The organism is Rhodobacter sp. 4.3.4 (genome assembly GCF_058724655.1).
In genome coordinates, this window is sequence record NZ_CM178967.1 from 1,688,726 (window position 1) to 2,136,253 (window position 447,528).

The 447,528-nt window shown below is 65.6% G+C and carries 419 protein-coding genes, 4 tRNA genes, 11 pseudogenes and 1 CRISPR repeat array (2 of these 435 only partly in view); of the genes and pseudogenes, 192 read left to right on the forward strand and 242 right to left on the reverse strand.

Features of this window, described 5'->3' with window-relative positions; genetic code table 11:
- The 3 genes in view from AC4PTB_RS08185 to AC4PTB_RS08195 are tightly spaced (at most 47 nt apart) and all read left to right on the forward strand, a layout consistent with a single transcriptional unit that may run on beyond the window.
- A protein-coding gene (locus tag AC4PTB_RS08185; protein ID WP_492192517.1) for an ABC transporter permease crosses the window boundary here: on the forward strand, positions 1-274 show its final stretch. Its footprint begins 608 nt before the window's first position; only the last 274 of its 882 coding nucleotides appear in the window; its start codon lies off the left edge, out of view; its stop codon occupies positions 272-274.
- On the forward strand, positions 271-1,077 hold the full coding sequence (locus AC4PTB_RS08190; RefSeq protein WP_492192518.1) for an ABC transporter permease: 807 nt from the start codon (positions 271-273) through the stop codon (positions 1,075-1,077). Before AC4PTB_RS08185 ends, AC4PTB_RS08190 begins: the two co-directional genes overlap by 4 nt.
- Before the next feature lie 47 nt (positions 1,078-1,124).
- Positions 1,125-2,201 carry an ABC transporter ATP-binding protein gene (locus AC4PTB_RS08195; protein ID WP_492192606.1) on the forward strand — a complete coding sequence of 359 codons (1,077 nt, stop codon included), beginning with the start codon at positions 1,125-1,127 and terminating at the stop codon, positions 2,199-2,201.
- Positions 2,202-2,361: 160 nt separating this feature from the next.
- Here the strand turns inward: AC4PTB_RS08195 and typA are convergent, their stop codons facing one another.
- The 4 genes from typA to AC4PTB_RS08215 form a co-directional block, all read right to left on the reverse strand.
- Positions 2,362-4,179: a translational GTPase TypA gene (gene typA / locus AC4PTB_RS08200; RefSeq protein ID WP_492192519.1), complete on the reverse strand. Its 1,818-nt coding sequence runs from the start codon at positions 4,177-4,179 to the stop codon at positions 2,362-2,364.
- Between the two features lie 69 nt (positions 4,180-4,248).
- Positions 4,249-4,581 carry a DMT family transporter gene (locus tag AC4PTB_RS08205; RefSeq protein WP_492192520.1) on the reverse strand — a complete coding sequence of 111 codons (333 nt, stop codon included), beginning with the start codon at positions 4,579-4,581 and terminating at the stop codon, positions 4,249-4,251.
- Positions 4,581-5,192 carry a YitT family protein gene (locus AC4PTB_RS08210; RefSeq protein ID WP_492192521.1) on the reverse strand — a complete coding sequence of 204 codons (612 nt, stop codon included), beginning with the start codon at positions 5,190-5,192 and terminating at the stop codon, positions 4,581-4,583. The genes AC4PTB_RS08205 and AC4PTB_RS08210 overlap by 1 nt, the downstream gene beginning before the upstream one ends.
- Before the next feature lie 39 nt (positions 5,193-5,231).
- Positions 5,232-5,849 carry a YitT family protein gene (locus tag AC4PTB_RS08215; RefSeq protein ID WP_492192522.1) on the reverse strand — a complete coding sequence of 206 codons (618 nt, stop codon included), beginning with the start codon at positions 5,847-5,849 and terminating at the stop codon, positions 5,232-5,234.
- A gap of 382 nt (positions 5,850-6,231) precedes the next feature.
- On the opposite strand from AC4PTB_RS08215, the gene AC4PTB_RS08220 reads away from it, so the two are divergent.
- Positions 6,232-6,468 (forward strand): hypothetical protein, encoded by a 237-nt coding sequence (locus AC4PTB_RS08220; protein WP_492192523.1) that lies wholly within the window; start codon positions 6,232-6,234, stop codon positions 6,466-6,468.
- Positions 6,469-6,543: 75 nt separating this feature from the next.
- Here AC4PTB_RS08220 and AC4PTB_RS08225 read toward each other — a convergent pair whose 3' ends face one another.
- The 4 genes from AC4PTB_RS08225 to AC4PTB_RS08240 form a co-directional block, all read right to left on the reverse strand.
- Positions 6,544-7,758 carry an NADP-dependent isocitrate dehydrogenase gene (locus AC4PTB_RS08225; protein WP_492192524.1) on the reverse strand — a complete coding sequence of 405 codons (1,215 nt, stop codon included), beginning with the start codon at positions 7,756-7,758 and terminating at the stop codon, positions 6,544-6,546.
- Between the two features lie 93 nt (positions 7,759-7,851).
- Positions 7,852-8,463: an HD domain-containing protein gene (locus AC4PTB_RS08230; protein ID WP_492192525.1), complete on the reverse strand. Its 612-nt coding sequence runs from the start codon at positions 8,461-8,463 to the stop codon at positions 7,852-7,854.
- Positions 8,460-8,687: a hypothetical protein gene (locus AC4PTB_RS08235; protein WP_492192526.1), complete on the reverse strand. Its 228-nt coding sequence runs from the start codon at positions 8,685-8,687 to the stop codon at positions 8,460-8,462. The genes AC4PTB_RS08230 and AC4PTB_RS08235 overlap by 4 nt, the downstream gene beginning before the upstream one ends.
- 1 nt (position 8,688) lies before the next feature.
- A complete protein-coding gene (locus AC4PTB_RS08240; protein ID WP_492192527.1) occupies positions 8,689-9,348 on the reverse strand; it encodes an alpha/beta hydrolase in 660 nt (219 codons plus the stop codon).
- A gap of 210 nt (positions 9,349-9,558) precedes the next feature.
- Here AC4PTB_RS08240 and iscR point away from each other — a divergent pair, with 210 nt between their 5' ends.
- The 10 genes from iscR (at position 9,559) to AC4PTB_RS08290 (ending at position 17,878) form a co-directional block, all read left to right on the forward strand.
- The gene (iscR, locus tag AC4PTB_RS08245; RefSeq protein ID WP_492192528.1) at positions 9,559-10,017 is read left to right on the forward strand and encodes a Fe-S cluster assembly transcriptional regulator IscR; all 459 of its coding nucleotides are present in this window, start codon (positions 9,559-9,561) and stop codon (positions 10,015-10,017) included.
- A 120-nt stretch (positions 10,018-10,137) separates the two neighbouring features.
- Entirely contained in the window at positions 10,138-11,205 is a 1,068-nt protein-coding gene (locus AC4PTB_RS08250) for a cysteine desulfurase family protein (RefSeq protein WP_492192529.1), read from the forward strand.
- Between the two features lie 19 nt (positions 11,206-11,224).
- Positions 11,225-12,739 (forward strand): Fe-S cluster assembly protein SufB, encoded by a 1,515-nt coding sequence (sufB, locus tag AC4PTB_RS08255; protein ID WP_492192530.1) that lies wholly within the window; start codon positions 11,225-11,227, stop codon positions 12,737-12,739.
- Between the two features lie 10 nt (positions 12,740-12,749).
- A complete protein-coding gene (locus AC4PTB_RS08260) occupies positions 12,750-13,343 on the forward strand; it encodes a class I SAM-dependent methyltransferase (protein ID WP_492192531.1) in 594 nt (197 codons plus the stop codon).
- Positions 13,344-13,373: 30 nt separating this feature from the next.
- The gene (sufC, locus tag AC4PTB_RS08265; protein ID WP_492192532.1) at positions 13,374-14,144 is read left to right on the forward strand and encodes a Fe-S cluster assembly ATPase SufC; all 771 of its coding nucleotides are present in this window, start codon (positions 13,374-13,376) and stop codon (positions 14,142-14,144) included.
- Positions 14,144-15,412, forward strand: coding sequence for a SufB/SufD family protein (locus AC4PTB_RS08270; RefSeq protein ID WP_492192533.1), 1,269 nt, complete (start codon positions 14,144-14,146; stop codon positions 15,410-15,412). The genes sufC and AC4PTB_RS08270 overlap by 1 nt, the downstream gene beginning before the upstream one ends.
- Positions 15,413-15,422: 10 nt before the next feature.
- Positions 15,423-15,911 carry a YIP1 family protein gene (locus AC4PTB_RS08275; protein WP_492192534.1) on the forward strand — a complete coding sequence of 163 codons (489 nt, stop codon included), beginning with the start codon at positions 15,423-15,425 and terminating at the stop codon, positions 15,909-15,911.
- The gene (locus tag AC4PTB_RS08280) at positions 15,908-16,498 is read left to right on the forward strand and encodes a YIP1 family protein (protein WP_492192535.1); all 591 of its coding nucleotides are present in this window, start codon (positions 15,908-15,910) and stop codon (positions 16,496-16,498) included. The genes AC4PTB_RS08275 and AC4PTB_RS08280 overlap by 4 nt, the downstream gene beginning before the upstream one ends.
- A gap of 9 nt (positions 16,499-16,507) precedes the next feature.
- A complete protein-coding gene (locus tag AC4PTB_RS08285) occupies positions 16,508-17,728 on the forward strand; it encodes a cysteine desulfurase (protein WP_492192536.1) in 1,221 nt (406 codons plus the stop codon).
- 73 nt (positions 17,729-17,801) lie between these two features.
- A tRNA-Arg gene (locus AC4PTB_RS08290) sits at positions 17,802-17,878 on the forward strand.
- A 158-nt stretch (positions 17,879-18,036) separates the two neighbouring features.
- Here AC4PTB_RS08290 and mepK read toward each other — a convergent pair.
- Positions 18,037-18,597 (reverse strand): peptidoglycan L,D-endopeptidase MepK, encoded by a 561-nt coding sequence (gene mepK, locus AC4PTB_RS08295; protein WP_492192537.1) that lies wholly within the window; start codon positions 18,595-18,597, stop codon positions 18,037-18,039.
- 294 nt (positions 18,598-18,891) lie between these two features.
- Between mepK and AC4PTB_RS08300 the strand changes: the two genes are divergently transcribed.
- The 4 genes and pseudogenes from AC4PTB_RS08300 (at position 18,892) to AC4PTB_RS08315 (ending at position 23,158) form a co-directional block, all read left to right on the forward strand.
- Positions 18,892-20,514 carry a L,D-transpeptidase family protein gene (locus AC4PTB_RS08300; RefSeq protein WP_492192538.1) on the forward strand — a complete coding sequence of 541 codons (1,623 nt, stop codon included), beginning with the start codon at positions 18,892-18,894 and terminating at the stop codon, positions 20,512-20,514.
- Between the two features lie 48 nt (positions 20,515-20,562).
- Positions 20,563-21,663 (forward strand): UDP-3-O-(3-hydroxymyristoyl)glucosamine N-acyltransferase, encoded by a 1,101-nt coding sequence (gene lpxD, locus AC4PTB_RS08305; RefSeq protein ID WP_492192539.1) that lies wholly within the window; start codon positions 20,563-20,565, stop codon positions 21,661-21,663.
- Positions 21,664-21,670: 7 nt separating this feature from the next.
- Positions 21,671-21,946 carry an acyl carrier protein gene (locus AC4PTB_RS08310; RefSeq protein WP_492192540.1) on the forward strand — a complete coding sequence of 92 codons (276 nt, stop codon included), beginning with the start codon at positions 21,671-21,673 and terminating at the stop codon, positions 21,944-21,946.
- A pseudogene (locus tag AC4PTB_RS08315) lies at positions 21,943-23,158 on the forward strand (beta-ketoacyl-[acyl-carrier-protein] synthase family protein). The gene AC4PTB_RS08310 and the pseudogene AC4PTB_RS08315 overlap by 4 nt, the downstream one beginning before the upstream one ends.
- Before the next feature lie 57 nt (positions 23,159-23,215).
- Here AC4PTB_RS08315 and AC4PTB_RS08320 read toward each other — a convergent pair.
- On the reverse strand, positions 23,216-23,818 hold the full coding sequence (locus AC4PTB_RS08320; protein ID WP_492192541.1) for an invasion associated locus B family protein: 603 nt from the start codon (positions 23,816-23,818) through the stop codon (positions 23,216-23,218).
- Positions 23,819-24,271: 453 nt separating this feature from the next.
- Between AC4PTB_RS08320 and AC4PTB_RS08325 the strand changes: the two genes are divergently transcribed.
- Positions 24,272-25,825: a helicase HerA-like domain-containing protein gene (locus AC4PTB_RS08325; RefSeq protein ID WP_492192542.1), complete on the forward strand. Its 1,554-nt coding sequence runs from the start codon at positions 24,272-24,274 to the stop codon at positions 25,823-25,825.
- A 36-nt stretch (positions 25,826-25,861) separates the two neighbouring features.
- Here AC4PTB_RS08325 and AC4PTB_RS08330 read toward each other — a convergent pair whose 3' ends face one another.
- Positions 25,862-26,170, reverse strand: coding sequence for a DUF6477 family protein (locus AC4PTB_RS08330; RefSeq protein ID WP_492192543.1), 309 nt, complete (start codon positions 26,168-26,170; stop codon positions 25,862-25,864).
- Positions 26,171-26,386: 216 nt separating this feature from the next.
- On the opposite strand from AC4PTB_RS08330, the gene AC4PTB_RS08335 reads away from it, so the two are divergent.
- Together AC4PTB_RS08335 and lipA are read left to right on the forward strand one after the other, a co-directional pair.
- Positions 26,387-27,529: a DUF6456 domain-containing protein gene (locus tag AC4PTB_RS08335; RefSeq protein ID WP_492192544.1), complete on the forward strand. Its 1,143-nt coding sequence runs from the start codon at positions 26,387-26,389 to the stop codon at positions 27,527-27,529.
- An 82-nt stretch (positions 27,530-27,611) separates the two neighbouring features.
- Positions 27,612-28,574 carry a lipoyl synthase gene (gene lipA / locus AC4PTB_RS08340; protein WP_492192545.1) on the forward strand — a complete coding sequence of 321 codons (963 nt, stop codon included), beginning with the start codon at positions 27,612-27,614 and terminating at the stop codon, positions 28,572-28,574.
- A gap of 3 nt (positions 28,575-28,577) precedes the next feature.
- On the opposite strand, the gene AC4PTB_RS08345 is transcribed toward lipA, so the two are convergent.
- Genes AC4PTB_RS08345 through AC4PTB_RS08360 form a run of 4 tightly spaced genes read right to left on the reverse strand, consistent with a single transcriptional unit; the run spans position 28,578 to position 32,729 of the window.
- Positions 28,578-29,927, reverse strand: a complete 1,350-nt coding sequence (locus tag AC4PTB_RS08345) for an HlyC/CorC family transporter (RefSeq protein ID WP_492192546.1) — start codon at positions 29,925-29,927, stop codon at positions 28,578-28,580.
- Positions 29,928-29,960: 33 nt separating this feature from the next.
- Positions 29,961-30,914: a site-specific tyrosine recombinase XerD gene (locus tag AC4PTB_RS08350; protein ID WP_492192547.1), complete on the reverse strand. Its 954-nt coding sequence runs from the start codon at positions 30,912-30,914 to the stop codon at positions 29,961-29,963.
- Positions 30,911-32,488, reverse strand: a complete 1,578-nt coding sequence (locus AC4PTB_RS08355) for a hypothetical protein (RefSeq protein WP_492192548.1) — start codon at positions 32,486-32,488, stop codon at positions 30,911-30,913. The genes AC4PTB_RS08350 and AC4PTB_RS08355 overlap by 4 nt, the downstream gene beginning before the upstream one ends.
- Complete coding sequence (locus AC4PTB_RS08360) at positions 32,478-32,729, reverse strand: hypothetical protein (RefSeq protein ID WP_492192549.1); 252 nt, start codon at positions 32,727-32,729, stop codon at positions 32,478-32,480. Before AC4PTB_RS08360 ends, AC4PTB_RS08355 begins: the two co-directional genes overlap by 11 nt.
- A gap of 246 nt (positions 32,730-32,975) precedes the next feature.
- On the opposite strand from AC4PTB_RS08360, the gene AC4PTB_RS08365 reads away from it, so the two are divergent.
- Both AC4PTB_RS08365 and aroB read left to right on the forward strand, forming a co-directional pair.
- Positions 32,976-33,482: a shikimate kinase gene (locus tag AC4PTB_RS08365; RefSeq protein WP_492192607.1), complete on the forward strand. Its 507-nt coding sequence runs from the start codon at positions 32,976-32,978 to the stop codon at positions 33,480-33,482.
- Positions 33,483-34,589, forward strand: a complete 1,107-nt coding sequence (aroB, locus tag AC4PTB_RS08370) for a 3-dehydroquinate synthase (RefSeq protein WP_492192550.1) — start codon at positions 33,483-33,485, stop codon at positions 34,587-34,589.
- Positions 34,590-34,649: 60 nt separating this feature from the next.
- On the opposite strand, the gene guaA is transcribed toward aroB, so the two are convergent.
- From guaA to AC4PTB_RS08410, 8 genes are all read right to left on the reverse strand, one after another.
- Entirely contained in the window at positions 34,650-36,206 is a 1,557-nt protein-coding gene (gene guaA / locus AC4PTB_RS08375; RefSeq protein WP_492192551.1) for a glutamine-hydrolyzing GMP synthase, read from the reverse strand.
- A gap of 100 nt (positions 36,207-36,306) precedes the next feature.
- Positions 36,307-37,656, reverse strand: a complete 1,350-nt coding sequence (locus tag AC4PTB_RS08380) for a branched-chain amino acid ABC transporter permease (RefSeq protein WP_492192552.1) — start codon at positions 37,654-37,656, stop codon at positions 36,307-36,309.
- Positions 37,653-38,660: a branched-chain amino acid ABC transporter permease gene (locus AC4PTB_RS08385; protein ID WP_492192553.1), complete on the reverse strand. Its 1,008-nt coding sequence runs from the start codon at positions 38,658-38,660 to the stop codon at positions 37,653-37,655. The genes AC4PTB_RS08380 and AC4PTB_RS08385 overlap by 4 nt, the downstream gene beginning before the upstream one ends.
- Complete coding sequence (locus AC4PTB_RS08390) at positions 38,660-39,040, reverse strand: hypothetical protein (protein WP_492192554.1); 381 nt, start codon at positions 39,038-39,040, stop codon at positions 38,660-38,662. The genes AC4PTB_RS08385 and AC4PTB_RS08390 overlap by 1 nt, the downstream gene beginning before the upstream one ends.
- Position 39,041: 1 nt before the next feature.
- Entirely contained in the window at positions 39,042-39,746 is a 705-nt protein-coding gene (locus AC4PTB_RS08395) for an ABC transporter ATP-binding protein (protein WP_492192555.1), read from the reverse strand.
- On the reverse strand, positions 39,743-40,531 hold the full coding sequence (locus AC4PTB_RS08400) for an ABC transporter ATP-binding protein (protein ID WP_492192556.1): 789 nt from the start codon (positions 40,529-40,531) through the stop codon (positions 39,743-39,745). The genes AC4PTB_RS08395 and AC4PTB_RS08400 overlap by 4 nt, the downstream gene beginning before the upstream one ends.
- 108 nt (positions 40,532-40,639) lie before the next feature.
- The gene (locus AC4PTB_RS08405; protein WP_492192557.1) at positions 40,640-41,824 is read right to left on the reverse strand and encodes an ABC transporter substrate-binding protein; all 1,185 of its coding nucleotides are present in this window, start codon (positions 41,822-41,824) and stop codon (positions 40,640-40,642) included.
- Positions 41,825-41,950: 126 nt separating this feature from the next.
- Positions 41,951-42,925 (reverse strand): GlxA family transcriptional regulator, encoded by a 975-nt coding sequence (locus AC4PTB_RS08410; protein ID WP_492192608.1) that lies wholly within the window; start codon positions 42,923-42,925, stop codon positions 41,951-41,953.
- 305 nt (positions 42,926-43,230) lie between these two features.
- Here AC4PTB_RS08410 and AC4PTB_RS08415 point away from each other — a divergent pair, with 305 nt between their 5' ends.
- Positions 43,231-44,601, forward strand: a complete 1,371-nt coding sequence (locus tag AC4PTB_RS08415) for a class II 3-deoxy-7-phosphoheptulonate synthase (protein ID WP_492192558.1) — start codon at positions 43,231-43,233, stop codon at positions 44,599-44,601.
- A gap of 69 nt (positions 44,602-44,670) precedes the next feature.
- Here the strand turns inward: AC4PTB_RS08415 and AC4PTB_RS08420 are convergent, their stop codons facing one another.
- Entirely contained in the window at positions 44,671-45,417 is a 747-nt protein-coding gene (locus tag AC4PTB_RS08420; protein ID WP_492192559.1) for a PAS domain-containing protein, read from the reverse strand.
- A 248-nt stretch (positions 45,418-45,665) separates the two neighbouring features.
- Between AC4PTB_RS08420 and AC4PTB_RS08425 the strand changes: the two genes are divergently transcribed.
- From AC4PTB_RS08425 to AC4PTB_RS08435, 3 genes are read left to right on the forward strand one after another with little or no spacing between them, the layout of a single operon-like run.
- Positions 45,666-46,538: a YicC/YloC family endoribonuclease gene (locus tag AC4PTB_RS08425; protein WP_492192560.1), complete on the forward strand. Its 873-nt coding sequence runs from the start codon at positions 45,666-45,668 to the stop codon at positions 46,536-46,538.
- A gap of 12 nt (positions 46,539-46,550) precedes the next feature.
- A complete protein-coding gene (gene gmk, locus AC4PTB_RS08430) occupies positions 46,551-47,186 on the forward strand; it encodes a guanylate kinase (RefSeq protein WP_492192609.1) in 636 nt (211 codons plus the stop codon).
- Complete coding sequence (locus AC4PTB_RS08435; RefSeq protein WP_492192561.1) at positions 47,183-47,701, forward strand: gamma carbonic anhydrase family protein; 519 nt, start codon at positions 47,183-47,185, stop codon at positions 47,699-47,701. Before gmk ends, AC4PTB_RS08435 begins: the two co-directional genes overlap by 4 nt.
- Here the strand turns inward: AC4PTB_RS08435 and AC4PTB_RS08440 are convergent, their stop codons facing one another.
- Complete coding sequence (locus AC4PTB_RS08440; protein WP_492192562.1) at positions 47,702-48,097, reverse strand: hypothetical protein; 396 nt, start codon at positions 48,095-48,097, stop codon at positions 47,702-47,704. It lies immediately after the preceding gene.
- Positions 48,098-48,262: 165 nt separating this feature from the next.
- On the opposite strand from AC4PTB_RS08440, the gene AC4PTB_RS08445 reads away from it, so the two are divergent.
- Entirely contained in the window at positions 48,263-49,294 is a 1,032-nt protein-coding gene (locus AC4PTB_RS08445) for a sensor histidine kinase (RefSeq protein WP_492192563.1), read from the forward strand.
- 132 nt (positions 49,295-49,426) lie between these two features.
- On the opposite strand, the gene AC4PTB_RS08450 is transcribed toward AC4PTB_RS08445, so the two are convergent.
- Positions 49,427-51,013 (reverse strand): alpha-glucosidase, encoded by a 1,587-nt coding sequence (locus tag AC4PTB_RS08450; RefSeq protein WP_492192564.1) that lies wholly within the window; start codon positions 51,011-51,013, stop codon positions 49,427-49,429.
- 139 nt (positions 51,014-51,152) lie between these two features.
- Between AC4PTB_RS08450 and AC4PTB_RS08455 the strand changes: the two genes are divergently transcribed.
- The 6 genes from AC4PTB_RS08455 to AC4PTB_RS08480 are packed head-to-tail and all read left to right on the forward strand — an operon-like array spanning position 51,153 to position 62,158.
- The gene (locus AC4PTB_RS08455; protein ID WP_492192565.1) at positions 51,153-53,555 is read left to right on the forward strand and encodes a glycogen/starch/alpha-glucan phosphorylase; all 2,403 of its coding nucleotides are present in this window, start codon (positions 51,153-51,155) and stop codon (positions 53,553-53,555) included.
- Positions 53,556-53,565: 10 nt separating this feature from the next.
- Positions 53,566-55,734 (forward strand): 1,4-alpha-glucan branching protein GlgB, encoded by a 2,169-nt coding sequence (gene glgB / locus AC4PTB_RS08460; RefSeq protein WP_492192566.1) that lies wholly within the window; start codon positions 53,566-53,568, stop codon positions 55,732-55,734.
- An 18-nt stretch (positions 55,735-55,752) separates the two neighbouring features.
- Positions 55,753-57,024 (forward strand): glucose-1-phosphate adenylyltransferase, encoded by a 1,272-nt coding sequence (gene glgC / locus AC4PTB_RS08465; RefSeq protein WP_492192567.1) that lies wholly within the window; start codon positions 55,753-55,755, stop codon positions 57,022-57,024.
- Positions 57,025-57,081: 57 nt separating this feature from the next.
- Positions 57,082-58,515 carry a glycogen synthase GlgA gene (glgA, locus tag AC4PTB_RS08470; protein ID WP_492192568.1) on the forward strand — a complete coding sequence of 478 codons (1,434 nt, stop codon included), beginning with the start codon at positions 57,082-57,084 and terminating at the stop codon, positions 58,513-58,515.
- Positions 58,512-60,536 carry a glycogen debranching protein GlgX gene (glgX, locus tag AC4PTB_RS08475; RefSeq protein WP_492192569.1) on the forward strand — a complete coding sequence of 675 codons (2,025 nt, stop codon included), beginning with the start codon at positions 58,512-58,514 and terminating at the stop codon, positions 60,534-60,536. Before glgA ends, glgX begins: the two co-directional genes overlap by 4 nt.
- Positions 60,533-62,158 (forward strand): alpha-D-glucose phosphate-specific phosphoglucomutase, encoded by a 1,626-nt coding sequence (locus tag AC4PTB_RS08480; RefSeq protein ID WP_492189563.1) that lies wholly within the window; start codon positions 60,533-60,535, stop codon positions 62,156-62,158. Before glgX ends, AC4PTB_RS08480 begins: the two co-directional genes overlap by 4 nt.
- A 325-nt stretch (positions 62,159-62,483) precedes the next feature.
- Here the strand turns inward: AC4PTB_RS08480 and AC4PTB_RS08485 are convergent, their stop codons facing one another.
- The 9 genes from AC4PTB_RS08485 to cbbR all read right to left on the reverse strand — a co-directional run bounded on the left by AC4PTB_RS08485 (position 62,484) and on the right by cbbR (position 73,601).
- A complete protein-coding gene (locus AC4PTB_RS08485) occupies positions 62,484-63,905 on the reverse strand; it encodes an SNIPE associated domain-containing protein (RefSeq protein ID WP_492189564.1) in 1,422 nt (473 codons plus the stop codon).
- Positions 63,906-64,050: 145 nt separating this feature from the next.
- Positions 64,051-65,970 carry an AAA family ATPase gene (locus AC4PTB_RS08490; protein WP_492189565.1) on the reverse strand — a complete coding sequence of 640 codons (1,920 nt, stop codon included), beginning with the start codon at positions 65,968-65,970 and terminating at the stop codon, positions 64,051-64,053.
- A gap of 44 nt (positions 65,971-66,014) precedes the next feature.
- Positions 66,015-66,476 (reverse strand): hypothetical protein, encoded by a 462-nt coding sequence (locus AC4PTB_RS08495; RefSeq protein WP_492189566.1) that lies wholly within the window; start codon positions 66,474-66,476, stop codon positions 66,015-66,017.
- A complete protein-coding gene (locus AC4PTB_RS08500) occupies positions 66,473-66,892 on the reverse strand; it encodes a coiled-coil domain-containing protein (protein WP_492189567.1) in 420 nt (139 codons plus the stop codon). The genes AC4PTB_RS08495 and AC4PTB_RS08500 overlap by 4 nt, the downstream gene beginning before the upstream one ends.
- A 19-nt stretch (positions 66,893-66,911) precedes the next feature.
- Positions 66,912-68,723 (reverse strand): hypothetical protein, encoded by a 1,812-nt coding sequence (locus tag AC4PTB_RS08505; protein ID WP_492189568.1) that lies wholly within the window; start codon positions 68,721-68,723, stop codon positions 66,912-66,914.
- Positions 68,716-70,227 carry a hypothetical protein gene (locus tag AC4PTB_RS08510; protein ID WP_492189569.1) on the reverse strand — a complete coding sequence of 504 codons (1,512 nt, stop codon included), beginning with the start codon at positions 70,225-70,227 and terminating at the stop codon, positions 68,716-68,718. The genes AC4PTB_RS08505 and AC4PTB_RS08510 overlap by 8 nt, the downstream gene beginning before the upstream one ends.
- Complete coding sequence (locus tag AC4PTB_RS08515; protein WP_492189570.1) at positions 70,224-71,468, reverse strand: tyrosine-type recombinase/integrase; 1,245 nt, start codon at positions 71,466-71,468, stop codon at positions 70,224-70,226. The genes AC4PTB_RS08510 and AC4PTB_RS08515 overlap by 4 nt, the downstream gene beginning before the upstream one ends.
- A 139-nt stretch (positions 71,469-71,607) precedes the next feature.
- Entirely contained in the window at positions 71,608-72,579 is a 972-nt protein-coding gene (locus AC4PTB_RS08520) for a quinone oxidoreductase family protein (protein ID WP_492189571.1), read from the reverse strand.
- 80 nt (positions 72,580-72,659) lie between these two features.
- Positions 72,660-73,601 carry a LysR family regulator CbbR gene (gene cbbR / locus AC4PTB_RS08525; protein ID WP_492189572.1) on the reverse strand — a complete coding sequence of 314 codons (942 nt, stop codon included), beginning with the start codon at positions 73,599-73,601 and terminating at the stop codon, positions 72,660-72,662.
- Positions 73,602-73,693: 92 nt separating this feature from the next.
- On the opposite strand from cbbR, the gene AC4PTB_RS08530 reads away from it, so the two are divergent.
- The 12 genes from AC4PTB_RS08530 (at position 73,694) to AC4PTB_RS08585 (ending at position 85,239) form a co-directional block, all read left to right on the forward strand.
- Positions 73,694-74,689 carry a class 1 fructose-bisphosphatase gene (locus AC4PTB_RS08530; protein ID WP_492189573.1) on the forward strand — a complete coding sequence of 332 codons (996 nt, stop codon included), beginning with the start codon at positions 73,694-73,696 and terminating at the stop codon, positions 74,687-74,689.
- 4 nt (positions 74,690-74,693) lie between these two features.
- Positions 74,694-75,572: a phosphoribulokinase gene (locus AC4PTB_RS08535; RefSeq protein WP_492189574.1), complete on the forward strand. Its 879-nt coding sequence runs from the start codon at positions 74,694-74,696 to the stop codon at positions 75,570-75,572.
- Between the two features lie 83 nt (positions 75,573-75,655).
- Entirely contained in the window at positions 75,656-77,629 is a 1,974-nt protein-coding gene (gene tkt, locus AC4PTB_RS08540; RefSeq protein ID WP_492189575.1) for a transketolase, read from the forward strand.
- An 8-nt stretch (positions 77,630-77,637) separates the two neighbouring features.
- Positions 77,638-78,639, forward strand: coding sequence for a type I glyceraldehyde-3-phosphate dehydrogenase (gene gap, locus AC4PTB_RS08545; RefSeq protein ID WP_492189576.1), 1,002 nt, complete (start codon positions 77,638-77,640; stop codon positions 78,637-78,639).
- Between the two features lie 81 nt (positions 78,640-78,720).
- Positions 78,721-79,785, forward strand: a complete 1,065-nt coding sequence (fba, locus tag AC4PTB_RS08550) for a class II fructose-bisphosphate aldolase (RefSeq protein WP_492189577.1) — start codon at positions 78,721-78,723, stop codon at positions 79,783-79,785.
- Between the two features lie 18 nt (positions 79,786-79,803).
- Positions 79,804-81,180: a ribulose-bisphosphate carboxylase gene (locus tag AC4PTB_RS08555; RefSeq protein ID WP_492189578.1), complete on the forward strand. Its 1,377-nt coding sequence runs from the start codon at positions 79,804-79,806 to the stop codon at positions 81,178-81,180.
- 56 nt (positions 81,181-81,236) lie between these two features.
- Positions 81,237-81,923: a ribulose-phosphate 3-epimerase gene (rpe, locus tag AC4PTB_RS08560; protein ID WP_492189579.1), complete on the forward strand. Its 687-nt coding sequence runs from the start codon at positions 81,237-81,239 to the stop codon at positions 81,921-81,923.
- 4 nt (positions 81,924-81,927) lie between these two features.
- A complete protein-coding gene (locus AC4PTB_RS08565; RefSeq protein ID WP_492189580.1) occupies positions 81,928-82,479 on the forward strand; it encodes a thioredoxin family protein in 552 nt (183 codons plus the stop codon).
- Positions 82,479-83,138, forward strand: a complete 660-nt coding sequence (locus AC4PTB_RS08570) for a phosphoglycolate phosphatase (RefSeq protein ID WP_492189581.1) — start codon at positions 82,479-82,481, stop codon at positions 83,136-83,138. The genes AC4PTB_RS08565 and AC4PTB_RS08570 overlap by 1 nt, the downstream gene beginning before the upstream one ends.
- Positions 83,129-83,812 carry an HAD family hydrolase gene (locus tag AC4PTB_RS08575; protein WP_492189582.1) on the forward strand — a complete coding sequence of 228 codons (684 nt, stop codon included), beginning with the start codon at positions 83,129-83,131 and terminating at the stop codon, positions 83,810-83,812. The genes AC4PTB_RS08570 and AC4PTB_RS08575 overlap by 10 nt, the downstream gene beginning before the upstream one ends.
- A 60-nt stretch (positions 83,813-83,872) precedes the next feature.
- A complete protein-coding gene (locus AC4PTB_RS08580) occupies positions 83,873-84,310 on the forward strand; it encodes a TIGR01244 family sulfur transferase (RefSeq protein ID WP_492189583.1) in 438 nt (145 codons plus the stop codon).
- Positions 84,311-84,486: 176 nt separating this feature from the next.
- Positions 84,487-85,239 carry a helix-turn-helix transcriptional regulator gene (locus tag AC4PTB_RS08585; RefSeq protein WP_492189584.1) on the forward strand — a complete coding sequence of 251 codons (753 nt, stop codon included), beginning with the start codon at positions 84,487-84,489 and terminating at the stop codon, positions 85,237-85,239.
- A gap of 350 nt (positions 85,240-85,589) precedes the next feature.
- On the opposite strand, the gene tsf is transcribed toward AC4PTB_RS08585, so the two are convergent.
- Entirely contained in the window at positions 85,590-86,498 is a 909-nt protein-coding gene (gene tsf, locus AC4PTB_RS08590; RefSeq protein WP_492189585.1) for a translation elongation factor Ts, read from the reverse strand.
- 71 nt (positions 86,499-86,569) lie between these two features.
- Positions 86,570-87,325 (reverse strand): 30S ribosomal protein S2, encoded by a 756-nt coding sequence (gene rpsB, locus AC4PTB_RS08595; protein WP_013067545.1) that lies wholly within the window; start codon positions 87,323-87,325, stop codon positions 86,570-86,572.
- 336 nt (positions 87,326-87,661) lie between these two features.
- On the opposite strand from rpsB, the gene AC4PTB_RS08600 reads away from it, so the two are divergent.
- The 3 genes from AC4PTB_RS08600 to AC4PTB_RS08610 are packed head-to-tail and all read left to right on the forward strand — an operon-like array spanning position 87,662 to position 90,257.
- Complete coding sequence (locus AC4PTB_RS08600) at positions 87,662-88,558, forward strand: PfkB family carbohydrate kinase (RefSeq protein WP_492189586.1); 897 nt, start codon at positions 87,662-87,664, stop codon at positions 88,556-88,558.
- The gene (locus AC4PTB_RS08605; RefSeq protein ID WP_492189587.1) at positions 88,555-89,472 is read left to right on the forward strand and encodes a pseudouridine-5'-phosphate glycosidase; all 918 of its coding nucleotides are present in this window, start codon (positions 88,555-88,557) and stop codon (positions 89,470-89,472) included. Before AC4PTB_RS08600 ends, AC4PTB_RS08605 begins: the two co-directional genes overlap by 4 nt.
- A gap of 59 nt (positions 89,473-89,531) precedes the next feature.
- A complete protein-coding gene (locus AC4PTB_RS08610; protein WP_492189588.1) occupies positions 89,532-90,257 on the forward strand; it encodes a DUF502 domain-containing protein in 726 nt (241 codons plus the stop codon).
- A 190-nt stretch (positions 90,258-90,447) separates the two neighbouring features.
- Here the strand turns inward: AC4PTB_RS08610 and AC4PTB_RS08615 are convergent, their stop codons facing one another.
- Positions 90,448-91,221, reverse strand: coding sequence for a 3-hydroxybutyrate dehydrogenase (locus AC4PTB_RS08615; protein ID WP_492189589.1), 774 nt, complete (start codon positions 91,219-91,221; stop codon positions 90,448-90,450).
- A 263-nt stretch (positions 91,222-91,484) separates the two neighbouring features.
- Between AC4PTB_RS08615 and AC4PTB_RS08620 the strand changes: the two genes are divergently transcribed.
- From AC4PTB_RS08620 to AC4PTB_RS08645, 6 genes are all read left to right on the forward strand, one after another.
- On the forward strand, positions 91,485-93,308 hold the full coding sequence (locus AC4PTB_RS08620) for an extracellular solute-binding protein (RefSeq protein ID WP_492189590.1): 1,824 nt from the start codon (positions 91,485-91,487) through the stop codon (positions 93,306-93,308).
- Positions 93,305-93,421, forward strand: a complete 117-nt coding sequence (locus AC4PTB_RS08625; protein WP_492189591.1) for a lipoprotein — start codon at positions 93,305-93,307, stop codon at positions 93,419-93,421. The genes AC4PTB_RS08620 and AC4PTB_RS08625 overlap by 4 nt, the downstream gene beginning before the upstream one ends.
- A 97-nt stretch (positions 93,422-93,518) precedes the next feature.
- Positions 93,519-93,836, forward strand: coding sequence for a hypothetical protein (locus AC4PTB_RS08630; protein ID WP_492189592.1), 318 nt, complete (start codon positions 93,519-93,521; stop codon positions 93,834-93,836).
- Positions 93,837-93,901: 65 nt separating this feature from the next.
- Complete coding sequence (locus AC4PTB_RS08635) at positions 93,902-95,440, forward strand: class I adenylate-forming enzyme family protein (RefSeq protein WP_492189593.1); 1,539 nt, start codon at positions 93,902-93,904, stop codon at positions 95,438-95,440.
- Positions 95,437-96,060, forward strand: coding sequence for a DsbA family oxidoreductase (locus tag AC4PTB_RS08640; RefSeq protein ID WP_492189594.1), 624 nt, complete (start codon positions 95,437-95,439; stop codon positions 96,058-96,060). Before AC4PTB_RS08635 ends, AC4PTB_RS08640 begins: the two co-directional genes overlap by 4 nt.
- 91 nt (positions 96,061-96,151) lie before the next feature.
- Entirely contained in the window at positions 96,152-97,369 is a 1,218-nt protein-coding gene (locus AC4PTB_RS08645; protein WP_492189595.1) for a multidrug effflux MFS transporter, read from the forward strand.
- Between the two features lie 6 nt (positions 97,370-97,375).
- On the opposite strand, the gene mfd is transcribed toward AC4PTB_RS08645, so the two are convergent.
- On the reverse strand, positions 97,376-100,822 hold the full coding sequence (mfd, locus tag AC4PTB_RS08650) for a transcription-repair coupling factor (RefSeq protein ID WP_492189596.1): 3,447 nt from the start codon (positions 100,820-100,822) through the stop codon (positions 97,376-97,378).
- A 38-nt stretch (positions 100,823-100,860) separates the two neighbouring features.
- Entirely contained in the window at positions 100,861-101,385 is a 525-nt protein-coding gene (locus tag AC4PTB_RS08655; RefSeq protein WP_492192610.1) for a component of SufBCD complex, read from the reverse strand.
- Between the two features lie 148 nt (positions 101,386-101,533).
- Between AC4PTB_RS08655 and hemB the strand changes: the two genes are divergently transcribed.
- Positions 101,534-102,532, forward strand: coding sequence for a porphobilinogen synthase (gene hemB, locus AC4PTB_RS08660; protein WP_492189597.1), 999 nt, complete (start codon positions 101,534-101,536; stop codon positions 102,530-102,532).
- A gap of 108 nt (positions 102,533-102,640) precedes the next feature.
- On the forward strand, positions 102,641-103,198 hold the full coding sequence (locus AC4PTB_RS08665; protein ID WP_492189598.1) for a lipid-binding SYLF domain-containing protein: 558 nt from the start codon (positions 102,641-102,643) through the stop codon (positions 103,196-103,198).
- A gap of 76 nt (positions 103,199-103,274) precedes the next feature.
- On the opposite strand, the gene AC4PTB_RS08670 is transcribed toward AC4PTB_RS08665, so the two are convergent.
- Positions 103,275-103,895, reverse strand: a complete 621-nt coding sequence (locus tag AC4PTB_RS08670) for a lytic transglycosylase domain-containing protein (RefSeq protein WP_492189599.1) — start codon at positions 103,893-103,895, stop codon at positions 103,275-103,277.
- Positions 103,896-104,085: 190 nt separating this feature from the next.
- On the opposite strand from AC4PTB_RS08670, the gene ssb reads away from it, so the two are divergent.
- Entirely contained in the window at positions 104,086-104,604 is a 519-nt protein-coding gene (gene ssb / locus AC4PTB_RS08675) for a single-stranded DNA-binding protein (protein ID WP_492189600.1), read from the forward strand.
- Between the two features lie 119 nt (positions 104,605-104,723).
- On the opposite strand, the gene AC4PTB_RS08680 is transcribed toward ssb, so the two are convergent.
- Positions 104,724-105,596 carry an NAD(P)-dependent oxidoreductase gene (locus AC4PTB_RS08680; protein WP_492189601.1) on the reverse strand — a complete coding sequence of 291 codons (873 nt, stop codon included), beginning with the start codon at positions 105,594-105,596 and terminating at the stop codon, positions 104,724-104,726.
- Between the two features lie 111 nt (positions 105,597-105,707).
- On the opposite strand from AC4PTB_RS08680, the gene AC4PTB_RS08685 reads away from it, so the two are divergent.
- Positions 105,708-108,182 carry a penicillin acylase family protein gene (locus tag AC4PTB_RS08685; protein WP_492189602.1) on the forward strand — a complete coding sequence of 825 codons (2,475 nt, stop codon included), beginning with the start codon at positions 105,708-105,710 and terminating at the stop codon, positions 108,180-108,182.
- A gap of 85 nt (positions 108,183-108,267) precedes the next feature.
- Here AC4PTB_RS08685 and hflX read toward each other — a convergent pair whose 3' ends face one another.
- From hflX to dusB, 7 genes are all read right to left on the reverse strand, one after another.
- Entirely contained in the window at positions 108,268-109,551 is a 1,284-nt protein-coding gene (gene hflX, locus AC4PTB_RS08690) for a GTPase HflX (RefSeq protein WP_492192611.1), read from the reverse strand.
- Positions 109,548-109,781, reverse strand: coding sequence for an RNA chaperone Hfq (gene hfq, locus AC4PTB_RS08695; RefSeq protein WP_013067525.1), 234 nt, complete (start codon positions 109,779-109,781; stop codon positions 109,548-109,550). The genes hflX and hfq overlap by 4 nt, the downstream gene beginning before the upstream one ends.
- Positions 109,782-109,948: 167 nt before the next feature.
- The gene (ntrX, locus tag AC4PTB_RS08700; RefSeq protein WP_492189603.1) at positions 109,949-111,379 is read right to left on the reverse strand and encodes a nitrogen assimilation response regulator NtrX; all 1,431 of its coding nucleotides are present in this window, start codon (positions 111,377-111,379) and stop codon (positions 109,949-109,951) included.
- Positions 111,376-113,625 carry a sensor histidine kinase NtrY-like gene (locus tag AC4PTB_RS08705; RefSeq protein ID WP_492192612.1) on the reverse strand — a complete coding sequence of 750 codons (2,250 nt, stop codon included), beginning with the start codon at positions 113,623-113,625 and terminating at the stop codon, positions 111,376-111,378. Before AC4PTB_RS08705 ends, ntrX begins: the two co-directional genes overlap by 4 nt.
- 76 nt (positions 113,626-113,701) lie before the next feature.
- Positions 113,702-115,078, reverse strand: a complete 1,377-nt coding sequence (locus AC4PTB_RS08710) for a response regulator (protein ID WP_492189604.1) — start codon at positions 115,076-115,078, stop codon at positions 113,702-113,704.
- A 3-nt stretch (positions 115,079-115,081) separates the two neighbouring features.
- The gene (locus AC4PTB_RS08715) at positions 115,082-116,149 is read right to left on the reverse strand and encodes a two-component system sensor histidine kinase NtrB (protein ID WP_492189605.1); all 1,068 of its coding nucleotides are present in this window, start codon (positions 116,147-116,149) and stop codon (positions 115,082-115,084) included.
- Complete coding sequence (gene dusB / locus AC4PTB_RS08720; RefSeq protein WP_492189606.1) at positions 116,146-117,120, reverse strand: tRNA dihydrouridine synthase DusB; 975 nt, start codon at positions 117,118-117,120, stop codon at positions 116,146-116,148. Before dusB ends, AC4PTB_RS08715 begins: the two co-directional genes overlap by 4 nt.
- Before the next feature lie 193 nt (positions 117,121-117,313).
- Between dusB and AC4PTB_RS08725 the strand changes: the two genes are divergently transcribed.
- The 4 genes from AC4PTB_RS08725 to AC4PTB_RS08740 all read left to right on the forward strand — a co-directional run bounded on the left by AC4PTB_RS08725 (position 117,314) and on the right by AC4PTB_RS08740 (position 119,868).
- On the forward strand, positions 117,314-118,453 hold the full coding sequence (locus AC4PTB_RS08725) for a bifunctional 2-C-methyl-D-erythritol 4-phosphate cytidylyltransferase/2-C-methyl-D-erythritol 2,4-cyclodiphosphate synthase (protein ID WP_492189607.1): 1,140 nt from the start codon (positions 117,314-117,316) through the stop codon (positions 118,451-118,453).
- Between the two features lies 1 nt (position 118,454).
- Entirely contained in the window at positions 118,455-118,949 is a 495-nt protein-coding gene (locus tag AC4PTB_RS08730) for a phosphatidylglycerophosphatase A family protein (protein WP_492189608.1), read from the forward strand.
- Complete coding sequence (locus tag AC4PTB_RS08735) at positions 118,946-119,413, forward strand: CinA family protein (RefSeq protein ID WP_492189609.1); 468 nt, start codon at positions 118,946-118,948, stop codon at positions 119,411-119,413. The genes AC4PTB_RS08730 and AC4PTB_RS08735 overlap by 4 nt, the downstream gene beginning before the upstream one ends.
- Before the next feature lie 167 nt (positions 119,414-119,580).
- Positions 119,581-119,868, forward strand: a complete 288-nt coding sequence (locus tag AC4PTB_RS08740; RefSeq protein ID WP_492189610.1) for a hypothetical protein — start codon at positions 119,581-119,583, stop codon at positions 119,866-119,868.
- A gap of 96 nt (positions 119,869-119,964) precedes the next feature.
- Here AC4PTB_RS08740 and AC4PTB_RS08745 read toward each other — a convergent pair whose 3' ends face one another.
- Positions 119,965-120,435, reverse strand: coding sequence for a type II toxin-antitoxin system RatA family toxin (locus AC4PTB_RS08745; RefSeq protein WP_492189611.1), 471 nt, complete (start codon positions 120,433-120,435; stop codon positions 119,965-119,967).
- Between the two features lie 81 nt (positions 120,436-120,516).
- Here AC4PTB_RS08745 and hpt point away from each other — a divergent pair, with 81 nt between their 5' ends.
- On the forward strand, positions 120,517-121,065 hold the full coding sequence (gene hpt, locus AC4PTB_RS08750) for a hypoxanthine phosphoribosyltransferase (RefSeq protein WP_492189612.1): 549 nt from the start codon (positions 120,517-120,519) through the stop codon (positions 121,063-121,065).
- 32 nt (positions 121,066-121,097) lie between these two features.
- Here hpt and AC4PTB_RS08755 read toward each other — a convergent pair whose 3' ends face one another.
- The 10 genes from AC4PTB_RS08755 to AC4PTB_RS08800 form a co-directional block, all read right to left on the reverse strand.
- Positions 121,098-121,628, reverse strand: a complete 531-nt coding sequence (locus AC4PTB_RS08755; protein WP_492189613.1) for a DsbE family thiol:disulfide interchange protein — start codon at positions 121,626-121,628, stop codon at positions 121,098-121,100.
- Positions 121,621-121,779 (reverse strand): heme exporter protein CcmD, encoded by a 159-nt coding sequence (ccmD, locus tag AC4PTB_RS08760; protein WP_492189614.1) that lies wholly within the window; start codon positions 121,777-121,779, stop codon positions 121,621-121,623. Before ccmD ends, AC4PTB_RS08755 begins: the two co-directional genes overlap by 8 nt.
- The gene (locus tag AC4PTB_RS08765; protein WP_492189615.1) at positions 121,776-122,504 is read right to left on the reverse strand and encodes a heme ABC transporter permease; all 729 of its coding nucleotides are present in this window, start codon (positions 122,502-122,504) and stop codon (positions 121,776-121,778) included. The genes ccmD and AC4PTB_RS08765 overlap by 4 nt, the downstream gene beginning before the upstream one ends.
- An 82-nt stretch (positions 122,505-122,586) precedes the next feature.
- Positions 122,587-123,243 (reverse strand): heme exporter protein CcmB, encoded by a 657-nt coding sequence (ccmB, locus tag AC4PTB_RS08770; protein ID WP_492189616.1) that lies wholly within the window; start codon positions 123,241-123,243, stop codon positions 122,587-122,589.
- Between the two features lie 118 nt (positions 123,244-123,361).
- On the reverse strand, positions 123,362-124,006 hold the full coding sequence (gene ccmA, locus AC4PTB_RS08775; protein WP_492189617.1) for a heme ABC exporter ATP-binding protein CcmA: 645 nt from the start codon (positions 124,004-124,006) through the stop codon (positions 123,362-123,364).
- On the reverse strand, positions 124,003-124,377 hold the full coding sequence (locus AC4PTB_RS08780) for an Mth938-like domain-containing protein (protein WP_492189618.1): 375 nt from the start codon (positions 124,375-124,377) through the stop codon (positions 124,003-124,005). Before AC4PTB_RS08780 ends, ccmA begins: the two co-directional genes overlap by 4 nt.
- On the reverse strand, positions 124,364-125,365 hold the full coding sequence (gene secF, locus AC4PTB_RS08785; RefSeq protein WP_492189619.1) for a protein translocase subunit SecF: 1,002 nt from the start codon (positions 125,363-125,365) through the stop codon (positions 124,364-124,366). Before secF ends, AC4PTB_RS08780 begins: the two co-directional genes overlap by 14 nt.
- A gap of 12 nt (positions 125,366-125,377) precedes the next feature.
- On the reverse strand, positions 125,378-127,042 hold the full coding sequence (secD, locus tag AC4PTB_RS08790) for a protein translocase subunit SecD (protein WP_492189620.1): 1,665 nt from the start codon (positions 127,040-127,042) through the stop codon (positions 125,378-125,380).
- A gap of 22 nt (positions 127,043-127,064) precedes the next feature.
- Positions 127,065-127,400: a preprotein translocase subunit YajC gene (gene yajC / locus AC4PTB_RS08795; RefSeq protein ID WP_492189621.1), complete on the reverse strand. Its 336-nt coding sequence runs from the start codon at positions 127,398-127,400 to the stop codon at positions 127,065-127,067.
- Between the two features lie 200 nt (positions 127,401-127,600).
- Positions 127,601-128,764, reverse strand: a complete 1,164-nt coding sequence (locus AC4PTB_RS08800) for a M20 aminoacylase family protein (RefSeq protein ID WP_492189622.1) — start codon at positions 128,762-128,764, stop codon at positions 127,601-127,603.
- A gap of 62 nt (positions 128,765-128,826) precedes the next feature.
- Between AC4PTB_RS08800 and mazG the strand changes: the two genes are divergently transcribed.
- The gene (gene mazG, locus AC4PTB_RS08805) at positions 128,827-129,657 is read left to right on the forward strand and encodes a nucleoside triphosphate pyrophosphohydrolase (protein WP_492189623.1); all 831 of its coding nucleotides are present in this window, start codon (positions 128,827-128,829) and stop codon (positions 129,655-129,657) included.
- Positions 129,658-129,702: 45 nt separating this feature from the next.
- Here mazG and AC4PTB_RS08810 read toward each other — a convergent pair whose 3' ends face one another.
- From AC4PTB_RS08810 to AC4PTB_RS08845, 8 genes are all read right to left on the reverse strand, one after another.
- Positions 129,703-130,518, reverse strand: coding sequence for a sulfite exporter TauE/SafE family protein (locus AC4PTB_RS08810; protein ID WP_492189624.1), 816 nt, complete (start codon positions 130,516-130,518; stop codon positions 129,703-129,705).
- Position 130,519: 1 nt separating this feature from the next.
- Positions 130,520-131,464 (reverse strand): tRNA dihydrouridine(20/20a) synthase DusA, encoded by a 945-nt coding sequence (gene dusA, locus AC4PTB_RS08815; RefSeq protein ID WP_492189625.1) that lies wholly within the window; start codon positions 131,462-131,464, stop codon positions 130,520-130,522.
- Positions 131,465-131,762: 298 nt separating this feature from the next.
- Entirely contained in the window at positions 131,763-133,322 is a 1,560-nt protein-coding gene (locus AC4PTB_RS08820) for a trimethylamine methyltransferase family protein (protein WP_492189626.1), read from the reverse strand.
- A gap of 70 nt (positions 133,323-133,392) precedes the next feature.
- Positions 133,393-134,478, reverse strand: coding sequence for an ABC transporter ATP-binding protein (locus tag AC4PTB_RS08825; protein WP_492189627.1), 1,086 nt, complete (start codon positions 134,476-134,478; stop codon positions 133,393-133,395).
- Positions 134,471-136,096: an alpha-amylase family glycosyl hydrolase gene (locus AC4PTB_RS08830; RefSeq protein ID WP_492189628.1), complete on the reverse strand. Its 1,626-nt coding sequence runs from the start codon at positions 136,094-136,096 to the stop codon at positions 134,471-134,473. The genes AC4PTB_RS08825 and AC4PTB_RS08830 overlap by 8 nt, the downstream gene beginning before the upstream one ends.
- Positions 136,097-137,245, reverse strand: coding sequence for a carbohydrate ABC transporter permease (locus tag AC4PTB_RS08835; protein ID WP_492189629.1), 1,149 nt, complete (start codon positions 137,243-137,245; stop codon positions 136,097-136,099). It abuts the gene before it with no gap.
- On the reverse strand, positions 137,242-138,252 hold the full coding sequence (locus AC4PTB_RS08840) for a carbohydrate ABC transporter permease (RefSeq protein WP_492189630.1): 1,011 nt from the start codon (positions 138,250-138,252) through the stop codon (positions 137,242-137,244). Before AC4PTB_RS08840 ends, AC4PTB_RS08835 begins: the two co-directional genes overlap by 4 nt.
- 64 nt (positions 138,253-138,316) lie before the next feature.
- Positions 138,317-139,672, reverse strand: coding sequence for an ABC transporter substrate-binding protein (locus AC4PTB_RS08845; protein ID WP_492189631.1), 1,356 nt, complete (start codon positions 139,670-139,672; stop codon positions 138,317-138,319).
- A 270-nt stretch (positions 139,673-139,942) separates the two neighbouring features.
- Here AC4PTB_RS08845 and AC4PTB_RS08850 point away from each other — a divergent pair, with 270 nt between their 5' ends.
- The 10 genes and pseudogenes from AC4PTB_RS08850 (at position 139,943) to AC4PTB_RS08895 (ending at position 148,418) form a co-directional block, all read left to right on the forward strand.
- Positions 139,943-140,992, forward strand: a complete 1,050-nt coding sequence (locus AC4PTB_RS08850; RefSeq protein WP_492189632.1) for a LacI family DNA-binding transcriptional regulator — start codon at positions 139,943-139,945, stop codon at positions 140,990-140,992.
- Positions 140,989-142,317 carry a GH1 family beta-glucosidase gene (locus AC4PTB_RS08855; protein ID WP_492189633.1) on the forward strand — a complete coding sequence of 443 codons (1,329 nt, stop codon included), beginning with the start codon at positions 140,989-140,991 and terminating at the stop codon, positions 142,315-142,317. Before AC4PTB_RS08850 ends, AC4PTB_RS08855 begins: the two co-directional genes overlap by 4 nt.
- A 1-nt stretch (position 142,318) precedes the next feature.
- On the forward strand, positions 142,319-143,296 hold the full coding sequence (locus tag AC4PTB_RS08860; protein WP_492189634.1) for a glucokinase: 978 nt from the start codon (positions 142,319-142,321) through the stop codon (positions 143,294-143,296).
- A gap of 147 nt (positions 143,297-143,443) precedes the next feature.
- Positions 143,444-143,719, forward strand: coding sequence for an STAS domain-containing protein (locus AC4PTB_RS08865; protein WP_492189635.1), 276 nt, complete (start codon positions 143,444-143,446; stop codon positions 143,717-143,719).
- On the forward strand, positions 143,716-144,081 hold the full coding sequence (locus AC4PTB_RS08870; protein WP_013067490.1) for a response regulator: 366 nt from the start codon (positions 143,716-143,718) through the stop codon (positions 144,079-144,081). Before AC4PTB_RS08865 ends, AC4PTB_RS08870 begins: the two co-directional genes overlap by 4 nt.
- A 10-nt stretch (positions 144,082-144,091) precedes the next feature.
- Positions 144,092-146,307, forward strand: a pseudogene (locus AC4PTB_RS08875) (chemotaxis protein CheA).
- Between the two features lie 5 nt (positions 146,308-146,312).
- Positions 146,313-146,780: a chemotaxis protein CheW gene (locus tag AC4PTB_RS08880; protein WP_444451539.1), complete on the forward strand. Its 468-nt coding sequence runs from the start codon at positions 146,313-146,315 to the stop codon at positions 146,778-146,780.
- Positions 146,777-147,655, forward strand: coding sequence for a CheR family methyltransferase (locus tag AC4PTB_RS08885; protein ID WP_492189636.1), 879 nt, complete (start codon positions 146,777-146,779; stop codon positions 147,653-147,655). Before AC4PTB_RS08880 ends, AC4PTB_RS08885 begins: the two co-directional genes overlap by 4 nt.
- Positions 147,646-148,032, forward strand: a complete 387-nt coding sequence (locus AC4PTB_RS08890; RefSeq protein WP_492189637.1) for a response regulator — start codon at positions 147,646-147,648, stop codon at positions 148,030-148,032. The genes AC4PTB_RS08885 and AC4PTB_RS08890 overlap by 10 nt, the downstream gene beginning before the upstream one ends.
- Complete coding sequence (locus tag AC4PTB_RS08895; protein WP_013067485.1) at positions 148,029-148,418, forward strand: DUF8776 family protein; 390 nt, start codon at positions 148,029-148,031, stop codon at positions 148,416-148,418. The genes AC4PTB_RS08890 and AC4PTB_RS08895 overlap by 4 nt, the downstream gene beginning before the upstream one ends.
- A 211-nt stretch (positions 148,419-148,629) precedes the next feature.
- Here AC4PTB_RS08895 and AC4PTB_RS08900 read toward each other — a convergent pair whose 3' ends face one another.
- From AC4PTB_RS08900 to recA, 10 genes are all read right to left on the reverse strand, one after another.
- Positions 148,630-149,145: a chemotaxis protein CheD gene (locus AC4PTB_RS08900; RefSeq protein ID WP_492189638.1), complete on the reverse strand. Its 516-nt coding sequence runs from the start codon at positions 149,143-149,145 to the stop codon at positions 148,630-148,632.
- Positions 149,146-149,149: 4 nt separating this feature from the next.
- Complete coding sequence (locus tag AC4PTB_RS08905; RefSeq protein WP_492189639.1) at positions 149,150-150,193, reverse strand: protein-glutamate methylesterase/protein-glutamine glutaminase; 1,044 nt, start codon at positions 150,191-150,193, stop codon at positions 149,150-149,152.
- Between the two features lie 45 nt (positions 150,194-150,238).
- Positions 150,239-153,349 carry a methyl-accepting chemotaxis protein gene (locus tag AC4PTB_RS08910; protein WP_492189640.1) on the reverse strand — a complete coding sequence of 1,037 codons (3,111 nt, stop codon included), beginning with the start codon at positions 153,347-153,349 and terminating at the stop codon, positions 150,239-150,241.
- 131 nt (positions 153,350-153,480) lie between these two features.
- Positions 153,481-154,242, reverse strand: a complete 762-nt coding sequence (locus tag AC4PTB_RS08915) for a squalene/phytoene synthase family protein (protein ID WP_492189641.1) — start codon at positions 154,240-154,242, stop codon at positions 153,481-153,483.
- Positions 154,239-155,861, reverse strand: a complete 1,623-nt coding sequence (cimA, locus tag AC4PTB_RS08920; RefSeq protein WP_492189642.1) for a citramalate synthase — start codon at positions 155,859-155,861, stop codon at positions 154,239-154,241. Before cimA ends, AC4PTB_RS08915 begins: the two co-directional genes overlap by 4 nt.
- Positions 155,861-157,243, reverse strand: a complete 1,383-nt coding sequence (cysS, locus tag AC4PTB_RS08925) for a cysteine--tRNA ligase (RefSeq protein ID WP_492189643.1) — start codon at positions 157,241-157,243, stop codon at positions 155,861-155,863. The genes cimA and cysS overlap by 1 nt, the downstream gene beginning before the upstream one ends.
- A 67-nt stretch (positions 157,244-157,310) precedes the next feature.
- Positions 157,311-158,105 carry a class II glutamine amidotransferase gene (locus AC4PTB_RS08930; protein ID WP_492189644.1) on the reverse strand — a complete coding sequence of 265 codons (795 nt, stop codon included), beginning with the start codon at positions 158,103-158,105 and terminating at the stop codon, positions 157,311-157,313.
- 88 nt (positions 158,106-158,193) lie between these two features.
- Positions 158,194-158,484 (reverse strand): DUF1330 domain-containing protein, encoded by a 291-nt coding sequence (locus tag AC4PTB_RS08935; protein ID WP_074553354.1) that lies wholly within the window; start codon positions 158,482-158,484, stop codon positions 158,194-158,196.
- Positions 158,484-161,138, reverse strand: coding sequence for an alanine--tRNA ligase (gene alaS, locus AC4PTB_RS08940; RefSeq protein ID WP_492189645.1), 2,655 nt, complete (start codon positions 161,136-161,138; stop codon positions 158,484-158,486). The genes AC4PTB_RS08935 and alaS overlap by 1 nt, the downstream gene beginning before the upstream one ends.
- 126 nt (positions 161,139-161,264) lie before the next feature.
- A complete protein-coding gene (gene recA / locus AC4PTB_RS08945; RefSeq protein WP_492189646.1) occupies positions 161,265-162,332 on the reverse strand; it encodes a recombinase RecA in 1,068 nt (355 codons plus the stop codon).
- A 236-nt stretch (positions 162,333-162,568) separates the two neighbouring features.
- Between recA and AC4PTB_RS08950 the strand changes: the two genes are divergently transcribed.
- A complete protein-coding gene (locus tag AC4PTB_RS08950; protein ID WP_492189647.1) occupies positions 162,569-163,162 on the forward strand; it encodes a hypothetical protein in 594 nt (197 codons plus the stop codon).
- A gap of 6 nt (positions 163,163-163,168) precedes the next feature.
- On the opposite strand, the gene AC4PTB_RS08955 is transcribed toward AC4PTB_RS08950, so the two are convergent.
- The 7 genes from AC4PTB_RS08955 to AC4PTB_RS08985 all read right to left on the reverse strand — a co-directional run bounded on the left by AC4PTB_RS08955 (position 163,169) and on the right by AC4PTB_RS08985 (position 171,627).
- Complete coding sequence (locus tag AC4PTB_RS08955) at positions 163,169-165,472, reverse strand: ATP-binding response regulator (protein ID WP_492192613.1); 2,304 nt, start codon at positions 165,470-165,472, stop codon at positions 163,169-163,171.
- Positions 165,473-165,606: 134 nt separating this feature from the next.
- Positions 165,607-166,776 (reverse strand): RsmB/NOP family class I SAM-dependent RNA methyltransferase, encoded by a 1,170-nt coding sequence (locus tag AC4PTB_RS08960; RefSeq protein WP_492189648.1) that lies wholly within the window; start codon positions 166,774-166,776, stop codon positions 165,607-165,609.
- 189 nt (positions 166,777-166,965) lie between these two features.
- Complete coding sequence (locus AC4PTB_RS08965) at positions 166,966-168,621, reverse strand: cation acetate symporter (RefSeq protein ID WP_492189649.1); 1,656 nt, start codon at positions 168,619-168,621, stop codon at positions 166,966-166,968.
- A gap of 8 nt (positions 168,622-168,629) precedes the next feature.
- The gene (locus AC4PTB_RS08970; RefSeq protein WP_492189650.1) at positions 168,630-168,923 is read right to left on the reverse strand and encodes a DUF485 domain-containing protein; all 294 of its coding nucleotides are present in this window, start codon (positions 168,921-168,923) and stop codon (positions 168,630-168,632) included.
- Positions 168,924-168,962: 39 nt separating this feature from the next.
- Entirely contained in the window at positions 168,963-169,178 is a 216-nt protein-coding gene (locus AC4PTB_RS08975) for a hypothetical protein (protein WP_492189651.1), read from the reverse strand.
- Between the two features lie 37 nt (positions 169,179-169,215).
- Positions 169,216-170,433: an N-acetylmuramoyl-L-alanine amidase gene (locus AC4PTB_RS08980; RefSeq protein WP_492189652.1), complete on the reverse strand. Its 1,218-nt coding sequence runs from the start codon at positions 170,431-170,433 to the stop codon at positions 169,216-169,218.
- A 54-nt stretch (positions 170,434-170,487) separates the two neighbouring features.
- Complete coding sequence (locus AC4PTB_RS08985) at positions 170,488-171,627, reverse strand: pyridoxal phosphate-dependent aminotransferase (protein ID WP_492189653.1); 1,140 nt, start codon at positions 171,625-171,627, stop codon at positions 170,488-170,490.
- Between the two features lie 149 nt (positions 171,628-171,776).
- Between AC4PTB_RS08985 and AC4PTB_RS08990 the strand changes: the two genes are divergently transcribed.
- The gene (locus AC4PTB_RS08990; protein WP_492189654.1) at positions 171,777-172,523 is read left to right on the forward strand and encodes a DsbA family protein; all 747 of its coding nucleotides are present in this window, start codon (positions 171,777-171,779) and stop codon (positions 172,521-172,523) included.
- A gap of 43 nt (positions 172,524-172,566) precedes the next feature.
- Here AC4PTB_RS08990 and AC4PTB_RS08995 read toward each other — a convergent pair whose 3' ends face one another.
- The 5 genes from AC4PTB_RS08995 to AC4PTB_RS09015 all read right to left on the reverse strand — a co-directional run bounded on the left by AC4PTB_RS08995 (position 172,567) and on the right by AC4PTB_RS09015 (position 177,299).
- Positions 172,567-173,670 (reverse strand): CaiB/BaiF CoA transferase family protein, encoded by a 1,104-nt coding sequence (locus tag AC4PTB_RS08995; protein ID WP_492189655.1) that lies wholly within the window; start codon positions 173,668-173,670, stop codon positions 172,567-172,569.
- An 89-nt stretch (positions 173,671-173,759) separates the two neighbouring features.
- Complete coding sequence (locus tag AC4PTB_RS09000; protein ID WP_492189656.1) at positions 173,760-174,014, reverse strand: putative hemolysin; 255 nt, start codon at positions 174,012-174,014, stop codon at positions 173,760-173,762.
- An 86-nt stretch (positions 174,015-174,100) separates the two neighbouring features.
- Positions 174,101-175,918, reverse strand: a complete 1,818-nt coding sequence (locus tag AC4PTB_RS09005; RefSeq protein WP_492189657.1) for an ABC-F family ATP-binding cassette domain-containing protein — start codon at positions 175,916-175,918, stop codon at positions 174,101-174,103.
- Between the two features lie 55 nt (positions 175,919-175,973).
- Positions 175,974-176,732 carry a GNAT family N-acetyltransferase gene (locus tag AC4PTB_RS09010; RefSeq protein ID WP_492189658.1) on the reverse strand — a complete coding sequence of 253 codons (759 nt, stop codon included), beginning with the start codon at positions 176,730-176,732 and terminating at the stop codon, positions 175,974-175,976.
- Positions 176,733-176,861: 129 nt separating this feature from the next.
- Positions 176,862-177,299 (reverse strand): outer membrane protein assembly factor BamE, encoded by a 438-nt coding sequence (locus AC4PTB_RS09015; protein ID WP_492189659.1) that lies wholly within the window; start codon positions 177,297-177,299, stop codon positions 176,862-176,864.
- 139 nt (positions 177,300-177,438) lie between these two features.
- Here AC4PTB_RS09015 and AC4PTB_RS09020 point away from each other — a divergent pair, with 139 nt between their 5' ends.
- From AC4PTB_RS09020 to AC4PTB_RS09055, 8 genes are all read left to right on the forward strand, one after another.
- Positions 177,439-178,005: a YceD family protein gene (locus tag AC4PTB_RS09020; RefSeq protein WP_492189660.1), complete on the forward strand. Its 567-nt coding sequence runs from the start codon at positions 177,439-177,441 to the stop codon at positions 178,003-178,005.
- 198 nt (positions 178,006-178,203) lie between these two features.
- Positions 178,204-178,410, forward strand: coding sequence for a 50S ribosomal protein L32 (rpmF, locus tag AC4PTB_RS09025; RefSeq protein WP_023912988.1), 207 nt, complete (start codon positions 178,204-178,206; stop codon positions 178,408-178,410).
- A gap of 111 nt (positions 178,411-178,521) precedes the next feature.
- Positions 178,522-179,625 (forward strand): phosphate acyltransferase PlsX, encoded by a 1,104-nt coding sequence (gene plsX, locus AC4PTB_RS09030; protein ID WP_492189661.1) that lies wholly within the window; start codon positions 178,522-178,524, stop codon positions 179,623-179,625.
- Complete coding sequence (locus AC4PTB_RS09035) at positions 179,622-180,596, forward strand: beta-ketoacyl-ACP synthase III (RefSeq protein WP_492189662.1); 975 nt, start codon at positions 179,622-179,624, stop codon at positions 180,594-180,596. The genes plsX and AC4PTB_RS09035 overlap by 4 nt, the downstream gene beginning before the upstream one ends.
- A 111-nt stretch (positions 180,597-180,707) precedes the next feature.
- Positions 180,708-181,010 carry an integration host factor subunit alpha gene (ihfA, locus tag AC4PTB_RS09040; RefSeq protein ID WP_013067636.1) on the forward strand — a complete coding sequence of 101 codons (303 nt, stop codon included), beginning with the start codon at positions 180,708-180,710 and terminating at the stop codon, positions 181,008-181,010.
- Positions 181,011-181,064: 54 nt separating this feature from the next.
- Positions 181,065-183,698, forward strand: a complete 2,634-nt coding sequence (locus AC4PTB_RS09045; RefSeq protein WP_492189663.1) for a MerR family transcriptional regulator — start codon at positions 181,065-181,067, stop codon at positions 183,696-183,698.
- 91 nt (positions 183,699-183,789) lie between these two features.
- Positions 183,790-183,867: transfer RNA gene (locus tag AC4PTB_RS09050), tRNA-Pro, on the forward strand.
- Between the two features lie 72 nt (positions 183,868-183,939).
- Positions 183,940-185,028, forward strand: coding sequence for a 2'-deoxycytidine 5'-triphosphate deaminase (locus AC4PTB_RS09055; RefSeq protein WP_492192614.1), 1,089 nt, complete (start codon positions 183,940-183,942; stop codon positions 185,026-185,028).
- 170 nt (positions 185,029-185,198) lie between these two features.
- Here AC4PTB_RS09055 and guaB read toward each other — a convergent pair whose 3' ends face one another.
- The 3 genes from guaB to AC4PTB_RS09070 all read right to left on the reverse strand — a co-directional run bounded on the left by guaB (position 185,199) and on the right by AC4PTB_RS09070 (position 188,699).
- Positions 185,199-186,647, reverse strand: a complete 1,449-nt coding sequence (gene guaB / locus AC4PTB_RS09060) for an IMP dehydrogenase (RefSeq protein ID WP_492192615.1) — start codon at positions 186,645-186,647, stop codon at positions 185,199-185,201.
- A gap of 68 nt (positions 186,648-186,715) precedes the next feature.
- A complete protein-coding gene (locus AC4PTB_RS09065; RefSeq protein ID WP_492189664.1) occupies positions 186,716-187,681 on the reverse strand; it encodes a TDT family transporter in 966 nt (321 codons plus the stop codon).
- Positions 187,682-187,799: 118 nt separating this feature from the next.
- The gene (locus tag AC4PTB_RS09070) at positions 187,800-188,699 is read right to left on the reverse strand and encodes a GNAT family N-acetyltransferase (RefSeq protein WP_492189665.1); all 900 of its coding nucleotides are present in this window, start codon (positions 188,697-188,699) and stop codon (positions 187,800-187,802) included.
- 56 nt (positions 188,700-188,755) lie between these two features.
- On the opposite strand from AC4PTB_RS09070, the gene AC4PTB_RS09075 reads away from it, so the two are divergent.
- The 6 genes from AC4PTB_RS09075 to AC4PTB_RS09100 all read left to right on the forward strand — a co-directional run bounded on the left by AC4PTB_RS09075 (position 188,756) and on the right by AC4PTB_RS09100 (position 193,312).
- Positions 188,756-188,914 carry a hypothetical protein gene (locus AC4PTB_RS09075; RefSeq protein WP_492189666.1) on the forward strand — a complete coding sequence of 53 codons (159 nt, stop codon included), beginning with the start codon at positions 188,756-188,758 and terminating at the stop codon, positions 188,912-188,914.
- A 274-nt stretch (positions 188,915-189,188) separates the two neighbouring features.
- Positions 189,189-190,280, forward strand: a complete 1,092-nt coding sequence (locus AC4PTB_RS09080) for an outer membrane protein transport protein (RefSeq protein WP_492189667.1) — start codon at positions 189,189-189,191, stop codon at positions 190,278-190,280.
- A 127-nt stretch (positions 190,281-190,407) separates the two neighbouring features.
- Positions 190,408-191,322 carry a DMT family transporter gene (locus AC4PTB_RS09085; protein WP_492189668.1) on the forward strand — a complete coding sequence of 305 codons (915 nt, stop codon included), beginning with the start codon at positions 190,408-190,410 and terminating at the stop codon, positions 191,320-191,322.
- A gap of 25 nt (positions 191,323-191,347) precedes the next feature.
- Positions 191,348-192,208 (forward strand): ATPase, encoded by an 861-nt coding sequence (locus tag AC4PTB_RS09090; RefSeq protein WP_492189669.1) that lies wholly within the window; start codon positions 191,348-191,350, stop codon positions 192,206-192,208.
- 50 nt (positions 192,209-192,258) lie between these two features.
- Positions 192,259-193,179 (forward strand): homoserine O-succinyltransferase, encoded by a 921-nt coding sequence (locus AC4PTB_RS09095; RefSeq protein WP_492189670.1) that lies wholly within the window; start codon positions 192,259-192,261, stop codon positions 193,177-193,179.
- Between the two features lie 57 nt (positions 193,180-193,236).
- Positions 193,237-193,312 (forward strand) — tRNA-Val (locus tag AC4PTB_RS09100).
- A 27-nt stretch (positions 193,313-193,339) separates the two neighbouring features.
- On the opposite strand, the gene AC4PTB_RS09105 is transcribed toward AC4PTB_RS09100, so the two are convergent.
- Positions 193,340-194,362, reverse strand: coding sequence for an NAD-dependent epimerase/dehydratase family protein (locus tag AC4PTB_RS09105; protein WP_492189671.1), 1,023 nt, complete (start codon positions 194,360-194,362; stop codon positions 193,340-193,342).
- Between the two features lie 358 nt (positions 194,363-194,720).
- Here AC4PTB_RS09105 and AC4PTB_RS09110 point away from each other — a divergent pair, with 358 nt between their 5' ends.
- On the forward strand, positions 194,721-195,218 hold the full coding sequence (locus AC4PTB_RS09110) for a hypothetical protein (RefSeq protein ID WP_492189672.1): 498 nt from the start codon (positions 194,721-194,723) through the stop codon (positions 195,216-195,218).
- Between the two features lie 185 nt (positions 195,219-195,403).
- The gene (locus tag AC4PTB_RS09115) at positions 195,404-196,597 is read left to right on the forward strand and encodes an IS5 family transposase (protein WP_492189673.1); all 1,194 of its coding nucleotides are present in this window, start codon (positions 195,404-195,406) and stop codon (positions 196,595-196,597) included.
- A 115-nt stretch (positions 196,598-196,712) separates the two neighbouring features.
- Here AC4PTB_RS09115 and gluQRS read toward each other — a convergent pair whose 3' ends face one another.
- The 7 genes from gluQRS to AC4PTB_RS09150 form a co-directional block, all read right to left on the reverse strand.
- Positions 196,713-197,549, reverse strand: coding sequence for a tRNA glutamyl-Q(34) synthetase GluQRS (gene gluQRS, locus AC4PTB_RS09120; RefSeq protein WP_492189674.1), 837 nt, complete (start codon positions 197,547-197,549; stop codon positions 196,713-196,715).
- Positions 197,546-198,886 carry a methylenetetrahydrofolate--tRNA-(uracil(54)-C(5))-methyltransferase (FADH(2)-oxidizing) TrmFO gene (trmFO, locus tag AC4PTB_RS09125; RefSeq protein ID WP_492189675.1) on the reverse strand — a complete coding sequence of 447 codons (1,341 nt, stop codon included), beginning with the start codon at positions 198,884-198,886 and terminating at the stop codon, positions 197,546-197,548. Before trmFO ends, gluQRS begins: the two co-directional genes overlap by 4 nt.
- Positions 198,887-198,938: 52 nt before the next feature.
- Positions 198,939-199,289 (reverse strand): DUF6614 family protein, encoded by a 351-nt coding sequence (locus tag AC4PTB_RS09130; RefSeq protein WP_492189676.1) that lies wholly within the window; start codon positions 199,287-199,289, stop codon positions 198,939-198,941.
- 60 nt (positions 199,290-199,349) lie between these two features.
- Complete coding sequence (locus tag AC4PTB_RS09135) at positions 199,350-200,054, reverse strand: hypothetical protein (RefSeq protein ID WP_492189677.1); 705 nt, start codon at positions 200,052-200,054, stop codon at positions 199,350-199,352.
- Positions 200,055-200,091: 37 nt separating this feature from the next.
- Positions 200,092-202,743, reverse strand: coding sequence for a DNA gyrase subunit A (gene gyrA, locus AC4PTB_RS09140; protein WP_492192616.1), 2,652 nt, complete (start codon positions 202,741-202,743; stop codon positions 200,092-200,094).
- A gap of 250 nt (positions 202,744-202,993) precedes the next feature.
- The gene (locus tag AC4PTB_RS09145; protein ID WP_492189678.1) at positions 202,994-203,479 is read right to left on the reverse strand and encodes a disulfide bond formation protein B; all 486 of its coding nucleotides are present in this window, start codon (positions 203,477-203,479) and stop codon (positions 202,994-202,996) included.
- 2 nt (positions 203,480-203,481) lie between these two features.
- Entirely contained in the window at positions 203,482-204,066 is a 585-nt protein-coding gene (locus AC4PTB_RS09150) for a YqaA family protein (protein WP_492189679.1), read from the reverse strand.
- A gap of 338 nt (positions 204,067-204,404) precedes the next feature.
- On the opposite strand from AC4PTB_RS09150, the gene AC4PTB_RS09155 reads away from it, so the two are divergent.
- Positions 204,405-204,488: transfer RNA gene (locus AC4PTB_RS09155), tRNA-Leu, on the forward strand.
- 77 nt (positions 204,489-204,565) lie between these two features.
- Here the strand turns inward: AC4PTB_RS09155 and AC4PTB_RS09160 are convergent.
- Positions 204,566-204,772, reverse strand: a complete 207-nt coding sequence (locus tag AC4PTB_RS09160) for a helix-turn-helix domain-containing protein (RefSeq protein ID WP_482593162.1) — start codon at positions 204,770-204,772, stop codon at positions 204,566-204,568.
- Between the two features lie 87 nt (positions 204,773-204,859).
- Positions 204,860-205,222: pseudogene (locus tag AC4PTB_RS09165) on the reverse strand (hypothetical protein); the annotation flags it as partial.
- Between the two features lie 116 nt (positions 205,223-205,338).
- Between AC4PTB_RS09165 and AC4PTB_RS09170 the strand changes: the two are divergent.
- Both AC4PTB_RS09170 and AC4PTB_RS09175 read left to right on the forward strand, forming a co-directional pair.
- Positions 205,339-205,845, forward strand: coding sequence for a TIGR02594 family protein (locus AC4PTB_RS09170; protein ID WP_492189680.1), 507 nt, complete (start codon positions 205,339-205,341; stop codon positions 205,843-205,845).
- An 18-nt stretch (positions 205,846-205,863) separates the two neighbouring features.
- The gene (locus tag AC4PTB_RS09175) at positions 205,864-206,211 is read left to right on the forward strand and encodes a hypothetical protein (RefSeq protein ID WP_492189681.1); all 348 of its coding nucleotides are present in this window, start codon (positions 205,864-205,866) and stop codon (positions 206,209-206,211) included.
- 64 nt (positions 206,212-206,275) lie between these two features.
- On the opposite strand, the pseudogene AC4PTB_RS09180 reads toward AC4PTB_RS09175, so the two are convergent.
- Positions 206,276-206,589: pseudogene (locus AC4PTB_RS09180) on the reverse strand (integrase core domain-containing protein); the annotation flags it as partial.
- 73 nt (positions 206,590-206,662) lie between these two features.
- On the opposite strand from AC4PTB_RS09180, the gene AC4PTB_RS09185 reads away from it, so the two are divergent.
- Positions 206,663-207,256 (forward strand): GNAT family N-acetyltransferase, encoded by a 594-nt coding sequence (locus tag AC4PTB_RS09185; RefSeq protein WP_492189682.1) that lies wholly within the window; start codon positions 206,663-206,665, stop codon positions 207,254-207,256.
- A gap of 537 nt (positions 207,257-207,793) precedes the next feature.
- Here AC4PTB_RS09185 and AC4PTB_RS09190 read toward each other — a convergent pair.
- A complete protein-coding gene (locus AC4PTB_RS09190) occupies positions 207,794-208,168 on the reverse strand; it encodes a glycine zipper family protein (RefSeq protein WP_492189683.1) in 375 nt (124 codons plus the stop codon).
- Between the two features lie 465 nt (positions 208,169-208,633).
- Between AC4PTB_RS09190 and AC4PTB_RS09195 the strand changes: the two genes are divergently transcribed.
- Positions 208,634-209,431: a DNA adenine methylase gene (locus AC4PTB_RS09195; RefSeq protein WP_492192617.1), complete on the forward strand. Its 798-nt coding sequence runs from the start codon at positions 208,634-208,636 to the stop codon at positions 209,429-209,431.
- A gap of 295 nt (positions 209,432-209,726) precedes the next feature.
- Positions 209,727-211,646: an acyltransferase family protein gene (locus AC4PTB_RS09200; protein ID WP_492189684.1), complete on the forward strand. Its 1,920-nt coding sequence runs from the start codon at positions 209,727-209,729 to the stop codon at positions 211,644-211,646.
- Between the two features lie 90 nt (positions 211,647-211,736).
- Here AC4PTB_RS09200 and AC4PTB_RS09205 read toward each other — a convergent pair.
- Positions 211,737-212,272 (reverse strand): annotated as a pseudogene (locus AC4PTB_RS09205) (IS5 family transposase); the annotation flags it as partial.
- A gap of 103 nt (positions 212,273-212,375) precedes the next feature.
- Here AC4PTB_RS09205 and tnpA point away from each other — a divergent pair.
- The 3 genes from tnpA (at position 212,376) to tnpC (ending at position 214,759) form a co-directional block, all read left to right on the forward strand.
- Positions 212,376-212,735, forward strand: coding sequence for an IS66-like element accessory protein TnpA (tnpA, locus tag AC4PTB_RS09210; protein WP_492189685.1), 360 nt, complete (start codon positions 212,376-212,378; stop codon positions 212,733-212,735).
- Complete coding sequence (gene tnpB, locus AC4PTB_RS09215; RefSeq protein ID WP_023921643.1) at positions 212,732-213,076, forward strand: IS66 family insertion sequence element accessory protein TnpB; 345 nt, start codon at positions 212,732-212,734, stop codon at positions 213,074-213,076. Before tnpA ends, tnpB begins: the two co-directional genes overlap by 4 nt.
- Before the next feature lie 63 nt (positions 213,077-213,139).
- Positions 213,140-214,759 carry an IS66 family transposase gene (tnpC, locus tag AC4PTB_RS09220; protein ID WP_492189686.1) on the forward strand — a complete coding sequence of 540 codons (1,620 nt, stop codon included), beginning with the start codon at positions 213,140-213,142 and terminating at the stop codon, positions 214,757-214,759.
- 103 nt (positions 214,760-214,862) lie between these two features.
- Here the strand turns inward: tnpC and AC4PTB_RS09225 are convergent.
- The 8 genes and pseudogenes from AC4PTB_RS09225 to AC4PTB_RS09260 form a co-directional block, all read right to left on the reverse strand.
- A pseudogene (locus AC4PTB_RS09225) lies at positions 214,863-215,093 on the reverse strand (transposase); the annotation flags it as partial.
- Between the two features lie 153 nt (positions 215,094-215,246).
- Positions 215,247-215,492, reverse strand: a complete 246-nt coding sequence (locus tag AC4PTB_RS09230) for a hypothetical protein (protein ID WP_492189687.1) — start codon at positions 215,490-215,492, stop codon at positions 215,247-215,249.
- Between the two features lie 39 nt (positions 215,493-215,531).
- Positions 215,532-215,723, reverse strand: a pseudogene (locus tag AC4PTB_RS09235) (transposase); the annotation flags it as partial.
- 34 nt (positions 215,724-215,757) lie between these two features.
- On the reverse strand, positions 215,758-216,111 hold the full coding sequence (locus tag AC4PTB_RS09240) for a transposase (protein ID WP_492189688.1): 354 nt from the start codon (positions 216,109-216,111) through the stop codon (positions 215,758-215,760).
- Positions 216,051-216,196 (reverse strand): annotated as a pseudogene (locus AC4PTB_RS09245) (IS5/IS1182 family transposase); the annotation flags it as partial. The pseudogene AC4PTB_RS09245 and the gene AC4PTB_RS09240, both read right to left, overlap by 61 nt.
- An 82-nt stretch (positions 216,197-216,278) precedes the next feature.
- Positions 216,279-217,358, reverse strand: a complete 1,080-nt coding sequence (locus tag AC4PTB_RS09250) for a beta family protein (protein ID WP_492189689.1) — start codon at positions 217,356-217,358, stop codon at positions 216,279-216,281.
- Positions 217,359-217,374: 16 nt separating this feature from the next.
- Positions 217,375-217,914 (reverse strand): ImmA/IrrE family metallo-endopeptidase, encoded by a 540-nt coding sequence (locus AC4PTB_RS09255; protein WP_492189690.1) that lies wholly within the window; start codon positions 217,912-217,914, stop codon positions 217,375-217,377.
- 32 nt (positions 217,915-217,946) lie between these two features.
- Entirely contained in the window at positions 217,947-218,207 is a 261-nt protein-coding gene (locus AC4PTB_RS09260) for a hypothetical protein (protein ID WP_492189691.1), read from the reverse strand.
- 28 nt (positions 218,208-218,235) lie between these two features.
- Between AC4PTB_RS09260 and AC4PTB_RS09265 the strand changes: the two genes are divergently transcribed.
- A complete protein-coding gene (locus AC4PTB_RS09265; protein ID WP_492189673.1) occupies positions 218,236-219,429 on the forward strand; it encodes an IS5 family transposase in 1,194 nt (397 codons plus the stop codon).
- 104 nt (positions 219,430-219,533) lie between these two features.
- Here the strand turns inward: AC4PTB_RS09265 and AC4PTB_RS09270 are convergent, their stop codons facing one another.
- The gene (locus tag AC4PTB_RS09270) at positions 219,534-219,854 is read right to left on the reverse strand and encodes a hypothetical protein (RefSeq protein WP_492189692.1); all 321 of its coding nucleotides are present in this window, start codon (positions 219,852-219,854) and stop codon (positions 219,534-219,536) included.
- Between the two features lie 123 nt (positions 219,855-219,977).
- Complete coding sequence (locus AC4PTB_RS09275; RefSeq protein ID WP_492189693.1) at positions 219,978-221,039, reverse strand: tyrosine-type recombinase/integrase; 1,062 nt, start codon at positions 221,037-221,039, stop codon at positions 219,978-219,980.
- A 353-nt stretch (positions 221,040-221,392) separates the two neighbouring features.
- On the opposite strand from AC4PTB_RS09275, the gene AC4PTB_RS09280 reads away from it, so the two are divergent.
- Together AC4PTB_RS09280 and AC4PTB_RS09285 are read left to right on the forward strand one after the other, a co-directional pair.
- Positions 221,393-223,501 carry a YjbH domain-containing protein gene (locus AC4PTB_RS09280; RefSeq protein ID WP_492189694.1) on the forward strand — a complete coding sequence of 703 codons (2,109 nt, stop codon included), beginning with the start codon at positions 221,393-221,395 and terminating at the stop codon, positions 223,499-223,501.
- Positions 223,498-224,172: a YjbF family lipoprotein gene (locus AC4PTB_RS09285; RefSeq protein ID WP_492189695.1), complete on the forward strand. Its 675-nt coding sequence runs from the start codon at positions 223,498-223,500 to the stop codon at positions 224,170-224,172. The genes AC4PTB_RS09280 and AC4PTB_RS09285 overlap by 4 nt, the downstream gene beginning before the upstream one ends.
- Positions 224,173-224,229: 57 nt before the next feature.
- Here the strand turns inward: AC4PTB_RS09285 and AC4PTB_RS09290 are convergent, their stop codons facing one another.
- Together AC4PTB_RS09290 and AC4PTB_RS09295 are read right to left on the reverse strand one after the other, a co-directional pair.
- On the reverse strand, positions 224,230-226,314 hold the full coding sequence (locus AC4PTB_RS09290; protein ID WP_492189696.1) for a GumC family protein: 2,085 nt from the start codon (positions 226,312-226,314) through the stop codon (positions 224,230-224,232).
- 153 nt (positions 226,315-226,467) lie between these two features.
- Positions 226,468-227,184, reverse strand: a complete 717-nt coding sequence (locus tag AC4PTB_RS09295; RefSeq protein ID WP_492189697.1) for a metallophosphoesterase — start codon at positions 227,182-227,184, stop codon at positions 226,468-226,470.
- A gap of 390 nt (positions 227,185-227,574) precedes the next feature.
- Here AC4PTB_RS09295 and AC4PTB_RS09300 point away from each other — a divergent pair, with 390 nt between their 5' ends.
- Together AC4PTB_RS09300 and AC4PTB_RS09305 are read left to right on the forward strand one after the other, a co-directional pair.
- Positions 227,575-228,291 carry a sugar transferase gene (locus tag AC4PTB_RS09300; RefSeq protein WP_492189698.1) on the forward strand — a complete coding sequence of 239 codons (717 nt, stop codon included), beginning with the start codon at positions 227,575-227,577 and terminating at the stop codon, positions 228,289-228,291.
- A 172-nt stretch (positions 228,292-228,463) separates the two neighbouring features.
- Positions 228,464-229,843, forward strand: coding sequence for a polysaccharide biosynthesis/export family protein (locus AC4PTB_RS09305; RefSeq protein WP_492189699.1), 1,380 nt, complete (start codon positions 228,464-228,466; stop codon positions 229,841-229,843).
- 78 nt (positions 229,844-229,921) lie between these two features.
- Here AC4PTB_RS09305 and AC4PTB_RS09310 read toward each other — a convergent pair whose 3' ends face one another.
- A complete protein-coding gene (locus AC4PTB_RS09310; RefSeq protein ID WP_492189700.1) occupies positions 229,922-230,125 on the reverse strand; it encodes a hypothetical protein in 204 nt (67 codons plus the stop codon).
- A gap of 343 nt (positions 230,126-230,468) precedes the next feature.
- On the opposite strand from AC4PTB_RS09310, the gene AC4PTB_RS09315 reads away from it, so the two are divergent.
- The gene (locus AC4PTB_RS09315) at positions 230,469-230,978 is read left to right on the forward strand and encodes a hypothetical protein (RefSeq protein WP_492189701.1); all 510 of its coding nucleotides are present in this window, start codon (positions 230,469-230,471) and stop codon (positions 230,976-230,978) included.
- Positions 230,979-231,074: 96 nt separating this feature from the next.
- On the opposite strand, the gene hisI is transcribed toward AC4PTB_RS09315, so the two are convergent.
- Positions 231,075-231,437, reverse strand: a complete 363-nt coding sequence (hisI, locus tag AC4PTB_RS09320; protein ID WP_492189702.1) for a phosphoribosyl-AMP cyclohydrolase — start codon at positions 231,435-231,437, stop codon at positions 231,075-231,077.
- A 57-nt stretch (positions 231,438-231,494) separates the two neighbouring features.
- Here hisI and AC4PTB_RS09325 point away from each other — a divergent pair, with 57 nt between their 5' ends.
- Both AC4PTB_RS09325 and AC4PTB_RS09330 read left to right on the forward strand, forming a co-directional pair.
- Entirely contained in the window at positions 231,495-231,923 is a 429-nt protein-coding gene (locus tag AC4PTB_RS09325; RefSeq protein WP_492189703.1) for an iron-sulfur cluster assembly scaffold protein, read from the forward strand.
- Between the two features lie 66 nt (positions 231,924-231,989).
- Positions 231,990-233,399 (forward strand): methyl-accepting chemotaxis protein, encoded by a 1,410-nt coding sequence (locus AC4PTB_RS09330; RefSeq protein WP_492189704.1) that lies wholly within the window; start codon positions 231,990-231,992, stop codon positions 233,397-233,399.
- A 112-nt stretch (positions 233,400-233,511) separates the two neighbouring features.
- Here the strand turns inward: AC4PTB_RS09330 and AC4PTB_RS09335 are convergent, their stop codons facing one another.
- The 5 genes from AC4PTB_RS09335 to sciP all read right to left on the reverse strand — a co-directional run bounded on the left by AC4PTB_RS09335 (position 233,512) and on the right by sciP (position 239,070).
- Positions 233,512-233,634: a hypothetical protein gene (locus AC4PTB_RS09335; protein ID WP_492189705.1), complete on the reverse strand. Its 123-nt coding sequence runs from the start codon at positions 233,632-233,634 to the stop codon at positions 233,512-233,514.
- Positions 233,635-233,705: 71 nt separating this feature from the next.
- Positions 233,706-235,799: an ATP-dependent DNA helicase RecG gene (gene recG / locus AC4PTB_RS09340; protein ID WP_492189706.1), complete on the reverse strand. Its 2,094-nt coding sequence runs from the start codon at positions 235,797-235,799 to the stop codon at positions 233,706-233,708.
- Positions 235,796-237,919, reverse strand: a complete 2,124-nt coding sequence (gene ligA / locus AC4PTB_RS09345; protein ID WP_492189707.1) for an NAD-dependent DNA ligase LigA — start codon at positions 237,917-237,919, stop codon at positions 235,796-235,798. Before ligA ends, recG begins: the two co-directional genes overlap by 4 nt.
- A 63-nt stretch (positions 237,920-237,982) precedes the next feature.
- On the reverse strand, positions 237,983-238,696 hold the full coding sequence (gene ctrA, locus AC4PTB_RS09350; RefSeq protein WP_013067387.1) for a response regulator transcription factor CtrA: 714 nt from the start codon (positions 238,694-238,696) through the stop codon (positions 237,983-237,985).
- A 95-nt stretch (positions 238,697-238,791) separates the two neighbouring features.
- Entirely contained in the window at positions 238,792-239,070 is a 279-nt protein-coding gene (sciP, locus tag AC4PTB_RS09355; protein WP_013067386.1) for a CtrA inhibitor SciP, read from the reverse strand.
- A gap of 126 nt (positions 239,071-239,196) precedes the next feature.
- Here sciP and mnmA point away from each other — a divergent pair, with 126 nt between their 5' ends.
- The 7 genes from mnmA to AC4PTB_RS09390 all read left to right on the forward strand — a co-directional run bounded on the left by mnmA (position 239,197) and on the right by AC4PTB_RS09390 (position 249,778).
- The gene (gene mnmA / locus AC4PTB_RS09360) at positions 239,197-240,336 is read left to right on the forward strand and encodes a tRNA 2-thiouridine(34) synthase MnmA (protein ID WP_492189708.1); all 1,140 of its coding nucleotides are present in this window, start codon (positions 239,197-239,199) and stop codon (positions 240,334-240,336) included.
- A gap of 221 nt (positions 240,337-240,557) precedes the next feature.
- The gene (locus AC4PTB_RS09365) at positions 240,558-243,986 is read left to right on the forward strand and encodes a transglutaminase family protein (protein WP_492189709.1); all 3,429 of its coding nucleotides are present in this window, start codon (positions 240,558-240,560) and stop codon (positions 243,984-243,986) included.
- Between the two features lie 20 nt (positions 243,987-244,006).
- The gene (locus AC4PTB_RS09370; RefSeq protein WP_492189710.1) at positions 244,007-246,430 is read left to right on the forward strand and encodes a circularly permuted type 2 ATP-grasp protein; all 2,424 of its coding nucleotides are present in this window, start codon (positions 244,007-244,009) and stop codon (positions 246,428-246,430) included.
- A gap of 3 nt (positions 246,431-246,433) precedes the next feature.
- On the forward strand, positions 246,434-247,318 hold the full coding sequence (locus AC4PTB_RS09375) for a transglutaminase family protein (RefSeq protein WP_492189711.1): 885 nt from the start codon (positions 246,434-246,436) through the stop codon (positions 247,316-247,318).
- Positions 247,315-248,034, forward strand: a complete 720-nt coding sequence (locus AC4PTB_RS09380; RefSeq protein WP_492189712.1) for a 5-oxoprolinase subunit B family protein — start codon at positions 247,315-247,317, stop codon at positions 248,032-248,034. Before AC4PTB_RS09375 ends, AC4PTB_RS09380 begins: the two co-directional genes overlap by 4 nt.
- Positions 248,031-249,044 (forward strand): 5-oxoprolinase subunit C family protein, encoded by a 1,014-nt coding sequence (locus tag AC4PTB_RS09385; protein WP_492189713.1) that lies wholly within the window; start codon positions 248,031-248,033, stop codon positions 249,042-249,044. Before AC4PTB_RS09380 ends, AC4PTB_RS09385 begins: the two co-directional genes overlap by 4 nt.
- Positions 249,041-249,778, forward strand: a complete 738-nt coding sequence (locus tag AC4PTB_RS09390; RefSeq protein ID WP_492189714.1) for a LamB/YcsF family protein — start codon at positions 249,041-249,043, stop codon at positions 249,776-249,778. Before AC4PTB_RS09385 ends, AC4PTB_RS09390 begins: the two co-directional genes overlap by 4 nt.
- On the opposite strand, the gene lpxB is transcribed toward AC4PTB_RS09390, so the two are convergent.
- The 13 genes from lpxB to pyrH form a co-directional block, all read right to left on the reverse strand.
- Positions 249,766-250,917: a lipid-A-disaccharide synthase gene (gene lpxB, locus AC4PTB_RS09395; RefSeq protein WP_492189715.1), complete on the reverse strand. Its 1,152-nt coding sequence runs from the start codon at positions 250,915-250,917 to the stop codon at positions 249,766-249,768. The genes AC4PTB_RS09390 and lpxB overlap by 13 nt on opposite strands.
- On the reverse strand, positions 250,914-251,720 hold the full coding sequence (locus AC4PTB_RS09400; protein WP_492189716.1) for an LpxI family protein: 807 nt from the start codon (positions 251,718-251,720) through the stop codon (positions 250,914-250,916). The genes lpxB and AC4PTB_RS09400 overlap by 4 nt, the downstream gene beginning before the upstream one ends.
- Positions 251,717-252,511 (reverse strand): acyl-ACP--UDP-N-acetylglucosamine O-acyltransferase, encoded by a 795-nt coding sequence (lpxA, locus tag AC4PTB_RS09405; protein ID WP_492189717.1) that lies wholly within the window; start codon positions 252,509-252,511, stop codon positions 251,717-251,719. The genes AC4PTB_RS09400 and lpxA overlap by 4 nt, the downstream gene beginning before the upstream one ends.
- 2 nt (positions 252,512-252,513) lie before the next feature.
- Positions 252,514-252,975: a 3-hydroxyacyl-ACP dehydratase FabZ gene (gene fabZ / locus AC4PTB_RS09410; RefSeq protein WP_492189718.1), complete on the reverse strand. Its 462-nt coding sequence runs from the start codon at positions 252,973-252,975 to the stop codon at positions 252,514-252,516.
- 103 nt (positions 252,976-253,078) lie between these two features.
- Positions 253,079-253,696: an OmpH/Skp family outer membrane protein gene (locus AC4PTB_RS09415; RefSeq protein WP_492189719.1), complete on the reverse strand. Its 618-nt coding sequence runs from the start codon at positions 253,694-253,696 to the stop codon at positions 253,079-253,081.
- Between the two features lie 13 nt (positions 253,697-253,709).
- Positions 253,710-256,115: an outer membrane protein assembly factor BamA gene (gene bamA / locus AC4PTB_RS09420; RefSeq protein WP_492189720.1), complete on the reverse strand. Its 2,406-nt coding sequence runs from the start codon at positions 256,113-256,115 to the stop codon at positions 253,710-253,712.
- A gap of 121 nt (positions 256,116-256,236) precedes the next feature.
- Positions 256,237-256,410, reverse strand: a complete 174-nt coding sequence (locus AC4PTB_RS09425) for a hypothetical protein (RefSeq protein ID WP_492189721.1) — start codon at positions 256,408-256,410, stop codon at positions 256,237-256,239.
- Between the two features lie 118 nt (positions 256,411-256,528).
- Positions 256,529-257,869 (reverse strand): RIP metalloprotease RseP, encoded by a 1,341-nt coding sequence (gene rseP / locus AC4PTB_RS09430; protein WP_492189722.1) that lies wholly within the window; start codon positions 257,867-257,869, stop codon positions 256,529-256,531.
- 3 nt (positions 257,870-257,872) lie between these two features.
- Positions 257,873-259,045: a 1-deoxy-D-xylulose-5-phosphate reductoisomerase gene (dxr, locus tag AC4PTB_RS09435; RefSeq protein WP_492189723.1), complete on the reverse strand. Its 1,173-nt coding sequence runs from the start codon at positions 259,043-259,045 to the stop codon at positions 257,873-257,875.
- A 3-nt stretch (positions 259,046-259,048) separates the two neighbouring features.
- Positions 259,049-259,843: a phosphatidate cytidylyltransferase gene (locus AC4PTB_RS09440; RefSeq protein ID WP_492189724.1), complete on the reverse strand. Its 795-nt coding sequence runs from the start codon at positions 259,841-259,843 to the stop codon at positions 259,049-259,051.
- Positions 259,840-260,592, reverse strand: coding sequence for a polyprenyl diphosphate synthase (gene uppS / locus AC4PTB_RS09445; protein ID WP_492189725.1), 753 nt, complete (start codon positions 260,590-260,592; stop codon positions 259,840-259,842). Before uppS ends, AC4PTB_RS09440 begins: the two co-directional genes overlap by 4 nt.
- Positions 260,593-260,612: 20 nt before the next feature.
- Entirely contained in the window at positions 260,613-261,176 is a 564-nt protein-coding gene (gene frr, locus AC4PTB_RS09450; protein ID WP_492189726.1) for a ribosome recycling factor, read from the reverse strand.
- Positions 261,177-261,281: 105 nt separating this feature from the next.
- Complete coding sequence (gene pyrH, locus AC4PTB_RS09455; protein WP_492189727.1) at positions 261,282-262,013, reverse strand: UMP kinase; 732 nt, start codon at positions 262,011-262,013, stop codon at positions 261,282-261,284.
- Positions 262,014-262,063: 50 nt separating this feature from the next.
- Between pyrH and miaA the strand changes: the two genes are divergently transcribed.
- From miaA to AC4PTB_RS09470, 3 genes are all read left to right on the forward strand, one after another.
- The gene (miaA, locus tag AC4PTB_RS09460) at positions 262,064-262,999 is read left to right on the forward strand and encodes a tRNA (adenosine(37)-N6)-dimethylallyltransferase MiaA (RefSeq protein ID WP_492192618.1); all 936 of its coding nucleotides are present in this window, start codon (positions 262,064-262,066) and stop codon (positions 262,997-262,999) included.
- Between the two features lie 100 nt (positions 263,000-263,099).
- Complete coding sequence (locus AC4PTB_RS09465; protein WP_492189728.1) at positions 263,100-263,990, forward strand: AraC family transcriptional regulator; 891 nt, start codon at positions 263,100-263,102, stop codon at positions 263,988-263,990.
- A 77-nt stretch (positions 263,991-264,067) separates the two neighbouring features.
- The gene (locus AC4PTB_RS09470) at positions 264,068-264,583 is read left to right on the forward strand and encodes a TIGR00645 family protein (RefSeq protein ID WP_492189729.1); all 516 of its coding nucleotides are present in this window, start codon (positions 264,068-264,070) and stop codon (positions 264,581-264,583) included.
- Positions 264,584-264,640: 57 nt separating this feature from the next.
- Here AC4PTB_RS09470 and AC4PTB_RS09475 read toward each other — a convergent pair whose 3' ends face one another.
- The 5 genes from AC4PTB_RS09475 to AC4PTB_RS09495 form a co-directional block, all read right to left on the reverse strand.
- Positions 264,641-266,848, reverse strand: a complete 2,208-nt coding sequence (locus AC4PTB_RS09475) for a methyl-accepting chemotaxis protein (protein WP_492189730.1) — start codon at positions 266,846-266,848, stop codon at positions 264,641-264,643.
- Positions 266,849-267,032: 184 nt separating this feature from the next.
- On the reverse strand, positions 267,033-268,559 hold the full coding sequence (gene adh, locus AC4PTB_RS09480; RefSeq protein ID WP_492189731.1) for an aldehyde dehydrogenase: 1,527 nt from the start codon (positions 268,557-268,559) through the stop codon (positions 267,033-267,035).
- 345 nt (positions 268,560-268,904) lie between these two features.
- A complete protein-coding gene (locus AC4PTB_RS09485; RefSeq protein ID WP_492189732.1) occupies positions 268,905-269,879 on the reverse strand; it encodes a GAF domain-containing protein in 975 nt (324 codons plus the stop codon).
- A gap of 83 nt (positions 269,880-269,962) precedes the next feature.
- Positions 269,963-270,754 carry an RlmE family RNA methyltransferase gene (locus AC4PTB_RS09490; protein ID WP_492189733.1) on the reverse strand — a complete coding sequence of 264 codons (792 nt, stop codon included), beginning with the start codon at positions 270,752-270,754 and terminating at the stop codon, positions 269,963-269,965.
- The gene (locus AC4PTB_RS09495; protein WP_492189734.1) at positions 270,751-271,881 is read right to left on the reverse strand and encodes a Ppx/GppA phosphatase family protein; all 1,131 of its coding nucleotides are present in this window, start codon (positions 271,879-271,881) and stop codon (positions 270,751-270,753) included. The genes AC4PTB_RS09490 and AC4PTB_RS09495 overlap by 4 nt, the downstream gene beginning before the upstream one ends.
- Positions 271,882-272,199: 318 nt before the next feature.
- Here AC4PTB_RS09495 and AC4PTB_RS09500 point away from each other — a divergent pair, with 318 nt between their 5' ends.
- The 7 genes from AC4PTB_RS09500 to AC4PTB_RS09530 all read left to right on the forward strand — a co-directional run bounded on the left by AC4PTB_RS09500 (position 272,200) and on the right by AC4PTB_RS09530 (position 279,581).
- Positions 272,200-272,523 (forward strand): virulence factor, encoded by a 324-nt coding sequence (locus AC4PTB_RS09500; protein WP_492192619.1) that lies wholly within the window; start codon positions 272,200-272,202, stop codon positions 272,521-272,523.
- A complete protein-coding gene (locus tag AC4PTB_RS09505; RefSeq protein ID WP_492189735.1) occupies positions 272,523-273,413 on the forward strand; it encodes a methylenetetrahydrofolate reductase in 891 nt (296 codons plus the stop codon). The genes AC4PTB_RS09500 and AC4PTB_RS09505 overlap by 1 nt, the downstream gene beginning before the upstream one ends.
- Positions 273,414-273,416: 3 nt before the next feature.
- Positions 273,417-274,388 (forward strand): methyltetrahydrofolate cobalamin methyltransferase, encoded by a 972-nt coding sequence (locus AC4PTB_RS09510; RefSeq protein ID WP_492189736.1) that lies wholly within the window; start codon positions 273,417-273,419, stop codon positions 274,386-274,388.
- Between the two features lie 477 nt (positions 274,389-274,865).
- Entirely contained in the window at positions 274,866-276,344 is a 1,479-nt protein-coding gene (locus AC4PTB_RS09515) for a DUF2927 domain-containing protein (protein WP_492189737.1), read from the forward strand.
- 46 nt (positions 276,345-276,390) lie between these two features.
- Positions 276,391-277,572 (forward strand): vWA domain-containing protein, encoded by a 1,182-nt coding sequence (locus tag AC4PTB_RS09520; protein ID WP_492189738.1) that lies wholly within the window; start codon positions 276,391-276,393, stop codon positions 277,570-277,572.
- 49 nt (positions 277,573-277,621) lie between these two features.
- Positions 277,622-278,308: a M48 family metallopeptidase gene (locus AC4PTB_RS09525; RefSeq protein WP_492189739.1), complete on the forward strand. Its 687-nt coding sequence runs from the start codon at positions 277,622-277,624 to the stop codon at positions 278,306-278,308.
- A gap of 58 nt (positions 278,309-278,366) precedes the next feature.
- Positions 278,367-279,581 carry a hypothetical protein gene (locus AC4PTB_RS09530; RefSeq protein WP_492189740.1) on the forward strand — a complete coding sequence of 405 codons (1,215 nt, stop codon included), beginning with the start codon at positions 278,367-278,369 and terminating at the stop codon, positions 279,579-279,581.
- Positions 279,582-279,716: 135 nt separating this feature from the next.
- On the opposite strand, the gene AC4PTB_RS09535 is transcribed toward AC4PTB_RS09530, so the two are convergent.
- The 3 genes from AC4PTB_RS09535 to AC4PTB_RS09545 all read right to left on the reverse strand — a co-directional run bounded on the left by AC4PTB_RS09535 (position 279,717) and on the right by AC4PTB_RS09545 (position 283,300).
- Positions 279,717-281,186 (reverse strand): carboxypeptidase M32, encoded by a 1,470-nt coding sequence (locus AC4PTB_RS09535; protein WP_492189741.1) that lies wholly within the window; start codon positions 281,184-281,186, stop codon positions 279,717-279,719.
- Entirely contained in the window at positions 281,183-282,367 is a 1,185-nt protein-coding gene (locus AC4PTB_RS09540) for a COX15/CtaA family protein (protein WP_492189742.1), read from the reverse strand. The genes AC4PTB_RS09535 and AC4PTB_RS09540 overlap by 4 nt, the downstream gene beginning before the upstream one ends.
- Positions 282,368-282,562: 195 nt before the next feature.
- Positions 282,563-283,300: an RNA methyltransferase gene (locus tag AC4PTB_RS09545; protein WP_492189743.1), complete on the reverse strand. Its 738-nt coding sequence runs from the start codon at positions 283,298-283,300 to the stop codon at positions 282,563-282,565.
- 81 nt (positions 283,301-283,381) lie between these two features.
- Between AC4PTB_RS09545 and AC4PTB_RS09550 the strand changes: the two genes are divergently transcribed.
- The 4 genes from AC4PTB_RS09550 (at position 283,382) to AC4PTB_RS09565 (ending at position 286,793) form a co-directional block, all read left to right on the forward strand.
- A complete protein-coding gene (locus AC4PTB_RS09550) occupies positions 283,382-283,999 on the forward strand; it encodes a thiamine phosphate synthase (protein ID WP_492189744.1) in 618 nt (205 codons plus the stop codon).
- Entirely contained in the window at positions 283,999-284,682 is a 684-nt protein-coding gene (locus tag AC4PTB_RS09555; RefSeq protein ID WP_492189745.1) for a nucleoside/nucleotide kinase family protein, read from the forward strand. The genes AC4PTB_RS09550 and AC4PTB_RS09555 overlap by 1 nt, the downstream gene beginning before the upstream one ends.
- A 193-nt stretch (positions 284,683-284,875) precedes the next feature.
- On the forward strand, positions 284,876-285,520 hold the full coding sequence (gene trhA / locus AC4PTB_RS09560; protein ID WP_013067327.1) for a PAQR family membrane homeostasis protein TrhA: 645 nt from the start codon (positions 284,876-284,878) through the stop codon (positions 285,518-285,520).
- Positions 285,521-285,599: 79 nt separating this feature from the next.
- The gene (locus AC4PTB_RS09565; protein ID WP_492189673.1) at positions 285,600-286,793 is read left to right on the forward strand and encodes an IS5 family transposase; all 1,194 of its coding nucleotides are present in this window, start codon (positions 285,600-285,602) and stop codon (positions 286,791-286,793) included.
- A gap of 115 nt (positions 286,794-286,908) precedes the next feature.
- Here AC4PTB_RS09565 and tgt read toward each other — a convergent pair whose 3' ends face one another.
- Positions 286,909-288,036: a tRNA guanosine(34) transglycosylase Tgt gene (gene tgt, locus AC4PTB_RS09570; protein WP_492189746.1), complete on the reverse strand. Its 1,128-nt coding sequence runs from the start codon at positions 288,034-288,036 to the stop codon at positions 286,909-286,911.
- Between the two features lie 416 nt (positions 288,037-288,452).
- On the opposite strand from tgt, the gene AC4PTB_RS09575 reads away from it, so the two are divergent.
- The 4 genes from AC4PTB_RS09575 (at position 288,453) to tpiA (ending at position 291,226) form a co-directional block, all read left to right on the forward strand.
- Complete coding sequence (locus AC4PTB_RS09575) at positions 288,453-288,818, forward strand: SUF system Fe-S cluster assembly protein (protein WP_055208679.1); 366 nt, start codon at positions 288,453-288,455, stop codon at positions 288,816-288,818.
- Between the two features lie 92 nt (positions 288,819-288,910).
- A complete protein-coding gene (locus tag AC4PTB_RS09580) occupies positions 288,911-289,984 on the forward strand; it encodes an alkene reductase (RefSeq protein ID WP_492189747.1) in 1,074 nt (357 codons plus the stop codon).
- 69 nt (positions 289,985-290,053) lie between these two features.
- Positions 290,054-290,413: a HesB/IscA family protein gene (locus AC4PTB_RS09585; RefSeq protein ID WP_492189748.1), complete on the forward strand. Its 360-nt coding sequence runs from the start codon at positions 290,054-290,056 to the stop codon at positions 290,411-290,413.
- Between the two features lie 69 nt (positions 290,414-290,482).
- Complete coding sequence (tpiA, locus tag AC4PTB_RS09590) at positions 290,483-291,226, forward strand: triose-phosphate isomerase (protein WP_492189749.1); 744 nt, start codon at positions 290,483-290,485, stop codon at positions 291,224-291,226.
- A gap of 153 nt (positions 291,227-291,379) precedes the next feature.
- On the opposite strand, the gene AC4PTB_RS09595 is transcribed toward tpiA, so the two are convergent.
- A complete protein-coding gene (locus tag AC4PTB_RS09595; protein WP_013067321.1) occupies positions 291,380-291,841 on the reverse strand; it encodes an Lrp/AsnC family transcriptional regulator in 462 nt (153 codons plus the stop codon).
- 129 nt (positions 291,842-291,970) lie between these two features.
- On the opposite strand from AC4PTB_RS09595, the gene cobA reads away from it, so the two are divergent.
- The 12 genes from cobA (at position 291,971) to AC4PTB_RS09655 (ending at position 302,698) form a co-directional block, all read left to right on the forward strand.
- Entirely contained in the window at positions 291,971-292,750 is a 780-nt protein-coding gene (gene cobA / locus AC4PTB_RS09600; protein ID WP_492189750.1) for a uroporphyrinogen-III C-methyltransferase, read from the forward strand.
- Positions 292,747-293,058: a DUF2849 domain-containing protein gene (locus AC4PTB_RS09605; RefSeq protein WP_492189751.1), complete on the forward strand. Its 312-nt coding sequence runs from the start codon at positions 292,747-292,749 to the stop codon at positions 293,056-293,058. The genes cobA and AC4PTB_RS09605 overlap by 4 nt, the downstream gene beginning before the upstream one ends.
- On the forward strand, positions 293,051-294,712 hold the full coding sequence (locus AC4PTB_RS09610) for a nitrite/sulfite reductase (protein ID WP_492189752.1): 1,662 nt from the start codon (positions 293,051-293,053) through the stop codon (positions 294,710-294,712). The genes AC4PTB_RS09605 and AC4PTB_RS09610 overlap by 8 nt, the downstream gene beginning before the upstream one ends.
- A complete protein-coding gene (locus tag AC4PTB_RS09615; RefSeq protein WP_492189753.1) occupies positions 294,687-295,466 on the forward strand; it encodes a phosphoadenylyl-sulfate reductase in 780 nt (259 codons plus the stop codon). The genes AC4PTB_RS09610 and AC4PTB_RS09615 overlap by 26 nt, the downstream gene beginning before the upstream one ends.
- Positions 295,463-295,849: a DUF934 domain-containing protein gene (locus AC4PTB_RS09620; protein ID WP_492189754.1), complete on the forward strand. Its 387-nt coding sequence runs from the start codon at positions 295,463-295,465 to the stop codon at positions 295,847-295,849. Before AC4PTB_RS09615 ends, AC4PTB_RS09620 begins: the two co-directional genes overlap by 4 nt.
- Before the next feature lie 78 nt (positions 295,850-295,927).
- A complete protein-coding gene (locus tag AC4PTB_RS09625) occupies positions 295,928-296,818 on the forward strand; it encodes a ferredoxin--NADP reductase (protein WP_492189755.1) in 891 nt (296 codons plus the stop codon).
- A gap of 107 nt (positions 296,819-296,925) precedes the next feature.
- A complete protein-coding gene (locus AC4PTB_RS09630) occupies positions 296,926-298,131 on the forward strand; it encodes a hypothetical protein (RefSeq protein ID WP_492189756.1) in 1,206 nt (401 codons plus the stop codon).
- Positions 298,132-298,214: 83 nt separating this feature from the next.
- Positions 298,215-298,667 carry a translation initiation factor IF-3 gene (gene infC, locus AC4PTB_RS09635; RefSeq protein ID WP_241772783.1) on the forward strand — a complete coding sequence of 151 codons (453 nt, stop codon included), beginning with the start codon at positions 298,215-298,217 and terminating at the stop codon, positions 298,665-298,667.
- 156 nt (positions 298,668-298,823) lie between these two features.
- On the forward strand, positions 298,824-299,423 hold the full coding sequence (locus tag AC4PTB_RS09640; protein ID WP_492189757.1) for a L,D-transpeptidase: 600 nt from the start codon (positions 298,824-298,826) through the stop codon (positions 299,421-299,423).
- Positions 299,424-299,790: 367 nt separating this feature from the next.
- Entirely contained in the window at positions 299,791-300,810 is a 1,020-nt protein-coding gene (locus AC4PTB_RS09645) for a hypothetical protein (RefSeq protein ID WP_492189758.1), read from the forward strand.
- Positions 300,807-301,619: a hypothetical protein gene (locus AC4PTB_RS09650; RefSeq protein ID WP_492189759.1), complete on the forward strand. Its 813-nt coding sequence runs from the start codon at positions 300,807-300,809 to the stop codon at positions 301,617-301,619. The genes AC4PTB_RS09645 and AC4PTB_RS09650 overlap by 4 nt, the downstream gene beginning before the upstream one ends.
- Positions 301,616-302,698 carry a GSCFA domain-containing protein gene (locus AC4PTB_RS09655; RefSeq protein ID WP_492189760.1) on the forward strand — a complete coding sequence of 361 codons (1,083 nt, stop codon included), beginning with the start codon at positions 301,616-301,618 and terminating at the stop codon, positions 302,696-302,698. Before AC4PTB_RS09650 ends, AC4PTB_RS09655 begins: the two co-directional genes overlap by 4 nt.
- Before the next feature lie 15 nt (positions 302,699-302,713).
- Here the strand turns inward: AC4PTB_RS09655 and AC4PTB_RS09660 are convergent, their stop codons facing one another.
- Positions 302,714-304,048 (reverse strand): glycosyltransferase family 61 protein, encoded by a 1,335-nt coding sequence (locus AC4PTB_RS09660; RefSeq protein ID WP_492189761.1) that lies wholly within the window; start codon positions 304,046-304,048, stop codon positions 302,714-302,716.
- A 14-nt stretch (positions 304,049-304,062) separates the two neighbouring features.
- Positions 304,063-304,833: a class I SAM-dependent methyltransferase gene (locus AC4PTB_RS09665; protein ID WP_492189762.1), complete on the reverse strand. Its 771-nt coding sequence runs from the start codon at positions 304,831-304,833 to the stop codon at positions 304,063-304,065.
- 234 nt (positions 304,834-305,067) lie between these two features.
- Between AC4PTB_RS09665 and AC4PTB_RS09670 the strand changes: the two genes are divergently transcribed.
- The 3 genes from AC4PTB_RS09670 (at position 305,068) to AC4PTB_RS09680 (ending at position 309,647) form a co-directional block, all read left to right on the forward strand.
- Positions 305,068-307,452, forward strand: coding sequence for a glycosyltransferase family 2 protein (locus tag AC4PTB_RS09670; RefSeq protein ID WP_492189763.1), 2,385 nt, complete (start codon positions 305,068-305,070; stop codon positions 307,450-307,452).
- The gene (locus AC4PTB_RS09675; RefSeq protein ID WP_492189764.1) at positions 307,452-308,501 is read left to right on the forward strand and encodes a glycosyltransferase family 2 protein; all 1,050 of its coding nucleotides are present in this window, start codon (positions 307,452-307,454) and stop codon (positions 308,499-308,501) included. The genes AC4PTB_RS09670 and AC4PTB_RS09675 overlap by 1 nt, the downstream gene beginning before the upstream one ends.
- A 156-nt stretch (positions 308,502-308,657) precedes the next feature.
- Positions 308,658-309,647 carry a phosphoadenosine phosphosulfate reductase gene (locus AC4PTB_RS09680; protein ID WP_492189765.1) on the forward strand — a complete coding sequence of 330 codons (990 nt, stop codon included), beginning with the start codon at positions 308,658-308,660 and terminating at the stop codon, positions 309,645-309,647.
- 21 nt (positions 309,648-309,668) lie between these two features.
- On the opposite strand, the gene AC4PTB_RS09685 is transcribed toward AC4PTB_RS09680, so the two are convergent.
- From AC4PTB_RS09685 to AC4PTB_RS09695, 3 genes are all read right to left on the reverse strand, one after another.
- A complete protein-coding gene (locus tag AC4PTB_RS09685; RefSeq protein ID WP_492189766.1) occupies positions 309,669-309,998 on the reverse strand; it encodes an urease accessory protein UreE C-terminal domain-containing protein in 330 nt (109 codons plus the stop codon).
- Between the two features lie 107 nt (positions 309,999-310,105).
- Positions 310,106-310,342, reverse strand: a complete 237-nt coding sequence (locus tag AC4PTB_RS09690) for a DUF1127 domain-containing protein (protein WP_492189767.1) — start codon at positions 310,340-310,342, stop codon at positions 310,106-310,108.
- A 135-nt stretch (positions 310,343-310,477) separates the two neighbouring features.
- Entirely contained in the window at positions 310,478-310,792 is a 315-nt protein-coding gene (locus AC4PTB_RS09695) for a hypothetical protein (RefSeq protein WP_492189768.1), read from the reverse strand.
- Between the two features lie 151 nt (positions 310,793-310,943).
- On the opposite strand from AC4PTB_RS09695, the gene pyrC reads away from it, so the two are divergent.
- From pyrC to purF, 9 genes are all read left to right on the forward strand, one after another.
- On the forward strand, positions 310,944-311,984 hold the full coding sequence (gene pyrC, locus AC4PTB_RS09700; RefSeq protein WP_492189769.1) for a dihydroorotase: 1,041 nt from the start codon (positions 310,944-310,946) through the stop codon (positions 311,982-311,984).
- Positions 311,985-312,088: 104 nt separating this feature from the next.
- A complete protein-coding gene (locus AC4PTB_RS09705) occupies positions 312,089-312,769 on the forward strand; it encodes an orotate phosphoribosyltransferase (protein WP_492189770.1) in 681 nt (226 codons plus the stop codon).
- Between the two features lie 240 nt (positions 312,770-313,009).
- Entirely contained in the window at positions 313,010-314,491 is a 1,482-nt protein-coding gene (locus tag AC4PTB_RS09710) for a replicative DNA helicase (protein WP_492189771.1), read from the forward strand.
- A 202-nt stretch (positions 314,492-314,693) separates the two neighbouring features.
- On the forward strand, positions 314,694-315,743 hold the full coding sequence (gene alr / locus AC4PTB_RS09715) for an alanine racemase (protein WP_492189772.1): 1,050 nt from the start codon (positions 314,694-314,696) through the stop codon (positions 315,741-315,743).
- Positions 315,743-316,519 (forward strand): MlaE family ABC transporter permease, encoded by a 777-nt coding sequence (locus AC4PTB_RS09720; RefSeq protein ID WP_492192620.1) that lies wholly within the window; start codon positions 315,743-315,745, stop codon positions 316,517-316,519. Before alr ends, AC4PTB_RS09720 begins: the two co-directional genes overlap by 1 nt.
- Positions 316,516-317,259, forward strand: coding sequence for an ABC transporter ATP-binding protein (locus tag AC4PTB_RS09725; RefSeq protein ID WP_492189773.1), 744 nt, complete (start codon positions 316,516-316,518; stop codon positions 317,257-317,259). Before AC4PTB_RS09720 ends, AC4PTB_RS09725 begins: the two co-directional genes overlap by 4 nt.
- A gap of 50 nt (positions 317,260-317,309) precedes the next feature.
- A complete protein-coding gene (radA, locus tag AC4PTB_RS09730) occupies positions 317,310-318,677 on the forward strand; it encodes a DNA repair protein RadA (RefSeq protein WP_492189774.1) in 1,368 nt (455 codons plus the stop codon).
- Between the two features lie 21 nt (positions 318,678-318,698).
- Positions 318,699-319,301, forward strand: coding sequence for a CvpA family protein (locus AC4PTB_RS09735; RefSeq protein ID WP_492189775.1), 603 nt, complete (start codon positions 318,699-318,701; stop codon positions 319,299-319,301).
- 116 nt (positions 319,302-319,417) lie between these two features.
- Complete coding sequence (gene purF, locus AC4PTB_RS09740; protein WP_492189776.1) at positions 319,418-320,884, forward strand: amidophosphoribosyltransferase; 1,467 nt, start codon at positions 319,418-319,420, stop codon at positions 320,882-320,884.
- Positions 320,885-321,107: 223 nt separating this feature from the next.
- Here purF and AC4PTB_RS09745 read toward each other — a convergent pair whose 3' ends face one another.
- The 3 genes from AC4PTB_RS09745 to AC4PTB_RS09755 all read right to left on the reverse strand — a co-directional run bounded on the left by AC4PTB_RS09745 (position 321,108) and on the right by AC4PTB_RS09755 (position 323,135).
- Positions 321,108-321,611, reverse strand: coding sequence for an RES domain-containing protein (locus AC4PTB_RS09745; protein WP_492189777.1), 504 nt, complete (start codon positions 321,609-321,611; stop codon positions 321,108-321,110).
- Entirely contained in the window at positions 321,608-322,114 is a 507-nt protein-coding gene (gene coaD / locus AC4PTB_RS09750) for a pantetheine-phosphate adenylyltransferase (RefSeq protein WP_492189778.1), read from the reverse strand. Before coaD ends, AC4PTB_RS09745 begins: the two co-directional genes overlap by 4 nt.
- A 91-nt stretch (positions 322,115-322,205) precedes the next feature.
- On the reverse strand, positions 322,206-323,135 hold the full coding sequence (locus AC4PTB_RS09755) for a LysR family transcriptional regulator (protein WP_492189779.1): 930 nt from the start codon (positions 323,133-323,135) through the stop codon (positions 322,206-322,208).
- 102 nt (positions 323,136-323,237) lie between these two features.
- On the opposite strand from AC4PTB_RS09755, the gene AC4PTB_RS09760 reads away from it, so the two are divergent.
- The 6 genes from AC4PTB_RS09760 to AC4PTB_RS09785 all read left to right on the forward strand — a co-directional run bounded on the left by AC4PTB_RS09760 (position 323,238) and on the right by AC4PTB_RS09785 (position 329,040).
- A complete protein-coding gene (locus tag AC4PTB_RS09760) occupies positions 323,238-324,737 on the forward strand; it encodes a CoA-acylating methylmalonate-semialdehyde dehydrogenase (RefSeq protein WP_492189780.1) in 1,500 nt (499 codons plus the stop codon).
- A gap of 217 nt (positions 324,738-324,954) precedes the next feature.
- On the forward strand, positions 324,955-326,103 hold the full coding sequence (locus AC4PTB_RS09765; RefSeq protein WP_492189781.1) for an acyl-CoA dehydrogenase family protein: 1,149 nt from the start codon (positions 324,955-324,957) through the stop codon (positions 326,101-326,103).
- A complete protein-coding gene (locus AC4PTB_RS09770) occupies positions 326,100-327,140 on the forward strand; it encodes an enoyl-CoA hydratase/isomerase family protein (RefSeq protein WP_492189782.1) in 1,041 nt (346 codons plus the stop codon). The genes AC4PTB_RS09765 and AC4PTB_RS09770 overlap by 4 nt, the downstream gene beginning before the upstream one ends.
- A 30-nt stretch (positions 327,141-327,170) precedes the next feature.
- A complete protein-coding gene (gene mmsB / locus AC4PTB_RS09775) occupies positions 327,171-328,043 on the forward strand; it encodes a 3-hydroxyisobutyrate dehydrogenase (RefSeq protein ID WP_492189783.1) in 873 nt (290 codons plus the stop codon).
- 54 nt (positions 328,044-328,097) lie between these two features.
- Positions 328,098-328,754 carry a Crp/Fnr family transcriptional regulator gene (locus AC4PTB_RS09780; RefSeq protein ID WP_492189784.1) on the forward strand — a complete coding sequence of 219 codons (657 nt, stop codon included), beginning with the start codon at positions 328,098-328,100 and terminating at the stop codon, positions 328,752-328,754.
- A gap of 85 nt (positions 328,755-328,839) precedes the next feature.
- Positions 328,840-329,040 carry a YgaP family membrane protein gene (locus AC4PTB_RS09785; RefSeq protein WP_492189785.1) on the forward strand — a complete coding sequence of 67 codons (201 nt, stop codon included), beginning with the start codon at positions 328,840-328,842 and terminating at the stop codon, positions 329,038-329,040.
- Between the two features lie 85 nt (positions 329,041-329,125).
- On the opposite strand, the gene AC4PTB_RS09790 is transcribed toward AC4PTB_RS09785, so the two are convergent.
- Positions 329,126-329,743: a class I SAM-dependent methyltransferase gene (locus tag AC4PTB_RS09790; protein ID WP_492189786.1), complete on the reverse strand. Its 618-nt coding sequence runs from the start codon at positions 329,741-329,743 to the stop codon at positions 329,126-329,128.
- On the reverse strand, positions 329,740-332,613 hold the full coding sequence (gene uvrA / locus AC4PTB_RS09795) for an excinuclease ABC subunit UvrA (RefSeq protein WP_492189787.1): 2,874 nt from the start codon (positions 332,611-332,613) through the stop codon (positions 329,740-329,742). Before uvrA ends, AC4PTB_RS09790 begins: the two co-directional genes overlap by 4 nt.
- 228 nt (positions 332,614-332,841) lie before the next feature.
- Here uvrA and AC4PTB_RS09800 point away from each other — a divergent pair, with 228 nt between their 5' ends.
- The gene (locus AC4PTB_RS09800) at positions 332,842-333,219 is read left to right on the forward strand and encodes a rhodanese-like domain-containing protein (RefSeq protein ID WP_492189788.1); all 378 of its coding nucleotides are present in this window, start codon (positions 332,842-332,844) and stop codon (positions 333,217-333,219) included.
- Between the two features lie 162 nt (positions 333,220-333,381).
- Here AC4PTB_RS09800 and lpdA read toward each other — a convergent pair whose 3' ends face one another.
- The 5 genes from lpdA to AC4PTB_RS09825 form a co-directional block, all read right to left on the reverse strand.
- Complete coding sequence (gene lpdA, locus AC4PTB_RS09805; protein ID WP_492192621.1) at positions 333,382-334,776, reverse strand: dihydrolipoyl dehydrogenase; 1,395 nt, start codon at positions 334,774-334,776, stop codon at positions 333,382-333,384.
- Positions 334,777-334,895: 119 nt separating this feature from the next.
- Positions 334,896-335,459, reverse strand: coding sequence for a DUF924 family protein (locus tag AC4PTB_RS09810; protein WP_492189789.1), 564 nt, complete (start codon positions 335,457-335,459; stop codon positions 334,896-334,898).
- Positions 335,460-335,595: 136 nt separating this feature from the next.
- Positions 335,596-336,846 (reverse strand): MFS transporter, encoded by a 1,251-nt coding sequence (locus AC4PTB_RS09815; protein WP_492189790.1) that lies wholly within the window; start codon positions 336,844-336,846, stop codon positions 335,596-335,598.
- A gap of 27 nt (positions 336,847-336,873) precedes the next feature.
- Entirely contained in the window at positions 336,874-337,926 is a 1,053-nt protein-coding gene (queA, locus tag AC4PTB_RS09820; RefSeq protein ID WP_492189791.1) for a tRNA preQ1(34) S-adenosylmethionine ribosyltransferase-isomerase QueA, read from the reverse strand.
- Positions 337,923-341,246, reverse strand: a complete 3,324-nt coding sequence (locus AC4PTB_RS09825) for an AsmA-like C-terminal region-containing protein (protein WP_492189792.1) — start codon at positions 341,244-341,246, stop codon at positions 337,923-337,925. Before AC4PTB_RS09825 ends, queA begins: the two co-directional genes overlap by 4 nt.
- Positions 341,247-341,362: 116 nt before the next feature.
- Here AC4PTB_RS09825 and AC4PTB_RS09830 point away from each other — a divergent pair, with 116 nt between their 5' ends.
- From AC4PTB_RS09830 to AC4PTB_RS09845, 4 genes are all read left to right on the forward strand, one after another.
- Positions 341,363-341,839, forward strand: a complete 477-nt coding sequence (locus tag AC4PTB_RS09830; RefSeq protein ID WP_492189793.1) for a peroxiredoxin — start codon at positions 341,363-341,365, stop codon at positions 341,837-341,839.
- Between the two features lie 188 nt (positions 341,840-342,027).
- Positions 342,028-343,338: a DUF5930 domain-containing protein gene (locus AC4PTB_RS09835; protein ID WP_492189794.1), complete on the forward strand. Its 1,311-nt coding sequence runs from the start codon at positions 342,028-342,030 to the stop codon at positions 343,336-343,338.
- The gene (locus AC4PTB_RS09840; protein WP_492189795.1) at positions 343,328-343,834 is read left to right on the forward strand and encodes a bactofilin family protein; all 507 of its coding nucleotides are present in this window, start codon (positions 343,328-343,330) and stop codon (positions 343,832-343,834) included. The genes AC4PTB_RS09835 and AC4PTB_RS09840 overlap by 11 nt, the downstream gene beginning before the upstream one ends.
- Positions 343,835-344,006: 172 nt before the next feature.
- Entirely contained in the window at positions 344,007-344,570 is a 564-nt protein-coding gene (locus tag AC4PTB_RS09845; protein WP_492189796.1) for a hypothetical protein, read from the forward strand.
- Here the strand turns inward: AC4PTB_RS09845 and AC4PTB_RS09850 are convergent.
- The 5 genes from AC4PTB_RS09850 to AC4PTB_RS09870 all read right to left on the reverse strand — a co-directional run bounded on the left by AC4PTB_RS09850 (position 344,567) and on the right by AC4PTB_RS09870 (position 350,710).
- A complete protein-coding gene (locus tag AC4PTB_RS09850) occupies positions 344,567-345,142 on the reverse strand; it encodes a P-loop NTPase family protein (protein WP_492189797.1) in 576 nt (191 codons plus the stop codon). The two genes, AC4PTB_RS09845 and AC4PTB_RS09850, sit on opposite strands and share 4 nt — an antisense overlap.
- Positions 345,123-346,250, reverse strand: coding sequence for a peptide chain release factor 2 (gene prfB / locus AC4PTB_RS09855; protein WP_492189798.1), 1,128 nt, complete (start codon positions 346,248-346,250; stop codon positions 345,123-345,125). Before prfB ends, AC4PTB_RS09850 begins: the two co-directional genes overlap by 20 nt.
- A 90-nt stretch (positions 346,251-346,340) precedes the next feature.
- Positions 346,341-347,984 (reverse strand): long-chain fatty acid--CoA ligase, encoded by a 1,644-nt coding sequence (locus AC4PTB_RS09860; RefSeq protein ID WP_492189799.1) that lies wholly within the window; start codon positions 347,982-347,984, stop codon positions 346,341-346,343.
- A gap of 318 nt (positions 347,985-348,302) precedes the next feature.
- Positions 348,303-350,135 carry a TRAP transporter large permease gene (locus AC4PTB_RS09865; protein WP_492192622.1) on the reverse strand — a complete coding sequence of 611 codons (1,833 nt, stop codon included), beginning with the start codon at positions 350,133-350,135 and terminating at the stop codon, positions 348,303-348,305.
- 2 nt (positions 350,136-350,137) lie between these two features.
- Entirely contained in the window at positions 350,138-350,710 is a 573-nt protein-coding gene (locus AC4PTB_RS09870; protein WP_492189800.1) for a TRAP transporter small permease subunit, read from the reverse strand.
- A gap of 592 nt (positions 350,711-351,302) precedes the next feature.
- Between AC4PTB_RS09870 and AC4PTB_RS09875 the strand changes: the two genes are divergently transcribed.
- The 3 genes from AC4PTB_RS09875 to ilvN all read left to right on the forward strand — a co-directional run bounded on the left by AC4PTB_RS09875 (position 351,303) and on the right by ilvN (position 354,169).
- Positions 351,303-353,048 (forward strand): acetolactate synthase 3 large subunit, encoded by a 1,746-nt coding sequence (locus tag AC4PTB_RS09875; RefSeq protein ID WP_492189801.1) that lies wholly within the window; start codon positions 351,303-351,305, stop codon positions 353,046-353,048.
- Between the two features lie 7 nt (positions 353,049-353,055).
- On the forward strand, positions 353,056-353,529 hold the full coding sequence (locus tag AC4PTB_RS09880) for a hypothetical protein (protein WP_492189802.1): 474 nt from the start codon (positions 353,056-353,058) through the stop codon (positions 353,527-353,529).
- Positions 353,530-353,608: 79 nt separating this feature from the next.
- Positions 353,609-354,169, forward strand: coding sequence for an acetolactate synthase small subunit (gene ilvN, locus AC4PTB_RS09885; RefSeq protein ID WP_055208784.1), 561 nt, complete (start codon positions 353,609-353,611; stop codon positions 354,167-354,169).
- Between the two features lie 78 nt (positions 354,170-354,247).
- On the opposite strand, the gene AC4PTB_RS09890 is transcribed toward ilvN, so the two are convergent.
- From AC4PTB_RS09890 to AC4PTB_RS10040, 31 genes are all read right to left on the reverse strand, one after another.
- Complete coding sequence (locus AC4PTB_RS09890) at positions 354,248-355,534, reverse strand: DUF3422 family protein (RefSeq protein WP_492189803.1); 1,287 nt, start codon at positions 355,532-355,534, stop codon at positions 354,248-354,250.
- 185 nt (positions 355,535-355,719) lie between these two features.
- Entirely contained in the window at positions 355,720-357,345 is a 1,626-nt protein-coding gene (locus AC4PTB_RS09895) for a ribonuclease J (RefSeq protein ID WP_492192623.1), read from the reverse strand.
- Positions 357,346-357,392: 47 nt separating this feature from the next.
- Positions 357,393-358,169 (reverse strand): type III pantothenate kinase, encoded by a 777-nt coding sequence (locus tag AC4PTB_RS09900; RefSeq protein ID WP_492189804.1) that lies wholly within the window; start codon positions 358,167-358,169, stop codon positions 357,393-357,395.
- A gap of 8 nt (positions 358,170-358,177) precedes the next feature.
- Complete coding sequence (locus tag AC4PTB_RS09905) at positions 358,178-358,876, reverse strand: biotin--[acetyl-CoA-carboxylase] ligase (RefSeq protein ID WP_492192624.1); 699 nt, start codon at positions 358,874-358,876, stop codon at positions 358,178-358,180.
- Positions 358,877-358,943: 67 nt separating this feature from the next.
- A complete protein-coding gene (gene nuoN, locus AC4PTB_RS09910) occupies positions 358,944-360,380 on the reverse strand; it encodes an NADH-quinone oxidoreductase subunit NuoN (RefSeq protein WP_492189805.1) in 1,437 nt (478 codons plus the stop codon).
- Between the two features lie 12 nt (positions 360,381-360,392).
- Positions 360,393-361,931: an NADH-quinone oxidoreductase subunit M gene (locus AC4PTB_RS09915; protein ID WP_492189806.1), complete on the reverse strand. Its 1,539-nt coding sequence runs from the start codon at positions 361,929-361,931 to the stop codon at positions 360,393-360,395.
- Positions 361,931-364,063 (reverse strand): NADH-quinone oxidoreductase subunit L, encoded by a 2,133-nt coding sequence (gene nuoL, locus AC4PTB_RS09920; protein WP_492189807.1) that lies wholly within the window; start codon positions 364,061-364,063, stop codon positions 361,931-361,933. The genes AC4PTB_RS09915 and nuoL overlap by 1 nt, the downstream gene beginning before the upstream one ends.
- Positions 364,064-364,067: 4 nt before the next feature.
- Positions 364,068-364,376: an NADH-quinone oxidoreductase subunit NuoK gene (gene nuoK / locus AC4PTB_RS09925; protein WP_492189808.1), complete on the reverse strand. Its 309-nt coding sequence runs from the start codon at positions 364,374-364,376 to the stop codon at positions 364,068-364,070.
- Positions 364,377-364,419: 43 nt separating this feature from the next.
- Positions 364,420-365,028: an NADH-quinone oxidoreductase subunit J gene (locus tag AC4PTB_RS09930; RefSeq protein ID WP_492189809.1), complete on the reverse strand. Its 609-nt coding sequence runs from the start codon at positions 365,026-365,028 to the stop codon at positions 364,420-364,422.
- On the reverse strand, positions 365,025-365,435 hold the full coding sequence (locus tag AC4PTB_RS09935) for a carboxymuconolactone decarboxylase family protein (RefSeq protein ID WP_492189810.1): 411 nt from the start codon (positions 365,433-365,435) through the stop codon (positions 365,025-365,027). Before AC4PTB_RS09935 ends, AC4PTB_RS09930 begins: the two co-directional genes overlap by 4 nt.
- Complete coding sequence (nuoI, locus tag AC4PTB_RS09940) at positions 365,432-365,923, reverse strand: NADH-quinone oxidoreductase subunit NuoI (protein ID WP_023916454.1); 492 nt, start codon at positions 365,921-365,923, stop codon at positions 365,432-365,434. The genes AC4PTB_RS09935 and nuoI overlap by 4 nt, the downstream gene beginning before the upstream one ends.
- Positions 365,923-366,210, reverse strand: coding sequence for a hypothetical protein (locus AC4PTB_RS09945; protein ID WP_492189811.1), 288 nt, complete (start codon positions 366,208-366,210; stop codon positions 365,923-365,925). The genes nuoI and AC4PTB_RS09945 overlap by 1 nt, the downstream gene beginning before the upstream one ends.
- Positions 366,207-367,244 (reverse strand): NADH-quinone oxidoreductase subunit NuoH, encoded by a 1,038-nt coding sequence (gene nuoH, locus AC4PTB_RS09950; protein WP_492189812.1) that lies wholly within the window; start codon positions 367,242-367,244, stop codon positions 366,207-366,209. Before nuoH ends, AC4PTB_RS09945 begins: the two co-directional genes overlap by 4 nt.
- A gap of 33 nt (positions 367,245-367,277) precedes the next feature.
- A complete protein-coding gene (locus tag AC4PTB_RS09955; protein WP_492189813.1) occupies positions 367,278-367,685 on the reverse strand; it encodes a YNQ4 family lipoprotein in 408 nt (135 codons plus the stop codon).
- Positions 367,686-367,688: 3 nt separating this feature from the next.
- Positions 367,689-369,686 (reverse strand): NADH-quinone oxidoreductase subunit NuoG, encoded by a 1,998-nt coding sequence (nuoG, locus tag AC4PTB_RS09960; protein WP_492189814.1) that lies wholly within the window; start codon positions 369,684-369,686, stop codon positions 367,689-367,691.
- A gap of 87 nt (positions 369,687-369,773) precedes the next feature.
- Positions 369,774-370,601 (reverse strand): class I SAM-dependent methyltransferase, encoded by an 828-nt coding sequence (locus tag AC4PTB_RS09965; protein WP_492189815.1) that lies wholly within the window; start codon positions 370,599-370,601, stop codon positions 369,774-369,776.
- Positions 370,598-370,882 carry a hypothetical protein gene (locus tag AC4PTB_RS09970; protein ID WP_492189816.1) on the reverse strand — a complete coding sequence of 95 codons (285 nt, stop codon included), beginning with the start codon at positions 370,880-370,882 and terminating at the stop codon, positions 370,598-370,600. Before AC4PTB_RS09970 ends, AC4PTB_RS09965 begins: the two co-directional genes overlap by 4 nt.
- Positions 370,882-371,358: a hypothetical protein gene (locus AC4PTB_RS09975; protein WP_492189817.1), complete on the reverse strand. Its 477-nt coding sequence runs from the start codon at positions 371,356-371,358 to the stop codon at positions 370,882-370,884. The genes AC4PTB_RS09970 and AC4PTB_RS09975 overlap by 1 nt, the downstream gene beginning before the upstream one ends.
- Before the next feature lie 6 nt (positions 371,359-371,364).
- On the reverse strand, positions 371,365-372,660 hold the full coding sequence (gene nuoF, locus AC4PTB_RS09980; protein ID WP_492189818.1) for an NADH-quinone oxidoreductase subunit NuoF: 1,296 nt from the start codon (positions 372,658-372,660) through the stop codon (positions 371,365-371,367).
- Between the two features lie 192 nt (positions 372,661-372,852).
- Positions 372,853-373,338, reverse strand: coding sequence for a hypothetical protein (locus tag AC4PTB_RS09985; RefSeq protein WP_492189819.1), 486 nt, complete (start codon positions 373,336-373,338; stop codon positions 372,853-372,855).
- Positions 373,339-373,437: 99 nt separating this feature from the next.
- Positions 373,438-374,607, reverse strand: coding sequence for an NADH-quinone oxidoreductase subunit E (locus AC4PTB_RS09990; protein WP_492189820.1), 1,170 nt, complete (start codon positions 374,605-374,607; stop codon positions 373,438-373,440).
- The gene (locus AC4PTB_RS09995; RefSeq protein ID WP_492189821.1) at positions 374,607-375,848 is read right to left on the reverse strand and encodes an NADH-quinone oxidoreductase subunit D; all 1,242 of its coding nucleotides are present in this window, start codon (positions 375,846-375,848) and stop codon (positions 374,607-374,609) included. The genes AC4PTB_RS09990 and AC4PTB_RS09995 overlap by 1 nt, the downstream gene beginning before the upstream one ends.
- Positions 375,849-375,893: 45 nt before the next feature.
- The gene (locus AC4PTB_RS10000) at positions 375,894-376,493 is read right to left on the reverse strand and encodes an NADH-quinone oxidoreductase subunit C (RefSeq protein WP_492189822.1); all 600 of its coding nucleotides are present in this window, start codon (positions 376,491-376,493) and stop codon (positions 375,894-375,896) included.
- Between the two features lie 11 nt (positions 376,494-376,504).
- Entirely contained in the window at positions 376,505-377,038 is a 534-nt protein-coding gene (locus AC4PTB_RS10005) for a NuoB/complex I 20 kDa subunit family protein (protein ID WP_492189823.1), read from the reverse strand.
- Positions 377,029-377,409, reverse strand: coding sequence for an NADH-quinone oxidoreductase subunit A (locus tag AC4PTB_RS10010; protein ID WP_492189824.1), 381 nt, complete (start codon positions 377,407-377,409; stop codon positions 377,029-377,031). The genes AC4PTB_RS10005 and AC4PTB_RS10010 overlap by 10 nt, the downstream gene beginning before the upstream one ends.
- Positions 377,410-377,673: 264 nt before the next feature.
- Positions 377,674-378,459 (reverse strand): crotonase/enoyl-CoA hydratase family protein, encoded by a 786-nt coding sequence (locus tag AC4PTB_RS10015; protein ID WP_492189825.1) that lies wholly within the window; start codon positions 378,457-378,459, stop codon positions 377,674-377,676.
- On the reverse strand, positions 378,452-379,315 hold the full coding sequence (locus tag AC4PTB_RS10020) for a hydroxymethylglutaryl-CoA lyase (RefSeq protein ID WP_492189826.1): 864 nt from the start codon (positions 379,313-379,315) through the stop codon (positions 378,452-378,454). The genes AC4PTB_RS10015 and AC4PTB_RS10020 overlap by 8 nt, the downstream gene beginning before the upstream one ends.
- Positions 379,308-379,955, reverse strand: coding sequence for a glutathione S-transferase family protein (locus AC4PTB_RS10025; protein ID WP_492189827.1), 648 nt, complete (start codon positions 379,953-379,955; stop codon positions 379,308-379,310). Before AC4PTB_RS10025 ends, AC4PTB_RS10020 begins: the two co-directional genes overlap by 8 nt.
- On the reverse strand, positions 379,952-381,874 hold the full coding sequence (locus tag AC4PTB_RS10030) for an acetyl/propionyl/methylcrotonyl-CoA carboxylase subunit alpha (protein WP_492189828.1): 1,923 nt from the start codon (positions 381,872-381,874) through the stop codon (positions 379,952-379,954). The genes AC4PTB_RS10025 and AC4PTB_RS10030 overlap by 4 nt, the downstream gene beginning before the upstream one ends.
- A gap of 122 nt (positions 381,875-381,996) precedes the next feature.
- Positions 381,997-383,601 (reverse strand): carboxyl transferase domain-containing protein, encoded by a 1,605-nt coding sequence (locus tag AC4PTB_RS10035; RefSeq protein WP_492189829.1) that lies wholly within the window; start codon positions 383,599-383,601, stop codon positions 381,997-381,999.
- Positions 383,598-384,758 carry an acyl-CoA dehydrogenase family protein gene (locus AC4PTB_RS10040; RefSeq protein ID WP_492189830.1) on the reverse strand — a complete coding sequence of 387 codons (1,161 nt, stop codon included), beginning with the start codon at positions 384,756-384,758 and terminating at the stop codon, positions 383,598-383,600. Before AC4PTB_RS10040 ends, AC4PTB_RS10035 begins: the two co-directional genes overlap by 4 nt.
- A gap of 385 nt (positions 384,759-385,143) precedes the next feature.
- Here AC4PTB_RS10040 and AC4PTB_RS10045 point away from each other — a divergent pair, with 385 nt between their 5' ends.
- Positions 385,144-385,749, forward strand: a complete 606-nt coding sequence (locus AC4PTB_RS10045) for a putative pterin-binding protein (protein WP_492189831.1) — start codon at positions 385,144-385,146, stop codon at positions 385,747-385,749.
- Between the two features lie 33 nt (positions 385,750-385,782).
- Positions 385,783-388,494: a hybrid sensor histidine kinase/response regulator gene (locus tag AC4PTB_RS10050; RefSeq protein WP_492189832.1), complete on the forward strand. Its 2,712-nt coding sequence runs from the start codon at positions 385,783-385,785 to the stop codon at positions 388,492-388,494.
- A gap of 112 nt (positions 388,495-388,606) precedes the next feature.
- On the opposite strand, the gene AC4PTB_RS10055 is transcribed toward AC4PTB_RS10050, so the two are convergent.
- The 3 genes from AC4PTB_RS10055 to AC4PTB_RS10065 are packed head-to-tail and all read right to left on the reverse strand — an operon-like array spanning position 388,607 to position 391,678.
- A complete protein-coding gene (locus AC4PTB_RS10055) occupies positions 388,607-389,803 on the reverse strand; it encodes a DegT/DnrJ/EryC1/StrS family aminotransferase (protein WP_492189833.1) in 1,197 nt (398 codons plus the stop codon).
- Positions 389,800-391,011 (reverse strand): MFS transporter, encoded by a 1,212-nt coding sequence (locus AC4PTB_RS10060; protein WP_492189834.1) that lies wholly within the window; start codon positions 391,009-391,011, stop codon positions 389,800-389,802. The genes AC4PTB_RS10055 and AC4PTB_RS10060 overlap by 4 nt, the downstream gene beginning before the upstream one ends.
- Complete coding sequence (locus AC4PTB_RS10065; RefSeq protein WP_492189835.1) at positions 391,004-391,678, reverse strand: HAD-IA family hydrolase; 675 nt, start codon at positions 391,676-391,678, stop codon at positions 391,004-391,006. The genes AC4PTB_RS10060 and AC4PTB_RS10065 overlap by 8 nt, the downstream gene beginning before the upstream one ends.
- Before the next feature lie 93 nt (positions 391,679-391,771).
- On the opposite strand from AC4PTB_RS10065, the gene glmU reads away from it, so the two are divergent.
- From glmU to AC4PTB_RS10080, 3 genes are read left to right on the forward strand one after another with little or no spacing between them, the layout of a single operon-like run.
- The gene (gene glmU, locus AC4PTB_RS10070) at positions 391,772-393,118 is read left to right on the forward strand and encodes a bifunctional UDP-N-acetylglucosamine diphosphorylase/glucosamine-1-phosphate N-acetyltransferase GlmU (protein ID WP_492189836.1); all 1,347 of its coding nucleotides are present in this window, start codon (positions 391,772-391,774) and stop codon (positions 393,116-393,118) included.
- Positions 393,119-394,933 (forward strand): glutamine--fructose-6-phosphate transaminase (isomerizing), encoded by a 1,815-nt coding sequence (gene glmS / locus AC4PTB_RS10075; protein WP_492189837.1) that lies wholly within the window; start codon positions 393,119-393,121, stop codon positions 394,931-394,933.
- The gene (locus AC4PTB_RS10080) at positions 394,930-395,769 is read left to right on the forward strand and encodes a DNA alkylation repair protein (RefSeq protein ID WP_492189838.1); all 840 of its coding nucleotides are present in this window, start codon (positions 394,930-394,932) and stop codon (positions 395,767-395,769) included. The genes glmS and AC4PTB_RS10080 overlap by 4 nt, the downstream gene beginning before the upstream one ends.
- A 42-nt stretch (positions 395,770-395,811) precedes the next feature.
- Here the strand turns inward: AC4PTB_RS10080 and AC4PTB_RS10085 are convergent, their stop codons facing one another.
- The gene (locus AC4PTB_RS10085; RefSeq protein WP_492189839.1) at positions 395,812-396,579 is read right to left on the reverse strand and encodes a gamma-glutamyl-gamma-aminobutyrate hydrolase family protein; all 768 of its coding nucleotides are present in this window, start codon (positions 396,577-396,579) and stop codon (positions 395,812-395,814) included.
- A 94-nt stretch (positions 396,580-396,673) separates the two neighbouring features.
- Positions 396,674-397,102: a SufE family protein gene (locus tag AC4PTB_RS10090; RefSeq protein WP_492189840.1), complete on the reverse strand. Its 429-nt coding sequence runs from the start codon at positions 397,100-397,102 to the stop codon at positions 396,674-396,676.
- 157 nt (positions 397,103-397,259) lie between these two features.
- On the opposite strand from AC4PTB_RS10090, the gene AC4PTB_RS10095 reads away from it, so the two are divergent.
- On the forward strand, positions 397,260-397,748 hold the full coding sequence (locus tag AC4PTB_RS10095; protein WP_492189841.1) for a hypothetical protein: 489 nt from the start codon (positions 397,260-397,262) through the stop codon (positions 397,746-397,748).
- Between the two features lie 72 nt (positions 397,749-397,820).
- On the opposite strand, the gene AC4PTB_RS10100 is transcribed toward AC4PTB_RS10095, so the two are convergent.
- On the reverse strand, positions 397,821-399,701 hold the full coding sequence (locus AC4PTB_RS10100) for an elongation factor G (protein WP_492189842.1): 1,881 nt from the start codon (positions 399,699-399,701) through the stop codon (positions 397,821-397,823).
- 141 nt (positions 399,702-399,842) lie between these two features.
- Between AC4PTB_RS10100 and metZ the strand changes: the two genes are divergently transcribed.
- From metZ to AC4PTB_RS10115, 3 genes are all read left to right on the forward strand, one after another.
- Entirely contained in the window at positions 399,843-401,042 is a 1,200-nt protein-coding gene (gene metZ, locus AC4PTB_RS10105; protein WP_492189843.1) for an O-succinylhomoserine sulfhydrylase, read from the forward strand.
- 210 nt (positions 401,043-401,252) lie between these two features.
- Complete coding sequence (folE2, locus tag AC4PTB_RS10110; protein WP_492189844.1) at positions 401,253-402,344, forward strand: GTP cyclohydrolase FolE2; 1,092 nt, start codon at positions 401,253-401,255, stop codon at positions 402,342-402,344.
- Positions 402,345-402,509: 165 nt separating this feature from the next.
- Positions 402,510-404,924 carry an ATP-dependent helicase gene (locus AC4PTB_RS10115; RefSeq protein WP_492189845.1) on the forward strand — a complete coding sequence of 805 codons (2,415 nt, stop codon included), beginning with the start codon at positions 402,510-402,512 and terminating at the stop codon, positions 404,922-404,924.
- A gap of 225 nt (positions 404,925-405,149) precedes the next feature.
- Here AC4PTB_RS10115 and rnd read toward each other — a convergent pair whose 3' ends face one another.
- The 13 genes from rnd to AC4PTB_RS10180 form a co-directional block, all read right to left on the reverse strand.
- Entirely contained in the window at positions 405,150-406,304 is a 1,155-nt protein-coding gene (gene rnd, locus AC4PTB_RS10120; RefSeq protein WP_492189846.1) for a ribonuclease D, read from the reverse strand.
- Between the two features lie 144 nt (positions 406,305-406,448).
- Positions 406,449-406,994, reverse strand: coding sequence for a phosphoribosylglycinamide formyltransferase (purN, locus tag AC4PTB_RS10125; RefSeq protein WP_492189847.1), 546 nt, complete (start codon positions 406,992-406,994; stop codon positions 406,449-406,451).
- Between the two features lie 41 nt (positions 406,995-407,035).
- Positions 407,036-408,082, reverse strand: a complete 1,047-nt coding sequence (gene purM, locus AC4PTB_RS10130) for a phosphoribosylformylglycinamidine cyclo-ligase (RefSeq protein WP_492189848.1) — start codon at positions 408,080-408,082, stop codon at positions 407,036-407,038.
- Between the two features lie 78 nt (positions 408,083-408,160).
- Entirely contained in the window at positions 408,161-408,625 is a 465-nt protein-coding gene (locus AC4PTB_RS10135) for a GFA family protein (protein ID WP_492192625.1), read from the reverse strand.
- A gap of 19 nt (positions 408,626-408,644) precedes the next feature.
- Positions 408,645-409,223, reverse strand: coding sequence for a gamma-glutamyl kinase (locus AC4PTB_RS10140; RefSeq protein WP_492189849.1), 579 nt, complete (start codon positions 409,221-409,223; stop codon positions 408,645-408,647).
- Positions 409,224-409,293: 70 nt separating this feature from the next.
- On the reverse strand, positions 409,294-410,694 hold the full coding sequence (gene murD / locus AC4PTB_RS10145; protein ID WP_492189850.1) for a UDP-N-acetylmuramoyl-L-alanine--D-glutamate ligase: 1,401 nt from the start codon (positions 410,692-410,694) through the stop codon (positions 409,294-409,296).
- Positions 410,695-411,143: 449 nt separating this feature from the next.
- Positions 411,144-411,497, reverse strand: coding sequence for a hypothetical protein (locus AC4PTB_RS10150; protein ID WP_492189851.1), 354 nt, complete (start codon positions 411,495-411,497; stop codon positions 411,144-411,146).
- Positions 411,498-411,522: 25 nt separating this feature from the next.
- Entirely contained in the window at positions 411,523-412,605 is a 1,083-nt protein-coding gene (gene mraY, locus AC4PTB_RS10155) for a phospho-N-acetylmuramoyl-pentapeptide-transferase (protein WP_492189852.1), read from the reverse strand.
- Complete coding sequence (locus AC4PTB_RS10160; RefSeq protein WP_492189853.1) at positions 412,605-414,056, reverse strand: UDP-N-acetylmuramoyl-tripeptide--D-alanyl-D-alanine ligase; 1,452 nt, start codon at positions 414,054-414,056, stop codon at positions 412,605-412,607. The genes mraY and AC4PTB_RS10160 overlap by 1 nt, the downstream gene beginning before the upstream one ends.
- 1 nt (position 414,057) lies before the next feature.
- On the reverse strand, positions 414,058-415,542 hold the full coding sequence (locus AC4PTB_RS10165) for a UDP-N-acetylmuramoyl-L-alanyl-D-glutamate--2,6-diaminopimelate ligase (protein ID WP_492189854.1): 1,485 nt from the start codon (positions 415,540-415,542) through the stop codon (positions 414,058-414,060).
- A gap of 117 nt (positions 415,543-415,659) precedes the next feature.
- Positions 415,660-416,091: a PACE efflux transporter gene (locus AC4PTB_RS10170; protein ID WP_492189855.1), complete on the reverse strand. Its 432-nt coding sequence runs from the start codon at positions 416,089-416,091 to the stop codon at positions 415,660-415,662.
- Between the two features lie 137 nt (positions 416,092-416,228).
- Complete coding sequence (locus AC4PTB_RS10175) at positions 416,229-417,053, reverse strand: hypothetical protein (protein ID WP_492189856.1); 825 nt, start codon at positions 417,051-417,053, stop codon at positions 416,229-416,231.
- 121 nt (positions 417,054-417,174) lie between these two features.
- A complete protein-coding gene (locus tag AC4PTB_RS10180; RefSeq protein WP_492189857.1) occupies positions 417,175-417,732 on the reverse strand; it encodes a CIA30 family protein in 558 nt (185 codons plus the stop codon).
- A 166-nt stretch (positions 417,733-417,898) separates the two neighbouring features.
- Between AC4PTB_RS10180 and aroQ the strand changes: the two genes are divergently transcribed.
- A complete protein-coding gene (gene aroQ / locus AC4PTB_RS10185; RefSeq protein ID WP_492189858.1) occupies positions 417,899-418,354 on the forward strand; it encodes a type II 3-dehydroquinate dehydratase in 456 nt (151 codons plus the stop codon).
- Here aroQ and AC4PTB_RS10190 read toward each other — a convergent pair.
- Positions 418,339-419,760: a hypothetical protein gene (locus AC4PTB_RS10190; RefSeq protein ID WP_492189859.1), complete on the reverse strand. Its 1,422-nt coding sequence runs from the start codon at positions 419,758-419,760 to the stop codon at positions 418,339-418,341. The genes aroQ and AC4PTB_RS10190 overlap by 16 nt on opposite strands.
- Positions 419,761-420,056: 296 nt before the next feature.
- On the opposite strand from AC4PTB_RS10190, the gene AC4PTB_RS10195 reads away from it, so the two are divergent.
- Entirely contained in the window at positions 420,057-421,703 is a 1,647-nt protein-coding gene (locus AC4PTB_RS10195) for an FMN-binding glutamate synthase family protein (protein ID WP_492192626.1), read from the forward strand.
- A 131-nt stretch (positions 421,704-421,834) separates the two neighbouring features.
- On the opposite strand, the gene AC4PTB_RS10200 is transcribed toward AC4PTB_RS10195, so the two are convergent.
- Genes AC4PTB_RS10200 through AC4PTB_RS10210 form a run of 3 tightly spaced genes read right to left on the reverse strand, consistent with a single transcriptional unit; the run spans position 421,835 to position 422,665 of the window.
- On the reverse strand, positions 421,835-422,158 hold the full coding sequence (locus tag AC4PTB_RS10200) for a hypothetical protein (RefSeq protein WP_492189860.1): 324 nt from the start codon (positions 422,156-422,158) through the stop codon (positions 421,835-421,837).
- Positions 422,159-422,174: 16 nt separating this feature from the next.
- Positions 422,175-422,426 (reverse strand): hypothetical protein, encoded by a 252-nt coding sequence (locus AC4PTB_RS10205; protein WP_492189861.1) that lies wholly within the window; start codon positions 422,424-422,426, stop codon positions 422,175-422,177.
- Positions 422,423-422,665, reverse strand: a complete 243-nt coding sequence (locus tag AC4PTB_RS10210; protein WP_492189862.1) for a hypothetical protein — start codon at positions 422,663-422,665, stop codon at positions 422,423-422,425. Before AC4PTB_RS10210 ends, AC4PTB_RS10205 begins: the two co-directional genes overlap by 4 nt.
- Before the next feature lie 393 nt (positions 422,666-423,058).
- On the opposite strand from AC4PTB_RS10210, the gene AC4PTB_RS10215 reads away from it, so the two are divergent.
- The 4 genes from AC4PTB_RS10215 to AC4PTB_RS10230 all read left to right on the forward strand — a co-directional run bounded on the left by AC4PTB_RS10215 (position 423,059) and on the right by AC4PTB_RS10230 (position 427,284).
- On the forward strand, positions 423,059-423,607 hold the full coding sequence (locus AC4PTB_RS10215; RefSeq protein ID WP_492189863.1) for an RBBP9/YdeN family alpha/beta hydrolase: 549 nt from the start codon (positions 423,059-423,061) through the stop codon (positions 423,605-423,607).
- Between the two features lie 232 nt (positions 423,608-423,839).
- Positions 423,840-425,177 carry an FAD/NAD(P)-binding protein gene (locus tag AC4PTB_RS10220; protein ID WP_492189864.1) on the forward strand — a complete coding sequence of 446 codons (1,338 nt, stop codon included), beginning with the start codon at positions 423,840-423,842 and terminating at the stop codon, positions 425,175-425,177.
- Positions 425,178-425,428: 251 nt separating this feature from the next.
- Positions 425,429-425,971, forward strand: a complete 543-nt coding sequence (locus tag AC4PTB_RS10225; protein WP_492189865.1) for a carboxymuconolactone decarboxylase family protein — start codon at positions 425,429-425,431, stop codon at positions 425,969-425,971.
- Between the two features lie 29 nt (positions 425,972-426,000).
- A complete protein-coding gene (locus AC4PTB_RS10230) occupies positions 426,001-427,284 on the forward strand; it encodes an O-acetylhomoserine aminocarboxypropyltransferase/cysteine synthase family protein (protein ID WP_492189866.1) in 1,284 nt (427 codons plus the stop codon).
- A 65-nt stretch (positions 427,285-427,349) separates the two neighbouring features.
- Here the strand turns inward: AC4PTB_RS10230 and AC4PTB_RS10235 are convergent, their stop codons facing one another.
- The 20 genes and pseudogenes from AC4PTB_RS10235 to AC4PTB_RS10330 all read right to left on the reverse strand — a co-directional run bounded on the left by AC4PTB_RS10235 (position 427,350) and on the right by AC4PTB_RS10330 (position 443,745).
- The gene (locus tag AC4PTB_RS10235; protein ID WP_492189867.1) at positions 427,350-427,613 is read right to left on the reverse strand and encodes a hypothetical protein; all 264 of its coding nucleotides are present in this window, start codon (positions 427,611-427,613) and stop codon (positions 427,350-427,352) included.
- Positions 427,614-427,615: 2 nt separating this feature from the next.
- Positions 427,616-429,901: a CRISPR direct-repeat array (repeat unit 29 nt; unit sequence CGGGTCATCCCCGCGTGGGCGGGGAACAG).
- 86 nt (positions 429,902-429,987) lie between these two features.
- Positions 429,988-430,269, reverse strand: a complete 282-nt coding sequence (gene cas2e, locus AC4PTB_RS10240; protein WP_492189868.1) for a type I-E CRISPR-associated endoribonuclease Cas2e — start codon at positions 430,267-430,269, stop codon at positions 429,988-429,990.
- Positions 430,266-431,249 carry a type I-E CRISPR-associated endonuclease Cas1e gene (gene cas1e / locus AC4PTB_RS10245; protein WP_492189869.1) on the reverse strand — a complete coding sequence of 328 codons (984 nt, stop codon included), beginning with the start codon at positions 431,247-431,249 and terminating at the stop codon, positions 430,266-430,268. The genes cas2e and cas1e overlap by 4 nt, the downstream gene beginning before the upstream one ends.
- Positions 431,246-431,917 carry a type I-E CRISPR-associated protein Cas6/Cse3/CasE gene (gene cas6e, locus AC4PTB_RS10250; protein ID WP_492189870.1) on the reverse strand — a complete coding sequence of 224 codons (672 nt, stop codon included), beginning with the start codon at positions 431,915-431,917 and terminating at the stop codon, positions 431,246-431,248. The genes cas1e and cas6e overlap by 4 nt, the downstream gene beginning before the upstream one ends.
- Positions 431,914-432,597 carry a type I-E CRISPR-associated protein Cas5/CasD gene (gene cas5e / locus AC4PTB_RS10255; protein WP_492189871.1) on the reverse strand — a complete coding sequence of 228 codons (684 nt, stop codon included), beginning with the start codon at positions 432,595-432,597 and terminating at the stop codon, positions 431,914-431,916. Before cas5e ends, cas6e begins: the two co-directional genes overlap by 4 nt.
- Entirely contained in the window at positions 432,597-433,682 is a 1,086-nt protein-coding gene (cas7e, locus tag AC4PTB_RS10260; RefSeq protein ID WP_492189872.1) for a type I-E CRISPR-associated protein Cas7/Cse4/CasC, read from the reverse strand. Before cas7e ends, cas5e begins: the two co-directional genes overlap by 1 nt.
- Complete coding sequence (casB, locus tag AC4PTB_RS10265) at positions 433,679-434,173, reverse strand: type I-E CRISPR-associated protein Cse2/CasB (RefSeq protein ID WP_492189873.1); 495 nt, start codon at positions 434,171-434,173, stop codon at positions 433,679-433,681. The genes cas7e and casB overlap by 4 nt, the downstream gene beginning before the upstream one ends.
- Positions 434,170-435,639 carry a type I-E CRISPR-associated protein Cse1/CasA gene (casA, locus tag AC4PTB_RS10270; protein WP_492189874.1) on the reverse strand — a complete coding sequence of 490 codons (1,470 nt, stop codon included), beginning with the start codon at positions 435,637-435,639 and terminating at the stop codon, positions 434,170-434,172. Before casA ends, casB begins: the two co-directional genes overlap by 4 nt.
- 79 nt (positions 435,640-435,718) lie before the next feature.
- Positions 435,719-438,223: a CRISPR-associated helicase Cas3' gene (gene cas3 / locus AC4PTB_RS10275; RefSeq protein WP_492189875.1), complete on the reverse strand. Its 2,505-nt coding sequence runs from the start codon at positions 438,221-438,223 to the stop codon at positions 435,719-435,721.
- Positions 438,224-438,485: 262 nt separating this feature from the next.
- Positions 438,486-438,637, reverse strand: a pseudogene (locus tag AC4PTB_RS10280) (IS3 family transposase); the annotation flags it as partial.
- A 90-nt stretch (positions 438,638-438,727) separates the two neighbouring features.
- On the reverse strand, positions 438,728-439,111 hold the full coding sequence (locus AC4PTB_RS10285; protein ID WP_492189876.1) for a hypothetical protein: 384 nt from the start codon (positions 439,109-439,111) through the stop codon (positions 438,728-438,730).
- 310 nt (positions 439,112-439,421) lie between these two features.
- Positions 439,422-440,609: an IS5 family transposase gene (locus AC4PTB_RS10290; protein WP_492189877.1), complete on the reverse strand. Its 1,188-nt coding sequence runs from the start codon at positions 440,607-440,609 to the stop codon at positions 439,422-439,424.
- A gap of 196 nt (positions 440,610-440,805) precedes the next feature.
- Positions 440,806-441,305 (reverse strand): annotated as a pseudogene (locus tag AC4PTB_RS10295) (transposase).
- A gap of 68 nt (positions 441,306-441,373) precedes the next feature.
- Positions 441,374-441,535, reverse strand: a complete 162-nt coding sequence (locus AC4PTB_RS10300) for a hypothetical protein (protein ID WP_492189878.1) — start codon at positions 441,533-441,535, stop codon at positions 441,374-441,376.
- Positions 441,536-441,631: 96 nt separating this feature from the next.
- Positions 441,632-441,955, reverse strand: coding sequence for a hypothetical protein (locus tag AC4PTB_RS10305; protein ID WP_492189879.1), 324 nt, complete (start codon positions 441,953-441,955; stop codon positions 441,632-441,634).
- On the reverse strand, positions 441,955-442,452 hold the full coding sequence (locus AC4PTB_RS10310; protein WP_492189880.1) for a hypothetical protein: 498 nt from the start codon (positions 442,450-442,452) through the stop codon (positions 441,955-441,957). Before AC4PTB_RS10310 ends, AC4PTB_RS10305 begins: the two co-directional genes overlap by 1 nt.
- 4 nt (positions 442,453-442,456) lie before the next feature.
- Positions 442,457-442,783, reverse strand: a complete 327-nt coding sequence (locus AC4PTB_RS10315) for a toxin-activating lysine-acyltransferase (protein ID WP_492189881.1) — start codon at positions 442,781-442,783, stop codon at positions 442,457-442,459.
- Positions 442,784-442,955: 172 nt separating this feature from the next.
- Positions 442,956-443,096, reverse strand: a complete 141-nt coding sequence (locus AC4PTB_RS10320; protein ID WP_492192659.1) for a hypothetical protein — start codon at positions 443,094-443,096, stop codon at positions 442,956-442,958.
- 9 nt (positions 443,097-443,105) lie between these two features.
- A pseudogene (locus tag AC4PTB_RS10325) lies at positions 443,106-443,336 on the reverse strand (hypothetical protein); the annotation flags it as partial.
- Positions 443,302-443,745 carry an XRE family transcriptional regulator gene (locus tag AC4PTB_RS10330; protein ID WP_492189882.1) on the reverse strand — a complete coding sequence of 148 codons (444 nt, stop codon included), beginning with the start codon at positions 443,743-443,745 and terminating at the stop codon, positions 443,302-443,304. The pseudogene AC4PTB_RS10325 and the gene AC4PTB_RS10330, both read right to left, overlap by 35 nt.
- Positions 443,746-443,893: 148 nt before the next feature.
- On the opposite strand from AC4PTB_RS10330, the gene AC4PTB_RS10335 reads away from it, so the two are divergent.
- The 4 genes from AC4PTB_RS10335 to AC4PTB_RS10350 form a co-directional block, all read left to right on the forward strand.
- Positions 443,894-445,393, forward strand: a complete 1,500-nt coding sequence (locus tag AC4PTB_RS10335) for a recombinase family protein (protein ID WP_492189883.1) — start codon at positions 443,894-443,896, stop codon at positions 445,391-445,393.
- Positions 445,387-446,280: a ParB/RepB/Spo0J family partition protein gene (locus AC4PTB_RS10340; RefSeq protein ID WP_492189884.1), complete on the forward strand. Its 894-nt coding sequence runs from the start codon at positions 445,387-445,389 to the stop codon at positions 446,278-446,280. The genes AC4PTB_RS10335 and AC4PTB_RS10340 overlap by 7 nt, the downstream gene beginning before the upstream one ends.
- Before the next feature lie 14 nt (positions 446,281-446,294).
- Positions 446,295-447,212, forward strand: a complete 918-nt coding sequence (locus AC4PTB_RS10345; RefSeq protein WP_492189885.1) for a plasmid partitioning protein RepB C-terminal domain-containing protein — start codon at positions 446,295-446,297, stop codon at positions 447,210-447,212.
- 209 nt (positions 447,213-447,421) lie between these two features.
- Positions 447,422-447,528: the 5' portion of a hypothetical protein gene (locus tag AC4PTB_RS10350; RefSeq protein ID WP_492189886.1), read on the forward strand. 43 nt of this gene lie beyond the right edge of the window; only the first 107 of its 150 coding nucleotides appear in the window; its start codon is at positions 447,422-447,424; the stop codon falls past the right edge of the window.

The following is a 447,528-nucleotide window of genomic DNA, read 5'->3' on the forward strand; positions in this document are numbered from 1 at the left end:
GACCTTCTGGCGGGTGACCTTGCCGCTGGCGATGCCGGGGGTGATCGGGGCGGTGATGATCGTCTTCATCCCGACGATCGGGGATTATGTCACGCCCGAGCTGATCGGCGGCGGCAAGCTGCCGATGGTGGCGAACCTGATCCAGAAAGACATGCTGAAGATCGACAACAAGCCCCTTGGTGCGGCGGTGGCGGTTTCGGCCATGCTGGTCGTGTCTGCGGTGGCGCTGATCTTCCTGTTCCTCAACCGTCGCTTCCTGAGGGGGGGCAAATGAAGGTTTCCGGTCTGAGAGGCTATGCCTTTCTTTATCTTGCCTTCCTTTACGCGCCGATCCTGCTTCTGCCGGTCTTCGCCTTCAACGACGGCACGGTGATCGCCTTTCCGCTGAAGGGGTTCACGCTGAAATGGTTCGGACAGATGTTCGAGAACCAGTCGCTGGCGACGGCCTTGACGAATTCGCTGATCGTGGCGGTCTCGACCGCGATCCTGGCGACGGCACTGGGCATCTTTGCCGCGCGCTCGGCCACGCGCTACAATTACCCGGGCAAGGCGGGGGCGATGGGGCTGATCATGCTGCCGCTGGTGATGCCCGAGATCATCCTGGCGGTGTCGCTGCTGGTGGTGCTGCTGGCGATCGGCGTGCCGATGTCGATCTTCACCGTCATCCTTGGCCATGTGCTGGTGGCGACGCCCTATGCGATCGCGGTTCTGAACGCCGCCTTCTCCTCGCTCGACCGGTCGCTCGAAGAGGCGGCCTATGATCTGGGCGAGACGAAATGGTCGACCTTCCGGCTGATCATCCTGCCGCTGGTGACGCCCGGGATCATTTCCTCGGCGCTGATGGCTTTCACCATCTCGCTCGACGAATTTATCATGGCCTTCTTCCTGGCGGGCGAGCAGACGACGCTGCCCACCTATATCTATTCGCAGCTGCGCTTTCCGAAACAGATCCCGATGATCATGGCGCTTGGCACCGTGCTTGTGGTCTGCTCGGTGCTGCTGCTGACGCTTGCCGAATATTTCCGCCGCCGCGGCATCGCGAAGACCGGCGCCAAAGACACTGGGGGGTTCCTGTGAGCCAGAACGTCATCACCGCGAAAGTGCCGCTCGAGCAGCGCAAGAAGATGATCGAATTCGATCGCGTGCACAAATATTACGGCGATTACCACGCGCTGCGCGGCATCACCGCGACGATCCGCGAGGGCGAATTCTTCTCGCTGCTGGGCCCCTCGGGCTGTGGCAAGACCACGCTTTTGCGCACCATCGCCGGGTTCGAGGATATTTCCTCGGGCGCGGTCTTGATCGACGGCAAGCACATGGAAGACGTGCCGCCGAACAAGCGCCCGACGAACATGGTGTTTCAAAGCTATGCGATCTTCCCGCATCTGAGCGTGGCGCAGAACGTCGGCTTCGGGCTGCGCCGCGATCCGCGGTCGGAGGCCGAAAAGGCCAAGGCCGTCGAAGAGGCACTGGAGATGGTCGGCCTCAAGGGCTATGGCGCGCGGGCGGCGCATGCGCTGTCGGGCGGGCAGCGGCAGCGGGTGGCGCTGGCGCGGGCGCTGATCCTCAAGCCCAAGGTGCTGCTGCTGGATGAACCGCTCTCGGCGCTGGACAAGAAGATCCGCGAGCAGATGCAGATCGAGCTGATCAAGCTGCAACGCGAGGTGGGGATCACCTTCGTTCTGGTGACGCATGACCAGGAAGAGGCGCTCGTCATGTCGGACCGGATCGCGGTGATGTTCGAGGGCGAGATCGCGCAGCTGGCCGATCCGGAGACGCTCTATCGCCGTCCGGCCTCGCGCCGGGTGGCCGATTTCATCGGCGTGATGAATTTCCTGCCCGCCCGGGTGCTGGGCGAGGGCGGCGGCCATGTGCAGCTGGAGGTGGCGGGGCTGGGTCAGGTCGATGTGACGGACGAGCAGGCCTCGGCCAAGCCGCAGGGCGGCGAGGCGGCGGTCGGCTTCCGCCCCGAGACGCTGACGATCCTTTACGAAGGGCAGGTGGCGCAGGACCGCGACTCCCCCGGCGTGATCGACGAGGTCGTCTATTACGGCGACATGACCTATTACGACGTGAAGCTGGACGGGGTGGAAACGCCGGTGCGGATTTCGATGCGCAATGTCTTCGGCCGCCCGGTGCTGGATGTGGGCACGCGCACGCGCGTCGCCTGGTCGCCGGGCGCGCTGGTGCTGTTTCGCTGACAGCTGCCGAGCACAGGGCGGGGGCGCTGCCCCCGCACCCCCGGGATATTTGAGGCAAGATGAAGAACGCCTCGCAAGTCTTTATCTTGCCTCAAATATCCCGGGGGTGAATTTCATTCGGCACGAATGAAAGAGGGGGGCAGAGCCCCCCTTTTTCGTCTTATTCCGAGCGCGAGGCGCGTTTGCGCTCATGCGGGTCCAGAAGCCGCTTGCGCAGGCGCACGATTTTCGGCGTCACCTCGACCAGTTCGTCGTCGTCGATATAGGCGATCGCCTCTTCCAGGCTCATCCGCACCGGCGGCGTCAGGCGCACGGCCTCGTCCGTGCCCGAGGCACGCACGTTCGTCAGCTTCTTGCCCTTGAGCGGGTTCACCTCGAGGTCATTGTCGCGCGAATGCTCGCCGATGATCATGCCCTCGTAGATCTGCTCCTGCGCGCCGATGAAGAGCTTGCCGCGTTCTTCGAGGTTCCACAAAGCATAGGCGACCGAGACGCCATTCTCCATCGAGATCAGCACGCCCTGACGACGGCCCTGGATCGGGCCCTTGTAGGGCACCCAGCCGTGGAAGATCCGGTTCAACACGCCGTTGCCGCGGGTGTCGGTCATGAATTCGCCCTGATAGCCGATCAGCCCGCGCGAGGGCACATGGGCGACGATCCGGGTCTTGCCGTGACCGGCGGGGCGCATCTCGACCAGATCACCCTTGCGCGGCCCGGTCAGTTTCTCGATCACCGCGCCCGAATATTCGTCATCGACATCGACGATGACCTCTTCGATCGGCTCCATGCGTTCGCCGTTTTCCTCGCGGAAGATCACCCGCGGACGCGAGATCGACAGCTCGAAGCCTTCGCGGCGCATGTTTTCGATCAGAACGCCCATCTGCAATTCGCCGCGTCCCGAGACGACGAAAGCATCGCCCGAGGGCGTGTCCTCGACGCGGATCGCGACGTTGGTTTCGGCTTCCTTCAGCAGCCGTTCGCGGATGACGCGCGATTGCACCTTGGTACCGTCGCGGCCCGCAAGCGGGCTGTCGTTGATCCCGAAAGTAACCGAAATCGTCGGCGGATCAATCGGTTGCGAGGGGATCGGGGTGTCGATTTCCAGCGCGCAAAGCGTGTCGGCCACGGTCGCCTTGGTCATGCCGGCGATGGTGACGATATCGCCCGCTTCGGCCAGGTCGATCGGCTGTTGCGTCAAGCCGCGGAAGGCGAGGATCTTGGTGCAGCGGAATTGCTCGATCCGTTCGCCGGTGCGCGAGAGCGCCTTGAGCGTGTCGCCGACCTTGAGCCGCCCGGCCTCGACGCGGCCGGTCAGGATGCGGCCGATGAACGGGTCGGCCGAAAGCGTGGTGGCGAGCATCTGGAACGGCTCGTCGGCGCGGAATTCCTGTTTCGGCGGCTCGACATGTTCAAGGATCAGATCGAAGAGCGCGGAGAGATCCTGCCGCGGCCCGTCCAGTTCACGGTCGGCCCAGCCGCCGATCCCCGACGCATAGACATGCGGGAAATCGAGCTGCTCATCGGTCGCGCCAAGGTTGGCGAACAGGTCGAAGACCTCGTTCAGGGCGCGGTCAGGCTCGGCCGCGGGCTTGTCGACCTTGTTCAGCACGACAATCGGCTTGAGGCCCAGCGCCAGCGCCTTCGAGGTGACGAATTTCGTTTGCGGCATCGGGCCTTCGGCGGCGTCGACCAGCAGGCATACGCCATCGACCATGCTCAGGATGCGCTCCACCTCGCCGCCGAAATCGGCGTGGCCGGGGGTGTCGACGATGTTGATCCGCGTGCCCTTCCATTCGACCGAGGTGCATTTGGCCAAAATGGTGATGCCGCGTTCGCGTTCGATATCGTTGCTGTCCATCGCGCGTTCCGCGACGGCCTGATTTTCCCGGAATGCCCCGGATTGGCCCAAAAGCTTGTCCACCAGCGTCGTCTTGCCGTGGTCAACGTGTGCGATGATCGCAATATTGCGAATGTCCATGAAGTCCGCCTGTTCGAGATTTGTGCTGCCCTTACGGGAAAAGCAGCCGTTTGGCTAGAAGGAACCGCGTCAGGGATGCCCTGCGGATGAAAACAGGTTGATGACGAGGATGCCCGCGATGATCAGTCCGATGCCGAAAAGCGCGGGCGCGTCGAGTTTTTGTTGAAAGATCAGCCAGCCCGAGGCGGTGATCAGCACGATGCCGATGCCCGACCAGAGCGCATAGGTGATGCCAAGCGGCAAGGTTTTCAGCACGAGCGTAAAGAACCAGAAGGCGACGCCGAAGCCGAAAAACACGCCCAGCGTCGGCCAAAGTCGCGTGAACTGGTTTGAGGCCTGCAGGCAGGTGGAGCCGAAGGTCTCGAACAGCACCGCGATGAGAAGGTAGAGATAGGGTTTCATCACGACACGATATACCAGTCGCGGCGGTGGTTGAAGGCGATGACGAAGTTCAGAACGACGGCGCCGAGCAATGACCAGCCGATCCGGTCGAGCGGCAGGATCAGGCTGGCGATGGCAAAGAGGATCAGGTCATGGGCGAGCTGCACATGGCCCGCGCGCCAGCCGTAGCGGTCCTGCACGATCAGCGCGACGATCGAGACGCCGCCCAAGGTGCCGGAATGACGGAACAGGCCCAAAAGCCCGACCCCCGCCGAGACGCCGAACAGAAGCGCCGCGGCGGCAGGGTGGATCGTGTCCAGGACAAGGACGGGTTTGAGCGCCTCGGCCAGGATCGAGACGAAGGTCACGGTGACCAGCGATTTCACGCAAAAGACCGGGCCGCGCGCCCACCAGGCCAGCGCGAAGAAGGGGATGTTGAGCCCGAAGAACAGCGTCGAGAAATTGAGCCCGGTGGCGTAGGACAGGATCAGCGCCGTGCCCGCGGTGCCGCCCGTCACCAGCCCCGCGGCGCGCAACAGGTGAATGCCCAGAGCGGCTTGCGCCGAGGCGAGGATCAGCCCCTGAGCGTCCTCGAAAAGCGTGTAGCGGCGGGGTGATGGGTCAGCACTCATGACCCGAATATGCGTCAGAATTGCTGTCCTGTCAACGGATCAGGTGGCGATATAGCGGTCGCGGCGGTGGTTCATTGCGATGACGATGTTGATCACCAGCGCGCCCAAGGCCGAGATTGCGACGGTTTGCCAGTCGCGCAGGGTCAGGGCGAGGCCGAAGACGCAGGCATCGAAGATCAGCTGCGTCCAGCCGGCGCGAAAGCCGGTGCGGTCCTGCAGGTAAAGCGCCATGATGCCGACACCGCCGAGGCTGGCGCCGTGGCGAAAAAGCGCAAGCAGGGCTGAGCCGGAGAGAAAGCCGAAGATCACCGCGCCGACCAGCGGGTTGACATTGGCGAAGCTGACATAGCCGGGCAGGAAGGCGGCCAGCGCCGACAGCGCCGCGACCGAAAGGAAGGTCTTGATCACGAAGCCCAGCCCCATGCGCCGGTAGCCGAACCAGTAAAAGGGAATGTTGATCGCGAAGAAGACCGGGCCGAAGCCCCAGCCGGTGGCATAGCTGATCAGCACGGCCAGCCCCGCGGTCTGGCCGGTGACAAGGCCAAGGTGGGTGAGCAGCACGATGCCGAAGGCGGCCATGGTCGTGCCATAGGCGATGCCCTGGACATCATCCAGCAACGTGTGTTCGACGGGGTTTTCGGCGATGATCTCGGTCATGCGGGCTTTTCTCATGCGCCGCCGCCTCGGGCAAGGGGCTGTGGCCCTGCGGACACGGAGGGCGCGTGTCAAGCCCTGCCGTCGCCTTTTTTCTTGGCGCGACTCGGGGGCGCGTGCATGTTCCCCGCATCCGGCAATTCAGACAGGGAGGGCGGATCATGACGATTTATGCATCCATCCTCCGAACCGGTGGGCTCACTCGCGCTGCGGCAACCGCTGCCGCAGTCAATGGCACCCGCGTTTTCGCGTAAGCCGTCCGCCCCGGTGTCTTTGCACCACGTCTGATCTTCGACCGGATCCCCCCCCAAGCCTGCGTCTGGCCCCTGGCCCGTTCCGGTCTTTTCATCCCAACCCAGAGGCCGGTGCCCGCACCGGAAAGGACATGACCAGAACCGACGATTTCGCGCTGTCGCTGAGACTTGATCTTGAAACGCTGCTGGCGGCGCATGGCCCGCGGCTTGTGCTGCTGAGCCTGATGGCCGCGCTTGTCCGCCATCACCGCAACCGCGGCCTTGCCACCCGCTTTGCCGAGATGGACGACCATATGCGCCGCGACATCGGCCTGCCGCCGCGCGGGCCCACGCCGCCGATGCCGCATTGGACGCATTTCGGCTGGTAACATGCAAAGCCCATCGCAAGGCATTGAAAAAGGGCCGGGAAATCCCGGCCCTTGCAGTTTCGAAAAGATGCCGGATCAGCCCGCCAGCGCCTTGTTCAGATATTCGTCGACCTTTTCCAGATAGCCCATCGTGGTCAGCCACTTCTGATCGGGGCCGACGAGCAGCGACAGGTCCTTGGTCATGAAGCCGTCTTCGACCGTCTGCACGCAGACCTTTTCCAGCGTCGTCGCGAAAGTCATCAGCGCCGCGTTGTCGTCGAGCTTCGCGCGATGCTTCAGGCCGCCGGTCCAGGCGAAGATCGAGGCGATCGAGTTCGTCGAGGTCTCCTTGCCGGCCTGATGCTGGCGATAGTGACGGGTGACGGTGCCATGCGCGGCCTCGGCCTCGACGATCTTGCCATCGGGCGTCATCAGAACCGAGGTCATCAGGCCGAGCGAGCCGAAGCCCTGCGCCACGGTGTCGGATTGCACGTCGCCATCGTAGTTCTTGCAGGCCCAGACATAGCCGCCCGACCATTTCAGCGCCGAAGCCACCATGTCGTCGATCAGACGGTGTTCGTAATGGATGCCCGCCGCCTTGAATTTATCAGCGAATTCTTCCTCGTAGACCTTCTGGAACAGGTCCTTGAAGCGGCCGTCATAGGCCTTGAGGATGGTGTTCTTGGTCGAGAGATAGACCGGCCAGCCCTTCATCAGACCATAGTTCATCGACGACCGGGCGAAGTCGATGATCGACTGATCGAGGTTGTACATCCCCATCGCCACGCCAGCGCCGGGGGCGTCGAAGACGGTCTTTTCGATCACCGTCCCGTCCTCGCCGACGAATTTCATCGTCAGCTGGCCCTTGCCGGGGAAGTGGAAATCGGTGGCGCGGTATTGATCGCCAAAGGCGTGGCGGCCGATCACGATCGGCTGGGTCCAGCCCGGCACCAGACGCGGCACGTTCTTGCAGATGATCGGCTCGCGGAAGATCACGCCGCCCAGGATGTTGCGGATCGTGCCGTTGGGCGATTTCCACATCTGCTTGAGGTTGAATTCGGCCACCCGGGCTTCGTCGGGGGTGATCGTGGCGCATTTCACCGCCACGCCGACCTCTTTCGTCTTCAGCGCGGACTCGATGGTGATCTGGTCATTGGTGCGGTCGCGTTCCTCGATACCGAGATCATAGTAGAGCAGGTCAATGTCGAGATAGGGCAGGATCAGCTTTTTCTTGATGAAATCCCAGATGATCCGGGTCATCTCGTCGCCGTCCATCTCGACGATGGGATTTGCTACCTTGATCTTCGACATTGGGCCCTCATGCCTTGGTGACTCGTTGCCGCTTTTTAGCGGGTTTGCGCGGGTTTGACTAGTCTTGTATGCGATTGCATACCGATTTCGGAATCAGAGGCCACGGGCGCTGAACCAGGGGCGGATCTTCGCCTGCACCCAGTCCCAGACACCGGGCAGGCCGCGGGCGACCTTGGTGCCGACGCGGGTTTGTAGCTGATCCCAGGTCACGTCATATTCGAGCCACGACCCGCCGCCGGAAAGCTGGTTCAGCAGCACCGGCTGCACCCGGTCGAGCGATTTCGCGTAGATCGCCGTGGGGGTTTCGGCGGCTTCGAACTCTTCCCAAAGTGCATGAAGATCCTCGCCCAAATCCTTGGGCAGAAGGCCGAAAATGCGCTTGGCGGCTGCGGCTTCGGCGCTTTGGATTTCGGTCGAGCCATGGGCGGCGCCGCCCGCGGAATGGATCGGCACATCGCCCACGTCGATTTCCACAAGGTCGTGGATCAGAAGCATCTTGACCGCGCGCAGCGGATCGACGCCGGGTGCCGCTTCCTCGGCCAGAACCAGCGCATAAAGCGCCAGCGTCCAGCTGTGCTCGGCCGAGTTTTCACGCCGCGACCCGTCATGGATCGGCGTCGCCCGGGTGACCGATTTCAGCTTTTCCGCCTCCAGCAGGAAGGCGAAAAGCTGATCGCGCCGCGTGGCTTTCGCCGTCCCGCTCATGCGTCCCGGAGCGCCTTCAGCCGCGCCTCGAAGAAGTCGCGACCGCGATCGGCTGCCATATAGGCGCGGCAGGCGGTCATGAAGGCCTCCTGCATCGAGGGCGAGGAGGTGCCGATGAAATTGCCGACCTCCATGAACAGCCGGTCGGCCTTGTCGCCCAGCTCGCGCTGCGCCGCGATCACGTCACGGGCGAGCGCCTCGGCAAGCTCCTCGGTCAGCGCCATCTTACCGCGAACCCTCGGTCAGGCGGCGGCGGACATAGGTCTGCACCGTCTCGATCATCGGCTTCATATGGGCTTCGTCATCCTTGAAGAAGTGATCCGCCCCCTCGACCTCCGAATGGGTGATGGTGATGCCCTTCTGCTCGCGCAGCTTGCCCACCAGCGTCGCCGTGTCCTTGGGCGGGGCGATGCGGTCAGCGCTGCCGTTGATGATCAGCCCCGAAGACGGGCAGGGCGCCAGGAAGGAGAAATCGTAGATATTGGCGGGCGGCGCCACCGAGACGAAGCCGGTGATTTCGGGCCGGCGCATCAAGAGCTGCATGCCGATCCAGGCGCCAAAGGAAAAGCCCGCAACCCAGCAATGTTTCGAATTCGGGTTCATCGCCTGCAGATAATCGAGCGCCGAGGCGGCGTCGGACAATTCCCCGATGCCCTGATCATATTCACCCTGGCTGCGCCCCACGCCGCGGAAATTGAAGCGCAGCACGGTAAACCCGAGTTTGTGGAAGGCATAATGCAGATTATAGACAACGCGGTTGTTCATCGTGCCGCCATATTGCGGATCGGGATGCAGGATGATCGCGATCGGCGCATCGGGGGCGGGCTGCGGATGGTAACGTCCTTCGAGACGGCCCTCGGGGCCGGGGAAGATCACTTCGGGCATGTTCTCTCGCCTGCTGCAACGTTCTCGGGGGATCTGCGGCGGTGCGCAATCTTGACGCTTTTACCGCAAGACCCTAGGACGAAAACGTCCCGGCACGATGCCGGGATTTCGGATGCAATCGAGTTAAGCGGCCCAAGGCGCGTCGTCAATGCTTCGCCGCAGTTTCGGCGGGGTTTCCGATGCGCCGCTTGGCTTTGGCGGGGGGAAACCATGAAACTTTCGACGAAGGGGCGCTATGCGATGGTCGCGCTGGTCGATCTGGCCACCGTCGGGCCGGGGCAGATGACCTCGCTGGCCGAAATCTCGAAGCGGCAGGATATTTCGCTGCCCTATCTCGAGCAGCTTTTCGTGCGGCTGCGCCGGGCCGGGCTTGTCGCTTCGGTGCGCGGCCCGGGCGGCGGCTACCGGCTGGCCAAGACGCCCGCCGAGATCCGCATTTCCGAAGTGTTCGAGGCGGTCGATGAGACGGTCTCGGCGCTGCATGTGGGCGCGGGCGCCTCGGGCGGGGTGTCCGGCTCGCGGGCGCAATCGCTGGCGAACCGGCTTTGGGAAAGCCTTTCGGCGCAGGTTTTCGTCTTCCTGCATCAGACGACGCTGGAAGACGTGGTGAAGAATGGTCTGAAGCCTTGCCCTGCGGTGCCAAGCCTGTTTTCAGTGGTGGATGACTGACCGCGCGCCGATCACGGGCCTGATCGAAGGGCGTATTTGCGCCAAGAAAAAGCTGAGCGTTTTTTCTTGGATCAAATACGCTCTTATCGCGGGTGGGGTCTGCGCCAAGACGGGGATTGGATGACACGGGCTTATCTCGACTGGAACGCGACGACGCCGCTGCGCCCCGAGGCGAAGGCGGCGATGGTTGCGGCGATGGAGGTCGTGGGCAATCCGTCTTCGGTCCATGCCGAGGGGCGCGCGGCCAAGGCCTTGATGGAAAAGGCCCGCGCGCAGGTGGCGGCGGCTTTGGGAGCCGAGGGGGCGGATATCGTCTTCACCTCGGGCGCGACCGAGGCGGCGGCCTTGGCGCTTGCGGGGCGGGGCTGTGCGGCGGCGGCAATCGAACATGATGCGGTGGCAGCCTGGTGTGCCGACAGGCTGCCGGTCGATGGCTTCGGGCGGGTGGTGGTGACCGATCCGGGCCGCGCGACGCTGCAGCTGGCCAATTCCGAAACCGGGGTGATTCAGGATCTGCCCGCGGGGCTCTGGGCCGCCGACCTGACTCAGGCTTTCGGCAAGCTGCCCATCGCATTCAACTGGTTGGGCGTGACCTGCGGTTTCGTTTCCGCCCATAAACTGGGCGGGCCGAAGGGGATCGGGGCGCTGGTGCTGCGCCGTGGCACGGAGATTGCGTCGGCTCTGAAAGGCGGCGGGCAGGAGATGGGGCGGCGCGCGGGCACGGAAAACCTCATCGGCATTGCCGGTTTCGGCGCCGCGGCCGAGGCGGCGGCAGCCGACTTGGCACGGGGTGTGTGGGCCGAGGTTGCGGAAGTTAGAGATATTCTAAAAGAGGCACTGGAATTCCCGACGAAAGAAGTCTATTTTCCGGGATGGGAGACGCCGGAAGGGGAAACGGCTGGGCGGCCACAGGTCCTGCCCAACACGCTTTCGGTGATCGCTCCGGGCTGGAAAGGCGAGACTCAGGTGATGCGCATGGACCTTGCGGGCCATGCGGTCTCGGCGGGGTCGGCCTGTTCCTCGGGCAAGGTCCGCGCGAGCAAGGTTTTGCGCGCGATGGGCTGGTCCGACGAGCAGGCAGGGTCTGCGATCCGGGTGTCGCTCGGTCCGGGGATCGGACGGGACGAGATCTTGCGCTTTGCCGGCACATGGCGGGCGGCATATGAAAAGCACCGCGCAAGGCGCTGACGCGGAAGGGGAAAAGACGATGACGCAGGACCAGGATATCCGCGAGGGCGTGGACCGCGAGACGGTCGAGACGGTGCAGAACATGGGCTCCTACAAATACGGGTGGGAGACCGAGATCGAGATGGAATATGCGCCCAAGGGCATTTCCGAAGATATCGTGCGGCTGATTTCGGCGAAGAACAACGAGCCGGACTGGATGCTCGAGTGGCGGCTGGAGGCCTATCGGCGCTGGGTCGAGATGGAGATGCCGGATTGGGCGCTTCTGAAGCTGCCCGAGATCGACTATCAGGATCTTTACTATTATGCCCGGCCGAAAAGCATGGTCGAAAAGCCGAAATCGCTTGACGAGGTCGATCCGAAGCTGCTGGCGACCTATGAGAAACTGGGGATTCCGCTGAAGGAGCAGATGATCCTGGCCGGCGTCGAGGGGGCCGAGAATATCGATCTGTCGAACCGGCAGGTGGCGGTGGATGCGGTGTTCGATTCGGTCTCTGTCGGCACCACCTTCAAGGAGAAGCTGGCCGAGGCCGGGGTGATCTTCTGTTCGATCTCCGAGGCGATCAAGGAGCATCCCGAGCTGGTGAAGCAGTATCTGGGCTCGGTCGTGCCGCAGACCGACAACTTCTTTGCGACGCTCAACTGCGCGGTCTTCTCGGACGGGTCTTTCGTTTATGTGCCGCCGGGGACGCGCTGCCCGATGGAGCTGTCGACCTATTTCCGCATCAACGCGGAAAACACCGGGCAGTTCGAGCGCACGCTGATCATCTGCGACAAGGGCGCCTATGTGAGCTACCTTGAGGGTTGCACGGCGCCGAAACGGGACACCGCGCAACTCCATGCGGCGGTTGTGGAAATTGTCGTTCTGGAAGATGCCGAGGTGAAATATTCCACGGTGCAGAACTGGTTCCCCGGCGATGAGGAGGGCAAGGGCGGCATCTACAACTTCGTCACCAAGCGGGCCGATTGCCGCGGTGCGCGGGCGAAGGTGATGTGGACCCAGGTCGAAACCGGCTCGGCGATCACCTGGAAATATCCGTCCTGCATCCTGCGCGGCGACGAGTCTCAGGGCGAGTTCTATTCGATCGCCATCGCGAACAACTTCCAGCAGGCCGATACCGGCACGAAGATGGTGCATCTGGGCAAGAACACGCGCTCGCGCATCGTCTCGAAGGGGATCTCGGCGGGGCAGGCGCAGAACACCTATCGCGGGCTGGTCAGCATGCATCCGCGGGCGAAGAATTCGCGCAACTATACGCAATGCGACAGCCTGCTGATTGGCGACAAATGTGGGGCGCATACGGTCCCCTATATCGAGGTGAAGAACAACTCGTCCCGGGTCGAGCATGAGGCGACGACCTCCAAGGTCGACGACGATCAGCTGTTCTATTGCCGCGCCCGGGGCGTGGGCGAGGAAGAGGCGGTGGCGCTGGTGGTCAACGGCTTCTGCCGCGAGGTGCTGCAGGCGCTGCCGATGGAATTCGCGATGGAGGCGCAAAGCCTCGTTGCGATCAGTCTTGAAGGCTCGGTGGGCTGAGGTGGCGGAGATGAGCTCCGGGATCGAACGGCCGCAAATGATCCTGCCCGAAGCCGAGGCCGAGGCCTTGCGGGTGGCCTTTGCCGCGGCCGGGGTGATCCTCGAATATGGCTCGGGCGGATCTACGGTGCTGGCGGCGGAAATGCCCGGCAAGGTGGTGTTCTCTGTCGAAAGCGATCCCGACTGGCTGGCGATGATGCGCAGCTGGTTCGAGGCCAACCCGCCGCAAGCGCAGCTGGTGCTGCATCACGGCGATATCGGGCCGACCAAGGCTTGGGGGAAGCCGAAGGATAACGCCGCTTTCCAGAAATGGCCCGACTATCCGATCAGTGTCTGGGACCGGCCCGATTTCGTCCACCCCGATCTGGTGCTGATCGACGGGCGCTTTCGGTCGGCCTGTTTCCTGACCACGCTGTTTCGCATCACCCGGCCGGTGACCGTGCTGTGGGATGATTATACGATCCGTCCCGAGTATCATCCGATGGAAACCTTCTGCCAGCCCGTCCGCACGATCGGGCGCATGGCGGAATTCCATCTGACCCCGACCGCCATCCCGGCCGAGAAACTTGGCCTCATCCTTTCCACCTATCTGTGCCCGAACTGACCCGGCGCCGCTGACCGCAAGGACGAAAACATGCTTGAAATCAACAATCTGCACGTCAAACTTGAAGAAGGCGAAAAGGTCATTCTGAAGGGGATGACCCTGACGGTCGAGACGGGTAAGGTGCATGCGATCATGGGGCCGAACGGCTCTGGCAAGTCGACGATGAGCTATGTGCTGGCGGGCCGTCCGGGCTATACCGTCACCGGGGGCTCGGCGAAGCTGCAGGGGCAGGAGCTTCTGGAGATGGAGCCCGAGGCGCGGGCGGCGGCGGGTCTGTTCCTGGCCTTCCAGTATCCGGTCGAGATCCCGGGCGTGGGCAACATGACCTTCCTGCGCACGGCGCTGAATGCGCAGCGCAAGGCGCGGGGCGATGACGAGCTTTCGGCGGGCGAATTCCTGAAACTGGTGCGCGACAAGGCGAAATCGCTGAAAATCGATGCCGAGATGCTGAAGCGTCCGGTCAATGTCGGCTTCTCGGGCGGAGAGAAAAAGCGCAACGAGATCCTGCAGATGGCGATGCTGGAACCGAAGATGTGCATCCTGGACGAGACCGACTCGGGGCTTGATGTCGATGCGATGCGGCTGGTGTCCGAAGGCGTGAACGCGTTGCGCTCTGCCGGGCGCAGCTTCCTTGTGATCACACACTATCAGCGGCTTCTCGATCATATTCAGCCCGATGTCGTGCATATCATGGCCGATGGCCGCATCCTGCAGAGCGGCGGCCCCGATCTGGCGCTGGAGGTCGAGAAGAACGGCTATGCCGAGATCCTCGCTGCGCATGGGATGACGGAGGCGAAGTGATGGCGACGAAAGAGGAAATCCTTGCGGCGCGGCTTGCGGGCCTCGCCGCCGCTCCGGGGCTGGCCGGGCCGCGGGCGGCGGCGCGGGCGCGTCTGACGGCGATCGGCCTGCCCGGTCGGCGCGACGAATACTGGCGCTGGACCGATCCGGCGGCGCTGAATGCGCTTACCCCCGCGGCGGCGACAGCGGCCGAAGAAGACGAGGCCCCGCTGTTCGATGCGCTCGACCGGCTGAAGATCGTTTTCGTCGATGGCGTCTTCGATGCCGCGGCCTCGGATGATCTGGTGCTGGCCGGGGTCGAAATCGCGCGGCTTGCCGATAAGATCCCGGGCTGGGCCGAAGCGCTCTACGGCACGCTGGAAGCCGCGGGGCAGGAGCCGGTGAAACGGCCCTTTGCGGCGCTGAACACGGCGCAGGCGACCGATGGCGTCCTGATCCGGGTGACGGCCGCTGCCGCAAAGCCGATCAACCTGATTTATGTCCATAAGTCAGAGACTTCCGATCCGATCCTGCATCATCTGGTGCAGCTGGAACCGGGGGCGGAGCTGACGCTTCTGGAAACCGGACCGGCCGGGGCGCGGTTCAACAAGGTGATGGAGGTCGATCTGGCCGCGGGGGCGCGCTTCCATCACATCCGCGCGCAAGGACCGGACAGCGAACGCCGCGCCGTCACCCATGTCTTCGCGCGGGTTGCGGAAAAGGCGCTGTTCAAAAGCTTTACGGTGACTGTCAACGGCGCGCTGACCCGCAACGAAGCGGTAATCGAGATTATCGGCAATGATGCGGTGGCCCATGTCGCCGGGGCCGCGCTTGGCGATGGCGCGACCGGGGCGTTTCATCACGACGATACCGTCTTCGTCACCCATGCCGGGCTGCGCTGCGAAAGCCGTCAGGTGTTCAAGAAAGTGCTCAAACACGGCGCCATCGGCACGTTTCAGGGCAAGATCCTGGTCAAACCCGGTGCGCAGAAGACCGACGGCTATCAGATCAGCCAGTCGCTGCTGCTCGATGACGACAGCCAGTTCCTTGCCAAGCCCGAGCTCGAGATTTATGCCGATGATGTGAAATGTTCGCATGGCTCGACCACCGGGGCGATCGACGAGACCGCGCTGTTCTATCTGCGCTCGCGCGGCGTCCCCGAGGAAGAGGCCAAGGGCTTGCTGGTCCTGTCCTTTCTCGCCGATGCCATCGACGAGATCGAGGATGCGGGGCTGAAAGAGGAGATCGTCGCGCGGCTGGAAACCTGGCTGGCGCGACACAGGGGCTGAGGAGAGAGACATGGCCGCGGTCGAAGACATCCTGCGCAGCTACCGGCGCCCGCGCGTCGTGATCCGGGAGCATCTGGCGCGGATGCGCTCGGAGCCGCGGCTGTTCAGCTTTCTGTTCTCGGCGCTGTTGCTGATGTTCGTGGCGCAATGGCCGGCGCTGGCGCGGCAGCATTTCCAGACCCCGGATGTGCCGATGCCGGGCCTGCTTCTGGGCACGGCGCTGGCGCTGGCGGCGACGACGCCGTTCTTTTACGCGCTGGCCTTTCTGGTCACCCAGGTCACCCGACTGTTCCGCGGTCGCGGTGATGGTTACGGCGGCAGGCTGGCGCTTTTTTGGGCGCTTTTCGCGGTCTCGCCGCTGATGCTGCTGCAGGGGCTGACGCAGGGCATGATCGGGCCGGGGCCGCAGGCGAATGCGGTCGCGGCGGTCGTTTTCGCGGTCTTCGCGGTGATCTGGGGCGCGGGTCTGCGGGTGACCCAGTTCGAGGGCCGGACATGAGCTTTGCGCTCTATCTGCAGCTGGTGCGGCTGAGCTTCGTCGATCCGGCGACGGCGGCGCTTCGGGTAACCCGGCTCCTGGACCGTGCCTCGGTGCGATGGCTGGCTTTCGGCGCGGTGATTGCGGCGGGCGCGGCGCTTGGACTGCTCAGCGAGATCCTGTTTGCGCTGATCACCGGCATCGATCTGGGACCGGCGGCTTCGCCCTTTCTGATGGCGGCGATTCAGGGCGCCTTGCTGATTTATTCCGCCTTCGCCATGGCCTTCTTCGGGCGTCAGTTCGGCGGTCAGGGCCGGTTTGGCGAGGCTTTCGCGCTGATGGTCTGGATTCAGGCGATCATGCTGGGCGCGCAGCTGGTGCAGGCGGCGGTGATGCTGCTGTTCCCGATCATCGGCGTGCTGATGACGCTGGCGCTTTTCGGCGTGCTTTTGTGGCTGATCACGCTGTTCACCGCGGCGCTGCACGGGTTCGAAAACCTGCTGCTGACCGGGGCGGGCGTGCTGGTGGTGTTCTTCGGCTCGGCGATGCTGATCGGCTCGGGCCTTCTGGCGACGGGGCTCAGCCCCGCGCTTTTGACGGAAAGCTGAGGGAACAGAATGTACGATGTCGCCCGGATCCGCGCCGATTTCCCGATCCTGTCGCGGCAGGTGAACGGCAGACCGCTCGTCTATCTCGACAACGGCGCCTCGGCGCAAAAGCCCGCCTGCGTGATCGAGGCGATGACGCAGATGTACACGCAGGATTATGCTAACGTTCACAGGGGCTTGCACACCCTTTCGAATATTTCGACCGAGCGTTATGAGGCCGTGCGCGGCATCATCGCCCGGTTTCTGGGCGCCCCTTCCGAGGACAAGATCGTCTTCACCACCGGCTCGACCGAGGGGATCAATCTGGTATCCTACGCCTGGGCCGCGCCGCGGCTGCAGCCGGGCGACGAGATCGTGCTGTCGATCATGGAGCATCACGCCAATATCGTGCCTTGGCATTTCCTGCGCGAGCGGCAGGGCGTGGTGCTGAAATGGGTCGAGATCGAACCCGACGGCAGCCTGCCCGCGGAAAAGGTGCTGGAAGCGCTCGGCCCGCGCACGAAGCTGGTGGCGATCACCCAGATGTCGAACGTGCTGGGCACGGCGGTCGATGTGAAGACGATCTGCGCGGGGGCGCACGAAAAGGGCGTGCCGGTGCTGGTCGACGGCTCGCAGGGCGCGGTGCATGCGCCGGTCAATGTCGCCGATCTGGGCTGCGATTTCTACGCCATCACCGGGCACAAGCTTTACGGGCCAAGCGGCTCTGGGGCGATCTACATCAAAAGCGCGCGGATGGCGGAGATGCGCCCCTTCCTCGGCGGCGGCGACATGATCGCCACTGTCAGCCGCGATAGCGTCACCTACAACAGCGCGCCGATGAAATTCGAGGCGGGCACGCCCGGGATCGTGCAGCAGGTGGGCCTCGGCGTCGCGCTGGACTATCTGATGGGCCTTGGCATGGACAATGTCGCCGCGCATGAGGCCGCCTTGCGTGCCTATGCCGAGGCGAAGTTCAAGGGCCTGAACTGGCTGCATATTCAGGGCAACGCCAAGGACAAGGGGGCGATCTTTTCGATGACGCTTGATGGTCCGGCGCATGCGCATGACATCTCGACGATTCTCGACAAGCGCGGCGTGGCAGTGCGGGCGGGGACGCATTGCGCGATGCCGCTGATGGCGCATCTGGGGCTGAGCGCCACGGCGCGGGCCTCGTTCGGGCTTTACAACACGACCGAGGAGGTCGATGCGCTGGTCTCGGCGCTGGAGCTTTGCCACGAGCTTCTGGCCTGAGCAAACTCGGCCAAGAAAATCCGGTCAAAGCGGTTGCAGCCGGAAAAGCTTTCGAGTATCAACCGGTCACGCGGCACCCGTAGCTCAGCTGGATAGAGTACTGCCCTCCGAAGGCAGGGGTCACAGGTTCGAATCCTGTCGGGTGCGCCAAAACTCCCCCGGAACTTCGTCAAAATACATCTATGGAATGTGGTTTTACGCAGGGTTTTCCCCTGCCGTGAAAACCGCTCAACAGATTGGCGCAAAACAGAAAAGCGCCGCAAGGCGACGCTTTCTCCGGAAAGTTTTCCTCAGGGGGAAAGGCGGGCTCAGCCCTGCCAGCTGCGGATGTCACCGCAATCCATATGCACGAAATCCGAGCGCGCATATTTGCCGACGCCGCCCGCGCGACAGGACAGGGCGGCGGAATAGATCTGCCCGACCGAGCGCGATTTCATCCGCAGATCCGCCGCCATCCCGCGCATGTGCAGCGAATTGCGCGCCACCCCGCCCGAGCGCGCGCGCAGCATCGCATTGGTCGCGGGCGAGCGGTAGCCCGACAGCAGCATATAGGGTTCGGAGGTGTCGAGCAGACGATGCGAGGCGGCGGCGATATCGACGGTGCGCGGATCGATCGTCTTGATGTCATTCGTGCGCCAGTCGCGCATGAAACGGGTGATTTCCTTCATCGCCTCGGGGATATATTCGCCCTCGATCCAGTAGATCGTATCAAGGCGTTCGCCGGTGCGGCCGGAATACATGTGGATCCGACGGATGTCGCCTGCGCCACGCAAAAAGCTGAAGGCGTTGGAGGCTTTCGGGGCAGCTACCACAAGCGTGGCAGCAAAGGCCGCAAGAAGCCCGCGACGAGAAGTCGTGATCGTGCTCATATTGGTTCGCCTGTCCCTCGGTCTGTGCCGTCTGAAGTTCGCGGCTTGATCCGGACTTACCCGGATTCCGTGGCAAACTTATGGCACGAAGCGAATCGTGTTTCAAATTGTCATTTTTCGCGGGTAGGGAAAACCGGACCTTTTCGGCAATTTCTTGCCGGAGCCCGCTTCTGTGGCCGGTTTGCATCTGTCCCGCAGCCGAGGCGGGGAAAGCCCCGGCGAAACCGCCTGCGGGGTGGACTTGGCCCCGGTTTTCCCACAGGTTGCGAGCTGCTTTTCTGTGGCGGGGACAGAATGACTGCATCTTGTCTTGGGGTTGGCCGGGCCGCCCTTGTTGCGATGATGATGGCCGGGGCGGCACTGGCGCCCTTTGTCGGGGCAGGTCCGGCCCGGGCGCAGATGCTTTCGGGCTTTGCCCAGGCGGTGGCGGAAACGGCGGCGGCCGAGCCCGCGCTGGCCGCCTTTTATGCGGCGCGTGGCCATGCGCCGCTCTGGACCACCGCCGAGGCCGCGTCGCGTCGGGCGGCCTTCTTTGCCGCGCTCGATCAGGCCGATGCCAATGGCCTGCCGGTGGCGCGCTATGGCGCCGAGGATCTGCGCACCCGTTTCGCCACGATCGAGACCGAACGCGAGCGCGGCCAGCTTGATGCGGCGATGTCGCTGGCCTATCTCGCGTGGGCGCGCGACATTTCCTCGGGGGCGCTCGAACCGAAGAAGATCGATGCCGGGATCGTGCGCGACATTCACCGCCCCGATCCGCAGGCGCTGCTGAACGGGCTGCTCTCCAGCCCCGCCCCGGCGCGGTTCCTGCGCGATCTGGCGCCGAAATCGCCGCGCTATGCGGCGCTGGTCAAGGCGCGGCTCGATCTGCAGGCCGAGATCGCCGCGGGCGGCTGGGGGCCGCAGGTCGCGGCAAAGCGGCTTGGCCCGGGCGACAGCGGTCCGGCGGTGATCGCGCTGCGTGACCGGCTGATCCGCATGGGCTATCTGGGCCGTTCGGTCAGTGCGACCTATGACGGCGCCCTGCGCAAGGCGGTGCAGAGCTATCAGCTGGATCAGGGGCTCAAGGCCGATGGCGTCGCGGGCGAGGGCACGCTTTCGCGGATCAACCGCGCCCCCGAGGCGCGGATGAAAGCGATCCTTGTGGCGATGGAGCGGCTGCGCTGGATGAACGGGCTGGATCTGGGCCGTCGCCACATCTGGGTGAACCTGCCCGATTTCACCGCCCGCATCGTTGATGACGGCAAGATGAGCTTCGAGACGGTGACCGTGGTCGGCATGAACCAGGGCGACCGCCGCACGCCGGAATTTTCCGACGTGATGGAGATGATGGTGATCAACCCGAGCTGGTCGGTGCCGCGCTCGATCACCGTCAAGGAATATCTGCCGATGATGCAGCGCAACCCGGGCGCGGCAGGGCATATCCAGCTGGTGGACAGCCGCGGCCGGACGGTGTCGCGCGAGTCGGTGAATTTCGCCGCCTATAACGCGCGCAACTTCCCCTTTGCGATGCGCCAGGCGCCCTCGGACGGCAATGCGCTGGGGCTGGTGAAGTTCCTCTTCCCCAATCCCCACAACATCTATCTGCATGACACGCCGTCGAAATCCCTGTTCCAAAAGGATGTCCGCGCCTTCAGCCATGGCTGCATCCGGGTCGGGCGGCCCTTTGATCTGGCCTATGCGCTGCTCGCCGCGCAGGAGACCGACCCCGAGGGCTATTTCCAGTCGGTGCTGAAGACCGGAGCCGAGACGACGGTGAAGCTGCGCGATCCGGTGCCGGTGCATCTGGTCTATTTCACCGCCTTCCCGAATGCCCAGGGCCGGATCGAATATCGCGAGGATGTCTATGGGCGGGATGCTGCGCTCTTTGCCGCTCTGGAGAAGGCGGGGGTGGCATTGGGGCCGCTGACGAATTAAATCGGGGACGAGGCGCGGGACGGCGCCGGTCAACGAGAGGCAAGATCCATGGCGCAGACGGTCGAAACCATTGCACGGGCTCTGGCGGCGCGGGCGGAGGGCGATCTGTCCCTGCCGATCGAGGGCGCTTCCGAGCCGCAATCGGCAGGCCCGCGTCAGATCGCGCTGGCGATGAGCGCGAAATACATCCCGGGGCTGGCCGCCGGTCAGGCGCTGGCGGCGATCCTGCCTGAGGGCACGGATTGGCAGGCGCTGGGGCTGAAGGCGGCGATTTTCGTCGCCCGGCCGCGGCTTGCCATGGCGGGGCTGTCGAAAGCCTTCGACCCGGGCCCCGAGATCGCGCCGGGGATTCATCCGACGGCCGTCATCGATCCCAGTGCCGAGATCGGCGCAGGTGCGGCCATCGGCCCCTTTGTCGTCATCGGGCGGGGCGCGCGCATTGGCGCCGGGGCACGGATCGCGGCGCATGCCTGTATCGCCGAAGATGTAAATATCGGCGAGGAAGCCCTTGTTCTGCAAGGCGTAATGATCGGCGCCCGGGTGGTGATCGGAGATCGGTTCATCGCCCAGCCCGGTGCGGTGGTGGGGGCGGACGGGTTTTCCTTTGTCACGCCGGAAAAATCCGGGGTCGAGGAAATCCGCGAGACGCTTGGCCAGCGCGAGGCGATCACCGAACAAAGCTGGACCCGGATTCACAGCCTGGGCACCGTCGTCATCGGCGATGATGTCGAGCTGGGCGCCAATGTCTGCATCGACCGCGGCACGGTGCGGGCGACGATGATCGGCTCGGGGACGAAACTCGACAACCTGGTCCACGTCGGCCACAATGTGCAGATCGGCCGCGATTGTCTCTTGTGCGGTCAGGTCGGCATCGCGGGCTCGTCGCGCATCGGCGACCGGGTGGTGCTGGGCGGCCAATGCGGGGTGAACGACAATATCTTCGTCGGCGATGACGTGATCGCGGGCGGCGCCACCAAGATCTTCACCAATGCCCCCGCAGGGCGGGTTTTGCTTGGTTATCCGGCGGTGAAGATGGAAACCCATGTCGAAGCCTGGAAGAACATCCGCCGTCTGCCGCGACTCTTTGCGCAAATGGCCGAACTTCGGGAAACTGTTACAAATCTCACGCAGAAAAAGGGCACGGAGTAACAGCCAGATGAGGCCCGACGTGCAGGACAAGATTCTCTCGATCATCGCCCGCGAAGCTGCGATGGAACCGGCGGAAGTGCGCCCGGAGATGACGCTTGAGGAGCTGGGGCTCGACAGCCTCGGCCTTGTCGAGATGATCTTCGCGATCGAGGAGACCTTCGGGGTCTCCGTTCCCTTCAACGCCAACGAACCGACGCAAGGCGAGTTCGACATTTCCTCGGTCGGCGCCATCGTGCGCGCGGTGGAGCGGCTGATCTCGGGGCCGCAGGCGGCGCTGGCGTGACCCAAAGACGTGTGGTGATCACCGGGGCCGGAACGGTCAATGCGCTGGCCCCGGATGTGCAAGGCACTTTCGCCGCGATGGCGGCGGGGCGTTGTGGTATCGGGCCGCTCGACTTTCCCGATGTCGAGCGGCTGACGATCCGGATCGGCGCGCAGGTGCAGGGCTTCCCCCCCCGAAAGCCATTTCGACAAGGGCAAGCTGTCGCTTTACGACCGTTTCACGCAATTCGCACTGGTCGCGGCGCGACAGGCGATGGCGCAGGCCGGTCTGCCGCAGGAAAGCTGTGATCACACCCGCTGGGGCGCGATCATCGGCACCGCGGGCGGCGGCAATGCGACGGTGAACGAGGCTTATCGCGCGGTCTATGCCGAGGGCAAGAACCGGGTGCATCCTTTCACCGTGCCGCGGCTGATGGGCAATGCGGCGGCGTCGCATCTTTCGATGGAATTCGGGCTGATGGGGCCCAGCTTCGCGGTGGCGACGGCCTGCGCCAGTTCGAACCATGCGCTGGGTCTGGCGTTTCAGATGATCCGCGCCGGGCTTGCCGATGGCATGCTGGCGGGCGGGGCGGAATCGATGCTGAATTTCGGCGGGCTGAAGGCCTGGGAGGGGCTGCGGGTGATGTCGCCCGATGGCTGCCGCCCGTTCAGCGCCAGCCGCAACGGCATGGTCCAGGGCGAGGGCGCGGGGGTCTTCGTGCTCGAGACATTCGAGGGCGCCAAGGCGCGCGGCGCCGAAATTCTGGCCGAGATCAAGGGTTTCGCCATGACCTCGGACGCAAGCGACATCGTCATGCCCTCGCGCGAGGGGGCGGCGCGGGCGATGCGTCTGGCGCTGGTCGACGCCGGGATCGCGCCCGAGGCGGTGGAGTATGTGAACGCCCATGGCACCGGCACCGCGGCCAATGACAAGACCGAGGCGGCGGCGCTGGCGGATATTTTCGGCGCGGATCTGCCGCGACTGCCGGTCAGTTCCACCAAGGCGATGCACGGTCATTGCATCGGCGCCACCGGGGCGATCGAGCTTCTGGCCTGTCTGATGGCGCTCAACGACGGGGTGATCGCGCCGACGCTGGGCTATGACGCGCCCGATCCCGACTGCCCGCTGGATGTCGTGCCCAATGTCGCGCGTCAGGCGCAGGTCAAGACGGTGATGACCAATGCCTTTGCCTTTGGCGGGCTGAACGCGGTCCTGATCCTGTCAAAAGCATGACGCCGCCCCGAAAGGCGGCGTCTTTCAATATCTTGCACGGCGATCCTTAGTTTCGGATCACTTCGGCTGCATCGCATCCCAGGCGGCGCTGAAGCCTTTGAGCGAGATCGCCAGCTCCACCTTCTGATCGGGCGCGCGCATCGGCACGATCGTCATGGCGATCTTCTTGCCCTTCTTGAACAGATCAAGCTCCTCGGCTTTCAGCACGACGTTCGAGAAGCAGCCGACCTGCGAGCAGAAGGAATAGGGCAGCGTGATCGGTTTTTGCGTGTCGATCTGCAGCGTCACCCCGGCGGTCAGCGCCGATTCCAGCGGCGTGGCGATGGTGGCCCCGGCCACGGCTTCCTTGCCCTTCGGCAGGCCCAGAACCGAGATCGAAGCGACCTTGTTGCCGTCCTTGTCGGTCAGCAGCTGGAACATCTCGCAAGGTTCGTCGCCGCTTTCGACGCGCAGGCACTGCACTTTCCAGTCGCCTTCCGTGGCCTTGACATAGGGCTCGGGCTCGGCGGCAGGCTCGGCCGCTTTGGCCGCGGGCGCCGGGGTTTCGGCGGTAGCAGCCGGAGCCGCGGGGGCGGGCGCGGCGGCATCCTCGGCCAGCGCCATCGGCGCAGCAAGGCTGGCGGCCAGCACAAGAGCAAGGGAAGCGGTGTTTTTGATCATGAAATGTCCTCCATGGGGATGGTGCCGCCTTAGCATGCCGCCCGAAGCCTGTCAGGGGCAAAAGCGCCCCTCCGGCCGCGGTGGCGGGGGCTGGCGGTGAAACTTGCGTGAGCAGGCTTGGGAGGGGCTGATAAAGAAGGGCTCCGTTGACCGGAGCCCTGTATTCCCCCTGTCGGACTGGCCGACTATGTCATTGCGAAAACGCTAGTGCGGAATATCCCGCAGGTCAACACGCAAATATGATCGGCCGCGCGCGATTTTGGTTCCGATCCTGCGGGCAGAAGCGAAAAAACCGCGCCCGAGGGCGCGGCCAGTCTGACAGGGAGGAAGTGTCCCGCGGCCAATCGGCCCGAAGCGGGACAACTGCAGACTGGCACAAAGGTGTTAAGCAAGTATTCTCGCCAATATCAGGAACGCGGCCCCGGTCGGGCCGGGGCAGCAGCGGGGGAACGGATGAGCGCAGGTCTGACCGGGGCGGGGATCTTTGTCGGCGGCGGGGGCGAGGGCTATGGCCAGCCGCAGGAGCTGCTGCTGAAAGCGGGCAACCGGCACGGGTTGATCGCGGGGGCGACGGGCACCGGCAAGACGGTGACGTTGCAGGTTCTGGCCGAGGGCTTCTCGGCCGCGGGGGTTCCGGTGTTTCTGGCCGATGTGAAGGGCGACCTTGCGGGGCTTGCCGCGGCGGGCGCCGAGACCGGCCCGCTGCATGAAGCCTTTCGCAGCCGCGCCGCAACGATCGGCTATGATCTCAGCTATCGGGCCTATCCGGTCACGTTCTGGGATCTCTTTGGCGAACAGGGCCATCCGGTGCGCACGACGGTGACCGAGATGGGGCCGCTGCTGCTTGCCCGGCTGCTTGATCTGAGCGAGGCGCAGGAAGGCGTGCTGAACATCGCCTTTCATCTGGCCGATGCCGAGGGTCTGGCGCTGCTCGATCTGGCCGATCTGCGGGCGATTCTGGTGCATGTGGGCGAACGCGCGGCCGAGCTGAAACTGCGCTACGGCACTGTCTCGGCCGAGTCGGTGGGGGCGATCCAGCGCCAGCTGCTGATCCTGGAAAATCAGGGCGCGGTGCAGTTTTTCGGCGAACCGGCGCTTGATCTGGCCGACATGATGACGCTGGCGCCGGACGGGCGCGGGCAGATCAACATTCTGGCCGCCGACCGGCTCATGGTCCGCCCGCGGCTTTATGCGACCTTCCTGCTCTGGCTTCTGTCGGAGCTTTTCGAGGCATTGCCCGAGGTCGGCGACCCCGAGCGGCCGCGCTTCGTGTTTTTCTTCGACGAGGCGCATCTGCTGTTTGACGACGCCCCCAAGGCGCTGGTGGACAAGGTCGAACAGGTGGCGCGGCTGATCCGCTCGAAAGGTGTCGGCATCTATTTCATCACGCAAAACCCCGCCGATGTGCCCGAGGTTATCCTGGGCCAGCTGGGCAACCGTGTGCAGCATGCGCTGCGTGCCTTTACAGCGCGCGATCAGAAGGAGCTGCAACGCGCCGCCGAGACCTATCGCCCCAATCCGCGCTTCGACACCGAAACCGCGATCCGCGAGCTGGGCACCGGCGAGGCGGTGACCTCGTTTCTGGAGCCGAAGGGCGCGCCCGGCATGGTCGAGCGCACGCTGGTGCGCCCACCGCAATCGCGGCTTGGCCCGCTTGAGGCCGGAGAACGCGCGGCGCTGCGCGCGGCCTCGCCCCTTGGCGCGACATATGATCATGCGGTGGACCGGCCCTCGGCCTTCGAGATCCTGACCGCGCGGGCACAAAAGGCGGGTGCCGAAGCTGCCGCCGCGGAAACTTCCCCCGCGGCGAAGCTGGAGTTCAACCGCGCCCGCCGGTTCGAGGCGCCGCAGCCCAGGCCCGAGGTCGCGCGCCGACAGGCCGGGTCGGCCTCGCGCAGCGACAGCATCGCCGAGGTCTTCGGCAAATCGCTGGCGCGGCAGCTGGGCCGCGGCGCCGGTCAGCAGATCCTGCGCGGGGTGCTCGGCTCTCTGTTCAAAGCGCGTTGATCGGGGCGCGCTGATCCGGGGAGCGTTGCTCCGGGATCAGGCGACGCGGATCTGCGCGGGCAGCCGGGCTTGCGGCAGCATCCGCGCCTCGGCCATCATCGCGATCAGCACCTCGATGTGGCGCAGGAAGCTGTAGGCGGCCTCTCCGGCCTGGCGGGCGGCTTCCAGCCCGGCCTCCTCGTCCAGCAGCGCGCGCAAGGCCTCTTCGGGGCCGGGCAGCTCGCGCTTGGCCAGCAGCCGGCGCAGATCGCGGCTGCGGTCGTAATCGCGCTGTCCGAAGCGCGCGGCCCGGATCAGCAGTTTCGGACGGCGCAGACGCGCCATCTGGTCGATCTGGTCGGTCATCGTGATCCCCTCACTCGGTCCGGGCCAGGCTGGCGCAACCAAGACGGGTGTTGCGCAATTATTCGCGCAACCGAGCGCTGCGTTTGGAAATCTTTAGAGTTTATAAAGAATTTTCGAGATCGCCCCATTTCTTAACCAAGGGGTAGCCAAAGCAACCCACGGTTGCAGATGCTGTTTGCGCTATCCATGCGCCAGCGTGTCGATGGGAGACCGGAGATGACGACCATGCACGATCGGGAGATGCTGCCAGCCTGGTTGCCCGACCATGCACGGCTTTATCTGCGTCACGTCGAAGACGGCGTGCCGATCCGGCAACTGGCGCGGGCCGAGGGTTGTCACGCCTCGACCATCCTGCGCCGGGTGCGCCGGATCGAGCAACGCCGGGACGATCCGCTTGTCGACGAGGCGCTTACCCGGTTTGGCCGTTTTGCTGCCGCTGCATCTGCCGCCCCGACCAGAAAGGATGACACTGCGATGACCGCTCCGATCCGCCCGACTGCGCCGCAAGCCCGCCCCGATGCGGCCGCGCCCGATGGCCATGACCTCGAGACGCTTTCGCGTGAGGGGCAGCGGGTGCTGCGCCGTCTTGCCGAGCCGGGGGCGCTGTTGATCATCGCGCCCGACATGGAAAAGGCGGTTGTGTTGCGGGGCACGGTGCGCACGGCGGTGGTGACGCGCGCGGTGGCGCAGGGCTTTGCGCTGAACGGCTGGATCGGGGTGCAGCACAGCGGCCGGGTGACGAGCTACGCGCTTTCCGCCGCCGGGCGGGCGGCGCTGAAGCGGTTGCTGGAGGCGGAGGCGCTGGCCGAGGGGCGCGATCCCGAGGCGGAGAGCACACCGCAGGCCGAGCGTCACCGCGACTGGGGCGAGCGCCTGGTGCATGAGGGGCAGGGCCGGGTGACGCGGATACGGATGAACCTGGCCGAAAGCCCGCTTGGCGTGCTGGCGCGGCGGCGCGATGCGGATGGGCGGCCGTTTCTGGCGCCCGATCTGGTGGCGGCGGGGGAACGGCTGCGCGAGGATTTCGAACTGGCGCAGATGGGGCCGCGGGTGGCGCAGAACTGGGAACGCTTCATGACCGGCGGCGCGCGCGGCCAGTATCGGCCCGATCTGGGGCACGGCGGCCCGGGCGGGTCAGAACGCGCCCGCGAACGGGTGGCGGCGGCGCTGTCCGAGCTTGGCCCGGGCCTGGGCGACATGGTGCTGCGCTGCTGCTGTTTTCTCGAGGGGCTCGAGACGGCGGAAAAGCGCATGGGCTGGTCGGCGCGTTCGGGCAAGATCGTGCTGCGCATCGCGCTGATGCGGCTCAAGCGCCATTATGACGAGACCTATGGCGGCGCTGCGCCCTTGATCGGTTAGCCGGGCCGGGGTGGCACAGGCGGTTTGCATCGGGCGGGGTTTCGGCCTATCTGGGGGCAATCCCGCTGCGAAAGGAAGCCCGATGCCCGACATTCAGGACCCGGCCCACAAGGCACCCAGCCTGCGTCACCCGGAAAAGGCGCATCGCCCCGACAATGCCCAGCCGAAGAAACCCGGCTGGATCAAGGTCAAGGCGCCGATCTCGCAGGGCTACAAGGACACCCGCGATCTGTTGAAGACGAACAAGCTCGTCACCGTCTGCGAGGAGGCGGGCTGTCCGAATGTCGGCGAATGCTGGAGCCACGGCCACGCCACGATGATGATCATGGGCGAGACCTGCACCCGCGGCTGCAGTTTCTGCAACGTCGCCACCGGCAAGCCCGAGGCGCTTGACGCCTTCGAGCCGGGCCGGGTGGCGCACGCGGTGGCGACGCTCGGTCTGAAACACGTGGTCATCACCTCGGTCGATCGCGACGATCTGGAGGACGGCGGGGCCGAGCATTTCGCCCAGACGATCCGCGCCGTGCGCCACCGCGCGCCGGACACGACGATCGAGGTGCTGACCCCGGACTTTCTCAAGTGCGGCCCGGAAGCGCTTGAAAAGGTTGTCGAAGCCCGGCCCGACGTGTTCAACCACAACCTTGAGACCGTGCCCGGCCTTTACCCGACCGTGCGGCCCGGGGCGCGCTATTTCCATTCCTTGCGGCTGCTGCAACGGGTCAAGGAACTCGATCCGGCGATGTTCACCAAATCCGGCATCATGGTCGGTCTGGGCGAGGACCGGCAGGGCGTCAGCCAGGTGATGGATGACATGCGCGCCGCCGATATCGATTTCCTGACCATCGGTCAGTATCTGCAGCCGACGCCGAAGCATCATGCCGTTTCCCGCTTCGTGACGCCCGAGGAATTCGCCGATTACGAAAAGGCGGCCTATGGCAAGGGCTTCCTGATGGTCTCGGCGACGCCCCTGACGCGGTCGAGCTATCACGCGGGCGAGGATTTCGCCAAGCTGCGCACGGCGCGGCTGGCGAAGCTGGGGCGCTGAGCCCTAGCGCGGCAGACCTTCGAGCGGGCGGATGCGCAGCTGGCTGATCCGGTTGTCCTTGCGCCCGGTCACTTCGAAGCGGAAGCCGTGGAAGGAGAATACCTGACCGACCTCGGGGATGGACTGGGCCTCGTGGATGACGAGGCCCGCCACCGTATGCGCCTCGTCATCGGGCAGCGCCCAGTCGGTTTCCCGGTTCAGGTCGCGGATCGTCATCGCGCCTTCGACCAGATAATCGCCCGTCTCGGTCGGTTTCAGCTGCCGCCCCCCGCGCGGGTCGAATTCGTCGGTGATCTCGCCGACGATCTCTTCCAGAATGTCTTCCAGCGTCAAAAGCCCTTTCAGATCGCCATATTCATCGACGACCAGCGCGAAATGGGTGCGCCGTTTCAGGAATTCCCGCATCTGTTCATCGAGCGGCGTCGTTTCCGGGATGAAATAGGGCTTCATCGCCACTTTCATCACGTCAAGATCGCTGACGGAATCAAGCTTGCCATCGCCGCTGCGCAAGAACCGCTCGACCGCGCGCAACAGATCCTTGGCATGCAGGATGCCCACCACGTTTTCCCGCTCGCCCTTGTACAGCGGCAGCCTTGTGTGCGGCGAGGCCAGAACCTGCGCCAGCACCTCGTTCGGGTCGTCCTCGGCGTCGATCATCTCGATCTGGCTGCGGTGGCGCATGATCTCGGCGACGCTGCGGTTGCCCAGATCGAGCGCCCCCAAAAGCCGGTCGCGGTCGGCCTTGTCCACCGTCCCCTCGGAGGCGCCAATCGCCAGCGCCCCGGCGATTTCCTCGTGGATCGAGAACATGTTCTGGTTCGCATCGGTGCGCAGCCCGAAGACCCACAGGATCGCGCGCACGATCATTCGCACCACCGTCACGATCGGGCTGAGCAGCCGGATCAGCACCCGCACGATCCGCGCCACCCGCGCCGCCACCGTCTCGGGGGTGCTGATCGCCCAGGTCTTCGGCAGCACCTCGGAAAAGATCAGCACCAAAGCCGTCATCACCAGCGTCGCCAAAGCCACGCCGGATTGCCCGAACAGCCGCGTCAACAGCGCGGTGGCCAGCGCCGCCGACATGATGTTGACGACATTGTTGCCCAGAAGCAGCGCGCCGATCAGCCGCTCGTTGTCCTCGGTGATCTCCAGCGCCGCCTCGGCCCCCTTTTCGCCCCTGTCGGCGCGGGCCCGCAGCTTCGGGCGCGAAGCCGCCGTCAGCGCGGTTTCCGAACCCGAAAAGAAGGCCGAGAGCATCAGCAGAACGACGATCCCCCCGGCATTGAGCCAGAACGCCATGTCGAGACGATCGGCAAAGGCGGAAAGGGCGGCAAGAACGGAGATATCTGTCATGATGACCGATGATGGCGCGTTGCGGCGCCGGGATCAAGCGGGCGGATCATCCCGGCGGGCCAGCGGATGATGGCTCAGCACCAGATCCTTCAGCCGCTCCTCCAGCACATGGGTATAGATTTCGGTGGTGGACAGATCGGCATGGCCCAGCAGCGTCTGGATCACCCGCAGATCGGCGCCGCCCTGCAACAGATGCGTGGCAAAGGCATGGCGCAGCACATGCGGCGTCACCCGCGCCGGGTCGAGCCCCGCCGCCAGCGCGATGTCCTTCAAAAGCGCATGAAATCCCTGCCGCGTCAGATGCCCTTCCTTGCCCGAGGACGGGAACAGAAAGCGCGAGGGCGGCAGGCGGCGGGCGATCCGCGCCGCCTCCTCGGCGGCATCGCGGGTGACGAGCCAGGCCGTCAGCGCCTCGCGCGCCGGGGCCGAGAGCGGCACCATCCGTTCCTTGTCGCCCTTGCCGCGCACCATCAGCATCGCCGGATTGCCGCGCGCCGCCGCCACGGGCAGGCCCACCAGCTCGCTCACCCGCATGCCGGTGGCGTAAAGCAGCTCCATCAGGCAGCGGTTGCGGATCTGCTCGGCCGGGGTGCGGCCCTGATCGCGCCCGGCCTCCAAAAGCGCCTCGACCTCCTCGAGGCTCAGCGTTTTCGGCAGCCGCTGTGCCTTGCCCGGACCCGAGATCTGCAGCGTCGGATTATCGCTGCGCCAGCCCTCGTCATAGGCGAAGCGGTAGAATTGCTTCACCGCCGAAAGCCGCCGCGCCCGGGTCGCCTTGGCCAGCCCCTCGGCTTCAAGCCGGACCAGCCAGTCCTCGACCGCGGCCCGATCCAGCGTGATCAGATCAAGGCCCTTCGCCGTGGTGAAGTCAAGAAAATCGCTCAGATCGCGGCCATAGGCGGCAATCGTGTTGCGCGCCGCCCCGGCCTCGGCGGCCTGCGCTTCAAGGAAGACGGCGATCCGTTCGCGCGGCAGCATCGGGATCATCCGCGCCGCTCCAGGATGATCAGTTGCAAGGCCGTGCGCCGCGCCAGGCTTTCGAACCCGGCCTTGCGCAACAGCGTCAGACCGGATTCAAGCCGCCGCGCCTCGCCCTTGGCGCCTTCGGAAATGTCATCGACCGCCGCCAGCAGCGCCTCGCCCAGCCGGTCGGGCACAAGGCCCGCATAGGCTTCGGGCAGGGCGGCGGGCGGGGCGTCGAAGACCCGCTTCACCGTCAGCCCCAGCAGATCCTGCGCCTCGACCGGCGCGGTGTCGCCGCGGGCAATCCCGATCAGCAGCGGTTCTTGTGCCGCAGCGTCTGCTTGGGTCCGCGCGACAGTCTCGAAGGCGCCGGTCAGCAGCGCCAGCCGCAAAGCCAGCCGTTTGGCCTCTCCGGTCAGCGGCAGATCCAGCAGACGCGGGGCGAACATCGCGGCGAAAGCGGTTTCCAGCTCCTGCGCCTGCATCAGCTCCCAGGCGGCGGGCAAGATCTGCTCGACGCGCCCGACATCACTTGCAGAAAGGGCCGCATCCAATTGGGAAACAAGGGAAACCCGGTCCCACACCCCGCCCGAGGCAGAAGCGCGGTCCTGGGTGTAAAGCCCAAGCAGCTGGTTTGGATCGAGCACCCCCATGCGCGAAAGCCGCTCCGCCGCCTCGAGTTGCGCCTTCCATCCGGCATTGGCGCGCAGGTCGGAACGGGCAAAGGCGACGGGCAGGGTCGTCGTCGCCATCGGCTGGCCGATCGCCTCCATCAGCCGGAAGTTGAGCGGATTGGGCCTTGTGAGCGGCGGCAGATCGGCGGCGCCATCTGCGCCTTCGTCATCCAGAAAGCGGTCCAGAAGCAGCGCGGTCTCGCTGTCGATCTGCCCAAGCGCCCGCCCGGTGCCCAGCGTCAGCATCGCCGCATCCCATTTGCCCCGCCGCGCAAGGCAAAAGATCCGCGCCGGATAAGAGGGCGCGACGGCGGGCGTTTTCTCCATGATTTCACAGGCATGGTCTTCCTCGCCCAGAAGCAGGGCGACATCGAAGCGGCGCCGGAAAATCTCGGGGTCGGAGGGCTCGGCCTGTTCCAGAAGCGCCATCGCCTGATCCAGCGCGCCCAGATCCAGCAGCCGGTCGATGCGGGCCAGAAACAGCACGTTCTGCCCCTCGGGCGCGGGGGTGATCGGCGGGTCCAGCTCGGCCAGCATCAGTTCAAGCAGGAACGCCTGCACTGCGGGCAGGGTATCGAGCCGCTCCTTGCGCAGCGCCGCGGCCAGATCGACCTCGGGCGTCGCGCCCCAAAGCCCGCGCGGCAGGCCAAGGCGACTGGCGGGCAAAAGCCCGAGACTGTCGGCATTGCGCGCAGAATCCAGCGAGGCGACGCCGATGTGCTCCACCGTGCCCGCGCCCGAAACCGGGGCCTCGCCCGCGATGGGGGGCAGCACCGCCGCCGAGCCGCCGCCGGGGCGGACCGGCACGCCGCTGACCGAGGTCGACAGCCAGTCGATCGCCGACATCGGCGCCTCGGCCCACGCCGGGGGGGCGGGCCAAAGACCCAGCGTCAGGGCCAGAAACAGGCGGCGATCAATCGTCAAGCCCCGCCCCCGCAGCTTCGGTCGCCGGGGCCGGTTGCGCGGGGGCCTGCGGGGCCGGGGAAGCGGCCGCCGGGGCGGCCGGAGCCGGGGCCGCAGCCGGGGCCGGGGCAAGATCGGGCAGGGCGACGGGGCTGCGGATTTCGACCGGATCGGCCGTCATCTCGCCGAAATAGGCATAGCCAAGCGTGCCCAGCACCGCCGCCAGAAGAAGAACGAGAATGACCTTGAACATGCGCCCCATGTGTCTGCTTTCTTTTCTTATGCTCGTCCGCGATCGCCTGCACCGGCGGCGCGTCGTTGCTGCGGGGATGCCGCCGAAACGTCGCGCTGGCAAGATTATATATGGCATTTCGACAAAGTTCACGCCATTGAGGGGCGCAAAGATCACGAATGCGCAAGCGCCCGCGGGCGCCGGGCCGGGGAGGGCTGCGTGACCGGGCAAGAGCAAGTTCACCCGCATCTGCAAAAGACGATCGTGCTGGTGGGGATGATGGGGGCGGGCAAGACCGCGGTGGGCACCGCGCTGGCGCGGGCGCTGCGGGTGCCGTTTCACGACAGCGACGAGGAGATCGTCAAGGCGGCGCAGCGTTCGGTTGCCGAGATTTTCGAACGCGATGGAGAGCCGTTTTTTCGCGCCCGCGAATCGGAGGTGATCGCGCGGCTGCTGGCGGGCGCGCCCGGGGTGGTCTCGACCGGCGGCGGCGCGTTTTTGTCCGAGACGAACCGGGCGATGATCGCGCGGCTGGGGGTTTCGGTCTGGCTGCAGGCGGATCTGGAGCTGCTCTGGACCCGGGTCAAGGGCAAGACGACGCGGCCGCTTTTGCGCACGCCCGACCCGAAGGGCACGCTCGCCGAGCTGATCGAGCGGCGCTATCCGGTCTATGCGCTGGCGCAGGTGGCGGTGGAGGCCGAGCCGGGGCTGTCGATCGAGCAGATGGCGCAAAAGGTGATCGAAGCGCTTCGGGGTCGCCCGGGGCTGTTCGCGGAGGAGTGAATGACCGAAGTGGTGAAGGTGGAGCTGGGCGCGCGCGCCTATGAGGTGCGGATCGGTGCCGGGCTTTTGGCGCGGGCGGGGGCGGAAATCGCGCCCTTGTTGCGCAAGCCCAAGGTGGCGGTGGTGGCCGACGAGACCGTGGCCCGGTTGCATCTGGAGGCGCTGCGGGCGGGCTTGGGCGATATCGAGATGGTGTCGATGACGCTGCCCTCGGGCGAGGGGACGAAAAGCTGGCCGCATTTCGAGCGCGTCTGCGAATGGCTTCTGGCGCAAAAGGTCGAGCGCAAGGATATCGTTGTCGCTTTTGGCGGCGGAGTGATCGGCGATCTGGTGGGCTTTGCCGCGGCGGTGCTGCGCCGTGGCGTGCGCTTCGTGCAGATCCCGACGACGCTTCTGGCGCAGGTCGACAGTTCGGTCGGCGGCAAGACCGGGATCAATGTCGCGGCGGGCAAGAACCTGATCGGCGCGTTTCATCAGCCTTCGCTGGTGCTGGCCGATATCGGGCTGCTCGACACGCTGCCGCCGCGCGATTTTCTGGCCGGTTATGGCGAGGTGGTGAAATACGGGCTTCTGGGCGATGCGGCGTTTTTCGACTGGCTCGAGGCGAACGGCCCGGCGATGGCGGCGGGCGACCGGGCCTTGCGGCAATATGCGGTGCGGCGCTCGGTCGAGATGAAGGCCGAGATCGTCGCGCGCGACGAGACCGAAGAGGGCGACCGGGCTTTGCTGAATTTGGGTCACACCTTCTGCCATGCGCTGGAGGCGGCGACGGGCTATTCCGACCGGCTTTTGCATGGCGAGGGGGTGGCGATCGGCTGCGCGCTGGCCTTCGAGCTGAGCCAACGGCTGGGGCTGTGTGCGCAAGAGGCGCCCTCGCGCGTGCGGGCGCATTTGCGCGACATGAAGATGAAGGTGGAACTGGCTGATATTCCGGGCGAATTGCCCGATGCCGAGGGGCTGATCGCGCTTATGGGCCAGGACAAGAAAGTGCTGGATGGCAAGCTGCGCTTCATTCTGGCGCGCGGGATCGGCGCGGCTTTTGTCACCTCGGAGGTGCCGCGCGAGGCGCTGAAAGACCTGCTGGCCGAAGCTTTGGCGCGGCGGTAAGCCATGAAAAAGGCCTGACCGCGCCGGGCGGTCAGGCCTTGCAGAAGCGGCCCTTGCGGGTCACTCCCATTCGATCGTGCCCGGGGGCTTGCTGGTGATGTCGTAGGTCACCCGGTTGATGCCCTTGACTTCATTGATGATCCGCGTCGCGGTTTCGCCCAGGAACTCATGGCTGAACGGGTAGTAATCCGCCGTCATGCCATCGACTGAAGTCACCGCGCGCAAAGCACAGGCGTAATCATAGGTCCGCCCGTCGCCCATCACGCCCACCGTCTTCACCGGCAGGATCGCCACGAAGGCCTGCCAGATCTCGTCGTAAAGCCCGTGCTTGCGGATCTGGTCGATATAGACCGCATCGGCCTTGCGCAGGATGTCGAGTTTTTCCCGCGTGATTTCGCCGGGGCAGCGGATGGCGAGACCCGGACCGGGGAAGGGATGGCGGCCGATGAATTTCTCCGGCAGGCCAAGTTCGCGGCCAAGGGCGCGGACTTCATCCTTGAAAAGTTCACGCAAGGGCTCGACGAGCTTCAGCCCCATCTTTTCCGGCAGGCCGCCGACATTGTGGTGCGATTTGATCGTGACCGAGGGGCCGCCACTGAACGAGACCGATTCGATCACATCGGGGTAAAGCGTGCCCTGGGCGAGGAATTCGGCGCCCTCGATCTTGTTCGCCTCGCGCTGGAACACGTCGATGAAGAGCTTGCCGATGGTCTTGCGCTTCACTTCCGGGTCGGAAACGCCCTCGAGCGCGCCGATGAACAGATCGGCCTCGTCGGCGTGGATCAGCGGGATGTTGTAATTGTCGCGGAACATCGAGACGACCTCGTCGGCCTCGTTCAGCCGCATCAGCCCGTGATCGACGAAGACGCAGGTCAGCTGATCGCCGATGGCTTCATGGATCAGCACGGCCGCGACCGAGCTGTCAACGCCGCCCGAGAGGCCGCAGATCACCCGCTTGTCGCCCACCTGCGCGCGGATTTTCGCAATGGCGTCATCTTTGTAAGACGCCATCGTCCAGTCGCCGGTGAAGCCCGCCAGCCGCACGAAATTTTCGTAAAGCTTGGCGCCTTTCGGGGTGTGGTGCACCTCGGGGTGGAATTGCACGGCGTAGAAATGGCGCGAGACATCGGCGGTGATCGCGAAGGGCGCGCCGGGCGAGGTGCCATAGACTTCAAAGCCCGGGGCGATGCGGGAGACGTGATCGCCGTGGCTCATCCAGACCTGTTCGGGACCTTCGTCGAACCAGCCGCGCAAAAGCGGCAGGACATTTTCCGTGGGGCTCACGAAGGCGCGGCCGAATTCGGCGGTGCCGTGGCCGGTCTCAACGAGGCCGCCCAGTTCCTGCATCATCACCTGCTGGCCGTAGCAGATCCCAAGGATCGGCACCCCAAGGGTGAAGGCGGATTTCGGCGGGCGGGGGGAACCCTCCCGGGTGACCGAATCCGGGCCGCCCGAGAAGATGATGGCCTTGGGGGCGAAATCCTGCAGGAAGGCGTCGGTCACCTTCTGATAGGGGTGGATTTCGCAATAGATGGAAAGCTCGCGCAGGCGCCGGGCGATGAGCTGGGTCACCTGCGAGCCGAAGTCGATGATGAGAAGGCGCTGATGCTGGGTCATGGATGCGGAATAGGTTGGGATGGTCTGGAAAGCAAGAGGCCGGGGGCGCTGCCCCCGGACCCCCGGGATATTTGTGGCAAGATGAAGGGAGGAGCGTCCCTTATCTTTCCGGCAGAAGGCCCCTTGGGCTGAAGCGCAGCACCAAAAGCAGGATCAGCCCCATGATCACCAGGCGCATGTGCGGCGCCGAGTCGAGCAGATGGGTCTTCAGCGTGCCATCGGCCAGATGCGTCGAGACCATGCCCATCAGCGTCGGGCCCCATTCGCCCGCCTTGATCCAGACGAACCAGATCAGCAGGCCGCCCAAAACCGAGCCCCAGTTGTTGCCCGAGCCGCCGACGATCACCATCACCCAGATCAGGAAGGTGTAGCGCAAGGGGTTGTAGGCCGAGGGCGTCATCTGCCCGTCAAGCGAGATCAGCATTGCTCCGGCAAGGCCCAGCACCGCCGAGCCAAGGATGAAGATCTGCAAATGCCGACCGGTGACGTTCTTGCCCATCGCGGCTGCGGCGATCTCGTTGTCGCGGATCGCCCGCATCATCCGGCCCCAGGGCGAGTTCAGCGCCAGCTGCGCCGCCCAGATCAGAAGGCCCAGAACCGCGACGAAGAGCAGGCAATAAAGCACCTTCACCAGCAGCGTCGAGCCGGTCATCGGGTCAAGCCCGAAGCTGGTCGCACGCGCGACAAAGCCCGGGTCCTGTTGCAGGTCCGTCTCGTAAGGCACGGGCCAGGGACGCGGAATCCCGTTCACGTTCAGAACGCCACGGGCCAGCCATTCCTCGTTGCGCAGCACGGCGACGATGATTTCCCCGATGCCGAGCGTGGCGATGGCGAGATAGTCCGAACGCAGGCCAAGCGCGGTCTTGCCCACCACCCAGGCGGCGGCGGCGGCCAGAAGCGCGCCCACCGGCCAGGAGATCAGCACCGGCAGGCCGATGCCGCCCAGATAGCCATAGGCCGAGGGGTTGATCGCCTGGATCGCCGCGACCGCGGGGTCGAAGACGGCGCGATAGGCGAAGAAGCCCGCAACCAGCGTGGCCGCAACCGCCAAGCCGCGCAGACGGGCGGGCAGGCGGCCATGCAGGAAGACCGCCGCCACCAGCGTCGCCATGGCGATGCAAAGCGCGATCAGCACACCCCAGCCGCCCGCGGCGAAGGCGCCGGGCGTCGGCGGCATCGAGACCAGCACCGGCGCAAGCCCGCCCAGGGCCAGAAAACCGACGACGCCGGTGTTGAAAAGCCCGGCATAGCCCCATTGGATGTTCACGCCGAGCGCGAGGATGGCGGAAATCAGCCCCACCCGCAGGATGCCCAGCGCATTGTCCCAATGCCCCGAAAAGAAGCTGTTCGAGACCGTGCCTTCCAGGATGAACAGGACCGCAAGCGCCCCGAACATTGCGGGCGCGCGCCATTTGCCGCCCTTGGCGGCTTTCGGTTGATGCGTGCTCATACCGATTTTCCTTTGAACAGACCGGTGGGCTTGAACAGCAGCACGATGATCAGGATCGCGAAGCTCACCGCGAATTTGTATTCGGTGGACAGCAGTTGCAGCAGCCCCTCGGGTTCGTAGCCGGGGACCAGATACATCGCCACCTTCTTCCAGGCATAGGTGACCGAGACCTCGGAAAAGGCGATCACGAAGCCGCCGGCAATGGCACCCAGCGGATTGCCGAGGCCCCCGACGATCGCCGCGGCGAAGATCGGCAAGAGCAGCTGGAAGTAGTTGAAGGCCTTGAACGACTTGTCGAGGCCGTAAAGCGTGCCCGCAATGGTGGCCAGCGCCGCGGCGATCACCCAGGTCACGGCGACGACGCGGTTCGGGTCGATGCCCGAGAGCAGTGCCAGATCCTCGTTGTCGGCATAGGCGCGCATCGATTTTCCGGTGCGGGTCTTCGCCAGGAACCAGAACAGCGCCCAGACGACGAGTGCGGCTGTGATCACAGTGATCGCGGTACTGCCGCGAATGGCCAGCGCCTCGGTCAGGCCGGTCGCGGCCTTGAAATCGGCAGCCGAGATCAGGAATCGGGCGCCATCGGCGTATTTGATCTCGTCGACGCCGATCAGCACGCGGGTGAGGCCGTTCATCACGAACATCACGCCGACCGACACCATGGTGATGTAGATCGGTGCGGCGCGGACTTTCCGATAATAGCTGTAAACCACCTTGTCGGTCGCCAGCACCATCGCCGCCGTCAGGGCGATGCCGAAGGGCAGGGCCAGCAGCGCCGTCGGCAGCGGACCGAAGCTGATGCCCGCCGATTGCAGCCCCCAGGTGACCAGGATCGTCAGCGCGGTGCCAAAGGCCATGGTGTCGCCATGGGCGAAGTTCGAGAACCGCAAGATGCCATAGATCAGCGTCACGCCCAGCGCGCCCAGCGCCAGTTGTGCGCCATAGGCGGTGGCGGGAACGATGATGTAATTCAGGATCGCCACGAAGGCATTGAGGATATCCATCACTGCACCTCCTCGCAGCGGCCTTCGAAGGCGATCACGAGGGCTTGTCCCTCGGATTGGGTGTGGATCGACAAAACGGCCCCGGAATCGCCGAAGTCGGAGAAGAAATAGGAAGACCCGTCAGAGGGTTGAGAGGCAAAGCTCATTTGCCCCGAGACCGGATCGAAGCCCCCCGCAAGGGCGATCTTGGCGCGGTGGTCGCGGAAGGTGGCCTCGGCGCCATGGGCTTCCAGGGTCACGTTGTAATCTTCCTCGCCGCAGCCGCCCGAGATGCAGGATTGGGTGAAGTGACAGTTCAGCACGAAGGCGCGCTCGGGGTGGATCGTCTCGGCCTGCACCGGCGCGGCCAAGAGCAGGGTTGCCAGAAGGGATGTTTTCATCTCAGCCCCCCAGGAAGGTGCGGCGGACCTCGGGATCGGCCATAAGTGCCGCCCCGGTGTCGGTGTATCTGTTCGCGCCCTGCACCAGAACATAGCCCTGATCGGCGATTTCGAGCGCCTGCCGGGCGTTCTGTTCCACCATCAGGATCGAGATTCCGGTCCGCGCCACCTCGATGATGCGGTCGAAAAGCTCGTCCATGACGATGGGCGAGACCCCGGCGGTGGGTTCGTCCAGCATCAATAATTTGGGTTTCGTCATCAGCGCGCGGCCGACGGCCACCTGCTGGCGCTGCCCGCCCGAGAGTTCCCCGGCGTTCTGATGGCGCTTTTCGCGCAGGATCGGGAACAGCTCATAGACCTGCTCCATCGTGTCGCGGAAATCGTCCTGCCGGATGAAGGCGCCCATTTCGAGGTTCTCCTCGACCGACATCGTCGGGAAGACGTTGTTCACCTGCGGCACGAAGCCCATGCCCTTCTTCACCCGCTCCTGCGGGGAAAGGGCGCTGATGTCCTCGCCATCCAGCGTCACCCGGCCGCCGCGCAGGCGCAACATGCCGAAGACCGCCTTCATCGCGGTCGATTTGCCCGCACCGTTCGGGCCAACGATCACCGCGATCTGGCCCTTTTCCACCTTCAGCGTGCAGCCGTGCAGGATGTCGGCGGCGCCATAGCCGCCGGTCATCTCGGAGGCGTCGAGAAAGCTCATTGTTGCGCCTCCGCCTTGATCTTGTTCTTCAGACCGCGGCCCAGATAAGCCTCGATCACCGCTTCGTTCTGCATGATCGTGGCCGGGCTGCCCTCTGCCAGCACCTTGCCCTCGGCCATGACGATCACCGGATCGCACAGGCGGCCGATGAAATCCATGTCATGTTCGATCACGCAGAAAGTATAGCCGCGTTCCTTGTTCAGCCGCACGATCGCATCGCCGATCGTGTTCAGAAGCGTGCGGTTCACCCCGGCGCCGACCTCGTCCAGAAAGACGATCTTCGCCTCGACCATCATCGTGCGGCCCAGTTCCAGAAGCTTCTTCTGGCCGCCCGAAAGGTTCCCGGCGCGTTCGTTCTTGAGATGAGAAATCGTCAGGAAGTCAAGGACTTCATCGGCCTTCTTCAGAAGGGCCGCCTCTTCCTCGGCGATCCTTCCGCGCCCGAACCAGGCGTTCAGAAGCCGCTCGCCCGACTGGCCCGAAGGCACCATCATCAGGTTTTCCCGCACCGTCATCGTCGGGAATTCATGCGCAATCTGAAAGGTGCGCAACAGCCCCTTGTGAAACAGCTCATGCGGCTTCAGGCCGGTGATGTCCTCGCCCGCCATCGTCACCCGCCCCGAGGTGGGCTTGTGCACCCCGGCGATGACGTTGAAAAGCGTCGACTTGCCCGCGCCATTCGGTCCGATCAACCCGGTGATCGACCCTTTGGCGATTTCTAGCGAGGCACCGTCAACGGCGTGAAAGCCGCCAAAGTGCTTGTGCAGGTTCTCGACCCGGATCATGCAGTCCCCTCGGTGGCCCCGAAGGGCCGGTCTCTGTGCCGTTTTCGGCTTTGTTTTCAAAGGAAACAGCCCGGATTTCTCCGGGCTGCTTCGATCTCTTTCGAAACCTCAGCGGTATTTGACGGTTTCGATCTTGTCGTCCTTGATCTCGATTTCGCGGAAAGTGCCAGCGGATTCGCCCGCACCGATCAGCTCGACCGCGGTCGCGCCCTGATAGTCGATGTCCTGACCGGCGGCGATCAGGTCCAGCGCCTTGCCCAGCTCGCCGGGAAGGATCTTTTCGCCCGGAGCATTGGCGATCTCCGTCACCTTGCCCTTGTAGACGGCCGGATCGGTCGAATTGGCAGCCGCCATCGACAGCATGATCAGCGAGGCGGCATCATAGGCCTCGCCCGAATAGACGCCGGTGCCGTCAAAGCCCGCAGCGGTCGCGAGGGCGAGGAACTTGTCCTTGCCTTCGCCTTCCGACGACGGCATCTGGCCGAAGGAGCCGTTGACTTCCTTGCCGAAATCGGTCTCGAGCTTGCCGCCGACCATGCCGTCGGGGAAGACGAAGGTCGAGAACGCGCCGGTGTCGAGCGCGCCGCGCAGGATGCCCGAACCGCCCTGATCGACATAGCCCGCGATCACCAGCGCCTCGCCACCGGCCGAGGCCAGCGAGGCGACTTCGGCGGAATAATCCGGCTTGCCGTCGTCATGCGCGGCATTGATCGTGACCTTGCCGCCCTTGGCGGTGAAGGCGGCGGCGAAGCTGTCGGCCAGGCCCTTGCCGTAGTCGTTGTTGGTATAGGTCAGCGCCACCGATTTGATGCCGTGTTCCATGATGATGTCGGTCATCACTTCGGACTGGCGCGCATCCGAGGGCGAGGTGCGGAAGAACAGGCCGTTGTCTTCAAGCGAGGACAGCGCCGGCGAGGTGGCCGAGGGCGAAATCATCACGACGCCTTTCGGCATGGCGACGTTTTGCAGCGAGGCGACGGTTTCGCCCGAGCACATGCCGCCGACGATCCCCTTGACGCCATCGGCGGTGATCAGTTTTTCGACGGTGGCCGAGGCTGCCGCCGAGTCGATGCAGGTGCTGTCGCCCCGCACGCCCACGACGGTCGCGCCGCCCATGAACTTGCCCGAGTCGCTCACTTCCTTCATCGCCAGTTCGGCACCCTGCGCCATCGCGGGCGACATCGATTCAAGCGGACCAGTGAAGCCAAGCGAAATGCCCAGTTTCACTTCGTCGGCAAAGGCACCGCCAGCGGTCAGCGCCAGCGTGGCACTTGCCAGGAGAAGCTTCTTCATGTGTTCACTCCCAAATTGGAACATCGTCCTGGCGGCGCAGGTTAGAACCGGAAACTGGAAAAGAAAAGAAGCCAGTTGGTCAGTTTCTGGTCGGATCGGGTCCGTTTTGCGCAACATTCTGACGCATCAGTCAAGAAACGCCTCGTCGAGCCCGTCCAGAACCGTTTCCGGGACGAGTTCGGCCTCCTCCTCCTCGGCCCCGCCCGAGGTGCCGCGTTCGCGATAGGGCGTGGTCTGGTAATGCGCGCGGTAGCATTTCGAAAAATGCGACGGCGAGGCGAAGCCGCAGGCCAGGGCCACGTTGATCACGCTCATTTCCGTTTGCATCAACAGGTTACGCGCCTTTTGCAGGCGGATCTCCATGTAATAGCGCTTCGGCGAGCGGTTCAGATAGCGGCGGAACAGCCGTTCCAGCTGCCGGGTGGACATGCCGACATCCTCGGCCAGTTTCGCCGGGCTGATCGGCTCTTCGATATTGGCCTCCATCTGGCCGATCACCTGGGCGAGCTTCGGATGGCGCACCCCGATGCGGGTCGGAATCGACAACCTCTGCGTGTCCTGATCGGTGCGGATCGAGTTGTAGATCAACTGATCGGCGACCGTATTGGCCAGACCCTCGCCATGATCGCGGGCAATCTGTTTCAGCATCAGGTCGATCGAGGCCGTCCCCCCGGCCGAGGTCAGCCGGTTGCCATCGATCACGAAGACCGATTTCGTCAGCTTCACGCCTTCGAAATCCTCAAGGAAGCTGTCCTGATTCTCCCAGTGGATCGTCGCGCGCTTGCCTTCGAGCAGACCGGCCCGGGCCACCGCCCAGGCGCCGGTGCAGAGGCCGCCCACCGCCGCGCCGCGCCGGGCCTCGCGGCGCAGCCAGTTCAGGATCGGCTTCGTCGTCGCCTCGGCCACATCGATGCCGCCGCAGACCAGCACGGTGTCATCGCGCGAGATCTCCTCCAGTCCCATGTCGACGCGCAGCACCGTTCCGTTCGAACAGGTGACATCCTGACCGTCTTCCGAGGCCAGTTTCCAGTCGTAAAGCCGCAGCCCCGAGACCTGATTGGCCAGTCGCAGCGGCTCGATGGCGCTGGCAAAGGCCATCATGGTGAAACGGTCGAGCAGCAGAAACACATAGCGGCGCGAGCGTTCGGGCGCCGTCAGGCGCACGGTGCCCTGCGACGGCGCGGGACGGGTATGGGTGCGGGGCGTGGTCGAGGGGAGGCGCATTTTGCGACGTCTTTCATGTCGTTTCATGCACGAAATCAGGCTTTGCGTCACAGCGCAAGGGGGCCTTTCGGTCAGGGCAAACCGCTTGCCAGATCAGAGAGAGGGGCCGAAAAACGGGTTTGTTCTATTTGACGCATCGCTTTATAAGGCCGGGCGACGAAAAGCCCTGAAGGGAGTGGATTATGGCCAAGGCATGGACGAAATCGGACTGGCGCGCGAAGCCGCGGGTGCAGATGCCCGATTATCCCGACGCTGCGGCCCTGACCGCGGTCGAGGCGCAGCTGGGCAAGATGCCGCCGCTGGTCTTTGCCGGTGAGGCGCGGCGGCTCAAGGCCGATCTGGCCAAGGCCGCGAAGGGCGAGGCCTTCCTGTTGCAAGGTGGCGATTGCGCCGAAAGCTTCACCGAATTCCATGCCGACAACCTGCGTGACACGTTCAAGGTGTTGTTGCAGATGGCCATCGTGCTGACCTGGGGCGCCAAGGTTCCGGTGATCAAGGTCGGGCGGATGGCGGGGCAATTCGCCAAGCCGCGCTCGGCGCCGACGGAAATCATCGGCGGGGTCGAATATCCGAGCTACCGCGGCGATATCGTGAACGGGTTCGAGGCGACGCAGGAAGCCCGGCTGCCCGATCCGAACCGGATGCTGCAGGCCTATACCCAGGCGGCGGCCTCGCTCAACCTGCTGCGGGCGTTTTCGACCGGCGGCTATGCCGATATTCACCGCGTGCAAAGCTGGATTTCGGGCTTTACCGACGAGGCCGATGCCGCGCGCTATCGCGAAGTGGCCGAGCGGATCTCGGATGCGATGGATTTCATGGCCGCCGCGGGCGTGACCTCGGAGACGGCGCATCAGCTGGGCAAGGTGGATTTCTACACCAGCCACGAGGCGCTGCTGCTGGAATATGAAGAGGCCCTGTGCCGGATCGACAGCACGACGGGGCTGCCGATCGCGGGTTCGGGGCATATGCTGTGGATCGGCGACCGGACCCGGCAGGTCGATGGCGCGCATGTCGAATTCTGCCGCGGCGTGCAAAACCCGATCGGGTTGAAATGCGGCCCCTCGACCACCGAGGAAGACCTCAAGCTGTTGATGTCCAAGCTCAATCCTGCGAATGAGCCGGGGCGTCTGACGCTGATCGCGCGCTTTGGCGCGGGCAAGGTGGGCGAGCATCTGCCGCGGCTGATCCGCACCGTTCAGGCCGAGGGGGCGCAGGTGCTTTGGACCTGCGATCCGATGCATGGCAACACGATCAAATCGGCCTCGGGCTTCAAGACGCGGCCGTTTGAATCGGTGCTTCGCGAAGTGCGCGAGTTCTTCGCCATCCACAAGGCCGAGGGCACGATCCCGGGTGGCGTGCATTTCGAGATGACCGGCAAGGATGTGACCGAATGCACCGGCGGCGTGCGGGCGGTCTCGGATGAAGACCTGTCGAGCCGCTATCACACCGCCTGCGATCCGCGGCTGAATGCCAGCCAATCGCTGGAGCTGGCCTTCCTCGTCGCCGAGGAGCTGCAGGATCTGCGCGTGATGAAAAAGGCGGCGGGGCTTTAAGAGTGCCCCTCAATGCACTGATCTAAAAAGAAAAGACCCGGCACTTGGCCGGGTCTTTTTCTTTCGGGCTTACTTCACCACCCGGAACATCGCCCGGCGTTCCTCGGGTGTCATCGCCGAAACCGGCGGCTGCGGCGGCTGCGCCACCGGGGTCCGGGCGGCGGGCGCGGGGGCGAGCGTCGGCGCTTTCGGCGCCGCCAGATGCGGCAGGCGCTTGCCCAGACCGAAGGCCTCGGGCGTCACCGGCGCGGGCTGCGGCGCGGCAGAGGCGCAGGGTTTGACAGGCTGCACATGCACGGCATCGACCAGGAAGCGGCGCGGGGTGCGGCCGATGCCCTGACCTTCGCCGACAAGGCAGCCCAGAATGCGGGTCACATCGCCCATGTCCGAGGTCATCGGCAGAAGCAGCAGCCGCGCCGTCATCGGCGGCTTGCCGATCCCGGCCTCTGCGGTCAGCACCAGTTCCGCGATGGCGGGGCCCTGAAACACCGCCTCGGTCGCGTCGGCGACACGCTTGCGGCCCTCGGGGGTGAACATCGCGGTCAGCGGCATTCCGCGAATTTCCATCCCCATCAGATCGTTCAGATGCATCCCCGCCAGACGGAAGCGGCCCATGCCGGGGGCGACGCGTTCCAGAATGAAGGCATATTCGAGCGCGTTTTCCAGACCGCGCGGGTCGATGTCGGCGCGGGCGGGCACGTCGCGACCGGCGCGCAGCCCTTCCCAATAGGCGCGCATCTGCGCCACGATGCGCCGTCCGACGCCAGCCTGCCCAAGCCGTGCCACTTTTTCAACTGTGTCGAAGTCGCGGTCCATCGTCATTCTTCCCGTGTTTGCGGCCGCAGCCGCGCCATCCCGATGCAGCCTGAGGCTGCGACTGTCCCTGCAGCCGAGGCTGCCGTCCCCTGCACCCCCGGCCTTTGGCGTTTCGGGTCTTTCGGTTGACCCCGGGGATGAAATGCTTACTGAAGTCTTAATACGCCTTTTTTCGGCCACATGGGGAACTAAAGTCTTAAATGGTTAAACCTGTCTCTAACGCCCGAACGCCACAAGGCCCGCTTTCGATGACCGGCTTTGCCGCGGTTTCCGGCTCCGGCCAGGGTCACGACTGGGTCTGGGAAATCCGCTCCGTCAATGGCAAGGGGCTGGATCTGCGGCTGCGCCTGCCCGAGCTGGAGGGGCTGGAAGGGGCCGCGCGGGCGGCTTTGACGCAGCGGGTATCGCGCGGGAATATCCAGCTTTCCCTGAGGCTTGTGCGGGGAAGTGCAGCAGAGCGGCTGCGCCTTTCGGGGCCTGGCCTGACCGCCGCGCTGGCGGCTTTGCGCGAGATCGAGGAGGCGGCGCGGCTGCATGGGGTCAGCCTGGCGCCGGCGCGGGCCACGGACCTGCTGTCGCTGCGCGGCGTGCTGGATCAAGGCGGGGCCGAGACCGAGGATCAGGCGCCGCTGCGCGATGCGCTGCTCGCCGATCTGGATCGGCTTTTGGTGGATTTTCTGGCAATGCGTGCGGCGGAAGGCCGTCAGCTTGGTGGCATAATTGTGGCGCAGATCGACAGAATCGCCGAGCTGACCGAACAGGCGGCCAAGGTGGCCGAGGCGCGGCGGCCCGAGGTGGCGGCGGCGTTGCAGGCGTCGCTTGCCCGGGTGCTGGAGACCGGGGGCGATCCGCAGCGGGTGGCGCAGGAGCTGGCGCTTTTGGCGGTGAAGGCGGATGTGACCGAGGAAATTGACCGGCTGCGGGCGCATGTGGCGGCGGCGCGGGCGCTTTTGGCCGAGCCCGGGCCGATCGGGCGCAAGTTCGATTTCCTGACGCAGGAATTCGTGCGCGAATCGAATACGCTCTGTTCGAAATCGGGATCGACCGCGTTGACGGCGATCGGGCTTGACCTGAAACATGTGATCGACCAGATGCGCGAGCAGATTCAGAACGTGGAGTAAGTCATGCCCGAAATGCGGCGCCGGGGCCTTTTGATCATCCTGTCCTCGCCCTCGGGGGCGGGAAAGTCGACGCTGGCGCGGCGGCTGATGGCCTGGGATGCGTCGCTGTCGTTTTCGGTCTCGGCAACGACGCGCAACCCGCGCCCGGGCGAGGTGGACGGGCGGGAATATTATTTCCGCAACCGTGCCGAATTCGAGGCGATGGTGGCGGCGGGCGAGATGCTGGAACATGCCGAGGTCTTCGGCAATCTTTACGGCACCCCCTCGGCCCCGGTCGAGGCGCGGCTGGCCGAGGGGCGCGACGTGATCCTCGACATCGACTGGCAGGGCGGGCAGCAGGTGCGGCGCTCGAAACTGGCGCAGGATGTGGTGTCGATCTTCATTCTGCCGCCCTCGATTGCCGATCTGGAGCGCCGGTTGCGGATGCGCGCGCAGGACAGCGACGAGGTGATCGCCGGGCGGATGGCGAAAAGCCGCGACGAGATCAGCCATTGGGGCGAATATGATTACGTGGTGATCAACCGCGATATCGCGGCGTCTGAGGCCGAGCTGGTGACGATTTTGCAGGCAGAACGGGCGCGGGCGGTGCGCCAGCCCGGGCTGACCGAATTCGTGCGCGGGCTGAACAGGGAGTTCGAGGCACGATGATCTATGCGCTGGACGGGATTGCCCCGGTGCTGGGGCCGGAGGTCTGGGTGGCGCCCGATGCGAATGTGATCGGCAAGGTGGTGCTGGAGGAGGGCGCCTCGGTCTGGTTTGGCTGCAGCTTGCGCGGCGACAACGAGGAGATTCGGGTCGGGGCCGGAACGAATTTGCAGGAATCGGTGATCTGCCATACCGACATGGGGTTTCCGCTCGTCATCGGCGCGCATTGCACCATCGGGCATCGGGCGATGCTGCATGGCTGCACGATCGGCGAGGGCTCTCTCATCGGGATGGGGGCGGTGGTGCTGAACGGCGCGCAGATCGGGCGCGGCTGCCTGATCGGTGCCGGGGCGCTGATCACCGAGGGCAAGGAGATCCCGGACGGATCGCTGGTGATGGGCGCGCCGGGCAAGGTGGTGCGGGCGCTTGATGCGGTGGCGCAGGCGCGGCTGTTGCAATCAGCCGTGCATTACCGCGCCAATGCGGCGCGGTTCGCCCGCGGGTTGACGCCGGTCTGATCAGTTCCAGGTGGGCGGCACTTCCAGAATGTCGAAATCGCGCGCTCCCCAGATCTGGCGCACTTCGGCACAGACGATCGCGGTATTGGGCAGGGGCGGCGAATAGGCTCGCAGCGGCCCCTGATAGCCCAGCCGGTCGAGCAGGCGGGCGAGATTGAGGATGTCATGCCCCGGGCTGAACAGCGGCGAAAGCACGACATCGGGGCAGACGCGGGCGAGCATCCCGGCGTCGATCTTGGCCAGCCGTGCGATGGTGATCGAAGCGCCCTGCACGCCGCGCAGCGCACGCGGCAGGGATTGCGACGGATCAACCACCAGGATGCGGCGTCCGGCCAGCGTCAGCTCGGCGGGTTCAAGACGGTGTCTGCCTTTGGGAGAATCGGTCGGCGGGGGCATCATTCCATCCGGTATTGCGATGGAACCCCATCGCTTATGACACTTTGCTCCGCGAATTGTGCAAAAGCTTAGCCCCCCTCGCTTTTGCATGCGGCCTTGAACTTGCGTATCGTTTCCCCGAAGCTTGTTCGGGTCAAGCAGTGGAAATGGCAGGGTGACCGAAAAATGGCGGATTCGTCAATAATCTCCTTGGCCGATACGTTACCGTTTCCGATCCTGCTCGTGTCTCCCGCGCAGCGGGTGCTGCATGCCAATTCCGGCGCCGAAGCGCTGCTGGGAACGGGGCTGGTGGGGCGGACGCTGGTGACGGTTTTGCGCCAGCCCGGGCTGATCGAGGCGGTCGAGGCGGTGCTGGCCGGGCAGGGGCGTCAGCAGGTGCGGCTGCGGCTGGGCAGTCAGGGGCGGGAGTCGCAGGTGCTGGTCACGGTCGCCGCACTGGCCGAGGGATCGCTGGTGCTGACCTTCGAAGATCGCACCGCGGTCGAGACCGCCGAGGCGATGCGGCGCGATTTCGTCGCCAATGTCAGCCACGAGCTGCGCACGCCGCTGACCGCGCTGATGGGCTTTGTCGAGACGCTGCGCGGCGCGGCCAAGGATGATCCGGTGGCGCGCGACCGCTTTCTGGCGATCATGGAACGGGAAGCCGGGCGGATGAACCGGCTGGTCGGCGATCTGCTGTCGCTCAGCCGGGTCGAGGCCGAGGAGCGGCGGCGGCCGACGACGGGCACGGATCTGGGGGCGGTGTTGCGCGGTGCGATGCAGGCGCTGGCGCCCCTGGCCGAGGCGCGTCAGGTGCAGTTGCTCCGCGAGGGCCTGACCGAGGGGCTGAAGATCCCCGCCGATCCCGACCAGCTGACGCAGGTTTTCACCAATCTGATCGAGAACGCGATCAAATACGGCGGCAGCGGCGGGGAGGTGCGGATTTCCGTCGATAAGATCGATTATGAGCCGGTTTTGCGGGGCGCGGCCTTGCGGGTCGTGGTGGCGGATCGTGGCGAGGGCATCGATCCGATTCACCTGCCGCGACTGACCGAGCGGTTCTATCGCATCGACACCCATCGCTCGCGCGAACAGGGCGGAACCGGGCTCGGGCTGGCAATCGTCAAGCATATCGTGCTGCGCCATCGCGGGCGGATGAAGATCGAAAGCGAAAAGGGGCAGGGCAGCCGGTTCCTGATCCTGCTGCCGGTGTCCTGATCCCGAGGGGTTTCCGGGGGGGCGTTCGACCGGAAGGCCTTCCAGCGGAAAGCTTTCCGATCCTGTCTTGTCGCGGGATATTTTCAGCAAGATGAAAAGGATAGAGTTTGTTCTTTATCCGTTCCCGTGTCTTCAGCTCAGCCAGAGCACGCCATTCGGGCCTAGCTGCACGGTGCCTTCCTTGATCGTTGCCGCCACCACCGGTCCGGTCGGTGTGCCGATAATCCCGCTCAACGATACCGGATCAGGGCCGAGATTGAACAGGCAGGTCAGGCTTTCCGTCTCGGTCTCGCGCCGGAAGCCCAGCACCGGATCGGGCAGGTCAAGGAAGCGGGTGCGGCCGGTGCGCAGCGCGGCGCTGGCGCGGCGGAAGGCCAGAACGGCGCGGTAATGATGCAGCGCCGAGGCCGGATCGGCTTCCTGGGCGGCCACATTGCGCGCCAGCTGCGGGGCCTTGACCGGAAGCCAGGGCTTGACCGTGCTGAAGCCACCCTGCGTCGTGCCATCCCAGACCATCGGCGTCCGACAGCCATCGCGCCCCTTGTTTTCCGGCCAGAAGCGCAATCCGGGCGGATCGGTCAGCTCCTCATAAGCGAGGTCGGTTTCGGTCTGCCCCAGTTCCTCGCCCTGATAAAGCCCGATCGTGCCCTCGAAGGAGGCCAGCATCGAGATGGCCAGTTTCGCCACCGCATCCTGTTGGCCGTGTTTCGCCCAGCGGGTGACGTGACGATTGACATCGTGGTTGGAGAAGGACCAGGACGGCCAGCCGTCGGGGGCGGCGCGGAAAAAGCCGTCAAGCACCTTGCGGAAATGCGCGGGCGCGAAGTTTGGCCCCAGCATGTCGAAGCTGTAGGCCATGTGCAGATGCGCCGCTCCGGAGGTGTATTCGGCCATCAGGGGCAGCGCGCGATGCGGCACTTCGCCGATCTCGCCGACCATGCAGCGGTTCTCGTACTGATCCAGAAGCTTGCGCATTCGCGCAAGGAAATCAAGGTTTTCCGGCCGGTTCTTATCGTAAGCGTGATCTTGCATGTCATAGGTCGAGACCGGGGGCCAGCGCGCCGGGTCGGGGGGCATCGGCGGGTTGTCGCGCAGTGCGCCATCGTGGATATAGTAGTTCACCGTGTCGAGCCGGAAGCCGTCGACGCCGCGATCAAGCCAGAACCGCAGCACATCGAGCATCTCGTCCTGGACCTCGGGATTGCGCAGGTTCAGATCGGGCTGCGAGATCAGGAAATTGTGCAGATAATACTGGCCGCGCTCGGGCGCCCATTCCCAGGACGAGCCGCCAAAGACCGACTGCCAGTTGTTCGGCGGCGATCCGTCGGGCTTCGGATCGGCCCAGACATACCAGTCGGCCTTGGCGCCACGCTTTTTCGAATCGGCAAACCAGGGGTGGCGATCCGAGGAATGGCTGAGCACCTGGTCGATGATCACCTTGAGACCAAGATCATGGGCGCGGGCGAGCAGCGCGTCGAAATCTGCCAGCGTGCCGAACACCGGATCGATGTCGCGATACTCCGACACGTCATAGCCCATGTCCTCCATCGGCGAGCGGAAAATCGGGCTGAGCCAGATCGAATCTGCGCCGAGCTTTGCGACATGGGGCAGCCTTTCGGTGATGCCTTTCAGGTCGCCGATGCCGTCGCCGTTCGAATCCTGAAAACTGCGCGGATAAATCTGGTAGATCACCGCGCCCCGCCACCAATCTCTGCCCATCGTCATCTCCGTGCCACTATATGAAGCAAGCATAGGCGCATTCCTTGCCGCGGCAATGACAGAACGTCCGATGGGGCGGGTTCGGCTTGACGGCGGCGGGGCGGCATCCCATCAAGGGGGTGGGAGAACGAAGAAGGGTTTGACAGTGAGAGATGCAAGCGCGCCCAGCGTCGAGGCTTTCCGGGCGGAAATCCTGCGCCATCTGACCTATTCCATGGGCAAGGATGCGGGCCATGCCTCGCTTTACGACTGGCGCATGGCATTGAGCCTTGCGCTGCGTGATCACATTGTCGGGCCCTGGTTCGACGCCACCCGGCAAACCTATGACCAGGGCCGCAAGCGGGTCTATTACCTGTCGATGGAATTCCTGATCGGCCGGATGCTTGAGGATGCCGCGATCAATCTGGGCATGCGCTCGATTGCGCGCGAGGCGATCGAGGGGCTGGGGCAGGACTGGCATCAGGTCGTCGAGGATGAACCGGATGCGGCGCTTGGGAACGGCGGTCTGGGGCGGCTTGCGGCCTGTTACATGGAAAGCATGGCGACGCTGGGCTGTGCGGGGTATGGCTATGGGATCCGCTACGAGCACGGGCTTTTCCGGCAATGGTTCGATGCCGGCAAGCAGGTGGAGACCCCGGAGGACTGGCTGAAACAGCGTCACCCCTGGGAATTCGAGCGGCCCGAAGTCTGTTATGAGATCGGGTTCAAGGGCACGGTCGAGATCGTGAACGGTACATCGGTCTGGACACCGGCGGAAACGGTGATCGCCGAAGCTTATGACATGCCGGTGATCGGCTGGCAGGGACGCTGGGCAAACACCTTGCGGCTTTGGGCGGCAAAACCGACGGCGCCTTTCGATCTGGCGCGCTTCAACCATGGCGATTTTGCCGCCGCTGCGGAGCCGGAGGCCTTGGCACGCACGCTCAGCCGCGTGCTCTATCCCGATGACACTACGTTCCAGGGCAAGGAACTGCGCCTGAAACAGGAGTATTTCCTGACCTCGGCGGCGTTGCAGGACATCTTGCGCCGTCATTTGGCCGCCGGTCTGGCCCTGACAGATATGCCTGATCACGTCGCGATCCAGATGAACGACACCCATCCCGCGATCGCAGGTCCAGAGCTGATCCGGCTGCTCAGCGACGTGCATGGCATGAGCTTCGATGAGGCGCTGGAGATCGGCGTCAAATGTCTGGGCTATACCAATCACACGCTGTTGCCCGAAGCGCTAGAACGCTGGGCGACCTATCTGATGAGCTCGGTTTTGCCGCGGCATATGCAGATCATCGAGGCGATCGATGCCTGGCATTTGCGGATGAATCCGACGCGACCGCATTATGTGGGGATCGTCAAGCATCACGAAGTGCGGATGGGCGAATTGGCCTTCATCACTTCGCACAAGGTGAATGGGGTTTCGGCGCTGCATACGGAGCTGGTGAAGAAGAACCTGTTTCCCGAACTTGACAAGCTGCATCCCGGGCGGATCATCAACCAGACCAACGGGGTGACGCCGCGGCGCTGGTTGCGCATGGCCAATCCGGCGCTGTCGCGGTTGATTTCCGAGGCCATCGGCTCGGGCTGGGAGGCGGATCTCGACCGTCTGCGCGAACTGGATAAACTGAGCGAAGACAAGACGTTCCGGGACGACTTTGCGAAGGCCAAGCGGGAAAACAAACTCGCTTTGGCACGTTGGATCGCGCAAACGCAGGGGGTGGCGGTCAACCCGGATGCGCTGTTTGACGTGCAGGTCAAGCGGATCCACGAATACAAGCGTCAGCTGCTGAACATCCTGCAAACGATCGCCGAGTGGCATGTCATCCGCTCCAATCCGACCGCCGAGGTCGTGCCGCGGGTGAAGATCTTCGGCGGCAAGGCCGCGCCCGGATATCAGGCCGCGAAAGAGATCATCCGGCTGATCAACGATGTGGCGCGGGTGGTGAACAACGATCCTTACGTCGGGGACCGGCTGAAGATCGTGTATCCGCCGAATTACAATGTCTCGATGGCAGAGCGGTTGATCCCGGCCGCGGATCTGTCCGAACAGATCTCGACCGCGGGCAAGGAGGCCTCGGGCACCGGGAACATGAAATTCGCGCTGAACGGCGCGCTGACCATCGGCACGCTGGATGGCGCCAATGTGGAGATCCGCGAGCAGGTCGGGGCGGAGAATTTCTTTCTGTTCGGCCTCACCGCGGAAGAGGTGGTGGAGCGGCGCAAGGATCCCGAACATGCGCGCCATGCGATCCTGAAAAGCCAGCCGCTGCAGGATGTGTTGCAGATGATCGCCGAGGGGCGTTTCTGTCCCGAGGAACCCAGCCGCTACCACGGTCTTGTCCATAACATGTGGCACAGTGATTATTTCCTGGTCGCGTCGGATTTCGAGGCCTATCGCGATGCGCAGACGGAAGTGGACCAGACCTTTGCCGAGCCGGATCGGTGGTGGCGGATGGCGATCCTGAACACGGCGCGGATGGGGTTTTTCTCCTCCGACCGCGCCATTCGTGGTTACATGACGGATATCTGGGGGACCGAATCCGCCCTTTGAAGGTGAAGGAATGTCGATGATCTTGTCTGCCGAGGCGCTGGCGCTGGCCGAGGGCCGGCATGACGATCCGTTTTCGATTCTGGGCTGGCATCAGACCCCGGAGGGGGGCCGTGTCGTGGCGCTCGTGCCGGGGGCCGAGCAGGTCTGGGCCATTTCCAAGGAAACCGGGGCGGAATCTGAACTTCAACATGTAACCGGCGGACTCTTTTCAGGAAAATGGGAAGGCGAAGGATATCGTCTGCGCGCTCGCAATGCGCAATCGACCTGGGATTTCGAAGATGCCTATGCGTTCGGTCCGGTGCTTGGCGAAATCGACGAATATCTGATCGGAGAAGGGACGCACCGCCGTCTGTGGCAGGTTCTGGGCGCGCATGTGATCTGGCACGAGGGGATCCGCGGCGTGCATTTTGCGGTCTGGGCGCCCTCGGCGCGACGGGTGTCCGTCGTCGGCAATTTCAACATCTGGGACGGCCGCCGACATCAGATGCGCCGCCGCGGCGCGACGGGGGTTTGGGAAATCTTCGTGCCCGGCCTGATGGCGGGCGAGGTCTACAAATATGAAATCCTGTCGGCCGATGGTGTCGTTCAGCCGCTCAAGGCCGATCCGGTCGGCTTCGGCGCCGAGCATCCGCCGCAGACGGCGTCTCAGGTGCGCGAGCTTGGGCTGCATCTGTGGGGCGACGGCGCCTGGATCGGGCAGCGCCAGAAGATGCAGGACATTCATGCGCCGATTTCGATTTATGAGGTGCATCTCGGGTCCTGGCGACGGATCTGGGATCAGGGGGGGCGGCCTCTGAGCTATCAAGAACTCGCCGGACAACTGGTCGATTATGTCGTCGAGATGGGGTTCACGCATATCGAGCTTTTGCCGATAACCGAATTTCCCTTTGACGGATCCTGGGGCTATCAGCCGATCGGGCTTTATGCGCCGACCATCCGCCATGGTCGCCCCGAGGAATTCGCAGCCTTTGTCGATGCCGCGCATCGCCGCGGTGTGGGGGTGATCCTGGATTGGGTGCCGGGGCATTTTCCGACCGACGATCACGGATTGCGTCGTTTCGACGGCACCTCGCTTTACGAACATGCCGATCCGAAAGAAGGGTTCCATCAGGACTGGAATACCCTGATCTACAATTACGGTCGGCGCGAAGTGAAGAATTTCCTGCTGGCCAATGCGCTGTTCTGGCTTGAGGAGTATCACCTCGACGGGCTCAGGGTCGATGCCGTGGCCTCGATGCTTTATCGCGACTACTCGCGACGGGATGGCGAATGGGTGCCCAATGCCCATGGCGGCCGGGAAAACCTGGAGGCGATCGATTTTCTGAAAGAGGTCAATGCCGAGGCCTATGGCGGCGCCCCGGGGATCATGACGGTGGCCGAGGAAAGCACGGCCTTTCCGGGGGTGACCCGGCCGGTGCATCTGGGCGGGCTTGGCTTCGGTTACAAGTGGAACATGGGCTGGATGAATGACAGCCTGCGCTATTTTTCCCGCGATCCGATCCATCGCCGCTGGCATCACAATGAACTTACGTTCGCAAGTTCATACACTTACAGTGAGAACTTTATCCTGCCGATCAGCCATGACGAGGTTGTTCACGGCAAGGGATCCATGCTGGGCAAGATGCCGGGAGACGGGTTGCAGAAATTCGCCAACCTGCGGGCCTTCTATGCGTTCCAATGGGCGCATCCGGGCAAGAAACTGCTCTTCATGGGGCAGGAGTTCGCGCAGGGGCGCGAATGGGCGCATCAGGGCGCCCTTGACTGGCACCTTCTGGATGACCCGCTGCACCGCGGCATGCAGGCTTTGGTGCGCGATCTGAACAAGCTTTATCGCGATACCCCGGCCTTGCATTGGGGCGATTGCGACCCCTCCGGTTTCGACTGGATCGAGGCGGATGATGCCGAAGCCTCGGTTTATGTTTTCGAACGTCGCGCCCCCGGGGCGGATCCGGTTGTGGTCGCGGCCAATCTGACGCCAATCGACCGCACCTATCGCATCGGCCTTCCCCAGGCGGGGACCTGGTGCGAGATCTTCAATTCCGACAGCGGCTATTATGGCGGCGCGAACTGGGGAAATCTCGGCGCGATCGAGGCTGAAGAGATTGCCACCGCACGACGCCCGTTCAGCGCCGAGGTCTATCTGCCGCCACTCTCCGTGGTGATGTTCACGCCCGCCTGAGGCGCAAGGGAGGAAAGCATGAAACCGCAACCGAACCAGAGGCTTTCGTCACAGGCCATGGCCTTCGTTCTGGCGGGCGGTCGGGGGAGCCGTCTGAATGAATTGACCGACCGGCGTGCGAAACCTGCGGTCTATTTCGGCGGCAAGACGCGCATCATCGATTTTGCATTGTCGAATGCGCTCAACTCCGGCATTCGCAAGATGGCAATCGCGACGCAGTACAAGGCGCATAGCCTGATCCGTCACATGCAGCGGGGCTGGAACTTCTTCCGTGCGGAACGGAATGAATATCTTGATATTCTTCCGGCAAGTCAGCGGATCGATGAAAGCAAATGGTATCTGGGCACGGCCGATGCCGTGGCGCAGAACATCGACATCATCGAAGATTATGACGTTAAATACGTGATCATTCTGGCGGGCGATCACGTCTACAAGATGGATTATGAGGTGATGTTGCTGCAGCATGTGCTGAGCAAGGCCGATGTGACGATCGGTTGCCTGACGGTCCCGCGCGCCGAAGCCTCGGCTTTCGGTTGTATGGCTGTCGACAAGACCGGGCGCATCACCCAGTTCGTCGAGAAGCCGGCCAATCCACCGGGGTTGCCCGAAGATCCGACCCATTCTTTGGTCTCGATGGGGATCTATGTCTTCGACTGGGTGTTCCTGCGCGAGTTGCTGATCCGCGACGCCGAGGATCCGCATTCAAGCCACGACTTTGGCCATGACCTGATCCCGCAGATCGTGAAATACGGCAAGGCGATGGCACATCGTTTCTCGGAAAGCTGCGTGACCTCGGGGCTCGAACACGAGCCTTATTGGCGCGATGTCGGAACGATCGACGCCTTCTGGCAGGCCAATATCGACCTGACGGAATTCACGCCGAAGCTTGATCTTTATGATAATGCCTGGCCGATCTGGACCTATGCCGAGATCGTGCCGCCGGCGAAATTCATCCATGACGAAGACGGGCGGCGCGGCAGTGCGGTCAGTTCGCTGATCTCGGGGGATTGTATCGTTTCGGGCTCCGAAGTGCGCAACTCGCTGCTGTTCACCGGATGCCGGGCTCATAGTTGGTCGACAGTTCAACATGTTGTCGCCCTTCCTTATGTCGATATCGGCGAACGCGCGCAGCTGAAGAATTGCGTCATCGACCGTGGGGTGAAGGTTCCGCCGGGGCTCGTCGTCGGCGTGGATCCGGAGGAAGATATGAAGTGGTTCCGGCGCACCGAGGGGGGGATCGTGCTGATCACGCAAAGCATGCTTGACGCCCGCGCGGCGGCTCTGGACTGAGGCGGCAACAGCTTTGATGCAAACTGCAACCAGATACGCATAATCAAGGGGACGGGGATGAAGCGCGTTCTTTCCGTTGCGTCCGAGGCGGTTCCGCTGGTGAAGACCGGCGGCTTGGCCGATGTGGTCGGGGCCCTGCCCGAAGCCCTGGCGGGACAGGGCTGGGACATGCGGGTGATGATCCCCGCCTATCGGGGCGTGCTGGATCGGCTCGGGGCGACGACCGTTGTCTGGAGCGATCCGGACCTTTTTGGCGGACCGGCCGAATTGCATCTGGGCAAGGTCGGGACGATGGCGGTGATGGCGCTGCATGCACCGCATCTCTACGATCGGGCGGGCGGTCCCTATTCTGATATCCATGGCGATTTTGGCGATAATGCCGAGAGATTTGCCGCCTTGTGCTGGGCGGCGGCCGCGGTCTCTCGTGAAGGGCTGGGCGACTGGCAACCGGATGTGCTGCATGCGCATGACTGGCAAGGCGGCCTTGCCCCGGCCTATCTGCGCTATGCCGGTGCGACCCTGCCCAGTGTGATCACAATTCACAACATGGCCTTTCAAGGACGCGTCGGAGCCGACAAATTGGCAGCCTTGCGCTTGCCGCGCGAAGCTTTCCATCGCGATGGCTATGAGTTCTGGGGGGATATCTCGACCCTGAAGGCCGGGCTGACGACTGCCGATGCGATCAATACTGTCAGCCCCCGCTACGCCGAGGAACTGATGCGCGGCGAATATGGCCAAGGGCTGGAGGGGGTGATCGCTGCACGGGCCGGGGTGGTTGTCGGAATTCTGAATGGCATCGATGATGGCGTCTGGAATCCGGAGGCCGACCCCGACTGCGTGTCGTTCTCGGCTGCGAGCCTGTCCGGGAAGTCAATAAATCGCAAGGCGTTACAGGCTGAATTTCAACTTGAAAAGAAGCTTGACGGACCTTTGATGATCCTTGTCTCTCGGCTGACGGCCCAAAAGGGGATCGACCTTTTGCCGCCTGCGATCGAGGAGTTGGTTGCCAGAGGCGGGGCGCTTGCCGTGCTCGGCTCTGGCGATTCCTGGGCCGAGGATCTCGTGCGTGGTCTGGCCGCGCGCTTCCCCGGCCGGGTCGGGGTTCGGATCGGTTATGACGAGTCGCTGAGCCACCGGATGTTTGCGGGCGGGGATGCCGTGCTTGTGCCCTCGCGCTTCGAACCCTGCGGTCTGACGCAGCTTTATGGGTTGCGTTACGGCTGCCTACCCCTGGTTTCTGCGGTCGGAGGCCTTGCCGACACGGTGATCGGGGCTTCCCCGGCAAGCCTGGCGGCGCAGGCGGCGACGGGCATCGTGTTCCATCCGGTCGATGCTTTGGCGCTGCGACAGGCGATGCGGCGGCTGTGCGATCTGCATGCTGATCGCAGGATCTGGACGGCGATGATGAAGCGGGCAATGAAGTCCGATCTTGGGTGGTCGCGTTCTGCGGCACGCTACGCGGCATTTTACGAGCGGTTGCTGGCGCAATGAGGATCGGACCGGGAAGGGCCGAAATCCTGGGGGCAATCCCGGTTTCCGGGGGCGTGAACTTTGCCCTGTTCTCGGCCCATGCGGAAAAGGTTGAGCTTTGCCTGTTCGACGGTGACAGGGAGACCCGACTTGTCCTGCCAGGTCGTTCCGGGGATGTCTGGCATGGGTTTGTTCCCGGTCTGCGCCCCGGTGCGGAATACGGTTACCGCGTCCATGGCCCCTGGGCACCCGAGATCGGGCACCGGTTCAACCCGTCCAAGCTGCTCGTCGATCCCTATGCGCGGGCGTTGACCGGCCCTCTGGTCTGGGGCGCGCCGATGCAGGGCGGCGTCGGTTCGACCCGACCGGATCGACGCGATTCTGCCGCCGTGATGGCGCGCGGGATCGTTTGCGAAATTCAGAAGCCAACTTGGGATCGGCCCATAAGAAGCTGGTCACAAACAATTATTTATGAAGCGCATGTGCGCGGTCTGACGATGCAGCACCCCGATGTCCCGGCCGCCTTGAGAGGTGGTTACGACGCGGTGGCAACGGCGCCGATCATCGAACATCTGAAACGGCTTGGCGTCACCGCGTTGGAGTTGTTGCCCGTCGCAGCCTTCATTGATGACCGCTTTCTGGTCGAGAAAGGCTTGCGCAATTACTGGGGGTATCAGCCGATCGGGTTCATGGCCCCCGATCCTCGATATGGTTCACGCGAGAGCTTTCGCTCCATGGTCCGGTCTTTGCACGCGGCGGGGATCGAGGTCATCCTGGATGTGGTTTTCAATCACGCAGGCGAGGGTGACGGGGCCGGTCCGACCGTGAGCCTGCGCGGAATTGACAATAATTCCTATTACAGGTTGTGCGAAGGTGGACGCTCTTACGTCAATGACACCGGAACGGGGAATACGCTCAACCTTGCGCATCCGATGGTTCTGCGTCTGGTGATGGATGCCCTGCGTCACTGGGTCGAAGAAATGGGGGTCGATGGTTTCCGCTTCGATCTGGCAACCACGCTTGGTCGGACCTCCACGGGGGAATTCAAGGAGCTGGCCTCGCTGATCTCTGCGATCCGGCAGGATCCGGTTTTGAACGCGGTGAAACTGATTGCAGAGCCTTGGGACATCGGTCCCGGCGGCTATCGTCTTGGCGCGTTTCCCTATCCGTTCGTCGAATGGAATGATCGCTTCCGCGATGGCGTGCGGCAGTTCTGGCGTGGCGATGCCGGGTTGATTCCGGAGCTGGCGCGGCGCGTTGCTGGCTCTGCAGAGATCTTCGATCATCGTGGCCGACCCGCGACGACTTCGGTGAACTTTCTCACGGCTCATGATGGCTTCACCTTGCATGATCTTGTTTCCTATACGGAAAAGCGAAACGAGGCGAATGGTGAAAACAATCGGGACGGTCACAACGCCAATTTTTCGCAGGCGTTGCAGGACGCCGGCGCGAAAGCGGCGCGAAAGCGGGCAATGCTGGCGACGCTGATACTGTCGCAAGGCGTCCCGATGCTGCTTGCCGGAGACGAGCTGGGCAATTCTCAAGCGGGCAACAACAACGCTTATGCGCAGGACAATCCGATCGGCTGGATCGACTGGCAGACTGCAGACGAGGCGCTGATTGCCTTTGTGGCGCGCCTCATCCGGCTGCGCCGCGATCATCCCGTGCTGCGGCAGACCCGTTTTCTGCATGCCAAGATGCGCGCTCAGGACGGGGTCCGCGACCTGATCTGGCGGCTGCCCTCCGGTGCCGAGCTGTCGTCGCAAGATTGGCATGATGCCCAGTCGCGTTGTCTTTGTGTCGAGGTGCGGGGAGCAGCCGAAGGCCCTCGGGGTCTTGCCGCGGGCGAGGCGATGTTTGCCGTCTTCAACGCCGGGGACGCGATCGAGGTACATCTGCCCGGGGGCCAATGGCGGCTTCTGATCGACACGGCCGACCCTGATCGCCCTGAAGCCCCGCATTTTGCCGCAGCGACTTGCGTCGCGGCGCAATCCGTTCAACTGTTCATCCGATCGACTGCACGGCAGGAGCCAAGTCCATGACCACCCATCCGACGCGCCCGTTCGAGGGCCAAAAACCCGGCACCTCCGGGTTGCGCAAGAAAACACCCGTCTTCATGCAGCCGGGCTATCTGGAGAATTTCGTCCAAAGCACCTTCGATGCGATCGGCGGTGTTGCGGGCAAGACGCTCGTGCTTGGCGGCGATGGCCGCTATTTCGGCGCCGAAGCCGCTCAGGTGATCCTGAAGATCGCGGCGGCTGGCGGCGCGGCGCGGGTGATCGTGGGGCAGGGGTCCTGGCTCTCGACACCCGCGGCCTCCAATTTGATCCGCCTTCGCAAGGCCGATGGCGGCATCATCCTTTCGGCCAGTCACAATCCCGGCGGCCCCGAGGAGGATTTCGGGGTCAAATACAACATGGCCAATGGCGGTCCCGCACCCGAGGCGGTGACGGACGCCATATTTGCGCGCACGCAGGTCATCGACTCTTATCGCAAACTCGAGGCGCCAGATGTCAATCTGACGATGGTTGGGGAAAGCCGTTTGGGCGAGATGGTGGTGGAAGTCGTCGATCCCGTCTCAGCCTATGCGGACATGATGGAATCCATTTTTGATTTCAAAGCCTTGAAAGGTCTTTTTCACGAAGGCTTCACGATGCGGATGGACAGCATGTGCGCCATCACCGGTCCCTATGCGGTCGAGATATTCGAAAAGCGGTTGGGCGCGGCGAAAGGCACGGTCGTTCACGAACAGCCGCTTCCGGATTTCGGCGGCATGCATCCGGATCCTAACCCGACCTGGGCACATGAGCTGATGGCCGAGATGATGGGGCCCGATGCGCCCGACTTCGGCGCAGCCTCGGACGGAGACGGGGACCGCAACATGATCGTCGGTCGCGGTATCTATGTGTCTCCCTCGGACAGCCTTGCCGTCATCGCCGCCAATGCGCATCTGGTGCCCGGTTACGCGCAAGGTTTGAAGGGGGTGGCGCGGTCGATGCCGACCTCTGCCGCGGTCGATCGGGTGGCGGAAGCCTTGAAATTGACGTGCTATGAAACGCCGACGGGGTGGAAATTCTTCGGCAACCTGATGGATGCTGGACGCGTCAGCCTTTGCGGGGAAGAGAGTTTCGGCACCGGCTCCGACCATGTTCGGGAAAAGGACGGGCTCTGGGCGGTGTTGATGTGGCTCAACATCATCGCGGCCCGAAACATGGGCGTGGCCGAGATCATGGCGGATCATTGGGAGACCTTCGGGCGGAACTACTATTCGCGGCACGACTACGAGACCTTGCCGGTCGATCTGGCCAACGCCATGCTCGGTGATTTGCGCGATCGGCTTTCGTCCTTGAAAGGGACGCAAGTTCAGGGGCTTGTGGTGCAAGATGCAGATGAATTCAGCTATGAGGACCCGGTCGACGGCTCGATTTCGGCGCATCAGGGCTTCCGCATCCTGTTCGAGGGGGGCTCGCGCGCAGTCTTGCGTCTGTCCGGTACCGGCACCGAAGGCGCAACGCTGCGTGTCTATCTCGAGCGGTATGTCGCCGGACCGGAGGGCCTGACCGAAGATCCGCAGGTCGCCTTGGCGCCGATCATCGCGGCGACGGAGGATCTTGTCGGGATCAAGGCCCGGACGGGGCGTGCCGGTCCGGATGTGATTACCTGATCAACAAAGGCGCCACCTCGAAGGGGTGGCGCCTCATACTTCTGCTCAAAAAGTCCCATAATAGGGAGAATGCGACACTCAAAACTGTGTGTGTGGTGTTTGCCGCTTACTGGACAGAAGACCGGAGCAGTATTGCAGGCTGCTCAGCCAAACTACCGGTGGTTTTGCGGCAGTTTTGAGGCCGGTCGGGCGCCGAGCGGTAGTTTCGCGAATGCGCCAGTAGTGCGGAGACCCTGGCCCGACGCCACCAGCAAGCTGGAGTGGACCGAGTCTCGGCCGTGAGATCGCGCGGCGCCGCTTGCTTTCAAACCAGGTGCCTGGCAGGTCAGAGCGACGCCGGAAGAGCGTCTCGCGCAGGTGCCGCCATATCCTGAAGCGCCTGGTTTCGGCGGGCGAGGGTCTCGTGCCACTCCTGTGCCTCCCGATCCTTGAAGAAGGCGGCAGATGGCGCTAGGCGTGTGACAGCTTCTTCGACTTCCTCAAGCTTCACGCGGAAGAACTCCTTTCGGAAGTTGGACATGTTGATTCTCCGGTCGGCGAACTCGCGGTGAAGCGCTCCTTCTAGGGTCGGCGCCTCGTCGCTGTAGATCATCGCATGGGTGTCGAAAGAGAAGGGCACAGAGGCATCGCCCAGCTCTCTCACCCTGTCGTCCGGGTCCAGGCGACGGGTGAGGCCGATCTTTACCACGTCCTCGCCGAAGGAGCCGATGTTCGAGATGATGTAAACGTAGCCGGACTTCGTCATCTCGGCCATGGCGCGAGCCCGCTCGCTCGCGCTGTGCGCTTCCGCAAGAGAGGCTTCGAGTTCGGTTATGCGGCGACGCATCTCATCGGTCGCAGAGCCAGCCTCCGCCTCTTTGCGTGCTTTGTCGAGAAGCTCCTGGTATTTCCGTTCGGCGCGCTCTGCGGACTCTGCCTCGGCCAGCAGTTTCTTCTCCTCACGCTCCATCCGGGCCAATTCGGCACGTTCGTCCTTCTCGGCCTTCAGGCGCTCGCGACATTCATGTGTCAGCCGCAGTTCCTCGATCTTTAGCGCAACATAGGCGTCGCTGATCGAGAGATTCATCGAGCTGTTCTCGCGGTTGATCGCGGCCGCTGCAGCCACGATCCGCTTCTCCATCGCCACCGCGTTGTTCCATCTGGTGTTTGCGATGGCAGCTTCACACTCGTTGTTGAAAGCACGCATTGTCAGGCGCACCTGCCGATTGACCATTGTCTGACCCTTCGACCGGCTTCCATCGACAGTCCAGCCCGTCGGACAGATGGTGGCAGATCCCTGCGTAATCATCGCCTTCTGACGCTCACGCACTTCCTTGATGCGGGACTTGTAGGTCTCGCTGTCGCCAAAATCGAAGTGCGGCTCGTAGACGCCCAATTCAGCGAACGCGAGTCGCTCGTCGTAGATCGCCACCTGTTGTTCAAGTCGATCGAATACCTTGCGTTTCTCAGCATAGCTGGCACGCAGGTCTTCTACCCGCCGGTTCTCATCAGCAGCAGCGGCTTCTAACTTCTTTAGTTCATCGTCGACAGACAGGATAGGCGCAAACCGCCCGCGCATTTCGTCTAAGATACCCGACAACCGCGCGCATTCGTGCGCATTCTCGTTTTCCAATTCGATAATCCTGCTCGCGCCGCGGCGCGCCTTCCGGGCGCAAATCAGCCACAGGATAAGGAAGAGTGGCGTTGACAGGAACCAGACAAGGATTCCTAAGGTCATCGGGTCGGTGAGGCTGATCGTGTTACCCATGGCAATCTCCCATTAAATAAATCACGTAAATTGAGCGTGGACATAAGAAGAATGCGGCGGAGTTCCGTGATCAGCGCATCAAACTCAAATTCATTCACGCCAAACTTCCCTCACACACGGTCAGAATCTAACCCTAGCGCAAAACCTATGCCTGCTGCAGTCTTTTATCCAGCCCGGTGGAGCGTGTGGTGGAACAAGGAAGGTTCTCTATAGCAGTCGCGAAGACACGTTGATCACCCAATATTATGACCTGTTCCGTCGCACGCGTGATGGCCGTGTAAATCAGTGTCCGGTCCAAGAGGCGGGATGGGAAGACCGGAATGATGACGCGCCGCCACTGAGACCCCTGGGCCTTATGGACCGAGATGGCATAGGCCAGTTCTACGTTGTCCGCGTCGGCTGCATCGAGTTCGAACGGTTTGCCATCCAGCGTGACGTGTCCGATGCCGTCGATCACCGACTGGACGCGGCCCATCGAGCCGTTCATGAGTTCCCGGTCCCAGTCGTTCCGTGTCCAGATGATCGGATCGCCCTCGGCAATGTCGCTACGACCGGGGAAGAGGGCGCCGTCGGTGGCGCGCCGGCGCAACTCATGGAAGTGACGATTGATGGCGTCTATTCCGGCCGGTCCAGCCTTGACCGGAGCAATGATCTGGGTGTCGCTGGAGTCGGCACCCGAGGATCGCAGATCCCGTCCGATCTCGCTGATGACGCTAATCGCGTATTCGGGTGCGGTGGGGATGAAGGAGACGCCAGGGCGGATCCCCTCATAGGTTGCGGGGGCAGGGGTTTTTCCCAGCCGCACTGCCTCGGCAACAGAGGGGATGCCGCTCGCATCAGATTGACGAAGGACCCGATTCAGCACCACATGAGGTATGCGCTCGGTCTGGCAGAACACGTGGAATGTCAGGCCGAAGCCGATCGGGGGTAACTGGGCCGGATCTCCCACCAGCATAAGGTTGGCGTCTCCTAGCACCTTCAGGATCCGCCACAGTGTCGGCAGGTCGAGCATCGACGCTTCGTCGACGATCACCATGGCGCCCGGCGGCACCGCTTCGGCGTCGGAGCGCGCCATGGATTGAAGAAAGCCGGCGATGGTTCGGGCCGGACGGCCGGTCGCAACGGCCATGCGCTGCGCTGCGCGACCGGAGAGCGCCATCAGGTGCAGGGAGCGGCCGAAAGACTCCGCGAGGTCACAGATGCCGCGGAGAGACGTGGTCTTGCCCGAACCGGCATATCCGCCGAGCACCATCACCCGTTGGGAAAGCGCTGTCCGGATCGCCGTTTTCTGCCTGTCGGTAAGGGGATGGAATTGACTGGCGTCGAAGGCCTCAATTCGGGCTTCGACCAGCTTCGGGTCCGGTTTCGGAACCACCAGGTCGTGATAAGGTTCAGAGCGTAGGCAGTCGGTGATGGTGCGGGCGATGAACTCTTCCATCACCGCAGCTCCGAACGGCTGCAGGCCATCGCTAAGCCGACAGGCTCCGCCGCTCTCCACCGCGGCGTTGATCGCCGACAGCGCGGGGTGTCCGGCGGGCGCCGCTGCGCTATTGAGGAGCTTCGCGACGCCCGCCTCGACGTCGCGTTCCGCCGCGAATGTATCGTTCCGGTCCAGCGCGGCGTAGAGCACCGCTTCGACCGCCGCCACTGCGCGCCGCGGATCGTCTGGCGCGATGCCAAGGGCCGTCGCAATCTGCTCGACCCTGCGCCAAGGCAAGAAAGCAGTTAGGAGGTAGGGGTTCTCCCTGAGAGCCTCGACCCCTTCGCCACCCCAGCACCGGGCAACCCGGATCGCGGTCAGAACTCCGACGGCCTCGACCACCCCGTTTCGCTCCAGCCAGTCAAGAAGATCGGCCTCCGGTGCCTTAACGTCGAAGGCAGCGAAGGTCGTCTCGGCCAGATCGTGCCCTAGGATCTCGATGATGCCGGGATCCCGAACAGCCAAGGCGTCGCGCAGATAACGTCCAAAGCGATCGGCGAGCCGCGCCGCCAACGCCGTGCCGATCCCGCGGAAATCGCTGTCCGCAGCCATGAAGTTCGCGAGCGCGCCGTGGAGTTTCGGCATCGGGATGATGCTGGTGGACTGATCTTGACGCTTCGGAGATCGGGTCACTCGCCGAGGTCCTCAAAGAGCGGTCCGGCGCCCGTTGGGCGGGAGCGGCGACCAGCGGTGATAAGGTGTTCCTCAATCAGGCACTGCTGCCGCATGCGGGCGCGCAGTGCCGCGTTGCGTGCGGTCATCTCGCTGAGGCGCCGTTCGAGGAGGGCAACCCGGCGCTGCTCCTCGCGTAGACGTGCCAGCGGGACCATGGCCTCGGGGGAATTGTTTACAGTGCTGTCGGCTCCTGCCTCCTCGATGCCGGTCAGTCCCTTGGCCTCTACCGCCGCCTCGATCATGGCACGGGCGTTTCGGTTCTTGTAGAGGATCTGGCGGTCAAAGCCACAGGCGACGGCCACGGCCGATACATTCAACTTACCGTTGCGCACGGGCAGGGCCTCGACATGGGCAAGGTAGTGCTCGAGTCGCGCCTCGTACTCCCGGGCCATGTTGAGTGACGATTTCCCGGTCATGTCCGGCCTCCACGCGTCCTGGGCGTCGTCGGGTTGCGGTTGATCGGGGCAAGCGGCCGGTCGAGATCGCCCTCCGGGATCTGCCGCACGCGGGCCCCGTTGATAAGCCGAAGATTTCGTTCGAGAAGCGTTCGGTTCTCGGCCTCGAGACGGTGGATCTCGGCCTCGAGGCGGTCGATGTGTGCCTGAAGGGCGTCGATCTTACGCGTGGTCGGGCGCGGTCCCAGGACACGCTGGCGAGGGGCCTCCGACTTGGCGAGGCGCGCCTGTTTCAGATCCGGAATGCGGCGCAGTGCCTCCACGGCCCGCTCAATGCCAAATTCTTTCAGGACGAAGGTCCGCACCTCTGGCCATGATGGCACGTCCGATCGGCCGATGATCCAGTCCGCGGTCATCGCAATCTCGGCCGCGCTCATGTGGCGGTTGGGTCTCAGCCTACTCATCGATAGGCCCCGAGTGGTACGGGACCGTTCGGATCCGCGCCAAAGATTTCCCCGGTGCCACCGGATCAAACTGTGGTGTGGGTGCCATCTTAGCCACCAAGATGGGTGAGCCATCGACCACATCAGCGCTTTCGAGGATTGCGACCAGCTGTTCGAGACGGGCAATCTTGCGATCGAAGGTCTCCATCCAGCGCGGCGAGGCGCGAAGGCCCCCAGCGATCCGCTCCCGCGCCCGAGCCTGCAACTGACGCTCGCGCTCCAGTTCCCGTCGGATGTTCGCCAGCTTGACATCGGCCCCCTTGATGCAAACCAGATGGGTGCAGTTCAGGCACTCCCCGAACATCTGGCAGGGGTTCTGCCGCAGGGACTGCAGGCACCAACCGAAGGGCGTGGTGTGCGCGGTCTCTTTAATCTGGGCGATATCGAAGGCGGTCTCGCTGTCAATCGGGATCGGGGCAAGGCTCTCAATGTCGCGCGCCTTGCGGATCCGTGTCAACAGTTCTCGGGCGGTCTCGTGGTCGTAGGTGCTGTTCTGCCGAAGGCTTTTTCGTCCGGACCAGAGCGCGATGTCGGCAGGCGGCACCGAGGCCTTGGCGGCGAGCGTGTTAAGGTAGTGGCGAGGCTTGTGGGTATTCACGATCAGCGGCGAGCCGTCCGGCAAGCGGATTCCCATCTCCTCGAAGATGGAGGTGGAAGGTTCGCCCGGAAAACCCTGAAGTGCCGCCATGATTTGGTGGTAGGTGATCGGTTCCACGCGATCGAGCCGTCCTGCGTCCGAGACCGTCACGAAGATGCTATGCGGATGCGCCACCATCAGCGCCCGCTCGTAAGGGATGTGCGCGTCGCCGGGGAGGAACGGCCAGTCCTTTGGCGTCTTCCCAAACTTCGCCTCGCCTGCGGCCGCGGCGCGCGCGAGGCGACGGGCGGGCTCGGTATGGAGCTTGATGCGCGCGAGTGCCTCCTGCGCAACTGCCACCATCGCCTTAGGTATGAACTTGATCTGAGGCGCGCCACCCTTCTTCGGCCACCAGCGCAAACCCGCTTGGTAGCCGTCGCCAGGATCGAGCACCGCATCACAATCCACTGGCAGCTCAAGGATTTCCGAGATGCGAGCCGGGGCGCAGCAGAGCAACGCGAGCACGGCGGTAGTGACCTGCTGACGCGGCGTCTGGGCGTTCACGAAAGCCTCGGTCACGGCTTCGAGCTCGTCCCGGCTGAAGGTGCGGTCGTCGTCGTAGGCGCTGAGGCGGGATTCCATGGAAAAGCGCCGCCCGCCACTCGACCACTCGAATGGCGACCGGACCACGCCCGCCGCGTTCAGCGCCTGCGCTACCCATTCAAGCGCCTTCGCGCGCTGTTCGACACCATAGGGTTCGCCGCCTTCCGCGCGGATGCGGTCGATCGCGGCATCTAAGAAGGCCGGCGTGACATCGGCAGGCTCGTTAACCCCGGCCTCCAGCATCACCGCCGCCAGTACGCGCATCATCACGACCGGCTTGGTATATTTCCCGATCTGGCGCTTTCGGCCGAACTCTTCCGCAATCTTGAAGGCGACATAGGCGCGAGCGAAGGCTCCGAACGCACCAGTCAGGTCCGGCCCCTTTGAACGGCCACCTGCAAAAGTTACATAAGTGGGCGCGTTAACACGCTCCGGCTTTGCGAGACCCGTCAGGTCCCACGCCGGAGCCTCCCAGACGATGGCGGAGGCCGCCATGAAGGGCAGGGACCTCGCGGCCGCGACATAGTCGACAAGATTTTCGTCGCAGTCCTCACCGCGCGGGCGGAACGTAATTATCTCAGCCATCAGCGACCTCCTGTTGCTTGATCGCCTCCAGAAGGTCCATGATCGCCACGATCGTCGCGGTACGGGCCTCGGCCACTTCGGCGTGGCCGGCCTCGATCAATTCGCTCTGCCGGGCGAGAAGGGCCGCCAGCAAGGACTCATGTGGTGCCCCGGCCCAAGCCCTGAACTTGCGGCAGGTGTAGCAGGCGATCGGAGCCACTCCGGCGTCGATTGCCTGACAACCACCGATCTCGCAAGATCCGACCCCGGTCAGGTCCTTATCGCGAAGCACCGCATCCGGATATTGCTGCGCCTGTCGGTCTTTCGCCTCCCGCACGATCTTCCCAAGGAACCGGTCGGCAATCGGGATGAAGGCCTCGCCGACCAGTCTCTCCATGCGCTGGAAGTGATCGATCCCCGCGTCCACATAAGCTTGGCAGCTTTCGGGGCTGGAATGGCCGGCGTTGGCGGCGATCTCCAGAGCGTTGCAGCCGTTCATGGCGAGACCGGTCAGTACCGTGTGCCGTTCACGCTGCGGGTTCACGACCAATATGCGGCCGCTGATTGGGCTCGCCACAGCGAGGCGGGCAAACAGCCTCACGAAGACTTTCTGTATGCCGCTTTTACCTTGATGGTGTTCCAACCCAGATGAGACAGCGACGACCATGCGTTTTGGTGGGAAGAGTTGCGCGTCTTCCGGATCCTGTCCGTGGGCTAAACGAGACAGGACATTGCTCTCGATATGAAGGAACAGCACATCCGCCAGCCCCTGGGTGATTGGCTTCCACGGCATGAACGCGCCGCGCTCCGGAATCCCACGCTGTTTCAGAAGCGGGATCCGAACCTCGACGCGCTCTCCGTTGCGCCGTAGGTCGCATACCTTCATGGCCGCAAGTTGTGCTGGCCTCATTCCAAGGCCACGGAACATCCGCACCACCGTATAATCGTACAGGTCGACCTGGCCCGAGTTGAATGCTGCGTCGAGCGCCGCTTTCAGCGCCGCGTCCTCGGCAGGACGATAGGCCCCAGCATCGGGGTCCCATGTGCGCACCGCATCCTTGTCATTCTTCGGTGGCACCCGAATCTGAGCGATGAAGTCGTGCGTCTCTGGCAGGATTCCGGGCAGCTTCAGCGTCCTCCAGGTTTCTGTAAGGATACGAAGCTGTCCGAGGTGCGCGACGTTGCCGCGCGCGCACCAGTGAGCGACATCCTCCGCGTCGATCTCTTCGACCGGCCCATCGCGACGTTGCTGTGCAAACAGAACAAGGTTTCTGAACTGGCGGAAGGCTGCATCGACTGTTTTGAGATTTCGGGTGCCGACCATGGTACTCATCAATCGCTTCGCGGACGTGAGCAGGTCGTCCGACAGGCTATTTCTCAATAGGGTAAAGTCGATATTGACGGCACCGCTGAGGGTGCGGAATGCCCAGAAATCCTGCTCGGGATCGAACGGTGTGCCATCCGAGGCAAACGCTTGCCGATATTCAGACCGAACTACAGGCGTCAAAGTCGTGGGAAATTTCACGAACGGCTCTCCTGAACTCGGAGTCCTGCCTTGAAAGCGGCTTCGGTCAAGTGATCGCCTCGGTATTCAGCAGCCATCTTGCTCAGATAGGACCAACCGCCAAGGAAGTTGGCGAAGCGCGCGAAGTCCTCGGCGCTGATCCGGGCTGCAATTGCCCAGTCGGCCAGGTTCTGAATCCAGCCATGCCGAAGGTGGTGTGGCGTCAGTCCTTCGATTCCGAGATGCTGTCCGAGTTCGTGGACCACTCGGCCGACGGTGCGATCGGAGATTGGCGTCCCATGTGTACAGTTGTCGTGGCTCAGGAAGACAAAGGGCGAACCGCGCTTCTCTGCCGCGTCGCTTCCCGGGCCCAACATGTAGTCCTCCAGCGCTTGCGCAACAGTGGGGCCGAAGGGCACGATCCGGTCGAGGGTCTTTGCATTAGGCTCACGGGTCCGCGGGTCTTCCGGATCGTCATGCCGTCGCTCCACCCGGATCTCGCAGGCTGCAAGATCAATGTCCTCGGGCTTTAACTGCCGTGCTTCACCTTGACGAATGCCGGATGCCACCAATAGGCAGACGAGGGCCCAGTTGCGCCGCGCCATCGCTTCCGTCTTCCAGACGTCGAAGGGGTCGCCCGCGGCAGCGAAAGCGGCAACGCGAGCTAGATCGGCAGCCTGTATAATGTTTCTGATCCGCGAGGACTGGATCCTTGGCTGGTGAACCGCTATGCGAGCGGCCATATCCTTGCGCGCGACAATCCGCTCGGCGAGCTCCAGCGAACGCTTTCGAAGATGGGCCTCGGACATGCGCCCAACGAAATCGAAATAGCGGGCAGCCGTCGCCAAGCGCCGACACTTCAAGGTATTACTGACGATGTCGGCCTTCGACATGGTGAGACCGCGGCGCATCTCCGTTACCTCGGGCAAAGTGATCCGTCGCAGAGCCGCGGTCTTCAGCCCGCAGGCTTCCGCCAGTGTCTCAATCTCGTCCAGACCGAAATACTCGCCAGCCTCGAGCCGCGCATTCAGGTCGATGCGCTCCCGAAGCGCCCAGAGCCCGAGGTGAACCAGATCTGAGGCTTCCGCGCCCATGGTCTCTGACGAGTGGCCATGTGAACGCCGCGAGAGAGCCAGCGCCGTCGGGTAGTATGCCGGCGCGCCGGCATCGTCGATAACGGTGACAAAGCGTTCGCCATCCGCGAGGATGTAGCGCTGTACGCGACAAAAATACCGGTTCGTGGCAGGGGGAACATAAGACATTCGGCGCGCCTCCGAACGAAATAAGAACACATTCGGCAAGCTCATGCAATCACGTCACTAAGAGGGCAAAACTACCGCTTTTCGTGGTGAGATTCTGATAATCAGTATTATGTAAAATATAGACGCTGTCGGACTTCCATCACGGGATCAAGATCGTGCAGCCGGTGGTTTTTCGGCTCTCAAGCGCTGTATGGGCAGCGGCGACATCTTTCAGATCATAACGCTGCCCGATTTCGACCCGGATCGTACCATCCGCAATCAGATCGAAGATCTCGCGGCTGGCCTGACGCAGCCAACCCGGTTGCGCCGTATGATGGAACAGCGACGGCCGCGTCAGACGCAAAGAGCCGCGCGCCAGATCGGAGATGCGGAAATCCAGCGCCGGACCCGAGCTTTGCCCGAAACTGACCAGCGTGCCGAAGGTCTCCAGCACCTCGATCGATTTCTTTACCGTCACCGCACCGACCGAGTCGTAAACCGCCTTCACGCCCTTGCCATCGGTCAACCGCATCGTCTCGGCGACGAAATCCGTGGTCTTGTAGTCGATCACCGCATCATAACCATGCGCCAGCGCCAGGGCGCATTTCTCGGGCGTGCCCGCCGTGCCGATCGCCCGCACGCCCTTGTGCTTCAGCCATTGCCCCGCCAGCAGCCCGACTCCGCCCGCCGCCGCATGCACCAAAACGCAATCCCCCGCAGCCACCGGATAAGAATGATGGATCAGGTAATGCACGGTCAGCCCCTTGAGCATCACCGCCGCCGCGATCTCGTCGCTGATGCCCTCCGGGATCGGCACCAGATCACTGGCCGCGATCACCCGATGGCTCGCATAGGCGCCATTGCGCACCGTATAGGCGACGCGCTGGCCCACCGGCAGATCGACCCCGGGTCCGACCGCCTCGATCACCCCCGCCGCCTCGCCCCCGGGGATCAAATTCGCGGGCACGTCCCAGGGATAAAGCCCGGTGCGGAAATAGACATCGATGTAATTCAACCCGATCGCGGTCTGGCGCAGCACCACCTCGCCCGGGCCCGGCTGCGGCAGGTCCCAATCGATCCGGCGAAAATTCTCGACGCCGCCCGGGGCGGTCACCACCATCGCATAGCGCATTGCAGTCTCCTTCCGACAGATGCTCCGCAGCCGATACCAACCCGGCCTGCGGACCGTTTGCGCTCACAATGGCCCCGTGATCACGACGCGTCAATGAGCGGAATCGTCGGGAAATAACTGCCCCGAAGCGCCAGGATCGCCTCCCACAGCCGCTCGGCCACGGGGCGTGGCACCTCGTCCTCGCGCCGGACCATGAACCAGTTGCGCACGATCGGCAGACCCGGCGCCGAAAGCTCCAGAAGCCGCCCCGATCCCAGCTCCTCGGTTACCGTATGCAGGCTGAGAAACGCAATCCCAAGGCCCGCCATCACCGCCTGCTTGATCGTCTCGTTGCTTTCCATCTCCATCGTCTTGAAGGCGCGGCCATCCGCCACCCGATCCAGCCAGCGCTCCATCAATATCCGCGTCCCCGAGCCCGGCTCGCGCGTCAGGAACACCTCGTCGAGCAGCGCATCCGCACTGACCCCCTGCCCCAGCAGCCGATGCCCCGGCGGCACAAGCAACGTATGCGGATGCGGCCCGAGCGGCTCTGCCAGAACCGTCGGGCGCCGCGGCGGCCGCCCCATGATCGCAATTTCAAAGGCGCCACGCTCCAGCCCCTCGATCGTGGTTTCGCGGTTGCCCACCCGCAGCGCCACCTCGATGTCCGGGTGCGAAAGACTCAGGGCCTTGACCAGCCTTGGCGCGAAATATTTTGCCGTCGAGACCACGCCCAGCGTCACCCGGCCGGTTTTCCCGCGTGATAGCGCTGCCAGATCGGCCCCGGCCTGCGACAAAGCGTCTTCGATCCGCTTCGCCGCCGACAGCATCGCATGGCCGGCATCGGTCAGGTCCGACCCCGCCCCATCCGCCGCCCGCTGCAACAGGCGAACTTGAACAGCGTCCTCCAAGCCTTTGATTTGCGTATGAATTGCTGGCGTCGTCAAACCAAGCGCCTGTCCCGCCGCGGTCAGCGAGCCCCATTTTGCAACCGCTCTGAGCGCGCGCAGTTGCTTCATCGTGATCCCGTCCAGCCGGACCATGTTAAATTTTCCTGAAAGCGAGTTGCCGAATTTCAAATTTGCATGAAACCGCTTTCGGCGCAACGTCCGGCCAACCGAATGAGGAGGAGGCCATGGCGATCGAGCTTGAAGGTCTCGGGCTTAGCCCGGAACTGGCGGATGTGATGACCCGGCTGGCGCGTGTGGGGGCGGATCTGGCCCGCACCATCGCCCGCAACGGGGTGGAGACGGACCTGGCTGCGGGGGTGGGCACCAATGCCGGGGGCGATGGCCAAAAGGCGCTCGACGTGATGGCCGATGACGCCTTCCGCGAGGCGCTGACCGGCACGGCCGTCGCCTATTACGCCTCCGAGGAACAGGACGAGGTGGTGACGCTGGGCAAAGGCACGCTGGCGCTTGCCATCGACCCGCTCGACGGCTCTTCGAACATCGATGTGAACGTGTCGATCGGCACGATCTTCTCGATTTTCCCGGCCACAGACGATCCGAACACCAGCTTCCTGCGCAAGGGTTCGGAACAGCTGGCGGGCGGCTATATCATCTACGGGCCGCAATGCGCGCTGGTTTGCAGCTTCGGGCGCGGCGTGCATCACTGGGTGCTCGATCTCGACAGCCGCAACTTCAAGCGCCTGCCCGACATCAAGATGCTGCCGCAAGACACTTCGGAATATGCGATCAACGCCTCCAACTACCGGCACTGGCCCTCGCCGATCCGCGCCTTCATCGACGATCTGGTGGCGGGCGCCGAGGGGCCGCGCGGGCGCAATTTCAACATGCGCTGGATCGCCTCGCTCGTTGCCGAAACCCACCGCATCCTGATGCGCGGCGGCGTCTTTCTTTACCCAGGCGACGAGCGCAAGGGCTATGCCCGCGGCCGTCTGCGCCATGTCTATGAATGTGCGCCGATCGCCTTTCTGATCACGCAAGTGGGCGGCGGCGCCACCGACGGCTGCGAGGACATCCTCACGGCCATTCCCGAAAAGCTGCATGCGCGCACGCCTTTCGTTTTCGGCTGCGCGGCAAAGGTGGCCCGCGTCACCGCCTATCACGACCTGCCCGGGGAGGAGACCTCGGCACTTTTCAACACCCGCGGTCTTTTCCGGAGCTGATCCCATGTCGAAAAAACACCCCATCATCTCTGTCGTCGGTTCCTCGGGGGCGGGCACCTCGACCGTCAAGGCCACCTTCGACCAGATCTTCCGCCGCGAGGGGGTTAAAGCCGTCTCGATCGAGGGCGACGCCTTCCACCGCTTCAACCGCGCCGACATGAAGGCGGAACTGGAGCGCCGCTATGCAGCGGGCGATGCCACTTTCTCGCATTTCTCCTACGAGGCGAATGCACTGGAAGATCTGGAGCGCGTCTTCCGCGAATATGGCGAAACCGGCAAGGGCCGCAGCCGTCACTATGTGCATGACGCCAAGGAATCCGAGAAATACGGCGTCGAGCCGGGCCATTTCACCGATTGGGCGCCCTTCGAGGAGGACACCGACCTGCTGTTCTACGAGGGCCTGCATGGCTGCGTGACGAATGATCAGGTCGACATTGCCGCCCATGCCGACCTCAAGATCGGTGTCGTGCCGGTGATCAACCTCGAATGGATCCAGAAGATCCACCGTGACCGGGCGCAGCGCGGCTACACCACCGAGGCCGTTACCGATGTCATCCTGCGCCGCATGCATGCCTATGTGCATTGCATCGTGCCGCAATTCTCGCAGACCGACATCAACTTCCAGCGCGTGCCGGTGGTCGACACGTCGAACCCGTTCATCACCCGCTGGATCCCGACGCCGGACGAAAGCCTGATCGTGATCCGCTTCCGCAATCCGCGCGGCATCGACTTCCCCTATCTCACTTCGATGATCCATGGGTCCTGGATGAGCCGGGCGAATTCGATCGTCATTCCGGGCAACAAGCAGGATCTGGCGATGCAGCTGATCCTGACGCCGCTGATCGAGCGGCTGGTTCGCGAAGGCCGCCGCGCCCGCGCCTGAAATGGCGTGATGTCAAGACATTGGCGAGGCCCGGCAAACCGGGCCCGCCGCCAGGACGAAGGGCTCATCAGGGAGGAGGAGCCATGAAAGACCTCGATATGGCGCAAGAAACGCGGATGGCCAACGCCATCCGGGCGCTGGCGATGGATGCGGTGGAACAGGCGAAATCCGGGCATCCCGGCATGCCGATGGGCATGGCCGATGTGGCCACCGTTCTTTTCAACCGTTTCATGAAGATCGACCCCGCCGCGCCGAAATGGCCCGACCGCGACCGCTTCGTGCTCTCCGCGGGGCACGGCTCGATGCTGCTTTACGCGCTGCACCATCTGCTCGGCTATGCCGACATGGGGATCGAAGAGCTGAAAAACTTCCGCCAGCTTGGCGCCCGCACCGCCGGCCATCCCGAATATGGCCATGCCGACGGCATCGAGATGACGACCGGCCCACTGGGTCAGGGGATTGCGACCGCGGTCGGCATGGCCTTGGCCGAGCGCATGAAGAACGCCCGCTATGGCGATGATCTGGTTGATCATTTCACCTATGTCATCGCCGGGGACGGCTGCCTGATGGAGGGCATCAGCCACGAGGCGATCGACCTGGCCGGGCATCTGGGGCTGGGCCGTCTGATCGTGCTTTGGGATGACAACCGCATCACCATCGACGGCGACACCGATCTTTCGACCTCGACCGATCAGAAGGCCCGCTTTGCCGCCTCGGGCTGGCATGTGCAATCCTGCGACGGTCACGCGCCCTCCGAGATCGCCGCCGCGATCGAGGCGGCCAAGGCCGACCCGCGGCCCTCGATGATCGCCTGCCGCACCGTGATCGGCTTTGGTGCGCCGAACAAGCAGGGCGGCCATGACGTGCACGGCGCGCCCTTGGGCGCCGAGGAAATCGCCGCCGCGCGGGCCTTCCTTGACTGGCCGCATGCCCCTTTCGAGATCCCTTCCGAACTCACCGCGGCCTGGGGCCGGGTTGCGGCACGGGGGGCTTCGGCGCGGGCAAACTGGGAGGCGCGGTTGCAAAACCACGCTGCCCGCGCCGATTTCATCAAGGCCGAGGCCGACGACACATCGGCCCTGCCCGCCGCTATTGCTGCCTATAAAGCGCGTCTTTCGGCGGACAAGCCGAAGGTGGCGACGCGCAAGGCCAGCGAAATGGCGCTCGAGGTGGTGAATGCCACCCTGCCCCACTCGGTCGGCGGCTCGGCCGATCTGACCGGCTCGAACCTGACCCGGTCGAAGGGGATGGTCTCGGTGAAACCGGGCGCCTTTGCGGGCAACTATATTCACTACGGAATCCGCGAACACGGGATGGCGGCGGCGATGAACGGCATCGCGCTGCATGGCGGCCTGCGCCCCTATGGCGGCACCTTCATGGCTTTCGCCGATTACTGCCGCCCGTCCATTCGCCTCTCGGCGCTGATGGGGGTTCCGGTCACCTATGTGATGACCCATGACTCGATTGGCCTTGGCGAGGACGGCCCGACCCACCAGCCGGTCGAGCATCTGGCCAGCCTGCGGGCGATCCCGAACCTGAATGTGATCCGCCCTGCCGATGCGGTCGAAACCGCCGAGGCCTGGGAAATCGCCATGACCTCGACGGCGACGCCGAGCCTGCTGGTGCTGTCGCGGCAGAACCTGCCGACCCTGCGCACGACGCATGTGGCCGAGAACCTGACCGCGCGGGGCGCCTATCTCTTGCGCGATCCCGAGGACCGGCAGGTGACGCTGATCGCCACCGGCTCCGAGGTCGAGATTGCGCTCGCGGCCGCCGATCAGCTGGCCAAGGAAGGCATCCGCGCCGCCGTGGTCTCTGCCCCCTGTTTCGAACTTTTCGCGGCGCAACCGCGCGATTACGTAACCAAGGTTCTGGGCACGGCGCCGCGGGTGGGCTGCGAGGCTGCGATCCGGCAAGGCTGGGGCATGCTGCTTGGGCCGACCGATGCCTTTGTCGGCATGACCGGCTTTGGCGCCTCGGCCCCTGCCCCACAGCTTTACCAACACTTCAACATCACCGCAGAGGCGATTGTCTCTGAAGCAAAAAACCTGATCTGAGGGAAAAGATGACCGTCAAAGTTGCCATCAACGGTTTTGGCCGCATCGGCCGCAACGTGCTGCGTGCCATCGTCGAGTCGGGCCGCACCGATATCGAAGTCGTCGCGATCAACGACCTTGGCCCGGTGGAAACCAACGCCCATCTGCTGCGTTTCGACTCTGTCCACGGCCGCTTCCCCGCGACCGTGACCACCGGCGAAGACTGGATCGATGTCGGCCGCGGCCCGATCAAGGTCACGGCGATCCGCAACCCGGCAGAGCTGCCCTGGGGCAATGTCGATGTGGCGATGGAATGCACCGGCATATTCACCACCAAGGACAAGGCCGCCGCGCATCTGCAAAACGGCTCGAAGCGGGTTCTGGTCTCGGCGCCCTGCGACAATGCCGACAAGACCATCGTTTTTGGCGTGAACCACGGCACGCTGACCAAGGAAGACATGGTGGTGTCGAACGCCTCCTGCACCACGAACTGCCTGAGCCCCGTCGCCAAGGCGCTGAATGACGCCATCGGGATCTCGAAAGGCTTCATGACGACGATCCACAGCTATACGGGCGACCAGCCGACGCTCGATACGATGCACAAGGATCTTTACCGCGCCCGCGCCGCCGCGCTGAGCATGATCCCGACCTCGACCGGCGCCGCAAAGGCCGTGGGTCTGGTGCTGCCGGAACTGAAGGGCAAGCTTGACGGCGTCGCGATCCGCGTGCCGACGCCGAACGTCTCGGTGGTGGACCTCGTGTTCGAAGCCGCCCGCGACACTACCGTCGCCGAGGTGAACGCCGCGATCCGCGCCGCTGCCGATGGCCCGCTGAAAGGCGTGCTGGGCTATACCGACCAGCCGAACGTGTCGACCGACTTCAACCATGATCCGCATTCCTCGGTCTTCCACATGGATCAGACCAAGGTGATGGAGGGCCGGATGGTCCGCATCCTGTCGTGGTATGACAATGAATGGGGCTTCTCGAACCGCATGGCCGATACCGCCGTGGCGATGGGCAAGCTGATCTGAGAAAAGCCGGGGGCGGCTCGCCCCCGGACCCCCGGCGTATTTCGGCCAAGAAAAAGGCCGCGAACTCAAGGAACTGAGAAAATGGCACTGATCACCCTTCGGCAACTGCTGGACCATGCTGCGGAATATTCCTACGGCGTGCCCGCCTTCAACATCAACAACATGGAACAGGGCCTCGCCATCATGGAGGCCGCCAAGGCCTGTGACGCGCCGGTCATCATCCAGGCCTCGCGCGGGGCGCGCAGCTATGCCAATGACATCATGCTGGCGAAGATGATCGAAGCGCTGGCCGCGATCTATCCGAACATTCCGCTCTGCATGCATCAGGACCACGGCAACAACGAGGCCACCTGCATGACCGCGATCCGTCACGGCTTCACCTCGGTGATGATGGACGGCTCGCTTGAGGGAGATGCAAAGACGCCCGCAAGCTACGAATATAACGTCGATATCACCGAGCGCGTCTCGCGCATGGCGCATTGGGTCGGCGCCTCGGTCGAGGGCGAACTGGGCGTTCTGGGCTCGCTGGAAACCGGGCAAGGCGAGGCCGAGGACGGGCACGGCGCCGAAGGCGTTCTGGATCACAGCCAGCTGCTCACCGACCCCGATCAGGCGGTGGATTTCGTAAAGAAAACGCAGGTGGACGCGCTGGCCATCGCCTGCGGCACCTCGCATGGCGCCTACAAGTTCTCGCGCAAGCCCGATGGCGATATCCTCGCCATGTCGGTGATCGAGGCGATCCACAAGAAACTGCCGAACACCCACCTTGTCATGCACGGCTCGTCCTCGGTGCCGCAGGATCTGCAGGACATCATCAACGAATTCGGCGGGGCGATGCCGCAAACCTTCGGCGTGCCGGTCGAGGAAATCGTGCGCGGCATCAAGATGGGCGTGCGCAAGGTCAATATCGACACCGACTGCCGCATGGCGATGACCGGGCAGTTCCGCCGCATCGCCGAGCAGAACAAGGCCGAATTCGACCCGCGCAAATTCCTCAAACCCGCGATGGATGCGATGCGCGATCTGTGCAAGGCGCGTCTTGAAGCCTTCGGCACCGCGGGCCATGCTTCGAAAATCAAGGTCATCCCGATGGATGACATGGCGAAACGCTATGCCAGCGGCTCGCTTGCGCCGAAAACCAACTGATCGAAAGGACCCCTCATCATGGATCAGTCTAACCGTTACGCCCGGCTTGACCTCAAGGAAGCCGATCTCATCGCCGGCGGGCGCCATGTGCTTTGCGCCTATGTCATGAAGCCCAAGGCGGGCTACGGCTATCTGGAAACCGCCGCCCATTTCGCTGCCGAAAGCTCGACCGGCACCAACGTCGAAGTGTCCACCACCGACGATTTCACCCGCGGCGTCGATGCGCTGGTCTATGAGATCGACCCGGAAAAAGAGATCATGAAGATCGCCTATCCGGTCGAGCTTTTCGACCGCAACATCATCGACGGCCGGGCGATGCTGTGCTCGTTCCTGACGCTGACGATCGGCAACAACCAGGGCATGGGCGACGTCGAATACGCCAAGATGCACGATTTCTACGTGCCGCCCTGCTATCTGCGCCTGTTCGACGGTCCCTCGATGAACATCGCCGACATGTGGCGTGTTCTGGGCCGTCCGGTGGTCGATGGCGGCATGGTGGTCGGCACGATCATCAAGCCGAAGCTGGGCCTGCGTCCGAAGCCCTTTGCCGATGCCTGCTATGAATTCTGGCTGGGCGGCGATTTCATCAAGAACGACGAGCCGCAGGGCAACCAGACCTTCGCGCCGCTGAAGGAAACCATCCGTCTGGTCGCCGATGCGATGAAACGGGCGCAGGACGAGACCGGCGAGGCGAAGCTTTTCTCGGCCAACATCACCGCTGACGACCATTACGAAATGCTCGCCCGCGGCGAATACATCCTTGAAACCTTTGGCGAAAACGCCGATCACGTCGCCTTCCTCGTGGATGGCTACGTCACCGGCCCGGCGGCGATCACCACCGCGCGGCGCTCCTTCCCGCGGCAGTTCCTGCACTATCACCGCGCGGGCCATGGCGCCGTGACCTCGCCGCAATCGATGCGCGGCTACACCGCCTTCGTTCTGTCCAAGATGTCGCGTCTGCAAGGCGCCTCGGGCATCCACACCGGCACCATGGGCTATGGCAAGATGGAGGGCGATGCCTCCGACAAGATCATGGCCTATATGCTGACCGATGATGCCGCGCAGGGCCCGTTCTACCATCAGGACTGGCTGGGCATGAAAGCCACGACGCCGATCATCTCGGGCGGCATGAACGCGCTGCGTCTGCCGGGCTTCTTCGACAACCTCGGCCATTCGAACGTGATCCAGACCTCGGGCGGCGGCGCCTTTGGCCACCTTGACGGCGGCACCGCCGGGGCGAAATCGCTGCGGCAGTCCTGCGATGCCTGGAAGGCGGGCGTGGATCTGGTGACCTATGCGAAATCGCATCGCGAACTGGCCCGCGCCTTCGAAAGCTTCCCGAGCGATGCCGACAAGCTCTATCCGGGCTGGCGCGTCGCTCTGGGCGTGAACTGAACGCCGTGCTATCCGGGCGGGGGGACACCCCCGCCCCAACCCCTCAGGAGACCGACATGACCTTCGACCGTTCCATCAAGATCGCCCCCTCGATCCTTTCTGCCGACTTCGCCGATTTCGGCCGTGAAATCCAGGCCATCGAGGCGCAGGGCGCCGATTGGGTGCATGTCGATGTGATGGATGGGCATTTCGTGCCGAACCTCACCTTTGGTCCGCCCGCCGTCGCCGCCTTCCGCAAGCATGTGAAAACCGTGATGGACGTGCATCTGATGATTTCGCCGGTCGATGCCTATATCGACGCTTATGCGCAGGCGGGCGCCGATGTGCTGACGGCGCATGTCGAGGCCGGGCCGCATATCCACCGCACGCTGCAGGCGATCCGCGCCGCCGGGATGAAATCGGGCGTGGCGATCAACCCGGGCACCCCGGCTGAGGCGATCGAGCATGTGCTTGATATTGCGGATGTTGTCTGCGTGATGACGGTGAACCCCGGCTTTGGCGGGCAGAAATATATCGACATGACGGCCAAGGTGCGCAAGCTGCGCGCGATGATCGGTGACCGTCCGGTGCATATCGAGATCGACGGCGGCATGGACCCGGTCACCGCGCCCCTGATGGCGGCCGCGGGCGCCGATGTCTTCGTGGCCGGTTCGGGCGTCTTCAAGGGCGGCTCGGTCGCGACCCCCGAGGTCTACGGGCGCAACATCGCCGCCATCCGCGCGGCGGCACAAGCGGCGCTTTAAGATCATGGCGGTGTCCCCTCCGGTCTGCGATTTTGGCTGGAAAGCCCCGGATTTCCGCCTGCCCGACACCTCGGGCAGGCTCTGGAGCCTCGACGACATCCGTGGGCCGAAAGGCCTGCTGATCATGTTTATCTGCAACCACTGCCCCTATGTTCAGGCGATCCTCGACCGGCTGCAGCGCGATGCCGAGGCGTTGATGGATCTGGGCATCGGCGTGGCGGCGATTTCGTCAAACGATGTCGAAAGCTATCCCGAGGACAGCCCCGAAAACATGGCGCGGCTGGCGGCGGAACGGGGCTTCCGCTTCCCCTATCTTTTCGACGAAACGCAAGCTGTGGCAAAGGCTTACGATGCGATCTGCACACCGGATTTCTTCGGGTTCAACGCCGCATGTCAGCTGCAGTATCGTGGCCGTCTGGACGCCTCGGGCCGCACCGCCGGCCCGGCCGATGCGCGGCGCGAGCTTTACGAGGCGATGGTGAGCGTGGCTGAAACGGGTCAGGGGCCGCGGGACCAGATCGCCTCGATGGGCTGTTCGATCAAATGGAAAGAGTGATGGTGCCGGCGCTGATTTTCGATCTCGATGGCACGCTGATCGATTCGGCGCCCGCCATCCACAAGGTCTCGAACGATGTGCTGCAGGCACGCGGTTACGCGCCCCTTGGACTTGATCAGATCCGCAGTTTCGTGGGGCAAGGCGCCCCCCATCTGGTGCGCTGCCTGCTGACCAGCGCGGGCGAAGACCCGGCTGGGCCGCTTTTTGACGCGATCTATGCCGATCTGGTCAGCCGCTATGAAACCGATGTCGAGGGCAACACCCTCTATCCGGGTGTGATCACAGCCTTGCAGCGTCTGCGGGCGATGGGCTGTCCGATGGCGATCACCACCAACAAGCCCTACAAACCTGCGCTTGCGGCGATCGCCCATGTCGGACTGAGCGATTATTTCCAGCTTGTCATCGGCGGCGACAGCCTGCCCACGCGCAAGCCAAACCCCGGGATGGTGCAGGAGGCGCAAAAAGTGTTGCGCCGCGATCGGGCGCTTTACATCGGCGACAGCGAGATCGACGCGCAGACCGCCCAAAACGCAGGCCTGCCGTTCCTGATCTACACGGAGGGCTATCGCAAGACCCCGGTCGAAGATTTGCCCCATGCCGCAAAGTTTCAGGATTTCAACGCCCTGCCGGGCATCGTTGAGGAATGGGCATGGAGCTGAAAGCGCTGATTTTCGATGTCGACGGCACTTTGGCGGAAACCGAAGAAGTGCATCGTCAGGCCTTCAACGAGACTTTCGCGGCGCAGGGTCTCGACTGGCACTGGTCGAAGGAAGATTATCGGACGCTTCTGCGCACCACCGGCGGCAAGGAGCGGATGGTGAAACAGCGCGAAGATCTGGGCTCCGGCCCCTCGGATGCGCAGATCGCCGATCTGCACAAAGCCAAGACGCAACGCTATGTCGAGATCATCGCTTCGGGACAGGTCAGCCTGTTGCCGGGCGTCGCGGAGCTGATTTCCCGCGCCCGTTCCGCCGGTCTGCGCCTCGCCATTGCCACCACGACCTCGCGGGCCAATGTGGAGGCGCTGATCGCCGCCACCCTCCGCAAGCCCGCCGGGGAGATTTTCGAGGTGATCGCCGCAGGAGACGACGTGGCGCAAAAGAAACCCGCCCCGGATGTCTATCTGCTGGCCTTGCAGGGCCTTGGCCTGCCGCCCGCCGCCTGTCTGGCCTTTGAGGACAGCCGCCCCGGTCTTGCCGCGGCGAAGGCCGCCGGGCTGCGGGTCGTCCTGACGCCCTCGGAATACACCCGCGGGGATGATTTTTCGGCCGCAGACTGGGTGATCCCCGATCTGACCGCCGCCGCGACCAAAGCGATCCCGGATCTGCCCTGATCCCCTTGCGCCCGTCGGCAGCGCGGTCCAGACTGGCCGCGGAACTTGCCGGAGGAAGACATGGACCTGCGTACCCTGACGCCCGATTTCGCCGTGGCGCCGCAGATCGCCCTTGACGATATTGCCGAGGCCGCCCGCCTCGGCTTTCGCACGCTGATCAACAATCGCCCGGAGGAAGAGGTCGAGGCCGGTCTCAATGCCACGCTGCAGGCCGCCGCCGCCGCCGCGGGGCTGTCCTATGTGCATCTGCCCTATTATCCGGGCGAACTGACCCCCGATCTGATCGCCGGTTTCGAGCAAGCCCTTGCCGCGGCCGAAGCGCCGGTTCTGGCCTGGTGCCGCTCCGGGACACGATCCTCGCATCTTTGGGCCCTGAGCCAGGCCGGACAGCGGCCGCTTGGGGAGATTTTTCAGATTGCTCAAAACGCGGGCTACGATCTCTCTGGCCTGGTACCGATGCTGCGCGCCAAGGCCGGCGACAGCGGTGCCGCCGTATAAAGATCGAAACTTAACCGCCTGGTAAAAAAGCATAATTGCACATCTCCCCTCGGGATGGTGCAGTCTGCGACCTTCTGACATGCCACGCGCTGCTGCGCGGAACGGACTTGCGCCCATCGGTTGGCACATGGCAAAACGGTGATCTGTGCAAGCTTGCGAGGTGTGAGACGCGCGCAATGCTGGATCATCTTGAACAACTTCTGGTCGCCGAGGACATCGCGACCATCTGGAGCATGCATTGCACGCAGATGGCGAGATTCGGCTTTGATCGTCTGATCTACGGGTTCACCCGGTTCAGCGCGACGCAGAGCTTTGGCTCGCTCGACGATACGCTGATCCTGTCCAACCACGATCCGGCCTATCTGAATGCCTTTCTGGGCGCCGGTCTCTTCTCGGAAGCGCCGATGGTGAAATGGGCGATCGATTCGGTGGGGGCCTGTTCGTGGCGCATGGTCGCGGAAAAGATGGCCGCGGGCGAGCTGACCGAGGGCGAGCGCAAGGTGATCGAGCTGAACCGCCGTTTTCAGGTTCTGGCGGGGTATTCGATCGGCTTTCCCGACACCTCCGCCCGCGCCAAGGGGGCGATCGGCCTCTGTGCGAAGCCCGGCCTTACCCAGGCCGATGTCGATGCGATCTGGCAGGAACACGGCCGCGACCTGCGGGTGCTGAATTCGATCATGCATCTGAAAATCAGCGCGCTGCCCTTTTCGACCACGCGTCGCCCTCTGACCGCGCGCCAGCGCGAAGTGCTGGAATGGGTCGGCGACGGCAAGACCTCGGCCGATATCGCGCAGATCCTCGGCCTGACCACGGCCACGGTCGAGAAACATCTGCGCCTTGCCCGTGAGGCGCTCGAGGTCGAGACCACCGCCCAGGCGCTGCTCAAGGCGTCGATGCAGAAGCAGCTTTTCATCACCTCCGCCCCCTAGCCCGGTCGCCGCCTGGCCCGGGAAAGCTGTCCAAAAGGGCTGCGACATTCTGGCAGGGTAAGGAATACCTGACTACTCCGAATCCACAGAAATGACTTAGATACACGTGTTCCGTGAGTGGTGGCTTCGGCCAGGAACAGGGAAGCAGTCGAAGATTGATCCGGCGAGATCCCACCCGGTTTTCCGGTACGGCCCAGCGGGTTTATTTTAACCCGTCTGGGCCGTTTCAATTTTATGCATTAAATATGCAGAATACGCCCTGACAGGGCATGGCCTCGCAGCTGCGCGCTCCGCACCGAAAGAAAACGCCGCCCCGAAGGGCGGCGCTGTCTTTGCCAAAGGGGCAGCGCTTACGCGCCGACCATCTTCGCCACTTCCGCGGCGAAATCCTCTTCCTTCTTCTCGACGCCTTCGCCCACGGCAAGACGCGCAAAGCCGGTGATTTCCACGCCCGCCTCGGTCGCGGCCTGGGCCACGGTCACATCGGGGTTCATCACGAATTTCTGGTTCACGAGGGTCACTTCCTCGAGGAACTTCTTCATCCGGCCCGGGATGATGTTGTTGTGGATCACCTGCTCGGGCTTCGGCTTGGCCGAGGTGGCGTTCTCTTCCAGCGCCTTGGCGGTCTGCACCTGCAGCTCGCGCTCCAGCACGGCCGGGTCAAGGCTGGCTTCGTTCAGCGAGATCGGCGCGGTCGCCGCGATATGCATCGCGAATTGCTTGCCGATTTCCTGCGCCTTAGCGGCATCGCCCTTCAGCGCGACCAGAACGCCGATCTTGCCCATTTCCGGGGCGGCGGCATTGTGGACATAGGAAATGATGGTGTCGCCTTCCAGCACGTGCAGGCGGCGGAAGGTCATGTTTTCGCCGATGCGCGCGATGGCTTCGCCGATCACTTCGTCAACGGTCTTGCCGTTCAGCGCCGCGGCCTTCACCACTTCGACCGATTCGCCCACTTCCAGCGCGGTTTTCGCCACGTCGCGCACCAGCGCTTGGAAATCGGTGTTCTTCGCAACGAAGTCGGTTTCCGAGTTGATCTCGATCGCGACACCGCGGCCGGTGGTCACGGCGACGCCGATCAGACCCTCGGCGGCAACGCGGTCGGCCTTTTTCGCGGCTTTCGCCAGGCCCTTTGTGCGCAGCCAGTCGATGGCGGCATCCATGTTGCCGTCGCATTCGGTCAGCGCCTTCTTCGCGTCCATCATGCCGGCGCCGGTGGTTTCGCGAAGTTCTTTCACCATCTGAGCGGTGACAGCCATGGGAACTCTCCTTGGAATGGGGTGAGGGCGGGGTTACCCCCGCCCGATGAAGCTTGTGTGACGGCCGGGCCTCAGGCCTCGGCAACGTCCTCGACCGGGGCTTCTTCCAGCGCGCCCAGGTCGACACCGGCGGCGCCCATCTGGGCGCTCATGCCGTCCAGCGCCGCGCGCGAGACGAGGTCGCAGTACAGCGCGATGGCGCGGGCGGCGTCATCGTTGCCGGGGATGATGTAGTCCACGCCCTTGGGCGAGCAGTTGGTGTCGACCACGGCCACGACCGGGATACCCAGCTTCTGCGCTTCGAGGATGGCGAGGTCTTCCTTCGACACGTCGATCACGAAGAGCAGGTCCGGCAGACCGCCCATTTCGCGGATCCCGCCCAGCGAGGCCTGCAGCTTGGCCTGCTCGCGTTCCATGCCCAGACGTTCTTTCTTGGTCAGGCCTTCGGCGCCCGAGGCCATGATCTCGTCGATCTGCTTCAGACGGGCGATCGATTGCGAAACCGTTTTCCAGTTCGTCAGCGTGCCACCCAGCCAGCGGTGGTTCATGTAGTATTGCGCGCATTTTTCCGCGGCATCGGCGACGGCTTTCGCAGCCTGACGCTTGGTGCCGACGAAGAGCACGCGGCCGCCCTTGGCAACCGTGTCGCGGACCACGTTCAGCGCCGCATCCAGCATCGGCACGGTCTGGGTCAGGTCGATGATATGGATGCCGTTCCGCTCGCCATAGATGAACTCCGCCATGCGCGGGTTCCAGCGTTGCGTCTGGTGGCCGTAGTGAACGCCAGCTTCAAGAAGCTGACGCAGCGAGAAATCGGGAAGCGCCATGTTCCATTCCTTTCCGGTTTGCGCCTGAGCGGAGGATTTCAGGGTCGCCCCCAACCGGTGGACCGAACGGGGATGTCTCCCGCCGTTGGCCCGCCTCCGCCTGTGAAGTGCGCGCCCTATAGACCAGCCGTCCCGCTCTGGCAAGCCCCCGCCCCCGTCTTTGGCCAAGGATGCCGCCGACAATGCCCCGGGCGGGGATAATTTCGGCAAGATAAATCCGCCTTCCGCGCCCGGTCCTCTTTATCTTGCCGCAAATATCCCGGGGGTGAGGCGCGAAAGCGCCGAGGGGGCAGCGCCCCCCTTGCCCTCCCGGCCAAGCCGTAGCACCAAGGGAGCATGAAAGACACTCCCGACATTCTGTGCATCGGTTCGGTCCTGTGGGACATCATCGGCCGCGCGCCGGTGCATATGCGGGCGGGCTCCGACGTGGCCGGGCGGATCACCCGCCTGCCCGGCGGCGTGGCGATGAACATCGCGATGACGCTGACCCGCTTCGGCCTGCGCCCCGCCATCCTGACCGCCATCGGCCGCGACGCGCAGGGCACCGAGCTGGTGCAATCCGCCGAGCTGATGGGGATCGACTGCAGCTTCCTCTATCGCTCGGACGATCTGCCCACCGACCGCTACATGGCGATCGAGGGCGCGAATGGTCTGGTCGCGGCGATCGCCGATGCCCATAGCCTCGAGGCCGCGGGCGACAAGATCATGCGCCCGCTCTGCGATGGCCGTCTGGGCAGCGTGACCGCCCCTTGGACCGGGCCGGTGGCGCTTGACGGCAATCTGACTCAGGCCCTGCTGGCCGAGATCGCGCGCTCGCCGCTTTTCGCCGCCGCCGATCTGCGGGTGGCGCCCGCCAGCCCCGGCAAGGCGGAACGGCTGGCGCCGCTGCTCGCGCAGCCCAATGCGACGATCTATGTCAATCTCGAAGAGGCCGGGATTCTGTGCCAGCGCAGCTTTGCGGGCGCCGAGGCCGCGGCCGAAGCCCTGCTCGCCCGCGGGGCCCGTCATGTGCTTGTCACCGATGGCGGCAAGCCTGCCGCAGACGGACGGCAGGGCGCGGGTGTCGTCATCGCCGCGCCGCCGCCCGTTCTGGTCACCCGCGTCACCGGCGCGGGCGACACGTTCATGGCCGCCCATCTGCTGGCCGAGCGCGAAGGCGCGGACCGCGAGACCGCCCTTGACCGCGCCCTTGCCGCCGCCGCTCGCTACGTCTCCGGAGACAAACCCACATGACCGACCTGCCCCTTGCCTTTGCCCCCGAAATCCGCGCCGCGCTTGACACGGGCCGCCCGGTCGTTGCGCTCGAAAGCACGATCATCACCCATGGCATGCCGTTTCCGCAAAACCTTGAAACCGCGCGCCGGGTCGAGGCCGAGGTCCGCGCCGCCGGTGCCACCCCCGCCACGATCGCGGTGATGGGCGGGCGCATCCACATCGGCCTGACCGACGCGGAGCTGGAAGCCCTTGCGCAGGCGACGGGGGTGATGAAGCTCTCGCGCGCCGATCTGGCCTTTTGCCTCGCCACCGGGGGCATCGGCGCCACCACGGTTGCGGCGACGATGATCTGCGCGCATCTGGCCGGGATCGCGGTCTTCGCCACCGGCGGCATCGGCGGCGTGCACCGCGGCGCCGGGGAGAGCTTCGACATCTCGGCCGATCTGACCGAGCTGGGCCTGACCCCTGTCACCGTCGTCGCAGCCGGGGCCAAAGCCATCCTTGATCTCAACAAGACGCTGGAAGTTCTTGAAACAAATGGGGTTTCCGTGATCGCCTTCGGTCAGGACGAGTTCCCCGCCTTCTGGTCGCGCAGCTCGGGGCTGCGCGCGCCGCTGCGCGCCGACAGCGCATCCGAGATCGCCCGGGCGCATCTGCTGCGCGCCCATCTTGGCCTTGCGGGCGGCCAGCTTGTCGCCAATCCGATCCCGCCCGAGGCCGAGATCCCCCGCGCGGCGATCGGGCCGGTCATCGAAGCCGCGCTGGCCGAGGCGGCGGCGCAGGGCATCGCGGCAAAAGCCGTCACCCCCTTCCTGCTGGCGCGCATCTTCGAACTGACCGAGGGACGCTCGCTTGCCGCCAATATCGCCCTTGTCCTGAACAACGCCCGCCTTGGCGCGGCTATCGCCTGTGAAATCGCGGCGTTGCGGTGACCGGCACAGTGCGTCCACCGTCCGCCGATCCCAACTCCGGTGCAAACACGAGGCCCAGCATGACCGAGCATGACCCGCATCCGACGCCGCAAGAGCAGCTCTCGCTCATGCCGCAGCCGCACAAGCGGGGATTTCTGGCCGGGCTGCGGGCCTCGTTCCTGACCGGGCTGATCGTGATTGCGCCGATTGCCGCGACGCTGTGGCTGATGTGGACGCTGGCGGGCATGGTGGATGGCTGGGTGCTGCCCTTCATCCCGGCGCATATGCGCCCTGAAACCTATGTCGGCACCAACCTGCGCGGCGTGGGGGTGGTGATCTTCCTGCTCTTCACCCTCACCGTGGGGGCGCTTGCGCGCAACTTCATCGGCCGTGCGGTGATCCGCTTTGGCGAGTCGCTGGTGGACCGGATGCCGGTGGTGCGCTCGGTCTATAACGGCGTCAAGCAGATCGCTGAAACCGTGCTGAGCCAGGGCGACACGAAATTCGACCGCGCCTGCCTGATCGACTATCCGCGCGAGGGGCTGAAGGCGATCGCCTTCGTCTCGGCCCGGGCCAAGGGCGAGATCGCGCTGCAGGCCGCGCCCGAAGACCCGCTGATCTCGGTCTTCCTGCCGACGACGCCGAACCCGACCTCGGGTTTCCTGCTATATGTGCCGGAAAGCCAGATCACCTATCTCGACATGTCGGTCGAGGATGCGGCCAAGCTGATCATCTCGGCCGGGCTCGTCTATCCGTCGGAGAAGAAAGTCGACCCCTCCGCGAAGACACCGAAGACCGCGGTCTGAAACCGGTTTCGCCGCGCAAGCGCGGCGACCCGCGGGGGCTCCGCCCCCGCACCCCCGGCGTATTTTGCCAAGGAAAATCAGAGCCTTCTTTTGGATTGCGGGCCGTCTTTCATCTTGCCTCAAATATCTCGGGGGTCCGGGGGCAGAGCCCCCGGCAGGTCGCCTCGGGCTTGCCCCGAGGCGAAATCCCCTAGAGCGCCGTCCAGCCGCCATCCACCGAAATCGTCGTGCCGGTGATCTGCGCCGCCGCCTCGGAACACAGGAAGACCGTCGTCCCGCCCAGCTGCTCGACCGTCGCGAACTGCTTCGAGGGTTGCCGCGTCAGCATCACTTCGCGGATCACCGTCTCGCGGTCCATCCCGTGCACCTTCATCTGATCGGGGATCTGCGCCTCGACCAGCGGCGTCAGCACATAGCCCGGACAGATCGCGTTGCAGGTGATCGGCTCCTCGGCGGTTTCCAGCGCCACGGTCTTGGTGAAGCCGACGATGCCGTGCTTGGCCGCCACATAGGCGGATTTGAACGGCGAGGCGGTCAGCCCATGCGCCGAGGCGATGTTGACCACCCTGCCCCAGCCCGCCGCCCGCATCAGCGGCAGCGCCGCCGCCGTGGTGTGAAACGCCGAGCTGAGGTTGATCGCCAGGATCGCATCCCATTTCTCGACCGGGAACTGATCCACCGGCGCCACATGCTGGATGCCCGCATTGTTCACCAGGATGTCGCAGCGCCCCGCCTGCGCCACCAGCGCCCGGCACTCTGCGCCTTGCGACATGTCGGCCTTGATGTAGCGCGCCGTCACCCCGAATTCGGCGCCAAGCGCTGCTGCCAGGGCGTGATCCTCGGGACGATCGGTGAACGAGTTCAGCACCACATCGGCCCCGGCCCGTGCCAGTTCCCGCGCCACCCCAAGTCCGATCCCCGAATTGGATCCGGTGATCACCGCCGTCTTGCCCTTCAGGCTCATGGTTCCCTCCTCCAGCCGTTGCGCAGAAAGAAGTAACCCCCTCGCACGGTTCCGCAACTGCGAAGCGCGGCGCGAAAAGAAAAAGACGCCCGCGCAAGGCGGGCGTCAAGTCATGAGGCAGGTTTCATACAGGCAAGAAACCTATCGAGCAGTGATCTTCTTATAGCCCCGCGCGGCGCCGCTTCCAAGGGAAAAGTTTGCCTGGGCTTTCGGCAGGCGTTAGCTTGGCGCCTGAAAAGACAGGCAAACGGGAGATTGTTGCGATGCAGGGATCGGTGTTTTTCCGCACTCTCGCCCTTGTGATATTGGCTTTTGGCGGGGTTTTGACGGGCTTTTCGGTGCAGGCCGGGCCGATGACCGGAATCGCCATGCAGGGGCAGCCCGCGCTTGATCCCGAGCGGATGCACCTGCCCTATGCCGACCCGCAAGCGCCTTTCGGCGGCCGGATGCGGATGGGCGAATCGGAAAGTTTCGATTCGCTCAACCCCTGGATCCTGCAGGGACGCCCGGCGCAGGGGATTTCGGGCTATGTCACCGAATCGCTGATGCTGCGCAGCTACGATGAACCCTTCAGCCTTTACGGGCTCCTGGCCGAAACCATCGAGACCGATGAGAGCCGCTCCTGGGTCGCCTTCACCCTGCGCGCGCAGGCGCGGTTTTCCGATGGCAGCCCGGTCACCGTCGAAGATGTGATCTGGTCCTTCGAGACGATCGGCACCAGCGGCGGACCGCGCTATCAGACCGCCTGGAAAAAGGTGAAATCGATCCGCCAGACCGGGCCGCGCAGCCTGCGCATCGACTTCACCGAGCCGAACCGGGAACTGGTGCTGCTGATGGGGATGCGCCCGGTCTTGTCGAAGAAGCAGTGGCAAGGCCATGATTTCGCGTCTGAAATGCAGATGGTCCCGATGGGCTCGGGGCCTTATGTCATCGAAAAGGTCGACATGGGCCGGTCGATCACGCTCCGGCGCAATCCCGATTGGTGGGGCAAGGATCTGCCTATCACCCAGGGGCTGCATCATCTCGATCAGCTGCGCTGGGAGTATTTCGGCGATCAGAACGTGATGTTCGAGGCCTTCAAGGCCGGCGAGATCGACCTTTACCGTGAAACCAATGCCGTGAACTGGGACAGCGAATATGATTTCCCGGCGGTGACCGCGGGGCGGGTCGTCAAGGAAGAGATCGCCCATCAGCTGCCCTCGGGGATCAAGGGGCTGGTGATGAACACGCGCAAACCGATTTTCGCCGATTGGCGGGTGCGGCAGGCGATGATCCTCGCCTTCAATTTCGAATTCGTGAACAAGACCCTGACCGGTGGCCGCGAGCCGCGGATTTCCTCATATTTCGCCAATTCGGCGCTGGCGATGCCGCCCGGCCCCGCGACGGGCCGGGTGGCGGAGCTGCTGGCGCCCTTTGCGGCGGATCTTCTGCCCGGCACGCTGGAGGGCTATGCGCTGCCGGTCGCCGATGGCACGGCGCAAAACCGGCCCAACATGCGCGCGGCGTTGAAATTGCTGGAGGAAGCGGGCTGGACCGCGGGCGAGGACGGGGTCTTGAAGACGGCCGCGGGCACGCCTTTCCGCTTCGAGATCGTGCTGCAGCAGGGCGCCTCCGAATCGCAAACGGTGGTCGACATCTATCTCGAGTCGTTGCGGCGGCTGGGCATCTTTCCGCGGGTGACGGTGGTCGATGACGCGCAGTTTCAGGCGCGCAAGACCAGTTACGATTTCGACATGACCTGGATGTTCGTCGCCACCTCGCTCTCGCCCGGCAACGAGCAGTCGCTTTACTGGGGCGCGAAGGGGGCCGATGCGCCCGGGTCGCGCAATCTGATGGGGATGCGGGATCCGGCCGCCGATGCGATGATCGCGACGCTTCTGGCGGCGCAGACGCCCGAGGCGTTCACCGCCGCGGTGCAGGCGCTGGACCGGGTGCTGATCGCGGGGCGTTACGTGATTCCGATCTGGTATGCGCCGGTTGTCCGGGTCGCGCACAGTCGCGACCTTCACTTTCCGGCAAGGGTTCCGCTATACGGGGATTGGCCGGGCGTGACGCCCGATGCATGGTGGCATGAGGTGAAGAAATGAAGAAAGCGATCCTTGTGATGGTGCTGGCCGCGGCCCTTTCGGGGTGCAACACGGTTGCGGGCGTCGGCGCCGATGTGACCGATGGCGCACATAAGGTGCAAAGCTGGTTCTGATCCGCATTCCGCGGCGCAGGCAGAAATTTTCCTTTTCAGACCGCAATATGCGGCGCAAGATCGAGACCTGCGGAAGGGCTCGGAGACGGAGGTCAGGATGAAATGGCATCATGTGCAGGACAATTGGCCTGCCTTCTTCGAAGCGATCCTCGACCGTTGGCCCGATGCCGACGAGGCCGAGCTTGACGAGATCGACGGCGATCAGCGCGCCTTCATCGCCTATATCATCGAGCTGACCGGGCAGGAGCCCGAGGAGGCCCGGGCCGATATCCGCGAATGGCTGAGCGGGGAACTGCCCTCGGACGTGGTGATGGATCCGCGGCACGACAATCATTCGATCGCGCTGTCGAAGAAATACGTCCCCGAGGGCGAAGACGAATACGACGACGATTCGCGCTTCGGCGACGAGGGATGATCCTGCACACGGCAAGCTGATCGCGCGCCGCTTGCAACCGCAGGCGGCGCGGCTTAGCAAGACGCATGCTGTCGATCCATACCTCCGCCCCGCTTGCCCCGCCGCCCGCCGCCTTCAACATGGCAGCCCATGTGCTTGCCCGCGCAGATGCGCTTGCCGACCGCTCGGCGCTGCAGATCGTCGGCCCTTCCGGGGCTGAACGCTGGTCTTTCGGCCGTCTGGCCGCGGCGGTCCGCGGCACGGGGACCGGGCTTTTGCAGGCCGGTCTTGTGCCCGGTGATCGCGTGCTCTTGCGGCTGGGCAACACCCCCGAATTTCCGGTGGCGTTCCTTGGGGCGATTGCGGCGGGCCTGATCCCGGTGCCAACCTCGGCGCAACTGACCGGGGAAGAGATCACGAAGATGGCGGCGCAGATCACCCCGGCCGCGGTGGTGGCCGGAACGGGGGTTGCGCTTCCCGATCATCCGCCGATGATCCTGACCGAGGCCGATCTGAAGCGGTTCGAAACCCTGCCGCCCTGTGATTATGCGCTGGGTTCGGCCGATCGGCTTGCTTATATCGTCTTCACCTCTGGCACTTCGGGCTCTGCGCGGGCGGTTTGTCATGCCCATCGTGCGATCTGGGCGCGGCAGATGATGCACGAGGGCTGGTATGGGCTGACCGGCTCGGACAGAATATTGCATGCCGGCGCGTTCAACTGGACCTATACGCTTGGCACCGGGCTGATGGATCCCTGGACGGTCGGGGCAACCGCGCTCATTCCTGCGCCGGGGGTCGAGCCTGCCACGCTGCCGTTGCTTCTGCGGCGCTTTGATGCGACAATTTTTGCAGCTGTTCCGGGTGTTTATCGGCAGCTTTTGAAGCAGCATGCAAAGCTTGACCTGCCGCGTCTGCGGCATGGCCTTTCGGCGGGTGAAGCGCTGCCGCGCCTGACCCGGCAACATTGGACCGAGGCCAGCGGCACCCCGATCTTCGAGGCGCTGGGCATGTCGGAATGCTCGACCTTCATCTCCTCCTGCCCGGCAAATCCGGCCCCGGAAGGAACGATGGGCTGGCCGCAACCCGGAAGACGGGTCGCGGTGCTGTCGCCCGAGGGCGAGCCGCTGCCCCGGGGTGAGCCGGGCGAGCTGTCGGTGCATCGCAGCGATCCGGGGCTTTTCCTTGGCTATTGGGGCGCCGAAGCCGAAGCACGGGCAAAGTTCACCGCGGATGGGGACTGGTTCCGCACCGGCGACATCGTGCGGATGACCGAGAGCGGCGCCATCGCTTATCAGGGCCGCGGCGACGACATGATGAACGCGGGGGGGTTCCGGGTCAGTCCGCTTGAAGTCGAAGCCGCCATGGTCAGCTGCCCCGAAGCGGGCGATGTGGCCGCAATCGAGCTGCGCCTGTCGGAAGAAACCAGCCTGATCGCTCTGGCCCATACGGGATCGGCCTCGGCCGAGGCGCTTGCCGCGCATGCCACTGCGCATCTGGCGCGCTACAAGCAGCCCCGGATCTACCAGCATTTCCCGACCCTGCCGCGCAACCGCAATGGCAAGATCGACCGAAAGGCCTTGCGCCAGCTCTGGCCGACACTTGCAGACAGGGCCAGAAGCAAATGATCGCACTGGATATTTTCGCAGACCCGACGTGTCCGTGGTGTTATCTTGCCAAAGCGCAGCTTGACCGTGCGCTGGAAGCACGTCCCGGTCATCCGTTTCTGATCTCCTGGCATCCGTTCCAGCTCAACCCGACCCTGCCCGCCGATGGCATGGACCGCGGGGCCTGGTTGCGGGCGCGGTTCGGTGCGCAAGCCGATCAGGCCGACCTGCCGGTGCTTGAAGCCGCCCGGACCGCCGGAGTGGCGTTGAACCTGCCAATAATCGCCCGCGTGCCCAATACGCTGAACGCCCATCGCCTGCTGCATTGGGCCGGGATCGAGGGCGCGCAGACTGCCGTCATGGCGGGTTTGCTGCGCGCTTATTGGCGGGATGGCCAGGATATCGGACAGACCGACATCCTTGTAAACATCGCCGCCGCGGCCGGGCTGGAGCCGGACATGATCCGCCGTCTGCTTGCCACCGAAGCGGATATCGACACCATCCAGTCCGGCGCGGCGCATGCGCGCGAGCGCGGCATTGTCTCGGTGCCAACCTTCATTCTCGACAATTCTCATGTGATCACAGGAGCCCAGCCCGCCAGGCTCTGGATGCAGATCATCGACGAGATCGCTGCGGCGTAGTTGCGCATTTCTGCACGGCAATGTGCTGGACTGCGCACTGGTTTTCGTCGCGCAGTCGGATATGGTTCTGCGCAACCCTGAAAGGCTGTGCATGTCCGACCCTCACGCATCTGCGGCGCCCGCCCGCATTCCTGTTTTCGAATTCACCGCGCTGATGGCGCTTCTGGCCGCAACGGTCGCATTTTCGATCGATGCGATGCTGCCTGCGCTGCCCGAGATCGCGGCCAAGCTCTCTCCCGAGTCGATCAACCGCGCGCAGCTTGTGCTGACCTTCTTCGTCCTTGGCATGGGCGTCGGAACTTTCGTCGCCGGTCCGCTTTCGGATGCGATCGGGCGCAAGCGGACGATCGTCGTCGGCGTCAGCATCTTCGTGACCGGGGCCGTCATCGGTGCCTGGGCGCAAAGCCTCGAAGTGCTGCTGGCGGCACGGTTCATACAGGGTCTTGGCGCCGCGGCGCCGCGGATCGTGCCGATGGCGCTGGTGCGCGACATGTATTCCGGGCGCGAAATGGCCAAGGTGACCGCCTTCATCATGATGGTCTTCATCCTCGTTCCCGCGCTCGCCCCCTCGGCCGGACAGCTGATTATCGGTTTCGCGGGCTGGCGCGGCGTGTTCTATGCCTTCATCCTGTTCGCGCTGATCGGCCTTGCCTGGCTCAGCCTGCGCCAACCCGAAACTCTGACGCCCGAGCGGCGGCGCCCGCTGCGGGCAGGCCTGCTCTGGGCGGGCACCAAGGAGATCCTGGCCGATCGCGATGTGCGGCTTTGCATCCTCACGATGACACTTGGCTTCGGACAGATGTTCGCGCTGCTTTCCTCGTCACAACAATTGTTTGCGGCCTTCGGCGCAGTTGAGAGCTTTCCGAAATGGTTTGCGCTCATGGCGATTCTTGCGGGCTCTGGCACGGCTTTCAACGCGCTCTTCGTGATGCGTCTGGGGATGCGCCGGATGGTGCGGGGAACCTATATGATGCAGGTCGTCTCCTCGGGCGCGATGCTAGTGCTGATCCTTTACGGTGCGGTGACACCGCCGCAGGGCTTCGCTTTCCTGTTCGTCTGGACGGTCACGGTCTTCATGATGGCGGGGATCACCTTTGGCAATCTGAACGCGCTGGCGATGCAGCGGATGGGCCATCTCGCCGGTCTGGCCGCCTCGGTCGTTTCGGCACTCTCGACGATGGGCGCAGTGCTGATCGCCGCTCCGGTCGGGCTGATGTTCGACGGCACGGCCCTGCCGATCGTCGTCGCGACGCTGACCTGCTCAAGCCTCGCCGTGATCCTGATGGGCTTCGTGCGCGAGGCCGCATAGGGGGCGTTACGCCCCCTTTTTCTTCTCGGCCTTCTTGCCCGCAACGACCTTCTCGGCAAGATCGCGGGCAATCGCGAAGGCGCCCTTGATCTTCTCGGCCTCGTTCGTCCAGTCACGCCGCACCACGACCTTGTTGCCGTTGATCTTCGCGGCCCCGCGTTCGGCGCCGATGAAGTCGACCAGCCCGGCGGGGTTCGGGAATTTGTCCAGATGGAACTGCACCGTGGCGCCTTTCGGCCCGGCATCCATGCGCGAAATCTGCGCCCGCTTGCACATCGCCTTGATCCGCACGACCAGCATCAAGGTGTTCACTTCCTTCGGCAGCGGCCCGAAACGGTCGATCAGTTCGGCCGCAAATCCCTCCATCTCGACCTTGCTCGCAAGGTTCGACAGCCGCCGGTAAAGCCCCAGTCGCACATCAAGATCGGGGATGTAACTCTCTGGAATCATGACCGGAACGCCAAGGTTGATCTGCGGCGACCAATCTCCGTCGCCAGTCGTTTCGGTCAGCTCGCCCGATTTCAGCTTCGAGATCGTCTCCTCGAGCATCGCCTGATAAAGCTCGTAGCCGACCTCCTTGATATGGCCCGACTGCTCCTCGCCCAGAAGATTGCCCGCCCCGCGCAGATCCAGATCCTGGCTGGCGAGCGAAAATCCCGCGCCCAGATTGTCGAGACTGCCAAGCAGCCGCAGCCGCTTCGTCGCCTGCGGCGTCAGCGGCAGGCGCGGCTTCGTCGTCAGATAGCAATAGGCGCGCAGCTTCGAGCGCCCGACCCGGCCGCGGATCTGATACAGTTGCGACAGGCCGAACATGTCGGCGCGGTGCACCACCATCGTATTCGCCGTGGGAATATCGAGACCGGATTCGACGATCGTCGTCGCCAGCAGCACATCATGCTTGCCGTCGTAAAAAGCGTTCATCCGGTCATCAAGTTCCCCCGCCGCCATCTGCCCATGCGCGACGATGAAGCTGACCTCGGGCACATGGGTCCGCAGGAAATCCTCGACCTCGGCCAGATCCGAGATCCGCGGCACGACATAGAAACTTTGCCCACCGCGGTAATGTTCGCGCAGCAGCGCCTCGCGGATGGTGACGGTGTCGAACTCGCTCACATAGGTGCGGATCGCCAGCCGATCGACCGGCGGCGTGCCGATAATCGAGAGATCGCGCACCCCGGTCAGGCTGAGCTGCAGGGTCCGCGGGATCGGTGTCGCGGTCAGCGTCAGCACATGGATCTCGGACCGCATCTCCTTCAGCCGCTCTTTGTGCTGAACGCCGAAATGTTGTTCCTCATCAATGATCAACAGGCCGAGGTTGCGGAATTTTACGGCCTTGGCCAGAACCGCATGGGTGCCGATCACGATATCCACCGTGCCATCCGCCAGCCCCTCGCGGGTGGCGTTCGCCTCCTTGGCCGAGACGAAACGGGACAGCGGCTTCACCGTCAGGGGCGTGCCGCGGAACCGCTCGATGAAGGTCTTGGCATGCTGACGTGCCAGCAGCGTCGTCGGCGCGATCACCGCCACCTGCATCCCGGAGCTGGCCGCGACAAAGGCCGCCCGCATCGCCACCTCGGTCTTGCCAAAGCCGACATCCCCCACCACCAGCCGATCCATCGGCCGACCGGCGGCAAGATCGGTCACCACGTCCTCGATCGCCGCCATCTGGTCGTCGGTCTCGGTATAGGGGAAGCGCGCCGCGAAGGCCTCCCAATCGTGATGCGCCGCCTCGAGGATCGGCGCCGGGCGCAGCAGCCGTTCGGCCGCAATCCGCATCAGCCGGTCGGCGATCTGCCGGATCCGCTCCTTCAGCTTCGCCTTTTTCGCCTGCCAGGCGCCACCGCCCAGCTTGTCGAGCAGCCCTTCCTCGTGCCCGTAACGCGACAGCAGCTCGATATTCTCGACCGGCAGATAAAGCCGATCCCCCCCGGCATATTCGAGCAGCACGCAGTCATGCGGCGCGCCAAGCGCCGTGACCGTCTCCAGCCCCTTGTAGCGCCCGACACCGTGATCGACATGCACGACAAGATCACCCGGAGACAGGCTTTGCGCCTCGGTCAGGAAATTCTCGGCCTTGCGCTTGCGGCGCGGTTTCGCCACCAGCCGGTCGCCCAGAACATCCTGTTCCGAGATCACCGTCAGCCCCTCGGCCTCGAAGCCGGCATCCAGCGGCCAGACCGCAAGCCCCAGCCCGTCGATGCCGCGCGCATCGGAAATCAGCTGCGCGCCGCTCAGACCTTCGTCTTCCAATAATCCTTTCAGCCGTTCGCGCGCACCTTCGGACCAGCTTGCGATGACCACCGGACCAAGCCGCAGTCTTGCTTGCACATGATCCTTCAAGGCCGCGAAAAGGCTGACGTTTTCCAGCTGGCGTTCGGGCGCGAAATTTCGCCCGATGCGACCTTCGGCATTCAGGATGCCCGGCCCGGGCGGCGCGGGCAATACCTGCAATTTCAGCACGCGATGCCGCGCCAAGGCGGTTTCCCAGGCTGTTCCATCCAGATACAGCAGCTCCGGCGGCGCGGGCTTGTAGACCGTATCCAGCCGATCACGCCGGTTCATCGCCTCGCGCCGCGTGTCGTATTGATCGGCGATGCTGTCCCAGCGCGCTGCGCGTTGCGGCTCGACCTGATCATCCAGCATCACCGTGGCTTCGGGCAGATAGTCGAACAAAGTCTCGAGCCGATCATGGAAAAAGCCCAGCCAATGTTCCATCCCGGCATGTTTGCGCCCGGCCGAAACCGCTTCATAAAGCGGATCATCTGCCCCGCCCGCGCCGAATTCGATCCGATAATTCTGCCGGAACCGGGTGATCGAGGCCGGATCGAGGATCACCTCGCTCACCGGGGCGAAATCGATCTGCGAGAGTTTCTCGGTGGTGCGCTGGTTCGCCGGATCGAAGCGCCGCGCCCCGTCCAGCACGTCACCGAACAGATCCAGCCGCACCGGACCGCCTTCGCCCGGCGGATAGATGTCGATGATGCCGCCGCGCACCGCATAATCGCCGGGCTCCGACACGGTCGAGACCGGCGAGAACCCCATGCGGACCAGAAACTCCTTCAAGGCCTTGTCATCGATGCGCTGCCCGACCCGGGCCGAGAAACTCGCCCCCGCCACCAGATCGCGCGCGGGCAGCCGCTGCGTTGCCGCCGAAAGCGTGGTCAGCAGCACGAAGGGCCCCGTGATCACACCTTTCGCCAAAGCCGCAAGCGTCGCCATCCGCGCCGCCGAGATCTCGGGATTGGGCGAGATCCGGTCATAGGGCAGGCAATCCCAGGCCGGAAAGGTCAGAACCACCGCCTGCGGATCGAAAAAGGCCAAAGCCGCCCGCATCGCCTCGAGGCGGCGGTCATCGCGCGCGACATGAAGGACGGGCTTTCCCCTGGCCAGTTCCTTGACCAGAAGTTTCGCGTCATGGCCCTCGGGGGCGCCGGAGAGAAGGAAATGCTGCATGGGCGAGAGGTATCGGAACGCGCGGACCTGTCAAGGCCTCAGCCGAAGGGCGAGAGCTGCAGGTTCTGGAACATGCCCCACAGCGCAGTGAAAAAGATCGAACCCATCCCGATCACCTGCACCGAAACCCGATGCCGCAACAGGATCCGTGCCACCCCCTCCACCTCAGGCGCTTCGGCCAACAGCGTCTCCAGCCGCGCCGCCGTGCGCAGGCTGAGCAGCCCGACCCCGCTTAACGGCAGCACGATCAGCGCCACCGCCTGGGCGAATTCGACCCGGAAGACGAAGCCCAGCCCCAGGATCAGGCTGAGCAGGAACGAGGCGACCAGCGTCAGCATCACCCCCGCCTCGCGGCCGATCGAGAGCAACCGGCGCACATGCACCGCGGTCAGCATCAGCATGTCCTCGGCCGCGGACCCGCCCCGGCGCCGCGCCCGCAAGATCAGATCGAAGGGCACGCCAAGCGGGTAATGCGAGGCCGTCGACCAGGTCACCGCCAGGGCGATCCAGTACCAGAGGTTCGAAAACGACCGCATGTCGATCAGCTCGAAGATCGTTTGCACAATATCCAAGGTCTTGCCCGCCCGTTGCCTCCCCCCGGTTTCGCGCATCGGCACCCCGGTTGCAAGCGCGCCCTCGTGCGGGCGCGACAATGCGGGGCTTGAGCCGGTCTGCGATCCATGGCACCCACGGCGGCGAAGGAGACCGCCCATGACCCTGATCACCCCCCCCTTTCCCACCAATCGCCTGCGCCGGATGCGCCGCACCGAAGCCCTGCGTGACCTCGCGCAGGAAAACCGCTTGTCGGTCAAGGACCTGATCTGGCCGATCTTCATCACCGATGTTCCCGGCGCGGATGTCGAAATCTCCTCGATGCCGGGTGTCGTGCGTCGCACCATGGACGGCGCGCTGAAAGCGGCCGAGGAAGCCGCGACGCTTGGCATTCCCGCGATCTGCCTTTTCCCCTACACCGATCCGGCGGTGAAGACCGAGACCTGCGAAATGGCCTGGCAGCCCGACAACTTCACCAACCGGGTCATTGCCGCGATGAAACAGGCGGTGCCCGAGGTCGCGATCATGACCGATATCGCGCTCGATCCCTACAACGCCAACGGCCACGATGGTCTGGTGCGCGACGGCATCATCCTGAACGACGAAACCACCGAGGCGCTGGTGAAAATGGCGCTCGCCCAGGCCGCGGCCGGGGCCGACATCCTTGGCCCCTCCGACATGATGGATGGCCGCGTGGGCGCGATCCGGCAGGCGATGGAGGCCGCCGGTCACAAGGATATCGCCATCCTCAGCTATGCCGCGAAATATGCCTCGGCCTTCTATGGCCCGTTCCGCGACGCGGTCGGCGCCTCGGGCGCGCTCAAGGGCGACAAGAAGACCTATCAGATGAACCCCGCCAACAGCGCCGAGGCCCTGCGCAATGTCGCCCGCGACATCGCCGAGGGCGCCGACATGGTGATGGTGAAACCGGGCATGCCCTATCTCGACATCTGCCGTCAGGTGAAAGACGCTTTCGGGATGCCGACCTATGCCTATCAGGTCTCGGGCGAATATGCGATGCTGATGGCGGCGGTGCAGAACGGCTGGCTCAACCATGACAAGGTGATGCTGGAAAGCCTGATGGCCTTCCGCCGGGCCGGTTGCGATGGCGTGCTGACCTATTTCGCCCCCGCCGCGGCGAAGCTGATCGGCGCCTGACCGCGCATCCGTGGTCCTTGGCCGCGGGCGCAAGTGACAAGCGTCCGCGGCTGCGCTAGTCTCGCCGCAACCGGTCCGTTCAGGCCCGGAAAGACACGGAGCGAGCAGATGGCAGAACTTTCAAGACGGTCCCTTCTCGTGCTTGGCGGCGCCAGCCTTGGTCTGGCCGCCTGCGGCAATGGCGTGGGCTCGAACGGTGCGACCACAATCGATGCGCGGGTCAATGCCACGCGCGACTACATGTTGCGCAGCTTCCCCTCGACCAGCCAGTTGCTGAGCAAATCGGTCGGCGTGCTTTACATGCCTTTGATGACCGAGGCGAGCTTCGGTTTCGGCGGCGCCTTCGGTCGCGGCGCGCTGCGGATCAACGATGTCACGGTGGATTACTATTCCGCCGCCTCGGCCTCGTTCGGCTTCCAGATCGGGGCGCAGCAATATGCCCATGCACTGTTCTTCATGACCGAAAAGGCGCTGGCCGATTTCCGTCGCGCCGATGGCTGGGAGCTGGGGGCCGATGCCCGCTATGCCCTGCCCGATGGTGGCGGCGCGATCGGCACCGACACCACCACGACGCTCGCGCCGGTGGTGGTGCAGGTCTTCGGCCAGTCCGGCCTGATCGTCGGCGCTTCGCTGGCCGGGACGAAATACACCCGCATCATTCCCTGAAGACGATCCTCCAGAAACCAGAAAGGCGCGGAATTTCCCGCGCCTTTTCATTTGGATACGGGCCGAAGTTCAGATATCAGCCGCCGTAGATCACCTTGACGTAATTCGTCGTCTCCTGATAATCCGGCACGCCATCGGCCTTGTCCACCGCCTCGGGACCGGCGTTATAGGCCGCCAGCGCCAGACGCCAGTCGCCAAAACGGTCATACATCATCCGCAGATAGCGCGCGCCGCCGTCCAGATTCTCGATCGGGTCGGTCGCATCGACGCCCAGAAGCTGCGCCGTGCCCGGCATCAGCTGCGCCAGCCCCGTCGCCCCTTTCGGCGAGACCGCGCCGGGGTTCCAGCCGCTTTCCTGCTGCACAAGGCGCAGGAACAGATCCTCCGGCACGCCATGCCGCGCCGCCGCCGCCTTGGCATGGGCCAGATATTCGCCCTTGTAGCGGCCGCTGTAGCGCGGCACCATTCCCGAGGACCCCAGCCCGCCCTTTGGCGCATCGGGCCGCAGCCGCACCGAATTGTCATATTGACCGGAAAGACGACCATCCAGCAGCGCAAACTGATTGCGCCGCACGGTGGATTGCGACTTCGACGAGGCCCGCCCCAGCACCAGCCCCTCGGCATCGGCCTTGGTAACGGCCGCCGGGCTGACCGTGATCGCCATCGCAAACCCAACCGCTGCAACGATTTTTCGCATTCACAACCCTGCAGCTGCCCTTTACCGGCGCAACTATAGGGGCAATCCCGCGCTTTGCCTAGCGTCTTGCGCAGCGGCGCAAAGTCTGGGCAAACTATCGCCCAACGGCCTCTGGCCTGCGCCGTGCCGGTGTGATTTGGCAGGGCGGATGAAGGAATCGCCGGGGATCCCGGCCAAAGCGGAGTGTTTCATGGCAGGCGTCAACAAGGTCATTCTGGTCGGCAATCTGGGCCGCGATCCGGAAGTGCGCACGTTCTCGAATGGCGGCAAGGTCTGCAACCTGCGCATCGCCACCTCGGAAACCTGGCGCGACAAGCAGACGGGCGAGCGCAAGGAACGCACCGAATGGCATTCCGTCGCGATCTTCAACGAGCCGCTGGCGAAGATCGCCGAGCAATATCTGAAGAAGGGCTCGACCGTCTATATCGAGGGCCAGCTCGAAACCCGCAAATGGACCGACCAGCAGGGCCAGGAACGCTACACGACCGAGGTGGTGTTGCGCCCCTATACGGGCAACCTGACGCTGCTGGGCGGCCGGGATGGCGGCGGCGCGGGCGGTGGCGGCGGTGGCAATTACGGCGGCGGCGCGCAGGGGGGCGGTTATGGCGGCGGCTATGATGACGGCCCGGGCTATGGCGGCGGCTCCCCGGCCCCCTCGGGCGGTGGCGGTGGTGGCCGTCCGGATTTCGACGACGACATCCCGTTCTGACGACAGGGGGCCGCAAGGCCCCCTTTCCTTCCCCCCCCGACATCCCCCGTTTCGGCTTTCATCTTGCCAAAAATATCCCGGGGGGAGGCGAAGCCGGGGGGCAGCGCCCCCCCTCGCGCTCAGCCCAAAGCGCGCAGCCGCGCGATCAGGCTTGAGGTGTCCCAGCGCCCGCCGCCCATCTTCTGCACATCCTTGTAGAACTGATCGACCAGCGCCGTGACCGGCAGGCTGGCCCCGGTTTCATTCGCCGTGGCAAGGCAGATCCCCAGATCCTTGCGCATCCAGTCGACGGCAAAGCCGAAATCGAAACGGTTTTCCGCCATCGTCTGCGCGCGATTCACCATCTGCCAGCTGCCTGCCGCGCCCTGGGAAATCACCTCGACCAGCGCCCCGGTATCAAGCCCGGCCTTTTCGGCGAAATGCAGCGACTCGGCCAGACCCTGCACCAGCCCGGCAATCGCGATCTGGTTGCACATCTTCGCCAGCTGCCCCGCGCCGCTTTCGCCCAGCCGCCGACAGATCCGCGCATAGGCCGCGATCACCGGCTCGGCGGCGGCATAATCCGCCTCCGTGCCGCCGCACATCACCGAGAGCACGCCATTCTCCGCCCCCGCCTGCCCGCCCGAGACCGGCGCATCGACGAAGCCCAGCCCCCTCTCGGCCGCCAGCGCCGCAAGCTCGCGCGTCACCTGCGCCGAAACCGTGGTGTGATCGACGAAAATCGCCCCCGGCGCCATCCCGGCGAAAGCCCCCGAAGCCCCCAGACAAACCTGGCGCAGATCGTCGTCATTGCCGACACAGGCGAGGACGAACTCCGCCCCCGCGGCCGCCTCGGCCGCGGTTGCCGCGCGGCGGCCCGGGTGTTTGGCTTCCCAGGCCTCGGCCTTGGCTGCGGTGCGGTTCCACACCGTCACCGCATGACCCCGCGCCGCCAGATGCCCCGCCATCGGAAAGCCCATCACCCCCAGGCCCAGAAACGCCACCCTTGCCATCGCCATCCCCCTGCACGCGTTTGCGCGTTGAATATTGCCTGTCCGTGACTTAGTAACGCCCCCGCCTGCCCCGTCAATTCTTCGCGTCACATCCCGGTCAAAGGTCCTCGCATGTATCGGCTGTTCACCTGGTTGGTCCGCATCGTCATGACCTTGCTTGCGCTGGCCGTGCTTGCGGCTTTCGGGATCTGGTATTTCGCCACCCGCTCGCTGCCCGATTACGACGCCACCTATCAGATGGAGGGACTCTCGGCCCCGGTCGAGATCGTGCGCACGACCGAGGATGTGCCGCATATCTTCGGCAAGACCGATGCCGATGTCTATTTCGCGCTGGGTCTGGCCCATGCGCAGGACCGGCTGTGGCAGATGACGCTGGCACGCCGCACCGTGCAGGGCCGGCTGAGCGAGGTCTTCGGCGCCACGACCCTGAAGACCGACGAGCTGATGCGCCGGCTTGACCTTTACGGCGCCGCCCAGGCCTCGGTCGCGGCGCAGGACCCGGCAACGACCGCGGCGCTGGAGGCCTATGCGCGCGGGGTGAATGCCTGGATCGAAGAGGTGAACCGCGCCGCGCTGGGCCGGGGGGCGCCCGAATTCTTCCTCTTCGACGCCGAGATCGCCTATTGGACCCCCGCCGATTCGATCGCGCTGCTAAAACTGATGGCGGTGCAGAACGCCACGCAGATCGACACCGAGGTTCTGCGCGCCCAGCTCTCGATGCTGGGTCAGGGCTGGGCGGCGGATCTGATGCCCGCGGTGCCCGGCCCCGGCACCATCGCCCTGCCCCGTTATGCCGCGCTTTTCCCGGGGCTTGACCCCGCGCAGCTGCAAACCGCGGCGGATGCCGAAGAGCCGCTCTCGCCCTTTGCGCATCGCGATTTCGCCGCCGCCTCGAACGCTTTCGCCGCCGCCCCCGCACGCTCGGCCGCGGGGGGCTCGCTTCTGGCCAATGACCCGCATGCCGCCTTTTCCGCCCCCTCGCCCTGGTATCTGGCCCGGCTCGAGCTTTCGACCGGCGGCGTGATCGGCGCCACCATCCCCGGCATTCCCGCGATCCTGACCGGCCGCAGCGACCAGCTTGGCTGGGGCATCACCGCCGCCTTCGCCGATGACCAGGACCTGTTCGTCGAGGAACTTGATCCGAAAACGCCCGGGCGCTACCGCAGCCCCGAGGGTTGGGCCGAGTTCACCACCCGCAAGGTGATCGTCACCGTCAAGGATGCCGCGCCGATCACGCTGACGCTGCGCTGGACCGAAAACGGCCCGGTGCTGCCCCCGGGTCACTTCGATCTGGGCAAGATCACCCCGCCCGGCCATGTGATCAGCCTGGGCTGGTCGGCGCTGTCGACCGCCGACACCTCGATGAGCGCGGCGCTGAAGATCATGCAATCGAAGACCGTGCCCGAGGCGGTGGCGGCGGGCGAAGGTTTTATCGCCCCCGCGCTCAATCTGACGCTGGCCGATGCGACCTCGGTCGGGCTGGTGACGCTGGGCGCGCTGCCGCTGCGCGATCCGGCCAATGCGACCGAGGGGCGGATGCCGCAGCCGGGATGGCTTTTGGCGAACCGCTGGCATGGGCGGCTGCCCTATGACAGCAATCCCCGGCTGCTCAACCCCGAGGGCGGGATCGTGGTGAACACCAACAACAAGCTGATCGACCGGCCGTTTCCGCTGCATGTCAGCCACGACTGGGGCGACAGCCAGCGCGTCGCCCGGCTGACCCGGCTGATGGGCGAGCGCGAGGTGCATTCGCGCGAAAGCTTCATCGCGGTGCAGACCGATACGGTCTCACCCGCCGCGCGCGGGCTTTTGCCGCTGGTGGGCGCCGATCTGTGGTTCACCGGCACCCCCGCGCCCGAGGGCACGCCCGAGCGCTTTCGCCAACGCGCGCTGGAGCTTCTGGCCGCCTGGGATGGCGACATGAACGAACACCTGCCCGAGCCGCTGATCTATGCCGCCTGGATGCGCGAATTTCAGGACCGGCTGATCCGCGACGAGCTGGGCCCGGAGCTTGCGGCGAAATTCATCCATATCGAGCCGCTCTTTCTGGAAAAGGTGCTGCGCAACGTCGATGGCGCCGCGCGCTGGTGCGACGTGCTGCAATCGGCGCCCTCGGAAAGCTGCACCGAGATCGCCCGGGTGTCGCTGGATGCGGCGCTTCTGGAGTTGCAGGAGAAATACGGGCCGCAGATCGAAAGCTGGCGCTGGGGCGACGCGCATGAGGCCAGGCACGATCACACGGTTCTGGGGCGCAATCCGCTGCTTGGATGGCTGATGAACATCCGGCAATCGACCTCGGGGGGGGATTTCACCCTCAACCGCGGCCTGACCGCGGGCACCGGCCCCGATCCCTTCGCCAATGTCCACGGCGCGGGCTATCGCGGCGTCTATGATTTCGCCGACCCGGATTCCTCGGTCTTCATCATCGCCACCGGACAATCGGGCCATCCGTTCTCGTCCCATTACGACGATCTGGCTGATCTGTGGCGGCGCGGCGAATATGTGCCGATGTCGCTCGACCCCGAACTTGCGCGCGCCGCAGCCGCCGGCATCACCCGGCTGGCCCCCCCCGGCGCTTCCGAGTAAGCGCGAAAGGGCGTATTTGCACCAAGAAAAAGACATCCGCTTTTCTTGGCTTAAATACGCCCTTTCAATGGCTTGCGCAGCAAAGCTAAAGTGCGACGAACTTCGACTTCTGCGCCTCGGTCCAGCGCAGACGCAGCTGCCAGCCGTCTTCGCCCTGCAGCTCGCTGCGGATCACGCCCTGCGCGTGCAGCCAGGCATGTGCCTTGCCCGCGGTGAAGGGCAGATCGAGGTCCTCCTCGATCCAGGCCTCGCCCAGACGCGCCTCGATCGCCGCCACCAGCGCGCCGATCCCTTCGCCCGAGAGCGCCGAGACCGCCTGCACATCCGAGCGCCGCGCGTCCTGCACCAGCAGGCCCTGCCGCACCGCCTCGGACAGGGCGTCGATCTTGTTCCAGACCTCGATCAGCGCCACATCCTCGGCCACGCCCAGGGATTCGAGGATCTCGCCGACATCTTCGGCCTGTTCCTCGGTCTCGGGGTGGGAAATGTCGCGCACATGCAGGATCAGATCGGCCTCCAGAACCTCCTCCAGCGTCGCGCGGAAGGCCGCCACCAGCTCATGCGGCAGGTCCGAGATGAAGCCCACCGTGTCGGAAAGGATGATGCGCCGCCCCGAGGGCAGCACAAGGCCGCGCATGGTCGGATCAAGCGTGGCGAAAAGCATGTCTTTCGCCAGCACCTCGGCCCCGGTCATGCGATTGAAAAGCGAGGATTTTCCGGCGTTCGTATAGCCCACCAGCGCGACGATGGGAAAGGGCACCTTGCGCCGCGCCGCGCGGTGCAGCTCGCGCGTTTTCACCACCTTCGCCAGCTGCCGTTTCAGCCGGATCACCTGATCATCGATCGCGCGGCGGTCCGCCTCAATCTGCGTTTCGCCCGGACCGCCGACAAAGCCGAAGCCGCCGCGCTGCCGTTCAAGGTGGGTCCAGGCCCGCACCAGCCGGGTGCGCTGATAGGAGAGCGCCGCCAGTTCCACCTGTAACACGCCCTCGCGCGTGCGTGCCCGGTCGGCAAAGATCTCGAGGATCAGCCCGGTCCGGTCCAGAAGCTTGACGCCCCATTCCTTTTCCAGATTGCGCTGCTGGATCGGGCTCACCGGGCCATCGACCAGCACCAGATCGACCTCGGCCGCGCTCAGGCGTTCCTTCAGCTCGGCCATCTTGCCGGTGCCGAAAAGATGCCCGGCATGGGGTTTGGGCAGGCGCACGATCTCGTGGCCCATGATCTGCAGATCCGGCAGCGCAGCCGCAAGCGACACCGCCTCGGCCAGCCGCAATTCCGGCTCGCGCCGGGCATCGACCGCCTTCAGGTCCGGGTGCAGCACCCAGACGCGGGTCGGACGGTCTTTCGAAAGGATGGGATCGCTCAGTCTTCGCCCTCGTAGAGAGAAATCGGCGAGCCGGGCATGATCGTCGAAATCGCGTGTTTGTAGACCAGCTGCGATTGGCCGTCACGGCGCAAAAGCACGCAGAAGTTGTCAAACCAGGTGATCACGCCCTGCAATTTCACCCCGTTGATGAGAAAGATCGTGACCGGAACCTTGGTCTTGCGGACGTGGTTGAGGAAGGCGTCCTGAAGGTTCTGTTTGTCGGCAGCCATTTTTCTTATGCCTTTTTTTCTGTCTTGTCCTGTCGCGCGGGGCCGGTTTCGGTCTCCCTCGCGCCAGTATGCGCAAAGGTGCAAGAGATTCCAGCCAAAAAGCAGAGACTTGCGCCCGGGGCACGGAATTTGACGTTTCCTGTCGCCCGCGGAGCGCAGTCGCGGCCTCAGACCTCGTCGCCCGCGGCTTCGATCTCGTCCTCTTCGGCCTCGTCGAAGCCCGCCCCGCCGCGCCCGGATTTCGCCGAGGTGACGACGCCGAGCGATTTCAACTTGCGGTGCAGCGCCGAGCGTTCCATGCCGACAAAGGCCGCCGTCCGCGAGATGTTGCCGCCAAAGCGGTTGATCTGCGTCAGCAGATATTCGCGCTCGAAAAGCTCGCGCGCCTCGCGCAAGGGCAGCGCGGCCAGCTGGCCGCCCAGCACGATCCGCCCCTCTTCGGGCAGCGGCGCATTGCCCGGCAGCTCGCGCGCCTCGATCGGCCCGGTGCCATCGCCGAGGATCAGCACCCGCTCGATCACGTTGCGCAATTCGCGGATGTTGCCCGGCCAGTCCATCGTCTGCAGGCTGGCCACCGCTTCCTCGGACAGCGGCCGCAGCGCCAGACCCTGGGTGCGGTTGAAGACCTCGATGAAGTGACCCGCGATCAGCGGCACATCCTCGCGCCGCTCGGAGAGCGAGGGCACGGCGATCGGCACCACATTAAGCCGGTCGTAAAGTTCCTGGCGGAACCGCCCGGCGGCGATTTCGGCACTCAGGTTGCGCGTGGTCGAGGAGATCACCCGCAGATCGACCCGCACCTTGTCGGACCCGCCAACGCGGGTGAATTGCTGTTCGGTCAACACGCGCAGGATCTTTGACTGCGTGCCAAGCGGCATCTCGGCCACTTCGTCGAAATAGATCACCCCACCATGGGCTTGTTCCAGAAGGCCTTTTTCAATTCCGCGTTCCGTGGTCTCGCGGCCAAACAGCACCTCTTCCATCCGCTCGGGGGCGATTGTCGCGGAGTTCACCGTGACAAAGGCCGCCGCCGCCCGGGTCGAATGCTGGTGGATGTAACGCGCCGCCGATTCCTTGCCCGAGCCGGGATCGCCGGTCAGCATCACCCGCCCGTTCGATTTCGTCACCTTGTCGAGCTGATCCTTCAGCCGCCGGAACGCCGCCGATTGTCCGATCATGTCCCCCGAATGCAGATCCCGCCGCCGCAGGCTGGAATTTTCCCGCCGCAACCGGCTGGTTTCCATGGCGCGGGAAATCACCACCATCAGCTGGTCGATGTTGAAGGGCTTGGAGATGAAATCGTAAGCGCCCTGTTTGATCGCGGCCACCGCGATCTCGATATTGCCATGCCCCGAGATGATGATGATCGGAATATCCGGGTTGTCGCGCTTCACCGTCTTCAGAATGTCGATCCCGTCCATCCGGCTGTCCTTCAGCCAGATGTCGAGGATCATCAGCGCCGGGGCCTCGGTGTTGATCGCTTCCATGCAGGCGTCGGAATTGGCCGCCGTCCGCGTCGCATAGCCTTCATCCTTGAGGATGTCGGCGATCAGGTCGCGGATGTCCTTTTCGTCATCGACGATGAGAATGTCGCTCATGGCTCACTATCCTTGATGGCGCGCAGCCCGGATCGGGCGCGAGGCAGTCTGATTTCGGCGCAGGCGCCCATATGGGCCTCCGGGCCAAAGGCGGGGGCATCGGTCAGAACCAGCATGCCGCCGTGTTCCTCGATGATCTTCTTGACGATGGAGAGGCCAAGGCCGGTGCCCTTGGCGCGGGTGGTCACATAGGGCTCGAAGAGCCGCGCCCGGTCCGGCGGCAGGCCGATGCCATTGTCCATGATCCGGATCTCGACCGCTTCGGGCTCGGCGCGCAGGCTGACGCGGACCTCGGGCGCGTAGCCTTCGGGGGCGCCCTTTTCGATCAGGGTTTCGATCGCCTCGCCGGCGTTCTTGATCAGATTGGTCAGGGCCTGGCTGATCATCGTCGCATCAAGTTCGACCACCACCGGCCCCTCGGGCAGATCGGCCGACAGCTTCGCCCCGTGCAGCGATCCTTCCTGCAACAGCACCGCATCGCGGGTCAGCGCCACGATGTCATGATCGCGCCGGTCCGGTTCCGGCATCCGGGCAAAGCGGGAAAATTCATCGACGATCCGGCGCAGATCATCGGTCTGGCGCACGATCACCCCGGTCAGTTGCTCCAGCGCCTCGGCCTCTTCGGGGGCGACCTGACGGCTGAACTTGCGCTTGATCCGCTCGGCCGACAGTTGGATCGGCGTCAGCGGGTTCTTGATCTCATGCGCGATCCGCCGCGCCACATCGCCCCAGGCCGCCATCCTTTGCGCCGAGACCAGCTCGGTCACGTCGTCAAAGGCGACCACATAGCCCTCGCGCTGCCCCGAGCTCCGCCGCTCGGCCATCCGCACCAGCAGGCTTTCCAGCCGCCCCTCGCGCGAGACCCGCACCTCCTCTTGCACGACGGCATGAAGACCGTCCTGCAACTTATGGAAAAGAGAAGAGAATTCAGGAACAGCCTCGGCCAGCGGACGATCGGTGTCGCGCGCGGCGGCCAGCTTCAGGATCCGCACCGCCGAGGGGTTGAGAAAGTCGATCCGCCCCTCGGCATCCAGCCCGATCACCCCCGACGTGACCGAAGACAGCACGGAATCGAACATCCGGCGCTGCTCGTCGGTCTCGCGATGCGAGGCCACCAGCTCGGCGCGCTGCCCCTTGAGCTGGCCAGTCATGCGGTTGAAGACCTGCCCCAGCGTGGCGATTTCGTCATCGCCCTCTTCCTCGATCACCCGCGCGTCCAGATCGCCCGCGCCGACCCGCTCGGCCGCCGCCGCCAGCCGCCCGATCGGGCGCGAGAGCCGCTCGGCGAACCAAAGCCCCGCCCAGATCGCCGCCAGAATCAGGATCAGCGCGAAACCGACATAGATCAGCCCGAATTCGAACAGCACCCGCCCGCGCGAGGTCTCCAGCTGCTGATACAGGCGCACCGTCTCGCGGGTGTTGTCGAGCAGCGACAGGATCTGGCCATCCACCGCGCGCGAGACGTAAAGATAGCGGTCGACATAGGCGTCGAGCTTGATCAGCGCCCGGAATTCCGAATTCGCCCAATCCTCGATCAGCACGGTGTCGCCCCGCGCCGCCGCGACCACCTTTTCGGGCGGCGGGGTCTCGTAGTCGAAGAGATATGAGCGATCGCCGCGGGCGATGATCGCCGCGCCGCCGTCGATCACATAGGCTTCCTTGAGCCCGCGCTGGATCGCCTGCTGCCCCGCCACCAGCCATTCGCGCAGATCGCCGTCATCGGCAAAGGTCGCCGCCTGACGGCGCAGGTTGAGAAACCCGGCCAGCGCCCCGGCATCCTGCACCAGATCGTGGCGGTGTTCCTCCTGATAGGCTTCGGCGGCCGAGAGCGAGGTGCCGACGACCGACCGCACCCGGTCGGAAAACCAGCCCTCCAGCCCGATATTGACGGTCAGCCCGGCAAACAGCGCCACCAGAACGGTTGGCACCAGCGCGATCCCCGCAAAGACCCCGGTCAGCCGCAGCGTCAGCCGCGAGCCCGTTGCCCGCGCCCGCCGCGCCGCGATCATCTGCGTCAGCCGCAAAAGGATCAGCCCGGCGAGGACCAGGAAATAGATGAAGTCGGCCAGAAGCGTCAGCCGCAGCCCGATGCTGTCGGCGCCCTGCCCCAATGGCCCCAGCACGACAAGGGTAAGGATCGCCAGCGCCGGACCCAGCACCGCAAGGCCAAAGACGAACCCGCTTTGCACCCTGCGCTGGCGCCGCAGCCGCGCCAGCTTCTCCCAAGCTGAGCCACTCCTCGTCATGGACACGACGGGTCCCCCGGTTCTCCGCCGCGGCGAATCCCGTGAGGTGGATTTGCCACAAATACCTGTGGCCCATTTACATCAGTTTGCGCCGCCTTGTCACCTGAATATCCAGATCGGTGATCTTTTTGCGCAAGGTATTGCGGTTGATCCCCAGAAGATCGGCACATTTGGCCTGATTGCCGCCGGTGGCATCCAGCGCAATCTCGATCAGCGGCGCTTCCATTTCCGCCAGAATCCGGTCGTAAAGCCCGGGCGGCGGCAGGTTGCCGCCATGCAGATCGAAGTAGCGCCGCAGATGCCGGGCGATCGAGGCGGAGAGTTTCTCGCCCTCGCCACCCGCGCCGCGCAACGGCTCGACCGCGGGCTGATTGCCCAGAACGAATTCGACCTCGGTCCGGGTGATTTCCTCCTCGGACGCCGTCACGACGAGCCGCCGCACGGTGTTTTCCAGCTGCCGGACATTGCCCGGCCAGGCATAGGCGCGCACCAGCCCCATCGCCTCGGCCGAGAAGCGGCGCGTGCCCAGTCCGTCGCGCTCGGCCCGGCCGAGGAAATGCTCGGCCAGAAGCGGGATGTCCTCGACCCGTTCGCGCAGCGCGGGCACCGCCAGCGTCACCCCGCCCAGACGGTAGTAAAGATCCTGCCGGAACCGGCCCGCCTCCATCAGCGCGCCCAGATCGACCTGGGTCGTCGCCATGATCCGCGGCGCGGGATCGGGCAGCGCATCGAGCATCCGCACGATCCGGCCCTGCGTTTCGTCATCGTAATCGCCGACCTCGTCAAAGACGAGCGAGCCGCCCTTGACGCGCGCCAAAAGGCTGGAGGGGCCGTCGGCGCCGATCAGATCGGCCGCCTGCGCCACCACGAAGGGCAGCGTGCGACGGTCGGAAAAATCGTGAATCGCTTTTGCGATCAGCGACTTGCCGGTGCCGGATTCGCCCATGATCATCACCGGCAGATCGGCATTCATCACCCGCGCGACAAGGCGGTAAAGCGCCTGCATCGCCGCCGTGCGCCCGACCAGCGGCAGATCGGTGCCCTCGGGGCGCGAGGTCTCGATCACCTTCGGCACCACCTGCGCGCGGCGCTTGAGTTCCAGCGCGCGCGCCGCCCGTTTCATCAGATCGGGCAGATCGAAGGGCTTGGGCAAGTAATCATAGGCATCCGCCTCGGCCGCCTGAATCGCCGTCATGATGGTGTTTTGCGCCGAGATCACGATCACCGGCAGGCCCGGCCGTTCCCGCGCGATCCGCGGCAGCGCCTCGAGCCCGTTGCCGTCGGGCATGACCACGTCGGAAATCACCAGATCGCCCTTGCCCTCCTCGACCCAGCGCATCAGCGTCATCAGGGACGCCGTCGCATGGACCTTGCAGCCGGCGCGGGTCAGCGCCTGGGTCAGAACGGTGCGGATCGTGCGGTCGTCGTCGGCGACAAGAACGGTGCCATCCATCGATCAAAACTCCTTCGGGGCAACGGGCAAGGAAATGCGGAAAACGGTGCGGCCGGGGGCGCTTTCGACGCTGATCCAGCCGCTGTGCTCAGAGATGATCTTCGAGACCAGCGCCAGGCCAAGGCCGGTGCCGTTCTCGCGCCCGGAAACAAAGGGCTCAAAGATCGAGCTGGCAATATCGGCGGGAATGCCCGGACCGTCGTCGATCACCTCGACCTGCAGCGGCAGCCGTTGCCCGCCGCCATCGGGACGGCGCAGCCGCAGCGCATAATCGTAAAAGGTGCGCAGCCGGATCGTGCCTTGCCCCTTTGCCGCCTCGGAGGCGTTCTTCAGAAGGTTCAGGAACACCTGCGTCAGCTGATCGGCATCGCCCAAGGTCGGCGGCAGCGAGGGGTCGTAATCCTCGACGATCAGCATATGCGCGCCAAAACCGACGCCCGCGGATTTCCGTGCCCGATCAAGCACATCGTGGATGTTCACGGATTTCATCTCGGGCGGGCGCACATTGCCGAACTGTTCGACCTGCTCCAGCAACTTCACGATGCGGCGGGTTTCATCGACGATCAGATCGGTCAGTTCCAGATCCTCGCCCGACAGCCCCATCGACAGAAGCTGCGCCGCCCCGGCAATTCCCGCCAGCGGGTTCTTGATCTCATGCGCCAGCATCTCGGCCATGCCGATGGCAGAACGTGCGGCCGATTTCACCAGGCTGGCCCTGCCCAGCCGGTCGGCAATCTCGCGCGGCGAGATCAGCAGCAGCACCGTTTCCGGGTCGTCGGCGATCGGCGCGGCCTGCAGGTTGCATTGCACCGGGGCGCGTTCGCCCGTGGTCAGATCGACATCGTTGACGAACAAAGCCGAGCGGTTCTTGCGCACCCGGGCGAAAATCTCTTCCAGCGGCGCGGAGATCGCCAGCCGCTCGCCCAGCACCTGTCCCTTGAGCGCGCGGGCCGAAAGGTTGAAGAACAATTCCGCCGCCGGGTTGATCTCGATCACCCGGTCGTTGACATCCAGCATCAGCGCGGGCAGCGGCAGCGAGTTCCAGATGATGCCGGGCGGGGGCAGGTTCATGCGGCCTCCCGGTCGGAAAAGGCGCTGCGGATCAGCGCCAGCGTGGCAGCGGGATCGGTTGCGCGCATCATCTCGGCGCGCAGCGGTGCAGCGGCGGTCTCGGCGTACCAGCCCAGATGCTTGCGTGCGATGCGCAGCCCCAGATCACGGCCGTAAAAACTAAGGATCGCCTCGTAATGCTCTGACACAAGATCGGAAAATTCAGATCCCGCCGGAAGCTTCGGACCCGTCTTGCCAAACAGCGCCGCGGCGATCTGCGCCAAGCGCCAGGGCGCCCCCTGCGCACCGCGCCCCACCATCACCCCCGCCGCGCCACTTTGATCAAGCGCCGCGCGCGCCGAGGCGGCATCGACGATATCGCCATTCGCCACCACCGGCACCGAAACCGCCTGCCGGATCGCGGCAATCGCCCGCCAATCCGCCGCGCCGGTATAAAACTGCATCCGGGTCCGGCCATGAATGACGATCATCTTCACCCCCGCGGCTTCGGCCCGTGCGGCGATCTCGGCCGCATTCAGCTGATCGCTGTCCCAGCCCAGCCGCATCTTCAGCGTCACCGGCAGGTCCACCGCGCCCACCACCGCCTCGATCAGCCGCAGCGCATGATCGGGATTGCGCATCAGCGCCGCCCCCGACAGCCCGCCCGTCACCTTTTTCGCCGGACAGCCCATGTTGATGTCGATGATCTCGGCGCCCATGTCGGCGACGATCTTCGCCGCCTCGGCCATCGGCGCCGCCTCGCGCCCCGCCAGCTGCACCGAGGTCGGCAGCCCCGCCGTCAGTTCCGCCTGCGCCTTGGCCCGGACCGAGGGCTTGGCGGTCAGCATCTCGCCGCTTGCGACCATCTCGGAGACGACAAGCCCCGCCCCAAAGCGCGCCACCATGCGCCGGAAGGGCAGATCGGTGATGCCCGCCATCGGCGCCAGCAGCACCGGAGGGTCGAGGCGAAGTCTGTCGAGCAGGATCGTCACTTGGTCTCTCTCTTGCAACTGCCCAAGGAAGTAGCGACAGGCGGCAAGAATCACAATTGCGTCCGGTGATTCGCCCCCTCGCCCAGGCGGGAAAAATCGGCATCTGCTCATATTTTGAGCGATCAACTGCGGCTCTGTGTGCATTGCGCCCGCGCGGCGCATGTCCTAAGCCTTCGACAGGCAAGGAGGCATCATGACGGTTGCGGTGATCATCGTCGCGGCGGGTCGCGGCACGCGGGCGGGCGAAGGCCTGCCAAAACAATGGCGCGATCTGGCCGGGCGGCCGGTTCTGGCACAGACGGTTGCGGCTTTCGCGGGGCTGGGCCGGATTCTGGTCGTGCTGCATCCCGATGACATGGGGCTTGGCATGGATCTGCTGGGCGGCTCGGTCGTGCTGGTCGCGGGGGGGGCGACGCGGTCGGAAAGCGTGAAGAACGCGCTTGAGGCGCTCGAGGGCTCGGATGTGACGCGGGTGCTGATCCATGACGGCGCGCGGCCGCTGGTTCCGGCTTCGGTGACGGCGGCGGTTCTCTCGGCGCTCGACACCACCCCGGGGGCCGCGCCCGCCCTGCCCGTCACCGATGCGCTTTGGCGCGGCGAGGCCGGTCTGGTGGCGGGCACGCAGGACCGCGAGGGGCTTTATCGCGCCCAGACGCCGCAGGGCTTCCGTTTCCCCGAGATTCTGGCGGCGCATCGCGCCCATCCGGGCGGTGCCGCCGATGATGTCGAGGTCGCCCGGCACGCGGGGCTTTCCGTGGCGATCGTTCCGGGGCATGAAGACAATCTGAAGATCACCTATGCGCCGGATTTCGCCCGCGCCGAGGCGATATTGCGTGAAAGAAAGGGGCTGACGATGGATGTGCGACTGGGCAACGGCTATGATGTGCATGCCTTTTGCGAGGGCGATCATGTGGTGCTGTGCGGGGTGAAGGTGCCGCATGTGAAGGCGCTGCTCGGCCATTCCGATGCCGATGTGGGCATGCATGCGCTGACCGACGCGATCTATGGCGCGCTGGCCGAGGGCGATATCGGTCGTCATTTCCCGCCCTCCGATCCGCAATGGAAGGGCGCGGCGAGCTGGATCTTCCTTGATCATGCGGCGAAACTGGCGAAATCCAAGGGCTTCCGCATCGGCAATGCCGATGTGACGCTGATCTGCGAACGGCCCAAGGTTGGCCCGCATGCGGGCGCGATGGCGGCGGAACTCGCCCGGATCATGCAGATCGAGCCCTCGCGCGTGTCGGTCAAGGCCACGACCTCCGAGCGTCTGGGCTTCACCGGGCGCGAGGAAGGCATCGCCTCGATCGCCACTGTGACGCTGATCGGCGCGTAAGATGGCCGCCCGCTGGCTGCAGGCCATCACCACCTTCGGCTTCGTCGGCCACTTGCGCCCGGCGCCGGGCACCTGGGGCACGGCGGCGGGTCTGGCCCTGCTCTGGGCGGTCGAACGCTTTGCCGGATTTGGCCCGCTTGTGGTGGCAACGGCTGTGATCACAGTCTTGGGCTTCTGGGCGGTGGCGCGGGAATTGCGCGACCGCCCGGGCGACGATCCGTCGGAAATCGTCATCGACGAGGTGGCGGGCATCGGTGTCGCGCTGATTTTCCCCGCCGCCGGGTTCTGGCTGCGGGACATGTCGATGGTCTGGCCGGGTCCGGTGGCGGCCTTCCTGTTCTTTCGGCTTTTCGACATCTGGAAGCCCTGGCTTGTCGGCCGCGCCGACCGTCGCGGCGATGCGGCGGGGGTGATGCTTGACGATCTCTGGGCGGGGCTCTTTGCAGGTATCTGCACCGTGATCGCGGCCGGTCTCTGGCATGGGTTCATCCGATGATCGCCGTGGAAGTGCTTGATGCGGCGCAAGAAAAAGGCATCCGCATTGCCACGGCGGAAAGCTGCACCGGCGGCATGGTCGCCGCGGCCCTGACCGAGATTCCTGGTTCCTCGCGCGTCTTTGAGCGCGGTTTCGTCACCTATTCGAACGCCGCCAAGGTCGAGATGCTGGGCGTTTCGCCCGCGACGCTCGAGGCCTTTGGCGCGGTGTCGGAACAGGTCGCGCGCGAAATGGCCGAGGGGGCGCTGGCCCGTTCTGCCGCCGATCTGGTGGTGTCGATCACCGGCATCGCCGGTCCCGGCGGCTCCGAGTTCAAACCCGAAGGCCGGGTCTGTTTCGGCCTCGCCCGGCGCGGCGGTGAAACGCGCAGCGAAACGCAAGAATTCGGCGCCCTGGGCCGCGCGGTCGTGCGGGCGAACTCGCGCGATCACGCCCTGTCGCTGCTGGCGGCCGCGCTTTCGTAACCTGCCGCGGTTCCGGGCTTGGAGCATGTCGCCGCGACCGGCGCCTTTTTCGGGCCATTTCGGCATGCTTCGCTGCAGCCAACCGACGCAAGGGAATGGGTTGACCGTGGCAGATACCGCCCGGGTCTGATCGGTGCCCGGCCTCGGGTGATGTCTTGCCGTTGCCAATGGTGATTATCGGCACGGTCGCAGGCATTCCGTGCCAGGAATTCGGTCTGATCGCGCGAGAAAGGTTGAAACTGGACGATTCGCGCGATGTCTTCGCCGTGCAGGGCGTCGGCGGCTTTTTTGGCAAAATCATGATGGCCGTTCATGGTGCAGCAAGTTTTACCACACAGTTCGGCGCGCTTTTCAACCTCGGCCTCGATACGGTCGCACTGACCTGCGGCATCGCCCGCCGTAGCGCGGGTCTTTACGATGCGCCTCGACAACGAATCTCAGAGCAACGGGCTTGAGAGCGCCCGGGACTTGAACTCCTGATCACAAGCCCTTGTCTTGAAACAGAAAGGCCGCCAACAGGCGGCCTTTTTCAACTTCGTTCATCGCCTGGATCAGCTCTGCACCCGCCCGGACCAGCCATAAAGCGCGACCGCCCGATCTTCGAAGGCCTTCACGATCATCCGCATCGCCTGATCGAAAACGATACCGATAACCCCCTGCAGCAGCGCATTCTTGAATTCGAAATCGACGAAGAAATCGACCTCGCAGCCCCCCGGCCGGTCCGAGAACTGCCACCAGGAATGCATGTGCTTGAACGGCCCGTCGAGATATTGCGTATCGACGCGGAAGTTGTCGGGGTCGAGCACGACGCGGGACCCGAAGCGCTCGCGGAACACCTTGAACGAGATCACCAGATCCGCTTCCATCAACTCGGTGCCCGGACGCGGCCCGGGCTTGCGGGCGCGGATGCGGGCAGCGGAATTCCAGGGCAAGAACTCGGGATACCGCGCTACATCGGCCACAAGCGCATACATCTGCGCCGCCGAATAGGGCATCAAACGCTGTTCGGTGTGCCGCGGCATCGTGCCCGTCTCCCTTTTCCCGCGCCTCTTCTTGCGATAAAGCAACCGAATTGCAAGGGCCGAGAGGCCGCAGGAGGAACGATGTCGCAAGACGGTTACGTAATCGACCAGATGATCTCGGCCAAAGCCATTGCGGCCCGGGTCGAAGCGCTTGGCGCCGAAATCACCGAGGCCTTCAGGGACACCGACCGGCTGGTGGTGGTGGGGCTGTTGCGAGGCTCCTTCGTCTTCATCGCCGATCTGATCCGCGAGATCGGCGTGCCCTGCGAGGTCGATTTCCTGGAGGCCTCAAGCTACGGGAACGACACAACCTCCACCCGGGAAGTGCGCGTTCTCAAGGACTTGCGCGGCACAATTGGCGGGCGTGACGTGCTGGTCGTGGAAGATATCGTCGACACCGGGCATACGATTTCGAAAGTGATGGAAATGCTGCGCGCGCGTGCACCGCGGCGGATCGAATGCTGCGCCATGCTCGACAAGCCGTCGCGCCGCGAGGTCGATGTGAAGGCGCGCTGGACCGGCTTCGAAATCCCCGACGAATTCGTTGTCGGCTACGGGCTCGACTATGCGCAAAACCACCGCAACCTGCCCTTCATCGGCACGGTCCGCTTCACCGATCCGCAAAAGTGATCACGGCCCGGAGGAGTTCCGGGCCCAGACCCTCATTGCTCCGGGCCTGCCAGAAGCGGGGAGATCTTGCGTGTGATCACATCTTCAGTCAGCGGCCCGGCGATGCGGGTCAGGATCCGTCCCGTGCCATCGACCACAAAGGTCTCCGGAACCCCGGCAACGCCCCAATCCAGCCCCATCCTGTTGCCGGGATCGGCGCCAAGCTTCGTGTAGGGGCTGCCCATCTCGGCCAGGAACCCCTGTGCCTTGTCGGGCGCATCCTTCCAGTTCACACCCATAATCTGGATTCCGTCCTGTTTCAGAGCGATCAGATAAGGATGTTCGACCCGACAGGGGGCGCACCAGGAGGCCCAGAAGTTCACCAGCTTGATCTTGCCGTCGCGCAGATCGGCATCGGTGAAAGGCACCTCCGCCGCCAGCGGTTCAAGCCGGACCGCGGGCGCCTCCTTGCCGGCAAGCGCGGTCGGCATGGCATTCGGGTCATTTTGCTGCATCGCGAAATAGCCCGCGCCCACAAAGCCCGCCATCACCAGAAGCGGAAGAAACATCAGGGGCTTAGCCATTGCTCTTCATCCGTTCTTCCTGCGCCTTCAGCGCCCGTTTCACCTGCGCGCCGCGGATCAGCGTGGCCGCAACCAGCCCCGCCAGCAGCACCAGCGTCACGCCCCACGACGCAAGGATCGTGACCGCGTATTTTCCGAACTCGGGCATCATGCCATGCGCTCCCTTTGCTCGAGGGCCTTGAGACGGCGGGCGCGGATCTCCGTGCGGGTGCGCAACAGCAACAGAGCCACGAACAGCATCCCGAAACCGATGAGCGACAGCACCAGAGGCTGCCAGTAAACATCCGCGATATGCTCTTCCTTGTCGAGGCTGAGCGTCGAGCCCTGATGCAGCCCCTGGTTCCAGAAGATCGCCGCATAGCGCGAGAGCACCGCGAAGACCGAGCCGACCAGACACAGAACGCTGGTCAGATCGGCGGCGGTGTCGGGGTTGTCGATCGCTTCCCACAGCGCCATGTAACCCAGATAGAACAGGAACAGGATCAGGAACGAGGTCAGCCGCGGGTCCCATTCCCACCAGGTGCCCCACATCGGCTGCCCCCAGAAGGCGCCGGTAATCAGCGCGATCAGCGTCATCACCATGCCGATCGGCGCCGCCGCCTTCGCCGCCAGCGCCGAGACATGATGACGCCGGATCAGCCAGATCAGCGAGGTGACCAGCATCATCACCCAGATGTTGATGGCAAATGTCGCCGCCGGAACATGGACATAGATCACCTTCACCGTCGCGCCGAACTCGGCGGCGACCGGGGTGAAGAAGAACCCCCAGACGAGCCCCGGCACGAGCGTCAGAACCGTGGCGCCAATGACCCAGGGCAGAAGCCAGCCCGAAGTCTGCATGAACCTGACCGGGTTTGCATATTCCCAGATCGACATCGGCTTCCTCCCTCTCGCGTCCCGTCGGACATGTCACGCTTTGCCACGGCGCGGATTGACTCGCATCAAGCTGGAACAGGTCTCACCGCAAATTGACCCGGATCGCCGCCGCCGAGGCAAAGGGCACCAAGGCCACGGTGGCGGCGGTGATCCCCGCCAGCATCGCAAGCGGCACCTGCGTTGCCATGCCCTCGGCGCCGCGCCGCACCAGCTCGGCGCCAAAGATCAGCGTCGGCACATAAAGCGGCAGCACCAGCAGCGACAAAAGCAGACCGCCGCGCTTGAGCCCCACCGTCAGCGCCGCGCCGAAAGTTCCCAGCACCGAGAGCGCAGGCGTGCCCAGAAGCAGCGAGACCTCGAGCCAGAGATAGGCGGAGGCGGGCAGATGCAGCAGCACGGCGAAAAGCGGCGCCGCCAGCACGAGCGGCAGCCCGGTGGTGATCCAATGCGCGAGCGCCTTGATCGTCACCACGGCTTCCAGCGGGATCGGCGCGGTCGCCAGAAGATCGAGCGAGCCATCCTCGAAATCGAGCGCGAAGATCCGGTCGAGCGACAGAAGACACGCGAGCAAGGCCCCAAGCCAGAGGATGCCGCTGGCAATCCGGGCCAGAACCTCTCCCTGCGGGCCGACGCCGAAGGGCACCAGCGTCACCACGATCAGGAAAAACGCCAGCCCCAGCCCGAAGCCGCCCCCGGCCCGGATCGCCAGCCGCAGATCCCGCGCCAAAAGCGCCATCATGGCAAAATCCTCCGCCCGTCACAGATCTCGGCAAGTGCGTATTTGGACCAGGAAAAAACGACATCGCATTTCCTTGGGACAAATACGCCCTTTGGCGGCAAGATCCGGGCGCCGCGGTTCACAGGAAGGCTCCGTCAAAGTCGTGATCGAAGGCGCCGCGATGGCCGCCCGCAGCGGGCGGACGCGCCCTGAACGGCGCAAGATCCAGAACCTTGGCCTCGGACAGGCCCAGATCGATATGGGTCGCCATCAGCGCCGCCCCGCCTGTCGCCAGATGCGCCCGCACGGCTTGGGCAAAAAGCGCGACCGAAGCCGCATCCAGCGAGACCGTCGGCTCATCGAGCACCCAGACCGGACGCCCGGTGACCAGAAGCCGCGCGAGGCCAAGCCGACGCTTCTGCCCGGCCGAAAGGCTTGCGGCGGTGCGGTGTTGCAGCGCGGTCAGGTTCATCTGCGCCAGCGCCGTCTCGACAGTATCGGTCGCATAGATCGCGGCCCAGAACTGCAGGTTTTCGCGCACCGAAAGCGTCGCCTTCAGCCCGTCGGCATGGGCGGCATAGGCCATCGCTTCGGGCGGCATCGAGATCCGGCCGGCGAGCGGCGGCTGCAGCCCGGCCAGCGTGCGCAGAAGCGTCGTCTTGCCGATCCCGTTCGGGCCGCGCAGCACCAGCGCATGGCCCGACGCCAGCGAAAAGCTCACCCCTTCGAGCACGGCAAGAGAGCCGCGGCTGACGGTGAGCTGATCGACGGCAAGCAGCGTCATGCCGTCGGCACCGCGCCCGGCAGCGGCAAAAGGGCCGCGGCGACGCGGCGGCCCTCGGACAGAAGCACATTGTAATGGCGCGCGGCCGAAGCGGTGGACATCGGCTCCGCCAGCACCCCAAGCGCTTCAAGTTCCACCTGCAAGCCCTTGGGAAGATGGGCGATATCTGCGCCCATCCCGCATAGCAGCAGATCCACCTGCCCCGCCAGGGCGCGCAGCGCGTCAAGATCGTCGAAGCCGGTCCAGGAAGTCGCCGCCTCGGCGCGGATCAGCAGACCGCCCCGATGCACTGCCCCGGCGATGCGAAAAAAGCCAGGCCCGTAGCCGTCGATCGGCAGCGCCGATCCGAAGCCCGCCTCACGGCTTTGCATCTTGCGCCCCGTCCGAGAAGAACTTGTCCGAGGGGTCCTTCTTCTCCTTGTTGCGGTCAAGGCCGATGAACAGCACGATGTTCTTCGCCACATAGACCGAGGAATAGGTGCCGGTGAACACCCCCCAGACCATGGCGAAGACGAAGCCGCGGATCACGTCGCCGCCCCAGATCAGCATCGGCACCAGCGCCAGAAGCGTCGTCATGCCGGTCATCACGGTGCGCGAGAGCGTTTCGTTGACCGAGAGGTTCATCACGTCGCGCAGGGGCATCGTCTTGTATTTGATCAGGTTTTCGCGCAGCCGGTCAAAGACGACAACGGTGTCGTTGATCGAATAGCCGGTGATTGTCAACAGCGCCGCCACCGTGGTCAGATCGAATTTCAGCTGCAGCACGGCGAAAAGCCCGACCGTCAGCAGCACGTCATGCACCAGCGCCACCACGGCGCCGAGCGCGAATTGCCATTCGAACCGGACCCAGATGTAGAACATGATCATCACAGTCGCCGCCAGGAGCGACCAGACCGCGGTCCAGACCAGCTCGCCCGAGACCTTGGGGCCGACGGATTCAAACGAGGTGACCTTCAGCGCCGGATCGACAGCGGTCAGCGCGGTCTCGACCTTGCTCACCAGCTCCTGCCCCTGCGCGCCCTGCCCCTCGGCGCCCTGCCCGTCGTCCTGCATCTGGATGCGGATCATCGCCACATGCTGATCGGCGCGGAAGCTGGGATCGCGCACCTCGGAGATGATCACGTCGCCCAGATTCAGCGGTTCGAGCGCCGCACGATAGACGCCGACATCGATCGCCGTCGTGGATTCGGTGCGGATCGTCGTGCCGCCCTTGAAATCGATGCCGAAGTTCAGCCCGATCACCATCGGCAGGATCACCGACGCGATCATCAGCACCACCGCGGCGCCGAAGGTCGCCCATTGCCAGCGGAAAAAGTCGAAGTTGGTCTTTTCGGGAACCAGTTTCAGACGGAAAGCCATGGTGGTTCCTCCTCAGATCACGATGGTCTTGGGACGACGCCAGCCGTACCAGATGACGATCATCAGCCGGACCACCCAGATCGCGGTGAAGATCGAGGCGGCAATGCCGATCATCGTGGTCACGGCAAAGCCGCGCACCGGCCCGGCCCCCAGCACGAACAGGATCGCCGAGGACAGGAACGAGGTCACGTTGGCATCGATGATCGCCGACATCGCCTTGTCAAAGCCCAGCTCGATCGCGCGCACGGGCGATTTGCCCGACCGGATCTCTTCGCGCATGCGCTCGTAGATCAGCACGTTGGCATCGACCGAGGTGCCGATGGTCAGCACGATCCCGGCGATCCCGGGCAGGGTCATCGTGCCGCCGATCGCGCCCATCACGGCGAAGATGAAGGCGATGTTGATGAACAGCGCCACCGAGGAAAAGAAGCCGAAAAGCCCGTAGGAGGCGATCATATAGACCACGACCGCGGCAAAACCGATGAGCGAGGCGACCATCCCCGCCTTGACGCTGTCGGCACCGAGTTCCGGCCCGATCGTGCGTTCCTCAAGGAAGGTCATGCCCGCGGGCAAAGCGCCCGCCCGCAAAAGCAGCGCCAGATCGGTGGCTTCCTCGACGCTGAAGCGGCCGGTGATGATCCCCGATCCGCCCGCGATATGCGCCTGGATCGTCGGCGCCGAAATCACCTTGCCGTCCAGCACGATGGCGAAGGGCTCGCCGATATGGCCGGCGGTATAATCGCCAAAGGCCCGCGCGCCGCTGACGTTGAAACGGAACGACACCGCCGGGGTGCCGTTGTCGTCGGTGGTCGGGCGCGCATCGGTCAGATCGTCGCCCGTCACCACCGGAACTTCGTCGAGCAGGTGGTAAAGCCCCTGCCGCTCGGCATCGGGCAGCAGCTGATTGCCCGAGGCGACCGGCGCATTCGGGTTCGAGGTGGTGCTGAGCACCGGATGGAAGGTCAGTTTGGCGGTGGTGCCGATCAGATCCTTCAGCTCCTGCGCCGAGCCGATGCCGGGCACTTCGATCAGGATGCGGTCGGTGCCCTGACGCATGATCGTGGGTTCGCGCGTGCCCGCGGCATCGACGCGACGACGCACGATTTCCAGCGATTGCTGCATGGTGCGGTCATCTGTGGCTTTCTGTTCCGCCTCCGAAAGCCGGAAGACGACGGTGTCGCCCTCGGCCGTCACCTCGTAGTCGGACTGGCCGACCCCGGTCAGGCTGACCACCGGGCTCGCCAGCTTGCGGGCGGCTTCGACGGCACGGTCGATCTGCGTGCGATCGCCGATCTGGATGCGCAATTCGCCGTCGGGCGCAGGCACACGCCGAATCGCACCGATCGTGGCGCGTTCGGCCGCCAGAACCTTGCGCGCCTCGGGCCAGAGCGCATCCATCCGGGCCTTGTGGACCTCGTTCAGATGCACCTCGGCCAGAAGATGCGCGCCGCCGCGCAGATCAAGACCCAGATTGACCAGCGCCGAGGGCGCCCAATCGGGCCAGGCGGCCTTGGCGGCCTCCTGGGTCTCGGTCATCGCCCCGGTCTTCTCGAAGGCGGCAACGGCGTCGTTATGCCCCTCGACACGGGCATAGAACATGTTGGGCGCCGCCGTGATCAATGCCGCAAGGCACAGACCCAGAATGACGAGACGCTTCCAAAGCGAAATCTGCAGCATGGCGGCGCGGCCCCGGTTCAGGTCAGCTATTGGCGGCCGGTTCGGTCTTCGACAGAACCTGCACAACGGCACTGCGGATCATCCGCACCTTCATGTCCTTGGCGATCTCGACCTCGATTTCGCCGTCTTCGCGCAGATGCACGACCTTGCCGATGATGCCCGCCTGCGTCAGCACCATGTCGCCACGCCGCAGCGCATCGACCATCGCCTTGTGTTCCTTGGCCTTTTTCTGCTGCGGGCGGATCAGCAGGAAATACATGATCACGAAGATCAGGATCAGCGGCACGAATTGGCCGAAGGCGGCCATGCCACCGGCGGCGGCAGAGGCATCCTGAGCATAGGCGGGAGTGACGAACATGGCATGGTCCTTTCGTTAGGGCCGTGGGGGCGATGCCCCGGTTTTCGGCGGGCACCCTAGCCGCGGCCCCCCGCAATGGCAAGGCGGTCGCGGCAAAGCAGCCCGGTGCTCACGGTTGTGTCAGGAAAAAGGGGGCGCTGCCCCCCTTCGGCTGCGCCGAAGTCACCCCCGCCGCTTGCGGCGGGGGCAGAGCCCCCGCCTCAGCGGGCCGGAAGCGCGCGCTCGACCAGGCGGGCAAAGAAGCTGGCGCCAATCGGGGCGGCCTCGTCGTTGAAATCGAAGGCCGGATGGTGCAGCCCCGCCCCCGGCCCGGTGCCGAGGAAGAGATAGGCGCCGGGCCGCGCCTCGAGCATATAGGAAAAGTCCTCGGCGCCCATTTCGCGCCCGGAATCGTCCCGCACCGCCTCGGGGCCGGACACTTCGCGCGCCACTTCGGCGGCAAAACGGGCCTTTTCGCCATCGTTGATGGTGGGCGGATAGCCCTTGTCGTAACGGATCTCGACCGAGACGCCAAAGGCCGCCGCCGTGCCCTCGACGATCTCGTGGAAGCGGCGCTCGACCATCGCCCGCACCTCGGGGGTAAAGGAGCGGATCGTGGCGCAGAACCAGCCGGTCTCGGGGATGATGTTGTTCGCGGTGCCGACATGGATCTGCGTCACCGAAACGACCAGCTCGTCCATCGCGAAAAGGTTGCGCGAAACGATCGTCTGCAGCGATCCGACCATCGCGGTGATCGCCGGGATCGGGTCGATGCATTCATGCGGCGTCGCCCCATGTCCACCGCGCCCCGTCACCGTGACCCAGGCGGTATCGACCGCGGCCATCAGCGCGCCCTGGGTGGTGTGGAAATGGCCAAAGGGCAGATTGGGCGCATTATGGATGCCGTAAACCTCGGTGATGGCAAAGCGGTCCATCACGCCTTCGCGCACCATCACCTCGCCGCCGCCGCCGTCTTCCTCGGCCGGCTGAAAGAGCAGCGCCACGGTGCCGGCGAAATTCCGCGTCTCGGCCAGATACTTGGCCGCGCCCAAAAGCATCGCCGTATGGCCGTCATGGCCGCAGGCATGCATCTTGCCCTCGTGTTCCGAGGCATAATCGACCCCGGTGATCTCCTCGATCGGCAGCGCATCCATATCGGCGCGCAGCCCGATCGTGGGCCCGTCCTGACGGCCCTTGATCAGCGCCACGATGCCGGAAGTGGCGATGCCCTCGTGGATCTCGTCCACGCCGATCTCGCGCAGCCGCTCGGCCACATAAGCGGCGGTTTTCGGCAGCTGGAATTCCAGTTCGGGGTGACGGTGCAGCCATTGCCGCCATTCCTTCATCTCGGGGGCAAGGGCGGCAATGCGGTTGATCACGGGCATGGTGGACTCTGGGTTTTGGAAAGCGATACTGGATTAGATGGACCTGCAGGGGGCAAGAGGCAATGGCGAAACCGACCGATCCGGGGATCTTCGTGCAAACCGACAGCGTGGGGGCGGAAACCGAGCGGCTGGCGGCGATCATGGCCTGTCTGCGCGACCCCGAAACCGGCTGCCCCTGGGATATCGAGCAGGATTTCGCCACCATCGCCCCCTATACGATCGAAGAGGCGCATGAGGTCGCCGATGCGATCGAACGCCAGGCCTGGGGGGAATTGTCGGGCGAATTGGGCGATCTGGCGCTTCAGGTTGTCTTTCACGCGCAGATGGCGGCCGAGGCCGGGCATTTTTCGCTGCTGGATGTGTTGCGCGGGATCAATGCGAAAATGATCGCCCGGCATCCGCATGTCTTCGGCGATGAAAGCCGTGTGAAGAGCGCCGCGCAACAGACGGAAGATTGGGAGAAAATCAAATCCGCCGAGCGTGAGGCCAAGGCCGAGACCGGGGTGCTGGATGGCGTCGCGCTGGGGCTTCCGGCGCTGACGCGGGCGCTGAAGCTGCAAAAGCGCGCGGCGCGGGTGGGGTTTGATTGGCCCTCCACCGCCGAGGTGGTGGCGAAGATCGTCGAAGAGGCAAACGAGCTGGTCGAGGCCCGCGATGAACTTGGCCCCGCGGAGATCGCCGAGGAATATGGCGATCTGATGTTCGTGATGGTGAACCTGGGGCGGCATCTGGGGCTGGATGCCGAGGCCTGTCTGCGCGCGGCGAATGGCAAGTTCACCCGGCGGTTTCAGTTCATCGAGGCGGAGCTGGCCAAGGCGGGCAAGCGGCCCGCCGACAGCGATCTGGCCGAGATGGATGCGCTTTGGGATGCGGCGAAGCGTTCGGGGCTGTAAGCGGGGCTCTGCCCCGCACCCCGGGATATTTGCCGCAAGATAAAATCAGAACAGCGCCTTGCGCAGCATGTTCAGCGCGACAAGCATCAGAAACCCTGCGAAGAGGCGTTTGAGCGGTTTCGGGTCAAGCCGATGCGCGAGCGCGGCGCCCCAGGCGGCGGTGACGGCGGTGGTGGCACCGATCACGACAAGGGCCGGAATGTTGATCGCGCCCAAAGTAAAGGGCGGCGCATTCTCAACCGGCGTCAGCAGAAAGGCCAGCGTCGAGGGCACCGCCATGATCGCGCCGAAGCCCGCCGAGGTCGCCACGGCGCGGTGGATCGGGATGCCGTGCAGCGTCTGCATCGGCGTCGAGATCGACCCGCCCCCGATGCCAAGCAGCACCGACACCGCCCCCATCAAGGGTCCGAACCAAAGCCGGAAGCCACGGCCCGGCATGCCCTCGGCGATGCGCCAGCTTTGCTTGCCAAAGGCCATGTAAAGCGCGATCCCCATCACCAAAGTGCCGAAGATGATCGTCAGCGCCTGGGTGTCGAGATGCGACACCAAAAGCACGCCGATCAGCGCCCCGGCGGCGACAAAGGGCGCCCAGTCGCGCAGAAGCTGCCAGTCGACCGCGCCCTTGCGGGCATGGGCGGTGACCGAGCGCGTCGAGGTGATGATGATCGTCGCCATCGAAGTGGCGACGCAGACCTGCATCAGCCCCTCGGACCCATAGCCCAACCCGTTGAAAAGATAGAAGAAGGCGGGCACAAGCACGATGCCGCCGCCCACCCCCAGCAGCCCCGCCAGCACCCCGGCGAAAGCGCCGACCGCCAGCAGGATCGCGACAAGCGGCAGGATCGTCGTCAGAGGATCCATCTCAGGCCTCACCCGTCACTTCGGCCAGCGCCTGATCGTAAAGCGCAAGTCCGGCCCCGGGCCGGGTCGCCCCCTCGGACAGCACCCGCCGCCAGCCGCGCGCCCCCGGACGGCCATGGAACAGACCCAGCATGTGCCGGGTGATCTGGTGCAGCCGCCCGCCCGCCGCCAGATGATCGGCGATATAGGGCTTCATCGCCTCGGCCACTTCGACCGCCGAAAGCACCTCTCCCGCTCCCCAAAGCGCGACATCGGCGCCCGCCAGAACCGCCATCGGCTCCTGATAGGCGGCGCGGCCAACCATCACCCCGTCCATGCCCGCGGCCAGATGCGCCTCGACCTGATCCAGCGTGCCGACGCCGCCGTTCAGGCTCAGATGCAGCTGCGGAAATTCCCGCTTCATCGCATGGACCATCGGATAGTCGAGCGGCGGGATTTCGCGGTTTTCCTTGGGCGACAGCCCCTGCAGCCAGGCTTTGCGGGCATGCAGGATGAACCGGCGGACCCCGGCCTCGGACACGGTTTTCAGAAAGGTGGGCAGCACCTCTTCGGGGATCTGATCATCGACGCCAATCCGGCATTTCACCGTCACCTCGACCGCGGCGGCATCCTGCATCGCCGCGACACAGCGGGCGACCAGATCGGGCGTTTTCATCAGCACCGCACCGAAAGCCCCCGATTGCACCCGGTCCGAAGGGCAGCCGACATTCAGGTTGATCTCGTCATAGCCCCAGTCGCGGGCGATCCGCGTGGCTTCGGCCAGTTCGGCCGGATCGGAGCCGCCCAGCTGCAGCGCCACCGGATGTTCGACCGCACTGAAATCCAGCAGCTGCGCGCGCTTGCCATGGATCACCGCCGGGGCGGTGACCATTTCGGTATAAAGCAGCGCCTGGCGCGACATCATCCGGTGAAAGACCCGGCAATGCCGATCGGTCCAGTCGAGCATGGGCGCAACCGACAGGCGCGCATGTGAGGAAACACCGGCAACACCTTGTTTCGCATTCATTTCATGCGCAGCGCCCGGGGGCAAGCTTGACGTCATCGAAGGTATTTTCCGCTTCCAATGCCCCGGAAATCCGAAATCGATCCCGGGCGATGCTGACTGTCGACAAGGGCAATCGCCCCAGACGCAGATCATAAAGAGCGCCGCAGGGATCGTCCACCGCCTTTGGCGCACCCAAAACCCCCGGACGCGCTGCGCCCGGGGGATGGCAACCTGGCACGCGGTCGGTTCCCGCCGTGATCTACAGGAAGGCGTCCGGCACGGCGGCCTTTTTGCGGGCCACATAGTCGGCCAGCGCCTCGTTGATGCCCGGATCGATCGCCGGGGCCTGATACTCGCCCAGCATCTTCTTCACCCGCACGCTGGCCAGCGTCGCCGTGTCGCGCGCGCCTTCCTCGTCCCAGGTTTCGAAGGGCTTGTAGTCGAACAGATCCGTCTTCCAGAACGCCTCCTTGAAATTCGCCTGGGTGTGCGAACAGCCCAGGAAGTGACCGCCCGGGCCGACCTCGCGCAAAGCCTCCATCGCCTGGCCGTTCGCGCTCATGTCGACGCCCGCGGCAAGGCGATGCAGCACGCCCAGCTGATCGGCATCCATCACATATTTCTCGTAAGACGAGACCAGACCGCCTTCGAGCCAGCCGCAGGCATGCAGCATGAAGTTCACGCCCGCCAGCAGCCCGATGTTGAGCGTGTTCGCCGTCTCATAAGCCGCCTGCGCATCGGGCAGTTTCGAGCCGCAGAACGACCCCGCCGAACGGAACGGCAGCCCCATCCGCCGCGCCAGCTGCCCGGCGCCCAGGGTGATCTGCGCCGCCTCCGGCGTGCCGAAGGTCGGCGCCCCCGAGTTCATGTCGATCGAGGTCACGAAAGCGCCGAAAATCACCGGCGCGCCCTTGCGGATGATCTGGCTGTAGGCGACGGCCACCATCACCTCGGCCAGAACCTGCGTCAGCGTGCCCGCGACCGTCACCGGCGCCATCGCGCCGCCGACAATGAAGGGCGAGACGATGCAGGCCTGGTTCGCGGCGGCATAGACCTCCAGCGCGTCCATCATGATCGGGTCGAAGGTCAAGGGCGAGTTGATGTTGACGAGCGAGGTCATCACCGTGTTCTCGTCGACGAATTTCTCGCCAAAGAGGATCTTCGACATCTCGATCGAATCGACGCAGCGCGAGCGTTCGGTGACCGAGCCCATATAGGGCTTGTCCGAGAGCGTCATATGCGCATGCAGCATGTCGAGGTGACGCTTGTTCACCGCCACATCGGTCGGCTCGCAGACGGTGCCGCCGGAGTGGTGCAGATATTTCGACATCTGCCCGAGTTTGACGAAATTGCGGAAGTCGGCAATCGTCGCATAGCGCCGCCCGCCCTCCAGATCGCGCACGAAGGGCGGCCCGTAAACCGGCGCCAGCACAAGGTTTTTTCCGCCGATGGTAACATTGCGTTCGGGGTTGCGGGCATGCTGCACGAAGCTTGCGGGCGCGGTCTTGCACAGCGCGCGCGCAAGGCCCTTCGGGAAGCGGACCCGCTCGCCCTGCACATCGGCGCCCACCGCCCGCCAGCGTTCGAGCGCCGCCGGATTGTCGACAAAATTGACGCCGATCTCTTCCAGCACCGTCTCGGCATTGGCTTCGATCAGCTGCAGCGCTTCCTCGTTCAGGATTTCGAGATTCGGGATGTTGCGCTCGATATATTTTGCGAATTCGACCCGGACGGCCGTGCGTTCGGCCCGCCGGGCCGCCCCGCCGCCGCCGCGCGCCCGCCGTCCGCCGCCTGCCGCCTGTTCGATCTCTTCGCTCATCGCGCACCTCCGCTTGGGTCTGAGACGATTTTACCTGACGATGGCCCGCCTTCATGCGCGGTTTGCGACATCAGCGATAAAGAAGCGACCGGCCGGCGTGGAACAGATGTACCTTTTCCGGCGCCGCGGTCAGGCTGACGCTCTGATGGCGCAGGCCGGCATGAATGCCCGGCAGTTTCGCGATCACATGTGGCACCCCCGGCTGCGCCGCGAAGTACAGCAGCGTCACCTCGCCAAGCGCCTCGACGATCTCGACGGTGCCAGTGAAAAGACCGCCCTGTGTGATCACGGTCAGATCCTCGGGCCGCACACCGATGTTCACCCGCAGGCCGCGATCTGCTTCGGTCGTCGTCACGGTCGATTCCGCCATGCCTCCCCCGTCCAGCGTGATCACGGTCCGCGCCCCGGTCGCCGTGATCACACCCGACAGCAGGTTCATCTGCGGCGAGCCGATGAATTGCGCGACGAATTCGGTTTCGGGGTGCTCATAAAGCTGCAAGGGCGTGCCGACCTGGGCGATCCCCTTGTCTGCCAGCACGACAATACGGCTGGCCAGCGTCATCGCCTCGACCTGATCATGGGTGACATAGATCATCGTGCGCTCGGGCATCGCCTCTTTCAGCTGCGCAATCTCGATCCGCGTCGCGACGCGCAGCGCGGCATCAAGGTTCGAGAGCGGCTCGTCGAACAGATAGACCTTGGGATCGCGCACGATCGCCCGGCCGATGGCGACGCGCTGACGCTGCCCGCCTGAAAGCGCCTTTGGCAGCCGGTCGAGAAAGGGAGTCAGCTGCAGGATGCGCGCGGCATTTTCGACAGCCTTGTCAATTTCTTGCCGGGGTTTCTTCGCAATCTTCAGGGCGAATTCCATGTTCTGGCGCACCGTCATATGCGGGTAAAGCGCATAGGATTGAAACACCATCGCGATGCCGCGTTGCGCGGGGGGCATGTCGTTCACCCGCACACCATCGATGCGCAATTCGCCCGCGCTGATCCGTTCCAGCCCCGCAATCATCCGCAGAAGCGTCGATTTTCCGCAGCCCGAGGGGCCGACGAAAACGATCAGCTCCCCCGCCTTGATGTCGAGGTCGATGTCCTTGAGCACATCCACCTCGCCATAGGATTTGCCGACGCCGGTCAGCTTCAGATCAGCCATGGCGGCCCCCGTTCCGGCGCAAGATCGCATGGCCCCAGGGAGGCAGCGCCACCGCGCCCGCTACCGATGCAGCGCCGTCGAGCACGTCCCATTCCCCCGGACAGCTGACAGGTGCAGGATTATCGGTCAGGTTGAACAGGCAAAGCAGCTCGGTTTCGCCCTTCGAGCGCAAAAACCGCAGCACGCCCGCCTCGGCCGCGATCCCGGTCATCGCGCCCGAGCGCAAGGCCGGATGGGCCTGGCGCAACGCGATGGCCCGGCGATAATGGTGGATCAACGCCCCGGGATCGCCTTCGACGACATCGGGCGCGCGCGCGCAATGGCAGGCGGGAACCGGCAACCAGGGTTTCACCGTCGAAAACCCGCCCTGCGGATCGTTGCCCTGCCAGACCATCGGCGTGCGGCAACCATCGCGGCCCTTGAACTCGGGCCAGAATTCCTTGCCATAGGGGTCTTGCAGATCCTCATAGGCGATCTCGGCCTCGGGCAGGCCCAGTTCCTCGCCCTGATACAGGCAGACCGAGCCCTTGAGGCACATCAGCAGCGTCGTATAGCAGCGCGCCGCCGCATCACAGAGCCCCCATCGGCTGATGTGGCGCATGACATCGTGGTTGGAATAGGCCCAGCAGGCCCAGCCCCCGGGCGCCACCATTTCGACCTTGCGGAAGACCTCGGCGATATACTCGGCACTCAAGGCCGCATGGCCCGACAAAAGCTCGAAAGCATAGGACATCTGCATCGCATCCGTCCCCGAAGTATATTCGCCCAGGATCTCGAGACCGCGCTGGCTGTCGCCGATCTCGCCCACGGCGGCGGCCTTGTAGCCCTCCATCAGCTTGCGCAATTTCCGTAGAAAAACAATGTTCTGCGGGTGGTTCTTGTCGTAGACATGGCGCTGGTGATTGTAGGGGTTGACCTTGGGCGCGGTCTGATCGTTGCGCTCTTCGACCGGCAGCGGCGGGTTGTCGCGCAACTCGGCATCATGCATGTAGAAGTTGATCGTATCGAGCCGGAAGCCATCCACCCCGCGATCGAGCCAGAATTTCGCGACCTCCAGAAGAGCCTCCTGCACCGCCGGGCAATGGAAGTTCAGGTCGGGCTGGGCAGTCAGGAAATTGTGCAGATAATATTGTTCGCGCCGGGCATCCCAGGCCCAGGCCGGACCGCCAAAGATCGACAGCCAGTTGTTCGGCGCCGTGCCATCGGGCTTCGGCTCGGCCCAGACATACCAGTCGGCTTTCGGATTCGTCCGGCTTTTGCGGCTCTCCTGAAACCACGGATGCTGGTCGGAGGTATGCGAGAGCACAAGATCGATCAGCACCTTCAGCCCGAGGTCATGGGCCCGGGCGATCAGCGCATCGAAATCCGCCAAAGTGCCGAACAGCGGATCGACATCGCAATAATCGCTGACATCATAGCCGAAATCCTTCATCGGCGAGGTGAAGAAGGGCGAAATCCAGATCGCCTCGACGCCCAATCCGGCCACATGATCCAGCCGCCGGGTGATCCCGGGCAGATCGCCGACGCCATCGCCATTCGTGTCCTGAAAGCTGCGCGGGTAGATCTGATAGATCACCGCGCCACGCCACCAGTCGGGGGATTTCTCAAGGAAGGTCATTCAGCCACCTTTCACCGAGCCGGCCAGAAGGCCGCGCACCAGGTATTTCTGCAACGCAAAGAAGACGAAGAGCGGCACCGCGATCGAGACGAAAGCCGAGGCCGCCAGAATTTCCCAATCCCCCCCGCGCGAGCCCAAAAGCGCGCGCAAAGCCCCGGTCATCACCTGGGTATCGGTGGAGTTCCCAAGGAAAACAGTGGCTACGAGGAGGTCGTTCCAGACCCAGAGGAACTGGAAAATCGCAAAGGAGGCCAGCGCCGGGAAGGACAGCGGCAGCACGATGCGGCGAAAGATCTGGAACTCGGTCGCGCCATCGACGCGGGCCGACTCGATGATCTCGCGCGGCAGGCCGACCATGTAGTTGCGCAACAGGTAGATCGCGAGCGGCAGGCCGAAGCCGGTATGGGCGAGCCAGATGCCGAGGTAGCTTTGATCGAGGCCGATCTGGTTGTGCAGTTTCAGAAGCGGGATCAGCGCCAGTTGCAAGGGCACGACCAGCAGGCCGACGATCACCGCCACCAGAAGCGCGCGGCCCGGGAACCGCATCCAGGCCAGGGCATAGGCGGCAAAGGCGGCAATCAGGATCGGGATGATGGTCGCCGGGATCGTCACCGTCATCGTGTTCAGAAAGGCCCGGCCGATCCCCTCGGCTGTGATCACACGGGCATAATTCTCGGTGGTCAGACGCGGCGGGGCGAGCGTGGTGACGAAGATCCGCATGCCCCGGCCCTCGGTGAAAGCCGTCGGAGAGGTCAACCGATAATCACCATTTTCCAAAACCGTCAGCCGTTGCCCGTCTTTCAGATCGGCCGTCTCTCCGGGCTGGTAGGCGCTTGGCGCCTTTGAGGTCACCCCCCAGGATTTCAGCTCAGCTTCGGGGGGTAAGACATTGCCGGATATGACGAAAAGATCTCCCTCCCGGATCTGGTCTGCCGCCGTTCCGGCGCGCACGAACGTGCTCGCCGTGGCCGAAAAGGCCGCCCGCCACCAGCCCGAAGTGATGATCTGATCGCGGTCGCGAAAGGACGACACCAGCAAGCCCAAAGTCGGGATCGTCCAGAGCAGCACCAGCGCCGCCGCCGCCAGATTGACCGCCCAGGCCAGCGCCGAAGACCGCCCGGCCACGCCATTAGCGCCCCCTGCATTCATCCCTGCATCTCCCGGTTCGCCGTGCGGATGTTCCAGACCATGATCGGCGTCACCAGAGCCATGATCACCAGCGCCACGGTCGAGGCCCGCCCGGCATCATTCGCCCGGAACATCCAGTCGAACATCAGATTGGCCATCACCTGCGTGCCCCATTGCCCGTTCGTCATCGTCAGCACGATGTCGAAAACCTTCAGCACGGTGATGGTGATCGTCGTCCAGACGACGGCAATCGTGCCCCAGATCTGCGGCACCTTGATGCGGAAAAAGATCTGCAACGGCGTCGCCCCGTCGATCGTCGCCGCCTCGAGGGTTTCCTCGGGGATGCCGCGCAGCGCCGCCGAGAGGATCACCATCGCAAAACCGGTCTGGATCCAGATCAGCACCACCATCAGCAGCAGCGAGTTCCAGCCCGGCACCGTCAGCCAGGCCCGCGCCGTGCCGCCCAAAGCCGTGACCAGCGCCGAGAGCAGACCGATCTCCGCCTGCCCCTCGCCGCGGTAGTCATAGACGAATTTCCACACCACCGCAGCGCCAACGAACGAGACCGCCATCGGCATGAAGATGAGCGATTTTGCGACATTCCCCCAGCGGATTCGGTCGGTCAGGGCGGCGGCGACCAGTCCGAAAAGCGTCGCCACAGTTGGCACAACAACGAGCCACAAGGCATTGTTACGCAAGGATTCATGGAATTTGCCATCGGCCATCAGCCAGCGGTAGTTCGCCCATCCCACAAAGGCCTCGCCGCGGCTGTCATGGAACGACAGCCAGACCGAGACGAAGATCGGATAGACCAGATAGACCGCCAGGGCGATCAACGCCGGGCCCAAAAACAGCCAGGGCCGGATCGCCGCCGCCCGCGCCAGATTGCGGCCGATCTTCGGCCCGCGCGGCGGCAGCAGCGCATCCAGCACCAGGTTCGAGATCCAGAACCAGGCAACACAGCCGAAGACGCCGATGACGATGATCGACACCGCCGAGATCGCCTGCGCCATCAAACCCTGCTCCATCCGCCCCCCTCCCGAAGCGGGGCGACAGCCACCCCCGGCGTGCCGCGCCCGTCAGATCATCCGATCACTTGATCGCATCCCAGGATTTCTGGATCTGCGCCGCGACGGTGGCGCTATCCTTGCCGCCGACATAATCGACCATGCCGGTCCAGAACGTGCCCGCGCCCACCGCGCCCGGCATCAGATCCGAGCCGTCGAAGCGGAAGGTCGAGGCGTTGAGCAGGATCTCGCCCATCTTCTTCAGCGTCGCATCGCCATAAACCTCGGGGTTCACGGTCTTCAGCGGCGTCAGGAAGCCGGTCTGCGCCATCCAGATCTCATGCGCGATCGGGGTTTGCAGGAAGTCGAAAAAGGCCTTCGCCGCCGGGCTTTCGCGCGTCATCACGAAAACCGTGCCCGCCCCCAGCACCGGCTTGCCCAGATCCTTGCCCGCATAGGCCGGGAAATAGAAGAAATCGACATCCTCGCCAATCTGCGTGCCTTCGGGAAAGAAACTCGGGATGAACGAGGCCTGCCGGTGCATGTAGCACTGCGGTGGCGCGGTGAAGAGCCCCTTCGGGCTGTCGCGGAAATCGGTCGCCCCCACGGCGCCCGCGCCCCCGGCCACAAAGGCGTCGGTCTTTGCGAACCAGCCGAAATCATCGATCGCGGCCAGAACCTTGGGGTCGGTGAAGGGCAGCGCATTCGTCGTCCAGGCGTCGTAATCCTCGGGCGTGTTGTTGCGCAGCATCATGTCCTCGACCCAGTCGGTCGCAGGCCAGCCCGTCGCGGGGCCGGAGCCCAGCCCGATGCACCAGGGCGTGCCGCCGTCTGCCACGATCTTTTCGGTCAGCGCCTTCAGCTCTTCCATCGTCTGCGGCACCTCATAGCCCGCATCCTCGAAGTTTTCCGGGCTGTACCAGACCAGCGATTTCACATCGATCTTGTAAAAAAGCCCATAAAGCGCCTTCGTGCCATCAGGCCCGGCATAGCTGCCCAGATCGACCCAAGATTGCCCGGCGGCGTAATTCCCGGCCAGCCAAGCCTGCGCCTCGGCGCCCAAGGGCACCAGCTTGCCCCGCCGCGCCAGATCGGCGGCCAGCCCGGGCTGCGGCACCACCGCGATATCGGGCGGCGACCCAGCCTCGACATTGACCATGATCCGCTGCTCGAAGCCATCGCCGCCGTTATAATCGACGCTGGCCCCGGTCGCCGCCTCGAAAGCCGCCAGAACGGTTTCGAACAGGGCCTTGTCCACCCCGCCCCAGGGCCCGTCGATCACCAGCTTCTGCCCCGTCAGATCATGGCCCGCCTTGAATGCGTCGAAACTGTCCCAATGAAACCGGGCATCCTCCCCCGGCGCGAATTTCATCTCGCGCGCCAGCGCACCCGAGGTCGCAAGCGCAAGCACCGCTGCGCCCAGCAAAAGATGTTTCGTCATTCCGTCCTCCCGAGACCGGGCCTTCGGCCCTTGCCGCTGCCGCCCGGGACTGATCCGACTCGACCCCAAAGCGCTTTGGATGCAAAAGCGTCCTCCAAAGCCGTTTCAAAGTCAACCGCAACGCAGGCTGCAACAGCAGCAATCGCAGGGGTTCATGCTGCATCCGCAGCATCCGCCGCCGCGCCACGATCCGATTGACGCCCCCCGGGCAAGAGGATTACGCTCGGTCCATCCAAACCGCTTTGAACTGCGGTCAAGCCGGACCCCGCCATGACTCTCAAAGACCTCGCGCAGCATCTGGGGCTTTCGCCGACCACCGTCAGCCGGGCGCTGAACGGCTTTCCCGAAGTGGCCGAGGCGACGCGGGCCCGGGTCGAGGCGGCGGCGCGGCAGTACAACTACCGGCCGAACACCCAGGCGAAGCGGCTGGCCACCGGAAGGGCGATGGCGATCGGCCATGTGATCCCGATTTCGACGCAGCACGAGATCGTCAACCCGGTCTTTGCCGATTTCATCGCCGGCGCGGGCGAGGTCTATGCGCGGGCGGGCTATGACATGCTTCTGACCATCGTGCCCGACGCCGATCAGGACCGCGCCTATCGCGAGATCCGCTCCAAGGGCAATGTCGATGGCATCATCCTGCATGGGCCGCGGGCGGGCGATGCGCGGATCGCGCTGCTCGAGGATCTGGGCCTGCCCTTTGTCGTGCATGGCCGCGCCTCGGGCATCACCCGCCCCTATCCCTTTGTCGACGTGAACAATTCCCGGGCCTTTGAACGGGCGACGCGGTTCCTGCTCGACCTGGGGCACCGCCGTATCGCGCTGGTGAACGGCATCGAGACGATGGATTTCGCGCTGCGCCGCCGCCGCGGGTTTGAGCGCGCGCTGGCCGCGGCCGATCTGACCCCCGATCCCGGCCTGATGGTGGCGGGCGAGATGACCGAGGCGCAGGGCCATGATGCCGCCCGCGCCATGCTGCGCCGGGCGGAGCCGCCGACGGCTTTCCTGACCTCCTCGCTGCTCTCGGCGATGGGCGTGCGCCGCGCGCTGTGGGAGGAAGGTCTGGAGATGGGCCGCGATGTCTCGATCATCACCCATGACGACGAGCTGGGCTATCTGAAGAACGGCGCCGAAGAGCCGATCTTCACCGCCACCCGCTCTTCGGTGCGCGAAGCGGGGCGACGCTGTGCGACGATGCTGTTGCGACGGATCGAGGCGCCAGAGCCCGAGCCGGTCTCGGAGCTGCTCGAGGCGGTTCTGGTGCTGGGAAGCTCCACAGGACCGGCCCGCAACCCTATGGCTTGGAAAGAAAATCCATGACCGCCCTGCCCCCGCGTTCAGCCTTTCCGGAAGGCTTCCTGTTTGGTGCCGCCACCTCCTCCTATCAGATCGAGGGGCATGGGTTCGGCGGCGCAGGCCCGACGCATTGGGACACATTCGCAGCCACGCCCGGCAATGTGAAGGGGGCGGACACCGGCGCCCGCGCCTGTGATCACTATCACCGCTGGGCCGAGGATCTTGACCTTGTGGCGGCGGCGGGCTTTGATTCCTATCGCTTTTCCACCTCCTGGGCGCGCGTCCTGCCCGAGGGCCGCGGCGCGGTGAATGCCGAGGGGCTCGATTTCTATGACCGTCTGCTCGATGGGATGCTGGAACGCGGGCTGAAACCGGCATTGACGCTTTACCATTGGGAGCTGCCCGCGGCGCTCTCCGATCTGGGCGGCTGGCGCAACCGCGACGTGGCGCATTGGTTTGGTGATTTCACCCGGATCATCGCCGGGCGGCTGGGTGACCGGCTCTGGTCCGTCGCCCCGATCAACGAGCCCTGGTGCGTGGGCTGGCTGTCGCATTTCCTCGGTCTGCATGCGCCGGGCCTGCGCGACATCCGCGCCACCGCCCGGGCGATGCATCACCTTTGCCTGGCGCATGGCACGGCGATCGGCGTGCTGCGGGCCGAGGGGGTCAGCAACCTCGGCGCCGTGTGCAATTTCGAACATGCCCTGCCTGCCAACGACACCCCGGAATGTCACGCGGCCACAAGGCGTTACGATGCGATCTTCAACCGTTTTTTCATCGAGGCGATGTTTCAGGGCCGCTACCCCGAGGAAGTTCTGGAGGGCTTTGCCCCCCATCTGCCCGCGGGCTGGGAGCAGGATTTCGCCACCATCACCGCGCCTTTGGACTGGTTCGGGGTCAACTATTACACCGCCAAACGCATCGCCCCGGCGCCCGGTCCCTGGCCCGGCACCGCAGAGAGGCCCGGGCCGCTTCCCCAAACCGCTTTGGGCTGGGAAATCTGCCCCGAGGGCCTGCGCCATCTGCTGATACGCCTGCAGCGCGACTACACCGGCACGACACCGCTTTACATCACCGAGAACGGCATGGCGGCCGAGGATAGGTGGGTCGACGGCCGCTGCGTCGATGCGGATCGCATCGCCTATCTGGCCGCGCATCTGCAGGCCTGCCGCGCCGCGATCGCCGCGGGGGTGCCGCTTGCGGGCTATTATGCCTGGTCGCTTCTGGACAATTACGAATGGGCCGAGGGCTATTCGGGCCGCTTCGGACTGGTCCATGTCGATTTCGAAAGCTTGCAGCGCACCCCCAAGGCGTCCTATCACGCGGTCAGGAAGGCTTTGGAGCGCTAACATGATCACCGCCACCCCGAACCGTTACGCGCTTCTGGCCGATATCGGCGGCACCAACACCCGGGTGGCGCTGTCCGAACACGGGCGGCTTCTGCCCGAATCGATCCGCCGCTATGCCAATGCCGGGCGCCCCGCGCTGGAGCCGATCCTGGCGGAGTATATGCAGACCGAGGGTGTGGGCGATCTGGCGGGCGCCTGTGTCGCCGCGGCGGGGCCGGTGCGCGACGGCACGGCGCATATGACCAATCTTTCCTGGGTGATCGAAACCGCCGCCGTCGCCCGCGTCACCGGCGCCGAGACGGTGGCGGTGCTGAACGACCTGCAGGCGCAGGGCCATGCGCTGGGCCATCTTGCCCCCGAAGCCGTGGCAACCGTGCTGCCGGGCCAGCCTGCGCGGCCCGGCTCGGCGCAGCTCGTCATCGGCATCGGCACCGGCTTCAACGCCGCCCCCGTGCATGAGGCGCCGGGCGGACGCATCGTCACCGCCTCGGAATGCGGCCATGTCACGCTGCCCACCGTCACCGACGAAGACATCCGCCTGATGCGCTTTGTCGAGGCGGCGCATGGCTTTGCCGCGGTCGAGGATGTGCTCTCGGGCCGCGGTCTGGAGCGCGTCTTTGCTTTCGTCGCCGCCGAGGCCGGGCAGCCGCAAAGCCGCTCCGCCGCCGAGGTGATGGCCGAAATCACCGCCCGCAGCCCGCTTGGCGTTGAAACGGCGCGCATTTTCGTGCGCCATCTGGGCGCGGTCGTGGGCGATCTGGCGCTCATTCACCTGCCCTTCGGCGGCATCCATCTGTGCGGCGGCGTCGCCCGGGCCTTCACCCCGCTGCTGTCCGAGTTCGGACTCGCTGCCGCGATACAGGCCAAGGGCCGGTTTTCCGATTTTCTCGCCGCCTTCCCGCTGCGGGTGATCGAAGATGACTACGCTGCCCTTGTGGGTTGTGCGACCCATCTGCACGCGCTGGCGCCGCGGATCTGACCGAACTGCGTAAAAGGCGACAGGTTGGGGCGGAAAAACCCTGTGTCGTCAAACCTTATTTAACCCGCAGCCGGTAATCCTCTTTCATGCAGGAATGAAAGGGGAACACGTGTCCGTTTTCCAAACCCATATTTTGGCGAGGTCGGAATGACCACGATTGCCCTCGCCTCCCGGCTCGACCTGTCTCAGGTCACACCGCTCGCCACGGCCTTGCGCGGTGCGACCGGAACCGATCTCGTCCTTGATGCCTCGGCCGTCACCCATCTGGGCGGCCTGGCACTGCAAGTCCTCGCTTCCGCCGCCAAAAGCGCCCGGCAGGCCGGAACTTCCCTCATCATCACGCCGCGTTCGGAGGCTTTCGACGACGCTCTTGCCGTCTTCGGTGTCACCCCCGCGGATCTTCAAACCGGAGAGGCCGCATGAGCCTGACTGTTCTGGCGGTCGATGACAGCCGCACCATCCGCGACATGCTGAAACTCGCTCTGACCGATGCGGGGATCACGTTGCACCTTGCCGAAGACGGGGTCCACGGGCTCGAAGTGCTCGACGGCATCGCCCCCGATGCGATCATTTCCGACATCAACATGCCGCGCCTTGACGGTTTCGGCTTCATCGAGGCGGTGCGGGCGCAAGACAAGCACCGGGCGACGCCGATCCTCGTGCTGACCACCGAATCGGCGCCCGAACTCAAGGCGCGCGCCCGCGCGGCCGGGGCCACCGGCTGGATCGTGAAGCCTTTCGACCCGCCGAAGCTGGTCAAGGCGCTGCAAATGGTTACCGGCTAAGGAGAGCATGATGGCAACGGACCCGATGGCAGAAATCCGGGCCAGTTTCTTCGTCGAATGCGAAGAACTGCTCGAAAGCCTGCAGGATGCCCTGTCCGACATGGAAGAGGGCAACCACGACAACGAGACGATCAACATCGTCTTCCGCGCGGTCCATTCCATCAAGGGCGGCGCGGGGGCCTTCGGGCTTGACGCGCTGGTCGGTTTTGCCCACCGCTACGAAACCGTTCTGGACGAGCTGCGCTCGGGGCGGATGACGATCACGCCCGAGGCGATGAAGCTGTTCTTCCAGGCGGCCGACTTCCTGCAAGACCATGTCCGCGCAGCCCGCGACGCCGCCCCCCCGCCCGAAGGTTCGGAAGGGTGCCTCGTCGCGCTTGAAGCGCTGATCGGCGGCGGCGCCGGTCCGGTGGTCGAGGAAGAGGTGACCGATTTCCAGCCGATGGGACTCGCCTTCGATTTCGGCCCGGTCGAGGAAACGCCGACCACCCCGGTCTGGACGGTGCGATTCCGTCCCGCCGCGCGCTTTTCAGCTCGGGCAACGAGCCGCTGCACCTTCTGCGCGCGCTCGGCAAGCTGGGCAACGCCACCACGCGCTGCGATCTGACCCGCCTGCCGACGCTCGAATCGCTTGATCCCGAGGGCTCCTGGCTGGAATGGACGGTCGAAATCACCGGTGATGTCACCGATTTCGACATCCGCGAAGTGTTCGACTTCGTCGAAGATGTCTGCGAGATCGAAATCACCCAGGGCGCGGCCGGGACCGCGCTGCCCGATGCGGGCGGACTCTCGCTGCCCGATTTCGGCGCCCCCGGGCTGCCCGATCTACCGCCGCTGGCGCAGGACCCGGAAGATCCGGTGCCGCTCGCCCCCGCTCCGGCGCCGCAGGCCGAGATCGTCCCGATGCCCAAATCCGAACCCCGGGCCGAGGTCCCTCCGCCCCCTTTTGCCGCGGCTGACCTGCCGACCGCGCCAGCTGCTGGCCCGGCTGGCGCCGCTGCACCGCGCGAAGCCGCCTCCGAGCCCTCGGCGACGGTGCGGGTCGATCTCGACCGCATCGACCGGCTGGTCAACCTCGTGGGCGAGCTGGTGATCAACCAGGCGATGCTGGCGCAAAGCGTGGCCGAAGCCGGGCTGCCGCCGAATTCGGCGGTGATGACCGGGCTGGAAGCCTTCATGATGCTGACCCGCGACATCCAGGACAGCGTGATGATGATTCGCGCCCAGCCGGTGAAGCCGCTGTTCCAGCGCATGGCGCGGATCGTGCGCGAGGCCTCGGGCGCCGTCGGCAAGGAAGTGCGTCTGCGCACCGAGGGCGAGGCGACCGAAGTCGACAAGACGGTGATCGAACGGCTGGCCGATCCGCTGACCCACATGATCCGCAACGCCGTCGATCACGGGCTCGAGCGGCCGGACAAGCGCCGCGCCGCGGGCAAGACCGCCGAAGGGGTGATCACGCTGTCGGCCCAGCATCGCTCGGGCCGGGTGGTGATCGAGGTTGCCGATGACGGCGCCGGGATCAACCGTCCGAAAGTGCGCGAGATCGCCATCTCCAAGGGGCTGATCCCGCCGGATGCGCAGCTGAGCGACAGCGAGATCGACAACCTGCTGTTCCTGCCCGGCTTTTCGACGGCGGATCAGGTTTCGGCGCTGTCGGGCCGCGGCGTCGGCATGGATGTGGTGCGTCAGGCGATCCAGTCGCTCGGCGGTCGCATCACCATTCATTCCGAACCCGGCAAGGGCACACGCTTCTCGATTTCGCTGCCGCTGACGCTGGCCGTGCTGGATGGCATGGTGGTGAATGTGGCGGGCGAAACCCTGGTGGTGCCGCTCTCCGCGATCCTGGAAACCGCGACGCTGACCGACGAGGACATCCGCGCGCTGGGTCCGAACACCAACGTCATCCATGTCCGGGGCGCCTTCGTGCCGCTTTATGACCTCGGGGCGGAACTTGGCTACCGCGCGCCGAAATCCAGCTACGCGGGCGGCATCGTGCTGCTTACGGCGCAGGAAAACGGCACCCGCTCCGCCCTTGTCGTCGACTCGATCCTCGAGCAGCGGCAAGTGGTGATCAAGGGGCTGCAACGCAGCTACGGCCATATCCCCGGCGTTGCCGCCGCCACCATCCTTGGCGATGGTCAGATCGCCCTGATCCTTGACCCGCCCGATCTTGTTCAAAACGCTTCCGGACGCACCCGGAGCCCAGCCTTCGCTCTTGCAGGATGACCGCCATGACCCTGGAAAAAAGCTCGCAAAACTCCTCCGAAGTCGAACTCCTGTCATTCCGGCTCGCCGACGAGGAATACAGCGTCGATATCATGTCCGTGCGCGAAATCCGCGGCTGGACCCGGGCGACGCCGCTGCCCCATGCGCCGATGCATGTGCGCGGCGTGATCAACCTGCGCGGCACCGTGCTGCCGGTGGTCGATCTCTCGGTCCGGCTTGGCATGGAACCCGTCGTGGGCGATGCCCGCAACGTCATCATCGTGGTGCAGGTGGGGTCGCAAACCGCAGGCCTTCTGGTCAATGCGGTCTCCGACATCCTGGCGCTGCCGCGCACCGAACTGCAGCCGCCGCCGGAACTGGCGGCCGATTGCGCCCACAGCTTCATCGAAGCGCTGACCATCGTCGACGGTCGCATGATCCGCGTCCTCGACCTCAGCGCCGTGTTGCCGGACGAGAACGCCGAGGCGGCATGACACAGCACCCTTCCCAGCTTGCGGTTCCCCCCGCTCCGAACGAAAGCGAACTGACGGCGATCGCCCGCGTTCTCTATGAGCAGGCGGGGATCGTCCTTGCCCCGGGGAAGACCTCGATGGTGCAATCGCGGCTTGGCAAGCGCCTGCGCGCCCTCGGCCTGAAGGATTATGGCAGCTACATCCGCCTGATCACTTCGGACGAGGGGCACGAGGAACGGCGCGCGATGATCTCGGCGCTGACCACGAATGTCACCCAGTTCTTCCGCGAGAACCATCACTTCGAGACCCTGCGTTCGACGACCCTGCCGCCGCTGATCGAACAGGCGCGGGCGGGCAAGAAGGTCCGGATCTGGTCGGCAGGCTGTTCGACCGGGCAGGAAGTGTTCTCGATCGCGATGGTGCTTGCGGACATGGCGCAGGATCTGGCCCGGCTCGACATCCGGCTGCTGGCCACCGACATCGATCCGCAGATGATCGCCCGCGGCCGTGCGGCGGTCTACGAGGAGAACACTCTCGCGACGATCCCGAAGCCGCTGCAACGCTTTGTCACCGTCGAAAAGGACGGCGTCCATATCGTGCCGATGCTGCGCAATCTGGTGTCGTTCCGCGAACTGAACCTGCACGAGACCCCCTGGCCGATGCGGGGCCGGTTCGACATCGTCTTTTGCCGCAACGTCGTGATCTATTTCAGCCCGGAAGATCAGCTGCGCCTCTGGCGTCGCTTCGAATCGGTGCTCAATCCGGGCGGATGGATGTTCGTCGGTCATTCCGAACGCATCCCGCTCGACCCGCCGTGCCAGCTCTCGACAGCCGGCATCACAACTTACAAGCTTCCCAAAACGGAAAGCCCGATCGGAGGCCCGAAATGGCACTGAGAGATCAATTGAGGGTCATGGTCGTGGACGACATGTCCACCAGCCGAGGTCTGATCACGCAAGCGCTGGATGCGATGGGCATCCGTCAGGTCGGCTATGCGACCGACGGGCCCGGGGCGCTGCAAATCCTTGAAAAGACGCCGGTCCATCTGGTGATCTCGGATTACAACATGCCCGGCATGGATGGGCTTCAGCTGCTGCAGGCGCTGCGCACCAATCAGCGCACCAAGGGGCTCGGCTTCATCCTGATCACCGGCCGCGCCGATCGCGAGATCATCGACACCGGCAAGCGTCTGGGAATGAACAACTTCCTGAAAAAACCGTTCACGCCGCAGGAACTGCGCGGCTGCATCGAAGCGGTGGTGGGCCGGCTATGATCGAGCTTCCCAGCATCGCCTCCATCCCCATCGAGCGGAGGGATCTTCCGCTCGACGCCCTTGCCGCGCGCATCGGCGATGAACTCGACACGCTCGCCCGGCTCTCCTCGGAGGTGCAGCGCGCGATTTCGCTGTGCCATTTCGCCGATCACACCGATGCGGCGGCGATCCGCGGCTTGCAGGGGATCGACCGGATCACCCAGGCGCTGGAGGATCTCGGGCGTCTGATGTCCGCCGTCTCGACGGAAATGCCGCAGGATGTGAAGCTTCACGCCGTGCCGATCCTGTCGCGGCTGCGCCTGCACGAGCTGGCCACGAACCTCGATCCCGAACAGCAACGGCACGAGGTCCAGCAAGAAGAACAAGGCGAGATCCAGTGGTTCTGAGGCGGTTCGGACCACCGGCTCTTCCCGTCGCGCAGCCGGCTGCCCAGATCATCCGCTGAAGTCCTGACTGAGCGCCCAAGCGCACCGATGTCGACCTGCCGGTCGCGTCGGTGTTTTTTTATTTCGGCCCGATGGCACCGACGGGGAGGGCGCGGACACGGAAAACCCCGGATCGTTGCCGATCCGGGGCCAGTCTTGCCGTCACGCGGGCTCAGAACAGCTCGACGCCGTTGCCCGCCGCCGGGACCGGCGGCGTCTCGACGACGCGGGTCTCGCCCAGCAGCCGCTGCCGCGCCCGGCCGGTTCCGGGCCAGAACTCGACCCGGCGCGCCTGGGTGCCGCCAAGGCTCTGCCCGGTGCATTCGATCCCTTCGCGGCGCAGGAAATCGAGCACGAATTCCGCATTCTTCTGCCCGACATCGGTCAGCCCCGCGATCATCCGACCGCCCCCGAACACCTTCGCCTTCAGGCGTTTGCGATTGGCGCCATCCTTGATCAGCGCGTTGATCAGCAGCTCCATCGCATTGACGCCGAAGCGGGCAGAGTTCAGCGAAGCCCCGGCGCCATCGGGCAGCAGGAAATGGTTCATCCCGCCGACCTGGCCGCTCTCGTCATAAAGGCAGGTCGCGACGCAGGACCCGAGAATGGTCGAGATCGACGCCTCGGCCCCCTTGGCGGTGATGAATTCGCCCTGCGCGATATGGAGGGTCTTGTGCGGTCCGGCCATGATATTACCCCCGTGACGATTTGAACTGCATTTGACTGCCGGCACACAATTGCAGCACCGACTGGGACATCTTGCCGATCGGCACTGCCTTCTCGGCGGCCCCGATCTCGAGCGCGGCGCGGGGCATGCCGAAGACGACACAGGTCGCTTCATCCTGCGCCAGACAACGTGCCCCGGCCTGGCGCAGACGCTTCATCGCCTCCGCCCCGTCGCGCCCCATCCCGGTGAGCATCACCGAAACCACCTTCTGCGCGATTGGCACGGCGGAATCGAACAGCACCTCGACGGAAGGCCGGTGGCCGTTGCGCTTGTCGCTGGCGACAAGCTTACAGCGCGGCGGCTCTGCCGGGCTGACCGCCAGATGATAGTCGCCCCCGGGCGCCAGATAGACCCGGCCCGGCAAAAGCGGGGCACCGTCACGGGCCAGCTCGACCGAGGGCACCATCCGCCCATCCAGCCGACGGGCAAAACTGGTCAGAAAGCCCTCGGGCATGTGCTGGGTGATCAGGGTCGGCGGACAATTGCGCGGATAGCCCGAAAGCAACGTCTCCAGCGCATCCACCCCGCCGGTCGACGACCCGATCAGAACGTATTTGCCGTTCCATTTGAAATCTTCGGCGGGGGTGATCTGCGCGCGCGGCCCCGGGCTGCGCAGCCGCGCATTCGCCGCCGCGACCAGAAGTTCGGCCAGATTGAGGAATGTGTCCGAGAGCCGGTCGAAGCTCGGCTTGCCGACGCATTCGACCGCACCAAGCGACAGCGCCTCCAGCGCCGCGGCCGAGCCCTTCTGGGTCTCGGTCGAGATCATCACCACCGGCATCGGCCGCAGCCGCATCAGCTTCTCGAGAAATTCGAGCCCGTTCATCCGCGGCATCTCGACGTCAAGCGTCAGCACGTCGGGGGACAGGGCCTTGATCTTTTCCCGCGCCTCAAAGGGATCGCTCGCCTCGCCGACCACGACGATGCGCGGATCCGCGGCCAGCTTGGTGCGGATCAAGGCCCGAATGGTCGGGGAGTCATCGACGATCAAAACGCGTTTCGGTGTCATTTCATTTCCCGTTATGGCGACGGCGCGCCCATTTGCGGTTCAGTCTCAAAAGTCGACCCATTCGCTCCCATCTTCGGCAATCGCCAGCGCGCCGCGACTGCGTGGCGGCACGGCGGCCTTGGGCGGGCGCGGTTTGACGGGCAGCGCGACAGCCGCAGCCGGCGTCACCGGCGGCGCAGCAACCGCAGCCGGCGTGACCGGCGTCACGACCGCCTCGGCGGGCGGGGGCGCTTCGGCGGCCTCGGGCGCGCGGAACCGCGCCGTGGTGGCGGTCAGCGCCTGCACCCCGCGGCTGAGCGCCTGCGCGGCGGCGGTGGTTTCCTCGAACATCGCGGCATTTTGCTGGGTCACCTGATCGAGGTCGAGCATTGCGCGGTTGATTTCCGACAGGCCGGTCGATTGTTCGCGCGCCGAGGAGGCGATCTTCGAGACGCGCCCGGCAATATCATTGACCGAGACCAGGATGCCATCCAGCGCCTGCCCGGTCTGACCGACCAGGTCGACCCCGACCCGCACATGATCCGAAGAGACGCTGATCAGGCCGGAAATCTCCTGCGCCGCGGCCGAGGAGCGCTGCGCCAGCGCCCGCACCTCCGAGGCGACGACGGCAAAGCCGCGTCCCGCCTCGCCCGCCCGGGCGGCTTCGACACCCGCATTCAGCGCCAGCAGGTTGGTCTGGAAGGCGATGTCCTCGATCACCCCGATGATGCGCGAGATCTTTTGCGACGACTCGGCGATCTCGCCCATGGCGGAGACCGCCTGCTGCACCACCTGCCCCGAGCTTTCGGCGCCGATCCGGGCCCGTTCGACCACCTGATCCGCCTCGGAAATGCCCGCCGCCGCGGCGCCGATCGAGGTGGTCAGCTGATCCAGCGCCGTCACCGTCTCGGCCAGCGTCGCGGCTTGCCGTTCGGTGCGCTGGCTCAGATCCGAGGCCGCATTGGTGATCTCGCTCACCTCGCCATCGATGCTTTGCGCATTGTCGATCACCACCCGCATCGCCGCGCCAAGCGTAGAGGCGGCATTGTTGAAATCGGTGCGCAGCTGTTCGTATTCGGGCGGGAACCCGCGCACAATCCGGCTGCCCAGATCCCCCCGGGCCAGATCCTCCAGACCGACCCGCAGCGCCTCGACCACGCCGCGCTGCTCGGCCAGCATCGTCTCGTTGCGCGTCCGCGCCCGCTCCAGCGCCTGTTCCGCTTCGGTGATGTCATTGGCGATCAGCACGATTTTGAGCATGTTGCCCGCCCGGTCCGGCACCGGCGTGACACTGCCCTCGGCCATCACACGCGTCCCATCGGCGCGGGTCAGCGCGAAGCGGCCGATCAGCGGCTCGAGCCGTTCCAGCCGCGTCCAGAACCCGGCCAGCGCCCCCTCGCCCTCGATCAGACCGGCATGGCTGCGCCCGGTCAGCGTCGCCTCGGTCTCGCCAAGCGCCGCCAGCACATTGGCATTGCCGCGCGCAACCCGGCCCGCGGGCGAAAACTCAAGCATCAGCTGCGTGCTGTCGAGCGCGTTCAAAAGCGCCCGGGTCATCCGCAGCTCGGTCACGTCGCGCCATTCGACGACAAAGCCCAGCTGCGCGCCATCGGGCGTGCGAATCTCGGAAAAATCGACGCCAAACCGGCCTTCACCCACCGCGATATCGCGCCGCAACGGCAGCTGCGCCGGATCACGCAGCAAGGCCCCGATCTCGTCGCTCAGCGGATAAAGCGCCGCAAGCGATTGCCCCACAAGGGTTTCGGGCTGAAGCTCGGGCTGACGAAGACGGAAATCGGCCAGTTTCGCCTCGACCAGCCTGATCAGCGCCGTATTCACATAGGTGATGGTCAGATCGGTCGCGACCACCATCAGCGCCGCCGAAGAATTGCGAAAGGCCGTTCCCTGCACCATCGCCGCATGGCGGGTGGCTTCCGAGGCGGCCAGATCACCGCGCAAGGCCTCGACCGCCTGGGCGATCTCGCCGACCTCGTCGCGCAGGCCCGTCCCCGGCACATGCAGCGCGTGATCGCCGCGGCTGATCCGATTGACCGCCCCCGCAAGCTCCTGCAGCGGACGGGCAAGACCGCGCGCCATCCAGGTCGAGATCGCCGCCAGACCGGCAATCAGCAAAGCCGCATTCAGGCCCAGCTGCCGCGCCAGCTCCCGCGCCGGGGCGAACAATTCACGGTCGGATTGCTCGACCACCAGCGCCATCGGACGGCCGAAAACCTGCACCGGCGCATGAACCGCCAGAACGCTGCCGCCATCGACGCCCGATTGCTCGATCCTGCCGGTTTCGCCCGCCAGCGCCGCGGTCACGGCGGGGGTCTTCACCGTCGTTCCGGGGCTGGCCGCGCCCGCACGCAGCTGCGTCTGCAATATCCCGCTGCCATCGACCAGATAGGCCTGCCCGGTCTCGCCCAGAGATTGCGGCGCGGTGATCATCGTCAGCAGCGGATCGAGTCGCGCCGCAAAGGCGAGAACGCCCAGCGATTTCCCCTCGGTGCTGCGCACGGACTGCGCCAGATAGGCGACAGGCCCGCCCCCCGGCCCGGCGGCGACGAATTCGGAGATTTGCGGAACCTGGTCGGAACTGGCCTGCGCCTGCGCGACGACGCGCGCGAGCGGGCTTTGCCGCAGCGCCGGATCGGTCAGATCGGCGGCGAATTCCGGCCCCTTGCGCAGCGAATAAAGCACCCGCCCCTGCGGATCGACAAAGAACAGATCGGCCAGACCGCGTTCCTTGGCCTGGGTCACGAAGCCCGGATGCGCGCGCCGGTGAATGATCCCGAAATCATTGATATCGCCCGCGAAATCAAGCTTCCAACGCTCCGCCTCGGGATGCGGGTTGGTCTCGACCCAGGCATGACGCAGATTGTCGGCCGCCCCCGCGCCCAGCATCTTCCAGGCGCCCGAGAAATCGCGCATCAGCCGCGCCGTGCCCTGGTTGACCGCCATCGCCCGCAGTTCCGACTGCACCTGATCGGCCCAGCCCTGCGCGTCCCGCGCCCGCGTTTGCAGCGTCAGCTCAAGCCGCTGACTGCCCTGCTCCAGCAGCAGATTGCGCGCCTCGCGGTAAGAGGAAACCCCCATCACCGCAAGCGCGCCCACGGCAATCGTCACCAGCATCAGAGGCAGCTTCAAGCGCAGCTTGAGGCTTTTGAAAAAGGGCATTCAGCATCTCCAGCGCAGCGCCCGGGCGGGCAAAACGAGGCCGTGCCCCGGGGCACTCGTTGGAACATGACTGGAACTTTTGAAGATTCACTTAAGCGAAACGAAGGCTTGCGCTCTTTTCTTGCGCCAGATCACACCGCCAGACGCGCCCGTAACAGCCCAAGACGGCGGGCGAATTCGGTCCCGTGCAGGGTCCCCGTCGCGATCCGCCCGGGCGATTGCGCCGCGCGCTGCAACACCCCGGCCGCCTGCCATCCGCTCAGCGCCGCAAGCCGCGCCGCAGGCGTCGCAGCCCGCAGGGCGCCGCGCGCGGCGGCAAGCCGCGTCAGCCCGTCCCGCGCCAGATCCGCCAGCAGCCCGGGCTCGGCCCCGGCCAAGGTCAGCCGCCCCCGCACCGTCAGCTCCGGCAGCGCGATCAACCAGTTCGCCAGCCCCGCCGCAGTGCCATGCGCACGCAGGACGGTCTCGGAGCCAGCGCCAAGACAGGCCCCGGCCGCCGCCGAAAGCGCCCCCGAGGTCGCCTCCAGATAGTCCCAGAGCCGCGCCGGATCGGCAAAGCCCGCGCCGTCACAATCCGCCCGCCGCGCCTCGGCAACGGCGATCAGGCCCTGCAACGCCGCCGCGGGCAGAAGCTCCAGCGCCGGGCCGATCTCCTGCGGGACCGGCCTGCCCTGCGCCGCCAGCGCCTCCAAAGCATCGATCCACCATTGCAGCCGCATCTGGGCCACCAGCGGCTCGGCGCTGGCCCAGGGCGCCTGCGCGATCGCCAGATTGGCCGCGTAAAGCGCGAAAAGCGCCGCCCGATCCGGCCCGGGGCAGGCCATGACGGCGGCAAAGCGGTCGGGATCGCCGGAAGCCAGCCGCTCGGCACAAAGCGCGACCGGATCGCTCATGCCGGTTCGGCCCCGTCGCGGATCAGCTTCCAGATGATCGCATCGAGCAGCGCCTCGAAGGAGGCGTCGACGATGTTCGGGCTGACCCCCACGGTCGACCAGCGCTGGCCGTGCCCGTCCTCGCTGTCGATGATGACGCGGGTCACGGCCTCGGTGCCGCCTTGCGTGATGCGGACGCGGAAATCGACCAGCTTCATGTCCTCGATGCAGCTGGTGTAGGGGCCCAGATCCTTCACCAGCGCTTTTGACAGCGCGTTCACCGGGCCGCGGTCATGCCCCTCGGCATCCATGCTTTCCGAGACCGACAGCATCTTGTCGCCGCCGATCTTCACCACGACCACCGCTTCGGATACCGAAACCATCTGATCATAGCGGTTCTTGCGGCGTTCAACGATCACGCGATAGCGTTTGATTTCAAAGAATTGCGGGCAAAGCCCCAGCACGCGCCGCGCCACCAGTTCAAAACTCGCCTGCGCGCCGTCATAGGCATAGCCGCGATCCTCGCGCGCCTTGATCTCGTCCAGGATCTGCACCAGCCGCGGGTCTTTCGGATCGACCGCAATCCCCATCGCCGCCAGCCGTGCGCGCAGGTTCGACTGCCCGGCCTGATTGGACATCGGGATCAGCCGGGTGTTGCCGACTGTTTCGGGCGCGATATGTTCGTAGGTCGAAGGGTCTTTCAGGATCGCCGAGGCATGCAGCCCCGCCTTGTGCGCGAAAGCCGAGGCGCCGACATAGGCGGCCGAGCGCAGGGGCACCCGGTTCAGAATGTCGTCCAGACGGCGCGAAAGCCGCGTGATGCCTGTGAGCTTCGCCTTGGAAATACCTGTTTCGTAAAGGCTTTTGTAAGGCTCTTTCAGCAGCAGCGTGGGGATCAGCGTGGTCAGGTTGGCATTGCCGCAGCGCTCGCCCAGACCGTTCAGCGTGCCCTGCACCTGCCGCGCGCCCGCGTCGATCGCAGCGAGCGAATTCGCAACGGCCATGCCGGTGTCGTCATGGCAATGGATGCCCAAGTGATCGCCCGGCACCCCCGCGGCGATGACGGCGGCGGTGATCGTGCCGACCTCGGCGGGCAAGGTGCCGCCATTCGTGTCGCACAGGATCACCCAGCGGGCGCCAGCCTGATAGGCGGTCAAACAGCAGGCCAGCGCATAGTCCGGGTTCGCCTTGTAGCCGTCAAAGAAATGCTCGGCGTCAAACAGCGCCTCGCGCCCTTCGGCCACCATATGGGCGACGGAAGCGCGAATGTTTTCAAGGTTTTCCTCAAGCGTGAGGCCAAGCGCGGCGGTCACATGGTAATCATGCGTCTTGCCGACCAGACAGACCGCGGGCGTGGCCGCATTCATCACCGCCGCCAGCACGTCATCATTCGCGGCCGAGCGGCCCGCGCGTTTCGTCATGCCAAAGGCGGTAAAGGTCGCCCGCGTTCTGGGCCGCGCGTCAAAGAAATCGCTGTCGGTCGGGTTCGCCCCCGGCCAGCCGCCCTCGATATAATCGACGCCGATATCGTCAAGCGCCTCGGCAATCGCGATCTTTTCCGGCACGGAAAACTGCACGCCCTGCGTTTGCTGGCCATCGCGCAAGGTGGTGTCGTAAAGGTAAAGCCGTTCCTTGGCCATCACAGCCCCTCCAGCTTCGCCGCATCAAAGCCGGGGCCGGGCAAAAGTTCGACGCCTGCCTTCGACATCCGCACCTCGACCCCCGCCGCCATCAGCGCGGATTTCAGCGCATCGACCGGGGCGAAGTCCTTGGTTTCCATCGCTTTCGCGCGCAGCTCGGCCAACTTCGCGGCAAGGAGTGACAGATCAACCTCGGGCGCCTTCGCCCAATCGCCCATCTCGTCGACGAGCAGCCCCAGCATCTGCGCCGAGCCCTTGAGGAGCGCAGGCTCCCCCGTCAGCCCATGCAGCACCGCGATGGCGCCCGCGGTGTTCAGATCATCGGCCAAAGCCTCCAGCACCCCGGGCGCCACCTCATGCGCGGGCGCAACCCCCGCCGTCAGCGCCCGCCATTTGCGCAACGTCGCCTCGGCTTGGCTCGCCTTCTCGGCGGTCCAGTCCATCGGCTTGCCGTAATGCGTCTGCAGGAAGACGAACCGGATCACCTCGCCCGGAATGCCCTGATCGAGCAGATCGCGCACGGTGAAGAAATTGCCCAAGGACTTGGACATTTTCTTGCCCTCGACCTGCAGCATCTCGTTGTGCAGCCAGACATTGGCGAACCCACCCTCGGGATGGGCGCAGCAGCTTTGCGCGATTTCGTTTTCATGATGCGGGAATTGCAGGTCGATCCCGCCCGCGTGAATGTCGAAACTGGCGCCCAGCAGTTCATAGGACATGGCCGAGCATTCGATATGCCAGCCCGGACGGCCGCGGCCCCAGGGGCTGTCCCAGCCCGGAAGATCCGCATCCGAGGGCTTCCACAGCACGAAATCCATCGGATCTTCCTTGAAGGGCGCCACCTCGACCCGCGCCCCGGCGATCATGTCATCGACCGAGCGCCCCGAGAGCGCGCCGTATTCGGCATAGCTGCGCACCCGAAAGAGCACATGGCCGTCCTTGGCATAGGCATGACCGCGGGTGATCAGATCGGCGATCATCGTGATCATCGCCCCGATGTAATCGGTCGCCCGCGGCTCGTGATCGGGGCGAAGCGCCCCAAGCGCGTCCATGTCGGCGTGATACCAGCCGATCGTCTCCTCGGTCCGGGCGCGGATCAGCTCTTCCAGCGTGCCGGGAGCGCCCGCCTCTTTGCGCGCCAATGCGGTCGCGTTGATCTTGTCATCGACATCGGTGAAATTGCGCACATAAGTCACGTGATCCGCGCCATAGACATGGCGCAGCAGCCGGTACAGCACGTCAAAGACCACGACCGGCCGCGCATTGCCCAGATGGGCGCGGTCATAGACGGTCGGCCCGCAGAGATACATCCGCACATTTTGCGGATCGAGCGGGCGGAACGTTTCCTTGCGGCGGGTCTTGCTATTGTGCAGGCGGATCATCGGCTTCCTCGCAACTTTGTCCTTGCGGAGTAGCGCAATTACCGGCGCGAGGGAACAGCAGAACCGCCTAGGCGGCCACCGCCGGGCGTTGCGGAGCAAAGGGTTCGATCGTCAGCGACGCGCCTTCGAAGATGCAGAAAGAGCCGGGCGGCACCGGGGTCCAGTCGCCCTCGCCGTCTTCGAGCGGTTCGGAAACGACGGCCCGGCCCAGCCGGGTGTCGGACCAGCGGTGATAAAGCGTCGGCGCCAATTCATCCGACGCATAGCGCACCGCATAAAGCCGCTGGCCATCGGAAAAGGCCGCGGTCAGGCGCATGTGCGGCCCCTGCCCGCGCTCGCGCGAGAGCGATTCCAGCCGCGCCGTCGCGCGCTCCAAGGCGCCTTTCGGATCGTCGTCCAGCCCCTCGGAAAGCGCGAGCAGAAACAAGGCCTCGCTGTCGGTGGCGCCCTTGCGGTGGGGATAAAGGTGATCGGGGATCAGCATTTCGCCCGCGCGGCGAAAGGCGTTGTAGCCACCGATCTGGCCGTTGTGCATGAAGCTCCAGCGGCCGACGACGAAAGGATGGCAGTTGTTGCGCGAGGTGGCGGTGCCGGTCGAGGCCCGCACATGGGCCAGGAAGAGCGGCGATTTCACCTGTGCGGTCAAAGACTTGAGGTTCGGGTCCGACCAGGCCGGCATGACATCGCGGTAAAGCCCGGGCTCGGGGCGCTCGCCATACCAGGCGACACCGAAGCCGTCGGCATTGATCGCCGTGTGACATTGCGTGGCGCAATGGCTCTGGTGGATCAGCGAATGTCCCGGTTTCGAGACGATATCCTCAAGAAAGATCGGTTCCCCGACATAGGCTGCCCAACGGCACATTTTCCGGCCCCAAACAGGCGGTTGGCTCCGCCCCGGTTGGCGTTGACATGATGCTGTTACAGTAACGCAATCCGGGACGGGGCGAAAGTCAGGCGTTTTCCTCGACGATCACGAGATCGCGTTCCGAGGCGCCTTTGGCATGCGACAAAGCGGCCTGATAGGCCTCGGACTGGTAGCAGGCGACCGCGGCTTCAAGGCTGGGGAAGCGCGCCACCACATTGCGGGCGCGGTCGTTGCCTTCCAGCTGCACATAGCGGGTGGCGCGGGCGAGGAAGACCCCGCCATGCGCCGCAATCGCCGGGCCTGCGGCGGCGGCATATTTGCCGTAAGCCTCGGCGTCGAGCACCTTCACATGGGCAATCCAGAGCGCCGAGGGCATCAGAGCGCCTCCAGCATGGCTTTGACCGCGGCCACTGCGTCGTCGGCTTTCGCCGGATCGGCCCCGCCCGCCTGCGCCATGTCGGGGCGGCCACCACCGCCCTTGCCGCCCAAAGCCGCCGCGGCGACCTTGACGATCTCGACCGCGGAAACGGTGCCGGTCTTGTCCGCCGTCACCCCCGCCGCACAGGCCGCCTTGCCGCCGGTATCGGCCACAACCAGAACCGCGCCCGAGCCGACCTTGTCCTTCAGCCCATCGACCAGCGCCGGAAGATCCTTGCCGGACACCCCCGAAACCACCTGAGCAATGAAGCGCAAACCCTTGATGTCCAGAACTTCCGGACCACCGGCCGCGCCGCCGCCCATAGCGAGTTCGCGGCGCAGCTGCGCCACTTCATTCGCCAGCGCCTTGCGTTCCTCGGCCAGCGCCTTGACCCGGTCGGCCACTTCCGCGGGCGAGGTCTTCAGCAGCGCCGCCACATCCGAGAGCCGCGCGTTCTGCGCCTTCAGCCAATCGAGCGCCGCCTGACCGGTCAGCGCCTCGAAGCGCCGCACACCGGCCGAAGACGCGCTTTCGCCAAGCGCAACAAAGGCGCCGATGTCGCCGGTGCGTTTCACATGGGTGCCGCCGCAAAGTTCAAGGCTGTAGGTTCGCCCGTCATGCCCCTTGCCCGAGCCCAGAAGCTCGCCCATCGAGACGACGCGGACCTCATCGCCGTATTTCTCGCCGAACAGCGCCTGCGCCCCCAGCGCCCGGGCGTCGTCGGGCGTCATGATCCGGGTCTCGACCGGGGTGTTTTGCCGGATGAAGGCGTTCACCTCGGCCTCGACCGTCATCAGCTCCTCGGCCGTCATCGCCTTGCCGTGGCTGAAATCGAACCGCAGCCGATCCTCGGCATTGAGCGAGCCCTTTTGCGCAACGTGATCGCCAAGCGCGCGGCGCAGCGCCTCGTGCAGAAGGTGCGTCGCCGAGTGGTTCGCGCGGATCGCGGAACGCCGCGCGTGATCGACCTCCAGCTTCGCGGGCTGGCCCTTCGTCACCTTGCCCTCGGTGACCTCGCCGATATGGATGAAGACGCCCGCGACCTTTTTCGTGTCGGTGATGCGGATTTCGGCGCTGTCGGTGCGGATGATGCCGTGATCGCCGACCTGACCGCCGGATTCGGCATAGAACGGCGTCTGGTTGACGACGATCTGCACCGCGCCGGTGGCTTCGGTCACTTCCGCGCCGTCAATCACCAGCGCCTGGATCTGCCCCTCGGCGGATTCGGTGTCATAGCCGAGGAATTCGGTGACACCCGCGCGTTCGGCGATCTCGAACCAGACTTTCGCATCCTTGGCCTCGCCCGAGCCCGACCAGCTGGCGCGCGCCTTGGCCTTTTGCTCCTCCATCGCGGCATCAAAGCCCGCGGTATCGACGGTGCGACCCTTTTCACGCAAAGCGTCCTGCGTCAGATCGAGCGGGAAACCGTAGGTGTCGTAAAGCTTGAACGCGGCAGGGCCCGGCAGCTCCGCCCCTTCGGGCAGCGCGGCGAGTTCGTCATCGAGCAGCTTCAGGCCCCGTTCCAGCGTCACCTTGAACCGGGTTTCCTCGAGCTTCAGCGTCTCCTCGATCAGCGCCTGGGCGCGGACAAGCTCGGGGTATGCCGCCCCCATCTGCCGCACCAGCGCCGGCACCAGCTTGTGCATCACCGGGTCTTTCGCCCCCAGCATATGCGCATGCCGCGCGGCGCGACGCAGGATGCGGCGCAGCACATAGCCGCGGCCATCGTTGCTGGGCATCACCCCGTCGGCAATCAGGAAACTGGTCGAGCGCAGATGGTCGGCGATGACGCGGTGATGCACCTTGCCCGCCCCATCGGGATCAGCCGAGGTCGCATGGGCCGAAGCCTCGATCAGCGACCGCATCAGATCGGTGTCGTAGTTGTCGTGCTTGCCTTGCAGCAGCGCGCCGATCCGTTCCAGCCCCATGCCGGTGTCGATCGACTGCATCTCCAGCTCGACCATCGAGCCGTCCTCGAACTGCTCGTTCTGCATGAAGACGTTGTTCCAGATCTCGATGAACCGGTCGCCGTCCTCGTCTTTCGAGCCGGGCGGGCCGCCCCAGATATGGTCGCCGTGATCGAAGAAAATCTCGGTGCAGGGGCCGCAGGGACCGGTCGGCCCCATCTGCCAGAAATTGTCCTTGGTGGCGATGCGGATGATGCGGTCGTCGGTCAGGCCCGAGACCTTTTTCCAGATCGCCGCCGCCTCGTCATCGGTGTGATAGACGGTGACCAGAAGCTTCGACTTCGGAATGTCGAAATCCTTGGTCAGCAGCTCCCAGGCATAGGTGATCGCCTTTTCCTTGAAATAATCGCCAAAGGAAAAGTTGCCGAGCATTTCGAAGAAAGTGTGGTGACGCGCGGTATAGCCGACGTTGTCGAGGTCATTGTGCTTGCCGCCCGCGCGGACGCATTTCTGCGCCGTCGTCGCGCGGACATAGTCGCGCTTTTCCACCCCGGTGAAGCAGTTCTTGAACTGCACCATGCCCGAGTTGGTGAACATCAGCGTCGGGTCGTTGCGGGGAACCAGCGGAGAGCTTTCCACCACGCGGTGACCGTTCTTTTCGAAGAAGGCAAGGAAGGTGGACCGGATGTCGTTCAGACTGGGCATGGGCAAGCCTTTTTTGCGGATTTCCCCCCGTTTAGCGGCCCGGCCCGGCCCTGTCCAGAAAGCAAAACGGCCGGGGGAACCCCGACCGTCCGTTGCGCCGGTCCGGCGCGGCAGCCAGCTGCCGCCTCACTCCTCGGTCAGATCTTCCGCGGTCGGCTCGACACCGAATTCAAGCCCGTGGCTGGCGCGGATCTTGTCCTCGATCTCATAGGCGATATCGGGATTGTCGCGCAGGAATTGCTTGGCATTCTCGCGGCCCTGACCGATGCGTTCGTCGCCATAGGAATACCAGGCGCCCGATTTCGCCACCACACCCGCCTTGACGCCCAGATCGACCAGCTCGCCGACCTTGGAAATGCCCTCGCCGTAAAGGATGTCGAATTCGACCTCGCGGAAGGGCGGCGCCACCTTGTTCTTCACCACCTTGACCCGGGTCTGGTTGCCGATCACCTCGTCGCGGTCCTTGATCGCGCCGGTGCGGCGGATGTCAAGACGCACCGAGGCGTAGAATTTCAGCGCATTGCCGCCCGAGGTCGTCTCGGGCGAGCCGAACATCACGCCGATCTTCATCCGGATCTGGTTGATGAAGATCACCATGCAGTTCGAACGCCCGATCGAGGCGGTCAGTTTCCGCATCGCCTGGCTCATCAGCCGCGCCTGCGCGCCCACGGTCGCATCGCCCATGTCGCCCTCGATCTCGGCCTTCGGCGTCAGCGCCGCCACCGAGTCGACCACGACCAGGCTGACCGCGCCCGAGCGCACCAGCGTATCGACGATTTCCAGCGCCTGTTCCCCGGTGTCGGGCTGCGAGATCAGCAGATCTTCCAGGCTGACGCCCAGCTTCTTCGCATAATAGGGGTCCAGCGCATGTTCGGCGTCGACAAAGGCGCAGACGCCGCCCTTTTTCTGCTCTTCCGCAATGCAATGCAGCGTCAGCGTGGTCTTCCCCGAGCTTTCCGGCCCGTAGATCTCGATGATCCGGCCCTTCGGCAAACCGCCGATGCCAAGCGCGATGTCAAGGCCAAGCGAGCCGGTCGAGGTCGCCTCGATCTCCGGCGGCGGGTTGTCGCCGCCAAGCTTCATGATCGAGCCCTTGCCGAACTGCCGTTCGATCTGCGCAAGGGCCGATTCCAGCGCCTTTTGCTTGTCTGCCTTGCCTTTGTCATTCATCTCGAACAAGCCCGTCGTTGCCATCTGTCGTCCCCTTATCCCACAGGGCGTGCCGCGCGGCAATCGACCGAGCGCATCGCATCCGTTCCCGTCTTGTTCTCATCATATGAGTACAATTGCGGAACATTGCAATCAATTTTTCCACAATCCGCCCCGGCAATCGGCTCAGGTGCGCAAGACGCGGACAGGGTGCGGCCCGGCTTTACCGCACCGGGGTCTTTCAGTAAGCAGGGGCGGAACGTCTCGGGAGGCACCGGAACATGCTGATATTCTGGGAACAACGGCTGGTCTTCCTGGCCACGCCCAAGGCGGGCTCGACCGCGGTCGAAGTGGCGCTCGAATCACTCGCCAGCGTCTCGATGCAGCGTCCCGCCCCGATGAAGCACATGAGCGCCAGCGACTATCATCAGGTGCTCGCCCCCTGGCTGGCCGCCCGGGCGGGGGCGCCCTTCACCACCGTCGCGCTGATGCGCGAGCCGATCGGCTGGCTGCGCTCCTGGTATCGGTTCCGCACCCGCGACGACATGGAAGACCCCGATCACCCGATGGCAGGCAAAAGCTTCGATGCTTTCGCGCAGGATTACATGGCGCCGAAGCCCTCGCCGCAGGCCGATATCGGCTCGCAATCGGCGCATCTGTGTAGCCCGGAAGGCAAACCGCTGGTTGATCGCATCTTCCGCTACGAGGAGATCGACGCGTTCATGGATTTCCTCGAAGACCGGCTCGATTGCGCCATCACCCTTGCGCGGGTGAACGTGCCGCCCGCGGCGGATGTGGCGTTGCAGCCGCAGACCGAGGCGGCGCTGAAACAGGCGATGGCCGCCGATTTCCGGCTTTACGACAGCCTCGCCTGACCGCCCTCAGCCCCGCGCCCGCCGGGCGATCTGGTTCTGCACCGTCGCCGTCAGCTCGCTCAGCGAGAAGGGCTTGGGCAGGAACACCGAATTCGGGGTCGGCGGGCGGCCTTCGCGGAACACGTCCTCGGCATAGCCGGAGACGAAGACGACGGCGGTGCCCGGCCGGGTCTTCAGCGCCTCGGCAACCCAGGTCGGACCATCCAGGCCGGGCATGATCACATCGGTGACGAACACGTCGAACTGCAGCTGATCATCTTCCAGAATCCGCAGCGCCTCTTCGGCATTCTCGGCCTCGAAGACGGTGTAGCCGCGCAGTTTCAGCGCCCGCGAGGCAAAGGCCCGCACCGGCGCCTCATCCTCGACCAGAAGCACCATCGCGGCGGAATTCTCCTCGATGCTTGGCAGCTCCATCGTCGGTTGCGCCGGTTCCTGCTCGATCTCCGAGGGCCGGTCATGCGCCGGCAGGAAGAGCGTGAAACAGGTGCCCGAACCGAGCACGGAATCGCAGAAGATATAGCCGCCGGTCTGCTTGACGATCCCGTAGGCGGTCGAAAGCCCCAGCCCCGTCCCCTCGCCCGGTTTCTTCGTCGTGTAGAAGGGTTCAAAGATCTTGCCCAGCTTGTCGGCCGGGATCCCCACCCCCTCGTCGGTCACTTTCACGACGACATAATTGCCCTTTGGCACCGCGGCGCGATCGCGTTTGAGATCCTCGATCAGATGCAGGTTCTCGGTCTCGATCCGGATCTCGCCCCCGCCCGGCATCGCGTCGCGGGCGTTCACCACCAGATTCATGATCACCTGTTCCAGCTGGCGCTTGTCGGCCCGGATCGGCGCCAGATTGGGGTCATGCGTCAGCGTCAGCACGACCTTTTCGCCAGTCAGCCGGTTCAGCAGATGCGTCAGATCCGACAGCGTGTCGCGCAGGTCGATGATCCGCGGCTTCAGCGTCTGCTTGCGCGAAAACGCCAGAAGCTGACCGACCAGCGAGGCCGCCCGATTGGCGTTCTGGCTGATCTGGTCCAGATCGGTGTAATCGGGGTCGCCCTTGTCGTGGCGCAGCATCAAGAGATCGCAATGCCCCGAAATCGCCGTAAGCAAGTTGTTGAAATCATGCGCAACGCCGCCCGCAAGCTGACCGATCGCCTGCATCTTCTGGCTTTGCACGAACTGGCCTTCCAGCGTCTTCAGCTGCGTCGCATCCGAGAGCACCGCAATCAGCCCCGGCCGCCCCTCCTCGATCACCCGCGCCAGCGTCACCTGCAAGAACACCTCGCGGTCGCCGCGCCGCGCCCGCAGCACCTCGGGGCGGCGTTCCGTCCGCCCGGCCACCGCATCGACCACCCAGTCATCGACCGGACGCCCCAGCCCCTCGAACAGCTCCGACAGCTTCGTCGAGGCCGGGATCTGCCCCAGAAGCCCGCGCGCGGCCCGGTTCACCTCGATCACCCGGCCATCCACCGTCAGCCGCATCAGCGCCACCGGCAGGGCCTCGAACGAAACCGGATCGGTCGAGGGCGCCCGGCCCGGCGCGACGGGCATCAGATAAATCTCGTCACGCCCGCTCGCCCCCTCGATCTGCGCCACCATGCAGCGCAACGGCCCTTCGATCGTGGTGATCTCCTGTTCCTCGCCAGACCGGATCGGCATTTCGGTAAAAATGCGATCCAGCGTGCGGACGCGCTCGCCCACCAGCCGCCGCAGGGCTTCGTTCATGAACAGGATCGTGCCCGATTTCGAGGCCGTCAGCATCGGCAGCGAGATGCTCTCCGCGCCGCGCCCGCCCACCGGCCGCTCGGCCATGTCTTCAAGCCGCCACAGGAAACCGCCGCCCTCGATCTGATGCACCGAAAGCCGCACATGGCCGCGCCGCGTCACCATATCCTCGCGCGCCGCGCCAAGCGCCGCCGCCTTCGACTGCAGCCGCGTCAGCATCGCCCCGGGATTGGCAAAGATCTCGCCCAAAGCCCGGGTCAGCGTCTGCCCCTCGCGCGTGCCGAACCGCTCGACCGCGGCGCGGTTCTGATAGCCGATCTCGCCCTCGGCATCGGTGGTGAAAGAGGGCGAGGCATCATGCATGATGAAGGCGGAAATCGCCCCCGCAACCTGCAGACGCCGCCGCGCCAGATACCGCTGCGCCAGCTTCGCCACGACAGCCAGCAGCAGGAAACTGCCCGACATCGAGAGCAGAAGCGTCGTCAGCACCCGATCTTGCACGAAATACCCCGCCGTCCCGGCCAGAAGGCCAAGCACAAGCAGCACCAAAGCCCCGGGCGCAATCAGGGCCGCGGACCGGCCAAGGGCCTGCATGGGCTGATCGGGATGTACCACTGGCGTCTTCCTGCGCAGAATCGTTTCCTCGCATTGCGGGTCATTTCGGTTAAAGCCTGATTAACAAAAACAGCGCTCAACCTAAAGATGTATCACGAAAGTTCTCGTTACGTTCACAACCGACACAGACGCGCCGCGAAGAACCCGTCCCCCCCGTCGCGCGGGGAATAGCGGCGGCACTCCGCAAGCGCGAATCCGCCGCGCTGCACAAAGACCGCGATCCGCGCGTCATTCTCGGCGGAAAGCAGCGAACAGGTCATGTAAAGAAGCTGCCCGCCCGGCGCAACATGGCCCGCGGCCCGCGCGAGGATCTGATCTTGCAGCGCCGTCAGCTCGGCCAGCCGCGCCGGGGTCAGGCGCCATTTCGCCTCGGGCGTCCGCCGCCAGGTCCCCGAGCCCGAACAGGGTGCATCGACCAGCACCAGATCGAAGACGCCCGAGACCTTGCCCGGCGCGGCCAGCGCGATCCGCGCCCCGGCCCGCGTGGCGCGCGGGGGAATGTCCTTCATCCGGCCCGGGTCAATGTCATGCGCGGTGATCCGCGCCCCGGGATGCGCCGCCGCCAGCGCCAGCGCCTTGCCGCCCCCGCCCGCGCAATAATCCAGCACCCGCGCCGCCTCGGGCAGCAAAAGCCCGCCCAGAACCGCCTGCGAGGCGACATCCTGCAACTCGACCAGCCCCTGCAGATAGGCCTGTGACGCGGCAATCCTGCGCGCCCCTGACAGAACCCGCAGCGCCGTGGCCGCCAGCGGATGCGGTTCGGTGCCGATCCCCTCCTGCGCCAGCGCCTGCGCCGCCCCGGCCACGCTGGCCCTGGCCAGATTGACCCGCAAAAAGACCGGCGCCCGCGCCCGCATCGCTTCGGAAACGGCGTCGAAATCGGCCCCCAGATCAGCGCGCAGCTGCCCCAAAAGCCAGTCCGGCCAATCGCTTGCAGCCAGATCCGCCGCTGCGGGCACAGGCCTTGCAAGCGCTGCCGCCTCCGCCCCGGTCAAAGCCGCCGGGGCATGGCCCGCCCCGGTGAAGACAGTGGCCGGATCGAACCCCGCCGCCCGGCACATCCCCAGCATCAGCCCGCGCCCGTCCGCCGCCCCGCCAAGCGCGGCAAAACTGCCCCGGCAGCGCAGCGCGTCATAGACATGATCGCGCAGCGCCGCCCGATCCCCCGATCCGGCAAAGCGATGCGCCCGCCCCCAGTTCGTCAGCGCCCGCTCCGCCGGCTCGCCCGCCGCGATGGCGTCAAGCAGCGTGATGGCAGCGGCAATACGGGCAGCGGGGGTCATGGGCACTCCTTTGCTTCACACCTAACCGCCTTGGAGCAAAACGAAAAGACCCCGCCGCAGCGGAGCCTTTCGAAACGGTGAAGTCGCACCGCGTCTGTGCTTTTCCTTGGCAAAATACGCCCTTTTCCTGGGGGGTGCGGGGGGCGAAGCCCCCCGCGGGTCGCCTCGGGCAAGGCCCGAGGCGAAAGCTCAATGCGCCACCGCCCCTGCCGCGCCAAGCCCGGTTTCCGAGCGCACGAATTGCGCATCATAGCCCGCCTTGTCCCGCGCCGCCCGGGCCGATGTGTCGGTGACCGAAAAGACCCAGATCGCGATGAAGGTCGTCGCCATCGAGAACAGCGCATATTGCGACCAGGGGAAGATCGCCGTCTCGAACTTGAACACATCGACCCAGACCGCCGGACCCAGCACCACCAGCAGGATCGAAGTGACCAGCCCGATCAGCCCGCCGATGAAGGCACCGCGCGTCGTCATGCCCTTCCAGAAGATCGACAGGAACAGCACCGGGAAGTTCACCGAAGCCGCCAGACCGAAGGCCAGACCCACCATGAAGGCGATGTTCTGGTTCTCGAACATCAGCCCCAGCACAATCGCCAGCACGCCCAGCACCAGCGTCGCAATGCGCGAGACCCGCATCTCCGCCTTGTCGGCCGCAGCCCCCTTTTTCACCACATTGGCGTAAAGATCATGCGCAACCGCCGAGGCCCCCGACAGCGCCAGCCCCGAGACCACCGCCAGAATCGTCGCGAAAGCCACCGCCGAGATGAAGCCAAGGAAGATGTTCCCGCCCACCGCCTGCGCCAGGTGAATGGCCGCCATGTTGCCACCGCCGATGATGCCCTTGGCATCGAGGAACTCGGGGTTCTTGCCGACAAGGGTGATGGCAAGGAAGCCGATCGCCGTCGTCAGGACGAAGAAATAAGCAACGAATCCCGTGGCATAGAAGACGGATTTGCGCGCCTCTTTGGCGTCGGGCACGGTGAAGAAGCGCATCAGGATATGCGGCAGACCGGCCGGGCCGAACATCAGCGCCAGCGCCAGCGACACGCCCGAAACCCAATCCGTCACCAAGGGCGTCGGCTGCAGGATCTCGGCGCCCTTGGCATGATTGGCCAGCGCCTCGGCCATCAGCCGCTCGGGCGAGAAACCGAATTGCGCAAGGCCAAGGACCACCAGCAGCGTCGCCCCCGAGAGCAGCATCACCGCCTTGACGATCTGCACCCAGGTCGTGGCCAGCATGCCGCCGAAGGTGACGTAAAGCACCATCAGCACCCCCACGAGGATCACCGCGTAACTATAGGGAAGACCGAACAAAAGCTGGATCAGCTTGCCCGCCCCGACCATCTGCGCGATCAGGTAGAAGACCACGACCGTCAGCGCGCCAAGCGCCGAAAGCGTGCGGATGCGCGTCTGCTCCAGCCGGAACGAGGTGATGTCGGCAAAGGTGAACTTGCCCAGATTGCGCAGCCGCTCGGCGATCAGGAACAGAATGAAGGGCCAGCCGACGGTGAAGCCGACCGTATAGATGGCGCCATCGACACCCTTGGCGAAGACCATGCCGGAAATGCCCAGAAACGCCGCCGCCGACATGTAATCGCCCGCGATGGCCAGACCGTTCTGAAAGCCGGTGATGCCACCGCCCGCGGTGTAGAAATCGGCGGTGGATTTGGTGCGTTTCGCCGCCCAGCCGGTCAGGATCAGCGTGGCCACGACAAAGAACAGGAACATCGCGATCGCGGTCCAGTTCGTCGGCGCCTGCTGCACCGCGCCCTGGATCGCCTCGCCCGCCGCAAGGGCCGGACCGGCAAAGGCGGTCAGCGCCGCCGCAAGAATATAACGGGTCATCATCGGCCTCAGTTGCGCAGAACGGATTTCAGCATCCGGTCGAACTCGCCATTGGCGCGGTGCGAATAGAGGCCGGTCAAAAGGAAGGACAGCGCCAGCACGCCGAAACCGGCGATCAGCCCGGTGCTCCACGACCCCAGAAGCGGCGCCGCAAAAGCCGCGGGCAGCAGGATCGCAAAGCCGATGTAAGCCGCATAAACGGTGCAGATCAGCGCCGTCAGGGTCAGCGAAAACCGGTTCCGCCGGGCCACGAGCGCTTTGAACTCGGGCTTGGCGAGGATCTTCTCATGCATGGGTGTCATCCCGTCCTCCTCATTTTGACGGGTCTCGGTATCGTCGCCTTACCGATCCGCAAAGCCTCGCGGCAGCGCAGCGAAAGATTCTTGCGCGCGCCCGTCGATGCCCGCGACGAAACCTGTCAAAAATGTTGCAAAACCTTGCGAAATGTTAATGCCGATTTGCACAGCCGCAAAGTTGCTGCCCAAAAAATGAGCGATTCCAACGCCATGGCCGCGAAAAACCGCCACCCATTCGCTGGGCGCGATTCGGCCATGCATTCAGCGCATTGCAAAAAGGGGCAGACGCGGCGCCGGATTACTGCCGCAACAGCCGCGCCTCGGCGGCATCGGCCTTGGCCCAGCGTTGCACCCCCGCGGTGATCGCCGCCACCATCTGCGTCCGCCAGGCCGCATCATGCAGCCGCGCCCGGTCGATATCCGAGGACATGAAGCCAAGCTCCAGCAGCGCCGAGGGAATGTCGGGCGAGCGCAGCACGGCGAAATCCGCCCCCTGCACCGGATGGCGATGCATGCGCAGCCCCTCGCTCTTGATCGCGCCCGAGAGCACCTGCCCGAAGCGCACCGCGCGGGGCTGCGTCTCGGTCCGGGCCAGATCCATCAGCACCCCCGCCACCGCATCGTCATGGCCCGCCAGATCGACGCCGGCCAAGAGATCGGCGCGGTCATGCCGCTCGGCCAGTTTCTGTGCCGCGCTGTCCGAGGCAGTCTCGTCAAACAGATAGACCGTCGCCCCCATCGCCTCGCCCTCGGGCAGGGCATCGGCATGCAGCGACAGGAACAGATCGGCTTCGAACTCATGCGCCAGCGTCAGCCGAGTATCGAGCGGCACGAAGATGTTTTCCTCGCGCGTCATCTTCACCTCGATGCCTGCCCGGGTCAGCGCCTCTTTCAGCTCGCGCGCGAAGGTCAGCACCAGCACGGCTTCGGAATAGCCATCCGCCTCGGCGCCGGGGTCAAGCCCGCCGTGCCCCGGGTCCAGCACCACCCGCAGCGGCGCCGATCCGTCCTGCCGCCGATGCGGCGTGGCGGTCGGCACCGGCTGCGGCAGATCCCATAGCGCCGATTGCGCGGCACCGTCGCGGGCGGCGAACTCGGTCGCCTCGACCCGTTCGAGCACCAGATGCAGGTTCGGCGCCGCGCCCGTGCGCTCCTCGGCCGAGACCAGCCGCACCGGCCCGGTCAGCTCGGCCACAAAGCGCGACCAGCCAGGCCGAAACGCCCCCCAGCGGATTTCGCCCAAAAGCCCCTTTTGCGCGTAATCCTTTGGATTGGCGGCGGAAAAATCCACCTCGCGGAAATCAACGACCAGCCGCGGCGGATTATCGAGCAAAAAGGCGCGGAACGGCACCGGCTGGCTCAGGCCCAGCGTCACCTCGGTCACGAAGGCCGAGGGCTGCGCGACAGAGGTGCGCGCAGGCTCAAGCCGGGCCAAAGCCGAAAGCTGCGGCTCCCGCGCCGATGCGGGGACCGCGAGCGCCAAAAGCGCCGCGAGAACGAGGAAGATCCGTGCCATGCCTGCTCCGTTTTTCGCCATTATAGCGCAAGCGCCCCGGCACGGGAATCCCGCTCAGCGGTTCGCCATGAAACGGGCGAGCCGGTCGAGGCCCTCCTCGATATCCGCCGTCGCCCGGGCATAGGAAAAGCGCAAAGTGGTGGCGCCGCGCACCGGGTCGAAATCAAGCCCGGGCGTGACGGCAACGCCTGCCTTTTCAAGCACTTCCGCCGCGAAGGCGCGGCTGTCGGTGGTCAGGTCGGAGACATCGGCATAGATATAGAAGGCACCATCGGGCGGCGCGATCTTGGTGAAGCCCGCCTTCGGCAGACGGTCCAGCATCAAGGCCCGGTTCGCCGCATAGACGGCCCGGTTCGCCTCCAGCTCCTCGGTCGCGTCGAGCGCGGCAAGGGCCGCGATTTGCGACGCGTGGGGCGGGCAGATGAACAGGTTCTGCGCCAGCCGCTCGACGGTGCGGATATGGGTTTCGGGCACCACCATCCAGCCCAGCCGCCAGCCGGTCATGGAGAAATATTTCGAGAAAGAGTTGATCACAAAGGCCGCGTCGCCGATTTCCAGCGCCGAGACGGCGCGGTTTTCATAATGCAGCCCGTGGTAGATCTCGTCCGAAACGAAGGCCAGATCGCGCTCGGCCGCCGCCGTCATCAGCGCGGCAAGCTCGGCCCGGCCCAGCATCGTGCCGGACGGATTGCCCGGCGAGGCGACGATCAGCCCCTGCACCCCCTCGGGGATCTCGGACGGCACGGGCTGGAAGCGGTTCTCGGCCCGGGTCAGGATATCGACCGGCGTCACCGACATCGCGCGCAGGATCTGCCGATAGCTCGGATAGCCGGGCGCCCCCAAAGCCACCCGGTCGCCCGCATCGAAGAGCGCCGAAAAGGCGAGGATGAAGGCCCCCGAAGAGCCCGGCGTGACGACAACCCGGTCGGGGTTCAGATCGACGCCATACCAGCGTTTGTACAGATCGGCGATGCCGCGGCGCAGCTCGGGCAGGCCAAGCGCCACCGTATAGCCGAGGCTCTCCCGCTCCAGCGCCGCCGCCATGGCCTGCCGCGCAAGCCGCGGCGCAGGCGTCGAGGGCTGCCCCACCTCCATATGGATGATGTGCCGACCGGCCGCCTCGGCCGCGCGGGCGGCTTCCATCACATCCATCACGATGAAGGGATCGACCTGTCCCCGGTTCGAAAAACGCATCGCTTCCTCCGTGGTTTCGCGGCGGCCATAGGCCCGCGCGCGTCCCGGGTCAATGGCGAAACCGGCAAGGCCGGTCTGCTTTTCCCTTGCGCAGGCGGCGGGCTTTGGCCACTCTCGCGCCGATCTGATACGGCCCCGAAAGGACCACGATGAAACACCTCTCCCTTGCCGCCCTGACGATGGCCGCCGTTCTTGGCACGCCTGCCGCCGCGCTGGACCTTTCGGCGATGAGTGCCGCGGACAAGGCCGCCTTCGGCGAGGCGGTGAAAACCTATCTGATGGAAAACCCCGAGGTTCTGGTCGAGGCGATCAACAAGCTCGAGGAACGCCAGCAGGCGGCGCAGGCCGACAATGACAAGGTTCTGGTGCAGTCGAATGCCGAGGACCTGTTTCATTTCGCGGGCGACTGGGTTGGCGGCAACCCGGAGGGCGACGTGACGATGGTCGAATTCATTGATTACAAATGCACCTATTGCAAGAAGGCCTATGAGGTCGTCGAAGAGGTGTTGAAAAAGGACGACAAGATCCGGTTCGTGGTCAAGGAATTCCCGATCCTGTCGGAGCAATCGGTGCTGGCGGCGCGGTTCGCGGTGGCGACGCGGCAGGTGGCGGGCGACGCGGCCTATGAAAAGGTGCATGACGCGCTGATGGCGGTGCGCGGCGACATCACGCTCGACAGTCTGCAGCGGCTGGCCGAGGCGCAGAAGATCGACGCCAAGGCAGTGCTGGCGCGGATGAACACCGAGGAGGTGACGGCGGTGCTGCGGACGAATGCGCAGCTGGCCGAGCGGATGGCGATTGCGGGCACGCCCGCCTTTGTCGTCGGCGGGCAGCTCCTGCGCGGCTATGCCCCTGCCGAGGTGATGGCGCAAATCATCGCCGACGAACGCGGCTGATCGCGTCAGCTTGCGTTTCCAAAGGGGGCTGCGGCCCCCTTTTTCAGGTCTGCCCCCAGCGCGCCAGCGCCGTTTCCGCCGAGATCCGGGTTTGCGCCGACCCGGCCCCGATCGCGCCGGGCGTGCGCGAAAGCTTCGGCGCCGGGGCGGGCTGCATCAGCCCCTCATGCGCCAGATAGGCGCCGCGGTCGCGGTTGTGCGGATGCGCCGCCGCTTCGCTCAGGCTCAGCACCGGCGTCGCGCAGGCATCCGAGCCGTCAAAGATCGCCTCCCACTCCGCCCGGCTGCGCTCGGCAAACCGCGCCTGCAGCGCCGCGCGCAGAGCGGGCCAGTTGCCGGGGTCATCCCGGTCGGGCAGCTCGCCCGGGGCAAAGCCCGCAAGGCGCTGGAATTCCGCCCAGAATTTATCTTCCAGCGGGCCGATGGCGAAATGCCCGCCACAGCCGCAGCGATAGGTGGTGTAATAGGGCACGCCGCCATCGAGCAGATTGCCACCGCGCGGCGCCGCCCAGAGCCCCTGCCCCGCCAGCCCCGAGATCATCCCCATCAGATGCGCCACCCCGTCGGTGATCGCCGCATCGACCACCTGCCCCTGCCCAGTGGCGCGGGCATGAAGAATCGCCGCCAGCATCCCGAAGGCCAGGTAAAGCCCGCCGCCGCCGAAATCACCGACAAGGTTCAGCGGCAGCACCGGCGTTTCGGCGGTGCCGATGCAGCCAAGTGCCCCCGAAAGCGCGATGTAATTGATGTCATGCCCCGCGGTCTGCGCCAGCGGCCCGCTTTGGCCCCAGCCGGTCATCCGGCCGTAAACCAGCCGCGGGTTTTCGGGAAAGGCATCCGGGCCAAGACCCAGCCGCTCCATCGCGCCGGGCCGCATCCCCTCGATCAGCGCATCGGCGCGGGTGATCAGCTGGCGCGCGACCGACCGGCCCTCGGGGGATTTCAGATCCAGCTCCAGCACGTCGCGGCCCCGGTCGAGCGGATCGACCGCCATCCCCAGCACATGCGCCGCAGCCCCCCGGGCGCCGGGGCGGGCGATGCGGATCACCTCGGCCCCCATGTCGGCCATCAGCTGCGCGGTGAAGGGCGTCGGACCAAGGCCCGAGATTTCGACGATGCGCAGTCCGGTGAGTGGGCCCGTGGTCATGCAATCCCCCGCGAAAAGGCCGGGGGCTTTGCGCCCCCGGACCCCCGCAGCGTATTTCCACCAGGAAAAATCGAAAGCCGGTTTGAACGTTACGCTGCGTCAGCGGGCACGGCGGACCCGGGGCGGTGGTGTTCGTTGTAATATTCCCATTCGCCGACCTTGCGCCCGTCGGGCAGCTTGCAGATGGCATCGCCCCCCGGGGTCAGGTCGTTGAGCAGCACCTCGCCGCCCTGATCGACGCAGAAGACAGAGGCCGGATTGGCCATGCCCACAGCTTTGCCAGCGGGCGGGGCGGCCTCGGTGCAGGCTGCCAGCGCCAGCAGCAGCAACGGAAGATATTTCATCGCGACCTCATGTGACAGCGGACGACTGCGGAGAGCATCCCACAGAGGAGCGGCCGGAGCCAGCGCGGATTGCGCCCCGGGCCAGGTCACGACGCCGCCTTTTCCTCCAGAGCCAGCCATTCTTCCTCGGCCGCGGCCAGCGCCGCCTCGCGTTCGACCAGCATCTGCGAGGCCTTGGCGAATTTCACCGGCTCGCGGGTGAACAGATCGGGGTCCGAAAGCAGCTCGTGCAGCTTGCCGATCTCGCGTTCGAGCTTTTCCATGATCCCGGGCAGCGCCTCGAGCCGGTGCTTTTCGGTGAAGGTCAGGCCGGTTTTCTTCGGCGCGTCCCTCGGCGCCTCGGCCGGTTTTTTCGGTGCGGTCTTTTCGGGCGCGGCGGCAGCGGCGGGGGCGGTCAGCGCCTTTTGCGTCTGATAATCGCTCCAGCCGCCAGCATAGACGGTGGCGCGGCCGTCCCCCTCCATCGCGATCGTCGTGCTGGCGACACGGTCGATGAAATCGCGGTCGTGGCTGACCAGAAGCACGGTGCCGTCATAGTCGCCCAGAATATCCTGCAGCAGATCAAGGGTTTCGACATCCAGATCGTTCGTCGGCTCGTCGAGCACCAGAAGATTCGACGGCTTTGCCATGATCCGCGCCAGCAAAAGCCGCGCCCTCTCGCCCCCCGAAAGCGAGCCGATCGGCGCCCGGGCCTGTTGCTCATCGAACAGGAAATCCTTGAGATAGGCCACGACATGTTTGGGCTGGCCGCGCACCATCACCTGATCGGACCGGCCCGAGACCCGCATCTCGGGATCGTTCACCAGCCCGTCCCAGAGCGTCATCGAGAAATCCAGCGTCGAGCGGGTCTGATCGAAGACCGCCATCTCGAGGTTGGTGCCATGGGCGACCGTCCCCGCATCGGGGGCCAGCTCGCCGGTCAGCATTTTCAGAAGCGTGGTCTTGCCCACGCCGTTCGGGCCAACGAAAGCCACCCGGTCGCCGCGCAGCACGCGCAGATCGAAGCCCTTGACGATCGCCTTGTCGCCGAAGCGTTTCTCCAGCCCCTTCGCCTCGATCACCCGCTTGCCCGAGGCTGGACCGCTTTCCAGCTCCATCAAGGCGGTGCCCTGTCGGCGGATCTGCCCGGCGCGTTCGGCCCGCAGCGCCTGCAACGCGCGGACCCGGCCCATGTTGCGTTTGCGGCGGGCCGAAATCCCCTCGACCGCCCATTTCGCCTCGGCCTTGATCTTGCGGTCCAGCTTGTGGCGGGCCTCGTCCTCCTCGGCCCAAAGCGTCTCGCGCCAGTCCTCGAAATGCTCGAAGCCCTTCTCGAGCCGCCGCACCTGGCCGCGGTCGATCCACAGCACCGCCTGCGTCAGATGGCGCAAAAAGGCGCGGTCGTGGGAGATCAGCACATAGGCCGTGCGGGTGTCGCGCAGATAGTCTTCCAGCCAGCCGATCGCCTGAACATCCAGATGGTTCGTCGGCTCGTCGAGCAGCATCAGCTCGGGCGCCTCGGCCAGAAGCTTCGCCAGCGCGGCGCGGCGCCGTTCCCCGCCCGAGGCGGTGGCAACCGGCGCATCGGGACGGAATTTCAGCCCCTCGGCCACCATCTCGATACGGTAGCGCTCGGCCTCGGAGAGCCCCGAGGCGGCATAATCGCCCAGCGTCGCAAAGGCCGAAAGATCCGGCTCCTGCTCCATATAGCCGACGCGGGTGCCGGTGGGCACGGTGCGGGCGCCCTGATCGGGTTCGACCAGCCCCGCCATCACCTTCATCAGCGTCGATTTGCCCGAGCCGTTGCGGCCGACAAGCGCAACCCGGTCGCCCTCCTGCACGGTCAGGTCAAGCCCGTCGTAAAGGGGAGTACCGCCGAAGGTCAGCGAGATCGAGGAGAGCTGAAGAAGAGGTGCGCGTGCCATGTCCTTCCGCTAGCCGGGCGGCGCGAAAAGGTCAACGGGGAGGGGGCGCTGCCCCCTACCCGGCCACCAGCCGCAGCGCGCGGGCGCGCTCGGGCGGGATCGCGCCGATTTCAAGTCCGGTAAAGACATGCAGCGTGCCCAGATCCTCATCGACCACCGCATGATCGGAAACCCAGCCGCCCATGCCCAGATAGGACCGCAACAGCGGCGGCATCTTCAGCATCGCCTGTTTCGGATCGCCCTTGCGCCCCAGAAGCTGGCGCGCATAGCGGATCACCTTCGGCGCTTTCACCCGCACCCGCCAGCGCTTCGGCGCCAGATGGCGTTCGGCCAGAACCGCGAAAGCATCGGCGCAGCTGTCAAAATCGGTGGTCAGGAAAGACGAGCAGCCAAACAGCATCCCGATTCCCTCGGCATCGACCAGCCGCGTCACCGCCCCCCAGGCGAGGCGCAGGATATCGGGATCGCGGCAGTCGGGATCGACGCAGAACCGCCCCATCTCCAGCATCCGCCCGGCATAGGCCGAAAGCGGCGTCAGGTCATAGAATTGCGCCGAATAGCTGCGGTGCAGCTCGCGCCCGCTTTCCAGCGGCAGCAGGCGGAAGCAGCACACCAGCCGGCCGCTGCCCACCTCCTCGACCAGCACATGGCGGCAGGCCGCGTCGAAAGCATCGGCATCGAGCGCCTCGGCGGCGGCCAGCCCCCGCCCGCGGGCCGAGACGAAAGCCCGCCAGCGCAGCGCCTGCGCCGCCTGCACATCCGCCTGCGATTGCGCGAGTCGGGCCGCGTAACGGCCCCTCGAAAGCGAAAACATCGGCTCCCCCGGATCAGTCGCACCGATCCTACGGCAAAGACCTGACAGCGAAAAGACATTCGGCTGCGACCGAAGCGCCCCTTGCGGCCGGGTCCGCGGGACGGGACCCGGTGCGGGGTCCCGGCCCGGTCATTCCTTGAGCAGCTTGCCCGCCGACACCCGCCCGAACGAGCCCATCAGCTCGCGGATCAGGCCCAGCCCCTTGATATTGCTCTTCGTCACCCGACGCGACAGCACCACGACCTCGCCCCGCTCCATCCCGAAGCGCTCGACATTCTCGACCATGCCCTTGTCGTCGAAGCTGATCGCCACCACCTGCCGGTCGATTTCCTGCGGCGCGCGCGCGCCGTAATGCTTCCAGCGCGAGCCGACATAGAACCAGCCCGAGCCCTGCAGAACCCCCATCGAGGAGGGACGGCCGATCACCGCCGAGACCTCCTCGCGCGAGCTTTTGCCGACTTCGATCTTCGCCAGGTCGGTTTCGGTCGGCACATAGCCGTGGTTCTGATAGATCGGGGTGCAGCCCGCCGCGACCAGCACCGCCGCAACGATGACATGACGCGCCATGCGGCGAATTCCGAACCTGCTGCTCAAGCCTACCCCCTCTTGCCTCGTGACCTCGGGCCTTCTATCCCGATTACAACAGGATGCCGCCGCCCTCAAGCGCCTCGACCATCCTGACCCGCCTGCGATCCCGGAGACCGTGATGACCGACACCGATGCCCTGCCCTTCAGCCATGCGCTGCGCCCCGCCGAGCTGGCCGCGCGCAAGCCCACCCGCTTCGACATCGCCCCCGACGCCGCCACCTGCGCCGCCATCGCCGCCTGGGCGGGGATCGAGGCGCTGGAAAGCCTGCGGCTCAAGGGCACGCTGACGCCCACCGGCCGCTCCGACTGGGCGCTGGACGCCGAATTCACCGCCCGCGCCGTGCAGGCCTGCGTGGTGACGCTGGCGCCCGTCACCACCGATCTGCGCGAAACCGTCGCCCGGCGCTATCTGGCGCAGATGGAGATGCCCACCGGCGACGAGATCGAGATCCCCGAGGATACCGATGCCGAACCGCTGCCCGACCGCATCGATCTGGGCGCGGTCGCGCTTGAGGTGCTGGAACTGGCGCTGCCGCTTTATCCGCATGCGCCCGATGCCGCACCGGTCGCGGCCCAGGCCGCCCCGCCCGGGGCCGCGCCGATCCGCGACGAGGACACCCGTCCCTTCGCCAATCTGAAAAGCCTTCTGGGCGGCAAGGCCGGGGGGGAAGACGACAAGTCCTGAGCGCGGCATTCCGGCCCGATTGCGACGCGGTTGTGACGGTGCCGAAAAAAGCTGCAAAAAGGGCTTGCAACGGGGCGGAACTCCAGTATGTTCCCGGCCTCATTCGAACGCAGGGTTCGCCCCCGGTCCGCCTCTGGCTGCCGTGACGAAACCCCAGGCAAAACAGGGCCTTGCGCCCCCAGAACCGAGGTTAGACACATGGCCGTCCCGCAGAACCGAGTCACGCGCTCCCGTCGTAACATGCGCCGCGCGCATGACGCCCTTGTGGCCGCCAACCCGGCTTCGTGCCCGAACTGTGGCGAGCTGAAGCGCCCGCACCACGTTTGCGGCGCCTGCGGCCACTACGACGACCGCGAAGTGGTTGCGCAAGCGACCGAAGTCGATCTGGACGACGACGCGGCGTAAGCCCGTCCCTCCGCCATGGTCAAACTGTTCAAACAGGAGACGACCGCGGTGGGAGCAGAAGCTGACGTTACGTCAAGTTGCGGCTGTCCTGCAGCCGCTCAAGCGCCGGACATGTCCGGCGCTTTGATTTCCGGCGTCCCGGTTTCCGCCCCGCTCGTGCTGTCGATCGATGCAATGGGGGGGGACCGGGGCCCCGCCGCCGTCCTTGACGGGATTGCGCTGGCGCGCCGGACCTATCCCGATCTGCACTTTCTGGTGCACGGCCCCGAAGCCGAGCTGGCGCCGCTGGTGGCGGCGCGCAAGCTGTCGTCCTGCGTGACGATCCGCCACGCCACCGGCGTGGTGACGATGCATGACAAGCCCTCGGCGGTGATGCGCGGCGGCAAGGACACCTCGATGTGGTCGACGATCGATGCGGTGCGCGACGGCGCGGCGCAGGTCGCGGTGTCTTGCGGCAATACCGGCGCGCTGATGGCGGTGTCGATGCTGCGGCTGCGCAAGGTCAAAGGCGTGAACCGGCCTGCCATCGCCGCCTTCTGGCCGAGCAAGAACCCCTCGGGTTTCAATATCATGCTGGACATGGGCGCGGATGTGAAAGCCGAGGCCCGGGATCTGCTGACCTATGCGCTGATGGGCTCTTCCTATGCCCGCAACGCGCTTGGCCTTGAACGGCCGCGGGTCGGGCTGCTCAATGTCGGCACCGAGGAACACAAGGGCCATGCCGAGCTGAAGACCGCCGCCGAGATGATCGGCGCGATGCAGGAGCCCGGCGGCTATGAATTCGTCGGCTTCGTCGAGGGCACCGACCTGCCCGGATCGCGCGTCGATGTGATCGTCACCGATGGTTTCACCGGCAATGTGGCGCTGAAGACCGGCGAGGGCACGGCGAAATTCGCGGGCGAGCTGATGCGCGAGGCTTTCACCTCGAGCTGGCTGGCGAAGATCGGGGCGTTGCTGGCCGTGGGGGCACTGAAGCGGCTGAAGGCGAAGATCGACCCGCGCCGGGTCAATGGCGGGGTGTTCCTTGGCCTGAACGGCACCGTGATCAAGTCGCATGGCAGCGCCGATGCGACCGGGGTAGCGGCGGCGATCGACCTTGCGGCGCGGCTCGCCGGTCTGGGCTTTGCCGAACGTCTTGCGGCCCGGGTTGCCCTTGCGTCAGCAAACGGTCAGGATGCAGCCTCGGCGGAGGCAGGAATCGAGAACGCAAAATGACGATCAGAGCGGTGGTCCGTGGCGTGGGGCATTATCTGCCCGCGCGCGTGGTGGAGAATGCCGAGTTCGAGGGCAAGCTCGACACGACGGATGAATGGATCAGGTCCCGGACCGGGATCGAGCGGCGCCATTTCGCCGCCGAGGGGGAGACCACCTCGCAGCTGGCGATCAGGGCGGCCGAGGCGGCGCTGGCCGATGCGGGCCTGAGCGCGGGCGATATCGACGCGATCGTGGTGGCCACCTCGACGCCGGATTTCACCTTCCCCTCGGTCGCGACGATGGTGCAGGCGGGCTTGGGCAATACCAACGCCTTTGCCTATGACGTGCAGGCGGTCTGCGCCGGCTTCGTCTTCGCGCTGGCGAATGCGAACGGGCTGATCCTCTCGGGTCAGGCCAGGCGCGTGCTGGTGATCGGCGCCGAGACCTTTTCGCGGATCATGGACTGGGCCGATCGCGGCACCTGCGTTCTGTTTGGCGACGGCGCCGGGGCGCTGATCGTCGAGGCGGCCGAGGGCACGGGCACCGCTGCCGACCGCGGCATCCTGTCGAGCGATCTGCATTCGGACGGCCGCTACCGGGAATTGCTTTACGTCGATGGCGGGGTGTCGACCAACGGCCGCTCCGGCCATCTGCGCATGCAGGGCAATGCGGTGTTCAAGCATGCGGTGCAAAAACTGGCCGAGACCGCGCATACGGCGCTTGATAAGGCCGGTCTGACCCCCGACGACGTGAGCTGGATCGTGCCGCATCAGGCGAACCTGCGCATCATCACCGCCACGGCGGAACGGATGGGGGTGCCGATGGAGCGGGTGGTGGTGACGGTGGCCGATCACGGCAACACCTCTGCCGCATCGATTCCCCTGGCGCTTTCGACGGGACGGGCGCGCGGGCAGATCAAGGCGGGCGATCTGATCGTGACCGAGGCGATTGGCGGCGGTCTGGCCTGGGGATCGGTGGTCCTGCGCTGGTAAAGACGCGATTGCGGCGGAAAAAGCTGTCTCAACCTTGCCGCGCAAGCCATTGATATTGACTCGGGAAATACTTGCCCCCATCGTGAGCCATATCGTTCCGGGGGGATTGAGATGTCAGAGAAAACCCTGACCCGCATGGATTTGAGCGAAGCCGTGTTCCGCGAAGTCGGGCTGAGCCGAAACGAATCCGCGCAGCTGGTCGAAACCGTGCTGCAACATATGTCCGACGCGCTGGTGCGCGGCGAGACGGTCAAGATCTCGTCCTTTGGCACGTTTTCCGTGCGCGACAAGACCTCGCGCATGGGGCGCAACCCGAAGACCGGCGAGGAAGTGCCGATTTCGCCGCGTCGGGTGCTGTCGTTCCGGCCCTCGCATCTGATGAAGGACCGGGTTGCCGAAGGCAATGCAAAATAGGACCGGTTGAACCGGTCCCCAAGTTGAGCCCGAGCAGGGGATGATTGCGCCGCGATGACGAAGTCAGCCGAGGCCTTCCGCACGATTACCGAGGTGGCAGAGCTCCTCGAAACCCCGACGCATGTGCTGCGATTCTGGGAAAGCAAGTTTCCGCAGATCAAGCCGGTGAAGCGGGCGGGCGGGCGGCGTTATTACCGCCCGGCCGATGTCGCGCTGCTGGTGGGGATCAAGCATCTGCTGCAGGTCGAGGCGCTGCCGATCAAGGAGGCGCAGGCGCGGCTGAAAGCGCAGGGCGCGAAAAAGGTTTCGGCGCTTGGCGCCGAGATGCTGAGCGCGAACCTGCCGCGCGAACCCGTCCCCGAGGGCCCGACCGCGCCGCCCCCCGCCACCGAGGCGATCGTGGAAGAGCAGGCGGTCGCGCAACAGCCGGTGGCGGAGCTTCTGGCGGAACCGCCCGAGGACTGCGCCGCAGAGGATTCGGACGTCCTGCCCGAGGAAGCGGAGCCTGTCACCGAAGCGGTTCTCGAGGAGCCGGTCCGGGAGCTTCTCGGCGAAGCGTCCGAGGACTGCGCGGCAGAAGAACCGGCTTTTGTTCCTTGGGAGTCGGAGCTGACGGTTGAAGCGGCTCTGGAAGAGCCGGTCCCGGAGCTTCTGGCAGAAGCGCCCGAAGACTTCACCGCGGAAGACCCCGCCCTCCTCCCCGAGGCAGCGGAAACGACTGTCGAAGCGGCTCTGGAAGAGCCGGTCCCGGACCGGCTGACCGAAGCGCCCGAAGACTTCACCGAGGAAGAACCGGCCTTTGTCTCCGAGGAAGCGGAACCGACTGTCGACGCGGCTCTGGAGGAGCCGGTAGCGGAACTGCTGACCGAAGCGCCCGAAGACTTCACCTCGGAAGACCCCGCCCTCCTCCCCGAGGCAGCGGAAACGACTGTGGAAGCGGCTCTGGAAAAGCCGGTCGCGGAACTGCTGGCGGTAGAGTCCGAAGACTTCACCGAGGAAGAACCGGCTTTTGTCGCCGAGGAAGCGGAAACGACTGTCGAAACGGCTCTGGAAGAGCCGGTCCCGGAACGGCTGACCGAAGCGCCCGAAGACTTCACCGCGGAAGACCCCGCCCTCCTCCCCGAGGAAGCGGAACCGACCGTCGAAGCGGCTCTGGAGGAGCCGGTCGCGGACCGGCTGACCGAAGCGCCCGAAGAATTCACCGCGGAAGAACCGGCTTTTGTCGCCGAGGAAGCGGAAACGACTGTCGAAGCGGCTCTGGAGGAGCCGGTCGCGGAGCAGCTGGCGGAAGCGTCCGAAGACTTCACCGAGGAAGAACCGGCCTTTGTCTCCGAGGCTGCGGAACCGACCGTCGAAGCGGCTCTGGAAGAGCCGGCCCCGGAACGGCTGACCGAAGCGCCCGAAGAATTCACCGCGGAAGACCCCGCCCTCCTCCCCGGGGAAGCGGAACCGACCGTCGAAACGGCTCTGGAAGAGCCGGTCGCGGGGCTGCTGACGGAAGCGCCCGGGGAAGTCGCAGCAGAGAACTCGGGCCTTCTGCCCGGGGAAGCGGAACCGACTGTCGAGGCAATGCCGGAAGAGCCGGTCGCGGAGGGGCTGGCAGGTTCTTTCCCGGAGGCCGCAGCTGCCGCGCCTTTGGACGCCGAGGTCGCGCCGACGCTGACCCCGGAGGAGCTGGACCGGATCGACGCGGAACGGCGGATCGAACGGGCCCGGATCGAGGCCGAGGCACGGGCGCTGGAAGCGGCGCAGGCGGCGGTCGAGCAGGCCCGCCGCGAGGCCGAGGCGGTGCGTGCAGAATTGCGGCGGCTGCGCCGCGAGGCGGAAAATGCCCGGGCGGAAGCGGCAAGGGCCAAGGCCGAGGCGGAACTTGCCGCCCAGGTCGCGGCCGCGGCGCGGGCGGCCGCCGAGGCGGAGCCGCCCGAACCGGCGCCGCTCTCCGATCTGCCCCCCCTGCCCGAGCCGGACCCAGCCGCCTTGCCGCTGGCCGCGGCGGCGCCCGAGACGGCGCCCGAGACAACGGCGGAGATCGAGGACGAACCGCCCTTCGAGGACATCGCCTATCGCTTCATCGCGCCCCGGCCGCTGGCGCGGCCCGCGGCGATGGTGACGCCCGATCCCGCGCCGGAGCCGGTGCCGCCCCCCGCCCCGGAGCCTGCGCCTGCGCCGGAACCGGCGCCGCAGCTGCCGATTCAGGGCTCGTTGTTCGACTATATTGCGCCGCCTCCGAAAGCTGCGCCGAAACCCGCGCCGGTCCCTGAACCCGAGACTGTGCCCGAGACTGCGCCGGTGGTGGAGCCGGAACCGGAGCCGGTTTCGGCCGTGGCCGCATTCCCGGCAGTGCCTGCTTTCGTCGCGCCCGAGCCGATTCTGGTCTTTGCCGCCCCGCCCGAACCGGAGCCCGAACCGGAACCTGCGCCCGAACCGGCGTCGGAATTCGATCCGCTCGACCGGGTGGTGTCGCTGATCCTGAGCGGCACCGCGCCGCTGCAGGTGGAGCTGGCCGCTGCCGGGCAGATCGATCCGACGGCGAATCCTCTGGGCGCCTTGCGCGAGGATCTGACGCGCTTTGCCCCCGACGCGCTGTCGCCGATCGAGCGGATGCGGCTTCTGGCGGCGCATGACCGTCTGGTGCGGCTGGCGGGCCGTCTGGCACAGCCGCCCCGGCCGGTTCCGGCGCGGCGCTGAGGATGTCTGCCGCCCCCGCCCGCAAGTCCGTGCAAAAAATTGCGTTTTGCCGCTTGCACCCGGGGGCGCAATGGCTCTATATGCGCCTCGTCGGGCCGTGGCGCAGCCTGGTTAGCGCGTCCGTCTGGGGGGCGGAAGGTCGTGAGTTCGAATCTCACCGGCCCGACCATCAAAAGAACGCTCACTCCTTGCGGAGTGGGCGTTCTTTTTTGATCCACTCCTGTTGCGCGAGGCCGCGATGATGCATGGTGTTCTTCCCGACCGCGCCCTGCGCGCGATGATCGCCCGCGGCGAGATTGCCGCCGCCCGTCCGGTGACCACGGAACAGATCCAGCCCGCCAGCCTTGATCTGCGCCTGGGCGAAGTTGCCTATCGCATCCGGGCCTCGTTTCTGGCGGGGCGTGGCCAGCGGGTCGAGACGAAACTGGCCGAGTTCGAGATGCACCGGATGCGCCTGGCCGAGGGCGCGGTGCTGGAAAAGGGCTGCGTCTATCTGGTGCCGCTGATGGAGCGTCTGGCGCTGCCCGCCGGTCTGACCGCGGTCTCGAATGCGAAAAGCTCGACCGGGCGGCTCGATCTGCTGACCCGGGTGATCACCGATGACGGCTCCGAATTCGACCGCATTCCCGAGGGTTACGCCGGGCCGCTTTACGCCGAGATCTGCCCGCGCTCGTTTTCGGTGCTGGTGCGGCCGGGGATGCGTTTGAACCAGATCCGCTTTCGCGCCGGGCAAGCGGCGCTCTCGGACCCCGAGCTGAAGGCGCTGCATGCGGCCGAACCGCTCGTCAGCGGTATCGGGCACGGCGGGGCGGTGATCGACCATGGTCTGGGCTTTTCCGTCGATCTGCGCCCGGCAGAGGGCGATCTGGTCGGCTACCGGGCGAAGCCGCATACCGGGGTGATCGATCTGGACCGGATCGCACATTACCCGGCCTCGGATTTCTGGGAGGAGGTCCGCACGCGCGAGGGGCGGATCATTCTGGACCCCGGCGCCTTCTACATTCTGGTCAGCCGCGAGGCGGTGGTGATTCCGCCCGATTTCGCCGCCGAGATGGCGCCCTATCTGGCGATGGTGGGCGAGTTCCGCGTGCATTATGCGGGCTTTTTCGATCCCGGCTTCGGCCATGGCGCGGCGGGGGGCGAAGGCTCCAAGGGCGTGCTGGAGGTGCGCTGCCACGAGGCGCCCTTCGTGCTGGAACATGGGCAGGTGGTGGGGCGGCTGGTCTATGAGCGCATGGCCGAACGGCCGGAGCGGCTTTACGGCGCCGGGATCGCCTCGAACTATCAGGGCCAGGGGCTGAAGCTTGCCAAGCATTTCCGCGCCGGGTGAGGGGCGCGCGGCTGGATTTCGCCTCGGGCACAGCCGAGGCGACCCGCCGGGGGGCGCTGCCCCCCGGACCCCCCGGGATATTTATGGCAAGATGAAAGAGCGCGCAGGGCTTTGGGGAAAACGCAAAAAGCCGGGGTTTCCCCCGGCCTTTGTCATATCTGTGACCCCGTTCAGCCGATGCGGTAGTTCGGGCTTTCGCGGGTGATCTGCACGTCATGGACGTGGCTTTCCTTCAGCCCGGCGCCGGTGATGCGGACGAACTGGCAGCCGCCCTGCATCGAGGCCACGGTGGCATGGCCGGTGTAGCCCATCGCCGCGCGCAGCCCCCCCACCATCTGGTGGATGACCGTCGCCACCGGGCCCTTGTAGGGCACCTGGCCTTCGATCCCCTCGGGGACGAGCTTGTCGGAGGCGGCGTCCTTCTGGAAGTAGCGGTCGGCCGAGCCGCGCGCCATCGCGCCAAGCGAGCCCATGCCGCGGTAGGATTTGTAGGACCGGCCCTGATAGAGGATCACCTCGCCGGGGGATTCATCCGTGCCCGCGATGGCGCTGCCCACCATGGCGCAAGACGCCCCCGCGGCGATGGCTTTCGCGAAATCGCCCGAGAATTTGATGCCGCCATCGGCAATGATCGGGATGTCGCCCGCGCCCGAACAGGCATCCATGATCGCCGAGAGCTGCGGCACGCCGACCCCCGCGACGATCCGCGTGGTGCAGATCGAGCCCGGGCCGATGCCGACCTTGACCGCATCCGCGCCCGCCCCGATCAGCGCTTTCGTCGCCTCGGCCGTGGCCACGTTGCCCGCACAGACCTGCACCCCGGGCGCGAAAAGCTTGATCCGCTCGACCGCTTTCGCGACACCCTCGGAATGGCCATGCGCGGTGTCGATGACGATCAGATCGCAGCCCGCCTCGATCAGCGCAACCGAGCGTTCATAGCCCGCATCCCCCACGGTCGAGGCGGCGGCGACGCGCAGGCGGCCCTTGTCATCCTTGCAGGCCTGCGGGTGCAGCACCGAATGCTCGCTGTCCTTCAGCGTCAGAAGCCCGGTCAGCTTGCCATCGGCGTTGACCACCAGCAGCTTCTCGATCCGGCGCGCTTTCATCAGGCTCATCGCCTCGTCGCGGTCGGCCGGTTCGCGCAGCATCGCCAGATTCTCGCGCGTCATCATCGCATGCACCGGGGTCGCGTCATCGGTGGCAAAGCGCATGTCGCGGTTCGTCACGATGCCGACGACCTTGCCCGCCACATCGACGACCGGAAAGCCCGAGACGTTGTAGCGTTCGCGCAGCGCTTTCGCATCGGCAAGCGTCTGCTCGGGCGTCAGCGTGATCGGGTTGTAGACGATACCGGATTCGAAGCGTTTCACCCGCCGCACTTCCGAGGCCTGCTTTTCCACCGTCAGGTTGCGGTGGATCACCCCCATGCCGCCCGCCTGCGCCATGGCGATGGCCATGTTCGCCTCGGTCACCGTATCCATCGCCGAGGACAGAAGCGGAATGTTCAGACGGATCGAGCGCGTCACGCGGGTCGAAACATCGGCCTCCGAAGGCAGCACGCTTGAGGCTGCGGGAACCAGAAGGACATCATCGAAGGTGAGGGCCTCGCGAATCTGCATGGGGGACTCCATCGGCAGGGAACGGTTGGCACGTCCCTGTTTCATGGCTTGGCCTCCGACGCAAGCCCTCAGGCGCGGGCGGCGCCGGTTTTCGCCGCCAGATCGCCCTTTGCCCACATCTTGTAAAGGCGGATGGCGATGGCCGGAATGAGCAGCGTCGCCGCCACCAGAGCCACCGCGCCCGGAAGCCGCCAGAGATCGTCCAGCGAGAGCCAGAGCGTCGCCGTCGCCGCCAGCGGGAAGGTCAGCGCCCCCCAGAGCGGCGAGAAGCCCGCCGCCAGCAGCCAGCGCCCGCGCAGCACGAACAGCGCCAGAAGCAGCGCCGCGCCGAGGGCAAAGACCCAGGCCAGCGCGAGCGCGCCGAACTGAGCCGCGGTGGTACCAAAGACCGCCGCCGGGGCAAGATGGATCGCCAGAAGCGGGCGCAGCGGCGCGGGCACGGTCTCGCGGGCCAGTTGCCGCAGCGACAGGCTCCAGATCACCAGCGCGCAGATCAGCGCGACCCAGAACAGCGCCGCCGCCACCGTCGCAAGGCCAAGCTGCGCCGCCACCAGCGCCGCCACGATCCAGCCCGAAAACAGCAGATGCCAGGTCGGATTGACGCGGCGCTGCTCGGCCGGGCCGGTGGCGAAAACGTAAAGCATCGCCGCGCAAAGCCCCAGATGCAGCGCCCCCGCCCCGGCCAGAACCGCCATCGCCGCGCCGGGCAGATAGGGGCCAAGGATCGCCGCGATCAGGTAAAGCATCAGCACCCCGGCCGAAAGCCCGGCCCGGCCGGGCAGGATGCGCAGATCCTCCAGCACCACCGCGGGGCGGCGCAGGAGCTTGCCCAGATAGGCCAGGAAGACGAAGGCGCACAGCAGCGTGACCGCCCCGCTCAGCGCCTCGGCAAGGCCGGGGGGCAGACCGAAGACCTGCGCCGCCTTGCGCCAGCCAAGCGCCAGCGCCGCAAGGCCGAGGGCGGGCGGAAAGATCGCAGGAGGGGTGCGCTGCCAAAGGCCGGGGGGCGTGGATTGCGGAAAAACAGGGGCCATCGTGTCGGTCTGCCTTGGCTGGGGCATGTCGGAACGCCGGACATGCGGGATCGGGCGGAAATCTTGCAGAAGAGCCCGGGCAAGAAAAGGGCAAATCGGCGCCCCTCACTCCGGCCCCTCACCCGCGGCCCGGCAGCACCCAGACGGTGGCACCCAGCGCCTGCACCGCCGCGCCGGTGCCAAGCTTGAAGCGCATCAGCCCCGCCCCGGCCTCGGAATTGATGTCGCCCAGATCGAAGTGCCGCACGCCCAGCGCCCGCAGCCGCAGCGCCGCCTGCCAGAGCAGCAGATTATGCGCCCCCGCCGCCCGGCCCTCGGGCCCCGACCAGCCCAGATGGTAGCTTGCCCCCGCCCCCGCCCGCAGCACCATCACCCCGGCCTTGCGCGGCGCCGCGGCGGTGCCCGCCGAAAGCACCAGCACCGATCCCGGGTCGCGCTGCGCCCAGGCGGCGGCAAAGGCCGGCGGCAGGGCGCGGTAGCCGCGGTCCTGGCGCTGCTGCGCCTCGGCGGCGATCAGCCAGTCGGCCGCAGGCTCGGGCCGCACCCGCAGCCCGGAACGTTCCGCCGCGACCAGACGGTTGCGCCATTTCCCCTGCAGACCGGCACGCAGGGCGGTATCATCGGGGGTCAGATCCCAGATCGCCTGATGGCGCGCGGTGATCAGCGGCACCAGCCCCGGCCCCGCCACCGGCGTCTCGGGGGTGGCGATCAGCAGCCCCGGCAACGCCCGCGCCAGGGCGCGCAGCGCCCGCCGCCTTGTGTCCTCGCACAGATCGGGCGCAAAGACCGGACCGCGGCTGCACAGCCACAGCCCGCCCCGCCCCAGCACCTGCGCCAGCCCGATCCGCCGCCCCGCGGCAAGGATCTGCAGCCGCCGCAGCCCGCGTCCGGCCGCCGCCGCGATCTCGCCGTAACAGGCCCGGGCCTGCAGCGCCGCCGCAGGCGAAAGCGCCGCCACCGCCGCATCGAAGGCCCCCGGCTCGGCGGGGGCAAATGGGATGATCTCGATCCTGTCCATGGCGTCATTAAAGCCCCGTTTACCTAATTCGGGGTTAATGCCCCCCGGAGGCCCCGATGACCCGCAAGAACGATCCCCCGACCCCACCCCGCAGCCTGCCCCAGATCCCGGCTCCGCGGCCGACATTGTGGTTTGCCCTGATCCTTGCGCTGGGGCTTTCGGCGCTGTGGCTTTGCGGGCTTGGTCTGTGGTGGCTGATCGCGGCGCTGATCTGAGACCGCAGCCGCACAACCCAGACGCGCATTTTCACCCTTCTGCGGATGCGGCAACGCAGCGAAAACCCGCCGCCCACCCTCGCAGCTGCGGCAACTAAACCGTTGAGTTTACGTTATTTTGTGGCAGTTCGGTCACATGACCCTACGGTAACCTCACGTGGACGTGACGTAAGGCCGCAGTCAGAATTGATTCACCTTGGCAGCGTGATACCGTTCCCCTTGGGAGAAGAGTCCAACACGCTCTAGGGATGAGAATCACATGAAAAAAATATTGATGACGGCCAGCGCCCTTGCCCTTGGCGCGACAGCCGCCACTGCGGGGGGTATCGAACGGTCCAGCCAGTCGGTGGGGATCCTGTTCGAGAAAGGAAACTACGCCGAGTTGAACTTTGGCGGCTTCAGCCCGGATGTTTCGGGCACGGTCGGCGGCGGCGTCGTGTCTTCGGGCGACATGACCGGGGGCTTTGGCACCTACAGCCTGGGCTACAAGCGCGCGCTGAACGACAAGATCGACATCGCCTTCGTGCTGGAAAACGCCATCGGCGCGAATGTGGGCTACCCGACCGGAACGGGCTATCCGATCGCGGGTTCGACCGCCGAGGTCGAGAACATGTCGCTGACGGCAATGATGCGCTACAAGATGCCGCAAAACTTCTCGGCGATCGGGGGGGTTCGGGCCTTGCGCACCAGCGGTGTGGTCAACCTGCCAGCGGTCGGCGCCTATAGCTTGAGTTCCTCGACCGAAACAGACTTCGGTTATCTTGTCGGTGTGGCTTGGGAAAAACCCGAAATCGCGGCACGCGTAGCGCTGACTTACAACTCCAAGATCACCCATGATTTTGATGCCCGTGAAGCGAGCCTTCGCACAGGTGGCGCGCCTCTGGACAGCGTCTTCTCAACCACGGTGCCGGAATCGGTGAACCTTGAGTTCCAGACTGGGGTCGCCAAGGATACGCTGGTTTTCGGCTCGGTGCGCTGGGTGCACTGGAAGCAGTTCGAGATCGCCCCGAAGCATTATACGTCCGCTCTCCTTGATGGCGGCTTGGGACAGTATCCGCTGGTCAAATACCAAAGCAACACCACCACCTATTCGCTCGGCCTTGGCCGCAAGTTCAACGACCAGTGGTCCGGCGCGGTGGTGCTGGGCTATGAGGGGTCGAGCGGAGACACGACCGGCCAGCTTGGTCCGACCGACGGCTTCCGCTCGATCGCGCTGGCGGGCACCTATCAGGCGACCGAGAATGTCAAGGTCACGCTGGGCGTACGCTATGTCGATATCGGCGATGCGACCACGCGCGACATTGGCGGCAAATTCGCCGACAACTCGGGCTGGGGCGCGGGCGTGCGCGTGGGCGTCAGCTTCTGATCTTTCCGGCAGGTCCGAAATGCACGAAAGGTCCGCTCCGGCGGGCCTTTCGCCGCTTTCCGGCGATTGTCCTTGGCACAAGTTCCGGGTGGCCCCGCCGCCCTGCCCCGGCTAGCGTGCCGCCATCATGACCACGACCCGCATCCCCCCGCTTGCCTGGGCGCTTCTGGCGGCCCTTGCCCTGATCTGGGGCACCTCCTTCCTGTCGAACCGCGCCGCGCTGACCGGCACCGGCTTTCTGACCACCGTCACCTGTCGCGTCACCGGCGGCGCCGTTCTGTTATGGCTCTGGGTCGCGCTGCGCCGCCTGCCCCTGCCCGATGACCCGCGCTTTCTGATCCGCTTCCTGATCCTGGGGGCGCTGAACAATGCCATCCCCTTCTCGCTGATCGTCTGGGGCCAGCAGCATATCGACTCTGGTCTGGCCGCGATCCTCAACGCCTCGACCGCGCTTTTCGGCGTGCTGGTCGCCGCCGCGGTCTTTCCCGACGAGCCGCTGACCCGGCGCCGCCTTGCAGGCGTCTGCCTTGGCTTTGCCGGTGTCGTCCTGGCCATCGGCCCTGCGGCGCTGGGCAGCTTCACCCTCAGCTCGGCGGCGCAATGGGCGATCATCGGCGCCTCGCTCACCTATGGCTTCGCGGGCGCCTATGCGAAAAAGGCGATCACCGGCCTTGCCCCCGAGGTCGCCGCGGCGGGCATGCTGACCGGCGCGGTCGTCTGGCTGGCCCCCGCCATGCTGATCTTTGAAGGCGTGCCGAGCTTCGATTACCGCGCCGAGGTCTGGGCCGGTCTGATCTGGCTCGCGCTGGGCTGTTCGGCGCTGGCCTATCTGATCTATTACCGCATCCTGGCGATTGCGGGGGCGGGCAATCTGTCGCTGGTGACGCTGCTCATCCCGCCCGTCGCCATCGTCGCAGGCGCGCTCGTCTATCACGAACGCCTTGGCCCGCATGCGCTTTCGGGTTTCGCCGTGCTGGCTGGGGGACTTTGGCTCACCAATTCGCGGCCAAAACCGCGTGACGGCGACCGCGGCGCGCGCTAAACCCGGGCCAAACGAGGGGGCTCGCATGATCTACGCAAACCGCGCCGAATGGCAGACGGCCAGCCGCAAACGGGTGTTGTTCTTCGGCATGTCCGGTCTGGGCAAGACCTATCTGGCCAACATGCTGCGCGCCGCCCCCACGGGCTGGTTCCATTACTCGGTCGATTACCGCATCGGCACGCGCTACATGGGCGAGTATATCGCCGACAACTTCAAGCGCGAGGCGATGAAGAACCCTTTCCTCGCCGAGCTGCTGCTGTCCGACTCGGTCTATATCGCCTCGAACATCACCTTCGACAATCTGGCGCCGCTGTCGACCTATCTGGGCAAGCCCGGGTCCGAGGCCAAGGGCGGGCTGACGTTCGAGGACTACATGATCCGGCAAAACCAGCACCGCGGCGCCGAGCAGGCCGCGCTGATGGACACGACCTATTTCATCGAACGCTCGCAGGCGATCTACGGGCTGCCGCATTTCGTCTGCGACTGCGGCGGCTCGATCTGCGAGGTGGTCGACCCCGAGGACCGGAACGACAAGATCCTGCGCGAACTCTCCGATCATCTGCTGATGGTCTGGATCGAGGGCAGCGCGGAACATACCGAGGAGCTGGTGCGCCGCTTCGACCGCGCGCCAAAGCCGATGTATTACCAGCCCGCCTTTCTGGAAAGCAAATGGCTGCAATACCGCGTCGAGCGGGGCCTGCGCGAGGACGAGGTGAACCCCGACGATTTCATCCGCTGGACCTATCATCAGGCGCTGGCGCATCGGCAACCGCGCTATGCGGCGATGGCGCGGAACTGGGGGATCAAGATCGCCGCGTCAGATGTCGCCCTTGTCCGCGACGAGAAAGACCTTACATCGCTCATAGCCGCGGCGCTGCCCGCCTGAGGCGCGTCTGAACATCCTCTGCCAAGTCTCGGCCCAGTATCGGAACAACCATGCCCATCACCCTGCCTGCCACGCTGCCCGCCTTCGACATCCTGTCGCAGGAAGGCGTGATGGTGATGACGCCCGAACGCGCCGCGCGGCAGGAAATCCGGCCCTTGCGCATCGGGCTTCTCAATCTGATGCCGAAGAAGATCCAGACCGAGAACCAGTTCGCCCGGCTGATCGGCGCGACACCGATCCAGATCGACTTCCAGCTGATCCGGATGACCGAGCATCAGACGAAGAACACCGCCGCCGAGCATATGGCGGAATTCTACCGCCCCTTCGCCGAGATCGCCGCCTCGGGCGAGAAATTCGACGGGCTGATCGTCACCGGCGCGCCGATCGAGCATCTGGCCTTTGAAGACGTGACCTATTGGGACGAGCTGCAGCGCGTCTTCGACTGGACGCAAAGCCATGTGTTTTCGACCTTCGGCGTGTGCTGGGGGGGGATGGCGATGGCCTATCACTTCCACAATGTGGCCAAGCACATGCTCGATGCCAAGGCCTTTGGCTGCTTCCGCCACCGCAATCTGGCGCCGACCTCGCCTTATCTGCGTGGCTTTTCCGATGACGTGCTGGTGCCGGTGAGCCGCTGGACCGAGATGAAGCAGGACGAGCTTGACCGGGCGGGGCTGCGCACGCTGATCGCGGGCGACGAGACCGGGCCCTGCCTCGTCGAAGACCCCTGCCACCGCGCGCTTTATGTGTTCAACCATTTCGAATATGACAGCACGACGCTGAAGGACGAATACGACCGCGACGTGGCGGCGGGCAAGCCGATCAACGTGCCTGCAAATTACTACCCCGACGACGACCCCTCGCAGCTGCCGATGAACCGCTGGCGCAGCCATGCGCATCTGCTTTACGGCAACTGGGTCAATGCGATCTATCAGGACACGCCCTACGATCTGGCGCAGATCGGCAGCTGATCCGGTCCAAGATCGCGCTTGCGGTCCTGGCCACACGCAGGCTATGAGCACGGCACCGGGTGATTAGCTCAGTTGGTAGAGCGCCTCGTTTACACCGAGGATGTCGGGAGTTCGAGTCTCTCATCACCCACCAGCCCCACTGCACGCCAAATCGGCCCGATTACCTGCTGTAATAGTCGCGATACCACGCGACGAAGCGGGCGATGCCGTCACGAAAATCGGTCTGCGGCCGGTAGCCGGTCAGGCTGTGCAGCAAGGACGCATCGGCAAAGGTCGCGGGCACGTCGCCCTTTTGCATCGGCAGGTAATTGCGGATCGCCGTCTTGCCCAGACAGGTCTCGATCGCCTCGACGAAATCCAGAAGCCGCACCTTGTCGGAATTGCCGATATTGACGATGCGGAACGGCGCCACCGGCGACAGGCTGTCGCCCGCGGGCACCAGCCCATCTTCGGGGCGCTGCGGCACCGCATCGATCAACAGCCGGATGCCGCGCACGAGGTCGTCGATATAGGTGAAGTCGCGATACATCTCGCCGTGGTTGTAAATGTCGATCGGACGGTCATCGAGGATCGCATCGACGAATTTGTAAAGCGCCAGATCCGGCCGCCCCCAGGGACCATAGACGGTGAAGAAGCGAAACATCGTCACCGGCAGGTTCCACAGATGCGCATAGGCATGGGCCATGCTTTCATTGGCCTTTTTCGTCGCCGCATAGATCGTCAGCTGGGTATCGGCCCTGTCGGTCTCGGCAAAGGGCATCTTTGTGTTGCCGCCGTAAACCGAGGAGGTCGAGGCGATCAGCAGATGCCTGACCTGCAGCCGCCGCGCCGCTTCGATCACGCTGAAGGTGCCGATCACGTTGCTGTCCAGATAGGCGCGCGGATTTTCAAGGCTGTAACGCACCCCGGCCTGCGCGGCCAGATGCACGATCACCTCGGGGCGGAACGCGTCGGCCACGGCATCGAAGCGGGGCTGATCTTCCAGCATCGCCTCGGTGGCGCTGAAATTCGGATGCGCGCGCAAGATCGCATGCCGGTCGTGCTTGAGCGCGACATCGTAGTAATCGGTCATCCCGTCGTAGCCCTGCACCCGCCAGCCCTCGGCCAGCAGCAATCGGGCAAGGTGGAAGCCGATGAAACCGGCGGTGCCGGTGATCAGGACGCGGGGAAGCTCTGCGCTCACGGCATGTCTCCGTTCATGGACCAAGGGCGTCGCGCCCGGCGCGGACCGGCGACAGCTGCGGCGCCCGCACGGCCTTTGCCCTAGCCAATGCCATCCGCAACCGGCCCCGTCAATTCCGCAGCGCCCGAGCCTTCCCCGCGCCCGATATCGCGGGCCCCGCACGGCAGGCCGGACGGTGCCGGGAGGGTGCCGGAAAATCCCGGCCATTCGCTTCAAGTTTGACACGAAGAACACCCCTCGGTCGGGGCGCTGCTTACCAGTCGTTAACATCCTTGCTGTCTGCTGGGCTATGGGTGTCGGGGAAGCATGATGGTGAGGGCCATCCCCCCGACGTGAAGTGGGAACGAAGGGGTAATCTATGTGGGAACAGGCAACCCGCCTGCGGGCCCTGCGGCGCTTTTCGGCGCGCAGGATCGCGGGCGCTCTTGTGGTCTTTGGAGTGATCGGCGTGCCCGGGGGGGCGCCGCGGGCGCAGGACATCTATCTGGCCGCCAATCCGCTGATCGTCACCGCGGACCCGGGCGGCTATGTTGGCAAACGCAGCGACCAGATCGACCGGATGCGCTCGATCGGGCAGCGGGTCGAGTTGCGCGGCACGTGCCTGTCGGCCTGCACGATGTATCTGAGCCTGCCCAATGTCTGCGTCGCCCCGGATGCGGTTCTGGGCTTTCACGGCCCGAGCAAGAACGGCGTTCCCTTGCCGGAGCACGACTTCGACTATTGGTCGCAGGTGATGGCGCGCAACTACAGCGAGCCCTTGCGGTCGTGGTTCATGACCAAGGCCCGCTATCTCACCAACGGCTATTACAAGGTCAGCGGCGCAGCGCTGATCCGCATGGGCTATCCGCGCTGCTGAGACGGGGCCGAGCAACACCGGCGGAGCCTTTCGGTCCCGCCGGAACGGCCTTGAGGCCGGGCTGATCGCTGCGCCCGCCGCGGCGATCCGGCCAGCCGCCCCCTAACAGGCTGCTGAAGAAGTCGGCCCTTGGCCCGGTTTGAGGAACATGATTCACCCTCGGCACGGTAACGTAGGGGGCAAAGATGCGGGGGACGGACGAGACGAGCGGGTCGCTGTTCAGCTATGTCGATCTTGAGGCTCGCATCCCCGCGCGGCATCCGTTGCGCAAGATCAGGCAGGTGGTGAACGAGGCGTTGGCGAGCCTGGATGGCGAGTTCGATGCGCTTTACACCGATTTCGGCCGCCCTTCGATCCCGCCGGAACGGCTGATCCGGGCCAGCCTGACCCAGATCCTGTTCTCGATCCGCTCCGAGCGTCAGTTGATGGGACAGATGCAGTATAACCTGCTGTTCCGCTGGTTCGTCGGTCTCGGGATTGACGACGCCGTGTGGGTGCCGACCGTCTTCACCAAGAACCGCGACCGCCTGCTGACGACCGAGATGTCGCGCAAGGTGATGGCGGCGATCCTGGCGCATCGCGAGGTCGCGCCGCTGTTGTCGGACGACCATTTCTCGGTCGACGGCACGCTGATCAAGGCTTGGGCGTCGATGAAGAGCTTCCAGCCCAAGGCGGACGACACGCCGCCCGACGACGATCCGGGCAGCCCGACCGGACCCGACACCGCCCCCGACACAGCCCCCGACACAGCCATCGAAGAAGCAGACCAACCCACCGAGCCCGAGGCCGCCCCGATGCACCGCGACCACCGCCAGAACCGCAATGCCGAAGTCGATTTCCGGGGCGAGAAGCGGTCCAATGCCACCCATGCCTCGACCACCGACCCCGATGCGCGCCTTTACAAGAAATCCCCCGGCACCGGCGCCATGCTCTGCTTCATCGGCCATGCCCTGATGGAGAACCGGAACGGGCTCATCGTGCAGGGCGACCTGACCCAGGCGGATGGCCATGCCGAACGGCGCGCCGCGCTGGACATGATCCATCGAAATTCCCCCGGATCGACCCGGCGATTGACGCTGGGAGCGGACAAGGGCTTCGACGCCGCCGAGTTCGTCGCCGACCTGCGGCAAGCCTGTGTGACCCCGCATGTCGCGCAGAAATCCCGATACTCGGCGATCGACGGCCGCACGACCCGGCACGAGGGTTACGCCCTGTCGATCAAAAACCGCAAACGGATCGAAGAGGCTTTCGGCTGGGCCAAAACCGTCGGCGGCATGGCCCAGACCGTTTATCGCGGCGTCGAACGGGTGCGTTCCCGCTTCATCCTCACCATGGCCGCAAACAACCTCGCCCGACTGCCCCGGCTGCTCGCAGCCTGATGCTGGGAAACCGCGCCAGGCATGTAGATCGCCAGCGTCGATCGAGCCGAAACCAAACCCAGCAGGTTGCGCCGAAAGAAAACTGTTCCGCAAAGGCGACTTCTTCAGCACCCTGCTAAAGCCCGATCAGGCGGCGGATATCTTCGGGCGTGGCGCCCTCGGACCGGTATTTCGCCAGCGCGCGGGCATCGTCGCGCTTGGCCAGGCGCTTGCCCGCGGCGTCGCGGATCAGGCCGTGGTGGTGATAGACCGGCACCGGCAGACCAAGCAGGCGTTGCAGCGTGACATGGATGCAGGTCGCCTCGAACAGGTCTTCGCCGCGGCTGACATGGGTGACGCCCTGCGCCGCATCATCAAGCACCACCGCAAGGTGGTAAGAGGTGCCCATCTCGCGCCGGGCCAGAACGATATCGCCGACGCTGCGGATCATCGTTTCGGGGTCGATCCGGTGATGGCCGCGATGCGCGGGGCCGGTTTCCTCAAAGCCGGTTGCGGTCGCGGCCAGATCCATGCGCAGGCGCAGCGCGGTGTCGGGCAGACCCTCGCCCGGGCGCGGACGGCCGCTGTCGCGGCAGGTGCCCGGATAGACGATGCCGTCGGGGCCAAGCGGCACCCCCTCCTGCGGCGCCGAGGCCGCCTGTTCGATGTCGCGGCGGCTGCAGGCACAGCGGTAAAGCAGCCCCCTTTGCCAAAGCGTCGCAAGGGTGTCGCGATAGAGGGGCAGACGGTCGGACTGCCGCAGCACCGGCCCGTCCCAGGTGATCCCGAGCCAAGCCAGATCCTCAAGCAGCTGCGCCTCCCACTGCGGTTTCGCGCGGGCGCGGTCGATATCCTCGATGCGCAGCAAAAACCGCCCGCCCGCCGCCCGCGCCATGTCATGCGCGATCAGCGCCGCATAGGCATGGCCCAGATGCAGCGGGCCGGTGGGCGAAGGGGCGAAACGGGTGATCACGCCTGCGCGGCGAGCCAGGCGGTGAAGACCTCCTTGGCGCGGTCGGTATAGCCCTTGTAGCGGTCCTTGCGGCCGCGCCGCCCGCCGCGCGCGTCGTCGAGCGGCGGAAACAGGCCGAAGTTCACGTTCATCGGCTGGAAGGTCTTGGCCACCGCGCCGCCGGTGATGTGATGCACCAGCGATCCCATCGCGGTCTCGGGGCCCGGGGGCGGCAGGGTCCGCCCGAGGATCCCGGCCGCGGCCATCCGCCCGGCCAGCAAGCCCATCGCGGCGCTTTCGACATAGCCCTCGACCCCGGTGACCTGACCCGCAAAGCGCAGGTTCGGACGCGCGCGCAGCCGCATCTGATCGTCGAGCAGCGTGGGAGAGTTTAGAAACGTGTTGCGGTGAATCCCGCCCAGACGCGCGAAAGACGCCTGCTCAAGCCCCGGAATCATCCTGAAAACAGCGGCTTGCGCGCCATACTTCATCTTGGTCTGAAAGCCGACGATGTTGTAGAGCGTGCCAAGCGCATTGTCGCGGCGCAGCTGCACCACCGCGTAAGCCTTGGTCGCCGGATCATGCGCATTGGTCAGCCCCACAGGCTTCATCGGCCCGTGGCGCAGCGTCTCGCGGCCGCGTTCCGCCATCACCTCGATCGGCAGGCAGCCGTCGAAATACCCGGCGGTTTCGCCTTCGTGGAACTCGGTCTTCTCGGCGGCCAGCAGCGCGTCGATGAAGGCCTCGTACTGATCCTTGCTCATCGGGCAGTTGATATAGGCGGTGCGTTCTTCCTCGGTCTCGCCCTTGTCATAGCGGCTTTGCCGCCAGGCGACCGACATGTCGATGGTTTCGGCATGCACGATCGGCGCGATCGCATCGAAAAACGCCAGGCTTTCCGCCCCGGTGACGGCGCGGATGCTCTCGGCCAAGGCGCCCGAGGTCAGCGGCCCGGTGGCGATGATCCAATGCCCCTCGGTCGGCAGCTCGGTGATCTCTTCTTCCGCCACGGAAATCAGCGGATGCGCCCGCAAGGCCGCGGTGACGGCGCCCGAAAACGCCTCGCGGTCCACCGCCAGCGCCCCGCCCGCAGGCAGGGAATGGCGGTCGGCCGTGGTCATGATCAGCCCGCCCGCCGCCCGCATTTCCCAATGCAGAAGGCCGACGGCGTTCCGTTCGTCGTCATCCGAGCGGAAGGAATTCGAGCAGACCATTTCCGCGAAATCGCCGGAACGATGCGCAAAGGTGCCCACGCGCGGGCGCATTTCGTGCAGCACCACGGGAACCCCCGCCTGTGCCGCCTGCCACGCCGCTTCCGAGCCGGCCAGACCGGCGCCGATGATGTGAAGTGTGTCCATGCCGCCTGATAGCGCCCCAAGGGAGCGCGTGCAACGGTATCGGATCGCGGGATCAGATCAGCGCGATGCGCTCGCGCCGTTCGGCATCGGGGAAGGGCCGGTAAAGCCCGACCGAGTAAGAGGCGATCATCGCATGCATCAGCTCGTAATGCCGCATCTCGCCCTCGGTGAATTGCGCGACTGAGCGGAAAGCCTTTTCCAGCGCCGACATGCTTTCGAATTCGACTTCCAGGATGAAGCCCGTATGCGGCCCCGAGGCCAGCCCCATCTTGCGCCGCATCAGCCGCCAGCCGCCGATCAGGCCTTCCTGCTTCAGCTCGCTCATCCATTGTTCGACCGAGGCGGCAAAGGCCAGCGCCTTGGCATCGCTCTTCAGCTCGATCATGCAGTGATAAAGATCCATGCTTTTCTCCCCCGGACAGAGACAGAAAAGCATGGATGTCTTGAGAATGGCTTAAGCGGCTCAGTCGCCGATGATCGCCTGCGACAGCCCGCGCTTGCCGAAGGTGACACCATTGCCGCCCATCAACAGCTTCACGCCCAGACCCATCGTCAGCTCGCGGTCGGACTGGTTGCCATCGACCAGCCCGAGCGAGCCGTCGATCTTCACCCCCGAGGACATCGCATAGCCCAGCGTCGCGTCGATCGCGGTGGTGTCCGAGCCGTGATCGGCATCGACCGTCTTCAGCCGCCCGCCCAGCGACAGCGCATCGCTCATCGCATAGCGGCCATCAAGGCCGAGGATCGTCGCGTCATTGCCGTCGTTCTTCAGCAGCGTCGCATCGCCCTCAAGCGTCAGCAGGCCGAACTCATGCTTGGCCTCCAGACCGTAATGCTCCATGTGATTGCCGCCGACCCACTCGTGGCCCAGAAAGCCGCCGACCGCGAAACGGTCATTCACATGGCCGATGCCATGCAGGGTGATATTCGTGGCTTCCTTGTTGCTGTCGGTGAAATGGTGCTGCGCCACATCCGCCTGAACGGCAAAACCGGGGGTGATGCCATATTCCAGCGCGCCTTCCAGCGCGAGATTGTTCTTGTGGCGCTGCTGCCCTTCAAGCAGCCCCGACCAGCTGAACCCAATCTCCGCCCCGCGCACCGAGCCTTCGGCGAGCGCAGTGACGGGAAGCAGCGCCGCAACCAGCGCCAGCGGGACAATCTTGTGCATCTTCAACCTCATGGAGTTTGTTCTTGGTCTTGGTTTGTTACGCTTCGGCCTCGTCATCGCCCGGATCGGCGACACGGGCGACCGAAACGACCTCTTCTTCGGCGCCGGTGTTGAACACCTTCACCCCCCCGGCGGCGCGGGAGCGGAAGGAAATCCCCGCCACCGGGCAGCGGATCGATTGCCCGGTCGAGGTGGCCAGCATCACCTGATCGGTCAGCTCGACCGGGAAAGAGGCCACCAGCGCCCCGCCCCGCATCGATTTCTCGAACGCCGTGACGCCCTGACCGCCGCGGCCACGCACCGGATAGCTGTGGCTCGAGGAAATCTTGCCCAGCCCCTTGGCGGTGATCGTCAGGATCAGATCCTGCGCCGCCAGCATCTCGGCATAGCGCGTCTCCGACAGCACGCCCTCACCGGTCTCGCTGTCCTCCTCGGCATCGGCCTCGGTCTCAAGCTCGTCCTCGGTCTCGCCGCCAAGCTCGGCGCGGTAGCGCTTGACAAAGGCGTCGCGTTCCCAGGGTTCCGCCTCGAAATGGCGGATCACCGACATCGAGACGACCTTGTCGCCCTCGGCCAGCCGCACGCCGCGCACGCCGGTGGAGGAGCGGCCCTTGAAGATCCGCACCTCGGTCACCGGGAAGCGGATGGCCCGGCCCGCGGCCGTCACCAGCATGATGTCGTCCTCCTCGTGGCACATCCGGGTGTCAACGAGCGTCACGCCTTCGGGCAGTTCCATCGCGCGCTTGCCGTTTTTCATCACCTTGGCGAAATCCGACAGCGCGTTGCGGCGCACGTCGCCGTCCGAGGTGGCGAAGAAGACCTGGAAGTCGTCCCAGGTTTCCTCGGGCGCGTTGACCGGCATCAGCGAGGCGACACTGACGCCTTGCGGGATCGGCAGGATGTTGACGATCGCCTTGCCCTTCGAGGTGCGGCCCGCCAGCGGCAGGCGCCAGCATTTCAGGCTGTAGACCATGCCATCGGTGGTGAAGAACAGAAGCTGCGTATGGGTGTTGGCAACGAAGAGTGTCGTCACCACATCGTCTTCCTTGGTCGCCATCGAGGCGAGCCCCTTGCCGCCGCGGCGCTGCGCGCGGAACTCGGCCAAAGGCGTGCGCTTGATGTAGCCTCCGCTGGTGATGGTCACCACCATATCCTCGCGCTCGATCAGGTCCTCGTCGTCGAGATCCCCGGCCCAATCGACGATCTCGGTGCGGCGCGGCACGGCATGGGCGGCGCGGACCTCGCGCAACTCGGCTGCGATGATCTCCATGATCCGCTCGCGCGAGGCCAAAATGGCCAGATAATCGCGGATCTTGCCCGCGAGTTCGGCGAGTTCGTCGGTGACTTCCTGCACGCCCATCGCGGTCAGGCGCTGCAGCCGCAGATCAAGGATCGCGCGGGCCTGAACTTCCGACAGGTTGTAGGTGCCGTCGTCATTGACCGGATGCAGCGGGTCATCGATCAGCCGCAGATATTCGACGATCTCATGCGCGGGCCAGCGCCGCGCCATCAGCCGGTCGCGCGCCTCGGCCGGGTCTTTCGAAGACCGGATCGTCGCCACGACCTCATCGACATTCGAGACGGCAACGGCCAGACCGCAAAGGATATGGCTGCGCTCGCGCGCCTTGCGCAGCTCAAAGGCCGTGCGCCGCGCCACCACTTCCTCGCGGAAGGTGATGAAATGGCTCAGGAAATCGCGAAGCGTCAGCTGCTCGGGCCGCCCGCCGTTCAGCGCCAGCATGTTGCAGCCGAAGGACGTTTGCAGCGGCGTGAAGCGGTAAAGCTGGTTCAGCACCACATCGGCCGTCGCGTCGCGCTTGAGTTCGATCACCACCCGCACACCGACACGGTCGGATTCGTCGGCGATGCCGGAAATCCCCTCCAGCTTCTTCTCGCGCACCAGATCGGCCATCTTCTCGATCATCGTCGCCTTGTTCACCTGATAGGGAATCTCGTCGATGATGATGGCGAAACGGTCCTTGCGGATCTCCTCGATCCGGGTTTTCGCCCGGATGATGACGGAGCCGCGGCCTTCCAGATAGGCCTTGCGGGCGCCGCCGCGCCCCATGATCTGCGCCCCGGTCGGAAAATCCGGGCCGGGCACATAGTCCATCAGCGCTTCCGAACTCAGATCCGGGTTCTCGATCAGCGCCAGCGTGGCGTCGATCACCTCGCCCAGATTGTGCGGCGGAATGTTCGTCGCCATGCCGACGGCGATGCCGCCCGCGCCATTGACCAGCATGTTCGGGAACCGCGCCGGCAGAACCGTCGGTTCCTTGTCCTTGCCGTCGTAGTTGTCCTGAAAATCGACCGTGTCCTTCTCGATATCGGCGAGCAGGAAGGCGGCGGGTTTGTCCATCCGCACTTCGGTGTAGCGCATCGCCGCGGCGCTGTCGCCATCCATCGAGCCGAAGTTGCCCTGCCCGTCCAGAAGCGGCAGGCTCATCGAGAAGTCCTGCGCCATCCGCACCAGCGCGTCATAGATCGCGGCGTCGCCATGCGGGTGGTATTTCCCCATCACGTCGCCCACCGGACGCGCCGATTTGCGATAGGGCTTGTCATGCGTGTTGCCGGTCTCATGCATCGCATAAAGGATGCGCCGGTGCACGGGTTTGAGCCCGTCGCGCAGGTCGGGAATGGCGCGCGACACGATCACGCTCATCGCGTAATCGAGGTAAGCGGTCTTCATTTCCTCGGCGATGGAAACCACCGGGCCCGCATGGTGGGCACGTTTCGGGGTGTCGCCGGAGGGGTCCGAGGTGTCGATGATATCGGTCACGCGGGGCTTCTTCTGCCAGATTTTGTTGTGCCGCCTTATATCGCAACCCATGGCTTGGGTGCAACGTCGAATGGCGCACCCGGCGGGAAAGGTCGGATTCTGCGTATTTGGACCAGGAAAAAACGGCTGCTTTTTCTTGGTTCAAATACGCCCTTGGCGCTCAGCGCCGGGCGCGGCGGTCGCTCAGGAGCGCGCCGATCCAGAGGCCCGCGAAGATCAGCGAGAAGAGCGCGTTCAGGTTCGGCATGGTGATGCCCAGGATCTGCCAGGTGATCTCGTCGCAGCGCACCAGCGGCGCGGCAGAGATCTGCGCCATCAGATCCTGCGCCGAGAGGCTTGAAATCGGGTTCGAGGTGCAGCTGTCGGGACCGGCAAAGATGTGGCGCTCGACCCCGGAATGATAGAGGCCGAAGCCCGCCGTGGCCAGACTGGCCAGCGCGCCGAAACCGGCAAAGGCCATCGGCAGCCGGAAGAGCAGCATCAGCGCCCCCAGAATGGCCGCGACCAGATGCGGCCAGCGCTGCAGCACGCACAGATCGCAGGGCGGAAATCCCAGCGCCTGAAAGATCAGCGCCGCGATCAGCACCGCGGTCGAACCGGCGGCGGCAAGCGCGACAAGCCCGCGCGGGGTCAGGATCGGGGGCATGTTCAGGCTCCTTTCAGGACAAACCAGGCCGCGGCAAGCAAAAGCAGCAGCCCACCCGCAACCCAGGCCAGACGGCGCTCGACAAAGGTGGCGATGCGCGCGCCGAATCGCGCCAGCAGCCAGGCGAGGCCGTAAAACCGCGCCGAGCGCGCGACGATGGCCGAAAGAATGAACAGCACCGGATCGAAACTGAGCACACCCGCAAGGATCGTCACCACCTTCATCGGCGGGATATGCGCCAGCCCCGAGGTGACCAGCATGATCAGGATCGCCCAGGTGCCCGCGCCGTCGCGCAGGGCCTCGAAGGTCGCCATCTTGCCGGTCGCCTCCAGGAAGGGCCGCGCCAGCAGGTCAAAGGCGTAATGGCCGATGCACCAGCCGAAGATGCCGCCCAGAACCGAGGCGACCGAGGCGATCAGCGCATAGCGCCAGATCCGGTCGGGCCGGGCCAGCCCCATCGGCACGAAAAGCACATCGGCCGGGATCGGAAAGAACGAGCTTTCGGTGAAGGAAATGGCGCCAAGCGCCCAATCTGCGCGGCGGTGCCCGGCCAAACCGAGGGTCCAGCGGTAAAGTCGTTCGAACATGGGCCCCCGCGACTGGTTCCGGCGTCTTGGCCGTGCATCGCAAGGCGGGCGGGCGGCGTCAAGGCGGGGAGCGACGTTTTCTCCCTGTCCGGGGCGGCTTTGGCGGGCAGATTGCGAAACCGTGATCGGAACCGGCGCGACGACGGCAGCGGGGCGATGCGCGGATCGGCAAGACCGGGCCCCGCGCCCATCGTCGCGTTTGCTCTTGTCAGATCCGCCGCGCGAGGGTAGATGCGAAGAGCTGGCCGTGACGGAGCGCATCCGCCCCGGACCGGCTATCAAAACACCGTCCGCGGCCTGGACTTCGACCCGGCTCTACCTTGCAGGCGGTGCAATGTGCGGGTGTGGCGGAATGGTAGACGCGACAGACTCAAACTCTGTTTCCGCAAGGAGTGTCGGTTCGAGTCCGACCACCCGCACCACAAAACCAGTCCATCATATTGATTTTGCTTAGGTTTTTACCCCGACGCACTTCCCGGCCCCACATGCGGCCCCACAGTCAGGCGACGGTGGTGCCCTCCCCTCCCCGCAGCCATCTGTCCATTTCGTCGGCATGCACGCGACTCCCGCGCTGCCTGTGGATGGTGATTTCACCACGCGCCGCGGCGCGATAGACGGTCGCGCGGGACACACCGAACCAGAGCGCAACATCGGACACGCGCACCCAGATCGGACGAACGGGAATCTTCGGGTCATGCTTGGTCATTTCGACACCTCGTCAAGGCAGCGCCAGGGCTGCGGTCGTGTTTGAAACAAAACGGTGAATCGCAGGGCGACCTGCGTCTCGATCGGCTCAGCCATTGCGGACCTCCTGCTGCCGCTCGACGCAGCCGCCCCATTGATCAGCACAGGCCTCGGCGAGGCCCTGGAAGGTGCGGCTGCGGATCTTCCACCGATCCGGCCCGGGGCTGGCGCGGTGGATCGCGGACCATTTCGCGTGCCGCTCCGGCTCTTCGGCTTTGCGCGGCGGCACCAGCTTGTTCGTCGGGACGAGGGGCGGCAGGCCGCGCAGATAAAAGCCGGTGGCCTTGAAGAACGGCTCCCCGAACCACCACGGCTGGACGATCTGCGGGCGCGGCAGATCCGCGGGCAGGCGTTCGCGCGCGTGCGGGTTCATCACCGGGTTCTCGACAGCCACGCGCGGCACTCGGCTTTGAGCCGGGGCCGATCGACGGGCTTTGCGGGCCGAAGACGAAAGCCGCGCTCCTCGCCTTCGGGCGCAGCCGCGGGCTCGCGACCGGGCGCGATTTCGGGCCGGTCATCGAGGCGCTGATGGGCGCAGATTCGCCCTGCCCCGACATTCCCTGGATGGCCGAGGCGCTGCGGCTGCAAGGCCTGCACGAGCGGCGCGAAACGGCGCGGCTGCGCGACTGGCTCGATCCGGCGGCCAAGGCCATCGACCCGCGCGCCGTGCCCTGGTGCGGCGCCTTCGTGGCAAGCTGCCTGCGCGCGGCGCTGCCCGGGGTGATCCTGCCCGACACCCCGCTTGCCGCCCGCGCCTGGGGCCGCTTTGGCGATCCCGTCGCGCCGGTCTTCGGCGCGGTGCTGGTCTTCTGGCGCGGCGCCCCCTCCGGCTGGCAGGGCCATGTCGGCTTTTACCGCGGCGAGGATGCAGGTGCCTATCACGTTCTGGGCGGCAATCAATCCGATGCCGTCACCATCACCCGGATCGCCAAGACCCGCCTGCTCGCGGCGCGCTGGCCCGCGGGCGTGCCCGTCACCGGACGGCCGGTCCGCCTCACCGCCGCGGGCATCGACCTCTCCAGCAACGAAGCCTGAACCCCCAGGGAGACCCCGATGACTGACACCCTCCTCGCCACGATCATCGCGCAGATCGTGCTGCCGATCGTCGCCACGATCACCACCGCGCTGATCGGCTGGGCGGCGGCGAAACTGCGCGCGCGCTGGGGCATCGAGATCGAGGCCGCGCAGCGCGAGGCCTTGCATCAGGCGCTGATGACCGGCGCGCAGCTCGCCCTGACCCGGCGCGGGCGACGGCAAGACGGCCGCGATCTCGACCTCCTCGCCCGGGATGCGGTCGCCTATGCCCAGACCTCGGTCCCCGATGCGATCCAGGCCCTCGCGCCGCGCGATGGCGTGCTGAAAAACCTCGCCGCCGCCAAGATCGCGGCCCTGAGCCGGTGAGATCGCCCGCCGGGAAGGTTCTGTAAAGATTGATGTTTTGGCCTCTTGGGAGGCCAGAGGGGGCGCCAAGCGCCGAATGGCGGCCTGGGTGCTGTAAAAGCCGATCCATTTACCGATGATTGCGCACGCGCAGAGGTGCCGGTTTCGAAGGCATGCAGATAACAGATAGACGCACTCATACTTCAGCGACCGCCATAGCCGCCCGATCATCACGTTGTCATCCAACGCCCGCGCCCGTGCATCGATATCTTCACCGCCGCGTTCAGCAACACCCTGGTCGGTGTTGAAGATTTCCGGTCGGCCATGGCTGGCGAGCACCTGCTCCAGAGCTTCGATGCCAAATTCAACGTCCATCGCATTCGACAGCCGCCGTGCCAGCCACGTTTTTCGTTCTCGTCTTCCTTGGCAAGCTTGAATAAGCTATGTTGCGATGGCATGCTCAACAAACGCGATGGGTAGTAACGAAGGAATGAAAATGAGCAGATCACTGTTACTTAAATCTCCCAGTATGGACGATGAATTTTTCACCAATGTCAGATTTGTTGAGCCTGATGATGCGGATTTCATTTGTAACTTGCGCGCCGACCCTAAGCTGAATCAGCATATATCAAAAAGCTCCCCTGACGTTGCAGCGCAAAGGGCGTGGATCGAAAGGTACAAACAGCGCGAAGCGGCTGGTGAGGAATTCTATTTTGTTATCCAGCATCAATTGAAAAGTTTCGGCGTTGTCCGAATGTATGATTTCAGAGGCAATTCGTTCTGCTGGGGCAGCTGGATAATTTTACCAAATAGACCTGCTGGCTTGGTGACATATTCAGCGGTAATGATTTACGAAATGGGCTTCGACATTCTGGGCTTCGAGCAATCACATTTTGATGTTCGCCTCGGAAATAAGAACGTAATAGATTTCCACTTGCGTTCCGGGGCATTGCCAACACTCAGAGATGAAGTAGATCAGCACTTTATATTTCAAAAAGAAAAGTGGCCGGACTTCAAATCCGCTAGCGAAGTTCAGATCCGATCTCATCGTATTTTCCACGGATAAATCACAGTTACCGCAGGAAATCGCCGCCCCTTTCCGGTACGAGACTTATGGGCGGTGGAAAACTGTAAGGGTTGGACGGATTTTTCAAAATCGCGGAAGTGTCATAACGGCAAATATTGTGGTTCGTCAGGCCGTGTTGACCAAACGGATGCCCGTCTACGGTTTGCGGTGACTCAAGATCATCTCTACGTGGGAGGTGACTTTGGTACACAACCTGATGCGGGGACTATCCTGATTTTGGGCGCTGACGTGGGCTGACCTTACCAGATCAGCCCACGCTTGGCCGCAGCTGCCCCCCCCTGCGCCGACTCGCCGGTCGCGTAGTCAGCCCACCGCCGCATGAGCGCGGCGCGCTGGTCGGGGCAGGCGAGGATCACGGCATCGAGAGACCCTCAGTTGCGCGGCGTTCCGGCTCAGACTGGAGTCAATGTCGGCCTCGTTATGTTTTTGCCGTTTCGGCTGCTCTTTTTCTGCTCCATCCATTATGCATAGCTTTTTTCACTGTTTGTTCTCAAAGTCGGTTTCCCGTCGGATGCGTCAGGCGCGGCCGGGATCGGTCAGGATCTTGTAACCGCGATCGGTCATGCAACGGTCCACGACGCGCCGCGGCCCGTAGGTGACCAGATCGTAACTGTAATCGCCACTGCCCGCGGCGGCGATCGCGCCCGTAGCGGCGCCCGCGGCAACATAGTCGCCCTGATAGCCGGTGTGATTGCCTGCGGCGGCGCCGACCAGCGCCCCGATCAGGATCCCGGCCACGAGCTGCTGCTGCATCTCTTTTTCTTGCCGTTGCTTGTAATCGGCCTCGACCTTGAGCGCGATGGACCGGCAATGCTCCAGATCGGCTTCGAATTTTGCCGGACGGACCTTCGCCGGATCAACGACCGGCCGATATTCCTGCAGTGTCTGCACCGGCTCACAGGCGCACAAAGCCACACATGCCGTCAACGAAACAGCAACGGATCTGATTGTTTTCACGGAAGATTCCCTCAAAGCTTCAATGAGGGCAGGTTTGTGTGCGCGCTCCCGGATTGGCAATGGTCTTTCCTGTCATGCGGGATTTTGGCGCAGCCGTGCGGTCGCACTCACGGGTAGCTCGGACGGCCGCGGGGCTACCGGCAAGACCGTTCCGCCCCCGATCTTTGGGGGGGCGCCTTCGGCCTGTTCCATTCTGCACGGACGGCCGCGTGAGACGCCGACCGCTGCGCGGGACATTTCTGTAACGAGTGACGTTTTGGCCTCTTGGGAGGCCAGAGGGAGCGCCAACCCCCTCCGACACGGGGCGAACCGCTAAGAACCCCCGTCGACCAGCCTAAGCTCATGGCCGCTCCCCCTCGCGAGGGAGGGCCCTTGAAACATACTCAGATGATGGAGTCCATGATTCCCGTCGCGCCGGTTGCCCCTGCGGCACCCTGGCTCGGCGGCAAACGCAACCTGGCGAAACGGATCTGCACGATCCTCGACGAAACCCCCTGCCGGACCTATTGTGAGCCCTTCGTGGGCATGGGCGGGATCTTCCTGCGCCGCCGCGCCCGCCCGCGGGCCGAGGTGATCAATGATGCGGGCCGCGACATCGCGAACCTGTTCCGGATCCTGCAGCGGCATTATCCGCAGTTCCTCGAAATCCTGCGCTTCCAGCTGACGGTCCGCAGCGAGTTCGAGCGCCTGCTTGTGACCCGGCCGGACACCCTCACCGATCTCGAACGCGCCGCGCGGTTCCTCTATCTCCAGCGCACCGCCTTCGGCGGCAAGGTCAGCGGCCGCAACTTCGGCGTCAGCCGCGATCGCCCCGGCCGCTTCAACCTGCTGACGCTGGAACCGATGCTGGAGGATCTGCACGCGCGCCTCTCGGGCGTGGTGATCGAATGCCTCGACTTCGGCGCCTTCATCCAGCGCTATGACGCGCCCGAGACGCTGTTTTACCTCGACCCGCCCTATTGGGGCTGCGAGAGCGATTACGGCAAGGATCTGTTCAGTCGCGACGATTTCCAGCGCCTGGCGGATGGGCTGCGCGGCCTCAAGGGGCGGTTCCTGCTCTCAATCAACGACGTGCCCGAGATCCGCGAGATCTTCTCCTGGGCAGAGATCGAGCCGGTCCGCACCACCTATTCCATCGCCGGGAAAGGCCAAAGCATCCCCGCCGCCGAGCTGCTGATCCGCGGGAATGGGAGGTAGCGGGGGAAGGGAAAGGCGTGGGGGGGCGCCTGTGTGTAGTGACGCAGGCCCCGTTACGGCTTCTCGTTCTTGATCATAGCCAGAACAGGCCGGTTGCGGCGCGCATGATCGCAGAGAAGAACGTTTCGAGCACGGCACGGCCGAGGCCGAACCGTTCAAGCGGTGGCCCGCGAACTGAAGGGGAAAAGGCCTCGCTTGCCGGGTTTTGACAGCGTTGCGATTGCGACAATGCACGGCTTGGCAAGCAAGTGTTGCTTGGGCTACAGGAAGGTCGGGATTGAGATTGAGGTGAATTATGCAGTATCGGCGAGAGATTGACGGGTTGCGTGCCGTGGCCGTTTTACCAGTTATTCTTTTCCATGCCGGATTTAGCATATTTAGCGGTGGTTATATTGGCGTTGATATATTTTTTGTAATCAGCGGCTATCTCATCACAAGCATACTGATTGGAGAAATTGAAGATGGCAATTTTTCCATAGCACGCTTTTACGAGCGCAGAGCAAGAAGAATTTTACCTGCGCTCTTTTTCGTCATGTTCGCATGTCTGCCATTTTCTTACATGTGGATGATGCCTGAACAGCTTGAGGATTTTGCAGCAAGTGTCGTGACTGTTGCACTTTCCATCTCAAACTTCTTTTTCTTAAGTCAGGTTGATTATTTCGCACCAAGCGCTGATTTGCAGCCTTTGCTGCACACTTGGAGTCTGGCGATTGAAGAGCAGTATTATTTTCTATTCCCATTGCTGCTTCTGGCCCTGCGCGGATTTAAGCGCAAAACCGCCGCATTTTTTGTTGTTGCGTTAGTATTGCTGAGCTTCGCCTTTGCCGAATGGGCTTGGCGGGAAAATGCCGAACGAAGCTTCTTTTTTACAATTTCCAGGTTCTGGGAAATTGGCGCCGGCTCAATTTGTGCCTTTGGGATGGCGGGGCGCGAGCAAAGATCGAGCAACATTCTGAGCGCCATCGGCTTGACGATGATTATTTATTCGATCTTTGCATACGATGAAACAATACCCTTTCCAAGTGCTTATACATTGGTGCCAGTGGCAGGCACGGCGCTTGTGATACTTTTTGCCGCCCAAGGCACATGGGTTGCGCGACTGCTGAGTTTGCGCGCATTTGTTGGAATCGGATTAATTTCTTACAGCGCATACTTGTGGCATCAACCACTGTTCGCCTTTGCGCGTCTGCGTAGCTTGACGGAACCAAGTCATGCGTTGATGGCTGCATTGGCTGCTGCGTCCTTTCTGCTTGCTTGGGTAACTTGGTATTGGGTTGAGCAGGCGTTTAGGAAACGCGCAAATCCCTTGCTTTTAACAAGGCGCAGTGTGTTTGCTGCGAGTGGGGCGGTTGGCGCCGTGTTTATTTCTGTTGGAGTGGCTGGTTACGTTGGCAAGGGTTTTGACTGGCGTAGTAACGGTGCAATTTCTCTTAAGCAGCTTGATAAACGTATAGAGATTAATCCCGGTCTGCATATGGACTGTGAGGGAGGATTTAACGATAACCCAAACTGCAGAACAGGAGATCATGCGCATGTTTTGCTCTGGGGTGACAGCTTTGCAATGCACTTGGCGCAGGGCATTTTAGAAAGCGCCGGAAGCTCGTCGTTCGAGCAGCAAACTCTTTCGCAGTGCTCGCCAATATTAGGCATTGCGCAAGTTAGGGGGTGGGTGTCGGGTAGAAGTGCTGAGGCTTGCAGAGAATTCAATTCGCGAGTCTTGCAGCTAGTCAGGGAAAATAAATATGATGTTGTGGTTCTGTCTTCGCCATTTGGTGGCGTGCTTGGAGGGGAGGTGAAAATTGGCACAGGGGAGGTGAAGAGTTCTCTTCAGATCGCTGAAGTTTCAGAGGCATTAAGAGAGACTGTGCGCTTGATACGAGAATCTGGCTCGCGCGTGGTAATCGTTTCTCCAACGCCGAGTAGCGGTTGGGATATTGGACAGTGTTTGACACGCGCTACTTACCTTGATGCAGACGAAGCTTCTTGTGACTTTGCACTAGATTTGGAGGAAGATCGTTTTGAATTGCTTAGGAGTTTAGAAAGTTACTTGGCAGTCTACTGGCTGCATGAAGACATTTGCGCGGATGGTGCATGTGATGTGATGCAGGATGGTGTATTTATTTACAGGGATACTGGACACTTAAGCAAAGAAGGAAGCGCATATTTGGGCCGACGAAATGGATGGATGGACGAGTTTTTGCGAATAGCAAACTAGCTTATAGCGTGCACAAATAGGATTTTTCGCAAGAAGATGGACGAATATGAAAACTACTGTGGCAAGTTTAGGGTCCAGACTCATTGATTTTCACAACCAGAACAAGACGGTTGCGGCGAGGAGGATGGCAGAGAAGAAGGTTTGTGGACAGCGGTCGTATCGGGTTGCCACGCGCCGCCAATCCTTCAGTCGGCCGAACATGATCTCGATGCGATTGCGGCGCTTGTAACGCCGTTTGTCGTATTTTACGGCCTTCTTGCGAGACTTCCGGCCGGGGATGCAGACCTTTATCCCCTTTTCTTGCAAGGCCTCTCTGAACCAATCAGCGTCATATCCTCGATCGGCCAGAAGCCAGCCCGCCTTCGGCAGACTGCCGAGCAGGGCCGCCGCGCCGGTGTAGTCGCTGACCTGACCGGGCGACATGTAGAACCCGATCGGCCGCCCCTTCGCATCGGCAACGGCGTGCAGTTTGGTGTTCATTCCGCCCTTGGTTCGCCCGATCTGGCGCCCGCGCCCCCCTTTTTCACCCCAAGGCTTGATGCCGTGCGGTGTGCCTTGAGATACGTCGCGTCGATCATGATCGTCATGTGCTCGGCCCTTTCAGCGGCCAGGCCAATCATGATCCGGGGTAAGCACCCGGTTGTGGCCGCCTTCTGATGCTGCCTGTTTCAGCCTAACCACCCGTCGTTATTGACGTCGTTAGCGACGTCGTCTGTGGCGGATGGGATCATGCGGCAAGAGATTTTGACGGGGGTTGAGCGGCGGCGGCGCTGGTCGGATGCGGAGAAGCGGTCGATCCTCGCGGAGGTTGGCGTGGATGGGGCGCGGGTTGCGGATGTCGTGCGCCGTCACGACCTGACCCGGCAGCACATCTATCAATGGCGGGCGGAGTTCCGGCGGCGGGGCGAAAGCTTGACGGAGGAGACCGCGTTCCTGCCGGTGGAGCTGACGACCGAGAAGACGGTCACGCCCGCCGTCACACCCTCGCCGGTCGAGATCGTGCTGATGAACGGTCGGCGCCTGCGCGGGATCGAGGGGCTGTCGGCATCAGGGCTCGCGCAGCTGATCCGGGTTCTGGAAGGCGCATGATCGGGCCGGGGAACGGCGTGCGCGTTTTTCTTGCCGCCGGCACGACAGACATGCGGTGCGGGATTGCCGGGCTCTGCGCGCGGGCAAAGAAGGTGTTGGGCGAGGATCCGGCGGGTGGGGCGCTCTTGGTGTTCAGAGGGCGCATGGGCGACCGGCTGAAGATCCTGCACTGGGATGGGCAGGGCTTTTGCCTTTATTACAAGGTGCTCGAGCGCGGCCATTTCCCTTGGCCCAAGGCCACCGAGGGTAAAGTTGCACTGACCCCGGCGCAGATGGCGATGCTCTGGGAAGGCATAGACTGGCGCCAACCACGCTGGACGAGCGCGCCGACGCGGATGTGAGTCAAAGCGCCGCTTAGCCCTTGTTTTGTTGAGATTACGGGCTGCAGCATGGTACCTTTGGCCATGTCGCTCACCGCCGCTTCCCTGCCGGATGACCCCGCCGCCCTGAAGGAGATGATCCTTCAGCTGCAGGCCAGCCTGCGCGCGCATGACCTGCTGGTGCAGTCGCTGCGAATGCGGATCGCGCGGCTGCGGCGGCAGGCTTTCGGCAAGGGCTCCGAGAAGGTCGCCCGCGAGATCGAGCAGCTGGAGTTCGCGCTCGAGAGCCTGCAGGTGGCCGAGGCCGAGGTTGCGCCACCGCCCGAGCAGGACAGCGTCGAGACCGCGCCGGTCTGCAGCACGTCAGACGACCAAGGCGACGCCGAAGCCTCGGAGAAGGCGCCGCGCCGACGCCCGCGGGTGTCGCCCGACACGCCGCGCGAGCGCCGCGAGCTCGATCCCGGCGAGACCTGTCCGGAATGCGGCGGCGCCCTGCGCCTCGTCGGCGAGGATGTGAGCCAGATCCTCGAGATGATCACGGCCCGGCTGAAGCTGATCGAGGTGGCGCGGCCGAAGAAGTCCTGCCGGTGCTGCGAGAAGATGGTGCAATGCCCGGCGCCGACCCGGCCGATCCCTGGCAGCCTTGCTGGTCCGAGCCTGCTCGCCTTCATCCTCGTCGCCAAATACGACGACCACCTTCCGCTCTATCGCCTGAACGAGATCTTTGCCCGGATGGGCGCTGACATCCCCGACACCACGCTTGCCGGCTGGTGCGGCGGCGCGATGCGGACGCTGGCGCCGCTGGTCGAGCTGATCCGCAAGGATGTTCTGGCCTCGGACCTGCTGCATGCCGACGACACGCCGATCCGGGTGCTCGACCGCGCGAAGAAGGGCGAGCTTGGCAAGGGCGTGAAAGAGGGGCGGATCTGGGCCTATGTGCGTGACCAGCGGCCCTGGTCGGGAGCCGCGCCCCCGGCGGTGGCCTATCACTTCTCACCCGATCGCAAGGGCGAGCACCCGCAGAAACACCTCGGGGCGGGCAAGGGGATCCTGCAGGCCGATGCTTACGCGGGCTTCAGGGATCTCTATCTGGCAGAGGGAAATGGCGAGGCCAGGTTCCAGGAGGCCGCCTGTTGGGCGCATCTGCGCAGGGCCTTTTTTGACGTCGAGAAGGAGACCGGCTCGGAGATCGCCCGCGAGGCGCTGGAACGGATCGGTGCGCTTTATGACATCGAAGCGCAGATCAACGGCCGCAGTGCCGACGAGCGCCACGCTGTCCGGCAGGCGCACAGCCGCCCGAAGGTCGAGGCGTTCAAGGCCTGGGCGGAGGAGAACCTCGACTATATCTCGGGCAAGAGCGATCTGGCGAAGGCGTTCCGCTACGCCCTGAACCGCTGGGACGCCTTTTGCCTCTTTCTCGAGGATGGGCGCGTGGCCATTGACAACAATCCGGCCGAGCGCGCCATGCGCCCGATCGGCGTCGGGCGGAAGAACTGGCTTTTTGCGGGCAATGACGCCGGGGGCGAAACCCTGGCGCGCGCGATGACCCTGATCGAGAGCGCGAAACTGAGCGGTCTCGACCCGCAGGCCTATCTGGCCGACGTGCTGGCGCGCATCAACGACCACATCAACCCGCGGCTTTACGAACTGCTCCCCTGGAATTGGAAGCCCCTGCCAGCCGGTGACACCAAGATCGCCGCCTGATCGGCGCAGATCTCGTTGACGTCGCTAACGACGCCAATAACGACGTCGTATCAGGCACCCCAGATATCGCCCGAACGCGCAAGGGCGGCCACAATCGAGCGGTTACGATCCGGGCGAAGACCCCGTTGTCGCTCCAGCGTTTCCAACGGTTGTAGAGGGTCTTGGCTGGCCCGTATTCCTTTGGCGCATCGCACCAGCGCAACCCATTGCGATTGGTGAAGATTATGCCGCTGAGGACGCGACGATCATCAACGCGGGGCTTGCCATGGCTCTTCGGAAAGAACGGTTTGAGACGCTCCATCTGGGTGTCCGTCAGCCAGTAAAGATTGCTCATAGATCAGGTCTCTTGGCAGAGCCTGAATCACGCCAAATGACTGAAATCAACGGGTCTGGAGCCTAGTATACCATGAAGAAGTGCGCCGCTGCGTCAAATTGTCGCCATATTCCATCATGAGTTGTTGGATACAAGAATACATTACCATTTAGGTTAGAAACCCTTGTCGTTCCATTCACAGACTTGAATATAAACAGCAGCAGTTACCACGAACGACACCATGACTAAGAAGGCCGATGCTTGACTAACAATGCCAAAATTCTCCAGTATCAAGCCGATGATTGAGCCAACAACCATGGGTATTATGATGGCAAAAAGACCATAGTCTAGTGGGATGAATGCACTAGCTTGGCATCCAAGCTTTTTCTTCATTATCTTATAAAGCCGATAGTAGAGCATTTTCACCTCACAAGAGTTAGGGTCCAGACTCATTGATTTTCACAACCAGAACAAGACGGTTGCGGCGAGGAGGATGGCAGAGAAGAAGGTTTGTGGACAGCGGTCGTATCGGGTTGCCACGCGCCGCCAATCCTTCAGTCGGCCGAACATGATCTCGATGCGATTGCGGCGCTTGTAACGCCGGTGTAGTCGCTGACCTGGCCGGGCGACATGTAGAACCCGATCGGCCGCCCCTTCGCATCCGCGACGGCGTGCAGTTTGGTGTTCATGCCGCCCTTGGTTCGCCCGATCTGGCGCCCGCGCCCCCCTTTTTCACCCCAAGGCTTGATGCCGTGCGGTGTGCCTTGAGATACGTCGCGTCGATCATGATCGTCTTGTGCTCGGCCCTTTCAGCGGCCAGGCCAACCATGATCCGGGCGAAGACCCCGTTGTCGCTCCAGCGTTTCCAACGGTTGTAGAGGGTCTTGCCTGGCCCGTATTCCTTTGGCGCATCGCACCAGCGCAACCCATTGCGATTGATGAAGATTATGCCGCTGAGGACGCGACGATCATCAACGCGGGGCTTGCCATGGCTCTCCCTTGGCGTGGCGCTAGCCAAGCCATCTCCTTGCCCAGCCATATCAGCAACGAACCGCGACTTCGAGCGCAACGTTATAGACAGGCCAGTTCGTCGTACGGTGGCGGGCGGGCTTGGGCTTGCTCATGCAATCCGTCTAACCGCATGGATTCGTGATATGAATCCTTTGCAGTTTGAGCTCTGCAACAACGCCTGTTCCGTAGTGCGCATCAGAGGTCGTCATCACTCCACGCCTCATCAAGCGCTTCCGGCGGCGGCAGATGGCCGTAGAAAGCTTGGCGATGCAGGTGGATGTTGATGCGCGCTGAATACATTTTTGGCATAGTGTCAATCGCGAAGGTCTGCCCGGCGGCTGCCCCCTCTATCAACTGCTCGCCCCATATGCACAGTCCGCCCGTCCACTTCTTAGACTTTTCGATGATACGCTTCGCGGCTGTCTGGAATGACAACGGGCCATCATTGTCGCGCGCAATGACCCAACCGTCATCTGTTGGATAGTCGATCCGGTTCTTGGGGGTGCTGGCGTGCCCATATGTCCGAGGCTTAGTTGAGCCCCAGTCACCGTAGACAATCCTAGGATGGTTCGTCGCCCGCCTGATCTGAGCGAGAAGCTCACGGTTGGAGAAGCTCAACTCCTCGATCCCATCGAACCCCGTGAAGTCGCTGGGGAACGTGGTGCAGCACACGGAGATTGGGATTTCAGGCTGTATGCCCTCAAAGAAGCTCTTGATGTAGCCTGCAGCCGCCGGAGCAACGTCAAGGGCGCTGTCCACACGCCCAAAGTTAAACACAACCGCATAGTCGACTGCACCCTCGGCAGAGAGTTCCGCGACCAAGTTGGGCATCCAGGTCGGAATGCCCAGCCCCGCCATGTTCATCCGCAGGCAAAAGGATCGGTCATTCTCACGCGCCCATGCGATCTGCGCCCGGGCGCTCTCAATCGTCGCGCCAGCCATCAGCAGGCAGGGGTTGGCGTTCGGGTAGGGCAGAAGGAGCGCCTGCCAAACAGCCACGTCAGCCGGTCGCTTGGCGAGTTCGGCCCAAGCCTCCTTCGCCTCGTTGCTGTTGTCCCCGGGGTGGTAGTAGGTATCCACGTCGATGAAGTAGGGCCTGCTTGGGTAGGCGTCCTCAAACATGTCGATAGCCTTGGAGAGCGGGGATGTGGCCATCCAAGGGGCCAGCAACACAAGCGGCGTGAGCTGGTCCTTCGTGCTGCCGGGCAGTTCCTTCAACCCGATCAGTTCGGCGCGGCGGATGCACAGCGTCACGAGGTAATCTGTCACTTCCATTTGCCGCGCCGCCCCTTCACACCATCTGGAGTTTGATTTCCATTGCCGCTGTTGAAACCCCGAAGCGCCGGGCGAGGTCTTCAATCACCTCGCTGGTCATCGGGCCGTTGTAGTCAGCCGTGGCCTGGGCCAGCAGATGTGAGGGGATCACGAGGTCGGACGCAAGCCGGTTCGCCTCATACTCAATCTGGACTGGCTGGCTGGGTGCACGGAGCAGGACATTCTCAGACCACCCGCCCTCGGCCACGATCTTGTCGCGGTGCAGAAGGAAGTGCGCCAGCTCGTGGGCAAGGGTGAAGCGCTGGCGGTGCTTGGCCTCGTGGCGGTTGATGCGGATCACGAAGTCCCCGTCCTCCTGGCGGATCTGCCCAGATGTGCCGCGCGGCAAGGTGGACAACAGGACCTTGACCCCCAACCGCTTAGCAATGGCCCCCAGCTTGACCGGATGCTCAGACAGGAAGCCATCAATCTCCTGCCGCACCTCAGCGGGAAGGTTCAGGTATTCCCGTGAGGGCGACTTGACCTCCCAGTCGTTTGAAGTCGCCATGTTCCTCATGCTCCCGTCCATTGTTGCTCCCCCCTGTTTTGTCACGTCTGGTCGCCTAGGTCTGGCTCCGGCTCACCGCTCTGCAACCGCATCGCCACACGCTCAAAAACCTCGTCAAGTTCGCCCTTACGGGCCATATCTCTCAAGATGGTGTGGCCTAACCCGGCGGCCATGGTCTCGCTGATCTTGGCCGATGCTGCGTCCTTCGCTTCGGTGGCAGCCTCAGCCTTGATCTCGCGCAGGGTCTTTAGCAGGCTGCTGAAGAAGTCGGCCCTTGGCCCGGTTTGAGGAACATGATTCACCCTCGGCACGGTAACGTAGGGGGCAAAGATGCGGGGGACGGACGAGACGAGCGGGTCGCTGTTCAGCTATGTCGATCTTGAGGCTCGCATCCCCGCGCGGCATCCGTTGCGCAAGATCAGGCAGGTGGTGAACGAGGCGTTGGCGAGCCTGGATGGCGAGTTCGATGCGCTTTACACCGATTTCGGCCGCCCTTCGATCCCGCCGGAACGGCTGATCCGGGCCAGCCTGACCCAGATCCTGTTCTCGATCCGCTCCGAGCGTCAGTTGATGGGACAGATGCAGTATAACCTGCTGTTCCGCTGGTTCGTCGGTCTCGGGATTGACGACGCCGTGTGGGTGCCGACCGTCTTCACCAAGAACCGCGACCGCCTGCTGACGACCGAGATGTCGCGCAAGGTGATGGCGGCGATCCTGGCGCATCGCGAGGTCGCGCCGCTGTTGTCGGACGACCATTTCTCGGTCGACGGCACGCTGATCAAGGCTTGGGCGTCGATGAAGAGCTTCCAGCCCAAGGCGGACGACACGCCGCCCGACGACGATCCGGGCAGCCCGACCGGACCCGACACCGCCCCCGACACAGCCCCCGACACAGCCATCGAAGAAGCAGACCAACCCACCGAGCCCGAGGCCGCCCCGATGCACCGCGACCACCGCCAGAACCGCAATGCCGAAGTCGATTTCCGGGGCGAGAAGCGGTCCAATGCCACCCATGCCTCGACCACCGACCCCGATGCGCGCCTTTACAAGAAATCCCCCGGCACCGGCGCCATGCTCTGCTTCATCGGCCATGCCCTGATGGAGAACCGGAACGGGCTCATCGTGCAGGGCGACCTGACCCAGGCGGATGGCCATGCCGAACGGCGCGCCGCGCTGGACATGATCCATCGAAATTCCCCCGGATCGACCCGGCGATTGACGCTGGGAGCGGACAAGGGCTTCGACGCCGCCGAGTTCGTCGCCGACCTGCGGCAAGCCTGTGTGACCCCGCATGTCGCGCAGAAATCCCGATACTCGGCGATCGACGGCCGCACGACCCGGCACGAGGGTTACGCCCTGTCGATCAAAAACCGCAAACGGATCGAAGAGGCTTTCGGCTGGGCCAAAACCGTCGGCGGCATGGCCCAGACCGTTTATCGCGGCGTCGAACGGGTGCGTTCCCGCTTCATCCTCACCATGGCCGCAAACAACCTCGCCCGACTGCCCCGGCTGCTCGCAGCCTGATGCTGGGAAACCGCGCCAGGCATGTAGATCGCCAGCGTCGATCGAGCCGAAACCAAACCCAGCAGGTTGCGCCGAAAGAAAACTGTTCCGCAAAGGCGACTTCTTCAGCACCCTGTTAGAGCCACTAGACCGATGACCAGCGCTCCGACCGTTACCGCGAGGCCGATGGCGCCAAGGAAGATCGTCACCACTGTCAGCAGTAGGTCCACATAGTCTGCTCTGGTGGGGTCAACGTGGGCGACCTGGCCACTGTTGGGCAATCCCCACCCGAACCAGACGACCATTGCTACCACAGCGGCGAACCCGCCGATGATTGACCCCAGGAGCGCTGAGCTCACTTTACCCATGCGACCTCCAGATGAGAACGAAAAAGGAACATATTTCGATGAATTGTAAACTGCCTTGATAAAATCGTCGATAGACAATCCACAGCGCCCCATTTGGCGAAAGGCAGCCGAGTGGAAGCCATACAGCGGTGCCACAAGACTTGCCGAAAGTCGGGTTTGAGCCGCTCGCGTCGCGAGTTTGCGACGCCAGACCCGACCAGATCAGCCCGCGCTCGGCCTCAGTTGCACCACCTGCGCCGACTCACCGGTCACATAATCCGCCCATCGCTGCATGAGCGCGGCGCGCTGGTCGAGGTAGTCGGATCTGGCGTAGGCGCGGCGCACCTTGTTGCCGATGACGTGGCCAAGCGCCGCCTCTGCCGCCAGATCGTGCGAGCCGTCCAGCGTATCCTGCACCCAGGTTCGGAATGTCGTGCGAAAGCCGTGCGGCCTGCCCGCCTCGCCAATCTTGTTGACCGCCTTCAGCAGCGCATTCTGGCTGATCGGTTCGCCGCGATCGCCCGGGAACAGCAGGCCGGTCTCGGGGTCGTTCGAGAGCCGCCGCGCCTCGGCCACGATGGCAAGCGCCTGGGACGAAAGCGGGACGCGGAAATCCGTGGCCGCTTTCAGCCGCCCCTTCACGCGCTCTTTCGGCACGATCCACAGGCTGCCGTCGATTTCGTTGAAACGCGCGCCCCGGGCCGCATCCCCCCGGACCGCGGTCAGCAGCAGCAGGCGCAGGCACATCAGCCCGGAGGTGTCCCCGGCCAGCCGCGTGAACAGCGCCGGGGCATCCTGCCAGCGCGTCGCGGCGATATGCTCGGGCTCGATGTGCAGATCCCCCAGCAGCTCGCGCGCCGCGGCCAGCGTGTCGGGGTCGACGGCATAGCCGATGAGCTTGCCCTTCTTGAAGCAGAGGTTAAGCCGCGAATAGGCCTTCTCGGCGACCGTCGGCTTCGTGCGCCAGATCGGCTGCAGCACGCGCACGAAATCGGCGGTCCGGAGCGATGACACCGGGCGCTTGCCGATCTTCGGCAGCACATGGACGCGCAACGGCGACATCCAGCGCCCCGCCTCCCCCTCGCCCTTGAGCGTGTGCTTGATCGCGCCAAAGACGGTGTCCACAAAATCCGACAGCGACGGGTCCTCGCGCGTTGCCGCAGCATCCCTTTCGCGCGCCCGCTCGGAGATCGGGTCCCGGCCAGCTGCGAGCACCGCAGCCCAGCGATCGCGCTCGCGGCGCGCCTGGGCGAGGGTCACGGCATTAAGAGAACCCAGCCCCATGTCGCGGCGCCGCCCCGCTGTCCATTTCGGCGGCCTGCGGCATGGTCAAAGGCGGCGTCTCGGTCCCCCGGTTTCAAGCTGGCGTTCAGCCACCCCGTCCATCGCCTTTGCACCCGGTTTCCGGCCAATCCGGGGTCGGCCAGACCGGCTCATGTCGCTGCGCGGCAATCCTCCGCCTGACCGCCATTTCAGGGTCGGCGCGGGTGGCTGTGGTGCCAAATTGTCCCGCCCCCTTGCGCCCAGGCACAGGCCCGCGCGCCGGTGTTGAGTCCGATCCGATTTCCTGACATGGTTGTGGCGAAGAAGAACCCAAGTCGAACTTGTGCCGGGAACAGGCTCACCAAAGAATGCAGATGACCTTGCCTTTGCGACACCTTGCCCCGTGCATTCCTGCTGTCCTGCTCCTGGGAACCCTGACCGCACAGGCCGAGGGTGTCGGCCTGTCCACCTACGGCACCCCGGGGCTGATCGACATGCCCAGTGCCACAGTCACCCGCGACGGCACATTGCACTGGACCACCTCGGCCCTGTCCGGGCACACCCGCAACACCTTGCATTTTCAGATCACCCCGCACCTGTCCGGGGTGTTCCGGTATTCGATCCTGAAAGGCTACTTCAACACCGACCCCGAAGAGCCGAACCTCTACGACCGCAGCTTCGACCTGCACTACCTGTTCCGCGAGGAAAGCCCGCAGTTTCCCGCCCTTGCGGTCGGTCTGCGCGACTTCGGGGGGACGGGCATCTTCGGGTCCGAATATGTCGTCGCCTCCAAGCACTTCCTCGAAAACCGCCTGACCGTTTCCGGCGGCATCGGCTGGGGGCGGCTGGGGTCCTATGGCGGGTTCCGCAACCCGCTTGGCGCCATCGACAGCCGGTTCGAGTATCGGCCCGGTTTCACCGGCATCGAGGAAACCGGCAGGGTGGCGATCAACCGCTTCTTCCGCGGCGATGCGGCGCTGTTTGGCGGCGTTGCATATCAGCTCAATGACCGGCTGCGGCTTGCCGTCGAGTATTCCTCGGATGCCTACAAGCAGGAAACCTCGCGCATGGGGTTCGAACATCGCACCCCGCTGAACTTCGGCGTCACCTATCGCGCCACGCAGAACCTGACCGTCAATGGCTTCGTGATCGGCGGGGCGCAGCTGGGGCTGGGGTTCACCTATCTCATCGACCCGCGCGCGCCGCGGATGCCGGGCGGCACCGAGCGCGCCGTTCCCGCGCTTTTGCCGCGCTCCGAGATTGCCGCATTGGGCTGGTCGGTTGACGATCCTGACGCCAATCGCGGGCGCTTGCGGGCGGCGCTCGACCGTCAGGGGCTGGTGCTGGAAAGCTATGCGCAGGAGGGCGAGACCGCCCGGATCGTGCTGCAAAACGGCAGCTATCGCGCCCAGCCCGAGGCACTTGGCCGGGCCGCGCGCGAGATGGCCAACAACCTTCCCCCGGAGATCGGGCGCTTCGAGATCACCCTGACGGCGAATGGCATGCCGACCTCGCGCAGCACCTTCCGCCGCGCCGATCTTCAGGCGCTCGAACATGGCTGGGATGGCAGCTGGCAAAGCTTCGTGCGCGCCGATATCACGGATGCGCCCGACCGGCTGCCCGCCGATCCGGGGCTTTATCCCGATCTCGACTGGAGCCTTTTGCCCTATTTCCGCTCCTCGCTCTTCGACCCGGACAGCCCGCTGCGCGCCGATTTCGGCCTTGCCGCCAGTGCCACCTATCACCTGGCCCCGGGGCTTTCGCTGGAGGCGGTGGTCCGGCAAAAGGCCTTCGGCACGCTGGATCAATCGACCCGTCCCTCGACCTCGATCCTGCCGCATGTGCGCTCGGACGCGCCGCTTTACGACAAGCTGAGCGGGCCGCAGGTGACACAGCTGACCGCCGATTACCTGTTCCGCCCGGGCGGCGATCTTTATGGGCGGCTGTCGATGGGCTATCTGGAGCCGATGTTCGCCGGGTTCTCCAGCGAGATCCTGTGGTATCCGCAGGGCAGCCGTCTCGCGCTCGGCGCCGATCTGAACTATGTCGGGCAGCGCGATCCGTTTTCCCGCGTCGGGCTGACCGACTATCGCATCGCAACCGGCCATGCCTCGGCCTATTACGATTTCGGCAACAGCTATCGCGGCCAGATCGACGTCGGCCGCTATCTGGCGGGCGACTGGGGCAGCACGGTAACGCTGGCGCGCGAATTCGACAACGGCTTCCGGATCGGCGCCTTTTTCACCCTGACCGACGTGTCTTTCGACGATTTCGGCGAGGGGTCCTTTGACAAGGGGATCAGCTTCTCGATCCCGTTGACCTGGATTTCGGGCGATCCGTCGCGGCGCAATTTTGCCCAGACGATCCGGCCGATTCAACGCGATGGCGGGGCGCAGCTTTCGGTGGCGCACCGGCTTTACGAAGAGGTTCGCGGCGCCAATGCCAGCGACATGGAACACCATTGGGGCAAGTTCTGGCGATGATCCTGCGGCAGTTTCTGGGGGGCCTTCTGGGGACGGCCGTGGTGGCGGCTGTGCTTTCGGGCTGTTCCTCCGATCCAAGAACGAATGCGCTCTTGCGCTCTGCCCTTCCCGGCAAGGCGCGCGAGCCCGAACCGAATGCGCAGTTCGTGGCCGCCTATCAGGCCAAGGCCCCGGGCGTTGCGGCGGCGGTCGAAAGCCGCCCCGAGGCGATCGCGGTGCTTTTGCGGCAGGCGGTGTCAGAGACGCGCGGCGTCGAAACGATGATCGCCGCCGACGGCTCGCAGCTGATGTTCGATCGCGGGGTTCTGGTCGGCAGCCGCGGCTTTGGCTACGATCTGATGGCCGCTGAGGTGTCGCAAAGCGTGGCCCTGGTGCGAAGCCTCTCGACCGGGGTCTCGACCCGGTTGATGACGCTGATCGATGGCGATGACCATGCGGTGACGCGGGCGTTCCGCTGCCAGATCAGCCCCGGCAAGATGGAGCCGGTGGTGATCGGCACGACGCCCGTGGCGGCGCGCACCGTGACAGAGGACTGCCGTGGCACGCTGGCGCAGTTCTACAATTTCTACTGGGTGGTGCCCGGCACCGGGGAAATCATCCAGTCCAGCCAATGGGCCGGGCCGCTGACCGGCAAGATCTCGCTGCGCAAGGTCGATCTGAGCCAGCTTTGAGACGGGCCCCGCCCCGGCCGGTCACGGTGGGGCGGGCGAATCTGACCGCCGGGCGGATCAATCGACGTAATATTTCGCCCCGTAGCCGGAATAGGCGCCATAGCTGCCGTATTTCCCGCCGTATCCATAGCGCTTCATCTCGGCCTGATCGATCTGCCCCATCACGAGGCCCGTAACCCTTTGATTGACCGAGTCAAAGAGTTGCAGCGCCTCATGCACCTGCGTCTGCGAGGTGGCGTTCCATTTCACCGAGAAGATCACCGCATCAACCGATTGCGCGATGATGCGGGCATCGGGCACCACCAGAACCGGCGGCGTGTCGATCAGGATATAGTCGAAGCGCTGGCGCATCTGCGCGAGGAAGTCTTTCCAGGCATCCGACATGAACAGGTCGGCGGCGTTGATCCGGGTCTTTTCGCCCATGAGCAGCGACAGGCCCAGATCGGGATGCTGGATCAGCGCCTCGTCGGGGGTGCAGGCGCCGGACAAAAGCGACACCAGCCCTTTCCGGTTCTGGAACTGCGGGAAATATTCGCCCAAGGTGTTGCGGCGGATATCGCCCTCGATCAGCAGCACCGATTTGCCGATGCCGACAAGGTTCATCGCCAGTGCCAGCGAACAGGTCGTCTTGCCCTCGCCCGGCACCGAGGAGGTCGAGAGGATCACCTGCGGCGGCGTGTCGATATTCGAGAGCAGCACCGAGGTACGCAGGTTGCGCACCGCCTCCATCGCCGCCGAAGACGGCTTGGTGGCGAGATAGTCGAGAATCTCGGTGCGGGTGGCCCCCGGAATGATCGGGATCTGCCCCATCACCACGACGCCGGTGGTTTCTTCGAGCTGCCGCGCGGTGCGGAAGCCCTTTTGCAACCTCTCGCGCACAAGCACGAGGCCGACGCCCGCCATCAGCCCCAGAAGGCCGCACATCGCCAGGATCAGGCTTTTGCGCGGGGCGGTGGGCGCATTCGGGACGACGGCGGCCGACAACAGCCGGCTGTCGGCCTGCTGGATGCCCTGCTGCGCCGAGGTCTCCTTGAGACGGCCGAGGAAATATTCGTAAAGGGTGCGGTTCGCCTCGGCTTCGCGGGTCAGTTGCTGCAGCGCGATCATGTCGTCGCCCTGCCGCGAGATCTGGCTGGCCAGCGCGGTCTCGGTGCTTTGCAGCGCCTCGAGCTGATCGGCAAGGCGGGCGCTGTCCAGCTGCGCCCGGGCCAGAATCCGGTTGTAGAGCGTGTCGAATTCGGGGTCCATCGCCGCGGCCAGCCGCTCCAGCTGCCGGTCCTGCGCGGCGGCCAGTTTTTCGGCCGGGGTTTTGGCGGCCGACAGCGCGGCAAACCGCGTCGCGGCGGTTTCCGCCGAAACCCGGGTATCCTCGATCCGCTCGCGCAGATCCTTGATCTGCACCTGCATCGCCGAGAGCGAATTTTCCGAAATCAGCGAAGTGCCCGCGTTGAAGGACTTCACCTTTTCCTCGGTGGCCTCAAGCTCGCGCTTCAGTTCTGCAACGCGATTGGTGAGCCAGGAGGTCGCCTGTTCGGTCGCCTCGAATTTCACCTCGATCTGATTGAGGATGTAGCGCCGCGCCCAGGCATCGGCGATCCGGGCCGCCTTTTGCGCATCCTCGGACTGGACGGAGACCTCGAACACATAGCTGGCCGGGACATTGCGCACCGAAAGCGCTTTCAGCGTCGCATCCACCACCCCGGCCCGGACCGCCACCGGATCGGGCGTCTCGGGGGTGGAAAACCAGCCCTTGATCCGCGCTTTCAGCGACGGCGAGCGCAGCGCGCTGTTGAATTCCGGGTCGGACAGAAGATCGAGTTCGGCGACGACCTTCTCGGCCAGCCCGCGCGAGCGCAGCACCTCGACCTCGGTGTTCAGCTCGTCGGACTCGCCCGTCAGGCTGCCCATCATCCCTTTCAGATCAACCACCTGCGGCTTGCGGGTATCCAGAACCACCGTCGCCTTGGCAGTATAGATCGGCGTCGCGATCCCATAGGCATAGACCAGCCCGAGAAAAGCCGCCGTGCCCACCGATGCGGCGATCACTCTCCAGCCCGCGCGCAGGCTCATCAGCACCTGGCCAAGATCGATCACATCATCCTCGGCACCGGGACGATCCACTTTGGGGAGAGAGGAGTTCATCTGCATTCCATTGAAACCGTAACGTCGCCACCTGATCAGGTCAAATCAGCCGGGCCATCCGACGCGCTCAGGAATATGCTGCAACGCGGCCCGGCGGTGACTTTCTGCAACCGCAAACCTTGCCGCAACCCATATCAGATAATCGCGGTCAGGCTAGGCGGTTTCGCTCAAAAAGTCGCATTGTCCCTCGGAAATGAGCGCCGCCGTCAGCCGACCGCTCGCAAACGCGCCGGTATCGACGGAAATCACCCCGTCGGCGCAGCGACCGGCCTCGACGATCACATGGCCATGCACGATCCATGTCCCGTCGGTGCGCCGCCTGCGGCCGAAATCCGCCGCACCCCAGGTCAGCGCCTGCGCGGATTGCTGCGCGATCGGCAGCCAGGGATCGGCCCCGGCATGGGTGACGACGACATTGCCGCTTTGCCAAAGCCGCGGCAAGCTGCGCAGCCAGGCTTCGAGATCGGCACCAAGCGCGGCGCGCAGACGGTCGCGCAGGGCGCGGCACTGCTCCGGCTCGGGGGCGGCCCCGATCGGGCCGATCCCGAAACTGGCCATGCTCTGCAGCCCGCCATTGCGCAACCAGCGCGCCGCTTCGGTCTCGGGCCTGTCCAGAAAGCGCAACAGCATCTCTTCGTGATTGCCCAGAAGCACCGTCAGCGCATCGCGGCGCGCGAAGACCAGACGCAGCACCCCGGCGCTGTGCTCGCCGCGGTCGATCAGATCGCCGACCAGGACAAGATCGGCTTCGGGATGCGCCCCCCCGGCCCGCGCCAGCAGCCGTTCCAGAAGCGTCAGGCAGCCGTGAACATCCCCGATCACCAGCACCGGCCGCGCCGGGCGCAGCGGTGCAAAAGGCGCCGGCGCCATCGGCCCCTGCCGCGCGCCGCCCCGGGACCCGGACCAAAGCCGCCGCAACGAACCAAACGTAAAGCGCATCGACACCCTCCTCGTAGCGAATCTGACCGAATCATCCTGCGCGTGTAAAGCCGCCGAAGCTGCGCATCGGCCAGCATCGGCGCAGAGTCCAGCGCCGTTGCGGACAGAAGCCGCCGCAAAATGCGAATTTTAACCTTATTTTGCGACACTTTTGAGCAATTCCCCGACCCCGCCCCACCTTTTGGATTGCGAAGTGGCCACGGTTGCGCCACAAACCTTACTCGATTGTTAATGTTTGAGGGCGCGCAAAACGCGGTCAATGTCCTGAAGCTTTGAAAAGAGCGCGTGCGATCACCTTTCTCCGTTGAGAACACCCCTATTATGAACCTGGAGTGCATGATGGCCTTCCGTGACATCGCTTCCGATGGGCGTGATTTTGGCGCCCGGGAAAATGACTTCGCAGAGTCCGAACTGCCCCCTCGCGGAATTTACGCGCGGTTCGGCAAACGTGTCCTTGACCTCGCTCTGGCGGTTCTGATGTTGCCCGTGCTGGTGCCGGTGATCGCGCTGCTGTGGCTTTGGGTGCGCGCCGATGGTCATGCGGCCTTCTTTTGTCAGCCCCGCATCGGCAAGGGCGGCAAGGTCTTCACCTGCTACAAGTTCCGCACCATGGTCCCGGATGCCGAGCGCGTCCTTGAGGAGATGTGCGCCCGCAATCCCGCCGTCGCGGCGGAATGGAACACGTTCCAGAAACTGCGCAAAGACCCCCGCATCACCCGCGTGGGCCAGCTGTTGCGCAAGACCAGCCTGGATGAATTGCCCCAGATTATCAATGTCTTGAAAGGCGACATGAGCTTGGTCGGGCCGCGCCCCTTCCTGCCGTCGCAAGACCGGATGTACCGCGAGGCCGGCGGCCGGGTCTATTACCGGATGCGTCCGGGGGTCACCGGGCTTTGGCAGATCATGAGCCGTCACGACACCACCTTCGCCTCGCGGGTGAGGTTCGACGAGACCTATGGGTCGAAGCTGACGATGCGGGGCGATCTTTCGCTGATCCTGCGCACCGCCACGGTGGTGCTGCTGCGCACCGGTGCCTGAGGCCGGAGGCGGGTGGCGGGTGGCGGGAAAGATTGCGAATCTCGCGTTTGCAGCATAGAGCAACGAAGGGCCGCCCCGGGTGCAACCGCTCGGGGCGGCCTGTTCTGGAAACGCCGTTCGTCACCCTTTTCCGACGTGACCGGCAAAGCCCCTGACCCAGTTTGACCCGGAGATGAATTTGCGCCTGCTGACCGTGCTGCTGACCGCAACGATGCTCACCCAGCCGCTCGGCGGATGCGGCGTCGCCTATCACAGTTCCAAGGTCCGTCCGGGCGTCAGTGCCGAGGGCAAGGTGCGGGTCCTGCCGATCACCGCGGAATCGGTTCTGGTGGCCAATGCCGCCCCCTATCAGCCCAGGCAACTGCCCGCCTATTTCAATCAGACCGCGAGTCTTGGCGGCGCCATGTCGGCACCGATCGCCCCGCCCAAGGGCGCCTTCGACCAGGTCAGCCGCCCGCTGGATCAGGAAACCCGCCTGCCGCCGCCGCTTGCGCCCTCGAATTACCAGATCGGCGTGGGGGATGTGGTGCTGCTTGCCACGCCCAAGGAAGGCTCGACGGTCGAGCAACTGACCGGAATCCTGGCCGCCCAGACCGCGCGTCAGGGCTATACGGTGCAGGATGACGGCGCGATTTCGGTGCCGACGGTCGGCCGGGTGCAGATTGCCGGGCAGACGATCGACGATGCCGAGGCGACGCTGTTCCAGCGCTTCCTCGACAAGAAGATCGACCCGACCTTCTCGCTCGAGATCGCCGAGTTCCATTCGAAGAAGGTCTCGATCGGCGGCGATGTCGCCAACCCGGGGGTGGTGCCGCTGACGCTCTCGCCGCTGCATCTGGACGAGGCGCTGGCGGCCGTCGGGGGGGTGAAATCGGCCGATATCGACTCTGCGCTGGTGCGGATCTATCGCGGAGGCAAGCTTTATCAGGTGCCGCTCACCTCGGTCTATGAAAAGCCCGAGATCGGCCAGATGCCGCTGGCCGCGGGCGACAGCCTGTTCGTCGATACCGCCTATGAGCTGGACAAGGCCGCAGCCTATTTCGAGGAACAGATCAAACTGGCGAGCTTCAAGCAGAACGAACGGAAGACACGCCTGGAAGCCCTGCAGACCGAGGTGGCGCTGCGCCGCGGGCAACTTGCGGAATCGCGCGAGAATTTTGCCACCCGGCTGGAACTTGGCGCCGAGGCCCGCGACTATGCCTATCTCACCGGCGAGCTTGTCAAGCAAAGCCGCTATCCCCTGCCCTTCGACCGCAAGGCGACCCTGGCGGATGCGCTTTACGATGCCGGCGGCGGCTTGCAAACCGCCAAGTCGAACCCGAAGGAAATCTATGTCCTGCGCGGTTCGACCGATCCGCTCGACTATGACGGGATCACCGCCTGGCATCTGGACGCGCGCAATGCGGCAGCGATCCTGCTGGCCACCCGCTTCGACCTGCACGCCAATGACGTGATCTTCGTGGCCGCGCAGCCGGTCCAGCATTGGGGCAATGTGGTCAATGCGATCACCCCTTCGCTGATCGTGACCTCGCTCGACGCCGCGGCGAAGTAAGACACCTTCGCCAAAGGAAAAGGGCGCCCGTTGGGGCGCCCTTTGTCATTACGGGATCCGGGTCCGGCCCGGACGCAATCAGTTCGTGGTCGAGGTGGTCGAGTTCGTGCCGCCGCCACCGCCACCGGCGAGGGCAGCCACCCCCAGCGCACCGGCAAGGGCGGGAGCAAGGAACACGATGTTGGTCGCGGCGCCAACAGGCAGAGCACCGCCGGGCAGAACCGTGCCGGGCGTGGCCGCGGGCGGCGTGGTGGCCGCCGGAGGCGTTTGCGGCTGGGCCACTTCAGCGAAAGCAGGAGCGACCAATGCGAACACTCCCAGAGTTGCCAGAACGAGCGACGATTTCATCGGGGTCTCTCCTAGAGATGTCAAAATATCAATCGTCCCTTTCTAGCATGCGACGCGATTCATGCACAGTCCGCAATCGCAAAAATTGACGATCATTTTCACTTCGGACAGCCGAAACGGGCTTCAGACCTCGCCGCTGCCTAGAAGTTTAGCAATTCGCCCGGGGCCTGACCGTCGCAAGATAAGCCTTTTTTAAGCCCCCCCGGCTCTACTGGCAGCGACGCTGGTGGAGCGTCTGGGGTGTCGCGCTGAGGCGCAACAAGACTTGGGGTGATTCATGACTGCATTCTTCGTACGCCGCAAGGCGGGACGACTGGCCTCGCTTGTCCTGTCGTCGGTTCTGGTGCTGGGTCAGGCGGCAGTGCCGACGCTCGCGCCGACCGGGGCCGAGGCGCAGGCGATACCTGCGGGATATTCGCGGCCCGCGCCGATCATCGTGCGCAACGATCCGGGCGGCGATGTCGGGGCGCGCGCCAACAAGATCCGGGCGATGGCCGATTCCGGTCAGTCGGTCGAGATCCGCGGCGCCTGCTATTCGGCCTGCACGATGTATCTGGGCCTGCCCGGCAGCTGCATCAGCCGCAACGTGCAGTTCGGCTTTCATCGGCCCAGCTTCTATGGCGCGGCCCTGGCCCCCGATCAGTTCGAGTTCTGGTCGCGCATCATCGCCGCCCATTACCCGCCGGCGCTGCGCAACTGGTATCTGGCGCAGGGGCGCTACAGCGCCAGGCTGCAGATGTTGTCGGGCGCCCAGCTGATCGACCTTGGCATCCGCGAATGCGCCTGAGCCCGATCGCCGGGCGGTGCGACCAGAAACGCACCGCCCCGCGCAAGATCTGACCGGCTCCGTGCCCCCGGGAAAACCCGGTGGGCACGCGCCGCCTCACTCGGTCATCGGCGTCAGAATCTCGACCTCTTCGCCACCGCGCAGCGCGGTGTAGAAACAGGAGCGGCGGTTGGTGTGACAGGCCGGACCCGCCTGCGTGACCAGCAGCAAAAGACAATCCCGGTCGCAATCGATCCGCAGCTCGACCAGCTTCTGCACATGGCCCGAGCTTTCGCCCTTGGCCCAGAACGCCTGCCGCGACCGGCTCCAATAGGTCACCTGCCCCGTCGCCAGCGTCCGTGCCAGGCTCTCGGCATTCATCCAGGCCATCATCAGCACCTCGCCGGTGCCCGCCTCCTGCGCGATCGCCGGGATCAGACCATTGGCATCATATTTCAGGCTCTGCGGATCGAAACCCATGCTTTCCTCCCTGCGTGTCCCGGTCTATCTAACCGGCGCAGCCTGCGGGGAAAAGCCATGAGCGATGCCGATCTGTTCAAACTCTATGCCGATCGCGTGCTGGCGCTGGCCGCGGCGATCCCGCATACCGAGCCCCTGTCCGATCCGGCGCTGCGGGCCACGAAACGGGCGCCGCTTTGCGGCTCGACCGTCTCGGTGGCGCTGCGGCTGGAGGACGCGCGCATCACCGCCTTTTCGCAGACCGTGCATGCCTGCGCGCTGGGCCAGGCCTCGGCCGCGATTTTCGGCGCCGGGGTGATCGGGCGCTCGCGCGCCGAGGTGCAGGCTTTGTGCGAGACGCTCGCCGAGATGCTCAAGGGCGGCCCGGTGCCCGCCGCGCCCTTCGCAGACTACGAGGTGCTGACCGCCGCGCGCGACTATCCGAACCGCCACGCCTCGATTCTGCTCGCGCCAGAAGCGACTTTGGCGGCTTTGTCGGCCGTTTGAGACCGGACCTTAACTCTTGCGCAAGGGGCGCATGCGATGGTGGGGTGAAACTCATCCGGATCTCGCATGACCCATCCCGCTGCCTCCTCGTCTCTTCCGACCAGCTCCGAAGGGCGCATTACCCGCATCGCGACGGACGCGCTCGAGCTGGGCCGGGATGTCGCCGAGGTGGCCGGTGCGCTTGAAGCGCTTGAAAAGCTTGCGGATTCCCAGATTTCTCTGTTGCGCGGCGCGCAAACGGCGGCCGAGACGGTGCAGGACGCGAATGCCCGGGTGCTCGATGGCGCGCAGCGCGTTGGCCAAAGCGCCGATGCGACGCTCGGCATGGTCGAGGAGACGGCGGCGCAGCTGCGCGAAACCTCGGCCCATGCGCAGACGATCGCCAGCTGGGTGCGTTCGGCGATCGCGCGGATGGAGGAGCTGAACGAAACCCTGACCCGGGTGCAGGCGGAAAATGCCGGCATCAAATCCGTGGCGATGCAGGTCAACATCCTGGCGATCAACGCGAAAATCGAGGCCGCCCGGGCGGGCGACGCAGGCCGCGGCTTTGCCGTCGTGGCCGAGGCGATCAACGAACTCTCGCGCAAGACCGCCGCCGCTTCCGAGGGGATCGGCAAGGCCGTGGGCGGGCTGACCGGCTCGATCCGCGCCCTGCATGAGGAGGCGGGGGCGATCTCGACCGATGCCGATGCGGTGCTGAGCGGCGCGACGGGCACCGATGCGGCTCTGGGGCGGATGCTCGGCGGGCTGACGCAGACCCGCGCCGCGGTGACCGAAATCGCCACCCGCGCCGCCGAGGTGAACAGCGCCAACGCCTCCTTTGGCCCGGCGTTCCGGCGCATGGCCGATGGCATGCAGCAAACCTCGACCGAGGTGCATGAGGCGACACAGAAGACCCGGACCCTGATCATCGCCGGCGAGACCATCGTGCAGGAGGCGGTCGAGCTGGGCGGGGCGCTGGCCGACACGGCCTTCATCGAGGCGGTAAAATCCGCCGCCGAAGAGGTGGGGCAGCTGTTCGAGGCGGGGATCGCCGCCGGACGGATCAGTGCGGGCACGCTCTTCGAGGCGCGTTACAGCCCGATCGCGGGCAGCAATCCGGCACAGGTGATGGCGCCCTTCACCGGCTTCACCGATGCCGTCTTGCCTGCGGTGCAGGAACGGGTGCTGAGCCTCTCGCCCGAGATCGTGTTTTGCGCCGCCGTCGACCGCAACGGCTATCTGCCGACGCACAATCGGAAATTCTCGCAGCCGCAGGGGCCGGACCCGGTCTGGAACGCTGCGAACTGCCGCAACCGGCGCATCTTCAACGACCGCGTCGGGCTGCGCGCCGGGCAATCGACCGCGCCCTTCCTGTTGCAGATCTACCGGCGCGACATGGGCGGCGGCACTTTCGTGCTGATGAAGGATCTCTCGGCGCCGATCTTCGTGTCCGGGCGGCATTGGGGCGGGCTGCGTCTGGCCTACCGGATGTAAAAAACGCCGCCATCCGGGGATGGCGGCGCAGGAAGCGCTTTCCGGGCAAAGCCCTTGGGGACAGGCGGCCGTGATGTGATGTCAGGGTCGCGAAAGCGCGTGGCAGTGACGGTCAGAGAAGGCCGGGCAGATACAGCACGGCAAGGAAAGTGGCGCAAAGCGAGAGCGCCCCGATCATGTCCTGCGCCAATTCGGCGGTCTCACGGGCGAAAAACGGGGTCGGACGGTTCTGCATCTCAGGTCTCCTTCATGTTGCCATTTTGTTCTCATGTTCCGCCCGATGCGTCAAGAACATTTTAAGAACATTCAACCAACCTCGATCAGCCGGATCGCCCGGTCCTGCTCGGTGAGCCACATCAGCATCCGCGCCGCCTGCCCGCGCGGGCTGACCAGCCCCGGGTCCATCGCCAGCAGCGCCCGCGCATCGCTTTGCGCCAGCGCCATCAGCCCGGCCTGCCGCTCCAGATCGGCGATGCGGAACCGCGGCAGGCCCGATTGCGCCGTGCCGATCACATCGCCCGCGCCCCGCATCGCAAGGTCTTCTTCCGCAATGCGAAATCCGTCCTCGCTGTCGCGCAGGATCGACAGCCGCCGCTCGCCGCTCTCGCTCAGCGGCGCCTGATAGAGCATCAGGCAGGTCGATTTCGCCGCGCCCCGCCCGACCCGACCGCGCAGCTGGTGCAGCTGCGCCAGACCAAAGGTCTCGGCCCGCTCGATCACCATGATCGAGGCATTTGGCACGTTCACCCCCACCTCGATCACCGTCGTCGCCACCAGAACCCGGGTCTTGCCGCTGACAAAATCCGCCATCGCGGCGTCCTTTTCGGCGGCCGGCAGCTGCCCGTGCACCAGCCCGACGACCCCCTCGCCCAGCACCATGCGCAGATGCGCGAAACGCTCCTCGGCCGAGGCCAGATCGACCCGTTCGCTTTCCTCGACCAGCGGGCAGACCCAATAGGCCTGCCGCCCCTCGGCCACGGCGCGGGCCAGATGCGCCACCACCTCGCCGATCCGCGCCGTCGAGATCAGCGCCGTCGTCACCGGCTGCCGTCCGGGCGGTTTTTCGTCCAAAAGGCTTACATCCATGTCGCCATATTGCGCCAGCGCCAGCGAACGCGGGATCGGCGTCGCCGTCATCACCAGCACATCCGCCATCTCGCCCTTGGCGCCCAGCTCCATCCTTTGCGCCACGCCAAAGCGGTGCTGCTCGTCGATGATGACCAGCCGAAGATCCTGAAAAACAACGTCTTTCTGAAAGACCGCATGGGTGCCCAGCAAAATCTGGATCCGCCCCTCGAGCAGATCCGTCAGCTTGCGCGCCCGCTCCGCCCCCTTGTCGCGGCCGGTCAGAACCTCCATCCGGACGCCTGCCGCCGCGGCGAGCGAGCCCAGCCCCTCAAAATGTTGCCGCGCCAGAATTTCGGTCGGCGCCATCAAGACGCCCTGCCCGCCCGCCTCAACCGCGGTCAGAAGCGCCAGAAAGGCCACAAGCGTCTTGCCCGCCCCCACATCGCCTTGCAAGAGCCGGTTCATCCGGCTGGGCGTCGCCATGTCGGCCGCAATCTCGCGACTGGCGCGCAGCTGCGCGCCGGTGGGCTGAAACGGAAGCGATTTCAGCACTTTGGCCGTCAAGGTCCCGGTGCCCTCGGTGCTTCGCCCCTTCGGATGGCGGGCCTGACGACGGGCCAGCGCCAGGGTCATCTGATGCGCGAAAAGCTCGTCATAGGCGAGACGCTGGCGCGCGGGGGCGGTAGCCGCGGTCTCGGCATGCGCCTGCGGTGCATGCGCCGCGCGCAGCGCCGCGGCCCAGTCGGGCCAGCCCTCGCGGGCCTTCAGCGCGGCATCGATCCATTCCGGCAACGCGGGCAGCCGCGCCAGCGCCCCCTCGGCGGCCTTCGCCATGACCCGCTGCGTCACCCCGGCCGTCAGCGGATAAACCGGCTCGAAGCGCGGCAGCTTCCCGACCTCGTCCAGCGGCAGGACGTGATCGGGATGCACCATCTGCGCAAAGCCGTCGAACAGCTCAAACCGCCCCGAGACCAGCCGCCGCCCGCCCTTGGGCAGCAATTTCTCCAGATAATCGCCGCGCGCGTGAAAGAAGACGAGGGTGAATTCCGCCCCCGCGCCATCGCGCACCAGCACCCGCGCGGGGCCAGCACGGTTGCGCGCCGCCATATGGGTCAGCACCTCGACCTCGACCGTCACCGTCAGCGGCGGTGTCACCTCGCGGATCGAGCTGACCGGACGGCGGTCGATCACCGCCTGCGGCAGCGTGAAAAGCACATCGCGCGGCCGGGTAAGGCCAAGGTTTTCCAAGGCCTTGGCCGTCTTCGCCCCGATCCCGGGCAGGGTCTCGATCGCGGCGAAAAGCGGGAAAAGCGCGGCCGGCCGCCCGGTCATGTCGCCCCGATGAGGCGCAGCCAGGCCTCCTCGTCGATCACCCTGACCCCCAGATCCGCGGCCTTCGTCGCCTTCGACCCGGCGCCCGGACCGGCCACCAGAATGTCGGTCTTGGCCGAAACCGAGCCCGCGACCTTGGCGCCCAACGCCTCGGCGCGCGCTTTCGCCTCGGCCCGCGTCATCCGTTCGAGCGTGCCGGTGAAGACAACGGTCAGACCGGCCACCGGGCTGTCAGTTGCGCGCGGCGTGGCGGGCTCGACGGTCAGATGCGCCACCAGCCGGTCGATCGCGTCGCGTTCGGCGCCGGGATGGAAGGCCGCGGTCACCGAAGCGGCCAAAGTCTCGCCGACGCCATCGATGCTGAGCAGCTCCTGCCAGTCGGCGCTCTCGGGCACGGCGGCGCGCATCGCGGCTTCGAACCGGTCCCAGGTCAGATAATGCGTCGCCAGAAGCGTGGCCGAGCTTTCGCCGACATGGCGGATACCCAGCGCGAAAATCAGCCGGGCGAGCGGGATTTTCCGTTTCTCTTCAATCGCCTGAAACAGGTTTTGCGCGGATTTCTCGCCCCAGCCCTCGCGGTTCTTCAGCTGTTGCAGCCCCGTGCCGAAGCGCGCCTGCAGGGTGAAGATCTCGGCCGGTTCGCGGATCCAGCCATCCTTGTAAAAGGCCTCGACCTGTTTTGCGCCCAGCCCCTCAATGTCGAAAGCGGCGCGCGAGACGAAATGTTTCAGCTTCTCCACCGCCTGCGCCGGGCAGATCAGTCCGCCAGTGCAGCGGCGCACGGCATCGCCTTCCTCGCGCAGGGCCTCGGAGCCGCATTCCGGGCAAAGATGCGGAAAAACAAAGGGTTGTGAGGCGGGATCGCGGCGCAACAGATCAACATCGGCGACCTTGGGGATCACGTCACCGGCGCGGTAGACCTGCACCCAGTCGCCCTCGCGGATGTCCTTGCCGTCGCGGATCACCTCGCCCTTCGAGGAGAGCCCGGCGATGTAATCCTCGTTGTGCAGCGTCGCATTCGAGACGACGACGCCGCCGACGGTGACCGGCGCGAGCCGCGCCACGGGCGAGAGCGCCCCGGTGCGGCCGACCTGAATCTCGATCTTTTCCAGCCGGGTCCAGGCCAGTTCGGCGGGAAATTTATGCGCAATCGCCCAGCGCGGCGTGGTCGCGCGAAAGCCGAGCCGCGCCTGCAGCGCAAGATCGTTGAGCTTGTAGACGACGCCGTCGATGTCATAGCCAAGCGTGGCCCGCTGCGCCTCGATCGCGCGATACTGGGCCAGCATTTCGGCGGTATTGGCGCAAAGCCGGGTCAGCGGATTGGTCTGAAAGCCAAGCGCCTTGAGCCGTTCGATCGCGCCAAATTGCGTGTCAGAAAGCGGTTCGGACAGAACACCCCAGGAATAGGCAAAGAATTTCAACGGTCTGGAGGCAGTGATCCGGGCGTCGAGCTGGCGCAGCGAGCCCGCCGCGGCATTGCGCGGATTGGCGAAGCTCTTCTCGCCCCGCTCTGCCTGCCGCGCATTCAGCGCCGCGAAATCGGCGTGGCTCATGTAGACCTCGCCGCGCACCTCCAGCACGGCGGGCGCCCCGGTCAGGCGCTGCGGAATGTCGGCAATGGTGCGGGCGTTTTCGGTGACATTCTCGCCCAGCGCGCCATCGCCGCGGGTCGCGGCCTGCACCAGCAGCCCGTTTTCATAGCGCAGGGAAAGCGACAGACCGTCGATCTTCGGTTCCGCGGTGCAGGGCAAGGCGACCTCGGGGCCAAGCCCGAGATAGCTGCGCATCCGCCCGTCGAAATCCGCCACATCCGTATCCAGAAAGGCGTTTTCCAGACTGAGCATGCGAATTTCATGCGCGACCTTGGCAAATCCTTCGGCCACGGCAGCGCCAATCTTTGTCGTCGGACTGTCCGCCCGTGCCAGATCGGGAAAGCGCGCTTCAAGCGCCGCCAGACGCCGCTTCAGCGCATCATAATCGGCATCCGAAATCTCGGGCGCATCAAGGGTGTGATAGGCATGATTCGCCGCTTCGATCTGCGCAACAAGCGCCGACACTTCCGCCCCTGCTTCGGCAGGGGTCAGGCTGTCCAGGTCCGAAAACGGTGCTGCATTCGTCATGACTTTCCTCCAGCTGTCCCATTTAGGGGCAGCCGCAAGGAGCGTCCAGAGAGAAGCGGAGACTCAGGCGCCAACGACCATGCGGCGGTCGAGGTCGCCCTGATCAGGGTCCCGCAGCACATAGCCCCGACCCCAGACGGTCTCGATATAGTTCTCGCCACCCGTCACTTCGGCCAGCTTCTTGCGCAGCTTGCAGATGAAGACATCGATGATCTTCAACTCGGGCTCGTCCATGCCGCCGTAAAGATGATTGAGGAACATCTCCTTGGTCAGCGTCGTGCCCTTGCGCAGGCTGAGCAGCTCCAGCATCTGGTATTCCTTGCCGGTCAGATGCACCGGCTTGCCGCCCACTTCCACCGTCTTGGCGTCGAGGTTGACCGAGATCTTGCCGGTGCGGATGATCGACTGCGAATGCCCCTTCGAGCGGCGGATGATCGCATGGATCCGGGCCACCAGCTCTTCGCGATGGAAGGGCTTCGTCATGTAATCATCCGCGCCGAAGCCGAAGCCCTTGATCTTGTTCTCGGTGTCATCGGCACCGGTCAGGATCAGAATCGGCGTGTCGACCCGCGCCAATCGCAGCTGTCGCAGCACCTCGAGCCCGTTCATGTCGGGAAGGTTCAGATCGAGCAGGATCAGGTCGTAGTCGTAAAGCTTCGCAAGGTCGATGCCTTCTTCACCAAGGTCGGTGCAGTAGACGTTGAGGTTGGCATGGGTCAGCATCAGCTCGATGCTGCGAGAGGTCGTCGGGTCGTCCTCCACCAACAAAATCCGCATCCTGGGTTCTCCGCATTAATCCCTCGATCACGTTTGATCCTGGCACCAAATGGTTAACACGTAGTTACTGTCGCAGGATTCTGTTTATTTGCAACCTAAAGTTGTCGGTACTTTTGAATCGCCGTCACTTTCAGCCCTGCGATGCCGTGTTTCTTCACCGCTTCGGCCCAAATATCGAATTCTTCCTCCGACAATCCGTAACGTTCAAGTACTTCCGAACGTCCGATCAGGCCATGCGTCACCGCATGCACGATGATGGCCTTGCGCGACGCCACCCAGCGACGCGTTTCCTTCGGCGGCAGATCGGCCCGGGTCAGAATCGTCCCGTCAGGCAGCGTAACTGCGCGCGGACCATCCACTTTTTTCAGGTACATGGGCTCACCCCCCTCGTCTTCATGGGGGCAGAATGCGCCGGGGGCCTTAACGCTGGGTTTAGCCAAGGGTTGAGAGTAGATAGCATTTTCCTATATTCGTGCAGGTCTGGTTAAAGGACTGTTGCGATGCCGAAAGATCTCCCCCTGAATTCGCTGGGCCTGCCGAAAGCGCCCGCCGAGACCCGCGTGGTCGTCGCCATGTCGGGCGGTGTCGACAGTTCGGTCGTGGCCGCGATGCTGAAGCAGGAAGGCTATGATGTCATCGGCGTGACGTTGCAGCTTTACGATCACGGCGCGGCCTTGGCGAAAAAGGGCGCCTGCTGTGCGGGGCAGGATATCCACGATGCCCGGCGCGTCGCGGAGGCCATGAACTTCCCTCACTATGTCCTTGATTACGAAAACACTTTCCGCGAGGCCGTGATCGAGGAATTCGCCGATGCCTATCTGGCCGGGGCGACGCCCGTGCCCTGCATCCGCTGCAACGAACGGGTGAAGTTCAAGGATCTGCTGGAAACCGCCCGCGATCTGGATGCCGATTGCATGGCGACCGGGCATTACATCCAGCGCAAGCTGGGCGCCCACGGGCCCGAGCTGCACGCCGCCGCCGATCCGATGCGCGATCAGAGCTATTTCCTGTTCTCGACCACGCCCGAACAGCTCGCCTTCCTGCGATTCCCGCTGGGCCACCTGCCCTCAAAGGCAGAGACCCGCAAACTCGCCGCCAGATTCGGTCTTGTTGTCGCCGACAAGCCCGACAGCCAGGATATCTGCTTCGTGCCGAACGGAAATTACGCGAGCGTCATCGAGAAGCTGCGCCCCGGTGCCGCCGATCCGGGCGAGATCGTCGATCTTGCGGGGAAGGTGCTGGGCCATCACAAGGGCGTGATTCATTACACCATCGGGCAGCGCCGCGGCCTTGGCATCGGGGGCTTGGGCGATCATCCGCTTTACGTGGTGAAGCTGGACCCCGACACGCGCCGGGTGATCGTCGGCCCGAAAGAGGCGCTCGCCACCCGCCTGCTGCGCGTGGCCGAAATCAACTGGCTCGGCGACGCCCCCTTCGAGAGCCGCCCGGACTGGGAAGTCTCGGTGCGCATCCGCTCGACCCGGGCGCCGCGTCCGGCGATCGTGCGGCCGCTCTCGGCCAACACCGCCGAGGTCGAGCTGATCGAACCCGAGGAAGGCGTCAGCCCGGGTCAGGCCTGCGTCTTTTACGAAACCGAAGGCAGCCGGATCTTTGGCGGCGGCTGGATCGTCAAGGCCTGAAGGCAGGGGGCGGCCCGGAACGCCCGCCCCAATCCCCGCACCTGTGCCTGTGCCCCTGCCTGCGCCGCGACAGCCACCCTTGCGGCGCCCCGGCGCAAGCCAGACATCGCCCAAATTTCAGGCTTCTGCCCGAATTCACGCGCCCTTGCGACGCGTGACATCTCTTTGCCGTGGCATATGCGCCGCCTCTGCCTAAAGTCGGGGCAACACGGGGGAAGACCATGGCCATTCACGCATCCATTCATCACCTGACGCATTATACCTATGACCGGCCGGTGACCCTGGGGCCGCAGATCATCCGGCTGCGCCCGGCGCCACATTCGCGCACACGGGTGATTTCGCACAGCCTCAAGGTCAGCCCGGGCGGCCATTTCGTCAACCACCAGCAGGACCCCTATGGCAACTGGCTGGCCCGCTTCGTCTTTCCCGAGCCGGTGACCGAGCTGAAGATCGAGGTCGATCTGGTCGCCGACATGACCGTTTACAACCCGTTCGATTTCTTCCTGGAGGAAACCGCCGAGCATTGGCCCTTCGACTATCCCGAGGATCTGCGCGAAGACCTGTCGATCTACCGCACACCGGAACCCGAGGGGCCACGGCTGGCGCAGTTCATCGGCACGATCGACTTCAGCAAGACCCGGACGGTGGATTTTCTGGTTGATCTGAACGCCCGGATCGCGCGCGAGGTGCGCTACACGATCCGCATGGAACCCGGGGTGCAGACGCCCGATGAAACGCTGGGGCTGGCCTCGGGCTCGTGCCGCGACAGTTCCTGGCTGCTGGTGCAGGTGGCGCGCCATCTGGGGTTTGCCGCCCGCTTCGTCTCGGGCTATCTCATTCAGCTCGCCCCCGATGTGAAGGCGCTGGATGGCCCTTCGGGAACCGAGGTCGATTTCACCGATCTGCACGCCTGGGTCGAGGTCTTCCTGCCCGGTGCGGGCTGGGTGGGGCTTGACCCGACCTCGGGGCTTCTGGCGGGGGAAAGCCATATCCCGCTGGCGGCCACCCCGCATTACCGCAATGCCGCGCCGATCGCGGGGGGCTTCACCGCCGCGGGCACGCCCGAGACGCGCTTTACCTTTGACATGCAGGTGAAGCGGGTGGCCGAACATCCGCGCATCACCAAGCCCTTCTCCGACGAAGCCTGGGAGCGGCTCGATGCGCTGGGCCACCGGGTCGATGACGCCTTGCGGGCGGGGGATGTGCGGCTGACCATGGGGGGGGAGCCGACCTTCGTTTCGGTCGATGATTTCGAGACGGCGGAATGGAACACCGAGGCCGTCGGGCCGCAAAAACGCGCGCGCGCCGATGATCTGATCCGCCGCTTGCAGGCGCGCTTCGCGCCGGGGGGCTTTTTGCATTACGGCCAGGGCAAGTGGTATCCGGGCGAGAGCCTGCCGCGCTGGACCTTTTCGCTCTACTGGCGCCGCGATGGCGTGCCGGTCTGGCAAAACCCCGATCTGATCGCGCGCGAAAACGCCGAAACGGGGGTCGGCCCCGCCGAGGCCGGGCGCTTCATGGAACGCTTCGCCACGCATCTGGGGCTTGATCCGGTCTTTGCCCAGCCCGCCTATGAAGACCCGGGCGAATGGATCCTGAAGGAAGCGAACCTGCCGCCGAATGTCAGCCCGGAAAACCCGAAGCTGAAGAACCCCGAGGATCGCGCCCGTTACGCCCGCGTCTTCAACCGCGGCCTGACCGAGCCCTCGGGCTTCGTGCTGCCGATCCAGCCCTGGCAGGGCCGGGCCGGGGGGCGGCGCTGGCGCTCGGAACTCTGGAAGCCGCGGCGCGGGCATCTGTTCCTGGTGCCCGGGGACAGCCCGGTGGGGTTCCGCCTGCCCCTCGGCGCCCTGCCGTATGTGCCCGCCGACTCCTATCCCTATTCCTACCCGGCCGATCCGACCGTCGAAGTCGGGCCGCTGCCGGATTTCAGCGCCGCCATTGCGGAACGGCGCGCGAAGATCCAGGCCGAGATCGACCGGCTGGCCGCCGAGGAAGCCCGGGAACAGGCGGCCTTCCTGCCTGCGGTCAGCCCGGAGCATCAGCAGAAATCCACCCGGACCGAGAGTGACCCGACCGAACGGCAAGCGCTTTTGGCGCAGGGCACCGACCCGGCCACGGGGGCGGTGCGCACGGCGATTGCGATCGAGCCGCGCGACGGGCGGCTGTGCCTGTTCATGCCGCCTTGCGACACGCTCGAAGACTACCTCGACCTGATCGCCAGCGCCGAGGCGACGGCGGCCGAGCTGAACCTGCCCATCCATATCGAGGGCTATGCGCCGCCCCATGACCCGCGGCTCAACGTGATCCGCGTCGCCCCCGATCCGGGCGTGATCGAGGTGAACATTCACCCCGCGCACAGCTGGGAGGAGTGCGTCGCCACCACCGAGGCGATCTATGCCGAGGCCCGGCTCTCGCGTCTTGGCGCCGACAAGTTCATGATCGACGGGCGCCACACCGGCACCGGCGGCGGCAACCATGTCGTCGTCGGGGGCGCGACGCCGAATGACAGCCCGTTCCTGCGCCGCCCCGATTTGCTCAAATCGCTGATCCTGATCTGGCAGCGCCATCCCTGCCTGTCTTACCTCTTCTCGGGTCTCTTCATCGGGCCGACCTCTCAGGCGCCGCGGATCGACGAGGCGCGGCATGACACGCTTTACGAACTCGAAATCGCGCTCGCCCAGATCGGTGACCCCGTGCATGGCGGCAACCTGCCGCCGCCCTGGCTGGTGGACCGGCTGCTGCGCAACATGCTGATCGATGTCACCGGCAACACCCATCGCGCCGAGATCTGCATCGACAAGCTTTATTCCCCCGATGGCCCCACCGGCCGTCTGGGTCTGGTCGAGTTCCGCGGCTTCGAAATGCCGCCCCACCCCCGGATGAGCCTTGCGCAGCAACTGCTGATCCGGGCGCTGATCGCGCGCTGCTGGGCCGCCCCCGTCACCGGCCGCCCGGTGCGCTGGGGCACGGTTCTGCATGACCGTTTCATGCTGCCGCATTACCTGTGGGAGGATCTGCTGTCGCTGCTGGCCGATCTGCGCGCGCATGGCTTTGACTTCGATCCGGTCTGGTTCGAGGCGCAATCGGAATTCCGCTTCCCCTTCTGCGGTCAGATCGAGGCCGAGGGCGTGCATCTGGAACTGCGTCAGGCGCTGGAGCCCTGGCATGTGCTGGGCGAGACCGGCGCCATCGGCGGCACGGTGCGCTATACCGACAGCTCGGTCGAGCGGCTGCAGGTGAAGCTCACAAGCCTGCATCAGGACCGCTATACCGTGATGTGCAACCGCCGTCCGGTGCCGATGACGCGCACGGGCACCGCGGGAACCTCGGTCGCGGGGGTGCGCTTCAAGGCCTGGCAAGCGCCCGCCGCGCTGCATCCGACGCTGCCGGTGAACACGCCGCTGGTCTTTGACATCTACGACCGCTGGTCGGGCCGGGCTTTGGCGGGCTGCACCTGGCACGTCGCCCATCCGGGCGGGCGCAATTACGACACTTTCCCGGTCAATGCCTATGAGGCCGAGGCGCGGCGCCTTGCCCGTTTCGAGCCGATGGGCCACAGCCCCGGCGCCTATGTCCCCGCCCCCGAGACGCCGCATCCGGAATTTCCGCTGACCCTTGACCTGCGCCGTCCCATCGGGCTTGAGTGAGGCTCAAGCCCCGGTGCCCCATGACCCAGACGCCCCCGCCCCATCCCGCGAATGACCTGTTCGCCCATTACCGGCTCTCGCCCGGGGTGGCGGACGAGCTTTTCGATGCGGCGGGGCAGATGCGCCCGGTCTGGAAGCGCTTTGTCGAGCGCTTCGCCCGGCTCTCCCCGGCCGAGATCACCGCGCGGTTCGAACGCGCCGACCAGTATCTGCGCGATGCCGGCGTCTTCTTCCGGCAGTATTCGAATGATCCGCTGGCGGAACGGGAATGGCCGCTTTCGCATGTTCCGGTGATCCTGCACGAAACGGAATGGGAGACGATCTGCGCCGGGCTGACGCAGCGCGCCGATCTGCTGGAAGCGGTGATGGCCGATCTTTACGGCCCCGGGCGGCTGGTCAGCGAGGGCCATCTGCCCGCCGAGCTGATCGCGGGCTCGCGGCAATGGCTGCGCCCGATGGTCGGCATCACCCCACGCGGCGGCTATTTCCTGCATGTGCTGGCCTTCGAGATCGGCCGCGCCCCGGATGGCCGCTGGTTCGTGCTGGGCGACCGGACGCAGGCGCCCTCGGGGGCAGGTTTCGCGCTGGAAAACCGCATGGCCACGGGCCGCATCTTCCCCGAACGCTTTCCGCGCGCCCATATCCACCGGCTGGCCGGGTTCTTCGGCACCTTCCGCGCCGCGCTGGAGCGGCTGGCCCAGGCGCCGGGCGGGCAGGAACGCGCCGCGGCGATCCTGACGCCCGGCCCCTCGAACGACACCTATTACGAACACACTTATATCGCCCGCTATCTGGGCCTGATGCTGCTCGAGGGCGAAGATCTGCTGGTGCAGGACGGTCAGGCGATGGTGCGCACGATCGAGGGGCCGCAGCCCTTGGGGGTGTTGTGGCGGCGCATCGATGCGGCCTTTGCCGATCCGGTGGAGCTGGACGCCACGAGCCAGATCGGCACCCCCGGTCTGGTCGAGGCGATCCGGGCGGGCAATCTGGCGCTGGTCAATGCGCTGGGCTCGGGCGTGATGGAGATGCGGGCGATGATGGCCTTTCTGCCCCGCATCTGCGAGGTGCTGCGCGGCCAGCCGCTGAAAATCCCCAATATCGCGACCTGGTGGTGTGGCGGCACCACCGAACGCGCCTTCGTGCGCGCCCATGCCGAGCGGATGATGATCGGCTCGGCCTATGCCTGCGATCTGCCCTTCGATCTGGGCGCGGCCACCGCGCTGGGCGGCACCTTGCGCGGCACAGCGCGGGCGTCGATTTCCGACTGGCTGGAGGCCGAGGGGCAGATGCTGGTCGGCCAGGAGGCGGTGACGCTGTCCACCACCCCCGCCTGGGTCGACAGCGGCACCGGCGCAAACCGGATCGAGCCGCGGCCGATGACGGTGCGGGTCTTTGCCGCCCGCGATGCGACCGGCAACTGGACCTTCATGAAGGGCGGCTATGCCCGCATCGGGCGGTCTGGCGACACCACGGCGCTGGCGATGCAGCGCGGCGGCGCCGTGGCCGATGTCTGGGTCGTCGCCGACCGGCCGGTGCGGCAGAAAAGCCTGCTTCCCCGGCCGGAAAAAGGCGTGCGCCGGGCCAGTCCGGGCATCCTGCCCGCACGGGCGGCCGACAATCTTTACTGGCTGGGCCGCTATGTCGAACGCACCGAAGACGCGATCCGGCTCATTCGCGCCTATCACCTGCGCCTGGCCGCCACCGACAATCCCGAAGACGCAAGGCTGCGGCTGTTGCGCAGCTTCCTTGGCGGCTATGGCATCACGCTGGGCCAACCCGTTCCCGGCGCGCTGATCGACCGGATCGAGGCCGCCCGCGGTTGCGCCGCCAAGGTCCGCGACCGGTTTTCGACCGACGGCTGGGCGGCGCTGGCGGATCTTGCCCGCACGGCCCGCTCGATGAGCCAGACCGCGAAACCGGGCGATGATGCCGCCCGCGCGATGTCGGTGCTGTTGCGCAAGATCACCGGCTTTTCCGGCCTTGTGCATGAAAACATGTATCGTTTTTCCGGCTGGACCTTCCTCAGCTTTGGCCGCGCGCTCGAACGGACCGATGCGCTGACGGCGGTTCTGGCGACTTTCGCCGATACCAGGGCGCCCTCGGGCTGTCTGGATATCGCGATCGAGGTGGCCGACAGCGTGATCACGCATCAGCGCCGCTACCGCATGGAACGCTCGCGCGAGACGGTGGTGGATCTGCTGGCGCTGGATGGCGACAACCCGCGCTCGATCCTGTTTCAGATCGCGCGGATGCGGGCCTTGGCCGCCGATCTGCCGCATGCGCGCGAGAACGGGCGGCTGGCGGCGCTTTCGCGCGCCATCGTGCCGGTCGAAAGCCTGCTCTCGGTCGCTGCGCCCGATGACATCACCACGCAGCGGCTGCTGACGCTGCGCGCCGAGGTGGCGGAGATTTCAAACCTCGTGACGCAAAGCTATCTGGGGTAGGTCATGCGCTACGACATCAAACTGGCGATCGACTACGATTACGCCGCGCCCTCGGATCATCTGCGCAATCTGGCGCGGCTGCTGCCGCCCGACATTGCCGGGGCGCAGCGGGTGGTGGCGCGGCGGCTGACGCTCGACCCGGCCCCGGACGAGCGCCGCGACGGGCTGGATTTCTTCGGCAATGCGGTGACCTCGGTGGTCTGGCACCGCCCCGTCGCCGATGTGCGCTTTGAACTTTCCGCAAGGATCGAACGGCTGGCGCAGCCAGTGCCGCTCGACCTCTCGCCGTCGCTGCCGAAACTTGGCGCCGAGATCGCCGCCGAGACGATGCTGGCCCCCACCGCCCCGCATCATTTTCTGGGCGCCTCGCCGCGGGTCGTGCCCTGCCCCGAGATCACCGCCTTTGCCCGCGCCGCGACCAGCCGCACGATGACCGCCGCAAGCGCCGTTGCCGCCGTCGGCCATGCGCTGCACCGGCACATGACCTTCGACGCCGAGGCGACGACGGTCGACACCCCCCCGCGCGAGGCCTTCGCCCGCGGTCGCGGCGTCTGTCAGGATTTCACCCATGTGATGATCGCCGCCCTGCGCGGCATCGGCATTCCCGCGGGCTATGTCTCTGGTTTCCTGCGCACTTTTCCGCCACCCGGACAGCCGCGGCTGGAGGGCGCGGATGCGATGCATGCCTGGGTGCGGGCCTGGGTCGGGCGCGAAATGGGCTGGATCGAGTTCGATCCGACGAATGATCAGACCGCCGGGGTGGATTTCGTCACCGTCGCCGTCGGCCGCGATTACGACGATGTGGCGCCGATCCGCGGCGCCTTGCGCACGACAGGCCCGGCCAAGACACGACAGGCGGTCGACGTGCTCGCACTGGATGCCGAATGAACCCGCCCGAGCTTTTGCCCCTTGGCCTTGACGGCGTGCTGATCCGCTTTGCCACCACCTGGTCGGAGGAAGCGAACAGCGCCGCGCAGGCCCTGGCGGCGGCGCTCAGCGCGGATCCGATCCCCGGCCAGACCGAGGTCGCCCCCGGTCTGGGCTCGGTGCTGCTGCGCTTCGACCGGCTGGCGACCCAGCGCGCCGAGGTGCTGGCCGCGCTGCGGCATCGGCTGGATGGCACGCCCGCAGCGCCGGTTGCGGCGCGTCATTGGCGCGTGCCCGCCTGTTTCGGCGGCACCTGGGGCGCCGATCTGGCCGAGGCCGCCGCCTTGGCGGGCCGCAGCGAAAGCGCTTTGATTTCCGAGCTTTGCGCAACGGACCTGCGGGTTCTGGCACTGGGCTTCGCGCCGGGTCAGCCTTACTTGGGCACCCTGCCCGCGCATTGGCAGATGCCCCGCCTGCCCGCGCTGACGCCACGGGTCGCGGCGGGCACGATCACCACCGCGCTGCGGCAGATCGTGCTCTTCGCCGCGCCCTCGCCCACCGGCTGGCGGGCGCTCGGCCGCACCGCCTTTCGCCCCTTTACGGCAACGGCCGGGGCGCCTTTCCTGCTGCGCCCGGGGGATTTTCTGCGATTCACCCCGACAAGTGCAGAAACCATCGCCATGCTGCTCGACAAAGGCGATCCCCTGGGCGGTGCGATTCTGAGTTTTCCGAAATGACAGGATATATCGAAGTCATTTCCGCCGGTCCCGGAATTTCGGTTCAGGATTTGGGGCGGCCGGGCTACACCGCCTTCGGTCTCTCGACCGGCGGCGCCGCAGACCGCCGCGCGCTCTGGGAAGCCGCGGCGCTTCTGGGGCAATCCCGGCCGCAAGCCGCGCTGGAACTGCCGTTGACGGGCGGGCGGTTTCGCATCACCGCCGCCAGCCGCATCGCGCTGACCGGGGCGCCGATGCAGGCCAGTTGCGACGGCAAGCCCTTGATCTGGAACGCATCTCATGCGCTGACGCCCGGCGCGGTGCTGGATCTGCGCCCGGGCGAGAGCGGTGTTTACGGCTATCTGTCGCTCGCGGGCGGACTTTTGACGCCGGAAACGCTGGGCGCCCGCGCCACCCTTGCCGCTGCGGAACTGGGCACAGTGGTTCGCGCGGGCCTGCGCCTGCCCTTCGGTCCCGATCCGGCCCCCGATGCTGCACCGCAGCATCTGCCGCCAGAGGACCGGTTCACCGGCGGCGCGCTGCGGGTGATCGCCGGGCCGCAGACCGCGCTTTTCGACGCCGAAACGCGGGCCCGCGCCTTTGCCACTAGCTTTCGCGCCGGTCCGGCCAGCCGTCAGGGGCTGGCGCTGGTTCAGGACGGCGGCCCCTTTGCCACCGAAACCTCCGGGTTGCTCTCGGATTTCATCGGCCCGGGGGACCTCCAGATGACCGGAATGGGACAAGCGGTTGTGCTTCTGGCCGATTGCCAGACGATCGGTGGCTATCCCCGGCTTGGCACGGTGATCCCGGTTGATCTGCCCCGCGCCGCGCAGGCCCGCCCCGGAACCGCCCTGAGGCTGGTCGAAATCCCGCTCGATGCTGCCGAGACCGCCTCGCCGCCCGAGGCGCTCTGGCTGGCGCAGATCCGCCGCCTGCTCCGCCCGCTGCGCCGCGATCCGCGCGACATTTCCGATCTTCTGGCCTATCAGCTGATCTCGGGCATGATCCGCGGCGACGAGGAAGACGCATGAAGCTTGATCTCAATTCCGACATGGGCGAAGGCGCGGGCGCGGATGCGGCGCTGCTTGAGGTCGTGACCTCGGCCAATATCTGCTGCGGGCTGCATGCGGGCGGGCCGCTGGAGATGGCGCGGGTGATGGCACTGGCGGCCGAAAAGGGCGTCGGCCTCGGCGTGCATCCGGGCTTTGATGACCGGGCAAATTTCGGCCGCACAAGGATGGTGCTTTCGAAATCCGAACTGGTCGATCTGATCGCCTGGCAGACCGGGGCCATGGCCGCCGTGGCACAGGCCAAGAGCTTGAAATTGAGACATTTCAAGCTGCACGGGGCGCTCTCGAACATGGCGTCCGAAGATTCCGATCTGGCCCGCAGCTGCTATGGCGCGGCGCTGTCCGTCGTGCCCGATCTGAAACTGATGGTGCTTTCGGCCACGGCGCAGGAGGCCGCGGCGCAGGATCTGAACGCCGATTGGGCGGGTGAGATTTTCGCCGACCGCGCCTATAACGACGACGCAACGCTGGTCGATCGGTCGCTTCCGGGCGCAGTGCTGCACGACGCCGAGGAGGCCGCGGCGCGGATTCTGGCGATGCTGCGCGCAGGTGCGATTATCTCGGCCAGCGGCCATCGCATCCCGGCGCGGATCGATACCGTCTGCCTGCATGGAGACACGCCGCAAGCCCTTGAAATGGCGAAATTGCTGCGCAGCAAATTGCAGGCCGAAGGGGTCGTGATTCAGCCGCTTTGAAGGCAGGCCAGAACCGAGCGCGCCGCACGCAGGCCCGGGGCTTCGCCGCCCTCGCCCAGACGCTGCATCGTCAGCTCCATCGCCGCGATCTGTGCCGCGCGGCGCGCGGGATCGTGCAGGATCGCATGCAGCGCCTGCGCCATCGGCTTTGCCCGACAGGCCGGGCCAAGAAATTCCGGCACCGCCCGGGTTTCGGACACCAGATTGACCAGCGTCACCGTGTCGATCAGCATCGCGCGCTTGGTGATGTGCCAGGTCAGCCAGTTCATCCGATAGCCGATCACCATCGGCACCCGGTTCGCCGCCAGTTCCAGACTGACCGTGCCCGAGGCCGCCAGCGCCAGATTGGCCGTGGCAAAGGCCGCGCGCTTCTCGGCCGGGTCCGAAATCACATTCGGCACCTCGTCCCAGCGGCAGGCGAGCTTGCGCACCTCCGGCGCCACGCCGCGCACGGTGGGAATGAGCACGCGCAGCCCGGGCACATCGCGCCGCAGCGCAGCGACGGTCGCGGCGAAGCGCGGCATCAGCCGCTTCACCTCGCCGCGCCGCGAGCCGGGCAGACACAGCAGCACCGGCTGATCGGGACCGATCATCAGCGTCTGGCGCAGCGCGGTTGCTTCGGCCTCGGTCGCGCGCGGCTCGGCCACGACCGGATGGCCGACGAAATCGCAGCTCATCCCCGCGGCGGTCATGTAGGGCGGCTCGAAGGGCAAAAGCGCCAGAACGTGGTCGATCACTTCGGCCATCTTCGCCGCGCGCCCGGGACGCCAGGCCCAGACCGAGGGGGCGACGTAATGCACCGTCTTTTGCGCCGGTCGGGCGGTCTTGACGATCCGCGCCACGCGCAGACAGAAATCCGGGCTGTCGATGGTGATGAGCGCGTCGGGGGCGGTCTCCAGAACTGCCTGAGCCGTCTCGGCAATGCGGCGTTTCAGCTGGCGATATTTCGGCAGCACCTCCAGCAGCCCCATCACCGATAGCTCTTCCATCGGAAAAAGGCTTTTCAGACCAAGGGCTTCCATCTGCGGCCCGCCGATGCCCGCGAATGTCACACCGGGAACGAGCTCGATCAGCGCCGCCATCAGTGCCGCGCCCAGCTTGTCGCCAGAGGCTTCGCCGGCGACGAGAAAAAGCTTCACGGGCTGCGCCCCCAGAGGAAAATCCCGGCCGCTTCGGCCGCCGCAATCGTTGCCGCGCGATCCAGAAGCAGCACGCCGCCCGCCTCGAAGACGATGCCGCAAAGCCCCGCCGCGGCGACCCTGGCCACCGTCTGCGGACCCAGTGCGGGCAGGTCGATGCGCCGATCCTGACCCGGTTTCGGTGCTTTGAAAAAGACGCCCGCCTTCGGCATCGGCACCAGCCCGCGATGCGCGGCAACGAAATCAAGGAGCGCATCGGTGCCCGGAAGCGCCTCGACCCCAAGGCAGAGACCACGGGCCACCACCGCCCCCTGCCCGACATCGACGGCGCCCAAGGCCGCGACGATTTCCGCTGCGCGTGCAGCATCAAGCTGGTCCTGATCGCCGACGCTGCCGCACAACAGCCCGTCGCCCGGCACAAGATCCGGGGCGATGCTGTCGGCGCCGATCACCTCGAAGTCCCAGTCCTCGAAAAGCGCGATCACCGCGCGCAGCGTCGCGTCATCGCCCGCCTGCATCGCCCCCACAAGCCGCGGCACCAGCGCGGCGGTGCGGGCGTCGAAAAGCTCGGGCTCCAGCTTCGGCCGTTGCATCGCCCCCGCAAAACAGACGCGCCGGATGCCGCGATCCGTCAGCGTGTCGAGGAAGGGCACCAGCCGCTCGATGCGGAACGGCAGCACCGATCCGCCCGGCGCGGGCTGGCCTTCCAGCGCGCAGACCAGCATCCCGGGCGCGGCCTGCAAAAGCAGCCCGGGCAGCGCGCCGCCCCCGGCGATCAGCGCGGTTTCAGATCCGACGCTCATCGCGGCGTCAGGAAGCTGCGGTCCGAAGGACCAAGGATGAAATCAAGCACTTCGCGGACATGGGCACTGTCGGTGCCCTCTTCCGAGAGTTTGCGGGCCTGTTCGCGGAAATTGCCATCGCCAAGCGCCGCGTAAAGTTCGCGCAATGCCGAAATTTCGGAACGTTCGACACCGCGGCGCTTCAGCCCGACAAGGTTCAGCCCCTCCAGCCCGGCGCGCGGCCCGGCGACCAGCGCATGCGGGATCACGTCCGAGGCCACCATCGACAGCGCCCCGATGATCGCGCCATGGCCGATGCGCACCCATTGATGCACGCCCGAAAGCCCGCCGACGATCACATCGTCTTCGATCACGCAATGGCCCGCGATGGCGACCGAATTCACCAGAATGACGCGGTTGCCGATCTGCACGTCATGGGCGACGTGACAATTGGCCATGAACAGCCCGTCATCGCCCACCCGGGTCACGCCGCCGCCGCCCTCGGTGCCGGAGTTCATCGTCACATATTCGCGGATGCGGTTGCGCGCGCCGATCACCAGCCGCGTCTTCTCGCCCTTGAATTTCAGATCCTGCGGGATCTGCCCCAGCGAGGCGAAGGGAAAGACCACGGTGCCCGCGCCGATCTCGGTCGCACCGGCGATCACCACATGGCTTTTCAGCTCCACCCCCTCGGCCAGTACGACCTCGGGGCCGATGTGGCAAAAGGGGCCGATCAGGCAGCCGGGGCCGATCACCGCCCCCGGCTCGATCACCGAGGAACCATGCACGCGGGCGGTTGCATCAACGGCCATGGTCAGCCCTTCAGATCCATCATCGCGGTGAATTCGGCGGTGGCGGCCAGCTGCCCCTCGACAAAGGATTCGCCGAGGAATTTCCACACCTTGCCACCGCCGCGCTTGACCGTGACCTTCATTTCAAGCACGTCGCCCGGCACCACCTTGCGGCGGAACTTGCAGGCGTCGATCGCCATGAAATAGGTGCCAAGCGGCTTGTCGATCACGTTCATCGAAATGCCCACGACCACCGCCGCCGTCTGCGCCATCGCCTCGACGATCATCACCCCCGGCATCACCGGTTCCTCGGGGAAATGGCCGGTGAATTGCGGCTCGTTGTTGGTCACGCATTTGATCCCCACCGCGCTTTCGAAAGGCACGATGTCGCGCACCTTGTCGACCATCAGGAAGGGGTAACGGTGCGGGATGATCCGCTTGATCAGGCTCAGATCGGCGCTGGTGTAGGGGGCGGGTTCGCTCATCTTCGATCCTTCCAAAACGGGCCCGCGGCAGGGTCGGGGCCTTTGGCCGTTGCTAGCGTCGCGCGTTCCGCTTGGCAAGGACGGGGCGCATCGGCATGGGCGGCTATTCGCCGCCACCCGCCCCGTCCCCGGGCTGGCCGGGCGCGGCGGCGGCGGGGCCGGTCCCCAGACGCGCATCCATCAGCCGCGCCAGATCGCCGGTGATGTCAGCCGCTTCCAGACCGCGGATGATCGCGCGCCGGTCCAGCACCATCACCGCGCCGCGGCGGGTCAGGATCTCGTCGATCAGCGGACCGGAGGCGACATAAAACGCCTGCCGTGCCGCCTCGTAGCTTTGCGTCAGCGCCTGCGCCTTGGCCTTTTGCGCCGCACGGATCCCCGTCGCGCGTTCGTCGAAGGCATCGGCCTCGGCGCGAAAGGCCGCGGGCGTCAGCTTCGCCCGGCGTTCGGTAAGCAGCTTTTCTTCGGCGATCAGGTCATCGGCGATGCGGGTGTTTTCCGCCGCAAGCGCCGCCGACTCGCGCGCCAGCCCGGCGGTGATCGCCTTGCCCCAAAGCGTGTCGTCAAAGAGCCGCTCGATATCGAGCGTCAGCACCGGCAGCGCAGGCGGCTTGTCCTGCGCCAGACCGGGCAGCGGCGCCAGCATCAGGCCGAGCGCCAGAACGCACAGGCGCAAAAGGCCGGGGATCGCCCCCGGCCCGATCTGTCCTTGGCGGCGCATCTTCCGCATCGGCTCAGAACTTCGTCGCGATGGTCAGGTCGAAATTCTGCTCCTCGTCGTAATCTTCCTTTTTCAGCGCCGTCATGAAGTTCAGCCGCAGCGGGCCAAGCGCCGAATCCCAGAACACCGAGAAGCCGACCGCAGAGCGCAGATGCATCGAATCATCGACCGTATCGGTGCGGTTCGGACCGCCCGCGGTATTGTCGAGCCCCCAGACCGAGCCGGTATCCCAGAACAGACCGCCATGAATGCCATACTCTTCGGGCAGGCCGAGCGGGAACTCGGTTTCCAGACGCAGCGCGGCGTAATATTTGCCGCCTAGGGCGTCCTGGTTCGGCACGTTCCGATCGCGCGGGCCGTAGCCATTGCCCTCAAAGCCACGCACCTTGTTGTTGCCCGAGAAGCGATCCAGAACCGTCAGCGTGGTATCGCCCCGCGCGGCGATCGCCCCGCCCTCCAGCTCGGCGCGCAGGGTCACATCCTCGTTCCAGACCTTGCGCTCGGCACGAAGCAGCGCCGTGGTCTTCAGCGCCTCGACATCGCCGCCCAGACCGTAAAGATCCTGGCTGAAACGGAAGGTGAAGCCGGTGCGCGGGTCGATGCCGGTGCGGCGGGTGTCCCAGGTGTAGGTATAGCCCGGGCCCATGCTGTTGCGCTTGCCCTCTTCGTCGCTCAGGATCGGCGAGGAGCCCACATCATCGGCGGTCCCATCGGGATCGATACCGCCCGCCGTATCGCCATCCGGGTCGGCATTATAGTCCTTCACGCCGTAAAGCTCGTTGCGCAGGAAGCTGTAGCGCATTTCCAGCCGCGCGTTCCGCGCAAGCGGGAATTCCAGCGAGGGCGAAATCCCCATCATCTTGGTATTGTAATCGGAATTGTCGTTTTCCGAAGTGTTGTACCAGATCCGGAACCGCCCCTTCAGGTCGCGGCCCAGCAGATGCGGTTCGATGAAGTCGATCGAATTCTGCTGGTTGTCCTTGGTCGTGCCGATGGAGATGCCCAGATATTGCCCGCGCCCCAGGAAGTTCGCTTCCTCGAGCGAGGCATTGATCCCGAACCCGGCCGACGCCCCGTAGCTGGCACCAAAGGTCAGCGAGCCGGTCGGCTGTTCCTCGACATCGACGCCGACGATCACCTGATCGGGGCCGGTGCCCGGTTTCGTGCCGACATCGGCCTTGGAGAAGAAGCCAAGCGCGCGGATCCGTTCGGAGGCGTTCTTGATTTCGCGCGGGTTGAAGGGATCGCCTTCCACCGTGTTGAATTCGCGCCGGATCACGCTGTCGAGCGTGGTGGTGTTGCCCTCGATGTCGATGCGCTCGACAAAGACGCGCTCGCCCCGCACCAGCGCGAATTCGACGTTCAGCGTCTGCGTGCGCGGGTCGCGGGTGATGCGCGGCTCGACGCGGACGAAGTTGACGCCCTTGCGCAGCGCCACCTCCTCCATCCGGGTCACGGCGTAATCGATATCGGTCGGCGAATAGATCCGGCCCGATCGGATCTTGGCCAGCCCCGCGAAATCCTTGACATCCAGTTCGGGCACTTCGGAGACCGTGGTGATCTGGCCGAATTTGTATTGCTGCCCCTCGCGGATGTTGAAGGTCATGAAGAAGCCTTCGCGGTCGCGGGTCATTTCCGAGGAAACGCCGGTCACTTCCACATCCGGGTAGCCGCGCGAATGGTAGAAATCGACCAGCATCTGCCGGTCCAGCTGCACCCGGTCGGGCACGAAAGTGTCGCGCTGGATCAGCCGGTGCAGGATGCCCGCCTGCTTCGTGCCCAGAACGTCGCGCAGACGCCGGTCCGAGAAAGAGCGGTTGCCGGTGAAGGTGATGCGGTTGACCTCGGAGACGGCGCCTTCCTTGATCTCGAAGACCACATCGACGCGATTGCCGTCGCGCTTGATCACCTTCGGATCGACACGGGCCGCCAGACGGCCGGCGGTGGCATAGCCCTCGGCCAGCGCGGCGGCATCGGCTTCCAGCGTCGCCGGCGACAACACCTTGCGCGGCTGCGTCTTGACGATCGCGGCCAGCTTGTCATCCTTGAGGATCTTGTTGCCTTCGAAAGCGACGATGTTGACGGTCGGATATTCCTTGACCCGGATCACCAGCGTATTGCCCTGCGGCACGATCTCGACGCGCTCGAACAGGCCCGAGCCCTGCAGCCGCTGAAAAGCGTCGTTCAGCGCCCCGGCGCTGACCTTGGCGCCCTTGGCGATTCCGGCATAGCTGAGGATCGTCGCCGGTTCGATCCGCTCGTTGCCCTCGATCTTCACGTTTCGAAACGCGTAGTCCTGCGCCAGCACGGGCGCGGCAACAAAGGCGCAAGGCACGGCAAAGGCAAGGAATGTGCTGGTCGCAAGCGTCCCCAGACGGGCCTTCGCCTTGGGCTTGGCAAGTTGCAGCCGGATCGTCATCGCACTCTCCCCGTCAGGTCGCTTGGCGCAGTTCTCTGACGTGACTAACCAGAAAGACGGCCCTTGTCAAAGCGACAGACCGTGTTCAGGCGCAAGGACGCCGCGAGATATGGTAGATCGGTCAAAGCTGATGCAGGGTCGGATCGATACCGGGCAGCAGCGCCGAAACTCCGATGCCGATCGCCAAGGCCGCGGCAAGGGCCAGGAAGATCGCCACCGGTACCAGAATACGGTCGGCCGCCAGATCGAAAACGAGCGCGAGGCTCCGGTATCCGTCGCTCAGAACCGCCTGCATGATCGGGTCTCCCTTGGTTCCCGGAACGGAAATACCCGTTCAATGCGGCGAAATCAGGGCGGCCAAATCGGGGCCTATCGGGGCAGGTCCGGGCTTTGCCGCCCCGCCCCGTCCGGTCTCAGCACACCAGATCGTTCCACAGGCCAAAGGCCATCAGCGCCAGCACCAAAGCCAGCCCGACCGAGACCAGAAGGCTCATCACCCGATCCGACGGCGGCTTGCCGGTGACCCCTTCCCAGAGGTGGAACATCAGATGGCCGCCATCAAGCACCGGGATCGGGAACAGGTTGATGAAGCCCACCGCGGTCGACAGCATGGCGATGAACCAGATGAAATCCGCCACCCCCGCCTTGGCCGCCGCGCCCGAGCCCTCGGCAATGCCGATGGCGCCGCGCAGGTTGCAGCTGGAAATCTTGCCCAGCACGATATGTTCGATCGCCGAGACCGAGGCGGTGATCGCCCCCCAGGTCTGTTTCGCCCCGCCCACCAGCGCCTCGACCGGGCCGATCGCCTCAGTGACCGGGCTGAAGCCCGGACCGGCGATCAGGCCGATCTTGTAATCGCTGACGAAACTGCCGTCGGGGCGCGGGATGTCGACGATTTTCGGCGTCAGCGTCACCGAAAGCCTGCTGCCGCCCGTGCCCTCGGCGGCGGGACGCCACAGATCCAGCGTCAGGGCGGCGCCCTTGCCCGCACCGACCTTGGCGACCAGATCGTCAAAGCGCCAGATCGGCTGCCCGTCGATCGCGGTGATCACGTCGCCCGCCCGGATGCCCGCCGCATCGGCGGCCGAATCCGGCAGCACCTGTGCCGCGCGCGGCGGCGCCAGCTGCGGCCCCTCGACCACCAGATCGGTGCCGTCGCGCAGCACGCGATAGCTGAGGAAGGGTTTTTCCGGCGTCACCACCTCGCGCAGCCGGTCGTAATCGGGCAGCGTGACGCCCTCGATCGCCAGAAGCCGGTCGCCCGGGCGCAGATCGCCCGAGCCGCCGGGCAGCGCCACCAGCTCTGCCACCTGCGGCGGCACGGCGGGCTTGCCCTCCCAGGCCATCGCCCCGGCAAAGACCAGGATCGACAGGATGAAGTTGAAGACCGGCCCCGCGGCAACGGTCGCCGCCCGCGCCCAGAGCGGCGCGCCATGCATCGACTGGCGGCGCTCCTTTGCGTCCAGCCGCGCCATGGTTTCCTCGTCCACCCCCGCCGAGGTGGCATTGGCATCGCCCAGAAACTTGACGTAACCGCCCAGCGGGAAAAGCGAAATCTTCCAGACCGTGCCATGCTTGTCGACCCGGCTGATCAGCTTTGGCCCAAAGCCGATCGAGAAGGCCTCGGCCTTGATGCCGCACAGCCGCCCCACGATGTAATGGCCGTATTCATGCACCGTCACGATGATCGAAAGCGCGACGACAAAGGCCAGCACGGTCTGCAGCATCGAAACGAGGTCGGGAAGAAAATCCAAGGGTCAGGTCCTTACTGTCGGCACAAGGCTGCGCGCAAGCGCCCGCGCGGTGGCATCGGTGTCCATCACCATATCGAGACTGTCGAGCGGTTTTCCAAGACCATGCCGCGCGGTCATCTCGGTCAGCACCGCCTCGACCAGACGGCTCATCGCCAGAAAGCCGATCTCCTCGCCGATGAAGGCATCAAGTGCGGCCTCCTTGGCGGCGTTGAAGGCCGCCCCCGCGGTGCCGCCCATCGCCATCACCTCGCGCGCCAGACGCAGTGCGGGGAACCGCTCTTCATCGGGGGCGCGGAAGGTCAGCGCGCCGATCTTCGCCAGATCAAGCCGCGCCACCGGCAGCTCGGCCCGCTCGGGCCAGTTCAGCGCATAGCCGATGGCATGACGCATATCGGGCGCACCCAGATGCGCCATCAGCGCGCCATCCTTGAAGCCGACCAGCGCATGCACCAGCAATTCCGGATGCACCAGAACCTCGATCTGCTCGGGCCGGACGCCGAAATATTCCTTGGTTTCAATCAGTTCCAAGGCCTTGTTGAACATCGATGCGGAATCGATGGTGATCCGCTGCCCCATCGCCCAGTTCGGATGGGTCGAGGCCTGCGCCACCGTCGCATCGGCCAGTTTCTCGATCGGCCAGTCGCGGAAGGCGCCGCCCGAGGCGGTGATGATGACGCGCTCGACCGCTGCCATCTCTTCGCCCACCAGCGCCTGAAAGACCGCCGAATGTTCGCTGTCCACGGGCAGCAGCCGCGCGTTGTGTTTCGCGGCCTCGGCCAGAAGCAGCGGCCCGGCGGTGACGAGCGATTCCTTGTTCGCCAGCGCCAGCGTCGTGCCCTGGCTCAGCGCGGCAAAGCCCGGCGCCAGACCCGCGGCGCCGACAATCGCCGACATGATCCAGTCGGCCGGACGCAGCGCCGCCTCGATCAGCGCGGCTTTCCCCGCCGTCGCCTCGATGCCGGTCCCGGCCAAAGCCTCGCGCAACGCGGGCAGGCAGTCTTCATGCGCGGTCACCGCGACCTCGGCCCGGAAAGCCCGCGCCTGTTCGGCCAGAAGCTTGATGTTGCGCCCCCCAGACAGGGCCACCACCTGAAAGGCCCCGGGCCTGCGGGCGATCAGGTCAAGCGTATTGACCCCGATCGAGCCGGTGGACCCGAAAACCGTAATGCGTCGCATGACTTAGCCTCCGAAAAGCGTTTGCGGCATCAAGGGCACGAGCACAAGCACCACCACGGCCGCGCCAATCAGCGCGTCGAACCGGTCCAGCACTCCGCCGTGACCGGGGATCAGGGCCGAGGAATCTTTCACCCCCATCCGCCGCTTGATCGCGCTTTCCGCGATGTCGCCCATCTGCCCGGCAAGCGCCACAATCGGCGAAAGCCAGACGAGCGCAAGACCGCCCGCGCCCGCTGCGGCGAAAAGCCCGCCCACGGCCGCGGCGCCAAGCCAGCCCGCCACCGTGCCCGACCAGGTCTTTTTCGGCGAGACACTGGGCCAGAATTTCGGCCCGCCCAAGGCGCGGCCCGCAAAATACCCGCCCACGTCCGAAGCGACGATGACGCAGACCAGCCACAAGATCACCTCGGGCCCGACCCCCAGACGCAGCGCCACCAAAGCATAGCCCGCCAGCAGGATCAGCACCGCATAGGCGGCAAAGATCGCCCGGTCGCGGCGGGCCGTGGCAAAGCTGCCAAGCGCCGCGGGCAGGATCAGAAGCGGGGTCAGAAACCACAGATGCCCGAAGACGACGACAAACAGCGCCGCCGCGGCGGTCAGGCCAAGCGCGACCGCAGGCCAGCGCGCCCCCCCCTCGGGGCGCGTCATCGCCGCCAGTTCCCAGATCATCAGCCCGGTGACCAGCACCGCCAAGGCGATGAACGGCAGCCCGCCCAGCCAGATCGCCAGCGCCCCCACCGCGACCATCGCCAGCCCCGAGCCCGTGCGCGCGCGCAGATCCGACCAGTTCCCACTCATCCCTTCACCCCGCCGAAACGCCGCTCGCGGCCACCGAATTGCGCCAGGATCGCCGCCAGCGCCGCCGGGTTGAAATCCGGCCACAGCGTCGGCGTGAATTCATATTCCGCGTAAGCCGCCTGCCAGGGCAGGAAATTCGACGTTCGCGTCTCGCCCGAGGAGCGGATCACCAGATCCGGGTCGGGGATCGCCGCGGTGTCGAGATGGCCCGCAAAGACCGCCTCGGTGATCGCCTCGGGGGCCAGCCGCCCCGCCGCAACCTCTGTGGCCAGCGCCACCGCCGCCCGGCGCAGCTCGTCGCGGCCGCCATAATTGATCGCCACGGTCAGGTTCAGCCGCGCATTCATCGCCGTGCGCGCCTCGATCCCGTCCATCAGCCCGCGCAGCTTGCCATCCAGCGGCCCGCGGTCACCGATGAAGCGCATCCGCACCCCCTCGGCGGACATCGCATCGGCTTCGCGCTGGATGTAGCGGGCAAAAAGCGACATCAACCCAAGGACTTCCTCGGTCGAGCGCTTCCAGTTCTCGGTCGAAAAGGCATAAAGGGTGAGCCATCTCACCCCCAGATCAGGGCAGGCGCGGACGATCTCCTTGACACGTTCCGCGCCCTTCCGGTGCCCGACCAGCCGCGGCCAGCCGCGCTGCCTGGCCCAGCGGCCGTTGCCATCCATGATGATCGCGACATGCGAAACGCCGTAATCGGTGACGCCACCGCCGGTCGGCGCGGGTCGGGGCTCGGTCGCGGTCATCATCAGCCTTTCTGCACGTCTCAGACGTGCATGATCTCCGCCTGCTTGCCCTCAAGCGCCTTGTCGACGAAACCGATGTGCTTTTTCGTCAGCTCTTCGATCTCGCCTTCCCAGAACTTCACGTCGTCTTCCGACATGCCGTTGCCCTTGGCCTTCTTGATCTGGTCCATCCCGTCGCGGCGCACGTTGCGGATGGCGACGCGGGCATGTTCGGCATATTGCGCGGCGACCTTGGTCAGCTCGCGGCGGCGTTCCTCGTTCAGCTCGGGGATCGGCAACATGATGATCGGGCCGTTGGTCTGCGGGTTGATCCCCAGGCCCGAATCGCGAATCGCCTTTTCGACCTTGCTGATCAGGCCCTTGTCCCAGACGTTGATGGTCACCATCCGCGGCTCGGGCACGTTGATCGTGCCGACCTGGTTGACCGGAACCAGCGACCCATAGGCATCGACCATGATCGGCTCGACCATCGAGGCCGAGGCGCGGCCGGTGCGCAGCGTGCCGAATTCATGCTTGAGCGCATGCATCGCGCCCTCCATGCGGCGTTCGAGGTCGTCGGTGTCGATTTCAATATCGTCGGACATGGGGTCCCCCGCTTTTTTCCGTTTTCGTCTTCATAACGGGGCGGGCGGCGCTTGGATAGGGGCCAAGCGCGCACACCCGTTCCGTCGCGTCACGTGCCGCCGATCTCAGCCCTGCACGCGGGTATAGGTGCCCTGCCCGGCCAGAATGGTGCGGAACCCGCCCGGCTCATCGAGCGAAAAGACGATGATCGGCAGGTTGTTGTCCCGCGCAAGCGCAATCGCCGAGGCATCCATCACGCCCAGATTCTTTTGCAGCACCTCGTCATAGCTGACGGTATCGTAGCGCTTCGCATGGGCGTGTTTCTTCGGGTCCATGTCATAGACGCCATCAACCTTGGTGCCCTTGAAGATCGCCTCGCAGGACATTTCGTTCGCCCGCAAGGTCGCCGCGGTGTCGGTGGTGAAATAGGGGTTGCCGGTGCCCGCGGCAAAGATGCAGACGCGCTTTTTCTCCAGATGGCGCACGGCGCGGCGGCGGATATAGGGCTCGCAGACCTGATCCATCGGGATGGCGCTGATCACGCGGGTAAAGACCCCCATCGATTCGAGCGCGCCCTGCATGGCCAGCGCATTCATCACCGTGGCCAGCATCCCCATGTAATCGGCCGTCGTGCGCTCCATCCCCTGCGCCGAGCCGGCAAGGCCGCGGAAGATGTTGCCGCCGCCGATCACCATGCAGATCTCGACGCCCAGATCGCGAACCGATTTCACCTCGCGGGCGATGCGCTCGACGGTCGGCGGATGCAGGCCGTAGCCCTGATCGCCCATCAGGGCCTCGCCGGAAATCTTCAGAAGCACGCGTTTGTATTTCACGATCGGTTCGTCTGTGTCGGTCATCGCGGCTCCTCGGCGGTCCCTGGTTGTCATCGGGGCGCAAAATGTCGCAAATGGCGTTCGGGATCAACCTCAACCGCAGCCTCGGGATCATCGCCGTGTTCGACCTTGCCGCCCTGCCCGATGACCGCCCGGTGCTGATCGCGGGGGCGACGGCCTCGGGGAAATCCGCGCTGGCGCTTGAAATCGCTGAAAAATCCGGCGGCGTGGTGGTGAATGCCGATGCGCTGCAGGTCTGGTCGTGCTGGCGCGTGCTCTCGGCCCGGCCTTCCGCAACGGAAGAAGCCCGCGCGCCGCATGCGCTTTACGGCCACCGCGCCCCGGGCGAGGAGTATTCCGTCGGCGCCTGGCTGCGCGAGATCGGCCCGATCCTTGCCGCCTTTCGCGCGGGCGCCGGGCCGCGCCCGATCATCGTGGGCGGCACCGGGCTTTACCTGAGCGCGCTGACCGAGGGGCTGGCCGAAATCCCCGCAACCCCCGCCGAGATCCGCGCCGAAGCCGACCGCCGCCGCCTGAGCGAGGGGCACGCGGGGATGCTGGCCGAGCTGGACCCCGCCACGCGCGCCCGCGTTGACGGCCTGAACCCGATGCGGGTGCAACGCGCCTGGGAGGTGATGCGGGCGACCGGCCGCGGGCTGGCCGCCTGGCAGGATGACACACCGCCGCCGCTGCTGCCCCTGGCCGCCGCCGTGCCGCTGCTGCTCTCGCCCGGGCGCGACCTTCTGGCGGCGCGGATCGATGCCCGCTTCGAGACGATGCTTGAGTCGGGCGCGCTGGACGAAGTGCGCGCCGTCCTGCCCCAGTGGGATGCTTCGGCGCTCTGGGCCAAGGCGATCGGCGCCCCCGAGCTGGTCGCGCATCTGCGGGGCGAGATCGATCTGGCCACCGCGACCGCGCGCGCCAAGGCCGCGTCGCGGCAATATGCGAAGCGGCAACGCACATGGTTTCGTGGCCGGATGGGGGGCTGGCACAACATCCTGCGGGGCTGAAACCGGGCCGCGCCAATTTCGGCGCAACCGTGTTTTTCGTTGGATTAACAAGGGGATCTTCCCTATCCTTGGGGCGACCACCGCCGCCCCGGAAGTTTTCGTGACCCTTTTCAAGACCCCCCCGCTCGCGCCCTTTGCCAAGACCCCGCGCCCGGGCGCCCTGTCCGTCGCGGCCAGGCCCGCCCGGCCGAAGTCGCTTTTGCCTGAACCGCCCTCGGTGCCGCGCATCGTGCCGATCGCTCGGCTCGCCCAGGGCGGACGCTGGCGGGTGGAGGCGATGCGGGCGCTGTCGGAACCCTGTTTCCTGTGGTTCACCCGCGGTCAGGGCCGCATCACCATGGGCGGTGTGACCCGCGGCTATGGCCCCTATTCGGCCGCCTTCCTGCCCGCGGGCGTGATGCACGGCTTCGAGATTTCCGGCCAGACCACCGGCCTGGCGGTGTTTTTCGGCAAGAATTCGGAGCTGACGCTGCCGCATGCGGCGCAATATCTGCGCGTGCGCGAACCTCCGGTGCAGGCCGAGATCTCGGGGCTGATCGAATCGGTGATCCGCGAGCTGGAAAGCAACCGCCCCGGATCGGACCGGGCCGCGCTGCATTATCTGGGGCTGTTGAGCGTGATCATCGAACGTCAGGGCATGTCGCAGGCGGCCGAGCCCCGCGCGTCGGAGGCCGCGCGCAAGCTTGTTACCCGCTATGCCGCTGTTCTGGAACGCGATTTCCGCTCTGGCCTGGGGGTGGCGGATTATGCCGCGCAGCTCGGTGTGACGGCGACGCATCTGACGCGCTCGTGCCGGATCAGCTGTGGCCGGGCCGCCTCGGAGCTGCTGCAGGATCGCCGCCTTTATGAAGCGCGTCGGCTGCTGAGCGAGACCGGAACCCCGGTCAAGGACATCGCCGCCGCCCTTGGCTTCAACAGCCCCGCCTATTTCACCCGCGCCTTTCAGGCCAGGGTCGGCAAGACCCCCTCGGCCTTCCGCAAGGGCGGCTGAGCCGAAGCCCGCCGCCCCGCCCTTGCGCGCGGCGGGGCCATCCCTATCTAGGCGGAGCAGACATTAACGGAGTATTCATGGAACGCGCGATCGAACGGGTGCTTTTTTCCAGCCGCTGGCTGATGGCACCGATGTATCTGGGGCTGGTGGGCACGCTGGCGATCCTGCTCTGGGCCTTCGTGCTGGAGCTTTACCATTTCGCCCTGCAAATCCCGCAGATGGAGGTGGATATCGCGGTGATGGGGGCGCTGTCGCTGATCGACCTCAGCCTGGCCGCGAACCTGATCCTGATCGTGATCTTCTCGGGCTACGAGAATTTCGTTTCGCGCATGGACACCAAGGGCCACGAGGACCGGCCGGACTGGCAAAGCGAGGTCGATTTCTCGACGCTGAAGCTGAAGCTGGTCGCCTCGATCGTTGCGATTTCCGGGATTCACCTGCTCAAAGTGTTCATGGATATCGAAAAATACCCGGCTGAGAAGATCACCTGGATGGTGGTGATCCATCTGGTCTTCGTCATCTCGGGGGTGCTGCTCGCGCTTATGGACTGGATCGGCAATCAGGCCAAGGCGACCAAGAAGTCGGCAAAATAAGCCCGGTCCCGGAATCGGAACAGGCCCGCGGTCCGACCGCGGGCCTGTCGCTTTTGCTCAGGCGGCGGAGCGATGCGCGCCCTCGCCCGCCGCGGGCAGGTGGAACCGCTCGACGGTCTGGCGCAGATCGCTGCCCTCGCTGGCAAGCGCCCGACCCGATGCCGCCGACATGTCGGTCATGTTGGCGATATGCTGCGTCGTCTGATCAAGCTGGGTCACCGCGCCGTTGATCTCGACGATGCCGCGCGCCTGCTCCTCGGCCGAGGCGGCGATTTCGCCCATCCGATCAAAGATTTGGCGCACCGAGGCCACGATGTGATCGAGCGCCGCGCCGGTCCGCCCCACCATCTTCACCCCGTCCTGCACCTGCGTGGTCGAGGTTTCGATCAGTTGCGAAATCTCCCGCACCGCATCAGACGCCCGCTGGGCCAGCGCCCGCACCTCGGAGGCGACGACGGCAAAGCCGCGTCCCGCCTCGCCCGCCCGCGCCGCCTCGACCCCGGCGTTGAGGGCGAGCAGATTGGTCTGAAAGGCGATTTCCTCGATCACATGGGTGATGCGCGAAATCGACTGCGACGAGGCCTCGATCTCGGCCATCGCCGCGACGGCCTCGGCCACCACCCCGACGCCGCTTTCCGCATTCTGACGCGCCTGCGCCGCGATCTCGCGCGCCTGCGCCGCCCCCTCGGCCGCCGAAGAGACCGAGCTTGTCAGCTGGTTGAGCGCCGCCGCCGTCTCCTCCAGCGCCGCCGCATTGCGTTCGGTGCTGTGCGCCAGCTGCGTGCTGGCTTGCGAAAGCTTGCCCGCCTCGGCATCGACCCGCGTCGCCGACAGGTCGATCTGCGCAAGCGCATCGCCCAGCTGCCGGGTGGCGGTGTTGAAATGCAGCCGAAGCTGATCGTATTCGCCCGGCAGCGGCGTTTCGATGACACAGTTCAGATCGCCCGCCGCAACGCTTTCAAGCGCCTTCGACAGAGCCGCGACCACAAGCTGCTGCTCGTCCAGACGCGCCCGCGTCTCTTCGGCGCGACGGGCCGCCTCAAGCCGCTCCGCCTCGGCGCGCTGACGATCCCGCTCCAGCGCCTCGGCCTCGGTGCGGCGCCGCTCGGCCTCGGCCCGCTCGGCCTCGGCCCGGGCGCTTTCTTCGGCGCGGCGTTTCGCCTGTTCCTCGGCCTGCAGCGCCGCCTGCATCCGGGTATTTTCCTCAAGATTGGTGCGGAACACCACCAGCGCCCGCGCCATGTCGCCCAGCTCATCCTTGCGCTCGGTCCCGATGATCTCGACATCGGTCCGCCCCTCGGCGATCGCCCGCGTCGTCACCGCCTGACGCTGCACGCAGGCCGCAATGTGCCGCCCCCCCGCCCAGGCCACGCCCGAGGCCAGCACCAGCGACAGCACCACCGCAATCGCACTCAACCGGGTCTGCGCCGCCAGCATTTCCGCGGCCAGATGATCGGGCGATGCGACGACATAGATGCCGATCGGCGCCCCCGAGAAATCCGTCACCGCAACGGCACGGCCGACATGGGGCACGCCGTCGAATTCCCGCAGCAGATCGAGGCCGCCCGACTGCATCACCTTCTCGAAATCGTCCGGCTCCAGCATCGGGGCCTCGCCGGTGGTCTCGGCCTTGCGCTCGATCTTGCCCGCCTCTCCCGCCGGGGGAACCGCGTAGAATTCGAATTCGTTCCCGGTATCCTTCGACAACGCCGAAAGGAAATTCGCATCCATGTCAAAGCCCACTTCGACGGTGCCGACATGACTGCCCTGCCAGCTGATCGGGGCCACGCCGCGCACGCCGACCCCGGTCCTGCCGCGTTCGAGCCCGCGCAGGGGCACATGTTCCGCATTCGCCTTGACCACCATCGGACGGGTTTTCGTCAGATCCTCGCCCCGCTTGGCCAGATCATGCACCCGGATCAGCGACGTGCCCGGCGGCACATGAAAATGCAGCTGCGTCATTCCGGTCTGGGCCATCATCGCCTTGATCGAACCCGCCAGCATCGTCTCGATCGCGGTGTCATCCCGGCGCGAGACGGCCTCCTGGATCGCGGGCACCCCCGCGATGATCTGCGCCATCGACAGCGCCTCGGTGGTGCGGGCCTCAATCGCCAGCCGCAGCGCCTCTGCGGCGACGGCGCGTTCCGTGGTATAGGCGGCGTTCAGCGTGCGCTGCCCGACCAGCACCATGCCGGAAAGGTTGAGCACGATCGCGATCACCGCGGTGAGCAGGGGAAGCAAAAGGATCTGTCTGCGAAGCGTCATCGACGGTCTCCATCGTCAGGTGCAGCCGTCCTACCCGCAATTGGTGAATCGCTTGTTGCCATAATCAACCTTGGGTAGAATTTTCCGCAAAGAAGACCCCAGACGAAAACCGGGCCGCCGCGTGGGCGACCCGGTTTCCGGGCAACAAGATCCGACATCAGGGCCGCGGCCCCGCCGGGCGGGGTCAGAAGAAGCCCAGCTTGTTCGGGTTGTAGCTGACCAGCATGTTCTTGGTCTGCTGGTAGTGATCCAGCATCATCTTGTGGGTTTCGCGCCCGATGCCCGACTGCTTGTAGCCGCCAAAGGCCGCATGGGCCGGATAGGCGTGATAGTTGTTCACCCAGACGCGCCCGGCCTGAATGTGGCGGCCAAAGCGGTAGCAGGTGTTGATGTCGCGCGACCAGACGCCGGCGCCCAGCCCATACATCGTGTCATTGGCGATATGCAGGGCCTCTTCCTCGTCCTTGAAGGTGGTGACGGACACGACCGGACCGAAGATTTCCTCCTGGAAGACGCGCATCTTGTTGTGGCCCTTGAGGATCGTCGGCTGGATGTAGAAGCCGTTCGCCAGATCGCCGCCAAGGCTGGCCGCATCGCCGCCACACAGGACCTGCGCCCCTTCCTCGCGGCCGATCTTCAGATAGGACAGGATCTTGTCCTGCTGTTCCTGGCTTGCCTGCGCGCCGACCATCGTCTCCATCAGCCGCGGGTCGCCCTGCTTGATCGCCTTCACCCGGGCAATGGCGCGGGCGATGAACTCTTCGTAGATGTCCTCCTGGATCAGCGCGCGCGACGGGCAGGTGCAGACCTCGCCCTGGTTGAAGGCGAAGAGAACAAAGCCCTCGACCGCCTTGTCAAGGAAGGCGTCATCTTTCGCCATCACATCCGAGAAGAAGATGTTCGGCGATTTGCCGCCCAGCTCCAGCGTCACCGGGATCAGGTTCTCGGTCGCATATTGCATGATCTTGCGGCCGGTCTCGGTCGAGCCGGTGAAGGCGATCTTGGCGATCCGGTTCGAGCGGGCGAGCGGCGCGCCGACATCGGGGCCCATGCCGTTGACGATGTTCAGCACACCCGGGGGCAGCAGGTCCTTGATCACATCCATCAGCACCATGATCGCCGAGGGGGTCTGTTCGGCCGGTTTCAGCACGATGCAGTTGCCCGCCGCCAGCGCCGGGGCAAGTTTCCACGCCGCCATCAGGATCGAGAAGTTCCACGGGATGATCTGCCCGACGACGCCCAGCGGCTCGTGGTAGTGGTAAGCCACGGTGTCATTGTCGATTTCCGACATCGAGCCTTCCTGACCGCGCAGCACCCCCGCGAAATAGCGGAAGTGGTCAACCGACAGCGGAATGTCGGCGGCGGTGGTTTCGCGGATCGGCTTGCCATTGTCCCAGGTCTCGGCGGCGGCGAGCAGATCAAGGTTCTGTTCCAGCCGGTCGGCGATCTTCAAAAGCACGTTCGAGCGATGCGCGGCCGAGGTGGTGCCCCAGGCGCCCTTCGCGGCATGGGCGGCATCGAGCGCAAGTTCCACGTCAGCGGCGGTCGAGGCAGCGACTTCGCAGATCTTCTCGCCAGTGATCGGCGTGATGTTGTCGAAATACTTGCCGCCGACCGGCGGCGTCCACTTGCCGCCAATGAAGTTGTCGTAGCGCGGCTTGAAGGGCGACACCATCACCCCCTTGAAATCATGCGGCATGTCGTTGGCCATCTTGTCCTCCCTGATGGTCCGACCCCCTCTCCGGGGCGTCGATGGGGAAAGACTGCGCCTCTTTGCGATTCTTGCATAGCGGCTTTGTTTTGGCGTTATGGCTGATCTGTTTCACCACCGAGACAGGTGCAGGCGCAGCATCGCAAAATCCGTAAAGGCGGCGCGAGGTCGCAGGCGGAGAAAGGGGGGCTCTGCCCCCCTCGGCTGCGCCTCACCCCCCGGGATATTTCGGGCAAGATGAAAGCACGGAAAAGCAAAGGCGCCCCGTGGAGTGCCTTTCCCTTTATCTTGCCTCAAATATCCCGGGGGAGTCCGCTTGCGGACCGGGGGCAGAGCCCCCGCCTTTCAAACGCTGAGACCAAGCGCCTTGGCCTTGCGATAAAAGGTGGCGCGGCCGATGCCGAGATCGCGCGCCGCGGCCGAGACATTGCCGCCCGCGCGCGCCAGCGCCCGCACCATCTCGGCCCGCTGCGCCTCGGCCAGCGCGCCCTGGCCCTCGTCGCGCTTGCCCCCGAACAGATCGGTCGCGGGCACCCGGCCCATCTGCGCCTCCTCCAGCCCCAATTGCCTGCGCGCCGCCCGCGTCGCCCCGATCACCAGATCGTCGCGGTCGAGCGCCAGAAGCACCACCCCCTGCGGGCTCTCCTCGGCCGCGGCGGTCGAGAGGATGCGCGCCCCCTCGAAGGAGGCGCGAAACAGATCCGCTTCGATCCGGCTGGCGGCATCCTGCACCGTCAGCGCGACCAGACGGGCATAGCCCTCGGTCATGTCCGCGCGCGCGGAAGAAACGTCGATCACCCCGGCCAGCTCGCCCCGCGCCCCGAAAACCGGCGCCCCCATGCAGGTCAGCCCGGTGTTGGTGGCGCGGAAATGCTGGTCGCGCCAGACCGTGACGGGCCGCCCCTCGGCCAGACAGGTGCCGATGCCGTTCGTGCCCTCCTGCCCCTCGGACCAGTCCGAGCCCGGGGCAAGGTTCGCGCGGTGAAAGGCCCGCCGGTCGGCCTCGCGCATCCGTTCCTCCAGCACCAGCCCTTCGGCATCCGAGAGGAAGACGGCACAGCCCGCCTCGCAGGCGGCGCGGGCGAGCCGGTCGAGCACCGGGGTCGCGACACGCAGCAAAAGCCCCGCCGCCTCGCGCCGGGCGGCGATATCGGCGGCGGTCAGCCGGTCAGAGACCCGCACCCGCGCCGGATCGAGCTTGTGGTGGATCATCGAGCGGCGCCAGCTGGCCGCAAAACCCGCGCGCGCCCCGGCATTGGACGAGGCGACGACCGCTTGCACGATCTCGGCATGGTTGCGCATGGGGGCAGAAAGACGCATCGGAAAGCCTCCCCTCTTTTCGGTGCTTTCCGCAGGATAAGCGCTTCGCAGCGTCACGCAAGAGCGGGCTTCGCCCCGCGCCGTCAGTCCAGGGGCGCGTCCGCGGCGGGTTCCGCCTGCCCGTCCTCATGGCGCTTGCCGCGAAAGCCGGTGGCGACAACGAATTTTTCCGAAGAATCCTTGCGGCTTGAGGGCGGCTTCATGTTCACCACCTTCTCGAAATTCTTCTTCAGGACCGTCATCAGCCCCTGCTCGGCGCCCCCCGCCAGCACCTTGGCGACAAAGGTGCCGCCCAGTTCCAGCACGTCGAAGGCGAAATAGGCGGCATGTTCGCAAAGCGTGATGATGCGGAGGTGATCGACCTGCTGGTTGCCCGAAGCGGCCGCCGCCATGTCCGACATCACCACATCGGCGCGGCCGCCCAGCCAGGCCTTGACCTTGTCATCGGCGCCATCTTCCAGGAAATCCAGCTGATGCAGCTCGGCCCCGGCGATCGCCGCCACCTCCTGCAGATCGACGCCCAGAACGGTGCCGACCTTCTTGCCCGATTTCTCGCCCAGCGCATTCACCCGCGCCACGGCGACCTGACACCAGCCCCCCGGCGCGCAGCCCAGATCGACCACCCGCGCCCCCGGCACGAGGAAACGGAACTTGTCGTCCAGTTCCAGGATCTTGTAGGCGGCACGGCCGCGATAGCCCTCTTTCTTCGCGCGCACCACATAGGGGTCGTTCAGCTGCCGTTCCAGCCAGAGCGTCGACGAGAGCTTGCGCCCCTTCGCCGTCTTCACCCGCACCCGAAGATCGCGCTGCCCGCGCCCCGAGGTGTTCTTGCCAGAGCCCGCACCACCCGATTTGCCGCTGGGGGGTTTCGTCATTTCATCTCTCCCTCGATCGGCTTCATTTCTTCGATCACGCCATCCTCGGCCATCTGCGCATAAAGCAGCCCCTCGCGCAGGCCGCGGTCGGCCACCGACATCTTGTCCGTCGGCCAGACCCGCATCAGCGCCTGCAGGATCGCCGCCCCCGACATGATCAGCGTGTGCCGGTCGCGCCCGATGCGCGGATCGGCGCGGCGTCCCTCGGGGCCAAGCATCAGAAAGGAGCGGATCACCGCGTCAATCTCGGTCGAGGTCATCGTCAGGCCATCGACCCGGTTGCGGTCATAGCGCTTGAGGTTCAGATGGCAAGCGGCAACCGTCGTCACCGTGCCGGAGGTGCCGATCACCTGAAACCCCTCCTGCGGCGTGCCCGAGGCGTAGGGCGTGAAATCGGCCAGCTTTTCCTCGAAGAACCAGGACATCAGCGCGAACCGCGCGGCGTCATCCTCGACATCGCCGAACTGATCCTTGAGCGTGGCGACGCCCAGCGGAACGGACATCCAGTCCACCACGCGGGCCTGCGGAATGTCGCCCTCGGGCTGATCGAAGCCGCCCGACAGCCGCATGATCGAGCGCGGCCGGTCCGAAGGCGGCACGCGGGACACGTCGATCCAGACAAGCTCGGTCGAGCCGCCGCCGATATCGACCACCAGCACCTGTTTGCTGTGCGGATTGACCAGCGGGGCGCAGGAAATCACGGCAAGCCGCGCCTCTTCCTCGGGCGGGATGATTTCCAGCGGCAGCCCGGTTTCGCGCCGGACATAGCGGATGAAATCGCGCGCATTGCCGGCGCGGCGGCAGGCCTCGGTCGCGACCAGCCGCATCCGCTTGACGCCATGGGTCTCGATCTTGCGGCGGCAGATCTGCAACGCCTGCACCGTGCGCGCCATCGACGAGCGCGACAACCGGCCCGAGGCTTCCAGCCCCTGACCGAGTTGAACAGCCTTGGAAAAGCTGTCTACGACCTCGAACTGATCGCCCTGCGGTCGGGCAATCAGCATCCGGCAACTGTTGGTGCCGAGATCGAGCGCAGCATAAAGCTCGCCCGGCTCGGCGGGGTGGGATGCGGCGCGTTCGACCGGTTTCGGGATCGCGCCCGCAGCCCGAGGACGCCTGGGCGCCATCTTACGCCCTCCGATTTCAAGTTACCCCCTAGGTAGCGCGGGGCGTCCGAAGGATCAAGCGCCCGATGACAAGTTCGTGACGTCGCCAGTCCGAAGCAAGGCGGGGGGCGCTGCCCCCCGGGCCTGCGGCCTCCCCCCGGGATATTTGGGGCAAGATAAAGGGGGCGAATTTATCTTGCTTCAAATATCCCCGCCGGAGGCTCCGCCGCGCGGGGCAAGGAACCGGCACGGTTGTCGCCAATCTGGCGCAACATGTCGAAATCCGTCACCGGGCGCGTCGCAAACGGGCGTATTCCTGTCTCAGAGGGAATCACGCACATGGCTGAAATCACGATCGTCTTCTGGCGCGACATCCCGGCGCAGATCATCGCCGGGACCGGTCGCAAGGCCGTCAAGAAACCTTTGCCCGAACGCTTCGAGCAGGCGATCGACCGCTGCGCGATGAAGATCGGCGCGAAGGACAGCGACGCTTACCTGGCCGAATGGCGCAAGGTGGTGATCGGCAGCCGCGACGGCACGGATGCCGAAGCGGCCGAGGCCGAGCTGGCCCGGGTTCTCTGCGACTACGACACCGCCGCCTTGCTGCGGTTGATTGGCAATGACGGCTGGGACCAGGCCCGCCCCTCTGACGGAGAGATCTGATGGCGCTTTTGAACTTCCGCCGCGAGGCCGAGACGCCCACCAACGGCACGCTGGCCGCCTTCCTTGACGGCTTCTCGATCGAGGTGATGCCGCGCACCGCCGAAAAGATCGAGGATTTCCGCGCCCTTCTGCCCGCGGGTACCCGCGTCTATGTCGCCCATATCGAAGGCACGCCGATCGATGAGATGGTCGCCACGGCGAAGCGCCTGCGCGCCGAAGGCTTCGAGCCGATGCCGCATTTCCCCGCCCGGATCATCCGCGACGCCTTGCAGCTGCGCGACTGGGTGGCGCGTTACAAGGGCGAGGCCGGGGTGAAACAGGCGCTGCTGCTGGGGGGCGGCGTCAAGACCCCGGTGGGTAGCCTCGACAATGCGCTGCAGCTGGTCGAAACCGGGGCTTTTGCGGGCTTCGAGCGGCTGCATTTTGCCGGTCATCCCGAGGGCAACCGCGACATCGACGCTGACGGCACCGACAGGATCGTCATGCAGGCGCTTGCCCTGAAACAGAAATTCGCCGACACCACCGATGCCGACACGGCCATCGTGACGCAATTCGCCTTTGAGGCCGGGCCGATCATCGCATGGGTCGACCGTCTCGCCGCCGAGGGCATCAGGATGCCGGTGCATATCGGCATCGCGGGTCCCGCGAAGCTGCAGACGCTTTTGAAATTCGCGATTTCCTGCGGTGTCGGACCGTCGTTGAAAGTGCTGCAAAAGCGCGCCAGGGACGTGACGAAGCTGCTCACCCCCTTCGAGCCCACCGATCTTCTGATGGATCTGGCCAGGCACAAGGCCAAACATCCCGATTTCGGCATCGAGTCGGTGCATTTCTTTCCGCTCGGCGGTATCAAGACCAATGCGACCTGGATCGCGGACAAATCGAAAGGCTGAGGCATGACCCGTACCGTTCTGGAAAGCAAATCGAAGACCGTGGTGATCGGCTTCGACGAGCCCTTCTGCGTCATCGGCGAGCGGATCAACCCGACCGGGCGCAAGAAACTGGCCGCCGAGCTGGAGCTGGGCGATTTCACCACCGTCGAGAGGGACGCGCTGGAACAGGTGGCCTGCGGGGCAACGGTGCTGGATATCAACTCGGGCGCGGTCTTCTCGAACAAGATGGCCGAAGATCCGCGCTATGCCGACAACAATTTCGTCGAGCCGCCCTTGATGCGCGATCTGATCACCCGGGTGCAGGCGATCACCGATGTGCCTTTGTGCATCGACAGCTCGGTTCCGGCCGCTTTGGAAGCGGGCTTGGCCGCCTGCGAGGGGCGACCGCTCTTGAATTCGGTCACCGGCGAGGAAGAGCGGCTTGAGCGCGTGCTGCCGCTGGTGAAGAAATATAACGTGCCGGTGGTGGCGATCTCGAACGACGATACGGGCATTTCCGAAGACCCCGACGTGCGCTTTGCCGTGGCGAAGAAGATCGTCGAACGTGCCGCCGATTTCGGCATTCCGGCGCATGACATCGTTGTTGACCCGCTGGTGATGCCGGTGGGCGCCATGGCCTCGGCCGGGCGGCAGGTGTTCACGCTGGTCAACCGGCTGCGCACCGAGCTGGGCGTCAACACCACCTGCGGCGCCTCCAACATCAGCTTCGGCCTGCCGAACCGGCATGGCGTCAACGCCGCCTTCCTGCCGATGGCGATCGGCGCGGGGATGACCTCGGCGATCATGAACCCGGTCCGCAGCCAGGAGATGGAGGCCATTCGCGCCGCCAATCTGCTGATGAACCACGATGACAATGCGATGGACTGGATCCGGCTGTCGAAGGTGCTCGAGGCGATGAAAGAGGGCGCAAGCTTCGCCGAGGCCTCGGCCGCCGCCGCTTCGGCCGCGCGCGGCGGACGCCGCCGCGCCCGCTGAGACGGCGTGATTCGCGCCCCTGCGACGACGCGCCCTGGCGCTTGCAGACGCCCCGGCCCCGGCCGGGGCGTTTCGTTTCCGACCGCGCCGGTAATCGCGCGCCATTGCCCGCCGTGCCGCGATCAATGCCCTCCGACCCGGCTGCTTCGACCGCCCGCCTTAAGGTTTTCGACACAGTGATTAACGAAGTGTAAAAAAATCTGCCGTTTCAAAACCGGAAACAGCCCCGGCCGGACAGGGCAGGTCGCGCCGAAATCGCAGCGATGATTCGCCGCGACACGCCGTCACTGTTTCCCCGTTTCGTCCAACGACGGCGCAAGCGATTGAATTGAGGCTACAATAAGGCGTGTACATGGCCCTGTCATGACACTATATCTGGACTTGCCACATTAATTTCTTATTGAAACCCGAAGAATTACCGGTCTTTTTTGAGGCCTGTGCCGAGTTTTGGCACCCTAACCTGGGATACGCACTGCCATGCGTTTGAACTGTCTGCCGCCTCAGGCGGCTTTCGCGGCTGCCCCCGCGAAAGCCCCCCGGTCCGGGCGCATTGCGCCGCGGGCCCCGCACGCTCGGGCTGCCCTCTCGGGGCTGGCTCTGGCCGCCGCGCTGTCCGGCTGTGCCGCTCCGCCGGGGGGCGGCGAGGCGCCGACCTCGCGCGCCTCGACCGCCACGATCGACATGCCGCTGGCCGATCCGACCATCGGCCAGCCGACCCCCGCCCCCCGCACCGGGGCGCTGCCTGCCAACAGCGTGCTGGCGCGCGATTTCATGGAACTGAACTTCCTGCTGGAATCGGGCCGCCCGGTGCCGCAGTTCTCGCGCTTCGAAGGGCCGATCAGCGTCACGCTGCAGGGCACCGCCCCGCCCACCGCCGCGACCGAGCTGTCCCGCCTCGTCACCCGGCTGCGCAATGAGGCGCATATCCCGATCTCGACCGGCGCGGGCGCCGCCAACCGCATCGGCATCGCCTTCGTGCCGCGCGCCGAGATGAGCCGCGAAGTCCCGAATGCCGCCTGTTTCGTCGTGCCCAATACCGCCACCTGGTCCGAATATCGCGCCACCCGCCACACCGCCGCGGGCGACTGGACCAAGGTGCAGCGCCGCACCGCCGCCACCGTCTTCATCCCCGCCGAGGCGACGCCGCAGGAGCTGCGCGACTGCCTGCACGAGGAGACCAGCCAGGCGCTCGGGCCGCTGAACGACCTGTACCGGCTCTCGAATTCGGTCTGGAACGACGACAACTTCCACACCGTGCTGACCCGCTACGACATGATGCAGCTGCGCGCCGTCTATGCGCCCGAATTGCACTCGGGCATGTCGGTGCCCGAGGTGCAGGCGAAACTGCCCGCCGTCTTCGCCCGGATCAATCCCGCAGGCGGCAAGGTCACCGGCCTGCCCGAAAACCCCACCCCGCGCGCCTTCGTCACCGCGCTTGAACGCGCCATCGGCCACGGCTCGCAGGGCGCGCGCAAGGCGGCGGCGATGACGGCGATCCAGATTTCGGCGACAGAGGGCTGGCGCGACACAAGGGCCGCCTTTGGCTGGTTCGCGCTGGGTCGGCTGAGCGTTTATGACGACCCCGAGACCGCGCTCTCCGCCTTTGCCAATGCCGGCGCGATCTACCGCGCCACCCCGGGCGCGGGCATCCAGTCGGCCCATGTCGACATGCAGCTGGCGGCCTTTGCGCTGTCCTCGGGCCGGGCGTCCGATGCGATCGCGCTGGTGAACCGGGCGGTTCCGCAGGCGCTGACCGGGGAAAACGCGGCGCTGATGGCGACGCTTTATCTGATCCGCGCCGAGGCCTATGAAACGCTGGGCAATCGGGCACAGGCGCAGCAGGCGCGGCTCGACTCGGCGCAATGGGCGCGCTACGGTTTCGGCTCGGATGCCGCCGTGCAAGCGCGCGCGGCCGAGGTGGCAGCTCTGGCGCGGGCCGGGGCGCGATACAACTGAGGCGCGGCTGACCCCCGCGCCTTGGCAGCGGCGCGGGGGGTTTTCGATGTTCCTGCCTTTCTTCGACACTCTGCGCCGCCATGGCGTGCCTGTCAGTCCGCGCGAATATCTGTCGTTTCTCGAAGGCCTTGCGGCGGGTCTTTGCACCTTTGACATCGACGGTTTCTACTATTTCGCGCGCGCGGCGATGGTGAAGGACGAACGCCATCTGGACCGTTTCGACCGGGCCTTCGCGGAAAGCTTCCGCGGCCTTGACGCGATCCCGCCCAAAGCGGTGCTCGACGCGCTGGACCTGCCCGAGGACTGGCTGCGCAAGCTGGCGGAAAAGCATCTGAGCGCGGAAGAAAAGGCGCAGATCGAAGCACTGGGCGGCTTCGAGAAGCTGATGGAAACCCTGCGCGAAAGGCTGAAAGAGCAGGAGGGGCGCCATCAGGGCGGCAACAAATGGATCGGCACCGCCGGAACCTCGCCCTTTGGCGCCTATGGCTACAACCCCGAAGGGGTGCGGATCGGGCAGCTTGAGAGCCGTCATCAGCGCGCGGTCAAGGTCTGGGACAAGCGGGAATTTCGCGATTTCGACGACCGGGTGGAGCTTGGCACGCGCAACATCAAGGTGGCCTTGAAACGGCTGCGAAGCTGGGCCCGGCACGGCGCCGCCGAGGAGCTTGATCTGCCCGGCACGATCCGCGCCAGCGCCGAAAGCGGCTATATCGACGTGAAGACCCGGCCCGAGCGGCACAATGCGGTCAAGGTGGTGCTGTTTCTGGATGCGGGCGGCTCGATGGATGCGCATGTGCAGCTGGTCGAGGAGCTGTTTTCCGCCGCGCGCAGCGAATTCAAGCATCTGGAGCATTACTATTTTCACAACTGCCTTTACGAGGGGGTCTGGCGCGACAACCGCCGCCGCTGGGACGAGCTGACCCCGACCTGGGAGGTGCTTCACCGCTACGGCTCTGATTACAAATGCATTTTCGTGGGCGATGCCTCGATGTCGCCCTATGAGATCAGCCATGTCGGCGGCGCCAACGAGCATTGGAACGCCGAAGCCGGGGCGGTCTGGCTGGCCCGCGCCCGGGCGCAATGGCCCAGCCATGTCTGGCTCAACCCGGTGCCGGAACGGCAATGGGGCTACACGCAGTCGATCGCGATGATCCAGGCGGCGTTTGAAGGCCGCATGTTCCCGCTGACGCTTGACGGCATCACCCGGGCGATGAAGCAGCTCGGCTGAGGGCGCGGCAGGGATTGACCCGGACCGCCCCCGGCCCCATCTTTGGCCGATGCTTCTGCGCCTTCTGCCCTTCCTGCTGACGATCCTTGCCGCGCTTGCGATGTGGCATTTTTCATCGCGCAACCTGCTGCGCCAGCTCTCCGCCCGCTCGGTGCCGCTGGCCGAGCCCGGTCTGGCCCCGGTGCTTGACCGGCTGCGCGCGGCGCTGGGGGTCCCGTCCCTGCCCGTCTTCGTGCTGGACGATCCGAAAGTGAACGGCCTGGCCGCCCCCGATGGCAGGGTCTTTCTGACCGAGGGCTTTCTGGCGCTTTACCGCAGCGGGCAGGTCAGCGCCGAGGAGCTGGCCTCGGTCATCGCCCATGAGATCGGCCATGTGGCAAGCGGACATGCGCGGCGGCGGATGATCGATTTCACCGGGCAGAACCTTTTGCAGCTGCTGCTGGTGGGCGTGCTGGTCCGGATCGTGCCCTTTGCCGGGGTCGGGATCGCCGGTCTGATCACCACCGCCCTTGCCGCCCGGCTGAGCCAGCGCGACGAATATGAGGCCGATGCCTTCGCCACCGCGCTGCTGATCAAGGCGGGGATCGGCCCGGACCCGCAGCTGAGCCTGTTTGCCCGGCTCGACCGGCTGGTGGGCGCGGGGGCTGCTGCGCCCGCCTGGGCCTCCTCGCATCCCGAGACGACGCGGCGCATGGCCGCGATCCGCGCCAATGTCGCCCGCTGGACTGCGGCGTAAGTCACAGCGCGGCGCCGATTTTTCCGCTATCACCGGGCAGGCAGAAGCAGGACCCAAGATGAGCCAGACCGTGCGCAAGCGCCGGGTGTTCTACATCCCCGGCTATGATCCGATCCACCCGCGGCGCTACCGCGAGCTTTACCGCAGCGAGGGCACGGCCCAGGCGGCGATTTCGGGCTATGCGCTGGCGCTGGCGCCCAAACGCGCGGGCGGCCCCTATGGCTGGCATGTCCGCGCGACCCAGGACGGGCAAGCGGTCGAAGCCGATGTGGAGGTGCTGATCTGGGCCGATATCGTGCGCGACAGCATGGCGGCCACGATCCCCGCGACCTATCTGCAGCTGATGCGCACCGCCTGGGCCTATATCGGCTCAGGCGCGCTGTTTCGGCTGATGCGGCTGCGCAAGGGGCCGGTGATCGCGGCACTTTACCCGATTGTGGCGCTGATCGTGCAGGCGCTGGCGGGGCTTGGCGCGGGGGCAGCGCTGGCGGCGCTGATCCTCTGGCCGCTGCCCGATTTCCGCTTCGATTGGGGGCTTGGCCTTGCGCTCTGCGCCGGGGTGACCTGGGCGGTGCTGCGCTGGTTTCGCAAGCACGATGGCCGCTTCTACGCCTATTACCTGATGCATGATTACGCCTTCACCGCGCGCTGGGGCGGCGCCAATCCGGCGGCGCTCGAGGCCCGGATGGCGGCTTTTGGCGACACGATCGCCCAGGCGCTGACCGAGGACTGGGACGAGGTTCTGATCGTCGGCCATTCCTCGGGCGCGCATCTGGCGGTCTCGGTTCTGGCCGATCTGATCCGCGCGGGCCGGGTGCCCGCAGCGGGGCCGCGGCTGGGCTTCCTGTCGCTGGGCCATGTCGTGCCGATGGTCAGCTTCCTGCCCGAGGCGAAACGGCTGCGCGCCGATCTGGCCTATCTGTGCGCGCGGTCCGAACTGACCTGGGTCGATGTCACCGCCCCGGGCGACGGCTGCGCCTTTGCGCTGTGCGATCCGGTCAAGGTCTCGGGCGTCGGCCCCGCCGGTCAACGCCAGCCGCTGATCCTGTCGGCCGCCTTCACGAAAACCCTCTCGCCCGCGCGCTGGAAGCAATTGCGCTGGCGCTTCTTCCGGCTGCATTTCCAGTATCTCTGCGCCTTTGATCGCCCCGGCGCCTATGATTACTTCCGCATCACCGCCGGGCCGCTGACGCTGGCCGAACGCTTCGCAAAGACGCCGCCGTCAAAAAGCGTGATCGACAGGCCGGTGAACCGCTTCACCTCGGTAGCATAGGGGGCGCTGCCCCCCGTCCCTGCGGGACTCCCCCCGGGATATTTTCAGCAAGATAAAACCGGATGCCTTTCATCTTGCTCGAAATATCCCGGGGGGCCGAGGCATCGCCCCGGCGGGGGCAGCGCCCCCTCGCCCTCAAAGCCGGTAGATCGCCGCGTATTTGCTTTCGAGATAGTCCAGAAACGGCTCTTCCGAAGGCTCGAAGCCGCAGGCGGTCACGATCGTCTCGCGCGGGGGGCGCAGCCCGCCATGGCGTTGCAGATTTTCGCGCAGCCAGTCGGTCGCGGGTTTTGCCGTGCCCTCGGCCAAAGCGGCGTCGATGTCGGGCACCGCCGCGCGCATCGCGGTGTTCAGGCAGCCTGCATAGACATTGCCCAGCGTATAGGTCGGGAAATAGCCGAAAAGCCCGCCCGCCCAATGCACATCCTGCAAGAACCCCTGCGAGGGTTTCTCGACCGCCACCCCGAAATCCGACAGGAACCGGGCGTTCCAGGCCTCCTCCAGATCGGCGACCTCCAGCTTGCCCGCGATCAGCTGCCGTTCCAGATCGAAGCGCAGCATCACATGCAGGTTGTAATGCAGCTCGTCGGCCTCGGTGCGGATGAAGCCGGGGGTCACCCGGTTCACCACCGCATGGAAGGCCTCGGCATCCGCGACACCGAAATCGCCAAAAGCATCAAGCATGCGCTGGTAAAGCCAGCCGGTGAAGGCGGCCGAGCGGCCAAGCTGGTTTTCATAGATCCGGCTCTGGCTTTCATGCACCCCCATCGAGACACCGCGGCCAAGCGGCGAGAAGGCATAGTCCGCCGAGATCCCCTGTTCATAGCAGGCGTGGCCGACCTCGTGGATGGTGGAATAAAGGCAGTTGAACGGATCGCTTTCGCAAACCCGCGTGGTGATGCGCACATCCCGCCCCGAGCCCGAGCAGAACGGATGCACCACCAGATCGAGCCGCCCCATCGTCCAGTCATAGCCAAAGGCCGAGGCGCAGATCCGCGCAAGGCGCAGCTGCGTCGCCTCGGGGAAGACATGGGTCAGCGCGGGCGGCTGATGTTCCGATCCCAGCACCTTTTCGCGCAGGCTGACCAGGCGCGGCCGCATCCGGTCGAACATCGCGCCAAGCTGGCGATGCGTCGCGCCCGGTTCGAAATCATCAAGGAGCGCATCGTAAAGATCGCCTTGCGACAGGCAGGCGGCCTCCTCGCGCTTCAATGCCACCATCTGTGCCAGCGTCGGCAGGAAGGCGGCCGCATCCTCGGCCGCGCGCGCCTCGGCCCAGACGCCCTGCGCAAGCGAGGTGAGCCGCGCCAGTTCGGTGGCCAGCCGCGCCGGAATGCGGGTGGCACGGTTGTAATTGCGCCCGGCCAGATCAAGCAGGCGGGCGTCCGCCTCGGTCGTCGCCTCGGCGCGGGCGAGCCAGTCTTCCAGCCGCGGATCGGTGCGGCGCGCATGCAGCACCGATTCCAGCGCCGCCAGTTCCTCGGCCCGCTGCTCGGCGGCACCGCGCGGCATCATCGTTTCCTGGTCCCAGCCCAGACGCTCGGCCACATGGCCAAGCGCCTCGGTTTCACGAAGATAGGCTTTCAGGTCGGCCAGAGCTGTCATTTGATCCCCCGGATCGATTGCACGCGCGGATAGCGCGCGAGGAAGCGCGCGCGGATGAGAAAGAGCCACAGCACCAGCGCCCCGGCCAGATGCGCCAGCCGCAGCGCCAGCGGATCGCCATGCAGCAGCGTGACGACGCCCAGAACGGCTTGCAGAAGCATCCAGACGGTTGCCAGCGCAAAGGCCGTGCGGGTGACGCCATGCACCGAGCGGCGCGAGCGGATCAGCGCGAAAGCTGCAAGCGCCAGCAGCAGATAGCCGAGCGCCCGGTGGCTGAACTGCAAAAGTGCCTGATTTTCCAGAGCATTGCGCCAGATCGGTTGCAGCGAGAGCAGGTCGGGCGGCAGCCAGACCCCGCCCATCAACGGCCAGTCGGTGAAAACCGCCCCCGCGCCAAGTCCGGTCACCAGCCCGCCCACGAGCAGCTGCAGGAAGCTCAGATGCATCAGCCCCGTCGCCAGACCGACGAGCCCCGGTTCCGCCTGACGCCGCGCCGAGATCAGCGCCGCCTCGGTCCGCGCGGCCAGAAGCGCATACCAGAAGGCAAAACCCGCCAGCGCGAAGGCAAGGCCCAGACGCAGCGTCGCAAAGGGCGCGGCGCCAAGGGTCGTTTGCGCCCGTTCGATCTGTGCCACGACCAGATCGGCGGCCTGCGCCACCCGTTCCTGCGGCGTCGGCGGGGCGATCACGGGCGCAGGCGTCGGCGGCATCGCGGGCAGAAGCTGCAACGGCGGCAGGGCGCCCGTTTGCGGCAGCACCTCGGCCGCGGGCGCGGGGGCAAGGGCGCGCGACAGCTGCGCGAGCGGCGCCGGGTCCGAGGCCGCCAGCAGCAGGCAGCCCAGCCCCAGCCCCGCCACGCGCATCCCCCAGCCCGGTGGCAGGCGGCGGCTGACAGTCAACCCCAGTGCGCCAAGCGCCCAGACCGCAAAAAGCGCCAAGCCCGTGTAGGGCTGCGCCAGATCAAGTTCCGCAATGCCAAGGCCCGGCGTCGCATCCAGACCCAGTTGCAGCACCGCAAGCACGATCAGCGACACCATCCAGAGCAGCACCGCCTTGCGCGCGCCTTTGGGCCGCGCGTCGATCATGCCGCCCTTCGGCGCCACCGGCATCTGTTTCGGGGTCTCGACGCCCACCTCTTCAAAGATCGCGCGCGAGCGGTTCTTGACGGGTTTCATCCCCATGCGGGCCTCCTGTCGCTTTCGCGCGACACTAGGGCGCGGGGCGGGCGGGGGCAAGGGGATTGGCACCGACCCGGGCGGCAGGGCGGTGCGGATCGTCCCGCAACCCTCGGGACAGGAAGGGTTTTTCGGCGTCATCGCGAGGCGCGGGCGCAGCCCTTGGCGCAAATGTCGCGCCCCCGCGACCCGGCGGGCGGATCAGTCGCGGTTGCGCAACAGCTGGCGCAACATCCCGTGCAGCGTCTGCACATCGGCGCGTGTCAGGCCGAACCGGCTCCACATATTGCGCAGATTGCGCTTCATCATCGGCGCCTTGCCCTCGGGGAAGAAGAACCCGGCCTGCTCCAGCCGGTCCTCGTAATGATCGCCAAGCTTCTCGATTTCGAGCGCATTGGCCATTTCGGCCCCGGCCAGACCGGGATCGATCGCGGGGGCGTCACTGCCCTGACGGGCGAATTCGTAAGCCGTCAGCAGCACCGCCTGCGCCAGATTGAGCGAGAAGAATTCGGGGTTCACCGGCACGGTGATGATCGCATTCGCCCGGATGATGTCGTCGTTTTCCAACCCGGTGCGTTCCGGGCCGAACATCACGCCGACGCGCTGACCGGCGGCGATCCGCGCCCGCGCCTCGGCCATCGCGGCCTCCGGCGTGTAAATCGGCTTCGTCAGCTCGCGCCCGCGCGCGGTCGTGGCAAAGACGAAATCGCAATCACCAATCGCCTCGGCCGTGGTCGCGAAGACCCCGGCATGGTCCAGCACCTTGCCCGCCGCCCCCGAGGCCATGGCGACCGCCTTCGGGTTCGGCCAGCCGTCGCGCGGATCGACGAGCCGCAGGGTCGAAAGCGAGAAATTCAGCATCGCCCGGGCGGCGGCACCAATATTCTCGCCCATCTGCGGACGGATCAGGATGAAGACGGGGGTCTGATGCGAAGTCATGCCCCCCGATACAGAAGCGCAAAGCCGCTGGCAAGGCGGGGCGGCCTGCGCTAGAAGGCGCCAAACCCGAAAGGAGCCCCCATGTCCGAGGATCGCCCGCAGCTTTATCTGGCCACCCCGCCCAGCTTCGATCTGGACGTTTTCCCGCAGCTGCTGGCGCGCGTGCTGGGCGCGCAGGAGGTGGCCTGCCTGCGTTTGGGTCTGGCGACCAAGGACGAGGACAAGGTGATGCGTGCCGCCGATGCGGTGCGTCAGGTGGCGCATGACTTCGACGTGGCGCTGGTGATCGAGAACCACATCGCGCTGGTGGAACGGCACGGGCTTGACGGCGTGCATCTGACCGACGGCGCCCGCACCGTGCGCTATGCCCGCAAGGAGCTGGGCCAGGATGCGATCGTGGGCTGTTTCTGCGCCGCCTCGCAGCATGACGGCATGACCGCGGGCGAGGCCGGGGCGGATTATGTCTGCTTCGGTCCGGTGGGCGAAACCGGCCTTGGCACCGGCGCCCGGGCCGAACGCGACCTGTTCCAGTGGTGGTCCGAGGTGATCGAGGTTCCGGTGGTGGCCGAAGGCGCGCTGACCGAGGATCTGGTGCGCGAGCTTGCCCCGGTCACCGATTTCTTCGCCGTGGGCGAAGAGATCTGGACCGCCGAGGACCCGGTGGCGGCGCTGGGCCGTCTTGTCGCGGCGATGGGCTGATGGCGGAATTCTGGCTGGGCGATTCCAACGGCCCGATGGGCGATGTCGGCGCCTTCATGGGCTCCGAGCTGCGGGTGGACCGCGCCGATCTGGCCGGTCACATCGGGCAGTTGGGCGAAGACCGCGTGCTGGTGGCGCTGGTCGGCGCGCCCGGTTCGGGCAAGTCGCATCTGGCGGCGGAACTGGCGGCGCAGTTGAACGCCCGCAGCCCCGGCCGCGCCGCGATCCTGCCGATGGACGGGTTTCATCGCGACAATGACTGGCTGGATGCGCAGGGCCTGCGCGCGGTGAAGGGCCATCCCGACACCTTCGATGTCGAAAGCCTTGCCGTCTGTCTGGCGCAGGTGAAGGCCGCAACCGAAGAGTGCCCGGTGCCGAGCTTTGATCGGGCCGCGGATGCCGTCGTGCCCGCGGGCGCGGTGATCCCCGCCACGGCGCAGGTGATCCTGGTCGAGGGCAATTACCTGCTGCTGACCCGCCCGGGCTGGCGCGATCTGGCGCCGCTGTTCGATCTGTCGGTCCGGCTGGCCGTGCCCGAGGCCGAACTGCGCCGCCGCCTCATGGCGCGCTGGTCCGACCTGGCGCTGGCGGAAGCCACGCGCCGGACCGAGGAGAACGACCTGCCGAACGGGCGCTTGCTCATCAACGAAAACCGGGCCGCGGATCTGGTGATCTTCGGTTGAGCGGGGCTCTGCCCCGCACCCCGGGATATTTATGGCAAGATGAAGGCCGCAGTTTCATCTTGCCATAAATATCCCGGGGGGAGTCCGCAGGACGGGGGGCAGCTCCCCCCTGCCCGGCCCGTTGGCTGACGCTGCGTCAGCCTTTGGCTTGCCCGCCCCGGCTGCTAGGATGCGCCATTCCCCGGAGGTTGCGATGACACGACATGAGCTGGCCCATTCGTTCCGCGAGCATTTCGCCGATGGCGTGATGCATGTGCTGGGCGTCACCTTTGCCGTTGCGGCGGTTTCGGCGCTGATGGTCTGGGCGGCGATGGCGGGGCTTGGGCCGAAAATCTGGCCACTGGTCGTCTATGCGGTCGGGCTGATCGCCTCGTTCGGGTTTTCGGCGGGCTACAACCTGACGCTTTATGCGCCTGCCCGCGCGGTGCTGCGCCGTTTCGACCATGCCGCGATTTATCTTTTGATCGCCGGCACTTACACGCCGATGGCGCTGATCGGTCTGGGCGGAAAGGTGGGCATTGCGCTGACCGTGACGATCTGGACGCTGGCGTTGATCGGCATGGTGATGAAGCTTGGCTTCTTTCATGCCGCCGAAAAGGCCGGGTTCCTGCTCTACCTCGTGATGGGGCTTTTGGGCCTGGTCGCGATCTGGCCGCTGATCGAGCGGCTGCCGCTCGCCGTGCTGATCCTTCTGGGGATCGGCGGCGCGGTCTATCTGCTGGGCACGGTGTTTTACAAGCTGAAGCGGATGCCGTTTTCCCGCGCGATCTGGCACGGCCATGTGATCGCGGCGGCGGCGACGCATTACGCCGCCGTCATCCTGATCGCCGGGCATTAACAGGCTGCTGAAGAAGTCGGCCCTTGGCCCGGTTTGAGGAACATGATTCACCCTCGGCACGGTAACGTAGGGGGCAAAGATGCGGGGGACGGACGAGACGAGCGGGTCGCTGTTCAGCTATGTCGATCTTGAGGCTCGCATCCCCGCGCGGCATCCGTTGCGCAAGATCAGGCAGGTGGTGAACGAGGCGTTGGCGAGCCTGGATGGCGAGTTCGATGCGCTTTACACCGATTTCGGCCGCCCTTCGATCCCGCCGGAACGGCTGATCCGGGCCAGCCTGACCCAGATCCTGTTCTCGATCCGCTCCGAGCGTCAGTTGATGGGACAGATGCAGTATAACCTGCTGTTCCGCTGGTTCGTCGGTCTCGGGATTGACGACGCCGTGTGGGTGCCGACCGTCTTCACCAAGAACCGCGACCGCCTGCTGACGACCGAGATGTCGCGCAAGGTGATGGCGGCGATCCTGGCGCATCGCGAGGTCGCGCCGCTGTTGTCGGACGACCATTTCTCGGTCGACGGCACGCTGATCAAGGCTTGGGCGTCGATGAAGAGCTTCCAGCCCAAGGCGGACGACACGCCGCCCGACGACGATCCGGGCAGCCCGACCGGACCCGACACCGCCCCCGACACAGCCCCCGACACAGCCATCGAAGAAGCAGACCAACCCACCGAGCCCGAGGCCGCCCCGATGCACCGCGACCACCGCCAGAACCGCAATGCCGAAGTCGATTTCCGGGGCGAGAAGCGGTCCAATGCCACCCATGCCTCGACCACCGACCCCGATGCGCGCCTTTACAAGAAATCCCCCGGCACCGGCGCCATGCTCTGCTTCATCGGCCATGCCCTGATGGAGAACCGGAACGGGCTCATCGTGCAGGGCGACCTGACCCAGGCGGATGGCCATGCCGAACGGCGCGCCGCGCTGGACATGATCCATCGAAATTCCCCCGGATCGACCCGGCGATTGACGCTGGGAGCGGACAAGGGCTTCGACGCCGCCGAGTTCGTCGCCGACCTGCGGCAAGCCTGTGTGACCCCGCATGTCGCGCAGAAATCCCGATACTCGGCGATCGACGGCCGCACGACCCGGCACGAGGGTTACGCCCTGTCGATCAAAAACCGCAAACGGATCGAAGAGGCTTTCGGCTGGGCCAAAACCGTCGGCGGCATGGCCCAGACCGTTTATCGCGGCGTCGAACGGGTGCGTTCCCGCTTCATCCTCACCATGGCCGCAAACAACCTCGCCCGACTGCCCCGGCTGCTCGCAGCCTGATGCTGGGAAACCGCGCCAGGCATGTAGATCGCCAGCGTCGATCGAGCCGAAACCAAACCCAGCAGGTTGCGCCGAAAGAAAACTGTTCCGCAAAGGCGACTTCTTCAGCACCCTGTTAAAGCGGGTCGATATCCCCCGCCGCGCGCTCGGCGTGGAAGGCGGCCACGAAGTCCGAAAGCCGCCCGGCCGTGATCGCATCGCGCAGACCCGCCATAAGATCCTGATAATACTGCAGGTTGTGCCAGGTCAGCAGCATGCCCGAGATCATCTCCTGCGCCTTGAAGACATGGTGCAGATAGGCGCGGGAATAGTTCCGGCAGGCCGGGCAGCTGCAGGCCTCGTCCAGCGGGCGCGGGTCATCCTGATGCCGGGCGTTCTTGATGTTGATCTGGCCGCGCCGCGTCCAGGCCTGCCCGGTGCGGCCCGAGCGCGAGGGCAGCACGCAATCCATCATGTCGATGCCGCGTTCGACCGCGCCGACGATGTCGTCGGGCTTGCCCACGCCCATCAGATAGCGCGGCTTGTCTTCGGGCAGGAAGCCGGGCGCGTAATCCAGGACCGAGAACATCGCCTCCTGCCCCTCGCCCACGGCCAGACCGCCAAGCGCATAGCCGTCAAAGCCGATGTCCTTGAGCTTCTCGGCACTTTCCTCACGCAACTCCCGCGTGACGCCGCCCTGCATGATGCCAAAGAGCGCATGGCCCGGCCGGTCGCCAAAGGCATCGCGGCTTCGCTGCGCCCAGCGCATCGACAGCCGCATCGATTTCGCCACCGTCGCGTCATCGGCGGGCAGCGCCGGGCATTCGTCAAAAGCCATCACGATATCCGAGCCCAGAAGCTTCTGGATCTCCATCGAGCGTTCGGGGCTGAGATGGTGTTTCGAGCCGTCGATATGGCTGGAAAAGGTCACGCCCTCCTCGGTCAGCTTGCGCAGGGAGGCAAGGCTCATCACCTGAAACCCGCCCGAGTCGGTCAGGATCGGGCGCTCCCAGTTCATGAACTTGTGCAACCCGCCCAGCCGCGCGATGCGCTCGGCCGTGGGGCGCAGCATCAGGTGATAGGTGTTGCCCAGAAGGATGTCGGCGCCGGTGGCACGCACGCTTTCGGGCAGCATCGCCTTGACCGTGGCGGCGGTGCCGACGGGCATGAAGGCGGGGGTGCGGATCTCGCCGCGCGGGGTGTGGATGACGCCGGTGCGGGCGGCGCCGTCGGTGGCGGAGAGGGTGAAGCTGAACTGGGTCATCGGGCGCTCCTTTCGGCCGCATGTAGCAGCGCCGGGCCGAAAGGGAAAGCGACGCGCGCGGGCAGGGTTTCCAAGCGGGCGGGGAAGGCTTTCGCCTCGGGCAAGCCCGAGGCGACCCGCGGGGGGCTCCGCCCCCCGCACCCCCCCCAAAAAAAGGAAGGGCGTATTTTGCCAAGGAAAAGCGGGGCCTTTGCCCTTTGACGGGCGCGGCACGCCCCCCGCAAGGGCAGCCTGACCGGGCTTGTTTTTTCTTGGCGCAAATACGCCGGGGGTGCGGGGGCGGAGCCCCCGCCCGGGTCGCCGAGGCCCCGCCGCGGCGAAATCCCACCTGGCACGCGGCTTTCCGCCCGCAGCGACGGCCTTTACCTCCCCCCCTGATACCCTATATAAACTCTAGGAAATAGCCCGAGAGAGTCATGACCAGCACCGAACACGCGCTCCCCGAAGGGGCCCCGCTGATTGCCCCGTCCGATATCGAGCACCCGCTTTACGCCTCGGTGGTCGAGGCCTGCCGCACCGTCTTCGACCCGGAAATTCCGGTCAACATCTTCGATCTGGGCCTGATCTACACGATCAGGATCGGCGAAGACGGCGTCGTCGCCATCACCATGACGCTGACCGCCCCGGGCTGTCCGGTGGCGGGCGAGATGCCGCAATGGCTGGCCGACGCGGTCGAGGCGGTCGAGGGCGTGCAACGCTGCGAGATCGAGATGACCTTCGACCCGGCCTGGGGCATGGACATGATGTCGGACGAAGCCCGGCTTGAGCTTGGCTTCATGTGATTGTGCAGGGCGGACAGAGCGTCTGTGCAGCCCGGCCCTTGCCTGACCTTGCCGATCCTTTAGGCTGAGGGCCTTCTTGAACGGAGGGTCAGATGACCGACACCCTGTTTTCCCCCGGCCAGCTTGGGGAGATTTCCATCGCCAACCGCGTCGTGATGGCGCCGCTTACCCGCAACCGCGCCCCTGACCGGATGCCCACCGATCTGACGGTGGACTATTACCGCCAGCGCGCGACGGCCGGGCTGATCATCACCGAGGGCGCGCAGATCTCGCCCCTGGGCCAGGGCTATGCCTGGACGCCCGGCATCCACACCGAGGCGCAGGCGGCGGCCTGGGCCCGGGTCACCGAGGCCGTCCATGCCGAGGGCGGCAAGATCGTGATCCAGCTCTGGCATGTCGGGCGCGTCTCGCATGAGACGATCATCGACGGGCAGACCCCGGTGGCGCCCTCGGCGTTGTCGGCCGCCTCGAAGACCTTCGACGGCACCGGCTTTGTCGAAACCGGCATGCCGCGCGAGATGACCGAGGAGGACATCGCCCGCAGCTTCCTCGATTACGGCCATGCGGCGCAGCTGGCGAAACAGGCGGGCTTCGACGGGGTCGAGGTGCATGCGGCGAACGGCTATCTGATCGACCAGTTCCTGCGCGACACGTCGAACAGGCGCAGCGACGGCTGGGGCGGCCCGGTCGCCAACCGCATTCGCTTCCTTGAAGGCGCGGTCGATGCCTGCGTCGCGGTCTGGGGCCCGGGGCGGGTGGGCGTGCGGCTCTCGCCCTTCTCCAACGCCAACAATGTCGGCATCGACAGCGACACGCCTGCGCTGTTCGGGGCGGCCATCGCGGCGCTGAACGACCGGCCGCTGGCCTATGTCCACATGGTCGAGGGCCAGACCGGCGGGCCGCGCGACTGGCCCGCGGGCGCGTTGGAAGCGCTGCGCGACGCCATCCGCGCCCCCTATATCGCCAACAACGGCTACGAGCGTGACAGCGCGATCGCCGCGGTGGCGACAGGCACGGCGGCGGCGGTGGCTTTTGGCAAGCCTTTCATCGCCAACCCCGATCTGGTGGCGCGGCTGGAACGGGACGCGGCATGGAACCCGCTGCGGCTGGCGCTGATGTATGGCGGCGGCGCCGAGGGCTACACCGACTACCCCTTCCTGCCCTGATCTCTTCGGGCGGCCCGGCAGGCTTGTCGGACCGCCCACGCACCCTAGCTATGGGCGAAAGGAGCCCCCATGTTCGCACTCCCCGGCAAGCCCCCCGTCACCCTGACCCCCGCGGCCATCGCGCAGATCGCCGAGCTGATGGCGCGCGAAGGCGCCGCGGGCTTTCGCATCGGCGTGAAAAAGGGCGGCTGCGCGGGCATGGAATATACAATGGAAATCGCCGCCGAGGCCGATCCGATGGATATCGTCGTCGAGGCAGGCCCGGCCCGCGTGCTGATCGCACCCTTGGCGCAGATGTTCCTGATCGGCACCGAAATCGACTACGAGGAAACCATGCTCGAATCGGGCTTCAAGTTCCGCAACCCGAATGTGGTCGAAAGCTGCGGTTGCGGCGAATCGGTGAAGTTCCGCGACGCGCCCGCGGGCTGAGGCCCATTTCTTGCTTGCGCGGACCGCGCGCCTGCCTAATCTGCGCCCGATTTTGGCAAGGAGGCAGGAATGCGCAGAAAATTGGCCGCGGGCAACTGGAAGATGAACGGCACCAAGGCAAGCTTGGCCGAGGTGGCGGCGCTGATCGCGGCGCATCCCGACCCGAAATCCGACGTGCTGCTCTGCCCGCCTGCGACGCTGGTCGCGGCGATGGTGGCGACGGCGGCGGGCAAGATCGCGGTCGGCGGCCAGGATTGCCACATGAAGGCCGCAGGCGCGCATACTGGTGACATCGCGGCCGAAATGCTGGCCGATTGCGGCGCCTCCCATGTGATCCTCGGCCATTCCGAACGCCGCGCCGATCATGGCGAAAGCTCGGAAATGGTCGCGGCCAAGGCCACTGCTGCCCGCGCCGCCGGGCTGGTCGCGGTGATCTGTGTGGGTGAGACCGAAGCGCAGCGCGATGCGGGCGAAACGCTGGCGCTGGTCGGCGCGCAGCTGGCGGGCTCGGTGCCGGATGGCGCGACGGCGGCGAATACCGTCATCGCCTATGAACCGGTCTGGGCGATCGGCACCGGCCGCACGCCCACGCTGGAACAGATCGCGGAAGTGCATGATTTCATGCGTGCCGAGCTTGTCGCCCGCTTCGGCACCGAGGGCGAGGGCATGCGGCTCCTCTACGGTGGCTCGGTCAAACCCTCGAACGCAACCGAGATCTTTGCCACCTCGAATGTCGATGGCGCGCTGGTGGGCGGCGCTTCGCTCAAGGCCGCCGATTTCGGCGCGATCCTGAGCGCGCTCGACGCGGCCTGAGGCAAGGCTGGGGGCGCTGCCCCCAGACCCCCGGGATATTTGGAGCAAGATGAAATCAGCTTCGGTTGTTTTTCATCTTGCTCCAAATATCCCGGGGGGTGAATGGCCGACAGGCCAGAGGGGGGCAGCGCCCCCCTGCCCGGCCCGACCGGGTCACACCGGCAGAATCGTCGTCGACTTGATCTCTTCCATGCTCAGAAGCGCGGTGACGTTGTAGATCTTCACCTCGGAGATCAGCGCCTGATAAAAAAGGTCATAGGCGCGCGCATTCTTCACCCGCACCTTCAGGATATAGTCGATATCCCCCGCCAGCCGATGCGCCTCAAGCACCTCGGGGCGCGCGCGCAAGGTGGCCAGAAACCGGCGCTGCCAGTCTGCTTCGTGTTCCGAGGTCCGGATCAGCACGAAGAAACAGGCCTCAAGCCCCAGCGCCTCGGCATCGAGCAGCACCGTCTGCCGCCCGATCACGCCCAGATCCTTCATCTTGCGGATCCGGTTCCACACCGGGGTCTTCGACGAGCCCACCTTGCGCGCGATCTCGTCGAGCGACTGGCTCGCATCCTCCTGCATCTGAAACAGGATCTTCCGATCCATCTCGTCCAACCGGACCGCCATTCGCCTTTTCCCCCGTTTCGCAGGAAATCTCCTTGTCAGGACCCAGAATAGGAAACGAAGTTCCTTATTCGCAAGGGGGCATGGCGTTCGCGGGGAAAAATTTCCTATATTGCGCGAAAGGAGACCGCCATGACCCAGACCCTTCGCACGCCCGAGACCGACGCCCCCCGCAGCACTGGCCATGTGACGCTGGCCGGGGCCGGTCCGGGCTGCGCGGATCATCTGACGCTGGCGGTGGCGCGGGCGCTGGCCACGGCCGATGTGATCTTGCATGACCGGCTGGTCTCGGCCGAGGTTCTGGCGCTGGCCGGACCGCAGGCGCTGCGGATCGAGACCGGCAAGACCGGCTTTGGCGCCCATATGCCGCAAGAGGAAATCATCGCGCTGATGCTGGGTTTCGCGCGCACCGGGCGCAATGTGCTGCGGCTGAAATCGGGCGATCCGGGCGTCTTCGGCCGTCTGGGCGAGGAGCTGGACGCGCTTGATGCCGCCGGGATCGGCTTCACCATCCTGCCCGGGATCACCGCCGCCTCGGCCGCCGCCGCCAGCCTTGGGCAAAGCCTGACCGAGCGCGGCCGCAACCGGGAGCTGCGCCTGATCACCGGCCATGACATCGCGGGCTTTGCCGAGGCGGATTGGGCAGGCCTTGCCCGTCCGGGCGCGGTCGCCGCGATCTACATGGGCAAGAAGGCCGCACGTTTCCTGCAAGGCCGGCTGATGATGCACGGCGCGCTTGCCACGACGCCGGTGACGCTCGTAGAAAATATTTCCCGCGCCGAGGAGCGCGTGATCGCCACCACCCTTGCCGATCTGCCCGCCGCCGCCGCGCGTCTGGAAGGTCCCGCCGTCATCCTGTTCGGTCTCGCCCCCCGCGCGGCCGCCGCCCAATCGCTCGAGGCTGTGATATGAGTCGTTCCTTTGTTCCGAAAGTCGTCAGCGCCAATGATCTGCGCGCCGGTCATGTGGTCTATTTCTCGGCCGCCGAGACCTGGGTACGCGATATCGCTCAGGCCGAGGTGCTGACCGACGAGGCCGAGGCGCAGCTGCGCCTGCTTTCCGCGATGGGTCACACGACGGTTGCGGTGGGGGTCTATCTGGTCGATGTGACGCAAGGACCGCAGGGGCCGGTGCCGGTGGCGCTGCGCGAGCAATTCCGCGCCAGGGGCCCCTCGATCCGCCCGACGAAAGAAGCCGCCAAGGACGCCGCACATGTATGAATATTCCGACTTCGACGAAGCTTTCGTGCGCAATCGCGTCGCGCAGTTTCGCGATCAGGTGGCACGGCGGCTCGACGGCAGCCTGACCGAGGAGGAATTCCGCCCGCTGCGGCTGATGAACGGGCTGTATCTGCAGCTGCATGCCTATATGCTGCGCGTCGCCATCCCCTATGGCACGCTCTCGTCGAACCAGATGCGGGCGCTGGCCGATGTGGCGGACCGCTTTGACCGCGGTTATGGCCATTTCACCACCCGCCAGAACATCCAGTTCAACTGGATCAAGCTCACGGACACGCCCGACATTCTGGAGCGGCTGGCCGAGGACGGGCTGCATGCGATCCAGACCTCGGGCAATTGCATCCGCAACGTCACCACCGACGCCTTTGCCGGGGCCGCGGCGGATGAGATCGAAGACCCCCGCCCCTATGCGGAGCTGATCCGGCAATGGTCCTCGGATCACGCCGAATTCCAGTTCCTGCCGCGCAAGTTCAAGATCGCGATCACCGGCAGCCCCGAGGATCGCGCCGCGATCCGCGCCCATGATGTCGGGCTGCAGCTGATCCGCCGCGGCGCCGAGACCGGGTTCCGCGTGCTGGTGGGCGGCGGGCTGGGGCGCACGCCGATGCTGGCGCCCGAGCTGCGCGATTTCCTGCCCAAGGCCGATCTGCTGCCCTATCTGGAGGCGATCCTGGCCGCCTACAACCTGATCGGGCGGCGCGACAACAAATACAAAGCGCGCATCAAGATCACCGTCTTCGAAACCGGGATCGAGCCGTTCCGCGATCTGGTCGAGCAGGAATTCGCCCGCATCAAGCCGCAATTCACCGGCGCCGATCAGGCGCTTCTGGCCGGGATCACCCCGCATTTCGCCCTGCCCGATCTGGTCGCGAAAGACCCCGCCCCCTATGCCGAGGCGCGCGCCGCCGATCCGGCTTTCGCCGCCTGGGCGAAGCACTCCGTCACCGATCACAAGCGCCCCGATCATGCGGTGGTGACGATCTCGGTCAAGACCCCGGGCGAGGAACCGGGCGATGTCTCGGCGGCGCAGATGCGGGCCGTGGCGGATCTGGCCGACCTTTACGGCTATGGCGAGCTGCGCATTTCCCACATGCAGAACATCGTTCTGCCCCATGTCGCCCGCGCCGATCTGCCCGCCCTTCATGCCGCGCTGCGCAAGGTTGGCCTCGCGGCGGCGAATGTCGGGCTGATTTCCGACATGATCGCCTGCCCGGGAATGGATTACTGCGCGCTGGCCACGGCGCGGTCGATCCCGCTGGCGCAGGATATCGCGCGGCATTTCGAGACGCTGGATCTGGTCGACACCATCGGGCCGCTGCCCCTGAAAATCTCGGGCTGCATCAACGCCTGCGGTCATCACCATCTGGGCGCCATCGGCATCCTTGGCCTTGATCGCGCCGGAGCCGAGAATTACCAGATCACCCTTGGCGGCGCCGAGGGGCCCGAGGCCGCGATCGGCGAAAAGATGGGGCCGGGCTTTGCCTATGACGCGGTCGTGCCCGCGATCGAGCGGCTGGTGCGCGCCTATCTGGCGCTGCGGCTTTCGGAGAGCGAAACCTTTCTTGCCACGCTGCACCGGCTGGGGCGCGAGCCCTTCCGCGCCGCCCTTTATGATGAGGCCCAGGATGCTGCCTGACATCGGCCCCCGCGTTGCGGCGCTCAATGACCGCTATCGGCATCATGCCGCGATTGCGGTGATGGAAAAGGCGCTGGCCGATCCCGACACCGGGCGGGTGGCGATGGTCAGCTCGTTCGGCGCAGAATCGGTCGTGCTGCTGCACATGGTCTCGCTGATCGCCCCGGCGACGCCGGTGCTTTTCGTCGACACGATGATGCTGTTTCCCGAGACGCTGGCCTATCAGCAGGAGGTCGCTTCGAAACTGGGCCTGTCGGAGATCCGCACCATCCGCGCGACGAAAGCCGCGCTGGCGCTGGAGGACCCCGATGGCACGCTTTATCAGTTCGACACCGACGCCTGCTGCAATCTGCGCAAGACCGTGCCGCTGGAAACCGCGCTCTCGGGCTTTGACGCCTGGATCACCGGGCGCAAGCGCTATCAGGGCGCGACGCGCGCCGAGATCGACTTCTTCGAGGTCGAGACACCGCAGCGGATGAAGATCAATCCGCTGGCGCATTGGGGGCGCGAGGATCTGGAAGAATACATGGTGCAAAACCGCCTGCCCCGGCATCCGCTGGTGGCGCGGGGCTATCCGTCCATTGGCTGCGCGCCCTGCACCTCGCCGGTGAAACCGGGCGAAGATCCGCGCGCAGGCCGTTGGCGCGGCTCGCAAAAAACCGAATGCGGCATCCATTTCATCGGCGGCAGGATGGTCCGGGTCAAACCGGCCGAGGAGTCCGCCGAAGGCAGCGACAAGGACAAGGTGGCATGAGTGTGATCGTGCGCGACACGGGCTTTGCGCCCGAGGATTTTACCGGGATTGCCGTCGAGATCCCCCCCACCACCGCCCCCGACGCGCTGGCCGGGCTGGTGGCCGGGGCTGAACTGGTCAAGGTGCTCTTCCCCAGTTTCTCGGACGGGCGCGGCTTCACCCTTGGCCGGCTGATCCGCGATGCGGGCTATACCGGCCGCCTGCGCGCCAGCGGGCCGATCATCGCCGATCAATACGGCATGGCCCGGCGCTCGGGCTTTGACGAGGTGGAGATCCCCGAGGATCTGGCCGCCCGGCAGGGCGAGGCGCAATGGCTGGCCCGCGCCGACTGGCAGGCGCATGACTATCGCGCGCGGCTGTTCGGCTCGGTTGCGACAGCGTGATCGCTTGACGCGAAAGGTCGCAGGCGGCATCTGCCCATAGTCATGGCAGGCCGCGGCCTTTTGTGGTAATTGCGGCGCATGTTTCCTGCCGCGCCTTCGCATGCGCCGGTGCGGCGCTTCTTCATCGCCCCTTCGGGCCTCAAAGACGAGACGACCGTGAACGAGACCACGCCGATTGCCCCCGCGAAAGTCCTGCCCGATGCGCAGACGGTGACCTCTGTCCGGCACTGGACCGACACGCTGTTTTCGTTCCGCGTCACGCGGCCGCAGACGCTGCGCTTCCGCTCGGGCGAATTCGTGATGATCGGGCTGCTGGATGACAACGGCAAGCCGATCATGCGCGCCTATTCGATCGCCTCGCCCGCCTGGGACGAAGAGCTCGAATTCTACTCGATCAAGGTGCCCGATGGCCCGCTGACCTCGCGTCTGCAGCACATCAAGGTCGGCGAGCAGATCATCTTGCGCCCGAAACCCGTCGGCACGCTGGTGATCGACGCGCTTCTGCCCGGCAAGCGGCTGTGGTTCCTCGCCACCGGCACCGGGATTGCGCCTTTCGCCTCGCTGATGCGCGAGCCCGAGGCCTATGAGAAATTCGACGAAGTCATCATGATGCACACCTGCCGCACGGTGGCCGAACTCGAATACGGCCGCCAGCTGGTCGAGGCGCTGCAAGATGACCCGCTGATCGGCGAGATGGTCGAGGGCAAGCTGAAATACTACCCGACCACCACGCGGGAAGAGTTCCACCACATGGGCCGGATCACCGACAACCTCGCCTCGGGCAAGGTGTTCGAGGATCTGGGGATCACGCCGATGAACCCGGAGACCGACCGGGCGATGGTCTGCGGCTCGCTGGCGTTCAACGTTGATGTGATGAAGGTTCTGGAAAGCTACGGCCTGCGCGAGGGCGCCAATTCCGAGCCGCGCGAATTCGTGGTGGAAAAGGCCTTCGTCGGCGACGGCATCTGAGCCGGCCGATCCGGTTTGAAACGGGCCGCCCTTCGGGGCGGCCTTTTTCTTTGGCGCGGTGGAGGACCAAAAGAAAACGCCGCCCCGGGGGGGGGCGGCGTTTGTCGATGTCAGGCGCGCGGCGCTTATTTCGCGGCAGCAGCAGCGGCGGCAGCTTCGGCAGCGGCAGCGGCGGCGACAGCAGCTTCGGCAGCGAGTTTAGCAGCCTCGGCAGCGGCAAGCGCGGCGGCAACCGGGTCAACCGGAGCGGCTTCAGCGGCCGGAGCGGCAGCTTCCGCGGCCGGAGCAGCTTCAACAGCCGGAGCAGCTTCCGCAGCCGGGGCAGCTTCAACAGCCGGAGCGGCTTCCGCAGCCGGAGCGGCTTCCGCAGCCGGGGCGGCTTCAACAGCCTGGGCAGCTTCCGCAGCCGGGGCGGCTTCAACAGCCGGGGCGGCTTCCGCAGCCGGAGCAGCTTCCGCAGCCGGGGCAGCTTCCGCAGCCGGGGCAGCTTCCGCAGCCGGAGCAGCTTCAACAGCCGGGGCGGCTTCCGCAACCGGGGCGGCTTCCGCAGCCGGGGCGGCTTCCGCAGCCGGGGCAGCTTCCGCAGCCGGGGCAGCTTCCGCAGCCGGGGCGGCTTCCGCAGCCGGGGCAGCTTCCGCAGCCGGGGCAGCTTCCGCAGCCGGAGCAGCTTCCGCAGCCGGAGCAGCTTCCGCAGCCGGAGCAGCTTCCGCAGCCGGGGCAGCTTCCGCAGCCGGGGCAGCTTCCGCAGCCGGGGCAGCTTCCGCAGCCGGGGCAGCTTCCGCAGCCGGGGCAGCTTCCGCAGCCGGGGCAGCTTCCGCAGCCGGGGCAGCTTCCGCAGCCGGGGCAGCTTCCGCAGCCGGGGCGGCTTCTTCAGCCGGAGCAGCAGCTTCCGCAGCCGGGGCAGCAGCTTCAGCCGCCGGAGCGGCAGCGGCGGCCGGGGTTGCCGGCACGCCCGGCGGCAGTTCATCGACAGGCACGGTGACCACGGTGCGACCCGGCGACATCAAGCCAAGGATCAGGGCCAGCAGGATCCCCCCGCCGATGATGCCCAGCGTCGCCTTGGCATTTTGCGGCAGGTCTTTCCAGTTCACTTCGGTCATTCTTCCCCCCTTTTCATGATGGGATTCTCATGGGAACGATCAACATTTTCAACTATCGCCTGCACTTGGGAATTAGGAAACGTGTCGCATTGCCGCCTTTTTCGAAGCACAAGCCGATTCCCGCCGAAGCGGCTGCGGAATCCGGTTGAAAGACCCGGCCCCTGCCCCTATTTTGCGCGCCAAACGTTCACCACAAAAGGACCAAAGCCATAGCCCGCAGACCGCACAATGCCCCGCCGCAACGCGAGACCGGCCCCCGGATCAACGAACGCATCCGCGCGCCTGAAATCCGCCTGATCGGGGCGGATGGGGAAAACGTCGGCGTGGTCACCCCCGCCCGTGCGATGCAGATGGCCGAGGAGGCCGGGCTCGACCTCGTGGAAATCTCGCCCACCGCCGTTCCCCCGGTGTGCAAGATCATGGACTTCGGCAAGTTCAAATACGAACAGCAGAAGAAAGAGGCCGAGGCCCGCAAGAAGCAGAAGGTCATCGAGATCAAGGAAATCAAGTTCCGTCCGGGCACCGACACGCATGACTACGAGGTCAAGATGCGCTCGGTGATGAAATTCCTGGAGGAAGGCGACAAGGTCAAGGTCACGCTGCGTTTCCGCGGCCGCGAGATGGCGCACCAGCAGCTTGGCATGGAGCTTTTGAACCGCGTCGTCGGCGATGTCGGCGATGCCGGCAAGGTCGAATCGATGCCGAAGCTTGAAGGCCGCCAGATGGTGATGATGATCGCGCCGAAATAAGCGCCGCGATCTTCCCCGCAAGCCAAGGCCCTCCCTGCGGAGGGCCTTTTGCTGTCTCCGCCTTCCGCTGTCACCAGCTCGTGACAGGAGTTGACTGGACCCTGCGGCGCAGACCCCGAATGATGCATGTGCAATGCGCCGTTTCAGGAGGTCCGGATGCCCCGTCTTACCCCCCGTCTTACCCGTCGTCTGCTGCTTGGCTCGGGCGCCGTGGCGCTGTTTGCGCCTTCGATGCTGCGGGCGAATACGCAAGACGTGCCGATGGCGGCCCAGCCCGCGATCATCGCGCCGCCGACGCGCGCCAATATCTCGGGCTTCCGCCAGATCGACTGGCGCGCGCATTTCGACCGGCTCGACCGGGTCACGCTGATCGCCGACACGGTCTCGAAGGCGTTGCATTACTGGGCGGTCGAGGGGGCGGATTATCGCGTCTATCCGACCTCGGTGCCCAAAAGCCCCGAACTGACCCGCACCGGCTATACCGAAATCGTGCGCAAGCGCGAAAACCCGGGCTGGACGCCGACCGCCTCGATGCTGGCCGCCGATCCCAGCCTGCGCCCGATGCCGCCCGGCCCCGACAATCCGCTGGGCACCCGCGCGCTTTATCTCGACTGGCCCGCCTATATCATCCACGGCACCCATGACACCCGCAAGATCGGCCGCAAAAGCTCTTCGGGCTGCATCGGGCTGTTCAACGCCCAGGTCGAAGAGCTTTATCCGCTCTGTCCGGTCGGCACGCAGGTCAAGGTGATCTAGGCCAAGGCCCGGGGGCCAGCCAAGGCGAAACGGCAGATGCGACCGGACCAAAATAAAGCGCTGCGGGAGGGAGGCCCGCAGCGCGTTATTTGGAACCCGACGAGGGAGAACGTCCGGGTCCTGGCTCAGGTTCCGCCGGCTTGCGCCGTTTCAGGGAGATCGGGAACCTGATGCGCCTCTTCTAGCGGCTTTGCGCGCCGCCCCACTTTGACATAGGTCAACCCGCCCTTGGGGCCTGGTGCGACATTTTGGCAGCACCCCTCGACGGCGGCGGCGGCAAAATTCCGGACCGCCCTCAAATGTCCATGATTGGCTTTCAAACTGCGGCCACGGCGCATAATCTGCACCGGAAGGAAGGCAGGACCGCATGAACGACGCAAAGACGACGACCGAGGCCGAAACCGCCCCGCCCGTGCCGCAAGGTCCGGTCCGGCTGAGCGTTCTGGGCGGCGATCCGGCCCTGTCGCAGGCGTTGCGTCGCGGCGGCGCGCTGGTGGCCGATGCCGAACCCGGGCCGAAACAGGCCTCGGCGGCGCTTCTGGCACAGTTTCACTACGGGCTTTCCTCGGCGCGGGCCGGGGCTTTGGGCGATGTGCGGCTGCTTGCGCAGCTGATCGCGGCGGCGCGGGGCGAGGCCGGGCCGGTGTTCTGGCCGCAGCCCGACGGCACGCTGGTCGATGCCGCCCGCCCCGGGGTCGATCCGGCGGGCCTGCCCGATCTGGCCAGCGCCACCGCCTACCGGCAGGCGCATCTGACGGCGCTGGCGCGACTGCTGGCCGAAACCGAAACACTGGTGCTGCCGCTTGCCGCCCCCGCGCTGCTGTGTGATCCGGCCAGCGGCCAGGTCTTTCCCCGCCCGCCCGCGGGCCTGCATGCCCCCGACTGGCCCGAGGCGCGGATGAGCGCCCGCGATCTGGACGCCGGGTTTGCCCGGCTGGCGGAGGGGCTGGAGGCGCTCAACCCGAGACTGCAGCTGTGCCTGATCGTGCTGCCCGCCCCTTCCGGCGCCCGCGCCGAGACCCGGGCCAGCCATGCGCTTTTGGCCGCCCGCGCCGCCGACTGGGCGCGGGACACCGCGCGCGTGCGGCATGATCCGGTGCTGGATGCGCTCGTTGGCCGGCTTCTGGCGCCGGGGGGCGCGGCGGCCGATCCCGACCCTCTGGCGGCGCTGGTCGTGCGGCTGTGCGGCGGCGCCGATCTGCGCGATCTGCTCGCACAGGGGGCCGCACCGCCCGCCGCCGCCGTCGAAGCCGCCACCGAAGGCAAACAGCGCACGAAAGACCCCGAGCGGCGGGCCCGGCGCAAGGCCCGGGCCGAGGCCAAGGGCAAGGGCAAGGCCGCGAAGGTGATGTGCGAGGATGAATTGCTGGAGGCATTCTCGAAATGACGCTGCGGCTGTGCGTGATCGGCAATTCCCATATCGGGGCGCTGAAACTGGGCTGGGACCGGCTGATCGAGGAGGCCGTGCCCGGCTGGGACGCGATCGAGCCGGTGTTTTTCGGCGCCCCCGCGGACGGGATGCGCCATGTGGCCCTGCAGGGCACGGCGCTGGTGCCGACGCGGCCGAAGATCACGGGCCATTTCCGCACGCTGTCGGGCGGCTATGACCGGATCGAACTGTCCCGCTTCGACGCCTTCCTTCTGGTGGGGCTGAACATGTCGTCAAAGCGGATCTTGCGGTTTTACAAGACCCATGCCTGGGTCGGGCTTGCCGGCACCGCGGGCAAGACGCTTTTGCATCCGGCCTTTGCCACGGCGTTTCTGACCGAGCGTTACAGCGCGACGCAGCTGGTCGATCATGCCCGGACGATTGCCCGGGCGACGGACAAGCCGGTGCTGGCGCTGGCCGAGCCGCATTGGGCCGACTGGGCCCGGCAACCGCCCGAGGGCGTCACGAATTACGGCTGGGACGCGGCGATCCTTGCGGGCGACGGCCCGGCGATTGGCGCGATGTTCGAAACCGCAGCGGCCGCGGCGCTGGCGCCGCATGCGCGCTTCATCGCCCAGCCCGCGGCGACCGTGGCCGATGGCGTCACCACCCGCGGCGCCTATAACAAAGAGGCTTCGCGGCTGATTTCCGGCGAAGGCGGCGGCACCGACGCCTCGCATATGAACGCCGATTTCGGCTTTGCAGTCTGGGCGGCGGTCCGGCCTGCCCTGGCCGGGATCTGCCCCCAGGAAGGAGTGCCCGCATGACACGCTCGCCCTATCAAGGCATCGACGCCCGCGCCTTCTGGCGCACCGGCCTGGCCGAGGCCGCCTATCCGCCGCCCGATCTGTACCGGCCGCGCTGGGGGCTGACGAAGACCGACCGGATCGTCACCGCGGGCTCCTGCTTTGCCCAGCATGTCGGCCGGGCCTTGCGCAAAAACGGCTTCACCGTGCTCGATGCCGAGCCGCGCCCCGCGGGCATCGCCCCCGAAGACGGGCCAAGCCACGGCTATGACATGTATTCCGCCCGCTATGGCAATATCTACACCACCCGCCAGCTGCGCCAGCTGCTCGAGGAGGCCTGGGGCAAGGCCCCCGATTTCGACGCGATCTGGGAAAAGGACGGCCGGTTTTACGACGCGCTGCGCCCGAATATCGAACCGGGCGGGTTTGCAAGCGCCGCAGCGGTCAAGGCCGCCCGCGCGCAGCATCTTGAAAAAGTGCGCGAAGTTTTCACGCAGGCTGATGTCTTCATCTTCACCCTGGGTCTGACCGAGGCCTGGGTTCACAAGCCCTCGGGTCAGGTCTATGCCACCGCGCCCGGCACGATCGCGGGCAGTTTCGACCCGGAAATCCATGCCTTTGCGAATTTCCGCGTCTCCGAGGTCAAGGCCGATCTGGAAGCGGCGCTGGCACGGCTGAAGGCGCTCAACCCGGCGCTGCGGGTGCTTTTGACCGTCTCGCCGGTGCCGCTGACCGCCACCGCCTCGCAGGCGCATGTGCTGCCCGCGACGGTGCTGTCGAAATCGGTGCTGCGCGCGGTGGCGGGCGAGCTGCAGGCCGATGACGCGGCGGTGGATTATTTCCCGTCTTATGAACTGGTGACCTCGGTCAAGGCCGGGGCGGGCTGGTTCGAGCCGAACCTGCGCTCGGTGCGCGAGGCGGCGGTGGCGCGGGTGATGGCGGTCTTCACCCGGGCGCATCTGGGCGCGGCGGCTGTCCCCCTTGATCCCGAAGACGCGCCCGCCGAGGCAACCGCCGAAGACCGCGCCGCGCGCCGCGCCGAACGGCAGGAGCGCAAGGCCGCCCGCGAAGCCCGCCGCGCGGCACGCGGGGCCAAATAAGCCGCCGCGGCGGGTTCAGCCCTCGGGCCGGGCCGCCGCGCGCCTTTCGCGCCGCTCGGTCCTTTCGGCCCGCCGCGCCATCCGTGCCGCGCGCCGCTCTTCGCCCTTGAGCTTGCCTTCCTTGCCCGGTTCAGCCCCGGGCCCATCCTTGGGCCCGTCCTTGGGCCGATCCTTGCGCCGCCGCAGCACCGCCCCGGCCTCGGGCACGTCGCGGCGCGCGCCACGCGCCAGCGGCTCGAAATGCAGCTTGCCGCTCAGGGCATCCTCGAAGACATGCACCGCGGCATGGATCTCGGCCTCGGTCATCGCCGGGATTTCGGCGCCTTCGGGCAGGAACCCGCCCGCGACCAGCGCCCGGCCAAGCGCGGGCAGATCGAGCTGGCCCACCGAATGCCGGTCCGCCCGCTTGCGGTCCGAGCGCACCCAATCCTGCTCGATCACGTCGATCACCAGCGGCGCCCGCCCGGTGAAGGCGGTCAGATGGGTGACGATGCTGTCCGACACGTCCGACACCCGGCGCCGGATCATCGCCACCTGCTGATCGCGACGGCCCACCATCGCCACCATATGCAGCGCCGAGCCATCCAGCGCCACCACCTGCCGGGCCGCCTTGTAATGGGCGATCTGCGATTCAAGACTGTGTTTTTGCGGATGGAAAATCTCGTAGCCCGCCGCCGAAAGCGCCGCCTCGATCCGGTCCTCGCCCAGCACGCCGCCGCGCGCAGCCCCCAGGGTGGAACGGGAAATGTAAAGCTTTTCCGAACCTTGCGGGGCGATATTGCGGGCGAAACGGGTCGCGAAAAAGGCCCGGAACGGCGCGGTTCCGGCGGCGATCGGGCCCAGACCGAAACCCTGTCCGGGCACTTCCAGCCGCTCGACCCGGGTCGGCTGCGCCAGAATGCGGATCGGCACATCGATGCCGAGCAGGTCGAAGAACAGCCGCTGGAACGGTTGCAGCTTCAGCGCGCCCGCCTCTTCGATCGTCTCGCGCTTGACGGTAAACAGGATGCCATCGACCGGCCCCTCGACCGCGTCGAGCGCCCAAAGCCGCGGCGTGCTTTCGACCAGAAAATGGCCGAAGTGATTGAGCAGCACCCCGCCCCAGATCCAGCGCCCGGGCAGATCGGCCACCGGCTCGGGGCGGATCTCGGGCTCAACCATCAGACGACGACCCCGCCAGAGCACCCCCTCGTGGACATAGCCGCCAGCGGCGTCGAAAATGCCCATCGGCTGCACCATGTCGGGCACGCTTGGCGGCACGACCAGCGCGCCGGGCACAGGGCGCAGGCGCGTCGACCAGCCCCCCTGCGGCTGCGGGGCGCGGGCGGGATCGTCTTCGCGTGCCGACATCGGCGCCTCCGGGGTTATTTCGTGACCTTGGTCGGCCTGCGGATCGTCGCGGGGGCCTGACGGATCTTCGCGAAGATCGGGTAATCGGCGGCGGCGAAGGCATCGGCATCGACGCTTTCGAAACAGTCGTAGAAGCGGCCCACGCCATAGGGCAGCAGATCGACCGTGGTCCATTCCGCCACGATCGCCTCGTAATTGTCGCGCAGCACGGTGTTTGCCGGGTCGAGGTTCGAGACCAGGACCAGCCCCGTCGGGCGGCAGTTCAGCACCGTCAACTCAAGATCGGGGCGGTATTTGCGCAGGATCGGAATGAGTTTCCACACGTCGCCCGTCCAGGGCCCCTTGGGCAGGTTCTTCAGATCGCGCGTCAGCATGCGCTGGTTGAAAGGCAGGCAGTCATGCAGCGCGATCACCCCGTTAGGGTCCGACACCGCCTCGGTGTTCATGAAATCGCGCAGCAGATATTCAAACAGATGCATCCCATCAAGGAAGGACAGCGACAGCTTGATCCCCATGCGATCGAGCATCCCCGAGGCGAAGAAATCGTCGCTCGTCTGCTGGAAGATCAGCAGCTGCGGCTTGGCACCGATGATGTTCGTTTCCGCCTTGAAGAAGGGATCGACGGCGATCGTCTTGCCCATCACCGGGGCAAAGCTGCGCCCGGCGCGGCAGCCGATTTCCATGTACCAGTCAAACACCATCCGGCTGTGCAGCTCGTCCAGAAACAGGCTGTATTTCTGTCCGGGGTTGCGGCGCAACCCCACCTTGCCGTCTTGCTCGTCCATCTGCACACCCTTTCCTGGTCGGGGCATTCTATCCGCAATCACCGGCTTGGCAAGGATAGGACCCCGCGCCCAGTCATCACGGGCTTTGGCCGATTTCGCAGCGGATTTCGGGCAATTTCCGGGCAGCGGCTCCGGTCCCCCCGTCGCCACGGGCGCCGCAATCGGCAGGGAAGATCAGCGCGCGTTTGAAAGCGGGCCGGGGCCCTGTTAGAACGTCTCAAAACCGGGGGCAGCATGAACGGATCGACGGTCGTCGCGCGGCAATTGCAGGGGAAGAGCTTCGGGGCCGGGCCTGCGGGGCTGCGGCTGCTGGATGCCGTGATCTGGCCCGAGAGCCGCAACGGCCGCCCCGGCCGCACCCTGCGGCTGTTCTTCGCCAATCCCGCCTTTGCCGGGCAGATCGCCCCCGATCCGCCCGCGGGCGGTTTCGAGGTGATCGACCGGCGCGAGGTGGCGGGGGGCGTGATGGTGCATGGCCGCGCCGCGCCCGAGGGGCCGCTGCGGCTTGGCCTTTGCCCCGGGGCGATCCGCCCGGTGACGCCCGAGGGCGAGGCCCCCGCCCCCGGCCCGGCGCCGCAAGGCCCGGTGGCGGCTTTCGATATCTCCCCCGCGCCCGCCGAGACCGATCTTTTCGCGGGTAAATTCTGTCTTTTCGCGCAACGGCTTGAGGAAAGCGCACAGGGCATCGTTGATTGGCTGGTCTGGCATCACGACCAGCACGGGGCCGAAGCCGCGCTGATCCTGGACCGCTCGCCCCCTGACAGCGACGCGCTGCACGGCCCGGCTTTGGCCGCGGCGGTGGCCGATCTGCTGGCGGCGCGCGATATCGCGATGACGGTTGTCGTGCTGTCCTCGGATGTGCCGCTTGGCAAACCCGATCACGGGCCGGAAAACCACCCGTTTCACGCCCCCGACGCGCCCGGCAAGGACCGGATGGAGGTGCCGCCGAACGATCCCTGGCGGGCGCCGCTGGGTCAGGGGATCGTGTTCGAGCTGGTGAAATGGCGCTTTCTGGCCCGCGCCCGCGTGGTGTTGCAGCTTGACGTGACCGACATCCTGCAGCCGCGCGCCGCGGGCGGGCCCTCGGCTTTCGAGACCTGTCTGGAGGCCCCCTCGGGCATGGTGACGCTGGTGGGGCGGCGGGTCTATCCCTGGCGGGTGCGGGCGGGGGCCGAGGCGCGGTTTTCCGATCACCTGTGCCGGCAATTCGACGCGACGCGCGGCATTGCCCGCTGGGGTGTGGCGCCGGGCAAGGTCGGGCTTGATGCGACCTGGCGGCTGCTGCGCATCGCCTATACGAAACCCGATCCGGCCAGCCTGATCCCGTTCTGGCGCGCGATGGGGCTGCGGGTGCCGGGGCGGGCGGCCTCCGAACTGGCACCGAAGACCTCGTTGATCGAAGACCCGGAACTCTTTCGGGTTTCGACCGAAATCTGGGGGGCGAAACCGATCCGCCCGCCGGTCTCGAAACCGCGCCCCGCGCCGCTGCGCGCGACCGAGGCGGGCCGCACCTGCATCGTCACCACGATGAAGAACGAGGGGCCCTTCATCCTCGAATGGATCGCCTATCACCGCGCCATCGGCGTCGATGATTTCCTGATCTATACCAATGACTGCACCGATGGCACCGACACGATGCTGGACATGTTGCAAAGGAAGGGGATCTGCCAGCACCGCGACAACCCGTTTCGCAGCATGGACATGCCGCCCCAGCATGCGGCGCTGGAAAGCGCGGAAAAGGAGCCGCTGATCCAAAATTGCGGCTGGGCGATCTGCATGGATGTCGATGAATTCATCAATGTGAAGATCGGCGACGGCACGCTTCGCGCTTTGTATGAGGCGATGGGCACGGCGAACATGATCGCGCTGACCTGGCGGCTTTTCGGCAACTCGGATGTGCACGACTATCAGGACCGCTTCCTGCTGGAGCAATTCACCACCTGCGCCCCCGAGATCGTGCGCAAGCCGCATCAGGCCTGGGGCTTCAAGACGCTGTTTCGCAACATCGACATCTACAAGAAGCTGGGCGTGCACCGGCCCAAGGGGCTGTTGCCCGATCTGTGGGATCAGGTGCAGTGGCTCAATGGGTCGGGCAAGCCGATGCCGCGCGAAATGTATCGCAACGGCTGGCGCTCGACCGCGACAAGCTACGGCTATGACTGGGTGCAGCTCAACCATTACGCCGTGCGCTCGGCCGAGAGCTTTCTGGTCAAGCGCGACCGCGGAAGGGTGAACCATGTCGACCGCGATCAGGGGCTGAACTACTGGTTTCGGATGAATCACAACGCGGTCGAGGAGCGCTCGGTCCAGCGGATGATCCCGCGGGCGCGGGCGGAATTCGAGCGGTTGCTGGCGGACCCGGAAATCCGCGCCGCACATGAGTTTTCGGTGGCGGCGCATCGGGCGAAGATCGCAGAGCTGCGCGCGACCGAGGCTTATGCGAATTTCTACGCCGAGCTTTGTTCGGACCGCTTCGAAAAGCTCTCGCGGCTGCTGCATGTCTTCGGCTCGGCGGTGTTCAATGCCGGTCCGGGGGTGATCCCGGAGGATCTGCACCTGCGCGACCTGCCGGCTGATTTCTTCTTCACCGTGGACCACGAGGGCGAGGCGAACCACTGATGCGGGCGCTGGCCATTCTGACGGTGAAGAACGAGGCGGCCTTCCTGCTGGAATGGCTGGCCCATCACCGCGCCGTGGGGTTCACCGATTTCCTTGTCTTTTCCAACGATTGCAGCGACGGCACCGATGCGCTTCTGGACCGGCTGCAGGCCTTGGGCGCGCTGACCCATGTCCGCAACCCCGGCCCCTGGCGCGAGGGGCCGCAATGGGCGGCGCTGAAGCTGGCGGAGAAGCATCCGCTGCTGCGCGCCGCCGATTGGGTTCTGGTCCTCGACATCGACGAATTCGTCAACATCCATGCGGGCGACGGCACGCTGGCGACGCTGACCGCGACCCTGCCCGAGGCGACGGCGATCGCGCTGACCTGGCGGCTGTTCGGCAATGCGGGGGTGGTCGATTTCACCGATGCGCCGGTGACGGCGCAATTCCTGCGCGCCGCGCCTGCGGGGATGACCTGGCCCTGGCGGGCCAGCCTGATCAAGACGCTGTTTCGCAACGATGGCGCCTATCGCAAACTGGGCGTGCATCGCCCCCGCGCCCCCGATCCGGCGCGGATCGCGCAGACGCGCTGGGTCGATGGCAGCGGCCGCGCCCTGCCCGACAGCTACCGCAGCGGGCGGCTGTTCACGCCCCTGGGCCAGGACCCCTGGCAGCTGGTGCAGCTCAACCATTACGCGCTGGGATCGATGCAGGGCTATGTGCTCAAATGCGACCGCGGCCGGGCCAATCGGGACGCCTCGGCCTTCGATCTGAGCTATTGGGTCGAGCGCAATTTCTGTGGCGTCGAGGACCGCACGATTGCCCGCTATGCCGATGCGACCGCCGCCGGGATGGCGGGGCTGCGCACAGATGCCGAGATCGACCGGCTGCACCGCGCAGGCGTGGCCTGGCGGCACAAGCGCTTTGCCGCGCTGATGGCCGAGGAGCCGTTCCGGGCGCTCTTCGGGCGGCTGATGCTGACCCCGCCCTCGCAGCCGCTGCCGCCGCCGCTTGCGGCACGGATGCGGGCGCTCGGACTGGCCGCCGAAGCGCGTCCGCCCAAGGTGTAACCGGCACGGAAACACTGCCCCGCCTTTGGGCGGATTGACGCCCACCCCTTGACAATCAACAGGAATTTATCGCCGCGCGCGCATTTCCGACAGGCGGCGGGAATGATAGATTAACCCTGTTCAGGCAGTCTTCCGCACAGAAGCAGGAGAGCGGCGATGGACGGGGGAAAGTTGGAAACCAGCACGATGCGCGATCTGAACGACAGCGACTGGCTGCGCCACATAGAGGATCTGGGCGAGCTTGAGGGCTATTGGGAGCCGCTGGGCGCCAGCCATTCGGTGCTTTTTGCCGACCGCGGCCCGGTGCTTCTGGTCAGTTTCGAGATCCGCGCCGCGATCCGCGCCCGCTCTGACGATCAGCTGCCGCTCGGCTTCACCCTTGCCGGGGCGGGCGGCCATTCCAGCCTGACGCTGATTGCCCATGACGAGAGCTGGTTTCGCGATCCCGCCGTCTATGCCTATATCGACCGCCTCGTGGACGAGGCGTTTTTCGAGGATTTCGACCGCGTGGTGTTTTACGGCGCGGGCAGTTGCGGCTATGCGGCGGCGGCCTTCTCGGTCGCGGCGCCGGGGGCGACGGTGATCACGCTGGCGCCGCAGGCGACGCTCGAGGCGCGGCTGACCGCCTGGGATGACCGGTTCCGGCGGCGGCGGCGGCAGAATTTCACCGACCGTTACGGCTTTGCCCCCGACATGCTCGATGGCGCCGGGGCGGTGCATGTGATCTACGACCCGCTGATCAGCCCCGATGCGATGCATGCCGCGCTGATGGCGCGGCCGCATGTGACGCTTCTGCCCTGCCGCAATCTGGGCAGCACGCCCGAAAGCGCGCTGGCCGAGATCGACGCGCTCGAACCGATGCTGGCGCAGGCCTGCGCGGGCACCTTCACCGCCGCGGTGTTCTGGCGGCTCTGGCGCGGGCGGCGCGAGGCAATGCGCTATCTGCGTCGGCTGGCGGGCTATCTGGACAGCGCGGGCCGCCCCGGGCTGGAGGCGATGCTGTGCCGCAACGTGGTGCGGCGGCTGGGCTGGCCAAGGTTCCGCAACCGGCTGATGGTGCTTGAAGATCAGCTGCAGACACCCGGCCCCGCGCGGCCCGGAGAGGCTTCGGCGGAACCGGTCACGGGCGACAGCACCGTCGGCTGAGCGCAAGGCCCGCGCGGCGGATCAGACCGGCGCCGCCACGGTCTCGCCATCTTCCTCGGCGCTCTCGTCGTCATGCGGCCGGAAGACATGGGTGGTGACCTGACGGCGCAGGATGCCCCGCGAAACCTGATCCAGAATCAGCTCTTCGGGGGCGAACAGCGGCGCCGGGGTGAAGACCTCGGACACGGTGGCGATTTCAAGACCCAGCGCCCGCAGCGCCTGTATCAGCGCCTCGTCGGCGCGCACCAGCAGCCGTTCCGCCTCGATCTGGCAGGGCGCCCGGAACTGTCCCACGCAAAGCGCCGCCAGGACCAGATCACCGCGCACTTCGGTCAGGGTTTCTTGCGACATCGCCCGCTCCTTGCGCAACCTTCGACTGGCCGAGTATCGGCCGCGCAGGCGTCCGGCGCAAGAGGATGGGCCGCCGCAGGGCCAGGCCCGCGGCGGCCGCCGATGTTTCAGAACAAGGAGCGGCCGCGGAACACGTGCGGCACGATCTCGTCACGGGTGATCTGATGCAGCGCCAGTTCGGCATCCGACATCGCCCGCAGCCGGGTCACCTCGCGCAGACGCGCGCCGGTTTCCAGCACCTCGACCAGCCCCTCGCCCAAGGCCGAAGGAAGCCGCGACAATCGCGCCACCATGCCCTTGTTCGGTGTCTTGGCAGGCGCTTCGGACAGTTCGACATAACTCATGGAAACCTCCTGACAGGGTGCAGAATGTTTCCTCCCTGCGCGGGATATAGGCAGCGGACGGGGAGCCGACAAGGACCTGCGCCGAAACCCCGCCCTGCATTTTCTGCAATGCAGCGTCAACAATCCGTGAGCGGATCAGCAGCGATAGGCCTTGGCGGTGAGCAGATAGACCGGCTCGCCCGGCATCACCGGATCGAAGACGACGGTATTGGCGCCGTCGCTTTTCGCCATGTCAAGGACCTTGTTGCGGGCATAGCGTTCCGCCTCGCGCCCGACGAGGGGGCCGTAAAGCCCGGGTTCATTGGTGATCGTGCTGGTCAGGCGGCATTGCGCCACCTCGGCCGCAGTGGCGATGCGCACCTCGGGCACGCCGCGAAAGCCCGGATCGTTGCAGCCCGCAAGGGCGGTGGCGGCGGCAAGGCCCGCCAAGGCGATGAACCGTGTCGTCATGTCTCTCTCCATCCTCCCCCGAGGCCCGCGCAAGGTGACGCATGCGGCAGCCGTCGTCCAGAGCCCCAAGGTCACATCAGCGCGAAGCCGCCTGCGCGGCGGGACAAAGCTGGCACTGGAAATGCCGCGGCCTTGGGTGTAACCGGGGCGCATGACCCGCATCACCCTTCCCCGCCCCGACGACTGGCACCTGCATCTGCGCGACGGCGCGATGCTTTCGGGTGTCCTGCCCGAAACCACGCGCCATTTCGCCCGCGCCATCGTGATGCCCAATCTGGTGCCTCCGGTGGTGACCGGCGCCGAGGCCGCGGCCTACCGCGACCGCATCCTGGCCGCGCGCCCCGCTGGCGCGGCCTTCGAACCGCTGATGACGCTTTATCTGACCGAGACCACCGATCCCGCCGATGTCGCGGCGGCGGCGGCCTCGGGTTTGGTGAAGGCGGTGAAGCTTTACCCGGCAGGCGCGACGACGAATTCGCATTCGGGCGTGCGCGATTTCGACAAGGTCCGGGGCGTGCTGGAAAAAATGGCCGAGATCGGCCTGCCCCTTTGCGTGCATGGCGAGGTCGTCGATCCCGCCGTCGACATCTTCGACCGCGAGGCGGTGTTCATCGAGACCGTGCTCGATCCGATCCGCCGCGCGACGCCCGGGCTGCGGGTGGTGATGGAACATATCACCACGAAAGACGGCGTCGATTATGCCCGGTCGCAAGGCGACGATCTGGCGGCGACGATCACCACCCATCACCTGATCCTCAACCGCAACCATATCCTCGTCGGCGGGATCAAGCCGCATTACTACTGCCTGCCGGTGGCGAAACGCGAACACCATCGCCTGGCGCTGCGCGCGGCGGCGACGAGCGGCGAGGCGCGGTTCTTCCTGGGCACCGATTCCGCGCCGCATGTCGATCCGCTGAAGGAATGCGCCTGCGGCTGCGCGGGCTGCTTCACCGCGACGAACACCATGCAACTGCTCGCCCATGTCTTCGAGGAAGAGGGCAAGCTGGTGAAGCTTGCCGCCTTCGCCTCGGAAAACGGGCCGCGCTTTTACCGCCTGCCGGTCAATACCGCGACGCTGACGCTGGAAAAAACCGCCACGCCCGCGACCTGGCCCGCCAAGATCGAGACCGGCGCCGGTCCCGTCACCGTCTTCGACCCGGGCTTCCCGGTCTTCTGGCACGCAATCGACTGATCCTTTTTCTTGGCCAAAATACGCCCTTTTCCACCCGCGCCACAGGCACCACGGTCGAAAAGAGGCGTATTTGCACCAAGAAAAAACAGCATGAGGACACCCACATGATCCCCTCCTCCTATCCCGCCAAGGAAGAAATCGCGCGTCTGACCGCGCGGATGCTTCTGGAAATCAAGGCGGTGCATTTCAACGCCGAGACGCCCTTCACGCTCGCCTCGGGCCTGCCTTCGCCGACCTATATCGACTGCCGCAAGCTGATCAGCTATCCGCGCATCCGCTCGACCCTGATGGATTTCCTCGCCGTCACCGTGCTGCGCGACGCGGGTTTCGAGGCCTTTGACAATATCGCGGGCGGCGAGACCGCGGGGATCCCTTTCGCCGCAATGGTGGCCGAGCGTCTTGCGCTGCCGATGACCTATGTGCGCAAAAAGCCCAAGGGCTACGGCCGCAATGCCCGCATCGAAGGCGCGATGACCGAAGGCCAGCGCGTGCTGCTGGTCGAGGATCTGACCACCGATGGCGGCTCGAAGCTGAGCTTCGTCGATGCGATCCGCGAGACCGGCGCGACCTGCGCCCATACGGCGGTGATCTTCTATTACGGCATTTTCCCGGAAACCGTGCCCAATCTGGCCGCGCATGGGGTGCAGCTGCACCACCTCTGCACCTGGTGGGACGTTCTGGCCGAGGCCCGCGCGCAGGGCGCCTTTGACGCGGCGACGCTCGACGAGGTCGAAGCCTTCCTGAGCGCGCCGCGCGCCTGGCAGGACGCCCACAGAAAGGGCTGAGATTTCCGGGGAGAAACCCGGGGACAGGCCTGTGGATGAAATGGGGAAAACCCTGGGCGACTCGCCCGCCCGGGGAAATGCGCTCAATATCTTGTGGCGTTTGGTGGAAATTCCCCCAGAAATACGCTAAACTGCAGCGCGGTTGCGCTTTTGTCCACAGGGTTATCCGACCCTGCGGAGGATTTCCGTTTTCTCCGCCCGCCGCTAGAAGAGCCCGGGGGATGGGATCATGAGGCAGAAATGAACACGCTTGCACCGATCAAGTCCGAGATGCCGGAAGAAGAGGCGCTGCCGCATAATATCGAGGCGGAACAACAGCTTCTGGGGCTGATCCTGACGAACAACGATGTCATGGACCGGATCGCCTCGGTGGTGCGGGCGGAGCATTTCTTTGAACCCGTGCACCGCACCATTTTCGAAGTGGCGGCGGCGCGGATCCAGAAGAACGCGCTGGCCTCGCCGGTGACGCTCAAGGCCTATCTGGAGGACGACGAGGGGCTCAAGGCGCTTGGCGGCGCCACTTATCTTGCGCGTCTTGCCGGGGCGGCGATCTCGTCTTACGCGGCGCGCGACTATGCGCAGATGATCCATGATCTGGCGCTGCGGCGCGAGCTGATCCGGCTCGGCAAGGATCTCTCGGCCTCGGCACAGAAGGTCGAGGTCGGGCTGGAACCCGAAGACCTGATCGTGAAGACCGAGGGGGCGCTTTACAAGCTGGCGGAATCGGGCACGGCCGACAAGGGATTTGTGAGCTTTCTCAAGGCGGTGACGGAAGCCGTGCAATCAGCGAACGCCGCCTATCAGCGCGAAGGGGGGCTCGCGGGCGTCTCGACCGGGCTGCGCGATCTCGACCGGAAACTGGGCGGGCTGCACCCGTCCGACCTTCTGATCCTGGCCGGGCGCCCCTCGATGGGGAAGACCTCGCTGGCCACCAACATCGCCTTCAACATCGCCAAGGCCTACAAGCGCGGCATGCGCCATGACGGCACCGAAGGCGCGGTCGAGGGCGGCGTCGTCGGCTTCTTCTCGCTCGAGATGAGCGCCGAGCAGCTCGCCGCGCGGGTGCTGTCCGAGGCCTCCGAAGTGCCCTCGGAACAGATCCGCCGCGGCGACATGACCGAGGCCGAATTCCGCCGCTTCGTCGAAGCCGCGAAGGCGCTGGAAACCTGCCCGCTTTACATCGACGACACCCCCGCCCTGCCGATCTCGCAGGTGGCGGCGCGCTGTCGGCGGCTCAAGCGCACGCATGGGCTGGATGTGGTGATCGTCGACTATCTGCAGCTTCTGCGCGGCTCGGGGCGGACCGACAACCGGGTGCAGGAAATCGGCGAAATCTCGATGGGGCTGAAGGCGATCGCGAAAGAGCTGAACATTCCGGTGATGGCGCTGTCGCAGCTGAGCCGGACGGTGGAAAGCCGCGAGGACAAGCGGCCGCAGCTGAGCGACCTGCGCGAATCGGGCTCGATCGAACAGGATGCCGACGTGGTGATGTTCGTCTATCGCGACGAATATTACCACGAGCGTCTGAAGCCGCCGGAAGACGATCCGAAATTCGCCGAATGGATGCAAAAGGCCGAGCGCGTGCATGGCAAGGCCGAGGTGATCCTGGGCAAGCAGCGCCACGGGCCGATCGGCACCGTCGAAGTGGCGTTTGAAAGCCGCTTCACCCGGTTTTCGGACCTCGCCCGGCCTTGGCAGGGCGACGGTTCGGACGGGTTCTGAGGCAAAGCCGGGGGCTTCGCGCCCCCGGACCCCCGCGGGATATTTGTGGCAAGGTGAAAGCCAATCCGGGGTGTTCTTCATCTTGCTCGAAATATCCCGGGGGGCTCAGGGGGGCAGAGCCCCCCTGCCACATCTGCCGCCGGCGCGCGCGCTCACGGATGTTTGCGCTTGACCTTCGGCCCCTCAGGCTCAAGAAAACCGCATGACCACAGCATCGCTCCGCATCGATCTTGACGCCGTGCTTGCCAATTGGCGGGCGCTTGACGCAATGACTTCTGCCGCCACCGAGACCGGGGCGGTGGTCAAGGCCGACAGCTACGGCCTTGGCGCTGCCCGGGTGGCACAGGTTCTGGCCCGGGCGGGGGCGCGCAAATTCTTTGTCGCCGCCGCCGAGGAAGGCGCCGCCGTCCGCCAGGCCCTTGGCGAAGGCCCGGAGATCTTCGTCTTTTCCGGCCATATGGCGGGCGACACCGAGATGATCGGCGATCTGGGCCTGACGCCGATGCTGAATTCGGTAGACCAGGTGAAACGTCATCGCGACGCCCTGCCCGGCGCGGCTTTCGGCGTGCAGCTGGATACCGGGATGAACCGGCTTGGCCTTGAACCCGCCGATTGGGCCGCTGTTTCGGCCGAGCTGATCGCCGCCGGGCCGAAGCTGGTGATGAGCCATCTGGCCTGTTCGGACGAGCCCGACCATCCGATGAACGCGATGCAGCTGAGAAACTTCCGCGCCATGACCGACGGAACGGGGCTGAAACGCGCGCTTTCGGCGACGGGCGGCATCCTGCTTGGCCCCGGCTATCATTTCGACGTCACCCGGCCAGGCATCGGCCTTTACGGCGGGCAGCCGTTCACCGCGGCGCGTCCGGTGGTGCGGCTCTCGCTGCCGGTGGTGCAGATCCGCAAGGTCGCGCCGGGCGAGACCGTGGGCTATGCGAACAGCTGGACGGCGGCGCGGGAAAGCCGCATCGCCACCGTCGCCGCGGGCTATGCCGACGGGCTCTCGCGCCGGTTTTCGGGCAAGGCGACGCTCTGGGCGGGCGACACCCCCTGCCCGCTCGTCGGCCGGGTTTCGATGGATTTGATCACCGTCGATGTCACCGATCTGCCCGAGGTGCCGCAAAGCCTTGATATCCTTGGGCCGCATCAGGGCGTCGATGCCCTGGCCGAGGTCGCGGGCACGATCGGCTATGAGATTCTGACCGCGCTGGGGCAACGCTATCAGCGCGCCTATGTCGGGGGGCTGGCGTGATCACGACCGCTCTGGCCGCGCTTGGCCGCACCGTTCTTGCGGCGCTTGCGGGGGCGGGCCGGGTCAGCCTGTTCACCGGCGCGGTGCTCAGCCACATGCTGCGCCCGCCGTTTTACGGCCGCGAATTGCTGCAGGCGCTGGTGCAGATCGGCTGGCTGTCCTTGCCGGTCGTCGGCATGACCGCGCTGTTCACCGGGGCGGCGCTGGCACTGCAAATCTATGCGGGGGGGGCGCGGTTTTCGGCCGAAAGCGTCGTGCCCTCGATCGTCGCGATCGGGATGGTGCGCGAGCTGGGTCCGGTGCTGGGGGGCCTGATGGTCGCGGCGCGCGTGGCCAGTTCGATTGCCGCCGAGATCGGCACGATGAAAGTGACCGAGCAGATCGACGCGCTCGTGACGCTGTCGACCGACCCTTTGAAATACCTGGCTGTTCCGCGGGTTCTGGCGGCGACGCTCTCGGTGCCGCTGCTGGTTGCCGTGGGCGATGTGATCGGTGTCATGGGCGGCTGGCTGATCGGCACCGAACGGCTTGGCTTCAACTCGGCCACCTATATCCGCAACACCTGGGAATATCTGGAACTTTGGGATGTCGGCTCGGGTCTGGTCAAGGGCGCGGCCTTCGGCTTCCTGGTCGCGCTGATGGGCTGCTATTACGGGATGAATTCGGGCCGCGGCGCGCAGGGCGTGGGCCGGGCGACGAAATCTGCGGTCGTCGCGGCCTCGGTCGCGATCCTTGCCTCCAACTACCTGCTGACCGAGGTGTTCTTCTCCAAATGATCGAGATCGAAACCCTCGCGAAATCCTTCGGCTCGAAACAGGTGCTGCGCGGCGTGTCCTTGCGCGTCGAGCGCGGCGAAAGCCTTGTCGTCATCGGCGGCTCGGGCACCGGGAAATCGGTGCTTTTGAAATGCATCCTTGGCCTCGTGACGCCTGACGCGGGCACGATCCGGGTCAACGGCGCCCCGGTGGCGCAGGGGCGCGAAGAGTTCCTGTCGCGGTTTGGCATGCTGTTTCAGGGCGCGGCGCTGTTTGACAGCCTGAGCGTCTGGCAAAACGTCGCCTTCCGGCTGCTGCGCGGCCCGCACAAGCGCCCGAAAGCCGAGGCCCGCGCCGTGGCGGTGGAGAAACTCGCCCGCGTCGGCCTTGGCCCCGAGGTGGCGGACCTGTTCCCGGCCGAACTCTCGGGCGGCATGCAAAAGCGGGTGGGCCTGGCCCGCGCGATTGCCACCGACCCCACGGTGATCTTCTTCGACGAGCCGACCACCGGGCTTGATCCGATCATGTCCGGGGTGATCAACGATCTGATCAATTCGGTCGTGCGCGAGATGGGCGCGACCGCGATCACCATCACCCATGACATGTCCTCGGTCCGGGCCATCGCCGACCGGGTGGCGATGCTGCATGACGGGCAGATCCGCTGGCATGGCACGATCGCGGAAATGGACACGACATCTGACCCTTATGTGACGCAGTTCATAAACGGCCGGGCCGAGGGGCCGATCGCCGCGATCCGCTGAGGCGTGCAGGCGGCGCTTGCCGCCCGCGCGGGGCTCTGCCACAAGGGCGCATGGCCAAGGCATCCGCAAACTTCACCTGCACCGACTGTGGTGCCGTCCATCGCAAATGGTCGGGGCGCTGCGACGCCTGCGGCGCGTGGAATTCGATCGTCGAGGAGGCGCCGCTCTCGACCGGCCCCGCGGGCAAAAGCCTGGGCGGCGCCAAGGGGCGGCGCATCGATCTGACCACGCTCGCCCATGAAGAGGCGCCGCCGCCGCGGACCCTGTGCGGGCTGGCGGAGTTTGACCGGGTGCTGGGGGGCGGGCTTGTTCCCGCCTCGGCGATCCTGGTGGGGGGCGATCCGGGCATCGGGAAATCGACGCTGCTCTTGCAAGCTGTCGCGGCCTTTGCCCGCAAGGGCTTGAAATGCCTTTATATCTCGGGCGAGGAGGCCTCGGCGCAGGTGCGGATGCGGGCCTTGCGGCTGGGTCTGGCCGATGCGCCCGTCAGCCTTGGCGCCGAGACCAACCTGCGCGATATCCTGACCACGCTCGAGGCGGAACGCCCCGATCTCGTCGTGATCGACTCGATCCAGACGATGTGGGCCGACATGGTCGAGGCCGCGCCCGGTTCGGTCAGCCAGGTCCGCGCCGCCGCCCATGAGCTGGTGAGCTTCGCGAAATCGCGCGGCGTTTCGGTGATCCTGGTCGGCCATGTCACCAAGGAGGGCCAGATCGCCGGGCCGCGCGTCGTCGAGCACATGGTCGATACCGTGCTTTATTTCGAGGGCGAGCGCGGCCATCAGTTCCGCATCCTGCGCGCGGTGAAGAACCGCTTCGGCCCGGCCTCGGAAATCGGCGTTTTCGAGATGACCGGCGGGGGCCTCGCCGAGGTCGCCAACCCCTCGGCCCTGTTTCTTTCCGAGCGCGGCCAGCCCGCCCCCGGCTCGGCGGTCTTTGCGGGCATTGAGGGCACGCGGCCGGTGCTCACGGAAATTCAGGCGCTTGTCGCCCCCTCCTCGCTGGCATCGCCCCGCCGCACCGTGGTCGGGCTCGATTCGGGGCGGGTCTCGACCATTCTGGCCGTGCTGGAAAGCCGCTGCGGCATTCCCTTTGCCGGGCTCGATGTGTTCCTCAATGTCGCGGGCGGGCTGAAGGTGCTGGAACCCGCCGCCGATCTCGCCTTGGCGGCGGCGCTGCTCTCGGCGCGCGAGGATGTGGCGCTTCCGGCCGATCTGGTGATTTTCGGGGAAATCTCGCTTTCGGCGGCGCTGCGCCCGGTGGGACAGGCGGAAAACAGGTTGAAAGAGGCGGAGAAACTTGGTTTCTCACAGGCGATCCTGCCGGTGGGCACCAAGCTTGAGGGCGGGGCGGGGATGGCGCTGCGCAAGCTGCCCGACCTCGTGACATTCGTTGGGGACATGTTCGGCGCGGGCTAGCGTCACAGGGGGTTTGGAACCATGGAAGGGTTCACCATCGTCGACGCCATCGTGGCGATCACCATCATCCTGTCGGCGATCCTCGCCTACAGCCGCGGCTTCGTGCGCGAGGGGCTGGCCATCATGGGCTGGATCGGCGCCGCGGTGCTGGCCTATACTTTCGCCGATGCCGCCAAGCCCCTGATCGCGCAACTTCCGGTCTTGAACAAATTCCTGGCCGACAGCTGCGAGCTGGCGACGATCGCCGGTTTTGCCGCGGTTTTCGCGCTCTCGCTCGTGCTCTTCTCGATCCTGACGCCGCTTTTTGCAACGCTGGTGCAACGCTCGGTTCTGGGCGGGCTCGATCAGGGCCTGGGCTTTCTCTTCGGCGTCGCGCGCGGGGTGATCCTGGTGGCGGTGGCCTTTGTCGTCTATGACAAACTTGTCACGGCGCAGGCGATGCCGGTCGTCGACAATTCGCGCTCGGCCAAGGTGTTTTCGAAGCTGAGCGGACAGATGGACGACACCATGCCCGATGATGCGCCGGGCTGGATCGTCGCGCGCTACGAAACCCTGGTGGCGAAATGCACCCCCGCGGCCGAGCCGGTTCTGCCCGGTGGCGTGACGCCCCCCGCCAGCAACTGAGCCATGAGCCGCGCAAAATCGTGACAGCTTTGTAAGGAATTCCGAGCGGGAGGGCTTAACACCCCTCCCGTTTCGCGTTAAAGCCGCGCCAAGCCCAAGATCCCTGGAGCCTTCCCATGACCTTTGCCGAAAAAACCTTCCTGTCGCATCCGTTTGACGACGACAAGCTGAAGGAGGAATGCGGCGTTTTCGGCGTGATCGGCGTCGCCGATGCGGCGAATTTCGTGGCGCTCGGCCTGCATGCGCTGCAGCACCGCGGCCAGGAAGCGGGCGGCATCGTCGCCCATGACCCGGCCAAGGGCTTCAATTCGGCGCATCGTTTCGGCTATGTGCGCGACAATTTCACCAAGGCCTCGCTGATGGAAACGCTGCCGGGGCCGCTCGCCATCGGCCATGTGCGCTATTCGACGGCGGGATCGAAGGCGGCGGTGATCCGCGACATCCAGCCCTTCTTCGGCGAGTTTTCGATGGGCGGCTGTGCCATCGCCCATAACGGCAACCTGACGAATGCCGATGCGCTGCGCCGCGAGCTGATCGACCGTGGCGCGATCTTCCAGTCGGGCTCGGACAGCGAATGCATCATCCATCTGATGGCGCGGTCGATCCAGACCAACCATGCCGAGCGCATCGCCGATGCGCTTCGCCGCGTCGAGGGGGCGTTTTCGGTGATCGCGATGACGCGCACCAAGCTGATCGGCGTGCGTGACCCCTTGGGCGTGCGGCCGCTGGTGCTGGGGCGGCTGGGCGATCATGGCTATGTGCTCTCGTCGGAGACCTGCGCGCTCGACATCATCGGGGCGGAGCTGGTGCGCGAGATCGAGCCGGGCGAAATGGTGATCATCCACGAAGGCCAGATCGAAAGCACCCGGCCCTTCCACGCCGCGCAACCGCGGTTCTGCATCTTCGAGCATGTCTATTTCTCGCGCCCCGACAGCATCATCGGCGGCCGTTCGGTCTATGAGACGCGGCGCCAGATCGGGGTGGAGCTGGCGCGCGAAGCGCCGGTCGAGGCCGATCTGGTCTGCCCGGTGCCCGACAGCGGCACCCCCGCCGCGATCGGCTACAGCCAGGAATCGGGCATCCCCTTCGCGCTTGGCATCACCCGCAACCAATATATGGGCCGCACCTTCATCGAGCCGACCGAGCAGATCCGCAACATGGGCGTGCGACTGAAGCTGAACGTCAACCGCTGCCTGATCAAGGGCAAGCGCGTGGTGCTGGTGGACGATTCGGTGGTGCGGGGCACCACAAGCCGCAAGATCAAGGAGATGATCCTGGATGCCGGCGCGGCCGAGGTGCATTTCCGCATCGCCAGCCCGCCCACCGCCTGGCCGTGTTTCTATGGCGTCGACACGCCGGACCGCAACAAGCTTTTGGCGGCGCGGATGTCGGTTGCGGAGATGCGCGACTGGATCGGGGTGAACAGCCTTGAATTCATCTCGCTCGACGGTCTTTACCGCGCCGCGGGGGCCGAGGGCGGCCGCGACAACGCCTGCCCGCAATATTGCGACGCCTGTTTCTCGGGCGATTATCCGGTGAAGCCGGCCGACCAGATCGGCAAGGGCTTCAAGATGAAGGGCTGAGGGGGTGTTTCGCCTCGGCTGACGCCGAGGCGACCCGACGGGGGGCTCCGCCCCCCGCACCCCCCGAGCGTATTTTGCCAAGGAAAAACAAGGCCATTTTCGTCACGATGCCGGACGGAAAGCGCCTGTGCCCCCCTTTCGCCTTGCTTCAAATATCCCGGGGGTCCGGGGGCGGAGCCCCCGGCGGGTCGCCCCGGGCGAAGCCCGAGGCGAAACTCTTCCCTCAACCGAAATCCGCAGGCTGACGATGGCCGGTCGGCTGCGCCGAGATCGGCGGCTCTCTCCAGCGAAACAGCACCAAATGCCAGCGCTCGGGCGCGGTGCGGGCGGTGTAGATCATCCCGTCCGCGCCGCCCGCGCGCGCCGCATCGGCCACCTGCCAGCTTGAGGCCACAAAGCCCTGCGCGCGCTCGGGCAGCCAAGGCACCGCCGCCAGCCGCGGATCGACGCCCCAGGCGGCGCATTGCGCGCTGTCGCGCAGATCCAGCACCCGCGCGGGACCGATCGTCAGCTCGCAGATCACCCGTGCCGGATCATCCGGCCCGATGTAAACGCGCACCGCGTGTTGTGCCCAGTCGGGCCGGGGCGAGACATACAGCGTCGGCTGGAAATCATGGTGAAAGCGGCCCTCGCGGCTCGGTGCGGGGGAAAGCGCGGCCCCGGCATAGGCCGCGGGAACGATGCGATAAAAGCGGCCCGAGATCTGCGAAAACGCCCCCGCCGTCACGCCCCGGCCTGGCGGCTCAGGCGCGCGCTCAGCCGCTCGGCCACGGCGGGGGTGACGAATTTCGACACATCGCCCCCCAACCGGGCGATTTCCTTCACCAGCTTCGAGGCGATCGCCTGGCGCCGCGCATCGGCCATCATGAACACGGTCTCGACACTGGCATCAAGCGCCCGGTTCATCCCAACCATCTGGAATTCATATTCGAAATCGGCCACCGCCCGCAGCCCGCGCACGATCACCCCAGCGCCGACATCGCGGGCACAGTCGATCAGCAGGTTCTCGAACGGATGCACGACGATCTCGCCGCCGCGCCGCGCGGTGATCGGCGCGCATTCGGCCTGCAACATCTCCACCCGCTCCTCGAGCGAAAACAGCGGCCCCTTGTCACGGTTGATCGCCACCCCGATCACCAGCCGATCCACCAGCGCCAAAGCGCGCTCGATGATATCGATATGCCCAAGCGTCACCGGGTCGAAGGTTCCGGGGTAAAGGCCGATCCGCATCCAGTCCTCCTCAGACCGCAGTCACCGAAAGGTGAGCGCACGCAACAGCATCGGCGCGGAATTTGCAAGCCGAAGCAGCCGCGCCGATGCGTCACAGCGCACGCGTCGGCGAGGCCACGCCCGCGCCCGCAACGGCCAGCCCCTCCAGCCGCGCCACCTCGCGCCGCATCCCGCGCCCCAAGGCCTCGGCCAGCCGGTCGAGCCGTTCCGAGCGGCGGTCATCGGCATGGCGAATGAGCCAGAAGGCACGCGACAGCGCGATCTGATCGGGCAGAACCCGCACCACCCCCGGCGTGAAGGGCAGCGCGAAATCATGCACGATGCCGAGGCCCGCCCCCGCGCGCAGCATCTGCATCTGCACCGAGACCGAATTCGAGGCCAGCTCCACCTTGTCGGCCCCGGTCTGCGCCAGATAATCCAGTTCCTTGTCGAAGATCATGTCGGAAATATAGCCGACGATCCGGTGCCCCTTGAGCTGCGCCCGTTCCCGGATCGGCGGGTGGCGGAGCAGATAGGCCTCGTGCCCGGCCAGATGCAGTTGATAATCCACCAGTTTCTGCACCGTCAGCCGCCCGGCGGAGGGCGGAGACACCGCAATCGCCATATCCGCCTCGCGTTTCGAGAGGTTGAAGACCCGCGGCAGCGCGACGATCTGGATTTCCAACCCCGGATGGGCGTCGCAGATCTCGGCGCAGACCTGCGGCAGCAGGTAATTGGCGCAGCCATCCGGGGCGCCGATGCGCAGCTGGCCGGTGATCTGGCCTGCCGCGCCCGAAAGCTCCTCGGTCGCGGCGGCGAAGGCGGCCTCGGCGGCCTCGGCATGGGGCATCAGACGCGCGCCCTCGGCGGTCAGCGCGTAGCCCTGCGGCGATTTCGCGAAAAGCTTCGCCCCCACGGCTTCCTCCAGCCGCGCCACCCGCCGCCCCACCGTCGCCGCGTCGCATTTCAGCCCCCGCCCGGCGCCGGACAGGCTTTCTGCCCGCGCCACCGCCAGAAACACCCGCAGATCATCCCAGTCCATCGCCGCACCCTTTGCAAAACTGCAAAACGCTTTTGCCTGACTTCCTCTTTTGGCGGCATTTTCGCAAGGCTAATGTGGCGCAAACCTGCCAGGGAGGATGGAATGAAAGAGATCGGACACTGGATCGACGGCAAGATGGTCGCGGGCAGCTCGGGCCGGTTCGCCGAGGTGATGAACCCGGCCACGGGCGAGGTGCGGGCGAAAGTGGCGCTGGCCAGCAAGGCCGAACTGGACGCCGCCGTCGCCGCCGCCGAACGCGCGCAGCCCGGCTGGGCCGCGACGAACCCGCAGCGCCGCGCCCGGGTGATGATGAAATTCGCCGATCTGATCAACACCCATATGGACGAGCTGGCGGAGCTTGTCTCGGCCGAGCATGGCAAGGTGCTGGCCGATGGCCGCGGCGACGTGCAACGCGGGCTTGAGGTGATCGAGGTCTGCATGGGCGCCCCGGCGCTGCTGAAGGGCGAATATACCGATGGCGCGGGACCGGGCATCGACATCTATGCGATGCGCCAGCCGCTGGGCGTTGTTGCGGGGATCACGCCCTTCAACTTCCCGGCGATGATCCCGCTGTGGAAAATGGGCCCGGCGCTCTCGGCGGGCAATGCGATGATCCTGAAACCCTCGGAGCGCTGCCCCTCGACCGCGCTGCGCTTGGCGGAACTCGCCAAGGAAGCGGGCCTGCCCGATGGCGTGCTGCAGGTGGTGAACGGCGACAAGGAAGCGGTGGATGCGATCCTTGACAACGACACCGTGCAGGCGGTGGGCTTTGTCGGCTCGACGCCGATCGCGCAATATATCTATGGCCGCGCCTGTGCGAATGGCAAACGCGCGCAGTGCTTTGGCGGCGCCAAGAACCACATGCTGATCATGCCCGACGCCGATATGGACAAGGCCGCCGATGCGCTGGTGGGCGCGGGCTACGGCGCGGCGGGGGAACGCTGCATGGCGATTTCGGTTGCGGTGCCGGTGGGCAAGGGCACGGCCGAGGCGCTGATCGAACGGCTGATCCCGAAGATCGAGAAGCTGAAGGTCGGCCCCTATACCGGCGGCGCGGATGTCGATTTCGGGCCGGTGATCACCCGGCAGGCGAAGGAGCGGATCGAGGGGCTGATCACCTCGGGCGTCGAGCAGGGCGCGAAGCTGGTCGTTGACGGGCGCGGGTTGAAGATCCAGGGCTATGAGAACGGCTATTACGTCGGCCCGACCCTTTTTGACGCGGTGACGCCCGAGATGGAGATCTACAAGCAGGAAATCTTCGGCCCGGTGCTGAGCGTGGTGCGCGCCGAGACCTACGAAGACGCGCTGAAGCTGGTGATCGACAATGAGTATGGCAACGGCACGGCGATCTTCACCGCGGATGGCGACACGGCCCGCGATTTCGCCAGCCGCGTCAATGTCGGCATGGTCGGCATCAACTTCCCGATCCCGGTGCCGCTGTCGTATTACACCTTTGGCGGCTGGAAGAAATCGGCCTTCGGCGATCTGAACCAATACGGGCCCGATGCCTTCCGCTTCTACACCAAGACGAAGACGGTCACCGCGCGCTGGTTCTCGGGGATCAAGGACGGCGTGGCGCTGAACTTCAAGGCGCTCGACTGAGGCAGATCAGGGGGGCCGCGCCTGCGGCGCGGCTTGCCCTTCGGGCCAAGGCGTATTTGTGCCAAGAAAAAACAGGGTGTTTCACCCTGGTTCACAGATCCCGGGGTGACTTGGCCGAGAGGCCAAGAGGGGCAGCGCCCCTCCCCCGCCCTTGCAAAACTTGTGCAAGGATCAGAAATTAAACGGATGTTCAATTCACGCGGTTTGGGAGGGGCGCATGGATTTCGCGTTGAGCGAGGAGCAACAGGCGATCTTCGACATGGCCTTCGCCTTCGGGCAGGAGGAGATTGCGCCACAGGCGCGCGCCTGGGAGGCGGCGGGGACGATCCCGCGCGATCTGTGGCCCAAGGTGGCGGCGCTGGGGCTGGGGGGCATCTATGTCTCGGAGGACTATGGCGGTTCGGGGCTGAGCCGGCTTGATGCGACGCTCGTTTTCGAGGCGCTTGCGATGGCCTGCCCCGCCGTGGGCTCGTTTCTGTCGATCCACAACATGTGCGGCGGCATGATCGACAAATTCGGCAGCCCGGAGACGAAGGCCCGATGGCTGCCAAAGCTGTGCAGCATGGAGACGATCTTTTCCTACTGCCTGACTGAACCGGGCTCGGGCTCGGATGCGGCCGCCTTGCGCACCCGCGCCGACGCCGTGCCGGGCGGTTACAAGCTCAATGGCACCAAGGCCTTCATCTCGGGCGGCGGCTATTCCGACGCCTATGTGACCATGGTCCGCACCGGGGGCGAGGGGCCGAAGGGCATCTCGACCGTGGTGGTCGAGGCGGGGACAAAGGGGCTGAGCTTTGGCGGGCTTGAGGACAAGATGGGCTGGCGGGCGCAGCCGACCGCGCAGGTGCAGTTCGACGATTGCATGATCCCGGCGGAAAACCTTGTGGGGGTCGAGGGCAAGGGGTTTGCCTATGCGATGGCGGGGCTCGATGGCGGGCGGCTCAATATCGCGGCGTCGGCGCTGGGGGGCGCACAGGCGGCGTTTGACGCGACCTTGCGCTATATGGGCGAGCGCAAGGCGTTTGGCCAGTCGCTCGACCAGTTCCAGGCGTTGCAATTCCGGCTGGCCGAGCAGGAGGTCAAGCTGCAATCGGCGCGGATCTTCCTGCGGCAGGCGGCTTGGAAGCTCGATCATGCCACCCCGGACGCGACGAAATTCTGTGCCATGGCAAAGCTTTACGTCACCGACGCGGCCTTTGAGGTGGCCAACCAATGCCTGCAGCTGCATGGCGGCTATGGCTATCTGGCCGATTACGGCATCGAGAAACTGGTGCGCGATCTGCGCGTCCATCAGATCCTGGAAGGCACCAATGAAATCATGCGGTTGATCATCACCCGCAACCTGATGGCGGAGCGCGACCGATGAGTGACTGGATCCTGACCCGGAAAGAGGGCCGCGCAGGCCGCATCACCTTCAACCGTCCGCAAGCGCTCAATGCGCTCGATCACGACATGGCGGCGGCAATTGAAACCGCGCTTCACGACTGGCGCCATGACCCGGCGGTCGAGGTGGTGGTCATCGACGCCGTGGGCGAGCGCGCCTTTTGTGCGGGCGGAGACATCGCCACGATCTATCAGCTTGGCAAAGAAGGCGATTTCGAGATCGGGCCGCGGTTCTGGCGGGCCGAATACCGGCTCAATGCGCGGATCAAGGAGTATGAAAAGCCGATCCTTGCCTTCATGCAGGGCTTCGTGATGGGCGGCGGCGTCGGCATCGGCGGGCACGCGCGCCACCGCATCGTCGGCGACACCACGCAAATCGCCATGCCCGAAACCGGCATCGGCCTGATCCCGGATGTGGGCGGCACCTTGATCCTTGCCCTCGCCCCGGGGCGGATCGGCGAATATCTGGGCCTGACCGGCGGGCGCATCGGCGCGGCGGATGCGATCCACGCGGGCTTTGCCGATCTTTACATCCCCGAGGCGGACTGGCCCGGCCTGATCGCCAGGATCACCGAGACCGGCGATCCCGGCTGCCTGCCCGGGCACTTTGCCCCCGCGCAAAAGGGCCGTCTGGCCGATCTCCGCCCCGAGATCGAAGCGGCTTTCGGCGGGGGAAGCCTGCGCGAAATCGTCGGAACCCTTGACCGGATGCAGGGCGATTTCGCGCAGGACACCGCAGCGACGCTGCGCCGGGTCTCGGCGCTCTCGGCCGAGGCGACGCTGCGGCTGATCCGCATGACCCGGGCCACGCCCACCATCCGCGCGGCGCTGTCGAACGAGTTCCGCTTCACCCTGCGCGCCGTCGAGAAGGCGGAATTCCTCGAGGGCGTGCGGGCGCAGATCATCGACAAGGACCGCAAGCCGAACTGGCGCTACAGCCTCGACACCCTGCCCGAGGCGCTGCTGGACGAGCTGCTCGCCCCCCTGCCCGCGGGCTGGGACATTCCTTTCGACGCCTGAAGATCGCGTCACAAATCCTTGGGAGAAAACATGAAAATCGGGTTCATCGGACTTGGGAACATGGGCGCGCCGATGGCGGCCAATCTGGCGAAAGCGGGCCATGCGGTGACGGGTTTCGATCTGGCCGCACCGGCGCCCGAGGGCGTCGCGCAGGCGGGCAGCATTGCCGAGGCGGTGCAGGGCGCCGAAGTGGTGATCACCATGCTGCCCAATGGCGCGATCCTGCGCACGGTGGCGCGGGAGGCGCTGGCGGCGATGACGCCCGGCGCGGTGCTCTGCGATTGCTCGACCGTCGATGTCGAAAGCGCGCGCGCCGTGGCGGCCGAGGCGGCGACGGCGGGGATGGGGGCGCTGGACGCACCGGTCTCGGGCGGCATTGGCGGGGCGGGCGCGGGCACGCTGACCTTCATGGTCGGCGGCTCCGACGCGGCCTTTGCCACGGTGCAGCCGCTTTTTGACGTGATGGGGCAGAAGGCCGTGCATTGCGGCGCCTCGGGCGCCGGTCAGGCGGCGAAGATCTGCAACAACATGATCCTCGGCGTCACGATGATCGCCACCTGCGAGGCCTTTGCACTGGCCGACAAGCTGGGGCTGGACCGGGGCAAGATGTTCGACGTGGTCTCGACCTCCTCGGGCTACAGCTGGGTGATGAACGCCTATTGCCCCGCCCCCGGGATCGGGCCGAAAAGCCCGGCGGACAATGGCTACAAGCCCGGATTCGCCGCGGAACTGATGCTGAAGGACCTGCGGCTGAGCCAGCAGGCGGCGGCGGGCGCCGATGCCGACACGCCGATGGGCGAACTGGCCGCCGCCCTTTACGCCCGCTTCGTCGAGGAGGAGGACGGCAAGGGAATGGACTTTTCCGCCATGCTGCCACGGTTCGAAAAGCGCGGCCGCGGCTGAGCGCCTCACCCGGTTGCGCTTGCGCCGGGCGGGGGGGGGGATTAGATAAGACGCATGGACTGGATCGACACTTCCCCCGCGCTCGCCTGCCTTGACGCCCCGGCCCGTGCCGCGCTCGCACCGCTTGTGCCAAGCGAGGTGCCAAAGGGCACCGTGCTGTTTCGTCCCGGCGATGCGGTTCAGGGCTTCGTGCTGATGCTCGATGGCCGGATCGAGGTCTTCCTGACCGGGGCGAATGGCCGGGAACTCCTGCTTTACGCCGTCGAGCCGGGGCAAACCTGCGTGCAGACGACGCTGGGCCTTCTGGGCGAGGCCAGCTACAGCGGCGAGGCGATCACCACTGCACCTTGTCGCCTTGTCCTTGTGCCCCGCCCCATCTTCCTGAAACTGATGGAAACTTCCCCCGCCTTCCGCAGCCTTGTCTTTGCCGCCATGGCGGTGCGGATGGAGGAGGTGATCCGGCTGATGGAGCGGGTCTCGTTCCAGTCGGTCGAAAGCCGTCTGGCGGGCTGGCTGGTCGCGCGCGCCGAGGCCGGGCGAGTGCAGGCCACCCATGCCGAGATCGCGGTGCAGATCGGCTCTGCGCGCGAGGTGGTGTCGCGCCGGCTGGACGCCTTCGCGCGCCGCGGTTGGGTGCGCACCGAACGCGGCGCGGTCGAGCTGCGCGATGCGCCCGCGCTCGCCCGCCTCGCCGCGACCGAGGCTTTGTGACGAGATCACCGACAGGCGCAACGGCCCCCTGCTAAGGTCAGCCATCGGCCGGAGACCCGGCCTGCTGACATCAAGGGAGCAAGAGATGTTCAAGACCAATGTGGGCGGCATGGACAAGAAACTGCGCATCGCGGCGGGGATCGCGCTGCTCGTGGCCGGGCTTCTGACCGGCGGCGAAGCGGGCTACAACTGGATTTTCCTGATCGGCGTCGTGCCGCTGGCGACCGGGCTTCTGAACACCTGCCCGCTTTACAACCTGCTCGGCATCAACACCTGCAAAAGCTGAGCCCAAGCTTCCGGCAGAGCTGATTGCCCGCCGCGGCCCCGGTCGCGGCGGGTTTTCCTTGCGGCGCCCCCTCAGACCGGCCCGCTCAGACCGGCTTCCGCGCGACGATGTAGCGGCTGTGCTTGCCCTTGCCGAAAGTCCGCTCTTCCTCGATCACGAAACCCGCGGCCGTGATCAGCGCCCGCAGCTCGGACGCCCGCAGCGCGCGGGCGGGCGGCATCCAGCCGCGCAGCCGCAAAAGCGGCAGGATCGCCTTCATCCAGAGCGGCAGATCGGCCAGACACCAGGTCTTCGACAAAAGCCGCCCGCCCGGTTTCAGCTGATCGAAAAGCGCGGCCAGCGTCGCCGCGGCATCGGGAACCAGATGCAGGATGTGAAAGGCGCAGATCACGTCGAAAGGCGCCTCGGCATGGCGGGCCTCGGCCGCGGCCAGCCGAAATTGCACCTGCGCGCAGCCGGGCTTGGCGCAGGCGATGCGGTGCATTTCCGGCGAAAGATCGGTGGCCAGCCACAGCCCCACCTGCGGACCAAGTCGCAGCGCCGTCGTGCCGGTGCCGCAGCCGATTTCCAGCACCTTGTCACCGGGGCCGAGCCGCGCCGCCACCTTGGCCAGCATGTCCTCGTAAGCGGCGGCATCGCGCACCGGCCGCGCCGCATAGCGTTCCGCCACCCGATCCCAGAAACCGATCTGATCCGCGCTCATTCCGCCGCCACCTTGATCCCCAGCATCGGCGCCAGATAGCGCCCGGTATGGCTCGCGGGATTGGCCGCGACCTGTTCTGGCGTGCCCTCGGCGACGATCCGCCCGCCGCCGTCTCCGCCCTCGGGGCCGATGTCAAGGATCCAGTCGGCGGTCTTGATCACGTCCAGATTATGCTCGATCACCACGACCGTATTGCCCTGATCCACCAGAGAATGCAGAACTTCCAGAAGTTTGCGAACATCCTCGAAATGCAGCCCCGTGGTGGGTTCATCGAGGATGTAAAGCGTCCGCCCGGTGGCACGCCGCGCCAGTTCCTTCGACAGTTTCACCCGCTGCGCCTCGCCGCCCGAAAGCGTCGTCGCCTGCTGGCCGACCTTGATATAGCCCAGGCCCACCTCGACCAAAGCATCCATCTTTTCGCGGATCGAGGGCACGGCCTTGAAGAATTCCTGCGCATCTTCCACAGTCATTTCAAGGACATCGGCGATGCTCTTGTCCTTGAACCGGATCTCCAAAGTCTCGCGGTTGTAGCGGTGGCCCTTGCAGGTCTCGCAGGTGACGTAAACGTCGGGCAGGAAGTGCATCTCGATCTTGATCACGCCATCGCCCTGACAGGCTTCGCAGCGCCCGCCCTTGACGTTGAAGCTGAACCGCCCGGGCTTGTAGCCGCGCGCCTGCGCCTCGGGCAGCCCGGCGAACCAGTCGCGAATGGGGGTGAAGGCGCCGGTATAGGTCGCGGGATTCGAACGCGGCGTGCGCCCGATCGGGCGCTGGTCGATGTCGATGACCTTGTCGAGATGCTCGAAGCCCTTGATACTGTCGCAAGGCGCAGGCGTTTCCCGCGCGCCGTTGAGCCGCATCGCCGCGGTTTTATACAGCGTCTCGATGGTCAGCGTGGATTTGCCACCGCCCGAGACGCCGGTCACGCAGACGAATTTGCCAAGCGGGAACGCGGCCGTCACATCTTTCAGGTTGTTGCCACAAGCCTTTGAAACGACAAGCTTCTTGCCATTACCCTCGCGCCGGTGCGCGGGCACCTCGATGCGCCGCGTGCCCGCCAGATATTGCCCGGTCAGGCTCGCCGGATCGGCGGCAATCTCGGCGGGCGTGCCCTGCGCCACCACCTGCCCGCCATGCACCCCCGCGCCGGGGCCGATGTCGAAGACATAATCGGCATGGCGGATCGCATCTTCGTCATGTTCGACCACCAGCACCGTATTGCCCTGATCGCGCAGGTTTTTCAGCGTTTGCAGCAGGCGGTCATTGTCGCGCTGATGCAGCCCGATCGAGGGTTCATCAAGCACATAAAGCACCCCCGTCAGGCCGGAGCCGATCTGGCTGGCCAACCGGATGCGCTGGCTTTCGCCGCCCGAAAGCGTGCCCGCCGCCCGGCTCAGCGTCAGGTAATCCAGCCCCACATTGATCAGGAAGCCCAGCCGCTCGCGGATTTCCTTGAGGATCGGCCGGGCGATCTCGTTCTTTTGCTTGCTCAGCTGGCCGGGGATGTCCTCGATCTTCGCGAAGGCCTCCTTGATCGACATTTCGACGATCTGGCCGATGTGCAGCCCGGCGATCTTCACCGCCAGCGCCTCGGGTTTCAGCCGGTAGCCGCCGCAGGCGCCGCAGGGGCGGTTGTTCTGATAGCGCTCGAATTCCTCGCGCACCCAGGCGCTGTCGGTCTCGCGATAGCGCCGCTCCATGTTCGGGATCACGCCTTCGAAACTGCGCGTCACCTCATAGACCCGGCCGCCCTCGTCGAAGCGGAACGGGATCTCATCCTTGCCGGAGCCATAGAGAAACAGCCGCTGCACCTCGGGCGGCAACGCCTTCCAGGGCTTCTTCTTGTCAAAGCCGTAATGTTTCGCCAGCGCGTCGATGGTCTGGATGAAATAGGGGCTTTTCGACTTCGCCCAAGGCGCGAGCGCCCCGGCGGCCAGCGTCAGGGATGTGTCGGGCACCACCAGCCGGTCATCGAAGAACAGCTCCACCCCCAGCCCGTCGCAGACCGGACAGGCGCCGAACGGCGCGTTGAAGGAGAAGAGCCGCGGCTCGATTTCCGCAATGGTGAAGCCACTGACCGGACAGGCGAATTTCTCGGAAAACGTGATGCGCTGCGCTTCCTTGCCCGCCTCGGTCTCCTCGGCACTCAGCGCCTCTTCCCAAAGCGCGATGCCATCGGCCAGATCCAGCGCAGTGCGGAAACTGTCGGCCAGCCGCGTCTCCAGCCCGGGCCGCACCACGATCCGGTCCACCACCACATCGATGTTGTGGCGGAATTTCTTGTCCAGCACGGGCGGCTCCTCGAGGTCGTAAAACGCCCCGTTCACCTTCACCCGCTGAAACCCCGCCTTGCGCCATTCGGCAAATTCCTTGCGATATTCGCCCTTGCGATCGCGGATCACCGGGGCGAGCAGATAGCCCCGCGCCCCCTCCTCCATCGTCATGACGCGATCGACCATGTCCTGCACCTGCATCGCCTCGATCGGCAGGCCTGTCGCCGGGCTGTAGGGCGTGCCCGCGCGGGCAAACAGCAGCCGCAGATAGTCGTAGATCTCGGTCACCGTGCCAACGGTCGAGCGCGGGTTCTTCGAGGTCGTCTTCTGCTCGATCGAAATCGCGGGCGACAGCCCCGAGATATGATCGACATCGGGCTTGCCCATCTGGTCGAGGAACTGCCGCGCATAGGCCGACAGGCTTTCGACATAGCGGCGCTGCCCCTCGGCATAGATCGTGTCAAAGGCCAGCGAGGACTTGCCCGAACCCGAAAGCCCGGTGATCACCGTCAGCGCATCGCGTGGAATGTCGAGATCGACGCCCTTGAGATTATGCTCGCGCGCCCCGCGCACTTCGATGAACTTTTGCTCGGCCATGCCCGCCCCCAGATGTCAGGCCCCATAGATAGGGGGTCGCGCCCGAGTCTCCAACGAGAAATTGCGAACGTAACAGGAACTTTCCCCAAAGGCCGCCCCGGGGCGCGGCAGCGGTGGCGCGATCATTCAAATCTTCGCATGTATGATATGAAAACGCTTGAAACGCGCCCGGCTTTGGCGGCATGACGGGGAAAGCGCCGGTCGGGGCGCCTGGAGAGGGAGGTCTTGATGTTCAACTTTCTGCGCTCCGCCGCGTCGGGCGGGGCTCGCGTGCAAAAGATCGACCCGCGCGCGGCGGTGGCAAAGGCGGCCGCGGGCGAGATCGTGCTGATCGACGTGCGCGACGGGACAGAGCTGCGCGCCTCGGGCACGGCCAAGGGGGCGCTGCATGTGCCGCTCGCCGCGGTGAAAATGAAATGCGACCCGTCGAGCCCGGAATGCCTGAAGGAACTGTCGGTGGACAAGCCGGTGGTTCTCTACTGCGCGATGGGCGGACGCAGCGCCGGGGCGGCGCAGATGCTGATCCAGATGGGCTACACCGAGGTCTATAACCTTGGCGGCTTCAACGACTGGGTCGCGGGCGGCGGCGCGGTTGCTCGGGTCTGAAAGGCAGGGGGGCGCTGCCCCCCTCTTTTGCGCTGACGCGCAAAATTCACCCCCCGGGATATTTACCGCAAGGTAAGATGAAAGGGGCGCTCCGCGACGGGCGCCCTTTCATCTTGCCTCAAATATCCCCGGGGGTGCGGGGGGCAGCGCCCCCCGCCGCTGTCACATGTGCAGCGCGCGCCCATAGGCATCAAGCACCGCTTCATGCATCATCTCGCTCAGCGTCGGATGCGGGAAGACGGTGTGCATCAGGTCTTCCTCGGTGGTTTCCAGCGTGCGGCCGATCACATAGCCCTGGATCATCTCGGTCACCTCGGCGCCGACCATATGCGCGCCCAAAAGCTCGCCGGTTTTCGCGTCGAAAACGGTCTTCACCATCCCCTCGGGCTCGCCAAGCGCAATCGCCTTGCCGTTGCCGATGAAGGGGAAGCGACCGACCTTGACCTCGTAACCCGCGGCTTTCGCCTTTTCCTCGGTCAGCCCGACCGAGGCCACCTGCGGCGTGCAATAGGTGCATCCGGCAATCGTGCCCGGCTTGATCGGATGGGCATGCTTGCCCGCGATCAGCTCTGCCACCATCACGCCTTCATGGCTGGCCTTGTGCGCCAGCCACGGCGCCCCGGCGATGTCGCCGATGGCGTAAAGCCCCGGAACGCCGGTGCGGCAGAACTCATCGACAACGACATGGGTGCGGTCGATCTTCACGCCCAAGGCCTCCAGCCCCAGCCCCTCGACATTGCCGACGATCCCCACCGCCGAAATCACCGTGTCGAACTCGGCAGTCGTGGTGCCCTTCGCATCCTGCAGATGCGCCACCACCTTGCCCGGGCTGCGGTCAAGCTTCACCACCGTCGTCTTTTCGAGAATCTTCATCCCTTGCTTGACGAATTGCTTCTTCGCAAAGGCCGAAATCTCGGCATCCTCCACCGGCAACACCCGGTCCATCACCTCGACCACCGTCGTCTCGGCGCCCAAGGTGTTGAAGAAAGACGCAAATTCGATCCCGATCGCGCCCGAGCCGATGACCAGCAGCTTCTTCGGCATCCGTTTCGGCACCAGCGCATGCTTGTAGGTCCAGACCAGATCGCCATCGGCCTCGAGCCCCGGCAGGGTCCGCGCCCGCGCCCCGGTGGCCAGGATGATGGCCTTCGCCGTGATCTCCTCGACCCCCGCGGCGGTTTTCACCGCCACCACGCCCGGGCGCGGCAGCGTGGCCTCGCCCATCAGCACGGTGACCTTGTTCTTCTTCAACAGATGCCCGATGCCGCCCGACAGCTGTTTCGCCACCGCGCGCGACCGCGCCACCACGGCGTCGAGATCATAGCCCAGCCCCTCGGCCTTGAGCCCGAAATCCTTGGCGCGCTGCATCAGGTGAAACACCTCGGCCGAGCGCAACAGCGCCTTGGTCGGGATGCAGCCCCAGTTCAGACAGATGCCGCCCAGATGCTCGCGCTCGACGACAGCCACCGACAACCCCAGCTGCGCGCCGCGGATTGCCGCGACATAGCCCCCCGGTCCCGCACCGATCACGATCATGTCGAAGCTCTTGGCGGCCATCCGTCCCTCCATCTCAAGATGGTTTGGCATTAAACTATTTTTGCGCCCGCTTCAAGAAGCCGCACCCCGAAATGAAAACGCGCCCCCGAAAGGGCGCGTTGCAGGATCTGTCGGCACGATCAGCGCGCGACCTGGGCCAGCATGCGTTCATAGCCGCCCTGCCACAGGAACGCCGCCTCCTCGTCCGAGGAATAGCGGCCGACGACTTCGTTGCGCCAGGGAAAGCGGCCGAAGCGGGCGATCACCGCGCGGTGCGCTTTCGCATGCCGCAACTGCTCGTCCGGCATCCGTTCCGCCGCCAGACGCACGCCGCGTTCCTGATCGGAGAGGTTTTCGGAATGCATGAACGGCACATAGAAGAACTGCCGCAGCGGATCGACGATCTCCATGTCGAAGCCGCGCTCGATCGCGGCATCGGCCACCTTGCGGGCCTGCGCATCGGTCGCGAAGGCCAGTTTCTCGCCGCGGAACATGTTGCGCGGCATCTGATCGAAAAGGATGCAGAGCGCCAGCGCGCCCACGGCCGATTGCGCCCAGTCGTCACAGGCGCCGGTTCGGGCGCGGTCCCACAGCCCCTGATAGCGGGCGCGGATCTGCGCATCAAGCTCCGGCGTTGCATTGTACCAGCGTTCCCGACCGACCTCGTCGTGCCAGAAAGCGATCACTTCGGTGATCTCGTCCATGGTCCCCCCTTGGGTTAGGAGCAGCGCTTTCAGCGTGCCAACCGGCCCGCGAATTGCAAGCGCTACCCGCCCCGGCCCGGGATCGGTCTGCAACTCTGCCCCATTCTGCCCAAAGGACAGGCCGCTTGCCCAAGCTTCAGGCAGATCGCGAAGCCCTGCCGCCCTCGCCCGAGTCGAGCACCGCCTCGACCGCCAGCGCCGTGGCTGCGGGCGAGACAACGGCGAAAGAGGCGGGGAAGGCCCCGGCCCGTCCGGGCGCGCGCAGGATGCGCCAGCCCGCGTAAAGCGCGATCAGGGTCATCAGGATCGCGACATAAAGGAAGAAGCCCGAGGCGCCGGTGCGCTCCATCAGCCAGCCGGTGACCGGCGGGCCGGTGATCGCGCCGACGCCGTTGACGAACAACAGCCCGCCCGAGGCCCCGGCCATGTCGGTCGTGTCGAGATAGTCATTCGTATAGGCGATGAGCAGGCCGTAAAGCGGGTTCGCCACGCCGCCGATCACCGCACCAAGCCCGACCAGCGCCCAGAAGCCGGGCGCCAGCAGTGCCGCCGCGAACATCGCCGCCGCGCCGATCACCGCGACCTGCAAGATCAGCTTGCGCCGGTCCATCCGGTCCGAGATCCAGCCGATCGGATATTGCGCCACAAGCCCGCCCAGATAGATCGCACCGACAAAGATCGAGATTTCCCGCACCGAAAGCCCGGCGCTGGTGCCCCAGACCGAGACCATCCCGAACAGCGCCGAAAACACCCCGCCCATCAGGAACATGGCGACGACGCCCAAGGGCGAGACGGCGAACAGCTTGCGGAAATCGAGCCGTCGCACCTCGGCGAATTCGGGGGCGGGGGCGACCGACAACAGGATCGGCGTGAAGGCCAGCGACACCAGCACCGAGGGGATGACGAAAAGCAGATAGCCCCCCGGATCGCCGACATTCATCAGCGCCTGCCCCGAGATGATGCCGATCATCTGCACGATCATATAGGCCGAGAGCGCCTGCCCGCGCATCCGGTTGCCGACCGAGGCATTGAGCCAGCTTTCCGCGGTGATGTAGACGCCGGAAAAGGAAAAGCCGATCGCCACCCGCATCGCAGACCAGGCGATCCAGTCCGGCACGGCCGGGTAAAGGATCAGCACCGCGGAAATCAGCGAGCCGAGCGCCGCGAAAACCCGCACATGGCCCACCCGCGCGATCAGCTGCGGGGTGAAATGCGAGCCGAGCAGAAAGCCCGCGAAATAGGCCGACATCACCACCGACATCTTGTAGGTGCCGATCCCCTCCAGCGCGCCGCGAATGCCAAGCAACGTGCCCTGCATGCCGTTGCCGACCATGAGCAGCATCACGCCCAGAAGCAAAGGCCAGGTGGTGCGCAGGACGGACAGCATTGCAATACTCGCAGTTGAGGGGGGGCCTTATCCGGGTAGCAGAAGCGAGGCGTCACCATAAGAGAAGAAGCGATAACTCTTCGTGAGCGCGTGATCGTAGATCGCCCGGATCCGGTCCTGCCCCATCAGCGCCGAGACCAGCATCAGCAGCGTCGATTTCGGCAGGTGGAAATTCGTCATCAGCGCGTCGGCGATGCGGAAACGGTAGCCCGGATAGATGAAGATGTCGGTGGTGGCGGCGAAGGGCGCGATCACCCCCGGCCCGGTGGCGGCAGATTCGATCAGCCGCAGCGCCGTGGTGCCGACCGGGATCACCCGCCCGCCCGCAAGTTTCGTCGCGTTGATCTCGGCGGCGGCCTGGGCCGTCACCTCGCCCCATTCGGCATGCATCCGATGCGTCGTCACATCCTCGACCTTGACGGGCAGGAAGGTTCCGGCGCCGACATGCAGCGTGACCTCGGTGAATTGAACACCTTTTTCGCCCAGCTTTTCAAGGAGTTCCGGGGTAAAATGCAGGCTGGCCGTGGGCGCGGCAACGGCCCCCGGATGGCGCGCGAAGACGGTCTGGTAATCGGTCTTGTCCTGGTCATCGGGGGCGCGCAGCGCCGCGATATAGGGCGGCAGCGGCATCGCCCCGGCGCTCGCCAAAGCCGTATCGAAATCCGGGCCGGTCAGGTTGAAGCGGAGGCGCAGCTGCCCCTCGGCAATCGCCTCGACACGGGCGGAAAGCACGTCGGAAAAGACGATCTCCTCGCCCTCCTTCAGCTTGCGCAAAGGCTTCGCCAAGGCCATCCAGTCGCCGCAGGGCGCGGGTTCGAGCAGCGTCACCTCAACCCTTGCCACGACTTCGCCTTGCGCGCTTTGCCGGGTGCGCCTCCCCGAAAGCCGCGCCGGAATGACCTTCGTCGTGTTCAAGACCAGCCGGTCGCCCGGCCCCAGCAGATCGGGCAGATCGGCCACGGTCAGATCGCGGATCGTGTCGGGCGTCGCCACCAGCAATTTCGCCGCCGTGCGCGGACGGGCGGGACGGGTGGCGATCAGCCCCTCGGGCAGCTCAAAATCGAAATCGGAAAGGTTCATACTGTGACCAGTTTCGGCGGCGCGCGGCGGAAGATCTCGCGGAACATGCCGGGGGTGAAGATCGAAAGCGGGTTGATGGTGATGCGCGGCGCCTCCGAGGAGCCGCGCATGCGGTAGTTGAAGCCGAACAGCCCCTCGCCCTTGCGGGCGAAAATCTGGCCGATGGAATTGACAAGGTAGAACGGCGTCACCACGCCCTGCATGTCGATCGCCTTGCTGTCGGGGTAGTAATTGCCGCTCATCGTGACGCCCATCGAGGCACCGACCGCCTGCCCCGAGGTGACGGAAACCCCCTGCGGCGACAGATGGAACCGCCCGGCGACATCGCTGAACAACAGCCCGTCGCCATTGAGCTGCTCCAGAAGCCCGATTACCGAGGCGGCCGAGAGCATCGAGGCCAGCACCGGCGCATCCTGCACCCGCAGGTTCGAAATCGCCAGCCGCCCGTCATAGCTTTTCGTCTCGACCGGCATCAGCGTCAGATCAAGCGTGCCGCCGCGGGCCTTGGAAAACACCCCCGCCGCCGCCAGCGCCGCCCCCGCATCGGGCCCGGTGATCCGCACCGCCGCCCGGCCGTTTTTCGCCGGAACGACCGCGCCCGTCACCTCGGGGCCGCCATTGACCTTGCCGCGGAAATCGCCCGAAAAGCCGCCCCGCGTGGTGAACTGCCCCGCGAACGGCGCCAGCGCGATCCCGCCCGAGACCGTCAGCCGGTCGAGCCGCGCCTCGATCCGGTTGCCGCCGCCCTTGGCCGGGGACCCGCCGCCACCACCGCCGGCCCCCGAGGCGCCGCCAAACCGCGCCTTGCGCAGATCCAGCCGCCCGGAATGCACCACCACATCGGGCACCCGCCCCTTGCCGCGCCCCACAAGATCGACGGCGCCGTCAAACCAGCTGCCAACCGCAAGCTTGCCGAAGATCGCCTTCTCGAAGCCCTTGTCCGACAGCTGCAACCGCCCCTCGGCGCTCAGCCCCGGCGCCGAGGCCTTCAGCCTTTCGACCGTTGCCACCGGCCCCAGATGGCCCGCAAGCTCGATCCGCCCCGCGGCCGGGGCGCCCTTCGACCAGCCAAGTTCCGGCACCGAGAGCACCAGCCCCTTGAGGTCGGAGGCAAAGCGATAGGCGGGCGGCTGTCCCTTGTGCAGATCAATCACCAAAGAGCCCCAGCCCTCGCCCCGCACGGCCCCTTTCGGCAGCGCGATGCGGAAGTGATCCAGCGCGGCGGGCGTGACCTCGACAAAGCCGTCGACGCGCGAGACGCCGCGCGCCTCCGGCCCGAAGCGCTGCGACCAGCGGCCCTGAAACGGCACGATGTCGAACAGCCCCGCCCCCGAAATCACCATCCCCGCCCGGTCGGCGGTCAGCGTCAGCCGCGGCGCGGCGATCTTGTGGCCGGGCACGATCTTGTCGGACACGACATCGGTCAGCCGCGCCGCCACTTCGAAATCGACATCCTCGGTCAGGATGCGCTTCTTCATCTGAAAGCGCAGCCGGGTGCGCGCCTCGGCCCAGCCGGTGGCGATATCGGTGCCCAGCCCGGCCTTCGACATGAAATGGAAGGGCTCCTCGTCCAGCAGCGCCAGCGCCGCCGGAACCGGGGCGCGGGTGACCAGCTTGACCTCGGCGCGGGCCGGTTTTTCGCGGATGTCGGGCACGGTCATCACCGAATCCGCCACCTCGATCTGCCCGCCCGAGGGGGCGCGCAAGGTGCCCTCCTCGACCATCAGCGTATGCTTGTTCTCGGTGATGCCGGCAAAGCCGCGACCCTCGCGCACGGGGGGCAGCGTGCGCAGCACCCTGACCTCGGCGCCGCGGAATTCATAGCCCAGCTCGACCCGCGGCGGCGTCGCAGGAACCAGCCGCAAGGCCGTGTGAACATTGCGCAATTCGCCGGTGGCGACGTTTTCGGCCAGCCATTCGCGGGTCGGCGGCACCAGCGATTTCGGCCAGAGCGCCAAAAGATCGGCGCTGGAAATCGAGCCCACCGCGGCATCCATCGCCACCCGCCAGCCCGTCGGACCGGCCAGAACCTGCCCCGCCGCCGAAATCCGCCGCTTGCCCTCGACCAGCTGCACCTGCCCCAGATCGACGCGGAACGGATCCAGCCGCAGCCGCAGATCGAGCGCCCCTTGCGAAAACCGCGCCGGTTTTTCAAACAGCCCCTCCGGGTCCGAGGCGATGTCGGAAAGCTGCACCTGCGCCAAGGCCTCGCGCGGCAGGCCCTTGTCGAAATCGCGCAGCCGCACCTGCCCCGTCGCCGCCAGCCGCAAGGCCCGGCTTTGCAGATCGAGCCGGGTGATCTCCACCACGCCGCTGTGCGGCCGATAGGCCAGTTTCAGATCGGCGCCGTCAAAGGCGACGGGCTTGACCGCCTCGGAGGGGCGCAGCGCCCCCGGCCCGATATGCAGACTGGCATCCAGACGCCGCAGCGTGCCATCCTCGGTGATCCCCGAGCGCAGCGTGCCCGAGATCGGCGCGTCCAGCGTGCGCAAAACCGCCAGCGCGGGCGATTGCACCGCCAGATCGGCGGCGGGCATGCCGGTCACCGCGGCGCCGAAATCCGCCGCCGGGCTGCGTTTCGAGGTCGAGGCGGTCAGCGCCACCTGCGCGGGCAGCGCATCCTGCTGGCCGACATCAAAGCCCAGCGTCAGCGCGATCGCCTCGGCACTCTGGCTCAGGTGGAACCGGCCCTCGGAAATTTCCCAGACCCGCTCGGCCCGTTCATCGACGATGCGGATATGCAGATCCTCGGCCGAGACCTCGGCCACGCCGCGCAGCGCAGGCGTGGCGAACAGCGCCTCGATACTGTCGGTCACCTTCAGCGGATCGGTCAGATCGAGCTTGATCGCCCCCGCCCCGGCATCGCCCAGATCAAGGTCGAGCCGCCCGTCGGCAGCCCGATACAGCGCCACCGAGGCGCCGCCGATCTGCAGCCTTTGCGGCAAAAGCCGCCCCTGCAGCAGCCCCTCGGGGCGCAGCCGGGTCCGCACCTCGGGAAAGACCGCCAGCGGCAGGCCGGAGGGCTGGGCGATCTGCACCATTGCCAGCCGTACCTCGGGGGCGAAACCCGCCTCGATCACCAGCGCGGCCGAGCCCAGATGCACCCGCATCCGCCCGGCCAGCGCGGCATTGGCCCGCGCCTCGATCCGGCCCAGCAGCGCCTGCGGGACCGGCACCGGCAGATGCGTCAGCGCCAGCCCCGCGACCCCAAGCCCGACCGAGCCCAGCGCCAGTCCGAGGATCAGCCAGATCCCCAGCCTGCGGCGCGTCCGCCCCGCCCGCCGCTGGCGCGGTCTGTGGTTTTCCTCCGCCCCGGTCATCCTGCCCTTGCTCTGCCTCGGTTCTGCTCTGCCTCGGTTCCGCCCCGCGTCCGGCCCTTTGACCGCGCGGTTTTCTGCCCTACTTCTATTGTCGCATCCGAAAAGGAGGAACGCAAATGATCGCTATCGGCGAAAAGGCGCCCGATTTCACCCTGCCCGTCACCCGCGCGGGCGCCGAACCGCAGGAGCTGACCCTCTCCGCCCTCGCCCCGCGCAAGGTGGTGCTGTATTTCTACCCCAAGGACGACACCCCCGGCTGCACCACCGAGGCGCTGGATTTCACCCGCCTTGGCGCCGATTTCGACGCCGCGGGGGCGATCGTGGTGGGGATTTCCAAGGACAGCCCGGCATCGCATGCGAAATTCTGCGCCAAACATGCGCTGGGTGTGGCGCTGGTGTCCGACAGCGCGGGCACGGTCTGCGACGCCTATGGCACCTGGGTCGAAAAGAACATGTATGGCCGCACCTCGATGGGGATTCAGCGCGCCACCTTCCTGATCGACGCGACGGGCACGGTGGCGCAGGTCTGGCCCAAGGTCTCGGTCAAGGGCCATGCCGAGGCGGTTCTGGCCGCGGTGCAGGCGCTTCGCTGACCGCTGCACTGACCCGATGGGCGAGTTTCGGCAGATTTTCGCCCAAAATCCCCCCCCGGCAGCGGGCCACGGCCCGCCGGGGGGGAAAGCGGTTGCGCCCCGGGCGGGACGCTTGCTAAGTCCGGCGTGGACCCGGCCAGCCCCGGGGCGTAAAGACCGGGCCCTGCCCGCAAGACAGGAAAACCGCTTTGCCCAGACGGATACTCGACCGCACCAATGCGGTGCTCGACCGGTGGCTGCCCGAACAACGGCTGTTCCTGAAATCGGAAGACGCCACGCGGTTCGTGCGGATGCGCCCGCTGACCCAGGCGATGACATTGCTGGCCGTGGCGGTGCTGTTCCTGTGGTCGGTCATCGCCAGCTCGCTGCTGTTCATCGACCAGATTTCCTCGGGCGGCGCGCGCGAGCAATCGGCGATCGCACGGGCGCAGTTCGAGGCGCGTCTCGACAGTCTCTCGCAGGAACGCGATGCCCGCGCCGCCGAGGCGCTGGCGGCGCAAAAACGCTTTCAGCTGGCGCTGGATCAGGTGTCACGGATGCAGTCGCAGCTGCTGCAATCCGAGGAACGCCGCCGCGAGCTGGAAACCGGGATCAACGTGATTCAGGCGACGCTGAAACGCACCATGACCGAACGCGACACGGCGCGGGCAGAGCTGGACAAAAGCCGCGGCAGCGGTTCGGCGGCGGCGCTGCGCCAGCGCGTGGGCGAGATGGACGGCACCGTCGATCTGCTGGCCTCGGCGCTGGATCAAACCGCGCATCAGCGCGACCGCGCCACCCGTGCCGCCGAAAACGCCCGCGCCGAGGCCGATCAGGCGCTGCAGGACCGCCGCCTGATCGAGGAACGCAACGCCGAGATCTTCGACACGCTGGAAGGCGCGGTGACGATCTCGATGGAGCCGCTCGACCGGATGTTCCGCAAGTCGGGGATGGACCCGGATGATATCCTGCGCGAGATCCGGCGCGGCTATTCCGGCACCGGCGGGCCGCTTCTGTCGGCGGCGATCTCGACCAAGGGGGTGATCGACGACGGCGCCGACATCGCCCGCGCCAAAGGCATCCTGAAACAGCTCGACGAGATGAACATGTATCGCATCGCCGTCGATCAGCTGCCCTTCGCGATCCCGATCAAGGGCGGCTACCGCTTCACCTCGCCCTTTGGCTGGCGCTGGGGGCGGCTGCATGCGGGCATCGATCTGGCCGGGCCGGTGGGGATGGATGTGCATGCCCCCGCCGATGGCGTGGTGACCGATGCGGGCTGGGAAAACGGCTATGGCCAGGTGATCAAGCTGCGGCACAAATTCGGCGTCTCGACCGTCTACGGCCATCTGTCCAAAATCCGCGTGAAGGTCGGGCAAAAGGTGTCGCGCGGGGAGATAATAGGTGATACAGGCAATACCGGACGGTCCACGGGACCGCATCTGCACTATGAAATCCGGGTCGGTGGCGCCCCCATCAACCCGATGACCTTCATCAAGGCGGCTCAGGATGTTTTCTAAAAGCAAGATCCACGAACCCGGCCCGAAAGCGGCCTCGGAACCCGAGAAGAAACCCGACACCAGCGCGGTGCCGCCGCGCAGCTTGGGCGAATTCGTCCCCGCCACACCGCGCGCCAAGGCGGCAGCCTCGGTGCTGTCTGCCGATCTGACGGTGACGGGCAACATCAAGACCACGGGCGACGTTCAGGTCGAAGGGATCGTCGAGGGCGACATCCGCGCGCATCTGCTGACGGTGGGCGAAAGCGCCACGATCAAGGGCGAGATCGTCGCCGATGATGTCGTGGTGCATGGCCGCGTCGTCGGCCGCGTGCGCGGGCTGAAGGTGCGCCTGACCTCGACCGCGCGGGTCGAAGGCGACATCATCCACAAGACGATCGCGATTGAATCGGGCGCGCATTTCGAGGGCTCGGTGCAGCGGCAGGACGATCCGCTGCAAGGCGCCAATGCGCCCAAGCTGATGGCCCCCGCGCCGGACATGCCCTATACTGGCAAGTAAGTCTTTCCCGAAAACGGGATGAAAGGGCGGCGCAAGCCGCCCTTTTTGCTTTGGCGGCAGGATCCGGGGGGCCGCGTCGGATCACCGGCGCAAGGCGGGCATGACAGGCGGGCGCCAGCTTGATAGCCTGCACAGGCATTCCGTTCCCGACCTTGCCCCGAGGCGTTTGTCGATGTCCGATCCCAGCCCCGAACCCGCTCCGCATCCGCGCCGCCCCGTGTTGTGGCCCTGGCTGGCTTTTGGCGCGCTGAGCGCGGTTTGGGTGCTGGTGATCGCCGCACATATGCCGCCCGCCCCGTCCCGGCTGCAGCAGGCCCTGAGTGTCGCACGACCCGCGCTGTCGCTGCTGGCCGGTTTCGGGGTGAGCCTGCCCCTTGCCCTGCTCTGGGCCAATCGCAGCCACCTTCGGGCCATGCTGCGCTTTCGCTGGGCCAAGGTGATGGCGGCGGGGATGCTGGCCGGGTTCACCCCGGTAGCGATCTGGGGACCGCTGCCCTCGGCACTCGGGTTCTGGCTGTTTTTCTTTGGCTATGCCGGGATCGCCCGGGCAGATGCCGAATTGCTTCTGCAAACCCTTGTCGCCGGGCTTGGCGCCTTTGTCCTGGCCTATGCCGTCGCCTCGGCGCTGATCTGGGGGCTGACCCGGCGCCGCCGGATCGGGGGTTTTGCGCTCTTTTACCTTGGGCAGGTGGCACTGGTCGTCAGCTTGGGGCTGATCTTCTCGGGCGAGCTTTAGCCCGGCAGCCGCGCCAGCACCTTTTCCACCAGCTCTGCCAGCGGCATCGAGCCGGACAGGTCCAGCACCGGCTCGGGGCGGCCCGAGAGCCAGTTGCGGTGCCGCGTCAGCGAGCGGCCCGAGAAATAGGGTTCGTCATAGCTGGCCGCCCATTTCAGGAATTGCGCATGCGCCAGTTCCATGTCGCCGCCCGGACGGATGCGGTCGCCGAATTTCTCGCCCTCGCGGCGGCGGATGCGGGCCAGCCGCACCGGCGTCGGTGCGGTCAGAAAGACGATCAGATCCGCGCCCGCAATCGCGCCATCGCCCCAGCCATCACAGGAGCCCGCCAGCACCCAGCCGCCATCCCTGCCCTGCCCCAGCTGCGCCGCCGAGATCAGCGCCAGCCGCTCTGCCACCGGGCGCTTTTGCGTGAAGGGCTGGGCGGTGGGCGCCCAGTAGAAATCGTCGGTGTCAAGAAAGGGCAGCGCCAGTTCCGCCGCCAGGGCGCGGCCAAGCGTCGATGTGCCGGAGCCGGCGGCGCCGGTGATATAGACCCGCGCCGCCACCGGCTCAATCGTCCGAATTCGCATCGGCGCGCGACTTGCCCGCCACATCCATCGCCAGTGTCGCCGCCATGAAGGCATCCAGATCGCCGTCCAGCACGCCCTGGGTGTCCGAGGTTTCATGCCCGGTGCGCAGATCCTTGACCATCTGATAGGGCTGCAGCACGTAAGAGCGGATCTGGTTGCCCCAGCCCGCCTCGCCCTTGGCCTCGTGCTGGGCGTTGATCGCGGCGTTGCGCTTGTCGAGTTCGAGCTGATAAAGTCGCGCCCTGAGCGCGTTCATCGCGGCTTCGCGGTTCTGGTGCTGCGATTTCATCGAGCTGGTCACGACGATATTCGTCGGCAAGTGGGTGATCCGCACTGCCGAGTCGGTGGTGTTGACGTGCTGCCCGCCCGCCCCCGAGGACCGATAGGTGTCGATGCGGATATCGCTGGCCGGAATGTCGATCTCGATATTGTCGTCAACGACCGGATAGACCCAGACCGAGCTGAAGGACGTATGCCGCCGCGCGGCGCTGTCATAGGGCGAGATCCGCACGAGGCGATGCACGCCGGATTCCGATTTCAGCCAGCCATAGGCGTTCTGCCCGGAAATCTTGTAGGCGACCGAACGGATCCCCGCCTCGTCGCCCGCGGTTTCCGATTGCAGCTCGACCGTATAGCCCTTTTTCTCGGCCCAGCGGGTATACATCCGCGCCAGCATCGAGGCCCAGTCGCAGCTTTCGGTGCCGCCCGCGCCCGCGTTGATCTCGAGGAAAGTGTCGTTGCCATCGGCCTCGCCATCCAGAAGCGCTTCCAGCTCCTTCGCCGCCGCCAGTTCCTTCAGCGCGCGCAGGGATTTTTCGGCTTCCGAAACGATTTCGGGATCGTCCTCCATCTCGCCCAGTTCGATCAGCTCGATGTTGTCGGTCAGATCGCGGTCGATGCGGCGATAGGTTTCCAGCTTGTCCATCAGCATCTGCCGCTCGCGCATCAGCTTTTGCGCGCGGGCCGGATCGGACCACAGATCGCCATGCTCGATCATGGCGTTGAATTCTTCCAGCCGGTGCGGCGCGGTTTCAAGGTCCATGCGCTGCGCAAGCAGCTTGAGCGTCTTGCGGACGGCTTCCACGATGTTGAGCATTTCGGCGCGCATGGCACTGTCCTTTCGCGGGGTTGGCCGGGTCATACAATCCCCGCGCGTCCCGGGCAAGGGGGGCGGGTGCGCAGACCCGCCCGCCCGCGCTCAGGCCGGTTCGGCTTCCGCCACTTCGGGCATCAGCACCTCGCCGTAAAGCTCGCGCAGCCGCGCCTTGACCACCTTGCCGGTGGCGCCCAGGGGCAGGTTGTCGATGAACAGCACCCGGTCCGGGATCTGCCAGTTCGGCACCTTGCCCTTGTAGCAGGCCAGGATCTCCTCCTCCGTCACCTCCATGCGCAGATGGCGCTGCACGATCACCACCGGGCGTTCGTCCCATTTCGGATGCCGCGCGGCGATGGCGGCGGCATTGGCCACCGCGGGATGGGCAATCGCGATGTTTTCCAGCTCGACCGTGGAAATCCATTCGCCGCCCGATTTGATGATGTCCTTCGAGCGGTCCCGGATCACCATGTAGCCATCCGGGTCGATCGTGGCGATGTCGCCGGTGTCGAACCAGCCGTCAAAGGTCAGCGCCGAGCGGTCCTTGTTGTAATAGGTGTCGACGATCCAGTGGCCGCGGACCTGCAATTCTCCCTGCGTCACGCCATCATGCGGCAGGACGTGACCGGCGCTGTCCACCAGCCGCAGCTGCACCCCATAGGGCGGACGCCCCTGCGACAGACGACGCTCGGCCTGCGCCTCGGGCGGCAGGTCGAGGTGCTTTTGCAACAGCTGGTTCACCGTGCCGAGCGGGCTGGTTTCCGTCATCCCCCACAGATGCACCAGATCGACGCCGTAACGGTCGCGGAATTCCGCGATCATCGAGGGCGGCAGGGCGGTGCCCCCCACCATCGCGCGCTTGAGGCAGGACACATCCGCCCCGGTCGCCTCCAGCCCCTGCAGCAAGCCCAGCCAGACCGTCGGCACGCCAAGCGCAAGGCTCACCTTCTCGGCCGAGATCAGCCGCGCCAGGCTTTCGCCATCCAGTTTCGGGCCGGGCAGCACCAGCTTCGCCCCCACCGAGGCGGCGATATAGGGCACGCCCCAGGCGTTGACATGGAACATCGGCACCGCGGGCATCACCGTGTCACGCGCCGAAAGCGCCAGACAATCGGGCGAATTGCCCGCCAAAGTGTGCAGAAGCGTCGAGCGGTGGGTATACAGCACGCCCTTCGGATGGCCGGTCGTGCCCGAGGTGTAGCACAGCGACGAGGGCTCGGTTTCCGCGATCTGCGGCCATTGGAAAGCAGCATCGCCCTGCGCGATCAGCTCGTCGTAAAACAGCATGCCATCAAGCTGCGCGGCCAAGGACTCGTCGCGCGCGCCCATCATCACCACCATCTTCACGGTGGGCATCTGCTCGATCAGCCCGGCAATGGTCGGCACGAAACCGCGGTCGATGAACAGCACCCGGTCGCGGGCGTCGTTGACGATATAGACCAGCTGCTCGGCCGCAAGGCGCGGGTTCAGCGTGTGGCAGACCATGCCGCCCCCCGAGACGCCGAAATAGATCTCCAGATGGCGCCGCGTGTTCCAGGCAAGGGTGCCGCAACGGTCGCCCTGCATCACGCCATGCATCTCCAGCGCCGAGGCCAGACGCCGGGCATTGCCGATCACCGCACCCCAGCTGGTGTGGGTCACCTCGCCCGTGGTCTCGACCGAGACCACCTCGGTCGCGGCGTGAAACCGCTCGACATGATCGGCCAGCGAGCCGATCACCAGCGGCAGGTGCATCATCGAATTCTGCATCGGTTCCTCCCTCGATACGGACCCGCGGGCAGCCTTCCTCGGGGCCGCAGGCGGGTCTCTCACTCCTCGCGTGTATTCCGACGGCGGAAGCCGGTCGTGTCAAGCCGTCGCACCGGCGAAAGGCCGCAGCGCAGAATTGACGTTACGGCATTGGCTGCGGCGCGGCGAAAATCGCGCGGAGGTTGCATGAGAGGGACCAGGCCCGACCGAGGCCGTCGCCGGGGCCTAAAGCCCCCCCGCTGCGCGGCCCCTTTGCCGGGGAGCAGCCAAAGCAAAACGGCGGCCCCGGGGGACCGCCGTCTTGTCATGTCATCTGCCTCAGTTGCCGGTGATCGGGGCGCCGCCCAGACCCAGCGGCGCCGGGATGCCAAGGCTGGCACCGCCTGCGGGCGGGGTGACCGGCTGGCCCGACGGCGCGCCAAGACCCGGCGGCAGACCGCCCAGACCGCTTGGCGCGGGAACCGCCCCCGGCTGCGCCCCGATCGGCGGCAGGCCCAGCCCGCCCGGCATGCCAAGACCGCCGCCCAGACCGCCGCCGATGCCGCCCGGCACGGTGACCGTCACATGCGAGACATCGACCGGCTTGCCCTTGTAATGCATCACCAGCTGCGGGAAGGCGATCACCACCCCGATCATCACGATCTGGATGCAGACGAACGGCACCGCCCCCCAGTAGATCTGCGAGGTCTTCACCGGCTCGGTCAGCTTGCCCGTCACCTTGTCGAGGAAGGCCGCCTTCGGCGCCACCGAGCGCAGGAAGAACAGCGCAAAACCAAAGGGCGGGTGCATGAACGAGGTCTGCATGTTCACCCCCAGGATCACCCCGAACCAGATCAGATCGATGCCAAGCGCCTCGGCAGGCGCCACCAGCAGCGGCACGATGATGAAGGCCAGCTCGAAGAAATCGAGGAAGAAGGCGAGGAAGAACACCAGCAGCGAGACGAAGATCAGGAACCCGGTCTCGCCGCCCGGCAGCGACACCAGCAGATGCTCGACCCAGATATGGCCGTTCACGCCGTAGAAGGTGAGCGAGAACACCCGCGCGCCAAGCAAGATGAACATCACGAAGGCCGAAAGCCGCGTCGTGGCGGCCAGCGCATCGCGCACCACCTCCATGCTCAGCCGCTTCTTCACCGCCGAGAGGATCAGCGCCCCCACCGCGCCCATCGCGCCACCCTCGGTCGGCGTGGCGATGCCAAGGAAGATGGTGCCCAGCACGAGGAAGATCAGCGCCAGCGGCGGGATCAGCACGATGATGACCTGCTGCGCCAGATGGCTCATCCGGTTCAGCCCCGTCGCCTTGTCGATCAGCGCCAGCACATAGACGAAGATCACCGCGATCGAGGCCGCAAGAATGCCCGCATTCTTCGCCGCGCCGGTGCCCGCCAGCCAGTATTTCGCCGCGATGAAGACGGCGATGCCAATCCCCAGGGCGACGAAGAACGACATCACCCCCTGCCCCAGCGTGCGCGCCTCTTTCGGCAGCGCGGGCATGGAATTCGGCCGGAGGATCGACATCACCAGCACGTAAAGCATGTAAAGCCCGGTCAGCACCATGCCGGGGATCAGCGCGCCCTTGTACATGTCGCCCACCGACCGGCCCAATTGGTCGGCCAGAACGATCAGCACGAGCGAGGGCGGAATGATCTGCGCCAAGGTGCCCGAAGCGGCGATGACGCCGCTTGCGATGCGCCGGTCATAGCCGTAGCGCAGCATGATCGGCAGCGAGATCAGCCCCATCGCGATCACCGAGGCGGCGACGACGCCGGTGGTGGCCGCCAGAAGCGCACCGACCAGGATCACCGCATAGGCCAGCCCGCCGCGGATCGGCCCGAAAAGCTGGCCGATCGTGTCCAGCAGATCCTCGGCCATGCCGGATTTTTCCAGCAATATCCCCATGAAGGTGAAGAAGGGGATGGCCAGCAATGTCTCGTTCGACAAGACCCCCCAGAACCGTTCCGGCATCGCATTCAGAAGCGGCCAGTCCAGGTTGATCGAGCCGCCCGAAAGCGGCGCCAGCTCGACGCCGATGATGAAGAAGACAAGCCCGTTCGCCGCCAGCGAAAACGCCACCGGATAGCCCAGCAGCAGAAAGACGATCAGCGAGACGAACATGATCGGCGCCATGTTCTGCGCGATGAGTTCCATCAGCATCACATGCCGTCCTTCTCAACATAGGCTTCGGCCGCGCCATGATGGCCGGCAAAGGTGTGCGGATCGGCGATCAGCCCCCGCATCACGGCGATCTTCTTGATGATCTCGGAAATCCCCTGCGCGAACAGCAGCGCAAAGCCGATCAGCAACAGCGATTTCGCCGGCCAGATGATCAGCCCGCCCGAGTTCGTCGACACCTCGCCCGAGCGCACCGACATCATCAGCCAGGGAAACATCAGCCACAGCATCAGCACAAGGAAGGGCATCAGGAAGAAGACATGACCGAACAGGTCGATCCAGTGCTGCACCCGGCGCGAGAAGGCGCCATAGACGATGTCAATGCGGATATGTTCGTTCTGCTTGAGCGTATAGGCGGCGGCGAGCAGGAAGGCCGCGCCGAACAGATACCATTGCGCCTCAAGCCAGGCATTCGACGAGATATCGAAGATCTTGCGCACGGCGGCATTGGTGGCCGAGACCAGCACCGCCACCAGAATGAGCCAGGACACCGATTTTCCGATGAATTCGTTGATGCGGTCTATGACCCGTGCGAGGGCCAGCAAAGCGCCCATCGTCTCCTCCCCTTGCCTGATTTCCCTGCCCCGAAGGGGCTGCGGCTTTCCTTGCCGGGTTGCGGGGCGAAAATCAAGGAAAACGGCCCCTTCCGGTCCGATTGCTTTACCAATCCCGCGGGGGCTCGGCGCGGCGAGGGGCCGAACGGGGAAAAGGATGAAGATTTGACCGGCTGAAGAAAGCGAAAAGGCGCCGCCCGCCCCCTGCAACCGGCGCAGGAAACCGTGCCCACCCCGACTCGGCGCCCTGCTTTTTCCTGGTCCAAATACGCCCTTGCGCGGCCAGACCCGGGGACAAATTTTCGGAAATGTCGCCCGACTTGCCGGTTTGCGCAACTTTCGGAACGCATTTTGCCCACCCCGCGACATTAAATTCGCGGATTTGCCGTTGACGCTGTTGCCGCCGCCCCCTAATGTCCGCCGCGGGTATTCGGAAAGGATCAGCGATGCTCTCGCTTCTTGTCGTAGGGAAGGATGGACGCATGGGCCGGTGACGGTCGACCATGATGGTTCCCATGCGCCCTCGCCAGACCAGCGGGGGCTTTTTGTTGAGAAACGGGCGGGGGAGATGCCCCCGGAAAGGACGGAAAAGATGTCGCGGCAGATGACCGGCGCGGAAATGGTGGTGCAGGCGCTGAAGGATCAGGGGGTCGATACGATCTTCGGATACCCGGGCGGCGCCGTCCTTCCGATCTATGACGCGATCTTTCAGCAAAACGACATCCGCCACATCCTCGTTCGGCACGAACAGGCCGCGGTCCACATGGCCGAGGGCTATGCCCGCTCGACCGGCAAGCCGGGGGTGGTGCTGGTGACCTCGGGCCCCGGCGCGACGAACGCCGTGACCGGGCTGACCGATGCCTTGATGGACAGCATTCCGCTTGTCGTCTTCTCGGGTCAGGTGCCGACCTTCATGATCGGCACCGACGGCTTTCAGGAGGCCGACACGATCGGCATCACCCGCCCCTGCACCAAGCACAACTGGCTGGTGAAGGACCCGGCGAAACTGTCGGAAACCATCCATCAGGCCTTCCATGTCGCCACCTCGGGGCGGCCCGGCCCGGTCCTGATCGACCTGCCCAAGGACGTGCAATTCGCCACCGGCCAATACACCGGTCCGAAGCTTGCGCGCGTCGATCACTATCAGCCCAAGGTCAAGGGCGACATCGAGGCGATCACCAAGCTGGTCGAGCTGATCGAAAAGGCGGAACGGCCGATCTTCTACACCGGCGGCGGGGTGATCAATTCCGGCCCCGGGGCGTCGCAACTCTTGCGCGAACTCGTCGATGCGACGGGCTTCCCGATCACCTCGACGCTGATGGGCTTGGGCGCCTATCCGGCCTCGGGCAAATCGTGGCTGGGCATGCTGGGCATGCACGGGCTTTACGAGGCCAATCTGGCGATGCATGGCTGCGATCTGATGATCAACCTCGGGGCGCGGTTCGATGACCGCATCACCGGGCGCGTCGCCGATTTCAGCCCCCATTCGACCAAGGCGCATGTCGATATCGACGCCTCCTCGATCAACAAGATCATCACCGTCGATCTGCCGATCGTCGGCGATATCGGCCATGTGCTGGAAGACCTGCTCAAGGTCTGGAAGGCGCGCGGGCGCAAGGTCAACAAGGAGGGCCTTGCGACCTGGTGGGGCCGGATCGAGGAGTGGAAGAAGGTGCGCTGTCTGGCCTACACCAATTCCGACACGATCATCAAACCGCAATATGCGCTGGAACGGCTGGAAGCCCTGACGCGGGGGCGCAACCGCTATGTCACCACCGAAGTCGGCCAGCATCAGATGTGGGCGGCGCAGTTCCTCGGCTTTGACGCGCCCAACCGCTGGATGACCAGCGGCGGGCTGGGCACGATGGGCTATGGCTTCCCGGCCTCGATCGGGGTGCAGATCGCGCATCCGGATGCGCTGGTGATCAACATCGCGGGCGAGGCCAGCTGGCTGATGAACATGCAGGAAATGGGCACGGCGACGCAGTTCCGCACCCCGGTCAAGCAATTCATCCTGAACAACGAGCGGCTGGGCATGGTGCGGCAATGGCAGGATCTGCTGCATGGCGGGCGCTATTCGCAAAGCTGGTCGGAAAGCCTGCCCGATTTCGTGAAACTGGCGGAAAGCTTCGGCTGGAAGGGGATCATCTGCCGCGACCCGAAAGAGCTGGACGATGCGATCATGGAAATGATCGAGCATGATGGTCCGGTGCTGTTTGATTGTCTGGTCGAGAAGCACGAGAACTGCTTCCCGATGATCCCTTCGGGCAAGCCGCATAATGACATGCTGCTGTCGGCTGATGCGGCGGCCTTTGCGGGCGGCGCCGCGCTGGTGTGAGGTAGAAATGCGAAACTTGTCAGGAATTTCCGCCGTTCTCCTTTGCGTCGCGCTGGCGGGATGCGGCCCCACTGCGAATGGCAAGGCAACGACGAATGTGCCCGATCAGTCGCGGTGGATCGAGACGCGCACGGTAACTGCCGTTGCTAAAGATCAGCCCGAGGCCTTGCGCGGGGTGTTGGCAGACAGCTCGTTTCTCGTGCGCATGATGTGGGGGCGGGAATATGTCTATTTCGCGCCATCCGGGAAAGCGTATTTCTGGGACACGCGCGCGCGCGTGACAGAGACAGGAACATGGACGATTCTGCCCAATCGCATCGGGACGGACTCGGTTTGTTGGGCGAAGGGCGGGTTGCCGGCGGAGATGGCGGGCAAGGCACTTGTGGACAATTGTAGCCCGGCGGCAAGCTTTGTCGGCATCGCCGATTATTTGTCGCGTGGCGATGTCTTCGGTCTGGCCGCCGGGGGCACCCCTGAATGAGAGCAGCCGGGGGGCGCTGCCCCCCGGCCCCCCCGGGATATTTCCGGCAAGATGAAAGACATTCGGAAGGGAGAGGGCAATGGCCGCTCTGAACATCAAGAAAGGCTCCACGAGCCACTCCGCCTATGATCTGCGCGACTTCCATTCGGATATCGAGCGCAGCCACACGCTGGCCGTGATCGTCGAGAACGAACCGGGGGTTCTAGCCCGGGTGATCGGGCTGTTTTCCGGGCGCGGCTACAACATCGACAGCCTCACCGTGGCGGAAATCGACCACAAGGGGCACCGCTCGCGCATCACCATCGTCACCCGCGGCACCGAAGCGGTGATCGAGCAGATCCGCGCCCAGCTGGGCCGGATCGTGCCGGTGCATGAGGTCCACGACCTGACCACCGAGGCGAAGGCGGTCGAGCGCGAACTGGCCCTGTTCAAGGTCACGGCGACCGGCGAGAAGCGGGTGGAATCCTTGCGTCTGGCCGATATCTTCCGCGCCTCGGTGGTGGACAGCACGCTTGAGAGCTTCATCTTCGAGATCACCGGCACCTCGGAAAAGATCGACGCCTTTGCCGAATTGATGCGCCCCTTGGGGCTGGTCGATGTGGCCCGCACCGGGGTTGCCGCGCTGGCCCGCGGCGTCTGAGACCGCGATCTTGCAAAGACTCAGGGGGCCTTGCGGCCCCCTTTTCCGTTCCTCCGGGCCGTTGCGGCCGGGCAGGCATCAATGCCCGACGCCGTTCCTGATCCGGCGCAGCGCCAGCCAGACCACCGCCACGACCAAGGGCGTCAGACCCGCCACCGCCATTTCCTTGCTGACGCCGATTTCCTGGGCGATCGGATAGACCGCATAGGCCGCGAGGCTGACCGCGTAATAGCTGATCGCCACAACCGAAAGCCCCTCGACCGTGCGTTGCAGCCGCAGCTGCAGATCCGAGCGCCGGTCCATGCTTTCCAGAAGCTTCTGGTTCTGCGCCTGCCGCGCCACATCAACGCGCGTGCGCAGCAATTCCCCCGCCCGCGCCGCCCGTTCGACCATCGCATTCAGCCGCGCCTCGGCCGATTTCACCGTCCGCATCGCCGGATCATAGCGCCGGTTCATGAATTCCGAGAACTTCTGCCGCCCGTGAAAACGGCTTTCACGCAGAACCTCGACCCGCTCGTTCACGATCGCCGCATAGGCCGCGGTGGCGGCGAAGCGGAACGTGTTCGTCACCGCAAGGCTTTCCAGCTCCGTCGAGACCTCCAGCAGCCGGTGCAGCGTGTCCTCGGCCGGATGGGCGTCGTCATTCATCAGCGCGACCAGATTGGTCAGCTCGGGGTCAAGCGCGTTGAGCGTCTGCGTCAGCGCCCGCGCCCGGCCAAGACCCAGCATCGACATCGCCCGATAGGTTTCAAGCTCGCAGATCCGCTGCACGATCCGGCCGATCCGCCCCTGCCCCGTGCCGGGCTTGGCAAAGACCGCAAAGCGCATCTGCCCGGCCGAGTCGATGCGGAAATCGGTGGCGACCACCGCGGTTTCCTCCAGCACCCAGGTGCAGACCAGGCTTTCGGGCACGAACCAGGCATCGATCAGCGGCAGGATCGCTTCGGTATCCTCGGGCAGATCCTCGATCCGGATCATCACCGCCGCCAGACGCCGCCCCGGCGCCGACTGGATCCAGTCGGAGGGGAAGACCTCGGCCTCGGCCGGATCGAAGGGCCGCGTCGCAACCCCCGGCGCATAGGCCAGAAAGGTGGTGAATTCGGTGTGGCTGTCCCATTTCAGCGTGTGCCGGCCGATCTCGCCCGAGTAATGCGTGACATCGCCGGGCGGAATCGCGGCGCCGTGACGGGTCAGAAGATCGCACAGATGGGTGTGATCCTTGCTCCGGTCGCGGTTGGCGGCGTCGAAGGGTTCCTTGATCGCAAGATAGACGACATGGGCCGGCGCCCCGACCGAGGGAAAGGGGCGGGCATGCAGCTCGTTCACCAGCGCATAGCGCAGGGGATGGTCGTCGATGGGCGTCATGGTAAACCTTTGCTTGAGGTCTTGTTCTGATCTGGCGTCGAGATAATCCTGCAAGGCGACAGCGCAAGAACGGAAGGGGCGGAATTCTTTCAGGCGCGGCATACCGATGCATACGGGCATTGCTGCAACAGCGCATGGAAAAGGCCCCGGCAGTGCCGGGGCCGCATGCGGCGACCGGCTCCGGGTCAGTCGGCCATCAGCCGCGACACCACCACCGTCACTTCGGGTTTCTTGCCGATCTCTTCCATGGCGACCTGCCGGGCGATGCGGCGCAGTGCCTCGTCCAGCTTGTCGTCATCGCGCACGACCTTGTCGGGCGCCGTTTCAAGGAAGGCCGAAAGCTCGTCCTCGATGATCTTCATCATGTCGCCGCCCGATTTGCCGCGCTCGGGCAGGCCCATCAGCTCGACCCAGGCGTCGCCCAAGGGCATGTCGTCCTCGTCGATGATCACGGTGATCAGCACATGGCCGTTCAGCGCCATGCGGATGCGTTCGCGCACCACCCCGTCCAGCGCCCCGATCAGCACCGTACCATCCAGATAAAGCCGCCCGGTCTCGATATATTCGACCACTTTCGGCGCCGGGCCGGTCAGATCCAGCATCGTGCCATTCGTCGCGATCTCGGTGGCGATGCCCTTCGACTGCGCGATCTTCGCATGTTCGCGCAGGTGGCGATGCTCGCCATGCATCGGAATCAGGATCTGCGGCCGCAAAAGGTCATGCACCGCATCCAGATCGGGACGGTTGGCATGCCCCGAGACATGGTAAAGCCCGCCCCGGTCATCGACCACATCGACGCCCATTTCGGAAAAGGCGTTCATGATCTTGATCACGCCGCGCTCGTTGCCGGGGATCACCTTCGAGGAGAACAGGAACGTGTCCCCCTCTTTCATCGACAGGCCCAGATATTTGCCGCGGCTGAGCTGCGCGGTGGCCGCGCGCCGTTCGCCCTGCGAGCCGGTGACAATCAGCATCAGGTTCTGGCGCGGCACATCGACCGCGTCTTCGGGCTGGATCGTGCCGGGGAAGCCCTTGAGAACATTGGCCTCCTCGGCCACCTGCACCATCTTGCGCATGGCCCGGCCCAAAAGACAGACCGAGCGTCCGGCGGCCCGGCCCGCCTCGGCCAGGGTCTTCAGCCGCGCCACATTCGAGGCGAAGGTGGTGGCCACCACCATCCCCTTTTGCGAGGCGATGAAATCCCGAAGCGGCACCACCAGCGTCGATTCCGAGCGGCCCGGATTATGGGTGAAGACGTTCGTCGAATCGCAGCACAGAACCTTGACGCCCGCGCCCTCGTTGGCGATCTCGTGCCATTCGAGCGGGTCGAAGGGCTCGCCCACCACCGGATTGCCGTCGAGCTTGAAATCGCCCGTATGCACGACGCGCCCCGCGGGCGTGTCGATGATCAAGGCCGAGCTTTCCGGGATCGAATGGCTGACGGGGACGAATTGCACCCGGAACGGTCCGACATCGATCGCCTTCGGGCGCGGCTCGACCACCCGGATCATGTCCGCGGCCAGGCCCGCCTCTTCCATCTTCATCGCGACCAGCGCGGCGGTGAAGCGGCGCGCAAAGACCGGCGCGCGCAGCTTCGGCCACAGATGCGGCATGGCGCCGATATGGTCTTCATGGCCATGGGTCAGGAAGATCGCATCGATGCGGTTGACATTCGCCTCGAGCCAGGCGGTGTCGGCCATGATCAGATCGACCCCGGGCGCGCCGTCCATGTCCGGGAAGGTCACCCCCAGATCGACGACGATCAGCCGCTCTTTCCCCTCGGGTCCGTAGCCATAGACATAGGCATTCATCCCGACTTCGCCGGCACCGCCCAGAGGAAGGTAGATCAGTCGCTCGCTCACGCCCCAAGTCCCTTGTTGTAATCGAAGATCAGACGCAGACCATGCATGGTCAGGTCATCCTCGACCTTGTCGAACAGATCGAAACCCAGATCGAAGAGCGAGGCAAGACCCCCGGTGGCAATCACCTTCATCGGACGGTCACGTTCCATCCGGATCTGCCGCACGATGCCTTCGACAAGGCCGATATAGCCCCAATACACCCCGGATTGAATGCAGGCCACCGTATTCGTGCCGATCACCCCTTGCGGCTTCGTGACATCGACATGCGGCAGGGCCGCTGCCGCCATATGCAGCGCCTCAAGGCTGAGGTTCACCCCGGGGGCGATCACCCCGCCGATATAGGCGCCATCGGGGGCCACCACGTCGAAGGTGGTGGCGGTGCCGAAATCGACGACGATCAGATCGCCGCCATGGCGGTCATAGCCCGCCACCGTGTTCACCAGCCGGTCCGGCCCGACGGTGGTGCCCGGATCGACGCGCGGCGCCACCGGCAAGTCGCAGTCCGGCTTGCCGACGACCAGCGGGCGGCAGTCGAAATAGCGGTTGCACAGAACGCGCAGATTGAACACCACCCGCGGCGCGGTCGAGGAAATGATCGCCGCGGAAATCCTGCCCTGCAGGCCCTTAAGCTGCATCAGCGTATTGAGCCAGACGAAATATTCGTCGGCGGTGCGGCGGTGGTCGGTGGCGATGCGCCAGGTGGCGGCGAAATCCGCCCCGTCCCAGACCGAAAACACGGTGTTGGTGTTGCCGCAGTCGATGCACAAAAGCATGGGCGCCCCTAAAAGAAGATATCCGCCGCCGAGATCGCCCGCCGGTGCCGGTCCGGGCCGGTCCCAAGGATCAGCGCGCCGGTGTCGTCGATCGTCTCGAAGGTGCCCGTCAAGGTTTCCGTGCCGGTGCGAGCGGTGATCCTTTGCCCGATCCTGGCGGCGCGGGCAAGCCATGCCGCGCGAATGGGGGTAAAACCGTAGCGTTCGAAGGTTGCGGCATAATGCGCAAAAGCCCGCGCCAGCGGCGGCAGGAAATCGAGCGGATCGATCCGCAGCCCGGTTTCCCCCATGACCGAGACCGGGGCGACGGCGCCGGGTTCCAGCGCCGCGGCAGGCGGCGCCGCGGCCAGATTGACGCCGATGCCGACGGCGAGATGGTTGATCTGCCCGCCGGTGCCGACGCTTTCCAGCAAGATCCCGGCGATCTTGCCGCCATTCAGCAGCACGTCATTGGGCCATTTGATCGCAGTGACAGGCCCGGGGCCGATGACCTCGGTCAGCGCGGCCTCAAGCGCAAGCGCCGCGACAAAGGAATAAAGCGCCGCGGTGGCGGGGGGGACGGCGGGGCGAAACACCAGCGTGGCAGCGAAATTGCCTTCGGGCATCAGCCAGTCGCGGCCCCGCCTGCCCCGGCCCGCGGTTTGCCGATGCGCAAAAACCCAAGCAGGCCCCGCAAGATGCGGGGCCAGCCGGGCCGCTTCGGCCATCGTCGTATCGGTCTGCGCAAGGACATGGCGGGCCACGCCCTCGGGCCAGTCCCGGGGCCAGTCTGCCTCAGTTGACAAGGGAAGCCGCCGCCGCCTGTGCCGCGCCCTCGATGCCGACCATGTTCACCGCACCGCCGAGCATCGCCACCGCCGCAAGGACAAGGAAGGCGAATTGCAGCGCCGGCATCCGGCCGTCAAGCGGCGCGGTCTTTTCACCGAAATACATGAAATAGACGATGCGCAGATAGTAGAAGGCGCCGATCACCGAGGCCACCACCGCCGCCACCGGCACCCAGAGGAACCCGGCCCCGATCGCCGCCTTGATCACCGCGAATTTGGCGAAGAAGCCCAGCATCGGCGGCACACCGGCCAGGCTGAAGAACAGCACCAGAAGCGCAAAGGCCTTCACCGGATCGGTTTTCGACAGCATGTTCAGCGCGGCGATCTCGGTGACGGCTTTGCCGTCGCGCTCCATCGACAGGATGAAGGCGAAGGTGCCGACGTTCATCACGGTGTAGATCGTCATGTAAAGCAGCATCGATTCCACGCCCGCCGCCGTGCCCGCGGCAAGACCCAGCAGGCCAAAGCCCATGTGCGAGATCGAGGAATAGGCCATCAGCCGCTTGATGTCGCGCTGGCCGATCCCGGCGATGGCGCCCAGATACATCGAGGCCAGCGCCAGCGCGGCCAGGATCTGCCCCCATTCGCCCGGCACCTGGCCGAAAGCGTCATGCACGACCCGCGCGATCAGCGCCATCGCGGCCAGTTTCGGCGCGGTGGCAAAGAAGGCGGTGACCGGGGTGGGCGAGCCCTGATAAACGTCCGGCGTCCACATGTGGAAGGGCACGGCCGAGACCTTGAAAGCCAGCCCCGCCAGCAGGAAGACCAGACCGAACAGCAGACCGATCGGCAGATGGCCCTGCTCGACCACGGTGATGATGCCCGAGAACGAGGTCGTGCCCGCGAAGCCGTAAACCAGCGAAGCACCGTAAAGCAGCAGCCCCGACGACAGCGAGCCCAGCACGAAATATTTCAGACCGGCTTCCGAAGAGATGGCCGAGTCCCGGCGCAGCGCCGCGACGACGTAAAGCGCCAGCGATTGCAGCTCCAGCCCGATGTACAGCGACATCAGATCGCCCGCCGAAACCATCATCATCATGCCGACCACGGCCAGCACGATCAGGACCGGATATTCGAACCGCAGCAGACCGCGACGGCCCAGATAATCCGAACTCATCGCCAGCACCGCCGCTGCCGAGACCAGGATCACCACTTTCGCAAAGCGCGCGAAATCATCGGCGATGAAAAGCCCGCCAAAGGCCGTCTGCGTGCCGGAGCCCAGCCCGATGATCAGAGCCAGCACCAGCATTGTCGCGGCCGAGGCCCAGAGGATCGGTTTCGCCACCCTGTCCTTGCCGGTCCAGACGCCGAAGAGCAGCACCCCCATCGCATAGATGGCCAGCAACACCTCGGGCAGGACGAGAGAGAATTCCGCTTTTGTCATGGGTCTTTCTCCTCAGTTGCCCGCAGTCGCTTGCGCGAGAGTGCCGAGGTCGGCGTGGTAATTCTGGACAAGATGGGCCACCGAAGGCCCGATCAGATCGGTCACAAGGCTGGGATAGACACCCAGAAGCAGCGTCATCGCCACCAGCGGCGCGAAGATCGCCTTTTCGCGCAGGGTCATGTCGGAGATCGTCTTAAGGCTTTCCTTGACCAGCTCGCCAAAGACCACGCGGCGGTAAAGCCAAAGCGCATAGGCGGCCGAGAGGATCACGCCCGAGGTCGCGAACAGCGCCACCCAGGTGTTGACCTGGAAAATCCCCATCAGCGTCAGGAATTCACCGACGAAGCCAGAGGTGCCCGGCAGCCCGACATTCGCCATGGTGAAAAACATGAAGATCAGCGCGTAGGCGGGCATCCGGTTCACCAGACCGCCATAGGCGGCGATCTCGCGGGTGTGCATGCGGTCATAGATCACGCCGACGCAGAGGAAGAGCGCCCCCGAGATGAAGCCGTGGCTGAGCATCTGGAAGATCGCGCCGTCAACGCCCTGCTGGTTCGCCGCGAAAATCCCCATCGTCACATAGCCCATGTGGGCGACGGACGAATAGGCGATCAGCTTCTTCATGTCCTCCTGCGCCAGCGCCACCAGCGAGGTGTAGACGATGGCCACCGCCGACAGGATGAAGACGAAGGTGGTCATCACTTCCGCGCCGACCGGGAACATCGGCAGCGAGAAGCGCAGGAAGCCGTAACCGCCCATTTTCAGCAGCACCGCCGCCAGCACGACCGAGCCCGCGGTGGGCGCCTGCACGTGCGCATCGGGCAACCAGGTGTGCACCGGCCACATCGGCATCTTCACCGCAAACGAGGCGAAGAAGGCCAGGAACAGCAGCGTCTGCACCCCGCCCGTCAGGCTCCACCAGCCGAGGAACGGCAGGCTGTCATGCGGGAAGTCGAAGCTCATCAGCGTCACGATATCGGTGGTGCCCGACATCATATACATCGCCACCATCGCCACCAGCATCAGCACCGAGCCGAGGAAGGTGTACAGGAAGAACTTGAACGTCGCATAGATGCGATCCTTGCCGCCCCAGATGCCGATGATCAGGAACATCGGGATCAGACCCGCCTCGAAGAAGAGGTAGAAGAGCACGAGATCCAGCGCCACGAAGACGCCGATCATCAGCGTTTCGAGGACAAGGAAGGCGATCATGTATTCCTTGACGCGGGCCTCCACATGCCAGGCGCTGGCGATGGTGAGCGGCATCAGGAAGGTGGTCAGCATCACGAACAGGATCGAGATGCCGTCGACGCCGAGCTTGTAATGCAGGCCCATGATCCAGGCCCGGTCCTCGACGAATTGCATGCCGGGGTTTTGCGGATCGAAGCCCGCCAGCAGCAGAAGCGAGACAAGGAAGGTCACGACGGTCGCGGTCAGCGCCACCCATTTCGCATTGCGATCGGCCGCCGGGCCTGACCCGCGGCTGACCACGGCAAGCACCGCCGCCGCCGCCAGCGGCAGGAAGGTGATGATGGAGAGGAGGTTTTGCATCAGTTCATTCCCCCGGTCCGCACGACCCAGAACATCAGAGCAACGATGCCCAGCACCATCGCAAACGCATAGTGGAAGAGATAGCCCGACTGGAGCCGCCCCGCGACGCGGGTGAAGAACGGGATCCAGCCAAGCGCGAGCCCGTTGATCGCCCCGTCGATGACGGCGCCATCGCCGCCCTTCCACAGTTTGCGACCAAGCGATTTCGCCGGGTTCACGAAGAGCAGGTCATAAAGCTCGTCGAAATACCACTTGTTGAGCAGGAAGCGGTAGAGCCCCGGCAGCGCCCGCGCCGTCCGCCCCGGCAGGGGCTTGTCACCGATGTAGTAAAGCCAGGCGAAGAAGAAGCCGGTCAGCATCGCGCCGAAGGGCGACAGCTTCACCCAGTCGGGCACGCCATGGGCATCATGCATCACATGGTTCGTCTCGGCCATGAAGATCGCGCCCTGCGGAGCCTTGGCCACCGCATGATCCGCGGCGGGGTCCGCCATCGCCATCGTGCCGGCCATCGCGGCTTCATGCGCCGCCCCGGTGTCATGGCCCCCGGCCGCCTGTTCGGTGCCGTGTTCCGCCCCATGCGCCTCGCCATGCGCCGCGGCAGGCAGGTTGAAGAAGCTGGCCACCTTGTCGCCGAAGAAGCTGTGATACCAGACCATCCCGGCCAGCACCGAGCCCACGGCGAGCAGCGCCAAGGGCGCCAGCATCACCGGCGGGCTTTCATGCGCGTGCTCATGCTTGTGATGATCGCCCCGCGCCTCGCCATAGAAGGTGAGGAAGATCAGCCGCCAGGAATAGAACGAGGTCATCCCCGCCGCCGCCACCAGCACGTAGAAGGCAAAACCGTTGCCGCTGGCAAAGGCGCTTTCGATGATCGCGTCTTTCGACAGATAGCCCGCAAAGCCCACCGGCACGCCGCCGATCGAGAAGAACGGGATGCCGACACCGGTGATGGCGAGCGTGCCGATCATCATGATCGCGAAGGTGAAGGGGATCTTCTTGCGCAGACCGCCGTAGTTGCGCATGTCCTGTTCGTGGTGCATCGCATGGATCACCGAGCCCGCGCCGAGGAACAGCATCGCCTTGAAGAAGGCATGCGTCAGCAGGTGGAACATCGCGACCGAATAGACCCCCGACCCGGCGGCCACGAACATGTAGCCCAGCTGCGAACAGGTCGAATAGGCGATCACGCGCTTGATGTCGTTCTGCACCAGACCCACGGTCGCGGCAAAGAAAGCCGTGACGGCGCCGACATAGACGACCATCAGCTTGGCCTCGGGCGCATACTCAAAGAGCGGCGACATCCGGCAGACAAGGAAGACGCCCGCGGTCACCATCGTCGCGGCGTGGATCAGCGCCGAAACCGGCGTCGGGCCTTCCATCGCATCGGGCAGCCAGGTGTGCAGGAACAGCTGCGCCGATTTCCCCATCGCGCCGATGAACAGCAGCACCGCGATCAGGTTGGCGGCGTTGAACTCCCACGCCAGGAACTGCAGCTCGGTCTTCGCCAGCTCGGGGGCGGCGGCAAAGATCACATCCATGTCGATGCTGTCGGTCAGGAAGAACAGCCCCAGAATGCCCAGCAGGAAGCCGAAATCGCCGACCCGGTTGACCACGAAGGCCTTGATCGCCGCGGCATTGGCCGTGGGTTTCTTGTAATAAAAGCCGATCAGCAGATAGGAGGCGACCCCCACCCCTTCCCAGCCGAAGAACATCTGCACCAGGTTGTCCGAGGTGACGAGCATCAGCATGGCAAAGGTGAAGAACGAAAGATAGGCGAAGAACCGCGCCTTGTAGCTTTCGTGATGGCTCCAGTTGTCGTCATGGGCCATGTAGCCCCAGGAATAAAGATGCACCAGCGCCGAGACCGTGGTGACGACGATCAGCATGATCGCGGTCAGCCGGTCGAGCCGGATCCCCCAGGCGGTATCGAGCGAGCCCGAGCGGATCCAGTCAAGCAGATGCACATGTTGCGTCTCGGACGGAAGCGTCAGGAAGACCACCCAGGACAGGATGCAGGACAGGAACAGAAGGCCGGTGGTGACGACAAGCGCCCCCTTTTCGGTGATCAGCCGCCAGCCGAAGCCGCCGATCAGCGCGCCAAGGAGCGGCGCAAGCAGGATGATCGTGGTCATGGCCTTACCCCTTCATCACGTTGACATCTTCGACGGCGATGGTGCCGCGGTTGCGGAAGAAGACCACCAGGATCGCCAGCCCGATTGCGGCCTCGGCGGCGGCGACGGTCAGCACGAACATGGTGAAGACCTGTCCGACCAGATCCCCCAGATGCGTCGAAAAGGCGATCATGTTGATGTTGACGGCCAGAAGCATCAGTTCGATCGACATCAGGATGACGATGACGTTCTTGCGGTTGACGAAGATGCCGAAGATGCCGGTGACGAAGAGGATCGCCGCCACAGCAAGATAATGTTCCAATCCGATCGTCATCGCTTCCCCTCCGGGCCCGACCCCGTTGTCTTGTTCTTAGTCATCACAGCCCCTGCCCCGGTTTCACGTCGACCATCTCCAGCGCCTTGGCCGGATCGCGGTGCATCTGCGCCAGCACGTTCTGCCGCTTGATGTCGGTGCGATGGCGCAGCGTCAGCAGGATCGCCCCGATCATCGCGACAAGCAGCACCAGACCCGCGCCCTGGAAGAGGTAGAGGTATTTGTCATAAAGGATCATGCCGAGCGCGGCGGTGTTCTCCACCCCCTCGGGCGCAGGCGCGGCGCGCAGGCCATTGGCGGCATCGGCCGTGTTCCAGACCATCAGCCCGGTGGCGAGCTGCACCAGCATGACGAGCGCGATCAGCCCGCCCACCGGCGCATAGCGCACAAGTTGCCCGCGCAGCGCCGCGAAATCGATGTCGAGCATCATCACGACGAAGAGGAACAGAACGGCGACCGCGCCGACATAGACGATGATCAGCAGCATGGCGACGAATTCCGCCCCCATCAGCACGAACAGCCCCGCCGCCGACAGGAAGGTGAGGATCAGCCACAAAACCGCATGCACCGGGTTCTTCGACAGCACCACCATGAGGCCCGCAACCACCGTCACCACGGCGAAAAGGTAAAAGGCGAATACGAACACCGTCATGTGTTTTCCCCCGATTTCTCGTCAAAGACCTCGCGCGCCAGTTCCAGCGCCTTGGTCATGGCGGGCACGCCGCCGAACATGCTCATCTGAAAGATCACCTCGGCGATCTCCCGCTCGGTTGCCCCGGCCTCGAGCGCGTGGCGGATGGTCAGCCGGATCGGCGCCTCGGCCTGCGCGCCCAGCGTCACCTGACCGGCCAGCGTCACCAGAAGCCGGGTGCGCGCATCCAGCCCGTCGCGGTTGAAGGTCTTGCCGAACCACATTTCCAGCATGTCCGCCGGCATGGTCGGAAACATCTTCTCGAAGGCCTTGGGGTTGAAGCTTTCCAAAGCCGGGTTGAACATCCGGGCCATTTCCGTGCCCTGCTCCATCATCGCCATGAAAAGCTTCTGGAAATCCGCGGTCATCTGTAGGGTGCGTCCATCTCGATGTTGCGGGCGATCTCGGCCTCCCAGCGGGCGCCGTTCTCGAGCAGCTTTTCCTTGGTGTAGAACAGCTCCTCGCGCGTCTCGGTGGCGTATTCGAAATTCGGCCCCTCGACGATGGCATCGACCGGGCAGGCCTCCTGGCAGTAGCCGCAATAGATGCATTTCGTCATGTCGATATCGTAACGCGTGGTGCGGCGCGAGCCATCCTCGCGCGGTTCGGCATCGATGGTGATCGCCTGCGCCGGGCAGATCGCCTCGCACAGCTTGCAGGCGATGCAGCGTTCCTCGCCCGAGGGGTAGCGGCGCAAAGCATGTTCGCCGCGGAAGCGCGGTGACAGCGGCCCCTTTTCATGCGGGTAGTTCAGCGTGGGCTTGGGCGCCACGAAATATTTCATCCCCAGCGCGAAGCCTTTGATGAAGTCCCACAGGACGAAATATTTCGCTGCGCGAACGTAATCGAAAGCCATCAGTTCTTCTCCGCCGGATCGGACTTTCCGGTGCCTTGCTTGAGAGGGCCGGAAACGGTCCATTTCCGGCTGTCGGAGGCGATTTCAAGATCGCCCACGCCAAAATCTCCGCGCCCTTCCAGCGCCCCCACCGCCCGCATGATCGGCGGCGTCTTCGACAGGAACGAGGTGATGTTCTTGCCATCCACCTCAAGCCGGTACCCCTCGACGATCACCGGCACGAGCTTCACCTCGCGGCCATCGAGCGTCAGGGAAAGCGTTTCGCGGTTCGGATCTTTCACGTTCATGCTCCCATGCTCCAGCGGGCCCAGAAGCCGCCAAGGACTTCGAATTTTGCAAGGAAAGCCACGACGACGACCCAGCCGAGCGAGAGCGGAAGGAAGACTTTCCAACCAATCCGCATCAGCTGGTCGTAGCGGTAGCGCGGCACGATGGCCTTCACCATCGCGAAGACGAAGAAGACCGCGGTCATCTTGGCGACCATCCAGAGCACGCCATCGGGCAGGCCCGGAACGGGCGAGAGCCAGCCGCCGAAGAACAGAACCGAGGTCAGCGCGCACATCAGCCAGACGGCGATATATTCGCCCGCCATGAACAGCAGGTAAGGCGTCGAGGAATATTCGACCATGAAGCCCGCGACGAGTTCGGATTCCGCCTCCGGCAGGTCGAAGGGCGGGCGGTTGGTTTCGGCCAGCGCCGAGATGAAGAACAGCGCCACCATCGGCAGATGCGGCAGCCAGTACCAGTTCAGCAGACCGAAATCGCCGCGCTGCGCCTCGACGATGGCCGAAAGGTTCATCGACCCGGTCGAGATGATCACGCCGACGATGATCAGCCCCATCGACACTTCATAAGAGATCATCTGCGCGGCAGAGCGCAGCGAGCCGAGGAAGGGATATTTCGAGTTCGAGGCCCAGCCGCCCATGATCACGCCGTAAACCTCGAGCGAGGAGACGGCGAAGATGAACAGCACGGCGACGTTGATATCGGCCATCACCCAGCCTTCGGCGAAGGGCACGACGGCCCAGCCCAGAAGCGCCAGCACCAGGCTGAGCATCGGCGCAAGGAAATAGACCGGCTTGTCGACGCCCGCGGGAACGACGATTTCCTTGAACACATATTTGGCGGCATCCGCCACCGATTGCAAAAGGCCGAAGGCGCCCACCACGTTCGGACCCCGGCGCATCTGCACCGCCGCCCAGATCTTGCGGTCGCCCCAGACCAGCAGCAAAAGCCCGATCATCACGAAAGCGATGATGCCCAGACCCTGCGCCAGCAGGATGAGGGTCTGTCCAAGTGATGTTGCCCAGAAGTCAGCCATGTTGTCCCTCGGATCCGTCCTGCATCATTCGTTTCAAACCGTCGGAATGCCGCGCTCGTGGCAATCGGCGACGGTCACTTCCGCATCGATCGTGCGCAAGCCCCGCGGCAGCGAGGGCGAGATGAGGTAAACCGCATCCGCCTGCAGGCTGCCGCCCGAGCGTGTCACGTTGGTGCGCACATGCCGGGCAAAGCCGAAGCCGCGGATCTGCGCATATTGTGCGGCGGCGCAGGTGGCATAAGCCGTCACCGCCGCCTTGCTGGTGGTGCCCGAAAGCGCCACCTGAAATCCCACCAGATCGTCATCGAGCAGATGCGTCTCGACCCCCTCATAGGTGATCGCCGCGCCCGAGACCGCCCCGCCCCCGGCTTCGGCGCAGCCGCTCAGCCCGGCCGCAAGGCCGGTCAGAAACGCCACGGGAAGGATCGGGGCAAGGGTCATGGCTTACTCCGCCGCCACGGCCGGGGATTTGCGCCCCTTGGCCTGCGCCGAACACTCCGCCATCACCACCGAAGCGCGCGCAATCGGGTTGGTGAAGTAATAGTCGCCAAGCGCCAGGCGGAAGCTGGCCTTGCCCATGTCGCGCCGCTCGGGCACGGTCCAGCCGTTCTCGGCCAGATGGTCGATGTCGCCCAGATGCGGGTGTTTGGCCAGCATCGCCTGCCGCAGCCCGCCCAAGGCATCCCAGGGCTGCGCCGCGCCCAGTTCCGCCGACAGCGCCCGCAGGATCGCCCAGTTTTCCTTGGCTTCACCCGGCGCGAAAGTGGCGCGGAAGGCAAGCTGCGGCCGCCCCTCGGTGTTGACGAAGAGCCCGTGTTCCTCGGTATAGGCCGCGCCCGGCAGGATGATGTCGGCACGCGCCGCACCGCGGTCGCCGTGGCTGCCCTGATAGATCACGAACGGCCCGCCTTCCGAGGCCGGTGCAATCTCCACCTCGTCGGCGCCCATGTTGTAGATCACCTGCACGCCCTCAAGCGCGACCAGCAACCCGCCATTCGTCACCGCCCCCACATCCATCGCGCCAACGCGCGACGCGGCGGTGTGCAGCATCAGCATCCGCCCCGAGAGCGCCATCGCATTGGCAATGACCGCATCGCCATCGGCCTCGGAAATCGCGCCCTGACCGACAATGACAATGGCGCCTTCCGACGCTTTCAGCCCGGCCAAAGCCGCGCGGTCGGTGCCGACATGCTCGTAGTCATAGGTCAGATCGACCGCCGGGCCGATCAGCTTGACGACCGCGCCCTTGGCCCAGGCCTTGCGAATGCGGGCGTTCAGCACCGGCGCCTCGGTCCGCGGATCGGTGCCGATCAGGATGATTTCCTTTGCGTCGTCAATGTCTTGAAGCGCGACATTGCCGACATAGGCCGAGCGGTTGCCGATCGGCAGACGCGCGCCATCGGTGCGGCATTCGACCGAGCCGCCCTGCCCTTCGATCAGCTGTTTCAGGCTGAAGGCGGCCTCGGTCGAGACCAGATCGCCGACCAGACCCAGAACCTTCTTGCCCCGCATCGCCGCGGCGGCGGCGGCAAGTGCCTCAGACCAGCTCGCCTTGCGCAGCTTGCCGTTTTCGCGAAGGTAAGGCGTGTCAAGGCGTTGGCGGCGCAGCCCGTCCCAGATGAAGCGGCCCTTGTCGCTCAGCCATTCCTCGTTCACGCCGTCATGGTTGCGCGGCACGATGCGTTTGACTTCGCGGCCCTTGGCGTCGATGCGGATGTTCGAGCCGAGCGCATCCATCACGTCGATGCTTTCGGTTTTCACCAGCTCCCACGGACGCGCGGTGAAAGCATAGGGTTTCGAGGTAAGCGCGCCGACCGGGCAGAGGTCGATGATGTTGCCCTGCAGGTTGCTGTCGAGCGTGCCGTTCAGATAGCTGGTGATCTCGCTGTCGGCGCCGCGCCCGGTCTGGCCCATCTGGGTGATGCCCGCGACCTCGGTGGTGAAGCGCACGCAACGGGTGCAGCTGATGCAGCGCGTCATCTCGGTCTTGACCAGCGGGCCGAGGTTCAGGTTCTCGGAGGTGCGCTTGACCTCGCGGAAGCGCGAGACCGAGCCGCCATAGGCCATCGCCTGATCCTGCAGATCGCATTCGCCGCCCTGATCGCAGATCGGGCAATCCAGCGGGTGGTTGATCAGAAGGAACTCCATCACGCCTTCGCGCGCCTTGCGCACCATCGGCGAATTGGTCTTGATCACCGAGGGCTCGCCATTCGGGCCGGGGCGCAAGTCTTTGATCTGCATGGCACAAGACGCGGTGGGCTTCGGCGGTCCGCCGACCACTTCGACCAGACACATCCGGCAGTTGCCCGCGATCGACAGCCGTTCATGATAGCAGAACCGCGGCACTTCGATGCCCGCCTGTTCGCAGGCCTGGATCAGGGTCAGGCTGGGATCGACCTCGACCTCGATACCGTCGATGATGATCTTGCGCAGGGTGCTCACGCTTGGCTCTCCATGTCGAACTTCAGGCGAGGCGCGGGCGCCCCGGAGATGCCGCCGGTGTGGCGGAGGGAATGCGGAATGCGGGGCTCAGCCATCGGCGTCCTCCTCGCGCGGGGCGGCACCGGCTTTGCCGCCGATGATCGAATTGACCGGCGGATGCACCGGGTCCTTCTCCAGCACGATGATCGCATCATGGACATGGATGCCCGAGACCAGATGCCCGAACGGCCCCACCTTCTGCTTGCCGCCATGATACCAGCGATGCATGTCGTCGGTCAGTTTGCGCAGGAAATTGAAGATGTTGTCGGGGGACTCAAGGCCGCCGCCGAAATTCTTCCAATAGGCGCATTGCATGTCTTCGATCATGTAGACGCCGCCCTCGGACAGAAGCGGAAACAGCGTGCGCAGGCTGGCGCGGACATGTTTCATCACATGGCTGCCGTCATCGAGAATGATGTCGACGCCGCCCATTTCCGCGATCACCCCGGCCAGAAACTTCGGATCGGCCTGCGAGCCGATCCGCACCTGCCCCGCCTCGCCGTTGTATTGCGCGCAGTCGGGATTGATGTCGATGCCGAAGATCACCGCCTCGGGGCCGAAATAGCGCCGCCACAGCCCGAGCGAGCCGCCGCGCCAGGTGCCGATTTCCAGCATCCGCACCGGCTTGCCGCGGAACTTCTCGAAATAGCGTTCATAGATCGGCAGGTAATGGTGCCACTTGTGCACCTCCCGCCCCTCGGTCGCGGCGAAAAGATCGACCAGATCGCCGCCGGTCTTGTATTTGCCGCGGATGTCGGCGGCCACATCGGTGCCCTGAAAGCGGAAATTCGGCTTGGCCTTTTTCGCCGGGGTCGCGCCCGCGTCAGATGCCGCCGTCGCCTCAACCGCCGTCGTGCCGTTGTCGGTCTTGCTCATGCACAGCCTCCCGGAAAGATCCACGCGCCTTCGCTGAAATTGTCCCTGTCGCCCGAGACGACACGGCCGCCGCACAGCGCATTGGCGGCGCGTTTCGCCTCGGCGCCCTCGTCATAGCCGAAGGCGGCGGCCTTGCGCGTCACCGCCAGTTCGCCCGAGGGCAGGAAGGCCCCCTGATAGCCCGCAAACTCGGCCAGGCGCGGCGCGCGGGCGCCGCCATCGGGCATCGGGGCCGCCGTGGCACAGCCCGCGATCACCAAGGGAAGCAACAGACTGCGCATCAGTAGCCCTTCCTTTCGTTGACCCGCGGACAGGCCAGATCCAGCCGATAGACGCCGGGCGCCAGCCGCTGCACCTCGGCCGGATCGCGCGAGATCGCCCGCGACGAGGGGCAGACCACATCCACCACCAGCAGCACGCCCTTTTTCAGCTCGCGCTCATCGGTCTCGGTGACGCCCTCGTATTCGACCTCGAAGGCCGAGGTGAAACCGTCCCAGAAGATGCACTCTTCCAGACCCTTGGCGTTCTTTTCGCAATGCTGGCCGCCGGTCAGCACCTGACCGAAATACTCCACCCGGGCGCCGCGCACCCCCTCGGACAGGCGCAGATGCCGCGACAGATCGGGGATGTAGCCCGAAGCGCGCAGGCTGTAATCGGGCGCCTCGGCCAGCGCAGGCATACAGGCGCAGGCCAGCGCCGCTGCCGTCGCCGTCCCCCCCGTCGTGATCCTGTGAAAGCTGCCCGAGCCGGTGGCCATCTCAGATCACTCCGCCGCCATCGCGCCCATGCGACCGGTCTTGCGCGCCTTGATCCGGTCCTCGATCTCCTCGCGGTAATGCCGGATCAGCCCCTGGATCGGCCAGGCGGCGGCATCGCCAAGGGCGCAGATCGTATGGCCCTCGACCTGTTTCGTCACCGAAAACAGCATGTCGATTTCCTCGATCTCGGCCTCGCCCGTCACCAGACGCTCCATCACCCGCCACATCCACGAGGTCCCCTCGCGGCAGGGGGTGCACTGGCCGCAGCTTTCGTGCTTGAAGAACTGCGACAGCCGCGCGATCGCCTTGATGATGTCGGTCTGCTGATCCATCACGATCAGACAGGCGGTGCCGAAGGACGACTGCTTTTCGCGCATGCCGTCGTAATCCATGATCGCATCTTCGCACAGATGCGCCGGAATGACCGGGCAGGAGGCGCCGCCGGGGATCACCGCCTTGAGGTTCTTCCAGCCGCCGCGCACGCCGCCGCCGTGCTTCTCGATCAGCTCTTTCATGCTGATCGACATGGCTTCCTCGACGACGCAAGGCGTGTTCACATGGCCCGACATCGCGAAAAGCTTGACGCCGGTGTTGTTCGGCCGCCCGATGCCCGCGAACCAGGCACCACCACGGCGCAGGATCGTCGGCACGACAGCGATGGATTCGACGTTGTTCACCGTGGTCGGGCAGCCATAAAGCCCCGAGCCCGCCGGGAACGGCGGTTTCATCCGCGGCATCCCCTTCTTGCCTTCAAGGCTTTCCAGCAGCGCGGTTTCCTCGCCGCAGATATAGGCGCCCGCGCCGTGGTGCAGATAGACATCGAAATCATAGCCCGAGCGGCAGGCATTGCGCCCGATCAGCCCGGCCTCGTAGCATTCGTCAATGGCGGCCTGCAGCGCCTCCTTTTCGCGGACATATTCGCCGCGGATATAGATATAGGCCGCCCGCGCCCCCATGGCGAAACCGGCGATCAGCGCGCCTTCGACCAGCGTATGCGGATCGTGGCGCATGATTTCGCGGTCCTTGCAGGTGCCCGGCTCGGATTCATCGGCGTTGATCACCAGAAACGAGGGCCGCCCGTCGGATTGCTTCGGCATGAACGACCATTTGAGCCCGGTCGGAAAGCCCGCACCGCCGCGCCCGCGCAGCCCCGAGGCCTTGACCTGCTCGATGATCCAGTCCCGGCCATTGCCAAGGATCGCCGCCGTGCCATCCCAGTGACCACGCGCCATCGCGCCCTTCAGCGAGCGGTCGTGCATCCCGTAGATGTTGGTGAAGATGCGATCGTGATCGTTGAGCATGTCCATTCCCTCGGTTTCGGCGGGGGCCGGTGCCCGGCCCGCGCGGCATCGGCCTGCGATGCACACGGTCTCCCTCGTCCGGGCCGCGGCCCGGCGCTTCCGGATCTGGTCCGGGAGATCCCGAGCCCCACAGGGCTCGGGATCATTTCTGGCCGCACCAGCGCCTCTCCCCAGACGCCGGGCGGATCGGCCTCAGCCCCGACGGGGCTTTTGCTTGCCTTTCGGCGCAGCCGCCGGCCTGGCAGCCGGTTTCGGCGCAGTGGCGGCCGGGGCGGGCGTCGGCGCGGGCGCCGGTTCGGCGGCCTTGACCGGGGCGGCGGCGGGCGCGGCTTTCACCGGCGCAGCCTGCACAGGCGCGGCTTTCACCGGCTCGGCTTTCACAGGTTCGGGCACTTTCGGCGCTTCGGCGGTCTTCACCGCCGCCGCAGGCGCCGCGGCCGGAACCGCCCGGCGCAACGCGGCCGCTTCCTCAGCCGAGATCGGCGCCTTCGGTTCGGGCAGACCGCAGGTCGCCCAGCAGATCAGCCGCGCCAGGATCAGCCCGGAAATCACCGCGGCAATCGCCGCCATCCAGATCCCCACCGAACCCAGAAGCCAAAGTGCAAAGAAAATAGCGGCTCCGAGCCAACCACCCAGCTTGCGGGCTTTCGTCTGGCAGTCTGTGTCGTTCGTCGACATTTTGCCTTTCCTTTCCCTCTTTCCGTGCCGGGTAGCGGACGTCACGCCGTCCCGGCCTCTGTAGGTTGTCGTTCAAGTCTTCAGATCAGTCGTCCGTCTTCAGTAACTGTTTGTCTTCGCCCGTTCGAGGAAACGGTCAAGCCCTTCCTCGACGATGATCTTCGCCTGAACCACCCAGCGGTCGCCGCTGGCGCGCCCCGGAAAGCCCTTCAGATTGCCGTCGACCCAGGCGATTTCCGCCGGTCCCCAGGCGGCAATCTGGTCGAAATGGAAGATGCCCAGATCGTGCAAAAGCGCCTCAATCGCGGGCCCGATGCTCTCGATCTTCTGCAGCTCATCGGCCTTGCCGTCGCGGGGTGCCGCCAGCGCAAGCGGTTTCTGGCCAGCGGTTTCAGCCGTTTGGGCCGCGCCCGCCGCCGCCCCGGCTCCCTGAGCCGCCGGGGCTGACGTCCCCCCGGCCGGGCCTGCCGCCGCCGCCGCTTTCGCCGCCTCGGCCGCCGCCTGCTGCTGCACCGCCGAGCGCGGCCGCGCCGTCATCAGACCGATCGCGCCCATCTGCCCCGAGACCTGCCATGGGGCGGAAAGCCGCACCTCGGTCCCGTCGATCCGGCGCGTGCCATCGCCCACCGCCACCGCGCGCGCAACCGAGCCATTCTGCGCCTCGCGCGCGCCGGGCGTCGCCGTGCAGCTGGTCAGGCCGGTGGCCGGTTCCGCCCCGAACCGCCCGATCTCCGAGCCCGGCACCGGCGCCTTGCCCGCGGCCAGATCGTCGATCAGCCGCTCCAGCCCCGCTTCGGTCAGGTCTTCGAAGTAATCCTTGCCGATCTGCGCCATCGGCGCATTCGCGCAGGCACCCAGGCATTCGACCTCTTCCCAGCTGAACCGGCCATCGGCAGACAGCGCATGCGGATGCGGCGCGATCTTGCGCTTGCAGACCGAAATCAGATTTTCCGACCCCATGATCATGCAGCTGGTGGTGCCGCAGACCTGGATATGCGCGACCGAGCCGGTGGGCTGCAGCTGGAACATGAAGTAGAAGGACGCCACTTCGAGCACGCGGATATAGGGCATGTCGAGCATGTCGGCGACGTATTCGATCGCGGGCTTCGAGAGCCAGCCTTCCTGTTCCTGCGCGCGAAACAGAAGCGGGATCACCGCCGAGGCCTGACGGCCCTCGGGATATTTGGTGATCTGCGCTTCCGCCCAGGCGCGGTTCGCGGGCGTGAAGGCGAAGCTTTCGGGTTGGTCATGGTGCAAACGGCGCAGCATCAGCGGTCGATCTCCCCGAACACGACATCCATCGTGCCGATGATGGCCGAGACATCGGCCAGTTGGTGTCCCTTGGCGACGGCATCAATCGATTGCAGATGCGCATAGCCCGGCGCGCGGATCTTGGCGCGATAGGGTCTGTTGGTGCCATCGGCGACCAGATAGACGCCGAACTCGCCCTTCGGTGCCTCGACCGCGGCGTAAACCTCGCCCGCGGGGACCTTGAAGCCCTCGGTGTAAAGCTTGAAATGGTGGATGAGCGCCTCCATCGAGGTCTTCATCTCGGCCCGTTTCGGCGGCGTCAGCTTGCCGCGGGCAAGAATGTCGCCCTGCCCTTCGGGCGCGCGCAGCTTCGCGCAGGCCTGCAGGATGATTTTGGCCGACTCGCGCATCTCGGCCATGCGGACAAGGTAGCGATCATAGCAGTCACCGTTCTTGCCCACGGCCACTTTGAAGTCGAATTCGTCATAGCATTCATAGGGTTGCGCACGGCGCAAATCCCAGGCCAGGCCCGAGCCGCGGACCATCACGCCCGAATAGCCCCATTTCTCGATCTCGGCTTCGGTGATGATGCAGATATCGGCGTTGCGCTGCTTGAAGATCCGGTTTTCGGTCAGCAGCCCCTCGATGTCATCCAGCACCCGGGGGAAGGCCTTGGCCCAGGTCTCGATATCGTCGATCAGATCGGGCGGCAGATCCTGATGCACCCCGCCCGGACGGAAGTAGTTCGCGTGCAGACGCGCGCCACAGGCCCGTTCGTAGAAGATCATCAGCTTTTCGCGTTCCTCGAAGCCCCAGAGCGGCGGCGTCAGCGCGCCCACGTCCATCGCCTGCGTGGTGACGTTCAAGAGGTGGTTCAGAATGCGGCCGATTTCCGAAAACAGCACCCGGATCAGCGAGGCGCGACGCGGCACGGCAGTCCCCGTCAGCTTCTCGATGGCGAGGCACCAGGCATGTTCCTGGTTCATCGGCGCCACATAGTCGAGCCGGTCGAAATAGGGCGTGTTCTGCAGATAGGTGCGGCTTTCCATCAGCTTTTCGGTGCCGCGGTGCAAAAGCCCGATATGCGGATCGGCGCGTTCGACGATTTCCCCGTCCAGCTCCAGCACCATCCGCAAAACCCCGTGCGCCGCAGGGTGTTGCGGGCCGAAGTTGATGTTGAAATTGCGGATTTTCTGCTCGCCGGTCAGCACGTCTTCCGAGCCGTCGTCGTAGCTGTTGTGCCGGATGTCGCCGTCCATGCCTCTTCCCCTTGTGCCTTTTGCCTCAGCCGTTCCGGTGCCGGATCAGCTGCGCTTCTCGTCGCCCGGAAGCACGCTCTGCGCGCCTTCCCACGGGCTGAGGAAATCGAATTGCCGGTATTCCTGCGCCAGCTTCACCGGCTCGTAGACGACGCGCTTTTGCACCTCGTCGTAGCGCAGCTCGATGTAGCCCGTCGTCGGGAAATCCTTGCGCAGCGGGTGGCCGCGGAAGCCGTAATCGGTCAGCAGCCGGCGCAGGTCCGGGTGGCCCGAGAACAGGATGCCGAACATGTCGAAGACTTCGCGCTCAAACCAGTTCGCCGCCGGATAGACCTCGGTGATCGAGGGGCACATGACGTCTTCGGGCAGCGCCGCCTTGACGCGGATGCGCTGGTTCTTCCACATCGACAGGAAATGCCAGACCATTTCGAACCGCGCGGGCCGGTCCGGCCAGTCAACGGCGGTCAGATCGACCAGCGTGGTGAAACGGCAGGCGGCATCGTCGCGCAGGAACCGTACGAAATCGACGATCCCCTCGGGCTTGACGATCACCGTCAGCTCGCCCTGCACCACTTCGGCCGAGATCACCTCCCCGGCACGTTTCCGCGCGACATGCGCCGCGAGGTCTTGCAGCTTTTCGCTCATGCTCATCCTCCTCAGCGCACCAGGGTGCCGGTGCGGCGGATCTTGCGCTGCAGCTGCAAGATACCATACATCAGCGCCTCTGCCGAGGGCGGACAGCCGGGCACGTAGATATCGACCGGCACGATGCGGTCGCAGCCGCGCACGACCGAATAGCTGTAGTGATAATAGCCGCCGCCATTGGCGCAGCTGCCCATCGAGATCACATAGCGCGGCTCTGGCATCTGGTCGTAGACCTTGCGCAGCGCAGGCGCCATCTTGTTCGTCAGCGTGCCCGCGACGATCATCACGTCGGATTGCCGGGGCGAGGCGCGCGGCGCGAAGCCGTAGCGTTCCACGTCATAGCGCGGCATCGCGGTGTGCATCATCTCGACCGCGCAGCAGGCCAGACCGAAGGTCATCCAGTGCAGCGAGCCATTGCGCGCCCAGTTGATGATGTCTTCCGCGGTGGTGAGCAGGAAACCCTTGTCCTGCAGGTCGCGGTTGAGCGCCGCGGCAGCCACGTCCATGTCGGCGGCTGCGGTATTCGAGCCGGTCATCACGCCCATTCCAGCGCCCCCTTCTTCCACTCATAGGCAAAGCCCACGGTCAGCACGGCCAGGAACACCATCATCGACCAGAAAGCGGTCATCGACAGGTCGCCAAAGGCCACCGCCCAGGGGAAGAGGAATGCCACCTCGAGATCGAAGATGATGAACAGGATCGACACGAGGTAAAAGCGCACGTCGAACTTCATCCGCGCATCGTCAAAGGCGTTGAAGCCGCATTCATAGGCCGAGACCTTTTCCGGGTCGGGATTGCGATAGGCGATGACCGCCGCGGCCCCGATCAGGATCAGTCCAAGCCCGATCGCCATGGCCAGAAGGACGAGTATGGGAAGATATTCCCGCAACATTCCATGCGTGAGCGCGTCTTGCATCTTTGTGACCCCTTTTGCCCCCAAACTCACCTTCCCGTGCGCGGGGGCGGCAAAGGATGGAATAGCCCTCTCCCCCCCTCCGGTCAACCGCGCGAGGCCCGGATTCTGGGCTTGAGGCACATTTTGTATACCGATGCACACCGGATTTGAGACGTTTCGCCGCTGCGACAAGAAGTTGCCGCAATGCGGCATCATGTCTCGCCCCGAAACGGGGGCAATACCCGGGCCGAATCGGCCAATGCGCGAAATACTCTTGCGAATCTGTCAGTTCACAAGCCAGTGAGGCGCCCGTCGCTCAAAGAAGGCCGCCAGCCCCTCCTGCGCCTCGGCGCTTTCCCAGCGCGCCACCAGCGCGGCAATCGTGCGCTCTTGCGCCGCCGAGTCGAGACCTGGCGTCAACGCCCGCACCAGCGCCTTCGCCTCGGCCACGGCGCCGGGCGCGCAGGCCAGATAGGGGGCGACCTCGGCCTCGATCGCGGCATCCAGATCGGCCGCCGGAACCACCCGGGAAATCAGGTTCAGCCCCACCGCCTCCCTGGCAGAAAACAGCCGCGAGGACATGAAGACCGCCCGCGCCTTCGCCGGGCTCATCCGGGCGATGACATAGGGCGAAATCGTCGCGGGCGTCAGGCCAAGCTTCGTCTCGGTCAGCCCGAAGCGCGCGCCCTCGACGGCGATGGCGACATCGCAGACCGAGATCATGCCGATGCCGCCGCCAAAGGCATTGCCGTGGATGCGCCCGATCACCGGCTTGGGGCAGTCGTTCAGCGCCGCCAGCATCGCGGCCAGGCTGCGGGCACTGGCGGCGCGTTCCTCGGGCGTGGCGGTGATATTGGCCTGCATCCAGCGCAGATCGCCGCCCGCACAGAAGCTTGCCCCCTCGGCCGCCAGCACCACGACCCGCACCGCGGGATCAGCGCCCAGTTCGCGCACCGCGCGGGTCAGTTCGGCGATCACCTGCGCATCAAGCGCATTGTGCTTGGCCGGACGCGCCAGCCACAGCCAGGCCACGCCGCGGGCATCGGTCTCGATCCGGATCGTCTCAAACATCCTGTCCCCCCTTCAGCTTGCGCGCGAGCGCCACCGCCCGCGCCAGCGCCACCGGGTCAAGCCCGGTGTCATAGCCCAGCTCCAGAAGCCGCGCCGCCAGCTTTTCCGTCGCCACATTCCCCGCCGCGCCGGGCGCATAGGGACAGCCGCCCAAGCCCCCCGCCGCGGCATCGAAAACCCGCAGGCCCAGCGCGAGGCTCGCCTCGACATTCTCCAGCGCCCGCCCCGCGGTGTCGTGGAAATGCCCGGCCAGCCGCCCGGGCGGCATCTCGTTCAGAACGGCGCGCAGCATCGCCGTAACCGTCTCGGGCCGCCCCTGCCCGATGGTGTCGCCCAGACTAACCTCGTAGCAGCCCAGATCACGCAGGGCGGCCACCACCAGGGCCACCTGCGCGGGCGCAATCGCGCCCTCAAACGGGCAATCGGTGACCATCGAGACATAGCCCCGCACCGGCAAAAGCGCCGCCTGCGCCGCCTCGACGACCGGGGCAAAGCGCGCGAGGCTTTCGGCAATGGTGCAGTTCAGATTGGCGCGCGAGAACCCCTCGGAGGCCGAGGCGAAGATCGCCACCTCGTCCACCCCCGCCGCAAGCGCCGCCCGAAAGCCCTGCAGATTGGGCGTCAGCGCCGCATAGCGCGTGCCCGGACGCCGGGTGATGCCCGCCAGCACCGCGGCGCCATCGGCCATCTGCGGCACCCATTTCGGGCTGACGAAAGAGGCCACCTCGATGCGCGCAAACCCCGCCTGCGACAGCGCATCGACCAGCGCGATCTTGGCGGGGGTGGCGATGAAGCGGGCCTCGTTCTGCAACCCGTCGCGGGGCGCCATTTCGACGATCTCGACGCGCTCAGCCATCGGGCAGCTCGTAGAAGTCGCGGGCATAGATCGTCACCCCGCCGCGTTCGACGGCGCGGACATGGGCGGGGCGGGCCTGCGCGCGCGCGATCCAGGCGGCGATGGCGGGGAAGCGCTCGCGCGGCACGAAGCGGAACATCGCATCCATGTTGAAGCCGAACATGCAATCGGCGGCCGAGAACTGCCCCAAAATCCAGTCCCGCCCGCTCAGCCGCGCCTCCAGCGCATGCAGGGTGATTTCGAGCCGCTTCGTGTCAAGCCGCATCAGGGGCACCGAGCGGGCAGTTTCGGGGCGCAGGAAGATGTGATGAATATTGAGCGATTGCAGGATGTTGCCCTGGGTTTCGGCGAAATGCATCCACTCAAGGAAAGCGCCGCGGTCGGGGTTCCCCGGCATCGGCGCCAGCCGTCCGCGGGTCTCGGTCAGATATTGCGTGATGGCGCCGGATTCGAAGATCACCCGTCCGTCGATTTCCAGCGCCGGGATGCGCCCGGCCGGAGAGAGCGCGCGGAATTCCGGGCTGCGCAGGCTGCCGTCGGTCAGCGACCAGACCCGGATCTCGGCCTCCTCGTCCAGTTCCTCCAGAAGCCAGAGCACCCGATGCGAGCGCGAGCCCGGGACGTGATGCAGGATCGTCATGCCGCCGCCTCCTCGGCCAGACGGATCAGCGCCGCCCCGGCCTCCACCTGATCGCCCGCGCCCGCCAGCACCTCGGCCACAAGGCCCGCCCGCGCGGCGCACAGCGTATGTTCCATTTTCATCGCTTCCAGCACGGCCAGCCGGTCGCCCGCCGCGACCTGAGCGCCGGGCGCGACGAAGACAGCCTTCACCAGACCGGGCATCGGCGCAAGCGTGAGGCCAGAGGCGGCGGCGCGGCTTTCGCGGGCCAGCGGATCGGGACGGGCAAAACGATGCGCGCCCTGCAGGAACACGGTGATCCCGTCTTCCGCGACATGGATCTGCGCCCCGGTCTTGACGCCATCGACCCACCAGCCGTCCGCATGCAGCGCGCAATCGTGCTGCCCACCGCCGATCTCGACGCGGATCCGGTTCGGGCCGGTGACCTGCAGATGCGCGGGCTCCGCGAAGGGCACCGGACGGCGCAAGGGCGCCCAGAGGGTGAAGCCGCTGCCGGGGGTCTGATGCAGCCCCGCGGCGGCGATCACGGCCAGCGCGCGGGCGGCGGGCGGGACCGGCTGCGGGTCGGTCAGCGCCTGAAGATCGCGGGCGATCAGCCCGGTGTCGACATCGCCCGCGCCAAAGCCCGGATGGCGGGCAAGCCGGGCCAGAAAGCCAAGGTTCGTCACCGTGCCCGCGACCTGCGTGGCCTCGAGCGCCCGGGCCAGCGCATTCAGCGCCGCGGCGCGGGTCGGGCCGTGGGTGATCACCTTGGCGATCATCGGATCATACCAAGGGCTGATCGTATCCCCGGGCCGGACCCCGGTTTCCACCCGCAGCCCGGGGGGGAAGTGCAGGTGCTGTAGCGTGCCCGTGGCGGGCAGGAAGCCTGCGGGCACATCCTCGGCGTAAAGCCTTGCCTCAAACGCGTGGCCCCGGAGGGTCAGATCCTCCTGCCGCGCGGGCAAGGGTTCTCCGGCGGCAACGCGCAGCTGCCATTCCACCAGATCGACGCCGGTGATCGCCTCGGTCACCGGATGTTCGACCTGCAGGCGGGTGTTCATCTCCATAAACCAGAACCGGTCGGGGCGCAGCCCGTCCGAGGCATCGGTGATGAATTCGACCGTGCCCGCGCCCGCATAGCCGATCGCCTCGGCGGCGCGGACAGCGGCCTGGCCCATCGCCGCGCGCATCTCCTCGGTCATACCCGGCGCGGGGGCCTCCTCGATCACCTTTTGATGGCGGCGTTGCAGCGAACAATCGCGTTCATAAAGATGCACGGCGCGGCTGCCGTCGCCAAAGACCTGCACCTCGATGTGACGGGGCTTTTCGACATATTTCTCGATCAGCACGGCGGGGTTGCCAAAGGCCGTCTGCGCCTCGCCCTGCGCCGAGACAAGCGCGGCAGCGAAATCGGCGGCGCGGTCCACCCGGCGCATGCCCTTGCCGCCGCCGCCCGCCACCGCCTTGATCAGAACCGGATAGCCCAAAGCCTCGGCCGCGCCCGCAAGGTGTTCGGGGTCCTGATTGTCGCCGTGATAGCCCGGCACAACGGGCACGCCCGCCTGCGCCATCAGCGCCTTGGCGGCATCCTTGAGACCCATCGCCCGGATCGCATCGCCCGAGGGGCCGATGAACACAAGCCCAGCCGCCTGAACGGCATCGACGAAATCGGGGTTTTCCGACAGGAACCCATAGCCCGGATGGATCGCCTCGGCCCCGGTTTGAAGCGCGGCTTTGATGATCGCATCGCCGCGCAGGTAGCTGTCGGCCGGGCGCGGACCGCCGATGTGCACGGCCTCGTCGGCCATCGCGACATGGCGCGCCCCTGCATCGGCGTCGGAATAGACCGCGACCGTGGCGACGCCCAGACGGCGGGCGGTGTCGATCACCCGGCAGGCAATCTCGCCCCGGTTGGCGATCAGGATCTTGGCGAACATGACGGTCTCCTTCATCAACGGCGAAGGGGGCTCCGCCCCCAGGGCCCCCCGGGATATTTGTGGCAAGATAAAAGCCATCCCCTTTATCTTGCTGCAAAGATCCCCGCCGGAGGCATTGAAAGTTACATGCGGAAGATCCCGAAGCGGGTGGCATCGATCGGCGCGCAGAGGCTGGCGGAGAGCGACAGCGCCAGCACTTCGCGGGTCTTGCGCGGATCGACGATGCCGTCATCCCAAAGCCGCGCCGAGGCATAGAGCGGTTGGCTTTGCCGCTCGAACATCTCCAGCGTCGGGCGTTTGAATTCGGCTTCTTCCTCGGGCGACCACTGCCCGCCCTTGCGCTCGATCCCCTCGCGCCGGACCGTGGCCAGAACGCCCGCCGCCTGTTCGCCCCCCATCACCGAGATGCGCGAGTTGGGCCAGGTCCAGAGGAACCGGGGCGAATAGGCCCGGCCCGCCATGCCGTAATTGCCCGCGCCAAAGGAGCCGCCCACCAGCAGCGTGATCTTGGGCACATTCGTCGTGGCGACAGCCGTCACCATCTTGGCCCCGTGCCGGGCGATGCCCTCGTTTTCATACTTGCGCCCGACCATGAAGCCGGTGACATTTTGCAAGAAAACCAAGGGGATATTGCGCATCGAGCAAAGCTCGACGAAATGCGCGGCCTTTTGCGCAGCCTCGGAAAAGATCACCCCGTTGTTGGCGATGATGCCGACCGGGCAACCCTTCACATGGGCAAAGCCGGTCACGATCGTTTCGCCGAAGCGCGGCTTGAACTCGTCAAAGCGCGAGCCGTCGACGGTGCGGGCGATCACCTCGCGGATGTCATAGGGCGTGCGCAGATCCGCGGGCACGACGCCGAGGATCTCCTCGGGATCATAGGCCGGGTCTTCGGGCGCCTGCCAGTGCACCGTCGCGGGCTTGGCGCGGTTGAGGTGGCTCACGGCCCGCCGCGCCAAGGCCAGGGCATGGGCGTCATCCTCGGCCAGATAATCGGCGACGCCCGAAAGCCGGGTGTGCACATCGCCGCCGCCCAGATCCTCGGCGCTGACGACCTCGCCGGTGGCGGCCTTCACCAGGGGAGGACCGGCGAGGAAGATCGTGCCCTGATCCTTCACGATGATCGTCACATCCGACATCGCGGGCACATAGGCGCCGCCCGCGGTGCAAGACCCCATCACGACGGCGATCTGAGGAATGCCCTTGGCGCTCATCCGCGCCTGATTGTAGAAGATACGGCCGAAATGGTCGCGGTCGGGGAAGACCTCGTCCTGATTGGGCAGGTTGGCGCCGCCACTATCCACCAGATAGACGCAGGGCAGCGCGCAATCCTCGGCGATCTCCTGCGCGCGCAGATGCTTCTTCACCGTCATCGGGTAATAGGTGCCGCCCTTCACCGTGGCGTCGTTGGCCACCACCATGACCTCCTGACCGCAGACCCGGCCGATGCCCGCGATCACCCCGGCGCAGGGGGCCGCGCCGTGATACATGCCATGCGCGGCGGTGGCGCCGATTTCCAGAAACGGGCTGCCGGGGTCCAGAAGCGCCGCCACCCGCTCGCGCGGCGCCATCTTGCCGCGCGCGGTGTGGCGTTTCGTGGCCTCGGGCCCGCCGCCCGAGGCCGCCTGGGCGGCGGCTGCGCGCACATTGTCCAGAAGCGCCAGATGCGCGGCCCTGTTGGCGCGGAAGGTTTCGGAACTGGGCAGGACGGCGGAAGAGAGTTTCATTGCGCCCCCAGCAGTTCGCGGCCGATCAGCATGCGGCGGATTTCCGAGGTGCCCGCGCCAATCTCCATCAGTTTCGCGTCGCGGAAAAGGCGCGAGACGGTCGAGTCATTGAGGAACCCCGCCCCGCCCAGCGCCTGCACCGCCTGATGCGCCTGCACCATCGCCTGTTCGGACGCATAAAGCACCGTCGCGGCGGCATCCTGGCGCGTGACCTCGCCGCGGTCACAGGCTTTCGCCACCTCGTAGGTATAGGCGCGCGCGGTATTGGCCGCGACATACATGTCGGCGATCTTCGCCTGCATCAGCTGGAAAGTCCCGATCGGCTGGCCGAACTGCTCGCGCGTCTGCGCATAGGGCACAACCTCGTCCAGACAGGCCATCAGGATCCCCGTCCCGATCCCCGAAAGCACCACACGCTCATAGTCCAGCCCCGACATCAGCACCCGCACGCCCTTGCCCTCGGCGCCCAGCACGTTTTCCGCGGGCACCTCGCAATCGTCAAAGAACAGCTGCGCCGTGTTCGAGCCGCGCATGCCAAGCTTGTCGAAATGCGCCGAGGTCGAAAAGCCCTTCATCCCCTTCTCGATGATGAAGGCGGTGATCCCCTTCGAGCCTGCCTGCGGATCGGTCTTGGCATAGACCACCAGCGTATCGGCATCGCAGCCATTGGTGATCCAGTATTTGTGCCCGTTCAGCACATAGACATCGCCGCGCCGTTCCGCCCGCAGCTTCATGCCGACGACATCGGACCCCGCCCCCGATTCACTCATCGCCAGCGCGCCGATTTTCGCGCCCGAAACCAGATCGGGCAGGTATTTGCGTTTCTGTTCCGCCGTGCCGTTCAGCTTCAGCTGGTTGACGCAGAGGTTCGAATGCGCCCCGTAAGACAGCGAGACCGAGGCGGAGACACGCGCAATCTCTTCGGTCGCCACCACATGCGCCAGATAGCCCATCCCCGCGCCGCCGTAGTCCTCGGGCACGGTGATGCCCAGAAGCCCGAGCGACCCCATCTCCGCCCAAAGCGCGTTCGGGAACAGGTTGTCGCGATCCACCGCCGCCGCCATCGGCGCCAGCCGGTCACGCGCCCAGGCCTGCACCATGTCGCGCAGCGCAGCGATGTCTTCCCCCAGATCGAACCGCATCGAGCCTGCGAACATCTTCCCCTCCCCGGATTATTGAACGCTTGTTCATTTGTTTCCGCAGCGGGTGATTCCGTCAAGCCGACGTGCCGCAACGTCACATCTTGGAGGCGAGCCGCGAAAGGACAGCGCGCCCGTTGTCCGCCCCCGCAGGCAAGGCCCCTGGCACGAAAATCTCGGCCCGAGCTTTTCGCGCAGGGGTTGCAGAAAGATAATCTTAAAGAAAACAGGATATTTGAACTCCGCGGCGGGAGGTTTCCGACGCGCGCCGGAAGCGTCGCGGAACGCCCCTGTCGGCGGGCACGCCTGTCCTTTCGGACAGGAAACAGACTTAATCCCGCATGGCTTCACCGGGGGCTATGCGAAAATCCCGCGATCGTGCATGATCCAACGGGGGAAAGACATGCGTATCTTCACCACGACGGCCAAGGCCGTGCCGATCCTGAGCCGCTCCCTGCTGGTCGCCGCGGGTCTCGCCCTTGCGGCGCATCCGGCGCTGGCCGAGCGGGCGTCCCCATCCGCCCCTTCGGCGGCCGGGACCGCGCTGCCCGCGCTTGCGGGGCCGGTCCTGCTGACCGTCACGGGCCGGATCGCGGGCGCTGAGGGCACCGGGGACAGTCCGGGGGGGGACAGTCCGGGGGTTGCCAAGTTCGACGCCGCGAGGCTGGCGGCGCTGCCGCGGCGGGAATTCACCACCTCGACGATCTGGACCGAGGGCGTGCAAAGCTTCTCGGGGGTGGAATTGCGCAGCCTGATCGATCATCTGGGGGTTACCGGCGGCACGCTGAAGATCACCGCGGTCAATGATTATTCGATACAGATCCCGGTTTCCGAGGTGGCGGCGGGCGGTGCCCTGCTGGCCGACCTGCGCGACGGCAAGCCAATGACGGTGCGCGACAAGGGCCCGCTCTGGCTTGTCTATCCCTATGATTCGGCGTCAGAATTCAGAAACGAAGTCGTCTACTCCCGGTCCGTCTGGCAGGTCGACCGGATCGAGGTCATGCCTTAACCCGGGGAGCCTGCCCCCTTTCGTATCGGTTTCATGTCGGACAGTTTCCCCTCGTTTCTCGATCCGCGGCGGCGCCTGCGCCCGTACCTGCTCGCAGGGCTCGTCGTGGTGTTCCTTGCTGTGGTGGGGGCGCTTTACCGCTACGGCGTGATGGTGCAGTCGGAAATCGACAATCTCGCCATCGCCAATGCCGACAGCCAGCAATGGACGCTCGCCCAACTCGAGGTGGAATATTTCCACATGGACAGGGCACTGCTGCGCGCCCGCCCCGAAGCGCCGGAAACGATGGCGGAATTCGGCCGCAGCTTCGATATCTTCTACAGCCGCGTGCAAACGATCATGGAAGGGAACGGCTTTGCGGGCATCGTCACCCCCGCGGTTGCCGGACCCGAGATCGCCCGCATCGACGCCTTCCTGCAACAGACGGCAAAGCTGGTCGATGCCGGCCCCGGGGCGCTTGGCCCCGCCCTGCCCGAGCTGCGCAGCCGCGCCGGAGCGCTTGAGGAGGATGTGCGCAAGATCTCGCTGGAAGGCGTGCGCGAATTCGCCAGCCGGGCGATGGCGCAGCGCGAACGGGTGTTCTCCTCACTGATGCTGCTCGCCTCGCTGACCACGGCACTTCTGGCCGCGATCACCGCGGGGCTGGTGATCACCTGGTCGCTGTGGCGCTTCGGGATGCGGCAGACCGGCTCGCTCTCGGCGGCGAAGGCCCGGCTCGAGGCGGTGATCGGCACCTCCATCGACGCGGTGATCGTCGTCGATCACGAGGGCAAGGTGCTGGAATTCAACGGCGCCGCCGAACGGGTCTTTGGCTACAGCCGCGACGAGGCGGTGGGGCAGCATCTCAACGACCTGATCGTGCCCGAGGCAATGAAAGCGGCGAAGGTGGCGGGGTTCAAGCGCTATCGCACCGGCGGCGTGCCGCGGATTGCCGGACACGGGCTGATCGGGCTGCAGGCGCGGCGCAAGGACGGCTCGGTCTTCCCGGCCGAGATTTCGGTGACCGCGACCCGGATCGGCCGCAAGGAAATCTTCGTCGGCTACATGCGCGACATCACCGATCGCGTCGCCGCCGAAAAAGAGCTGATCGACGCGCGCGACGCGGCGATGGCGGGCGAACAGGCGCAGGCGGAATTCGTCGCGGTGATGAGCCACGAGATGCGCACGCCGCTGAACGGGCTGCTCGGCACGCTGGAACTCTTGCGCGAAACCCCGCTCGATGCCAGCCAGACCGCGCTGCTCGCTTCGATGCAGAAGGCGGGCGAAATCCTTTTGTCGCATGTCAACAACACGCTCGATGTCGAACGGCTCGATGCGGGCAAGCTCTCGCTCGCGCGCGCGCCCTTTGCGCCGATGTCGGTGCCGGACGAGATCGTGCAGATGCAGGCGGCGGCGGCGGCGGCGCGCGGCAACCGGCTGACGACGCGCGCGGTGGGCCGCCTGCCCGAGGCGGTCGAGGCCGATGCGATGCGGATAAGGCAGGTGCTGCTGAACCTCGTCGGCAATGCGATCAAGTTCACCCGCAAGGGCACGATCACCCTCGAGGCGGACTATCGCCGCGATCAGGGCCAGCTGACCTACCGGGTCATCGACACCGGCATCGGCATCCCCGCGGCCGAGACCGAGCGGATCTTCGACGATTTCGTCACGCTTGACCCCGAGCTTTCGCGCGAGGCGACGGGATCTGGGCTGGGCCTGTCGATCGCGCGGCGGCTGATGCGGGCGATGGGCGGCCAGATCGGGGTGGAGAGCGTCCCCGGACAGGGCTCGACCTTCTGGATCACCCTGCCCGCGCCGGTGGTGCTGAGCCTGCCCGTCCCGGCGGCGCCCGCGCCGGTGCGGCAGCCGCCCGCGCCCGCGGCGCCCGATGCGGTGTCCGATGCCGCGCCCAGTGCCGTCTCCGGTGCGGCGCCTGATGCCGTGCCCTGTTCCGCCGAGGGCGGCCCGGCGCAGCGTCTGTCGGGCGCGATCGAGGTGCTGGTGGTCGAGGACAATGACATCAACCGCGTCGTGCTGTGCGAAATGCTGCGCCGCGCCGGGCACCGCATCGCGGAGGCGCGCGACGGCGTCGAGGCGGTCGAAAAGGCGGCGGAGCGTCGCTATGACGTGATCCTGATCGACCTGAACATGCCGCGGATGAACGGTGTCGATGCGACCTGGGCGATCCGCGCCGGGGCCGGGCCAAACCACAAGACGCCGATCATCGCGGTCACGGCGAATGTCCTGCCCGAGGCGCGCAACCAGCTGGAGGCGGCCGGGGTCTGCCGGGTGATCTCGAAGCCGATCACCCGCAAGATGCTGGATCAGGTGCTGGCCGAGGAGCTTTGCCCGCGCTTGCGTCAACCGTCGCCGCCCGCCCCCGCGCCCGCGGCGCAGATCGGGCTGCCGCTGGTTCAGGACGAGACCCGGGCCGAGCTGGCGCAATCGCTGGGACCCGAGATGATGGCGCAAACCCTGCAGCGTTTTCTGAGCGAGGGCGCGGCGATGATCGCGGCGCTGACGCCGGCTTCGGCGCAGAATCAGCCCGCGGACACCGCGGCGCTGGCGCATAAATGCGCCGGTTCGGCGGCGCTGCTCGGGGCGGAACGGCTGCATCACCAGCTCAAGATGATCGAGGGGGCGCTGCGGATGGCCACGCCGGGAACGGTCCCCGATGCGGCGACGCTCGCCGCCCTTGACGGGCTTACCGCGCTCTGGAGCGAGACCCGGACCGCGCTTGAAACGGCGCCCGCGTCCCAGGGCTGAGGACTGGGTGCCCCGACATTGCCGTCGTGCGGCGGAGCGAAAGGGTCGGGACGCAGGATTTCGGCACCGCGCGGCTGAAGCTGGCCGATATCACGCGGCGCCTTTTGCGCGATCAGGCCTGAGCGCGGCGGATTTCCTCATCAAGGATACGGGCGATCAGCGCCACATCGGCCTCGCAGAAGGTCAGCGGCAGCCGCAGATCGAGCAGCCCGGCCAGCACCGCATCGGTGCGCGGCAGCGCCTGCGCGGGGGCAAAGCGCCAGCTTTGATGGCGCGAGGTGAAGGCAACGGGTTCCGCTGCGCCGAACCATTTCAGCTCCACCCCCCGCGCGGCGCAGGAGGCGACAAGGGACAGGATGCGCCCGCCCGCCCAGCCGGGCAGCAGGAACTGGAAGGACGAGCCGACAAAGGCCTCGGCCTGGGGCCGGGCGATCAGCCGCAGCCCCGGCGTGGCGACAAGCCCCGCCTCCAGCGCCCGGTAAAGCGCGTTCCAGCGCCCGATCCGGTCCGGCAGCACCGGGATCTGCGGCCGCAAGATCGCGGCGCGCAGATTGTCCATCCGCCCCGAGACATTGGGCGTGTCGTATTTCAGCCCTTCGAACACCTCGGGCGGGGGGGCGGCGGCGTGCCGGGAATAAAGCATGTAAGACCCGGAAAGCAGGATCATTTTCGCCATCAGGACGGGATCGTCCGAGACGATCAGCCCGCCCTCGCCCGAATTCATGTGCTTGTAGGTCTGCGTGGAATAGCAGCCCACCGCCCCATGCCGCCCGGAGGGCACACCGCGCCAGCTGGCCCCCATCGTATGGGCGCAATCCTCGATCACCAGAAGCCCGGCTTCCGTCGCAATCTCCATCAGCCGGTCCATGTCGCAGATATGGCCGCGCATGTGGGACAGAAGCAGCACCCGGGCGCCCGCGGTTTTGGCTTTGGCTTCAAGGTCTTGCAGATCGATCACCAGATCCTCGGTGACCTCCACGAAGACCGGCTCGGCGCCGAGCGCAGCGATCGCCCCGGGCACCGGGGCCAGGGTGAAGGCATTCGTCAGCACCCGGTCCCCCGGGCCGACGCCCGCAGCCCGCAGCGCGCAGCCCATCGCATAGCCGCCCGAGGCGACCGCGAGGCAATATTTCGCCCCGGTGAAGGCGGCAAACTCGACCTCCAGCGCCGCCGCCGCGCCGATCTCGCCCGGCGCGACGTTGTAGCGATGCAGCCGCCCCGAGCGCAGCACGGCGACGGCGGCGGCGATGGCCGCCTCGTCGATCGGTTCCTGCTGGGTGAAATTGCCGGTGAAGACCGTGTCCGTCATGTCTCTTTCCTGCGCAGCAGCATGATGAAAGGCACCGCCAGCAGCGCCGCGGCGGCGAAATAGGCGGCATCGGGGCTTTGCACCGGCGCCGCGTCGGAGAGGAAGAAACCGAAGACCTGGGCGAAGAACAGCGTCCCCGCCAGCATCATCAGGTTGGTGACCGCGCCCAGCCCGCCCTGCAGCGCGCCCTGTTCGCTTTCGGGCACCCGCGCCGACATCATCGCGGTCAGCGCCGGTTGTGCAAAGCCCTCGGGGCCGTGGAAGATCAACAGCACGACGACGCCGACGATGCCGGGCACAAGCCCGTAGCCGAAGGCGGCCAGACCGGCGATGGCAAGGCCAACAAGCGCCGCCCGCCGCTCGCCGATGCGCGCGACGACGGGGCCGGTGAAAAGCCCCTGAAACAGCGCCCAGACGATGCCGAAAGCGGCGAGGGAAACGCCGATCGTGACCTCGGACCAGCCGAATTTCGCGATCCCCCAATAGGACCAGACCGCCGGATAGACCGCCGAGGCGAAGAAATAGAGCGCATAGATCGCCACAAGCGGCAGCACCCCCTTGTGGCGGCGAAAGACGGTGAGGATACCGAAGGGGTTGGCCTCGCGCCAGACCACGGCACGGCGGTTCTCGGGCGCAAGGGTTTCGGGCAAGGCCCGAAGCCCCCAGAGCAGATTGAGCGCGGCCAAGGCGGCGGCGGCCCAGAACGGCACCCGCGGCCCAAAGGCGCCAAGCAACCCGCCCAAGGCTGGCCCCAGCACGAAGCCAAGCCCCAAAGCCGCGCCCAGCCAGCCAAAGGCACGGGCGCGGTCCTCGGGGGCGGTGAAATCGGCGACATAGGCATTGGCGATGCCCTGCGTCGCACCGCAGATCCCCGCCACGATCCGCGCAAGGAACAGCCACAGAAGCGAAGGCGCCAGCGCGCAAAGCACATAATCGACGCAAAGCCCGGCCAGCGACAAAAGCAGCAGCGGCCGCCGTCCGAAACGGTCGGAGAGCGCCCCCAGAAGCGGCGCCATCAGGAACAGCGCCAGCGAATAGGCCGCGTAAAGCCAGCCCCCCACCTGCGCCGCATCCTGCAGCTGCAGCCCGCCCACATCCTCGATCAGATGCGGCAGCACCGGCAGGATCAGCCCAAGCCCGGCCATGTCGAAAAAGACGACGATCAGGATGAAGACCGTCGCACGGCGGGGGTTTGGCACCTCAGCCATGACGCGGCAGGAATTGCGCCACGCGCGGAAGCAGATCGGCGAAACTGTCGAGCAGGGCCTCGGGCGCCAGCCGTTCGATCGCCCGGCCCTCGGGACCGAAGGCGACCAGCAGACAGGGCACGCCCGCGGCGCGCGCCGTTTCCCGGTCAGTCACGGTGTCACCAACCAGAAGAGACCGCGCGACCGTGCCCCCCGCCCGCGTCACCGCGGCATGATAGGGCGCGGGATCGGGCTTGCGGGTGGGCAGCGTGTCGGCACCGACGAGCGCATCGAAAAGCGACGCGACCCCCAGGGCATCAAGCAGTTGCACCGCCAGCGCCTCGGGCTTGTTGGTGCAGATCGCGGTGCGGTAACCGGCGGCCCTGAGCGCGGCCACCGCCCCCGCCGCCCCTGGATAAAGCCTTGAATGCACGCAGATATTCTTGCCGTAATGCAGAAGCAGGCGGTAGTAATCCTCGGCCACCAGCGGGCCGGGATCGGGCGTGCCCAGCCGCGCATGGCCCAGCGCCAGCATCGCCCGCCCGCCCTGAAAGGCGGTCAGCGCATCGGTGACCGGATCAAGCACCGCCTCAAGCCCGCGGGCGACAAAACAGGCATTCGCCGCCGCGATCAGATCGGCCGAGGTATCGGCCAGCGTGCCGTCCAGATCGAAAACCACCGTGCCCATTGTTGCGCCCCCGAAAGATTGCGTGATCCTCGCCCTCTTGCGGCGAGATAGGGTATCGGTAAAACAGGCGAGAGCAGAAGAAAAGGCGTTCCCATGGCCATTGCCCTTATCGTCCTTGCCGCCGGGCAAGGCACCCGGATGAATTCCGACCTGCCGAAGGTGCTGCACCGCCTGGGCGGCGCGCCGCTTCTGGCGCATGCGCTGGCGGCCGGGCGCAGGCTGGACCCCGAGCGGGTGGTGGTCGTGGTCGGTCACGGCGCCGATCTGGTCGAAAAGGCCGCGCGCAGGATCGAGCCCGAGGCCGGGATCGCGCTGCAGGCCGAGCAGCTGGGCACCGGCCATGCGGTGGCGCAGGCGCTGGCGCAGATCCCCGGCTTCGAGGGCAAGGTGGTGGTGCTTTACGGCGACACCCCCTTCATCACCGCGGAAACGCTCGAACGGCTGGTGGAAAGCACGGCCGATGTTGTCGTGCTGGGGTTCGAGGCCGCCGATCCGGGCCGCTACGGGCGGCTGATCGCGGTGGGCGACCGGCTGGAAAGGATCGTCGAATTCAAGGATGCGACAGCAGAGGAACGCGCGATAACCCTTTGCAATTCCGGGGTGATCTGCTGCGATGCCGGGCTTTTGGCGGCCCTTGTGCGCGAGCTGAAAAACGACAATGCGGCGGGCGAATATTACCTGACCGACATCGTGGGCCTTGCCCGCGCCAGGGGTCATCTGGCCGAGGTGGTGCGCTGCGACGAGGCCGAGACGCTGGGCATCAACACCCGCGCCGAGCTTGCCGCCGCCGAGGCCGCCTTTCAGGCCCGCGCCCGCGCCGAGGCGCTGGACAACGGCGTGACGATGGTCGATCCGTCCACGGTCTATTTCGCGCTCAACACCTGCATCGGGCGCGATGTGGTGCTGGGGCCGAACATCGTCTTCGGCCCCGATGTGACGATCGAAAGCGGCGCCACGATCGAGGCCTTCTGCCATCTGGAAGATTGCCACATCTCGCGCGGCGCCACGGTCGGGCCGTTTGCGCGGCTGCGCGGCGGGGCGGAGCTGGCCGAGGATGTGCATATCGGCAATTTCGTCGAGGTGAAGAATGCGATCCTGGGCGAGGGCGTCAAGGCCGGGCATCTGAGCTATCTGGGCGATGCCGATGTGGGTGAATTCACCAATATCGGCGCGGGCACGGTGACCTGCAATTATGATGGCGTGTTCAAGCACCGCACCACCATCGGCGCGCATGCTTTCATCGGCTCCGATACGATGCTGGTGGCGCCGGTGACGGTGGGCGATGGCGCGCTGACCGGCTCTGGCTCGACGATCACCGAGGATGTGCCGCCGGGCGCCGTCGCGCTGGGGCGCGCAAAGCAGGTGGTGAAACCGGGGCTGGCGGTGAAATTGTTCGAACGGCTGCGCGCGCAGAAGGCCGCGCAGAAGAAAGGCGCTTAAATGTGTGGAATCATTGGCGTTCTGGGCAGCCATGAGGTGGCGCCGCTGCTTGTGGAAAGCCTCAAGCGGCTGGAATATCGCGGCTATGACTCGGCGGGCATCGCCACGGTGAACGACGGCAAACTCGACCGGCGCCGCGCCGTGGGCAAGCTGGTGAACCTGTCGGACCTGCTGGTGCATGAACCGCTCGCGGGCAAGGCGGGCATCGGTCACACCCGCTGGGCGACGCATGGGGCGGCCACCACGGTCAATGCGCATCCGCATCGCTCGGGGCCGGTGGCGGTGGTGCATAACGGCATCATCGAGAATTTCCGCGAGCTGCGCGCCGAGCTGGCCGAGGCCGGGATCACGCCCGAGACGCAGACCGACACCGAGACCGTGGCGCAGCTGACCCGACTTTTCATCGACCGTGGCCTGTCGGTGCGCGAGGCCGCGGTGGCGACGCTGCGGAAACTTGAGGGCGCCTTTGCGCTGTTGTGGCTTTTCGAGGGCGAAAACGATCTGATGATCGCGGCGCGCAAGGGTTCGCCGCTGGCCATCGGGCACGGCGAGGGCGAGATGTTCGTCGGCTCGGATGCGATCGCGCTCTCGCCCTTCACCGACCGCATCACCTATCTGGCCGAGGGCGATCATGCCTTCGTCACCCGCGCCGGGGTCGAGATTTTCGACGCCGAAGGGCGGCGGGCGAACCGGGAAGAAACCCGGATCGACCTGTCCTCGACCCGGGTCGAAAAGGCCGGTTACAAGCATTTCATGGCCAAGGAAATCGCCGAACAGCCGGTGGTGCTGGGCGACGCGTTGCGCCACTACCTGACGCAAGAGGGCGTCAACCTTCCGGCAGAGCTGGATTTTTCCGGCCTTGATCGGCTGACGCTGGTGGCCTGCGGCACGGCCTTCTACGCCTGTTCGGTGGCGAAATACTGGTTCGAGCAACTGGCGGGCCTGCCCTGCGAGATCGATGTCGCCTCCGAATTCCGCTATCGCGAGCCGCCGCTGCCCGAAAACAGCTATGCGATCTTCGTCAGCCAATCGGGCGAGACCGCCGATACCTTGGCCGCGCTGCGCTATTGCGCGGAAAAGGTTCGCAAAACCGTCGCCGTGGTGAACGTGCCCACCTCCTCGATCGCGCGCGAGGCCGATCTGGCGCTGCCGATCCTGGCGGGCATCGAGGTCGGCGTCGCCTCGACCAAGGCCTTCACCTGCCAGCTTCTGGCGCTCGCGGTGATGGCGCTGAAGGCGGGGATCGACCGCGGCCATCTGCGCCCCGATCAGCTGGCGGGCCATCTGGAGACGCTGCGCGCGCTGCCCGGGCTGATGAATGCGGCGCTCTCCACCTCGGACGAGATCGCGAAACTGGCGGGGCAGCTGGCCGAGGCGCAGGACATCCTTTTCCTTGGCCGCGGGCCGATGTATCCGCTGGCACTGGAAGGGGCGCTGAAACTCAAGGAAATCAGCTACATCCACGCCGAGGGCTATGCCTCGGGCGAGCTCAAGCACGGGCCGATCGCGCTGATTGACCGGATGGTGCCGGTGATCGTTCTGGCGCCGCATGACCGGCTGTTCGACAAGACCGTCTCGAACATGCAGGAGGTGATGGCGCGGCATGGCAAGGTGCTTTTGATCACCGACGGCAAGGGGATTGCGACGGCGGCCGAGGGCACCTGGGCCAGCCTGCGCCTGCCCGAAGTGGCCGAGCCCTTCGCGCCGATCCTTTACGCCCTGCCCGCGCAACTGCTCGCCTATCACACTGCCATCGCCAAGGGGACCGATGTCGATCAGCCGCGCAATCTGGCGAAATCCGTGACGGTGGAGTGATGGGACGCAAGCGCGGCACAAGGGTGATCGTCGCCGAGGACCGCCCGCTGACCGAGGCGGAAGCGGCGCTGGCCGCCGAGGCCGCGGCCTATGCCGCCTCGGATGCCGATTACACGCAATACGAGGAAACGACCGGGGAAGACGACCTTGGCCCGCCGCCCACGCTGGCCGAGGCGATTGCCGCGCTCGAAGCCTGCGGCGATGCGGAAAAGGCTTTGGGCGCCGCAGCTTATCATAAGGTGGACCGGCGCTATCTGGGCGTGCCGGTGCCCTTGATCGAGGATATGGCGCGGCTTTGGCGGGCGCAGGCGACGCTCGAGGAACGCATCGCGCTGGCCGACGGGCTCTGGCACAGCGACATCCACGAGGCGAAGATCGCGGCGGCGAAACTCTTGACGCAGGCGCGCATCCGCCCCGATGACGCGGTCTGGCGCACCATCGCGGATTGGGTGCCCGGCTTCGACGCCTGGGCGGTGGCCGATCACGCCTGCAATGCGGGCGGGCGGCGGCTGGCGGGCGCCCCGGAACGGCTTGACGAGATCGAGACCTGGCTTGACGCGGAAAACATGTGGACCCGCCGCGCCGCGCTGGTGATCACCCTGCCCTTCACGAAATCGAACCACCCCGACGCCGCCGAACAGGCCGCCCGCGCCCGCGTGCTCGGCTGGTGTGTCCGCCTTGCCCCGGACCGCGACTGGTTCATCCAGAAAGCCATCGGCTGGTGGCTGCGCGAGCTGTCGAAACACGACGCCGAAGCCGTGCGCCAATGGCTTGCCGAGCATGGCACCACGCTCAAGCCCTTTGCCCGCAAGGAAGCCTCGAAATACCTGAAATAGCTTCGGCTTTTTCTTGGCCCAAATACGCCCTTTCGCCGCCCGTCACCGGCGCGCGGCGGCGAAGTCCCGCACCGCAGCGCCAAAGGCCTGAAACAACGGCCGCGACACCGGATCATTCGCCGCATTCCATTCCGGGTGCCATTGCACCGCCAGGGTGAAGCCCGGCGCATCATCCACGAAAATCGCCTCGGGGGTGCCATCCTCGGCCCGCCCCTCGATCACGATGCGCGCCCCGGGCTGGCAAATCCCCTGCCCGTGCAAGGTGTTGGTCAAGACTTCGGTGCGCCCGAACAGGCGCGCAAAGCGCCCGCCCGGGGTCAGCAAAACCTTGTGGCGCAGCGCGAAAGCCTCTTCCAGCGTGCCCTCGGGCGGCATGCGGTGGTTCATCCGCCCCGGCAAGTCGCGGATTTCGGGGTGCAGCGTGCCGCCCATCGCCACGTTGACCTCCTGAAAGCCGCGGCAGATGCCGAAAAACGGCTGCCCCGCCGCCACGCAGGCCCGCACGAGCGGCAGCGTGATCGCATCGCGGGCACGGTCAAAACTGCCGTGCTTGTCGGTTTCTTCGTGGCCATATTCCGACGGGTGGATGTTCGGCCGCCCGCCGGTCAGCAGAAAGCCGTCGCAGACCCGCATCAGCTCGGCAACCGAGACCATCGCCGGATCGGCGGGGATCAGCAGCGGCAGACAGCCCGCAACATTGGCCACGGCGCAGGAATTCATCTGCCCGCCCTCGTGGATCGGATAGCGGTCGTTGATCAGCCCGCGGTTGCCGATGATCCCCACGACCGGGCGATGTCCGCTCTTGTCCATGTCATGCTCCTTTCGCGAAACCGTAGCAAAGCCACGTGCTTGCGCAAAGGGGGACGGCCCGCGCAGGATCTGTGCAAAGGTGCAGGGCCGGGGTTCAGGCGGCGGCGGCCTCGGCGGCCAGCTTGCGGATGCGCTCGACCATCGCCGCCAGCCCGTTCGAGCGCTGGCTGGACAGATGCTCGTTCAGGCCAAGCCGCCCCATCTCGGCTTTCGCATCGACCGCGCCCACCTCGGCCACCGTCAGACCGGCGTAAAGCGCATGCAGAAGCGCGATCAGCCCCTGCACGATCATCGCATCGGACGCGCCTTCGAAATCGAAAACCGCCCCCGGCCCCGTGCCCGAAATCCGCGGCATCAGCCAGACCTGGCTGGCGCAGCCCTCGACCTTGGTGGCGGGCACTTTCAGCGCGTCATCCAGCGCGGGCAGCGCCTTGCCCAGTTCGATCACATGGCGGTAGCGCTCCTCCCAGTCGTCGAGGAAGTCGAAGGTTTCGGCGATCTCTTCGAAAGCGGGGCTGGCCATGGGAAACTCCTGCGTTTTCCCTTGCCTAGCCTTCACGCGGCGGCGCGGCAAGAGGCGCGAGAGCCCGCGCGCAAGCGCCGGGCCAAACGCCGCTTTTCAAACCGGGCCGGATCGGCTACCCAAGTCAGGACTGACCCCAGCCCGTCCGAGGTGCCCGATGTTCCTGCCTCTCCGCCCTGCCCCCGTGGCCCTGTCGCTTGCCCTTGCGCTGGCGCTTTCGGGCTGCGGAGCGTCGAAGCTGAACCCGTGGAACTGGTTCAAGCATGAAGAGGTGACGACGCTCGAACCGAAGGAAGGCTACCCGGATGTGCAAAAAGACCCGCGCGAGCTGATCGCCCAGGTCACCGCGCTTGAGGTGAAACAGACCCAGGGCGGCGCGATCGTCGCCGCCACCGGCCTGACGCCGACGCAGGGCTGGTGGGGGGCGAAGCTTCTGGCGGAAAACAACGGCAAGCCCGTCGATGGCGTGATGACCTATCGCTTCGTCGTCGCCTGGCCTGATCCGGGCAGCCCGGCGGCAAGCCGCGTCAGCACCGCGCAATCGCGCGAGGTGACGGCGGCGGCCTTCATCACCAATGTCCGGCTGGCCGAGGTGAAGAAGGTCGTGGTGATCGGCGCGGGCAATCAGCGTGCGATCAGCCGCTAAGCCCGGCAAAGCCAAGGGCAAAAGAACAAGGGGCGGCCCCGCAGGACCGCCCTTTTTCCGTCGCATCCGCCCTCAATATTGCTCTTCGTAGTGATCAAGCGTGGCGGTGAAGCACGCCGTGCCGCGGGTGGCGCCGCCGAGCGACTGGAACAGCTCGGGCAGCGAGGAGGCGGGCATCAGCGCCTCGAACAGATCCCAGCCCTTCGCCGCCGGATCGGCCGCAAAGCCCAACACCTGCCCCTTGAGCCCGGAAACGAGCGGCGACAGCCCGCCCGCATAGGTCGAGGGCACCGAGATCACCACCTTGCTGACCGGCTGCAGGACGACGGTGCCGATTTCCGCCATCGCCTCGCGCAGCGCCATCTTGCCCGCGGTGCGGAAGGCGTGATCGGAACTGTCCACCGCATGATGCTTGCCATCCGACAGGTTCACCGCCAGATCCACCACCGGATGCCCCTTCGGCCCCGCCGTCAGCGCCTCGCGCGCCCCCGCCTCGACCGAGGGGATGTAGTTGCGCGGCACCGCGCCGCCCTTCACCGTTTCGGTGAAGCGGAAGCCCTCGCCGCGGGCCAGCGGGCTGACCTCGATCACCACATCGGCAAATTGCCCCGCGCCGCCCGATTGCTTGCGGTGGCGGTATTGCTTTTGCGCCGTGCCGGTGATGGTTTCGCAAAGCGCCGCCACCAGCGGCGCGGTGCCCAGCTTCAGCCCGAAATCGGCCTCGAGTTTTTCCAGCACCCGGCGCAGATGCAGCGGTCCTTGCGTGCCCAGCACGGTCTTGCCCGTCGCCGGATCGGTGCCAAGGCTCAGCCCCGGATCGATTTCCAGCAACTTCGGCAACGCCGCCGCCAGCCGGGTCTCGTCGCGCTCGTTTTCCGGTTCCAGGATCAGCCGGTGGTTCGCCGGATGCGCCGCCATCCAGTCGGGATTGGGCAGCAGGCCTTCGGCGGTGTAAAGCGGCCCGGTCAGGCTCAGGTGATCGGTTTTCACCGTCAGCCCGATTTCGCCCGGCTTCAGCGCCCCAAGCTGGGTCTTGCCATCAAGATCGACGATCGACCCCACCGCGGCGCCGCACAGCTTCGCCCCGGGCGCGACCCCCTCGGCCAGCGCGCGCACCAGCACCGTCTTGCCCAGATGCTTGACCGTATCGGCGAGCGCCCCCACCGCCAGCGCGCCGATGCGGGCGCGGGTCTCGGCCACGTCCGGCACTTCATGACGCAGGCTTTTCATCAGCCGCATCATGCCGTTGCCATGGCTGGCCGAGCCCAGCAGCGCGGGCAGAAGATCGTGATGTTGCAAGACCTTGGTCGAGACCTCATAGACCTCTCCGGTCATCGGCGCCTGATCTTCGATCAGCTCGGTCAAAAGCGCTTCGTCGAAATCGGCCAGATGTTCCAGCAGCTCCGCCCGCGCCTCGGCCTCGCGCTCGCGGATTTCGGCGGGCAGCTCCATCAGCGAAGAGCGCGCGTGATCGTGATATTCCCAGGCGCGTTCGGAAATCAGATCGACCGCGCCGATCACCTGACCGTCCTTGCGGATCGGGATCTGCCGCAGCACGATTCCATGCGGGCAAAACGCCTGCAACGCCGCCACGATTTCACTGGTGCGGTCCTGGGCGATGTCGATCTTGTTGATGAAGATGAAGGTCGGCAGGGCCGCGGCCTCGATCAGCCGCAGATAGGGCGCGCAAAGCACCGCCGCCTCGGTCTCGGCGGGCACGCACAGGACCACGGCATCCGAGGCGGCCAGCATCGGGCCAAGCTGCGGCAGGTGATCGGCGCCGCCCGGCGCCTCCAGCAGCGCCCAATCCTCCCCCATGAAAGCGAAACGCGTGACCGCGGTTTCGCCGAAAAGCACATGTTTGCGCGGTTTGGCCCCTTCGAGCGTGGCCAGCGCCCCGGCAAGCGTGGTCTTGCCGGCCTGCGATGGGCCTACGATGGATACGACTTTCATTGGGCACCTCCTCGGATCTGTTGCGCCGGTCATTTTCCGGGCACATGTGATTCTTCTAAAGGTTTGAACGGCTCCCGGCCTTGACCCATGCCAAACAGCGGCTTATCCGAAGAAATTCCGCCAGATCCCGGGGAGACGACGATGAGCGAGTGGCGCACACGCACGAAACTGGTCCACGAGGGGATCCGGCGCAGCCAGTTCGGCGAAATGGCCGAAGCGCTGTTTCTGACCCAGGGGTTCATCTACCCCTCGGCCGGGGCCGCCGAGGCGCGCTTCATCGAGGCGGGCGAGGATGAATTCATCTATGCCCGTTACGGCAACCCGACGACGCGGATGTTCGAAGACCGGATGGCCGCGCTAGAGGGGACCGAGGACGCCTTTGCCTGCGCCTCGGGCATGGCGGCGATCAATGGCGCGCTGACCTGCGGCCTCAAGACCGGCGATCATGTCGTCGCGGCGCGGCAGATGTTCGGATCGTGCCTGCATGTGCTGAAAGTGCTGGCGGGCTTCGGGGTCGAGGTGACACTGATCGACGGTGCCGATCTTGAAAACTGGCGCGCGGCGGTCAAGGCGAACACGAAGATCTGCTTCTTCGAAAGCGTCTCGAACCCGGGGCTGGAAGTCATCGACATCAAGGGCGTGGCCGAGATCGCCCATGCCGTCGGCGCCATTGTCGTGGTCGACAACGCCTTTGCCAGCCCGATCTTTTCGCGCGCCGTGGACCTTGGCGCCGATGTCATCGTCTATTCGGCAACGAAACACATCGACGGCGGCGGCCGGGTGCTGGGCGGCGTCGTCTGCGGCACGCGCGACTTCATCCGCGGCCCGCTGGAAACCTATGTCAAGCACACCGGCGGCGCGATGAGCCCGTTTCATGCCTGGCTCTTGCTCAATGGCCTGCAAACGCTGGATCTGCGGGTGCGCGCACAGGCGGCCTCGGCCAAGGCCGTCGCCGAGGCGATCGAGGGCCATCCGCATCTGAACCGGGTGATCTATCCGGGCCTGCCCAGCCACCCGCAACATGCGCTGGCGATGGCGCAGATGGGCGCGGGCGGCACGATGCTGGGGATCGATTTCGAGGGCGGCAAGGAGGTGGCCTTCCGGTTCCTCGACGCGCTGGATGTGGTCTCGATTTCGAACAACCTTGGCGATGCGAAATCGATCGCGACGCATCCGGCGACGACGACGCACAAGAACCTGAGCGATGAAGACCGCGCGGCAATCGGCATCACCCCCGGTCTGGTGCGGATTTCCTTTGGCATCGAGGATACCGCCGATCTGATCGAGGATATCCACTCGGCGCTGGAAGTCGCTTTGGGCGAGTGCGGCGAGGCGGGCTGAGCGCGGATCAGCCGCAAGGCTTTGAAATCGCGGGGGTCTTGGAGGATTAGGGGACGCGATGCGCCGCCCCCTCTTTCAACCCTGACGCGAATTACATCGCAGTTTAGAAGATTTCCCCGACGCTTTCGTCGTTTCTTGTGCAACTTTGGTTGGACTTTCCGCGTATCACTCCCATATCGAATTTTGCGCGACAGGCGAAAGGGAGACGCCATGAACATCCACGGACGCATCGACACGCCGGACGCGGACGAAGCAAGAGCCGCCCTTGAAGTTCTGCGGGCTTTCGCGGCGCAGGCCCATCCCACCGAGGTGGCGGGGCTTGATCCGGCCATCGCCCGTCTGTTCAACCCGGTGCCCGGCCCCTACCCGGAGCTGGCCCGCGTCTATGACACCGAGTTCCGCCCCGATGACGCCTACAAGGCCGCGATGCCCGATCTGCAGAACGGTCCCGCCTCGCTGATCCGCGGCGCCAAGACCCGGATCGAGCATGTCGGCATCTCGAACTTCCGCCTGCCGATCCGCTACAAGCTGCGGGACGGTGGCGACGTGATGCTGGAAACCTCGGTCACCGGCACCGTCAGCCTTGAGGCCGAGAAGAAGGGCATCAACATGTCGCGCATCCTGCGCAGCTTCTATGCCCATTCGGAAAGCGAATTTTCCTTCGAGGTGATGGCGGCGGCGCTGGATGACTATATCGACGATCTGGAAAGCTTCGATGCGCGGCTGATGATGCGGTTTTCGCTGCCCTTGCAGGTGGACAGCCTGCGCTCGGGCCTGCGCGGCTGGCAATATTACGACATCGCGCTGGAACTGGTGGAACAGGCGGGGGTGCGCACCAAGATCGTGCATCTGGATTACGTCTATTCCTCGACCTGCCCCTGCTCGCTGGAGCTGTCGGAAGATGCCCGCATCCGCCGCGGGCGGCTGGCGACGCCGCATTCGCAACGTTCGGTGGCGCGGATTTCGGCGGTGATCGAGCCGGGCAAGGTGCTCTGGTTCGAAGACCTGATCGAGATTGCCCGGGCGAATGTGCCGACGGAAACCCAGGTGATGGTGAAGCGCGAGGATGAACAGGCCTTTGCGGAACTCAACGCCGCCAATCCGATCTTTGTCGAAGATGCGGTGCGCTCTTTCGCGGCGGGGCTGATGGCCGAGCCGCGGGTGGGCGATTTCCGCGTCATCGCCAGCCATCAGGAAAGCCTGCACAGCCACGATGCGGTGGCCGTGCTGACGGAAGGCCCCACTTTCGCCAGCACGAGCCTTGATCCGAAACTGTTCGCATCGCTTGTGCATGCCGGGTGACGCGATGCGGAAGGCGCCCCTTCCGCCCGTGTGACCCGCGCCCCCCGGGGGATCTGCGACCGGCATCGGGTTTGCCGCGCGCCGATCCCCCGGGGGTTCGTATTTGCGGGAACAAAAACCGAACAGGCCTTGGCTTTGCCCGCGCGCAAGCTATAGTGGCGCCCCATGAGCAGTATCCTTGATGATGACGATTTCGGCGGGCTGAGCCTGTCGCAACGCGCCATGATGGCGGCGCGAGGGCCGGTGGGCCGCGCCGATGACAGCACGTATTTGGATGCCCTGAATGAGGCGCAACGGAGGGCAGCCGATACGCTCGATGGGTCGCTTCTGATGCTTGCGGGCGCTGGAACGGGTAAGACCAAGACCTTGATGGCGAGGGCAAAGCACCTGATCGCGTCCGGTCGGGCGCAGCAATACCAGATTCTTGCGGTGACCTTCACCAACAAGGCCGCGCGCGAAATGCGCGAGAGGTTGACTGCCGATCCCTATTACTTGGAGGAACCAGGGCTGGAATGGCTCGGCACCTTCCACTCTATTTCCGCCAAGCTGTTGCGCCGCCACGCCGAGCTTGTTGGCCTCAAGCATAATTTCACCATTCTGGATACCGACGACCAGATCCGGCTTTTGAAACAGCTGATCGTCGCCGCGAACATGGATGAAAAGCGCTGGCCCGCGCGGCAACTGGCCGGGCTGATCGACAGCTGGAAGAACCGCGCCTGGACGCCCGAACATGTCCGCGGCGAGGAAACGGCGCATTTCGACAACCGCGGATCGGAACTTTACGCCGCCTATCAGGAGCGGCTGCGCACGCTGAACGCCGTCGATTTCGGCGATCTGCTGCTGCATATGGTGACGATCTTTCAGCGTCACCCCGACGTGCTGGCCGAGTATCAGCGGCGCTTCAAATATATCCTCGTCGACGAATATCAGGACACCAACACCGCGCAATATCTGTGGCTGCGGCTTCTGGCGCAGGGGCATCGCAACATCTGCTGTGTGGGCGATGACGACCAGTCGATCTACGGCTGGCGCGGCGCCGAGGTGGGCAATATCCTGCGGTTCGAAAAGGATTTTCCGGGCGCCGTGGTGGTGCGGCTGGAACAGAACTACCGCTCGACCGAGCATATCCTGGCCGCCGCCTCGGGGCTGATCGCCGCCAACCGCGACCGGCTGGGCAAAGAGCTGTGGACGGCGGAAAAGGGCGGCGAAAAGGTCCGTCTGATTGGCCATTGGGACGGCGACGAGGAAGCGCGCTGGATCGGCGAAGAGATCGAGAGCCTGTCGCGCGGCACCCGCGGCCTTGATCCCATCCCGTTGAACGGACAGGCGATTTTGGTCCGCGCCAGCCATCAGATGCGGGCCTTTGAAGACCGCTTCCTGACCATCGGCCTGCCCTATCGCGTCATCGGCGGCCCGCGGTTTTATGAACGGCAGGAAATCCGCGATGCGATGGCCTATTTCCGCCTCGCCGTGTCGCCCGACGATGATCTGGCCTTCGAGCGGGTGGTGAACCTGCCCAAGCGGGGTCTGGGCGACAAGGCGCAGGCGATGATCCGGACCTGCGCCCGTCAGGCCGAGGCGGGTCTGGTGATGGGGGCGAAAGCCGCGCTGCAACAGGGCGCGATCGGCGGCAAGGCGGCGGGCGCTTTGCGCGCGTTCCTCGACGGCATCGGGCGCTGGCATGCGGCGGTGCTGGAGAATGCCGATCACGTGCGGCTGGCCGAAACCATTCTGGAGGAGAGCGGCTACACCGAGATGTGGCTGAAGGAAAAAGCCTCTGAAAAGGCTTCAGGAAAGGAAAACGAGGCCGAAGGGCGGCTGGAGAACCTGAAAGAACTGGTGAAAGCGCTCGAAGGCTTCGAGAACCTGCAAGGCTTCCTCGAACATGTCGCGCTGATCATGGAGAATGACAAGGACCAGTCCGAGGACAAGGTCTCGATCATGACCCTGCATGCGGCGAAGGGGCTGGAATTTCCCGCCGTCTTCCTGCCCGGCTGGGAAGATGGGCTGTTTCCCAGCCAGCGTGGATTGGACGAAGCAGCGCAACGAAATGGAAATGTCGGATGGCTGCGCGCTAAAGAAGAAGAACGAAGACTGGCCTACGTAGGTATCACACGCGCAGAAGTGCTGTGCACGATTTCCTTTGCGGGCAACCGCCGCGTTTACGGGCAATGGCAGTCGCAGCTGCCGTCACCCTTCATCGACGAATTGCCTGTCCAGCATGTCGAAATCCTGACCCCGCCCGGACTTTACGGCGGCGGTTTCGGCGCGGCGACGCAGACCGGCTTTGGCAGTCTGGAGAGCCGCGCGACCAAGGCCGATGTCTACAATTCCCCGGGCTGGAAACGGATGGAAAGCCGCGCCAGCACGCCGCCGCGGCCCAAGGCGCGCACCGTGACGACGGTGGACAGCCTCGCCTTTGGCGTCGGCGACCGGGTGTTCCATGTCAAATTCGGCTATGGCGAGGTGATCGATCTGGAAGGCGATACCGCCTTGATCGAATTCGACAAAGCCGGATCGAAACATGTCAAGGCCGGGTTCCTGAAACCCGCCGTGGGGCTCGACGACGTGCCGTTCTGAGCATGTTTCGGGCGAAAAGGGAAAGGCACTGCCTTTCCCCGCCCGCATCGCAACAGTCGCCGCACGACCGTTTCACCAAGCGCAACAAAGGCCTGCGTCCCGCCCCGGCGGCGCGAATGCGCCCGCCGATGGCGGGGCGGGCGCAGGCCGAGGGCCTTTGGGCCCTCGGAGGTCAGGGGGAAATGCTGCGCGGGGCCTCGGCGATGGCCTCGGCCCGATCGGGCGTCAGACCTGCACCACCCGCACCGAGCCGCCCGCAGCGGTCAGCGCGATCTCGCCCTTGGCCAGCCGCAGCGCATCATTGCCAAAGACATCAAGCCGCCAGCCGGTCAGCGCGCCGACATCGCGCTTGCCCGCGGCGATCCGGTCGAGATCCGAGGCGGTGGCGATCAACTTCGCCGCCACCCCGGCCTCTTCGGATTTCGCCTTCAAAAGCACCCGCAACAGATCCGCCAAGGCCGTGTTCACCTGCAGCTGCGCATCTTCATCGGGCACACGCGGGAAATCCTCGGGCTTGGTGTCAAGCCCCGCCTTCACCGCCGCGATGATGCCCTCCGCAATGTCGCCCCGCCGCGCCTCGCGCAGCAAAAGCCGCGACTTGCCCAGTTCATCAAGCGACACCGGCTTCGTCGAGGCCAGCTCCAGCAGCGCATCATCCTTGAACACGCGCGAGCGCGGGATGTTCTTGCCCTGCGCATAAGCCTCGCGGAAGCGGGCCAGTTCGCGCACGACGGCCATGAAGCGGCCCGAATTCGTCCGCGTCTTCACCCGTTCCCAGGCTTCCTCGGGGCGGGTGATATAGGTCTCGGGGTTCAGAAGGATCGCCTCCTCCTCCTCGACCCATTTCTCGCGGCCGGATTTCTTCAGCTCTTTCGAGAGGAATTCATAGATCACCCGCAGATGGGTGACATCGGCCAAGGCATAGGCCTTTTGCGCATCGGTCAGCGGGCGGCGCGACCAGTCGGTGAAGCGCGAGGTCTTGTCCAGCGACTGCTTGGCGATCTTTTTCACCAGCGTCTCGTAGCCGACCTGCTCGCCAAAGCCGCAGACCATCGCCGCAACCTGGGTGTCAAACAAGGGCAGCGGAAAGACCCCGGCCTCGGTGAAGAAAATCTCCAGATCCTGGCGGGCGGCGTGGAAGACCTTGACCGTGGCCTGATGGCGGAACAGGTCGTAAAGCGGTTCCAGCGACAGCCCCTCGACCAGCGGATCGACCAGAACCGCCTCGCCGTCCTTACCGGGAAGCGCCATCTGCACCAGGCAGAGCTTCGACCAGTAGGTGCGTTCGCGCAGGAACTCGGTATCGACCGTCACATAGGGGGCAGCCTTGGCGCGGGTGCAGAACTGCTCCAGTGCGTCGGTGGTGGTAATCGTCTGCATCGTGCCTTTCCCGGGGATCGCGGGGTCATCCCGCCATGTCTCCGGTTTAGGCATTTGTCCGCACAAAGGAAAGCGTGTCGTTGCAGGAATGCACAAAAGGTTGTGAAACGGACCGCCGCGACAGGTCTGATCGGGCGGTCGCGGTCACAGCTCCAGACGGCTGCGGTTGCCGGTGACGAAGCGGCGCAGCACGGCGGGGTAAAGCTTGTGTTCCTGCGCCAGAACCCGCGCGGCGAGCGTCTCGGCAGTATCGCCCGGCAGAACCGGCACCCGCGCCTGACCAAGGATCGGGCCGTCGTCCAGAACCGGCGTCACCTCATGCACGGTGCAGCCCGCCTCGGCATCGCCCGCGTCCAGCGCGCGCTGATGCGTGTGCAGCCCCGGATATTTCGGCAAAAGCGAGGGGTGGATGTTCAGCATCCGCCCGGCAAAGCGCGTCACGAACTCTGGCGTCAGCACCCGCATGAAGCCCGCCAGACACAGAACATCGGGCTTGGCCGCCAGAATCGGTTTCAGCAGTTCCGCCTCGAAGGCCGCGCGATCCTTGCCGAAGGGGCGATGGTCGATCACCGCCGTCGCCACCCCGAGACGCGCGGCGCGGTCGATCCCCGCCGCCGCGGGATCGTTCGAGGCGACCAGAACCGGCGTCGCATGGCCAAGGCCCTGCATGTCCTCGACGAGGCGGAGCATGTTCGAGCCCCCCCCCGAAATCAGGATCGCAACGCGGGTGGTCACAGCAGGCGGCCCGTATAGGCGACGCCCTGCCCCTCGGTCACCGTGCCGATCACGGTGACGCGCTCGCCCGCCGCTTCCAGAAGTGCTTGCAGCGCCGCGGCCCGGTCGGCCGAGACGACGCAGATCATGCCGATGCCGCAGTTGAAGGTCTTGAGCAGTTCCGGCTCGGCCATGTTCGCGGTTTCCGCCAGCCAGCGGAAGACCGGCGGCAATTGCCACGCAGAAAGGTCGATCGTCGCGCCAAGACCCTCCGGCAGGACGCGCGGCAAGTTCTCGGTCAGGCCGCCGCCGGTGATATGGGCCAGCGCATGCACGCCGCCCGCGCGGATCGCGGCCAGCGCCTGTTTGACGTAAAGCCGGGTCGGCGCCAGCAGCGCCTGCCCCAGCGTGCCTTCGGAAAACGGCGCGGCCGCGTCCCAGCCAAGGCCGGAAAGCTCGACCACCTTGCGCACGAAGCTGTAGCCGTTCGAATGCACGCCGTTCGAGCCAAGGCCCAGCAGCACATCGCCCGCAACCACCCCCGCGGGCAGATCCGCGCCGCGCTCCATCGCGCCCACCGCGAACCCGGCGAGGTCGAAATCGTCCTTGGCATACATGCCCGGCATCTCGGCGGTTTCGCCGCCGATCAGCGCGCAGCCTGATTGCGCGCAGCCCTCGGCGATGCCCTCGATGATCGTCGCGGCCTGCGCGACCTCAAGCTTGCCGGTCGCGAAATAATCCAGGAAGAACAAGGGCTCGGCGCCCTGGCAGACCAGATCGTTCACGCACATCGCGACAAGGTCGATGCCGATCGTATCGACGACGCCGGTGTCGATGGCGATGCGCAGCTTGGTGCCGACGCCATCGGTGGCGGCCACCAGGATCGGGTCGGTGTAGCCCGCGGCTTTCAGATCAAACAGCGCGCCGAAGCCGCCCAGCCCGGACACGGTGCCGGGGCGGCTGGTGCGTTTCGCCGCCGGTTTGATCCGCTCGACGAGCGCATTGCCCGCGTCGATATCCACGCCTGCATCGGCATAGGTCAGGCCAGTCTTGCGCTCGGTCATCGCTGTCTCCGTCGGATTCGTCGTGCGAAGCCCTAGCGCAAAGGGGACCGGTTGAAAAGCACCGCGTAGCGGTCGGGCTCAGCCCGGCTGCGCCAGCGCCGCGCGGCGCCGCTCCAGCGCCGCGGGCGTCCAGACCTCGGCGCTTTTGTAATACTCTTCGAACACCTTCGCGCCTGCGGGCAGCACCACCCAGGGCTGTTTCGTCGCGGTGAAGATATGCACATCGGGCGGACAGGCGGCGGGGGTGTCCAGCGTGCCGACGCGGACAAAGGCCAGCGCCCGCCCTGCCCCGGCATAATGGCTGAAGACCGCGACGCGGCAGGCTGGGCAACGCGCGATTTCCTGCCCCTTGCCCGAGGCCGAGGGGGTCATCACGTATTCAACTGCGCCCGTGACCTCGAGCCGGTCGGTCTCGATCATCGCATTAAGCGCAAAGGCGCTGCCGGTCTCGCGCTGGCACCAGCTGCAATGGCAGGCATGGGTGATCATCGGCGCCGCGGTCAGCCGGTAGCTCAGCTGCCCGCAGGGGCAACGGCCCGTCAATTCGGTCATGCGCTCCTCCTCAGTGCTGCGCCGCCTCCCACATCTGATAGCAGCGCGCGAAACGGGTTTCATGGGCCGCGCGCAGATCCATGGGCAGATCGAGCGCGCGGCGCGGCGAGACATTGAGCACCGGCAATGCCACCGGGCCGCCGAAACGCTCGGCCAGAAAGTCCAAGATGCGCTCCTGCGCCTCGTAGCGGAACAGATGCCGCACCGGACAGCTGCCGTCCTTGAGACTGAGAAACCGCGATTGCGACCCCTCCGCCTCGGGGTTGCCGGGCGTCAGCATGCGCGCGATGAACTGGGCGAAGGTCAGATCGGCGGTCGAGCGGGCGCTGCCCTTCAACGCCGGACGGCTGCGGTAGCGATATTGCGAGCCGTGCCAGTCCAGCGGATGGCGGATCACCGCCATCATCTCGTAATCGGCCCGCAGCAGCGGCTGCAGCGTGCGCAGGTAGCTTGCCACGGTCATGTGCTTGATCTGCGGCGGATCGCGCAGGACGATGGCGGCGCGGGCGTCGAGCGCCGCCTCGATCGCGGTGGTGCCGGTTTTCGGAACCGAGAAGACCACCAGGTTCTCGCGGGGGAACACCATCATCGCTGCGCTCTCGCCTGTTGCGGGGTCGGGGTGAGTATGGCCGCCCGCGCGCGCCCCCGCAAGCGCCGCCTCAGTCGGGCAGCGCCTGCGCCAGCGCGGTGAAATGCTCGCCCCGCTTTTCAAAGTTCGGATATTGGTCGAAGCTCGCCGCGGCCGGGGCCAGAAGCACGGTATCGCCCGGCTCGGCCTCTTCCGCGGCGCGGGCGACGGCGCGTTCCATCGTCTCGCAGATCTCGTGCTCGAGCGGCGCCAGTTCCAGCGCGAAATCGCGCCCCGAATGGCCGATGAAATAGGTCTTCTTCACATTGCCCAAAAGCGGTTTCAAGGCGCTGACGCCACCCTCCTTGCCCATGCCGCCGACGATCCAGCGGATGTTGGTGAAAGCGTCAAGCGCCTTGGCCGCGCTGTCGACATTGGTGGCCTTGCTGTCGTTGACATAGCGCACGCCGCGCTTTTCCGCGATGGTCTGGCTGCGATGCGGCAGGCCGCCAAAACTGTGAAAGGCCTCCTCGATCAGCTTCGGCGCCAGGCCAAGGCTGCGGCAGGCGGCATAGGCGGCGCAGGCGTTCTGGTGGTTATGCGCCCCGGGCAGCGCCTTGACGCCACGGAGGTCGATCGAGGCCACCTGCCGCCCCTTGCGCCATTCCGCCAGAAAGCCCTTGCGCGCAAAGACCGACCAGCCGAAATCGCCCAGCTTCTGCGCGGCGGACACCCGGATCACCCGGTCATCCTCGCGCCCCATCGCCATCTGATTGGCCAGATAGACGCCTTCGGGCTCGTCGACACCGATCACCGCACGGTCGGGCGCGCCTTCGGCAAAGAGCCGGCGCTTGGCGGCGAAATAGCCCCCCATGCCGGAATGGCGATCCATGTGATCGGGCGAAAGATTGGTGAAAACCGCGATGTCCGGCGTCAGCGCGCGGGCCAGATCGGTCTGGTAGGACGACAGTTCCAGCACCACCACCTCGCCGTCAGCAGGCGGGTCAATGTCAAGAACGCCGCGGCCGATGTTGCCCGCCATCTGCGTCGGGCGGCCTGCGTGTTTCAGGATATGGTGGATCAGCGCCGTGGTGGTCGATTTGCCGTTCGAGCCGGTGATGCAGATCGTGCGCGGCGTGACATCGAACTCGTCCCAGCCCGCCGTCGCCCAGGAGCGGAAGAACAGCCCGATGTCATTGTCGACCGGCACGCCTGCCGCCATCGCCGCGGCGATGACCGGATTGGGGCGCGGGTAAAGATGCGGAATGCCCGGCGAGGTGATCAGGGCGGCGATGCCCTCGAAGGCGCCCGCCCGGGTCAGATCGGTGCAGCTGTAGCCCGCGGCCTCGGCCTTGGCGCGGGCCTCGGGGCTGTCGTCCCACAGCACAGGCTCTGCGCCCCCCGCCTGCAATGCCGCCGCCGTGGCCAGACCCGAGCGCCCGAGCCCCAGCACCGCGACGCGCGCGCCCTCATATCCCTGAACCGGTATCATCCGCGACCTCCGTAAGCTGCGGGGGTTTCACACCCCCGCACCCCCGTGGGATATTTGAGGCAAGATGAAAGGAAAAGCCCCTCTTCCCGTTTCACCTTGCCCGAAATATCCCGCGGGGGTGAATTGGGCCGCGCCAGCGGACCAAGAGGGGGGCGCGCAGCCCCCCTTTCGGGCGACGCCGCAGGCGGCGCAACCCGCTTTGTCAAAAGCGGGACCTGACGGACGGCGTGGGGGGGGGGGAAAGGCGGCGGTCGGCCCGGTCTACCCGCATTCCCGGGCCGCCGCACATCCTTGAGGGGCCGGGGCACGCGTTCTGGGGCGCGGCGGCCAAAGCGCGGGCAGCGCGGCAAAAGATCCGATCCGGTGCCCGCCCGGCAGGATCGGTTGCCGGGCACCGGGGCCCGGCTTCCGCATCGGGGGCGGCCTGCGCCCCCGCCGATGTCAGAGGCTCAGCGCTTCTTCAGCGCATAGCCCGCAATCGAGACGAAGCACAGCACCACGGCGCCCGCAAAGGCCACCGGCGCCAGGCCCGGCTGCGTCATCGCGAAGATCAGCGCCAGGACGTTCAGCAGAGCCAGAAACACCCAGACCGAGGTGCGGGCGCGTTCGGCGGTCATCGGCCGGGTATCGGCGCCGACGATCACGTCGAGAAACTTGCACAGCGCCAGCGTGCCGACAGTCAGCGCGAAGACCGGGCCCCAGCCCAGCGTCAGATTGCTCATGCCGGTCAGATTGGCAAAGAACACAAGGCACGGCAGCAGCAGCGCCGCGACTTTCAGCGGGTCCGTGAAGTTCTTGATCATGCGGGTCTTCCTTCCTTTTCAAGGGTCAGCGGATCTTCAGCGTGGCAAGGCCTATCAGCGCGAGGACGACAGAGACGATCCAGAAACGGATCACGACCTGCGGTTCGGCCCAGCCCTTCTTCTCGAAGTGGTGGTGGATGGGTGCCATCAGGAACACCCGTTTGCCGGTGGCCTTGAAGTAAGCCACCTGAATGATGACCGAGAGCGCTTCGATGACGAAAAGCCCGCCAACGACGCCCAGGACAAGCTCGTGTTTGGTGCAAACGGCAATCGCGCCGAGCGCGCCGCCAAGCGCCAGACTGCCGGTGTCGCCCATGAACACCGCCGCGGGGGGCGCGTTGTACCACAGAAAGCCCAGGCCCCCGCCGATCAGCGCGGCGGTGAAGACGAACAGCTCCCCGGTGCCGGGCACGAAATTGACGCCCAGATATTGCGTGAAGTCGGCGCGGCCCACCACATAGGCGATGCCGCCCAGCGTTCCGGCCGCGATCATCACCGGCATGATCGCCAGACCATCCAGCCCGTCGGTCAGGTTCACCGCATTGGCGGCGCCGACGATGACGAACATCGCGAAGGGCACGAAGAAGATGCCAAGGTTGATCAGCACATCCTTGAACACCGGCAGCGCCAGCATGTTGGCCAGTTCCGGCGGATGCATCAGCGCGGCCAGAATCGCGGCGAGCGCGGCGAGCACCAGACCCAGCGCCATGCGGGTGCGCCCCGAGACGCCCTTGACGTTCTGCTTCGTCACCTTGGCGTAATCATCGGCAAAGCCGATCGCGGCATAGCCATAGGTGACGCCCAGCACGATCCAGACATAGCCATTGTCAAGCCGCGCCCAAAGCAGCGTCGCGAACAAGAGCGCCGAGAGGATCAGCAACCCCCCCATCGTCGGCGTGCCCGCCTTGGCGAAATGGGTGGCGGGGCCGTCGTCGCGGATCGGCTGGCCCTTGCCCTGCTTGCGGCGCAGCATGTCGATCAGGGGCCGCCCGAACAGGAAGCCGAAGATCAGCGCGGTGAAGAAGGCCCCCCCGGCGCGGAAGGTGATGTAGCGGAAGAGGTTGAAGAAATCGCCCCCGTCCGAAAGGTTCGCAAGCCAGTAAAGCATTATTCTTTTCCCTTGAAGGCCTCTGCCGCGCCGGGCTGACCGAGTTTTCTGAGCGCGTCAACCACGAGCGAAACCTTCGAGCCTTTCGATCCTTTTACCAGCACCACATCCCCTGCATCGACCAGATGCGGCGCGCGGGCGGCCAGATCCCTGGCGGTCTCGACCCATTCGCCCCGCTTCTCCCGCGGCAGCGCTTCGTGAAGCGCCCGCATCCGCGGTCCGGCCAGATGCACGATGTCTATCGATACCATTGCGGGCAGTTCGGCAATCGCGGCATGAAGCCGCGCCTCCTCCGCGCCCAGCTCCAGCATGTCGCCCAGAATGGCGACGCGACGGCCGCGTTTGACCCGCCCCACCCCGTCGCGCGGAACCTGCCCGGCCAGCACCTCGAGCCCCGCTTCCATCGAGGCGGGATTGGCGTTGAAGGCATCGTCAAACAGATCGAAGCTTTGCGCCTCGTCAATCAGGTCAAGCCAGATCCGCTCGCGCGTGCCGCGCCCGGCAGGCGGCGCCCAAAGCGCGATGTCCAGCGCCGCCACGGCGGGATCGGCGCCCACCGCGCGCGCCAAGGCAAGAACCCCCAAGGCGTTGTTCGCAAAGTGTTTTCCGGGCGTCATTACCTTGAAGAGCATGGGCTTTCCGGCCTGTTCCGCCTGCACGATCGTGGCATCCCCCGCGATCGTCGCCGCACTCAGACGATAGTCCGATCCGGGCGCGGGACCGAAGGTCACCACCTGCCCGGCATGCGCCTTTGCCGCCGCCAGAAGGATCGGCGTGCTGTCCAGTCCGGTGGGCACGACGGCGGTGCCGCCGGGCTCCAGACCGTCGAAGATCGCGGCCTTTTCGCGGGCGATGTCGTCGAGGGTTTCGAAGGCCTCCAGATGCGCCGCGGCGACCGTGGTGACCATTGCGGCATGGGGTCGCGCCATCTTGACCAGAGGCGAAATCTCCCCCGGGTGGTTCATGCCGATCTCGATCACCGCGAAATCGGCCTCGGCGGGCATCCGCGCCAGCGTGATCGGCACGCCCCAGTGGTTGTTGAAGCTCGCCTCGGCGGCATGCACGCGCCCCTGCGCCGAGAGCACCGCGCGCAGCATCTCCTTGGTCGAGGTCTTGCCGACCGAGCCGGTCACCGCGATCACCTGCGCGCGCGTGCGCGCCCGGCCCGCGCGGCCCAGGTCTTCCAGCGCCCGCAGCACATCGGGCACGATCAGCAGCGGGTCTTCCTCGGAACAGCCCTCGGGCAGGCGGCTGACCAGCGCGCAGGCGGCGCCCTTCTTCAGCGCGTCCGCCACGAAATCATGTCCATCGCGCGCGTCTTTCAGCGCCACGAACATTTCGCCCGGGCGAATCGAGCGGGTGTCGATCGACAGCCCCGTCGCCATGAAGGGCCGCGTGGCGCGGCCGCCGGTGGCGACGGCCGCATCGATCGAGGTCCACAAAACAGCCATGTCAGATCATCCCATCCAAGGCAGCAACGGCAATCGAGGCCTGTTCGGCATCGTCAAAGGGGAAGACATCGGTGCCGATGACCTGACCGCGTTCGTGCCCCTTGCCCATGATCAACAGCGCATCCCCCGGGCCGAGCGCATCGACGCCGCGCAAGATCGCCTCGGCGCGATCGCCCACTTCGGCAGCCTCCGGCCCCGCCCCCGCCATCACCGCGGCGCGGATCAGGGCCGGGTCCTCGGTGCGGGGGTTGTCGTCGGTGACGATGACCGCATCGGCATGGGCCGCGGCGGCAGCCCCCATCAGCGGCCGTTTCGTGCGGTCGCGATCCCCCCCCGCGCCGACGATGGCAATGATGCGGCCCAGCACATGCGGGCGCAGCGCCCGCAACGCGGTTTCGACCGCATCGGGCGTATGGGCGTAATCGACGAAAACGGTGGCGCCGTTCGTGCGTGTTGCCGCCAGCTGCATCCGGCCGCGCACGGTGGACAGTTGCCCCAGCGCGTCAAAGACCGCTTTCGGCGCGGCACCGCAGGCGATCACCAGCCCCGCCGCGGTCAGCACGTTCATCGCCTGAAAGCCGCCAATCAGCGGCAGGCGCACCATCTGCGGCCCGCCCTGCCACAGGAAGCGGACATCCTGCCCGCGCGCATCGAAACGCTGGCCCTGCAGCTGGATCTCGCAGCCGTCGCCATGCCCGACCCGGATCAGCTTGTGCCCGCGCGCCTTGGCCAAAGCCGCGATCTGCGGCCCCTTCGGGTCGTCGGTGTTGATCACCGCGGTACCGTCCTCGGGCAGGACCCGGGTGAAAAGACCGGCCTTGGCGTCGAAATATTCCTCGAACGTCGCGTGATAATCGAGGTGGTCTTGCGTGAAATTGGTGAAGGCGGCGGCTTTCAGCATCACGCCATCCAGACGCCGCTGCGCCAGCCCGTGGGAACTGGCCTCCATCGCCGCATGGGTGACGCCCGCCGCCGCCATCTCGGACAGAAGCCGGTGCAGGGTGATCGGCTCGGGCGTGGTATGGCTGGAGGGGGCGGCAAAGGCGCCCTCGACCCCGGTGGTGCCGATATTGACCGCCTCAAGCCCAAGGGCCTGCCAGATCATCCGGGTGAAGGTCGCGACCGAGGTCTTGCCGTTCGTGCCGGTCACCGCCACCATCGTCGCGGGCTGCGCGCCAAAGAACAGCGCCGCCGCACAGGACAGCGCCAGCCGCGCATCCTCGACGACAAGCAGCGGCACGGCGCCGCCCGCCAGCGCCTGCCGCGCGATGTCTTCGCCCGCGCGGTCGGTCAGCACCGCGCCCGCGCCACGCTCCAGCGCCGCCGTCACGAAGGTTGCGCCATGCACCTTGGTGCCGGGCAGGGCCGCGAACAGATGCCCGGGTTTGACGAGGCGGCTGTCCACCGCAAGGCCCGTCACCGCAACGTCGCTTCCCGGGCGGGCGGTCAGCCCCAATGCACTCAAAGGCTTCGCCGTGAGGGCCATATCTTGTGTCCTTGTTCAGTTCCTGCGCCATTTAGAGGCGAAGGCAGGCGGGCGTCAACGCAAGCCTTGAAAACAAGGGCCGGGCAGCCCAGCGGGGCACCCCGGGGTCAGCCCGGATCAGCCCCGGGCGGGCAGCGGCGGGCGGGGAAAGACCCGGTCGAAGCCCCAGGTGAACAGGAAGGTGTAGATCAGGAAGCACACCAGCAGCACCGCCTCCATCGCGACGGCCTCGGTGAAGCTGACGCCGTAAAAGCCCATGAAAAGCGGCACGGTCACAAGCACCAGCCCGGTCTCGAAGCAAACGGCATGCAGCACGCGCAGCCAAAGCGTGCGGCGCAGCCGGAAGCGGTGTTCGACCGCCTCGAAGCCGGTGTTGAAGACGAAGTTCCAGATCAGCGCGATCACCGTCACGAGGACGGAGACGACAAGCGACTGGGCCGCCGGGCCTGCGCTGAGCCGGGTCAGCAAAGCCGTCGAGAGCGCGATGGCCCCGGCTTCGAAGATGAGAACATAGATCAGCCGCCGCAGCGGCGCAGAAAAGATGAACATGACAGAGTATCGCCCGTGGCGTCCCGGTTTTCGGTCGGACCGTCCCGACAGTTGCCTTCGCCCGCTGGCGCCACGGTTTCCGCGCCCGGCCCGCCTAATATCGCGCCGCGGGCGGCGGGGTCAAGGGGCAAGCGGGATCAGCGGGCGGGGCGGCAGGCCAGCGTGCCCGGCTCGCCCGGGGCCAGAAAGGGGCCGCCGGGCGCGGCCGGACGCGGCCGCTCGGGCAGAGCGCGGAGCTTGCCCAGCCGGGCGCGGGGCACGGCAAAGACCAGATCTTGCGTCCGCAGCGCACCATCGGGCCCGAAGCCAAGACGCAGCCGCGACAGCGGCAGGCCAAGATAGCTGCCCTGCAATTGCAGTTCGATCCAGAGCGTGGCACCGCGCTTTTCGGCGCGGATCTGTTCGGGGGCAATCCAGCCGCCCGCGGGCCAGGGCAGCGGCAGGTCACCCGTGGCAAGCGGTCCCTCGGGCGCGGTGGCGGCCTGCGGGAAGCGCGCGCGCAGGCTGGCCAGCAGGGCGCGGGCGGGGGCCGCGGGGGCGCAAAGATCCATCCCCGCCAGAACCTCATCCAGCGCGGGCAAGGCCGGGTCCGGTCCGGGATCGATGCGGAAGATCCTGCCCGCCTCGGTGGTGATGACCAGCCAGCCCTCGACATCCTCTGCGATGAAGGTGACGGGGCTGCCAAGGAAATCGGAGGCGCAGCCGGGCCCGGTGCCGCGCAGAAGATCGGCGCCGCCGCGGCCGGGGATCTGCAGCGAGATCAGCTCGCCCGTGCAGCCCAGATCGGGCGGGATCGGGACGCGGCGGATCGCGCAAAGACCGCGGTAATAGACGCCGCCCGCGCGCGTCAGCTCGCAGGCGCCCGCATAGGGAAGATCGCCGCCCAGCCCCGGCACCGCCGCAGCCCAAAGCAGGCCCAGCGCAGAGCCGAAGGCGACAAGGAAGCGGGACAGAGCGGTCATCGGGGGCCTTTGCGCAAGCCGCGGTCTGGCGCAGCATGGGGCCAAGCGCTGAAGGAAAGCCTAATCCGCCCCGGCCCGGGCGCTTTTTCCCGGTTTTTCGCCAAGGTCCCGGGCAGCGGCCTCAGTAAAAGCCGAGCGCGCGGACCTCGATCTCGGCCTCATGCGCGCGGCCATAGGCGACGACCGCGACCGAGCGCAGGCTTTTCACCGCGGGCGTGCCCGGCATCAGCCGCCCCGAGGCGCGAAAGGCGGTGAAGGGCAGCCGGACCTCGGCCCAGTCGGCGGAGACCTCGAAGGGCGCCTGATAATATTGCCAGGGCATCAGCGTCGCGCCATTGCGCAGATGCGCGAAATAGCGCTGGCCATTGCCGCGCACGATCAGCCGCAGCCCGGTGGTGCCCGCAGGCGGCGGCGCGGCCAGATCAAGCCGCATCTGGATGAAGCCGCCGTTGTTTTCGGTGCTGACCCGGCCGGTCATCCGCGCATGCGGCGGCCCCTCGCCCGTGACCATCTCGAGCCGCCCGGTCGAGACGCCGCCCATCACGGCATCGGTGAAGAAACGCCAGCGGGTTTCGGGATGCATGGTGAAATCCTCGATCACGGTATCGGCGGCAGGGGCGGGCAGAGCCGCGGCAAGCCCGAGCGCCAGCGTCAGAACGAGGGAGATTCGTGCGCGCATCGACCCCTCCCAAGGTTTGCGATGCCCACAGGGGACCATGAAAGCCGCGGTTTGGCCAGCGCTTTCACCGCCCAAGCGGCAGGGCCGGGATCGGCGACCGGGCCGGTTTTCGGTGGCCCTTGCCCCCGCCCCGGTCTAGGCTGGCGCAAATCGCAGGAGACCGCCCGTGTCGCACACCATCTTCATCCTGAACGGCCCGAACCTGAACCTTCTGGGCAAACGCCAGCCGGAGATCTACGGCGCCGAGACCCTGGCCGATGTCGAGGCCCGCTGCCGGGCGCTGGCCGACAGCCTTGGCGTCAGGGTGGATTTCTTCCAGTCGAACCATGAGGGCGTGATCATCGACACGATCCACCGCGCCCGGGACGAGGCGGCGGCGATCATCATCAACCCGGGCGCCTTCACCCATACCTCGGTCGCGATCCTTGACGCGCTGAACGCCTATGACGGGCTGGTGTTCGAATGCCACATCTCGAACGTGCACAAGCGCGAGCCGTTCCGCCATCACAGCTATGTCTCGGGCCGCGCCGATGGCGTGATGGCGGGCTTTGGCACCGAGGGCTATGACCTCTGCCTGCGCCGGGCCTGTTCGCTGCTCGGCAAGGGTCAGTCGAGGGCGTAAACCAGGCCGACGACCAGCGCCGCGGCGGCCATCAACCCAAGGGTGAAGCGCAGGTTCAGCGCAAAGGTGACGCGCTGCGGCGTGACGCCGAGTTCGCGCCCGGTGATGATCGACATCGCCGAGATCGGCGAGGCGGCAATCGCCAGCGCCCAGGCGAAAAGCAGCGCCAGACCCAGCGCATAGGGGTGATCGGCGCCAACCGGCCCGGGCCCGAAAAGGCTGGCCGCCATGATCATCACGATGGTATGCGGGATCATCACCGCGCCGACGGCCGGGATGATCAGCAGACAGCCGAGGATCACCGCAAGCGCCGGAAGGCGGCCGCCCACGATCAGCGCATCGATCCCCGCCGCCTGCGCCGCCGCCGCCACCGCCGCGCCGATCACCGCCGCTGCCAGAAAGATCGTGCTTTCCGTCGCCATCCCCTCGGAGGCGGCGGCAAACCGGGTCAGCCGCCCCTCGCCTGCCGTCTCGCGCAGCCCCGGCTCCAGCCGCGGCCAGAGCGCGGCCAGAAGCGGCAGCACCAGACAGGCGGCGATCAGGAAGCTGACATCAAGCAGCCGATGCGCGGCAAGGGTCAGGGCGATCAGCCCGGCGATGGCGGCCAGGACCAGCGCCAGCGCCCGGCCCGCGCCCGCAGGCGCCGGGTCCTGCGGGCGCGGGCCTTGCGGAACCGGGGTGGCGGCGGCCTCCAGCAGCGCGGCGACCAGCGACAGGGCGGCGACGATGCCGAAGGCAAGCGCGAAAAAGCGCACCGGATCAAGTGTCGGAATGGCACTGGTGACGATGGCAAAGCCCAGCCCGATCGGCGACCAGACCGTCATCAAAAGCGTGCCGCGCAGCGCTGCAAGCGTCATCGCGCGGCTGTCGATGCCGCGCTTGCCCGCCGCCCTGCGCGCCGCATCATGGTTGCGCGCGATGTCGGAGATCATCCCGATGGTGCCAATGTTGAACAGCACCGAAATCCCCTGCGCGCCCAGCGAGACGGCAAAAACACGGGCGCGGGCGGAATGGGCGAACAGCCCCTCGGCCGCGCGGGCGATCAGCTGCGAGCGCCGCACCGGGGCGCGAATGAGCCCGAGCGCGGTCAGAAAGGCGGAAAAGGCGGTGCCCTGCAGCAGCGCCGCCTGCATCGCGGGCAGCGCCCCGGGCAGGAAGAGCGCAACGGCCAGCGTGGCCAGACCGGCGCCCGCCAGAAACACCTGTGCGATGCGCGAGACCCGCGGCAGCCGCAAAAGCGCCAGAAGGATCGCGGTGAGCGCCGAAAGCGTCAAGAGGCCCCCCGCCCCGGGCAGCCAGTCCGCACCGATCCTGCCCAGAACCAGGCTGAACAGCAGGAACAGCGACAACAGGCCCGCGGCGACAAGGGCGGTTTGCGGGGGAAGGCGAAGGAAGGTTGTCGGCATCATCGGTCCTGAGATCGGGCCTCCGGTCGGGCTTGCCCCTGCATGGCCCGGTTCGCGGCAGGATGCCAAGTCTTTCTGTGTCGCAGCTGATGCGGTTTTGGCATGAGCTTTTCGGCGCCACGGCGCAAAACCCGTCACCGACGGGGGCAAAGGCGACAGGACGGGGCCGAGCCGTGTCGCGAGCCGCCCGAAACCGCCCGGGCGCGGGCCGAAACAGATCTTTGCGCAGCGCCTGCTTGTCTTGTGCCCGGGGCCGTGCTTTCAAATTGGCGATGCCCCTCATCCGCGAGCCCGCCATGCCCAAGCTGCGCCTCAATATCCGTTACCTTCCCTTTCTTGCGGTCCTGCTGCTGACTGCGATTTTCGGCCTTGTGCTGATCTTCGTGCAACAGCTTTGGGTGCTGGCGATCTTCGGGGTCGCCGCCGGGCTGAGCCTTGTCGGCCTTTACGACCTGCGCCAGAGCCGCCACGCGATCTTGCGCAACTATCCGGTGATCGGCCATCTGCGCTACATGATCGAAAGCGTCGGCCCCGAGTTCCGGCAGTATTTCTTCGAATCCGACCGCGACGAGGTGCCGTTCAGCCGGCAGGCCCGCGTTCTTGTCTATCAGCGCGCCAAGGGGGTCGAGGACAAGCGCCCCTTCGGCACGGTCGAATCCGTCTATGCCTCGGGCTTCAACTGGCTGACCCATTCGATCGTGCCGAAAACGATCAAGGACACCGATTTCCGCGTCCGCGTCGGCGGGCCGGACTGCGCCCAGCCCTATGACGCCTCGGTCTACAACATCTCGGCGATGAGCTTCGGCGCGCTCTCGGCCAATGCAATCCTGGCGCTGAACCGGGGCGCGAAACTGGGCGGCTTTGCCCATGACACCGGCGAGGGCGGCATCAGCCGCTATCACCGCGAGGGCGGCGGCGATCTGGTCTATCAGATCGCCTCGGGCTATTTCGGCTGCCGCAATGACGACGGCAGCTTCTCGCCCGAAAAATTCGCGGCGCAAGCCCGCGATCCGCAGATCAAGATGATCGAGATCAAGCTGAGCCAGGGCGCCAAGCCCGGCCATGGCGGGATGCTGCCCGCCTCGAAGATCTCGCCCGAGATCGCCGAGGCGCGCGGCATCCCGATGGGGCGCGACTGCGTCTCGCCCGCGGCGCATTCGGCGTTTTCGACGCCGCTCGAATTCATGGCCTTCATCCGGCAGCTGCGCGAGCTGTCGGGCGGCAAGCCGGTGGGCTTCAAGCTCTGCATCGGGCATCGGCGCGAATTCATGTGTCTGGTCAAGGCGATGCTGGAAACCGGCACAACGCCCGATTTCATCGTCGTCGATGGCAAGGAGGGCGGCACCGGGGCGGCGCCGCTCGAATTCGTCAACCGCGTCGGCATGCCGATGCTCGAGGGGCTGCATTTCGTCCACAACCTGCTGCGCGGGGCGGGGCTGCGCGATCGCATCCGCATCGGCGCGGCGGGCAAGATCGTCTCGGCTTATGACATCGCCCGGGCGATGGCGCTGGGGGCGGATTGGTGCAATTCGGCGCGCGGCTACATGTTCGCGATCGGCTGCATTCAGGCGCAGTCCTGCCACACCAACCGCTGCCCCGCCGGCATCGCCACGCAGGACCCGCGCCGGATGAAGGCGCTTGATGTCGAGGACAAGACCCAGCGCGTCGCGCGGTTTCACCGCAACACGCTCAAGGCGCTGGGGGAACTGGTGGGCGCCGCCGGGCTGTCGCATCCCTCGGAATTCCTGCCCTATCACTTCATGTTCCGCGAAAAGGACAATGCCTTTCAGGACGGCAACGAGGTCTTCGAGGATCTGCCCGAGGGGTTCCTGCTCACCGGCTCGCCCCATCCCGATCTGCAGGCCTGGCTGGACCGCTGGAACCGCGCCTCGGCCGAGACGTTCGAGCCGCTCAGGATGCCGAAAAGCCGTTTTGCCTCGTAAGACGGCGGCGAAGCGGGCAACCGGGGGCCGGGGCCACCGCGCGCGCTGAGGCGCAGCTTCGGGCTGCGGTGATCACGAAAAACCCCCGCGGGCGAGACCTGCGGGGGCGAAGACCGGGGACGATCCGGGGCTCAGATCGCGGCAAAGGCGCGATGGCGCAACCGCTGCGCGATCAGCGTATTCCATTGCCATCCGGCGCGCAGCGGCGGCAGGCAATGGTTCGCCCAGCGGCTGCCACCCCAGCCGCCCTGCCCCGGATCGGGCAGGACCACGATGCTGCACGCATGCGGCACCTGCCATTCCCGCGTCCAGACCAGATCCCAGCGCGGCCCGGCAAAGCGGACCCGCCAGCCCTTGCGGGCAAGATCGGCGGCAAGACCGTCCAGACCGGTCTGCGCCAGTTCCCAATAGGGCGGGCAACGGGTTGTCAGATACAACAGCACCTTGGCAATCATGGGCTCCTCCAGAAGATCAGCCTGCGGTCGCAGGCACCGGAACGGATTGATCGGTGGCCGCCCCCGGCGGGGCGACCGCTTTGCCGTGCCGCGTCAGCGGTGTCACCACGATCCGCCACAGCCGCGGATCGCGGTTTTGCAGGAAATGCCGCCGCGCGTCCTCGGGATCATGGGTGAACCGGGTCTGCACCCGACCGCCGACGCGATGCGGCTGATCGGTGCGGGTATCGACCATGGTCACGGCGTAAAGCGGCGCGGCGGCAGTCATGCGAATTGCCACAGCACAAGGCCGCCCCAGACAAGGATCGCGCCTGCAAGCGCCAGCCCGCGGACGGGCGGATGCGCGCGGCCCAAGACCCGGCCCGACCGCGCGGCCCGGCGCATCGTTCCGGCCTCTTCGAAGGGCTCGATCCCGTAGGATTCGGCCGTGCGCAAGGGCGCGGTGAACTGCATCGGCAGCAGCCTGACCGGCCGGGGACGGGAGGGGATCGGCAGGGCATGTGTCATGACGGATCCTTTCTTGCGACGGGGACGGAACATGGACAATACTCTACCGGATAAGTCGTCTTTACAAGGAAATAATCTCGCCTAATTCCGTCGTTATTTAGCAGTTTCTTCCCCAAAACCGCCGGAACGCCCCGCCAGACCGCGAAAGATCGCCGCGCATGATATTGCTTTCATTGCGCATTTCAGAAGCACCCCACCCGCCCCGCACAGCCGACTCGCTCCGCAGCGCCGCCCCGATGGCCGCAGCCGGGCAAAATGGCGTGGCCGGGAATGACCTCCTGCGCGGGGGGCGCAAAAGGGCAGGATCTTCTCTTTCCCCCCGGGTCTTTGGAACCCGCAATCACGACAACCGTGATAGATATTCCAGAACGCAACCCGACCGCAGAGGTTCCCATGATCAAGACGCTGCTCGTTCCGGGCCTGGATGGCTCGCCCGCGCCGCATTGGCAGGACTGGTGGGCCGCCACCGATCCGACCGCGCTGATGGTCGACCTGCCCTGCCCCGACCGGCCGATGCCCGATCTGTGGGAGGCGGAACTGGCGGGCATGGTGCTGCAACATCCCGGCGCGGTGCTCGTCGGCCACAGCCTTGGCGCGGTGCTGGTGGCGCGGATGCTGTCAAAATGGCCGCAGATCGAGGTGCGCGCGGCGATGCTCGTCGCCCCCGCCGACACCCGCTGCGCCCGCCGGATCGGCCATTTCGGCTCGCCCTCGCGCCGGACTTTGCCGGTGCCAAGCATGGTCGTCGCCTCGCGCAACGACCCCTGGATGAGCTTTGCCCGCGCCAGCGAACTGGCCGCGGCCTGGGGCTCGGAGCTGGTCGATCTGGGCGCCGCCGGGCACATCAATGTCGCCGCCGGTTTCGGCCCCTGGCCCGCGGGCAAGGCGCTGCGCGACCGGCTGCTGACCCGCCTGCCCCGGCCGGTGGAGAAAAGCGCATGAGACAGCTGTTCTGGCGCCCGCCCAGCCTGCGCGACCGGCTGCTGCTTGGCCTGCTGCTGGCGGGCTGGGCAGGGCTGATCGCCGCCATCTTCCTGCAGTGACCCCGAAAGGAGACCGACATGCTTGACGGACGCCTTGACCCCGACCTGATCCGCCTTCTGGCCCCGCGCACCGAAGAGATCCGCCCGCTGCCGCGCTGGCTTGCCCGGCTGCTCACCGGCCGGGGGCGGGAATGACCGCCCAGCCCCCCCTGCGTCGGCATGTGCTGGTCATCGGCGGCGGCGCCTCGGGCGTGCTGATGGCCTATCACCTGTTGCGTGCCGCCCCCGAAACCCGGGTCACCCTGATTGAGCAGGCCCCGCGCATCGGCCTTGGTCTGGCCTATGCGACCGAGGACCCGGGTCATCTGCTCAATACAAGGGTGATCAACATGAGCGCCCTGCCCGAAGATCCCGAGCATTTCCTGCGCTGGCTCTGGCAGGCGAACCGGACCGTCTCGGGCGCCTCTTTCGTGTCGCGGGCGACCTACGGACGCTATCTTGAGAGCCTTCTTGCCCCCTGGGCCGCCGGGCCGCGGTTGCGGCTGGTGCAGGCCGAGGCGGTGCGGCTGACCGAAGCCCCGCCGGGGCGGGTGACGCTGACACTGGACGATCGCCAGACGCTGATCGCCGATCACGCGATCCTGGCCACCGGCCACCCCCGCCCCGAGACGGTGCGGGGGCTGCGGGCCGATGTGTCGCAGCTGAGCCTTGATCCCGCCGCGCCGGTGGCGATCCTTGGCACCGGGCTGAGCATGGTGGATCAGGTGACGACGCTGCTGAAATCCGGCCATCGCGGCCAGATCTTCGCGCTGTCGCGCCGCGGGCTGCTGCCGCGCGTGCATGGGCCGGGAACGCCGCTGGCCACCTCGCTGGGCGAGGTGCCGCTGGGCGCGCCCGCCTCGGTCTTGCTCCATTGGCTGCGCCGTCAGGTGCGCCGTGCCGAGATCGCGGGCGGCAGCTGGCGCGATGCGATCGACGGGCTGCGGCCACATGTGCAGGGGATCTGGAGCGCCCTGCCCGACCCCGAGCGCGCCCGCGCCCTGCGCCACGCCGCGGCCTGGTGGGAGGTGCATCGCCATCGCATGCCCCCCGAAACCGCAAGCGGCATCGCAAAGGCGCAGGCCAGCGGCCAGCTGCAGATCCTGCGCGGCGCCTTCGACCGGGTTGCACCGCACCCCCGCGGGGTCTGGCTGCGCTACCGCCCCTATCGGGAAACCGGCACCACCGCGCTCGATGTCGCCGCGGTGATCGACTGCCGCGGCCTGCGCCGCGATCCCGAAAACGGCGCGGGCCCGCTGCTGCGGCACCTGCTTGACGACGGTCTGGCGCAGATCGACCCGCTGCGGCTGGGTCTTCTCACCGACCGCAGCGGCCGGCTGATCAACCGGGCGGGCGTGGCCAGCCGCGTCCTGCAGGCGATCGGCCCCGCCGCACGCGCGGCGCTTTGGGAAATCACCGCCATTCCCGATATCCGGACCCAGACCGCCCGGATCGCTGCCGAACTGTCGCACAGCCCCGCCCAAAGCTGAAACCAAGGCCGGAAGACGGGCCGCCCCCGCGCAAGCCCGCCACCGCTTCCCGCCGTCCCGATCCCCTCGGGGCGGCGATGTCGTTCAGGCCGCGATTCGGCGGCTTCGCAGCTTTCTTCCCCCAGACCCCTCGGGAGGAGAATTTTCCTCTCGCCGACCGCCCAATAAAACACGCCTGATTTTATCGTCTTTCTCCCGCAGCTCTGCCACTCTGCCCCCATTCCCAGCCCGAACGGCCAAAGGAGACCCCGATGACGCGACATGAAACGACCCTTGCGCCCCCGGAAAGCGGGGCGAAGCTGCCGCCCCCCGGGCTGGCAAAGCGTGACCGGCGCGCGGTGACCGGGTTTGTCGAGCGGCTGCTTGCGGTGGAGGGGCAAAGCACCCCCTTCTTCGCGCTCCTGCGCCAGACCGACGCGCAGCTTGCGGCGCTGCTCGCCTCGGAAGCGGCCACCGCCGCGCGCCCCGGCCCCTACGGCCGCTTTCCGCCGGGGCCGCTTTGCGCCGGAGATCTTGACGGCCCCCCCTATCAGCCCCGCCCCGCGCTGCGCGGGATACTGGGCGAACATCTGTCTGCCGCGCTCGAATTTGCGCATCTTCTGGTGCAGCACCCCGGCGATCTTGGCCCCGATAGCCTTGCCCCTCTGGCGGCGGCGGGGTGGAGCGCCGAGGCCATCGCGGAGCTGACCGAGCAGATCACCGCCGTCGCCCAGCAAACCCGGACGCTCGCGCAGCTTCACCGCCTGCGCAAGGCCGGGGCGCTGCCCGGCTCCGGCGTGGCGCCCCTGCACTGACCCTTTCCACAACCCGCAAAGGACACAAGATGAGCGAACATCCCGAAACCCTCGCCCTGCACGCCGGCTGGCGTGCCGATCCCGCCACCGGCGCCGTTGCCGTGCCGATCTATCAGACGACAAGCTACCAGTTCCGCGACACCGAGCATGCCGCCGCGCTGTTCTCGCTGTCCGAGCTGGGCAACATCTACACCCGGATCATGAACCCGACGACGGATGTGCTTGAAAAGCGGGTCGCGGCGCTGGAGGGCGGCGTGGCGGCACTGGCCGTTGCCTCGGGTCAGGCGGCCTCGGCGCTGGCGATCCAGAACCTGGCGCGGGCGGGCGACAACATCGTCTCCTCGACCGATCTTTACGGCGGCACCTGGAACCTTTTTGCCAATACTTTGAAGGATCAGGGGATCGAGGTGCGCTTCGTCGATCCGCGCGACCCGGAGGCCTTTGTCCACGCCTCCGATGCCCGCACCCGCGCCTGGTATGCCGAGACCCTGCCCAATCCGAAGCTTGAGGTCTTCCCGATCCGCGCGGTGGCGGAGCTGGGTCGGCCGCTGGGCATTCCGCTGATCGTCGACAACACCGCCGCGCCGCTGCTGGCCAAGCCGCTGGCGCTGGGGGCGGCGATCGTCGTCTATTCCTCGACGAAATATCTGGGCGGGCATGGCACCTCGATCGGCGGGCTGATCGTCGATGGCGGGGCCTTCGACTGGGAGGCGCATCCCGCGCGGCAACCGGCGCTGAACACCCCCGACGCCAGCTATCACGGCGCGGTCTGGGTCGAGGCGGTCAAGCCGCTGGGCCCGGTGGCCTATATCCTGAAGGCGCGCACGACGCTTTTGCGCGATCTCGGCGCGGCGATTTCGCCCTTCAACGCCTGGGCGATCCTGCAGGGCATCGAAACGCTGCCCTTGCGGATCGAACGTCATTCGGAAAACGCCGCCAAGGTCGCGGCCTGGCTTGCCGCCCGCCCCGAGGTGGCGCGGGTGATCTATCCCGGGCTGCAGACCGGCGATATCCGGGCACGGGCCGATGCGGCGCTGAAAGGCGGCTATGGCGGGCTGGTCGGCTTCGAGCTGAAAGGCGGGGCCGCGGCGGGCCGCGCCTTCATCGACGCGCTGAAGCTTTTCTACCACGTCGCCAATATCGGCGATGCCCGCTCGCTGGCCATTCATCCGGCTTCGACCACGCACAGCCAGCTTGCGCCCGAGGATCAGGCGAAAACCGGGGTGAACCCCGGCTACGTTCGGCTCTCGATCGGGCTTGAGCATAGCGACGACATCCTTGCCGATCTCGACCAGGCGCTGACGGCACGCTGAGCCACCGCCGCCCGCACAGGAAACCCCCTTCCCAAAACCGGGAAGGGGGTTTTCTTTGTCGTCAATCAGATGCGGGGGCCTATTCGGCCAGCCGCGCAACGGAAACCGCCTGCGTCTCGGTCTGGATCGCGGGCACCAGCGCGCGGAACCTGCCGATTGCGGCGCTGGAGGCGCAGGGCCTTCGCTTCAAAGATGTCGAGCCGGTGTTCCTCGGCCCCGCCGATGCCGCCGCCGCCTTCGGTTCCGGGGCGGTCGATGCCTGGTCGATCTGGGACCCCTTCCTCGCCATCGCCGAACAGCAGTTCTCTGGCCGCGATGAGCCGAACCACGCCGGGTCATCCCCGCGTGGGCGGGGAACAGCGCAATTTCGCGAACGCCTGCGTGGTGCGCGCCGGGTCATCCCCGCATGGGCGGGGAACAGGCCGTTCTTGATCGCTGCACAATGCAGGATCACGGGTCATCCCCGCGTGGGCGGGGAACAGTGCCGCTCGGCCAGCTCGGCTCTAAAATACCGCGGGTCATCCCCGCGTGGGCGGGGAACAGAGGGTCTTGCGTTTCCGGCTACCCTTGCCAGCCGGGTCATCCCCGCGTGGGCGGGGAACAGTTCCCTCATCCTGCGGCCCGCTGAGTGGCCTCCGGGTCATCCCCGCGTGGGCGGGGAACAGGGACTAATGCGCGAAAGCCCCCCGCATACAGTCGGGTCATCCCCGCGTGGGCGGGGAACAGCAGCGTGACGGTCATTCTGGAGGCCACCCCGTCGGGTCATCCCCGCGTGGGCGGGGAACAGACGCTAACCGCCCCAGCCGTAACCTCCTCGATCGGGTCATCCCCGCGTGGGCGGGGAACAGATCAACGCCGATTGATAAGCGTCGGCGCGGCCCGGGTCATCCCCGCGTGGGCGGGGAACAGAGCCGCTGCAGTCCTCCCCGCTCTCCGCCCAGCGGGTCATCCCCGCGTGGGCGGGGAACAGAACGGGAGCAGTGTTTTGACGTGCCATGATCACGGGTCATCCCCGCGTGGGCGGGGAACAGTAAACCGCATTGCGCAACGGACGCGGCATGTCCGGGTCATCCCCGCGTGGGCGGGGAACAGCGATTACACGGCCCGGTGCATGGCCGAGGCGTCGGGTCATCCCCGCGTGGGCGGGGAACAGTGCTTCGGCCGTATTCCGGCGCGCTGACGCTGCGGGTCATCCCCGCGTGGGCGGGGAACAGGCGCGCGTCACGCGTATACGCGCGGGGGAGGCTGGGTCATCCCCGCGTGGGCGGGGAACAGACCGACGAGGATAACGCTGATTGGTGGTTTTCCGGGTCATCCCCGCGTGGGCGGGGAACAGATTTGAAGAGTGCCCGGGAGATTTTCGACAGGCGGGTCATCCCCGCGTGGGCGGGGAACAGGAGCGGCGGATCACGCTGACCTTTGAGGGGCCCGGGTCATCCCCGCGTGGGCGGGGAACAGGCAGTCGTCGAAACAGCTGACCTCGCGCCATTCGGGTCATCCCCGCGTGGGCGGGGAACAGGCCTGAGCCGCCAGCGGCAGCGCGCGCGTCTCCGGGTCATCCCCGCGTGGGCGGGGAACAGAGATATGCGCGAAGCTGGGCTCTCTTGTGGTGCGGGTCATCCCCGCGTGGGCGGGGAACAGGACGCCGACAGCAAAGCAGACGGCGGGGCAGGCGGGTCATCCCCGCGTGGGCGGGGAACAGTGAGACCCCCTAGCGACGGGGTTCGATGCCAGTGGGTCATCCCCGCGTGGGCGGGGAACAGCTTACCCCAATTCCAAACGACTTGGGGAGCGCCGGGTCATCCCCGCGTGGGCGGGGAACAGCGCTTGCGGCGATGATGCGCGCGGATCGCGGCCGGGTCATCCCCGCGTGGGCGGGGAACAGGGTATAAGCCCCAAATCCCGCGCCGCCAGTAGCGGGTCATCCCCGCGTGGGCGGGGAACAGTGTTCTATCAGGCGACGCCGGGTGCGCAGTGGCGGGTCATCCCCGCGTGGGCGGGGAACAGGCGCGGTATTGGCGCGGCTTGGGGTTATATGGCGGGTCATCCCCGCGTGGGCGGGGAACAGCAAAGCTGCGTCGTCATATATCGGCAGCGTTGCGGGTCATCCCCGCGTGGGCGGGGAACAGTCATCGATCCCAACGGCCAATGGGAGACTGATCGGGTCATCCCCGCGTGGGCGGGGAACAGAGGGCACCGTTGCGGACAAAATTTACTGGGACCGGGTCATCCCCGCGTGGGCGGGGAACAGATTGAGGGTGCTATCGTCGGGTTGAATGCCCGCGGGTCATCCCCGCGTGGGCGGGGAACAGCAGGTAACGGATTGTTACGGTGGCGGTGCGCTCGGGTCATCCCCGCGTGGGCGGGGAACAGGACGATTTCGACGAGGATGAGTATCGTTTGTTCGGGTCATCCCCGCGTGGGCGGGGAACAGCTTTCAACCGGAAGCTTGTCGATGTTGAAGAACGGGTCATCCCCGCGTGGGCGGGGAACAGTTGGACGGCAACACCATATCGCGGAGCTGGAGCGGGTCATCCCCGCGTGGGCGGGGAACAGGCCTTTTTGACCAAGTTCCCGGCGCCGGTCGGCGGGTCATCCCCGCGTGGGCGGGGAACAGTCTTTCTGCAGATCCTTGATCTACCGAGATTTTCGCAATGTCAAAGAGCATACCAATTTTTCAAGGCCGCCATCGGCCCGTCGGCATCAGCGATCAGGCCTGAAGCTCACCAGTTTCAAGCCGTCGAAATCCACCGGCATTCTGCGATTCCGGCCGGCGGTGCGGAAGTCGTAGCCCTGATCGGTGGGTGCCTTCCAAACCATCACCGCGTCCCCCGCCTCGAGCCCTGCCAAGACCTGCTCCCAGATCATCTCGCGGGTCCTGGCGGAATAGTCTCCCACATAAACACCCGCGCGGACCTCGACCAGCCAGGCGGAAAGCCGTCCGCGCAGCCGGGGAGGCGCGTTTGAGACCACCACGACGATCATCCGCGATGCCCCGCGTCGCCCGATTGGCCCTCGTCAAAGGCGACGGGCATCGCCTCGGGGGGCGGCTCGGGGCGGGGCATCTCGCCCGCGCTCAGAACCTCCTCTATGGCGGGGATGATCCGGCCCAGAAGCCCGCTGCGGCGGAAGGCATCGCGGCAGGCCAGCCGCACGGCCCGGTCGGGCGACATCTCCAGCTTGCCCTTGGCCGCCTGACCCGCGATGCGAAACGCCTCGGGGACCACGGTCTCCAGTTTGAACAGGTCCGCGATGTCATAGACAAAGGAAAGCGGCTTGCCCGAATGCAGAAAACCGATCGCCGGGGCGTAGCCTGCGGCCAGAACAGCCGCCTCGGACAGCCCGTGCAGGCAGGCGGTGGCGGCTGAAAGACACCGGTTCGGGATGTCGCCCGCCTCCCAGTCGGCGGGGTCGTATTTGCGCCGTTTCCAGTCGACACCGTGCTGTCGCGCCAGCATCGCATAGGTTTCACGCACCCGAACCCCCTCGATGCCGCGCAGCTGGTCGATCGAGCGACGGGAGGGAGCATCTTCGGCAAAGCGCATCGCAAACATCTTGCGCACGACGCGCAGCCGCGCCGCATCGTCAAGCGCGATGCGCGCCTGCCAGAGCAGCCGGTCCGCCCGTGCCCCGCCCGGTTGACCCGCCGAGTAAAGCCGCACGCCGCCCTCGCCCACCCAGGTGATCAAGGTGCCGACCCGGGCGGCCAGCGCAACGGCGGCATGGCTGATCCGCGCCCCGGGTTCCAGCATGATCCCGGCAAGGCCGCCCACCGGGATCTGGGTGCGGGTGCCGTCGGCATTGACCGCGACAAAGGCACCGTCGAGCACGTCGAGTTTCGCATGTTCGACAAAGACCAGCGAGGCGCGGTCCTTGAGCGGGATCGGTTTGGGCGGCGCAAGGCCCGGCAGGACAGAGGGCGCAGCACCGCCCTGCCCCTCCGCGTCGTCGCCCGCGCCGCTCATGCGGCACGCCGGATCAGCATCAGCCCGCAACCGAATGCCTTGGCGCGGCCAAAGCCCTGCGGCAGTTGCGCCAGAAAGGCTGCCGGATCGGAAACCTCGATCTGACCGCTCAGATCAAGGATGCCGAATTGCGGCTGCCCCCGGCGCGGGCCGCGATGCCCGGCCAGAACCTCGACCGAGTAATCCTCGGCCGTGGCGTGGATCAGCCGGAACCCGGCCTTTTCGCCCTGTCGTGCCAGCCAGGCAGCGCCCTCGGCCTGGGCAAGCGCCATGCGCTCCTCGGCCCGGGCCGCGCTTGGCAGGCCATGCAGCGCATCCATCACCACATCAACCCGCGCCCCGCCGCGCTTCATCCGCGTGGCATTGGCGCGCAGCTGGATCACCAGCCGATCCCCCGGCACCAGCGTCGGCGCAAACTCTTTCACCTGATGAGGGTCAAACAGATCGGTCTGCAGCGGCGGGCGGGCCGAAAGGGTCAAAAACACCCCCTCGCGCTCCTCGCGCCACAGGAAATCGCGGCGTCGGTCGGGGCCGTCGGAAAAGATCGACCAGAGCAGATTGTGCGCGGCCGAGCGGCGGTGCCCGGCCTCGGTGGGGAGCAAGAGCGGCGCCAGCGCCTGCGCAGCGGGGGACCGCGCCAGCCGGATGCGCGAGAGATAAAGGCTCATGCCAGCCCCCCAAGCGCGATCTCGACCGGACGGCGGGCGATGGTGCGGGGGGCGAAGTGCCACAGGCTGCGGTCGACGGGGCGGTCGTGGACGATCTCGCCCCGATCGGCATCGACGATCAGCGTGCGGGCGCTCACAGCACCGCGCGCCGCCAGCCAGGGCGGCGGGGTCAGATGGGCCAGCGCGGCCTCGGGCGTTTCGGCGGTGACGATCTTCGCACCCGGGGGCGCCGAAAGCGGGCAGGATTTGCGCCCCAGATACAGGGTGAAGCGTGGGGCGGTCAGCGCCGCTTGCAGGGCGTCAAGCCCCGCGCCGGTAACGGCCACGCCGTAAAACACCCCCGCGCGATAGTCGCGCAGGGTGATCGTGGTAGTGGTGCGCCCGCGCGCCTCGCGCAGCGCCTCGGGGCGGGAATTGGGGCGCTTGGCCGCCGCCGAAGGCACGGTTTCGATGGTGTGATAATCGCGCAAGGGCGCGCCCGCGTCGAAGATCGCCACCGAGACGCCCAGCGCATCAAGGGCGGAAAAGTCGCCTTCGCGTCGGATCCCCAGGGCCGCCCCCAGAAGTCCGAGGATGGCCGAGCGGCCGGGCCAGATCAGCGAGCCGCGCCGCTCGTGCCCGGCCAGCTCGCCCATTGCGGCGAGGCTCGCCGAAAGGCCAAAGATCAGAAAGGGTTGCATCACGCCCCCCGCACCGCTTCGGTGGCAAATCGCACGATCTCGGACAGCGTGCCCGTGCCCGCCAGCGTGTCGAGGGTGCGAAACTCCTCTGGCTGGCCATCGAAGTAGCAGGTGTCGATTTTCGCGGCGGTGCCCTCCAGCGCCTTGACCGAGGCCGATTGCAGGTCGTTCGTGCCCAGTTCCCTCAACTGCCGGTCGACCGGGGTGAAGAAGGCGCCCGACAGGTCGCGCGGCGTGCGGCGGCCGCGTTCGGCGCGGATGTGGAACGCTATCGGGTGGTGGGCAAAGCTGTTTTGCTTGCCGCGCGGCGTCGTTGTCGCCAGCGCCCGGGTCAGCGCCGCGATCCCCTTTTCGGCAAGGTCGCGGTCACCGCCAAGGTTCTCGATCAACAGATCGCAATCGATGCAGACGTAAAGGTAATAGATGCCCGAGCCGAAGGCCGTCTCGCCCAGATGCCCCGCGCCGGTATCCTCGGCCTTGTTCAGGTCGTCGACCGCCGAATACCAGTCTTCCTCGGCATGGGCGGCGTGGGTGGTGATCGCATGGCCCACCTGCACCGCCGCATCGCGGTTGAAATCCGGATCATCGGCCAGCATCCGCCCGAACATGGCGATGTCGATGGCGCCATCGGCCCGGCGCAGGACCGCTTTCTTGAGATCCTTCTCGGCGGGCAGGGCCTCTCCCGCCACGATCCTCTCGGCCAGGTCCTCGGCCAGCTTGCGCTCGGCCGGAGAGATGAAGGCCAGCGTCGTGCCCTTCTTGCCGCCGTCCTTCTTGTCTTCAAGCTTGCCGAAAATGCCCGCCACCTTGTCGGCGGCCTCCTGTGCGGCCTTGTCGGAGGCGCCCTTGCCGGTCAGATGCTTGACCAGCAGATCATGCAGAAGCTTCGTGCGTTTGCCCATGTGGTCGGCCAGATCGAGGGCAAAGAAGCTGCTTTCGCGCAGCGCGCGTTTGAGCGATTGCGACGAGAGCCGCAGCCGCGGCACTCCCCCCACCATCGCCTGTTTCGGGCGGCCCTGATCGTCGCGGTTCGGGTTCGAGGGGCCGTAGCTGGTCAGCAGGTGAAATTGCACGAAAGTGGTCATCGGACTTGCTCCTCAAGGTCTTTTGCGGGCGCCTCGGCGCCGAAATAATCGAAGCACCAGCGCGGCCGGGCGGCCTCCCAGTGCAGGATGTCGGTGGCCAGCGCCGCGACGTTGCATTTGCGCTCGGCCATCGCAATGGCGCGGCGCAGCAGGTCGGTCAGTTCCTCGCCCTCGGCCCGGATCAGGCGCTGAAACCGCAAGGGCGAAAGCACCGGCTCCGCCCCGCCCAGCCGCCGCGCCAATCGCTCGGGCGCATGCTCGCGGACCTCGGCCAGCAGAACGGCCAGCTGCACCAGAGGTTCCGCCTGCGCCGGGCCAAGGCCCAGTTCCCGCGCCAGATCCTGCACCGCCGGTTCGCACAGAACGGCGAGCGGTGCCGCACGACGCAACCGGGCCGACAGCGCCTTGGCCGAGGGCATATCACGCGGCGCGATGGTCCTTTTCCACCAGCCCAGCGCCACCGCGCCCGGCCCTTTCGGTTCGTCCGTCATGCCGCTTTTCCTTTCTTTTTCTCCGGCAAAGGCAGGTTCAGCGCCTCGAAGATGGCCTTGCCCTGCTTGCCGTAGCCCGCAAAGGCCATTCCCAGAAATTTCCTCGCCTCGAACAGACGCTGCATCCGGTCCGTCTCGCGCGTCTCGATGCCGTCGAAGGCGAGCTTTTCAAACTGCCCCATCGCCTGACGCCGCAGGTCGGAGAGCCAGTCCGCCGCCGGATTGCCGCCCGCCCGGATCGTATCCAGATGCGCCAGAAATCGCGTTTCGGTCCGGGCAAAGAAGGTCTCGCGTTCGGCTTCGCGGGCTTCGCCACCCGCCAGCACGGGTTCAAGCGCCCCGCGCAAGGCCACGGCCGCTGCCTCGGCCGCCTCGATCAGCCCGGCAAGGCGCATCCAGCCATCGTCGGTCAGATCCAGCACCGGCTGCTCCGACAGGATGAAATCGCGCGGCTTCATGTTGTCCATCGCCCAGCCCGCAACGATCACCGACCCGCCCCCCTGCCGCCCGTTCCAGTCACGCAAGGAAAGCGCCAGTTCCGACAGCTCGTCCTTTTTCTGTTCGGCAATGATCCCCAGCCAGTTGCGATAACCGAACCGCCCGGCGCGAGGGTGCTTGGGCAGCCATTCCGTGCCCGGCTTCATCCGGTAATAGGGGCTGAGCGGATGCTTCCAAAGCGCGTAATTCGTGCCGTAGGGCCGCTGGATCACCCCCGTCACCCGGCCGTCATCGGCCACCAGCCGCAACCGGCGCGGCTGTCCGAAGAACGCCTCGGGGGCGAACAGCGCCCCCTCGGGCGGCAGGCTCTGCTGGCCGGTGTCCGAGACCCGCGTGGGCCGCATCCACGGCAGATCCTCGACCCGACCGGGCAGGCCATAGGGCACATTGGCCCAGATCAGATCCCACAGGCTGCCCTGCCCCTCGCGCGGGTCGATCAGCGTCACCAAGGGGCCGCCGCCGCGCATCGAAGTGCGGATACCCGCGCCCCCCGCCGGGGCGAAATCCTGCAACGTGTAAAGCGCCATCGCCGCCGTGGGCAGATCAAGGCTGTCGTAACGGTCGCGGTGCATCATCACGTCGGAATTCTTGCCCACGGCACTTTCGCCCGCGCTGTCGATGAACAGCGTATCGACCGGACGCGCGGCGCCCTCGAGCGGGGCGAAATCCTGCAAGAAGCACGGCCCCTCGCCCAGCAGGTTGAACGCCGGGGCAAAGGTGGCCAGCCTCTCGCGCAGCCGCGCGGGATCAGCGGACCGACGGCGCTTCCACTCGGTCACATCGGCGGGCGGATCGGCCAGATAAACCAGCCCGATCAGCAACTCGAGGCAGGCAATGTCGAAATCGGGGCGGTGCCAATCGGGTGCCACAACGTCCGGTTCCGCCATCTGCCACGGGGCGATGGTGCGACGGGACCCATCCCGACACCGCACCGCAATCCATGGATCTTCAATCAAGTTGAGCGTCATCAACACCTCCGCTCACAATCCTTGCGGGCAGTGAAGCACCCGCATCGCCCCCCGTAAAGAGGGCTAATTTCATGAGGTGTCAGGAAGTGACGCCCTCGAAGACAAGCCCGCAGTCACGGTCGTAACGCAAGCCCTTGCAGATCGTGCCGTCGTCAGCCACCGGGCAGAGCCGGACCTCGGCGCGTTTCCAGTCGGGCCAGTCGCGGGTGACAGCGACGATCTGCGGCAAGGTCTGATCGGGCAAGGGCAGCGCATTCAGCCGCACCGCGCGGGCCGAGACCTCCGAAAGCGCCCAGGCCTCGGCTGGAGACAGATCGGCGCCCTCGGCCCAGGGCGCAAGACCCGCAGCGGTTTGCCGCGCCAGAACCAGCGTAAGAGTGGGGCCGCCCAACCGGGTCGGGTAGCTGGTGTCGGGGCTGGCACCGCCGCCGTCGCGATAGCCGCGCGGCAAATCAACCAGGTTGTGTACCGCCTGTGTTCGGGCCGCGGCGGCCTTGCCCAGAGCCTCGGTTTCGGCGCGGACCAAGGCCTCGGGCACTGCTTCGGCCCCCTCGCCATGCACGGCCTCGATCAGGGCGCGCAGGCCGTGCGGCGCCTCGATCCGGCCCACCGCAAACAGCACCTTTGCCGTGCGCCATAGATCGGCCAGATCATAGACCCAGGCTCCCCGCCCCAACGTGCCGCGCAGCCAGCGGTCATCGGTGACGACGGCGGGGTCGGGGGAAAGCACGTGAAGCATCGGCGCGGCCACCGGGCGGGTGGCGGCAGGGCGTTTCTCCATATGCCGCCAAAGCCTGCCTGCGCGCTGGATCAGCGCGGCGATGGGGGCGAGGTCCGAGATCATCACGTCGAAATCGAGATCCAGCGAGGATTCCAGCACCTGTGTGCCCACCAGAACGAAGCCCGCCCGCCCCTGCCCGGCTTTGCCAACCGTCGCCAGAACCTCGGCCTCGATCCGCTTGCGATCACACAGCGCAAAACGGGCGTGCAACAGCCTTGCGGGGATGCCCTGCGCCAAGAGCGCCTCGCGCGCCGCAATCGCCTCGTCGACCGAGTTGCGCACGAGCACGCAGGCCGCGCCCTGCCCTGCCGACGCGACCAGATGCGCCACCGCAGCCTCGACCGTTTCGATCCGGGCAATCGTGACCGGCCCCTTGACCGGGCGCGGATCGGGGACGAAATCGCTTACCGCCGTGCGCCCTGCCACCGTCAGCGCCGGATAGGCCGGGCTGTCGTTCTTGCCGCCATAAATGGCCAAAAGCTTTTCGCGCAGGGAAAGCGGCAAAGTCGCCGTGAGCAGGATGGCAGAACCGCCAGAGGCGCGATGCATCTGCAACAGCCGCTCCAGTTCCTTGGCGATATAGGCTTCTCCCATCTCGTGGACCTCATCGACGATCAGGATTTTCGACGAAAGGCCAAAGTGGCGCAGGGCCTGATGCTTGACCGGCAGCACCGCCATCAGCGCCTGATCAATCGTGCCCACGCCCACATCGGCCAAAAGCGCGCGGCGGCGGCTTTCGGCCAGCCAGTCGGTGCAGGAGGGCTCATCCTCGCCACGGGGGCCATCCTCGACGATCCTGCGGAAATCCTGCGACACCCCCGCACGCCCATGCGCGAGCGTCAGCGTGGGGGCGGCGAAGATGTTCCCCACGATCCGCCCGGCGCGGACAAACATCGCATCTGCGGTGGCCATCGTGGGCAGGGCAAAATAAAGCCCCCGCCCCTTGCCCAGCTGCGCCATCCTCTGTGCCAGGATCAGCGCCGCCTCGGTCTTGCCAGCCCCGGTCTCGTCCTCGATCACCGCCAGCATCGGGCCGTCGGGAAGGGACAGATCGGCACAGGCCGCCTGCATCGGGCGCAGCGCAAAGTCGAAAAGCGGTCCGGTTTGCGGCGTGGTCCCGCCCAGCCCCGCCTCGGCCATCGCAACCGCCGCAACCCGCCGCGCCTGCGCCAGATACTTGGCCAGACCCGGTCCCGGCGCCTGTGCCGAAAACCAGCGGATGTTCGAGCCGATCCAGTCCGCTGCGGCACATAACCCGGGCAGCCACCAAGACAGCCGGGTCGCCTCGGCCAGATCGAGCCCCCGAAGCGAGGCCTCGGGCCAAAGGTCGCAAAACGCCGCGATCGCCCCGGCGGCGGGGGCCGCGCCAGAGCCGACATGGTGCATGGCCTTGGTAAACTCCCGCTGCCGCGCGGGCTTGGGAAGCGCGCCGATGGCAAGATCGGGCGGCCGTCCGTGATGCCCCGCCACGGCGGCATAAAGCTGCCAACGCACGTCGGCATCGCCCCCCAGCCGCGCGGCAAGCCCGGCGTCGTTGTGGTGCAACAGCACCTCGGTCAATTCCCAATGGCGCGGGCCTTGCGCGGGCGCGCCCGCCAGCATCGCGCGGAAGTTGTCGCTGATCTTGCCCAGATCATGCAGCGCCACCAGCAGTACCAGCGCCTGCCGCAGCGGCGGGGCAAAGGCGAAAGGCTCAATAAGGCGCTCGGCCACCGCCGCGACATCCAGCATGTGATAGACTGCCGGATGGGCGGGCAAGCCATCGCCCACCGGGCTTTTGCCGGGCCAGTCGAAAAAGGTCATCGGAAAACTCCACAGGTTCAAAAACAGACCATCCGGGATCGGGCCCGGCAGAGGCTACACCGCGCCGTTTTCCTTCGCCAACAGACCTTGCAGGAACGCCGACCCTTGCGTGGAAAATTTCGCGGCTGCGTCGACAGCCAGTCTGAGCGCGATCGGTTCCGGCGCCCTGGATCTGTTCATACTGGAGGCTTTCGGTCTTGAGAAACCTCTGCCGAAAAGGGATTGAACCGCGCCGGGTTTGCCGGAGGCTGATTTGCGCTCGTTACGCGGCCATGGCTTCAGTTTCCAGAGCTGCAGAGAAGTTGGCCTCGGCTTCGGCGGGCGGCATGTTCCCGATGGGTTCGAGAAGACGGCGGTTGTAGAACCGTCCACCCATTCGAGCGTCGCGTATTCCATGGCTTCTAAGCTGCGCCAGCTATCTCCAATTGCTGCGCCTCCAACGCCGCGACGTCACAGGCCGCTGTCCGCCCCCCTCGATCGATCGAAAAAACGGATGGATCGGTGCTACACTTCTGGGTCGGCGGAGCCGAGAACGTGGTGGGCGTGGCGGAAAGGCGTACCGTCATGACCATTGAAACCCTGCCCGCTCTTCGCCCGGCCCGCGCGCCGTGGAACAAGGGCCGCACCCGCGGCCATCGCTACGGTTTCGACCACCTCGAACAGATGCCGGGTTGCCTCTGACCAGACAATCCGCTCGGCGCGCACTTGCGCAAGCGAGCCATCGGCCAGCACCACGGTCGGTGCGGCGTCTTCGATGATTTCGTCGATCCGCCGGAACCGCCCCTCCGCATCAAGAAACCGATGCCCCGGTGTCACCGTCAGTTCGCGCTCCTCGCCGCCTTCACGCCAACTCAGCCGCAGCCATTCCTCGGTCTCGTTGTGGAACAACCGCACCACCCGTTTGGGCACCAAGGCACCACGACCGAGCTCGGCGGATGGATCGCAGGCAAGAGGAGGTCGCCGGGGCGCAACGCCTCAATCCTCCAGTAACCGTCAGCAGTCAAGATAGTGGTGTCGGATGGAAAACAGTAATCTTCCGCAGGCTGTATCCGCTCAAGTAAATCAAAGTAGGGTTTGAGTTCGTCGGATGTAAGTGGGCGGCCTAACAGGCCGCTGAAATAGTCGACGGACGGGAAAGATCTTCCGGTTCCGAGAATTTACGCGGCTACGTGCCCTTCCGCGCCGCCGCCCTTCGACTTCAGGCGGCGAGCAGCCGGGGCAGTCGCGCCAGATTATTGGCGGCCATCGTCAGAATGAAGCGCGACCGCACCCGATCGAGGCCGCGATACATCATCTGCGCCATTCCCCCGACTGTTTTTGCCCAGCCGAATGCCTCTTCGATCCGCTTTCGGTGCCTCAGCGAGAGGGCGTAGCCGTCGTGGCGGGTGGTGCGACGGTCGATGGCGGAATGTCGGGCCTTTTGCGCAACATGGGGCGTCACGCAGGCCTTGCGCAGGTCGCGGACGAATGCGGCGGCGTCATAGCCCTTGTCCGCCCCCAGCGTCAGCCTTCGGGTCGAGCCCGGGGAATGTCGGTGGATCATGTCGAGCGCAGCTTGCCATTCGGCGTGTCCATCGGCGCGGGTCAGCTCGCCTTGCACAATCAGGCCAGACCGGTTCTCCATCAGCGCATGGCCGATGAAGCATAGTATCGCACCGGTGCCGGGCGATTTCTTGTAAAGCCGCGCCTCGGGGTCGGTGCGCGAAGCGTGCGTTGCGTTCGAGCGTTTCTCGCCCCGGAAGTCGACCTCGGCATTGCGGTTCTGGCGGGGGCTGCGGGGCATCGGATCGGTCTTTGCTTCGGTCGCAGGCATCTCGGGGGTGGGGCTTGGCAGCGACGGTGCGCCGGGATCGTCGTCACCTGGATCCTCGCCGGGACCATCGGCCTCGGGCGGTGGTGCCTTCGGCTGGAAGCTTTTCATCGAGGCCCAGGCCTTCACCAAGGTGCCATCGACCGAGAAATGCTCGTCCGAGAGCAGGGGCACCACCTCGCGATGCGCCAGGATCGCGGCCATGATCTGGCGCGACATCTTGGTGCTCATCAGCCGGTCGCGGTTCTTTGTGAACACCGTCGGAACCCAGACCTGATCGTCGATACCGAGCCCGACGAACCAGCGAAACAGCAGGTTGTAGTTCATCTGTTCCATCAGCTGGCGCTCGGAGCGGATCGAAAACAGGATCTGCAGAAGGCTCGCCCGGATCAGCCGTTCCGGCGCGATGGAGGGGCGGCCGAAGCGGACGTAAAGCCCTTCGAAATCGGCGTCGAGGCTAGCCAGCGCGTCGTTGACCACCAGCCGGATCTTGCGCAGCGGATGCTTGGCCGGGATCCGGTCCTCAAGGTCCACAGAGCTGAAAAGCGACCCGCTCGTCTCGTCCGTGCCCCGCATCTTGATCCCCCTTCGCCGTGGGAAGGGGTGAATCATGTTCTGCATCCGCGGTCGAGGCCGACTATTTCAGCGGCCTGCTAACAGGGTGCTGAAGAAGTCGCCTTTGCGGAACAGTTTTCTTTCGGCGCAACCTGCTGGGTTTGGTTTCGGCTCGATCGACGCTGGCGATCTACATGCCTGGCGCGGTTTCCCAGCATCAGGCTGCGAGCAGCCGGGGCAGTCGGGCGAGGTTGTTTGCGGCCATGGTGAGGATGAAGCGGGAACGCACCCGTTCGACGCCGCGATAAACGGTCTGGGCCATGCCGCCGACGGTTTTGGCCCAGCCGAAAGCCTCTTCGATCCGTTTGCGGTTTTTGATCGACAGGGCGTAACCCTCGTGCCGGGTCGTGCGGCCGTCGATCGCCGAGTATCGGGATTTCTGCGCGACATGCGGGGTCACACAGGCTTGCCGCAGGTCAACTGACGCTCGGAGCGGATCGAGAACAGGATCTGGGTCAGGCTGGCCCGGATCAGCCGTTCCGGCGGGATCGAAGGGCGGCCGAAATCGGTGTAAAGCGCATCGAACTCGCCATCCAGGCTCGCCAACGCCTCGTTCACCACCTGCCTGATCTTGCGCAACGGATGCCGCGCGGGGATGCGAGCCTCAAGATCGACATAGCTGAACAGCGACCCGCTCGTCTCGTCCGTCCCCCGCATCTTTGCCCCCTACGTTACCGTGCCGAGGGTGAATCATGTTCCTCAAACCGGGCCAAGGGCCGACTTCTTCAGCAGCCTGCTAAAGCATCTTCCCTTGCTTCGATTGAATGCAAAATGCCATCAATCACTTTCGTGGCCAAGTTTTTATTCCAACCCGTCGCCCGAGGGTCAGTGCCATCCGCTTTTGGTGGCAGGCGAACACCTGGAAAGCCGAGAAGGTCGCCGGCCATTTCGGCAACAGAGTTGCTGTTGAAGCCGTTAACGACCAACGGCCCGTAGTCTATGTTCAGCGCATTGACAACACGTGCAATCGATACAGCAAGATCCTATCTTGCCATGGCATCCGCTTGAGAGCCAGACCAAACCTGACTGCTGGTTACGCCACTCCAAGTTGACATGAATCTACCGTTGAATACGCCGAAATCTGCCGTACCCAGCGTGGCCGCATCAACGTTGTACATGCCTATGGTATCAAGGGGATTGAATGGCCCGCCCATGGGCTTGATGGCCCCGTCAATGGCAGTCGCGAGACCTTGTATTTCCGCGACGACGACACCGTTATTTTTGAGCACCCAGAACGCATGCGACGCAATTCCGTTTGCCAACGGAATTGGTAGTGGAAGTTGAGCGATCTCTATCGTCCATGCCATTATTTTGTCTCGCTCAATGTAATGCCGGAATTCGTTTCGATTGACGCAACAGTCGAAACAATATCGGCTTTTTTAACGATGATATTCGACGTAAATTCGACTTGATATCGCCAAACCCAGGTTCGCAACGGAAGGTCTGGAGGGCGGACTCCCATGCGGTCCCACTCGGTTTCCCGCTTGATAAATGTCCAATAACAAACCTGATTGCCACAGGTAGCCCCATCTGAAGAAAGGGTCGAAGCTGCTTCTGAAGCGGTCATGTCCTTCACGACAGAAAAAACAGCGTCTTTGAGAATTCCCGCTGATGTTTCGGACTGCGATCTCCGCATTTCGCGGCCGACTTTTGTTGCTTCGATCCCGGGAGATGTGCAGCTCGCAAAACCAACGGCTGTTAGGCAAATGGCCATTACCCGCGCCTGTCGCACTAAATGGGGACGGAGAGAAAACTTTTCAAACGAAAGTAATGAACGCTGAGGTCTAACCGCTTCGGATCTCATAAATTTATCCTTTGCGGCACCGAAAAGTCACCAAGGTAGACGGCGTTTGATCGTTGCCAGCCGAAAGCGCAGGGGCGGAAAAGATACTCACCTCTACCGGCTGCAATGTCTTCTCTCCCGGCCGCCGCATATCCGGCACCTGCGCATACTTGATGTGGAACCGCTTCGCCAGGATCGCGGGCATGACCAGTGCCTCGATCTCGGCCACCTTCATCTCGCGGCCCGCTGGGTCCTGCGTCATCAACCAGACGATCTCGCCCAGAATCTCGGCCACCGTCTTGCCCGCAACCGGATCGACAGGTTTGGTCGCGGGCTGCTCGTCAACGTCCAAGCGCGCCGCTCCGTATGGCAATTTCGCCACCGCCACTCACCATCTTCAACCAAACTTTAATGTCGCGGCACTCAAACAACCTTTGGTTGATTGATCGTCGGCCCAAGTCAAGATGAGTCTGTCGGCACAACATGTGTTCGTGCTGAGCAGTAGCCCAGAAGGCGCGCCACGATCATGGTCGTTCCCAAGGCGTCGTCTTCGGCATGGCCTCTGTCCCCTCGACCTCCCGCAGCATCCCGCCCGCGATCAGCCCCTCGCGAACCCAGCCCAGCGCTTCCATCCGGCCGATCAGTCGCCCCTGGTCGTGACGCACGGCAGCCAAGGGAGCGGAAGTGCTGGCATCCTGCCAAGTCAGCTTCGGCCAGTCTGGCTGCTCCCAGATATACACCACATTCGCCGCACTAAGTGACGATTTTGAGCCGCATTCTCCGCAAGCGCAAGGAAAACGACCGCAAGATATGCGGAGAATGATGGGCCTATTCTCCGCATCTCCGCTTCCCCTTGACCAGTTGGTGCGCCTAAAGCTGTGATGATCCCTCGGACATTGGGTCATCCTGTCCGAGGTTTTGTAACACAAGAAGCCGTTCTGGACAGCTTGGACATCTGTGCCGCGGCTTCTCCGACAGTCGCCCTGCCATGGTGAGGGTGGTGATCAGCACGGCGTCTGAATGCTGCGCGAGCCGGATCAGATGCTCTCCGCTCGGCCCGCGTTCGCCAGACAGCCAGTACTTTGCCGTCCGCTCACTCGCTCCGGTCCAGCGCATCACCGTCTTGATGGCCTGATGTGTTGGCCCCAGTTCGCGCCGCAGGGCATCGGCTATGGCCTTGCGATAGGCGGTCTGATCGGCGCCCAGGTGCACAGTTGTGCCCATTTTCGGCACAGATGTGCCCATCTTGATCCGCATCGCGGCGTCCTCCTTGAGTAAAACATGTGGAGAAGACAACACAGCGGCAGATTCCATTTTGCGCCCCAGCCCATACCCCGGGTCCGACCAGACGGAGACGCCTGCATGAACTGATCGGGAGACGGGAATGGCAGGCAGAGAGCTGCCCTCAAGAAAAGAACCGGCGAACTCCCCGCCACGGCGTCGTGCGGCTGAATATGTCCGCATGTCGACAGACCATCAGAAATACTCGACCGAAAACCAGTCGGACGCGATCCGCAAATATGCGGAGGAACGCGGCTTTGAATTGGTCCGCTCCTATGCCGATGCGGGCAAGAGTGGGCTCAGGATCGAGGGTCGCGAGGCGCTGCAGCAGCTGATCCAGGATGTGCAGGACGGCACCGCGGATTTCGAGCTGATCCTTGTCTATGACGTCAGCCGGTGGGGCCGGTTTCAGGATGCAGATGAATCCGCCTATTACGAATACATCTGCCGTCGCGCCAACAAGCAGGTCGAGTATTGCGCCGAGCAATTCGAAAATGATGGCGGGCCGGTGGCCACGATCGTCAAGAGCGTCAAGCGCGCGATGGCCGGGGAATACAGCCGGGAACTTTCCAACAAGGTCTTCATCGGGCAGTGCCGCCTGATCGAGCGCGGTTTCCGTCAGGGCGGTGCGGCGGGTTTTGGCCTTCGCCGGGTCCTGCTTGACGAACGCGGCGAGGTGAAGGCCGAGCTGAAGCGCGGTGAGCACAAGAGCTTGCAGACAGACCGGGTGATCCTGGTGCCCGGGCCTGAGACCGAGGTAAGAACCGTTCGCTGGATTTACAGCCGGTTCCTCAAGCAGGGCCGTTCGGAAAGCGAAATCGCCGCAGAACTGAACGAGCGCGGGATCCTGACCGATCTCGGCCGGGCCTGGACCCGCGCCACCGTTCATCAGATCCTCACCAACGAGAAATACATCGGCAACAACGTCTACAACCGGCGCTCCTTCAAGCTGAAGCAGAAGCGGGTGGCGAATGGCCCGGAGATGTGGATCCGGTCGGAAGGGGCGTTCGATGCCATCGTCGAGCCGAAACAGTTTCAAAAGGTGCAGGCGATTATCGCCGCCCGGAACCGCCGTTTCTCGGACGACGAGATGTTGGATCGGCTGACCCGGCTGTTCCAGCGCCACGGCTACATATCCGGTCTGGTGATCGACGAGGCCGACGGGATGCCGTCCAGCGGCGCCTATGCCCACCGGTTCGGCAGCCTGATCCGGGCCTATTCCCTCGTTGGCTTCACACCGGACCGGGACTACCACTACATCGAAGTGAACCGCTTGCTGCGGCTGTTCCACGGCGACGAGGTGGAGCGTGTGATCCGCGAGATCACACGCCTTGGCGGCACCGTGACGCGCAATCCGGCGACCGACCTGCTGACGATCAATGGCGAATTCACCGCCTCTGTCGCTGTCGCCCGTTGTCGCGAAACCTCCACCGGCGGCCTGCGCTGGAAAATCCGTTTCGACACCGGCCTCGTGCCCGACATCACCATCGCCATCCGGATGGACCGAACGAACACCGCCGCGCTCGACTATTACCTGCTGCCCCAATTCGAGTTGCGAGCAAAACCCCTGGGGCTTGCCGAGGAGAATGGCCTGATGCTGGACGCTTTCCGATTTGAAGCGCTGGATTTCTTCTTCGACATGGCCCGGCGCGTTCCGGTTGCCGAGGTGACACCATGGTGAGCGAAGTCGAGATGCGGGACGAAGTGCAGATGATCCCGGTTTCCGCCATCACCGTGGAAAACCCGCGCGAACGGTCGGAAAAGACCTTCCGCGCGCTTGTCGACAGTATCGGCAGGGTCGGGCTGAAAAAGCCGATCACCGTCGCCCGGGTCGATGACGAGGCGGGAGTGTCCTATCGTCTGGTTTGCGGTCAGGGTCGGATGGAGGCTTATGTCGCCCTTGGGGAAACCCAGATCCCGGCCATCGTCGTGGATGCGAGCGAGCCCGAGCGACTTCTGCGCAGCGTGATCGAGAATATCGCCCGCCGCCAGCAACGGCCGCTCGAGCTGTTGCAGGACATCGCCATCCTGCGCGACCGGGGCTACTCGGATCAACAGATCGCCGACAAGACGGGGCTTTCCCTCGCCTATGTTCATGAAATCGGCGAGTTGATCGCCAACGGAGAAGAACGCCTGCTGATCGCGGTCGAGACCGGGCAGATGCCGCTCAGTGTCGCGCTCTACATCACGCGGGCCGAGGAGCAGGACGTGCAGAAGGCGCTCGAGGCGGCTTATGCCTCCGGTGAACTGCGCGGAAAGAAATTGCTGGAGGCGCGGCGGCTGGTAGAGTTGCGCCAGCGCCACGGCAAGCAGCGAGGTGGCGCGCGCAACAAACAGCCACGCGCGCGAATGACTTCTGCCGCGCTGGTCAAAGCCTATCGCGCCGAGGCCGAGCGCCAGCAGGACATGGTCCGCAGGGCGCAGTCGACGCGCAGCAGCCTGCTGTTTCTCGATGCGGCATTTGAGTCTCTGCTGAAGGACGAGAACTTTCTGACGCTGCTCCGTGCCGAGAGCCTCGACAGCCTGCCGCGCATCCTCATCGACGGGTTGCGGGAGCCAAGAGCATGACACAGACAGGGAGAATGCCTCCGCCGAAGAGCCCGGGATTCGAGGCGAACCTGCGCACGATCCCGATTGAGGCGATCCTGCCGGTCAAGCAGTTGCCCGTCACCGTGCCCAAGAGCCAGAAATATGGGCAGATCGCCGCGTCGATCCGCGAGGTCGGGCTGATCGAACCGCCGGTGGTCGCCCGCGCGGCTGGGCAGGACGGATCCTTCATCCTTCTGGATGGCCATGTTCGGCTGCATGTTCTGAAGGAAATGGGCGAGACGACCGTCACCTGCCTGGTGGCGACCGACGACGAATCCTTCACCTACAACAAGCGCATCAGCCGCCTCGCCACGATCCAGGAGCACAAGATGATCCTGCGCGCGGTCGAGCGCGGCGTATCGGAGGCCCGCATCGCGGCAGCCTTGAATGTGAACATCGCGCTGATCCGACAGAAGCGGACCCTGCTGAACGGCATCTGTCCGGAGGCGGCCGAACTGCTGAAAGCCCGGCATTGCCCGATCAAAAGCTTCCGGTCCCTGCGGAAGATGAAGCCCCTGCGGCAGATTCAGGCGGCGGAACTGATGATCGCGGCGAACAACTACACGGTGCCCTATGTCGAGGCGATCCTCGCAGCATCTGACGCCACGGATCTGGTTGACCCGGCTGCGAAGAAGCCACCTGCAGGCGTGACACGCGAACAAGCCGAGCGCATGAAGGCCGAGATGGCCAAGCTGCAAAAGAACATCAAGCTGATCGAAGGCACCCTCGGACCCGATCACCTTCGGCTGGTGGTGGCCGGTCGCTATGTCGAGCGGCTTTTGCAGAATGACCGTCTCGCCCGCTACCTCGACAAGAACCACGGTGAAATCCTCTGCGAGTTTCGCCAGATCGTCGCGGGCCTCGCGCAGCCAGTTTCCTCGACGGCGGCGGGAAGCAACAAAGGCGCGTAGGTCTTCGGTCAGCTTCTTGTCGGCTATGGGGACCCGGACCCGAAAGCGCGGGGACCGCGGGAGACGCCGGACGGTGGGCCGGATCGGGTGCGGCGGTGGGGATGGCGGCGAACCCGCTCGCAGCCCGCCAGGCGGGTTTGAGTTTTCACCGGCCCAATGGCCGGTGTCCGTCCATTGAAACAAGCGGGTGCGTTCGCTGCCGAAGGTGAATGCGCCGTTATCATAGCGAAGCCCTGAAGTTTCTCGTGCCACTGGAACCCGAAACCTCTGTGGCGGACGGAGATGAATTCGCTCAGCTGCCTGAAACAGCTTTCAT

What these genes read in the sequence shown, in the direction of transcription:
- AC4PTB_RS08190 (WP_492192518.1), top strand. Translation starts at nt 271, where the DNA reads ATGAAGGTTTCCGGTCTGAGAGGCTATGCCTTTCTTTATCTTGCCTTC.
- AC4PTB_RS08195 (WP_492192606.1), top strand. Translation starts at nt 1,125, where the DNA reads ATGATCGAATTCGATCGCGTGCACAAATATTACGGCGATTACCACGCG.
- typA (WP_492192519.1), bottom strand. Translation starts at nt 4,179, where the DNA reads ATGGACATTCGCAATATTGCGATCATCGCACACGTTGACCACGGCAAG.
- AC4PTB_RS08205 (WP_492192520.1), bottom strand. Translation starts at nt 4,581, where the DNA reads ATGAAACCCTATCTCTACCTTCTCATCGCGGTGCTGTTCGAGACCTTC.
- AC4PTB_RS08210 (WP_492192521.1), bottom strand. Translation starts at nt 5,192, where the DNA reads ATGAGTGCTGACCCATCACCCCGCCGCTACACGCTTTTCGAGGACGCT.
- AC4PTB_RS08215 (WP_492192522.1), bottom strand. Translation starts at nt 5,849, where the DNA reads ATGACCGAGATCATCGCCGAAAACCCCGTCGAACACACGTTGCTGGAT.
- AC4PTB_RS08220 (WP_492192523.1), top strand. Translation starts at nt 6,232, where the DNA reads ATGACCAGAACCGACGATTTCGCGCTGTCGCTGAGACTTGATCTTGAA.
- AC4PTB_RS08225 (WP_492192524.1), bottom strand. Translation starts at nt 7,758, where the DNA reads ATGTCGAAGATCAAGGTAGCAAATCCCATCGTCGAGATGGACGGCGAC.
- AC4PTB_RS08230 (WP_492192525.1), bottom strand. Translation starts at nt 8,463, where the DNA reads ATGAGCGGGACGGCGAAAGCCACGCGGCGCGATCAGCTTTTCGCCTTC.
- AC4PTB_RS08235 (WP_492192526.1), bottom strand. Translation starts at nt 8,687, where the DNA reads ATGGCGCTGACCGAGGAGCTTGCCGAGGCGCTCGCCCGTGACGTGATC.
- AC4PTB_RS08240 (WP_492192527.1), bottom strand. Translation starts at nt 9,348, where the DNA reads ATGCCCGAAGTGATCTTCCCCGGCCCCGAGGGCCGTCTCGAAGGACGT.
- iscR (WP_492192528.1), top strand. Translation starts at nt 9,559, where the DNA reads ATGAAACTTTCGACGAAGGGGCGCTATGCGATGGTCGCGCTGGTCGAT.
- AC4PTB_RS08250 (WP_492192529.1), top strand. Translation starts at nt 10,138, where the DNA reads ATGACACGGGCTTATCTCGACTGGAACGCGACGACGCCGCTGCGCCCC.
- sufB (WP_492192530.1), top strand. Translation starts at nt 11,225, where the DNA reads ATGACGCAGGACCAGGATATCCGCGAGGGCGTGGACCGCGAGACGGTC.
- AC4PTB_RS08260 (WP_492192531.1), top strand. Translation starts at nt 12,750, where the DNA reads ATGAGCTCCGGGATCGAACGGCCGCAAATGATCCTGCCCGAAGCCGAG.
- sufC (WP_492192532.1), top strand. Translation starts at nt 13,374, where the DNA reads ATGCTTGAAATCAACAATCTGCACGTCAAACTTGAAGAAGGCGAAAAG.
- AC4PTB_RS08270 (WP_492192533.1), top strand. Translation starts at nt 14,144, where the DNA reads ATGGCGACGAAAGAGGAAATCCTTGCGGCGCGGCTTGCGGGCCTCGCC.
- AC4PTB_RS08275 (WP_492192534.1), top strand. Translation starts at nt 15,423, where the DNA reads ATGGCCGCGGTCGAAGACATCCTGCGCAGCTACCGGCGCCCGCGCGTC.
- AC4PTB_RS08280 (WP_492192535.1), top strand. Translation starts at nt 15,908, where the DNA reads ATGAGCTTTGCGCTCTATCTGCAGCTGGTGCGGCTGAGCTTCGTCGAT.
- AC4PTB_RS08285 (WP_492192536.1), top strand. Translation starts at nt 16,508, where the DNA reads ATGTACGATGTCGCCCGGATCCGCGCCGATTTCCCGATCCTGTCGCGG.
- mepK (WP_492192537.1), bottom strand. Translation starts at nt 18,597, where the DNA reads ATGAGCACGATCACGACTTCTCGTCGCGGGCTTCTTGCGGCCTTTGCT.
- AC4PTB_RS08300 (WP_492192538.1), top strand. Translation starts at nt 18,892, where the DNA reads ATGACTGCATCTTGTCTTGGGGTTGGCCGGGCCGCCCTTGTTGCGATG.
- lpxD (WP_492192539.1), top strand. Translation starts at nt 20,563, where the DNA reads ATGGCGCAGACGGTCGAAACCATTGCACGGGCTCTGGCGGCGCGGGCG.
- AC4PTB_RS08310 (WP_492192540.1), top strand. Translation starts at nt 21,671, where the DNA reads ATGAGGCCCGACGTGCAGGACAAGATTCTCTCGATCATCGCCCGCGAA.
- AC4PTB_RS08320 (WP_492192541.1), bottom strand. Translation starts at nt 23,818, where the DNA reads ATGATCAAAAACACCGCTTCCCTTGCTCTTGTGCTGGCCGCCAGCCTT.
- AC4PTB_RS08325 (WP_492192542.1), top strand. Translation starts at nt 24,272, where the DNA reads ATGAGCGCAGGTCTGACCGGGGCGGGGATCTTTGTCGGCGGCGGGGGC.
- AC4PTB_RS08330 (WP_492192543.1), bottom strand. Translation starts at nt 26,170, where the DNA reads ATGACCGACCAGATCGACCAGATGGCGCGTCTGCGCCGTCCGAAACTG.
- AC4PTB_RS08335 (WP_492192544.1), top strand. Translation starts at nt 26,387, where the DNA reads ATGACGACCATGCACGATCGGGAGATGCTGCCAGCCTGGTTGCCCGAC.
- lipA (WP_492192545.1), top strand. Translation starts at nt 27,612, where the DNA reads ATGCCCGACATTCAGGACCCGGCCCACAAGGCACCCAGCCTGCGTCAC.
- AC4PTB_RS08345 (WP_492192546.1), bottom strand. Translation starts at nt 29,927, where the DNA reads ATGACAGATATCTCCGTTCTTGCCGCCCTTTCCGCCTTTGCCGATCGT.
- AC4PTB_RS08350 (WP_492192547.1), bottom strand. Translation starts at nt 30,914, where the DNA reads ATGATCCCGATGCTGCCGCGCGAACGGATCGCCGTCTTCCTTGAAGCG.
- AC4PTB_RS08360 (WP_492192549.1), bottom strand. Translation starts at nt 32,729, where the DNA reads ATGGGGCGCATGTTCAAGGTCATTCTCGTTCTTCTTCTGGCGGCGGTG.
- AC4PTB_RS08365 (WP_492192607.1), top strand. Translation starts at nt 32,976, where the DNA reads ATGATGGGGGCGGGCAAGACCGCGGTGGGCACCGCGCTGGCGCGGGCG.
- aroB (WP_492192550.1), top strand. Translation starts at nt 33,483, where the DNA reads ATGACCGAAGTGGTGAAGGTGGAGCTGGGCGCGCGCGCCTATGAGGTG.
- guaA (WP_492192551.1), bottom strand. Translation starts at nt 36,206, where the DNA reads ATGACCCAGCATCAGCGCCTTCTCATCATCGACTTCGGCTCGCAGGTG.
- AC4PTB_RS08380 (WP_492192552.1), bottom strand. Translation starts at nt 37,656, where the DNA reads ATGAGCACGCATCAACCGAAAGCCGCCAAGGGCGGCAAATGGCGCGCG.
- AC4PTB_RS08385 (WP_492192553.1), bottom strand. Translation starts at nt 38,660, where the DNA reads ATGGATATCCTCAATGCCTTCGTGGCGATCCTGAATTACATCATCGTT.
- AC4PTB_RS08390 (WP_492192554.1), bottom strand. Translation starts at nt 39,040, where the DNA reads ATGAAAACATCCCTTCTGGCAACCCTGCTCTTGGCCGCGCCGGTGCAG.
- AC4PTB_RS08395 (WP_492192555.1), bottom strand. Translation starts at nt 39,746, where the DNA reads ATGAGCTTTCTCGACGCCTCCGAGATGACCGGCGGCTATGGCGCCGCC.
- AC4PTB_RS08400 (WP_492192556.1), bottom strand. Translation starts at nt 40,531, where the DNA reads ATGATCCGGGTCGAGAACCTGCACAAGCACTTTGGCGGCTTTCACGCC.
- AC4PTB_RS08405 (WP_492192557.1), bottom strand. Translation starts at nt 41,824, where the DNA reads ATGAAGAAGCTTCTCCTGGCAAGTGCCACGCTGGCGCTGACCGCTGGC.
- AC4PTB_RS08410 (WP_492192608.1), bottom strand. Translation starts at nt 42,925, where the DNA reads ATGATGGCCTTTGCCAGCGCCATCGAGCCGCTGCGACTGGCCAATCAG.
- AC4PTB_RS08415 (WP_492192558.1), top strand. Translation starts at nt 43,231, where the DNA reads ATGGCCAAGGCATGGACGAAATCGGACTGGCGCGCGAAGCCGCGGGTG.
- AC4PTB_RS08420 (WP_492192559.1), bottom strand. Translation starts at nt 45,417, where the DNA reads ATGGACCGCGACTTCGACACAGTTGAAAAAGTGGCACGGCTTGGGCAG.
- AC4PTB_RS08425 (WP_492192560.1), top strand. Translation starts at nt 45,666, where the DNA reads ATGACCGGCTTTGCCGCGGTTTCCGGCTCCGGCCAGGGTCACGACTGG.
- gmk (WP_492192609.1), top strand. Translation starts at nt 46,551, where the DNA reads ATGCGGCGCCGGGGCCTTTTGATCATCCTGTCCTCGCCCTCGGGGGCG.
- AC4PTB_RS08435 (WP_492192561.1), top strand. Translation starts at nt 47,183, where the DNA reads ATGATCTATGCGCTGGACGGGATTGCCCCGGTGCTGGGGCCGGAGGTC.
- AC4PTB_RS08440 (WP_492192562.1), bottom strand. Translation starts at nt 48,097, where the DNA reads ATGCCCCCGCCGACCGATTCTCCCAAAGGCAGACACCGTCTTGAACCC.
- AC4PTB_RS08445 (WP_492192563.1), top strand. Translation starts at nt 48,263, where the DNA reads ATGGCGGATTCGTCAATAATCTCCTTGGCCGATACGTTACCGTTTCCG.
- AC4PTB_RS08450 (WP_492192564.1), bottom strand. Translation starts at nt 51,013, where the DNA reads ATGGGCAGAGATTGGTGGCGGGGCGCGGTGATCTACCAGATTTATCCG.
- glgB (WP_492192566.1), top strand. Translation starts at nt 53,566, where the DNA reads ATGTCGATGATCTTGTCTGCCGAGGCGCTGGCGCTGGCCGAGGGCCGG.
- glgC (WP_492192567.1), top strand. Translation starts at nt 55,753, where the DNA reads ATGAAACCGCAACCGAACCAGAGGCTTTCGTCACAGGCCATGGCCTTC.
- glgA (WP_492192568.1), top strand. Translation starts at nt 57,082, where the DNA reads ATGAAGCGCGTTCTTTCCGTTGCGTCCGAGGCGGTTCCGCTGGTGAAG.
- glgX (WP_492192569.1), top strand. Translation starts at nt 58,512, where the DNA reads ATGAGGATCGGACCGGGAAGGGCCGAAATCCTGGGGGCAATCCCGGTT.
- AC4PTB_RS08480 (WP_492189563.1), top strand. Translation starts at nt 60,533, where the DNA reads ATGACCACCCATCCGACGCGCCCGTTCGAGGGCCAAAAACCCGGCACC.
- AC4PTB_RS08485 (WP_492189564.1), bottom strand. Translation starts at nt 63,905, where the DNA reads ATGGGTAACACGATCAGCCTCACCGACCCGATGACCTTAGGAATCCTT.
- AC4PTB_RS08490 (WP_492189565.1), bottom strand. Translation starts at nt 65,970, where the DNA reads ATGCCGAAACTCCACGGCGCGCTCGCGAACTTCATGGCTGCGGACAGC.
- AC4PTB_RS08495 (WP_492189566.1), bottom strand. Translation starts at nt 66,476, where the DNA reads ATGACCGGGAAATCGTCACTCAACATGGCCCGGGAGTACGAGGCGCGA.
- AC4PTB_RS08500 (WP_492189567.1), bottom strand. Translation starts at nt 66,892, where the DNA reads ATGAGCGCGGCCGAGATTGCGATGACCGCGGACTGGATCATCGGCCGA.
- AC4PTB_RS08505 (WP_492189568.1), bottom strand. Translation starts at nt 68,723, where the DNA reads ATGGCTGAGATAATTACGTTCCGCCCGCGCGGTGAGGACTGCGACGAA.
- AC4PTB_RS08515 (WP_492189570.1), bottom strand. Translation starts at nt 71,468, where the DNA reads ATGTCTTATGTTCCCCCTGCCACGAACCGGTATTTTTGTCGCGTACAG.
- AC4PTB_RS08520 (WP_492189571.1), bottom strand. Translation starts at nt 72,579, where the DNA reads ATGCGCTATGCGATGGTGGTGACCGCCCCGGGCGGCGTCGAGAATTTT.
- cbbR (WP_492189572.1), bottom strand. Translation starts at nt 73,601, where the DNA reads ATGGTCCGGCTGGACGGGATCACGATGAAGCAACTGCGCGCGCTCAGA.
- AC4PTB_RS08530 (WP_492189573.1), top strand. Translation starts at nt 73,694, where the DNA reads ATGGCGATCGAGCTTGAAGGTCTCGGGCTTAGCCCGGAACTGGCGGAT.
- AC4PTB_RS08535 (WP_492189574.1), top strand. Translation starts at nt 74,694, where the DNA reads ATGTCGAAAAAACACCCCATCATCTCTGTCGTCGGTTCCTCGGGGGCG.
- tkt (WP_492189575.1), top strand. Translation starts at nt 75,656, where the DNA reads ATGAAAGACCTCGATATGGCGCAAGAAACGCGGATGGCCAACGCCATC.
- gap (WP_492189576.1), top strand. Translation starts at nt 77,638, where the DNA reads ATGACCGTCAAAGTTGCCATCAACGGTTTTGGCCGCATCGGCCGCAAC.
- fba (WP_492189577.1), top strand. Translation starts at nt 78,721, where the DNA reads ATGGCACTGATCACCCTTCGGCAACTGCTGGACCATGCTGCGGAATAT.
- AC4PTB_RS08555 (WP_492189578.1), top strand. Translation starts at nt 79,804, where the DNA reads ATGGATCAGTCTAACCGTTACGCCCGGCTTGACCTCAAGGAAGCCGAT.
- rpe (WP_492189579.1), top strand. Translation starts at nt 81,237, where the DNA reads ATGACCTTCGACCGTTCCATCAAGATCGCCCCCTCGATCCTTTCTGCC.
- AC4PTB_RS08565 (WP_492189580.1), top strand. Translation starts at nt 81,928, where the DNA reads ATGGCGGTGTCCCCTCCGGTCTGCGATTTTGGCTGGAAAGCCCCGGAT.
- AC4PTB_RS08570 (WP_492189581.1), top strand. Translation starts at nt 82,479, where the DNA reads ATGGTGCCGGCGCTGATTTTCGATCTCGATGGCACGCTGATCGATTCG.
- AC4PTB_RS08575 (WP_492189582.1), top strand. Translation starts at nt 83,129, where the DNA reads ATGGAGCTGAAAGCGCTGATTTTCGATGTCGACGGCACTTTGGCGGAA.
- AC4PTB_RS08580 (WP_492189583.1), top strand. Translation starts at nt 83,873, where the DNA reads ATGGACCTGCGTACCCTGACGCCCGATTTCGCCGTGGCGCCGCAGATC.
- AC4PTB_RS08585 (WP_492189584.1), top strand. Translation starts at nt 84,487, where the DNA reads ATGCTGGATCATCTTGAACAACTTCTGGTCGCCGAGGACATCGCGACC.
- tsf (WP_492189585.1), bottom strand. Translation starts at nt 86,498, where the DNA reads ATGGCTGTCACCGCTCAGATGGTGAAAGAACTTCGCGAAACCACCGGC.
- rpsB (WP_013067545.1), bottom strand. Translation starts at nt 87,325, where the DNA reads ATGGCGCTTCCCGATTTCTCGCTGCGTCAGCTTCTTGAAGCTGGCGTT.
- AC4PTB_RS08600 (WP_492189586.1), top strand. Translation starts at nt 87,662, where the DNA reads ATGAAAGACACTCCCGACATTCTGTGCATCGGTTCGGTCCTGTGGGAC.
- AC4PTB_RS08605 (WP_492189587.1), top strand. Translation starts at nt 88,555, where the DNA reads ATGACCGACCTGCCCCTTGCCTTTGCCCCCGAAATCCGCGCCGCGCTT.
- AC4PTB_RS08610 (WP_492189588.1), top strand. Translation starts at nt 89,532, where the DNA reads ATGACCGAGCATGACCCGCATCCGACGCCGCAAGAGCAGCTCTCGCTC.
- AC4PTB_RS08615 (WP_492189589.1), bottom strand. Translation starts at nt 91,221, where the DNA reads ATGAGCCTGAAGGGCAAGACGGCGGTGATCACCGGATCCAATTCGGGG.
- AC4PTB_RS08620 (WP_492189590.1), top strand. Translation starts at nt 91,485, where the DNA reads ATGCAGGGATCGGTGTTTTTCCGCACTCTCGCCCTTGTGATATTGGCT.
- AC4PTB_RS08625 (WP_492189591.1), top strand. Translation starts at nt 93,305, where the DNA reads ATGAAGAAAGCGATCCTTGTGATGGTGCTGGCCGCGGCCCTTTCGGGG.
- AC4PTB_RS08630 (WP_492189592.1), top strand. Translation starts at nt 93,519, where the DNA reads ATGAAATGGCATCATGTGCAGGACAATTGGCCTGCCTTCTTCGAAGCG.
- AC4PTB_RS08635 (WP_492189593.1), top strand. Translation starts at nt 93,902, where the DNA reads ATGCTGTCGATCCATACCTCCGCCCCGCTTGCCCCGCCGCCCGCCGCC.
- AC4PTB_RS08640 (WP_492189594.1), top strand. Translation starts at nt 95,437, where the DNA reads ATGATCGCACTGGATATTTTCGCAGACCCGACGTGTCCGTGGTGTTAT.
- AC4PTB_RS08645 (WP_492189595.1), top strand. Translation starts at nt 96,152, where the DNA reads ATGTCCGACCCTCACGCATCTGCGGCGCCCGCCCGCATTCCTGTTTTC.
- mfd (WP_492189596.1), bottom strand. Translation starts at nt 100,822, where the DNA reads ATGCAGCATTTCCTTCTCTCCGGCGCCCCCGAGGGCCATGACGCGAAA.
- hemB (WP_492189597.1), top strand. Translation starts at nt 101,534, where the DNA reads ATGACCCTGATCACCCCCCCCTTTCCCACCAATCGCCTGCGCCGGATG.
- AC4PTB_RS08665 (WP_492189598.1), top strand. Translation starts at nt 102,641, where the DNA reads ATGGCAGAACTTTCAAGACGGTCCCTTCTCGTGCTTGGCGGCGCCAGC.
- AC4PTB_RS08670 (WP_492189599.1), bottom strand. Translation starts at nt 103,895, where the DNA reads ATGCGAAAAATCGTTGCAGCGGTTGGGTTTGCGATGGCGATCACGGTC.
- ssb (WP_492189600.1), top strand. Translation starts at nt 104,086, where the DNA reads ATGGCAGGCGTCAACAAGGTCATTCTGGTCGGCAATCTGGGCCGCGAT.
- AC4PTB_RS08680 (WP_492189601.1), bottom strand. Translation starts at nt 105,596, where the DNA reads ATGGCAAGGGTGGCGTTTCTGGGCCTGGGGGTGATGGGCTTTCCGATG.
- AC4PTB_RS08685 (WP_492189602.1), top strand. Translation starts at nt 105,708, where the DNA reads ATGTATCGGCTGTTCACCTGGTTGGTCCGCATCGTCATGACCTTGCTT.
- hfq (WP_013067525.1), bottom strand. Translation starts at nt 109,781, where the DNA reads ATGGCTGCCGACAAACAGAACCTTCAGGACGCCTTCCTCAACCACGTC.
- ntrX (WP_492189603.1), bottom strand. Translation starts at nt 111,379, where the DNA reads ATGAGCGACATTCTCATCGTCGATGACGAAAAGGACATCCGCGACCTG.
- AC4PTB_RS08705 (WP_492192612.1), bottom strand. Translation starts at nt 113,625, where the DNA reads ATGACGAGGAGTGGCTCAGCTTGGGAGAAGCTGGCGCGGCTGCGGCGC.
- AC4PTB_RS08710 (WP_492189604.1), bottom strand. Translation starts at nt 115,078, where the DNA reads ATGGATGGCACCGTTCTTGTCGCCGACGACGACCGCACGATCCGCACC.
- AC4PTB_RS08715 (WP_492189605.1), bottom strand. Translation starts at nt 116,149, where the DNA reads ATGAACCTGCCCCCGCCCGGCATCATCTGGAACTCGCTGCCGCTGCCC.
- AC4PTB_RS08725 (WP_492189607.1), top strand. Translation starts at nt 117,314, where the DNA reads ATGACGGTTGCGGTGATCATCGTCGCGGCGGGTCGCGGCACGCGGGCG.
- AC4PTB_RS08730 (WP_492189608.1), top strand. Translation starts at nt 118,455, where the DNA reads ATGGCCGCCCGCTGGCTGCAGGCCATCACCACCTTCGGCTTCGTCGGC.
- AC4PTB_RS08735 (WP_492189609.1), top strand. Translation starts at nt 118,946, where the DNA reads ATGATCGCCGTGGAAGTGCTTGATGCGGCGCAAGAAAAAGGCATCCGC.
- AC4PTB_RS08740 (WP_492189610.1), top strand. Translation starts at nt 119,581, where the DNA reads ATGGTGATTATCGGCACGGTCGCAGGCATTCCGTGCCAGGAATTCGGT.
- AC4PTB_RS08745 (WP_492189611.1), bottom strand. Translation starts at nt 120,435, where the DNA reads ATGCCGCGGCACACCGAACAGCGTTTGATGCCCTATTCGGCGGCGCAG.
- hpt (WP_492189612.1), top strand. Translation starts at nt 120,517, where the DNA reads ATGTCGCAAGACGGTTACGTAATCGACCAGATGATCTCGGCCAAAGCC.
- AC4PTB_RS08755 (WP_492189613.1), bottom strand. Translation starts at nt 121,628, where the DNA reads ATGGCTAAGCCCCTGATGTTTCTTCCGCTTCTGGTGATGGCGGGCTTT.
- ccmD (WP_492189614.1), bottom strand. Translation starts at nt 121,779, where the DNA reads ATGATGCCCGAGTTCGGAAAATACGCGGTCACGATCCTTGCGTCGTGG.
- AC4PTB_RS08765 (WP_492189615.1), bottom strand. Translation starts at nt 122,504, where the DNA reads ATGTCGATCTGGGAATATGCAAACCCGGTCAGGTTCATGCAGACTTCG.
- ccmB (WP_492189616.1), bottom strand. Translation starts at nt 123,243, where the DNA reads ATGATGGCGCTTTTGGCGCGGGATCTGCGGCTGGCGATCCGGGCCGGG.
- ccmA (WP_492189617.1), bottom strand. Translation starts at nt 124,006, where the DNA reads ATGACGCTGCTTGCCGTCGATCAGCTCACCGTCAGCCGCGGCTCTCTT.
- AC4PTB_RS08780 (WP_492189618.1), bottom strand. Translation starts at nt 124,377, where the DNA reads ATGCAAAGCCGTGAGGCGGGCTTCGGATCGGCGCTGCCGATCGACGGC.
- secF (WP_492189619.1), bottom strand. Translation starts at nt 125,365, where the DNA reads ATGGCTTTCCGTCTGAAACTGGTTCCCGAAAAGACCAACTTCGACTTT.
- secD (WP_492189620.1), bottom strand. Translation starts at nt 127,042, where the DNA reads ATGCTGCAGATTTCGCTTTGGAAGCGTCTCGTCATTCTGGGTCTGTGC.
- yajC (WP_492189621.1), bottom strand. Translation starts at nt 127,400, where the DNA reads ATGTTCGTCACTCCCGCCTATGCTCAGGATGCCTCTGCCGCCGCCGGT.
- AC4PTB_RS08800 (WP_492189622.1), bottom strand. Translation starts at nt 128,764, where the DNA reads ATGCCCGTGATCAACCGCATTGCCGCCCTTGCCCCCGAGATGAAGGAA.
- mazG (WP_492189623.1), top strand. Translation starts at nt 128,827, where the DNA reads ATGGCGAAACCGACCGATCCGGGGATCTTCGTGCAAACCGACAGCGTG.
- AC4PTB_RS08810 (WP_492189624.1), bottom strand. Translation starts at nt 130,518, where the DNA reads ATGGATCCTCTGACGACGATCCTGCCGCTTGTCGCGATCCTGCTGGCG.
- dusA (WP_492189625.1), bottom strand. Translation starts at nt 131,464, where the DNA reads ATGCTCGACTGGACCGATCGGCATTGCCGGGTCTTTCACCGGATGATG.
- AC4PTB_RS08820 (WP_492189626.1), bottom strand. Translation starts at nt 133,322, where the DNA reads ATGAGCGAAGAGATCGAACAGGCGGCAGGCGGCGGACGGCGGGCGCGC.
- AC4PTB_RS08825 (WP_492189627.1), bottom strand. Translation starts at nt 134,478, where the DNA reads ATGGCTGATCTGAAGCTGACCGGCGTCGGCAAATCCTATGGCGAGGTG.
- AC4PTB_RS08830 (WP_492189628.1), bottom strand. Translation starts at nt 136,096, where the DNA reads ATGACCTTCCTTGAGAAATCCCCCGACTGGTGGCGTGGCGCGGTGATC.
- AC4PTB_RS08835 (WP_492189629.1), bottom strand. Translation starts at nt 137,245, where the DNA reads ATGAATGCAGGGGGCGCTAATGGCGTGGCCGGGCGGTCTTCGGCGCTG.
- AC4PTB_RS08840 (WP_492189630.1), bottom strand. Translation starts at nt 138,252, where the DNA reads ATGGAGCAGGGTTTGATGGCGCAGGCGATCTCGGCGGTGTCGATCATC.
- AC4PTB_RS08845 (WP_492189631.1), bottom strand. Translation starts at nt 139,672, where the DNA reads ATGACGAAACATCTTTTGCTGGGCGCAGCGGTGCTTGCGCTTGCGACC.
- AC4PTB_RS08850 (WP_492189632.1), top strand. Translation starts at nt 139,943, where the DNA reads ATGACTCTCAAAGACCTCGCGCAGCATCTGGGGCTTTCGCCGACCACC.
- AC4PTB_RS08855 (WP_492189633.1), top strand. Translation starts at nt 140,989, where the DNA reads ATGACCGCCCTGCCCCCGCGTTCAGCCTTTCCGGAAGGCTTCCTGTTT.
- AC4PTB_RS08860 (WP_492189634.1), top strand. Translation starts at nt 142,319, where the DNA reads ATGATCACCGCCACCCCGAACCGTTACGCGCTTCTGGCCGATATCGGC.
- AC4PTB_RS08865 (WP_492189635.1), top strand. Translation starts at nt 143,444, where the DNA reads ATGACCACGATTGCCCTCGCCTCCCGGCTCGACCTGTCTCAGGTCACA.
- AC4PTB_RS08870 (WP_013067490.1), top strand. Translation starts at nt 143,716, where the DNA reads ATGAGCCTGACTGTTCTGGCGGTCGATGACAGCCGCACCATCCGCGAC.
- AC4PTB_RS08880 (WP_444451539.1), top strand. Translation starts at nt 146,313, where the DNA reads ATGACCCTGGAAAAAAGCTCGCAAAACTCCTCCGAAGTCGAACTCCTG.
- AC4PTB_RS08885 (WP_492189636.1), top strand. Translation starts at nt 146,777, where the DNA reads ATGACACAGCACCCTTCCCAGCTTGCGGTTCCCCCCGCTCCGAACGAA.
- AC4PTB_RS08890 (WP_492189637.1), top strand. Translation starts at nt 147,646, where the DNA reads ATGGCACTGAGAGATCAATTGAGGGTCATGGTCGTGGACGACATGTCC.
- AC4PTB_RS08895 (WP_013067485.1), top strand. Translation starts at nt 148,029, where the DNA reads ATGATCGAGCTTCCCAGCATCGCCTCCATCCCCATCGAGCGGAGGGAT.
- AC4PTB_RS08900 (WP_492189638.1), bottom strand. Translation starts at nt 149,145, where the DNA reads ATGGCCGGACCGCACAAGACCCTCCATATCGCGCAGGGCGAATTCATC.
- AC4PTB_RS08905 (WP_492189639.1), bottom strand. Translation starts at nt 150,193, where the DNA reads ATGACACCGAAACGCGTTTTGATCGTCGATGACTCCCCGACCATTCGG.
- AC4PTB_RS08910 (WP_492189640.1), bottom strand. Translation starts at nt 153,349, where the DNA reads ATGCCCTTTTTCAAAAGCCTCAAGCTGCGCTTGAAGCTGCCTCTGATG.
- AC4PTB_RS08915 (WP_492189641.1), bottom strand. Translation starts at nt 154,242, where the DNA reads ATGAGCGATCCGGTCGCGCTTTGTGCCGAGCGGCTGGCTTCCGGCGAT.
- cimA (WP_492189642.1), bottom strand. Translation starts at nt 155,861, where the DNA reads ATGGCCAAGGAACGGCTTTACCTTTACGACACCACCTTGCGCGATGGC.
- cysS (WP_492189643.1), bottom strand. Translation starts at nt 157,243, where the DNA reads ATGATCCGCCTGCACAATAGCAAGACCCGCCGCAAGGAAACGTTCCGC.
- AC4PTB_RS08930 (WP_492189644.1), bottom strand. Translation starts at nt 158,105, where the DNA reads ATGTGCCGTTGGGCAGCCTATGTCGGGGAACCGATCTTTCTTGAGGAT.
- AC4PTB_RS08935 (WP_074553354.1), bottom strand. Translation starts at nt 158,484, where the DNA reads ATGCCCTCGGCGCTCTGGATTGCCCATGTGAAGGTGCTCGACGCCGAG.
- alaS (WP_492189645.1), bottom strand. Translation starts at nt 161,138, where the DNA reads ATGCCCAGTCTGAACGACATCCGGTCCACCTTCCTTGCCTTCTTCGAA.
- recA (WP_492189646.1), bottom strand. Translation starts at nt 162,332, where the DNA reads ATGGCAACGACGGGCTTGTTCGAGATGAATGACAAAGGCAAGGCAGAC.
- AC4PTB_RS08950 (WP_492189647.1), top strand. Translation starts at nt 162,569, where the DNA reads ATGCTGATATTCTGGGAACAACGGCTGGTCTTCCTGGCCACGCCCAAG.
- AC4PTB_RS08955 (WP_492192613.1), bottom strand. Translation starts at nt 165,472, where the DNA reads ATGCAGGCCCTTGGCCGGTCCGCGGCCCTGATTGCGCCCGGGGCTTTG.
- AC4PTB_RS08960 (WP_492189648.1), bottom strand. Translation starts at nt 166,776, where the DNA reads ATGACCCCCGCTGCCCGTATTGCCGCTGCCATCACGCTGCTTGACGCC.
- AC4PTB_RS08965 (WP_492189649.1), bottom strand. Translation starts at nt 168,621, where the DNA reads ATGACCCGTTATATTCTTGCGGCGGCGCTGACCGCCTTTGCCGGTCCG.
- AC4PTB_RS08970 (WP_492189650.1), bottom strand. Translation starts at nt 168,923, where the DNA reads ATGACACCCATGCATGAGAAGATCCTCGCCAAGCCCGAGTTCAAAGCG.
- AC4PTB_RS08975 (WP_492189651.1), bottom strand. Translation starts at nt 169,178, where the DNA reads ATGCATGGCCGAATCGCGCCCAGCGAATGGGTGGCGGTTTTTCGCGGC.
- AC4PTB_RS08980 (WP_492189652.1), bottom strand. Translation starts at nt 170,433, where the DNA reads ATGGCACGGATCTTCCTCGTTCTCGCGGCGCTTTTGGCGCTCGCGGTC.
- AC4PTB_RS08985 (WP_492189653.1), bottom strand. Translation starts at nt 171,627, where the DNA reads ATGCGTTTTTCGAACCGGGGACAGGTCGATCCCTTCATCGTGATGGAT.
- AC4PTB_RS08990 (WP_492189654.1), top strand. Translation starts at nt 171,777, where the DNA reads ATGAAACACCTCTCCCTTGCCGCCCTGACGATGGCCGCCGTTCTTGGC.
- AC4PTB_RS08995 (WP_492189655.1), bottom strand. Translation starts at nt 173,670, where the DNA reads ATGACCACGGGCCCACTCACCGGACTGCGCATCGTCGAAATCTCGGGC.
- AC4PTB_RS09000 (WP_492189656.1), bottom strand. Translation starts at nt 174,014, where the DNA reads ATGAAATATCTTCCGTTGCTGCTGCTGGCGCTGGCAGCCTGCACCGAG.
- AC4PTB_RS09005 (WP_492189657.1), bottom strand. Translation starts at nt 175,918, where the DNA reads ATGGCACGCGCACCTCTTCTTCAGCTCTCCTCGATCTCGCTGACCTTC.
- AC4PTB_RS09010 (WP_492189658.1), bottom strand. Translation starts at nt 176,732, where the DNA reads ATGTTTTCGCTTTCGAGGGGCCGTTACGCGGCCCGACTCGCGCAATCG.
- AC4PTB_RS09015 (WP_492189659.1), bottom strand. Translation starts at nt 177,299, where the DNA reads ATGGCGCGTCATGTCATCGTTGCGGCGGTGCTGGTCGCGGCGGGCTGC.
- AC4PTB_RS09020 (WP_492189660.1), top strand. Translation starts at nt 177,439, where the DNA reads ATGACCGACACCGATGCCCTGCCCTTCAGCCATGCGCTGCGCCCCGCC.
- rpmF (WP_023912988.1), top strand. Translation starts at nt 178,204, where the DNA reads ATGGCCGTCCCGCAGAACCGAGTCACGCGCTCCCGTCGTAACATGCGC.
- plsX (WP_492189661.1), top strand. Translation starts at nt 178,522, where the DNA reads ATGTCCGGCGCTTTGATTTCCGGCGTCCCGGTTTCCGCCCCGCTCGTG.
- AC4PTB_RS09035 (WP_492189662.1), top strand. Translation starts at nt 179,622, where the DNA reads ATGACGATCAGAGCGGTGGTCCGTGGCGTGGGGCATTATCTGCCCGCG.
- ihfA (WP_013067636.1), top strand. Translation starts at nt 180,708, where the DNA reads ATGTCAGAGAAAACCCTGACCCGCATGGATTTGAGCGAAGCCGTGTTC.
- AC4PTB_RS09045 (WP_492189663.1), top strand. Translation starts at nt 181,065, where the DNA reads ATGACGAAGTCAGCCGAGGCCTTCCGCACGATTACCGAGGTGGCAGAG.
- AC4PTB_RS09055 (WP_492192614.1), top strand. Translation starts at nt 183,940, where the DNA reads ATGCATGGTGTTCTTCCCGACCGCGCCCTGCGCGCGATGATCGCCCGC.
- guaB (WP_492192615.1), bottom strand. Translation starts at nt 186,647, where the DNA reads ATGCAGATTCGCGAGGCCCTCACCTTCGATGATGTCCTTCTGGTTCCC.
- AC4PTB_RS09065 (WP_492189664.1), bottom strand. Translation starts at nt 187,681, where the DNA reads ATGGCCCCTGTTTTTCCGCAATCCACGCCCCCCGGCCTTTGGCAGCGC.
- AC4PTB_RS09070 (WP_492189665.1), bottom strand. Translation starts at nt 188,699, where the DNA reads ATGGACAGGATCGAGATCATCCCATTTGCCCCCGCCGAGCCGGGGGCC.
- AC4PTB_RS09075 (WP_492189666.1), top strand. Translation starts at nt 188,756, where the DNA reads ATGACCCGCAAGAACGATCCCCCGACCCCACCCCGCAGCCTGCCCCAG.
- AC4PTB_RS09080 (WP_492189667.1), top strand. Translation starts at nt 189,189, where the DNA reads ATGACGGCCAGCGCCCTTGCCCTTGGCGCGACAGCCGCCACTGCGGGG.
- AC4PTB_RS09085 (WP_492189668.1), top strand. Translation starts at nt 190,408, where the DNA reads ATGACCACGACCCGCATCCCCCCGCTTGCCTGGGCGCTTCTGGCGGCC.
- AC4PTB_RS09090 (WP_492189669.1), top strand. Translation starts at nt 191,348, where the DNA reads ATGATCTACGCAAACCGCGCCGAATGGCAGACGGCCAGCCGCAAACGG.
- AC4PTB_RS09095 (WP_492189670.1), top strand. Translation starts at nt 192,259, where the DNA reads ATGCCCATCACCCTGCCTGCCACGCTGCCCGCCTTCGACATCCTGTCG.
- AC4PTB_RS09110 (WP_492189672.1), top strand. Translation starts at nt 194,721, where the DNA reads ATGTGGGAACAGGCAACCCGCCTGCGGGCCCTGCGGCGCTTTTCGGCG.
- AC4PTB_RS09115 (WP_492189673.1), top strand. Translation starts at nt 195,404, where the DNA reads ATGCGGGGGACGGACGAGACGAGCGGGTCGCTGTTCAGCTATGTCGAT.
- trmFO (WP_492189675.1), bottom strand. Translation starts at nt 198,886, where the DNA reads ATGGACACACTTCACATCATCGGCGCCGGTCTGGCCGGCTCGGAAGCG.
- AC4PTB_RS09130 (WP_492189676.1), bottom strand. Translation starts at nt 199,289, where the DNA reads ATGGATCTTTATCACTGCATGATCGAGCTGAAGAGCGATGCCAAGGCG.
- AC4PTB_RS09135 (WP_492189677.1), bottom strand. Translation starts at nt 200,054, where the DNA reads ATGCACAAGATTGTCCCGCTGGCGCTGGTTGCGGCGCTGCTTCCCGTC.
- gyrA (WP_492192616.1), bottom strand. Translation starts at nt 202,743, where the DNA reads ATGAAGACCGCTTACCTCGATTACGCGATGAGCGTGATCGTGTCGCGC.
- AC4PTB_RS09145 (WP_492189678.1), bottom strand. Translation starts at nt 203,479, where the DNA reads ATGCCCCCGATCCTGACCCCGCGCGGGCTTGTCGCGCTTGCCGCCGCC.
- AC4PTB_RS09150 (WP_492189679.1), bottom strand. Translation starts at nt 204,066, where the DNA reads ATGTTCGAACGACTTTACCGCTGGACCCTCGGTTTGGCCGGGCACCGC.
- AC4PTB_RS09160 (WP_482593162.1), bottom strand. Translation starts at nt 204,772, where the DNA reads ATGACCAAGCATGACCCGAAGATTCCCGTTCGTCCGATCTGGGTGCGC.
- AC4PTB_RS09170 (WP_492189680.1), top strand. Translation starts at nt 205,339, where the DNA reads ATGGGCGCAGATTCGCCCTGCCCCGACATTCCCTGGATGGCCGAGGCG.
- AC4PTB_RS09175 (WP_492189681.1), top strand. Translation starts at nt 205,864, where the DNA reads ATGACTGACACCCTCCTCGCCACGATCATCGCGCAGATCGTGCTGCCG.
- AC4PTB_RS09185 (WP_492189682.1), top strand. Translation starts at nt 206,663, where the DNA reads ATGGGTAGTAACGAAGGAATGAAAATGAGCAGATCACTGTTACTTAAA.
- AC4PTB_RS09195 (WP_492192617.1), top strand. Translation starts at nt 208,634, where the DNA reads ATGATTCCCGTCGCGCCGGTTGCCCCTGCGGCACCCTGGCTCGGCGGC.
- AC4PTB_RS09200 (WP_492189684.1), top strand. Translation starts at nt 209,727, where the DNA reads ATGCAGTATCGGCGAGAGATTGACGGGTTGCGTGCCGTGGCCGTTTTA.
- tnpA (WP_492189685.1), top strand. Translation starts at nt 212,376, where the DNA reads ATGCGGCAAGAGATTTTGACGGGGGTTGAGCGGCGGCGGCGCTGGTCG.
- tnpB (WP_023921643.1), top strand. Translation starts at nt 212,732, where the DNA reads ATGATCGGGCCGGGGAACGGCGTGCGCGTTTTTCTTGCCGCCGGCACG.
- tnpC (WP_492189686.1), top strand. Translation starts at nt 213,140, where the DNA reads ATGTCGCTCACCGCCGCTTCCCTGCCGGATGACCCCGCCGCCCTGAAG.
- AC4PTB_RS09230 (WP_492189687.1), bottom strand. Translation starts at nt 215,492, where the DNA reads ATGCTCTACTATCGGCTTTATAAGATAATGAAGAAAAAGCTTGGATGC.
- AC4PTB_RS09240 (WP_492189688.1), bottom strand. Translation starts at nt 216,111, where the DNA reads ATGGCTGGGCAAGGAGATGGCTTGGCTAGCGCCACGCCAAGGGAGAGC.
- AC4PTB_RS09250 (WP_492189689.1), bottom strand. Translation starts at nt 217,358, where the DNA reads ATGGAAGTGACAGATTACCTCGTGACGCTGTGCATCCGCCGCGCCGAA.
- AC4PTB_RS09255 (WP_492189690.1), bottom strand. Translation starts at nt 217,914, where the DNA reads ATGAGGAACATGGCGACTTCAAACGACTGGGAGGTCAAGTCGCCCTCA.
- AC4PTB_RS09265 (WP_492189673.1), top strand. Translation starts at nt 218,236, where the DNA reads ATGCGGGGGACGGACGAGACGAGCGGGTCGCTGTTCAGCTATGTCGAT.
- AC4PTB_RS09275 (WP_492189693.1), bottom strand. Translation starts at nt 221,039, where the DNA reads ATGGGGCTGGGTTCTCTTAATGCCGTGACCCTCGCCCAGGCGCGCCGC.
- AC4PTB_RS09280 (WP_492189694.1), top strand. Translation starts at nt 221,393, where the DNA reads ATGACCTTGCCTTTGCGACACCTTGCCCCGTGCATTCCTGCTGTCCTG.
- AC4PTB_RS09285 (WP_492189695.1), top strand. Translation starts at nt 223,498, where the DNA reads ATGATCCTGCGGCAGTTTCTGGGGGGCCTTCTGGGGACGGCCGTGGTG.
- AC4PTB_RS09290 (WP_492189696.1), bottom strand. Translation starts at nt 226,314, where the DNA reads ATGAACTCCTCTCTCCCCAAAGTGGATCGTCCCGGTGCCGAGGATGAT.
- AC4PTB_RS09295 (WP_492189697.1), bottom strand. Translation starts at nt 227,184, where the DNA reads ATGGCGCCGGCGCCTTTTGCACCGCTGCGCCCGGCGCGGCCGGTGCTG.
- AC4PTB_RS09300 (WP_492189698.1), top strand. Translation starts at nt 227,575, where the DNA reads ATGAACCTGGAGTGCATGATGGCCTTCCGTGACATCGCTTCCGATGGG.
- AC4PTB_RS09305 (WP_492189699.1), top strand. Translation starts at nt 228,464, where the DNA reads ATGAATTTGCGCCTGCTGACCGTGCTGCTGACCGCAACGATGCTCACC.
- AC4PTB_RS09315 (WP_492189701.1), top strand. Translation starts at nt 230,469, where the DNA reads ATGACTGCATTCTTCGTACGCCGCAAGGCGGGACGACTGGCCTCGCTT.
- hisI (WP_492189702.1), bottom strand. Translation starts at nt 231,437, where the DNA reads ATGGGTTTCGATCCGCAGAGCCTGAAATATGATGCCAATGGTCTGATC.
- AC4PTB_RS09325 (WP_492189703.1), top strand. Translation starts at nt 231,495, where the DNA reads ATGAGCGATGCCGATCTGTTCAAACTCTATGCCGATCGCGTGCTGGCG.
- AC4PTB_RS09330 (WP_492189704.1), top strand. Translation starts at nt 231,990, where the DNA reads ATGACCCATCCCGCTGCCTCCTCGTCTCTTCCGACCAGCTCCGAAGGG.
- AC4PTB_RS09335 (WP_492189705.1), bottom strand. Translation starts at nt 233,634, where the DNA reads ATGCAGAACCGTCCGACCCCGTTTTTCGCCCGTGAGACCGCCGAATTG.
- recG (WP_492189706.1), bottom strand. Translation starts at nt 235,799, where the DNA reads ATGACCGGGCGGCCGGCCGCGCTTTTCCCGCTTTTCGCCGCGATCGAG.
- ligA (WP_492189707.1), bottom strand. Translation starts at nt 237,919, where the DNA reads ATGACGAATGCAGCACCGTTTTCGGACCTGGACAGCCTGACCCCTGCC.
- ctrA (WP_013067387.1), bottom strand. Translation starts at nt 238,696, where the DNA reads ATGCGGATTTTGTTGGTGGAGGACGACCCGACGACCTCTCGCAGCATC.
- sciP (WP_013067386.1), bottom strand. Translation starts at nt 239,070, where the DNA reads ATGTACCTGAAAAAAGTGGATGGTCCGCGCGCAGTTACGCTGCCTGAC.
- mnmA (WP_492189708.1), top strand. Translation starts at nt 239,197, where the DNA reads ATGCCGAAAGATCTCCCCCTGAATTCGCTGGGCCTGCCGAAAGCGCCC.
- AC4PTB_RS09365 (WP_492189709.1), top strand. Translation starts at nt 240,558, where the DNA reads ATGGCCATTCACGCATCCATTCATCACCTGACGCATTATACCTATGAC.
- AC4PTB_RS09370 (WP_492189710.1), top strand. Translation starts at nt 244,007, where the DNA reads ATGACCCAGACGCCCCCGCCCCATCCCGCGAATGACCTGTTCGCCCAT.
- AC4PTB_RS09375 (WP_492189711.1), top strand. Translation starts at nt 246,434, where the DNA reads ATGCGCTACGACATCAAACTGGCGATCGACTACGATTACGCCGCGCCC.
- AC4PTB_RS09380 (WP_492189712.1), top strand. Translation starts at nt 247,315, where the DNA reads ATGAACCCGCCCGAGCTTTTGCCCCTTGGCCTTGACGGCGTGCTGATC.
- AC4PTB_RS09385 (WP_492189713.1), top strand. Translation starts at nt 248,031, where the DNA reads ATGACAGGATATATCGAAGTCATTTCCGCCGGTCCCGGAATTTCGGTT.
- AC4PTB_RS09390 (WP_492189714.1), top strand. Translation starts at nt 249,041, where the DNA reads ATGAAGCTTGATCTCAATTCCGACATGGGCGAAGGCGCGGGCGCGGAT.
- AC4PTB_RS09400 (WP_492189716.1), bottom strand. Translation starts at nt 251,720, where the DNA reads ATGAGCGTCGGATCTGAAACCGCGCTGATCGCCGGGGGCGGCGCGCTG.
- lpxA (WP_492189717.1), bottom strand. Translation starts at nt 252,511, where the DNA reads ATGGCCGTTGATGCAACCGCCCGCGTGCATGGTTCCTCGGTGATCGAG.
- fabZ (WP_492189718.1), bottom strand. Translation starts at nt 252,975, where the DNA reads ATGAGCGAACCCGCCCCCTACACCAGCGCCGATCTGAGCCTGATCAAG.
- AC4PTB_RS09415 (WP_492189719.1), bottom strand. Translation starts at nt 253,696, where the DNA reads ATGCGCCGCCAAGGACAGATCGGGCCGGGGGCGATCCCCGGCCTTTTG.
- bamA (WP_492189720.1), bottom strand. Translation starts at nt 256,115, where the DNA reads ATGACGATCCGGCTGCAACTTGCCAAGCCCAAGGCGAAGGCCCGTCTG.
- AC4PTB_RS09425 (WP_492189721.1), bottom strand. Translation starts at nt 256,410, where the DNA reads ATGCAGGCGGTTCTGAGCGACGGATACCGGAGCCTCGCGCTCGTTTTC.
- dxr (WP_492189723.1), bottom strand. Translation starts at nt 259,045, where the DNA reads ATGCGACGCATTACGGTTTTCGGGTCCACCGGCTCGATCGGGGTCAAT.
- AC4PTB_RS09440 (WP_492189724.1), bottom strand. Translation starts at nt 259,843, where the DNA reads ATGAGTGGGAACTGGTCGGATCTGCGCGCGCGCACGGGCTCGGGGCTG.
- uppS (WP_492189725.1), bottom strand. Translation starts at nt 260,592, where the DNA reads ATGACCGCGACCGAGCCCCGACCCGCGCCGACCGGCGGTGGCGTCACC.
- frr (WP_492189726.1), bottom strand. Translation starts at nt 261,176, where the DNA reads ATGTCCGACGATATTGAAATCGACACCGACGACCTCGAACGCCGCATG.
- pyrH (WP_492189727.1), bottom strand. Translation starts at nt 262,013, where the DNA reads ATGACCGACACAGACGAACCGATCGTGAAATACAAACGCGTGCTTCTG.
- miaA (WP_492192618.1), top strand. Translation starts at nt 262,064, where the DNA reads ATGGCGTTCGGGATCAACCTCAACCGCAGCCTCGGGATCATCGCCGTG.
- AC4PTB_RS09470 (WP_492189729.1), top strand. Translation starts at nt 264,068, where the DNA reads ATGGAACGCGCGATCGAACGGGTGCTTTTTTCCAGCCGCTGGCTGATG.
- AC4PTB_RS09475 (WP_492189730.1), bottom strand. Translation starts at nt 266,848, where the DNA reads ATGACGCTTCGCAGACAGATCCTTTTGCTTCCCCTGCTCACCGCGGTG.
- adh (WP_492189731.1), bottom strand. Translation starts at nt 268,559, where the DNA reads ATGGCCAACGACATGCCGCATGATTTCAAGGGGGTGATGGTGTCGCCC.
- AC4PTB_RS09485 (WP_492189732.1), bottom strand. Translation starts at nt 269,879, where the DNA reads ATGCGTCTTTCTGCCCCCATGCGCAACCATGCCGAGATCGTGCAAGCG.
- AC4PTB_RS09490 (WP_492189733.1), bottom strand. Translation starts at nt 270,754, where the DNA reads ATGACGAAACCCCCCAGCGGCAAATCGGGTGGTGCGGGCTCTGGCAAG.
- AC4PTB_RS09495 (WP_492189734.1), bottom strand. Translation starts at nt 271,881, where the DNA reads ATGGCGCCCAGGCGTCCTCGGGCTGCGGGCGCGATCCCGAAACCGGTC.
- AC4PTB_RS09500 (WP_492192619.1), top strand. Translation starts at nt 272,200, where the DNA reads ATGGCTGAAATCACGATCGTCTTCTGGCGCGACATCCCGGCGCAGATC.
- AC4PTB_RS09505 (WP_492189735.1), top strand. Translation starts at nt 272,523, where the DNA reads ATGGCGCTTTTGAACTTCCGCCGCGAGGCCGAGACGCCCACCAACGGC.
- AC4PTB_RS09510 (WP_492189736.1), top strand. Translation starts at nt 273,417, where the DNA reads ATGACCCGTACCGTTCTGGAAAGCAAATCGAAGACCGTGGTGATCGGC.
- AC4PTB_RS09515 (WP_492189737.1), top strand. Translation starts at nt 274,866, where the DNA reads ATGCGTTTGAACTGTCTGCCGCCTCAGGCGGCTTTCGCGGCTGCCCCC.
- AC4PTB_RS09520 (WP_492189738.1), top strand. Translation starts at nt 276,391, where the DNA reads ATGTTCCTGCCTTTCTTCGACACTCTGCGCCGCCATGGCGTGCCTGTC.
- AC4PTB_RS09525 (WP_492189739.1), top strand. Translation starts at nt 277,622, where the DNA reads ATGCTTCTGCGCCTTCTGCCCTTCCTGCTGACGATCCTTGCCGCGCTT.
- AC4PTB_RS09530 (WP_492189740.1), top strand. Translation starts at nt 278,367, where the DNA reads ATGAGCCAGACCGTGCGCAAGCGCCGGGTGTTCTACATCCCCGGCTAT.
- AC4PTB_RS09535 (WP_492189741.1), bottom strand. Translation starts at nt 281,186, where the DNA reads ATGACAGCTCTGGCCGACCTGAAAGCCTATCTTCGTGAAACCGAGGCG.
- AC4PTB_RS09540 (WP_492189742.1), bottom strand. Translation starts at nt 282,367, where the DNA reads ATGGGGATGAAACCCGTCAAGAACCGCTCGCGCGCGATCTTTGAAGAG.
- AC4PTB_RS09545 (WP_492189743.1), bottom strand. Translation starts at nt 283,300, where the DNA reads ATGACTTCGCATCAGACCCCCGTCTTCATCCTGATCCGTCCGCAGATG.
- AC4PTB_RS09550 (WP_492189744.1), top strand. Translation starts at nt 283,382, where the DNA reads ATGTCCGAGGATCGCCCGCAGCTTTATCTGGCCACCCCGCCCAGCTTC.
- AC4PTB_RS09555 (WP_492189745.1), top strand. Translation starts at nt 283,999, where the DNA reads ATGGCGGAATTCTGGCTGGGCGATTCCAACGGCCCGATGGGCGATGTC.
- trhA (WP_013067327.1), top strand. Translation starts at nt 284,876, where the DNA reads ATGACACGACATGAGCTGGCCCATTCGTTCCGCGAGCATTTCGCCGAT.
- AC4PTB_RS09565 (WP_492189673.1), top strand. Translation starts at nt 285,600, where the DNA reads ATGCGGGGGACGGACGAGACGAGCGGGTCGCTGTTCAGCTATGTCGAT.
- tgt (WP_492189746.1), bottom strand. Translation starts at nt 288,036, where the DNA reads ATGACCCAGTTCAGCTTCACCCTCTCCGCCACCGACGGCGCCGCCCGC.
- AC4PTB_RS09575 (WP_055208679.1), top strand. Translation starts at nt 288,453, where the DNA reads ATGACCAGCACCGAACACGCGCTCCCCGAAGGGGCCCCGCTGATTGCC.
- AC4PTB_RS09580 (WP_492189747.1), top strand. Translation starts at nt 288,911, where the DNA reads ATGACCGACACCCTGTTTTCCCCCGGCCAGCTTGGGGAGATTTCCATC.
- AC4PTB_RS09585 (WP_492189748.1), top strand. Translation starts at nt 290,054, where the DNA reads ATGTTCGCACTCCCCGGCAAGCCCCCCGTCACCCTGACCCCCGCGGCC.
- tpiA (WP_492189749.1), top strand. Translation starts at nt 290,483, where the DNA reads ATGCGCAGAAAATTGGCCGCGGGCAACTGGAAGATGAACGGCACCAAG.
- AC4PTB_RS09595 (WP_013067321.1), bottom strand. Translation starts at nt 291,841, where the DNA reads ATGGCGGTCCGGTTGGACGAGATGGATCGGAAGATCCTGTTTCAGATG.
- cobA (WP_492189750.1), top strand. Translation starts at nt 291,971, where the DNA reads ATGACCCAGACCCTTCGCACGCCCGAGACCGACGCCCCCCGCAGCACT.
- AC4PTB_RS09605 (WP_492189751.1), top strand. Translation starts at nt 292,747, where the DNA reads ATGAGTCGTTCCTTTGTTCCGAAAGTCGTCAGCGCCAATGATCTGCGC.
- AC4PTB_RS09610 (WP_492189752.1), top strand. Translation starts at nt 293,051, where the DNA reads ATGTATGAATATTCCGACTTCGACGAAGCTTTCGTGCGCAATCGCGTC.
- AC4PTB_RS09615 (WP_492189753.1), top strand. Translation starts at nt 294,687, where the DNA reads ATGATGAGGCCCAGGATGCTGCCTGACATCGGCCCCCGCGTTGCGGCG.
- AC4PTB_RS09620 (WP_492189754.1), top strand. Translation starts at nt 295,463, where the DNA reads ATGAGTGTGATCGTGCGCGACACGGGCTTTGCGCCCGAGGATTTTACC.
- AC4PTB_RS09625 (WP_492189755.1), top strand. Translation starts at nt 295,928, where the DNA reads ATGTTTCCTGCCGCGCCTTCGCATGCGCCGGTGCGGCGCTTCTTCATC.
- AC4PTB_RS09630 (WP_492189756.1), top strand. Translation starts at nt 296,926, where the DNA reads ATGTCAGGCGCGCGGCGCTTATTTCGCGGCAGCAGCAGCGGCGGCAGC.
- AC4PTB_RS09640 (WP_492189757.1), top strand. Translation starts at nt 298,824, where the DNA reads ATGCCCCGTCTTACCCCCCGTCTTACCCGTCGTCTGCTGCTTGGCTCG.
- AC4PTB_RS09645 (WP_492189758.1), top strand. Translation starts at nt 299,791, where the DNA reads ATGAACGACGCAAAGACGACGACCGAGGCCGAAACCGCCCCGCCCGTG.
- AC4PTB_RS09650 (WP_492189759.1), top strand. Translation starts at nt 300,807, where the DNA reads ATGACGCTGCGGCTGTGCGTGATCGGCAATTCCCATATCGGGGCGCTG.
- AC4PTB_RS09655 (WP_492189760.1), top strand. Translation starts at nt 301,616, where the DNA reads ATGACACGCTCGCCCTATCAAGGCATCGACGCCCGCGCCTTCTGGCGC.
- AC4PTB_RS09660 (WP_492189761.1), bottom strand. Translation starts at nt 304,048, where the DNA reads ATGTCGGCACGCGAAGACGATCCCGCCCGCGCCCCGCAGCCGCAGGGG.
- AC4PTB_RS09665 (WP_492189762.1), bottom strand. Translation starts at nt 304,833, where the DNA reads ATGGACGAGCAAGACGGCAAGGTGGGGTTGCGCCGCAACCCCGGACAG.
- AC4PTB_RS09670 (WP_492189763.1), top strand. Translation starts at nt 305,068, where the DNA reads ATGAACGGATCGACGGTCGTCGCGCGGCAATTGCAGGGGAAGAGCTTC.
- AC4PTB_RS09675 (WP_492189764.1), top strand. Translation starts at nt 307,452, where the DNA reads ATGCGGGCGCTGGCCATTCTGACGGTGAAGAACGAGGCGGCCTTCCTG.
- AC4PTB_RS09680 (WP_492189765.1), top strand. Translation starts at nt 308,658, where the DNA reads ATGGACGGGGGAAAGTTGGAAACCAGCACGATGCGCGATCTGAACGAC.
- AC4PTB_RS09685 (WP_492189766.1), bottom strand. Translation starts at nt 309,998, where the DNA reads ATGTCGCAAGAAACCCTGACCGAAGTGCGCGGTGATCTGGTCCTGGCG.
- AC4PTB_RS09690 (WP_492189767.1), bottom strand. Translation starts at nt 310,342, where the DNA reads ATGAGTTATGTCGAACTGTCCGAAGCGCCTGCCAAGACACCGAACAAG.
- AC4PTB_RS09695 (WP_492189768.1), bottom strand. Translation starts at nt 310,792, where the DNA reads ATGACGACACGGTTCATCGCCTTGGCGGGCCTTGCCGCCGCCACCGCC.
- pyrC (WP_492189769.1), top strand. Translation starts at nt 310,944, where the DNA reads ATGACCCGCATCACCCTTCCCCGCCCCGACGACTGGCACCTGCATCTG.
- AC4PTB_RS09705 (WP_492189770.1), top strand. Translation starts at nt 312,089, where the DNA reads ATGATCCCCTCCTCCTATCCCGCCAAGGAAGAAATCGCGCGTCTGACC.
- AC4PTB_RS09710 (WP_492189771.1), top strand. Translation starts at nt 313,010, where the DNA reads ATGAACACGCTTGCACCGATCAAGTCCGAGATGCCGGAAGAAGAGGCG.
- alr (WP_492189772.1), top strand. Translation starts at nt 314,694, where the DNA reads ATGACCACAGCATCGCTCCGCATCGATCTTGACGCCGTGCTTGCCAAT.
- AC4PTB_RS09725 (WP_492189773.1), top strand. Translation starts at nt 316,516, where the DNA reads ATGATCGAGATCGAAACCCTCGCGAAATCCTTCGGCTCGAAACAGGTG.
- radA (WP_492189774.1), top strand. Translation starts at nt 317,310, where the DNA reads ATGGCCAAGGCATCCGCAAACTTCACCTGCACCGACTGTGGTGCCGTC.
- AC4PTB_RS09735 (WP_492189775.1), top strand. Translation starts at nt 318,699, where the DNA reads ATGGAAGGGTTCACCATCGTCGACGCCATCGTGGCGATCACCATCATC.
- purF (WP_492189776.1), top strand. Translation starts at nt 319,418, where the DNA reads ATGACCTTTGCCGAAAAAACCTTCCTGTCGCATCCGTTTGACGACGAC.
- coaD (WP_492189778.1), bottom strand. Translation starts at nt 322,114, where the DNA reads ATGCGGATCGGCCTTTACCCCGGAACCTTCGACCCGGTGACGCTTGGG.
- AC4PTB_RS09755 (WP_492189779.1), bottom strand. Translation starts at nt 323,135, where the DNA reads ATGGACTGGGATGATCTGCGGGTGTTTCTGGCGGTGGCGCGGGCAGAA.
- AC4PTB_RS09760 (WP_492189780.1), top strand. Translation starts at nt 323,238, where the DNA reads ATGAAAGAGATCGGACACTGGATCGACGGCAAGATGGTCGCGGGCAGC.
- AC4PTB_RS09765 (WP_492189781.1), top strand. Translation starts at nt 324,955, where the DNA reads ATGGATTTCGCGTTGAGCGAGGAGCAACAGGCGATCTTCGACATGGCC.
- AC4PTB_RS09770 (WP_492189782.1), top strand. Translation starts at nt 326,100, where the DNA reads ATGAGTGACTGGATCCTGACCCGGAAAGAGGGCCGCGCAGGCCGCATC.
- mmsB (WP_492189783.1), top strand. Translation starts at nt 327,171, where the DNA reads ATGAAAATCGGGTTCATCGGACTTGGGAACATGGGCGCGCCGATGGCG.
- AC4PTB_RS09780 (WP_492189784.1), top strand. Translation starts at nt 328,098, where the DNA reads ATGGACTGGATCGACACTTCCCCCGCGCTCGCCTGCCTTGACGCCCCG.
- AC4PTB_RS09785 (WP_492189785.1), top strand. Translation starts at nt 328,840, where the DNA reads ATGTTCAAGACCAATGTGGGCGGCATGGACAAGAAACTGCGCATCGCG.
- AC4PTB_RS09790 (WP_492189786.1), bottom strand. Translation starts at nt 329,743, where the DNA reads ATGAGCGCGGATCAGATCGGTTTCTGGGATCGGGTGGCGGAACGCTAT.
- uvrA (WP_492189787.1), bottom strand. Translation starts at nt 332,613, where the DNA reads ATGGCCGAGCAAAAGTTCATCGAAGTGCGCGGGGCGCGCGAGCATAAT.
- AC4PTB_RS09800 (WP_492189788.1), top strand. Translation starts at nt 332,842, where the DNA reads ATGTTCAACTTTCTGCGCTCCGCCGCGTCGGGCGGGGCTCGCGTGCAA.
- lpdA (WP_492192621.1), bottom strand. Translation starts at nt 334,776, where the DNA reads ATGGCCGCCAAGAGCTTCGACATGATCGTGATCGGTGCGGGACCGGGG.
- AC4PTB_RS09810 (WP_492189789.1), bottom strand. Translation starts at nt 335,459, where the DNA reads ATGGACGAGATCACCGAAGTGATCGCTTTCTGGCACGACGAGGTCGGT.
- AC4PTB_RS09815 (WP_492189790.1), bottom strand. Translation starts at nt 336,846, where the DNA reads ATGCTGTCCGTCCTGCGCACCACCTGGCCTTTGCTTCTGGGCGTGATG.
- queA (WP_492189791.1), bottom strand. Translation starts at nt 337,926, where the DNA reads ATGAACCTTTCCGATTTCGATTTTGAGCTGCCCGAGGGGCTGATCGCC.
- AC4PTB_RS09825 (WP_492189792.1), bottom strand. Translation starts at nt 341,246, where the DNA reads ATGACCGGGGCGGAGGAAAACCACAGACCGCGCCAGCGGCGGGCGGGG.
- AC4PTB_RS09830 (WP_492189793.1), top strand. Translation starts at nt 341,363, where the DNA reads ATGATCGCTATCGGCGAAAAGGCGCCCGATTTCACCCTGCCCGTCACC.
- AC4PTB_RS09840 (WP_492189795.1), top strand. Translation starts at nt 343,328, where the DNA reads ATGTTTTCTAAAAGCAAGATCCACGAACCCGGCCCGAAAGCGGCCTCG.
- AC4PTB_RS09845 (WP_492189796.1), top strand. Translation starts at nt 344,007, where the DNA reads ATGTCCGATCCCAGCCCCGAACCCGCTCCGCATCCGCGCCGCCCCGTG.
- AC4PTB_RS09850 (WP_492189797.1), bottom strand. Translation starts at nt 345,142, where the DNA reads ATGCGAATTCGGACGATTGAGCCGGTGGCGGCGCGGGTCTATATCACC.
- prfB (WP_492189798.1), bottom strand. Translation starts at nt 346,250, where the DNA reads ATGCGCGCCGAAATGCTCAACATCGTGGAAGCCGTCCGCAAGACGCTC.
- AC4PTB_RS09860 (WP_492189799.1), bottom strand. Translation starts at nt 347,984, where the DNA reads ATGCAGAATTCGATGATGCACCTGCCGCTGGTGATCGGCTCGCTGGCC.
- AC4PTB_RS09870 (WP_492189800.1), bottom strand. Translation starts at nt 350,710, where the DNA reads ATGGGCGCTTTGCTGGCCCTCGCACGGGTCATAGACCGCATCAACGAA.
- AC4PTB_RS09875 (WP_492189801.1), top strand. Translation starts at nt 351,303, where the DNA reads ATGTCGCGGCAGATGACCGGCGCGGAAATGGTGGTGCAGGCGCTGAAG.
- AC4PTB_RS09880 (WP_492189802.1), top strand. Translation starts at nt 353,056, where the DNA reads ATGCGAAACTTGTCAGGAATTTCCGCCGTTCTCCTTTGCGTCGCGCTG.
- ilvN (WP_055208784.1), top strand. Translation starts at nt 353,609, where the DNA reads ATGGCCGCTCTGAACATCAAGAAAGGCTCCACGAGCCACTCCGCCTAT.
- AC4PTB_RS09890 (WP_492189803.1), bottom strand. Translation starts at nt 355,534, where the DNA reads ATGACGCCCATCGACGACCATCCCCTGCGCTATGCGCTGGTGAACGAG.
- AC4PTB_RS09895 (WP_492192623.1), bottom strand. Translation starts at nt 357,345, where the DNA reads ATGAATGCCTATGTCTATGGCTACGGACCCGAGGGGAAAGAGCGGCTG.
- AC4PTB_RS09900 (WP_492189804.1), bottom strand. Translation starts at nt 358,169, where the DNA reads ATGCTTTTGTGCATCGACTGCGGCAACACCAACACCGTGTTTTCGGTC.
- AC4PTB_RS09905 (WP_492192624.1), bottom strand. Translation starts at nt 358,876, where the DNA reads ATGGCCGAAGCGGCCCGGCTGGCCCCGCATCTTGCGGGGCCTGCTTGG.
- nuoN (WP_492189805.1), bottom strand. Translation starts at nt 360,380, where the DNA reads ATGACAAAAGCGGAATTCTCTCTCGTCCTGCCCGAGGTGTTGCTGGCC.
- AC4PTB_RS09915 (WP_492189806.1), bottom strand. Translation starts at nt 361,931, where the DNA reads ATGCAAAACCTCCTCTCCATCATCACCTTCCTGCCGCTGGCGGCGGCG.
- nuoL (WP_492189807.1), bottom strand. Translation starts at nt 364,063, where the DNA reads ATGACCACGATCATCCTGCTTGCGCCGCTCCTTGGCGCGCTGATCGGC.
- nuoK (WP_492189808.1), bottom strand. Translation starts at nt 364,376, where the DNA reads ATGACGATCGGATTGGAACATTATCTTGCTGTGGCGGCGATCCTCTTC.
- AC4PTB_RS09930 (WP_492189809.1), bottom strand. Translation starts at nt 365,028, where the DNA reads ATGACGGTGTTCGTATTCGCCTTTTACCTTTTCGCCGTGGTGACGGTG.
- AC4PTB_RS09935 (WP_492189810.1), bottom strand. Translation starts at nt 365,435, where the DNA reads ATGACCGCGGATTTCCAGAAGCTTTTCATGGCGATGATGGAGCAGGGC.
- nuoI (WP_023916454.1), bottom strand. Translation starts at nt 365,923, where the DNA reads ATGGCTTTCGATTACGTTCGCGCAGCGAAATATTTCGTCCTGTGGGAC.
- AC4PTB_RS09945 (WP_492189811.1), bottom strand. Translation starts at nt 366,210, where the DNA reads ATGAACGTGAAAGATCCGAACCGCGAAACGCTTTCCCTGACGCTCGAT.
- nuoH (WP_492189812.1), bottom strand. Translation starts at nt 367,244, where the DNA reads ATGGCTGACTTCTGGGCAACATCACTTGGACAGACCCTCATCCTGCTG.
- AC4PTB_RS09955 (WP_492189813.1), bottom strand. Translation starts at nt 367,685, where the DNA reads ATGACCCTTGCCCCGATCCTTCCCGTGGCGTTTCTGACCGGCCTTGCG.
- AC4PTB_RS09965 (WP_492189815.1), bottom strand. Translation starts at nt 370,601, where the DNA reads ATGAGCAAGACCGACAACGGCACGACGGCGGTTGAGGCGACGGCGGCA.
- AC4PTB_RS09970 (WP_492189816.1), bottom strand. Translation starts at nt 370,882, where the DNA reads ATGCGCAGTCTGTTGCTTCCCTTGGTGATCGCGGGCTGTGCCACGGCG.
- AC4PTB_RS09975 (WP_492189817.1), bottom strand. Translation starts at nt 371,358, where the DNA reads ATGGCCACCGGCTCGGGCAGCTTTCACAGGATCACGACGGGGGGGACG.
- nuoF (WP_492189818.1), bottom strand. Translation starts at nt 372,660, where the DNA reads ATGCTCAACGATCACGATCGCATCTTCACCAACATCTACGGGATGCAC.
- AC4PTB_RS09985 (WP_492189819.1), bottom strand. Translation starts at nt 373,338, where the DNA reads ATGTCGACGAACGACACAGACTGCCAGACGAAAGCCCGCAAGCTGGGT.
- AC4PTB_RS09990 (WP_492189820.1), bottom strand. Translation starts at nt 374,607, where the DNA reads ATGCTGCGCCGTTTGCACCATGACCAACCCGAAAGCTTCGCCTTCACG.
- AC4PTB_RS09995 (WP_492189821.1), bottom strand. Translation starts at nt 375,848, where the DNA reads ATGGACGGCGACATCCGGCACAACAGCTACGACGACGGCTCGGAAGAC.
- AC4PTB_RS10000 (WP_492189822.1), bottom strand. Translation starts at nt 376,493, where the DNA reads ATGAGCGAAAAGCTGCAAGACCTCGCGGCGCATGTCGCGCGGAAACGT.
- AC4PTB_RS10005 (WP_492189823.1), bottom strand. Translation starts at nt 377,038, where the DNA reads ATGGGCGTGATGACCGGCTCGAATACCGCAGCCGCCGACATGGACGTG.
- AC4PTB_RS10010 (WP_492189824.1), bottom strand. Translation starts at nt 377,409, where the DNA reads ATGCAAGACGCGCTCACGCATGGAATGTTGCGGGAATATCTTCCCATA.
- AC4PTB_RS10015 (WP_492189825.1), bottom strand. Translation starts at nt 378,459, where the DNA reads ATGTTTGAGACGATCCGGATCGAGACCGATGCCCGCGGCGTGGCCTGG.
- AC4PTB_RS10020 (WP_492189826.1), bottom strand. Translation starts at nt 379,315, where the DNA reads ATGGCTGAGCGCGTCGAGATCGTCGAAATGGCGCCCCGCGACGGGTTG.
- AC4PTB_RS10025 (WP_492189827.1), bottom strand. Translation starts at nt 379,955, where the DNA reads ATGACGATCCTGCATCACGTCCCGGGCTCGCGCTCGCATCGGGTGCTC.
- AC4PTB_RS10030 (WP_492189828.1), bottom strand. Translation starts at nt 381,874, where the DNA reads ATGTTCGCCAAGATCCTGATCGCCAACCGGGGCGAGATTGCCTGCCGG.
- AC4PTB_RS10035 (WP_492189829.1), bottom strand. Translation starts at nt 383,601, where the DNA reads ATGAAACTCTCTTCCGCCGTCCTGCCCAGTTCCGAAACCTTCCGCGCC.
- AC4PTB_RS10040 (WP_492189830.1), bottom strand. Translation starts at nt 384,758, where the DNA reads ATGTTCGCAGGCTCGATGCGGTTCGATCTGGGGGAAGACATCGCTGCG.
- AC4PTB_RS10045 (WP_492189831.1), top strand. Translation starts at nt 385,144, where the DNA reads ATGCGTATCTTCACCACGACGGCCAAGGCCGTGCCGATCCTGAGCCGC.
- AC4PTB_RS10050 (WP_492189832.1), top strand. Translation starts at nt 385,783, where the DNA reads ATGTCGGACAGTTTCCCCTCGTTTCTCGATCCGCGGCGGCGCCTGCGC.
- AC4PTB_RS10055 (WP_492189833.1), bottom strand. Translation starts at nt 389,803, where the DNA reads ATGACGGACACGGTCTTCACCGGCAATTTCACCCAGCAGGAACCGATC.
- AC4PTB_RS10060 (WP_492189834.1), bottom strand. Translation starts at nt 391,011, where the DNA reads ATGGCTGAGGTGCCAAACCCCCGCCGTGCGACGGTCTTCATCCTGATC.
- AC4PTB_RS10065 (WP_492189835.1), bottom strand. Translation starts at nt 391,678, where the DNA reads ATGGGCACGGTGGTTTTCGATCTGGACGGCACGCTGGCCGATACCTCG.
- glmU (WP_492189836.1), top strand. Translation starts at nt 391,772, where the DNA reads ATGGCCATTGCCCTTATCGTCCTTGCCGCCGGGCAAGGCACCCGGATG.
- glmS (WP_492189837.1), top strand. Translation starts at nt 393,119, where the DNA reads ATGTGTGGAATCATTGGCGTTCTGGGCAGCCATGAGGTGGCGCCGCTG.
- AC4PTB_RS10085 (WP_492189839.1), bottom strand. Translation starts at nt 396,579, where the DNA reads ATGGACAAGAGCGGACATCGCCCGGTCGTGGGGATCATCGGCAACCGC.
- AC4PTB_RS10090 (WP_492189840.1), bottom strand. Translation starts at nt 397,102, where the DNA reads ATGGCCAGCCCCGCTTTCGAAGAGATCGCCGAAACCTTCGACTTCCTC.
- AC4PTB_RS10095 (WP_492189841.1), top strand. Translation starts at nt 397,260, where the DNA reads ATGTTCCTGCCTCTCCGCCCTGCCCCCGTGGCCCTGTCGCTTGCCCTT.
- AC4PTB_RS10100 (WP_492189842.1), bottom strand. Translation starts at nt 399,701, where the DNA reads ATGAAAGTCGTATCCATCGTAGGCCCATCGCAGGCCGGCAAGACCACG.
- metZ (WP_492189843.1), top strand. Translation starts at nt 399,843, where the DNA reads ATGAGCGAGTGGCGCACACGCACGAAACTGGTCCACGAGGGGATCCGG.
- folE2 (WP_492189844.1), top strand. Translation starts at nt 401,253, where the DNA reads ATGAACATCCACGGACGCATCGACACGCCGGACGCGGACGAAGCAAGA.
- AC4PTB_RS10115 (WP_492189845.1), top strand. Translation starts at nt 402,510, where the DNA reads ATGAGCAGTATCCTTGATGATGACGATTTCGGCGGGCTGAGCCTGTCG.
- rnd (WP_492189846.1), bottom strand. Translation starts at nt 406,304, where the DNA reads ATGCAGACGATTACCACCACCGACGCACTGGAGCAGTTCTGCACCCGC.
- purN (WP_492189847.1), bottom strand. Translation starts at nt 406,994, where the DNA reads ATGCTCCGCCTCGTCGAGGACATGCAGGGCCTTGGCCATGCGACGCCG.
- purM (WP_492189848.1), bottom strand. Translation starts at nt 408,082, where the DNA reads ATGACCGAGCGCAAGACTGGCCTGACCTATGCCGATGCAGGCGTGGAT.
- AC4PTB_RS10140 (WP_492189849.1), bottom strand. Translation starts at nt 409,223, where the DNA reads ATGATGGTGTTCCCCCGCGAGAACCTGGTGGTCTTCTCGGTTCCGAAA.
- murD (WP_492189850.1), bottom strand. Translation starts at nt 410,694, where the DNA reads ATGATACCGGTTCAGGGATATGAGGGCGCGCGCGTCGCGGTGCTGGGG.
- AC4PTB_RS10150 (WP_492189851.1), bottom strand. Translation starts at nt 411,497, where the DNA reads ATGATCAAGAACTTCACGGACCCGCTGAAAGTCGCGGCGCTGCTGCTG.
- mraY (WP_492189852.1), bottom strand. Translation starts at nt 412,605, where the DNA reads ATGCTTTACTGGCTTGCGAACCTTTCGGACGGGGGCGATTTCTTCAAC.
- AC4PTB_RS10160 (WP_492189853.1), bottom strand. Translation starts at nt 414,056, where the DNA reads ATGGCTGTTTTGTGGACCTCGATCGATGCGGCCGTCGCCACCGGCGGC.
- AC4PTB_RS10165 (WP_492189854.1), bottom strand. Translation starts at nt 415,542, where the DNA reads ATGGCCCTCACGGCGAAGCCTTTGAGTGCATTGGGGCTGACCGCCCGC.
- AC4PTB_RS10170 (WP_492189855.1), bottom strand. Translation starts at nt 416,091, where the DNA reads ATGTTCATCTTTTCTGCGCCGCTGCGGCGGCTGATCTATGTTCTCATC.
- AC4PTB_RS10175 (WP_492189856.1), bottom strand. Translation starts at nt 417,053, where the DNA reads ATGACCGCTCTGTCCCGCTTCCTTGTCGCCTTCGGCTCTGCGCTGGGC.
- AC4PTB_RS10180 (WP_492189857.1), bottom strand. Translation starts at nt 417,732, where the DNA reads ATGCGCGCACGAATCTCCCTCGTTCTGACGCTGGCGCTCGGGCTTGCC.
- AC4PTB_RS10190 (WP_492189859.1), bottom strand. Translation starts at nt 419,760, where the DNA reads ATGCCGACAACCTTCCTTCGCCTTCCCCCGCAAACCGCCCTTGTCGCC.
- AC4PTB_RS10195 (WP_492192626.1), top strand. Translation starts at nt 420,057, where the DNA reads ATGCCCAAGCTGCGCCTCAATATCCGTTACCTTCCCTTTCTTGCGGTC.
- AC4PTB_RS10200 (WP_492189860.1), bottom strand. Translation starts at nt 422,158, where the DNA reads ATGATTGCCAAGGTGCTGTTGTATCTGACAACCCGTTGCCCGCCCTAT.
- AC4PTB_RS10205 (WP_492189861.1), bottom strand. Translation starts at nt 422,426, where the DNA reads ATGACTGCCGCCGCGCCGCTTTACGCCGTGACCATGGTCGATACCCGC.
- AC4PTB_RS10210 (WP_492189862.1), bottom strand. Translation starts at nt 422,665, where the DNA reads ATGACACATGCCCTGCCGATCCCCTCCCGTCCCCGGCCGGTCAGGCTG.
- AC4PTB_RS10215 (WP_492189863.1), top strand. Translation starts at nt 423,059, where the DNA reads ATGATCAAGACGCTGCTCGTTCCGGGCCTGGATGGCTCGCCCGCGCCG.
- AC4PTB_RS10220 (WP_492189864.1), top strand. Translation starts at nt 423,840, where the DNA reads ATGACCGCCCAGCCCCCCCTGCGTCGGCATGTGCTGGTCATCGGCGGC.
- AC4PTB_RS10225 (WP_492189865.1), top strand. Translation starts at nt 425,429, where the DNA reads ATGACGCGACATGAAACGACCCTTGCGCCCCCGGAAAGCGGGGCGAAG.
- AC4PTB_RS10230 (WP_492189866.1), top strand. Translation starts at nt 426,001, where the DNA reads ATGAGCGAACATCCCGAAACCCTCGCCCTGCACGCCGGCTGGCGTGCC.
- cas2e (WP_492189868.1), bottom strand. Translation starts at nt 430,269, where the DNA reads ATGATCGTCGTGGTGGTCTCAAACGCGCCTCCCCGGCTGCGCGGACGG.
- cas1e (WP_492189869.1), bottom strand. Translation starts at nt 431,249, where the DNA reads ATGAGCGGCGCGGGCGACGACGCGGAGGGGCAGGGCGGTGCTGCGCCC.
- cas6e (WP_492189870.1), bottom strand. Translation starts at nt 431,917, where the DNA reads ATGAGCCTTTATCTCTCGCGCATCCGGCTGGCGCGGTCCCCCGCTGCG.
- cas5e (WP_492189871.1), bottom strand. Translation starts at nt 432,597, where the DNA reads ATGCAACCCTTTCTGATCTTTGGCCTTTCGGCGAGCCTCGCCGCAATG.
- cas7e (WP_492189872.1), bottom strand. Translation starts at nt 433,682, where the DNA reads ATGACCACTTTCGTGCAATTTCACCTGCTGACCAGCTACGGCCCCTCG.
- casB (WP_492189873.1), bottom strand. Translation starts at nt 434,173, where the DNA reads ATGACGGACGAACCGAAAGGGCCGGGCGCGGTGGCGCTGGGCTGGTGG.
- casA (WP_492189874.1), bottom strand. Translation starts at nt 435,639, where the DNA reads ATGACGCTCAACTTGATTGAAGATCCATGGATTGCGGTGCGGTGTCGG.
- cas3 (WP_492189875.1), bottom strand. Translation starts at nt 438,223, where the DNA reads ATGACCTTTTTCGACTGGCCCGGCAAAAGCCCGGTGGGCGATGGCTTG.
- AC4PTB_RS10290 (WP_492189877.1), bottom strand. Translation starts at nt 440,609, where the DNA reads ATGCGGGGCACGGACGAGACGAGCGGGTCGCTTTTCAGCTCTGTGGAC.
- AC4PTB_RS10300 (WP_492189878.1), bottom strand. Translation starts at nt 441,535, where the DNA reads ATGGCCGGCGACCTTCTCGGCTTTCCAGGTGTTCGCCTGCCACCAAAA.
- AC4PTB_RS10305 (WP_492189879.1), bottom strand. Translation starts at nt 441,955, where the DNA reads ATGGCATGGACGATAGAGATCGCTCAACTTCCACTACCAATTCCGTTG.
- AC4PTB_RS10310 (WP_492189880.1), bottom strand. Translation starts at nt 442,452, where the DNA reads ATGAGATCCGAAGCGGTTAGACCTCAGCGTTCATTACTTTCGTTTGAA.
- AC4PTB_RS10330 (WP_492189882.1), bottom strand. Translation starts at nt 443,745, where the DNA reads ATGGAATCTGCCGCTGTGTTGTCTTCTCCACATGTTTTACTCAAGGAG.
- AC4PTB_RS10335 (WP_492189883.1), top strand. Translation starts at nt 443,894, where the DNA reads ATGTCGACAGACCATCAGAAATACTCGACCGAAAACCAGTCGGACGCG.
- AC4PTB_RS10340 (WP_492189884.1), top strand. Translation starts at nt 445,387, where the DNA reads ATGGTGAGCGAAGTCGAGATGCGGGACGAAGTGCAGATGATCCCGGTT.
- AC4PTB_RS10345 (WP_492189885.1), top strand. Translation starts at nt 446,295, where the DNA reads ATGCCTCCGCCGAAGAGCCCGGGATTCGAGGCGAACCTGCGCACGATC.